This window comes from Maribacter sp. MAR_2009_72 (assembly GCF_007827235.1).
Taxonomy (GTDB): Bacteria; Bacteroidota; Bacteroidia; order Flavobacteriales; family Flavobacteriaceae; genus Maribacter; species Maribacter sedimenticola.
In genome coordinates this window covers 1,095,758-1,557,130 of record NZ_VISB01000001.1, presented here as the reverse complement: position 1 = coordinate 1,557,130, position 461,373 = coordinate 1,095,758, and the positions used below count along the sequence as shown (strand labels likewise).

General features: G+C 38.2%; 344 protein-coding genes, 3 tRNA genes, 1 other RNA gene and 1 riboswitch (2 of these 349 only partly in view). Of the genes, 222 read left to right on the top strand and 126 right to left on the bottom strand.

Annotated elements, in window-relative coordinates; genetic code table 11:
- Window positions 1–343, bottom strand: partial view of a transglycosylase domain-containing protein gene (locus tag JM81_RS06445; protein ID WP_144801517.1) — the 5' portion only. It extends 1,919 nt beyond the left edge of the window; 343 of the gene's 2,262 nt are visible here — the first part of the coding sequence; the start codon lies at window positions 341–343; its stop codon lies off the left edge, out of view.
- An 89-nt stretch (window positions 344–432) separates the two neighbouring features.
- On the opposite strand from JM81_RS06445, the gene JM81_RS06440 reads away from it, so the two are divergent.
- Window positions 433–1,212, top strand: a complete 780-nt coding sequence (locus tag JM81_RS06440) for a S1/P1 nuclease (RefSeq protein WP_144801513.1) — start codon at window positions 433–435, stop codon at window positions 1,210–1,212.
- Here JM81_RS06440 and JM81_RS06435 read toward each other — a convergent pair whose 3' ends face one another.
- Genes JM81_RS06435 through JM81_RS06425 form a run of 3 tightly spaced genes read right to left on the bottom strand, consistent with a single transcriptional unit; the run spans window position 1,213 to window position 3,022 of the window.
- Window positions 1,213–1,491 (bottom strand): TIGR03643 family protein, encoded by a 279-nt coding sequence (locus JM81_RS06435; RefSeq protein ID WP_089262769.1) that lies wholly within the window; start codon window positions 1,489–1,491, stop codon window positions 1,213–1,215.
- A gap of 59 nt (window positions 1,492–1,550) precedes the next feature.
- Window positions 1,551–2,150: an alpha-ketoglutarate-dependent dioxygenase AlkB family protein gene (locus JM81_RS06430; RefSeq protein ID WP_144801510.1), complete on the bottom strand. Its 600-nt coding sequence runs from the start codon at window positions 2,148–2,150 to the stop codon at window positions 1,551–1,553.
- Window positions 2,150–3,022 (bottom strand): AraC family transcriptional regulator, encoded by an 873-nt coding sequence (locus JM81_RS06425; RefSeq protein WP_089262773.1) that lies wholly within the window; start codon window positions 3,020–3,022, stop codon window positions 2,150–2,152. The genes JM81_RS06430 and JM81_RS06425 overlap by 1 nt, the downstream gene beginning before the upstream one ends.
- 214 nt (window positions 3,023–3,236) lie before the next feature.
- Between JM81_RS06425 and JM81_RS06420 the strand changes: the two genes are divergently transcribed.
- On the top strand, window positions 3,237–3,821 hold the full coding sequence (locus JM81_RS06420; RefSeq protein WP_089262775.1) for a T9SS type A sorting domain-containing protein: 585 nt from the start codon (window positions 3,237–3,239) through the stop codon (window positions 3,819–3,821).
- A 52-nt stretch (window positions 3,822–3,873) separates the two neighbouring features.
- Here the strand turns inward: JM81_RS06420 and JM81_RS06415 are convergent, their stop codons facing one another.
- From JM81_RS06415 to JM81_RS06405, 3 genes are read right to left on the bottom strand one after another with little or no spacing between them, the layout of a single operon-like run.
- Window positions 3,874–4,233, bottom strand: a complete 360-nt coding sequence (locus JM81_RS06415) for a hypothetical protein (RefSeq protein ID WP_144801507.1) — start codon at window positions 4,231–4,233, stop codon at window positions 3,874–3,876.
- Window positions 4,234–4,258: 25 nt separating this feature from the next.
- A complete protein-coding gene (locus tag JM81_RS06410) occupies window positions 4,259–6,052 on the bottom strand; it encodes a DUF885 domain-containing protein (RefSeq protein WP_144801504.1) in 1,794 nt (597 codons plus the stop codon).
- A gap of 17 nt (window positions 6,053–6,069) precedes the next feature.
- Window positions 6,070–6,705, bottom strand: coding sequence for an MOSC domain-containing protein (locus JM81_RS06405; RefSeq protein ID WP_144801501.1), 636 nt, complete (start codon window positions 6,703–6,705; stop codon window positions 6,070–6,072).
- Window positions 6,706–7,109: 404 nt separating this feature from the next.
- Here JM81_RS06405 and JM81_RS06400 point away from each other — a divergent pair, with 404 nt between their 5' ends.
- The gene (locus JM81_RS06400) at window positions 7,110–8,708 is read left to right on the top strand and encodes a solute:sodium symporter family transporter (protein WP_144801497.1); all 1,599 of its coding nucleotides are present in this window, start codon (window positions 7,110–7,112) and stop codon (window positions 8,706–8,708) included.
- 38 nt (window positions 8,709–8,746) lie between these two features.
- The gene (locus JM81_RS06395) at window positions 8,747–9,559 is read left to right on the top strand and encodes an inositol oxygenase family protein (protein WP_089262785.1); all 813 of its coding nucleotides are present in this window, start codon (window positions 8,747–8,749) and stop codon (window positions 9,557–9,559) included.
- A gap of 77 nt (window positions 9,560–9,636) precedes the next feature.
- Here the strand turns inward: JM81_RS06395 and htpG are convergent, their stop codons facing one another.
- Window positions 9,637–11,526 carry a molecular chaperone HtpG gene (gene htpG / locus JM81_RS06390; RefSeq protein WP_144801494.1) on the bottom strand — a complete coding sequence of 630 codons (1,890 nt, stop codon included), beginning with the start codon at window positions 11,524–11,526 and terminating at the stop codon, window positions 9,637–9,639.
- A gap of 365 nt (window positions 11,527–11,891) precedes the next feature.
- Between htpG and JM81_RS06385 the strand changes: the two genes are divergently transcribed.
- From JM81_RS06385 to JM81_RS06370, 4 genes are all read left to right on the top strand, one after another.
- Window positions 11,892–12,545, top strand: a complete 654-nt coding sequence (locus tag JM81_RS06385) for a TetR family transcriptional regulator C-terminal domain-containing protein (RefSeq protein ID WP_144801491.1) — start codon at window positions 11,892–11,894, stop codon at window positions 12,543–12,545.
- 15 nt (window positions 12,546–12,560) lie between these two features.
- The gene (locus tag JM81_RS06380; RefSeq protein WP_144801489.1) at window positions 12,561–13,871 is read left to right on the top strand and encodes an ABC1 kinase family protein; all 1,311 of its coding nucleotides are present in this window, start codon (window positions 12,561–12,563) and stop codon (window positions 13,869–13,871) included.
- Window positions 13,872–13,986: 115 nt separating this feature from the next.
- On the top strand, window positions 13,987–14,997 hold the full coding sequence (locus JM81_RS06375) for a 3-oxoacyl-ACP synthase III family protein (RefSeq protein WP_144801487.1): 1,011 nt from the start codon (window positions 13,987–13,989) through the stop codon (window positions 14,995–14,997).
- A gap of 395 nt (window positions 14,998–15,392) precedes the next feature.
- Complete coding sequence (locus JM81_RS06370) at window positions 15,393–15,752, top strand: CoA-binding protein (protein ID WP_089262795.1); 360 nt, start codon at window positions 15,393–15,395, stop codon at window positions 15,750–15,752.
- Window positions 15,753–15,762: 10 nt separating this feature from the next.
- Here JM81_RS06370 and JM81_RS06365 read toward each other — a convergent pair whose 3' ends face one another.
- Window positions 15,763–17,253, bottom strand: a complete 1,491-nt coding sequence (locus tag JM81_RS06365; protein WP_144801485.1) for a sodium:solute symporter — start codon at window positions 17,251–17,253, stop codon at window positions 15,763–15,765.
- A 196-nt stretch (window positions 17,254–17,449) separates the two neighbouring features.
- Here JM81_RS06365 and recR point away from each other — a divergent pair, with 196 nt between their 5' ends.
- The 14 genes from recR (at window position 17,450) to JM81_RS06295 (ending at window position 28,860) form a co-directional block, all read left to right on the top strand.
- A complete protein-coding gene (gene recR / locus JM81_RS06360) occupies window positions 17,450–18,070 on the top strand; it encodes a recombination mediator RecR (RefSeq protein ID WP_144801483.1) in 621 nt (206 codons plus the stop codon).
- A 90-nt stretch (window positions 18,071–18,160) separates the two neighbouring features.
- Window positions 18,161–19,528, top strand: a complete 1,368-nt coding sequence (locus JM81_RS06355; RefSeq protein ID WP_144801481.1) for a dihydrolipoamide acetyltransferase family protein — start codon at window positions 18,161–18,163, stop codon at window positions 19,526–19,528.
- Between the two features lie 262 nt (window positions 19,529–19,790).
- The gene (locus tag JM81_RS06350; RefSeq protein ID WP_089262803.1) at window positions 19,791–20,567 is read left to right on the top strand and encodes a 3'-5' exonuclease; all 777 of its coding nucleotides are present in this window, start codon (window positions 19,791–19,793) and stop codon (window positions 20,565–20,567) included.
- Window positions 20,568–20,569: 2 nt separating this feature from the next.
- Window positions 20,570–21,481 (top strand): carboxypeptidase-like regulatory domain-containing protein, encoded by a 912-nt coding sequence (locus tag JM81_RS06345; protein WP_144801479.1) that lies wholly within the window; start codon window positions 20,570–20,572, stop codon window positions 21,479–21,481.
- Window positions 21,482–21,483: 2 nt separating this feature from the next.
- Window positions 21,484–22,095, top strand: coding sequence for a fumarylacetoacetate hydrolase family protein (locus JM81_RS06340; protein WP_089262807.1), 612 nt, complete (start codon window positions 21,484–21,486; stop codon window positions 22,093–22,095).
- Window positions 22,095–22,433 (top strand): Hpt domain-containing protein, encoded by a 339-nt coding sequence (locus JM81_RS06335; RefSeq protein WP_089262809.1) that lies wholly within the window; start codon window positions 22,095–22,097, stop codon window positions 22,431–22,433. The genes JM81_RS06340 and JM81_RS06335 overlap by 1 nt, the downstream gene beginning before the upstream one ends.
- Entirely contained in the window at window positions 22,433–23,683 is a 1,251-nt protein-coding gene (locus JM81_RS06330; protein ID WP_144801477.1) for a competence/damage-inducible protein A, read from the top strand. The genes JM81_RS06335 and JM81_RS06330 overlap by 1 nt, the downstream gene beginning before the upstream one ends.
- Window positions 23,684–23,752: 69 nt before the next feature.
- The gene (rpmB, locus tag JM81_RS06325) at window positions 23,753–23,992 is read left to right on the top strand and encodes a 50S ribosomal protein L28 (protein WP_079512565.1); all 240 of its coding nucleotides are present in this window, start codon (window positions 23,753–23,755) and stop codon (window positions 23,990–23,992) included.
- A 20-nt stretch (window positions 23,993–24,012) separates the two neighbouring features.
- Window positions 24,013–24,195: a 50S ribosomal protein L33 gene (gene rpmG / locus JM81_RS06320; protein ID WP_058105695.1), complete on the top strand. Its 183-nt coding sequence runs from the start codon at window positions 24,013–24,015 to the stop codon at window positions 24,193–24,195.
- Between the two features lie 36 nt (window positions 24,196–24,231).
- Window positions 24,232–24,384 carry a DUF4295 domain-containing protein gene (locus tag JM81_RS06315; protein ID WP_089262813.1) on the top strand — a complete coding sequence of 51 codons (153 nt, stop codon included), beginning with the start codon at window positions 24,232–24,234 and terminating at the stop codon, window positions 24,382–24,384.
- An 88-nt stretch (window positions 24,385–24,472) separates the two neighbouring features.
- Window positions 24,473–25,429, top strand: coding sequence for a signal recognition particle-docking protein FtsY (gene ftsY / locus JM81_RS06310; protein ID WP_089262815.1), 957 nt, complete (start codon window positions 24,473–24,475; stop codon window positions 25,427–25,429).
- A 3-nt stretch (window positions 25,430–25,432) separates the two neighbouring features.
- The gene (locus JM81_RS06305; RefSeq protein ID WP_144801475.1) at window positions 25,433–26,302 is read left to right on the top strand and encodes a DUF2911 domain-containing protein; all 870 of its coding nucleotides are present in this window, start codon (window positions 25,433–25,435) and stop codon (window positions 26,300–26,302) included.
- Between the two features lie 16 nt (window positions 26,303–26,318).
- Window positions 26,319–27,998, top strand: coding sequence for an amidase family protein (locus tag JM81_RS06300; RefSeq protein ID WP_144801473.1), 1,680 nt, complete (start codon window positions 26,319–26,321; stop codon window positions 27,996–27,998).
- A gap of 16 nt (window positions 27,999–28,014) precedes the next feature.
- Window positions 28,015–28,860 carry a metallophosphoesterase gene (locus JM81_RS06295; protein ID WP_144801471.1) on the top strand — a complete coding sequence of 282 codons (846 nt, stop codon included), beginning with the start codon at window positions 28,015–28,017 and terminating at the stop codon, window positions 28,858–28,860.
- Window positions 28,861–28,884: 24 nt separating this feature from the next.
- Here the strand turns inward: JM81_RS06295 and JM81_RS06290 are convergent, their stop codons facing one another.
- Entirely contained in the window at window positions 28,885–29,487 is a 603-nt protein-coding gene (locus JM81_RS06290) for a nitroreductase family protein (RefSeq protein ID WP_144801469.1), read from the bottom strand.
- 82 nt (window positions 29,488–29,569) lie between these two features.
- A complete protein-coding gene (locus JM81_RS06285; RefSeq protein ID WP_144801467.1) occupies window positions 29,570–30,700 on the bottom strand; it encodes a serine hydrolase domain-containing protein in 1,131 nt (376 codons plus the stop codon).
- Between the two features lie 117 nt (window positions 30,701–30,817).
- Between JM81_RS06285 and rimO the strand changes: the two genes are divergently transcribed.
- A complete protein-coding gene (gene rimO, locus JM81_RS06280) occupies window positions 30,818–32,119 on the top strand; it encodes a 30S ribosomal protein S12 methylthiotransferase RimO (protein ID WP_144801465.1) in 1,302 nt (433 codons plus the stop codon).
- Window positions 32,120–32,196: 77 nt separating this feature from the next.
- On the opposite strand, the gene JM81_RS06275 is transcribed toward rimO, so the two are convergent.
- From JM81_RS06275 to JM81_RS06260, 4 genes are all read right to left on the bottom strand, one after another.
- Window positions 32,197–32,736, bottom strand: coding sequence for a hypothetical protein (locus tag JM81_RS06275; protein WP_089262826.1), 540 nt, complete (start codon window positions 32,734–32,736; stop codon window positions 32,197–32,199).
- Window positions 32,737–32,918: 182 nt separating this feature from the next.
- Window positions 32,919–34,079: a DUF3999 family protein gene (locus JM81_RS06270; protein WP_186435541.1), complete on the bottom strand. Its 1,161-nt coding sequence runs from the start codon at window positions 34,077–34,079 to the stop codon at window positions 32,919–32,921.
- A gap of 55 nt (window positions 34,080–34,134) precedes the next feature.
- A complete protein-coding gene (locus JM81_RS06265; RefSeq protein ID WP_144801461.1) occupies window positions 34,135–36,498 on the bottom strand; it encodes a DUF2339 domain-containing protein in 2,364 nt (787 codons plus the stop codon).
- Window positions 36,499–36,721: 223 nt separating this feature from the next.
- Window positions 36,722–39,172, bottom strand: a complete 2,451-nt coding sequence (locus tag JM81_RS06260; RefSeq protein WP_144801459.1) for a M14 family metallopeptidase — start codon at window positions 39,170–39,172, stop codon at window positions 36,722–36,724.
- Between the two features lie 170 nt (window positions 39,173–39,342).
- Here JM81_RS06260 and bshC point away from each other — a divergent pair, with 170 nt between their 5' ends.
- Both bshC and JM81_RS06250 read left to right on the top strand, forming a co-directional pair.
- Complete coding sequence (bshC, locus tag JM81_RS06255) at window positions 39,343–40,947, top strand: bacillithiol biosynthesis cysteine-adding enzyme BshC (protein WP_144801457.1); 1,605 nt, start codon at window positions 39,343–39,345, stop codon at window positions 40,945–40,947.
- Window positions 40,947–42,329, top strand: a complete 1,383-nt coding sequence (locus JM81_RS06250) for an ArnT family glycosyltransferase (RefSeq protein ID WP_144801455.1) — start codon at window positions 40,947–40,949, stop codon at window positions 42,327–42,329. Before bshC ends, JM81_RS06250 begins: the two co-directional genes overlap by 1 nt.
- Here JM81_RS06250 and JM81_RS06245 read toward each other — a convergent pair.
- Window positions 42,318–42,863, bottom strand: a complete 546-nt coding sequence (locus JM81_RS06245) for a pyridoxamine 5'-phosphate oxidase family protein (RefSeq protein ID WP_144801453.1) — start codon at window positions 42,861–42,863, stop codon at window positions 42,318–42,320. The genes JM81_RS06250 and JM81_RS06245 overlap by 12 nt on opposite strands.
- A gap of 382 nt (window positions 42,864–43,245) precedes the next feature.
- Window positions 43,246–43,971 (bottom strand): SIMPL domain-containing protein, encoded by a 726-nt coding sequence (locus JM81_RS06240; protein WP_089262840.1) that lies wholly within the window; start codon window positions 43,969–43,971, stop codon window positions 43,246–43,248.
- 74 nt (window positions 43,972–44,045) lie between these two features.
- Here JM81_RS06240 and guaA point away from each other — a divergent pair, with 74 nt between their 5' ends.
- Genes guaA through JM81_RS06220 form a run of 4 tightly spaced genes read left to right on the top strand, consistent with a single transcriptional unit; the run spans window position 44,046 to window position 48,690 of the window.
- On the top strand, window positions 44,046–45,578 hold the full coding sequence (guaA, locus tag JM81_RS06235) for a glutamine-hydrolyzing GMP synthase (RefSeq protein ID WP_144801451.1): 1,533 nt from the start codon (window positions 44,046–44,048) through the stop codon (window positions 45,576–45,578).
- A 1-nt stretch (window position 45,579) separates the two neighbouring features.
- Window positions 45,580–47,766, top strand: a complete 2,187-nt coding sequence (locus JM81_RS06230) for a LysM peptidoglycan-binding domain-containing protein (protein WP_144801449.1) — start codon at window positions 45,580–45,582, stop codon at window positions 47,764–47,766.
- A 1-nt stretch (window position 47,767) separates the two neighbouring features.
- Window positions 47,768–48,172 (top strand): OsmC family protein, encoded by a 405-nt coding sequence (locus tag JM81_RS06225; protein WP_144801447.1) that lies wholly within the window; start codon window positions 47,768–47,770, stop codon window positions 48,170–48,172.
- Window positions 48,160–48,690 carry a DUF922 domain-containing protein gene (locus JM81_RS06220; RefSeq protein ID WP_144801445.1) on the top strand — a complete coding sequence of 177 codons (531 nt, stop codon included), beginning with the start codon at window positions 48,160–48,162 and terminating at the stop codon, window positions 48,688–48,690. Before JM81_RS06225 ends, JM81_RS06220 begins: the two co-directional genes overlap by 13 nt.
- 63 nt (window positions 48,691–48,753) lie before the next feature.
- On the opposite strand, the gene JM81_RS06215 is transcribed toward JM81_RS06220, so the two are convergent.
- Complete coding sequence (locus JM81_RS06215) at window positions 48,754–49,623, bottom strand: hydroxypyruvate isomerase family protein (protein WP_089262850.1); 870 nt, start codon at window positions 49,621–49,623, stop codon at window positions 48,754–48,756.
- Between the two features lie 48 nt (window positions 49,624–49,671).
- Between JM81_RS06215 and JM81_RS06210 the strand changes: the two genes are divergently transcribed.
- The 4 genes from JM81_RS06210 to JM81_RS06195 all read left to right on the top strand — a co-directional run bounded on the left by JM81_RS06210 (window position 49,672) and on the right by JM81_RS06195 (window position 62,300).
- Window positions 49,672–49,905 (top strand): DUF3820 family protein, encoded by a 234-nt coding sequence (locus JM81_RS06210; protein ID WP_144801443.1) that lies wholly within the window; start codon window positions 49,672–49,674, stop codon window positions 49,903–49,905.
- Window positions 49,906–49,964: 59 nt separating this feature from the next.
- Window positions 49,965–51,602, top strand: coding sequence for a CTP synthase (locus JM81_RS06205; protein WP_144801440.1), 1,638 nt, complete (start codon window positions 49,965–49,967; stop codon window positions 51,600–51,602).
- Between the two features lie 68 nt (window positions 51,603–51,670).
- A complete protein-coding gene (gene yidC, locus JM81_RS06200; protein WP_144801438.1) occupies window positions 51,671–53,521 on the top strand; it encodes a membrane protein insertase YidC in 1,851 nt (616 codons plus the stop codon).
- A 295-nt stretch (window positions 53,522–53,816) separates the two neighbouring features.
- The gene (locus JM81_RS06195) at window positions 53,817–62,300 is read left to right on the top strand and encodes a T9SS type A sorting domain-containing protein (protein ID WP_144801436.1); all 8,484 of its coding nucleotides are present in this window, start codon (window positions 53,817–53,819) and stop codon (window positions 62,298–62,300) included.
- A gap of 247 nt (window positions 62,301–62,547) precedes the next feature.
- On the opposite strand, the gene JM81_RS06190 is transcribed toward JM81_RS06195, so the two are convergent.
- Window positions 62,548–65,049 (bottom strand): fasciclin domain-containing protein, encoded by a 2,502-nt coding sequence (locus tag JM81_RS06190; protein ID WP_261374978.1) that lies wholly within the window; start codon window positions 65,047–65,049, stop codon window positions 62,548–62,550.
- A 289-nt stretch (window positions 65,050–65,338) separates the two neighbouring features.
- Between JM81_RS06190 and mnmA the strand changes: the two genes are divergently transcribed.
- Both mnmA and JM81_RS06180 read left to right on the top strand, forming a co-directional pair.
- The gene (gene mnmA, locus JM81_RS06185; RefSeq protein ID WP_144801434.1) at window positions 65,339–66,529 is read left to right on the top strand and encodes a tRNA 2-thiouridine(34) synthase MnmA; all 1,191 of its coding nucleotides are present in this window, start codon (window positions 65,339–65,341) and stop codon (window positions 66,527–66,529) included.
- A gap of 45 nt (window positions 66,530–66,574) precedes the next feature.
- Window positions 66,575–67,519 carry an NAD(P)H-dependent flavin oxidoreductase gene (locus tag JM81_RS06180; RefSeq protein ID WP_409994644.1) on the top strand — a complete coding sequence of 315 codons (945 nt, stop codon included), beginning with the start codon at window positions 66,575–66,577 and terminating at the stop codon, window positions 67,517–67,519.
- Between the two features lies 1 nt (window position 67,520).
- Here JM81_RS06180 and JM81_RS06175 read toward each other — a convergent pair whose 3' ends face one another.
- Window positions 67,521–70,949 carry a HEAT repeat domain-containing protein gene (locus tag JM81_RS06175; RefSeq protein WP_144801432.1) on the bottom strand — a complete coding sequence of 1,143 codons (3,429 nt, stop codon included), beginning with the start codon at window positions 70,947–70,949 and terminating at the stop codon, window positions 67,521–67,523.
- Between the two features lie 199 nt (window positions 70,950–71,148).
- Here JM81_RS06175 and JM81_RS06170 point away from each other — a divergent pair, with 199 nt between their 5' ends.
- Window positions 71,149–72,087, top strand: coding sequence for a DUF1080 domain-containing protein (locus tag JM81_RS06170; RefSeq protein WP_144801430.1), 939 nt, complete (start codon window positions 71,149–71,151; stop codon window positions 72,085–72,087).
- 87 nt (window positions 72,088–72,174) lie between these two features.
- Here JM81_RS06170 and JM81_RS06165 read toward each other — a convergent pair whose 3' ends face one another.
- The 4 genes from JM81_RS06165 to JM81_RS06150 all read right to left on the bottom strand — a co-directional run bounded on the left by JM81_RS06165 (window position 72,175) and on the right by JM81_RS06150 (window position 75,871).
- The gene (locus JM81_RS06165; protein WP_144801428.1) at window positions 72,175–72,402 is read right to left on the bottom strand and encodes a putative signal transducing protein; all 228 of its coding nucleotides are present in this window, start codon (window positions 72,400–72,402) and stop codon (window positions 72,175–72,177) included.
- Window positions 72,403–72,405: 3 nt separating this feature from the next.
- Window positions 72,406–73,506, bottom strand: a complete 1,101-nt coding sequence (locus tag JM81_RS06160) for a Gfo/Idh/MocA family protein (RefSeq protein WP_144801426.1) — start codon at window positions 73,504–73,506, stop codon at window positions 72,406–72,408.
- Between the two features lie 9 nt (window positions 73,507–73,515).
- Window positions 73,516–74,694, bottom strand: a complete 1,179-nt coding sequence (locus JM81_RS06155; RefSeq protein ID WP_186435540.1) for a sensor histidine kinase — start codon at window positions 74,692–74,694, stop codon at window positions 73,516–73,518.
- Window positions 74,695–75,157: 463 nt separating this feature from the next.
- Window positions 75,158–75,871, bottom strand: coding sequence for a pirin family protein (locus JM81_RS06150; protein ID WP_144801421.1), 714 nt, complete (start codon window positions 75,869–75,871; stop codon window positions 75,158–75,160).
- Between the two features lie 182 nt (window positions 75,872–76,053).
- On the opposite strand from JM81_RS06150, the gene JM81_RS06145 reads away from it, so the two are divergent.
- On the top strand, window positions 76,054–76,518 hold the full coding sequence (locus JM81_RS06145; protein WP_144801419.1) for a hypothetical protein: 465 nt from the start codon (window positions 76,054–76,056) through the stop codon (window positions 76,516–76,518).
- 2 nt (window positions 76,519–76,520) lie between these two features.
- On the opposite strand, the gene JM81_RS06140 is transcribed toward JM81_RS06145, so the two are convergent.
- From JM81_RS06140 to JM81_RS06115, 6 genes are read right to left on the bottom strand one after another with little or no spacing between them, the layout of a single operon-like run.
- Window positions 76,521–77,855: a DUF58 domain-containing protein gene (locus tag JM81_RS06140; protein ID WP_144801417.1), complete on the bottom strand. Its 1,335-nt coding sequence runs from the start codon at window positions 77,853–77,855 to the stop codon at window positions 76,521–76,523.
- A gap of 6 nt (window positions 77,856–77,861) precedes the next feature.
- Window positions 77,862–78,860, bottom strand: a complete 999-nt coding sequence (locus JM81_RS06135; protein ID WP_261374976.1) for an AAA family ATPase — start codon at window positions 78,858–78,860, stop codon at window positions 77,862–77,864.
- Window positions 78,850–80,070, bottom strand: a complete 1,221-nt coding sequence (locus tag JM81_RS06130) for a DUF4350 domain-containing protein (protein ID WP_186435539.1) — start codon at window positions 80,068–80,070, stop codon at window positions 78,850–78,852. The genes JM81_RS06135 and JM81_RS06130 overlap by 11 nt, the downstream gene beginning before the upstream one ends.
- A 2-nt stretch (window positions 80,071–80,072) precedes the next feature.
- Window positions 80,073–80,795 carry a hypothetical protein gene (locus JM81_RS06125; protein WP_144801412.1) on the bottom strand — a complete coding sequence of 241 codons (723 nt, stop codon included), beginning with the start codon at window positions 80,793–80,795 and terminating at the stop codon, window positions 80,073–80,075.
- Between the two features lies 1 nt (window position 80,796).
- Window positions 80,797–81,735: a hypothetical protein gene (locus JM81_RS06120; RefSeq protein ID WP_144801410.1), complete on the bottom strand. Its 939-nt coding sequence runs from the start codon at window positions 81,733–81,735 to the stop codon at window positions 80,797–80,799.
- Window positions 81,698–82,684 carry a stage II sporulation protein M gene (locus tag JM81_RS06115; RefSeq protein ID WP_144801408.1) on the bottom strand — a complete coding sequence of 329 codons (987 nt, stop codon included), beginning with the start codon at window positions 82,682–82,684 and terminating at the stop codon, window positions 81,698–81,700. Before JM81_RS06115 ends, JM81_RS06120 begins: the two co-directional genes overlap by 38 nt.
- 33 nt (window positions 82,685–82,717) lie before the next feature.
- On the opposite strand from JM81_RS06115, the gene JM81_RS06110 reads away from it, so the two are divergent.
- Together JM81_RS06110 and JM81_RS06105 are read left to right on the top strand one after the other, a co-directional pair.
- Window positions 82,718–83,443, top strand: a complete 726-nt coding sequence (locus tag JM81_RS06110) for an RDD family protein (RefSeq protein ID WP_144801406.1) — start codon at window positions 82,718–82,720, stop codon at window positions 83,441–83,443.
- Window positions 83,444–83,446: 3 nt separating this feature from the next.
- The gene (locus tag JM81_RS06105; protein ID WP_089262888.1) at window positions 83,447–84,058 is read left to right on the top strand and encodes a trimeric intracellular cation channel family protein; all 612 of its coding nucleotides are present in this window, start codon (window positions 83,447–83,449) and stop codon (window positions 84,056–84,058) included.
- Between the two features lie 109 nt (window positions 84,059–84,167).
- Here the strand turns inward: JM81_RS06105 and JM81_RS06100 are convergent, their stop codons facing one another.
- Window positions 84,168–84,884 carry a peptidylprolyl isomerase gene (locus JM81_RS06100; protein ID WP_144801404.1) on the bottom strand — a complete coding sequence of 239 codons (717 nt, stop codon included), beginning with the start codon at window positions 84,882–84,884 and terminating at the stop codon, window positions 84,168–84,170.
- Here JM81_RS06100 and JM81_RS06095 point away from each other — a divergent pair.
- Together JM81_RS06095 and JM81_RS06090 are read left to right on the top strand one after the other, a co-directional pair.
- A complete protein-coding gene (locus tag JM81_RS06095; RefSeq protein ID WP_144801402.1) occupies window positions 84,883–85,524 on the top strand; it encodes an NUDIX hydrolase in 642 nt (213 codons plus the stop codon). The genes JM81_RS06100 and JM81_RS06095 overlap by 2 nt on opposite strands.
- Window positions 85,525–85,548: 24 nt before the next feature.
- Window positions 85,549–86,355, top strand: coding sequence for a lysophospholipid acyltransferase family protein (locus JM81_RS06090; protein WP_144801400.1), 807 nt, complete (start codon window positions 85,549–85,551; stop codon window positions 86,353–86,355).
- Here JM81_RS06090 and JM81_RS06085 read toward each other — a convergent pair.
- From JM81_RS06085 to JM81_RS06075, 3 genes are all read right to left on the bottom strand, one after another.
- Window positions 86,352–87,002 carry a hypothetical protein gene (locus JM81_RS06085; RefSeq protein ID WP_089262896.1) on the bottom strand — a complete coding sequence of 217 codons (651 nt, stop codon included), beginning with the start codon at window positions 87,000–87,002 and terminating at the stop codon, window positions 86,352–86,354. The genes JM81_RS06090 and JM81_RS06085 overlap by 4 nt on opposite strands.
- A 3-nt stretch (window positions 87,003–87,005) precedes the next feature.
- Entirely contained in the window at window positions 87,006–87,500 is a 495-nt protein-coding gene (locus JM81_RS06080; RefSeq protein WP_144801398.1) for an RNA polymerase sigma factor, read from the bottom strand.
- Between the two features lie 119 nt (window positions 87,501–87,619).
- Window positions 87,620–89,047: an amidohydrolase gene (locus JM81_RS06075; protein WP_144801396.1), complete on the bottom strand. Its 1,428-nt coding sequence runs from the start codon at window positions 89,045–89,047 to the stop codon at window positions 87,620–87,622.
- 99 nt (window positions 89,048–89,146) lie between these two features.
- Here JM81_RS06075 and JM81_RS06070 point away from each other — a divergent pair, with 99 nt between their 5' ends.
- Window positions 89,147–90,439 (top strand): NAD(P)/FAD-dependent oxidoreductase, encoded by a 1,293-nt coding sequence (locus tag JM81_RS06070; RefSeq protein WP_089262902.1) that lies wholly within the window; start codon window positions 89,147–89,149, stop codon window positions 90,437–90,439.
- Between the two features lie 111 nt (window positions 90,440–90,550).
- Complete coding sequence (locus JM81_RS06065) at window positions 90,551–91,075, top strand: hypothetical protein (protein WP_144801394.1); 525 nt, start codon at window positions 90,551–90,553, stop codon at window positions 91,073–91,075.
- On the opposite strand, the gene xerD is transcribed toward JM81_RS06065, so the two are convergent.
- A complete protein-coding gene (gene xerD / locus JM81_RS06060; RefSeq protein WP_144801392.1) occupies window positions 91,072–91,974 on the bottom strand; it encodes a site-specific tyrosine recombinase XerD in 903 nt (300 codons plus the stop codon). The genes JM81_RS06065 and xerD overlap by 4 nt on opposite strands.
- Before the next feature lie 114 nt (window positions 91,975–92,088).
- Between xerD and JM81_RS06055 the strand changes: the two genes are divergently transcribed.
- The 3 genes from JM81_RS06055 (at window position 92,089) to JM81_RS06045 (ending at window position 94,329) form a co-directional block, all read left to right on the top strand.
- A complete protein-coding gene (locus JM81_RS06055; RefSeq protein ID WP_144805595.1) occupies window positions 92,089–92,607 on the top strand; it encodes an outer membrane beta-barrel protein in 519 nt (172 codons plus the stop codon).
- Window positions 92,608–92,684: 77 nt separating this feature from the next.
- On the top strand, window positions 92,685–93,104 hold the full coding sequence (gene aroQ, locus JM81_RS06050; RefSeq protein WP_144801390.1) for a type II 3-dehydroquinate dehydratase: 420 nt from the start codon (window positions 92,685–92,687) through the stop codon (window positions 93,102–93,104).
- Between the two features lie 67 nt (window positions 93,105–93,171).
- Window positions 93,172–94,329, top strand: coding sequence for a PQQ-dependent sugar dehydrogenase (locus JM81_RS06045; protein ID WP_144801388.1), 1,158 nt, complete (start codon window positions 93,172–93,174; stop codon window positions 94,327–94,329).
- Here JM81_RS06045 and JM81_RS06040 read toward each other — a convergent pair.
- The 4 genes from JM81_RS06040 to JM81_RS06025 all read right to left on the bottom strand — a co-directional run bounded on the left by JM81_RS06040 (window position 94,326) and on the right by JM81_RS06025 (window position 97,434).
- Window positions 94,326–94,619, bottom strand: coding sequence for a DUF3817 domain-containing protein (locus JM81_RS06040; protein WP_144801386.1), 294 nt, complete (start codon window positions 94,617–94,619; stop codon window positions 94,326–94,328). The genes JM81_RS06045 and JM81_RS06040 overlap by 4 nt on opposite strands.
- A 20-nt stretch (window positions 94,620–94,639) precedes the next feature.
- Window positions 94,640–96,031, bottom strand: a complete 1,392-nt coding sequence (lpdA, locus tag JM81_RS06035) for a dihydrolipoyl dehydrogenase (protein ID WP_144801384.1) — start codon at window positions 96,029–96,031, stop codon at window positions 94,640–94,642.
- Between the two features lie 190 nt (window positions 96,032–96,221).
- On the bottom strand, window positions 96,222–96,719 hold the full coding sequence (gene msrB, locus JM81_RS06030; protein WP_144801382.1) for a peptide-methionine (R)-S-oxide reductase MsrB: 498 nt from the start codon (window positions 96,717–96,719) through the stop codon (window positions 96,222–96,224).
- Between the two features lie 160 nt (window positions 96,720–96,879).
- The gene (locus JM81_RS06025; RefSeq protein WP_144801381.1) at window positions 96,880–97,434 is read right to left on the bottom strand and encodes a collagen-like protein; all 555 of its coding nucleotides are present in this window, start codon (window positions 97,432–97,434) and stop codon (window positions 96,880–96,882) included.
- A gap of 177 nt (window positions 97,435–97,611) precedes the next feature.
- On the opposite strand from JM81_RS06025, the gene glgB reads away from it, so the two are divergent.
- From glgB to JM81_RS06005, 4 genes are all read left to right on the top strand, one after another.
- A complete protein-coding gene (gene glgB / locus JM81_RS06020; RefSeq protein ID WP_144801379.1) occupies window positions 97,612–99,507 on the top strand; it encodes a 1,4-alpha-glucan branching protein GlgB in 1,896 nt (631 codons plus the stop codon).
- Between the two features lie 69 nt (window positions 99,508–99,576).
- Window positions 99,577–101,979, top strand: coding sequence for a glycoside hydrolase family 31 protein (locus JM81_RS06015; RefSeq protein ID WP_144801377.1), 2,403 nt, complete (start codon window positions 99,577–99,579; stop codon window positions 101,977–101,979).
- A 37-nt stretch (window positions 101,980–102,016) separates the two neighbouring features.
- A complete protein-coding gene (locus JM81_RS06010) occupies window positions 102,017–102,826 on the top strand; it encodes a M48 family metallopeptidase (protein WP_089262924.1) in 810 nt (269 codons plus the stop codon).
- Window positions 102,827–102,888: 62 nt separating this feature from the next.
- Entirely contained in the window at window positions 102,889–104,220 is a 1,332-nt protein-coding gene (locus JM81_RS06005) for an MFS transporter (RefSeq protein ID WP_144801375.1), read from the top strand.
- Window positions 104,221–104,263: 43 nt separating this feature from the next.
- On the opposite strand, the gene JM81_RS06000 is transcribed toward JM81_RS06005, so the two are convergent.
- Genes JM81_RS06000 through JM81_RS05985 form a run of 4 tightly spaced genes read right to left on the bottom strand, consistent with a single transcriptional unit; the run spans window position 104,264 to window position 107,202 of the window.
- The gene (locus JM81_RS06000) at window positions 104,264–104,989 is read right to left on the bottom strand and encodes a head GIN domain-containing protein (protein WP_144801373.1); all 726 of its coding nucleotides are present in this window, start codon (window positions 104,987–104,989) and stop codon (window positions 104,264–104,266) included.
- Between the two features lie 23 nt (window positions 104,990–105,012).
- Window positions 105,013–106,104 (bottom strand): hypothetical protein, encoded by a 1,092-nt coding sequence (locus JM81_RS05995; protein WP_186435616.1) that lies wholly within the window; start codon window positions 106,102–106,104, stop codon window positions 105,013–105,015.
- On the bottom strand, window positions 106,085–106,648 hold the full coding sequence (locus JM81_RS05990) for a hypothetical protein (protein WP_089262928.1): 564 nt from the start codon (window positions 106,646–106,648) through the stop codon (window positions 106,085–106,087). Before JM81_RS05990 ends, JM81_RS05995 begins: the two co-directional genes overlap by 20 nt.
- Window positions 106,645–107,202, bottom strand: a complete 558-nt coding sequence (locus JM81_RS05985; protein WP_144801369.1) for an RNA polymerase sigma factor — start codon at window positions 107,200–107,202, stop codon at window positions 106,645–106,647. The genes JM81_RS05990 and JM81_RS05985 overlap by 4 nt, the downstream gene beginning before the upstream one ends.
- 299 nt (window positions 107,203–107,501) lie before the next feature.
- Between JM81_RS05985 and JM81_RS05980 the strand changes: the two genes are divergently transcribed.
- From JM81_RS05980 to cmk, 3 genes are all read left to right on the top strand, one after another.
- Window positions 107,502–112,301: a PQQ-dependent sugar dehydrogenase gene (locus JM81_RS05980; protein WP_144801367.1), complete on the top strand. Its 4,800-nt coding sequence runs from the start codon at window positions 107,502–107,504 to the stop codon at window positions 112,299–112,301.
- Window positions 112,302–112,511: 210 nt separating this feature from the next.
- Window positions 112,512–114,962 (top strand): endopeptidase La, encoded by a 2,451-nt coding sequence (gene lon / locus JM81_RS05975; protein WP_089259795.1) that lies wholly within the window; start codon window positions 112,512–112,514, stop codon window positions 114,960–114,962.
- A gap of 27 nt (window positions 114,963–114,989) precedes the next feature.
- Window positions 114,990–115,679, top strand: coding sequence for a (d)CMP kinase (gene cmk / locus JM81_RS05970; RefSeq protein ID WP_144801365.1), 690 nt, complete (start codon window positions 114,990–114,992; stop codon window positions 115,677–115,679).
- A gap of 60 nt (window positions 115,680–115,739) precedes the next feature.
- Here the strand turns inward: cmk and JM81_RS05965 are convergent, their stop codons facing one another.
- Window positions 115,740–116,120 (bottom strand): LysM peptidoglycan-binding domain-containing protein, encoded by a 381-nt coding sequence (locus tag JM81_RS05965; RefSeq protein ID WP_089259797.1) that lies wholly within the window; start codon window positions 116,118–116,120, stop codon window positions 115,740–115,742.
- Window positions 116,121–116,384: 264 nt separating this feature from the next.
- Here JM81_RS05965 and rpsA point away from each other — a divergent pair, with 264 nt between their 5' ends.
- Window positions 116,385–118,223: a 30S ribosomal protein S1 gene (gene rpsA, locus JM81_RS05960; protein ID WP_144801363.1), complete on the top strand. Its 1,839-nt coding sequence runs from the start codon at window positions 116,385–116,387 to the stop codon at window positions 118,221–118,223.
- Window positions 118,224–118,373: 150 nt separating this feature from the next.
- Here rpsA and JM81_RS05955 read toward each other — a convergent pair whose 3' ends face one another.
- Together JM81_RS05955 and JM81_RS05950 are read right to left on the bottom strand one after the other, a co-directional pair.
- A complete protein-coding gene (locus JM81_RS05955; protein WP_261374975.1) occupies window positions 118,374–119,630 on the bottom strand; it encodes an OmpP1/FadL family transporter in 1,257 nt (418 codons plus the stop codon).
- Window positions 119,614–120,966 carry a DUF4270 family protein gene (locus tag JM81_RS05950; RefSeq protein ID WP_144801361.1) on the bottom strand — a complete coding sequence of 451 codons (1,353 nt, stop codon included), beginning with the start codon at window positions 120,964–120,966 and terminating at the stop codon, window positions 119,614–119,616. Before JM81_RS05950 ends, JM81_RS05955 begins: the two co-directional genes overlap by 17 nt.
- A 237-nt stretch (window positions 120,967–121,203) precedes the next feature.
- Here JM81_RS05950 and JM81_RS05945 point away from each other — a divergent pair, with 237 nt between their 5' ends.
- From JM81_RS05945 to ppk1, 11 genes are all read left to right on the top strand, one after another.
- Window positions 121,204–122,196, top strand: coding sequence for a Kelch repeat-containing protein (locus JM81_RS05945; RefSeq protein WP_144801359.1), 993 nt, complete (start codon window positions 121,204–121,206; stop codon window positions 122,194–122,196).
- 75 nt (window positions 122,197–122,271) lie between these two features.
- Window positions 122,272–122,601, top strand: a complete 330-nt coding sequence (locus JM81_RS05940; protein ID WP_144801357.1) for a DUF4907 domain-containing protein — start codon at window positions 122,272–122,274, stop codon at window positions 122,599–122,601.
- A 13-nt stretch (window positions 122,602–122,614) separates the two neighbouring features.
- Window positions 122,615–123,652 (top strand): sensor histidine kinase, encoded by a 1,038-nt coding sequence (locus JM81_RS05935; RefSeq protein ID WP_144801355.1) that lies wholly within the window; start codon window positions 122,615–122,617, stop codon window positions 123,650–123,652.
- Window positions 123,649–124,377 carry a LytR/AlgR family response regulator transcription factor gene (locus JM81_RS05930; RefSeq protein ID WP_144801353.1) on the top strand — a complete coding sequence of 243 codons (729 nt, stop codon included), beginning with the start codon at window positions 123,649–123,651 and terminating at the stop codon, window positions 124,375–124,377. Before JM81_RS05935 ends, JM81_RS05930 begins: the two co-directional genes overlap by 4 nt.
- 116 nt (window positions 124,378–124,493) lie before the next feature.
- Entirely contained in the window at window positions 124,494–125,033 is a 540-nt protein-coding gene (gene pyrR / locus JM81_RS05925; protein WP_089259804.1) for a bifunctional pyr operon transcriptional regulator/uracil phosphoribosyltransferase PyrR, read from the top strand.
- A gap of 4 nt (window positions 125,034–125,037) precedes the next feature.
- Window positions 125,038–125,964 (top strand): aspartate carbamoyltransferase catalytic subunit, encoded by a 927-nt coding sequence (locus JM81_RS05920; RefSeq protein WP_089259805.1) that lies wholly within the window; start codon window positions 125,038–125,040, stop codon window positions 125,962–125,964.
- Between the two features lies 1 nt (window position 125,965).
- On the top strand, window positions 125,966–126,298 hold the full coding sequence (locus tag JM81_RS05915; RefSeq protein ID WP_144801351.1) for a ribonuclease Z: 333 nt from the start codon (window positions 125,966–125,968) through the stop codon (window positions 126,296–126,298).
- Window positions 126,299–126,393: 95 nt separating this feature from the next.
- Complete coding sequence (locus JM81_RS05910; protein ID WP_144801349.1) at window positions 126,394–127,299, top strand: ribonuclease Z; 906 nt, start codon at window positions 126,394–126,396, stop codon at window positions 127,297–127,299.
- Between the two features lie 77 nt (window positions 127,300–127,376).
- The gene (gene pdxH, locus JM81_RS05905; protein ID WP_089259808.1) at window positions 127,377–128,024 is read left to right on the top strand and encodes a pyridoxamine 5'-phosphate oxidase; all 648 of its coding nucleotides are present in this window, start codon (window positions 127,377–127,379) and stop codon (window positions 128,022–128,024) included.
- 16 nt (window positions 128,025–128,040) lie between these two features.
- A complete protein-coding gene (locus JM81_RS05900) occupies window positions 128,041–128,532 on the top strand; it encodes a SixA phosphatase family protein (protein WP_144801347.1) in 492 nt (163 codons plus the stop codon).
- Window positions 128,526–130,601, top strand: coding sequence for a polyphosphate kinase 1 (gene ppk1, locus JM81_RS05895; RefSeq protein WP_144801345.1), 2,076 nt, complete (start codon window positions 128,526–128,528; stop codon window positions 130,599–130,601). The genes JM81_RS05900 and ppk1 overlap by 7 nt, the downstream gene beginning before the upstream one ends.
- A gap of 2 nt (window positions 130,602–130,603) precedes the next feature.
- On the opposite strand, the gene JM81_RS05890 is transcribed toward ppk1, so the two are convergent.
- Window positions 130,604–131,185, bottom strand: coding sequence for a tRNA-(ms[2]io[6]A)-hydroxylase (locus tag JM81_RS05890; protein WP_144801344.1), 582 nt, complete (start codon window positions 131,183–131,185; stop codon window positions 130,604–130,606).
- Window positions 131,186–131,305: 120 nt separating this feature from the next.
- Between JM81_RS05890 and JM81_RS05885 the strand changes: the two genes are divergently transcribed.
- Genes JM81_RS05885 through JM81_RS05855 form a run of 7 tightly spaced genes read left to right on the top strand, consistent with a single transcriptional unit; the run spans window position 131,306 to window position 138,066 of the window.
- A complete protein-coding gene (locus JM81_RS05885; RefSeq protein ID WP_144801342.1) occupies window positions 131,306–132,154 on the top strand; it encodes an EboA domain-containing protein in 849 nt (282 codons plus the stop codon).
- Between the two features lie 6 nt (window positions 132,155–132,160).
- The gene (locus JM81_RS05880) at window positions 132,161–133,072 is read left to right on the top strand and encodes a TatD family hydrolase (protein ID WP_144801340.1); all 912 of its coding nucleotides are present in this window, start codon (window positions 132,161–132,163) and stop codon (window positions 133,070–133,072) included.
- Entirely contained in the window at window positions 133,072–133,971 is a 900-nt protein-coding gene (gene eboC / locus JM81_RS05875; protein WP_144801338.1) for a UbiA-like protein EboC, read from the top strand. The genes JM81_RS05880 and eboC overlap by 1 nt, the downstream gene beginning before the upstream one ends.
- A gap of 7 nt (window positions 133,972–133,978) precedes the next feature.
- Window positions 133,979–135,139, top strand: coding sequence for a 3-dehydroquinate synthase (locus tag JM81_RS05870; protein ID WP_144801336.1), 1,161 nt, complete (start codon window positions 133,979–133,981; stop codon window positions 135,137–135,139).
- A gap of 4 nt (window positions 135,140–135,143) precedes the next feature.
- Window positions 135,144–136,337, top strand: coding sequence for a metabolite traffic protein EboE (gene eboE / locus JM81_RS05865; protein WP_144801334.1), 1,194 nt, complete (start codon window positions 135,144–135,146; stop codon window positions 136,335–136,337).
- A gap of 1 nt (window position 136,338) precedes the next feature.
- Window positions 136,339–137,712 carry an alkaline phosphatase family protein gene (locus tag JM81_RS05860; RefSeq protein WP_144801332.1) on the top strand — a complete coding sequence of 458 codons (1,374 nt, stop codon included), beginning with the start codon at window positions 136,339–136,341 and terminating at the stop codon, window positions 137,710–137,712.
- Window positions 137,713–137,718: 6 nt separating this feature from the next.
- Window positions 137,719–138,066, top strand: a complete 348-nt coding sequence (locus JM81_RS05855) for a transmembrane 220 family protein (protein WP_144801330.1) — start codon at window positions 137,719–137,721, stop codon at window positions 138,064–138,066.
- Here the strand turns inward: JM81_RS05855 and JM81_RS05850 are convergent.
- The gene (locus JM81_RS05850) at window positions 138,061–139,980 is read right to left on the bottom strand and encodes a DNA polymerase III subunit gamma/tau (protein WP_144801328.1); all 1,920 of its coding nucleotides are present in this window, start codon (window positions 139,978–139,980) and stop codon (window positions 138,061–138,063) included. The genes JM81_RS05855 and JM81_RS05850 overlap by 6 nt on opposite strands.
- A 109-nt stretch (window positions 139,981–140,089) precedes the next feature.
- Here JM81_RS05850 and rnpB point away from each other — a divergent pair.
- Window positions 140,090–140,417: RNase P RNA component class A (gene rnpB, locus JM81_RS05845), an RNA gene on the top strand.
- Window positions 140,418–140,502: 85 nt separating this feature from the next.
- Here the strand turns inward: rnpB and JM81_RS05840 are convergent.
- From JM81_RS05840 to JM81_RS05830, 3 genes are read right to left on the bottom strand one after another with little or no spacing between them, the layout of a single operon-like run.
- The gene (locus JM81_RS05840) at window positions 140,503–141,042 is read right to left on the bottom strand and encodes an RsmD family RNA methyltransferase (protein ID WP_144801326.1); all 540 of its coding nucleotides are present in this window, start codon (window positions 141,040–141,042) and stop codon (window positions 140,503–140,505) included.
- Complete coding sequence (locus JM81_RS05835; RefSeq protein WP_144801324.1) at window positions 141,042–141,878, bottom strand: DUF3822 family protein; 837 nt, start codon at window positions 141,876–141,878, stop codon at window positions 141,042–141,044. Before JM81_RS05835 ends, JM81_RS05840 begins: the two co-directional genes overlap by 1 nt.
- A complete protein-coding gene (locus JM81_RS05830; RefSeq protein WP_089259822.1) occupies window positions 141,856–142,506 on the bottom strand; it encodes a hypothetical protein in 651 nt (216 codons plus the stop codon). The genes JM81_RS05835 and JM81_RS05830 overlap by 23 nt, the downstream gene beginning before the upstream one ends.
- A 101-nt stretch (window positions 142,507–142,607) precedes the next feature.
- Here JM81_RS05830 and JM81_RS05825 point away from each other — a divergent pair, with 101 nt between their 5' ends.
- The 8 genes from JM81_RS05825 to JM81_RS05790 all read left to right on the top strand — a co-directional run bounded on the left by JM81_RS05825 (window position 142,608) and on the right by JM81_RS05790 (window position 163,677).
- Complete coding sequence (locus tag JM81_RS05825; RefSeq protein ID WP_144801322.1) at window positions 142,608–144,041, top strand: ATP-dependent RecD-like DNA helicase; 1,434 nt, start codon at window positions 142,608–142,610, stop codon at window positions 144,039–144,041.
- Window positions 144,042–144,100: 59 nt separating this feature from the next.
- Window positions 144,101–144,670, top strand: coding sequence for a DUF4126 domain-containing protein (locus JM81_RS05820; RefSeq protein ID WP_089259824.1), 570 nt, complete (start codon window positions 144,101–144,103; stop codon window positions 144,668–144,670).
- A gap of 26 nt (window positions 144,671–144,696) precedes the next feature.
- Complete coding sequence (gene kdsB, locus JM81_RS05815) at window positions 144,697–145,410, top strand: 3-deoxy-manno-octulosonate cytidylyltransferase (RefSeq protein ID WP_186435615.1); 714 nt, start codon at window positions 144,697–144,699, stop codon at window positions 145,408–145,410.
- Entirely contained in the window at window positions 145,401–146,099 is a 699-nt protein-coding gene (locus JM81_RS05810) for an HAD family hydrolase (protein WP_144801318.1), read from the top strand. Before kdsB ends, JM81_RS05810 begins: the two co-directional genes overlap by 10 nt.
- A 2-nt stretch (window positions 146,100–146,101) precedes the next feature.
- On the top strand, window positions 146,102–147,229 hold the full coding sequence (locus JM81_RS05805; protein WP_261374974.1) for an iron-containing alcohol dehydrogenase family protein: 1,128 nt from the start codon (window positions 146,102–146,104) through the stop codon (window positions 147,227–147,229).
- 63 nt (window positions 147,230–147,292) lie between these two features.
- A complete protein-coding gene (locus tag JM81_RS05800; protein WP_144801316.1) occupies window positions 147,293–147,826 on the top strand; it encodes a 1-acyl-sn-glycerol-3-phosphate acyltransferase in 534 nt (177 codons plus the stop codon).
- Window positions 147,827–148,379: 553 nt separating this feature from the next.
- Window positions 148,380–155,369, top strand: coding sequence for a BspA family leucine-rich repeat surface protein (locus JM81_RS05795; RefSeq protein WP_144801314.1), 6,990 nt, complete (start codon window positions 148,380–148,382; stop codon window positions 155,367–155,369).
- 217 nt (window positions 155,370–155,586) lie between these two features.
- Window positions 155,587–163,677 carry a BspA family leucine-rich repeat surface protein gene (locus JM81_RS05790; protein ID WP_144801312.1) on the top strand — a complete coding sequence of 2,697 codons (8,091 nt, stop codon included), beginning with the start codon at window positions 155,587–155,589 and terminating at the stop codon, window positions 163,675–163,677.
- A 73-nt stretch (window positions 163,678–163,750) separates the two neighbouring features.
- Here JM81_RS05790 and JM81_RS05785 read toward each other — a convergent pair whose 3' ends face one another.
- The 8 genes from JM81_RS05785 to thrA form a co-directional block, all read right to left on the bottom strand.
- Window positions 163,751–164,461 (bottom strand): YebC/PmpR family DNA-binding transcriptional regulator, encoded by a 711-nt coding sequence (locus tag JM81_RS05785; protein ID WP_144801310.1) that lies wholly within the window; start codon window positions 164,459–164,461, stop codon window positions 163,751–163,753.
- 96 nt (window positions 164,462–164,557) lie between these two features.
- Window positions 164,558–164,854 (bottom strand): 4a-hydroxytetrahydrobiopterin dehydratase, encoded by a 297-nt coding sequence (locus JM81_RS05780; protein WP_089259832.1) that lies wholly within the window; start codon window positions 164,852–164,854, stop codon window positions 164,558–164,560.
- Between the two features lie 8 nt (window positions 164,855–164,862).
- Entirely contained in the window at window positions 164,863–165,690 is an 828-nt protein-coding gene (locus JM81_RS05775) for a sugar nucleotide-binding protein (RefSeq protein WP_144801308.1), read from the bottom strand.
- Window positions 165,687–166,601 (bottom strand): glutaminase, encoded by a 915-nt coding sequence (locus tag JM81_RS05770; protein WP_144801306.1) that lies wholly within the window; start codon window positions 166,599–166,601, stop codon window positions 165,687–165,689. Before JM81_RS05770 ends, JM81_RS05775 begins: the two co-directional genes overlap by 4 nt.
- Window positions 166,598–167,686, bottom strand: a complete 1,089-nt coding sequence (gene gcvT / locus JM81_RS05765) for a glycine cleavage system aminomethyltransferase GcvT (RefSeq protein ID WP_144801305.1) — start codon at window positions 167,684–167,686, stop codon at window positions 166,598–166,600. The genes JM81_RS05770 and gcvT overlap by 4 nt, the downstream gene beginning before the upstream one ends.
- 98 nt (window positions 167,687–167,784) lie before the next feature.
- Window positions 167,785–169,080, bottom strand: coding sequence for a threonine synthase (gene thrC / locus JM81_RS05760; protein WP_144801303.1), 1,296 nt, complete (start codon window positions 169,078–169,080; stop codon window positions 167,785–167,787).
- A gap of 36 nt (window positions 169,081–169,116) precedes the next feature.
- Window positions 169,117–170,043 (bottom strand): homoserine kinase, encoded by a 927-nt coding sequence (locus tag JM81_RS05755; protein ID WP_144801301.1) that lies wholly within the window; start codon window positions 170,041–170,043, stop codon window positions 169,117–169,119.
- Window positions 170,044–170,066: 23 nt separating this feature from the next.
- Window positions 170,067–172,508: a bifunctional aspartate kinase/homoserine dehydrogenase I gene (gene thrA / locus JM81_RS05750; RefSeq protein WP_144801299.1), complete on the bottom strand. Its 2,442-nt coding sequence runs from the start codon at window positions 172,506–172,508 to the stop codon at window positions 170,067–170,069.
- Between the two features lie 266 nt (window positions 172,509–172,774).
- Between thrA and JM81_RS05745 the strand changes: the two genes are divergently transcribed.
- Window positions 172,775–174,328 carry an NAD(P)H-hydrate dehydratase gene (locus JM81_RS05745; protein WP_144801297.1) on the top strand — a complete coding sequence of 518 codons (1,554 nt, stop codon included), beginning with the start codon at window positions 172,775–172,777 and terminating at the stop codon, window positions 174,326–174,328.
- 2 nt (window positions 174,329–174,330) lie between these two features.
- Here the strand turns inward: JM81_RS05745 and JM81_RS05740 are convergent, their stop codons facing one another.
- Window positions 174,331–174,732, bottom strand: a complete 402-nt coding sequence (locus JM81_RS05740; protein WP_089259840.1) for an STAS/SEC14 domain-containing protein — start codon at window positions 174,730–174,732, stop codon at window positions 174,331–174,333.
- A gap of 208 nt (window positions 174,733–174,940) precedes the next feature.
- Window positions 174,941–177,493 carry an ATP-dependent Clp protease ATP-binding subunit gene (locus JM81_RS05735; RefSeq protein ID WP_089259841.1) on the bottom strand — a complete coding sequence of 851 codons (2,553 nt, stop codon included), beginning with the start codon at window positions 177,491–177,493 and terminating at the stop codon, window positions 174,941–174,943.
- A gap of 258 nt (window positions 177,494–177,751) precedes the next feature.
- Here JM81_RS05735 and gyrA point away from each other — a divergent pair, with 258 nt between their 5' ends.
- The gene (gene gyrA, locus JM81_RS05730; RefSeq protein WP_144801295.1) at window positions 177,752–180,286 is read left to right on the top strand and encodes a DNA gyrase subunit A; all 2,535 of its coding nucleotides are present in this window, start codon (window positions 177,752–177,754) and stop codon (window positions 180,284–180,286) included.
- Between the two features lie 39 nt (window positions 180,287–180,325).
- Window positions 180,326–181,588 (top strand): tetratricopeptide repeat protein, encoded by a 1,263-nt coding sequence (locus JM81_RS05725; protein WP_144801293.1) that lies wholly within the window; start codon window positions 180,326–180,328, stop codon window positions 181,586–181,588.
- A 47-nt stretch (window positions 181,589–181,635) separates the two neighbouring features.
- Here the strand turns inward: JM81_RS05725 and JM81_RS05720 are convergent, their stop codons facing one another.
- On the bottom strand, window positions 181,636–182,388 hold the full coding sequence (locus JM81_RS05720) for an NlpC/P60 family protein (RefSeq protein ID WP_144801291.1): 753 nt from the start codon (window positions 182,386–182,388) through the stop codon (window positions 181,636–181,638).
- 9 nt (window positions 182,389–182,397) lie between these two features.
- Window positions 182,398–183,573, bottom strand: coding sequence for an acetyl-CoA C-acyltransferase (locus JM81_RS05715; protein WP_144801289.1), 1,176 nt, complete (start codon window positions 183,571–183,573; stop codon window positions 182,398–182,400).
- Between the two features lie 122 nt (window positions 183,574–183,695).
- Between JM81_RS05715 and JM81_RS05710 the strand changes: the two genes are divergently transcribed.
- The 4 genes from JM81_RS05710 to JM81_RS05695 all read left to right on the top strand — a co-directional run bounded on the left by JM81_RS05710 (window position 183,696) and on the right by JM81_RS05695 (window position 186,868).
- Window positions 183,696–185,735, top strand: coding sequence for an HD family phosphohydrolase (locus JM81_RS05710; RefSeq protein ID WP_144801287.1), 2,040 nt, complete (start codon window positions 183,696–183,698; stop codon window positions 185,733–185,735).
- A gap of 111 nt (window positions 185,736–185,846) precedes the next feature.
- A tRNA-Ser gene (locus tag JM81_RS05705) sits at window positions 185,847–185,935 on the top strand.
- Window positions 185,936–185,974: 39 nt separating this feature from the next.
- Window positions 185,975–186,049 (top strand) — tRNA-Pro (locus JM81_RS05700).
- A gap of 252 nt (window positions 186,050–186,301) precedes the next feature.
- Window positions 186,302–186,868: a phage integrase SAM-like domain-containing protein gene (locus tag JM81_RS05695; protein WP_144801285.1), complete on the top strand. Its 567-nt coding sequence runs from the start codon at window positions 186,302–186,304 to the stop codon at window positions 186,866–186,868.
- Window positions 186,869–186,916: 48 nt separating this feature from the next.
- On the opposite strand, the gene JM81_RS05690 is transcribed toward JM81_RS05695, so the two are convergent.
- From JM81_RS05690 to JM81_RS05635, 12 genes are all read right to left on the bottom strand, one after another.
- Window positions 186,917–188,419 (bottom strand): sulfatase, encoded by a 1,503-nt coding sequence (locus JM81_RS05690; protein WP_144801283.1) that lies wholly within the window; start codon window positions 188,417–188,419, stop codon window positions 186,917–186,919.
- A gap of 5 nt (window positions 188,420–188,424) precedes the next feature.
- Complete coding sequence (locus JM81_RS05685) at window positions 188,425–189,897, bottom strand: sulfatase (RefSeq protein ID WP_144801281.1); 1,473 nt, start codon at window positions 189,895–189,897, stop codon at window positions 188,425–188,427.
- Between the two features lie 3 nt (window positions 189,898–189,900).
- Window positions 189,901–190,215 carry an L-rhamnose mutarotase gene (rhaM, locus tag JM81_RS05680; RefSeq protein ID WP_144801279.1) on the bottom strand — a complete coding sequence of 105 codons (315 nt, stop codon included), beginning with the start codon at window positions 190,213–190,215 and terminating at the stop codon, window positions 189,901–189,903.
- A 10-nt stretch (window positions 190,216–190,225) separates the two neighbouring features.
- Entirely contained in the window at window positions 190,226–192,049 is a 1,824-nt protein-coding gene (locus JM81_RS05675) for a hypothetical protein (protein ID WP_144801277.1), read from the bottom strand.
- 9 nt (window positions 192,050–192,058) lie between these two features.
- Window positions 192,059–193,138: a PKD domain-containing protein gene (locus JM81_RS05670; protein ID WP_222430296.1), complete on the bottom strand. Its 1,080-nt coding sequence runs from the start codon at window positions 193,136–193,138 to the stop codon at window positions 192,059–192,061.
- A gap of 17 nt (window positions 193,139–193,155) precedes the next feature.
- Window positions 193,156–195,255 carry a hypothetical protein gene (locus JM81_RS05665; RefSeq protein WP_144801275.1) on the bottom strand — a complete coding sequence of 700 codons (2,100 nt, stop codon included), beginning with the start codon at window positions 195,253–195,255 and terminating at the stop codon, window positions 193,156–193,158.
- A 31-nt stretch (window positions 195,256–195,286) separates the two neighbouring features.
- A complete protein-coding gene (locus JM81_RS05660) occupies window positions 195,287–196,837 on the bottom strand; it encodes a sulfatase (RefSeq protein ID WP_144801273.1) in 1,551 nt (516 codons plus the stop codon).
- 116 nt (window positions 196,838–196,953) lie between these two features.
- Entirely contained in the window at window positions 196,954–197,154 is a 201-nt protein-coding gene (locus JM81_RS05655; RefSeq protein WP_222430295.1) for a hypothetical protein, read from the bottom strand.
- A gap of 87 nt (window positions 197,155–197,241) precedes the next feature.
- Window positions 197,242–198,999 carry a family 78 glycoside hydrolase catalytic domain gene (locus JM81_RS05650; protein WP_144801271.1) on the bottom strand — a complete coding sequence of 586 codons (1,758 nt, stop codon included), beginning with the start codon at window positions 198,997–198,999 and terminating at the stop codon, window positions 197,242–197,244.
- Window positions 199,000–199,085: 86 nt separating this feature from the next.
- A complete protein-coding gene (locus JM81_RS05645) occupies window positions 199,086–202,373 on the bottom strand; it encodes a glycosyl hydrolase (protein ID WP_144801269.1) in 3,288 nt (1,095 codons plus the stop codon).
- Window positions 202,360–203,793, bottom strand: a complete 1,434-nt coding sequence (locus tag JM81_RS05640) for a sulfatase (RefSeq protein ID WP_144801268.1) — start codon at window positions 203,791–203,793, stop codon at window positions 202,360–202,362. Before JM81_RS05640 ends, JM81_RS05645 begins: the two co-directional genes overlap by 14 nt.
- A gap of 52 nt (window positions 203,794–203,845) precedes the next feature.
- Entirely contained in the window at window positions 203,846–205,453 is a 1,608-nt protein-coding gene (locus JM81_RS05635) for an arylsulfatase (protein ID WP_186435538.1), read from the bottom strand.
- A 515-nt stretch (window positions 205,454–205,968) separates the two neighbouring features.
- Here JM81_RS05635 and JM81_RS05630 point away from each other — a divergent pair.
- The 21 genes from JM81_RS05630 (at window position 205,969) to JM81_RS05530 (ending at window position 247,760) form a co-directional block, all read left to right on the top strand.
- A complete protein-coding gene (locus JM81_RS05630; protein ID WP_144801264.1) occupies window positions 205,969–208,617 on the top strand; it encodes a hypothetical protein in 2,649 nt (882 codons plus the stop codon).
- Window positions 208,618–209,196: 579 nt separating this feature from the next.
- Complete coding sequence (locus JM81_RS05625; protein WP_186435537.1) at window positions 209,197–212,040, top strand: alpha-L-rhamnosidase; 2,844 nt, start codon at window positions 209,197–209,199, stop codon at window positions 212,038–212,040.
- A gap of 336 nt (window positions 212,041–212,376) precedes the next feature.
- On the top strand, window positions 212,377–213,198 hold the full coding sequence (locus tag JM81_RS05620; RefSeq protein WP_144801260.1) for a DUF1080 domain-containing protein: 822 nt from the start codon (window positions 212,377–212,379) through the stop codon (window positions 213,196–213,198).
- Window positions 213,199–213,421: 223 nt separating this feature from the next.
- Window positions 213,422–214,753: a Gfo/Idh/MocA family oxidoreductase gene (locus JM81_RS05615; RefSeq protein WP_144801258.1), complete on the top strand. Its 1,332-nt coding sequence runs from the start codon at window positions 213,422–213,424 to the stop codon at window positions 214,751–214,753.
- A 36-nt stretch (window positions 214,754–214,789) separates the two neighbouring features.
- Complete coding sequence (locus tag JM81_RS05610; protein ID WP_186435536.1) at window positions 214,790–215,584, top strand: FAD:protein FMN transferase; 795 nt, start codon at window positions 214,790–214,792, stop codon at window positions 215,582–215,584.
- Entirely contained in the window at window positions 215,581–216,600 is a 1,020-nt protein-coding gene (locus tag JM81_RS05605; RefSeq protein WP_144801254.1) for a DUF1080 domain-containing protein, read from the top strand. The genes JM81_RS05610 and JM81_RS05605 overlap by 4 nt, the downstream gene beginning before the upstream one ends.
- Window positions 216,601–216,855: 255 nt before the next feature.
- Window positions 216,856–217,704 carry a hypothetical protein gene (locus JM81_RS05600; protein ID WP_186435535.1) on the top strand — a complete coding sequence of 283 codons (849 nt, stop codon included), beginning with the start codon at window positions 216,856–216,858 and terminating at the stop codon, window positions 217,702–217,704.
- 109 nt (window positions 217,705–217,813) lie between these two features.
- A complete protein-coding gene (locus JM81_RS05595) occupies window positions 217,814–219,298 on the top strand; it encodes a nucleoside hydrolase-like domain-containing protein (RefSeq protein ID WP_144801252.1) in 1,485 nt (494 codons plus the stop codon).
- A gap of 4 nt (window positions 219,299–219,302) precedes the next feature.
- Entirely contained in the window at window positions 219,303–221,519 is a 2,217-nt protein-coding gene (locus JM81_RS05590) for a hypothetical protein (RefSeq protein WP_222430294.1), read from the top strand.
- Between the two features lie 46 nt (window positions 221,520–221,565).
- The gene (locus tag JM81_RS05585; RefSeq protein WP_186435534.1) at window positions 221,566–223,899 is read left to right on the top strand and encodes a glycoside hydrolase family 3 N-terminal domain-containing protein; all 2,334 of its coding nucleotides are present in this window, start codon (window positions 221,566–221,568) and stop codon (window positions 223,897–223,899) included.
- 386 nt (window positions 223,900–224,285) lie between these two features.
- Window positions 224,286–224,525: a family 16 glycoside hydrolase gene (locus JM81_RS05580; protein WP_144801248.1), complete on the top strand. Its 240-nt coding sequence runs from the start codon at window positions 224,286–224,288 to the stop codon at window positions 224,523–224,525.
- Window positions 224,526–224,545: 20 nt separating this feature from the next.
- Window positions 224,546–225,355 carry an acetolactate decarboxylase gene (gene budA / locus JM81_RS05575; RefSeq protein ID WP_144801246.1) on the top strand — a complete coding sequence of 270 codons (810 nt, stop codon included), beginning with the start codon at window positions 224,546–224,548 and terminating at the stop codon, window positions 225,353–225,355.
- Window positions 225,356–225,400: 45 nt separating this feature from the next.
- A complete protein-coding gene (locus JM81_RS05570; RefSeq protein WP_186435533.1) occupies window positions 225,401–226,177 on the top strand; it encodes a hypothetical protein in 777 nt (258 codons plus the stop codon).
- A gap of 152 nt (window positions 226,178–226,329) precedes the next feature.
- A complete protein-coding gene (locus JM81_RS05565) occupies window positions 226,330–230,214 on the top strand; it encodes a carbohydrate-binding protein (RefSeq protein WP_144801244.1) in 3,885 nt (1,294 codons plus the stop codon).
- A gap of 790 nt (window positions 230,215–231,004) precedes the next feature.
- Complete coding sequence (locus tag JM81_RS05560) at window positions 231,005–234,097, top strand: SusC/RagA family TonB-linked outer membrane protein (RefSeq protein WP_144801242.1); 3,093 nt, start codon at window positions 231,005–231,007, stop codon at window positions 234,095–234,097.
- 12 nt (window positions 234,098–234,109) lie between these two features.
- Window positions 234,110–235,642 (top strand): RagB/SusD family nutrient uptake outer membrane protein, encoded by a 1,533-nt coding sequence (locus tag JM81_RS05555; RefSeq protein WP_144801240.1) that lies wholly within the window; start codon window positions 234,110–234,112, stop codon window positions 235,640–235,642.
- Window positions 235,643–235,930: 288 nt separating this feature from the next.
- Window positions 235,931–239,002, top strand: coding sequence for a SusC/RagA family TonB-linked outer membrane protein (locus tag JM81_RS05550; RefSeq protein WP_144801238.1), 3,072 nt, complete (start codon window positions 235,931–235,933; stop codon window positions 239,000–239,002).
- A 19-nt stretch (window positions 239,003–239,021) separates the two neighbouring features.
- Window positions 239,022–240,521: a RagB/SusD family nutrient uptake outer membrane protein gene (locus tag JM81_RS05545; RefSeq protein WP_144801236.1), complete on the top strand. Its 1,500-nt coding sequence runs from the start codon at window positions 239,022–239,024 to the stop codon at window positions 240,519–240,521.
- A gap of 134 nt (window positions 240,522–240,655) precedes the next feature.
- Window positions 240,656–243,448: an alpha-L-rhamnosidase gene (locus tag JM81_RS05540; RefSeq protein WP_144801234.1), complete on the top strand. Its 2,793-nt coding sequence runs from the start codon at window positions 240,656–240,658 to the stop codon at window positions 243,446–243,448.
- Window positions 243,381–246,215 (top strand): alpha-L-rhamnosidase, encoded by a 2,835-nt coding sequence (locus JM81_RS05535; protein ID WP_144801232.1) that lies wholly within the window; start codon window positions 243,381–243,383, stop codon window positions 246,213–246,215. Before JM81_RS05540 ends, JM81_RS05535 begins: the two co-directional genes overlap by 68 nt.
- Window positions 246,216–246,248: 33 nt before the next feature.
- Window positions 246,249–247,760 carry a sulfatase gene (locus tag JM81_RS05530; RefSeq protein WP_144801230.1) on the top strand — a complete coding sequence of 504 codons (1,512 nt, stop codon included), beginning with the start codon at window positions 246,249–246,251 and terminating at the stop codon, window positions 247,758–247,760.
- On the opposite strand, the gene JM81_RS05525 is transcribed toward JM81_RS05530, so the two are convergent.
- Window positions 247,757–248,080, bottom strand: a complete 324-nt coding sequence (locus JM81_RS05525) for an EthD family reductase (protein ID WP_222430293.1) — start codon at window positions 248,078–248,080, stop codon at window positions 247,757–247,759. The genes JM81_RS05530 and JM81_RS05525 overlap by 4 nt on opposite strands.
- A 25-nt stretch (window positions 248,081–248,105) precedes the next feature.
- Window positions 248,106–249,416 (bottom strand): sulfatase, encoded by a 1,311-nt coding sequence (locus JM81_RS05520; RefSeq protein WP_261374973.1) that lies wholly within the window; start codon window positions 249,414–249,416, stop codon window positions 248,106–248,108.
- A 379-nt stretch (window positions 249,417–249,795) separates the two neighbouring features.
- On the opposite strand from JM81_RS05520, the gene JM81_RS05515 reads away from it, so the two are divergent.
- A complete protein-coding gene (locus JM81_RS05515; RefSeq protein ID WP_144801228.1) occupies window positions 249,796–250,317 on the top strand; it encodes a hypothetical protein in 522 nt (173 codons plus the stop codon).
- Window positions 250,318–250,430: 113 nt separating this feature from the next.
- On the opposite strand, the gene JM81_RS05510 is transcribed toward JM81_RS05515, so the two are convergent.
- From JM81_RS05510 to JM81_RS05475, 8 genes are all read right to left on the bottom strand, one after another.
- Window positions 250,431–251,522, bottom strand: coding sequence for a hypothetical protein (locus tag JM81_RS05510; protein ID WP_144801226.1), 1,092 nt, complete (start codon window positions 251,520–251,522; stop codon window positions 250,431–250,433).
- Between the two features lie 234 nt (window positions 251,523–251,756).
- Window positions 251,757–252,734 carry an amidohydrolase family protein gene (locus JM81_RS05505; RefSeq protein ID WP_144801224.1) on the bottom strand — a complete coding sequence of 326 codons (978 nt, stop codon included), beginning with the start codon at window positions 252,732–252,734 and terminating at the stop codon, window positions 251,757–251,759.
- Window positions 252,735–253,055: 321 nt separating this feature from the next.
- Window positions 253,056–253,856, bottom strand: a complete 801-nt coding sequence (locus JM81_RS05500; protein ID WP_144801222.1) for a DUF1080 domain-containing protein — start codon at window positions 253,854–253,856, stop codon at window positions 253,056–253,058.
- Between the two features lie 11 nt (window positions 253,857–253,867).
- Window positions 253,868–254,374, bottom strand: a complete 507-nt coding sequence (locus JM81_RS05495) for a sulfatase-like hydrolase/transferase (protein ID WP_144801220.1) — start codon at window positions 254,372–254,374, stop codon at window positions 253,868–253,870.
- A complete protein-coding gene (locus tag JM81_RS05490; protein ID WP_144801218.1) occupies window positions 254,371–258,231 on the bottom strand; it encodes a DUF5722 domain-containing protein in 3,861 nt (1,286 codons plus the stop codon). Before JM81_RS05490 ends, JM81_RS05495 begins: the two co-directional genes overlap by 4 nt.
- Window positions 258,232–258,333: 102 nt before the next feature.
- Entirely contained in the window at window positions 258,334–260,085 is a 1,752-nt protein-coding gene (locus JM81_RS05485) for a RagB/SusD family nutrient uptake outer membrane protein (RefSeq protein WP_144801216.1), read from the bottom strand.
- Window positions 260,086–260,106: 21 nt separating this feature from the next.
- A complete protein-coding gene (locus tag JM81_RS05480) occupies window positions 260,107–261,069 on the bottom strand; it encodes a hypothetical protein (protein ID WP_144801215.1) in 963 nt (320 codons plus the stop codon).
- Between the two features lie 51 nt (window positions 261,070–261,120).
- On the bottom strand, window positions 261,121–263,178 hold the full coding sequence (locus JM81_RS05475) for a SusC/RagA family TonB-linked outer membrane protein (protein ID WP_144801213.1): 2,058 nt from the start codon (window positions 263,176–263,178) through the stop codon (window positions 261,121–261,123).
- A gap of 1,006 nt (window positions 263,179–264,184) precedes the next feature.
- On the opposite strand from JM81_RS05475, the gene JM81_RS05470 reads away from it, so the two are divergent.
- Entirely contained in the window at window positions 264,185–265,852 is a 1,668-nt protein-coding gene (locus JM81_RS05470) for a TIM barrel protein (RefSeq protein WP_144801211.1), read from the top strand.
- 64 nt (window positions 265,853–265,916) lie between these two features.
- Complete coding sequence (locus JM81_RS05465) at window positions 265,917–267,158, top strand: class II aldolase/adducin family protein (RefSeq protein ID WP_261374972.1); 1,242 nt, start codon at window positions 265,917–265,919, stop codon at window positions 267,156–267,158.
- A 3-nt stretch (window positions 267,159–267,161) separates the two neighbouring features.
- Here JM81_RS05465 and JM81_RS18595 read toward each other — a convergent pair whose 3' ends face one another.
- Window positions 267,162–267,287 carry a hypothetical protein gene (locus JM81_RS18595; RefSeq protein ID WP_261374971.1) on the bottom strand — a complete coding sequence of 42 codons (126 nt, stop codon included), beginning with the start codon at window positions 267,285–267,287 and terminating at the stop codon, window positions 267,162–267,164.
- Between the two features lie 1,029 nt (window positions 267,288–268,316).
- Between JM81_RS18595 and JM81_RS05455 the strand changes: the two genes are divergently transcribed.
- From JM81_RS05455 to JM81_RS05425, 7 genes are all read left to right on the top strand, one after another.
- Complete coding sequence (locus tag JM81_RS05455; protein WP_144801207.1) at window positions 268,317–270,422, top strand: bifunctional aldolase/short-chain dehydrogenase; 2,106 nt, start codon at window positions 268,317–268,319, stop codon at window positions 270,420–270,422.
- A 107-nt stretch (window positions 270,423–270,529) separates the two neighbouring features.
- Window positions 270,530–271,810, top strand: coding sequence for a sugar isomerase (locus JM81_RS05450; RefSeq protein ID WP_144801205.1), 1,281 nt, complete (start codon window positions 270,530–270,532; stop codon window positions 271,808–271,810).
- Window positions 271,811–271,814: 4 nt separating this feature from the next.
- The gene (locus tag JM81_RS05445) at window positions 271,815–273,191 is read left to right on the top strand and encodes an FGGY-family carbohydrate kinase (protein ID WP_144801203.1); all 1,377 of its coding nucleotides are present in this window, start codon (window positions 271,815–271,817) and stop codon (window positions 273,189–273,191) included.
- Window positions 273,188–274,342, top strand: a complete 1,155-nt coding sequence (locus JM81_RS05440) for an alpha-hydroxy acid oxidase (RefSeq protein WP_144801201.1) — start codon at window positions 273,188–273,190, stop codon at window positions 274,340–274,342. The genes JM81_RS05445 and JM81_RS05440 overlap by 4 nt, the downstream gene beginning before the upstream one ends.
- Window positions 274,343–274,352: 10 nt before the next feature.
- Window positions 274,353–275,780, top strand: coding sequence for a purine-cytosine permease family protein (locus JM81_RS05435; RefSeq protein WP_144801200.1), 1,428 nt, complete (start codon window positions 274,353–274,355; stop codon window positions 275,778–275,780).
- The gene (gene fbp / locus JM81_RS05430; RefSeq protein ID WP_144801198.1) at window positions 275,781–276,797 is read left to right on the top strand and encodes a class 1 fructose-bisphosphatase; all 1,017 of its coding nucleotides are present in this window, start codon (window positions 275,781–275,783) and stop codon (window positions 276,795–276,797) included. It begins immediately after the preceding gene.
- A gap of 64 nt (window positions 276,798–276,861) precedes the next feature.
- Window positions 276,862–278,001 (top strand): formylglycine-generating enzyme family protein, encoded by a 1,140-nt coding sequence (locus tag JM81_RS05425; RefSeq protein ID WP_144801196.1) that lies wholly within the window; start codon window positions 276,862–276,864, stop codon window positions 277,999–278,001.
- 27 nt (window positions 278,002–278,028) lie between these two features.
- Here JM81_RS05425 and JM81_RS05420 read toward each other — a convergent pair whose 3' ends face one another.
- From JM81_RS05420 to JM81_RS05405, 4 genes are read right to left on the bottom strand one after another with little or no spacing between them, the layout of a single operon-like run.
- Window positions 278,029–279,420, bottom strand: a complete 1,392-nt coding sequence (locus tag JM81_RS05420; RefSeq protein WP_144801193.1) for an FAD-binding oxidoreductase — start codon at window positions 279,418–279,420, stop codon at window positions 278,029–278,031.
- Window positions 279,421–279,441: 21 nt separating this feature from the next.
- Window positions 279,442–280,287, bottom strand: a complete 846-nt coding sequence (locus JM81_RS05415) for an SDR family oxidoreductase (protein WP_144801191.1) — start codon at window positions 280,285–280,287, stop codon at window positions 279,442–279,444.
- Between the two features lie 11 nt (window positions 280,288–280,298).
- Entirely contained in the window at window positions 280,299–281,150 is an 852-nt protein-coding gene (locus JM81_RS05410) for an amidohydrolase family protein (protein ID WP_144801189.1), read from the bottom strand.
- 9 nt (window positions 281,151–281,159) lie between these two features.
- The gene (locus JM81_RS05405) at window positions 281,160–282,197 is read right to left on the bottom strand and encodes an L-rhamnose/proton symporter RhaT (protein ID WP_144801187.1); all 1,038 of its coding nucleotides are present in this window, start codon (window positions 282,195–282,197) and stop codon (window positions 281,160–281,162) included.
- Window positions 282,198–284,011: 1,814 nt separating this feature from the next.
- On the opposite strand from JM81_RS05405, the gene JM81_RS05400 reads away from it, so the two are divergent.
- Window positions 284,012–285,259, top strand: coding sequence for a site-specific integrase (locus tag JM81_RS05400; RefSeq protein ID WP_144801185.1), 1,248 nt, complete (start codon window positions 284,012–284,014; stop codon window positions 285,257–285,259).
- Between the two features lie 97 nt (window positions 285,260–285,356).
- Here JM81_RS05400 and JM81_RS05395 read toward each other — a convergent pair whose 3' ends face one another.
- On the bottom strand, window positions 285,357–288,956 hold the full coding sequence (locus JM81_RS05395) for an NACHT domain-containing protein (protein ID WP_144801183.1): 3,600 nt from the start codon (window positions 288,954–288,956) through the stop codon (window positions 285,357–285,359).
- Window positions 288,956–290,074, bottom strand: coding sequence for a metallophosphoesterase family protein (locus JM81_RS05390; RefSeq protein WP_144801181.1), 1,119 nt, complete (start codon window positions 290,072–290,074; stop codon window positions 288,956–288,958). The genes JM81_RS05395 and JM81_RS05390 overlap by 1 nt, the downstream gene beginning before the upstream one ends.
- Window positions 290,075–290,483: 409 nt before the next feature.
- On the opposite strand from JM81_RS05390, the gene JM81_RS05385 reads away from it, so the two are divergent.
- The 7 genes from JM81_RS05385 to JM81_RS05355 all read left to right on the top strand — a co-directional run bounded on the left by JM81_RS05385 (window position 290,484) and on the right by JM81_RS05355 (window position 295,238).
- A complete protein-coding gene (locus JM81_RS05385; RefSeq protein WP_144801179.1) occupies window positions 290,484–291,155 on the top strand; it encodes a DUF6617 family protein in 672 nt (223 codons plus the stop codon).
- Window positions 291,156–291,276: 121 nt separating this feature from the next.
- A complete protein-coding gene (locus JM81_RS05380) occupies window positions 291,277–291,567 on the top strand; it encodes a helix-turn-helix transcriptional regulator (RefSeq protein ID WP_144801177.1) in 291 nt (96 codons plus the stop codon).
- Window positions 291,568–291,827: 260 nt separating this feature from the next.
- Window positions 291,828–292,124 carry a mobilization protein MbpA gene (gene mbpA / locus JM81_RS05375; RefSeq protein WP_144801175.1) on the top strand — a complete coding sequence of 99 codons (297 nt, stop codon included), beginning with the start codon at window positions 291,828–291,830 and terminating at the stop codon, window positions 292,122–292,124.
- Window positions 292,121–292,990, top strand: a complete 870-nt coding sequence (locus JM81_RS05370; RefSeq protein WP_144801173.1) for a relaxase/mobilization nuclease domain-containing protein — start codon at window positions 292,121–292,123, stop codon at window positions 292,988–292,990. The genes mbpA and JM81_RS05370 overlap by 4 nt, the downstream gene beginning before the upstream one ends.
- A 4-nt stretch (window positions 292,991–292,994) precedes the next feature.
- The gene (locus JM81_RS05365; RefSeq protein WP_144801171.1) at window positions 292,995–293,462 is read left to right on the top strand and encodes a DUF6730 family protein; all 468 of its coding nucleotides are present in this window, start codon (window positions 292,995–292,997) and stop codon (window positions 293,460–293,462) included.
- 482 nt (window positions 293,463–293,944) lie between these two features.
- A complete protein-coding gene (locus JM81_RS05360) occupies window positions 293,945–294,487 on the top strand; it encodes an RNA polymerase sigma factor (protein WP_186435532.1) in 543 nt (180 codons plus the stop codon).
- A 4-nt stretch (window positions 294,488–294,491) separates the two neighbouring features.
- On the top strand, window positions 294,492–295,238 hold the full coding sequence (locus JM81_RS05355; RefSeq protein ID WP_186435531.1) for a tetratricopeptide repeat protein: 747 nt from the start codon (window positions 294,492–294,494) through the stop codon (window positions 295,236–295,238).
- Here the strand turns inward: JM81_RS05355 and JM81_RS05350 are convergent.
- The gene (locus JM81_RS05350) at window positions 295,213–298,020 is read right to left on the bottom strand and encodes a CHAT domain-containing protein (RefSeq protein ID WP_186435530.1); all 2,808 of its coding nucleotides are present in this window, start codon (window positions 298,018–298,020) and stop codon (window positions 295,213–295,215) included. The two genes, JM81_RS05355 and JM81_RS05350, sit on opposite strands and share 26 nt — an antisense overlap.
- A gap of 1,012 nt (window positions 298,021–299,032) precedes the next feature.
- On the opposite strand from JM81_RS05350, the gene JM81_RS05345 reads away from it, so the two are divergent.
- From JM81_RS05345 to JM81_RS05215, 29 genes are all read left to right on the top strand, one after another.
- Window positions 299,033–300,862: a hypothetical protein gene (locus JM81_RS05345; RefSeq protein ID WP_144801163.1), complete on the top strand. Its 1,830-nt coding sequence runs from the start codon at window positions 299,033–299,035 to the stop codon at window positions 300,860–300,862.
- Window positions 300,846–302,576 carry a hypothetical protein gene (locus JM81_RS05340; RefSeq protein ID WP_144801161.1) on the top strand — a complete coding sequence of 577 codons (1,731 nt, stop codon included), beginning with the start codon at window positions 300,846–300,848 and terminating at the stop codon, window positions 302,574–302,576. The genes JM81_RS05345 and JM81_RS05340 overlap by 17 nt, the downstream gene beginning before the upstream one ends.
- Window positions 302,577–302,581: 5 nt before the next feature.
- A complete protein-coding gene (locus tag JM81_RS05335; RefSeq protein WP_144801159.1) occupies window positions 302,582–303,271 on the top strand; it encodes a hypothetical protein in 690 nt (229 codons plus the stop codon).
- Entirely contained in the window at window positions 303,268–305,256 is a 1,989-nt protein-coding gene (locus JM81_RS05330; protein WP_144801157.1) for a hypothetical protein, read from the top strand. The genes JM81_RS05335 and JM81_RS05330 overlap by 4 nt, the downstream gene beginning before the upstream one ends.
- 13 nt (window positions 305,257–305,269) lie before the next feature.
- On the top strand, window positions 305,270–307,372 hold the full coding sequence (locus JM81_RS05325; protein WP_144801155.1) for a hypothetical protein: 2,103 nt from the start codon (window positions 305,270–305,272) through the stop codon (window positions 307,370–307,372).
- A 13-nt stretch (window positions 307,373–307,385) separates the two neighbouring features.
- A complete protein-coding gene (locus JM81_RS05320) occupies window positions 307,386–309,557 on the top strand; it encodes a hypothetical protein (RefSeq protein WP_144801153.1) in 2,172 nt (723 codons plus the stop codon).
- Window positions 309,558–309,590: 33 nt separating this feature from the next.
- Window positions 309,591–311,957, top strand: coding sequence for a hypothetical protein (locus tag JM81_RS05315; RefSeq protein WP_144801151.1), 2,367 nt, complete (start codon window positions 309,591–309,593; stop codon window positions 311,955–311,957).
- 71 nt (window positions 311,958–312,028) lie between these two features.
- Window positions 312,029–313,087, top strand: a complete 1,059-nt coding sequence (locus JM81_RS05310; protein ID WP_144801149.1) for a hypothetical protein — start codon at window positions 312,029–312,031, stop codon at window positions 313,085–313,087.
- 502 nt (window positions 313,088–313,589) lie between these two features.
- A complete protein-coding gene (locus tag JM81_RS05305) occupies window positions 313,590–315,485 on the top strand; it encodes a M1 family aminopeptidase (RefSeq protein ID WP_144801147.1) in 1,896 nt (631 codons plus the stop codon).
- Between the two features lie 88 nt (window positions 315,486–315,573).
- Window positions 315,574–316,680: a sensor histidine kinase gene (locus JM81_RS05300; protein ID WP_144801145.1), complete on the top strand. Its 1,107-nt coding sequence runs from the start codon at window positions 315,574–315,576 to the stop codon at window positions 316,678–316,680.
- A complete protein-coding gene (locus tag JM81_RS05295; RefSeq protein WP_089263195.1) occupies window positions 316,667–317,389 on the top strand; it encodes a LytR/AlgR family response regulator transcription factor in 723 nt (240 codons plus the stop codon). Before JM81_RS05300 ends, JM81_RS05295 begins: the two co-directional genes overlap by 14 nt.
- Before the next feature lie 118 nt (window positions 317,390–317,507).
- The gene (locus JM81_RS05290) at window positions 317,508–318,125 is read left to right on the top strand and encodes a hypothetical protein (protein WP_144801143.1); all 618 of its coding nucleotides are present in this window, start codon (window positions 317,508–317,510) and stop codon (window positions 318,123–318,125) included.
- A gap of 36 nt (window positions 318,126–318,161) precedes the next feature.
- On the top strand, window positions 318,162–318,896 hold the full coding sequence (locus JM81_RS05285) for a CPBP family intramembrane glutamic endopeptidase (protein WP_144801141.1): 735 nt from the start codon (window positions 318,162–318,164) through the stop codon (window positions 318,894–318,896).
- 32 nt (window positions 318,897–318,928) lie between these two features.
- Window positions 318,929–321,154: a CocE/NonD family hydrolase gene (locus JM81_RS05280; RefSeq protein WP_222430291.1), complete on the top strand. Its 2,226-nt coding sequence runs from the start codon at window positions 318,929–318,931 to the stop codon at window positions 321,152–321,154.
- Window positions 321,155–321,586: 432 nt separating this feature from the next.
- Window positions 321,587–323,377: a helix-turn-helix domain-containing protein gene (locus tag JM81_RS05275; RefSeq protein ID WP_144801139.1), complete on the top strand. Its 1,791-nt coding sequence runs from the start codon at window positions 321,587–321,589 to the stop codon at window positions 323,375–323,377.
- Window positions 323,378–323,747: 370 nt separating this feature from the next.
- Window positions 323,748–323,909: a hypothetical protein gene (locus JM81_RS05270; protein WP_164674148.1), complete on the top strand. Its 162-nt coding sequence runs from the start codon at window positions 323,748–323,750 to the stop codon at window positions 323,907–323,909.
- Window positions 323,910–324,005: 96 nt separating this feature from the next.
- The gene (locus JM81_RS05265) at window positions 324,006–324,626 is read left to right on the top strand and encodes a hypothetical protein (protein WP_261374969.1); all 621 of its coding nucleotides are present in this window, start codon (window positions 324,006–324,008) and stop codon (window positions 324,624–324,626) included.
- A gap of 65 nt (window positions 324,627–324,691) precedes the next feature.
- Window positions 324,692–325,369: a hypothetical protein gene (locus JM81_RS05260; RefSeq protein ID WP_144801137.1), complete on the top strand. Its 678-nt coding sequence runs from the start codon at window positions 324,692–324,694 to the stop codon at window positions 325,367–325,369.
- Window positions 325,370–325,431: 62 nt separating this feature from the next.
- A complete protein-coding gene (gene trpS / locus JM81_RS05255; protein ID WP_054557935.1) occupies window positions 325,432–326,493 on the top strand; it encodes a tryptophan--tRNA ligase in 1,062 nt (353 codons plus the stop codon).
- Between the two features lie 227 nt (window positions 326,494–326,720).
- Entirely contained in the window at window positions 326,721–327,290 is a 570-nt protein-coding gene (locus tag JM81_RS05250) for a hypothetical protein (RefSeq protein ID WP_054557934.1), read from the top strand.
- 28 nt (window positions 327,291–327,318) lie between these two features.
- Window positions 327,319–327,897, top strand: coding sequence for a hypothetical protein (locus JM81_RS18515; protein WP_222430290.1), 579 nt, complete (start codon window positions 327,319–327,321; stop codon window positions 327,895–327,897).
- 33 nt (window positions 327,898–327,930) lie between these two features.
- The gene (locus tag JM81_RS18510) at window positions 327,931–328,224 is read left to right on the top strand and encodes a hypothetical protein (RefSeq protein ID WP_222430289.1); all 294 of its coding nucleotides are present in this window, start codon (window positions 327,931–327,933) and stop codon (window positions 328,222–328,224) included.
- Window positions 328,225–328,309: 85 nt separating this feature from the next.
- Window positions 328,310–329,242 (top strand): NAD(P)-dependent alcohol dehydrogenase, encoded by a 933-nt coding sequence (locus JM81_RS05240; RefSeq protein ID WP_144801135.1) that lies wholly within the window; start codon window positions 328,310–328,312, stop codon window positions 329,240–329,242.
- Window positions 329,243–329,412: 170 nt separating this feature from the next.
- Complete coding sequence (locus JM81_RS05235; RefSeq protein ID WP_144801134.1) at window positions 329,413–330,846, top strand: amidohydrolase family protein; 1,434 nt, start codon at window positions 329,413–329,415, stop codon at window positions 330,844–330,846.
- 290 nt (window positions 330,847–331,136) lie between these two features.
- Window positions 331,137–331,997 carry an alpha/beta fold hydrolase gene (locus JM81_RS05230; RefSeq protein WP_144801132.1) on the top strand — a complete coding sequence of 287 codons (861 nt, stop codon included), beginning with the start codon at window positions 331,137–331,139 and terminating at the stop codon, window positions 331,995–331,997.
- 1 nt (window position 331,998) lies between these two features.
- On the top strand, window positions 331,999–332,949 hold the full coding sequence (locus tag JM81_RS05225; protein ID WP_144801129.1) for an alpha/beta fold hydrolase: 951 nt from the start codon (window positions 331,999–332,001) through the stop codon (window positions 332,947–332,949).
- Between the two features lie 112 nt (window positions 332,950–333,061).
- Window positions 333,062–333,286 carry a hypothetical protein gene (locus tag JM81_RS18590; RefSeq protein ID WP_241240861.1) on the top strand — a complete coding sequence of 75 codons (225 nt, stop codon included), beginning with the start codon at window positions 333,062–333,064 and terminating at the stop codon, window positions 333,284–333,286.
- Window positions 333,287–333,415: 129 nt separating this feature from the next.
- Window positions 333,416–334,186, top strand: a complete 771-nt coding sequence (locus tag JM81_RS05220) for a type 1 glutamine amidotransferase domain-containing protein (RefSeq protein ID WP_409994643.1) — start codon at window positions 333,416–333,418, stop codon at window positions 334,184–334,186.
- A gap of 1 nt (window position 334,187) precedes the next feature.
- Window positions 334,188–334,472, top strand: a complete 285-nt coding sequence (locus tag JM81_RS05215) for a hypothetical protein (protein WP_144801127.1) — start codon at window positions 334,188–334,190, stop codon at window positions 334,470–334,472.
- Window positions 334,473–335,030: 558 nt separating this feature from the next.
- On the opposite strand, the gene pafA is transcribed toward JM81_RS05215, so the two are convergent.
- The 6 genes from pafA to JM81_RS05185 form a co-directional block, all read right to left on the bottom strand.
- On the bottom strand, window positions 335,031–336,671 hold the full coding sequence (gene pafA / locus JM81_RS05210; protein ID WP_222430288.1) for an alkaline phosphatase PafA: 1,641 nt from the start codon (window positions 336,669–336,671) through the stop codon (window positions 335,031–335,033).
- A gap of 34 nt (window positions 336,672–336,705) precedes the next feature.
- Entirely contained in the window at window positions 336,706–338,736 is a 2,031-nt protein-coding gene (locus tag JM81_RS18660; protein WP_315897744.1) for a phytase, read from the bottom strand.
- A gap of 18 nt (window positions 338,737–338,754) precedes the next feature.
- Entirely contained in the window at window positions 338,755–339,177 is a 423-nt protein-coding gene (locus JM81_RS05200) for a PepSY-like domain-containing protein (RefSeq protein WP_089259854.1), read from the bottom strand.
- A 45-nt stretch (window positions 339,178–339,222) separates the two neighbouring features.
- Window positions 339,223–340,467, bottom strand: coding sequence for a sensor histidine kinase (locus tag JM81_RS05195; protein WP_144801126.1), 1,245 nt, complete (start codon window positions 340,465–340,467; stop codon window positions 339,223–339,225).
- Window positions 340,464–341,141 (bottom strand): response regulator transcription factor, encoded by a 678-nt coding sequence (locus tag JM81_RS05190; protein WP_089259856.1) that lies wholly within the window; start codon window positions 341,139–341,141, stop codon window positions 340,464–340,466. Before JM81_RS05190 ends, JM81_RS05195 begins: the two co-directional genes overlap by 4 nt.
- 196 nt (window positions 341,142–341,337) lie before the next feature.
- A complete protein-coding gene (locus JM81_RS05185) occupies window positions 341,338–344,109 on the bottom strand; it encodes a TonB-dependent receptor (protein ID WP_144801124.1) in 2,772 nt (923 codons plus the stop codon).
- A gap of 350 nt (window positions 344,110–344,459) precedes the next feature.
- A riboswitch (TPP riboswitch) is annotated at window positions 344,460–344,556 on the top strand.
- A 117-nt stretch (window positions 344,557–344,673) separates the two neighbouring features.
- Here JM81_RS05185 and thiS point away from each other — a divergent pair.
- The 10 genes from thiS (at window position 344,674) to JM81_RS05135 (ending at window position 356,553) form a co-directional block, all read left to right on the top strand.
- Window positions 344,674–344,877, top strand: a complete 204-nt coding sequence (gene thiS, locus JM81_RS05180) for a sulfur carrier protein ThiS (protein ID WP_144801122.1) — start codon at window positions 344,674–344,676, stop codon at window positions 344,875–344,877.
- 29 nt (window positions 344,878–344,906) lie between these two features.
- Window positions 344,907–346,766, top strand: coding sequence for a phosphomethylpyrimidine synthase ThiC (gene thiC / locus JM81_RS05175; protein ID WP_144801120.1), 1,860 nt, complete (start codon window positions 344,907–344,909; stop codon window positions 346,764–346,766).
- A gap of 147 nt (window positions 346,767–346,913) precedes the next feature.
- A complete protein-coding gene (locus JM81_RS05170; RefSeq protein ID WP_144801118.1) occupies window positions 346,914–347,501 on the top strand; it encodes a thiamine phosphate synthase in 588 nt (195 codons plus the stop codon).
- Complete coding sequence (locus JM81_RS05165; protein ID WP_144801116.1) at window positions 347,494–348,258, top strand: hydroxymethylpyrimidine/phosphomethylpyrimidine kinase; 765 nt, start codon at window positions 347,494–347,496, stop codon at window positions 348,256–348,258. The genes JM81_RS05170 and JM81_RS05165 overlap by 8 nt, the downstream gene beginning before the upstream one ends.
- Window positions 348,255–348,908 carry a thiamine phosphate synthase gene (thiE, locus tag JM81_RS05160; RefSeq protein ID WP_144801114.1) on the top strand — a complete coding sequence of 218 codons (654 nt, stop codon included), beginning with the start codon at window positions 348,255–348,257 and terminating at the stop codon, window positions 348,906–348,908. Before JM81_RS05165 ends, thiE begins: the two co-directional genes overlap by 4 nt.
- Complete coding sequence (locus tag JM81_RS05155) at window positions 348,905–349,678, top strand: thiazole synthase (protein ID WP_144801112.1); 774 nt, start codon at window positions 348,905–348,907, stop codon at window positions 349,676–349,678. The genes thiE and JM81_RS05155 overlap by 4 nt, the downstream gene beginning before the upstream one ends.
- Window positions 349,671–350,792, top strand: coding sequence for a 2-iminoacetate synthase ThiH (gene thiH, locus JM81_RS05150; RefSeq protein ID WP_144801110.1), 1,122 nt, complete (start codon window positions 349,671–349,673; stop codon window positions 350,790–350,792). Before JM81_RS05155 ends, thiH begins: the two co-directional genes overlap by 8 nt.
- 295 nt (window positions 350,793–351,087) lie before the next feature.
- Entirely contained in the window at window positions 351,088–352,167 is a 1,080-nt protein-coding gene (locus tag JM81_RS05145; RefSeq protein ID WP_144801108.1) for an efflux RND transporter periplasmic adaptor subunit, read from the top strand.
- Window positions 352,167–355,247: an efflux RND transporter permease subunit gene (locus JM81_RS05140; protein ID WP_144801106.1), complete on the top strand. Its 3,081-nt coding sequence runs from the start codon at window positions 352,167–352,169 to the stop codon at window positions 355,245–355,247. The genes JM81_RS05145 and JM81_RS05140 overlap by 1 nt, the downstream gene beginning before the upstream one ends.
- Window position 355,248: 1 nt before the next feature.
- Window positions 355,249–356,553 (top strand): TolC family protein, encoded by a 1,305-nt coding sequence (locus JM81_RS05135; RefSeq protein WP_144801104.1) that lies wholly within the window; start codon window positions 355,249–355,251, stop codon window positions 356,551–356,553.
- A 15-nt stretch (window positions 356,554–356,568) separates the two neighbouring features.
- Here the strand turns inward: JM81_RS05135 and JM81_RS05130 are convergent, their stop codons facing one another.
- Complete coding sequence (locus JM81_RS05130) at window positions 356,569–357,504, bottom strand: 1-phosphofructokinase family hexose kinase (protein WP_144801102.1); 936 nt, start codon at window positions 357,502–357,504, stop codon at window positions 356,569–356,571.
- A 54-nt stretch (window positions 357,505–357,558) separates the two neighbouring features.
- On the opposite strand from JM81_RS05130, the gene JM81_RS05125 reads away from it, so the two are divergent.
- A complete protein-coding gene (locus tag JM81_RS05125) occupies window positions 357,559–358,704 on the top strand; it encodes a site-2 protease family protein (RefSeq protein WP_261374968.1) in 1,146 nt (381 codons plus the stop codon).
- Window positions 358,705–358,963: 259 nt separating this feature from the next.
- Here the strand turns inward: JM81_RS05125 and JM81_RS05120 are convergent, their stop codons facing one another.
- From JM81_RS05120 to pta, 4 genes are all read right to left on the bottom strand, one after another.
- Window positions 358,964–359,794 carry a ferritin-like domain-containing protein gene (locus JM81_RS05120; protein ID WP_144801100.1) on the bottom strand — a complete coding sequence of 277 codons (831 nt, stop codon included), beginning with the start codon at window positions 359,792–359,794 and terminating at the stop codon, window positions 358,964–358,966.
- A gap of 25 nt (window positions 359,795–359,819) precedes the next feature.
- Window positions 359,820–360,554, bottom strand: coding sequence for a ferritin-like domain-containing protein (locus tag JM81_RS05115; RefSeq protein WP_144801098.1), 735 nt, complete (start codon window positions 360,552–360,554; stop codon window positions 359,820–359,822).
- Window positions 360,555–360,874: 320 nt separating this feature from the next.
- On the bottom strand, window positions 360,875–362,059 hold the full coding sequence (locus JM81_RS05110) for an acetate/propionate family kinase (RefSeq protein WP_144801096.1): 1,185 nt from the start codon (window positions 362,057–362,059) through the stop codon (window positions 360,875–360,877).
- Between the two features lie 10 nt (window positions 362,060–362,069).
- Entirely contained in the window at window positions 362,070–364,163 is a 2,094-nt protein-coding gene (gene pta / locus JM81_RS05105; protein ID WP_144801094.1) for a phosphate acetyltransferase, read from the bottom strand.
- Between the two features lie 341 nt (window positions 364,164–364,504).
- Between pta and JM81_RS05100 the strand changes: the two genes are divergently transcribed.
- The 10 genes from JM81_RS05100 (at window position 364,505) to mqo (ending at window position 376,964) form a co-directional block, all read left to right on the top strand.
- The gene (locus tag JM81_RS05100) at window positions 364,505–365,257 is read left to right on the top strand and encodes a TIGR00730 family Rossman fold protein (RefSeq protein ID WP_144801092.1); all 753 of its coding nucleotides are present in this window, start codon (window positions 364,505–364,507) and stop codon (window positions 365,255–365,257) included.
- 36 nt (window positions 365,258–365,293) lie between these two features.
- Window positions 365,294–366,223, top strand: coding sequence for a L,D-transpeptidase (locus JM81_RS05095; RefSeq protein ID WP_144801090.1), 930 nt, complete (start codon window positions 365,294–365,296; stop codon window positions 366,221–366,223).
- A gap of 71 nt (window positions 366,224–366,294) precedes the next feature.
- Entirely contained in the window at window positions 366,295–366,696 is a 402-nt protein-coding gene (locus tag JM81_RS05090; protein ID WP_144801088.1) for a hypothetical protein, read from the top strand.
- Between the two features lie 77 nt (window positions 366,697–366,773).
- Complete coding sequence (locus JM81_RS05085) at window positions 366,774–371,108, top strand: CusA/CzcA family heavy metal efflux RND transporter (RefSeq protein WP_144801086.1); 4,335 nt, start codon at window positions 366,774–366,776, stop codon at window positions 371,106–371,108.
- A gap of 10 nt (window positions 371,109–371,118) precedes the next feature.
- Window positions 371,119–372,261 (top strand): efflux RND transporter periplasmic adaptor subunit, encoded by a 1,143-nt coding sequence (locus JM81_RS05080; protein ID WP_144801084.1) that lies wholly within the window; start codon window positions 371,119–371,121, stop codon window positions 372,259–372,261.
- Between the two features lie 83 nt (window positions 372,262–372,344).
- Entirely contained in the window at window positions 372,345–372,782 is a 438-nt protein-coding gene (locus tag JM81_RS05075) for a thioredoxin family protein (protein WP_089260568.1), read from the top strand.
- A gap of 36 nt (window positions 372,783–372,818) precedes the next feature.
- On the top strand, window positions 372,819–373,763 hold the full coding sequence (locus JM81_RS05070) for an FAD:protein FMN transferase (RefSeq protein WP_144801082.1): 945 nt from the start codon (window positions 372,819–372,821) through the stop codon (window positions 373,761–373,763).
- Window positions 373,760–373,972, top strand: coding sequence for a DUF4266 domain-containing protein (locus JM81_RS05065; protein ID WP_144801080.1), 213 nt, complete (start codon window positions 373,760–373,762; stop codon window positions 373,970–373,972). Before JM81_RS05070 ends, JM81_RS05065 begins: the two co-directional genes overlap by 4 nt.
- Window positions 373,973–373,994: 22 nt before the next feature.
- On the top strand, window positions 373,995–375,320 hold the full coding sequence (locus JM81_RS05060; RefSeq protein WP_144801078.1) for a DUF3570 domain-containing protein: 1,326 nt from the start codon (window positions 373,995–373,997) through the stop codon (window positions 375,318–375,320).
- Between the two features lie 147 nt (window positions 375,321–375,467).
- Window positions 375,468–376,964, top strand: coding sequence for a malate dehydrogenase (quinone) (mqo, locus tag JM81_RS05055; protein ID WP_144801076.1), 1,497 nt, complete (start codon window positions 375,468–375,470; stop codon window positions 376,962–376,964).
- 67 nt (window positions 376,965–377,031) lie between these two features.
- On the opposite strand, the gene JM81_RS05050 is transcribed toward mqo, so the two are convergent.
- Entirely contained in the window at window positions 377,032–379,236 is a 2,205-nt protein-coding gene (locus JM81_RS05050) for a xanthine dehydrogenase family protein molybdopterin-binding subunit (protein WP_144801074.1), read from the bottom strand.
- A 54-nt stretch (window positions 379,237–379,290) separates the two neighbouring features.
- Window positions 379,291–379,755 (bottom strand): (2Fe-2S)-binding protein, encoded by a 465-nt coding sequence (locus JM81_RS05045; protein ID WP_144801072.1) that lies wholly within the window; start codon window positions 379,753–379,755, stop codon window positions 379,291–379,293.
- Between the two features lie 327 nt (window positions 379,756–380,082).
- On the opposite strand from JM81_RS05045, the gene sbnA reads away from it, so the two are divergent.
- The 5 genes from sbnA (at window position 380,083) to hpf (ending at window position 385,166) form a co-directional block, all read left to right on the top strand.
- Complete coding sequence (gene sbnA, locus JM81_RS05040; RefSeq protein WP_144801070.1) at window positions 380,083–381,087, top strand: 2,3-diaminopropionate biosynthesis protein SbnA; 1,005 nt, start codon at window positions 380,083–380,085, stop codon at window positions 381,085–381,087.
- Window positions 381,081–382,916 (top strand): FAD/NAD(P)-binding protein, encoded by a 1,836-nt coding sequence (locus JM81_RS05035; RefSeq protein ID WP_144801068.1) that lies wholly within the window; start codon window positions 381,081–381,083, stop codon window positions 382,914–382,916. The genes sbnA and JM81_RS05035 overlap by 7 nt, the downstream gene beginning before the upstream one ends.
- On the top strand, window positions 382,891–384,360 hold the full coding sequence (locus tag JM81_RS05030; protein WP_144801066.1) for a Y4yA family PLP-dependent enzyme: 1,470 nt from the start codon (window positions 382,891–382,893) through the stop codon (window positions 384,358–384,360). The genes JM81_RS05035 and JM81_RS05030 overlap by 26 nt, the downstream gene beginning before the upstream one ends.
- Window positions 384,361–384,453: 93 nt before the next feature.
- Window positions 384,454–384,852: a VOC family protein gene (locus tag JM81_RS05025; protein WP_089259884.1), complete on the top strand. Its 399-nt coding sequence runs from the start codon at window positions 384,454–384,456 to the stop codon at window positions 384,850–384,852.
- Between the two features lie 11 nt (window positions 384,853–384,863).
- Window positions 384,864–385,166 carry a ribosome hibernation-promoting factor, HPF/YfiA family gene (hpf, locus tag JM81_RS05020; RefSeq protein ID WP_144801064.1) on the top strand — a complete coding sequence of 101 codons (303 nt, stop codon included), beginning with the start codon at window positions 384,864–384,866 and terminating at the stop codon, window positions 385,164–385,166.
- 170 nt (window positions 385,167–385,336) lie between these two features.
- Here the strand turns inward: hpf and JM81_RS05015 are convergent, their stop codons facing one another.
- Window positions 385,337–385,789, bottom strand: a complete 453-nt coding sequence (locus JM81_RS05015; protein WP_144801062.1) for a ferritin-like domain-containing protein — start codon at window positions 385,787–385,789, stop codon at window positions 385,337–385,339.
- Between the two features lie 235 nt (window positions 385,790–386,024).
- Here JM81_RS05015 and JM81_RS18390 point away from each other — a divergent pair, with 235 nt between their 5' ends.
- The 7 genes from JM81_RS18390 to JM81_RS04985 all read left to right on the top strand — a co-directional run bounded on the left by JM81_RS18390 (window position 386,025) and on the right by JM81_RS04985 (window position 394,846).
- Window positions 386,025–386,168, top strand: coding sequence for a hypothetical protein (locus JM81_RS18390; RefSeq protein WP_186435529.1), 144 nt, complete (start codon window positions 386,025–386,027; stop codon window positions 386,166–386,168).
- A 157-nt stretch (window positions 386,169–386,325) separates the two neighbouring features.
- Window positions 386,326–387,552 (top strand): PD40 domain-containing protein, encoded by a 1,227-nt coding sequence (locus tag JM81_RS05010; RefSeq protein WP_144801060.1) that lies wholly within the window; start codon window positions 386,326–386,328, stop codon window positions 387,550–387,552.
- Between the two features lie 77 nt (window positions 387,553–387,629).
- Window positions 387,630–389,342 carry a PorP/SprF family type IX secretion system membrane protein gene (locus JM81_RS05005; RefSeq protein ID WP_144801058.1) on the top strand — a complete coding sequence of 571 codons (1,713 nt, stop codon included), beginning with the start codon at window positions 387,630–387,632 and terminating at the stop codon, window positions 389,340–389,342.
- A 639-nt stretch (window positions 389,343–389,981) separates the two neighbouring features.
- Window positions 389,982–390,623, top strand: a complete 642-nt coding sequence (locus JM81_RS05000) for a response regulator transcription factor (protein WP_089259889.1) — start codon at window positions 389,982–389,984, stop codon at window positions 390,621–390,623.
- 231 nt (window positions 390,624–390,854) lie between these two features.
- Window positions 390,855–392,342 carry a xylulokinase gene (locus tag JM81_RS04995; RefSeq protein ID WP_144801056.1) on the top strand — a complete coding sequence of 496 codons (1,488 nt, stop codon included), beginning with the start codon at window positions 390,855–390,857 and terminating at the stop codon, window positions 392,340–392,342.
- A gap of 10 nt (window positions 392,343–392,352) precedes the next feature.
- Window positions 392,353–393,669, top strand: coding sequence for a xylose isomerase (xylA, locus tag JM81_RS04990; protein ID WP_409994642.1), 1,317 nt, complete (start codon window positions 392,353–392,355; stop codon window positions 393,667–393,669).
- A gap of 160 nt (window positions 393,670–393,829) precedes the next feature.
- Window positions 393,830–394,846, top strand: a complete 1,017-nt coding sequence (locus JM81_RS04985) for a LacI family DNA-binding transcriptional regulator (protein ID WP_089259892.1) — start codon at window positions 393,830–393,832, stop codon at window positions 394,844–394,846.
- 1 nt (window position 394,847) lies between these two features.
- Here the strand turns inward: JM81_RS04985 and JM81_RS04980 are convergent, their stop codons facing one another.
- On the bottom strand, window positions 394,848–396,212 hold the full coding sequence (locus tag JM81_RS04980) for a Gfo/Idh/MocA family protein (protein ID WP_144801052.1): 1,365 nt from the start codon (window positions 396,210–396,212) through the stop codon (window positions 394,848–394,850).
- A 150-nt stretch (window positions 396,213–396,362) separates the two neighbouring features.
- Between JM81_RS04980 and JM81_RS04975 the strand changes: the two genes are divergently transcribed.
- The 4 genes from JM81_RS04975 to JM81_RS04960 all read left to right on the top strand — a co-directional run bounded on the left by JM81_RS04975 (window position 396,363) and on the right by JM81_RS04960 (window position 401,145).
- The gene (locus JM81_RS04975; protein ID WP_144801050.1) at window positions 396,363–397,733 is read left to right on the top strand and encodes a sialate O-acetylesterase; all 1,371 of its coding nucleotides are present in this window, start codon (window positions 396,363–396,365) and stop codon (window positions 397,731–397,733) included.
- Between the two features lie 132 nt (window positions 397,734–397,865).
- Entirely contained in the window at window positions 397,866–399,587 is a 1,722-nt protein-coding gene (locus tag JM81_RS04970; protein ID WP_089259895.1) for a GMC family oxidoreductase, read from the top strand.
- 3 nt (window positions 399,588–399,590) lie between these two features.
- Entirely contained in the window at window positions 399,591–400,313 is a 723-nt protein-coding gene (locus JM81_RS04965) for a gluconate 2-dehydrogenase subunit 3 family protein (RefSeq protein ID WP_089259896.1), read from the top strand.
- A 13-nt stretch (window positions 400,314–400,326) separates the two neighbouring features.
- The gene (locus tag JM81_RS04960; protein WP_261374965.1) at window positions 400,327–401,145 is read left to right on the top strand and encodes a sugar phosphate isomerase/epimerase family protein; all 819 of its coding nucleotides are present in this window, start codon (window positions 400,327–400,329) and stop codon (window positions 401,143–401,145) included.
- 56 nt (window positions 401,146–401,201) lie between these two features.
- Here JM81_RS04960 and JM81_RS04955 read toward each other — a convergent pair whose 3' ends face one another.
- Together JM81_RS04955 and JM81_RS04950 are read right to left on the bottom strand one after the other, a co-directional pair.
- Window positions 401,202–402,986, bottom strand: a complete 1,785-nt coding sequence (locus JM81_RS04955; protein WP_144801046.1) for an arylsulfatase — start codon at window positions 402,984–402,986, stop codon at window positions 401,202–401,204.
- 24 nt (window positions 402,987–403,010) lie between these two features.
- Window positions 403,011–404,138, bottom strand: a complete 1,128-nt coding sequence (locus tag JM81_RS04950; RefSeq protein ID WP_144801044.1) for a glycoside hydrolase family 130 protein — start codon at window positions 404,136–404,138, stop codon at window positions 403,011–403,013.
- A gap of 175 nt (window positions 404,139–404,313) precedes the next feature.
- Between JM81_RS04950 and JM81_RS04945 the strand changes: the two genes are divergently transcribed.
- From JM81_RS04945 to JM81_RS04915, 7 genes are all read left to right on the top strand, one after another.
- Window positions 404,314–405,009 carry a M15 family metallopeptidase gene (locus JM81_RS04945; RefSeq protein WP_144801042.1) on the top strand — a complete coding sequence of 232 codons (696 nt, stop codon included), beginning with the start codon at window positions 404,314–404,316 and terminating at the stop codon, window positions 405,007–405,009.
- A 13-nt stretch (window positions 405,010–405,022) separates the two neighbouring features.
- On the top strand, window positions 405,023–405,937 hold the full coding sequence (locus JM81_RS04940; protein WP_261374964.1) for an alpha/beta hydrolase: 915 nt from the start codon (window positions 405,023–405,025) through the stop codon (window positions 405,935–405,937).
- A 128-nt stretch (window positions 405,938–406,065) separates the two neighbouring features.
- A tRNA-Pro gene (locus JM81_RS04935) sits at window positions 406,066–406,139 on the top strand.
- Between the two features lie 442 nt (window positions 406,140–406,581).
- Window positions 406,582–408,840: an alpha-L-fucosidase gene (locus tag JM81_RS04930; protein WP_261374963.1), complete on the top strand. Its 2,259-nt coding sequence runs from the start codon at window positions 406,582–406,584 to the stop codon at window positions 408,838–408,840.
- 98 nt (window positions 408,841–408,938) lie between these two features.
- Window positions 408,939–410,021 (top strand): efflux RND transporter periplasmic adaptor subunit, encoded by a 1,083-nt coding sequence (locus JM81_RS04925; RefSeq protein ID WP_144801038.1) that lies wholly within the window; start codon window positions 408,939–408,941, stop codon window positions 410,019–410,021.
- Complete coding sequence (locus tag JM81_RS04920; protein WP_144801036.1) at window positions 410,018–411,280, top strand: ABC transporter permease; 1,263 nt, start codon at window positions 410,018–410,020, stop codon at window positions 411,278–411,280. Before JM81_RS04925 ends, JM81_RS04920 begins: the two co-directional genes overlap by 4 nt.
- A 12-nt stretch (window positions 411,281–411,292) precedes the next feature.
- Entirely contained in the window at window positions 411,293–411,973 is a 681-nt protein-coding gene (locus JM81_RS04915; RefSeq protein ID WP_144801034.1) for an ABC transporter ATP-binding protein, read from the top strand.
- Between the two features lie 65 nt (window positions 411,974–412,038).
- Here JM81_RS04915 and JM81_RS04910 read toward each other — a convergent pair whose 3' ends face one another.
- From JM81_RS04910 to JM81_RS04895, 4 genes are all read right to left on the bottom strand, one after another.
- Window positions 412,039–415,305: a ThuA domain-containing protein gene (locus JM81_RS04910; protein ID WP_186435528.1), complete on the bottom strand. Its 3,267-nt coding sequence runs from the start codon at window positions 415,303–415,305 to the stop codon at window positions 412,039–412,041.
- Window positions 415,306–415,590: 285 nt separating this feature from the next.
- Entirely contained in the window at window positions 415,591–416,424 is an 834-nt protein-coding gene (locus JM81_RS04905) for an AraC family transcriptional regulator (RefSeq protein WP_089259906.1), read from the bottom strand.
- Between the two features lie 85 nt (window positions 416,425–416,509).
- Entirely contained in the window at window positions 416,510–417,214 is a 705-nt protein-coding gene (locus JM81_RS04900) for a LytR/AlgR family response regulator transcription factor (RefSeq protein WP_089259907.1), read from the bottom strand.
- Complete coding sequence (locus JM81_RS04895; protein WP_144801030.1) at window positions 417,211–418,296, bottom strand: sensor histidine kinase; 1,086 nt, start codon at window positions 418,294–418,296, stop codon at window positions 417,211–417,213. Before JM81_RS04895 ends, JM81_RS04900 begins: the two co-directional genes overlap by 4 nt.
- Before the next feature lie 218 nt (window positions 418,297–418,514).
- On the opposite strand from JM81_RS04895, the gene JM81_RS04890 reads away from it, so the two are divergent.
- The 6 genes from JM81_RS04890 (at window position 418,515) to JM81_RS04865 (ending at window position 431,437) form a co-directional block, all read left to right on the top strand.
- On the top strand, window positions 418,515–419,555 hold the full coding sequence (locus JM81_RS04890; protein WP_261374962.1) for a carbohydrate-binding family 9-like protein: 1,041 nt from the start codon (window positions 418,515–418,517) through the stop codon (window positions 419,553–419,555).
- Complete coding sequence (locus JM81_RS04885; RefSeq protein WP_144801028.1) at window positions 419,530–420,669, top strand: hypothetical protein; 1,140 nt, start codon at window positions 419,530–419,532, stop codon at window positions 420,667–420,669. Before JM81_RS04890 ends, JM81_RS04885 begins: the two co-directional genes overlap by 26 nt.
- 16 nt (window positions 420,670–420,685) lie before the next feature.
- Entirely contained in the window at window positions 420,686–423,037 is a 2,352-nt protein-coding gene (locus tag JM81_RS04880; RefSeq protein WP_261374961.1) for a family 20 glycosylhydrolase, read from the top strand.
- Window positions 423,038–423,258: 221 nt separating this feature from the next.
- Window positions 423,259–426,414: a SusC/RagA family TonB-linked outer membrane protein gene (locus tag JM81_RS04875; RefSeq protein ID WP_144801026.1), complete on the top strand. Its 3,156-nt coding sequence runs from the start codon at window positions 423,259–423,261 to the stop codon at window positions 426,412–426,414.
- Window positions 426,415–426,425: 11 nt separating this feature from the next.
- Window positions 426,426–427,919 (top strand): SusD/RagB family nutrient-binding outer membrane lipoprotein, encoded by a 1,494-nt coding sequence (locus JM81_RS04870; protein ID WP_089259911.1) that lies wholly within the window; start codon window positions 426,426–426,428, stop codon window positions 427,917–427,919.
- Window positions 427,920–428,125: 206 nt separating this feature from the next.
- Entirely contained in the window at window positions 428,126–431,437 is a 3,312-nt protein-coding gene (locus JM81_RS04865) for a VCBS repeat-containing protein (protein ID WP_144801024.1), read from the top strand.
- Between the two features lie 14 nt (window positions 431,438–431,451).
- Here JM81_RS04865 and JM81_RS04860 read toward each other — a convergent pair whose 3' ends face one another.
- Complete coding sequence (locus JM81_RS04860; protein ID WP_144801022.1) at window positions 431,452–433,554, bottom strand: thioredoxin domain-containing protein; 2,103 nt, start codon at window positions 433,552–433,554, stop codon at window positions 431,452–431,454.
- Between the two features lie 228 nt (window positions 433,555–433,782).
- Here JM81_RS04860 and JM81_RS04855 point away from each other — a divergent pair, with 228 nt between their 5' ends.
- From JM81_RS04855 to cls, 15 genes are all read left to right on the top strand, one after another.
- Complete coding sequence (locus JM81_RS04855) at window positions 433,783–434,643, top strand: AraC family transcriptional regulator (RefSeq protein WP_144801020.1); 861 nt, start codon at window positions 433,783–433,785, stop codon at window positions 434,641–434,643.
- Between the two features lie 105 nt (window positions 434,644–434,748).
- Window positions 434,749–436,080, top strand: a complete 1,332-nt coding sequence (locus tag JM81_RS04850) for an L-fuconate dehydratase (RefSeq protein WP_144801018.1) — start codon at window positions 434,749–434,751, stop codon at window positions 436,078–436,080.
- On the top strand, window positions 436,070–436,843 hold the full coding sequence (locus JM81_RS04845) for an SDR family NAD(P)-dependent oxidoreductase (RefSeq protein WP_089259916.1): 774 nt from the start codon (window positions 436,070–436,072) through the stop codon (window positions 436,841–436,843). The genes JM81_RS04850 and JM81_RS04845 overlap by 11 nt, the downstream gene beginning before the upstream one ends.
- Window positions 436,844–436,884: 41 nt before the next feature.
- Window positions 436,885–437,742 carry a fumarylacetoacetate hydrolase family protein gene (locus tag JM81_RS04840; protein ID WP_144801016.1) on the top strand — a complete coding sequence of 286 codons (858 nt, stop codon included), beginning with the start codon at window positions 436,885–436,887 and terminating at the stop codon, window positions 437,740–437,742.
- Window positions 437,742–438,572 carry an amidohydrolase family protein gene (locus JM81_RS04835; RefSeq protein WP_144801014.1) on the top strand — a complete coding sequence of 277 codons (831 nt, stop codon included), beginning with the start codon at window positions 437,742–437,744 and terminating at the stop codon, window positions 438,570–438,572. Before JM81_RS04840 ends, JM81_RS04835 begins: the two co-directional genes overlap by 1 nt.
- 48 nt (window positions 438,573–438,620) lie before the next feature.
- Window positions 438,621–439,403: an SDR family oxidoreductase gene (locus tag JM81_RS04830; protein WP_144801012.1), complete on the top strand. Its 783-nt coding sequence runs from the start codon at window positions 438,621–438,623 to the stop codon at window positions 439,401–439,403.
- A 6-nt stretch (window positions 439,404–439,409) separates the two neighbouring features.
- Window positions 439,410–440,753 (top strand): L-fucose:H+ symporter permease, encoded by a 1,344-nt coding sequence (fucP, locus tag JM81_RS04825; RefSeq protein ID WP_144801010.1) that lies wholly within the window; start codon window positions 439,410–439,412, stop codon window positions 440,751–440,753.
- Window positions 440,740–441,075 carry an L-rhamnose mutarotase gene (locus tag JM81_RS04820; protein ID WP_144801008.1) on the top strand — a complete coding sequence of 112 codons (336 nt, stop codon included), beginning with the start codon at window positions 440,740–440,742 and terminating at the stop codon, window positions 441,073–441,075. The genes fucP and JM81_RS04820 overlap by 14 nt, the downstream gene beginning before the upstream one ends.
- A gap of 259 nt (window positions 441,076–441,334) precedes the next feature.
- Complete coding sequence (locus JM81_RS04815; protein WP_144801006.1) at window positions 441,335–443,482, top strand: VIT and vWA domain-containing protein; 2,148 nt, start codon at window positions 441,335–441,337, stop codon at window positions 443,480–443,482.
- A 236-nt stretch (window positions 443,483–443,718) separates the two neighbouring features.
- A complete protein-coding gene (locus JM81_RS04810) occupies window positions 443,719–444,282 on the top strand; it encodes a hypothetical protein (RefSeq protein ID WP_144801004.1) in 564 nt (187 codons plus the stop codon).
- Window positions 444,283–444,300: 18 nt separating this feature from the next.
- Window positions 444,301–445,191: an SH3 domain-containing protein gene (locus JM81_RS04805; protein WP_144801002.1), complete on the top strand. Its 891-nt coding sequence runs from the start codon at window positions 444,301–444,303 to the stop codon at window positions 445,189–445,191.
- 9 nt (window positions 445,192–445,200) lie between these two features.
- Window positions 445,201–446,229, top strand: coding sequence for a hypothetical protein (locus tag JM81_RS04800; RefSeq protein WP_144801000.1), 1,029 nt, complete (start codon window positions 445,201–445,203; stop codon window positions 446,227–446,229).
- Between the two features lie 41 nt (window positions 446,230–446,270).
- Window positions 446,271–449,303 carry a two-component regulator propeller domain-containing protein gene (locus tag JM81_RS04795; RefSeq protein WP_144800998.1) on the top strand — a complete coding sequence of 1,011 codons (3,033 nt, stop codon included), beginning with the start codon at window positions 446,271–446,273 and terminating at the stop codon, window positions 449,301–449,303.
- 6 nt (window positions 449,304–449,309) lie between these two features.
- On the top strand, window positions 449,310–450,059 hold the full coding sequence (locus tag JM81_RS04790) for a LytR/AlgR family response regulator transcription factor (RefSeq protein WP_144800997.1): 750 nt from the start codon (window positions 449,310–449,312) through the stop codon (window positions 450,057–450,059).
- 144 nt (window positions 450,060–450,203) lie between these two features.
- Complete coding sequence (cls, locus tag JM81_RS04785) at window positions 450,204–451,610, top strand: cardiolipin synthase (protein ID WP_144800995.1); 1,407 nt, start codon at window positions 450,204–450,206, stop codon at window positions 451,608–451,610.
- Here the strand turns inward: cls and JM81_RS04780 are convergent, their stop codons facing one another.
- The 8 genes from JM81_RS04780 to JM81_RS04745 all read right to left on the bottom strand — a co-directional run bounded on the left by JM81_RS04780 (window position 451,611) and on the right by JM81_RS04745 (window position 458,559).
- Window positions 451,611–452,249: a hypothetical protein gene (locus JM81_RS04780; protein ID WP_144800993.1), complete on the bottom strand. Its 639-nt coding sequence runs from the start codon at window positions 452,247–452,249 to the stop codon at window positions 451,611–451,613. It abuts the gene before it with no gap.
- Between the two features lie 97 nt (window positions 452,250–452,346).
- Entirely contained in the window at window positions 452,347–453,717 is a 1,371-nt protein-coding gene (locus JM81_RS04775; RefSeq protein WP_144800991.1) for an MBL fold metallo-hydrolase RNA specificity domain-containing protein, read from the bottom strand.
- Window positions 453,718–453,721: 4 nt separating this feature from the next.
- Window positions 453,722–454,564: an ATP cone domain-containing protein gene (locus JM81_RS04770; RefSeq protein WP_144800989.1), complete on the bottom strand. Its 843-nt coding sequence runs from the start codon at window positions 454,562–454,564 to the stop codon at window positions 453,722–453,724.
- A 1-nt stretch (window position 454,565) separates the two neighbouring features.
- On the bottom strand, window positions 454,566–455,465 hold the full coding sequence (locus JM81_RS04765; RefSeq protein ID WP_089259931.1) for a mechanosensitive ion channel family protein: 900 nt from the start codon (window positions 455,463–455,465) through the stop codon (window positions 454,566–454,568).
- 60 nt (window positions 455,466–455,525) lie between these two features.
- Entirely contained in the window at window positions 455,526–455,939 is a 414-nt protein-coding gene (locus tag JM81_RS04760; RefSeq protein ID WP_144800987.1) for a hypothetical protein, read from the bottom strand.
- A gap of 20 nt (window positions 455,940–455,959) precedes the next feature.
- Window positions 455,960–456,799: a universal stress protein gene (locus JM81_RS04755; RefSeq protein ID WP_144800985.1), complete on the bottom strand. Its 840-nt coding sequence runs from the start codon at window positions 456,797–456,799 to the stop codon at window positions 455,960–455,962.
- Between the two features lie 65 nt (window positions 456,800–456,864).
- Window positions 456,865–457,719 (bottom strand): universal stress protein, encoded by an 855-nt coding sequence (locus JM81_RS04750; protein ID WP_144800983.1) that lies wholly within the window; start codon window positions 457,717–457,719, stop codon window positions 456,865–456,867.
- A gap of 3 nt (window positions 457,720–457,722) precedes the next feature.
- Window positions 457,723–458,559: a universal stress protein gene (locus tag JM81_RS04745; RefSeq protein WP_144800981.1), complete on the bottom strand. Its 837-nt coding sequence runs from the start codon at window positions 458,557–458,559 to the stop codon at window positions 457,723–457,725.
- 114 nt (window positions 458,560–458,673) lie between these two features.
- On the opposite strand from JM81_RS04745, the gene JM81_RS04740 reads away from it, so the two are divergent.
- The gene (locus tag JM81_RS04740) at window positions 458,674–458,967 is read left to right on the top strand and encodes a thioredoxin family protein (RefSeq protein WP_144800979.1); all 294 of its coding nucleotides are present in this window, start codon (window positions 458,674–458,676) and stop codon (window positions 458,965–458,967) included.
- A 41-nt stretch (window positions 458,968–459,008) separates the two neighbouring features.
- On the opposite strand, the gene JM81_RS04735 is transcribed toward JM81_RS04740, so the two are convergent.
- The 3 genes in view from JM81_RS04735 to JM81_RS04725 are tightly spaced (at most 35 nt apart) and all read right to left on the bottom strand, a layout consistent with a single transcriptional unit that may run on beyond the window.
- Window positions 459,009–459,851, bottom strand: a complete 843-nt coding sequence (locus JM81_RS04735; protein WP_144800977.1) for a universal stress protein — start codon at window positions 459,849–459,851, stop codon at window positions 459,009–459,011.
- 35 nt (window positions 459,852–459,886) lie between these two features.
- Window positions 459,887–460,729: a universal stress protein gene (locus tag JM81_RS04730; protein WP_186435527.1), complete on the bottom strand. Its 843-nt coding sequence runs from the start codon at window positions 460,727–460,729 to the stop codon at window positions 459,887–459,889.
- A gap of 16 nt (window positions 460,730–460,745) precedes the next feature.
- On the bottom strand, window positions 460,746–461,373 hold the 3' portion of the coding sequence (locus JM81_RS04725; RefSeq protein ID WP_144800973.1) for a universal stress protein. It continues 218 nt past the right edge of the window; only the last 628 of its 846 coding nucleotides appear in the window; the start codon falls outside the window, past its right edge; its stop codon occupies window positions 460,746–460,748.

Here is a 461,373-nt window from a genome sequence, read left to right as displayed (position 1 = left end):
GTATTAGGCTTTTATAGTCAACACCAGAATGTTCATAAAAACGCTCGTCCTCTATGGCAATCAATGCGTGTCTTAAATGTTCGGGGAATTCATTGAACGTAACGGGTTGCCGGTCATATAGATAATACTTGCCTATTAATACACTGTCTGCCGTAAATACTTCAGAGGCAATTTGATATTGAATGGTTGACAATTCTTTCTTAGAGGGCAACTTTCCCCATAGCCCAAATTGTACACTACCAATAAATAGGAGAATAAATGCTATGAGGCTTAATAGGGTATATCCAACTATTTTAAAAAAGCTGCGTTTGCGTTGAGGTTTTTTGAGCGATTTTTTTTTCATTGATGCAAGTTCTAATATAAATTTAACCTTACCGAAGTTTTAACAATACCTTAAAATTTGAAATCCTATTTTTGGCAAAATTTGTAGTGATGAAGAATATTGTTGTTTTAGTATTATGTATGTTGATGTACCCTAACACAAGGGCAAATGATATGATATGGTCCAAAACGGGGCACAGGGTCGTTGGGGAAATTGCGGAGAAGCATCTAAATAGAAAGGCAAAGCGCGCCATTGAAAAATTATTGGACGGAAAGAGTTTGGCGGCGGTTTCAAATTTTGCCGATGAGATTAAGGCAGATAGGGCCTTCAGCAAATTTAGCGCATGGCATTATGTAAATATTCCTTTTGGTAAAACCTATGATCAAATTGAGCCCAGCCAGTATGGAGACCTTGTTCAGGGTGTCAATACCTGTATACAAATAATACAGGATGAAAACAGTAGTAAAGAAGATAAGGCCTTTTATCTTAAATTTTTGATACACCTTATAGGTGACTTGCACCAACCTATGCACGTAGGTAGATTTGAGGACAAGGGAGGTAATGATATACAACTGCAATGGTTCGGTGACGGTACCAATTTACATCGTGTTTGGGATTCCAATATGATAGAGGACAACGGTATGAGCTTTACCGAATTGGCCATGGAATATCCTAAACTTAGCAAGGAGGAGCTAAACAATTTGCAGAACGGTACCCTCTTGGATTGGGTAGAGGAGTCCCATCAATTGGCTGATAAAGTTTATGCCTCTGTGGAAACCGGTGAAAAGTTGGGGTATAGATATAGTTATGATTGGTGGACTAGCGTAACATCCCAATTACAAAAAGGTGGAGTACGTTTGGCAACGGTATTAAACGATGTCTTTAAGTAATTAACGTTTGGTTATTTTGTTACCGCTAATATTCCGTTGTCTGGAACATTTAAACCGGCCCATATCAACGGCTCTTAATTTAGCGTGTTTAGTGGCTCTTCCTTGAACCCGTTTGCGCCACATTTTAAAACTACTGGGTTTCATTTCCTTTCGCATAATTGCGATGGTTTCCTGTTCCGTAATTCCAAATTGAAATGTAATGGCCTCAAATGGTGTGCGATCTTCCCAGGCCATTTCTATAATACGGTCCAGGGCTCTTTCTGTAAATTCTTTGTTCATAGCACTATAAAGATACGGCCTAGCCTTAACTTTTTACCATGATCCTTTAACTTTAAGGATTATTTAATAATCCTAAAGGTCAGGTTAATACGTTCCTCCACCGCTTTGGCGGTCTTTGCAATCTGATGTTTATAATAATGCTGGGTTTTTCCTTTCATCAAGAGCAAGCTACCATGTTGCAGGTTTATTTTATGCTTAATGTCCGGTCGTGTATTATGTTTAAGATGAAAAAAACGTGCCGCACCTAAACTAATGGATGCAATTATAGGATTTTCACCTAGCTCCTTTTCATTATCCGCATGCCAACCATTACTATCACTTCCCGTTCTATATCTGTTCAACAAACATGTGGTGAACTCAACTTTGGCAAATGTTTCCAACCTATCTTTAATTTCCAATAATTCCTTATTAAAGGGCAGGGGGAGCATGGTAATGTTGGAATAGGAATACGGTTTATCGTTATTTGCATATAAGGCCGTCAACCTTGGCTGTGGGTAGGTCTTTCCAAATACTGTAATATTATCTTGCTGCCATGGGGTGTTATTTTTAAGAACATCAAAAAAATGACTGGCTCTTGATCGGTCAAGGAAACGGGGTATATAACAGATATCGCTATCCGGTAAATTCAACTCAATACTATCGTCAAAAAGACTTTGCATTAAACCAAGACCGTTTTTAGTTCATTTCTGTACTCTGAAGGGTTTTGTCCTGTAAAGGCTTTGAACGATTTATTAAAATGGGAGAAATTATTGAATCCACATTCAAAACATACCTCGGTAATACTCATTGGTTTTTCTGCCAATAGTTTAGATGCATGTACCAGTCTATATTCGTTTACGAACTGTATAAAGGTCTTATTGGTGATTTTCTTGAAATACCTACAGAAAGAAGGTATGGTCATACTTACCATAGAAGATATCTCTTCAAGTGTAATTTCTTCCCTAAAATTATTTTTTACATGGTTGAATACAATGTTTATACGGTCATTGTCCTTTACATCTGTAGTAAATGAAAAACCTTCTGCATTCAAAAGACGCATATCATCAGAATTTCCCAGTTCGTTCAATATATTTAGGATAGATAAAAGGCGCTGAAAATCGGTTTGGTATTCCAGGACCTCCATTTTGTCCCCGATCTTTCGTTTGGTCTTACCGGAAAAAGCAATACCACCGCTCGCCTTACTAAATAAGCTTTGTATCTTTTTCATTTCCGGAAGATTAAAAAAATCGGGACCTAAAAAATCCACCTTCATCTGTACCACCGTTTCACTTGTATTTCCCGTAAGGGCATCCGTAAAGCCGCAATGGGGTAAATTGCTACCTATAAGTATAAGGTCGCCATTGGTATAATAGGATACATGGCTACCAATTTGACGTTTGCCGGATCCACCGTTTACATATACCAATTCTAATTCTGGGTGGTAATGCCAAACATTGTTCTTGTTCAATTTATGTTCATCAAACCTTTGGTATGTAAAGGAATGTCCAAAATCTGGTTCAATAGCTTCGAAAGTAGGTTTCTGCTTTACCATAATAAATGTTTAATACTATAAAATTAATCAACCTAAATAAGGGTCTACTTTGCAAAATTAACCTAATTCTATGTAATCTTATCTTACGCAGTGTTAAGTTATAGTGAAGAGGTTAAAATAGCACATAAATTGGGAAAATATGATGTAGTGGGCACTAGAAAACGAGTGTATGTTTGTAGTGTAAATTATATGTAACCCTTAAAAATAATTTATTATGAAAAACATTCTAAAGATTACCACAGTAGTTGCCTTCATGTTCGCTACAGTAGCAGGCATGGCAAGAGAGCCAAAATTGAACCTTTTAACTGCTGGAAAAGCTAAGAGCGTCGTATTGACGATGGAAGCTTCATCAGTAGGTGTGCAGATCAAGTTGATGGATTCTGATTTGAATGTTATCTATTCAGAAAAAGTATCTGAAGGACTTTTCAGTAAAAAATTGAATTTTAAAGATTTGGCAGACGGTGTTTATTTCCTTTCTGCAGATGACAATCTTAAAAACTATTCCTATACCATAGTTCTTGAAAAGAATAATGTAAAAATTGTTGACGCGGATGAAGATATTAAACCATTCTTCAGAAAGACCAACAATATGATACTTATGAACTATCTAAACTTGGATAAGTCTAAGATGGCCATTAAAATATATGATGCCGAAGGTAGAACGGTATTTTCACAAGAAGTTATAGATGAATTGATCGTAGAAAAAGCGTTCAATTTTGCAGATGCTTTCCCAGGGGTTTACGTAGTAACCGTAAAGTCTGCTGGTAAAACATACACTGAAGAGTTTGTTGTTAATTAAGTTGATTTAAGTTGATTTCATTAAAGGGGACGGGAGCGTCCCCTTTTTTATTTTAAAATTTTACGTAGCTATAGGCCCAATAGATAAGTAAAATTTGCAAGGGTAGCCTTGCCCATAAAATCCATTTTGGAAATCCTGCCGAGGCTTTTTCACTGGAAAGCATGTAAAAGTGTACCAATAGAAATACCAAGAGCATGGTTATTATACCAAATGATGCCAGCGTTCTTGTTTCCTTAAAAAACAATCCAATACCTAACAAAATTTCAGCCACACCACTTAACAGTACCAATTCCTTATGAAAGGGTAGGTATCTAGGCATGATTCTTAAATATACTTTGGGTTTTACAAAATGCATGATTCCGGCAAGTATGTAAATAAATGCCATTACATATAAATGCCAAGGATTGTTCATATACGGGTTATTTAGAATTGACCAATTAAAATTTCATATTGGCATTGATCCATTCTGTAATCTTACTTTCCAAAATTGCCAGAGGAACACAACCGGTCTCCAATATTTTTTCATGAAATACCTTAATGTCAAAATCCTTGCCTAGCATTTTCTCGGCTTTTGCGCGGAGTTCCAAAATTTTTAATTGTCCAATTTTATAGGATAGTGCTTGTCCGGGGTTGGCCATGTAACGTTCGATCTCCGCGGTAATGCTGGCTTCTGATTCAGCTTCGTTATCCAAAGAATAAGCAATGGCCTGCTCCCTTGTCCATCCTTTAGCATGTAGACCGGTATCGACCACTAGCCTGACAGCCCTATGCATTTCTGCGCCTAGCATACCAAAATATTGATAGGGGTCAGTGTATAGTCCCAGTTCTTTGCCCAAGGATTCCGTATATAGGGCCCAACCTTCACCATACGCACTATACCACAAGGTTTTTCTAAATTGTGGCAGGTCGTTGTTTTCCTGAGTCAAGGAAATTTGAAAGTGATGGCCGGGTATTGCTTCGTGCAAAAATAAATCCTCATCAGAATACATATTGTAGGAGGTAACATCTGGTATAGGTACGTAGAAAATACCGGGTCTGGTACCATCTAACGAACCAGGATTGTACTCTGCGCTAGCAGATGCTTCCCTAAATGATTCTGTTCTTCTTACTTCAAAAGGAGTATTAGGTTGTTTACTGAACAATTCATTTACCCTAGGGGTTATTTTTTTATGGATTGTATTAAAATTGTCAATTACCTGTTGTGGGTCGGTAAAGGGCACTAATTCCTTCTTGGTCCTAACATGGTCAAAAAATTCCTTAAGGTTACCTTTAAATCCAACCTGTTGTTTCACCTTTTCCATTTCGGTACTTATTCTGGCTACTTCGCTAAGTCCAATATTATGGATTTCCTCAGCGCTCATGGAAGTGGTCGTATATTTTTTTATTTGATGTGCGTAGTACGCTTTTCCGTTGGGTATATCCTGTATGCCACTGGTCGTGCGCCCTGCGCTCAAATAATCCGTAGCCATAAAATCATGTAATGCCTTGTAGGCCGGTATAATTTTATTGGCGATCATTGTGGTATATGCATGCTTTAAGCGCTCACGATCTTCAGTGGAAAAATCATCGGGAAAATTAAGGATTGGGCTAAAAAACAGGTTAGTTTCAATGTTTTTCGTGAGTATACTTTGTAATTGAGGCAATACTTTTTTTATCAATGATTTAGGAAGCACATTTTTGGCTTTGATTCCTTTTTGCATACGGTTTTTGGCAGTATCCAGCCAAACTACATAGTCATCCAATCGTTTTAGCCAATTGGTATAGTCTTCTACAGTATTAAAAGGTTGGGCACTGGTGCCACCGGCCAATTGGCCCATCATCAGGTTCATGGACCACATCTGGTCTATAGGGGTATAATCTTCAAAAGCCAGTTCATCTAGATTAATTTCACATTCCCATTGTAAGATGGCATTGGACATCCGTTCTGTCTCCGATAATTTTTTGTCATCAAATTTCTTTGACATTTTTAAATAGGAGGTATAATAATCCTTCAATTCTTTTTTATAGGCATCGGATAAAAAATTGGGCAAAGTATCATTATACCTACTATCTCCTTGAAATGTGGCATTTAATGGATTTAACTTTAACCCATCGTCATAATAATGGACCAATAGGGTTATGAAGCCAACATTATGGGTAGTAGGGTTGGTTCTTATATCTGCATTTGGGATTTCTTGCGCCTGAGTTATTAACCCCAATAAGAATACAAGTACGATTAGATTTTTTTTCATTTAAATGGTTATTAAGTTTAAGATAGGAACTTTTTAAGTTTCTCTTTTTTATATAGAGGTACCGCATCATTGCTCATGAACAAAGCTAACATATCTTTATTTTTCTCTTTATCATAAAGTAGCTGATAAAAATTTTGAACGGATAAGGTATTGGTAGAGGCTTGTTCTAATATAACGCTGTCACCAGTAGTCACACGTCCTTCTTCTATAACCTTCACATATGTCCCTGGGTGGTTGTGTGCAATAAAATCCTTTATGATTTTTACATCATTAAAACGTACCCCAAGTTTATAGCAAGGCTCCCGTGGTTGGGTAACTTGTACCAAGGTTTTGCCAATTCTGTAGATATTACCAACTAGAATTTCTGACTCATCAAGTCCTGATATAGTAAGATTTTCACCGAACATTCCCCAGTTCCATGAAAGATTGGGATATTTTGGTTTCCAAAATCCATATTGTTCTGCAGAGAATAAATAACACGCTTTATTCGTACCGGCATGATGTACCCGGTCAATGACCGTATCATTTTGGACATCGTTTTTTCCTAGGAACAGTCCGTTTTCTGTTGGATATTTAAAAATACCTGTCTGTTCTTTTTTACCGTTCCATTCAAAGGTTATGGGTGTTCCAATATTTGTAGAAACTACTTTCATGCGGTGAAGATAAAAAAAGGACCAGTATTTATTGAAAAAGCATTTGCCAATATTAATGGAGCAGTTAGTCCTTTGCTTAAAAAAGAAGGTGATAATAAGGAATTAAAACTGTGTTTTAAACAGAAATTGATATAGCTCAGTTACATAAACTATCTGTTTACAATCTGTAGTTTACGACAATTTTACAATTAATTTACAATTTGTTAAAAAACGAAAATACCAGTGTAAACAATAAATTTTCAGAATATATTTACTAACTAACTGATAAATAGTGCTTAACATAATTTGTTTTAAAAGTGTTAATGATTAATAACAGGTAAAGTATATATTTTTTTTATAAAACAAACAATGGGTAGGTGTAATTTTTACACTACAATACGAGTATTTTTCTATATTTACCAACGATGGCTTTTTTAACATTTATTTTATTTACCGGTTTTGTAGCGTTTTACGCTACCTATAAATTACGTAGAGATAGGTTAGATACTCAAGATGGTTACTTTTTAGGAGGTAGGTCTTTAACCGGTATTGTAATAGCCGGGTCATTGTTATTGACCAATATATCTACGGAGCATTTGGTTGGTATGAATGGTTCTGCCTATAAAAATGGTGCCATAATCATTGCATGGGAAGTAACATCTGCACTGGCATTAGTGGTAGGAGCACTTTATTTTGCACCTAAATATCTACGGATGGGCCTTACAACTATACCTGAGTATTTGGAAAAAAGGTTTGACGGTATTACCAGAACATTGGTAGCCTTATTACTGATCATTTCCTTTGTGGCCACTTTACTACCTATAGTATTGTATACCGGGGCGCTGAATATTGAAGCCATATTTGAGATATCAACTTTGTTGAACGTAAGTAGGGAACAGGGAATCGTCATCACCATAGTAACGGTAGGGACATTAGGAGCAGTTTACGCCATTTTTGGAGGTTTAAAAATGGTAGCTTATACTGATACCATAAACGGATTTGGACTATTGGTTGCAGGACTTTTGGTTCCTATTTTGGCATTATTGAGTATTGGTGATGGTAATATGCTTGGTGGGTTGGAAACCGTTTTTCAAAATAGTCCGGATAAATTTAACGTCATCAGTAACGAGCCAGGCGTAGGTGAGGGTGCACGTACGGCCATTCTGCCGTTTGAAGTGTTGTTTACGGGGCTAATGGTAAACCAACTTTACTTTTGGACCATGCATCAATCTATTATACAACGTGTATTGGGGGCGGTTAATCTAAAGGAAGCCCAAAAGGGATTATTATATACCGGATTATTAAAAATTTTGGTGCCATTGATCATTGTATTGCCAGGGCTTATTGCCTTTTATTATTTTGGTGACGCGTATTATGAAGATCAGGACAATATCTATCCTTTATTGGTGAAAAAGGTAATGCCATTATGGTTGACCGGTTTTTTTGTTGCCGTAATGATGGGGGCAATATTAAGTACGTTCAATAGTGCTTTGAACAGTGCCGCCACCGTATTTAGTCTGGGTATATTTAAGCGGTATATCAATACCAATATAAGTGAGCTCAAATTGGTGCGCATAGGTAAACTTACGTCCGCTATTTTGGCCATAGGGGCCATTGCGATCGCACCTTTTGTGGCCAATGCACCAGAAGGACTCTATCAATTGTTACAAGAGCTTAACGGTATATTTTTTATACCCATTGCCAGTGTGATCATAGCCGGCTTTCTTTTTCCCAAAGTTTCGGCAACAGGCGCAAAAGCAGGTTTGGTATTCGGCTTGTTTTTTTATGTCATCTTAAATTTTGGTTTTGAAGTGGAACTTCACTTTGTTCATATATGGGGACTAGAATTTGTTCTCAATATCATAATCATGCATTTGGTTTCCTATTTTTTTACTAAAGAGGTAAAATTTGAAATGAAAGATTCTGGAATCCTGGATTTAAAACCGTGGAAATATGCCAAGCCTTTTAGCGTGTTTCTAGTGTTGTTTACAGTAATTCTGTATGTTCTTTTGGGAAATGTTTAAAATTTTAGTATTATAATTAACAATAAAACAAATTAATCATGGAGGAAAAAATTTTCAGGGACTACGAGGCTCCAGATGTGTCCGCTGCGGTAAAGGAACATTATCGTAAAATGAGAAAAAACCAAACCTTGGACTATGTAAAACGTATGCATAAAAAGTATTTGACATATGACACACCAATGGATCTTTGGGAAGCAATGCGTCATTTAAACAGTTTAATAGACGTAAGTGATCCGGATATTAATTTACCTAATATTCAACATTTGATACAAAGTGCTGAAGCAATACGTGCAGATAATAGGCCGGATTGGATGCAATTAACAGGACTTATTCATGATTTGGGCAAAGTAATGTTCTTAAAAGGAAGCGATGAGGATGGTACTAGCCAGGCAGAGCAATGGGGCATGGTCGGTGACGTTTTTATTGTAGGCTGTAAATTACCGGACTCATGCGTATATCCGGAATTCAATGCGTTGAACGAGGATATGCAAAATGAAAAATACAACACGCCAACAGGTATCTATGAAGCAGGTTGTGGTATTGATAATGTAGATTTGGCCTGGGGACATGATGAATATTTATACCAAGTTCTAAATAATCATAAAACCAATTCGTTACCTGAGGAGGCAATGGTCATGATTCGTTATCATTCTTTTTATCCATGGCATTCCGGAGGGGCGTATAAGGAAATTGTCAATGAGAAAGACGCAAAATATCTTGAGATCATAAAGGATTTCAATAAATATGATCTGTATACCAAAAGTCAAAAAGTTTATGATTTGGATGAGGTCTTGGATTACTATCAGCCCATTGCTGAAAAGTACTTGGGAACAGGGCCAATTTATTGGTAGGCTAGTACTTTGGTATTGTTTAAATAAAAAAACCGCTTCATTAATGAAGCGGTTTTATATTTTATGTTTTAACGATATTATTTCACCATCTCATAACTTCGTTTAATAAACTCGGTTAGATCCTTGCCCTTGAGCAACCCTTTGGATAATTTGGCCAAATCCAAGGACTGGTTAATTAAACGTTCCTTTTTCTTTGCTGTTTTGGTAGCAAGAATTTCACCTACTAATGCACTGTTCGTATTTACGATCAAGTTATACATTTCTGGCATTTGTCCCATACCGAACATACCGCCTCCACCGGTTTGCTGCATTTCTTTCATACGGCGCATAAATTCCGGCTCTGTTATCGTAAAAGGAGATGCATCACTGTCCATTGCTTCAAGTTGCACGGTATAGCTGCTCTTTTCGCCAATGACTTTTTCCAATTCCGATTTTAAGGTTTCTTTTTCTTCGTCCGATAATTTGGAAATTTGCGTATCCTCCTTTTGAATCAATTTATCAATGTGGTCTGCATCCACACGGGCAAATGAAATATTTTCTTTTGACCCTTCCAATTTTTGCATGAGATGACCAATGATCGGTGAATCCAATAATAGGACTTCATAGCCTTTGGACTTCGCTGTTTCTATATAACTATGTTGTGCTTCTATGTCTGACGTGTAAAGGATAACAAGCTTATTGTCTTTATCGGTCTGGTTATCCTTAATTTTTTCTTGTAGTTCTTCAAATGTTAGATAGGTGCCGTCAACAGTAGGGTATAAGGCGAATTTATCTGCTTTTTCAAAGAATTTTTCTTCGGAAAGCATACCGTATTCAATAACGATTTTTATATCGTTCCATTTTGCCTCAAACTCCTCACGATTGTTTTTGAACAGAGAATTCAATTTATCGGCCACTTTTCTAGTGATATAAGAAGATATTTTTTTAACAGCCCCGTCTGCCTGTAAATAGGAACGTGAAACATTTAAGGGAATATCAGGAGAATCTATGACCCCACGTAGCATGGTTAAAAATTCGGGTACAATTCCTTCCACGTTATCCGTTACGAAAACCTGGTTCTGGTAAAGCTGAATCCTGTCTTTCTGTTGGGCAAGATCATTCGTAAGCTTTGGAAAATAAAGAATACCGGTAAGATTGAACGGGTAATCAACATTTAAGTGTATGTTGAAAAGAGGTTCCTCAAACTGCATTGGGTAGAGTTCCCTGTAGAAACTCTTATAGTCCTCTGCTTTTAAATCTGCGGGCTGCTTTGTCCAAGCTGGGTTTGGGTTGTTGATAATATTGTCTACCTCTTTGGTTGGTGCCGGGTCATCTTCTTTAGCGCCTTCTGGTTTTGGTAAAGTTTCTGTCTTGGTACCAAATTTAATAGGTACCGGCATAAACTTGTTGTATTTGTTCAATAGCCCCTTTATTCTGGTGTCCTCTAGAAATTCTGTGGAATCATCGGCTATATGCAGAATAATTTCAGTACCACGCTCTTCTTTTTTGGCTTCTTCCATAATAAATTCAGGAGAACCGTCACATGACCAATGCACAGCGGTTTCATCTTTATAGCTCTTGGTAATAATTTCAACCTTATGTGCCACCATAAAGGCAGAATAAAATCCAAGGCCAAAATGACCAATAATACCAGAATCCTTGGCAGAGTCCTCATATTTGTTCAAAAACTCCTCTGCACCGGAAAAAGCCACTTCATTGATGTACTTTTTAACTTCTTCCTCCGTCATTCCAAGACCTTGGTCAATGATATGAAGTTTTTTGCCTTCCTTATCAGCCTTTACCTCAATAATAGGATGTCCATATTCCACTTTGGCCTCGCCAATGGTGGTCAAATGTTTTAATTTTAGGGTGGCGTCCGTTGCATTGGAAATTAATTCCCTTAAAAAGATTTCGTGATCACTGTACAAGAATTTCTTGATCAATGGAAAAATGTTGTCTACGGACACATTAATTTTACCTGTTGCCATATCTCTAATATTTTTTCGCTATTAAGTAATAGTAGTATTGATTTAAAAATGTTCAGGGTGCATAGGTCAAAAAAAATACCATACTTACTTATTGTGACAAACTGACAGTTATGGGTGGTTTAAAAGTTTAACATATTATTTTGTTTAATTATTGTAATAATAACTTAAACATAATGTATATTTGTAATGTGATTATAACTATTGCTATGAAAAAGAATTTTATGCTATAATCACAAGTTGATTATTTATTGGTTTGGTTGTTTTGAAAACGTGTTATCTTCTTGGGTAACACGTTTTTGCTAAACAAAAACAAGTAATCAATGAACAAAACCTATAATATTTGAAATTGTGTAAAAACTATCTATATGGCAGTCAAAACAAAAAAAACATCTAAGGAATCTATTATGTCATTGTATATGGATTATGTGCTGGAGCATGAGAAGGTTCCCAAATCGGTATATAAGTTTTGTAAGGATAATGCAATTGTTGAAAGTGATTTCTATTTGTATTTTGGGTCAATCGGCGCTTTGCAAAAAAGTATATGGACCACCTTTTTTGATAACACGATAAAGGTAATTCATAAGAACAAGGAATATGGGGAATTTGCAAATAGGGATAAAATGCTCACTTTTTTATTCACGTTTTTTGAAGTTTTGACCCTAAATCGTAGTTATGTATTGTTCGTTATGGATAATGCTCCCAGTCCGCTCAAAAATATGATGCAGGTAAAGGAGTTAAGAAAAAAGGTGAAGGATTTTGCTAAGGACTTGATCGATAAAGGAAATGCGAGCAAAAGTTCTAAGTTAACAAAGCACAATCCCCAACTATTTTCTGAAGGAGCATGGCTGCAGGTTTTATTTCTAATGAATTTTTGGAGAACAGATGATTCACCCGGTTTTGAGAAAACGGATGTAGCCATTGAAAAATCGGTAAACACTATTTTCGATGTCTTTGATAACACTCCATTGGAAAATATTCTTGATTTTGGAAAATTTCTATATAAGGAGACATTTGCCTAATTTAATTTATACCGATTGAAAACATTAGATAAGATACCTACAGGGAAAATAGAGCGCGCCAGTAAATTGGTGCGTACCGGTGCGAAAATCGGTGGTAATTATGCCAAGTACCTTGGTAAAAAAATAATTGACCCCAATACTACAAGAGATGAATTGGATGAGGATAATGCTACGGATATCTACGATGGACTAAAATCTTTAAAAGGTAGTGCTTTAAAGGTGGCCCAGATGCTAAGCATGGAGAAAAACTTATTGCCCAATGCATATGTGGAAAAATTTTCCCTGTCGCAGTTTTCAGTACCTCCCTTGTCCGCACCATTGGTAAGAAAAACCTTTAAAAAATATTTGGATAAATATCCAGAAGAGGTTTTTGATACGTTTAATAAGGATTCTGTTAATGCAGCTAGTATAGGTCAGGTGCACAAGGCAACCAAAAATGGCAAGCAATTGGCCGTAAAAATTCAATACCCAGGTGTGGCTCAAAGTATTAGTAGCGATCTGGCCATTGTAAAGCCAATTGCGATCCGTATGTTCAACCTAAAAGGAAAGGATTCTGATAAGTATTTTAAAGAGGTGGAGAATAAATTGGTAGAAGAAACGGATTATGTATTGGAGGTTTCCCAAAGTCAGGAAATTACCCATGCCTGTAAACAAATCCCGAACATTAAATTTCCTACTTATTATCCAGAGCTTTCAAGTTCCCGCATAATTACTATGGATTGGATGACGGGTAAGCATTTAAGCGAGTTTACAAAAACAGATTTCACCCAAGAAATAGGAAATCAATTGGGTCAGGCCTTGTGGGATTTTTATATGTATCAGATTCATGGTCTCCGCAAGGTCCATGCCGATCCCCATCCTGGTAATTTTTTGGTCAATACAAAGAATGAGTTAATTGCCATAGATTTTGGTTGCATTAAGGAAGTGCCGGATTCATTTTATAAACCTTATTTTGAATTGGCTAAGCCGGAGAACATCTCCGATCAGCGTGTTTTTACTGAAAAATTGTATGAATTGGAAATTTTATTGCCCAATGATACAGACAAGGAAATTGCGTTCTTTTCATCTATTTTTCATCAACTGCTAAGTCTGTTTACCAGTCCTTTTCATACGGATGAATTTGATTTTGGAGATGAAGCATTTTGGTCTAAAATTGCAGATTTGGGCGAACAATTCTCTTCTGATAAACAACTTAGGAAAATGAACGGAAATAGAGGTTCTAAACATTTTTTATATATGAACCGGACGTTCTTTGGTCTTTACAATTTGCTACATGATTTAAAAGCACATGTAAAAATCAATGATTATAAGAAATATCTTATTTAAGGACCGGGCAAATTTTATTATTCGTAGGGATTGTTGCAATTTTAAGGTGAATTCTTAATAGTTGTTTATATTGCAGCACTAATGATACCTGAACTATCAGGCTAAAAATATTACTATGTACAACTCAAAAATAATTGGCCTTGGTCATTATGTGCCCGAAAACGTAGTGACTAATAATGACTTGTCCAAAGTTATGGATACAAATGATGCTTGGATACAGGAGCGCACAGGAATCAAGGAACGAAGACATGTGGTAAAGGGTGATGGAGATACCACTACGAGCATGGGTGTTAAAGCTGCTAAGATTGCAATTGAAAGAGCGGGTATAGATAAGAATGATATAGATTTTATAGTATTTGCCACTTTAAGTCCAGATTACTACTTTCCCGGTCCCGGTGTTCTGGTACAACGAGATTTAGGGATTAAAACCGTTGGTGCCTTGGATGTCCGCAATCAATGTTCTGGATTCGTATATGCAATTTCTGTAGCGGACCAGTATATAAAGACGGGTATGTACAAAAATATTTTGGTAATTGGTTCTGAGCTTCATTCCCATGGTTTGGATATGACTACAAGGGGTAGGGCGGTATCCGTAATTTTTGGCGATGGTGCCGGGGCCGCTGTATTAAGTAGGGAAGAGGACAATACCAAAGGAATTCTATCTACACATCTGCATTCAGAAGGGCAACATGCTGAGGAACTATCTTTAATAGCCCCTGGTATGGGTAAAAGATGGGTGACGGATATTATAGAGGACAATGATGAAAAAGATGAATCTTACTATCCTTATATGAACGGTCAATTCGTATTTAAAAATGCCGTGGTCCGTTTTAGCGAAGTAATTATTGAAGGGTTGCAAAAAAATAATTTACAATCTACGGATATTGATCTTTTAGTGCCACATCAGGCCAATTTGAGAATATCTCAATTCATCCAAAAGAAATTTCAATTAAGCGATAATCAGGTGTTCAATAACATTATGAATTATGGCAATACCACTGCAGCTTCTATACCTATTGCGTTAACAGAGGCGTGGGAGGCCGGTAAGGTAAAACCTGGCGATTTGGTCGTTTTGGCCGCTTTTGGAAGCGGTTTCACATGGGGCAGTGTTATCATAAAATGGTAAAATAAAGCACCCGTAGAATTTCTACGGGTGCTATTATATAGTGGTATCCAATACGAAAAAAACCAACCAATCTTCTTTATTAAATAACCCCTATACATTATAATAGACGCTATAAAATGTGGTTTGTTACTTATATGGGCGAATATTACAATTTAAAATATTTAAAAATTTACCGGCATTAGGTAAGGATGCAAAAAGAAACCCGACAACCAAAATAATTTGGAAGCCGGGCTTCAAATGCTGATAGGCTATACTAAACACTAACCATTAACTATAAACATATAGCGTTACCAACAATATTTTAAATGGAGTTAGATAATATCTAACTTTACTAATAGACGAAATATTGCACAAATAGTTACAATTCAAGCAAACTTTAACATCTTTAAATTAATATGAAAAAGACCCTAGTTTTTGGAGCATCCTTAAAACCAAACCGTTACAGTAACATTGCAATCAATAGACTAGTAGCTGCTGGGGTAGAAACATGTGCTTTTGGATTAAGAGCAGGAAATGTTTCTGGAGTCGAAATCTATACTAATTTGGACAAAATTAATGATATTCATACAATTACGCTCTATCTAAATCCTAAAAGACAAGAAGAATATTACCAAAGCATAATTTCCTTGAATCCCAAAAGGGTTATTTTTAACCCTGGAACGGAAAATCCTGTATTTTATAACCTATTGAAAAAGAATGGTATAGAGGTGGATATTGCGTGCACCTTAGTGTTATTGGGTACCGGGCAATACTAATATATTTTTCTTAGGCGATATCTTTAATATTTGCTTCTGTAACCGGTTTTTTACGAATGATCCATAAGCCAATAAAAGTTAGGAGACCATTTAATGGAAGAAGTTCATATCCAAATTCATAACCTCCTAAAAACTCGCTCGGGATCTTGGCCAAGGTAAGGATGCTCACAACACAGACTAAAGCTACTACCCAAACGTATTTATCGTATACTTTATATTTAGTAAAAATACCAAACGTAAACAAGCCCAATAGCGGGCCATAGGTGTAAGAAGCAACCGTAAGCAAACCGTCTATCACATTTCTGTCTAAGATATATTTAAAGGAAATTACGACCAGTATTAAAAGTAGACTCATGCCAATATGGGTTTTACGGCGAATTTTTTTAGCTACCTGTTGCGATTTTTTTTCGGTATTAAGAAAATCTACGCAAAAAGAGGTGGTCAATGAGGTTAGAGCACTGTCCGCACTACTATAAGCTGCTGCAATAAGTCCAAGCATAAAGGTCACGGCTACGGTAAGGCCTAGATTACTGTTCAGTGCAATTTCAGGGAACAGTAAGTCAGATTTTGGAGATCCATCCATTAAGGGTAGTGCTATTTGGTGCGCGTCTGCGTAAATAAACAATAAGGCACCAAGAAGCATAAAAATAAATGTTACTACAACGAGTACTATACTAAAACTGACCATGTTTTTTTGAGCTTCGCCCAAATTTCTACAGGTAAGATTTTTTTGCATCATATCTTGATCTAGTCCTGTCATGCAAATGGTAATGAACATACCGCCTAAAAAAGATTTTAATAAATGATTCTTGGAAAAGAAATCATCGGTAAAAAATGTTTTGCTATAATGTTCCAATTCCGTAGAGCCCAGGAACTCAACAAATGTCCAATCAAGCTTTTCCAGAATAAAGTAAATTGAAAGTATTACGGATACGAGCATGAACAGGGTTTGTAAGGTATCTGTCCAAACGATGGTTTTAATTCCGCCCCTAAAGGTATAAACCCAAATTAATAAAATGGAAAGGGTTACCGTAATTTCAAACGGAACGTTCCATGCATCGAATACAAATTGCTGTAACACTATAGCCACTAAAAACAATCTAAAGGCCGCTCCCAAAACCCGTGATATAAAGAATGAAACGGCACCTACCTTGTAGCTTACAAAGCCAAAGCGATCGTCTAAATATTGGTAAATGGAGGTTACGTTCTGTTTATAATAAATAGGCAATAGGACAAAAGCGGTTACCAGATAGCCAAGGAAATAACCTAGAACAACCTGCATATAGCTAAATTGAGAGGCATCTACCCAGCCTGGTACGGAAATAAAGGTAACACCTGACAAAGAAGCGCCTACCATACCAAATGCTACCAGGTACCAGGGCGATTGTTTTCCCGCCTTGAAAAAATCCTCATTGGAGTCGTTCTTTCCGGTAAAGTAAGATATAACCAGTAGCAGAACAAAATAGCCGGTAATCAATAATAATATATGGGAGGCACTCATGAATTTTAATTTGACGCCAAATTACAAAAAGTTATATGACGTGGTGAAATACTTGAAACTTAAGGTGCAATTTTATAGGCCTTTGAACTATGCGTGTTCTATGGTAAAACCGTTGCTATGGATAGTATTAGAATTTTGTGTTAACGGGGCAGCATATTTTTCAACTTTAGTCGTAAATTTATGCCCATATTAGCCTATGGATTTTTCATCAAAATTACTAGAGAATGCTGTGTATGAAGTATCGCAATTGCCGGGTATTGGTAAGCGAACCGCTTTACGATTGGTATTACATTTGTTAAAGCAACCGGAAAATAGAACAGATGACCTTGCTACATCATTGGTAGATTTAAGAGGAAAAATTCAATTCTGTGAAAATTGCCATAATATTGCTGATACCGTTTTGTGTGAAATTTGTGCCAACCCTAAAAGAGATGATTCATTGGTATGCGTGGTAGAGGATATAAGAGATGTTATGGCAATAGAGAATACCGGCCAGTTTAGGGGCAAATATCATGTGTTGGGCGGTAAGATTTCTCCAATGGAAGGCGTGGGACCACAAAACCTTAAAATTGCATCCTTAGTGGAGAAGGTTAAAAAAGGAGTAATAAAGGAATTGATTTTTGCGTTGAGTTCTACGATGGAAGGAGATACTACCAATTTTTACATTTTTAGACAATTAGAAGGTGTTGAAATTAAAACCTCTACCATTGCAAGAGGTATAGCGGTAGGCGATGAATTGGAATATGCAGATGAGGTAACACTGGGTAGGAGTATTCTAAACCGCGTTCCGTTTGAAGGCTCTTTAAAACAGAATTAGAACTTTAAAACAAGATTAATGTCATTAAATAGGTATTAATTTTGTTATTTTTGCAAAAATTATATCTAAAACAAGCTATAAATTATCGATATGTCAAAATTTGAATTGAAACTACCACGAATGGGGGAAAGTGTTGCAGAGGCAACGTTGACATCATGGTTGAAAGAGGTAGGGGATACTATAGAAATGGATGAGGCAATTTTTGAAATTGCTACGGATAAAGTGGATAGTGAGGTTCCTAGTGAGGTAGATGGCGTATTGGTAGAAAAGTGCTTTAAGGTCGATGATGTAATTAAAGTTGGACAGACGGTTGCGATAATAGAAGTTGAGGGTGAAGAGGATTCACCTGGTGAAGAAGGGCAGGTAGAACCGCAACATGTAGAACCAATAGAGGAAGAAATGGTGACCGCGGCAGCCGAAACCGTTGAAAAGGCCAAGGCGGCAGTATCACCAGAGTTGGTCATACGCGATACGGAACGTTTTTATTCACCATTGGTGAAAAATATTGCCAAGGAAGAGGGTGTTTCGTTTGAGGAGTTAGAAGCTATTGACGGCACAGGAAAAGATGGCAGGGTTACCAAAGATGATATTTTAGCTTATGTCAAGAATGGTAAGGCAAAAGCTGAGCAACATGTACAGGTCATTAAAAAGGAACCTGTGCAGGAAAATATTTCCCAGAACGGTTCAATAACTGGTAATGATACATCTAAAACTACTGTTTCCGATACATCCAAAACATCAGTTGCGGGCAGCGATGAGGTTGTTCCTATGTCCAGAATGGGAAAATTGATTGCCAAACATATGGCGGAAAGCATATCTACATCGGCCCATGTGCAAAGTTTTATAGAGGTGGATGTTACCAATATCGTGAATTGGCGTTTAAAGATGAAAGATGCATTCCTGAAAAGGGAAGGAGAAAAATTAACGTTTACCCCAATTTTTCTTGAAGCAGTGGCCAAAGCGTTAAAAAAATATCCTATGATGAATATTTCTGTAGATGGGGATACCGTAATTAAAAAGAAGAATATTAATATAGGTATGGCCGCCGCATTGCCAGACGGTAATCTAATTGTGCCGGTCATAAAGAATGCAGATCAGTTGAATCTGGTAGGTATGGCTAAAGTAGTCAATGATTTGGCGGAGCGCTCAAGAAACAATGCCTTAAAGCCTGATGAAGTTCAGGGCGGAACATATACCGTAACCAATGTAGGTACATTTGGTAGTGTCTTTGGTACGCCAATTATAAATCAGCCACAAGTGGGTATTCTTGCTTTGGGGGCAATACGAAAAATTCCATCTGTTATTGAAACGGCAGAAGGAGATTTTATAGGAATACGTAGTAAAATGTATCTCTCCCATAGCTATGATCATAGAGTGGTCAATGGCGCATTGGGTAGTATGTTTGCAAAGGCCGTAGCTGATTATTTAGAGGCCTGGGATGTAAATCGTGAAATTTAAACTAACATAATAACTAGTATATAAGTGGCATTTGTTTTAACAAATGCCACTTTTGTGTTTATTGGCTACAGGTTATCCGTATAGTTGCTAAAAAAAAGTGGACTTTAGGAGTTCTGGCCTTTTATAGGATGGTTTTAATCGTTTGCTCAATATGTATTTTCATTATCTTTTATAAAACGGTATATGGCTATGTTAAATTTTAATTGGCCTGTATTAGAGCATTTGCATAACGAAAGGTATCTTTGTAAAAAGTGTATTTAATATGGAGTTAAAGCTGACCAGGCCTATCTGTTTTTTTGATTTGGAAACCACAGGGGTAAATGTGGCAAAAGATCGTATTGTTGAAATTTCTATCCTAAAGGTATATCCAAACGGCAATAAGGAAAGTAAGACCTGGCTGGTAAACCCAGAAATGGTCATTCCGCAAGAAGTGGTAGATGTGCATGGCATTACCAATGAAAAAGTGGCCAATGAGCCTACTTTTAAACAATTATCCAAAGAAATCTATAGAATGATAAAGGATGCTGATCTGGGTGGATTTAATTCTGACCGGTTTGATATTCCGTTATTGGCAGAGGAAATGTTGCGTGCCGGTATTGATTTTGACATGAAAAATACGGTGTCTATTGATGTACAGACTATTTTTCATAAAATGGAAAAACGTACATTGGAGGCAGCGTACAAATTCTATTGTGGAAAGGATTTATCCAATGCCCACAGTGCGGAGGCAGATACTAATGCAACTTATGAGGTATTGTTGTCACAACTGGATAGGTATCCGGATTTGGAGAACAACGTAAAGAAACTTTCTGAATTTTCACGAAGAAAACAATCAGTGGATTTTGCTGGTTTTATTGCCATGGATGAGGAAGGGGAAGAAATTTTTGCTTTTGGTAAGCATAAGGGCAAAAAAGTACATGATGTACTTGAAAACGAACCTGGTTATTTTGGTTGGATGCTCAATGCGGATTTTCCTTTGTATACTAAAAAAATACTGACACAGATTAAGTTGAGCAAACTCAATAATAAACTAGGGTAACAATGAGGATTTTAGTATTGTTCTTGTTAGTTGTTGAGCTCTGTCAGGCACAGGAGATATTAATTGATGGGTACATTCTTGATGATAAGAATGAGCAGGCAATACCCTACGCCAATATAAGTTTCCTAAAGACTTTAAAGGGTACGTCAAGCAATGATGATGGGTATTTTTATGTAGATGTGCCCCAATCATTTTTGGAACGTGAGGTACATATCTCCGCGTTGGGCTATAAGGATACCATCCTTTCGGTTAAACGTTTAAAGGAACAGAAGAAGATAAGGCTTAAGGAAGATACCTTTGAACTGGAGGAAGTGGTGGTATCCAAGGATTTGGGGGACTCCCAAGTATTGAATCCTATTAGCTCCTATAGTATAAAAAGTGGGTTTTCCTCGGCAGAAACCCCTTGGGTGCTGGCATTGTATTTTCCTAACATTGGCGCTTCTAAAAAATATCTTGAAAAAATTACGGTGTTCATGCAACAGAACAGCCGTTTTAAAAGAGGTTCATCCAAATTTAGGCTTAGGGTCTATGATGTGAACAAGGAAACAAGAAAGCCGGATCATGACCTAATTCGTAAGAGTATAATTTTGGAAACCTCCGTTGAGGAAGATTTTGTATCCATTGATCTTTCCGGTTTGGGCATTAGGATTCCTGATGAAGGAATTTATGTAGGATTGGAATGGTTGTTCTTGCCTTTTAATTGGTATATGAACTCCTATGAACATCCGTTATCCAAGGAAAAAATAGTAGAAGATCGTTTTGCTCCAACATTTGCCGCTGTATATCAAAAAAATCAAAATTTCAAGACTATGGTATACGGTATGGGAGAATGGTCGGATTTTATGATCAAGGCGCCGGGGAACAATGAAAACTTAATTCCGGCCATCAGTTTAAAAATGTCCAAAAAGAAATAAGGATGAAGATAATTTGTATAGGTAGAAATTATGCTGCCCATATTCAAGAGCTTAATAATGAAAGACCAACGGAGCCTGTTGTGTTTATAAAGCCAGACTCTTCTGTATTGCCCAAGCAACAGGATTTTTACATACCGGAATTTTCCAATGATATTCATTATGAAGTTGAGGTTCTGGTAAAAATAAAGAAGGTAGGTAAGCATATAGACAAGGAATTTGCACCCATGTACTATGATGAAATTGGTTTAGGAATAGATTTTACCGCTAGGGATCTACAGGCAAAATTGAAAGAAAAAGGACTGCCATGGGAAAAGGCCAAAGGGTTTGATGGTGCAGCGGTTATAGGTGAGTGGTTGAATAAAAATCAATTTAAAGACCTTAACGACTTAAATTTTAAGCTGTTAAAAAATGATCAAGTTGTACAGGAAGGAAACACAAAGTTAATGCTTTGGAAGATAGATGAACTGATAGCTTATGTATCTACTTTTTTTATGCTCAAAAAAGGAGATATTATTTTTACGGGTACGCCTGCGGGTGTTGGCAAAATAAGTACAAATGACTATCTTTCGGGGAGCTTGGAGAACAAGGAACTTTTTACCGTAAAAATTAAATAATGATTTATAGCCTGGATAAGATAAATGAGATGGCAGAGGGAGATCAGGATTTTATAAATTCTGTAATCTCCGTTTTTTTAGAGGAAGTGCCAGAAGATATGGATTTGCTGGAGAAAGCGTTAGTGGCTAAGGATCATGGTCAGGTATACCAATTGGCACATAAAATAAAGCCCAATGTAGATTTATTGGGAATGGAACAGACCCGTGCAATTGCTTTGGAGATGGAGACCTTGGGCAAGGAAGTGGGCAATATGGAAGAGATAGAAAAAAGATTTCCCCTACTTAAGACCGATATAACACAGGTAATTGCCGAGCTTAAAAAAGATTTTGACTTATAATGCTTGCAGAAATAATTACCATTGGCGATGAGATTCTCATTGGCCAAATTATTGATACGAATTCAACTTTTATCGCCCAAGAGTTAAACAAAATTGGAATATCGGTATTTCAAATAACCTCGGTTCAAGATGACCGTACCCATATTTTAAATGCCTTTGCTGATGCCGCCAAACGGGTAGACGTTGTTTTGGTTACCGGAGGGCTGGGACCTACGAAGGATGATGTAACCAAGCATACCTTCTGTGAATATTTTAATGATCACTTGGTAGAGGATCCTGCCGTATTGGCCCATGTAGAAGAACTTTTTGCCAAGTATATCAATTCCACACCTATATCGGATATCAACCGTAAACAAGCTTTGGTGCCAAGTAAGGCAGAAGTGCTGCATAATGACAATGGCACTGCGCCAGGTATGTGGATGAATCAAAACGGGGTTATCTTTGTTTCCATGCCCGGTGTGCCTTTTGAAATGAAGCATTTAATGAAGGAGCGGGTAATACCCAAACTTTCGGCATTATATAAAAGACCGTATATCATCCATAGGACTATAACAACATATGGTCTGGGGGAAAGTGCAATTGCCAATAGGATAGAAGCTTGGGAAGACGCGCTTCCATCACATATAAAATTGGCCTATTTGCCTAATTTGGGCAAAGTGCGCTTAAGGATATCGGCAAAGGGCCCTGAGTATTCCCCGCTCATGGAGAGCGTAGATGCGGAATGCGAAAAGTTGTATCCTATGATCCATGATATCATGTTGGGTCTTGAGGATGATGAATCACTGGAAGAACTTATAGCAAGATTGTTGACCAAGAAGGGATTGACCCTTTCAACTGCGGAAAGTTTTACCGGGGGAAAAATTGCCAGTACCTTAACGTCCATACCGGGGGCATCCAAGTACTTTAAGGGTAGTGTGGTAAGTTATGCTACGGAAACCAAGGTAAGTGTTTTGAGTGTGCCGCAAGAGCTAGTAGATGCCCATTCCGTGGTCAGTGCGCAAGTAGCCGGTGCTATGGCAAAGGGGGTAAGAAAGTTGATGAAAACCGACTTTGCAATTGCTACAACCGGGAATGCCGGACCTTCAAAAGGAGACTCCGATGCGGAGGTAGGAACCGTGTTTATCGCCATAGAAGGAGAAAAAATACAATTGGTACAAGAATTTAAGATGGGGAGCAACCGCGAACGTATTGTGGAAAAGTCTGTAAATAAGGCATTTGAGCTGCTTCAAAAAGAAATTTTAAAAATGTGAAGTATTATGTTGTCTGTACGATAAAAATGATATAAATTTGCACCCTGTTTAAAAGAAAAAGTCAGCACGATGTCAAAAGTATGTGAAATTACGGGGAAGAAGGCGATGTTTGGGAACAACGTATCGTTTTCAATCAATAAGACCAGAAGAAGATTTGATGTAAATCTTTCAAAGAAGCGTTTTTACATTCCTGAGGAAGACCGTTGGATTACGCTTAAAGTTTCAACAAGAGCTTTAAAAAGTATCAATAAAAAAGGCATTTCTGCTGTGTTAAAAGAGGCAAAAGCAAAAGGATTAGTTATAAAATAATCTGGAAAATATAGCGTACGATGGCAAAGAAAGGCAATAGAATACAAGTAATATTAGAGTGCACTGAGCACAAGGAATCTGGACAACCTGGAACTTCTAGATATATTACCACAAAAAATAAGAAGAACACTCCTGAGAGATTGGAAATTAAAAAATTCAATCCTATTCTTAAGAGAATGACCGTTCATAAAGAAATTAAATAGATTTTCGTTTTTACGAAGACCATAAAAATATAAGTCATGGCTAAGAAAACCGTAGCAAGTTTACAGACAAGTTCTAAAAGATTGACAAAAGCAATAAAAATGGTTAAGTCACCAAAATCCGGTGCTTATGTTTTTGTTGAGCAAGTAATGGCACCAGAATTGGTGGATGCTTGGATTGCCAAGAAATAAGATTAATAACTTTTTGTAGTTATTGTAAGCCTCTTTCCTACGAAAGGGGCTTTTTAATTTTTATATTTGAATAACTATAGTTGAAACGATGAGCTTATTTAAAAAGATATTTTCTACACAGAAGAAAGAGACCTTGGATAAAGGTTTGGAGAAAACCAAGACCAATTTTTTCTCTAAATTGGGGAAAGCGGTTGCAGGAAAGTCCAAAGTAGATGATGATGTTCTGGATAATCTTGAAGAAGTGTTGGTGACCTCGGATGTGGGGGTAGATACCACCTTAAAAATAATTACAAGAATAGAAGCAAGGGTTGCCCGTGATAAATATGTGGGTACTGAAGAACTTAATGGTATTCTACGTGAGGAAATTGCCGGACTATTATCGGAGACCGATCAGAATGAAAATGTAGGTCTAAGTGTTCCTGAAGGAAAGAAACCATATGTAATTATGGTTGTTGGTGTCAATGGTGTAGGTAAGACCACTACAATTGGTAAATTGGCTTATCAATATAAAAAACAAGGATTAAAGGTGGTCTTAGGTGCTGCTGATACGTTCAGGGCAGCTGCCATAGACCAGTTGCAGGTATGGGCGGATCGTGTAGATGTACCCATAGTCAAGCAGCAAATGGGCAGTGACCCCGCTTCCGTTGCTTTTGATACCTTAAGTTCCGCCGTAACCCAAAATGCGGATGTGGTCATTATAGACACCGCTGGCCGTTTGCACAACAAAGTCAATTTAATGAACGAGTTGACCAAGGTAAAACGTGTAATGCAAAAGGTTGTGGAAAATACTCCACATGAGGTGCTTTTGGTGTTAGATGGTTCAACCGGTCAAAATGCCTTTGAACAAGCCAAACAATTTACAAAAGCTACCGAAGTTACCGCTTTGGCCATTACAAAATTGGATGGTACAGCCAAAGGTGGCGTGGTCATAGGTATATCCGATCAGTTCAAGATTCCTGTAAAATTTATTGGGGTTGGAGAAGGTATTGAGGATTTACAGGTATTTAATAAATATGAATTTGTAGATTCTTTCTTTAAACTATAGCCATTGAAATTCACCTGGTTTGTATTGTTGCTCACTACGGTTAGCCTTTGTAAGGCACAAATAAACCATCCTAAAATAAGCCCTTTTTCTACACTAGTTCAAGAAGTGGGCTTTACCGAAATTAAAGTTGAATATTCAAGACCAGCGGCACGCGGTCGACATTTATTTGGAATTGCACCCAATGGCGAGTCTGGCTTGGTACCATTTGGTCGTATTTGGCGGGTTGGAGCAAATGCCTCTACAAAAATAACGTTCAATAAAGCAGTGTACATCAATAATACCAAACTTGAAAAAGGTACATATGCTCTATATGCTTTTCCCGAAACAGATAAATGGCAAATTGTCTTTCATAAGAATATAAACCATTGGGGAGATGGTAGAAATGCATATAATGAAAAAGAAGATGCGTTAAGGTTGCCCATAGTACCTGAAAAAACTATGGACTTTCAAGAGAGTTTCCAAATAGCATTTGATGCTATTGATCACAACGGTTTACAGATGACCTGGCATTGGGGGAATACAAAACTTGTTATACCTATAGCTGTTGATACCAAAAGGCATATGCAGGACCAGATAGATTTGGCCTTAAAGGAATTGCCCAATGCACAAACCTATTATGAAATTGCCAGGTATTACCAAGAGCAAGGTTTGGAAACTGAGTTGGCCTTGGAATATGTGGACAATGCTATTACGTTAGGTGGTGGGACCTATTTTTATTACCGTGTAAAATCATTGATTTTGGCGGATTTGGAACAGTACCAAGAGGCAATATCCTATGCAGAGGCATCTATGGAATTGGCACAACAATTAAATAAAGATGAGTTTGTACGGTTAAACAAGGCCAATATTAAGGATTGGGAGTCTAAAAAATAATCAACGATTTAATATTATGAAAAAAATTTTAGGGATAATAACGATCGTTTTGTTAAGCGCATGTAAGGAGAAGCAAAATTCTATGAAAGAAGAAATTGTGTTATGGTCGCCATATAATGATTCTGTTGAGGTTGCGGCAAATGCCGATCACGAAATTGAGCGTATGCAGTATAAGCTGATACAATCTAAAATTTTGGATAAGAATGAAGTGTTCGTGCCTTTATATAGTGAAGTGACCAAACTAAGTGAAGAAAGATACCATGCTTTGGCTCCAATGATTTTGGAACAGAACATATTTACGATAAGAGACCATATAGAAAAAGAAGCACTTACTTATGAAGAATTGGTCTTGTTCTTTTTGCACCGTATTTATAAATATGAATTGAACAATACAACCACATTAAACACGGTAATAGCTTTAAATGCTCAAATAGTAGATCAGGCACGGGAATTGGATGAAGATAGGAAAATGGGCAGGTCGCCCAAAATTAAGCATCCAATATATGGTATGCCAATATTGTTAAAGGATAATATTAATACTGCCGGTATGAAAACAACGGCAGGTTCCATAGCCTTGATGGATAACGAGGTAGGCGATGCATTTATCGTTTCCAATTTAAAAAAGAACGGGGCTTTGATTTTGGGAAAGGTCAATTTGAGTGAATGGGCATATTTTTTGTGCTCAGGTTGTCCGGTTGGCTATAGTGCCTATGGTGGTCAAACCTTAAACCCCTATGGCAGAAGAATTTTTGAAACCGGAGGTTCAAGTTCTGGGAGTGGAACATCAATTGCGGCAAATTATGCAGTTGCGGCAGTAGGTACGGAGACATCAGGGTCAATACTTTCTCCTAGTAGTCAAAACTCTATTGTAGGTTTAAAGCCAACCATTGGTTTGCTTAGTCGCACTGGTATTGTACCTATTTCAAGTACGTTGGATACACCTGGACCCATGACAAAAAATGTTGTGGACAATGCAATATTATTGTCTGCAATGCTGGGCCATGATGCACAAGATTCTGCATCGGTACAAAAAGATTTTCCGGGTATATTATCAGCGGGACTTCATCCTGAAAATTTAAGCGAAATGAGGCTTGGTGCTTTTGCAGAACTTATAAAGACTGATAGTATGTATAGAACTACTATAGAGAATTTAAAACGAGCAGGCGCACAAATTGTAGAATTTACCCCGCCGGATGTCAAAATGGATGGTTTCCTTAGTATCCTTAACATTGATATGAGGAACGATTTACCCAAATATTTAAAAAATCATAGTAGACCGGAAAAGGTAAAGGTAGGTTCCGTAGAAGATGTTATCCATTTTAATAATTTGGATACTAACGTAAGGGTACCATACGGCCAATCACTTTTTGAGGGTATTATTGCCGATACTACCTCAAAGGAAAAATTACAGGAAATAAAGGCCAATTTGGAAAAGAATGGTCGTTTGTTTTTTGATACCGCAATGGATAGCCAGAATTTGGATGCAATATTGTCCATTAATAATTACCATGCCGGCTATGCTGCCGTAGCAAAATATCCTGCACTAACGGTACCTATGGGATATAAACCTACAGGGGAGCCAATTAGCCTTACGTTTATTGGGAAACAGTTTTCTGAAGCACATTTACTTAGAATGGGAAAAGCTTTTGAAAATAATTTTAAAGTACGCTTAATGCCTAAAGGTTACGGGGAGTAAAACCAATAAGGATAGGATGGAGAGACGAAAGTTTTTAAAGAAAACCTTTAAATGGGGTGCTGGCTTAGGGATATTGGCAGGATTGTACAGTTGGCAGTTAGAACCCTTTTGGTTGGAATTTGTTCGTGTAAAGATGCCCGTCAAAAATTTACCCGAACATTTGATCGGTAAGACCTTAATGCAAATCAGTGATATTCATATTGGCAATAGTTTTGATTACCAATATATTATAGATTCCTTTAAGGAGGCCCAAAGCTTAAATCCAGACTTTGTTGTGTATACCGGAGATTATGTTAGCTATGAGGACGACAGCCAATTTATACAGTTAAAAGAAGTGTTGGCACATGCGGTAACGGGCAGTATGGGTACCGTAGCAGTTTTGGGAAATCATGATTATGGGATAAATTATGAGGAAGAGCGGGTTGCCGCTGATATTACGGGACAATTGATCAATGCCGGTGTTACGGTATTGCGTAATGAAGCTGTTCAAATGAGCGGATTGCATATAATAGGAATAGATGATATGTGGGGTATAAATTTTTATCCCGAAAAGGCCATGAAACAATTTCAAGAAGGTGCGCCCACTATTGTTTTATGTCATAATCCGGATGTTTGCGATTTGCCTGTATGGAACAATTATAAAGGTTGGATATTATCTGGTCATACACATGGGGGACAGGTAAAGCCTCCTTTTCTGCCGCCACCTATGCTACCGGTCGAGAATAGAAATTATACGGCAGGAGTCATAGATTTGGAAGATGGTAGATCACTCTATATCAATAGGGCCTTAGGTTGTTTGTTGCAGGTGCGTTTTAATGTACGACCAGAAATTACCTTGTTTACCTTAGCGCGCGAAGATTAGGTATATGTCGATTGTCCTTATCGATTATTTAATGGATTCCACTACTTTGTCTACCGCTAATCTTGATTTGCCATTAATACTTGGCTGATTTTTATCTGCATTATCTCTATAACCGATCGCAACCGCAAAAAGTACTTTATGGTCTTTCAATTTTAAAACTTTTTTGTATTTCAAAGGCTCTATACCTTCCATTGGGGTAGAATCTATTTTCATTGCGGCACAAGCGGCCAAAAAGAAGCCAAGGGAAAGGTAAACTTGGTGGGTAAGCCAGGTAATGGTAGTGTCCGCTGGTTGTTCCTTGATAAACTGTTTGTAATAATTTATTGAACCTTCAGCAAGATTGTCCTCAACGTGTTTTTCAAAACGTTCAAGATTATCCATTACGCTAAAAACAACTAGATGGCTTGCATTTTTAATTTTTGGGGCATTGAAGAAAGATGCTTCAGCTAATGAATTTTTGATTTCCTCATTGGATATAAACGAAAATAACCAAGGTTGGCTATTTATCGATGAAGGGCTAAGCTTAAGAATATGTTTTAATTCTTCTATCTGGGGTTCAGGTATTTTTTTACTTGCATCAAAAATCTTGGTAGTGTAGCGCTCCTCGGCCAAAGTTTTAAAATCCATCAATTTTTTTTTGCAAAAATACGCAATGTAGTCTTCTAATAGAGAAGGTATTTCATGATATCGGTAAAATACTAGCTGATGGTTAAGGAGTTGGTTGTTGTATAATATCCATAATATACCCCCAAATTTCGTTATCGAAACTAGAAGGTCCTAAAAGTTCTTCATCACTGGCACCTCCCATTCTAACGACTACCAAATCCATGCTGGGTACCATATATAATTTCTGGTCATTTTTTCCCAATGCGGCGTATAGGTCTGCTGGGGCGTTAGGAATTAAATTCCCCGTAAACGTATCTTCTGAATTGGGCAGTTTAAAACTTTCCTTGCCATTAAGCCAATACAAATATCCATACGCTAGATTAAGGTCCTGTGAGGTATTGGTCATTGCATTAAAATAGTCCATATCGTTCAAGATAGTGGTGCCGTCCCAATTGCCTTCTTGTAAGTTTAATATTCCATAGCGGGCCATGCTTCTTGCGGTACTAAAAAATACATTGTTATAACCGATCTTTATAAAGGTGCCTTGCATACCAATGGGTTCTTTTATTTTTTCAGAAAAGTACGTGTTAAAATCAGTATTAACGGCATTTGCAATTACATCGTCCAGTAAAGTATACGGAGCATTATGATAATACCAATTGGAATTTGGTTCATTGAGATATTGGAGACATTCTGGATCTGTACAAAAATTATTGTCTACGGTGTAGTCCAGACCAGTGGTCATGGTCAGCTGGTTTTTAATACTGATATTTTGTTCCTGCTCTGGGGTAAGGCTAGTCCATCCTTCTCCCAAATAAATGGAAGAAGCATCGGTTATGTTTAAGTATTCTTCTTCTTGGGCTATACCCGTAAGCATTGCGGTTAAATTTTTGCCAGCAGAGTTCCAGGCATGGTTATCGTCCATAGTAAAATCGCCAAAATATTCCTCCAAGACAATACGACCATTCTTTAGGATTATGAAAGCATCGGTATCATTTTCTTCCAAAAAGTTTAGTAATGTAGGTACATTCACCTCATTCCACCCTAATGCATTGAACGAAACGGTTTCCCATTCATTAGTGTGACTAATTGGAGGGAAATATGTACTTGTTGGTACTGAATCGATAACAATAGGAGGGTCAATGGTTTTATCGGTTTCTGTATTGGATTCCTTTGAGCAGGAAAAAAGGACTGATACTAAAGTAACTAGGTAGCAAAAATGGGGAAATTTCATGATCATTTTTAAGTTAGTACACTAATAATCAAGTAACCCGTTAAGATTACTGGTAAATTTGTCCATATCTAACGTTTTTAAAGACCCATATCGTATTTTTGCACCCCAATTAAAATTATGAGGACAAAAACCCTTAAGAAGAACAAAATCAATGTGGTAACCTTAGGTTGCTCAAAAAATGTTTACGACTCTGAAGTGCTTATGGGCCAATTGAAGGCCAATTATAAACAAGTGGTTCATGAAGAGGAAGGAAATATAGTTGTAATCAACACTTGTGGTTTTATAGCCAATGCAAAAGAAGAGAGTGTTAATACAATTTTAGAGTATGTTCAAAAGAAAGAAGAAGGTGTAGTGGACAAAGTATTTGTTACCGGCTGTTTGAGCGAACGTTATAAACCGGACCTGCAAAAAGAAATACCCAATGTGGACGAGTATTTTGGAACGAGTGAGCTACCAGGACTATTGAAGGCATTAGGGGCCGATTATAAACATGAACTTATAGGCGAGCGGTTGACAACCACCCCTAAAAACTATGCCTATTTAAAAATTGCCGAAGGTTGTGATAGGCCATGTTCATTTTGTGCAATACCATTAATGCGGGGTAAGCACAAAAGTAAACCAATAGAGGAGTTGGTTACAGAAGCGGAAAAATTATCTGCCAAAGGGGTAAAAGAATTGATTCTAATAGCTCAGGACCTTACATATTATGGCCTTGATCTTTACAAGAAGCGTAATTTGGCGACTTTGTTGGAAGCCTTGGTCAAGGTAGAGGGCATAGAATGGATAAGATTGCATTACGCATTTCCTTCAGGTTTTCCAATGGACGTTTTAGAGGTCATGAACCGTGAACCAAAAGTGTGTAATTATTTGGATATACCTTTGCAGCATATCTCTGACCGTATTCTTAAAAGTATGCGCCGTGGAACAACACAAGAGAAGACTACACGGCTGTTACAGGACTTTAGGGCGGCAGTACCGGAAATGACCATTAGAACAACCTTGATTGTTGGTTACCCAGGAGAAACCGAGGAAGATTTTGAGATTTTAAAGGATTGGGTAAAGGCTATGCGTTTTGAACGCTTAGGTTGCTTTACCTATAGTCATGAAGAAAATACACATGCATTTACGTTAGTAGATGATGTGCCGGAAGAAGTTAAGCAAGACCGGGCCAATAGCATAATGGAAATACAGTCCCAAATTTCATGGGAGCTCAACCAGAAAAAAGTAGGGGAGACCTTTCGTTGCATCATTGATCGTAAAGAAGGTAATTACTTTATAGGTAGAACAGAATTTGATTCACCGGATGTGGACAATGAAGTGCTGATAGATGCTGCCAAGCATTATGTAAAACAAGGGGAATTTGTAAATGTAAAAATTACAGAAGCGGCAGATTTTGACCTGTACGGAGAACCGGTATAATAACCATAAAACTGATAGATAATGTAAAACCCTAATGGTAGCCAAAACGCCCATTAGGGTTTTTTAATGTTAATTTTTTAAAAAGAAATATTGACAAAAGGTATGATAGGACTGGTGTAAACACTCTCATCGTCATCATACAGTACATTGTATTTAGCGCCTATGGTAATTTTATTGTTGATATTAAACCCCGCACCTACAAATAGCGCAGATTCCCAAAAGTCATCTTTTACCTCACCAGTAGGGGTTTCTCTAGTGTTGTTCACTTTTAATTGCGCAAATTCCAATAAAGTGGTGAATTTTCGGGTTGGTATGTATTCCGTAATTATGTTGGCGCCAAATGTGGTTGTTTTTTGAACATCCTTTATAGATGTATAACTACCTTGAATACCGGCACCTAAATTAAACTTATCGCTTATTGCGTAGCGTAAATTAGGTGATAGGGTAATATTGGTTCCTCCTAAAAAATTAAGGCCAAAACCACAGCCAAATTTTAGTTTAGGTTCAATAGTAGCGGCACTATCAATGACGCTAATATTCGTAGTTTGTGAAAAAGCTTGGTTACAAGTAATACATAAGACTGCAACCAACGTAATTCTTAGGATAGATTTTTTCATTTTCAAAATATGGTTATGTGTTATTTATTTTAGTGCGATAAATATATGATATTTTAAGCTTACCATAATCTAAATGCCATAACCTGCACCATCATCATGGACGGGGCAATCAGTAGTTTTGAGCAATAATAGATAAATAGTGCACTTGTAAGATGCACATTTAATCTAATGGGATAGTAAATCTATATTTTTTTGCGCATCATTTGCACCGTAAAGAATCCTAAGGCCATTATAATGATAGTTATAATCGCCCAAAGCCAAGCTTTATTTTTAAAAAGTGGTCCTGAGACAATTTGCCCCTTTTTTGCAATTTGCTGTTCATTACCTAAGGTAAGTACTGAAATATTTTGGGGAATATTGTTTTTTATGTTCGTTATATCATAAATGGGATAGCGGTCTGGTGATTTTCCGTAAACTAGGTAATATGATGCTGGTTTTGTAAATCTGGCCGTAAGTGTATGAATATAACCTTTAGTTACGACCTCTTTAATTTCAAGGGGTTGGTTATCATTGTTTGCAATGATCAGTCTAAATTTTTGGGTAAGGGTACTGGGAATATTAATGATATTAGCCTCCATGGAAGAAAGTGTTCTCTTGGCCAATGTCCTGTAATTATAATGAAAACCTTTATCCGTCTTGGTACTATCCACTAGGTATTGAATGGTTAGTGGTCTATAATAATCTACAGAATTGTCAATTGCCAGCTTTAAAAGGCTTACGGCATATTTATTCTTTAAATCAACATGTATTATAGTATTCTTATTTTCCTCTTGAATTTCTAACTTGTTTTCAGGGTAGGTGTGGTATTCCGGATCTTGTATGGCTCGTTTTAATATTGTGGCAGATTTTAATATGGGTTTTTCAGAGGTGTCTATAGTTATTCTATAATAGGGAAATTTTGAATTTTTAAATTTTAGATTGGTATAGGAATAATCGGTTTGTTCGTTTACTATGGATAGAATTCTGTAATCTCTTAAAATGTTGAACCATTCCTGTTGGTCTTGACTGCCTTCTAAGCTGACCGTCCAGTTGAAATTTATATTGGCAAAATTCAGCTGTATCTCATTAATGGTTTCCAATGCGTCCAGCTCATAGGTAAAATAATCTCCTTTCCGGTCATACACACTATTCAGAAGGTTGAAGGGTATGGTTGTATTAGACCTAATTTCTTTGGAAAGACTTAAAAAATACGGAACTTCAATAGTGTCGTTCTGCGTGATTCCATAAATGCGTATATCTGAGAGGTCAGGCTTTACCATTTGAAAACATTCATTTGGTAGGATAATTTTATGCCATTGATCAGATACTCCGTTCAGTGCTACTTTTTTGGAATACGTATTCATTTGCGCAAGGCAAAATGAAGAGATAAGGAAAAAAAGGAAAACGTAAACATTAGTACTAGGTTTCATCAGCTATGATATGTTTGTATTTATTATATAAAAATGAAATAATCAAAAGCAACACCCCTAAGGAAACAAAAACTATAGTTTTGGAAATGGTGTTCAATGATGAAATATCATAAAAGAATAACTTGATCAGCGTAAAGGAAAACAGGATAATGGCCCCAATACGAAGGTGTTTTTTCTTTTTCCAGATTCCCAGTGCAATGAGTAACAAAGCATATAGTCCCCATAAAATACTTAAACCTAATTTGTAGGATTGTTCAATATTGGATAAATCCAGCCAATTCAATAATTCACTACTGGCAATCCAAATTATGGACAAGTGCATGATAAGTTCAAAAGGTCTTTTAAAATTAATCTTTACATGCAATTGTTTGATCAAGGTGTAGATAGTATAGCTTAAAAAAGCAAAGAATGCAATGGCAATATATCGTAAGTAAATGTTATAGGTCCCAATATAATACGTGGTTTCTATATCCCTGGAAATAAAATTTTGTCTTAATTCACTTAACGTATAAAGGCCATTGGTCAAGAAAGCGATTATAACGAACAATGCAAAACATAGACTTGCAATACCGAAAATTCTATTTTTAAACTTATAGGCTGCCAATAAATTTAGAATACCAGTAAACATAACGGTATAAAGAAGCTTCCAAATACTACCTAAATCAGTAAGGTTATAATTATATTTTGGAAATTCCGAACCGTCCGTAGAACTCAATTTAAGACGGGAAGCTTCAAAGGCGTTGTCCCAGTAGTGTGCAATTTCTAGGTAAAAGGAAAAATAAAAAGTAGCAAGAAGCATTGCCGGTAAGGCAAATATCATTATTTGCATGGCCATAGATTTTTTTTGGATCGTATATCTATGTAAGATAAAGTTCATGAAGCCCAATGCTAGAATACATAAAATGGAGGTCAACATTGTACTGTTGAAGAATGGTGCTATATTGGTATCTCTGTTAGTGAAACTATAATTTAGGTAGGTCTCTGTCCAGTCCATTAATAGGCTGAACAGACATAATAATATTAGGATATAAGATAGATGTTCATAAAAGGCTATTTTTTTTGTTCTTCCAATATAAAAAAGAAGGGCTGCTTCAGACGCCCAAAGTAGGGTGACCCAATTACCATCTAACTGTACCGGTATGGCAATGGTAATGAATGTCAACACAAAACCGGATGTTAAATAAAACAAGTTTTGGTCGGCTAATTTTCTTTTGTAAATGTATATAGTAACAATAAAATGAACAACAGCATTGGTCAATGTAAAAAGGCCTAAAAAGGATTCCCCGTTTTCATTTTCGTTTATTAGAGAGATACCAAGACCGTAAAATAAAAATGAGTTCAAGATGATCATAACTATATCCGATATCTTAAACTGTTCCAATTTTAATATTTTAAAAGCTAAAAAAGTAATATAGAAAATCAAGAAAAATATGGCTAAAAAAGCAATGGCCATGGTAAACTCTGTAGACTCTCTTGAAAACATAGACCAGCCGCTATATATAAGCCATGTAAAGGCAAAAGAAACATAATACAATGCCTTCCAATATTTTTGAATGGCTATGACCAAAACACCCGTATTGATTATGGCCATATAAGTAAAGAGAACAGCTGCATTTCCAGAATTGTTGCTAAGAAGAAAAGGAACGGCATATGCACCCACTAAACCAATATGTGCTATTATCTGTTTGTTGTAATTCAAGGATGCCGCCACCCCAAACACCGTACATATCAACATTATTGCAAATGCTGTTATTTGATTGAATAATCCATAGAGATCATAGGCTGCAAAAGTAATAAAGTATACTATGGCCAATGCGCCACTTACTAAAACCGCACTGTAGTTCAAGTATTTAGCTTTTAATTTAAAACCAAAACCTAATAGCGCCAGCCCTAGCAAGTAACCTAAAATAATTCTGGTCAAAGGGCTAATGAGGTTATTTTCAATGGAATATTTAGCCCCTATGACCACCCCTATTATAGTAATTAAAATTCCAATTTTATTGATTAGGTTTTCCCCAATGAACTTTTCAATATTAGATTTTGTCTTGCGGGATTCAGTAATTTTTTTGCGCTGTATTTGTTGCGAAGTTTGAATTGCTGCTACTTGTGGTACTGTTTTAGTTTTTTTTATTGGCGGAACCTGGTTAGGGGAAATTGTTTCTGCATTTAATTTTTCCTTTGGTAATGGTATGTTGCTTACGGAAGGACTATTGTCTTTTTCAAATTGTTCCTTTTTAAGAATTTGGATATCCCGTCGTATTTCGTTGACCTGAAAATTAAAGTCTTGCTGTTTCTTTAATAATAGTTCCAGTTTTTGAAGTAACTCGTTAATTTGGTCTTGGTTGGCCTCCATGCGGTTTGGTTTTGATGCCTCTAGGATTGATTTCGTTAAAAATAACGTTTAAACCCGCAATTTGTTGGAAAGAGATAAGGGTAGGTCAAAAAATATCCATGAATTAAAGGAATAATTCATGGATATTCTTTAGTTGATGTCTTATTTAAAACATGCTTACTATACAATTTAACCGTCTTGTAAGCCCATAAAATAAAACAATTATAGCTTTAGGATCTTGGAATCAATGCACCATAAAGAGCGCATTGGCAAAAAATAGTTTGCCATTTTCCCAAAAACCTCTGAACAAAGGATTGTCTATCATATAGATAACCTGACCCTTGCCCATTCGTTGCGTGCCATAAACCAAGGTTTCCGCTATTTTCTTTTTAGCTTCGCTACCGGCAAAGCCAGATACGGGTTCGTTAGCACCTGCGCTTAGGTATACGGCACTACCGTTTTCAAGGTAATTATAGGACCGGTCTCCCAATTTAAGGGTAAAATATGTATCGCTATATCCATATGCCAGCGGATTTGTATTGTCTACTGTAGCTTTAAAGATGGCACCGGTAATAGCCGATTTGATCTGCTCACGTTCAGAGACTTCAAATGATTCTAGGTTAATGGTAGAATCTTTTTTTGTTTCTTTTTCCTTAATGGCATAATCCTTATCCGATGAAAGTCCATCAATTGCACCGGCCATGGCAATTAATTTTCCGCCTGCTTTAACCCAGTCCTTGATCTTTTGTTTGATGTGTTTGTTCAAGAAAGAATTATAACCACGACCATCTGGTAGAATAAGAATATCATATTTAGAAAGGTCTACCTTATGAAAATAAGATTCATCCAAAATGGAAACAGGATAGTTTAATTGCTGCTCAAAGAAATTCCAAATTTCACCAAACCTAAGGGTAGATGTAGGGTTACCGGATAGTACGGCAATGTTCAGGTTTTGAATTACATCAACATAGCTAGAGCCAAAATCCTTTCCGCTTTCTACGAAGCCGGTATTGGTAGCGGTTATTTTTTTCTTGTGGGTAACCGCTGCTTTCTTAAGAATTACGTTGAAATCCTTTACGTTTTTATTGTCACTTTTGGTAATGATGAGGGTTCCGCGTTCATAGGCGTTGCCATCTAAGGTAAATGGTTTATGTGCAAAACGAACCCGTATTTTTTCGCGTAGAAGTTCTGCAAGGAATTTAGCATCTTTCATACTGTTCCAATCCGCTAAGTATGCATAACTATTGGGTGCTATAGCGCTATAGTCGGTATTGTCTTGTACAACACCTACACCGTTGACCGTAGTTTCGCTGGCAATGGCATCAAGACCATAGGCGTATGGTAGGGACCATGCGGTAATGTCATAGGTGACAGAATCGCTTAATTTTGCAATGGGCTCAAACAAGACTTTGACCAAGGTACTTTTTGGTTGGTTAGATGGTATGACCAAACTATTGCCAGAACTTTTAAGGGAACCTGTTTTGGCAGTCTTATAATTGTAACCTTTTACCGTGGTATTTATACCTGCATTATATTTTATGTCATGCTTGTCCAATAAATTGGAAAGAGCCTCTATTTTATCTGGATTTCCGTTTAGGATGTAACTTTTGTAGGTATAGCCTTTATCGGCATAGAAATTTTTAAACTCATCGTTTAGCCGGGTAATATTTTTGGATGCCACTTCTACGGTTGAAAGTCCGGTAGTATGATGGTGCAAAATCCTATCCTTCAAAGTAAGTGTATCGCCAATAGCGGTTACAATGCCTAAACCTGCTTGGCCGCTACCACCTTGTTCATAGGTCATTCCTACGCCACCATTGTAGGTAGGGTAGGTATCGCCGTAGCTAGGGTAAAGAAGGTCAAATACCTCTTTGGTAAAATAAAACCATCCATTTTCATCAAAGTATTTGGCGTGGTTTTTACCTATTGTACGTTGAAATTCTCTTTGAAAATTGGTAACCACTTCGTGAAATGGTTCTGCAGCAGGGGCAAAGTAATAGGGGTTGTCAACACCTTGCTCGTGAAAGTCAACATGCAAGTGAGGTAACCATTTATTAAACTGTACCAAACGTTGTTGGCTTTCTACCTGTGTTAACCAGGCCCAGTCCCTATTTAAATCGAACATGTAATGGTTGCTGCGACCACTCCACCATCCTTCACGGTGTTCCTTGCTATTGGGGTCTACTTGAAAGGGCGAATTTTTATATTGATTGTACCAATTTACATACCGGTCCCTTCCATCAGGATTAATGCATGGGTCTATTAAAACGACAATATCCTCCAGATAGTCACTCTTTACGGTTAAAAGGTCGTATATGGTCTGCATTGACGCCTCTGTGCTAACACTTTCGTTGCCATGAACATTATAGCTCAGCCAAACGATAGCTTTTTTTGGGGCTCCTTCGCCTTTCATACCTTTTAAATGTTCCAATCTAATTTGTTCCAGATTGTCCATATTGGATTTACTCGAGATTGTTGCTAACAACAAAGACCGGCGTTCGTTAGTCTTGCCATATTCTATAAGGTTCATGCGCTGTGGTTCTGCCTGGGCCAAATACTCATAATAATCTACTACTTGATGATGTCTGGTAAATTGGGTTCCCAACTCGTAACCTAAAAACTCTGAGGGAGATTTCAATTGGGCAATGGCAATACACGGTAATACTAAAATAAGAAAATGTAATTTTGTTTTCATATGGTCGGTTCTAATCGATACGGCCAAATCTATTAAATTAAATGCTAAACCACCATTTAATGAAGTGTATTTTAGCGAGTAAATAGGTAGTTGGTACTTGAGGTAATTAACGTATTTTTAGGAACAATAAGCCTAAAGGGTTTTATATTTACCTCGTTTTTAATTTTTGTATGGATATTGATTGTTTACCCTTAGATAAAACTGGATACTTTTCAAAGCTCATTTGTGATTACATTGTAGAGGATGTAAAATTAAAGCCATTGTATCATAGATTTCCTTCCATAGAAGGTTTTAAAGGTCAAATTGAGGAAAAGAGAAAGAGTTTTACTACGGAACAGCGCACCATATTATACCGGTCCTTAAATAATCAATATCAACAGGTAAATGCATCGGAACAAACACGCGAGAATATAGCGTTGTTAAAGGAAGACAATACTTTTACCATAGTAACCGGTCATCAGTTGAACCTTTTTACTGGGCCATTATACTTCTTGTATAAGATAATTTCCACTATAAATCTTGCAAAGGAATTAAAGACTGCGTTTCCTGAAAATAATTTTGTGCCAATATATTGGATGGCTACGGAAGACCATGATTTTGAGGAAATCAATTATTTCAATTACAAAGGCTTAAAATTTCAATGGAACAAAAAGGCCAAAGGTGCGGTAGGTCACTTGTCCACAGAAGGCTTAAATGAAGTCTTTAGCTTGTTCGCAAATACTATTGGTGACAGTAAAAATGCACAAGATTTAAAAGAGCTGTTTGAGGCTTCATATCTTGAACATGATAATTTAACCGATGCTACCCGGTACTTGGCGAATGAATTATTTTCCCAATATGGATTGGTTATAATTGATGGGGATGACAAGGAATTGAAAAAGATGCTGGTGCCTTTTATGAAGAAGGATATTTTTGAGCAAATAGCTTTTGATAAAGTATCTGCCACTATTGTTGACTTGGAAAAGTTGTCTATGGACTATACTGTACAAGTGAATCCGCGTGAAATCAATTATTTTTATTTGGCGGATGGTGTTCGTGGGCGAATTGTGGAAAGTAAGGGTAAGTATTATGTAAATGATACAGAACTTTCATTTACCAAGAAAGAACTGGTACATGAGATGGAAAATTCACCAGAAAGGTTTTCACCCAACGTTATTGCACGGCCGCTCTACCAAGAAGTAATATTACCTAATCTCTGTTATATAGGCGGTGGGGGTGAAATAGCATATTGGTTGGAGCTTAAGAGCACTTTCCAAGCAATGAACGTACCTTTTCCAATTTTGTTGGTCAGAAATTCAGCATTGCTGATTAAGGATAAACAGGCCGATAAGCTTGCTCGAATGAAAATTTCCAAGTCCGATCTGTTCTTAAAACAGAGTAGTCTTATCAATAAAAAGATAAGGGAAATTTCTAATATAGATATTGATTTTACACCCCAAAAAAAGGCATTGGAAGCACAATTTGAGGCTTTATATGACTTGGCGGAAAAAACGGACAAATCTTTTTTAGGAGCGGTAAAGGCGCAAGAGGTCAAGCAAAAAAAAGGATTGGATGCTTTGGAAAAACGTCTGTTAAAAGCACAGAAAATAAAATTGAAAGATCATGTAATTAGGTTAACGGAAATACAGAATGAACTTTTCCCCAGACAATCCTTGCAAGAGCGTAACCTTAATTTTGCTGAATTTTATCTAGCATATGGTAAGGAATTAATACCTATGTTAGTCAAGGCATTGCAGCCCTTGTCGTTAGATTTTACTGTGATAACCTGTACATAATGGTAGGCAAAGGCGGTTCTGGATATAAGGTAGCCCTGCTTGCATTTATTTCTTTTCTGGCAATTACCGGAATTACCTTGTTAAAAAGCGCCTTGGAATTGGAAGATGCCGAACAGGCCTATTATACCCAATGGTTAAGATTAGGTTATGATGATCAACCTCCCTTATATACGTGGGTCCAATATGGTATCAACAAAATCATTGGTGTACATAAGATAGCGTTTTCTTTATTTCGCGGGATACTTTTTGCATTGACCTTATTTGTCCTATATAGATTTGCATTGGTACGGTTAAATCATAATACCAAGGCGCAATTGGCAACCCTACTATTGGTATTGGTGCCGGTATGTATAGATTTTATGTTTAGAAGGTTGTCACATACCAGTTTGTTGTGCATAGCTATAATTGGCACCTATTTTTGCGTACATCAATTAATAAAATATAAAACATATCCGTACTACGTTTTGCTGGGTCTTTTGGTAGGTGTAGGAATCTTGTCCAAATATAATTTTGTGTTTTTTTTAATCACATTATTGGTGGTTTCCATTTGGGATAAAAAACTTTTTTCGGCAATTTGGAATTTCCGTGTATTAATTTCCATAATTTTCGCCTTGGCCATAATCTATCCACATATATCTTGGTTATTGGGCTCCTCAGGTTATCAAGTTTTCCTATCGGAAAGTATTCAGGAAAAGGTTATGGGCCATACCATAAAGCCAACATTTTCATTATTACCGATACTTACTTTTCTCAAGGGAATATTGGCTTTGGTATACGTAATGCTGATCGTTTTGGCTTTAGGCTTCTTTTTTAAAGTTTTAATCTTTAAAAAGCCTGTCAACAGTTGGTTTTTAAAAATGGCAATAGTCCAGTTTCTTGTATTGTTGTTGTTTTTCGTAATATTTCAGACCCAGAAAGTAGAGACTAGGTGGCTTTTGCCACTGTTCATACCCTTTACCATTTTATTGATGGAGTCCATTGAATTAAAAAATGGAATGAAGGTCGTTAAAATAGGATATTGGTTATTTTATAGTGTACTATTTGCCCAAGTGGTCAGAACACCCTTGGAGCAATTGCTGCAGATTAAGTCTTCTGTTCAATATGGATTTCATCCTGTCGCAAAAATGTTGGAGAATAAGTATCCTGATGATCAATGGACGTTGCCTAATGTTACCTATGCAGGAAATATACGTTTATTACGACCGGGACGTACTATCATAGCCCAAGATGATTATTCGTATGAGGATAAGCATACCGGAGAACCTAAACTTCAAGTGTCATTTAACAAACCCGCTAATGGGCAGTATGTAGTTATGGACAGCATTCTTGATTTTGGGAAGGAAAAGCAGAATATTTATTTTTATTCCGCTTTAGGGAACTAAAAATGTGCTGCTCCAGGTATCCTGTTTCTTTTCAAAGGCTATTCGTATATGATGAGGTCTTTTAAGTTTTAGGAATTCCATTTTTTGTGGCACAACATCGATCATGATAAAATAATGACCATCGTTTAAGTATTCTATAGTACTAGGATTGGTTATTTTACTACTAGGGCTATGTTGGGTTATATAATCCCGCCGACTATTAGGCTGTATGTTGTTCCATGTATCCTTTAATCGTTCAACATCCTTTACAATATGTGCTTGTCCTTCAACCTTTATTTGCAATAATTTATCAGGATGGTACATAAGTAGGCCAATTTGATCGTTCAACATTAAATTAATTATTTTTTGGGACCTGCTATCGGTATAAAAGGTCAGTTTTAAATCATTGGTGACCTCACGCAAGACAACGGTACATAATCTGGGTATGGCATTATGACCAACGGTTGCTAGGGAAATGGTTCTAAATGGATGTCCATGCTCATTGACTCCATTGAATATTTCATTGCGCATTTCCTCAAAAAAGATATCGGACATTGTATTTTTTTTGTTAAAGTTAAAAATAAAAGCTAAGTAGGGTAGGGTAAAGCTTTATGTAGTTGTTATATAGAAAATGGCTATGAAAATTAAATTTTGATTTTTTTTGGTTTGAAGTTGGTTTAGATTTAGTTGAAAAGCTCAGGGTGGTTCCTGGGCTTTTTGTTTAAAGGCATGTAAGGAATTAAAAAATAATACGACAAAAGGGTTGAATACAGATTGTTATGAAAAAGATTATTCTTTTTATTGTATTCAAATTAATGGTTGGTTGATTAGAAAGCCCGGTTGATTACCGGGCTTTTGTTTTATGGAAATTAGGCATAAGGAAACTTTAGTAGGCTTTGATCCAGATCCTTGCAAACGATCAATTAAAGTTAAGGAATTACTTTACCTTGTATTCCAATCTCATGGTTATTGATGCGGTTTTGTTTTTGGAGGACGTATTGTAAGCTCCGCCCCAACTATAATCTTCTCCAGAATTTTGACCGGTAATTTGAAATACACCCATATTTGCAGATACAAGGTCTCCTAAACCACTACCTGCATTTTCAGCTATCTTTTCTGCACGTATTCGCGCGTCTTCCGTGGCTTTGGAAATCATTTCAATCTTAAGGTCGGCTAATTTGGTATAATAATATCTTGGAGGGTATGAGTTAAATTGTACCCCTTTATTGAGCAGTTCTGTAATTTCACGGGATACCCCTTCAATTAATGCCACGTCTTCAGATTCTATTTTTAAGGTTTGGGTCAGTTGATAACCCCTAAAGATACTGCCTACATAATTTCCGTTGTCATATTGATTGTCACGCATTTCTGTAGTCTGTACACTGTTGAAAATGATATTTTCTGCAGGAATACCTTTAGAAGTCAGATATTGCCTTACGATTTCCTTATCATTGTTCAATTGGTCAAATGCGGTTTTCAATACTGTGCTATTAGATGAAAATTGTCCCTCCCATACAATAAGGTCAGAGGTAAAATTTTCGTTCCCCAGCCCGGTTACCGAAATAATCTGTGGAGGGTTGGCCCTACGCACATAAGCATTTCCTAGGAAAAAGGCTGCAATGATTATTGCCGCCCCAAAAATAATAGCACTTACATTTTTCATAAAAAAAATTGAAATGAAGTTTAAATATAACCAAAAGATACTTTTCAAGAACCGTCAATTTGCTATTTTTGCCCATGCAAAATAAAGTCCTAATATTAGATTTTGGTTCACAGTATACCCAATTGATCGGTAGACGCGTTCGTGAGCTCAACATTTTTTCTGAAATCAAGCCATATAATAAATTTCCAGAGGACCTTTCCGGTTATAAGGCGGTAATCTTGTCTGGATCTCCTTTATCCGTTAGGGGAGATGATGCTGCTCACCCGGACCTATCTGCCATTAGGGGTAAAAAGCCGTTGTTGGGAGTTTGCTACGGCGCTCAGTATTTGGCCCATTTTAATGGGGGTAGTGTAGAAAAATCCAATACTAGGGAATATGGTAGGGCAAACCTTAGCTTTGTTAAGGGGAACGAACCGTTTTTTGATAAGGTGGACGCAGGTAGCCAAGTATGGATGAGCCATGCGGATACTATCAAACATCTACCGGAAAATACAACCCTTTTGGCAAGTACGCATGATGTTGAAAATGCAGCGTTTAAATTTGAAGGAGAGGAAACCTATGCTATCCAGTTTCACCCAGAGGTATACCATTCTACGGATGGAAAACAGGTCCTGGAAAACTTTTTGGTGAAAATTGCCGGAATGGAACAGACGTGGACCCCAGATGCATTTGTGGACAAGACCGTTGCGGAGTTGAAACAAAAAATTGGAAACGAAAAAGTTATTTTAGGATTGTCCGGAGGGGTTGATTCTTCCGTGGCGGCCGTATTGCTGCATAAGGCTATTGGCAAGAACCTTCATTGTATTTTCGTTAATAATGGACTCTTGCGTAAAAATGAATTTACAGATGTATTGAAGCAATATGAGGGCATGGGTCTAAATGTAAAGGGTGTGGATGCTTCGGCACGCTTTTTGGATGATTTGGCTGGGGAGAGTGATCCGGAAACCAAAAGAAAAACTATAGGACGTGTATTTATTGAGGTGTTCGATGATGAATCGCATTTAGTGGAAAATGCAACTTGGTTGGCACAAGGTACCATTTACCCAGATGTCATTGAGTCAGTGTCCGCAACCGGTGGCCCTTCGCAAACTATTAAAAGCCACCATAATGTAGGTGGTTTGCCAGATTTTATGAAGTTAAAAGTGGTAGAGCCCTTAAAAATGTTGTTCAAGGATGAGGTTCGTAGGGTAGGTGCAAGTTTGGGAATAGATAAGTCGTTGTTGGGCAGGCATCCGTTTCCTGGGCCAGGGTTGGCAATTCGTATCCTTGGGGATATCACCCCGGAAAAAGTGGCGATTTTACAAGAAGTAGATGCCATTTTTATCAATGGACTTAAGGAATGGGGGTTATATGATAAAGTGTGGCAGGCAGGAGCCATGTTGTTGCCGGTAAATAGTGTGGGGGTTATGGGAGATGAGCGTACGTACGAAAAATGTGTTGCACTTAGAGCTGTAGAGAGTACGGACGGTATGACTGCAGATTGGGTTAATCTTCCATATGAGTTTTTGCAAAAAACCTCAAATGATATCATCAATAAAGTCCCTGGCGTCAATCGTGTCGTATATGATATAAGTTCAAAACCGCCAGCAACAATAGAATGGGAATAATATGAAATATATAGTAAATCAGCTTTATCTAATTTGTGCTTTTTGCTTTTTGGTTTCGTGTACCGCATTGGGCCAAAAGTTCAATACACATGAAGTGAAATCCGGAGAGACCTTGGAGAGTATTTCCAAGATGTATGGTGTTTCCCCTGCTAATATTTTACAGTACAATAAAGAGATTAAAGCTGGTCAAGCTTTAAGGCCAAATACAATATTGGTCGTTCCGGGGGCAAAAGTCGCTTCCCAGACCACAGATGCCGTATCGGTACTCAATAAGAATATAATGCAGGATTCCGCCACTGCTAGGGAGCCTATCGGGTTTACTACGCACAGGGTAAGAAAAAAGGAAACTATATTTGGAATTACCCAGCAGTATAAGATTACGGAAGATGAGCTCAAAAAATATAATAAGGTATTGTATGCTTCTCCGCTTCAGAAAAAGATGGAACTACGCATTCCAAAATTTAAGGCACCTGTTGTGGTAGAAAATCCTTTGAATTCTGATGATTATGAAAAGTATATCGTTGCACCAAAGGAGACAAGATGGAGTATTGCCCATAAATATGGAATAACCATTGACAGTATGTTGGTGCTTAACCCTGGCTTGTCCAAGACAAACAATTATTTGTCCGAAGGGTATGAGCTGTTAATGCCAAAAATTGCGGGCAGTACAGTTTCTAATCAGGTAACGGAGCTTTTTATTTCTTACACCGTACCTGCTAAAATGAATTTTTATAGACTGGAACAGGAATTTGGTGTAAAGTCCGATGAAATAGTTCGTTTAAATCCGGAAATAACCGAACGTGGTGGACTTAAGGAGGGTATGGTTATTAGAATTCCGGAAAAAAAGGTTGATCCCGGTGTCATTAATACCGATAATTACATCTTCTATGAGGTAAAGCCAAAACAGAATGAATTCAGGTTGACCAGAAAATTTGGTATGACATGGGCAGAACTTACCCAACTGAACCCAGATTTAAAGGATGGTCTAAAGGCTGGGATGATCTTGAAATTGCCAAAGGACAATGTGGGGGATTATGAAGTGCGTAATTCGTTGGTTTTGGACAAGGTTAATTTATTGGATAGCATCAATGTAGCCATTACACCTAAAGTTTTGTTCTTATTGCCGTTTCGTTTAGATAAGTTGAATTTGGCGGATAAAGAAGGGACGGAAAAAGTAATTGATTCCAGAAATAGTTTAAAATATAGTCTTGGGCTTTATTCCGGGGCATTGGTGGCAATAGATTCCTTGCAGTCCTTGGGCGTTTCTGTCCATGTGAAAACTTTGGACAATCAGTTGGACCTAATGCATACCAAAAACATACTTCAGGCAGAAAATTTAGGAAGTTACAATGCCATTTTTGGACCATTGGATATTGCTTCCTTAAAAGAAACTGCGGTGCAGGCCTCCAAATACAATATTCCTGTAGTAGCGCCTGTTCCCGCAAAGAGCGATATAAGTCTGGACAACGTATTTTTCTCCTATACCAATGAAGATGTGCTGGTAGATCATATGTTGGATTATGTGGAAGGAACACATACCAATGAAACCATTTTGGTCATTGCCGATGAAAAAAACAGGAATAGGCAAAAGGCAATTTTGGACCATTTCCCTACTGCCAAGGTTGTTGTAGTCAAGGAAGAGGAAAAAAATATAGGTATTAATAGGGATAAGTTACAGACCTTACTTTCAAATAAGGTTCCAAACTGGGTTTTTGTAGAATCGGAAAATTATAGATTGGTTGCCAGTGTGGTATCCATTTTAAATTCCTTCAACAATACAGCTTTTGACCCCCTGTCGGATAAGGATAAGGTTAAGGTGCGCATGTTTACAACAGATATGAATTCTGCATTTGAAAACGATGTTATATCCAACACTCATCTTTCCAATTTAAATTTCACCTATCCATCGGTAAATCGTGTGGTGGGCAATAATTCATTTGTGGAACGTTACCGAAAACGTTTTGGTGACGATCCGGACCGTTATGCGGTAAGAGGCTTTGACCTGACCTATGATTTGTTGTTGAAACTAGCCTATAAAAATGATTTGATAGATGTATCAAGGTTTATTGGAGAAACGGAATATAACGGCAATAAGTTCGATTATGAACGTAAGGGAATTTCCGGTTATTATAACCAAGCTTCCTATATCATGATGATGGATGATTTAAGAATAAAGGAATTGAAATAACATGACGGCAAAAGTAACCTATAACGGCAATTTAAGAACGGAATGTATACATGTTAAATCCGGTAGTTCCTTTGTAACGGACGCCCCTGTTGATAATAATGGTCTAGGGCAAGCATTTTCGCCTACCGATACCGTAGCCACGGGTTTGGCAAGCTGCATGCTTACTATGATGGGCATTAAGGCAAAAGGTCTGGAAGTTGCATTAGAGGGTTCTACAGCGGATGTAACCAAACATATGTCCCCTTCGCCAAGAAGAATTTCAAAAATTGAAGTAGAGCTACATTTACCGGCTCAAGTTGCGGATAAAGACAGGAAAATATTGGAACATACGGCCAATACCTGTCCCGTGCTATACAGCCTTCATCCTGATATAGAGAAAGTAATAACCTATCATTGGGATCTATAAATCATATAAAGCTCGGAGTGCTATTCCTGTTGGCTCAGGTTGTATGGGTCTATGGCCAAGAGCAAATACTTTGGAGGCCGGATTTCAGACTAAATTGGGCTAATTTTAAAGGAGATGTGCCTAATGGGGCAAATGCAGCTGCCACTACCGCAAGTGGTATTAGCTATGATTTTTCTACTTATCATGAAGGCGGGGATATGAAGGTGAACTTTAATGTGCATGCTTATTTTTATCCTACACGTTCTTGGTATAGGCCAAAAGTTTGTAATGACAATACCTTATTGCACGAACAACTGCATTTTGATATTACAGAACTTTATGCTCGAAAGCTCAGAGCGCGTCTGCAAAATGCAAGTTTTGGAAAGAATATAAAGGAGGAAGTGCGCAAAATATATAAGGCTACTTTACGTCAGTTAAATGATTTTCAGAACAAATATGATGCAGAGACCAATTATTCCAGGAATTTAACCGTTCAGGAAAGATGGGTGGGCGAGATTGAAGCTGCTTTAAAACAATAATTTTTATAAGCAAAAAAGGCACCTTTAGAAAGGTGCCTTTTTTGATAACTCTTAGGAAAATATTTATACATCACAAATGGTAACCCCCTGTTTTAAGGCGGCTAGTTTGTCTTCCCAACTGGGCACAAATTCTTGTGCCACATGACCTGTGTAACCGGTTTCAACAATAGCTTTCATTACGGCAGGATAAAATATTTCCTGGGTCTCATCAATTTCATGACGACCAGGGTTGCCTCCCGTATGATAGTGACCATAATATTGGTGGTAGTCTTGGATATTCCTAATAATATCACCTTCCATAATTTGCATGTGGTAGATATCATATAATAATTTAAAATTTTCAGAACCTATGGTTTCACAAAGAGAAACGCCCCATTCAGAGGTGTCGCACATATAATCCTTATGGTTAATCTTACTGTTTAAAAGTTCCATTTGCAAAACTACCCCGTGTTTTTCGGCCAATGGCATCAATTGTTTTAGTCCCTTTGCACAGTTACGTAAGCCTACCATATCGTCCATACCATTTCTATTTCCGCTAAAACAAATAAGATTGGTATATCCGGCCTCGGCAACCAATGGGATTACGCGCTCATAATCTGCAATAAGTTCATCATGAAGTTTTGGGTCGTTCCAGCCTTCTACAATACCTTTTCCAGCGCCCCAACACATGGAGGCATGAATATTGTATTTTTTTAATAAAGGAAACTCGTCTGGACCTACCAGGTCAATGGATCTAATGTCCATTGCTACCAAATGTTTAAGAAAATCTTCAAAAGGAATGGAATCATAGCACCAATAACATACGCTATGATTAATATTGTATTTTAATTTAGGGGATAGATTTTTATTTTCATTGTTGGCCATTGCTGCTGAGGTTGTTAAGAATCCAACAGAGGCAGCTGCTGATGTTCCAATAAAATTTCTTCTTTTCATGTTGTTTAAGTTGATGATTCCTTAAAGATAATTTTTTTAGATTTAAAAATGGAAATTAATCCAGATAAGCAAAAACTTATAGAATTGGCCCATTATAGAATGCCTTTTGGTAAATATAAAGGGCGGTATTTAATAGATTTGCCGGAACCTTATTTAATTTGGTTTCAGCAAAAAGGATTTCCTGATGGAAAATTGGGAGATTTATTGAAATCTACGTTAGAAATAAGAATAAATGGGCTAGAATCCATAATTCGAAAAATACAAAAACATTTTCCTAGGTAAATCCGTCAAGTTCTGTCCTCAATTTGTAACTTTGTGTCCCGTAACATAGAATTCGATACATGGCACAAACCAAATACATCTTCGTTACGGGAGGCGTTACTTCATCATTAGGAAAAGGCATTATTGCAGCCTCTTTGGCGAAATTACTGCAGTCTCGCGGCTACAAAACTACCATTCAAAAATTGGATCCCTATATCAACGTAGATCCAGGAACGTTAAACCCTTATGAGCATGGCGAATGTTATGTGACCGATGACGGAGCGGAAACAGATTTGGATTTGGGGCATTATGAACGATTTTTAAACGTTCGTACCTCACAGGCCAATAATGTTACTACGGGTAGAATATACCAAAGTGTAATCCAAAAAGAGCGTAGAGGTGAATTTCTAGGGAAAACGGTACAAGTAGTTCCTCATATTACCAATGAAATCAAGGAGCGCGTTCAGGTATTGGGCAAAAGTGGCGAGTATGATATTGTTATTACTGAGATAGGGGGAACTGTTGGTGATATTGAATCCTTACCATATATAGAGGCGGTTAGGCAATTACTGTGGGAGCTTGGAGATAATAATGCCATTGTAATTCACCTGACATTGGTGCCTTATCTTTCCGCTGCGGGCGAATTGAAGACAAAGCCTACACAGCACTCGGTCAAGACCTTAATGGAGAGTGGTATCAAGGCAGATATTTTAGTCTGCCGTACAGAACATCAAATTTCTGATGAGATAAAGGATAAATTGGCACTTTTTTGTAACGTAAAGCGTGAAGCGGTCATTCAAAGTATAGATGCATCTACCATATATGATGTACCATTATTGATGCAGGAAGAAGGTTTGGACACCGTGACCCTTCAAAAATTGGCATTACCAAATACCTTTGAGCCTGATTTGGACCGTTGGAACGAATTTTTGCAACGCCATAAAAACCCAAAAAATGAAGTAACCATTGGGTTGGTGGGTAAATATGTTGAATTGCAAGATTCCTATAAATCTATTTTAGAGGCATTTATACATGCAGGAGCATCTAATGAGGTAAGGGTCAATGTAAAATCTGTACATTCTGAATATCTTACGGTTTCTAATTATAAAACCAAACTCAAAGGACTGGACGGCATTTTGGTTGCTCCAGGATTTGGGGAGCGTGGTATAGAAGGGAAGGTAAAGGCCGTGGAATTTGCCAGAACCATGAAAATTCCATTTTTTGGAATTTGTTTGGGAATGCAGATGGCGGTTATTGAATTTTCCAGAAATGTATTGCAATTGGCCAATGCAAATTCTACCGAAATGGATGAAAATACACCAGACCCGGTCATTAGTATCATGGAAGAGCAAAAAACAATTACGGATAAAGGAGGTACCATGCGTTTGGGTGCGTGGGATTGTGATCTAAAAGAAGGTAGTTTGGTACGGGAAGTGTATGGTGGCGCTGCGCAAATATCAGAGCGTCATCGTCATAGGTATGAATTTAACAATGCGTACTTGGATAAATTGGAACATGCCGGCTTGATCGCTACCGGGTTCAATAAAAAAACCAACTTGGTGGAGATTGTAGAGGCTAAGGACCATCCTTGGTTTATTGGTGTTCAATATCACCCGGAATATAAGAGTACCGTGGCCAATCCGCATCCGCTTTTTGTGGGATTTGTTAAAGCGGCCCTGGCATATAAAAAATCACAAACTAATGCCACATTGGCATAAACATTATTTTTGGGCATATATTTGCTGTCTTGAATTTGTAATATTCCCAATTAATTTAGAATTACCTCATGGAAGAAAAGAAATTTGATGTTAACTCCATTATTGGCTTTGTGCTGATTTTTGGAATACTCATCTTTATGTTTTACCAAAACCAACCTACCCCAGAGGAGTTGGCGGCGGAAAAAGCTAAACAGGAACAGGTAGAAGCCGCCAAAGCAGCGGAAAACACTACGGAGACCGTTAGTACTGAAGTTCAACAATTAGATTTAAAGGATTCTACCGCCGTAGCTACGTACCAAGGAAAACTTGGGGCGTTTGGTTTTACCAAACCGTCCAATGATATAACCACATTGGAAAATGAAGTGCTGTTATTGAAAATAAGCAATAAGGGTGGACAGATTGTAGAGGCGAAAATGAAAAATTACGTAACCTATGATTCTGTTCCTGTGTATTTGGTCAAGGATGGTAACGCCTCGTTTGGTCTTGATTTTTCCACGACAGATAACAGGGTATTGAATACAAAGGACCTTTATTTTGAGCCTACTTTGAGCAAGGCCAACGGTAACCAAATATTATCGTTAAAAGCTAAAACGGCCAACAATCAGTACCTTGAATACAGGTATGAAATGAAACCAAATGAGTATTTGGTAGATTTTCAGATCAAGACAAAAGGTTTGGACAATGTAATCAGTTCCAATAAGCCAATTGAATTGGACTGGGCGTTAAAAGGTATTCGCCACTCCAAGAGCATAGAATATGAAAATAGATATACCCGGTTGACCTACAATCATGAGGATGATAAAATCAGTAAGTTGTCCGAGGGGAGTGATGACGAGGAAACAGAGGAGGATATTAAATGGATATCTTATAGACAACACTTTTTCAGCAGTATTTTAGCTGCGGACGAGCCATTTAAATCCGGTGAACTTGCTTCGGTCAATTTGGTAGAGGAGGAAAGTAGAACATTTGGTTTTACCAAGGCGTATTCCTCAAAACTTCCTATAGAATTGGAAGGTGGTGAAATAGCCAAGGATTTGCATTGGTATTTTGGTCCTACGGATGTTGAGGTACTTTCCAAGTACGAGGATTTGGGCTTGGAGGATTCCATACCGTTTGGTTGGGGTATTTTTGGTTGGATCAACCGTTATGTATTTACTCCGTTTTATTCGTTGATAAGTACCTATTTTCCTTATGGTATAGCTATTGTTATTATGACCATTTTAGTCCGTTTGGCAATGTCTCCCGTGACCTATAAATCGTACTTGTCCCAAGCAAAAATGAAGGTTTTAAAACCGGAAATTACTGAACTTGGTGAAAAGTATAAGGACAACGCTATGAAGAAGCAGCAAGAGACAATGAAGCTGTACGGTAAGGCAGGGGTGAGTCCTATGAGCGGTTGTATCCCGGCGGTTATACAAATGCCCATTTTCTACGCATTGTTCATGTTCTTCCCGACTTCGTTCGCGCTGCGTCAAAAATCGTTCTTATGGGCAGATGACCTTTCCTCATTTGATACTATTTATCAATTTCCAGAAGGATTTTCAATACCTTTTTATGGTGACCATGTAAGCCTGTTTCCAATATTGGCTTCTATAGCCATATTCTTTTATATGATGATGACCACTGGGCAGAACATGCCAACGCAACCTGGTATGCCCAATATGAAATTTATCATGTACCTAATGCCGTTCATGATGTTGTTCTTCTTTAACAATTATGCAAGTGGACTTAGTTTGTACTATTTTGTTTCCAATATGATAACCATTGGTATAATGTTGGTCATTAAGAACTTTATCATAGATAATGATAAAATACATGCACAAATTCAAGAAAACAAGAAGAAACCCAAAAAGGAGAATAAGTTTCAGAAGAAAATGCGAGAGATGATGGAGCAGGCAGAAGCTCAAAAAAAGAAGTAAATAAGCGTTAACTAACAGATGCATTAAAATAAAAAGCCCTTTCAATCTTGATAGGGCTTTTGCCATTGATGGGGTTTTTGTTACACTTTATCGGATATTGTTTTAATATGTAAAAAAAAATGTTAAATTATTATGATATTGTTTAACATAATACTTGATTCAAGTATTATAAATATTTCAATTTGTTTCCCCATTTATTTTAAATATAAAAACATTCAGTTTATAATAAGAACCCCATATCTTATTAAGTTCTAGCTGGTATAAGTGTTATGGTATAATCTAAACAAATTATACTATGGGGAACTCTACATTATTTTTTAAGAAGAAATTTTTATTTTTTCTTACTATTTTACTTAGCGCTACGATCCAGGTTGTTGCACAATCATTTTGTCCACAAGACCCGGATCCTTTCGATCAGCAAGATTTGCGATTAAATTCGGAATATACTCTTGGTGAATGCCCTGCAAACGATATTCAGATTGTTGGTGCAAGTTTAAATACAGGTCAAATTTGTAATAGTTGTGATTCGGGTGATTTAATTACCGCGAACTTTTTAATTGCAATAAATCACAATACTAATAGTGGTAATAGATTTCTTGGTGTTTTTGCCGATTTAACTGAAACAAGACCCGATGGTTCAGTTGCTGTTTGTAAAATTGCTAGATCTTCTGGTCCGGTACTTAGCAACAATCAACAAAGTGGTAATCAACAAGTATTAGATTATGGAGAAGTTACATTCACCTGTGGCAGTCAATTAGTTCTTGATAATATTCTATTAGTTTGGACTGCCGCAAATGGTGAAAGTCCTGTGACTCCTCAGAACAATCCAAATGGTAAATATTGTTATGCTAACCCTGTTATAAATATTGTTCCGCCATTAAATGCAGTAGCTGACGCTACGTGTAATTCAAATAATTTGTCTGACGTTGATTTATTAGTTAGTGGTGGAAAAGCACCATTCTCTTATTCTTGGACAGGTCCAAGTGGGTTTACTTCAAATGCTATGGATTTAGTAGATGTTATGCCAGAATCGATGTATAATGTAACAGTTACAGATGCTGATGGATGTACAACAACGACAAGTGTAACTACACCTGTTTGCTTTATTTGTCCAACACTAAATAATGAGTCTCCAGATTTTTCCACTTGTGAAGACATTCAAGGTCAAAATCTTTCTGTAGCTACAGATATAGAAAATATAAATATAAAGTTTGTTTATTATTCGAGTTCACAAAGTAATCCTTATTCTGGTGGAACTCAATTAGGTGCAATTGTCACACCCACTGGAGGAACAGCAACTTCTACAGCTGGTATTTCAGGTTTTGCACCAGGAACATATTACGCCTATGCTATTTTAGATATTAATGATCCAGATTTATCAGATGCTAATTGTAGACCTTTTGCGGAAAGCATCATCACGATAAACCCATTGCCGATAGCGGAGGTCGTTGGGGCATTGGAAATATGTTCGGGCAGTAGCACCACGCTAACGGCGAGTGGCGGAACAAGTTATTTATGGGGTACTGGAGCCACAACGGCGGCGATAGAAGTGGATACGGCCGGCGATTATACGGTAACGGTAACGGACGCGAACGGTTGTGTAGATGAGGAAACGGTAACAGTTATAGTGAACGATAATCCAACGGTAGTAGCAGAAGATGCGAGTGTTTGTTTAGGCGAGAGCATCCAGTTATCGGCAACACCGGCAGGGGGGACATGGACAGGAATAGGAGTAAGTCCAACGGGATTATTTGATTCCTCGGCACTGGCAGCGGGAGATTATGAAGTAACCTATTCGGTAACCGATAGCAATACCTGTGATGGGTCAGACAGTGCAACAGTAATGGTAAATGTATTACCAGAGCCGGTAGCGCAAGATGCCAGTGTATGTATAGGAGCAACGGTACAGTTGGGCGCAAGCCCTGAGGGCGGAATCTGGTCGGGAACTGGAGTAAGCCCAACAGGATTGTTTGATACGACCGGCTTACCTGCTGGCGACTATGAAGTGACCTATACGGTAACGGACTCCAATACCTGTGTAGGCGAGACTACGGCAACAGTAACGATAAACCCATTGCCGATAGCGGAGGTCGTTGGGGCATTGGAAATATGTTCGGGCAGTAGCACCACACTAACGGCGAGTGGCGGAACAAGTTATTTATGGGGTACTGGAGCCACAACGGCGGCGATAGAAGTAGATACAGCTGGCGATTATACGGTAACGGTAACGGACGCGAACGGTTGTGTGGACGAGGAAACGGTAACGGTCATAGTGAACGATAATCCAACGGTAGTAGCAGAGGATGCGAGTGTTTGTTTGGGCGAGAGCATCCAGTTATCGGCAACACCGGCAGGGGGAACATGGACAGGAATAGGAGTAAGTCCAACGGGATTATTTGATTCCTCGGCACTGGCAGCGGGAGATTATGAAGTAACCTATTCGGTAACCGATAGCAATACCTGTGATGGGTCAGACAGTGCAACAGTAATGGTAAATGTATTACCAGAGCCGGTAGCGCAAGATGCCAGTGTATGTATAGGAGCAACGGTACAGTTGGGCGCAAGCCCTGAGGGCGGAATCTGGTCGGGAACTGGAGTAAGCCCAACAGGATTGTTTGATACGACCGGCTTACCTGCTGGCGACTATGAAGTGACCTATACGGTAACGGACTCCAATACCTGTGTAGGCGAGACTACGGCAACAGTAACGATAAACCCATTGCCGATAGCGGAGGTCGTTGGGGCATTGGAAATATGTTCGGGCAGTAGCACCACGCTAACGGCGAGTGGCGGAACAGGTTATGAATGGAGTACTGGGGCCACCACGGCAGCGATAGAAGTGGATACAGCTGGCGATTATACGGTAACGGTAACAGATGTGAACGGTTGTGTAGATGAGGAAACGGTAACAGTTATAGTGAACGATAATCCAACGGTAGTAGCAGAAGATGCGAGTGTTTGTTTAGGCGAGAGCATCCAGTTATCGGCAACACCGGCAGGGGGGACATGGACAGGAATAGGAGTAAGTCCAACGGGATTATTTGATTCCTCCGCACTGGCAGCGGGAGGTTATGAAGTGACCTATTCGGTAACGGATAGCAATACCTGTGATGGATCGGACAGTGCAACGGTAACGGTAAATGTATTGCCGGAGCCATTAGCGCAAGATGCCAGTGTATGTTTGGGAGCAACGGTACAGTTGGGCGCAAGCCCTGAGGGCGGAATCTGGTCGGGAACAGGAGTAAGTCCAACAGGATTGTTCGATACGGCCGGTTTAACGGCGGGCGACTATGAGGTGACCTATACGGTAACGGATTCAAATACCTGTGTAGGCGAGACTACGGCGACGGTAACGATAAACTCATTACCGATAGCGGAGATTGGTGGAACATTGGAAATATGTTCAGGTAGTAGCACTACGCTAACGGCGAGTGGCGGAACAGGTTATGAATGGAGTACTGGGGCCACCACGGCAGCGATAGAAGTACATACAGCTGGCGATTATACGGTAACGGTAACAGATGTGAACGGTTGTGTAGATGAGGAAACGGTAACAGTTATAGTGAACGATAATCCAACGGTAGTAGCAGAAGATGCGAGTGTTTGTTTAGGCGAGAGCATCCAGTTATCGGCAACACCGGCAGGGGGGACATGGACAGGAATAGGAGTAAGTCCAACGGGATTATTTGATTCCTCGGCACTGGCAGCGGGAGATTATGAAGTAACCTATTCGGTAACCGATAGCAATACCTGTGATGGGTCAGACAGTGCAACAGTAATGGTAAATGTATTACCAGAGCCGGTAGCGCAAGATGCCAGTGTATGTATAGGAGCAACGGTACAGTTGGGCGCAAGCCCTGAGGGCGGAATCTGGTCGGGAACTGGAGTAAGCCCAACAGGATTGTTTGATACGACCGGCTTACCTGCTGGCGACTATGAAGTGACCTATACGGTAACGGACTCCAATACCTGTGTAGGCGAGACTACGGCAACAGTAACGATAAACCCATTGCCGATAGCGGAGGTCGTTGGGGCATTGGAAATATGTTCGGGCAGTAGCACCACGCTAACGGCGAGTGGCGGAACAGGTTATGAATGGAGTACTGGGGCCACCACGGCAGCGATAGAAGTAGATACAGCTGGCGATTATACGGTAACGGTAACAGATGTGAACGGTTGTGTAGATGAGGAAACGGTAACAGTTATAGTGAACGATAATCCAACGGTAGTAGCAGAAGATGCGAGTGTTTGTTTAGGCGAGAGCATCCAGTTATCGGCAACACCGGCAGGGGGGACATGGACAGGAATAGGAGTAAGTCCAACGGGATTATTTGATTCCTCGGCACTGGCAGCGGGAGATTATGAAGTAACCTATTCGGTAACCGATAGCAATACCTGTGATGGGTCAGACAGTGCAACAGTAATGGTAAATGTATTACCAGAGCCGGTAGCGCAAGATGCCAGTGTATGTATAGGAGCAACGGTACAGTTGGGCGCAAGCCCTGAGGGCGGAATCTGGTCGGGAACTGGAGTAAGCCCAACAGGATTGTTTGATACGACCGGCTTACCTGCTGGCGACTATGAAGTGACCTATACGGTAACGGACTCCAATACCTGTGTAGGCGAGACTACGGCAACAGTAACGATAAACCCATTGCCGATAGCGGAGGTCGTTGGGGCATTGGAAATATGTTCGGGCAGTAGCACCACACTAACGGCGAGTGGCGGAACAAGTTATTTATGGGGTACTGGAGCCACAACGGCGGCGATAGAAGTAGATACAGCTGGCGATTATACGGTAACGGTAACGGACGCGAACGGTTGTGTGGACGAGGAAACGGTAACGGTCATAGTGAACGATAATCCAACGGTAGTAGCAGAGGATGCGAGTGTTTGTTTGGGCGAGAGCATCCAGTTATCGGCAACACCGGCAGGGGGAACATGGACAGGAATAGGAGTAAGTCCAACGGGATTATTTGATTCCTCGGCACTGGCAGCGGGAGATTATGAAGTAACCTATTCGGTAACCGATAGCAATACCTGTGATGGGTCAGACAGTGCAACAGTAATGGTAAATGTATTACCAGAGCCGGTAGCGCAAGATGCCAGTGTATGTATAGGAGCAACGGTACAGTTGGGCGCAAGCCCTGAGGGCGGAATCTGGTCGGGAACTGGAGTAAGCCCAACAGGATTGTTTGATACGACCGGCTTACCTGCTGGCGACTATGAAGTGACCTATACGGTAACGGACTCCAATACCTGTGTAGGCGAGACTACGGCAACAGTAACGATAAACCCATTGCCGATAGCGGAGGTCGTTGGGGCATTGGAAATATGTTCGGGCAGTAGCACCACACTAACGGCGAGTGGCGGAACAAGTTATTTATGGGGTACTGGAGCCACAACGGCGGCGATAGAAGTGGATACGGCCGGCGATTATACGGTAACGGTAACGGACGCGAACGGTTGTGTGGACGAGGAAACGGTAACGGTTATAGTGAATGAAAAAATAAACCCATTATTTGCAGCAGTAGAACCTATATGTGAAGGAGATTTATTGGAAGAACTTCCAACGGTTTCCCTTAATGGTATATCGGGGTCTTGGTCACCAACTTTAGACAATACGATGACAACGGAATATACCTTTACACCAAAAGATGACGAATGTGCAAATACCGTTATGTTGACGATAATGGTTATGGAAAAACCATTGCCCTTAATTACTGAAGTAACAATTTGTTATGATCAAGAATACCTATGGACAGCTAACCAAACAACCTATTCAGGAGTTGATGGCAGTACCACTGTAATAATAGAAGGTGGTAATTGCGAGCCAGATCAAATACTTCGGCTAACAGTACCTGTAATTATTACATGTAATATTATACAAGATGTACTCTCAACAAATCATTTGACCGAAGATGGTGTTGCTACGGTATATCCTAGTGGTGGTAGTGGTACGTATACGTATTTGTGGGATAACGGTGAAACGACACAGACAGCAAGTTCTTTGACATCTGGTATGCACAGTGTTACTGTTACAGATACGAATGGCTGTGCATCTACATGCCAAATAGATATAGCTAAGGAATTATATTGTTGGACAAATTTAGTAAAAAACGTTAGTACGAATGGAGGCAATGATGGCACTGCTTACGTTAAAGGTAATGGAGGATATAGACCGTATACTTTCAAATGGGACGATGGGACCACTTCTGAAATGAATACTCGACTTTCGGCAGGTGTTCATTATGTAACCATTACTGATTCTCATGGTGCTACATCACAATGTAGTGTAACTATAACTGAACCTGGCACTGGGAACAACTGTAGCACTCTCACTAGCGATATTGTACAGGATAGGTTGGCAACTAACCACCTAACGAAGGATGGTATTGCTACTGTGCATGTAAAAGGTGGTACGGCTCCGTTTACCTATATATGGGACAATGGAGAAACCACCCAAACGGCAACTACGCTGGACTATGGTATGCATAGCGTTACAGTTACAGATTCTAAAGGATGTAAAACCAGTAGTCAAATAGACATTGCTAAGGTGTTGTACTGCTGGATCGATCTTTATGCACATGTTAGTGTTTACGAAGGTAATAACGGTTCGGCCATGGTCCAAGGGAACGGGGGTTACAGACCATATACCTTTAAATGGGATGATGGTACTACAGAGCAAATGAATAATAATCTAAGTGTAGGTACCCATTACGTGACGATTACCGATGCTATAGGTGCTACCTCTACGTGTAGCATAAGTATATCTCAGCCAAATGAGAAAATTGAAATCTGTGATGGTATTGATAATGATGGAGATGGTAAAATAGATGAAGGTTTTGATAAAGATGGTGACGGAGTTGCTGATTGTTTTGATGTATGCAATAAAGGCGATGACCATATAGATGTTGATAATGATGGTATACCTGATGCTTGTGATGATAATATCTGTACTAAAGGAGATGCACCAGCAGTTCTATGTTACCAATCTGCAATATGGAATGAAGCTACATGCAGTTGGAAGATCAACGGCGAGAAGCCAATGGAGCCAGAAACGGCATGTCATCAAACCGCAATATGGAACAAAGCTACTTGTACTTGGGACATAATTGATGGACAACCAGAGATGCCAATGACACAATGTTACGAAACAGCAGTTTGGAATGTTCAGACCTGTAGTTGGGAAATCATTGGCGAGAAGCCAATGGAGCCAGAAACAGGATGTCATCAGACGGCGGTATGGAACGAAGCTACATGTACTTGGGACATAATTGATGGACAACCAGAGATGCCAATGACACAATGTTACGAAACAGCAATATGGAATGTTCAGACCTGTAGTTGGGAAATCATAGGCGAGAAGCCAATGGAGCCAGAAACAGGATGTCATCAGACGGCGGTATGGAACGAATCTACATGTACTTGGGACATAATTGATGGACAACCAGAGATGCCAATGACACAATGTTACGAAACAGCAGTATGGAATGTTCAGACCTGTAGTTGGGAAATCATAGGCGAGAAGCCAATGGAACCAGAAACTGAATGTTATGAAACTGCTATGTGGAACGAAACTACCTGTAGTTGGGAAATCATAGGCGAGAAGCCAATGGAGCCAGAAACAGGATGTCATCAGACGGCGGTATGGAACGAATCTACATGTACTTGGGACATAATTGATGGACAACCAGAGATGCCAATGACACAATGTTACGAAACAGCAGTATGGAATGTTCAGACCTGTAGTTGGGAAATCATAGGCGAGAAGCCAATGGAGCCAGAAACTGAATGTTATGAAACTGCTATGTGGAACGAAACTACCTGTAGTTGGGAAATCATAGGCGAGAAGCCAATGGAGCCAGAAACGGAATGTTATGAAACAGCGGTATGGAATGAAATTACCTGCCAATGGGATATCGAAGGCGAACAACCAGAGATGCCAATAACAGAATGTAACGAAACGGCAGTATGGAACGAAGTTATTTGTGAATGGGGCATTATTGAAAACGATAACGATTGTGGACAAGGTACAATAGACCAATGTGAAACGGCTTACGCTAGATCTAATGATGAGAATGTAAGAACATGTTTCACGGAAATTGCAAATCTTAATGGAAACAATTGGGGTTGGACCAATGAAATTCCATCAATTAATGGGGAATATGAACTGGAGTTATATGCAGCTGCTGGCCAATGCGATATAACCAAGGGGGCATTAGTTGGAAATGCAATAATTGTTTATAATAATGGATTGGTAGATGTAACAGTTTCAGTCTTAAATGGATATAAAATAACTGAGACTCAGCTATATGTTGGTAATAGTCAAACTCCAGTTAAGAATAATGGTGATCTTACTGTAGCACCAGGACAATATCCTTATCAGGACGATATAAACGGAGATTTTAACACTTATACCTTCGAAGATATAAGTGCTGGAGATATGGATATTTTCTATGTAATTCTACATGCTAATGTATGTCCACAGGGAACAGGTGGTTTAAAAACTACTTCGACCAAGATAGAATTTTCAGCATTTCCAATTCCATTTAAAGAAGAATTAAATATTGAATTAAAGTCATCTTATAATTCGAAGCTTGTAATTGAAGTGTTTGATTTGAATGGAAGATTGATTAGAATAGAAAAAGATCACGAGGTAAAAGTTGGGGTAAATAATTATAAATTGTCAATTGGAAGTTTAGAATCAGATATGTACTTAATAATAATGAAGACTGATAAAGAAAAGTTGGTCAAAAAGGTAATTGCTAAGAAGTAGAATTATTTAAATTATTGAAAATAAAAAGCCCTTTCAATTTTGAAAGGGCTTTTGCCATTGATTAAGGATTGGTTTGGTAAGATTTGGGATGTTAAAGATGCGGTTATTATTTAGGGGTTTCAAAACTTAGTTGTCAAGGAGGGTTTATTGTATGCTAAAGGAGTGGTTGATGATGTTTACAAAATTGGTCTAAAAAAGCCCCCTATAAAAAGGGGGCCTAATCTTACTAATTGCATTTCGGGGGAGATTAATGCAATGCATCAATAATTTCCTGTGGCAACAATACTTTATCCACAATATGTACTATACCATTGCTTGTCATTACATCTGCCGTAACTACATTACCGTTGACCTGTGTTTTATCCTGTATTTGTACACCATTGCCTAAAATTGCAAATAGTGATTCTCCTTGTACACTTACAATTTCCTGATGGTCGGTAAGGTCGGTAGAGGCCACAGCAGCGCCTGCTACAACATGATAAGTAAGAAGTTGGGCCAACAAGGCTTTTTCCTCATCTGTATCAAAATCTTCTAAACTATTATAGCTAGCTCCTAAATCATTCAAAAACGTGGCAAAAGCTTCGTTTGTTGGTGCAAAAACCGTAAAAGGCCCATCACTGCTCAAAGTTTCCACTAATCCGGCATCGGCTTGGATCAATGCGGCTACCAACGAGCTCAAGTCATCCACACTTTGTGCGGTCTCCACAATATTTGGTACTGATGGGGCAAGGGCGTCCAAAGCTGCTTGCGGTAACAAAACCTTATTTATTACATGTACCACACCATTGCTGGCGGTAACATCCGCTATAGCTACATTGGCGTTCATTTCTGTTGCATCCATAATACTAACACCTCCATTTTCTAAAACAATACCAATATTTTCACCTTGAAAGGTTTCTATCATTTGTCCATTGCTTAGACCTGTAGAGAATGCAGCTGCACCGGCAACTACATGATAGGTTAATATAGTGACCAATAATTCTTTTTCTTCATCGGTGTCAAAATCCGAAAGGCTGTTATAATCATCTCCCAATGTCTCTAATAATGCTATAAATGCATCATTAGTTGGTGCAAAAACGGTAAATGGCCCTGTACCGTTTAATGTTTCCACTAAATTGGCATCGGCTTGTACTAAAGCATCCACCAATAAACTTAAGTCATCTGTTTCTACTGCTATTTCAACAATAGTCTTTAGACTCATGGCCGCTAGCATGTCCAAAACTTCCTGTGGTAATAAAACTTTGTCGATTACATGAACCACACCGTTGCTCGCTTCAACGTCTGCAAGGGCTACTGTAGCATTTGTTTCAGTAGCATCCATAATTTGTACGGCTCCTTCCATGAGGGATATGGTTACATTCTCACCCTGTACGGTTTCAATAGATTGTCCGTTGCTCAATCCGGTTGAGAAAGCTGCGGCACCGGCAACTACATGATAGGTCAGTACTTTGGTCAATAATGCTTTTTCTTCATCGGTATCAAAATCGGCTAGGCTATTGAAATCTTCTCCTAAAAGGTCCAATAACGCTACAAAAGCTGCATTGGTAGGTGCAAAAACCGTATAAGGTCCTTCGCCATTTAGGGTTTCGACTAGTCCGGCATCTGCCTGTACCAGGGCATCGACCAAAAGACTTAAGTCATCTGTAGCCACGGCGGTATCCACAATGGTTTTTAATTGTAAGGACACAACAAAATCAATTGCCGCCTGTGGTAACAATACTTTATCTATAGTATGGGCAACACCATTGGAAGCCATAATATCAACACCTGTAATATTGGCATTGGTGTCAGAGGCATCACCAATGACAAAAGTATCGCCCGAAGCAATTACTTCAATGCTGTTATCTGTATAAGCGGTAGCCACGGCACCTTCTGATAAGTCGGTAGATAGTACCTTTGCCGGGATTACATGGTATAGAAGAATATTCTTCAATAACGCAATTTCTTCTTCGGTATCAAAATCGTCAAGACTATTATAGTCATCTCCCAATGCTTCCAATAATGCAACAAAAGCATCATCAGTAGGTGCAAATACGGTAAACGGACCTTCTGTACTTAGCGTTGCTGCTAAATCTGCTTTGATAACCGCTGCCTCTAAAAGTGATAATGGCTCCGTTGCTACTACTATATCCGTCAAAGTTCCGTTTTCATTGGTCATGGAACCTTCGTTCAGCGCATCAATAATTGCTTGTGGTAAAAGAACTTTGTCAATGACATGTACAACACCGTTACTGGCTTCCACATCGGCAATAACTACTTTTGCATTAACCTCGGTTGCATCATCCAAAAATACGCCACCTTCCAAATCTATGGTAATATCCTCTCCTTGAACGGTAGTTAAGGTCATGCCGTCCGTTAAATCTCCAGATTTAGCAGCAACCCCTGCAACGACGTGGTAAGTTAATATGGTAGTTAAGAGTTCTCTTTCTTCGTCCGTGTCAAAATCTGATAAGGAATCAAAACCATCCAATTGGTTCAATAACGCGGTAAATGCATCGTTCGTAGGAGCAAAAACAGTAAACGGGCCAGTAGAACTTAAAGTGCCTACTAAGTCCGTCCCTTCAGAATTATCGGCCGTTGTCAACGCGGTAACTAAAGAAGTAAGTGCTTCTTCGGCCTGAGCGGTTTCAACAATGGTTTTGGTTTCTACCATTGGGTCCTCATCATTATCGTCATTATCACATGACCATATCATTACGGACAACGCGGCGAATAACATAAAATACTTAAATCGTAACATTTTTTTCATAGCGGTGTTTTTAAATTGTTTAATTAATAAGTTGAATAAATAAACATAATATCTAAATCATTATTATAAAGAGTATTATTGCTTATGGTTTAAATGTACAATACAATAATCTTGTTTAATTAAATTTTATAAAAGTTTAACAAAATAATTTTAATGAAAAACTTTAAGTAATTGAAAAAAGGAAAGCAATTGTAATCCTGAACCGTTCATATAGCGACAAATTCATACGGTTGAAAAAAAAATGTGTTGAAATGAAATTTTGTAATTTTGTTACGACCAAGAAGATGAGATGAAAAAAGTAGTTATAGGACTTTCTGGCGGAGTGGATTCCAGTGTGGCGGCATACCTTTTAAAAGAGCAAGGGTATGATGTTATTGGCCTGTTCATGAAGAATTGGCACGATGACTCTGTAACAATATCAGAGGAATGTCCGTGGTTAGAAGATAGTAACGATGCGTTAATCGTTGCGGAAAAATTGGGAATTCCTTTTCAGACCGTTGATTTGAGCGCTGAGTATAAGGAGCGTATAGTAGATTATATGTTCAGGGAATACGAGATGGGCAGGACCCCAAATCCTGATGTATTATGTAATAGGGAAATAAAGTTCGATGTTTTTTTAAAGATAGCCCTACAATTAGGAGCTGATTACGTGGCAACCGGTCACTATTGCAGAAAAGGAACTTTGTTAAACGCAGATGGAAGCAAGACCTATCAATTATTGGCAGGCAAGGATGGAAATAAAGATCAGTCTTATTTTTTGTGTCAATTGTCTCAAGAGCAATTGTCCAGGACCTTATTCCCCATTGGTGAATTGACGAAACCAGAAGTACGCGAAATTGCGGCGAAAATGGACTTGATCACTGCAGATAAAAAAGATTCCCAAGGTCTATGTTTTATTGGAAAAGTAAGACTACCGGAATTTTTACAGCAACAATTGAAACCTAGAAAAGGCAAAATAGTTGAAGTTCCTGCTCAATGGGATAATTATGCACAGGATGTACCCGTTTTTACCGATGTTCAATCAGAGTTGAAATTTTATGCTGAAAAGCATGTGTATAAAATTACGGATGGTAAGATTGTAGGGGAACACCAAGGTGCGCATTATTTCACCAAGGGGCAGCGTAAAGGATTGCAGGTTGGTGGCACCAAGGAACCTTTATTTGTAATAGATACCGATGTTAAGGACAATATTATTTATACGGGTCAGGGAAAATCGCATCCTGGATTGTATAGGAGGACCTTATTTGTTAAAGATGCGGAAATTCATTGGGTACGGCCAGATTTGGCATTGCAGATCGATGAAAGTCTACCTGTAAAAGCACGAATTCGCTATCGTCAGGAATTACAGGATGCAAGACTTTATAAAGTAAATGGCGGTATGTATGTAGATTTTAAAGAGCAGCAATCCGCAATTACTGAAGGTCAATTTGTAGCTTGGTATCTAGAAGATGACCTTATTGGTTCTGGAGTGATCTCTTAATAATCTTAGGATATATTGTTCCTTTGCTTGCATCCATATATTGTTATGATACAAAATAAAATAACCCAACTTTTCAAAATAGCATATCCTATAGTTCAAGGTGGTATGGTATGGACCAGTGGTTGGAGATTGGCCAGTGCGGTATCTGCCCATGGTGGTTTAGGAATCATAGGTGCGGGCAGTATGTACCCGGAAGTTCTACGGGAACATATTCAAAAGTGTAAAAGTGCAACAGATAAGCCGTTTGGTGTTAATATACCCATGCTGTATCCGGATATTGGCCAGCTAATGGATATTGTTGTGGAGGAAGATGTAAAAATCGTTTTTACATCTGCAGGAAATCCAAAAACATGGACCGGTTTTTTACAGGAAAGGGGCATTAAGGTGGTACATGTGGTCAGTAGTCTAAAATTTGCACTTAAGGCTCAAGATGCCGGTGTAGACGCAATCGTTGCGGAAGGCTTTGAAGCAGGGGGGCATAATGGTCGTGATGAAACGACCACAATGGTTTTGATACCTGCTTTACGAGAAAAAATTTCAGTGCCTTTAATTGCCGCAGGCGGAATTGCAACGGGCAGTGCAATGTTGGCCACCATGGTGTTGGGTGCAGATGGCGTACAGATAGGAAGTAGGTTTGTTGCAAGCAGTGAAGCATCCAACCATATAAATTTTAAGGAAGCGGTAGTAAATGCTAAGGAAGGCGATACCCATTTGACCTTAAAGGAATTGGCTCCGGTTAGATTGATAAAGAATAAGTTTTATCATGAAGTCCAAAGTGCATATGCCAAAGGAGCTTCTGTAGTTGAACTAAAAAACCTTCTTGGTAGGGGTAGGGCTAAAAAAGGAATGTTTTTGGGTGATTTAGATGATGGAGAGCTGGAAATAGGTCAGGTATCTGCATTGATACATGACATAAAACCAGCTGCCCAAATTATTGATGAGATCATGAACGAGTTTCATGCAAGAAAAAAAGCAATATCCGGTTTGTAACCTAGACTCCTTCTGCTACTTCCGCTGCTTTCTCATTTTTTAAACTTCCCAGATACTCCATAAGATCACGCAGTTCCCGTCTAGAGATCATGCGCCCCATAGCTGGCATTGCGGACATGGAGTTTTCTCTTTTTTTGATGCGCTGTAATGGTATTTCCAAAGGCTCGGCCTCAGAAGTTTTTAGTAAAAGATCATGTTTGCGTTCCTCTATTAAAACACCTTGTACTTTTTGGCCATCCGTTAAGGTCAATGTCACCGAACCATACCCTGGGGCAAGGCGTGCACTAGGTTCTATTAAGGCTTCCAAAAGTTGTTCCCTTGTCAATACATTGGCTATATTATCCAATGCGGGTCCAACTTCACCACCTGAACCGTTTACAGCATGGCAACGTACACATTGAGCGGTTGGGTTACCGTTAAATACATTTCTGCCGGCCCACCAATTACCTCCTTGCAAGGTTTCTTGAAAAGAATCTGCTGAATATCCTGCTTGTTTAAGTTTGTCTAATTGAGCAATCAACTTAGGATTTTCAGTGGCTTTGACAGATTCCATTAAATCTAGCATAATCCCTTGTTTTAATTGGTCTTTACTAGCCTTGTCAATAAGGCTTGCCAAAATAGCGTTGCTGTTTTCTACAGGAAGATCTCCCAATACGTCTAGCATACGCTGTTGTTCAGAAACGGAACCTTTTCTAAAAATAGGACCTACTATAGCAGGCAATTTTTCCTTTGGTAGGTTTAATTTTGCCAGTAGACCAACCGCTGCCGTTCTAACTTGTTCATTGGCATCCTGCATTCCGGTTTCCATAATGTTCCCCATATTTTCATACCCAAGATTACCTAACGTATTAAGTACCGTAGCCCTAACTTCTGGAGACCGGTTATACCTGAAAATCCTATACAGGTCAGTGTTATAGGATTGTATGCCTAGTTCACTAATGGTTTTGGAAATGCCTATCAAGATTTCAGGATTACTGTCTTTAAGGAAAAAAGGAATATCCTTTTCTATTTTTTGTTGCAACTGATTGCCTTCCCTAACAATTTCACCCCGGTATCTTCCATCAACACGGTCCAAAACGGAAGGCTTGTTCCATGTGCCAAGGGCTGATAGGGCCTCTCCACGTAAAATATTGGATACATCTTTTCTTTTTGCAAAATTGACCAAGAGTTCCAACTCCTTTTCGCCACCAACTCGTAATGCGGCATTAATGGCCCTTCTTACCAATGGTTCAGATGTATATTTTTTGTTTTCAAGTATTCCTGCCAATGCTGGTAGCGCCTCTTCAATAGAGAGGTCGTCATTGATGGCCCTAGCTGTTTCCGTAACAATGTACTCATCTTTATCAGATAGGAAAACCGTTATATTTGGGTCCTGTAATTTTCTCAGTACCAGAACTGCGGCAATCCGTAAGCTTCTGTTTTCGTTATTCTCAAGAGCTAAAAGTGGTTCTGCCTTACCAATTCTTGATAATGCCAGAACGGCCGCATGGCGTAAGTAAATATCCTTATCGTTGTTTTGTACGATCATTTCCAATAACGGTTCTATGGCATTCTCATACTTTAAGCGTCCCAAAGCTTGGGCCGCATAGAATTTAACCCTATCGTTTTCATGCTTTGTAAGGTTTATTAAACTATCCGCTGCATTTTCATAACGAATGTCGCCTAGAACCTTAGCGGTCTGGGCTATGATTTCCGGGTCTCCGTCGTTCAGTAATGCTAGTAACGGTTTTGCATCATCCTTATCGTTTGCTGCAATTTGGCCAATGCCCCAAATAGCATGTATTCGTGCAAACTGATTATCGTTTTCCGTAATAACCTTTTTTAATGCGCGGTAGCCCCAAAATGTTCTCCTGGCCAACTCAAATTGTGCTTTTTGACGAATTCTCATATCCGGATACGCCAATAAATGCACCAAATTATCAGCATCATCGTCCTTGTAATTATGGGTCATTAAGCGCTGGGTCTCTAAGCGTTCCTGTTCCAGGTCATTGCTATCTTCTGTAACGTCAAGTTTCCATACGCGTCCAAAATCCTTACTTCCCCAGCCATTAATCCAATCTGCAAGATACAAGGCCCCGTCTGGACCAAAGTCAATACCTGTAGGTAATATTCCGTTTAGGATAGACTCATCCGTGTTAAGTTCAAACGATGCACCTTTTGGTTTTAGGTCAAAGGACCATATATGGGAACGTGTAGGGTCTCCCACAAATTCCACCAAAAAGAATCTATTTAACCATTTTTTGCCCAAAGCCGTACCGGGATTATACCTCATACCGGTTGGGCCATTGTGAAAATTCTGTATGGGTGGTATTATATATGCGGCCTGTCCTTCCCAACGTGGCGTAAACAATTTTTCATCCATCCAAACATTATAACCATTATTCTTGGGGTCTGTATATTTACCATATTGCCAATTTGCCCTCCAACCGGCATCCGATCCCTCAACAATATGGACCAAGCGCTCGCTTTCGCCTTTATGGTCACCGTCGTTGTCAGAAGAGATTATATTGCCATAGGCATCAAAAACAAATTCATGGGTATTGCGCAATCCGTGGGCAAATACTTCAAAATCGGTACCATCCGGATTACTTCTTACTATGACACCTTCATTTGGGTATTTATGGTTTTCGCCATCAACAGTGGTAATATTAGCACCTATATCGCCAATGCCCCAGTAAATTTTTCCATCAGGACCTTCAATGGCACCGGACATACCGTGTCCACCAAATCCTATATGAACTGCAAAACCTTCTGCAATGCTGGTTTTTTCATCCAGTATTTTATCGCCGTTGGTGTCCCTAAGGCGGTACATTCCCGGACCAATACCTACAAATATATCTTCGTCCCTAACCAATAACGCTCCTGCTTGGTCATTGATTTCATCATTAAAATCATTTAGGATTTGGGTAGATATGTCCGCAATGCCATCATTGTCCGTATCTTCTAGCATCCAAACTTCATCTTTTTCTACGGCAAGATCTCTCCAATCATGGATACTGTCATTGTTCAAATCTGGGAACCACTGGTTTTCCTTACTGAGTTCAGGTGCAAATTTTCTATGAAGAAAAGCTCTTCTGTCCTCCACGGTTTCAAATGAAATGGATTCTGTCATCCAGTCCCTATGCCCACGGATATCAAATTCAGAGTTTTTATTTCTATTCGATCTTGTTAAATATACTTTTCCTTCATTGTCAATGTCCATCGCAATAGGGTCCGGTGCCAAGGAATCGGAAGCCCATAAACTAAGGTTTAAGCCATCTGCAACAGTTGCCGATATACTTTTTCTTGCCAATTCAACGGCCTCTAACAACGCCGTGCTGTCTTTTTGAATGACCAAAGGAATTTCTTTTGGTTTTTTAGGTTCACAAGATGATAGGGCAATTAAAAATAGGGGAAGTATTCCTAAAAGGAATTTTTTGAAAAATGTCATTATGATGTTTCGTTGAAATGAACTTTAAATGTAACAAATTATGCAGATAATCAATAATGAAATTTGCGTTAGGTTAAATTAATAACATCATATTACAATGGTGTATATTTTTTTAATTTATCATTATTTAGTGCGCTGTTTGGAAACAGTGTTTAAAAGTTGAATTATATTTGAAACTACTCAAAAAAAACTCAAAACAATGAATACGATTAAAACAACCTTGCTTCTTCTCATGATTGTAATGTTAAATGCTACGGTAGCAAAGGCACAAGAAGGGCATCCCTTGGAAGGAAAATGGAATTTGACCATTAATCAAGAAGGTAAGGAATTGCCATCATGGCTTGAGATTAGACATTCTGGCAACAGTAGATTAATAGGTAGGTTTACCTATGCTTTTGGTAGCGCAAGGCCCATTGCGGAAATAAAAAAATATGGGGAAATATTTTCTTTTGAAATTCCGCCTCAGTGGGAGCCAGGGGCATCTAATATGGTATTTGAAGGAAAATTGGATGACGATACCTTAAAAGGAACTATGGTGTATGTAGATGGAAAAAAGTATGAATGGAGCGCTGTTAAAGCGCCAAATTTATCTTTTTATGATAATGTCAAGGAAGGCAAAGCGGTTAAGCTTTTTAATGGTAAGAATTTAGACGGATGGAAAGTGATAGAAGGTAATCAATGGAAGGTGGTCAATGGAATTTTAACAAGTTCACAATCCGGGGTTAATTTAATCTCTGAACAAAAGTTCAAGGATTTTAAATTAAAGGCAGAATTTAGATATCCAGAAGGTAGCAATAGTGGTCTATATCTAAGAGGGCGTTATGAAGTGCAAATTGCGGATAATATTGGTTTGGAGGCTTCCTCTATTTATTTTGGGGGTATTTATGGCCTTATATCGCCAAATATGAACATGGCAAAAAAAGCAGGGGAGTGGCAAACCTATGAAATTACCTTAATTGGTAGAAGGGTCACTATAGTTGCTAATGGTAAGACTATTATATCCAATCAGAATATTGATGGGATGACAGGGGGAGCATTGGACAATAAGGAGGACGAGCCAGGTCCGATTATGATACAAGGTGATCATGGCCCAGTTGAGTTCAAGACCTTGGAAATAACTCCGCTAAGCAAGGTATGATAGATGATTAACCTAACTAAAAAAGTCTCCTTTAAGGAGACTTTTTTAGTTAACATTTTGCTCATTATAGTAAGTTTTATGCTATTTTTAATTGTCCCACTCTAAATTGGATATCAGGGATAGTGCTTTTACTTCCTCGTCTTTATGAACATAAATTTCTATAAACTGTGGTAACGATGTGCTAAAACCTGCTAATCTTGCAGATTCTCCCTCATCCTTACAAATTGGAATAATATTGCCGTCCCGTAAGGTAAGTTCAACCCTGTTGGCCTTTATTTGATCCCCTCCAAAAATTTTCTTATAAGTAGTGTTCATGTGCTATTTTGTTAAGTGTATGGTCTTACCTGATTTGGCACTCTCAATGGCCGCTTGAAGAATTTCCATTACAACCATGTTGTTTTCTAATGAATATACGTTAAAAGGTGGTAATTTCAACTCTTCTTTTATCACTGCAGTAAATACGGAAAAAGGGTCGTTGAACGGTTTTTTGCGTTGGGGCAGTAAAAAAGTCTCTTCCGTAAATTGACTGTAGCCCTTTGATATTCTTATCCTCAACTGTGTAGGGTTATCCGCATAAATAGCTCCTTTGGTGCCGTAAAGTTCCATATCCTTTCTGCCAATAGGCCAATTCCAAGAAGGCTCCAAAATAGCCATTTGGTTGGGGTAGGTTAAAATTATGGTTGCGTCATCATCTACATTAGGATTGTTATCTGCTTGTAGTTGTTGTGTAACCGCGGTGACTGACAGCGGTTTTGTCCCGTTCATGATCCAAGTCATTAGGTTTGCCCCATAACACCCAAAATCCGTTATAGCTCCGCCACCATTTAAAACTGGGTCTGTAAGCCATTCCAAAAACTCTTGTGAAACCCCAATATTTTTTGGCCCTTTATGACCATCTCTAATTATTACCTTTCTTAGCTCACCTATGGTACCGTTCTTTAGTTCATCTAATGCCTTGACATTGGTTTCATACCATGATGTTTCATAATTGGTAAGGACGTGAACTTTATATGTTTTTGCCAAATTGGCAATTTTAACGGCATCATCAAATGTTGTGGCCAAAGGTTTTTCTACCATTACGTGTATCCCTTTAGGAGCACACTCCTGCACTACTTTTAAATGATCTTTAATATTTCCAAATGCAGCAACGGCCTCCGGTTTAGTTTTTGCGATCATTTCTTCCATAGAATCAAAAACCATCGTCATAGGAAACCCAAATTCCTTGGATAATTTATTGGCAAGTGTCGTATTGGGTTCTACAATTCCAACCATAACCATATCCGTTTGGTTTTCACGGCCCAAAATCCATCCTACGTGGCCATGGGTAAGACCGGCTACTCCTAAACGAATGGGTTTCTCCTGAGCTAGACCAACGGTTTTTATCGTTATTAACAAAAGTAAGATAAGGCATTTTTTCATATTCAGGATTTAGTGTACGGGTTGTGAATATTCCTGAATTTGTAAATTTTTGCTAATAGTAAAGTAAAAAGTACTTCCTTGGTCTTCTATGGATTCTACCCAAATATCGCCTTCATGAATATCTACTACTCGTTTGCAACCATATAGACCAATTCCCGAGCCTTCAAATTCAGATTGGTGATGCAATTTATTAAATGCCTTGAATATATTCTGTTGTTGGTCTTTGGAGATGCCAATACCATTATCGCTCATTTTAAACTGATAAAAATTGTCTTTTTCCTCTGAGGAGATTACAATTTTAGGAGCATTTCTTACTGAAGAGAATTTGAGGGCATTATGTAATAGGTTCTGAAAGAGCATGCGTATATCCCTTTCACGGCCAACAATGTTGGGTAAGTCGTTAATTAGCACGGTTGCCCTATTGTTCTTGATCAACTGGGAGTGGTCCGTAATAATCTGTTGCACAATTTCTTGGCAATCTATAACTTTCATTTTATCACTATTGCCTGTTTCGGCATACTCTAAAAGGCCAAGTACCAAATTGGTCATTCTTGTGGAACTGCCCTCCAAATGTTCAAAATGTTCTTTGAATTCTTTAAAGGTAGTAGAGTTCGGTTGGTCCAGTAGATGTTTAGAAATGATATTGATATTGTTTAACGGACTTTTAAGATCATGGGTCACGATAAAAGTGAATTCCTCAATTTGTTTATTTTTTTTATTCAAATCCTGGTTAAGGTCGTAAAGCTTTTGATTTTGCTTTTCAAGATTGCTCTGTGCTGTTTGTAATGCCTTTTCGTTGGCCTTTAGCATAGTATTGTTTTTTTCCAGCTCATTGGTATATTTTCTGGTCTTTGTTTCATCATACATTCTAAAGGTCTGGGAAAGCCAGATTAGACATGCTATGTAAACTAAAATTTCATCATAAGGTAAATTTATGACGCCCAAAATGGGACCATAAAAAGTAATGTAAAGCGTTGGAACTATAAATGCCATAATATCATAGATAATAATGGCGAGTCTAATTTTAGGTTTATTACGATAGGCAATGAACGCTAAAAATGCCATCGTGGCAAAGGCCAATGCTTGACCAAAAAAACCTCCGATCAAGACAATGATGATCATAAACATGGTAGGAGGAAATAGCGACATATATAGCCGTGTGGCCTTTTCCAATTTTAGAATGTTCATGATAAAACCTATTGCAAAACCTAGAAAAATTACGAAGGCTGTTATTTGTAAAAGCCTTGTGTTATTGAACAAAGTGTATAGGAACATGAAAAAAGTAAATAGCGCAGAAAGAAGGGTGATCAAACCTATATGGTCTAATAAACTATTTTCATTGGTATTTTGGTCCTGGGCGTTATGATTTACGTTTTTTATCACAAAAAGTATAAACTATTATTTCAACTTGATTTAAAAATTGTGATTTGCTTATGGTTAAGGATTTTTTAAATAATCCTCAACAGAACAAATAAATTCGCATTTTTAAGCATATCTTTTGTTTAACTTTTTACCTGTATGCTTTACACTTTTAAATATAAGAAAGTTGTATACAAATACACAGTAAAATGCATTTTTAATAAGAAAACAATGCATATTTAATCTCTAATTTCTTTTAAGGATATGGTAACTATTTAAACCTTGGATAAGATTAGAATTGCATAGGAACTTCCATGAATAAAACTTTAGCTTTGGACTTTATGTGGTAAGAAAATGAATCCGTTTCCCAAATGCCATAACCGTCCCTTGCTTGCAGTAACTGCCCATTAATTTCTAATTCGCCATCCAATACAAACACATATACGCCATTATGGTTGTTTTTAAGTTTGTAATTTCCTGATTTTTCCATATTAAAACTGCCCATATAAAACCATGCATCTTGATGAATCCACACTCCGTCGTCGTCGGTATTGGGAGATACTATTTGCGTTAAACCATTGGCGACCTCTTTATCAGAAATGGAAATTTGCCCGTAGCGTGGGGTTACTTCAGACTGATTGGGGAATATCCAAATTTGCAGAAACTTTACTTCTTGGTCGTTGTTTTTATTGAATTCGCTATGCGATACGCCACTTCCGGCACTCATAACTTGTATGTCACCTTGTTTAATTACCGTTGAATTACCCATATCATCCATATGTTTAAGGTCTCCCTGCAATGGTATTGAAATAATTTCCATGTTACGATGGGGATGTGTGCCAAATCCACGGCCGGCAGCCACTACATCATCATTAAGGACCCTTAGGGCGCCAAAGTGCATACGTTCCGGATTATGGTAGTTTGCAAAACTAAAACTATGATAAGATTTTAACCATCCATGGTCTGCATGGCCTCTAGTTTTTGCTTCGTGATATATAGTTTTCATGTGCTTTATTTATGTATGATATTGGTCGTATATGGTAGTAAAAAATTACTTGGTCCATTTTGTAAAGGGCTATTTTTTTAATGAATAAAGGTAGGGTTATACCTATTGAAATTGTTTATTGATAGTATAAATTTGCAGTCTATTTTTAAAATTTTAATGACAAATAAAATAAAGTTCCCACAATGAAACACGTTATGTTAAGTACGCTTTTATTGCTTATGTTTTTTCAATTAAAGGCCCAAGGTAGTGATGATGCGGTCAAGCATTTTGGAGCGGGAATTGTCATAGGAGGTGTTGGGGGCTATGCCGCTCATAAGATTTTTGATGGAAAAAGGGGTTGGACCTGGGTGGGTGCCGTGGGCAGTAGTTTTGGTGCGGCAATGGCAAAGGAAACCTTGTACGATCAACCCAGGGGAGCTTCATTTGAAGGAAGGGATGTCCTGTTTACGACTTTGGGCGGAATAGTATCTGGTTTGGCGTTGGATGTACTGACCAGCAATACTAGAAGAAGGACCGGGGGAGGCAAATATTGTGGCTGCTTGGTCGTAGAAAATAGTGAAATACCGAATCTTAATTTACCATCAAATCCTGAAGCGGGTTCACGTGATATTACGGCTGTGCTACAGGCCGCCTATTTATTAAGGTAGGGTTATAGGAGGCCTTTAGCCTTGATCTCTAAATATTTATTGATCGTGTTGAGTGTAAGTTCTTCCGGTTTGGTCAAAATTGTTTGGATACCATATTTACGCAGTTCGTTGACCACGAGCTCTTTTTCGTATATAAATTTTTCAGCAATGGTTTGCTCAAATATATCTTTGCTACTAATAGCCTTTTGGCCGGCAAACGAAAGTAATTCTGTATTCTTGAAAAAGATGACAACCAATAAATGTTGTTTTGCAATTGCTTGTAAATAAGGAAGCTGCCTATGCAAGGCATCTAGGGTTTCAAAATTAGTATATAATAGTAATAAGCTCCGTTGCGGTATATTTCTTTTGATATCAATATACAACCTGCTAAAATCACTTTCCACAAAATTGGTGGTAAGGTTGTAAAGTGTTTCCAAAATCAAGTTCATTTGGGCACTTCTGCGTTCTGCAACCACTCTGTTCTCAACCTTATTGCTAAAGGAAAACATACCAGCTTTGTCATTTTTTTTAAGGGCAATATTGCTAATGACCAATGTAGCGTTTATAGCATAATCCAAAAGACTTAATGCATTAAACGGCATTTTCATAACACGGCCTTTATCTATGATGGAATAGATTGGTTGTGACTTTTCATCTTGAAACTGGTTGACCATTAACTGATTTTTCTTGGCAGTAGCTTTCCAGTTGATATTTCTAATATCGTCACCTTGTATATAATCTTTAATTTGTTCAAATTCCATTGTATGGCCAATTCTCCTAATTTTTTTAAGGCCATGCTCAAATAGTTTATTGCTAAAAGCTAATAGGTCATATTTTCTTAGCTGTAGAAAAGAAGGATATACCGGCACTTCCTGCCCTTGGTCATAAGTGTATTTACGGGTCAATAGCCCAATGGGAGAACTGGAAAAAATGTTCAAGTTCCCAAACGCATAGACACCTCTTTCCACAGGTCTTAAGGAATAGGAATATGTTTTTTTTCCGCCACTTTTTATTGAACTTATAATTTTAAAATCACGCTTTTGAAATTGAAAAGGCAGCTCATCTATAATGGTGATATCTATTTTAAAAAAATAATAGTTGTTTATTATAATATCGATACCGTTTTCGTCTCCATTGGATAGCTTGTCTGCCAGAATGCGTTGGGCCTTTACATTACCTTTTGAAATAAACAAAAGGAGGATGTCCACAATGCAAAAAGCAATAAACACATAAAACAATGATTTGGCAACGACCATGATATTTTCAAAAATATAGGCCAATAGAAAACAGGTAACAATGCCCGCCAAAAGCAGAAAAAAGCGTGGTTGTAAGTATATATTTTTAAAAATTTTTTTCACAATCCTTTATCTTGGGATTTCAATGGTCTGCACTAAATCTTGAATCATTTTTTCAGCAGTAAGTCCTTCCATTTCCCTTTCAGGAGTTAGGATTATACGGTGGCATAGAATAGGGGACACTACTTTTTTAATGTCATCTGGGGTTATAAAATCACGGCCGTTGATTGCGGCAACAGCTTTGGAGGCATCTAATATGGCAATGGAGGCCCTTGGAGATGCTCCTAAATATAGATTGGCATTTGTTCTTGTATTATTGACAATTGCCGCAATATATTTTAAAAGGTTGTCTTCAACGATGATATCCTTGATGGTGTTTTGATATTCCGCAATTTGCTTGGCGGACAATACGGATTGGACCATGAGTTCAACATCATTGTTCTTTTGTTGATGTTTGGTCTCTAAGATACGCACCTCTTCTTCCAAGGATGGATACCGTACATTGATTTTAAATAAAAAGCGATCTAATTGAGCTTCCGGTAATCTGTATGTGCCTTCTTGTTCTACAGGATTTTGCGTTGCGAAAACCAAAAATGGAGGTTGCATAGGGTATTCGTGTCCATCAATGGTAATTTGGCGTTCGGCCATGGCTTCAAATAAGGCTGCCTGGGTTTTTGCCGGTGCACGATTTATTTCGTCAATAAGAATAATGTTGGAAAAAATTGGTCCTTTCTTAAATTCGAACTCAGAAGTCTTGACATTGAATATAGAGGTGCCTAAAATATCACTGGGCATTAAATCTGGCGTAAACTGTATACGGCTAAACTCTACGTTCATTGTTTTTGCCAAAAGTTTTGCGGTAACTGTTTTGGCTACACCGGGTACACCTTCAATTAAGGAATGCCCATTGGCAAGGATAGAAATGATCAATAATTCTATCATCTCTTGTTGTCCAATAATCACTTTGCCCAATTCGGTTTTTACTTTGGCGACGGCCTCTTGAAGTTGGGATAAATCTATTCGTGAATTAAACTCCTGTGGAGTGTTTTCTTGTAAATTATCTTCCATAAGATTTTTTAAATGCATTAATTTTTTTAGATAAGGTAACCGTATCCTGTTCTGTATGTATAGGTTTGTTTTTTAAGTTTAATATAAGGGTAACCAATGTTTTGGTGTCGTTGATACTATTACCGGATTTATTGGCCAAGGTCCTTATAAATGGTTCATCCAATATAGCGGTATTAACAAAATATCTATTTCTAATAAAGGATAGAAAATAATTGATTTTTTGATGGTTTAGATTGGTGTAATCCTTGTTTTGATGATAAAGCGTCCCAACCGTTCTTGCAAATTCTACCGAGGAATTTTCCAATGGAGAAACAATAGGTATGATACGCTGCTCTCTTTTTGCCTTAAAAATCACAAATAACAGCAACGCACAGATTGTAAGATAATAAGCCCATTTTAATGCGGGTTGGTTCAAAACAAACCGCATGGGAGAAGTTATTATCTTTCTCCCGGATTTTTTATAATCGTCCCAATACAGATAATCGTTGGTCAAATAAGACAGGCTTTGCGCACTATAATTGCTGGAGCGGTTTAATAAATAATAGTTGCTGAACCCTGCCGGCAATGTGTTGATATAAAAATGGCCGTTACCAAAAGCTGTTTTAATAAAGTTAGGTTTACTTTTTAATGTATCCATTTCCGTTGGTAGAAATGATTTTTCGGTAAAACTGATATGGCCAAGTATCTCAGTATTTAAAGTGTCCACACTAGTGAAATATACAGGGTCCGCACCTCGTTCAAACCTAAACTGTGCAGTTTTAAAACGTGTATTGGTCAAACTAACACTGGCCGTATCTTCCTTGAAATCATAATATCTTTCCATCTCAATGTTCAAGGTATCTGCTAACATCCCATAAAGATTGTTGGCAGCAATAAAGACTTGGTTTCCCTTAGCTACATAATTCAATAATTGCTTGCTCTCTTGACTGTCAAAAGAAAGCATATTGTTAATTGCTATATAAGTGGAAATCTTACTGGAATCACGGGTGGTCAAAACATTATAAATACTTTCCTCTACCGTTTCTATTTTACTATCTGGAAAAAGTGTGGGCAATTCCTGATAAAGTACGTAGCACCCAAAAGGTATTTTTGAACTAGAGGTGAATGAAGGCCTCCAGTTAATAGGTTTGGGACGTACGATCTCTGTAGCTATGATACCTATTAGTACCGCTATTAAAAGACCTAGTATTATTTTTGAACGTTTACCCAAATCTATACTGTTGTTAATTGGTTTATAGAATTGAATTCCACTGTATACTGGTCGTACCTGTCAATGTCAATCTCTTGCTCTCCATACCATATATGATCATATAAGTAGCTAACCTTTTTAAATCCTTGCTTAAGGTTTTTTTCCTTGATTTCGGATAAGTAATCGGAATTTGTTTTTTCAAAATGCCAGCTAATAATTTCTTTTTTCGAAAGATTTTGTAACGTTAAAAGAAATTGATATCTAATTGCTAATCTATAATTTTGGACTTGCAATGCATCTTGAAGCAGTTTGTGCAAGTCTATAGTTTCTATATGTTCTTCAGTAAGATTTACCGTTCCCAAATTTTTGGCCTTTCTGGTAAAAATGGAATTGAAGCTTTCGTTGGTAAGAACTTTGACCAATAAATAAATGGCCAGTATTGCCATAAGTAAATAGATGATGTGTTCAATAACCTGAAGCACCTGAGGTGATATTTCTATGCCGAATACACGTTGCAATCCTTGACCTATCCACGTAATAAAGCGCGCAAGTAAATTTTGGGATTCTCCGGTTTTGATTTGGTAATTGAATTCTTCTCCTGTATATTTTTGGGACAAATCCTCTGTCCACTCCTTTGGTTTAATAGTGGAAGTGGAATCTATAGGAACGTCCGCTATATCACCTAATTGCCCAAAAGCGCAATAGTAATGCAGTACCCATAATATTAGCAATAATCTATACTTCAAATTAATCGTTTAGTCCTATTTGTTCAATAGTGGCCCTGGTATGTTCGTTGTACGTTTTTTCATGTAATGCATAATATAGGATACCATTTACAAATTGAGAAAGGCATTGCCCGTAGACTGCCGTTATCAAGATGCAACAGGTACCTATGGTATATACTACGGTAGTTACAATTGAGTTGGCAAAATCAACATCATTTTCTACAACATGAAAGGTGTAAATGCCTAAAATTATACCCGGTACCATTAGGGTAAGCATTAGCAAAAGGCCAAGTAATAAGCCCAAGATAAAATTTACCCCTACGGATTTCCAAAAGTTTTTGGTTACTAATCGCCACCCTTCACCAAAAGCATCTATTGCTCCTTTTTGTTTGTTCAGCATATCAAAAAAAGAAACCCCGATCCAAGCGGCAACAAAGAATTGAACAATATATTGGGCAAACATGCCAAGAATGGGTATTATGGCCATCATAATGGCTACTATCATAAATGCCAGGTAAATAGGGATCAGTAGTAAAATAAATAGGACAATATTTCCCAACTGGCTTTTTGCAAATGCCCAAACTTCCTTTTTGTTGAACATATTGTTCTTCTTTTCCTCATATTTGATCATGTAGCTCGTGGATAACGAATAGTTAAGAATGGCCACCAAAATAAAAATGATGAAAAAAAGTCCACTGCCAATAACAAGGTAGATGTAATAGTTATCTTCAAAACCCATAGAGTCCGAGAAAGAATTATTATTGGTCTCAAAAGCAATTAATCCTATAACTCCAGATACCAAAAGATAACTTGCGATCAAAAGGCCGATCATGAATAGACCGTTATAACTTATAAATACATTGGTGAAATTTTTAATGTTCTGTTTAAAAAAATCAAAATAAACGGATATAATTTCTCCAAAATCACGGTTTACCCGCAGTGGTATGTAGTTGTCTTTCATATTTTTTGTTAAGAATAATAGGGTATGCCAAATAATAGAATACAATTAAAAACAACGAGGCCGCTATAATTAATATTGCCAACCAATTAGGCATATTGGTATATCTAGTTATAAAACCTTCTATGAAGCCTGCAAGGATAAAGAAAGGAATGGTGCTCACAACAACCTTTAACCCATCTTTGGCACCTTTCATAAAAGAAATACGTCTTGAGTATGTTTTTGGAAAAAGAATACTGTTGCCCATAATTAAACCAGCACATCCGGCAATAATAATTACCGAGATTTCTATAGTACCGTGTAGCCAAATTTGTTTATTGGCTTCAAAAAAAACACCTTTTGTGTAAAAGAAGGTAATAAAGGCCCCTAACATTACCCCATTGCTAAAAAGTATATATGCGGTACCTATACTGGTAATAACTCCAAAACTAAAAGCTAGGAATGCGACCCTTATATTGTTAATAGTTATTCCAAGAAAACTTCCAATTTCACTTCCGCCCTTATAGATTGCTGCCGGGTCCCCGTTTGCAATATTGTTCAAGGTTTCGTTAACATATGCATCGCCCAATATCAATCGGACAAACGTAGTGTCGTTCAGGGCAGAAAGTGCTCCAATTGCAGATGCCACAATAAAAATCAAAAATGCAATACCCATTGTTTTATGATATTGTCTGAAGAACAACGGAAATTCCGTTCGCCAAAAATCAACAATCCGATTGCGGTTTTCTTTTTTGTTTTTATATATTTTTTGATGGGCCTGCGCAGCAAGTTCGTTCAAATACAATAAAGTCTTACTTTCTGCGTAATAGGTTTGCGCGTATGCCAAATCATTGGTTAATTGAATGTAACCATTGGCTAGCTCATCGGGGTTTGTATTGCGGCCAAGGGCGATAGCCTTTTCAAAAGCGATCCATTTTTCCTTATTTTGCCTTACAAAAGCAGCTTCGCGCATATATAGTATTTACCTTGTTAAATTTAAGACTTAATGAATAACCTCCAAATCAATACAACGCAAAATGTTAATCTTAATTATACCATAGTCAGTATTGGTGAACGAATTTTAGCATTTTTAATAGATGCTTTTATTCTTTATTTGTATTCCATGTTGGTAAATCTGATAGGAGATGCCATAGGATATGTGTATGATGACCGATGGACACAACGTGGATTGGTAGCACTTATTTTTCTGCCTGCCATGTTCTATAGTTTGTTAATGCATATCATATTTAATGGAAGAACTGTTGGTAAAATGTTGATGAAAATACGGGTGGTGAAAATAGATGGCTCACCTGTACATTGGAGCAATTATCTTACACGATGGATGTTAAGATTGGTAGATATTTGGTTGTTCTTGGGTGCAATAGGTATATTGACCATTTTATTTTCTGACAGGAAACAACGTTTGGGAGATGCCGCTGCAGGAACGGTGGTCATTAGTACAAAACAAAAAACAAAAGTATCGCATACCATTTTGGAAGAGGTAGAAGATACTTATGTGCCCGTATTTACAAATGTTACCATGCTGACGGACAAAGATGTACGGCTGATCAAGGAAACGTTTCGTATAGCCAAAAAGAGTAATGATTATAAGACATTAAAAATGTTGAGGGATAAAGTGGATAGTATTTTATTGACCAATTCAGAATTATATGATAAACCATATTTAGAAACCGTTTTAAAAGACTATAATTACTTTACCCAACAACTATAGCTTATGTTCTATTATATTATAGATATATTAGGAACCATTGCGTTCGCAATTTCTGGGGTATTGGTGGCCATGGAAAAAAAACTCGATGTTTTTGGAGTGTTGATTATCGCTTTCGTAACTGCAGTTGGGGGTGGAACTTTAAGGGATCTGTTAATTGGTATTAGACCCGTAGGGTGGTTAAATGCGCCTATACATATTTTGGTCATTGTGCTTACCGTTATTTTGGCCATACTATTTGTAAAGCAGCTAAAATACGTCAGAAAATCTCTTTTTTTGTTTGATACCATTGGTATAGGTCTGTATACCATGGCCGGTGTAGAAAAAGGGATTGCGGCAGATCTATCACCGGTAATGTGTATAGCGTTAGGTACAATAACAGCATGTTTTGGTGGTGTGATCCGTGATATTCTTTGCAATGAAATACCAGTTATATTTAGAAAAGAAATTTATGCTACCGTATGTATTTTAGGTGGATTGGTATATTTTTTACTGATACAATTTCCAGTTATAAGTAATACCATAGCCCATTCATTGGCTATATTGACCATTATTGTCATGCGTATACTGGCCGTTAAATTCAAAATTTCATTGCCCAATATTTATCGGGAAATATAATTGATAAGATGTTTTACATTTTTATGTAAAACATGAAAGACCATGTATAGGCTCGTCATTCCACATTTGACGTAGAGTATGTAAGTTATCGTAGATTTTTCTATATCTCTTATTCAATGACCTCCGCTTTGGTAATGTAAATGTTCTGCATGGGCCAGTCACCCTCACCAACAGGTTGATTGTTTATTTTATCTACTACATCCATACCTTCAATGACCCTGCCGAAAGGAGTGTATTCATTATCTAGGTGGTAAGAGCCTGGATCGGTAACAACGATAAAGAACTCATAAGGGGAAGCTAGCATATGCGGATTGTCCATTTCACTGCTGGGCATAGATATGGTGCCCCTATGGTGTTTATGTCCCTTACGGGTGTCCGGTGGTAGTAAATATCTTCCAATTTCATTACGTTTCTTACCTGTTTTGCGGTCATCAGAATTTCCTCCTTGAATTATAAAGTTTTTGACCACTCTATGAAATTGGGTATAGTCAAAATAACCTTTGCGGGTCAAATAAATAAAATTGGCACGGTGGTAGGGCACATTTTCGTAAAGTTCAACCGTAAAACTGCCCAAACTGGTGGTAATCTTTACTTTATTGGCCTTTAAATCTTGCTGGTATTCATAGAAAAAATCAATGGCGTTGTCCTCTGTAAGTTCAAAACTTTCTTCCTCTTGTTTGGCAAGGGAGTCGCTTTTAATTTTTGTGGAATCTATGCGTGTCTCCGTGTTAATAATTGGACTTTCAGGTTTCTTAGCGGTATCTTTGCAACTTATTGTTAACAGGGCGGCCACAATAATATATAAATAGGATTTAGCTAGGGTCATGGATTTTAATTTATTTGAACATCAGGTCTCAAAAATAAAAGATTTACCGCTACCAGGTGAGGCTTCGCAATATAAAATGGCTCCACAAGGTCGTGTAGCGGACTTAAAACAAATAAACCTGACACAAAAAAATCCTAGGAAAGCAGCGGTAATGGCTTTGTTTTATCCATCCGAAGAAAAAAAAACGAACCTTTTGCTTATTCTGCGTAAAACATACAAAGGCGTACACTCCAATCAAGTTGGCTTCCCAGGCGGAAAGGCGGAAAGAAATGATAATGGGCTTTTAAACACCGCATTGCGCGAAACACATGAGGAAGTAGGGGTAGAGCCAAAAGATGTAACGGTGGTGAAAGAATTGTCCACTATTTTTATACCGCCCAGCAATTTTATGGTACAACCCTATATGGGACTTTACAAAGAACCAAAACCTTTTCGTAAGCAGGATGAGGAAGTAGAGACAATTTTAGAGGTGCCCTTGCTCGATTTTATGGATGAAAAAAAAATCGTAACAAAAAAGTTGACCACGTCTTATGCCTCCAATATTGAAGTACCTGCCTTTAAATTAAATGGGTATATTGTTTGGGGGGCAACAGCAATGATGTTGAGCGAGATTAAAGAGTTATTAAAGCAAGTGATATAAGCTTAATTATTTATTTTAGCATCTATGGGATTATTTAAAACAAACCCTTTTGGGCATAATTTATTTTTAAAGAAATGGCTTATCCGTATTTTGGCGATGCTTTCGCATCAGCGGTATAAACGTTTTAATACGCTGGAGATTGAAGGTTCTGAAATTATTAGGAATTTACCGGATAGGAATGTGCTATTCGTAAGTAACCATCAAACTTATTTTGCGGATGTTGTGGCAATGTTTCATGTGTTCAATGCAAGTTTAAGCGGTAGGGAAGATTCCATTAAGAATTTAGGCTACATATGGCAACCAAAACTGAATATGTATTATGTTGCGGCCGCGGAGACAATGAGAAAAAGTCTGTTGACAAAGATCATGGCCTATGCGGGTTCCGTCAGTGTAGAGAGAACATGGCGGTCAGAGGGCAAGGATGTAAAGCGCCAGGTTAAAATGAGCGATATCTCAAATATAGGCAAGGCCTTGAACGATGGTTGGGTCATTACTTTTCCCCAAGGTACGACAACACCTTGGAAACCGCTACGAAAGGGCACCGCTCATATCATCAAAAAATATAAACCGGTAGTGGTTCCTGTTGTAATTGATGGTTTTAGACGTTCGTTTGATAAGAAAGGGCTGCGTATAAAGAAAAAAGGTATACTTCAATCCATGGTCATCAAAGAACCTTTACATATAGATTATGACAATGAAACTTCAGAGTCCATTATAGAAAAATTGGAATATGCCATAGAACAACATCCGTCCTTCTTAAAGGTAATCTCAAAAGCGGACCTTTTGGCCTATGAAGAAGAGAACAAGCAGCGAAAGTGGAAAACACCTTAAATTTCCAATTGTCTTAGTTCCGTATAGTTCTTTTTTAGCTTTCTTAGGAGTAGGCCATATAGAAGAAAATAAACCCCTCCCATAAATAATGTGAGTACTACTCCAAAAATACCAATGGCTAGCATAATGGTAATTTTAAGCTTTTCTTGAGATACATTGGCCAATCCTTCTTTGAATTCAGGGAATGCCAGTGCAATATTATCGTTGAGGTAAACACCTATAATCATGATTATGATCGTGACCATGATCATGGACAAGGAAAAGATAACATAATGTTTCACCGTTTTTCTGGTCTTTATAATCTTCCTCATCAGGTTTTTAGAATTGTCCAGAACGGAAATTTCCTTAAATCTTTTATAGAATTGAAAGATAAAATATAGGGCAACGGTATAAATAAATACAGATAGTCCAAATAGATATTGGGAAACACCAATTTTTTCATAAACCTCCATGCCCTCTCTCATGGAAGGGAATAAGTAAAGAAGATGGGGAACGGAAAATTCCAAAATACTAATGATCAATATCCATTTTACGATAGATGAGGATTTTTTCCAAATCATCTTATGAATATCTTCATAGCTTAGCTTAGGAACGTTAAACTCCTTGTTTTGCCAATCTTTCTTCAATAATTCCAGTTCATCCGTCATATATTATGGATTCAAAATGGTTCTTAATTTGTTTTTGATACGGTTCATTTTAACACGCGCATTTACTTCTGAAATACCCAATGTATCTGATATTTCCGTATAATTTTTATCTTCCAAGTATAGAAATACTAGCGCTTTATCGACATCGCCCAACTGTTTTACGGCCTTATACATCAATTTTAACTGAAGTTCCTCTGTTTCGTCATATTCATCTGCCTTTATCTTAAAAATTACGGATTCATAATTCGCCGTATCAATTCTCTTTTTGTTTTTACGATAGAGGGTTATTGCCGTATTCAAGGCAACCCTATACATCCATGTACTAAACTTTGCATCTCCCCTAAATTTGGGATAGGCTTTCCACAGTTGAATGGTAATTTCCTGGAACAGATCGTTGTGAGAATCGCGGTCATTGGTATATAGTGTACACACCTTATGGACAATATTTTGATTGTCTTGCAGCTCCGTCACAAATTTGTGTTCCAGTTCTTTGTTCACTAGTGGTTGGTGGTTATTACGTAATTAGTCTAACAAAAGTTTTTTTTGTTACATCAATTTTACGAAAATTAAAAATGTCCAAGGATTACCTTGGACATTTTTAAAAAGTTGAATGAATTTTAGTTTCTATAATTCAATGCTGGAGCCCTATCGCCCAAAAGTGGGATATATTTAAAATCAGCCCCTCTGTTTTCCAAAAATTCTGTTTTTGCCTGCTCCACCAATTTTTTGTCCTTAAATAGGTCCATAGCGGTTTTGGTCAAAGTTTTTGCCGCAACCATCATACCTTTATTGCCAATAGATGTACCGCCGGCCGCAACCGCTTGCCAGCTATGGGCGGGAGTTCCGGGAACCCAAGTGGCCGTACCAAAACCAACGGTAGGAACCGTAAAGCTAACATCGCCCACATCTGTAGAACCATAGGCCCTTGCTTCGGTTTTATATGGCTGTATATTTTTGGCAACATTAAGATCTGCCTTTTCCATTCCCAATGTTTTGGCAATTTTATCGGCAAATACTTTTTCCTCCGCCGTGTATGCTATACCACCAACTTCCGTTAAGTTATCATGAACAAGTTTTTGTAAGGTTAGGTTGGGTAAGAGTTCATGGGTGCCACCGATCATTTCATAATCCATTGTAGTACCCGTACCCAGTGCTGCGCCTTCTGCCGCTTTAACCATTCTGTCAAAAATATCGATGACAACATTACGGGAATTATGACGGGCATAATAGTAAACTTCTGCAAAATCTGGTACCACATTGGGCGCTTTACCTCCGGAAGTTATGACATAGTGAATTCTAGCCTCTTGCGGTATATGTTCCCTCATCATGTTGACCATAATGTTCATTGCCTCTACGCCATCAAGGGCGGATCTTCCTTTATCTGGGGAACCTGCGGCATGAGCGGAAATACCATGAAATCTAAATTTTGCTGATTTGTTTGCCAGCGCGGCACCTGCGCTTGCGGCATTTTGCGCTCCCGGATGCCAGTGCAGGGCAATGTCTACATCGTTAAAAAGTCCTTCACGGACCATATATACCTTTCCTGATCCACCTTCTTCCGCAGGTGTGCCGTAAAAACGTATGGTACCTTGCATTTTGTTGGCTGCCAACCATTCTTTGGTAGAGATGGCCGCTGCGGTAGACGCGGTACCGAATAAATGGTGTCCACAGGCATGGCCTGCAGCCTTGTCCGCAGATTCTTTTTCGGCAACCGCTTTTTGGGAAAGTCCCGGTAGAGCATCATATTCTCCCAAAATAGCTATTACAGGGCTTCCGCTGCCATATTCCGCAATAAAGGCGGTCGGGATACCGGCGACACCTTTGGTTATGGAAAAGCCGGCATTTTCCAAGGTCTCTTGCAATAGACCCGCACTTTTTTCTTCCTGGTAGCCCATTTCTGCGAAATCCCAAATATTTTGAGCTATAATTCCGTATTCCTTACTTTTTTGCTCTAATTTTTGAAGTACTTCCTTTTCACTTTTCTGCGCGCTCACAGATAGGAAGGTGGCGCCGAGTAATATCGATAAAATAAGGGTTTTTCGCATGATGTCAGTTATTTGAGTTAGGCCTTAAAGATACTAAAAAGAGAATATTATTTTAAAGTAGTAGTCCATTTGATTAATTTTGCCGTCAAGTTAAAAACTATGAACATACCACTTTCAAGCTATCCTAGAATCGTAATCATAGGTGGTGGTTTTGGGGGAGTTTCCCTCGCAAAGAAATTAAGCAAAAAGGAAGTACAGGTAGTATTGTTGGACAAAAACAACTACCATACCTTTCAGCCCCTTTTATATCAGGTATCAACAGGTGGATTGGAGCCAGACTCCATAGCGTATCCATTGCGTAAAGTGCTTATTGGATATGACAATTTCTACTTTCGTTTGGCAGAAGTAACCGAGGTAGACCCAGGACATAAAAAGATAAAAACGGATATCGGAGATCTATCCTATGACTATTTAGTAGTCGCAACAGGGTCAGAGACAAATTTCTTTGGTAATACAGAAATAGAGCATCATGCCATGTCCATGAAGTCTATTCCACAATCGCTTAATTTAAGAAGTTTGATTTTGGAAAATTTTGAACAGGCCCTTTTAACGGATGATTATCATGAACGTGATGCTTTAATGAATTTTGTCATCGTTGGTGGCGGGCCAACGGGAGTTGAACTTGCAGGAGCATTGGCGGAAATTAAAAAAGGGATATTACCTAAGGATTATCCGGATCTGGATACTAGAAGGGCACAAATAAATATAGTACAAGGGGGAGATTGCCTGTTACCAGGTTTCAGTAGCCAAGCCTCCAAAAAAGCCGAGGACTTTTTAGAGGAATTGGGCGTACAGGTATGGAAAGGCGTACGCGTAACCGGGTATGACGGCAAAACGGTTACCACCAAAACAGATTTGGTCTTTCAGTCCGCAGCGGTAATTTGGGCTGCTGGGGTAAAAGGGGCAAGTATCAAAGGTTTGGACGCTGCCGATGTTTTGGCTGGAGGAAATAGGCTTAAGGTTAACGAGTTTAACCAAGTAATTGGTTATCCGGAAATTTTTGCAATTGGTGATATTGCATGTATGGCTACGGAAGATAACCCACGTGGACACCCTATGGTTGCCCAACCGGCCATTCAGCAAGGAAGGCTGTTAGGGGAGAACATGGTCAAATTATTGGAACATAAACCTATGAAACCCTTTGTATATAATGACAAGGGCAGTATGGCAACCATAGGTAGAAACAAAGCCGTATGTGATATTAAGGGTTACCGTTTTCAAGGTATTTTTGCATGGTTTGTCTGGATGTTCGTACACTTATTTTTTCTGATAGGCTTTAGAAATAGAATGGTCGTTTTTATTAATTGGGTGTATAATTATATAAGATTTGATAGGGAGGCAAGACTTATTATCCGCCCTTACAAAAGAGATTATAGCCAGTTTAAGGATTAATGAACAGCTGGTCATCGGTTGTAGTGGGTTAATTTAAAGACAGTTAAAATTTTTATAAGATTTTTTTTACTTGTTGAAATAAAGGTAACTTCAAAGTAAAATCCATCAGAAATGAAACTTCATAGCCTTGGAATTTTATTGAGCTGCTTATTATTTTCCATTGGTTCTATTATTGCTCAAATCGAAGAAGAACCACCGGTTTCCAATTCCCTATCAAATTTATCTGGTTTTTCAATTACAGGTCATTCGTATCCCGTTTCGGCCAATAATGATGTACATAAATCTTTCATGGTCCTATATGGTTTAAATGGCATACAATTAGAGCTTCAGGGGTTTTATGATACGTATATGTATACGGAGAGGTTTAGGTCTTCTATTATAGGTAAAGGGTACATAAATGAGAAATTTTACCTTCTATCCGGGATGGATGTTGAGGTAGCTACTGAACGTCGTGAGCTCTTGAATGCCCCATATCGTTTGGGTTTTGTGGCTGGGGCTGGATATGATGTAGATAAAAATTTTATGATAGAGGTTAAAAGTAATGTGCAGTTAAATAAAAGTAATATAGGCATGTTTGGAGAGTCCCAAATAGAAATGCCGTCAGTGTATACCGTTGGTAGCAAGTGGAAATTTTAATATTCCTTTCTGGGGTGATACGTGTTCATAACATCGGCCAAATGAGAACGGTCCACATGCATATATATTTCTGTGGTGGTAATACTTTCATGGCCCAGCATTTGTTGAATGGAGCGTAGGTCTGCACCATTTTCCAATAAATGGGTTGCAAATGAATGTCTAAAAGTATGCGGACTAATATTTTTCTGTAATCCCGTTTCTTGGGCCAAGTTTTTTACGATTGTAAATATCATGGCTCGTGTAAGTTGTCTTCCTCTTCTGTTCAAAAACAGTATATCCTGAAATCCTTCTTTTATATTTAAATGAACCCTAATTTCATTTCTATAAATATTGATATATTTCATGTTTACGGAGCTAATAGGCACAAAGCGCTGTTTGTCTCCTTTTCCGGTAACCTTAATAAAGCCTTCCTCAAAAAATAAATCGGATATCTTCAGGTTAATTAGTTCAGAAACCCGTAAACCGCACCCGTATAAAGTTTCTAAAATTGCACGGTTGCGTTCCCCTTCTGGTGTACCAAGGTCTATAGCGCCAATTAGATTATCTATTTCCTTTTCGGCTAGAGTATCTGGTAATTTTCTGCCTATTTTAGGAGATTCAATTAAATCCATAGGATTATCTTTTCTGTAATCCTCAAAAATTAGATAGGAGAAAAAACTTTTGAGCCCAGATATAATTCGTGCTTGTGACCTAGGGTTAACTACCTTGGCAACTTCATACACAAACTGCTGCACCGTTGCCTTATCTATCTCTAAAGGACCTATGGTGATGGACCTGGTATCTAAAAAAATCATTAATTTTTCTATATCCCTTGTATAGCCCTGTATAGAATTGTCAGATAGACCTCTCTCCAATTTTAAATAAACCGTATAGTCTTTAAGGGCATGTTTCCAAATCATGGCTTAAAGATAATCATCTTGATAATTTATAGCATTTACAAAGCTTGGACCGGATCGGATATAATAATATGCATGAGAAAACGTTCAAGACATAGCAAAATCAATAAATTACATATGAGAAAAGTAGGCATAATCATCTCCTTTGTGTTAACGGTATTTCAACTAAGTGCACAGGAAGGGTTTAAATTGGGTGTACAAGCAGGTTTACCGCTAAATGAATTTAATGATGCGGTCAGTGTTGTGCTAGGGGCAGACGCTTCTTATATGTACCCGTTGGGAGAAGTAGTGGATATTGGCCCTGCTGTTGGGTATATTCACGGATTTGCGGAAAAGTACCAATCTACCATACCCCTTTCTGATTTGGAGCCTGTTCAATTTTTACCATTATCCGCGGGTGTTCGTTTCTGGACGTCCAATTCTTTTTCTTTTGGTGGTAATGCAGGATGGGCCATGGGAATAAATGATGGTAATGATGGCGGGGTTTATTATAGGCCAACCATAGCTTATTTAACAAGTTCAAGTTCAGAAGTAAATCTTTCTTACACCAATATAAATTTAGACCAGGCCAAATGGACTACCATTACTTTGGGCTTAGTGTATAATTTTGAGCCAAAGTATAGAACCCGTCGTTAAATTTTCTTGCAATTTCTGCAGGTATACTTATACCATTTCTTACGTATAGTTAGAGCAACATTTGTTACTTTTGGTACATGAAGATTATCATTATCAATGGCCCAAATTTAAATTTATTGGGAAAAAGAGAACCGGAAGTGTACGGTGCAGAAACTTTTGAGGATTATTTTACAAAACTTCAATTTAGGTTTAAGGACGTGGAATTAGAATATTTTCAGTCTAACATTGAGGGGGAGATAATTTCCAAAATTCAGGAAACAGGCTTTTCTTATGATGGCATTGTCTTAAATGCAGCAGCTTATACGCATACCTCTGTTGGTATTGGTGATGCAGTTAAGGCCGTAGAGACTCCTGTGGTGGAAGTCCATATATCCAACACCCATCAACGGGAAGATTTTAGACATGTATCTTATATTTCTGCCGGTGCCAATGGAGTAATATTAGGTTTTGGGCTCAAAAGTTATGACCTGGCCATTCAAAGTTTTATAAAGGAATAAATATTAGCTTTCTTTAACATCTGTTCAAATCCGGTATTACGTACATAGTAGTAAAATAATGACTACTATGAAAAGATTAGGTATTTTATTTGCTGGCATCATATCTGCTTTAAGTTTCTCATGTAGTGATGAAACTGATTTGGCCCTTACACCAATTCCGCAGAATACCGTAGAATTTACAAATGCATTTTCAAATTTAAATTTTACAAGTCCTTTAGACCTTCAAAACCCTAATGATGGCACCGATCGTCTTTTTGTAGCTGAAAAGGGCGGTTTGATTAAAGTTTTTCAAAATGAGGAAAGCGTATCGGAGACTTCAACGTTTTTAAATCTTTCCGGACAAATTGCTACGGAAAATGAATTGGGATTGTTAGGTTTTGCCTTTCATCCGGATTATAGTGCTAACGGTTTTCTATTTGTATACTATACCCCAAATACTTCGGAGGCGGTTGTCTCTAGGTTCAAGGTTTCTGAAGGTGACGTTAACCAAGTAGACTCAACAAGTGAAACAATATTGTTACGCATACCGCAACCGTATACCAATCATAATGGAGGGCAATTGGCCTTTGGTACGGACGGTTACCTATATATTGCTTCAGGTGATGGTGGTGGATCAGGTGATCCGGATGGCAACGCACAGAATTTGGGGAATCTTTTAGGCAAAATTTTAAGAATAGACGTCGATAATGAAGATGCTGGTCTGGAGTACGCCATACCTGCTGATAATCCTTTTGTTGATACTGAAGATGCACGGGCCGAAATATTTGCCTATGGGTTAAGAAATCCTTGGAGGTTTAGCATTGACTTACAGGATAATACAATTTGGACCGGTGATGTAGGGCAAGATCAGAAGGAAGAGATCAACCTAATAGAAAAAGGAGGAAATTATGGTTGGAATTTGTTAGAAGGCACATCATGTTATAAAGAGGCTGATTGTGCTGTTGATGGTACAATACTTCCACTATATGAATATGGCCATCAAAACAATGATAAGTCTGTAACCGGAGGTTACGTATATAGGGGGAATAATGTACCGGAATTAAATGGGTACTATGTATATGGGGATTTTATTTCCGGTAGGATATGGGCATTGGATAAATCCGGTAACAACCAATTGATAACGGAATCCGGTCTTAGTATATCCTCATTTGGGATAGATGCAGATAAAGAACTTTATCTCTGTAGTTTTGATGGAAAGATATATAAGTTCACTTTGGCAGATTAATGCTGAATGGCATTTTGTTTTCTTAGATATTTCTCTTCTACGTAAAAAGTAGCGAAAGGTAATAAAGAGGCAATACCAAAAATAAGTAGTTTCTTAATGCTCCATTTATATTTGAGCCCCACAACTACGGTCAAAATAATATAGGCAATAAACAAAATACCATGTATGTTGCCTGTAATTTTATTTGGTCCAGGAATTTCGGCCCAATATTTTAAGGGCATACTAATTCCGAACAACGCCAAATAGGAGATACCTTCTAAAATTGCCGTTGCTCGAAATAGTTTTAACATGCCTTATTTATTTTTTTGGGTTATAGATGTATTACTTCATCGTAAGCTGCAGCTACCGCTTCCATTACCGCCTCACTCATTGTTGGGTGTGGGTGTACCGCCTTAAGGACTTCATGGCCCGTAGTTTCCAGTTTGCGTCCCAATACAGCTTCAGCTATCATATCGGTAACACCGGCGCCAATCATATGGCATCCTAACCATTCGCCGTATTTAGCATCGAAAATTACTTTTACGAAACCATCTGAAGCACCGGAAGCTTTTGCCTTACCACTTGCAGAAAAAGGAAATTTACCAACTTTGATATCCAGACCTTTTTCCTTGGCCTGTTTTTCCGTTAGTCCAACCGAAGCAATTTCAGGAGAGCAATACGTACAACCAGGTATGTTGCCATAATCCAATGGTTCTACATGCATATCCGCTAATTTCTCTACACAGATAATACCTTCGGCAGAGGCTACGTGTGCCAATGCCTGACCAGGGGTAACATCACCAATGGCATAATAACCTGGGATATTGGTTTGATAAAAATCGTTCACAAGAATTTTATCGCGATCAGTGGCAATACCAACATCTTCCAATCCAATATTTTCAATATTTGTTTTAATACCTACTGCAGAAAGTACAATGTCTGCTTCAAGGATTTGCTCACCTTTAGCGGTTTTTACGGTAGCTTTTACTCCATCCCCAGAGGTATCTACAGAAGTAACTTCTGCTGAGGTCATTATTTTTACACCTGCTTTTTTAAAGCTTCTTTCCAGTTGTTTGGATACGTCCTCATCCTCTACGGGTACTATATTAGGTAAGTATTCAACTACGGTAACCTCTGTGCCCATAGAATTATAAAAATATGCAAATTCTATACCTATGGCACCACTACCTACTACGATCATTTTCTTAGGTTGCTTGTCCAAGGTCATTGCTTCCCTATAGCCAATGATTTTTTTACCGTCTTGCGGAAGGCTTGGAAGCTCACGACTTCTTGCCCCGGTGGCAATGATGATATTGTTGGCACTGTACTCAGTTACGGACCCATCTTCGGCCTTAACGGAAATTTTCTTGCCCTGTTTTAGGGTTCCGTAGCCTTTAATAACCTCAATTTTATTTTTTTTCATCAAAAACTGGACACCTTTGCTCATTCCTTCGGCAACGCCACGGCTCCTTTTTACAACAGCATCAAAATCCTTGTCCACATTATCTACCTTTATTCCATAATCATCTGCATGCTTTAGGTACTCAAATACCTGTGCAGACTTCAGTAGTGCTTTAGTAGGAATACAGCCCCAATTTAAGCAAACACCGCCTAGACTTTCTTTTTCAATAATGGCGGTCTTAAACCCTAATTGTGAAGCTCTAATTGCAGTAACATATCCTCCTGGACCACTACCTAAAACAATAATGTCGAAAGTGCTCATATTTTGATTTTTTTGATGTTTGAAATTGAAGGGCAAAAGTACAAAACCAAAACGGGATTTTGTAAAACGTTTTAAAAATATGACGTTAATACTGTAATTGCGGTAGGTATGTAACTGTAGGCTATGCTATTAGATATATATCATAGTTGGCATGCCAGTCTTTACTAATTTTGACCATTGGTAATTTGGTTTATTTTTCCGGCACAAATTTCAAGGCCACCCCGTTTATGCAATGTCTTAGACCCGTAGGTGCAGGACCATCTTCAAACACATGACCTAAATGTCCACCACATGTGGCACAGTGTTCTTCTATTCTTATCGTATTAAATTTATAATCTTTCTCATAAGCTACGTTGCCTTCAATTTCTTGGTAAAAGCTTGGCCACCCTGTGCCCGATTTAAATTTGGTTTCACTTTTAAACAAAGGGGTGGAACAGGCTGCACAGACATACGTGCCTTTTTCCTTATTGTCTAACAATTCGCTGGTAAAAGGGTTTTCTGTAGCCGCTTCTCGAAGTACATAGTATTGCGCATCGGTCAATTCCTTTTTCCATTCAGCTTTTGTCTTCTGAATTTTGAATTCTTTTTTTTGTTCGGCTTGCTTTGGGGATGTTTCTTTTTTTTCTTGTGAATTGCCTTTGCAACTTGTAAGTAGCACCATTATGGCCCAGATATAATGTAATCTCATTTTACTGTTTTTTATTTTAGTCGTTAAAATAGTATCTCCTTTCAGTGTTATAGATACGTAAAGAAACTAAAAAGGTTTTAGGTTTGATCTGAATACAAAAATAATGCCTCTGAATTGTTTTCAGAGGCATTTTAGTTTTAATACTTTATTAAACTAAGAATTAGTCTACTTGTATTTTCTGAACATCTTCCTCGTTAATGCCCAAATGTGCCATTACAGAAGTAATATTAGAAGTATCTAATTTACCTGTTGTGGATTCTGCGGGTAAAACCGCAATTCTAAATACTTGATTGTCAGTGTCACCAGGTTGTAGTGTTTCAAGGTCAAAATCTGATTCTAGAAATATGCTAACATCAAAAAATGTATAATCATAGTTATATTGCAATAAGCCCTGATCTAAAATTCTTGTTTGTGGCAGCAACCTCCATATATCCACAGGCTCTCCATTATCGTCTTCGGTTTGGTCCCAAAGTATATAGACAAGGACAACATCGGTTTCAAAAACCTCTATACTTTGTGGAAATTCATAAAATATGGAATAATCATTGTCAAGTGTAAATGACCCTTCAATATCTACCACTTGTCCTAGAATATTAATTCCGTCCTCACCGTTCGCTCCATCAAACCCATCCAAGCCAGGAGGGCCTTGTGGACCTTCACACGAAATAAAGAATATGGTCAAAAATGCTCCTAATAATAAATTTATTTTTCTCATAATTATGTATGTTAACCAGTTAAAGAATTTATTTTGAAGTTCTATTTCAAAAAGCGTTCCAATTTTGGTAATGTAATATATAAATCGGATATTAACATTTATAATTTTAACAATTATCAAAGCTTGTAGGCAATCTTCATAAGTTGTTTAGCTTTACAAAAAAATTAAAACGATAATATGGCTAACGTCAAAGTTCACTCATTGTTTACCGATTTTGATATCAATTTATTTAAAAGCGGTAAACACTATCGGCTATATGAAAAATTGGGATCACATCTTCTAACGCTAGATGGCGTGGAGGGTACATATTTTGCGGTTTGGGCCCCCAGTGCAAAATCTGTTTCTGTCATAGGGAATTTTAATGGCTGGAATGCAGATGAACACCGCTTAAACGTAAGGTGGGATGCCAGTGGTATTTGGGAAGGATTTATCCCGAATATAGGCAAGGGAGAAATCTATAAATATAAGATTCAATCAACCATTAACGATGTCTGGACAGAGAAGGCGGACCCGTTTGCAAGATATAGTGAGCATCCGCCAAAAACGGCATCGATCATTTGGACATCCGATCATCAATGGAAAGATAAGGAATGGATGGGTTATAGGAAGGATAAAAACGGTCTTGATCGCCCATATTCCGTGTATGAAGTACATTTAGGTTCGTGGAAAAAAAATAAGGAACATAAATTTCTATCCTATAGGGAATTGGCCCAGGATTTGGTATCGTATGTAAAGGATATGGGGTACACCCATGTTGAGTTCATGCCGGTCATGGAATATCCGTATGACCCGTCTTGGGGATATCAGCTAACCGGTTATTTTGCCCCTACCTCCAGATTTGGTACGCCAGAGGAGTTCAAATTGCTGGTAGATACCTTTCATCAAAATGATATTGGCGTAATATTGGATTGGGTGCCTTCACATTTTCCTGAGGATGCCCATGGCCTTGGTTATTTTGATGGGTCTCATTTATATGAACATCCGGACAGAAGAAAAGGGTACCATAATGATTGGAAAAGTTTGATCTTTAATTATGGTAGAAATGAGGTTCGTGCCTTTTTGATCAGTAACGCACTTTTTTGGTTAGACCAGTTTCATGTAGATGGCTTACGGGTAGATGCGGTGGCATCTATGTTATATTTGGATTATTCTAGGGAAGATGGGGAATGGGAACCGAATATCTACGGTGGCAACGAAAATTTGGAAGCCATTTCCTTCATAAAGGAACTGAACGAGGCCGTTTATAGTAACTATGAGGGCGTGCAGACCATTGCGGAAGAATCTACTGCATTTTCAGGAGTATCCAGACCCGTAGAACATGGTGGTTTAGGATTTGGCATGAAATGGATGATGGGATGGATGCACGATACGCTACAATTTTTTAAGAAAGAACCCATATACAGAAGGCATCACCAAAATGATATTACCTTTAGTATGACCTATGCGTTCACTGAAAATTTTATGTTACCATTTTCACATGATGAGGTGGTATATGGTAAACAATCACTTGTATATAGAATGCCGGGAGATGAATGGCAAAGATTTGCCAATCTCAGGTTGCTCTTTGGTTATATGTTCACCCACCCGGGCACCAAGTTAACGTTTATGGGCGGAGAATTTGGGCAGACCGCAGAATGGAATTTTGAACAAAGCCTAGATTGGCACTTATTACAGTATGATGGACATTTGGGCATACAGCGTTTTGTAAAGGAATTAAACCATTTTTACAAAAATTCACCGGCACTGTACGAAAAACAATTTAGTCCAGAGGGTTTTCAATGGATAGATTATAGTGACCATGAAAACTCCATTTTAACTTATGTACGTAAAGGACATGATCAAGAAAATGATTTGATCATAGCCTGTAATTTTACCCCTATTCCACGTGAAAAATATAGGATTGGGATACCAAAAAAAGGAAAATTGAAGGAAGTTTTAAATAGCGATGCAGTACAATACGGTGGTGGTGGTAACGTTAATAAAGCCATTAAAACCGTTAATAAATCCGCACATGGCCATAGCAAATCCATTGAAATTACTATACCGCCATTGGGCATAGTGATTATAAAATAATATAGGAGCTAAATAGTTTGTCATAAGTAGTATATGATTACTGTTTTTGATATTTTTTAATACCATTTCATGATAACAAATACCGAACTTGAATATAAAGGCAACCTTTATCCCAATCATATAGTCGAGTTTACCCAGGACACTGATAAACTATATTTTACTACGGCTAACGGTGTAGTGCTACAAATTACCATTCTTAGAGGTAGTGTATTTAGGTTTAGATATGCGGTAAACCATATTTTTGAACCTGATTTTTCCTATGCCATAGACCCAGAGGGCACTATGGGTTACAGTAAGTTAGAGGTGGTAGAGAACAATACGGAATATATCATCACCACCGCTAGGCTGAGCGTGTTGGTCGATAAGATGACCCTTAGGGTACAAATATCAGACCTAAACGGCACCATTATAAATGAAGATGAATTAGGTTTTCATTGGGAGGAAAACTATGAATACGGGGGCAATACCGTAAAAATGAGCAAGATTACCCAAACTGGAGAAAGCTTTTATGGTATGGGAGATAAGGCAATGCATAGCAACCTAAAGGGTAAAAAAGTAGAAAATTGGGTTACGGATCAGTTTGCCTATGCAAAGGAGCAAGATCCGCTTTATAAGGCCATCCCCTTTTTTATTGGTCTCACAAAAGGTAACGCATACGGAATATTTTTTGACAACAGTTTTAAGACAAGTTTTGATTTTTCTCACGAGCGCAGAAACGTGACAAGTTTTTGGGCAGATGGTGGCGAAATGAATTACTACTTTATTTTTGGTCCTGAAATGTCCAAAGTGGTCAGTTCATACTCTAGTCTTACCGGTACGCCAGAGCTACCGCCCTTGTGGGCCCTTGGGTTTCACCAATCTAAATGGAGCTATTATCCGGAAAGCAATGTAAAGGAAATAGCGGAACAGTTCAGGCAACTGCGTATACCATGTGACGCCATTTACCTGGATATTGATTATATGGAAGGGTTCAAATGTTTTACCTGGGATAAAAATCATTTTCCGGACCCAAAACGAATGATCGCAGAGCTAGAGGAAGATGGATTTAAGACGGTGGTCATGATCGATCCCGGTATAAAGGTAGATCGTGATTATTGGGTTTATAATGAAGCCTTGGAAAATGATTATTTCTGCAAACGTGGAGATGGACCGTTAATGCACGGTAAGGTGTGGCCGGGAGAATGTAATTTTCCTGATTTCACCAATCCTGAAGTAAGGGAGTGGTGGGCAGAACTGTACAAGGAATTCATGACGGAGCTAGGGGTACATGCCGTTTGGAACGATATGAACGAACCCGCCGTTATGGAAGTACCGTCCAAAACGGCCCCTTTGGATACCAGACACAATTATGATGGCTATCCATGTACCCATAGAAAGGCCCACAACGTATATGGAATGCAAATGGTAAGGGCCACATATGAAGGGGTCAAAAAATATGTGTATCCTTTACGGCCGTTTGTGATAACCAGGGCTGCATTTGCCGGTACACAGCGCTATTCATCTACTTGGACCGGTGATAATGTGGCCACTTGGGAGCATTTATGGATAGCCAATGTGCAAATACAACGCATGTGTTTAAGTGGTTATTCCTTTGTTGGTTCGGATATTGGTGGTTTTGCTGAACAACCCGATGGTGAACTTTTTGCTAGATGGATTCAATTGGGAATTTTTCATCCATTTTGCAGGGTACATTCCAGTGGAGATCACGGCGATCAGGAACCATGGTCCTTTGGGACTGAGATCACGGATGTGGTAAGGAAATTTATTGAAATACGGTACCAGCTTTTACCTTATTTGTATACCATGTTCTATAAATATTCAAAGGAAAATTTACCAATGATACAATCTTTGGTGTTCTTTGATCAAGAGGATAGCCAGACCCATTTTAGAACGGATGAATTTATATTTGGCGAAAAAATATTGGTCTGTCCAATACAAGAACCTAATGCACAGGGCCGAAGACTGTATATACCAAGAGGAATTTGGTATGATTTTTGGACCCAAGAACGTGTAGAGGGCGGTAAGGAAAAGTGGGTGATTGCAGAGTTGGATAAAATACCGGTTTTTGTAAAGGCAGGTGCCATAATACCAAAATATCCCATTCAACAATATGTAGGGGAAAAGAAGATAGATGAGTTATTGTTGGATGTTTATTATAAAGAAGGAACGGAAACTTCAGAAGTTTATGAAGATGCCGCCAACGGTTATGATTACAAAAAGGGTAGGTATGCGTTGAGCAATTTTAAGTTAACAGGAAAAGAAAATTCCCTAACGGTGCAACTCTTTAAAGACGGCGATTTTGAAACGGAATATCAAACCATCAGGCTAAATTTTTATGGTTTACCTTTCAAAATAAAAACGGTAATGGTAGATAATGAGGAAATAGTCTTGGAAAATTTATTATTGGAAAATGACCATGTTTTGCGAATAGACAAAAACTTTACCCTATTGCACATTACAGGAAATATATAACTTTGTATTTTGATAACATTAACCATAAATTTTGAAAATGAAAAAAATAGTATTAATACTTGCCGTATTTCTAGGGGTTTCGGCATGTAAGGTAAATCCGTTTACCGGCCAAAAGACGTTAAATTTTTACCCCAATAGTCAGATTTTCCCATCTGCATTTGCGCAATATGATCAATTTCTTACTGAGAATAAAGTGGTAACAGGTACTACCGAGGCACAAATGATAACCAAGGTTGGACAAAGAATTTCCGCTGCTGCAGAGCGTTGGTTGACTGCAAATGGGTATCCTGGATATTTAAAGGATTATAAGTGGGAATATAATTTGGTAAACGACGAAACGGTAAATGCGTGGTGTATGCCTGGAGGTAAGATTGTGTTCTATACCGGTATTTTGCCTATAACCCAGACAGAGACGGGTGTTGCAGTGGTTATGGGCCATGAAGTAGCCCATGCCTTGGCAGACCACGGTGCACAACGCATGAGTGCGGGAACCTTGCAACAGGTAGGTGCGGTTGCCGGAAATATAGCCATACAGGATGAGCAAAAAAGAAATTTATTTAATCAGGCCTATGGTATTGGTTCTCAGGTAGGAGTAATGTTGCCTTTTAGCAGAAGTCATGAAACAGAGGCCGATAGGATCGGCTTGCAGATTATGGCCATCGCAGGTTATGACCCTTATGAAGCTGCAGAACTTTGGAAGCGTATGAAGGCAAATAGTGGTGGTCAAGCTCCACCGGAATTTATGAGTACACACCCATCTAACGATACAAGGATTAATAACCTTACCGCTTGGGCACCATTGGCCAAGGAAGAAGCAGCAAAATTTGGAGTGACTACATTTAGGTAAAAAAACTTAACTGATTATTGTATATTGAAGCCGTTCAGCAATGAACGGCTTTATTTTTATATATGACAAAGACGCTGGTTTTAAAGGGAAGTAAAAAATTGTTGAACGCATGGGCCTTTTATGACTGGGCAAATTCTGTATATAGTTTGGTGATATCCTCGGCGGTATTCCCCATATTTTACGGGGCGTTGTTTAGAGTTGCCGGTATTGAAAAAGTAACGGTATTTGGTGGAGAAATTGCCAGGGCGCCATTAATAAGTTATACAACCTCCTTGGCCTTTGTTTGTATTGCCATTGTAACACCTTTGGTCTCCGGTATAGCGGATTATTTAGGAAATAAAAAGGTGTTCATGAAATTTTTCTGCTATTTGGGCGGGCTCTCTTGCGTTGGCCTTTATTGGTTTTCTCTGGAACATATTTATTTTGGCCTGTTGTGTTATTTTTTTGGTTTAGTGGGCTTTTGGGTAAGTTTTGCCATTAATAATTCTTACCTGCCCGATGTGGCTTTTCCAAAACAACAAGATGCCATAAGTGCTAAAGGGTTTACTTTAGGATATATTGGTAGTGTACTATTATTAATGTTCAATTTGGCCATGGTAATGCGCCCGGATTTGTTCGGTATTACAACAGATGAATCCGGAGCTGCGGAAATAAAGGCAATGAAATATTCCTTTGTTACCGTAGGTGTTTGGTGGGTGTTGTTTGCCCAATATAGTTTTTATTTTCTGCCTCAAGGATATAAAAAGAAAGGTGAAAGAACCAAAGTGGTGTTAAATGGTTTTAAGGAGCTAAAACAGGTTTGGAAAGAACTTGGGGAGCAGGTTAGGCTAAAGAGATATCTGGGCGCATTTTTTGTCTATAGTATGGCGGTGCAGACGGTTATGCTCATAGCTACTTATTTTGGGGAAGAAGAAATTGCTTGGGGTACAGACACGGAACGAACCACCGGATTGATTATTAGCATTTTGGTAATACAGCTAGTGGCCATAGTGGGGGCAACACTTACGGCAAAAGCTTCGGAACAATATGGAAATATTAGGACCCTAATCGTTATAAATGCCCTCTGGGTCTGTATTTGTATCTATGCCTATTTTGTGATAACACCTACGGATTTTTATATAGCGGCCGGGTGTGTTGGCTTGGTCATGGGGGGCATACAGGCATTATCTAGATCTACCTATTCCAAATTTTTACCTAGCACTACGGATACTACATCTTTCTTTAGTTTTTATGATGTGGCAGAAAAAATAGGAATTATAATAGGCACATTTATTTATGGGGCAATTGCTCAAAGGACTGGCAGTATGAGAAGCTCTATTATATTTTTGGGCGTCTTTTTCTTAGTGGGGATGTTTTTATTGGTTAGGGTTAAAGAAGTGAAAAGGCCTCTTTAAGGAGGCCTTTTAATCGTGATTGTTCGCTATTTTGATTATGCTGTTAACCTTTTGAGATATCCCCCGAACCCGAAGTTTTGGTATCTATTTTTTCAGGATTTCCTCTATAGGTTATATCTCCGGAACCGGAAACTCTAGCTTTAATGGATTTTTTTGCCGTGACCTGAATATCCGCCGATCCAGATACTGTTGCATTTACATGGTCCGCGTCTAGACTGTAGGCTTCAATATCCCCACTACCGGATATGGTGGCTTCAAAATCTGTTGTTTTGCCGCTTAAGGACATGTCGCCAGACCCGGACATGGTTGCCGTTAAGCTGTTGGTGTCTAGGTCTAATGTTATATCTCCCGATCCGGACATTGCGGTACTGAAATTATCGGCGCTGAGGGTGGTTTTACCTACGATATCACCTGAGCCGGACATAGCTACTGAATTTATGGATTCCACAGGTACGGTAATATGAATACCAGATTTCCAATTACTGGTCTTAAGGTTGACTCCCTTTTCAGTCCTAATAACAAGCTTACCGTTCTTAACTTCGGTAATGATATATTCCAATAGGTTTTCTTCTCCTTTAAGGATAATTTTTCCTTCATTACCTGATACCAGCTCAACGTCAAACCATCCGGAAACCGCCACACCATCATAATCACCTGTAGTTCTTTCAATGGTAACATTGTTCCCGTTACCCTTAATGGTTTTTCCCCACTGTCCAACACAGGATAAAGAAAGAAACCCCATAAAAATTAAAGTAAAAAATTTGTTCATAATGTTCATTTTTAATCGATTAGTTATTTTTTAATAAAGCTTATACCTCCGTAATCACTGTTAATTGTGATGGTGTTTCCACTGCCTCTGGAACCATAGTAACCTTCATAATGTTTATTGGAAGATTTTTCTGTACTTACATTGACCGTTAAATCATCTTTACCGCTTACACCGGCATAACTGGCAGTGATGTCAAAATCAAAGTGATATTGATTATTATATCCTATTTTAATTCCTGTATAATCAGACTGTATTCTTACGTTTCCTGCATCCTTGGCTAGCTCATCTATTCTTACGCTGCCGTAATCCGAAACAATGGATACATTGCCATGCACTATTCCCAACTTAACGGTAATATAGTCGCCATTGCCATCAATGGAATTGAGTTCTTCTACATCCATATTACCATAATCACTTACATATTCCAGGTTTTTCATAATACCGATGCTTGCGTTCGTATAATCTGCATTTACTTTTAGATCTCCTGCTTTATCAATGGTAAAACCAGAATAGTCTGCCCTTATTTCGCCACTATTTATAAAACCTATGGTAGATTTAGAGGTGTAATCAAAATTCAAGTAATTATTTCGCCCCCTTAATTCCCCCAATTCCATACGCCCGTAATCACAGGATATTTTGGCATGGCCATCAATTCTGTCCAAGATAATATTACCGTAGTCGTTACTTAGATCTACATTGTTCTTAATGGGTACTTTAATGGTATAGTTGATCTGCATGTTGACATTATTGTTATTGCCCCAGCTCCATCCCCATCCGCTATTATTTTTGTTGAAAATGGTTTTTGCGGACACCATTGATTTGCTGGCATCAAACTCAACGGAAATCTCATCAAGTTTTTTTTGAACCTTTTCTTCGTTATTGCCATTGGTCTTGATATGGACTTCAATAACAACACGGTTTTCGCTCCAGGAGGTTATGTTTAGATTACCATAAGAATTGCTGACTTTCAACAGTGCATCTGCATTTACGTTAAATTCTTTTTTTATGGTCTTTTCCTTGGTATGCTTACCGTCAAAATCTGTTTCATGGGCAGATAATATGGTGGAGCATGTTAAAAAGAATAAGCAAGAATATTTAAATAGTATAGTTTGCATCATGTGTATTTTTTATTGATTTAATATTTTCTATTTGGGACATTACTTCTTTTAACAGTTCAATTCTTGTTTGAAAATTGGTGATCATGGCACTTAGGATCAATTTGCTGTTACCACCATTAAGGAGGTCCTGTTCCATTTTGGTGTAATCTTGTTGTAATTTTTGCAATTGCAACATGGTATCGTTTATAATCTTTTCTGTTTCAGGAGATTTCTCTGAATTCAATTCTTTTACTTGCTCCTCTATAAGATTTGCAAAATAAAATTGCGTTTTGGAAACTTCTGGTGAAATCTGTGCAACTTGTTCCTCTTTGGTGTTGTAGTTTCCAACTTGGAATATTCCTACGGTCACTAAAAGGGCTATTGCCGCGGCCATGGAGGCCCAGGTTAACCAAGAACTATTCTTTTTGGTCGTTATGGTCTTATTACCATTGACCGCATTCAATTTTTCCAAAAAGCGCAGCTGGTGCCCATCTTTAGGTTCTTCAGTATCCAAATTGCCTTGCAACTTCTTGAACAGATCGTCTATGTTATCATTTTTCATCGGCTTTCTACTATTAATTTTTTTCTTAAGCTATCTTTTGCTCTTGAGACCATGGTTCTGCAATTGGCATAACTTATATTCATGATCTCACTCATTTCTTCATAATCATACCCTTCAATTAAATGTAAGGTCAAAGACACTCTGTAATTTTCCTTTAAATCTTTCATGGTTTCCATCACTTTTTGAGCCTTTAGTTCAGTAAACACATGAGTGGGGTCAATTCCGTCATGATCTTCGACCTTGTACATTATTTCATCCAATGCAACTTCCTTGTTTTTTTGCTGCTTTCTATACTGATAGATGCTATTGTTGATCACAATACGTTTTAACCAAGATCCAAAAGTAACCTCCCCTTTAAAAGTATGCAGTTTAGTAAATGCGCTTAAAAACGATTCCTGCATAATATCCTCTGCTTGGGCAGTATCCTTAACAATTCTCAGTGCTGTGTTGTACATGGCCCTGTAATACTTGTTGTACACTTCTAGCTGTGCACTTTGTTTACCGGCCATGCATGACAGCAATAGCTCATCAATATGTTCTCTTTGTTGGCTCAAAAAGTGATTGGTTTATGTAATGATATATCAATTTAAGGTTTGTTACAGTTTAAGATAATTTTTTTATTAAATGGTGTAATGTTTTAGTATAAATAGAGTTTTATTTGGAGGTCTTTTGTAAGGTGGAATAAAGGACTCATCAATTTTTTTTTAAGAACGGGATTGTTAGTTGATGAATGTAGTTCATCGAAAATATTACCTTATTTATTAATATGGGCATCTAATATTGAGTTTTCAACGTAGTTATCTTGAATTTGACCGAAATTTTTAAACACTCCATTATATCTAACCCCAAACCTATGAACAAACTATTACTTCATTTTTTATTTTTTCTATGTATTGCTCTTAGTGGTTTTTCGCAAGAAAAAATCACATATGAAGATGCTTTTCCAAATTTAAATTTTCAATTTCCTGTTGAAATTCAGAATGCCAATGACGGCTCCAATAGGTTGTTCGTTGTGGAGCAACAAGGAGCTATTAAGGTTTTTGAAAATGTACCAGACACCAATAGAGCTATTGTTTTTTTAGATATTGAGGATATTGTCAGTTTTTCCTCAGGTCAGGAGATAGGTTTATTAGGACTTGCCTTTCATCCAAATTATAAGTCTAACGGATATTTTTTTGTATACCATACCCAACGGAGCAGTGTTTCCGGTGTAGGTGTTGAGGTGGTGTTGGCCAGATATCGTGTTGATCCCTTAAACCCAAATAGTGCGGATAAATCAAGTAGACTGGAAATTTTCAGTTTTGATAAAAATCAAAATAATTCTAACCATAATGGCGGTAAAATAGGATTTGGCCCAGATGGTTATCTATATATTTCCGTAGGTGACGGCGGCGGCGGCGGCGACCCTATGGGGAATGCCCAAAATCTAGAGAATATTTTTGGTAGTATTCTAAGAATAGATGTGGATCTGGATAATAGTAATCCTTTGGAAACCAACCCAGACCTGCCCAACGGGAATTATGAAATACCTACGGATAACCCTAGGGTGGGCAAAACAGGACTGGACGAACTATATTCATGGGGTATAAGGAATACATGGAAATTTTCTTTTGATGGAGATATGCTAATAGGTGCGGATGTAGGTCAGGATAATTATGAGGAAATAAATGTTATTGTTAACGGAGGAAATTATGGTTGGAGCAGGTTAGAAGGTGATGCCATTTATAAATCTTCTGCTACGTTGGCAACCAAAGAAGATGTAAAGCCCATCTTTCAATATGATCATTCTTTGGGAGATCGTTCAATTACGGGAGGGTATGTATACAATGGAAAAAGTGAAAACACTTTGATAAAGGGCAAGTATATTTATGCGGACTATGTTACTGGAAGGGTTTGGGCCCTTGATATCGGCAAAGGTCTGGACAGTGTTGAAAATACGTTGCTTTTTAGAACCAACGGCCAATATGTTTCTAGTTTTGGATTGGATGAGGATGGAGAAATGTATTTTAGTAGTTATGGAAATGCCGCTAAAATATTCAAGATTTCAGGCGGAGACGAGCCTGAGGATAATGGTCCATTGGATGTTAGTGGTATAGGATATTGGACAGGCATTACCGAAAGTACCAATGGAGTTATCAATTGTATTTTCGAAAATGGCGATGATATTTATGTAGGGGGCTCATTTACCAGTATTGGCGAAACAATTGTCAATAATCTAGGGGTCTATAATAAGAAGACGGGTTGGAAAAATACATTGGGCAATGTAAACGGAGAGGTTAAGACCATAACCATGAATGCTGATAACGAATTGCTTATTGGCGGTACCTTTAATAACGTTAATGGAATTGCCGCAAACAATATTGCTTTATGGAACGGCAGTACTTGGTCTGCCATGGGGTCTGGAACAAATGGTACCGTTGCAAAAATTGCGGTTGATTCACGATCCAAAATTTATGTAGGTGGGGCTTTTGTAAACGCCGGTGGAATTGAAGTAAACAATATAGCTATTTGGGAAAACGGATGGCAGGCCATAAGGCCCAATGGTTCATTGATTTCTGGTCTTAACAATGAGGTTAGGGAAATTGTCATAGACGATAACGATGTTGTATATGTTGGTGGTAATTTTGATACCGCTGGCATTACAAATACACCTAGAATTGCAACTTTGAATGGTAGTGAATGGGGAACATTGGCCAATGGCACAAGTGGTTTCGTTGAGGCAATGGCTTTGGATGATTCCTTTGTTTATGTTGGGGGTAATTTTAATCTTGCCTCTGGTGAAACGGTAAATAGAATAGCTAGGTGGAATTTAGTAACTAAGGAATGGGAAACTTTAGGCAATGGGTTGAGCGGAAGTGTAAATTCTATTGTTGCGAGTAATGATGATGTTTTTGTAGCTGGAAATTTTGTTTTTGCAAGTAATGAAAAATCCGAAACTATTATTGTAAACAACATTGCAAAATGGTCAGAAATTGGTGGTTGGCAACCTCTTGGTGAAAATTTGCAAGTAGGTACGGATGGGGTTATTAATTCAATACTTTTTTCAGGGGAAGAAGAGCAATTGTATGTGGCCGGTAATTTCTCGAAAGTAGGGGATATAACTTCCAACTTTTTTGCCACCTGGTCAATGGATTATCGCTGCCCGGCAAATAGTATCGTCCAAGAATATCAAGTAAACGGGGTATGGGAAAGCGGTAAGGATGTTTTGGAACTTGATGAGGGAGATAAGCTAATTCTTAGCATTTTACCCAACACAGAGTTGTTTACCATTATTTTACCGGATGGCGAGGAAGTAAAAATGGATTATACCATTGATAGTGTTAATGTGGAAAATGAAGGATTGTATACGTTCAAGACCGATAAAGGTTGCGAGGCTACTTTGGAGCTTAAGATAATACCTAAACCAGTATGTGATCTTACTAGTATACAACCAGAATACCAAATTGGAGATGGCCCATGGGTTACTATCACTGAGGAAACCTTAACGATAGCGGAAGGATTATCTTTAAGTTTGAGACTTAAGGAAATTGATCAAGATTATTCCATAACCACCCCACAGGGAGAGCTTATAGAGAATGGTTTGAGTATTTCGGGTATGTCAGTGGAAGATTTAGGTGAATATGTATTTGCAACAACGGAAGATTGCACCAAAACCTTGGTGGTTGATTATTGTGACAATGAGTCTATTGAGCCTGAATTTAAAATCGGTGAAGGGGCGTGGGTTAAAAATGAAGTAACTACCGTGGTAGATGAAGGTAGCGTTGTGTCAATTGGTCTGCCAGTTGTAGATGATGCCATGTATACAGTTACATCGCCAAGCGGATTGGTCACCAATGGGGTATTGGTTCTGGATAGCGTGTCAAAAGATGACGAAGGAGAGTATAGGATAACAATGGGTTCTGGTTGTTTTGCAATATTTACCTTAAACGTCATTAGCTCTACGGTGGAGGTATGTATTGATGAATTGAGGAATGAAAACGCAGAATTGCCTTTACCAAACGGTATTTATTACGAAGAATACCTTCAAGTAGAAAAAGAAGAGATAGACACCAATGGTTCTGACTGTTCATTAAGAATAGCTACGCTACAAGATGGGAGGTTGTGGGAACGGTATATAGTAACGATCGACTTGGAAACTTTGGGATTGGTAGCAGGGGATAACCTAAGGTTTAGTCTAGATGGTAAAAGTGATGGTGGCAATGCTAGAATTGAGGTCGCCCAGGATAATAAACCAAACAATTGGTTATTGGGTCATACTTTTGGCAATGAATGGGCTACATATACCAAAACTATTAAAGTCCCCAATGATATTTCTACACTGGATATATGGTTATATTCCAATTATGCCACCTTGGAAAAAGGTGCAGCTTTGTTTGACAATCTTGTGGTAGAAAAGATTTTAGATATAGAAGAGCCTGGGAATATATGCCAAAACCCCCTTGGTGATTTAAGGTCCTCTCTTATAATTGAAGAAGAAAAATTAACCGCAGGGCTGGATATTTCCCAAGGTGTTGAAATAGAGGAGGTAGGTGATTGTGTTTTGGAAGTTACCAATGAAGACGAAAATCAACCGTGGGCAAGATATACCATGTCCATTAATCTTGAGGATAATGGTTTACAACCAGGAGATGTTTTGGAGGTAACGGTAGATGGGGTAAGTCTGGACGGTAATGCTAGAATTGAAATTGCACAGGATAATTTGCCTAATATATGGCTTTTGGGACATACGTTCTCAAATGAATGGACTACCTACGAGCAGGAAATTATTGTTCCGGAAAATATAACAACACTTGATATTTGGTTATTTTCCAATTATGCCAATATAGCCCCGGGAACCTCCATGTTCAATAATTTAACGATTCAGAAACAAGAAGAGGAAACAGTTCCAAAGCCAGAATGTGGTGATACTTTAACGAACATATATGATGAAATTGAGTTGACAAATGGTCGTTTGGATGCTGGTTTGGATACAGCGGGAAATATTGCTGATTCCAATTTAGGTTTAGGGTGTATTTTTGAAATAGCCAATAGTGATCAAAATCAACCTTGGGCACGATATTCCATTACCATTGATCTTGAGGCAAATGGAATAGGCGTAGGCGATGTGTTGGAATTTAGTATTGATGGGAAAACGATAGAAGGAAATGCCCGTATAGAGATAGCTCAAAATAATAAACCTAATGCATGGCAAATAGGGCATAATTTTACCACGGAGTGGAGTACATATTCTGGGCGTATGACCATTTTACCTTTGGTACGAACACTTGATATTTGGTTATTTTCAAATTATGCACAAGGCAATGAAACCGGATTGGTACAGTTTGCTAATTTATCGGTCCGCAAAGTGGAAGAGGACATATTATTGCCTTTTAAATCAACTCTTGGTACTGATAACGAGGAGGAAATGCCAATTACGGTATACCCTAATCCTACGGCAAGTTGGGTTTCGGTAGATACATCTGTTTATGACGGTCAAGAATTGGCATTGAACCTGATCAGTCCCAATAATGTAATCCTGTACTCAAGATCATATGATAAGGATAGAAAAGGAACTATAGATGTAGATTTGTCACAATATCAACCAGGGGTCTATATTATATCATTAACAACAGGTAATGGCAATGTACATGTAGAAAAGGTGATAAAGAATTAAATAAAAGAAAATAAATTGATTAACCGGTGCTATATTTTAGGATATGGCACCGGTTTCTTTTTTAATTGGCACAGGAATTGAAATAGTGTTGATGTAAAAAAAGCGTTAGGCACTGTATTTGCGCTCTTAGGGGCGATAATATAGTTGTAATGTATAATTTCTTAAAATAAAATTCTGTTTTTATAATGACAGAATGACCGATATATGAGTATGAAAGATTCTAAATTTTCAAATTTTGACAATATGTCCTTACAGGGAATCGATCAGGATTCTGAGTTAATACCATTATTGACCCCTGAAGATGAAGAACAGATGAACAGTGAGACCCTGCCAGAGACCTTGCCTATATTACCACTTAGGAATACGGTTCTTTTTCCTGGGGTGGTCATTCCTATTACTGCGGGCAGGGACAAGAGTATTCGTCTGATCAAGGATGCCAATAATGGGTCAAAGGTCATTGGTGTAGTATCCCAAAAAGATGAGGAAACGGAAAATCCGGAAGTAAAAGATATTAACACATTGGGGACCGTGGCCAGAATTTTAAGGGTGCTACAGATGCCTGATGGAAACACTACGGTTATCATTCAAGGAAAAAAACGCTTTGAAATTGCCGAGGTCTTAACCAAGAAACCTTACATCACGGCTACCGTAAGGGAAACAAGTGAAATAAGGCCGGAGAAGAACGACAAGGAATTTTTTGCCATTATAGAATCCATAAAGGAATTGGCACTAAAGATTATTAGGGATAATCCAAATATTCCTAGCGAAGCTTCTTTTGCAATTAAAAATATTCAAAGCGATTCGTTTCTCATCAACTTTGTTTCTTCCAATCTTAATTTGGATGTTAAGGCCAAGCAGGAACTATTGGAGATAGGTAGCTTACAGGAGCGGGCATTGGCTACGTTGAAATACATGAATGTTGAACTGCAAAAGTTAGAACTTAAGAACGACATTCAATCCAAAGTTAGAAATGATTTGGATCAGCAGCAACGAGAATATTTCCTGCACCAACAAATGAAGACCATTCAAGAAGAATTGGGTGGTGTTTCCTATGATGAGGAATTGGAGGAAATGAAGGAAAAGGCCAAGAAGAAAAAATGGGGTAAAAAGGTTAAGGAGCATTTTGCAAAGGAATTGTCCAAAATGCAACGTATGAACCCTCAGGTGGCGGAATATTCCATCCAAAGAAATTATTTGGATTTATTACTTGAGTTGCCATGGAAAGAATATAGCAAGGATAAATTTGACCTCAAACGTGCACAGCGTATATTGGACCGTGATCACTATGGTCTGGAGGATGTAAAGCGCAGGATAGTTGAGTATTTGGCAGTCCTTAAATTAAGGAATGATATGAAGTCGCCAATTCTGTGCTTATATGGACCTCCAGGTGTAGGTAAGACATCTTTGGGTAAATCCATAGCGGAAGCTTTAGGTAGGGAATATGTTAGAATGTCTCTTGGTGGATTGCGTGATGAAGCAGAAATACGAGGTCACCGTAAAACATATATAGGCGCAATGCCCGGTAGAATAATCCAAAGTTTAAAAAAGGCCGGTACGTCCAATCCTGTCTTTATTTTGGACGAGATAGATAAGTTGTCAAATAGTAACCAAGGTGATCCGTCCTCTGCAATGTTAGAGGTTTTGGATCCTGAACAAAATAGTGATTTCCATGATAATTTCTTGGAGTTGGGCTATGACCTTTCTAAAGTCATGTTCGTGGCCACGGCCAATAATTTGAGCAATATTCAACCGGCGTTAAGGGACCGTATGGAGATTATCCATGTTAGTGGGTATACGATAGAGGAAAAGGTAGAGATTGCCAAAAAACATTTATTGCCCAAACAACTTACGGAACACGGCCTAAATCCAAGTCATTTAAAGATTGGAAAACCCCAATTGGAAAAAATCGTTGAAGGATATACGCGAGAGTCGGGTGTACGTTCATTGGAGAAACAAATAGCGAAAATGGTACGTTACGCGGCAAAATCCATTGCCACAGAAGAGGAATATGATGTTAAGGTAAGCAATGATGTGATCATTGAGGTTTTGGGTGCCCCTAAAATGGAAAGGGATAAATATGAGAATAATGAGGTAGCGGGTGTAGTTACCGGACTTGCATGGACCAGTGTAGGTGGAGATATTCTGTTCATAGAATCCATACTTTCCAAGGGTAAGGGAGCGCTGAGCATAACGGGTAACCTTGGTAAGGTAATGAAGGAATCTGCTACAATTGCAATGGAGTATATCAAGTCCAATGCAGAACGTTTTGGTATAGATTCGGAAATTTTTGAAAAATATAATGTTCATATTCATGTACCGGAAGGTGCAACACCAAAAGATGGTCCAAGTGCAGGTATCACCATGTTGACGTCTTTGGTGTCCTTGTTTACCCAAAAGCGTATAAAAAAGAGTTTGGCGATGACGGGAGAAATCACTTTAAGGGGAAAGGTACTTCCGGTTGGGGGTATTAAGGAAAAGATCCTTGCAGCCAAAAGAGCACGTATTAAGGAGATTATATTATGTGCGGATAATGAACGTGATATTAAGGAAATTAAGGAATCTTATTTAAAAGGGCTAACTTTTCACTATGTTAAGGAAATGTCTGAAGTGATCGATATTGCCTTAACGGACCAAAATGTAAAAAATGCAAAGGATCTATAAACGTCCTTTTATACCTATTTTTAGAATATGAAAAAGATTACCATAGCAATAGATGGTTTTTCCTCTACAGGTAAAAGTACTTTGGCCAAACAGTTGGCAAAAAAGCTTCAGTACATTTATGTGGATACTGGTGCAATGTACCGTGCCGTAACCCTGTTTGCAATGCAAAACGGATTTGTAGAGGATGGTAAAATTGATAGGCAAGCTTTGGTAAATGCGTTAGATCGGATAGAATTAAATTTCGTGTTCAACGAGGATCTTGGATTTGCGGAAATGTACTTGAACAATTTAAATGTAGAAAAGGAGATTAGGACAATGCCCGTTTCCAAGAACGTTAGTCAGGTTTCAGAACTGGCAGAGGTACGTTCAAAACTGGTTGCTTTGCAAAAGGCAATGGGTGTTGATAAAGGTATTGTTATGGATGGAAGGGATATAGGTTCCGTAGTTTTTCCAGATGCCGAACTTAAGATTTTTATGACTGCATCACCAGAAAAAAGAGCGGTAAGAAGGTATAAGGAATTGCTGGATAGGGGAGAGGACGTTCAGTATGAGGATATCTTGGAGAATGTTCAGAAGCGAGATTATATAGATTCCAATAGGGAAATTTCACCACTGGTAAAAGCCAAGGACGCCATAGATTTTGACAATAGCGACGTAGGTTTGGAAGATCAGTTCCAAAGAATTTATGAGCATGCGCTAAGGATCATCAATAAATAGACATAAAAAAAGAGGTTAGCAGCGCTAACCTCTTTTTATTTATAATAATTGCTTTGCAACTTATTTGTTAGGAATAACCAATACTTGATCAGGATGAATTACATCAGGATTTTTCAAAATACCGGTATTGGCCTCAAAAATGGACTTATACTTCATAGCATCACCATAATAATGTTTTGCTATTTTGCTCAATGATTCGCCACTTTTGACAACATGTCTGTGATATACAGAATCATCTTCTACAGTAATATTTGCTTTTATATCAGATGGGCTCTCTCCGCCAATGGCTTTGATTTTGTCCCAAATCAAATCTTTTTCATAAGGAGTTTTTGCTTGTCCCTTTACTTTAAGAATATCGCCTTCAACGGTAACGTTTCCATCTTTTATTCCCAATTGCTCACCTAGGTCTAGAACACCTTGGTATTTTGCTTTAACACTCATAATAATCTTTTATTTAATGGTTAATATAATGCTTGTAAGATAGGCATATTAATATTATTTTTCTTAAAAACGGCCGTATAAAATTTAATTGCCTTGATACTTAATAAAGTAGGTTGCCTATTTGAAATAAAATGATTAGTTTTGCACACCTTTTTTGCAAGCATATCAAGAGAAAAAGGATAGTTAAAAAAATAAACGTAACAACTTTCATAGTCGTTGCCTAAGTCTTGATAAGGTTATGGAATACAAATTATTGATCAGCAAATGGCTGAAGAAAAAACAAACGCAGAGGTAGCTGAAACTACCGAAGCAACACAACAAACTGCTGTAGAGACTCCACAGCAAGATCCTCAAGAATTTTTAGAAAACTTTAATTGGGAGAAATACGAACAAGGAATTGAGCGTGTTGATGATTCTAAATTGCAGGAATTTGAAAAATTGGTAGCCGAAAATTTCGTTGACACTGCAGATGCTGAAGTTGTTGAAGGAAAAGTGGTGTATATTACTGATAGGGAAGCTATCATTGATATCAATGCAAAATCTGAAGGTGTAATTTCGTTAAACGAATTTCGTTATAACCCAGGTTTAAAAGTAGGTGACAAGGTAGAGGTATTGATCGATATTCGTGAGGATAAAAGTGGTCAATTGGTACTATCTCACAGAAAGGCGAGAACAATTATGGCTTGGGACCGTGTAAATGCGGCTCATGACAAAGAAGAAATCGTTAGTGGTTTTGTTAAATGCAGAACTAAAGGTGGTATGATCGTTGACGTATTTGGTATTGAAGCTTTCTTACCAGGTTCTCAAATTGATGTTAAGCCTATTCGTGATTATGACCAGTATGTTAACAAAACAATGGAATTCAAGGTTGTAAAAATCAACCACGAATTTAAAAACGTTGTTGTTTCTCATAAAGCTCTTATTGAGGCTGATATTGAAGAACAGAAGAAAGAAATCATTAGCCAACTTGAAAAAGGACAAGTATTAGAAGGTGTTGTTAAAAACATTACTTCTTACGGTGTCTTTATTGATCTTGGTGGTGTTGATGGTTTAGTTCACATTACTGACCTTTCTTGGAGCAGAATCAACCACCCGAACGAGGTCGTTGAATTAGATCAGAAATTAAATGTTGTAATTCTTGATTTTGATGAAAACAAATCTAGAATACAATTAGGTCTTAAGCAATTGGAGAAGCATCCTTGGGAAGCTTTATCCGATGAAATTAAGATTGGTGATAAAGTAAAAGGTAAAGTAGTTGTTATCGCTGATTACGGCGCATTCATCGAAGTTGTTGAAGGTGTTGAAGGTCTTATCCACGTTTCTGAAATGTCTTGGTCTACGCACTTGCGTTCTGCACAGGATTTCGTAAATGTTGGTGATGAGGTAGAAGCGGTCGTATTGACATTGGATCGTGAAGATCGTAAAATGTCTCTTGGTATCAAGCAATTGACTCCAGACCCTTGGACTGATATTACTACTAAATACCCTGTAGGTTCTAAACATAAAGGTATTGTAAGAAACTTTACAAACTTTGGTGTTTTTGTTGAGCTAGAAGAAGGTATAGACGGTTTAATTTACATCTCCGATCTTTCTTGGACTAAGAAAATCAAGCATCCATCTGAGTTTACTAACGTAGGTGATACTTTAGAAATTGAAGTATTGGAACTTGATGTTGAAGGTCGTAAGTTGAGCTTAGGTCATAAGCAGACTACTGAAAACCCATGGGATAAATATGAAACTGAATTCGCATTGGGTACAGTTCATACAGCAACCATTTCTGATGTAGTCGATAAGGGTGCAACAATTGAATTTAACGAGGATATTACTGCATTTATTCCACAACGTCACTTGGAAAAAGAAGATGGTAAAAAACTAGGTAAAGGCGATGAAGCTGAATTCAAGATTATTGAGTTCAACAAAGACTTCAAACGTGTAGTAGCTAGTCATACTGCTATTTTCCGTGAAGAAGAGCAACGTAACGTAAAAGCGGCTGTCAAAAGACAAGCAGCTAGTGCAGATGAAGCTAAGCCAACTTTAGGTGATGCTAACGATGCGTTACAAGCGTTGAAAGACAAAATGGAAGCTGATTCTAAGAAGAAGTAATTTCATTGATATAGATCCTTTAAAAGGATTATAAGTAAAAGCCCGGATTGTTGTCCGGGCTTTTTTAGTTATCACCTTACCGGTTCCTATTAGGGTTCCTATAAAATGAATTACTAGTGGAGATTCTTAAGGATTACGTTTTTGTGAGTTTTAGTTGACTTTTCTTTTAACGAACCATAGGTCTTCTAAGCTTAAGTTTAAACTTAATAGATGGTAATTTTCCTTGACCAATACGTTTTGTAAAATGCCTTTTGAACCATAGCTATAAGATAGGTTGATCATGGAATGTGTACCTCTACTTGTAGGTATGCCTATACCTGCGGTAATGTTATAACCTTCAACTTTTTTATTCGCAATATTTAAATATCCGTTATCGTAATTATAGCCTAATCGATATCTAATTCTTTGGCTATACTTATAACCTTTGGGGTTGTTAACATATTCCAGGCCAAGGGCAAAGATATCTTGATCGGTATATGTGCCAATATTTTCCGACTGGTTGGTGTTGCTCCAGAAGTTTTTCTTGTAATCTGCATTAAGTGTAATTTGATCAATGGGCTTTAAGCTAAGTCCTACACCAAGTTCCAAGGGTAAATTAAAGTCGGCCACGTTATCGGTTTTCTCGTCTTCTACACTAATTTCCGTACCATATAGATTCTTTGTTACCGACCGCTTTAATTGTCCGTTTAAACTGGTAGGTAGTTGCGCGGTAGCACCTATGGTTATTTGGTCCATTATATCCCACTGCATTCCAAATCCAATCCTAGCACCATTATAATTGGTTTTTTCAGTAGATTCAAATGTGGTAGTATTATAGATAAAGGCTTCATTTTCTTCAATGTTGCCAAATAAGAAAGAAGTACTTAACCCTATCCTAAAGCGGTCCGTTAGGGCGTAACCAATATTTAGGCGTAAATCGCTTAATCCCCCAACGCCGGTAATATTACTTTCAAAGGTTTGTGTGGAACCTTCTATATTGGTGCTTACGCCCAAAATTGAATAGCCAACATCACTATAGGGTATTAGGGAAATACCTGCGCCAAGATTTTCCGCAATTCTAAACCCAAAAGCTAAATTGGAGAAGTTTATGATAGTTTTGTTTTCGGAAGTACTTTTATTGCTGTAGTTGTTAAATTCTCCTGTAACCCCAATATCATATAGAAAAGAATTTTGGGGAATGAGCGCATAGGTAGATGGGTTTAAGTTATTTAACTCATACATTGATTTAGTACCTATACCGCTATATCCCAGGCCATTGAACTTGCCAATGCTGGTTTGGTTGATGACTCCTAGACCGTAGAGGGAATATGGGGAGCTTGTAAGTGCTTCGGATTGAGCCCTTCCATGGTATAACGTAATTAAAAAAATAATCAAAATTAGGCACTGCTGCTTATTCTTCCTCATCATATATTGCATAGGTTAGTTCTAATGTGGTTTCGTTGGCTCCATTACCGTTTGCATTTAGCACAAAGCGATCAACGGTAGAATTATAATTTATGGGAAGTAAGATCAGGGCGTCATCCTTATCCCTACTTTTTAATTGTAGTTCCTCTAGATAAAAAGCTAAGGGTAATTGGTAATATATATCGTTAAACTCTTGATTTTCCTTGTTTAGGATGGCATAAACAGCGCTACCGGAAATGCTTAATTGTTCCGTTAGTACATTATTGTGGTCAACGACATAAACGGCAAGGGAATCGCTCAGTATTAATTCGTCACTATAGGATAGGGGCGCAGGTTTAATCTTGAGTACACCGTCAAGAATAGTTCCGTTACCGGGAATATCAAATAATGTGGACATATTTGGAAACTGCAGACGCATGGCTATACCAATACCGGATTGTATGTAGCTTTGATTATTAGAGGCCGCACTAGCCAAGTTTATTTCACTGTTGATCAATGTTTGTAGTGGAGGAATTGGGGCATCAGCGGTAATCTGGTTAAAAAAAGGTATAGGCGTACTTGTAGTATTTAATCGTATATCCAAATATCCTTGAACCGACTCTTCAGAAGTAGGAATGCTATAATATAACCTAACGAAGGTGCGGTCGGCGCTTTTTGAAAATCCAATTATCGATCCGTTGTCACTACCCCTTGGAACCATGGCAATACCTTTATATCTATCTATATATTCATCGGTATTTACAATATTCTTTTCTTGAAGTTGATTGAATATATCCGTACCGTAATGGTCCATAAGTTTAATTCGTATGGAATCACCGGAAATAGGTCTTGGGTAATATTCTATTGAACCTAGGTTGTCTTCGTCATAGGTAATTGTACTTGTGTTGTAAAAATTATCCCCATCTGCAGGTTTCAATTGTTCGCTGATCCGTTTAATTTCAATTGTATTTTTTTGTAGTGTATCGTTGTAATAATAATTGTCATATCCGGCAATAAAAACAATACTATCAAACTGGGCTTCCGTGTCAATACTGTAAGTTGAGGGTAGAAATTGCATAAAGCCTGACGCGTTTACCGTACCAAAAATCGAATCATGGTACCTGCCCACTAAAATTCTAGTAGACTCAGAAGTTATAATACTGTCAAATTTCATGGTGGAGGTCTCAACGCTCAGAGTATCTATATGATAAAGTTGAATGTTACTATTGGTAAATGTTTCGCCTGCTACAAAATCAGAGTCGTTATAATTTTCCTGTGAACAGGACATTACCATAATGTAAAGGGCTAGAAAGGGTATAATCCCAAATATCTTGGGTTTTGGGTGTTTTACAATGTGCATTGAACGTATGTTTTTCTCAAAACTAGAAACCAACTATGGTTCGTAAAACCGCAATAGACCAACTGGGAAAGTTATAAGATGAACATAGTGAATAGTACTACTAAAGGCAAGTACGCATTGGTAGATTAAATTGCCGGTTTGGTATGTTAAAAACCATAATTTATCTATTGCATTTTTAGGGAGGATGACTGCTCTACTAGATTTGGAGCAAACAAAATGGCAATTAAAATAAAAACGATGAATAGAAGCAATACGTATTTTTTAAGGATAACAAGTATGGCGGCCGTAGCCTTACTATTTATAAGTTGTAATAGTGATGACGATGATGAAGATCTAGGTAACTGGATCGAGAAATCCGTTTTTGACGGAAGTGCGCGTAGCAGTGTTTCTGGGTTTACGATCAATGACATAGGATATATGGGGGTAGGTTATGACGGTGATGATTATTTGGCATCTTTTTGGGCTTATGACATGGAAGGGGATTATTGGTCTCAAAAGGCCGATTTTCCCGGCGTTGCCAGAAATGCGGCCGTTGGTTTTGAGATTGATGGCAAGGGGTACATAGGTACCGGTTATGATGGTGTGGACGAACTAAGTGATTTTTATTCCTATGACCCTATGACAAATACGTGGACAGTAATTGCACCGTTACCTGCCGCAAGAAGAAATGCTGTAGCGTTCGGCGTAAATGGTTATGGTTATGTAGGTACCGGATATGATGGTGAGAATGATAAAAAGGATTTTTATAAGTACGATCCCGTTGCTGATAATTGGGTAGAGTTGGTAGGTTATGGCGGTAATAAACGTCGTTCTGCCACTAGTTTTACCATAAATGGGCTGGTATACTTGGGTACGGGCGTTTCCAATGGGGTTTATCTGGACGATTTTTGGGTGTTTGACCCGGCAACGGAAAATTGGACCAAAAAATTGGATTTGGACGAAGAGGATGACTATGCCATTGCGCGTAGCAATGCAGTAGGTTTTACCCTTAATGGTTATGGGTATATTGCCTGTGGAGAATTGAACGGTGCCACAAATACCGTTTGGGAATATGACCCGGTAACTGATGAATGGGAGCAAAAAACTTCATTTGAAGGTGCTACCAGGCAAGATGCAATTGCGTTTTCCAATGGAAACCGAGCTTTTATTGGAATGGGCAGAACAGGTAGTCTTTATTTGGACAATCTAGATGAGTTTTTTCCTTTGGATGAGTACGAGGAAGAAGATTAAAGGGTGTTTAAGGATTTGAGTTGTTAATTTTTTGGGTCAATCGATAAGGGTTGGCCCATTTTTAAACATTTATTTATGAGTTCTAAGGCAAAATTTAACATAGGTATCCTCTTATTTTTGATGATTGTATTTTTTGGAATATATCAATACCAGCAAATTGTAGATAAACACGCCGTGTATGGAGAGGTGGTAGAGTTGAATGGGGGGTTTGGCTATAAAATTATGAAGGGCAAAAAAGTATTGATAGTTCAAGAGTACATACCGGGTATAGCAGGAAAACAGCCTTTTGCCACCAAGGAACAGGCAATAGCAGTGGCACATCTTGTAGTATCCAAATTAAATACAGGAAAGAGCCCTATAGTTTTACCTTCTGAGCTCGAGAAGTTTCTAATATTGATTCATTGAGCCTATTGTGCAAATGGTAAAATTGTTGGTTAAAAATCGGGTTCAGATTCTGGTGCATATTAGCATTTGGATGTTGCTCTACGGGTTTGCATTCTATCCGGTGTTGAACAATGCCCAAAGAATACCATCAGACCTATTGCCTAAGTTGGTGGCAATTATTGCCTTGTTCTATATCAATTATTTTTACTTGGTTCCGGCACTTTTACTTAAGAAGAATGTGCTTTTTTATATCATGGTATCACTAGTGTTATTGCTGTGTTCCGTTATGGTATTGCACCATATGTATGAACCAATTATTCCGGACAATGCCTTTTTTGGTCCAGGGCCAAGAAGAAATTTTGGATATACACCAATTTATAGATCCTTTATAAGTTTTGGAATACCTTATGTCATAAGTGCAATTTTGCGTTTATATGTGGAGTGGAAACGTAATGAGAATTTAAGATTGTCCGTAGAAAAGGAAAGCATAAAATCTGAACTGCAATTATTGAAAGCACAGTTAAATCCTCATTTTTTGTTCAATACACTGAATACAATATATGCTTTATCGGTTAAAAAATCGCCAGATACTTCCCAAGCAATTGTGGATCTTTCTGAATTAATGCGGTATATGTTGTATGAGGCAGATAAGGATTTGGTGCCGCTCAACAAAGAGCTGGACTATATCAAAAGCTATATTCAATTACAGCGTTTACGGTTGTCTGATAGTGAAAATGTTTCATTAAAGATTACTGGTGAAGATAGGGGAAGGGCCGTGCCTCCATTGTTGTTCATATCGTTTATTGAAAACGCCTTTAAATACGGAACGGATTATAAAGGAAAGACCTATGTTAAAATCACCTTGACCATAACCGATGAGTCTATTTACCTTAATGTAAAGAACAAAATAGGAATATTTAGGGAGCCTTCTAAAAATTCTGGGATAGGGCTTGAAAATATTAGAAATCAGCTGGAATTAATTTATCCGGCACTACATGAATTAAAGGTAGATAATGACGGTAATAATTACGAGGTATCACTAACCATTTATCAATTAAAACAGGGCTTATGAAATGTATTATAATAGATGATGAGCCATTGGCCATAGAGATTTTATCAGGTTACTGTGAAAAGTTGGATTTTCTTGAATTGATAAACACCTATACCAACCCTTTAGATGCTATTACAGATATTAAGGACAAGAAAATAGATTTAATTTTTTGTGATATAGAAATGCCTCAGATTAACGGTATTGATTTTATGGGTACTTTGGACAACAGGCCTTTGTTCATCTTTACAACGGCCTACTCACAATATGCAGTAGATGGGTTTGAGTTGAATGCGGTAGATTACCTAGTAAAACCTATTCCATATCATCGCTTTATAAAATCGGTGTCAAGGGTGCAGGATTTAATTTCCAAAAAGGAGAATCCCGCATTCGTGGCCAATGTTTTCCCATCTATAGGGGATACAATGGTAGAAAAGAAATTCATATTCGTAAAGGCGGAATATGAAAGTATTAAGATAGACTTGGACCAAATAGAATATATACAAGGTCTAAAGGATTATCTAAAAATACATATATGTAATACGAACAAGACCATACTTACCTTAATGAGCTTTAAGGAGATTATGGGTAAATTACCTCCAAATCAATTCTTAAGGGTGCATAAATCGTTCATTGTAAATGTCAATTTTATCAAGACCGTACAAAGAAATAGAATTGTAATCAATGATGTAAGAATACCAATTGGGGAAAGTCATAAAGAAGCTTTTTTTTCTATTTTGGGATTATGATTTTTAAGCCTTAAAAATACGGTGTTGAAATTTTAGATTTTACTTCCCAATTTTAAGTATTAAAGTTTAGCTAGAATTATCTATTTTTGTTGAGCTAAACGCACGGCTGGTTTATTATGGGTCAAAAAGTCTTACTCTCTTCCAAAGAAATCAACATTATCCTTCATCGTTTGGCTTGCCAGTTATTAGAAAATCATCTAACGTTTGAAAATACGGTACTTATTGGTATACAGCCGCGTGGTAAGTTCGTGGCACAACGGTTGACCAGAATTTTAAAAGATGAATATAAAGTAAAGCACATAGATTTGGGCTTTCTGGATATTACGTTTTATAGGGATGATTTTAGACGAGGGGACAAAACTTTAGAAGCTACTAAAACCAATATAGATTTTTTGGTCGAGGATAAAAATGTAGTCCTTATTGATGACGTACTGTATACAGGTAGAAGTATTAATGCGGCATTGACGGCATTGCAGTCATTTGGAAGACCAAAGGATGTGGAATTGTTATGTTTAATAGACCGTAGGTTTAGTAGGCATTTACCTATTCAGCCCAATTATAGGGGCAGACAAGTAGATGCTATTAATGACGAAAAGGTAAAGGTAATGTGGAAGGAGAATGATGGTGAGGATATCATATATTTAGTAAATAGATAACGAAATGAGCGAACTGAGTGTAAAACACTTATTGGGAATCAAATATCTTAATGAATCTGATATTCAGCTTATTTTTGAAACTGCCGATCATTTTAAGGAGGTAATCAATAGATCTATTAAAAAGGTTCCTTCTCTACGTGATATTACCATTGCCAATATCTTTTTTGAAAATAGTACACGTACTAAATTGTCTTTTGAATTGGCAGAAAAAAGGCTATCTGCAGATGTGCTTAATTTTTCAGCTAGCCAATCATCCGTAAAAAAAGGTGAAACACTTATAGATACCGTAAACAACATTTTGTCCATGAAAGTGGATATGGTTGTAATGCGGCATCCTAACCCTGGTGCGGGCATATTTCTTTCCAAGCACGTAAAGGCGTCAATAGTCAATGCTGGTGACGGTGCACATGAACATCCTACACAGGCCTTATTGGATTCCTATTCCATTAGGGAAAAATTAGGGGACGTAGCCGGTAAGAATGTAGTCATAGTGGGTGATATTCTGCATTCTAGGGTGGCATTGTCAAATATATTCGCCTTAAAATTGCAAGGGGCAAACGTTAAGGTTTGCGGACCAAAGACCTTATTGCCAAAATATATTGAATCGCTTGGTGTGGGTGTGGAAACCAATTTAAGAAAAGCTTTGGATTGGTGCGATGTTGCCAATATGTTACGAATACAAAATGAACGTTTGGACATCAGTTACTTCCCCACTACTAGGGAGTACACCCAACAATTTGGTGTAAATAAAAAGTTATTGGACAGTTTGGACAAAGAAATCGTCATCATGCACCCGGGTCCAATTAACAGGGGCGTGGAAATTACAAGCGATGTTGCGGACTCTAAACAATCCATCATTTTAAATCAGGTAGAAAACGGGGTGGCCATACGTATGGCCGTAATTTATTTATTGGCATCTAAAATAAAGTAATATGGTTTTTAATAATGAGGAATCACTGATAATCATATCCCAGGAAAACATTTCCATAGACATCTTTTTGCAAAATTTAGAGAAGGAATATTCCAAGCTAAAGAACGATAATTTAGTGGTGGACCTTTTGGGTTTTTCAAAGTTAACTCCGTACAACGTCTTGTCTTTTTTGGAAATTTCCAAGAAGCATAAGAAAAACGGTAAATCGTTTGTGTTGGTTTCCGGAAAGGTTTCCTATGATGATGTACCCGAAGAAATCAATTTGGTACCTACCCTAAAAGAAGCACGTGATATTGTGGAAATGGAGGAGATAGAGAGGGATTTGGGTATCTAAGTCCAAATTTCAGTTGTTTTAAGTCTGTTTGTATAAGGTCTTTAATGAAGCTGCAACAATTTTGTTGGTAGTGCAAATTTTTATTGTAATTGTCTATGCGTCTTACCATTTTGGGTTGTTATGCTGCAACTCCTCGAACATTAACAAATCCTACGGCACAAGTTTTGGAAATCAATGGGCATATTTTGTTGTTGGATTGTGGCGAGGGTACGCAAGTACAATTACGTAAGCATAAGGTCAAGTTTTCTAGAATCAATCATATTTTTATTTCCCATTTACACGGAGATCATTTTTTTGGCCTGCCAGGTTTTATTTCTACAATGAGGCTTTTGGGTAGAGAAAAAGAATTACATATCTATGGACCAAAAGGTATTAAGGAAGCAATTACCTTACTAATGAAATTGGGAGATTCTTGGACCAACTATCCGCTAATATTTCATGAACTTACCGGTATTGGGCCTGAGCTTATTTTTGAGGATGCCAAAATTTCGGTATCGACCATACCATTGTCCCATAGAATATATACCAACGGATTTTTGATTAAGGAGAAATTGGCCAAACGTAAATTGAATATAGAGGCGGTAGAAGCGTATGGTATAGATATAGCCTATTATCGTAATATTCAAAACGGTAAGGATGTAATATTGGATGACGGAACCTTAATATCCAATAACGTGTTGACCTATGACCCTGCGCCTCCAAAATCGTATGCATTCTGTAGTGATACGGTTTATACTAAAGAAACCGCCAAATATGTTGAGGGTGTGGATGTCCTGTACCATGAATCTACTTTTTTGGAATCAGAGGCGCAATTGGCCACTAAAACTAAACATGCGACCGCCATGCAGGCTGCAAAGATTGCAAAGCAGGCCAATGTTAAGGATTTGATATTGGGGCATTATTCTACTCGTTATAAAAGTATAGAATTGTTTAAGCAAGAAGCAGAGACCATATTTGCGAACGTGCACTTGGCAGATGACGGGCGCGTATTCAATTTTTAAATTTTATGCGCATTTTATACCGCTAATATTCCTTTTCTTTTTAGAACTTTGTTTATCTTGTTTTTAAGAAGAAAATAATGCAGAAAGACTTAAGCGGATATAGAAAAACATATGAAAAAAGTGCCCTATTGGAAGATTATATTTCCGATAATCCAATGCAATTGTTTCAAACTTGGTTTTATGAGGTTGAAGAATCTAACGGAATAGATGAACCAAATGCCATGACCGTATCTACGGTTGGTTTGGACGGTTTTCCAAAAAGTAGGGTAGTGCTTCTCAAAAAATATACACATGAAGGGTTTGTTTTTTATACTAATTACAATAGTGAAAAGGGGAAGGCCATACAAGAAAATTCCAAGGTGTGTATTTCCTTTTTTTGGCCAAATTTAGAACGCCAGGTTATCATTAAGGGAAATGCTGAAAAATTGGCCAAAAACTTATCTGATGGTTATTTTGAATCTAGACCGGATGGTAGTAAGTTGGGGGCTTTGGTTTCGGATCAAAGTTCGGTGATAACTTCAAGAGAAGTATTGGAAAGTAAATTACAGGAACTGGAAAAGGAATATGCCGGTAAGGAAATTTCTAGGCCAGAGCATTGGGGTGGTTATTTGGTAAGACCGGTATCCATTGAATTTTGGCAAGGTAGGCCCAATAGGTTGCACGATCGTATTAGATATTCGCTTATCAATGGTGTAGATTGGAAAATGGAACGGTTGGCACCATAAAACGGAAGTAGCGATCATGAAAAATTTATTATTAATGCGTCATGGGAAGTCATCATGGGAACTGAACGTTGGCGATCAGGACAGGCCACTTGGCCAAAGGGGAATAACAGATGCACATCTGGTAGGTAAAGAATTGGCAAAACATAATTATAGCATAGATCATGTTTACTCCAGCCCCGCCAATAGGGCCTTACATACGTGCATGATATGTATTGGTGAAATGGGCCTTTCCCTAAAGGATTTTAGCATAGTTAATGATCTTTATGATTTTTCGGGAGAAAGGGTTATCAATGTAATCAGGCATTTGGATAACGCTTTGGAGACTGTTTTAATTTTTGGCCATAACCACGCATTTACTTACTTGGCAAATCTATTTGGGGACAAACATCTGGAAAATGTGCCCACTAGTGGATTTGTACATATACAATTTAAAGAAAGTTCTTGGGCGGCAATTACCCAAGGCGCTACAATACAAACTATTTTTCCAAAGCAATTAAAGGCATGGTAAGAAACAATAACCAATATGTAAATAGAGAGATTAGCTGGCTGTGGTTCAACGAAAGGGTTTTACAGGAAAGTGCCGATAAAAATGTACCGTTGATTGAACGACTCCGATTTTTAGGAATCTTCTCCAATAATTTGGATGAATTTTTTAAGGTAAGGTATGCTACCGTTAAACGTATAGTAGAGGCGGGCAGAAATGGTAAAAGTGTTTTGGGGGGAGAGAAGGCTAAAGATCTTTTGGAAGAAATCACCAAAATTGTAATTGATCAGCAGACCAAAAGTTTGGAGATTCTTAAACAGATAGAACATGAACTAGAGGCAAAAAATATATTTATTTTAAAGGAAACCGAGTTGAACGAACGCCAAAAGGAATTCGTTAAGGCCTATTTCTTAAAGGAAGTAAGTCCGCAGCTCATGACCATTATTTTAAATGATCTTACCCAGTTTCCTACATTAAAGGATACTGCGGCATATTTGGCCGTAAAAATGGTCATAAAAGGTGATCAGCGAAAAAAGGAAAAGCGCTATGCTTTAATTGAAATACCAAAAGGTATAGACCGTTTTGTGGCCCTTCCGGAAGAAAACGGCAAAAGCTATATCATTATTCTGGATGATATGATCAGATATTGTTTGGATAATATCTTTACCATGTTTGAGTATGATTCCATCACCGCACATATGATCAAAATAACCAGGGATGCCGAGTTGGATATGGACAATGACCTGAGTAAAAGTTTTATCGAAAAAATATCCTCCAGTGTAGAGCATAGGAAAATAGGTGATCCTGTTCGTTTTGTATATGATAAAAGTATAGAAAAGGATACTTTGACATTCTTAAAGGAGAAAATGAATATTGAGGATACCGACAGTGTTATACCCGGTGGTAGATATCATAACCGAAGGGATTATATGGGCTTTCCTAGTTTAGGCAGAAAGGATCTGTTGTATGATAAGATTACTCCATTGCCGGTAAAAGGCTTAAGTGTAGAAGGTAGTATTTTGGAAAGTATTGCTAAAAAGGATTACCTACAGTATACTCCCTACCATACGTTTACCTATATATTGAAATTTTTGCGTGAAGCTGCCTTGGACCCTAAGGTTAGATCCATAAAAATAACTGTGTATAGATTGGCAAGCAATTCACAAGTTGCAGCCTCTTTGATCAATGCCGTTAAAAATGGAAAGCAGGTAACCGTACAGATAGAGTTACAGGCCAGATTTGATGAACAAGCAAATATAGAATATGCAGAACAGCTTCAAGCAGAAGGTGTTAAGCTTATTTTTGGTGTGCCAGGTTTAAAGGTCCATAGTAAAATTTGTCTTATAGAGCGTGAGGAAGGTGATATCATTAAAAGGTACGGTTTTATAAGCACCGGAAACTTTAATGAGTCCACAGCCAGAATCTACACGGATTATACCTTGTTTACCGCCCATGATCCCATATTAAAGGAATTGAACAAAGTGTTCGACTTTTTTGAAACTACATATAAAATCAATAAGTACAAGCATTTAATAGTTTCGCCCCACTATACAAAAAATGCGTTTATGAAACTTATAGATGTGGAAATTGCCAATGCTATCTTGGGCAAAGAGGCCTATATAAAGATAAAAATGAACAGTTTTACTTCTTATAAAATGGTCGACAAACTTTATGAAGCAAGTAGGGCGGGGGTAAAGATCCAGTTGATTATAAGAGGTATATGTTGCTTAGTACCAGGAATTAAGGGTATGAGCGAAAACATAGAAGCCATTAGTGTAGTCGATAAATTTTTGGAGCATACCAGACTATTTGCATTTGCCAATGGAGGAAATCCAAAAGTTTACATCTCTTCTGCAGATTGGATGACAAGAAACCTGGATTATAGGGTTGAGGTTGGTTGTCCTATATATGATGAGGATATTAAAAAAGAGTTGATGGATACCTTTGAAATCTGTTGGAAAGATAATATGAAGGCACGTATTTTTTCTGAAAAGCAGGATAATGCCTATCGTAAGACCAAACCGCCTAAAGTTAGGTCACAGTTTGCTACTTATGAATATTATGCAAAAAACCTGAAAAAAGATAAAGAATAATATTATCCGTGGATAGATTCTTTGGTGCCTAGGTCTTTCATGATTTGGGCTTCATATTCCAAAAGATTGTTCCATTTGGTATTGACCTCTTCCAATTGGCCGTATTTACGGGCAAATTTTAGGAACATGGTATAATGACCGGCTTCGCTAACCATTAATTTATAGTAAAAGTCGGCTAGTTTTTTATCCACCAGTTCTTCAGAAAGTAACCTAAAACGTTCACAGCTGCGTGCTTCGATAAGAGCGGCGTATAATAGTCTATGCACCAATTGGGTGGTCCTGCTTCCTCCTTTGGGAAAAAATTTTAGCAATTCAATGACATATTCATCCTTACGGTCCCTGCCCAAGGTTTTGCCTCGTTGCAAGATAAGGTCGTGTACCATTTTAAAATGACCCATTTCTTCCCTGGATAACGCTATCATTTCCTCAACAAGTTCTGTATATTCAGGAAAACTGACGATTAGTGATATAGCCGTACTGGCAGCTTTCTGTTCACAATAGGCGTGATCGGTAAGGATTTCGTCAATATTTTTTTCTACAATATTCACCCATCTTGGGTCCGTGGGTAATTTTAAGCCTAACATACCTTCATTTTATTCAAAATTAGAAAGATTTTATCGACTTCACCAATTATATTCAAATAGCTTTAACAACTTACTAGTTAATAATAATTATTTTTGAGGTAAAGAGAATTCAGTAAGAAAATGCATGATCAAAAAGAGATTCAGGATATATTGTTGAAATATGGGGAGCCAGAAAGTATTACGTGGCTAAACGATAAAATCTTAAAGATATCAGCTGACAGATCTTCTAAAGATTTGTTTATGGCTTATAGCATTTCAAACGTAAAATTTGATGGTTCTGAACCTGTAAATTTTGAAGGGGAAAAAAATGATACTGTCAATTATTTTAGGACACATTACGCAAGTTTATTGCAGATTGCCCGTATATATTTGCTCTCTGCGGTCCTAGAGCAGGATCTGGATTTTTATACCCCCAAGGTGGCCACTATTGTAGAAGTGGCGGATACTGGTGAATTAGAGACTTTTTTAAAATACTTGGTATTATTGCCTAATCCTAAGGCCTATAAAAATACTGCAGTAGAGGCTTTACGTACTAATATTGCAACTGTGTTTGATGCCATTGCATTGAATAATCCATATCCTGCGACCTATTTTGATGAGCAACAGTGGAATCAAATGTATTTAAAGGCTGCCTTTATGGAGCGTGATTTGGGAAAAATAGAATCGATCGATCAACGCGCAAATAAGGATTTGGCAAGAATTATATCGGATTATGCCCATGAACGCTGGGCAGCTAAACGAAAAGTTGATCCGTTATTTTGGAGACCGGTTACTACATTTTTAAATGAAACTTTATTACATGATATACAACGCCTCTTTGAAAGTGATGATGTTTGGGAAAATAGGGCAGCGGTTTTATGTTGCATACATTCTGGGAATCATAAGGCTTTGGAATTATTGAACAATTATCCAAAGGCCAAAGAAGAAGTGGAAACAAATAATATTAGTTGGAATACCCTAAAACAATAAAATAGGATGAAAGATAAAATGATGTTTATTGACCCTCATGTTCATATGACGTCAAGAACTACAGATGATTATGAGGCAATGGCCAAAGCAGGTATTGTAGCGCTTATTGAACCTTCGTTTTGGTTAGGCCAACCACGGACTAAAGTAGGGTCTTTTCAAGATTACTACAGTAGTTTAGTGGGATGGGAGCCATTTAGGGCCAGCCAATTTGGAATACAACATTACTGTACAATAGGATTGAATTCTAAGGAGGCCAATAATGAGGCCTTAGCGGAACAGGTAATTGAACTTTTGCCATTATATGTTCATAAGGAGAATGTTGTTGCTATTGGGGAAATTGGATATGACGACCAAACTGCCGCTGAAGACAAATACTTTAGAATACAATTAGAATTGGCAAAGGAATTGGATATGGTGGTGCAAGTACATACTCCGCATAGGGATAAAAAAGCGGGCACGATCAGAAGTATGGAGGTGTGTTTAGAGCATGGTTTAGACCCTAAAAGGGTTATAATAGACCATAATAATGAAGAAACGGTAGAAGAAGTATTGAACAGAGGATTTATTGCTGCGTTCACCATTTATCCAAATACCAAAATGGGAAACGAGAGAATGGTTGAAGTGGTAAAGAAATATGGTAGTACAGATATTATAGTTGATAGTTCTGCGGATTGGGGCGTAAGTGATCCGCTTGCAGTACCAAAAACCGCATCCTTAATGCTAAAAAACGGTATTTCAGAGGAACATGTGAAAAAAACCTGTTATCAAAATGCTTTAGACGCTTTTGGTAAAAATGGAAAAATGAAGGAATCTGATTGGATGAATGCCAAGGGGATTGACCAAACTGAATTATATAATAATAATAGTGTTTTAAGAGGGCAAGATCCTAAAATTGAAAAAACTGATAAAATTCACTAATGAGTAGTGCTTTAAAGGGCTATTTAGAGCTAATGCGGCCTGCAAACTTACCAACGGCGGCGGCTGATATATTTGCGGGTATTGCTATTATTTTATACCTACGGAATATTGAAGTTCTTTCATTTTTTACCCAGAACGGCAGTGATATACTTTTAGTGGTATTTTCATCTGTTGCTTTGTATGCGGGCGGAGTAGTATTTAACGATGTTTTTGATGCTGAATTAGATGCTCTGGAAAGACCTGAAAGAGCCATACCAAGCGGACGCGTACCTAAACGAAACGCCATTTATTTTGGAACCGCTTTAATGTTGACAGGTATTGCCTTGGCATTTAATTGTACCGTATTATCAGGAATAATATCTGTGGTATTAACGACGGCTATTTTAACGTATGACGGTTATTTTAAGCAGTTTGGTTTTGCTGGTCCTTTAAATATGGGTATTTGCCGCGGTTTAAACCTTTTAATGGGCATGTCTATTTTAGGAAGTCTTACGCATTGGTATATTTCCTTGGTCCCGGTCGTATATATTTTTGCCATTACCTTAATCAGTAGAGGTGAGGTTCATGGGGATAATAAAAAGCATATTGTTTGGGCAGGTATTTTGTATACAATAGTCATCCTATTCATAGCGTTAATTACAGTAGTAAAAACGGATAATATGTTGGTGTTGGCACCCTTTTTATTGGCGTTTGCATTTTTTACCATTAAACCACTGATTAAAGCTTACAAGGACAATTCGCCAAAAAACATTAAAAAAGCGGTAACGGCAGGGGTATTGTCGTTAATTATAATGAATGCTTGTTGGGTTGCCGGTTTTGCCAATTGGCAGCTGGCGTTGGCCGTTTTGTTGCTTTTGCCTTTATCAATGTTATTATCAAAATTATTTGCAGTAACCTAAATTTTCTATGCAATTACCATCTATAAAACAATCTTTTAAAGTAGCGTATGAATATCAACTCTACTTCACTACAGGGCTTTTTAATAGGGAAAATACCTTGTTCACAAAGCTCATTTCAGATTATAAAACCTTTGAACCGGTTAAATTATTTTTCGTCATAGATAACGGTGTTGAAAACCATCATCCAAGTTTAGTTGCCCAAATAGGAGCATATTGTAAAGCAAATGCCAATGTAATGAAGTTTACAAATAGCATTGTGGTACCAGGCGGAGAGCAGGTCAAGAACGGTAATGAATCTATAGATGCTGTTTTACATGGTATAAATACAAACAAGATTTGTCGTCATTCTTTTGTAATAGCCATTGGGGGCGGTGCCGTAATTGACATGGTAGGTTATGCAGCGGCAATTGCACATAGAGGCGTAAAGTTAATACGCATACCTACTACTGTGCTTTCCCAGAACGATTCTGCCGTTGGGGTAAAGAACAGTGTAAACGCATTTAAGAAAAAAAATTTCTTGGGAACATTTGCTCCGCCGTTCGCTATAATCAGTGATAGTAGTTTTCTTAAAACTTTAGAACAAAGAGATTGGATTTCCGGTATTTCAGAAGCCATTAAAGTGGCATTGATAAAGGACAAATCTTTTTTTAAATACATTGCAGAGCACGCAGTTGCTTTAAAGAATAGGGACATGGAGCCCATGCAATATGTAATCTACAAATGTGCCGAAATGCATATGGAGCACATTGCACAAGGTGGTGACCCTTTTGAGTCCGGCTCTTCTAGACCGTTGGATTTTGGGCATTGGGCTGCCCATAAGATGGAGTTTATGACCAATTATGAATTAAGGCACGGTGAGGCTGTAGCAAAAGGCATCGCATTAGATGTTACCTACGCCAGGCTAACCGGTCTAATTTCAGAAGAAGATTTACAGCACATCTTAGATGTCATGGTCGCTATAGGGTTTGATCTATCGCTTCCCGTTAAATCATCCAATAAGATAGAGTCATTACTTCGCGGTATAGAAGAGTTTAGAGAGCATTTGGGAGGAGAGCTTACTATTACCCTTATCGCAGGGTTAGGAATTAAGCATGACGTACACACCATAGATGTAGCGCTAATGAAACAGGCTATTGAAAAGTTAAATCATCAATTTGCATTAAACTAGAAGCATGCTGGTAAAAAATGACCTTCACTTAACATATTGTACAAATATTCATCCAGGCCAAGATTGGGAAAGTACTTTCAACAGTATTCAAGTACATGTGCCTGTAATTAAGAAGCAAGTTTCGGCCACAAAACCTTTTGGTCTTGGGCTCAGATTATCGAATAAAGCAAGTGAAGAGCTTGAAAATGGTAATAATATGGCCATTTTTCAAGAATGGTTAGATAAGAACGAGGTGTATGTCTTTACCATGAACGGGTTTCCTTATGATAATTTTCATGATGAACGCGTTAAGGATTTGGTGCATGCTCCGGATTGGACCACCAATGAACGGGTAATTTATACCAAACGGATGTTCAAACAATTATCGGTTTTATTGCCCAATGGTTTAAATGGAGGAATATCTACTTCTCCTATTACCTATAAATACTGGCATAAGACGGATGAGGACACCGTTAATGCTTATGAGACGGGTGCAAAGCACATGATTCAGATAGCTGATTATTTACTAGACCTTGAAAAAACTACAGGTAAATATATGCATTTGGATATTGAACCGGAACCGGACGGACTTTTGGAAAATAGCGATGAAGTTTTACATTTCTTTTCCACGTATTTACTTCCAATAGGAATTCCCTTCTTTAAGGCAAAATTAGGCTTGAGTGATGCTGAGGCCGCTTTGCTTATCAAAAGATATATAACTGTTTGTTACGATATTTGCCATTTTTCATTGGCATATGAAGAACCAAAAGATACTTTTTCCAAGTTTAGGGACCAGCAGATTAGAATTGGTAAAATACAAGTAAGTGCCGCATTGAAAATACTATTTGATGGTGAAAATAATGAAGCAATTTGGAGCGAACTTTCAAAATTTAACGAGCCTACATACCTGCATCAAGTAACGGAAAAAATGGATGATAGGGTAAAAACCTATAGTGATCTCCCTGAAGTTTTGGACAAAAGAGAGGAACATCAAGAATTACGAGCGCATTACCATGTACCTTTATTTTTAGAAACGTACGGGGCGTTATATTCCACTCAAGACCATATACTAAAAGCGTTAGATTATATAAGTGATAATCCTGTTACAGAACATTTAGAAATAGAAACATATACTTGGGACGTACTTCCTCAGGATTTAAAACAAGATTTATCGGTATCCATTATTAGAGAAATAGAATGGTTAAAATCACGCCTATAAAATGAACAAAACGGTAGTTGTAAATGTAGTTGGGTTAACAAAAAGATTAATAGGGGAACACACACCATTTATTAAGTCGTTTCTAGAAAGAGGGAGCGCATCGTATATACAGCCAATTTTACCAGCGGTTACTTGCTCGGTGCAATCTACGTATGTAACCGGAAAATGGCCTTCAGAACATGGAGTTGTGGGAAATGGGTGGTATTTTAAAGATGAATGTGAAGTAAAGTTTTGGCGGCAATCCAATAAATTGGTACAGCAAAATAAAATTTGGGACGATTTAAAGGCAAAGCACCCAGATTTTACGTGTGCCAATCATTTTTGGTGGTACAATATGTATTCTAATGTTGACTTTAGTATAACCCCAAGACCTAATTATTTGGCAGATGGCAGAAAGATTCCAGATATTTATTCGCATCCTGCTGCATTAAGGGACAAAATGCAGGCTACACTTGGCACATTTCCATTGTTTGAGTTTTGGGGACCTAAAACTACGATCAATTCTTCTAAATGGATTGCCAATGCGGCCTTATTGACGGATAAAGAGCATAATCCGGACCTAACCTTTATTTATTTACCACATTTAGATTATAATTTACAACGTTACGGGCTTGATTTTTCCATAATTGCAAAGGATTTGTTGGAAATAGATACCGTCGTTAAAGATGTGGTGCTGCATTATGAAGCACTTGGCGCCAATGTAATCATATTGTCGGAATATGGAATTACAAATGTAAACAGGCCAATACATCTTAACAGGGTACTTCGCAAAGCCGGATATTTGGCCATAAGAGAGGAGCGTGGATTGGAACTTTTGGATGCTGGTGCAAGTAATGCATTTGCAGTTGCAGACCATCAAATTGCGCATATTTATTGCAAGCATTTAGAGAGTATTCAAAAAATAGTAGATTTGATTACACCTTTAGAAGGTGTGGAGAAAGTGCTATATGGAGCAGCGTTAGATGAATATCATATTGCACACGAAAGATGCGGGGATATTGTAGTGGTAGCCGATAATAATTCTTGGTTCACGTATTATTTTTGGCTAGATGATGCTAAAGCTCCGGATTATGCCAGAATGGTAGATATCCATAAAAAACCTGGTTATGATCCTGTGGAAATGTTAACGGATCCCAAGGATAAATTGGTTATGGCAAAAGTTGTAGGTAAGCTGTTAAAGAAGAAATTGGGCTTTAGAACGGTAATGGATATTATACCTATAGATGCTACACTTATAAAAGGGTCTCATGGTAGAATAACCGAAGATCAAGAGGATTTTCCAATTTTTATAAGCAATTATAAAACGGCTGTAAAGAAAGAAAGTATTACAGCAATAGAAGTGCGTGATCTTATTGAAGATCACCTCTTAAACTAACATGGTATGAAGGTATTATTTAAGATTTTGGGTTATGTATTCGCTATTTTGTTCGCTGTTGGTGCCATTTTGCAATATAACGACCCAGATGCTATACTTTGGGTAGCAATCTATGTAATTGCCGCCGCAATTTCCTTGGCATTTGCCGTACAAAAAATTGGGTTTAAGCCACTTATTCTTATGGGAATTTTGTGTTGTGTAGGGTTTTTGTATTTGTATCCATCTAATTTTCAAGGATTTGATTTGAATGATGGTGATATAAAAACCGTTGAGTTGGGTAGGGAAGCCTTTGGTCTTTTAATTATTGGTGTAGTCTTTTTAATTTTTGGATTTCGCGTAAAGAGTAATTTATAGATCAAGGTCAAATTCCTGTCTTAGCAAATCAATGACAGGATTTTTTTCACGTAATTTTTGATATTTTTCCTCTGGGGTAAAGGCGAATTTTTTAGCGGATGCCTCATTGACCCCGATTTCTAAAGTTATAAAATGATTGTTTAGCTTGGTGCGTAAATATTCCATTAACTCAAATTGTTCTCGCTCTATTTCCTTCTTCATGGTTCCGTTAGGAAGTTCTATATGAATAATGAAATTCTCCTTAAGCTTAGGAACATCGGTATGGAGGTTAGAAGCTAAAATTTTCTGTCCTTTACGATCAATAATCTCTACAAAATCTGCCCAATGTTTGCGTAATTCTTCCTCGGTAAAGGCATTTTTTGGTAAGTTGTTTTCATCAATTACCACTTCAACCTTGTTCTGTTCATGTAATTTCTTGGCATTTAAGCTAGAAATAGATAAACCGGATACCCGTTTTTTAGGAATATTGATATTGATTTTCTTGGGAACCAATTCATTGGACTCCGTAGTGCTTTTGTCAATTTTTGGCTCCTCCTGAGCACTTTGCGTACTTTTAAAAAGTACAGGTTCCTTTACGCTTGTTTCGGGTTGTAAGACAACCTCTTCCTTACCTTCCTGTACTTTTGGCAAATTGGGTTCAGTCTTATGTTCTGCGCCAGCTAGTTGTTGCGGCTCCTGTTTTGGGTTGTTAGGAGATTTCTGTTGCGTTTCATAGTTGACCTCCTTATCGCTACTTGACGTGACTTTTATTGCTTTATGTTTTTTTGGCCTTGGAAATTGCTGGTAAAAAGAGGATGGAGCAATAAAATCTATGGTAGTATTATCAAGAGCTACCGATTCAGGATTTTTTTTTTCTCCATCAAAATCGATAGAGGCAAGTTTCATTAGGGTAAGTTCCACCAAAAGGCGCTGATTTTTACTGGTCTTGTATTTTAAATCGCAATCATTTGCAATGGTCAAGGCATGCAATAAAAAAGCGGGAGCGGTTTTTTTACTTTGTTCCCTGTACAATTGTTGTGCAGCTTCGCCAACCTCTAAAAGGGTAATGGTATCCGGATGCTGGCAAACCATCAAATCTCTAAAATGTGATGCTAAACCGGCAATAAAGTGATGTCCGTCAAATCCAAGGGACAAAGTTTTATTAAACAGCAGCAATAGATTTGGGATGTCATGTTCTAAAATTAAATCGGTAGCTTCAAAGTACGTGTCGTAATCCAAAACATTTAGATTCTCCGTAACCGCTTTACGTGTTAGTTCGCTACCGGAAAAACTGACAACCCTATCAAAAATTGAAAGCGCGTCGCGCATGGCGCCATCTGCCTTTTGGGCAATGATATGTAAGGCATCTTCCTCAGCATTGATGCCTTGGCTTTCCGCAATATATTTTAAATATTCAGCGGCATCTTTAACGGTAATTCTCTTGAAATCAAATATTTGACATCTGGAAAGTATCGTTGGTATAATCTTGTGTTTTTCAGTGGTGGCCAAAATAAATATGGCGTGCTTTGGCGGTTCTTCCAGGGTTTTCAAGAAGGCGTTGAAAGCAGATTGAGACAACATATGTACCTCATCTATAATATATACTTTATACTTACCTACCTGTGGGGGTATACGTACTTGGTCTATAAGGTTTCTAATATCATCTACCGAGTTATTGGAGGCCGCATCCAACTCAAAAATATTAAAGGCAAAATCTTCGTCTTCACCTTCGGTACCATCACTGTTAATTTGTTTGGCCAATATTCGTGCGCAAGTGGTCTTACCAACACCTCTGGGCCCACAGAACAATAAAGCTTGTGCCAAATGATTCTTGTCAATGGCGTTTTGCAATGTATTGGTAATGGCCTGTTGCCCTACAACGTCCTTAAAGGTTTGAGGTCTGTATTTACGTGCCGATACAATAAATGGTTCCAAAAGTATACGATGATTTATGCTATTACAAATATAAATATAGTGCTTAATTCTAAAGTGAATTAAGGCTGGAGATCATCCTTAGTTATCAACAATTGCAGTACATTTGCGCAACGCAGGCCACCTTATCGCGGATTATCCCCATTAATTTGGGATAAAACGAGGAAAGTCCGGACACCATAGTGCAGTATAGCGGGTAACGCCCGCCCACTGAAAAGTGAGGACAAGTGCAACAGAAAGCAAGTACAGTTAGGCTGTAGTGAAACCAGGTAAACTCTATACGGTGAAACGTCATGTAAATCGATGCTTGAGGGCTGCACGCCCAAGTCGAAGGGTAGGCGGTTAGAACCTTGGGGCAACCCAAGGTCTAGATAAATGATAAGGCAATTCTGAATTTGGTTTCAGAACGAACAGAATCCGGCTTATGGCCTGCTTTTTTTATGGAATCAACAAAGTTTCAATTTTTCAGCTGGCCCTATTGAAAAAGGAAAGAACTTGTGAATAGGGTTGACGCAATGAGCGCATCTATTGTTCTTTAAAAAAGCTAAAAACACTACCACCATATTTTCGTGAATTACTATAATTGGGCAAATGGTCCAGACTGGTACGTTTGGAATGTTCAATGATTAAAACGCCACCCTCCAATAAAAGGTTATTTTCAAATACCAATTGCGGAATTTTTTCAAAATCGGCCAAATCCATATCGTAAAAGGGGTCACAGAAAATTATATCGAACTGCTCGGTATTACGTTGAAGAAAAGCAAAAACATCGCTTTTAAATGTCCTAATGTTCATCTCCAACATGTCAACGGTTTTTTCTATAAAGTCTATGCAACCTGCATGTGCATCTATAGCGAGGATATCTTCAACGCCCCTTGATGAAAACTCATAGCTTATATTTCCTGTCCCTGCAAATAGGTCCAACACCTTAAGGTCTGGAAAATAATAGGAATTATGTAAAATGTTGAACAGGCTTTCTTTGGCCATATCCTTTGTAGGTCTTACCGGTAACTTTTTTGGGGCGATCAAATTTCGCCCTTTATGTTTTCCTGAGATGATGCGCATTATAAGGTATTGATAAGAGTAAAGTCCATTGTAGATGTAAATGGGCTCTCCATATTTATAGATGATGGTATTGTTGGCGTAAAGATGCTTAAATGTTTAATATAGGTATGGCAAAGTTGAAAAATTGGGTCATCTTGGTCAATTGTTCCAAAAACCTTGACATTGGTAGTTTTGGGGTCTAGATTTAATTGTTCCAGTACAAAAAGCACATAATAAATAAAATCTTCTTTTGTGGAATAGGTAAAGCTATTATAAAGAATCAGCTTACGTTGGTTCAGTACGGTAACATCCATCTGTACTTCTTTGACATGAATATAGCAAACGGGCTCTTGGTCTTGGTTAAGATTGTTCATTAAGGATTGTAAAAGAACGGTACTGTTGTGCATATAGGTAAATTCGCCAAATAGATCATAAATGTAGTTGTTGACATTCATGTAAGGAACGTAAACAATGATAAGGTCTTGGTTTTCAACTTCATCATATGCAAGAACGTCATTGGCCAATACCTTGGTGTTAAATTTTAAATATTCCAATAGGTTATCTTCGTTGAACAGTGATTTGGGTACCAAGCCAAACAGCGTATTTCTATGTACTGTTATCACTTCATCGAACGCCATTTGCTCTAAATTGTGTTTTTTAAAAAGCTTCACCAATTCTGCCTGTAGGGTCATAGGGTTCATCTCTTCAGAAAACACGACGGCATCGGAAATTATTAAATGCTGCGTAACAGTGTCTGCCACACAAAAAGAAAGTCCATTCAAGCTAACCTGAATGGACAATTTCTTAAAATGTTTATCCGCGATGTCTGTACGGTTATTGATCGTTTTTCTTGTCATAAACAGGAGGCCAGTTTCCGCTCGTACTTACTTCTTCCATTGATCCAACTTTAATAGATGGTCCGTTTACCTCTTCAACACTAATTGCGGCTTTTTCACGAGTCAAAAGATCTTTTGGTTGATCATAAAGAATTACGTCTTTGTCAACCTTAGCTTCAAATACAGGAGCTTTGTATCCACTCTTTTCAACGTAGCCGGCTTTCATTTCAAACTTTTCACCGTTTGGTGCCGTTGGTACATCCATTAAGCTCTTATATCTATTATCGGTCTTAAAAAGAGAATCTTTAACGGATACAAAACCTAAGGTGTCGATTATTTTTACTTCCTTAAGTAAATCAATTTGATAAGTTTTATCAAATTCCATAAAGGAAGAATCTCTCTGCTGTGTAATTATATATTTACCGGTATCGATAAAACGGATAAGACTATTAAAGTCATTCGCATATTTACCATTAACGGTTTTGTACGCTTCTTGAGAATTTCTAATATCTTTTAATTTAGCTACTACCTGGGCATAACGTTCTTGTTTTACCTCCTTAAACTTAATTGGTCCAGTAATGGAGTTATAAATTAGGTATCCTAAAGCGATACACCCAACCCAAAGTACAATCTGTATAATGGTCTTCATTTCGTATATGTTAATTTAATTTAGTGGTCTTCACAAATCTACAATTTTTTTTTAATGGTAAAAGTTTTTGGCCTAAAAATCATCTTTATCTTTGATGGCTCATGAAACCAATAACTCCCGCATCTTTCTATAGTATCCTGGAATCTAAATTTCCGCATACACCAACTGCCACACAATCAGTGGCTTTGCAAAAATTGGCAGCATTTACGCTCTCCGACGAAAAGAATGAAGTTTTTTTGTTAAAGGGGTATGCAGGTACTGGTAAAACCACTTTGATCGGTACTTTAGTAAATAGTTTATGGAAAGTACAGAAGAAAGCGGTGCTAATGGCACCCACGGGTAGGGCCGCAAAAGTAATGTCCAATTATTCACAGACACAGTCCTATACAATTCATAGAAAAATTTATTTTCCTAAAAAGCAAGGTGGGGGCGGAGTGCAATTTGTATTGGCCCCAAATAAACATCGGGACACATTGTTTATCGTTGATGAGGCATCAATGATACCTGATGTTGCGGCAGATTCCAAGCTTTTTGAGAACGGGTCCCTTTTAGATGATCTTATGATGTACGTTTATTCCGGTCATAAGTGCAAGCTGTTGCTTATAGGAGATACGGCGCAATTACCACCGGTGCATTTGGTGCTGAGTCCCGCTTTGGATGCCGATAAGATTTCCATGGCCTATAACAAAGAGGTCGTTAGATTGGAGTTGAATGAAGTGGTAAGACAGGCTGGGGATTCCGGTATTTTGGCCAACGCAACTTTATTAAGGGAACAATTGCAGGGAGATTTTTTTGATGACTTTAAATTTGATGTACACCCCTTTACGGATATTGTAAGGTTAATAGATGGCAATGAAATCCAAGAAGCTATAGATAGCTCTTATTCTGAAAACGGTAAGGAAGAGACTGCGTTCATTGTGCGTTCCAATAAGCGCGCCAATTTATACAACCAGAACATACGTGAACGTATTCTATTCTTGGAAAATGATTTGGCAGTTGGAGATTTTATGATGGTGGTCAAAAATAATTACTATTGGTTAAAACCAAATTCAGAGGCCGGTTTTATTGCCAATGGCGATATAATTGAAGTATTGGAAATTTATGCTATAAAGGAGATTTATACTTTTAAATTTGCCGAGGTCAAGGTAAAAATGGTGGATTATCCCAACATGGCACCTTTTGAAACGGTACTGCTTTTAGATACCATTACGGCAGAATCTCCCTCTTTAAGTTATGAGGACGGAAATAGGCTATACCAAGAAGTAATGAAAGACTATGCGCACGAATCCTCTAAGTATAAAAAATTCTTAGGGGTAAAGAACAATAAATATTTTAATGGACTACAGGTAAAGTTTTCCTATGCAATAACTTGTCATAAATCTCAAGGCGGCCAATGGAACACTGTTTTTGTAGAACAGCCCTATTTGCCAAATGGTATGGACAAAGAATATTTAAGGTGGTTGTATACCGCGGTAACAAGGGCAAAGCATAAATTATATCTTATAGGTTTTAAAGATGATTTTTTTGTTGATTAATAAAAGTTTATTTTAGTGTTTATGGTAAGTTTACTGTTGCCCACAATTAAAAAAGGAAAATGACATCGGAAACTATTTTAAGTATATTTTTAGGGGTTGGCCTGGCGGCATCGGTTGGTTTTAGGGTCTTTTTACCTTTGTTCGCTTTAAGTTTGGCTTCTTTTTTTGGTGTTTGGGAATTGAACGATAATTGGGAATGGATTGGAAGTTTAGTAGCCGTTATGACATTAGGGAGTGCTACTTTATTGGAGATTTTCGCATATTTCATACCGTGGTTCGATAATTTATTGGACAGTATAGCGGTACCCTTGGCCGCCATAGCAGGTACTGCGGTCATGGTTTCAACAGTGGCGGACTTGGACCCTGTCATTACGTGGTCCTTGGCAATAATAGCAGGCGGCGGTACGGCAACGGCAATTAAATCCGCCGGGGCAACGGGCCGGTTGGCATCTTCGGTCACCACGGGTGGTGTTGCAAACCCGGTATTGGCAACGGTTGAGACCGGTACGGCCGTAGTAGTTTCCGCAGCATCTATATTTGCACCTATTTTGGCCGCAGTTTTGGTCATTATAATCTTGGTCATCATATTTAGGATATATAGAAGTATAAGACCAAGGACAAAATCATAAAATCATAAGAATTGAAGATAATAGCAATGATTCCTGCCCGGTATGCGGCATCTAGGTTTCCGGCAAAATTAATGCAGGATTTGGCCGGTAAGCCCGTAATCGTAAGAACATATGAAGCGGCAGTAAAGACCAAGTTGTTTGATGACGTGTATGTAGTTACAGATAGTGATCTTATTTATGATACCATTATCAAGGAAGGTGGGCTGGCCATAATGAGCAAGAAAGAACATGATTGTGGTAGTGACCGCATTGCCGAAGCGGTAATGCAAATGGATGTGGATATTATTGTCAACGTGCAAGGAGATGAACCCTTTACGGATAGGGAAAGTTTAGAAGGGGTAATGAAAGTTTTTGAAGCGGATATCCATAAGGAAATAGATTTGGCTTCGTTAATGGTAAGGATAACCGATGAAGATGAAATCAATAATCCAAATACGGTTAAGGTCATTGTGGACAACAGAAATTTTGCACTCTACTTTTCCAGGTCGCCCATTCCTTATCCAAGGGCTAAAAATGATCATACGGTATATTATAAGCACAAAGGCATCTATGCATTTAGAAAAAGTGCATTGATGGATTTTCAGCGTTTACCCATGTTACCTTTAGAAGCCACGGAAAAAATAGAGGCAATCAGGTATTTGGAATATGGCAAGAAAATTAAAATGGTGGAGACCAATGTACAAGGTATAGAAATAGATACGCCAGACGATTTAAAGAAAGCGCAAGCAGCATGGAAATAAATTTTGAAGGAGTACGCGTTATTGGTTTTGATGCCGATGATACCTTATGGGTCAACGAAACCTATTTTAGGGATGCGGAAGAAAAATTCACATCACTATTGGAAAAGTATGAGACCAAGAATAAGATAGACCAAGAACTATTTAGCACGGAAATACGAAACCTAGATTTATACGGCTATGGTATAAAAGGGTTTGTGCTGTCCATGATAGAATGCGCCTTGGAACTTTCAAACAATCAAGTATCCCAAAAAACAATTCTGGAATGCTTGAACCTAGGTAAGGAGATGATATCCCGGCCGGTAGAATTACTAAATGGCGTAACTGAGGTTTTAGAGCAATTAAAGGACAAGTATAGGTTAATAGTTTTGACCAAAGGCGATCTGTTGGATCAAGAGCGAAAAATTGAACGGTCTGGATTATCGCAATATTTTCATCATGTAGAGGTTTTGAGCGATAAAAAGGAAAAGAATTATAGAGATCTTTTGGATCATCTACAAATATCGCCAAGTGAATTTTTAATGATAGGAAATTCCTTAAAGTCAGATGTATTGCCCTTGGTAGGTATTGGTGCCAGAGCCGTGCATGTACCCTTTCATACTACTTGGCAGCATGAAGAAGTTTTGGAACCAGTGGAGAATAATGGATATATAACCATTTCTGCCTTGACCGATATTCTGGAATACGTATAATAATGGAGGAGAAAAAAGAAATTGCATTGAAGAACATACCTACAAGAGCTTCAGAACAATATAGAAATTTCCCAATGGTACCTCGGGTGGTATATGGTAAGGGAAGTTTTGATCAGTTAGGAGACATTTTAATGCCTAAGCGAAGGCATTCGGAAGCACCTATGATTTTTTTGGTCGATGATGTTTTTGAAAATAAGCCACTCTTAGAAAGGATACCAACAATTTTTTGTGATCAAATTATTTTGATATCCTCCAATGAGGAACCAAAAACAGAGCAGGTAGATGCGCTCGTGAAAAAGATTTTGGCTGATTTTGGTGATTTACCTTCAGGCATTATAGGAATAGGCGGTGGTACATTGTTAGATTTGGCCAAGGCCGTGGCATTGATGTTGACCAATAAAGGTTCCGCATCGGATTATCAAGGGTGGGACCTTGTAAATACCCCTGCGGTTTATCATGTAGGTGTTCCTACCATTAGCGGAACAGGTGCAGAGGTTTCCAGAACAACGGTTTTATTGGGTCCGGATAAAAAGCTGGGCATTAATTCTGATTATACAACATTTGATCAAGTAGTATTGGATCCCGATTTAACAGAAGGTGTACCCAAAGATCAATGGTTTTATACCGGTATGGATTGTTTTATTCACTGTATTGAGTCGCTCAATGGTACGTTTTTAAATGCCTTTAGCAAAAGCTATGGAGAAAAATCCTTGGACCTCTGTAAGGAAGTTTTTTTGGGTACAAATTCAGCTACGGATAGTAGGGAAAAATTAATGATGGCCTCTTGGCATGGAGGTATGAGCATTGCTTACTCCCAAGTAGGTGTGGCCCACGCCATGAGTTACGGTCTTGGCTATGTTTTGGGTGTAAAGCACGGAATTGGCAATTGTCTGGTGTTTCAATATTTGGAGGAGTTTTATCCAGAGGGTGTATCAATTTTCAAGAAAATGTTGCACAAACATGCCATTGAACTTCCTGCGGGAATTTGTGCAAATTTATCGGATGCAGAAATGAACACCATGATTACCGTGGCTATGGGCATGGCGCCACTATGGGAAAATGCCTTGGGGGAAAACTGGAAAACTATCGTTACGCCCAAAAAATTGGCATCTATTTATAAAAAAATATAATCTTAAAAACGTACTCCGTTCAAGCTAAGTCGAGAAAACTTACTTTGTTTATAAACCAGCTCGATGCAGCAATTCGCCAAATTCATATACTTTAGACTTTTAGGATGGAAAATAAAGGGAAGATTTCCATCTGAACTGAAGAAATTTGTACTTATCGTAGTGCCACATACCAGTTGGTGGGATTTTCTTTTGGGGCTATTGGTACGCAAAGTCTGGGACGAGGAAATAAATTACATAGGTAAGAAAAGTCTCTTCGATTCACCTTTTGGGTGGTTTTTTAGGTGGACAGGAGGCGCCCCCATAGATCGTTCTAAAACGAATGACACGGTAAAGGCCACGGCTCAAATTTTTAACGAACGCGAAAAGTTTAGATTATCGTTATCTCCGGAGGGTACTAGAAAAAAGGTAGAGAAATGGAAGACAGGGTTCTATTTTATAGCCAAAACAGCACATGTGCCTATAGTTTTGGTGGCGTTTGATTATGGCAAGAAAGAAATCAGGTTATCAAAACCGGAATACCCAACAGATGATCAGGTTTTGGATTTTAAAAAATACCATGCTTTTTTTGATGGGGTAGAGGGTAAGCACAATAACTAATTTTAGGCTCATTAAATAAGCACTCCTTTTAAACTTCACAGTATATTAATTCGACAAAAGGACTATTTTTTTAACAATTGTAATAAAACCTATGGAAAATCTTCTCGTAAGTAAGGTATAAAGCGTTCAGCTAATGACTGGGAAGAGCGCCGTAATATTAGAACATCAAGATTTTAAAAATAGGTTTTAGGTTATTTTAATTGGGAGAAGGTCCGCTTTTGGGAGGCGGGCCTTTTGTATTTAAAAAAGTCAATATTTCTTAATAGATTATAGCTGTATAAAAAAGTATTGATATGCAATACATTAGAATATATTGTATAGATAAATGTGTATTTTAACGAGTTTAATGGTATATAAACGATCATAAAAGGGTAAATATACCTTTGTTAAGATTTGTTAAAATAATTCCTGTATATTATCACCTCGCTTGAAGATTTTAGTCAAAATTGCTAAAGCAATCTGAAAGTATTCCCCCAAAAAAATTTAGATAGTAAACCCCACGTTTTACAAGAATGCCTAGCTGTGCTTTGGTTTTAAATCAAAACCAACCACAATGAAGAAAATTTTACTTTACATTATTTGTACTGGATTATTATTAGTTAGTCAAATTACATTAGGACAGCAATTAGAAATCAGTGCAGGCCCAAAAATCGTATGCCCTTTAAATCCTAATAATCAATTTTCAAGATTGGGTATTACTCAAGCCCAAAAAATTACCTCCAATAGGTTAGCAGGGGGGGCAGCGGTCACAACAACATTTGTTGTAAATTATATTGGAAATCCTCCTAATGAATTAAGAGAGGCCTTTCAATTTGCATTGGATATTTGGGCAACGGAAATTGTTTCAAATGTACCTATCGTTATAGATGTAGATTTTTTAGAATTTAATGGCACGACCTTGGCTTCTGCAGGGCCTTATATTGCTCGTGATTTTGCAAATGCACCTTTACCTGCTACTTGGTATCCTTTGGCCTTGGCAAATTCATTGGCTAATCAGGATTTAGGTCCTACATTTCCTGATATGGAGGTGACAATTGGTAACCGGGCAGATTGGTATTTTGGTACAGATGGTAATACTCCTGCTGGGCAATATGATTTTGTTTCTGTTGTTCTACATGAAATAGGGCATGGTTTGGGAATGGCCGCTTTCAGGGAACCAGATGGTACCTTTAATAATAATGGCTTTCCTTTAATTTATAGTCGTTTTATTGAAGATGTTAATGGATCTGATTTAATTGGTATGGGGAATGCTTCTCCGGAAGCAGCAGCATTATATGTTAGTAATAATGCCTACATAAACGGTCCTAATTCTGTGGCGGCTTTAAATGGTGTAAGGCCAAAATTATATGCGCCTTCTAACTTTATTCCAGGTTCTACCATTGCTCATTGGGATGAATTTTCATATCCTGCAGGTGATCCAAATTCATTGATGACCCCTGCAATAGGAGCATCGGAATCAAACTTTGATATTGGTGATATTACAAGAGGACATTTTAAGGATATGGGGTGGTTATTGCAGGGCGATAATGAGGAGCCTATAGACTTTTCAAATGCTTTTGTAACTACTTGGCAAACCACAACAGCTGATGAATCGATTACTATACCAACATTTCCCGGAGAAACTTATAATTATTCTGTGGACTGGGGTGATGGTATAATTGAGTCTGGTTTTACAGGAAACGCTGCACATACCTATGCTACCCCTGGTACCTATTCGGTTTCAATTGTCGGAGTATTTCCTCAAATCTTTTTTAATAATACAGGAGACGTACAGAAAATTTTGACTATAGAACAATGGGGAGATATAGCTTGGTTTTCTATGGATAGAGCTTTTTATGGTGGTATAAATTTAGATGTAGTTGCGATTGATACTCCTAATTTAAATAATGTTACTAGCTTGAATAGCATGTTTTATCTCTGTTCGTCTTTAGTGGGGAATACAATTTTCAATATGTGGGAAGTGTCAACTATTCAAAGTATGTATAGAATGTTCGAGGGAGCACAATCATTTAATCAACCCATAGGTAATTGGGAAGTAAGAAATGTAACCAATATGGCTCAAATGTTTAGAGCCGCGAGACAATTTAATCAAGATTTGAGTAATTGGAATGTTTCGAATGTTTCCAATACAAGTTTTATGTTTAGTATTGCTCAGAGTTTTAACCAGCCAATCGGAAATTGGAATATGCAAAGCGCAAATTATATGAATGAGATGTTTTCATTTTCTGCATTCAATCAAGATTTAAGTTCATGGAATATTTCTAATGCTGAATATTTGAACGGTATGTTCAAGAATGCAGGTTCATTTAACCAGAACTTGGGGAGATGGGATATTTCAAGTGTAAAAGATATGAGCGATATGTTTGAAGGAGCGGTTTTGTCCAAGGTTAATTATGACAATACGCTAAATGGTTGGAGTACTTTAGATATAGCAGCAGGCGAAACCCAAATACCACAAAATATAACCTTTGACGGTGGTAATAGTCAATATTGTCTAAGTGAGGCAGCAAGACAAAGTTTAATAGATAATTTTGGTTGGACCATTACAGATGCTGGTCTTAGTTGTCCTAACGAAGCCCCAGAAATTACTAGCTCAGCTACGGCCAGTGTAGAAGAAAACCAAACCCTTGCTATTGATGTAGATGCTACCGATGATATAGATGTAGAAGGCCCAGGTTTAACGTACAGCCTTACTGGAGATGGTGTAGACCAACTTCTATTTAATATAAATAATGTTACAGGGGTAGTTACATTTATGAACGCACCAGATTTTGAAAACCCAGAAGATGAAGGCGGTGATAATATATATAATTTTCAGGTTTCAGTAACAGATTCTGGCAATTTAACAGCAACTCAAGATATTACTATTTCAGTGATCGATGTTATTGAGGTAGCAGTATGTACTTTAGCAATAACCGATCAACCACAAAATGTAACATTATGTCAAGATGATACGAGTTTGACATTTAATGTCTTAGCTACGGGAACGGGTAATCTTAGCTATAACTGGCAAGCCTTGGGTAATGGATTATCGGAGTGGACTGCCGTGGCAGAACAAGATGGTACTGCAACTTTAACACTTGCGGCACCGGCACAACCAGAATCCAGTGGCCTGCAATACCGTGTGGTAATTATAGATGACCAAGGAACTGTAGACCCAGCAGATGATTGTAATATTATAAGTAATGCTGCCATATTAACCGTGAACCCCTTGCCGTTACCACTTATTTCTGGGCCAAATTCCTATGTTGAGGGTAGTGGTGGTGTTACACTTGATGCCGGACCCGGTTTTGTAGATTATTTATGGTCTACAGGAGAAACTACACAGACCATTATAGTGTTTGAAGGAAACTATTCCGTTGAGGTAGTAGATGATAATGGTTGCACGGGAAGCTCCGAAGCTTTTACCATATCAAAAATAGATTCAGATTTATTGATAACCGAAATCATGTACAATCCAAATGGAACGGACGGTGTTTGGGAATGGATAGAAATTTATAACAAAGGCCTTCAGCCAATAGATTTGGCAGGTTATGTTTTAGATGATAACCAGGGCTTGCCAATAGCTTCCGCCAATATTGTTTCAGGAATTATACAACCACAAGCGTCAGTTATCCTTTATGATGCAGACTTGACTCAAGGGCAGTTTAAAGATGCTTGGGGAGATGTTAATCTAATTCCAGTTACGGACTTTCCTACTTTGGGAAATAATGGAGGAGATACTATTGGTATTTGGAGTAGCTATTTAAACTATAATGGAGATAACCAGTCCCAGTCAAATGTAGTGGAACGGGTAGATTACACCAATGAATTGCCTTGGCCTTCGGATGATGGTTTTGCATCAATCTATCTTACGGATTTATCTGCGGATAATCAACAAGGTGGAAATTGGGCATTGAGTACAGTTGATGTTGCTACACCTTTGTTTACTGCATATACCAGTATAGGGGTATATGGTAATTCTGGAGCTGACATTGGCTCTCCGGGAACACCTGCAGAAGTGGATGTTGAAGCTCCCATTATTACATGCTCGCCTAATGTAACTATGAGTAATGATATAGGGTTATGCGAGGCAAGCTTCCCAATTATACCAGCTACAGCAACCGATAACGTAACATTGCCGGAGAACATAACTATAGATTTTGTACGAAGTGATGGAGCATTATTGACCTTAACAGATCCTTTTCAAGTAGGTGAAACAATTATTACATGGACTGCAACCGATGAGGAAGGAAACACTTCTGAAAGCTGTGAACAGATTATTACAGTGACGGATGATGAATTACCGGTAGTTACTGTCCAAGATATTACAATTGAATTAGAAGCAAATGGAGAGTTTGTCATAACCAGTGCTAATTTCATTTCTGATAATGTAATTGTAACCCAAAGCGATAATTGTGGATTAAATGGCATTGTTAATTTTGCAGGGTCAACAACATTCACTTGTTCAGATGTGGGTCAGGTCGTGACACGATCTGTTGGGGTAAACGATATAAATGGAAATAGTTCCCTATTAGTTAGTTTTAATATAACTGTTTTGGACCCTCTAGAGGTTTGTAAGGACGTAACGCCTCCTGTAGTTACCTGTCCCGCAGATGTTACTGTTGCTTTTGGAGAGTCGACCGACCCTTCTGTAACGGGTACGGCTACGGCAACGGACGATATTGGTATAGATGAGATAACTTTTGTTGATGTTACCGTTGACCAAATAATTACCAGGACATGGACAGCAACGGATACTAGTGGAAATAGTGCCTCATGTAATCAGTTGATTACCATTGAACCTGAAAATGACACAACGCCACCAGTAGCGGTCTGCCAGAACTTTACCTTGGTACTCAATGAACTTGGATTAGGAAGTATTTTTGCTACAGATATTGACAATGGATCTACAGATAACGTGGCAATAGCTTCTTTGTCTATAACACCAGCGAGATTTAATGAATCAAATATTGGTGAAAACCAAGTTAAGTTAACGGTTACGGATACAGCTGGAAATATTGCTAGTTGTACGGCTACGGTCACGGTAGAGGCCGCACCAGATACAATCTCTCCTGAAGCCGTTTGCCAAGATTTTACTCTAGTTCTTGACGCATCTGGGCTAGGAAGTATAAGCCCTTTAGATGTAGATGGTGGTTCTACCGATAATGTGGGTATAGCTTCAATGTCGGTAACTCCAAGTAGTTTCAATGAAATCAATATTGGAACCAATGAAGTTATCTTAACGGTAACCGATGCTGCTGGAAATGCAGATGAATGTACTGCCATAGTAACAGTAGAGGCTGCACCAATAGTAGCTTGTCCTAATAATTTACAAAATGAAGACCCTAATATTGTATTGCCGACGGGTACTAGGGCATTGGGTGTAGATTCTACCTTAGGTATATCTACGGATACCAATGGTAGTCCATGTGCATTAGGTGTCAGTAACCAAGATAGTGGTCAGCCATGGGGAACTTATCGTATTGCTATACGTTTGGCTGATTATGGCATTAGTGCAGGTGATGAGCTATTTGTAGGTGTAGATGGTAAAAGTCTCACTGGTACGGCAAGAATGGAAGTAAACCGAAATAATGCACCCAACACGGCTATTGCTCAAAGAACTTTTGGCAGTGATTGGAGTAGGTATGAATCTACTTTCATTGTTCCGGCAGGATTAACAAGTTTAGATTTATGGTTCTTTAGTAATTATGCACAATCCACTCCTGGGGTAGCACTATATGATAATTTGGTAGTAAGGAACCTTAGCGATGCTGGTGATAACTTGGTGCCAATTGCCAATGCAGGTAATGATGTGGTTATTGAGGATACCGATAATAATTTAGTGGAGACCGTAGCGTTAAATGCCACTAACAGTATTGACCTTGACGGTAATATTGTTTCTTATAGTTGGACCGAAAATAACATAATAATTGCTACAGGCGCAACACCTCTTGTAGAATTTGATTTGGGAGTGCATGTCGTAGAATTAACGGTGGTAGATAATGAAGGGGCGGAAGATACGGATGTGGTACAAATTACCATTGTGGAACCTTTAGTGGTCACGGAATGTCCTGATGACTTGCTTAATGAACATCCTGCAATAGTCCTACCATTGGGTACTGTAGGAGCGGGAGTAGATACCGCCTTAGGAATAGATTCAGATACCAATGGCAGTCCTTGTGCATTGGAAGTTGCTAACAATGATGCCGGACAACCATGGGGTTCTTACCGAATTGCAATAAGATTAACTGATTATGACATAAGGGTTGGGGATGAATTAAACATTAGTGTTGACGGAAAAAGTTTAACAGGTACGGCACGGTTAGAGATAAATCGTAACAATGCACCTAATACATCATTGGGCTCCAAAACATTTGGTAGTGAGTGGGAGAGTTATAATACCACCTTTACTGTACCTAGTGATGTTACCACTTTAGATTTATGGTTCTTTAGTAATTACGCACAATCTAGTGCTGGAGTTGCACTCTACGATAATTTATCGGTAATTAATCTTAGTGATACAGGTGATAATTTAATACCCATTGCTAATGCAGGAAATGATGTTAGTGTAGAGGACTTGAATCAAGATGGAAACGAAGCAGTAACATTGAACGGTTCTAATAGCACCGATCTTGATGGTGAAATAGTAAGTTATATCTGGCGGGAGAATGGCTCTGTAATCGCAAACGGAGAGTCGCCTACGGTGGTATTTAGTGTTGGGGTTCATGAGGTGGAACTAACCGTAATGGACAACCAAAATGCTATGGATACGGATATTGTTAGAGTTATCGTCACTGATCCATTGGCCGTAGTATGTTCAGATGATTTACAGAATGAAGCTCTGGATTTAGTACTGCCTTCGGGTACAATAGCATTAGGTGTAGATTCTGCAATTGGAATTTCATCGGATACCAATAATAGCCCGTGTGCATTGCAAGTTAGTAATAATGATAGTGGTCAACCTTGGGGTTCTTATAGGATTACTATTGATTTGGGTGCACAGAATATAAGTTCTGGAGATGAACTTTATATAGGTGTTGACGGTAAAAGCTTAACGGGAACGGCAAGATTGGAAATAAATCGTAACAACGCACCGAACACTTCTTTGGGTTCCAAAACATTTGGTAATGAATGGGAGAATTTTAATACGATTTTTACCGTACCAAATGGCGTAAATACATTAGACTTATGGTTCTTTAGTAATTATGCTCAAAATACACCAGGTATTGCACTTTATGATAATTTAAGGATAGTTAAGCTTGGTGATGAGCCTGATATTACTGCCAAGAATAATGAAATAGTTCAGCCGGTAAATGGTTTAAGGTTGTATCCAAACCCTGCCAATATAGAAACTACTATTAGTTTTGATCAACCTACCACGGTTGGTACCATACAAGTATTTGATGTTATGGGAAGATTGGTGAGGACAATAAAAGGTGGGCTGATAGATACAAATGGTTCCCTTGTTAATGTTCAGGAAATGCCAACAGGAACTTACTTTGTAAAAACAATAGATGAATCTGGTATGGAGTTCCAGCAACAAATGCTCATTGAGAGGTAGCATAAAAACATCATTATTTTTTTAAAGGAGGCCCAATGTTGGCCTCCTTTTTTGTTGTCGTATTCTATGCAAGATTTTGAAATTGGCCTTTGGTGTGGTTTTTACAGTTAAATTAGCCATCTACCGTTTTAATAGTGTATATGGTCGAGAAATACCTTCAACTTTCGCTTTAAATAATAGTATTGTATGAAATTACTTATAACCAAACCTTAATCAAATGAAGAATTCCTACAATATTTTATTGTTTTTGTTTTTTCACGTGCTTTTTGTTTCATCTCTCTTTTCTCAACAATGTGATGATCATCTTATAAATGATAATACTCAACTAACCTTACAACATGGTGTCTTGGAAGCTGGTGGAGATAATGTATTGGGAACATCTTTGTATACCAATAATAGTGACTGTGCCGTAGAAATAATTAATCAAGATAATGGCCAACCTTGGGCACGATATCATATTGAGTTACGGTTAGCGGATTTGGGTCTTGTTGCAGGTGACGAACTTTATATTGGTATAGATGGTAGAAATAATACAGGTGCAGGAAGAATTGAAGTAAACCTAGATGATAGGGCAAATAGTGCAATCTTTGCTCATAACTTTACCAATACATGGTCTAGAGCAGAAAGTACATTTGTTATTCCAGATGTAGAAACAATAGACATCTGGCTATTCAGTAATTATACAAGAAATACACCGGGTACTGTTTTTTATGATAATTTGTTGATTGAAAAAGTAGAAACTTTTAGACCGTTTATTACAACTTGGAAAACGGACAATTCTGGGGTTTCTGCTAATAACCAGATTACTATTCCAACTTTTCCCGGGGAAAACTATGATTATACTGTTGATTGGGGAGATGGTACAAGATCTACCAATGTTGCTGGCGACATAACACATACCTATCAAAATGCAGGGACGTATAGTGTAGCTATATATGGTGATTTTCCTAGAATATACTTTAATGGCATTCTAGACGTTTCCAAGGATTTTAATAAGCTTTTATCTGTAGATCAATGGGGAGATATAGAATGGTCTTCCATGTCAAGTGCTTTTGATGGGTGTAGAAATATGAGCATGCTTTCAGAGGACGTTCCTAACTTGACTTCAGTTACCCATTTGAATAATATGTTTGTGTCTTGTACGTCTCTCGTGGACAACCCAAGCTGGAATAATTGGGATACGGGTAATATTTTGAACATGAATGGTATGTTCTTTTTTTCCAATTTTAACTCCAATATAAGTAATTGGGATGTGTCTAATGTAGCGTCTATGGATGCTATGTTTAATTTATCCTCATTTAACCAGGATATAGGAAATTGGAATGTTGAAAGTTTAAGAACAATGAACGAAATGTTCAAGGATACACCTTTTAACCAAAACATTTCTACCTGGGACATGCAAAATGTTGAAAGGATGAAAGATGTCTTCAGAAATGGGTCATTTGATCAAGATATTTCTGATTGGAATATTGCAAAGCTTAAAGATGCAAGTGGAATATTTGATAATTCTTCCTTTTCCACGGCCAATTATGACTTACTATTGTCAGTTTGGTCATTACGTTCAGATTTGCAGCCAAATGTACTTTTAGGTGCGGTAAATATCAATTATTGTATAGGCGGAGATGCGCGACAACGATTAATTGACACGTATAATTGGAATATAACTGATGCAGGTGAAAAGTGCCCAATAGACTTTACAAATGCGTTTGTAACAACTTGGAAAACTGATAACGAAGGTGTTTCCGGTCCAAATCAAATTTCCATACCAACCGGTCCGTATTATAATTATAACTACACAATAGATTGGGGAGATGGTAGTATTTCTGAACAAGTTACGGGTTCAATAAAACATACCTATGAAAACCCTGGAACCTATACAGTTTCTATTGTTGGCCAATTTCCACAAATTTATTTCAACAGCACTTTTAATAATATAAGTGATAGTAAAAAAATTCTACTAGTTAATCAATGGGGAGATATTCAATGGCAGTCAATGCAAAATGCTTTTGCCGGTTGTGCCAATCTAGATGTTACAGCTACAGATGTTCCTGATTTAACATTTGTACGGAATATGTCCGGCATGTTTGCAGGGGCACAATCATTGGTGTATAATTCGTCGATTAACAATTGGGATACTTCCAGTGTAATAAATATGGTAGAATTATTTTTTCAAGCGAAAAAATTTAATCAACCCATAAGTAATTGGAATGTGGAACATGTTCAAGAAATGACCAATATGTTCGCATATGCCGATGTATTTAATCAAGAAATAGGCACTTGGGATACTAGTAATGTAATATTCATGACCAGTATGTTTGCAGAGGCAAAAGCCTTTAATCAAAATATTGGTAATTGGAACACGGTTAATGTGTATTCCATGGATAATTTATTTGCAGGTGCTGAAAGCTTTAATCAAGATATTGGAGATTGGAATCTTGAGAATGTTATTCAAATGGGTAGTATATTTTATAATGCCCGATCATTTGATCAAGATATCAATAGATGGGATGTTTCTAAAGTAACCAACTTATCTACAGCTTTTTATTTTGCTTCTTCTTTCAATCAAGATGTAAGTAATTGGGATATTTCAAATGTGGAATACATGTATAATATGTTTGATTATTCCGGGTTGTCTACTGAGAATTATGACGCTGCTTTAATAAGTTGGAGTCAACTACCTGAACTCAAGAATGAAGTAAATTTAGGAGCCTATCAAATAAGTTTTTGTGCCGGGGAAGAAGCACGTCAATTTCTGATTGATACGTATAGTTGGTCCTTTAATGATAAAGGCCTTGCCCGTAATTGCGGTTTAGAAGAGCAGATACCGTTTGTTACAACTTGGAAAACCGATAATTCTGGAGTTAGCAATGATAATCAAATAACAATACCCACATATATTTCCCAATCATGGGAAGAGAAATTAATTTATGATTATACCGTAGATTGGGGCGATGGCACAAACGATACAAATGTTACAGGTGATATTACCCATACCTATGAAACGCCCGGTATATATACTGTTTCTATTTCAGGTGATTTTCCTAGAATATATTTTGGTGGCTGGGATGTAGAGAGGGATAGTCAGAAGATATTGACTGTAGAACAATGGGGTAATTATGGTTGGTCATCTATGAATGGTGCATTCATTAATTGTTCAAATTTAGATGTCGTTGCAGAAGATGTTCCTAATCTTACTTGGGTAAAAAGTTTAACCACAATGTTCCAAGGTTGTACTTCTTTAGTAGGTAATAGTTATTTTGATGACTGGAATACTCAAAATATTGATGAAATGACCGCTGTTTTTGCCCATGCATTGCAATTTAATCAACCTCTTGATTCATGGAACGTAAGTAACGTAAGGTATTTTTATGACATGTTTGCTGGTGCCGCAAATTTTAATCAACCTGTAGCATCTTGGAATTTACAAAGCGCTATAGGTATTAGTGGAATGTTTAAAGAATCTAACTTTAATCAAGACATTAGTAATTGGAATGTTTCCAATGTACAACAGATGGCTCTGCTCTTTGCATATAATACATCATTCAATCAAGATATTTCTACTTGGGATGTTAGTAATGTTGAAGGAATGTATAGTATGTTTTTAAATGCATCATCATTTAATCAGGATATTAGTAATTGGCAGGTTCAAAACGTTAGGGATATGTCTTACATGTTCTCAAATGCCATAAACTTTAATCAAGATTTAGGTTCGTGGAATGTTGGTAAAGTCATGTACATGGATTCAATATTCGATGATTCCGGAATTACCAATGAAAATTATGATAATATTTTAAATGGTTGGTATAAGTTACCTAATTTAAGATCAGGGGTTGAATTGGGGGCTAATGATAAATTTTATTGTAATTCCGCGCAAGCAAGAGCTGGGTTAGCAGCTCTTTATGATTGGGAGATAGTGGACTCAGGTAAAAGTCAAGATTGCGATATAAGTGATTTTAGACCATTTGTAACGACATGGAATGTTTCTGAAAATAATAACCCGTCTTATGAAATTACCATACCTACATTTAATAATGTGGAAAATGGGAATTCTTTTAATTATGATTACGATATAGATTGGGGCGATGGTTCAACCAATACTAATGTTACAGGTACCATTTCTCATAATTATGCTCAAGCTGGTGAATATATAGTTTCAATTTCAAGAAATTTTCCAGGAATTTATTTTGAGGAAGACGATGTCATTGCCAATAAAATACAATCTATTGACCAATGGGGCGACATTAGATGGGAATTCATGCAAGGGGCTTTTGCAGGATGCACAAATTTAAATCTTTCTGCACGTGATACTCCAGACCTTTCATTGGTTACCAGTACAGGTTCCATGTTTGAAAATTGTAGTTCATTAATTGGGAATTCAAGTTTTAATAAGTGGAATATGTCTTCTGTGCAAAAAGCGGATAAAATGTTTGAAGGTGCCATTTTATTCAATCAAATATTAAGGGATTGGGATACCTCACAAATCACTGACATGTCGGCTATGTTCAAAAATAGCGGATTTAAAAACAGTTTGGGCACGTGGGATGTTGGTCAGGTAACTACAATGAATCAAATGTTTGAAGGCTCTCAACTAACAACCGTTAATTATGATAATACGCTTGTAGGGTGGAGCAGGTTACAGAGTTTGCAACCTAATGTTCAGTTTAATGCGGGTTTAAGTTCTTATTGTTTAGGAGAGAGCGCTAAACGGGTTTTAGTTGAAAATTTTGATTGGACAATTTCTGATAATGGAAAAAGTTGTCCGGAACAAAATGCATTTGTTTCCACTTGGAAAACGGATAATTTAGGAATGACAGATAATAATCAAATAAGTCTGCCAATTTGGGGAGGTCCTTACACGGTTGATTGGGGAGACGGTATTATTACGGATAATTTATATGGAGAGCAAATACATACGTATGAATTGGCCGGAACTTACACGGTTTCAATTTCCGGAACGGTAGAATCAATTAATTTCAGAAGTTATCCCGGTAATGAGTCTAACAGTGATGCTACTAAAATACTGGCAGTCAACCAGTGGGGAGATATAGTATGGCAATATGCCGCATTTGCGTTCTCTGGTTGTACAAATCTCGATATATTGGCCACGGATGCACCTAATTTGAGCCAAGTACAATCCTTGCAAAATATGTTTGCAAGCTGTAGTAATTTAAAAGGGAATGAATCTTTTAATGATTGGGATGTAAGCAATATTATCAATCTTGAAAGCATGTTCACTAATTGTAAAAATTTCAATGCTAACATTTCTAATTGGGATGTAAGTAATGTTACGTTTATGAATTATTTGTTTTCAAATAACACCATTTTCAACCAAGATATTTCCAATTGGGAGGTAAGTAACGTTACACTTATGAATTCGATGTTTGGTGGCGCATCTACTTTTAACCATTCAATTGATAATTGGAACGTATCTAACGTAACTGATATGAGTTTCATGTTTCATAGCGCTCAGTCATTTAACCAGCCATTAAGTAGCTGGGATGTAGGTAATGTTACAAAAATGACTGCAATGTTTGAAAGCTCTAATTTCAATCAGGACATTAGCAACTGGAATGTTTCAAATGTAACTGAAATGACATCCATGTTCGGTAATGTTAGAAGTTTTAATCAAGATCTTTCTGGTTGGGATGTTTCAAACGTTACCAAAATGCAATATATGTTCGGTTATACCTCATTTGATCAAGATTTGAGTTCTTGGAATGTATCTAATGTAACCGATATGGCTAATATGTTTGATGGCTCTGATCTTTCCATTGAAAATTATGATAAAACATTAATTGGTTGGAGTATGTTAGCAGACTTGCGGCACAATGTTTTTCTTGGAACAAATCAATATTATTGCGCTTCTAAGGAGGCAAGACAATATTTAATTGACAATTTTGGGTGGCATATTACAGATGCTGGAGAAAAATGTCCAATAGATTTCAGTAATGCATTTGTAACTACATGGAATACAGATAACCCTGGGGTTTCTGCAAATACCCAAATAACCATACCAACTTCTGATATAGGCGGTTATAATTATAGTGTGGATTGGGGAGATGGTATAATAGAATCTGGGTTTACTGGTGATGCAACCCATACCTATTCAAATGCTGGTACGTATACAGTTTCTATCATTGGAGATTTTCCAAGTATTGTTTTTAACGGTGCAGGAGATAAGGACAAATTAGAATATATAGTTCAATGGGGAGATAATACGTGGTCTAGCATGGCAGAGGCCTTTAAAGGCTGTACCAATTTAGATGTAACAGCGACTGACATTCCAGATGTAAGCAATGTTACTTCTTTCGGTGAGATGTTTAGTGGGTGCAGCAGTTTAATTGGAAACGAATCTTTTAATTCATGGAACGTATCTAACGGGAGAACAATGTTGGGTATGTTTTACGGGACAACAAAATTTAATCAGCCTTTAAGTAATTGGGATGTCTCCAACGTATTGGAAATGATTGGAATGTTTAGGGAGAGTGGTTTTAATCAAGATATATCCGCTTGGAACGTATCTAAAGTAGAAAGAATGAATTCAATGTTTAAAGAAGCAGCTGATTTTAATCAATCACTGGGAGAATGGTCATTGAATAGTATAACAAACATGGATGGTATGCTAGATGATTCTGGCCTGTCCATTGAAAATTATGATGCAACCTTAATAGGGTGGAAAAATGGGCCAACACTACAAGGAATAACCCTAGGGGCCGCAAATATTTCTTTTTGTACGTCAGCTATGGAAAGACAGGAACTTATAGATGGTAATGGTTGGATAATTAATGATGCAGGGGAAGATTGCCCTATAATAGCTTGTTCTGATAATTTGGAAAATGAAGATGAAGCCATAATTTTACCAGTAGGAACAATTGCGTTAGGGGTAGATAGTGTAACGGGCGTTACTTTTGACACCAATAATAGTAATTGTGCTATAGAAGTTCGTAATCTCGATAATAACCAACCTTGGGGTACGTATCGTATAGCTATTAACTTATCTGATTATGGTATTGATGCAGGTGATGAGCTATTTATAGGAGTTGATGGAAAAAGTGTAACAGGTACGGCCAGAATGGAAATTAATCCTAATAATTCACCAAATGCTCCTTTGGGGTCTATGACTTTTGGCACTAACTGGAGCAGATATGAAACAACGTTTACAGTACCTGCCAATATTGCAAGTATAGATTTATGGTTTTTCAGTAATTACGCGCAATCTATAGCAGGTACATCACTTTATGATAATCTTACGGTAATTAATTTAAGTGACAATGATGAGAATTTGTTGCCAATAGCCAATGCAGATAACGATATTACACAGGAAGATAGTGACATGGACGGTAGTGAAACTCTTATGTTGGATGGTACTAACAGTGTTGATTTAGATGGTGAAATTGTATCGTATTCTTGGTCATTGAACGAATCTGAAATTGCTGTTGGTGAAAACCCTATAGTTACTTTTAATATAGGGGAACATGAAGTGGTGTTGACCGTTACGGATAATTTAGGGGCAACGGCCATGGATACGGTTTTGGTAAATGTTTTTGAAACTTTGAATACTACATGTTCCAATGATCTTTTCAATGAGCATGCTGCTATTGTACTTCCTTCAGGAACTACGGCATTGGGTGTAGATACTGTTGCAGGTACGTCAGATGATACGAACGGAAGCTCTTGTGCTTTGGAAGTTGGTAATATGGACAGCGGACAGCCATGGGGTACCTACAGGATTAAAATTAAACTGGACGAATATGGCATTGTTGCGGGAGATGAGTTGTTCATTGGGGTTGATGGTAAAAGTGTTTCAGGTACTGCTAGATTGGAAATTAATCCTGACAACAGGGCAAATTCCGCGTTGGGAGCTAATACTTTTGGTAACGAATGGTCTAGATATGAGACTACCATTATGGTACCTCAGGATATTGAATCCATAGATTTGTGGTTCTTCAGTAATTATGCACAACAGAATGCAGGTAATGCATTATATGATAATCTAGAGGTCATTAACCTTAGTTCTGGAAATTCTGGTAAAAGTTACACAGAAACAAAGTCAGAAAATAGTTTGGCCATTTATCCAAATCCAGCATCGGTAGAAACTACGTTAAGTTTTACAAAACCCACCACTGTAGGTACCATTCAAATATTTGATGTTACAGGTAGGTTGGTCAGAACTATCAAAGGAGGACTTATTGACCAGCAAGGTACGCCGGTTAATGTTTTGGAAATTCCTACAGGTACCTATTTTGTAAAAACGACAGATGTATCAGGGCTGGAATTTCAGCAACAAATGTTGATTCAACGGCAATAAGAACTGTTGAAACATAATATAGAAAAGGAGACCAAATTGGTCTCCTTTTTTATTGCTTACATTCTATAAAGATTTATTCCTCCATAGAATGGTATACGTTTTGTACGTCATCATCCTCTTCTAACTTTTCTAAAAGTTTCTCCACATCAGCAGCCTCTTCTTCAGATAAAGCTTTGGTTACCTGTGGTATCCTTTCAAAACCAGATGATAATATTTCTATTTCTCGGTTTTCCAACTCTTTTTGCAATGCTCCAAAGCTTTCAAACGGGCCATAAATCAAAATTCCGTCATCATCAACGAACACTTCTTCTGCACCAAAATCTATCAGTTCCAATTCTAGTTCTTCTGGGTCAATACCTTCGGCAGGGATCCTAAAGTTACACGTATGGTCAAACATAAATTCTACAGATCCCGAGGTGCCCAAATTACCGTTACATTTATTAAAATAACTTCTAACATTGGCAACAGTTCTTGTATTATTATCCGTAGCTGTTTCAACTAATATTGCAATTCCGTGCGGGGCATAGCCTTCAAACAAAACTTCTTTATAATCCCCAAGATTTTTGTCACTTGCCCTTTTAATGGCGCGTTCAACATTGTCTTTTGGCATATTTACGGCCTTGGCATTCTGTATGACCGCTCTAAGACGTGCATTGGAGTCTGGATCGGGTCCGCCTTCCTTTACGGCCATAACAATATCCTTACCTATACGAGTAAAGGCTTTGGACATGGCAGACCATCTTTTCATTTTACGTGCTTTTCTAAACTCAAAAGCTCTTCCCATGGTAAATTATTTTAAGACAAATGTACAAAAACAGTCGATGTTCAAAAATTTGAAAACCAATGTCCGTACAAATAGGGTTTACATGTTAATTTGTGATTATTCGCTTTCAATAATATCCTCAATTGTCCGTGCAAGAACAAAATCTTTTTCAGTGACCCCATTGGCGTCATGGGTACTTAGCCTAATATTCAATGTTTTGTATACATTGCTCCAATCTGGGTGATGATTTTGTGCTTCACATTCAAAAGCAATGTGGGTCATAACGGAAAACGCTTCTTTAAAATCCTTGAATTCAAACGTAGTTTCTATGGCCCCGTCTATATATTCCCAACCATCTAATTGACCTAGATAGTCGGCAATTTGTTCATCTGTGAATTTTTCTATTTCTTTCATAATTTTGTTTAATTAAGTACGTGATGATCAATTATATCCTGATACGTAAACTGTAAATTTTTAGGTAATTTATTGGTTTTGGGCAGTACGGCCAAATATCTGTCTTCATTGGTCGTATATACCCTTTTTAAGATTGGGTTAAAATTTCCTACACGTTCCAGAATCTCTTTTATAAAATCTTCATGGTGTATTAGGTCATTACTGCCCAGATGATAAATACCAGTTTTGTTTCTATTGATAAGATAATGAATTTGTTGGGTTACCTTATCGTCATTGGTTACATTTAAAATTAAATTAGGGAAGACCTCAACAGGCTCATTGTTTATAATGGCCTTTTTCATTTCACGAACTCTAGGCGAGCTGTTACCAAATACCATGGGTACCCTTAGTATTACCATCTTCTCTTTAGGTAAGCGTAACATCATATTCTCGATCCTTATTTTAAGTCGGCCAAAAATACTTTCGCTTAATGTCTTGTCCATTTCGTAGGATGGATACTTGCTGTAGGCATCAAAAACGTTGGCAGATGATATAAAATATATTCTACAATTCATTCTAGTGACATATTCCAATATATGCTCATGTGCAATGACCTGCGCCGCAAAATTACCCCGTAATGCAGATATGATTATCTGTGGCCGTAGTTCTTCCAATAGCTCTACGATATCATCTTCTTCTAAATTGTAGTGTATAAATTGTTTGTTGTCCGCATAGGTACTAGCGGCATGGCAATAGGTGGCATAAGTGTCAAAATAATTGCAAAGCTCTTTATATATAGCATTACCAATAAATCCACTACCACCAAGGATTAATATTTTCTTATTATCTAATTTCAAAAAATGGAGAGTTCTGTTTCAGTTGTTAATTTTTCCAAAGCTAGCATACCTAGTTTGGAATTTCCTTTTTCATTTAAACCCGGAGACCACGTGGCGACACAAAATTTATTGGGGTGAAGTGCTACTATACCACCGCCTACACCACTCTTACCGGGTAGTCCTACTTCAAAGGCAAATTCACCGGCTTCATCATAAAAACCACATGTAAGCATTAAGGCATTGATACGTTTTACCTGACCGCTCGTTAAATGGGTGTTCTTTCTTCTACACCGTCCATTATTGATATATAAATAAAATGTATTCGCTAATTGGGCGCAGCTCATTGTAAGTGAACATTGATGAAAATAAAAATCGAGCACGGTCTCTACATCGTTTTCCAAATTGTTGAACGATTTAAGCAGATTGGCAGCTGCATAATTATGAAACCCGGTCTGTTTTTCCGATGCCGCTACTGTACTATCATAATCTATAGTCTCATCATCCGCAATATTTCTAACAAAAGCTAAAAACTCATCCTTAGGATTTTTTAAACGGGATATCAAGACGTCGGCAACAACAATGGCACCAGGATTTATAAAGGGGTTTCTAGGAATTCCTTTTTCAAACTCCAACAAGGATAAATGGTTAAAAGGGTCACCGGAAGGTTCTACATCTACCCGCGTCCAGAGTTTTTCGCCAATTAAACCAAGTGCCATGGTTAAGGTAAAAACTTTAGAAATACTTTGTATGGAAAACCTCTCATTAGAATCACCTGCACTAAAATTCTCTTGGTTCATGTTCACTAGATGAATACCAAACTTGTTCTTATCCACTTTTGCCAATTCTGGGATATAATCTGCTATTTTACCCCGGTCGTCCGTTTTTTGTGCTGTTTGATGTATAGTATCAAGTACGTGTTGAAAATCGATCATTTGGCTTTGTAAAATGGCAATTTGACCACTGTTGCAGGAATGGCCTTCTTTCGGATTTGGATTTGGATTTTGCTACCGTATTCTGAAAATACCGTAGGTACGTAACCTAAACCTATACCAGTTCCCATAGAAGGGGACATTGTACCGGAAGTTACGGTACCGATAGTTTTTCCATTTCCATCTACAATATCGTACCCATGTCTTGGTATACCTCGTTCATCCAATTCAAAAGCGACCAAATTTCGTTCCGGGCCGTGTTTCTTTTCTTTTTCCAGAGCCTCTGAATTCACGAAATCCTTAGTGAATTTAGTGATCCAGCCCAGGCCTGCTTCAAATGGGGAAGTTGTATCATCAATATCATTTCCATATAGGCAATACCCCATTTCCAAACGTAAGGTGTCCCTAGCGGCCAATCCGATCGGCTTTATTCCAAATTCGGCTCCCGCTTCAAAAACCTTGTCCCAAATTTGTTTTACCTCCTGGTTCTTACAATAAATTTCAAATCCACCGGAGCCTGTATAGCCCGTTGCAGAAATAATAACATTGTCTATACCGGCAAAGTCAGCCACCTCAAAATGATAAAATTTTATAGTAGATAAGTCAATGGAAGTAAGTGATTGCATAGCTTCAACTGCTTTTGGCCCTTGTATGGCAAGAAGGGAGTAACCTTCAGAAATATTGCGCATATCTGCATTGAATTCCTTGTTATAAGCAGCAATATGTGCCCAATCCTTATCAATATTGGAAGCGTTAACGACCAATAGATATTGATCATCCTTTATACGATAAACAATAAGATCATCCACAATACCACCCGTTTCATTGGGCAGGCAGCTATATTGTGCCCTTCCTATGGTTAATTTGGAAGCATCGTTGGAAGTTACACGCTGTATAAGGTCCAATGCATTGGGACCGGAAATTAAAAATTCTCCCATGTGCGAAACATCAAAAACCCCAACACCGTTCCGTACCGTTTCGTGTTCGGCATTTACGCCTTCGTACGAAACTGGCATATTGTAACCGGCAAAAGGAACCATTTTTGCCCCTAGCAATTCATGTGTTGTAGTAAGTGCTGTATTTTTCATCTTCTATATTTATCGACCTTACAAATTTATCGAAAATAAATAGAAGCAATTCTGACAAATTAGCTATTTAGGAAAATATTGTCAACTACATTTTTAGCTTATGATTTTTTCAAATACTGCTTTAAATCTTGATAAGTGGCAATTTTAATAGATGCTTTGTTCTTGCCCATAACCCGTAATATCTGGCTAGGAATTTCCAGTTTTTCCGTTAGGGTATCCTCAACGACATCCAGAAACTTTACAGGGTGCGCGGTTTCCAGAAATATACCATATACATTTGGGTGTTGCTCTTGGTATTTCCTTAAGCCTAAATAACCTACGGCACCATGAGGATCGGCAATATATCCGTTAATAGCGTATATTTCTTTCAAAGCTTGCTTGGTTTGCACATCATTAAAGGAGTAGGAGGATAAGTTCTCCTTTAATGTTTCAAAATTATCTTTGAATAAATGACGAATACGAATGAAATTACTTGGGTCACCAACATCCATTGCATTTGATATGGTAGCGGTAGATGGTTTTGGACTATATTCCTTTGTCATCATATATTGAGGTACGGTATCGTTTACATTGGTGGCGGCTATAAAATGGTTAACCGGCATTCCTAAACGTTGAGCCACGAAACCAGCACAAATATTACCAAAATTTCCAGAAGGTACAGAAAATACAATGTCCTTTCCTTTGGATTTCGCTTGCTTGTACGCAAATAAAAAATAAAATAGCTGGGGAAGCCATCTGGCAACATTGATAGAGTTTGCCGATGTTAATTTTAGATGTTGTAGCAAATCCTTGTCCAAGAATGCATTTTTTACCATTGTTTGGCAATCATCAAAAGTGCCGTCTACCTCTAAGGCAGTAATATTTTGTCCTAAGGTGGTCAATTGTCGTTCTTGAATATCACTGACTTTTCCACTTGGGTAAAGTATGACCACGTTTACTCCATCTACGCCTAAAAAGCCATTGGCAACTGCACCTCCCGTATCACCGGAAGTAGCGACCAATACGGTAACCTCTTGTTTATGGGACCGTGAAAAATAGCCAAGGCATTGAGCCATAAATCTTGCGCCAACATCTTTAAAGGCCATGGTGGGGCCATGAAAAAGTTCTAAGGTGCCAATATTAGGAGTTATATCGACTACGGGGAAATCAAAGTCCAACACTTCTTTTAAAATACCTCTAAGAATATCATCAGGTATGGTTTCTTCCACGAATTGACGAATGGCGGTAAAGGCGATGTCTTCATTGGATAAATTTTCAATAGTCTCAAAAAACGACTTAGGTAAGGAATTTATCTGTTCTGGGAAATATAATCCTTTGTCCGGGGCAATACCGTTGACTACGGCAACATCAAATGATACAACTGGCGCTTTGCCATTTAAACTATAGAATTTCAAGATGACTATTTTTTAGGTTATGAAAATGTGAGTTTTTTAAAGGGGACGTACGCCGTCCGTATTAATTTTGGATACATGGATCTCATAGGCAATGCCAATTTTATCATATACCAACTTCATGGCATCACCGACTTTGATGGCGGTTTCTTTTCCTTTACTAAAGGCAAATATGGATGGTCCCGACCCAGAAATTCCAGAACCAAGGGCACCGGCAGATAAAGCTGTTTTTTTGACTTCGTCAAATCCAGGGATGAGTATGGAACGGATGGGTTCAACAATATGATCTTCCAAAGATCTGCCGATAAGGGCGTAGTCCTCCTTAAAAAGTCCAGCAATTAGACCTCCAACATTTCCCCATTGTTTTATTCCTGTTTCCATAGAAATCGTTGTTTTCAAGATTTTTCTGGAATCAGATGTCTTAATTTCTATTTGTGGATGTATTATGGTAATATATAGTTCTGATGGTGCCGGTATGGTAATAATGTCCAACGGGCTGTAGCTGCGCACTAGGGTAAAGCCACCAAATAGGGCAGGGGCTACATTATCCGCATGGGCAACGTCACTTGCCAACCGTTCACCTTCCATGGCAAATTTAACCAGGTCGGTATTATTGAAGGGGTAGTCCAATAGATGGTTCATGGCCCAGACTGCACCGGCAGAACTTGCTGCACTACTGCCAATTCCACTGCCGGGTTTTATTTTTTTATTAATCTCTATTTCAAAACCACCTTCGTAATCCGCAGCCAGCAAAAATGCATTACCGGCAACCCCGGCAACATTGTTTAAGGTCTCTTTGGGAAGGTCTTGTCCGCTAAGTTTGGTAATTTTTATTCCCTTTTCAGTAACTTTTCTTACGGTCATTTCGTCACCTACCGCATCCAGGGCAACGCCCAAAACATCAAATCCACAAGATATGTTCGCAACTGTAGCAGGGCAAAAGACTTTAACTTCGTTCTCATTCATGGTCAAAACGATTTATACGTCAATTAAAAATTACCTATTCTTATAATATCGGCAAATATACCAGAAGCCGTAACATCGGCACCTGCACCGGCACCTTTTATAATCATGGGTTGGTTAGGGTAACGTTCAGTATAGAAAAGTACGATGTTATCACTTCCTTCTAAATTATAAAAATCATGACCTTTAGGTATTTCTTGCAGACCTACACTGGCCACTCCATTATCATATTGTGCAACATATTTTAATTTACTATCAGCATTTTTAGCGCTGGCATAGAGATTTTGGAAATGAGGTTCGTGCTTTATCAATGAAGCAAAGAAATCCTCGTTATTAGTGGTCTTTAAGCTTTCTTCAGGTAGAAATGGATTATTTTTTATATCGGATATTTCCAGTACGTTACCACTCTCCCTTGCCAAGATTAATATTTTGCGCATAACGTCTACACCGCTTAAATCTATTTTAGGGTCGGGTTCCGTGTACCCTTCTTCCTGGGCTTGTTTTACCACATCATGAAAAGTTGTGGTATCGTTAAAATTGTTGAACACAAAGTTTAGGCTACCGGATAGGACAGCTTGAATCTTTAAAATTTTATCGCCCGAAGCAATAAGGTGCTTTAGCGTGTCAATAATAGGTAAACCTGCACCAACATTGGTTTCAAACAAAAATGGGGCATTATAACTTCTTGCCAAGGATTTTAAATGGGCATAATTTTCATAGGCCGAAGAACATGCAATTTTGTTACAGGTAACAACGGAAATACTATTGCCTAAATATTCGCTATAAGAAGTAGAAACATCTTCACTTGCGGTGTTGTCCACAAATATGCTATTTCTGAAATTTAGCGTATTCACCAATTCAAGAAATTTGGACTTGTCTGCTTTTTGACCATTTGCCAATTTTTCTTGCCATGTATTTAGGTCTATACCCTTTTCATCAAAAAACATGGTTCTAGAGTTGGACATGCCAATAACACGAATGTTCAATTTTAAGTTCTCTTTCAAAAATTTACGTTGAGACCTTATCTGTTCAAGAAATTTTGCACCTACATTACCAACACCCATTACAAATAGGTTCAGTTGTTTAATATTCTCTTCAAAGAATTCTTCATGTAGGGCATTTAAAGCTTTCTTAACATCCTTTTGATCTATGATACATGAAATATTTCTTTCAGAGGCACCTTGTGCAATTACGCGGATGTTGACATTGTTCTTTCCAAGTGTGCTGAACATTTTACCACTTAATCCTTGGTGGCTTTTCATGTTATCACCTACCAATGCTACAATAGCTAAATCTTTCTCGGGAATGACCGTTTTAATTCGTCCCCTTTCTATTTCATATTCAAAAGCTTCATTTACTATGTGAACTGCTTTTTCAACATCATCGGCTGAAATACCTACACAAATAGAATGTTCGGATGAAGCCTGCGTAATAAGGACAACGCTAATGTCTGCTTGAGAAAGTACTTCAAAAAAACGTTTGGATATACCTGGTATACCTACCATTCCTGGACCTTCCAGAGAAATTAATGCAATATTTCCTATATGGCTAATGCCTCTGACCGTCTTTCCTTTTTCATTTTTTGATTTGGTAATCAGGGTGCCATTGGCCTCTGGGTCAAAGGTGTTTTTGATTACAATGGATATACCTTTGGATAGCACTGGTTGTATAGTGGGTGGGTATAGTACCTTGGCACCAAAGTGCGATAGTTCCATGGCTTCTTCGTAAGAAATATGGGGAATTGCTTTGGCTTGTTTTACCATTTTAGGATTGGCGGTATACATACCGCTAACATCTGTCCATATTTCCAGAATTTCAGCATCAAGTGCTGCGGCATATATTGCTGCGGTATAATCAGAACCTCCCCTTCCCAATGTTGTAGAATTTCCTTCTTCAGAGGTTGAAATAAATCCGGGACATACTGTTATTTTTGCATTGCTGGCCTTGAAATATGCTATACAATTGGCATTCGTCTTGGCAAAGTTCACCATATTCTTGCCGTTCAGTTTTTGGGTAATGATAATTTCCCTACTATCCTTGAACTCCGCATCTAATTGCTCGCTTTTAAGGTATTCACTAATAATGTAAGAGGAAAGTAATTCTCCAAAACTTACGATTCTGTCAGAAAGTCTTGGGGTAATCTCACCAATATAGAAAGCACCTTCCAATAAGGTTTCCAATTCATTGAATTCACTTTTTACCTTACTCAAAACGCGGCTTTGTGCATTTACGGGCAGTAATTGTTTTGTGGCCGTTAAATGTCTTTCCTCTAAAGTGGCTAGCACTTTTTTGTAGGATTCATCTTGTGTAGATGCCAACGTACCGGCTTCTAATAAATGGTCCGTTACACCCCCAAATGCAGAGACGACCAAAATAATTTGGTCTTCATATTTGGAAATGATATTCTTTATTTTAATAATATTTTCAGGATTGGCTACAGATGAACCTCCAAATTTTAAAACTTTCATGCTATTGAAATATTGACTTTTTAAAAAGATATGGTGTAGTTAAACACAGAAACGGAGATATATAGTTTTTAACCCCTAAGGGTGAACCATGCGGTTGTAGAACCATAGCAATTGGTTACGGAAGTAATGTTAATTGTTATGTCTGTTTTTTCGCAGTCCATAATACTATTGGTTGAAAATCAAAAGTAGTACATTTGGTATCTTAATCAAATGATTCCACAATTTTTTACGGAATCGTTACTTTTTAGTTCAAAATAGCATAAAGAATGAAGTTATTTAGTGCAAAACAAATATATAAGGCAGATCAGATTACCACGAAAAAACAAGGTATTGCCGGTGAGGAGTTAATGGAGCGCGCATCGTTACAATTATTTAATTGGATGCATTTAAGAATGCAAGGCGCCCCGGTAAAAATACATTTGTTCTGTGGTATAGGGAATAATGGGGGAGATGGCATTGCCTTGGCTAGGCATTTGTTGGAGCATGGTTACAATATTGCCGTTTATGTGGTCAACTACAGCGAAAAACGTTCAGAAGATTTTCTAATCAATTTAGCACGATTAAAGGAACGTAAATGTTGGCCAAATTTCATGAATTCCGATGATGAATTGCCTGTTATAGGTAAGGATGATATTATTGTTGACGGTATTTTTGGCATAGGTATCAATAGAACTCCTGACGCTTGGGTGATAAAATTAATTCAGCATCTTAATAATTCACAAGCCTTTATTTTATCTATAGACATTCCTTCGGGGTTGTTCAGTGATCAAAGTCCAAAAGATTTTGATGCTATCATAAAATCAAATTATGTGTTAAGCTTCCAGGCACCTAAACTTACTTTTTTCTTACCGGAATCCGGTCCTTACGTAGAACAATGGGAAGCCTTGGACATAGGGCTAGATGTAGATTATTTAAGCTCTACCGAAACCGCATATGAATTAATTGGTAAAAATGAAGTGTTGACCGTTTATAGACCACGAGAGAAATATGCCCATAAGGGTACTTATGGTCATGTGTTAATTCTTGGGGGAAGTTATGGTAAGATCGGCGCGGTATGTTTATCGTCAAAGGCGGCCTTGCATGCCGGTTGTGGGTTGGTTACGGCCTATTCCCCAGCAGTTGGCTACTCTATTTTGCAGACTTCGCTACCAGAGATAATGGTATTGACTGATAAGGATGAAAAAATAATTACCGACATTACATTTGAGATTGACCCTACAATTATAGGTGTAGGTATGGGTATGGGTACTGATGATAAAACTATTATAGCATTCGGCTCATTTTTGAAAAGCAATGAAAAGCCATTGGTGTTGGATGCTGATGCGATCAATATTCTCTCAAAACATAAGGACTTACTTAAGCACTTGCCAAAAGATACTATATTGACGCCACATCCTAAAGAGTTGGAACGGTTGATTGGTAAATGGAAAAACGATTTTGATAAATTGAACAAGGTCAAAAAATTCTCTGACCAACACCAATGTGTAGTGGTTATAAAGGGTGCAAATAGCATTGTTGTACAAAACGGGAAAGGGTATGTGAATACTACGGGTAATCCCGGAATGGCCACTGCGGGAAGTGGAGATGTACTAACGGGAATTATATCCGGCTTGCGGGCGCAAGGTTATTCAGCTTTGAATGCCGCAGTGTTTGGTGTATACCTGCATGGCAAAGCAGGGGATATAGCGGTTGAAAAAACAGGATATCAATCTATGGTTGCAACAGACCTAATATCCAATTTAGGGAATGCGTATCTTGATTTGTTTCATATTCCGGAACAGCCCCAACCTAGTGAAGCGGAACCGGAAGCTCAGCAATAGTTTTATGAGTTAACCCTTCTTTTCACCCATTTTAAGGCGTTGTCGTATTCTATAAAAAACTTCATAGGTTTTTTGTAGAACAATTTTTCAATCTTAAAGTTATGCATATCTATTTCTTTTACAGAAACGATGGCAAAAGCTTTAAGGTTTTCCAGCTGCTTTAAATAGTTATAAATGGTAGGGTCAATGGCAAATGAGTTTTTGCGCAAACTAATGAATCCAAAATTTTTATTCCTAAAATGGATTTCCGAGATGCCTATAATTTGATATGCTCGTTCAAGTGTAAGGGTTGCACCTTCATCAAAGATGGATACCATATAATTATCAAATACTTGAATTTTTCCTATTTCCAATTCGTACTCGCGTACTACTACCTTCTTTTTTTTGGTTGATCCAACTTTCATTCGGCTTGTATTAATATAGTGTGTCTATAGCAAATGTAAATTGAAGCGTATTCTTGGGGCAAATTATTAGTTAAAACACATAAATATCGTACGTACTGCGTATAGCGGATATCGGTGTATTTCAATTCTTACATAATCATATAAATTTTGCACAAAAAAAAGAGTCCAAAGTAGGACTCCTTTTCTTTAAGATAATTTAATACTTGTATCAGGTCTTGGGAGATTCCTCTTCAGCCTTCTTTATATCTATGGTCAATTCCTCGGTCTTTTTGTCAAGGTCAATATAAATACTGTCCCCTTCTTTAAGTTTGGAATTTACGATCTCTTCAGCCAATGCATCCTCTATATATTTTTGGATTGCCCTTTTTAGTGGTCTGGCACCGTATTGTTTGTCAAAACCTTTTTCCGCTATATAATCTTTTGCGTTGTCCGTAAGATTTAAATGATATCCTATATCCTTAATTCTCTTATACAGTTTTGCAAGTTCAATATCAATGATTTGATGTATATGAACTCGTTCCAATGCATTGAAAACGATAACATCATCTATTCTGTTCAAGAACTCAGGAGCAAATGCTTTTTTCAATGCATTTTCAATAACTCCTTTTTGATGGGCGTCTTCCTGAGATTTTTTTGCCGATGTTCCAAAACCTACACCTTGCCCAAAATCCTTTAATTGTCTGGCTCCAATATTGGAGGTCATAATAATGATTGTATTTCTAAAGTCAATCTTACGTCCCAGACTATCGGTTAAAAATCCATCATCAAGCACTTGTAAAAGCATATTGAAAACATCTGGATGCGCCTTTTCTACTTCGTCCAATAGAATGACAGAATAAGGTTTTCTTCTAACTTTTTCAGTTAACTGTCCTCCTTCTTCGTAGCCCACATATCCTGGAGGTGCACCCACCAATCTAGAAATGGCGAATTTCTCCATATACTCACTCATATCTATACGGATAAGGGCATCTTCCGAGTCAAAAAGTTCCTTAGCCAGAACCTTGGCCAATTGTGTCTTACCTACACCGGTCTGCCCTAAAAAGATAAAAGAGCCAATTGGTTTATTTGGATCTTTAAGTCCAGCCCTATTTCTTTGAATGGCTTTGGAAACTTTGGCAACTGCCTCGTCTTGGCCAATAACATTAGATTTGATAAGCTGCGGCAATTCTGCCAATTTATTGCTTTCTGTTTGTGCAATTCTATTTACGGGTATACCGCTCATCATGGAAACCACATCTGCAACATTGTCCTCACTTACGGTTTCTTTATTGAGTTTACTTTCGTCCTCCCAGCGTTCTTGTGCTATGGCAAGTTCTTTTTCCAAACTTTTTTCGTCATCGCGCAATTTAGCGGCCTCTTCATACTTTTGTTTTTTGACAACGCTATTTTTTAGCTCACGAACATCTTCCAGTTTCTTTTCCAGTTCAAGAATTTGTTTGGGAACGTCCATATTTACAATGTGCACGCGTGAGCCGGCCTCATCCAGGGCATCAATGGCCTTGTCTGGAAGAAAACGGTCTGTCATATATCTATTGGTAAGTTTAACACAGGCGACAATGGCCTCATCGGTATAGGTCACGTTATGGTGATCTTCATACTTACCTTTAATATTATGAAGTATTTCTATGGTTTCGTCAATAGAAGTAGGTTCAACGATTACTTTTTGGAACCTTCTTTCCAAAGCGCCGTCCTTTTCAATATACTGTCTATATTCATCCAATGTCGTAGCACCAATACATTGAATCTCACCTCTTGCCAAGGCAGGTTTAAACATGTTGGAGGCATCTAGGCTACCGGTTGCTCCACCGGCACCTACAATGGTATGAATTTCGTCAATGAACAAAATTACATCATCGTTCTTCTCAAGTTCGTTCATGACCGCCTTCATTCGCTCCTCAAACTGACCACGGTACTTGGTACCCGCAACAAGGGATGCCAAATCTAGGGTCACCACCCTTTTATTATAAAGTATCCTTGAAACCTTCTTGTTGACGATACGCAAAGCCAAACCTTCGGCTATGGCACTTTTACCAACACCGGGCTCGCCAATAAGCAAAGGATTGTTTTTCTTTCTACGGCTTAATATCTGTGAAACACGTTCAATTTCCTTTTCGCGACCAACGACAGGATCTAACTTGTTTTCTTCGGCCATATGTGTAAGGTCCCTACCAAAATTGTCCAATACCGGAGTTTTGGATTTTTTGGTTCCTTTTTGACCTGCAGTAGATCCAAATGTACTTTCCTTTCCTTCATTGGTCTCTTCGGAATCACTAGGGAAAGATTCGGCCGTTGGGCCGTCTACCATATCGTCATCACTGGTAATCATAAACTTGAACTGTTCCTTTACGCCGTCATAATCAACTTTTAACTTATGTAAAAGCTTGGTTGTAGGGTCGTTTTCATTTCTCAGGATACAAAGTAAGAGGTGTGCAGTATTGATAGAGGAACTCTGAAATAATTTTGCCTCTAAAAAAGTTGTTTTTAGGGCACGTTCCGCTTGTCTCGTTAAGTGCAGGTTTTTCTTATCTTTTTGTACGCCGCTAGCATTTGGGTTGGACGGACTAAGAATTTCCACTTTTCTTCGTAAGTGGTCCAAATCAACTTCCAATGCATCTAAAATGCTTATGGCCTTCCCGTTTCCATCTCTAAGAAGCCCTAACATAAGGTGCTCGGTTCCGATGAAATCGTGACCAAGTCGCAATGCTTCTTCCTTGCTGTAAGCAATTACATCCTTAACTCTTGGGGAAAAATTATCATCCATATACTATATTATCAACTATAAAATTACTAAATCTCCTTCAATCAATGGCAAATACCGTACCTATAATCGTTAAAGTTATTGTAAAACCCTTGAAATGTGCGTCTATCGGTTAAAAATTATGCGTATAAATTAAAAATTAACATTTGTGCCATAACTGTTAATAAATTATAATATTATTAAACTTAGTTATTCTTATAACGCCTAGGATTTAAGTATATTGGCATGCTTTTTTACTAATTAAAAAACAGAAGATTTTAAATGGCAGACGGTGAAAAATTAATACCTATTAATATTGAGGATGAAATGAAATCTGCCTACATTGATTATTCAATGTCGGTCATTGTGTCACGGGCTCTTCCAGATGTTAGAGACGGATTAAAGCCAGTACACAGAAGGGTTTTGTTTGGAATGCATGAATTAGGGGTTAGAAGTAATAGCTCCCATAAAAAATCTGCCCGTATTGTCGGGGAGGTTCTTGGTAAGTATCATCCCCATGGAGATACCTCGGTTTATGATGCAATGGTGCGTATGGCCCAAGAGTGGAGTTTGCGTTACATGCTGGTGGACGGGCAAGGAAACTTTGGTTCTATAGATGGTGATAGCCCTGCTGCAATGCGTTATACGGAAGCCCGTATGCGCAAGATTGCGGATGACATGCTTATTGATATCGAAAAAGAGACGGTAGATTATCAATTAAACTTTGATGATTCATTAAAGGAGCCTACTGTATTGCCAACCAGGGTTCCTAGTCTTTTGGTGAACGGTGCATCTGGTATTGCGGTAGGTATGGCTACCAATATGCCACCACATAATTTATCTGAAGTTGTTGACGGTACGGTAGCTTATATTGACAATAATGATATTGAAATAGATGAGCTGATAACCCATATCAAGGCACCGGATTTTCCTACCGGTGGTATTATCTATGGTTATGATGGGGTAAAGGAGGCCTTTCATACAGGAAGGGGACGTGTCATGATGCGTGCCAAAGCTACTTTTGAGGAAGTACAGGGAAGGGAATGTATTGTAGTGCATGAAATTCCGTATCAAGTCAATAAGGCAGACATGATCAAAAAGACTGCCGATCTTGTCAATGAAAAGAAAATTGAAGGCATATCCAATATACGTGACGAGTCTGATCGTAACGGTATGCGTATTGTCTATATTTTAAAGAGAGACGCAATACCTAATATTGTATTGAACATGCTGTATAAGTATACGGCGCTGCAGACTTCTTTTAGTGTCAATAACATTGCTTTGGTCAATGGTAGGCCAGAATTATTGAACATTAAGGACATGATCCATTATTTCGTTGAGCACCGCCATGAAGTGGTGGTTAGGCGAACGCAGTTTGAATTGAAAAAGGCTGAGGATCGTGCACACATCCTGGAAGGGTTGATCATTGCATCGGATAATATTGATGAAGTAATTGCCATCATCAGGGCATCCAGCAATGCAGAGGAAGCTAGGGCCAACTTGATCGAGCGCTTTAAGCTTAGTGAAATCCAAGCCAAGGCAATCGTTGAAATGAGATTGCGCCAACTTACCGGTCTGGAACAGGACAAGCTAAGGTCTGAATATGAGGAAATCATGCTATTAATTGCTGATTTGAAAGATATTCTTGAGAAAAAGGAGCGTAGGATGCAGATTATCAAAGATGAATTGCTGGAGATAAAGGATAAGTACGGTGATGAAAGACGATCTGAAATAAACTTGGCTGGTGGTGATCTTAGTATGGAAGATATGATCCCGGACGAGCAAGTGGTGATTACCATTTCTCATGCGGGCTATATCAAAAGAACACCTTTGTCAGAATATAAAACGCAAAACAGGGGCGGGGTTGGTCAAAAAGCCTCATCTACCAGAAATGAAGATTTCTTGGAACACCTGTTCGTAGGTACCAATCATCAATATATGCTCTTCTTTACGCAAAAAGGAAAATGTTTCTGGATGCGTGTATTTGAAATACCGGAAGGTAGTAGAACATCCAAAGGTAGGGCAATTCAGAACTTGATCAATATTGAGCAGGATGATAGTGTCAAGGCATTTATCTGTACGCAAGATTTAAAGGATGAGGAGTATATAAACGGACATTATGTCATAATGGCCACTAAAAAAGGTGTGGTCAAAAAGACATCTTTGGAACAATATTCAAGGCCTAGGCAAAATGGTATCAATGCTATTACCGTGCGTGACGGAGATGAATTGTTAGAGGCTAAATTGACCACAGGTTCAAGTCAGATATTCTTAGGACTTAAATCTGGAAAGGCAATCCGTTTTGAAGAAAGTAAGACCAGGCCAATGGGTAGAAATGCCTCTGGTGTAAGGGGTATTACCTTGGCCAATGAAGAGGACGAGGTAATCGGTATGGTTTCCGTACATAATTTTGACGATGAGATTTTGGTGGTTTCTGAAAAAGGGTATGGTAAACGATCAAGTATTGAGGATTACAGAATTACAAACAGAGGTGGTAAAGGGGTCAAAACCATAAGCGTTACCGAAAAGACCGGAGGATTGGTAGCCATTAAAAATGTGACGGATTCGGATGATCTTATGATTATCAATAAATCCGGAATCGCAATTCGTATGAGCGTAGAAGACTTAAGGGTCATGGGTAGAGCAACCCAGGGTGTTAGGTTAATTAATATTAAGGGGAACGATTCCATAGCCGCTGTTGCCAAAGTCATGAAAGATGAAGATGATTTGGAAGAATCCGAAATACTTGATATTGAGGTAAATACGGATAATGGCACGGAGCTTGATACGAATACACCGGATGATTCTGAAGAATAAACATCTAAATTTTAAACACTAATAATTAATATATTAAAAATGAAGAATAGGATTTTACTTGTTGCGGCTTTGGCCTTTACTATGGTCGGGTTTGCACAAAAGAATGAAATAAAAGCTGCGGAAAAGGCTTTGAAAGGTGGCGATGCGCAGGCGGCTCAAACTGCTATTGATGCGGCTTCGGGAACCATAGCTTCTGCAGATGAAAAAGTGCAGGCTCAATATTATTTTACTAAAGGTAAAATTTACAGTGATTTGGCCAAAAAAGGCAATAATGATGCATTTAAGAAATCAGCAGATGCTTTCAAAAAGGTAATTGAAATTGAGGAGGCTTCCGGTAAACAAAAGTATACCGGTGAAACAGAGCAATATATGGCTGCGCTAACGGCAGATTTGGTAAATTCTGCGGTAAGTGACAATGGTAACAAAAAATTTAAGGAAGCTGCAGAGAAATTATATATGAGCTATACCCTTAGTCCTAGGGATACATCATATTTATATTATGCGGCCGGTAGTGCTGTTAATGGAGGTCATTATGAAATGGCTTTGGATTACTACAACAAACTACAGGAAATCGGTTACGATGGGGGTGGTATAGTTTATAAAGCTACCAACACTGCATCTGGTGAAGTGGAGGAAATGGATAAGGTTCAACGTGACCTTATGGTTAAATCAGGGACATATACAGATCCCATAGATGAAAAAACACCTTCTAAAAAAGCTGAAATCGTAAAGAATACCGCATTGATTTATACGCAATTAGGACAAGACGAGAAAGCTTTGGAGGCTTATAAGGCAGCTAGAAAGAACGATCCGGAAGATGTTAATTTAATATTGAACGAAGCCAATCTTTATTTCAACCAAGGAGATAAGGAGAAATTTAAGGAGTTAATGGCAGAGGCCATTTCCTTGGCGCCGGACAATGCGGATTTGCATTACAACGTTGGTGTTATTAGTATGGAGCAAGAAAATTATGAAGATGCCAGAAAGTCTTATAATAAAGCAATTGAAATAGATCCAGGTTACACCAATGCGTATCTTAACTTATCTACTACGTATGTAAACGAGGGTAACGGTATGATCGATGAAATGAATTCATTAGGTAATTCAAGAGCGGACATTGCTAAGTATGATGAATTAAAGAAGAAAAAAGATGGTTTGTTCAAGCAAGGTGCAGATATTTTGGAAGAAGCACTAAAGACCAATCCTGAAAATGAAAATATCATGATCCAATTGAAGAATATTTATGGAGCAATGGGAGACAATGAAAATTTCATGAAAATGAAAAAGATGTTAGGAGAGTAATCCTTTGTAATCTTAAAAATGTAAAAGGCCCTAAAAAGGGCCTTTTTTTATATCACTTTTTTAATGACCCTTAATTGATGGGTATACGTTCTTAAGTCGTTATTAAAAATACCCGTATGGTCCAAGCGGTCTATACGTACCTTACCGTGTACATGAATAACATAATTGTTTTCCATAATGATGCCTACATGGTCAATTGACCCGCTGGAATTATCAAAAAAGGCTAGGTCGCCCGCCTCACTTTCTTCAACGAAACTTAGTGCATCACCCTGCGTTGATTGTCTTTCTGCTGTTCGTAAAAGTTTATATCCATTAATTTTATAGACCATTTGGGCAAATCCCGCCGCGTCAATACCAAATGGTGTTCTTCCACCTTTAACCTCAGGGGAATTTAAATATAGTAACGCTGTTCTAACAATATTGTCCTTTGATTGTTTTTCGCTTGTAATAATTCCATCAAAACTTAAGGGTAAAGAGGGGGTGTTGGGTATACTGGACCCTATTAAGATTGGGGTAAGAATTTTATGTTCATCTTCAACATAGGTAATCAATTCTGCCGCCAATTTTACCTCTTTACATTCTTTCAAAGTGTTGAATTCATCTTCGGGAATAAATACCAGTTGATTGTTCATGATCCATCCTTCGCATTTATCGAACAATGTCTTGATTCTTGACCAATTTTTTCTAGATTCCAACACTTTAAAATGCTCTCCGAACAAAAGTTGGGTGACCATTTCAGCTACTTCATCTGGAGTACTCCGTACGGGAATAATACTTAAATGACAAATTCCGTATTGCATGCAGCTTATTTATGCTCTTTCTATTACCATTGCCGATGCTCCACCGCCACCGTTGCAGATTGCGGCCGCACCAAGTTTTGCCTCATTTTGCTCCAACACATTGATTAAGGTAACCAATATCCTTGCTCCGGAACATCCTAGTGGATGGCCAAGTGATACAGCGCCACCATTAACATTTACCTTGTCGTCCGTTAACCCCAATAATTTCATATTGGCCAAACCTACGACGGAGAAGGCTTCGTTGAATTCAAAAAAATCAATATCGTCAATAGACACTTGTGCCTTGGTCAAGGCTTTTGGAAGTGCTTTGGCAGGAGCGGTCGTAAACCATTCCGGTTCATGGGCGGCATCCGCATATCCTTTAATACTTGCCAAGGGTTTTAAATTAAGTTCCTTGGCCTTTTCCTTGCTCATTAATACCAATGCTGCAGCACCATCATTAATGGTAGAGGCATTGGCGGCAGTTACCGTACCATCTTTGGAAAAAGCAGGTCTTAGATTAGGTATCTTATCAATAAACACATTGCTATATTCTTCGTCCTTTTCAACTAGTATGGGCTCACCTCTTCTTTGTGGTACAGGCACGGGTATTACTTCATTGGAGAATTTTCCATTATCCCAGGCACTGGCAGAGCGTTTATAGGATTGTATGGCATAGGCGTCCTGTTCCTCTCTTGAGAACTCATATTTTACGGCACAAGCATCTGCACATACACCCATTGCCTTTTCATCATAAGCATCTACCAGTCCATCTTTTTGCATACCGTCAATTAAGGTGCCGGGCCCAAATTTTGTACCTGTTCTCATGTGTACATAGTGTGGTATCAAGCTCATATTTTCCATGCCACCGGCAACGATAATATCAGCATCTCCCAAAGCTATAGCCTGTGCGCCTTGCATAACCGCTTTCATACCGGATGCACAAACTTTGTTGATGGTGGTGCATGGTACGGTGTTAGGGATTCCAGCATAAATTGCCGCTTGTCTGGCGGGAGCTTGACCTGTACCGGCCTGCACAACGTTGCCCATAATGACCTCATTGACCAAATTGGCATCCAAGCTTATTTTCTGTAATGCGCCTTCAATTGCTATAGCTCCCAATCTGGGAGCGGTAATGGTAGATAAACCACCCATGAAACTTCCAATTGGCGTTCTAACTGCTGAAACAATAACAACCTCTTTCATTATTCTATTTTTGTTGATTTTACGAAATTACTAAATTCTATAGCAATCCGCGGGATATCCTTTCAATTACTAGTTATCAGATTAATATTTTCTATTTTTGATGAACATAATAATATTTTCTTTTGGACAATCTATATAAAAAGCAATCGCTCATATTTAAATATATATTATATATAGTAGCGATAGCGTTTATTGTTTTCTTCTTGCCCAAGGGAGGAAAGTTCAAATATGAGTTTCAGAAAGGAAAACCTTGGCAGTACGATAATCTTTATGCGCCCTTTGACTTTTCCATACAAAAAACCGATGCGGAAATAGCGGAAGAAACACAGGCTATTGAGCGTAATCAGTTACCATATTATAGGTATGATCAAAATATTGTTGATGATCTACGGGCAGAATTTCAAGTAGCCTTTAATGAAACTTGGCAGGATATAGGATTAAGGAACAGTCAAAGAAATAGACTAAAAAATGTTTCGGAGGCCATATTGGATTCTATTTATACCAAAGGTATCTTACAGAATAGTGGAAAGCAGGTACAGCGTAATTTTATTTATTTAGTTAAGGAAAATGAGGCAAGAAAGGTTAGGGTAACGGATTTTTTTAAAATAAATGAAATCAATGAATTGGTAAGCACCGTTCTGGCCCAGAACAACCTCTCATTGTTTGAAAATGAAACCCAAGCCTTATTTTTTGATTTAATTACGCCAAATGTAAGTTTTGATAATAGTTTAACGAAGAAAGCAAGGGATGAGGCCCTTTCCAAACTATCCTATACGAGAGGTACTGTTGACCAAGGGCGTTTAATAATAGCAAAGGGTGAAGTTGTTGAGGCGGAAAATCTAAAAATACTAGAATCATTAAAAGGGGAATATGAGTCGGAATTATGGACGGCAAATAATTATTACTACATTTTAATAGGTTATACCGTTCTGGTGGCCCTAGTGTTGATTATGCTATTTCTTTTTCTCAAAAAATATAGAAAAGAAGTATATGACAATAATACCAAGGTCACTTTTATTTTCTTTAATATGTTGCTCATGGTATTCATTACTACCATGGTAGTAAAATATAATGATGAACTGGTGTTTGTAGTGCCTTTGTGCATATTGCCGTTAATTTTAAAAACATTTTTTGATGCCCGTTTAGGGCTCTTTGTCCATGTCTTGGCCGTATTGATATTGGGGTTTGTGGTTCCCAATAGTTTTGAGTATATATTTCTTCAGATAATTACCGGCATTGTAACGATTCTAACTGTTTCGGAACTATATAAAAGAGCAAATCTTTTTGTTAGTGTAGGACAGATTACCTTAATCTATATTATTGGTTATTTGGCCTTTCATACCATTCATGAAGGAGATTTAAGTGATATACAATGGTTTACATTTGGCCTTTTTCTCTTAAATGGTATGATAACCTTATTTGTACAGCCACTTATTTACATCTATGAAAAATTATTTGGCCTTGTATCCGATGTATCCTTACTTGAACTATCCGATACAAATTCTAAATTATTAAAAGAACTATCCAATAAAGCTCCGGGTACTTTTCATCATTCCTTGCAAGTTGCCAATTTGGCGGAAGCCGCAGCTAACGAGATTGGTGCAAATGCCATGTTGGTAAGGGTAGGGGCACTGTACCATGACATAGGTAAAATGAACGACCCAACTTTTTTTACGGAAAATCAGATTACCAATGTAAACCCACACGATGAATTAAGCCCAAAGCATAGTGCCAAAATAATTATAGACCATGTAATAAAAGGGATAGAGTTAGCAAGGAAAAATAAAATTCCCGATCGTATTATTGATTTTATACGTTCTCACCATGGAACAACAATGGTGTATTATTTCTATAAGAAACAGAAGGATTTAAAAGGTGATGACGTCAACGAGGAAGATTTCAGGTATCCCGGTCCCTTACCTTTTTCAAGGGAAACGGCAATATTGATGATGGCGGACTCTGTAGAGGCCGCATCTAAAAGTTTAAAGGATCCAACATTTTTAATTATCGATGAATTTGTGGACAAGATAATTTCGGGCCAAATGAAGGCCAACCAGTTTTTAAATGCGGATATTACTTTTAAGGAGATAGAAACCATCAAAAAAATATTCAAACAAAAGCTGACCAATATTTATCATTTACGTGTGGAATATCCTGAGTAACAGGCGGCTAATTTTATATTCAAAAAAAATAGTAAAAATAGTTGTGTAAAACCAGTTATACTTATACATTTGCATCCGCTATTTAGAGCAACAGTTCATTGAAGAATTACTGGAGAGGTGCCTGAGTGGCCGAAAGGAGCGGTTTGCTAAATCGTCGTAGGTGGAAACACTTACCCAGGGTTCGAATCCCTGTCTCTCCGCAACGATATGTTGAGAGACATATTTTTTGATAACCATTTCGGGGTGTAGCGTAGCCCGGTTATCGCGCCGCGTTTGGGACGCGGAGGTCGCAGGTTCGAATCCTGCCACCCCGACAAATTATAGTATCAATCTATAACAAAAACCTGTTAATCGTATGATTATCAGGTTTTTTTTCTTTTTAGGGGTATCAAAACATATCATTTAGTCCCAATAGAAACGTCAACAAATCGGTGAATAAATTTAAAACTGTAAAAGTGTTGACCGATTTGTTAAAACGTCAATTGCGTTGACTAAATAAATGTATCTTTATAAGTGATTTGACTTTCGTCTGATAACAAGATAAATGTTATCTAAAAGACGAGATCATGAAAACATCTTCAACATTCAGTATTCTATTCTGGGCAGACTTTTCCAGGGTAAAGGACAACCAAGCATCACTTTATGCCAGAATCACGGTCAATGGCAAACGGGCAGTAATTAGTTTGAAACGCAAAGTTTTAGTTTCTGACTGGGACGTTCATAAAAACCGAGCTAGAGGGACCACGCAAAAATCGAGAATCCTTAACAGTTATTTGAACGAAACTTACAACCACCTTTTTAAATCCTATCGCGATTTGATGGCAGAGCATAAATTGATTACCTCGCAGGCCATTAAGGCCAGATATCTAGGAAAGGATGAAAATAATCGGTCTATATCGGATATCATTGCCTACCACAATGAGGATATGGTCGGCAAATCAAAGTGGGGTACCCAAAAAAACTACTATACTACCCAAAGCTATATTTCGAAATTCCTTTTAAAATCCTATAAAACCTCAGATATGTATTTGAAAGAACTGGATTATAATAATATAAAGCAGTTTGAAAAGTACCTGAGAAGTTATATCCCGGGGGATCAAATCAGGAGGCTATTAATTTTTAACATAAATTGATTGATTGAAAAAATTAACATTTTCAAATTAAGTCTTAATGATTGCTCTTTACTGCTGCTTCAAATGAGCAATAAGTGCTTTGGTTAACTTATCCTGAACGTCTTGGACGCTCACATTTCCATATAGATTATCCCATTCGTTGGGGTCTTTGATGAGGTTATAGAACTCACCTGTAAGAAGATGCTCTTCTTTGTAGTCTTTGACCATTTTTTGCCGTTCAAAGACCAGAATCAACTTATATTCTTGAGTACGCCACATAAATGCAGCCTCTCCGTCACGCTCATGTAGGGACGAGAAGCTGCCAGTTCTATCTACAGGGCCCAATAAGTTTTTGCCAGGCAGTTCGTTATCTGAATCAATATTTGCTGCGTTGAGCAAAGTGGGCAGAATATCAATATTTTCTACTGGCTGATTGCTAACTGTATTTTTTTTAATGGTATTTGGTAACGCACTTCCTGAAAGAATCATGGGAACTCGTACGCTAGCTTCGTACAAATTGTATTTGTTGAAGCGATAGTAATGTTCTCCCAGCATTTCCCCATGGTCCGATGTATAAATTATAAGGGCATTGTCCAAGATACCCTTGTTTTTTAGCGCTTTTAAGGTTCTACCCATCATGTTGTCTATCCAAGTAACATTTGCATAGTAGCGCATCGTCATTTGCTTCCATTCCTCTTTTGAAGCATTTTTCCAATAGTCCTCGTACATATCACGCCTATTCACTCCTTCGCTATGTGGTGAATAATCTGCTATCCACGGAGGTTGTTGCGCATATTGGATGTTATCTGCAGCATACAGGTCTTCGTAACCTTCGGGAACATTATGGCCTGCATGTGGTTTCATGTAAGATAGATAAAAGAATAGTGGCCTATCATCCTTTCGCTTTTTGATGTAGTCAATGGCCTGTTTGGTGATCCATCCATCCCGGTGGTCCTCTTCGGGAAGTTTACTGGTAAATCCAAGGTAGCCAAGATTGTTTTCCTCACCAGCACCCATGGGTGCTATTTCGGCATCATATCTTGCCTTGGCGTCGGGATTCATTTCTGCCATGCTAATAGCTCCTTCTTCAGGAATTTCCGAAACATAGCGCGTTTCAAATCCTCTAGTGTTTGTTTTGTATTTGCCCCAGTGCGTTTTGCCGAAGCCAGCAGTCTCATAGCCAGCATCCTTAAAATATTGTGCCATTGTCTTACCCGGCATTAATGAATCGGGAACACCTCCATTATTACGAAAAACACTTGTTTGGTTTGGATATAATCCAAACATAATCGAGTTTCTGCTCGGAACACACATAGGTGCTTGGCAAACCGCTTGGCTGAAATAAATACCATGAGTAGCAAGACTGTCCAAGGTAGGGGTGATTACCTGACTATTTATCTTCCCTAGAGCATCCCAACGGTGTTGGTCGTCCATGATGAAAATTATATTTGGCCGGTTTGAAATGGTTTTTTTGTTGGATGACACGTCAGGGTCTTTTGCATTGTTGTTTTTGCAACTATAAAGAATCCCACCAATGTATATCATCATTAATAACTGTACTGCTCGTTTCATATAGTTTAAAGTTGTGATTGTCTGGTTTTAATGTCTTGTGGGTCGTCAGACAAGTCATTTGATTCATCTCTCCATTTTAAAAGTGCATTTTTGAGTTCTTTCTGTTTTTCAAGATAAGTTTCTTTTCCTGCTAGATTTATTAATTGCCCTGGATCGTTTTGCATGTCATACAATTCTTCGAATGGGCGACCCGATTCCAACTGTCTTAATAGTTTGTATTGAACAGGGTGTGTTAGCTCTGCATCCAAGGTCGCTTGGTAGCTTCCATTGCCCCATCCTTTCTCTACCATCAGATCTGCGGGTAATTCGTATGTTTTTTGATGCATCAAATTTTGGATATAGTAAAATCTCCCATCAAAGATTACCCTACTGGGATATTGTTCTGCTCGTATGGGACCGTGAGAGTTATGTTCTCCGAAGACATAATTACGTCCTCGTACTTTTTCGGATTCTCCAGAAAAAACAGGCTTTAATGATTTACCTTGAACGGTTTCGGGAATATCGATTTCCAAATAGTCCAAGATAGTAGGCATAATATCAATATGCGATATCAACGCCTCGGAAATCTTATCTTTCTCCACCATTGGGCCACTCGCTACAAAGGGTACATGGAGACCGGCGTAATAAGGTGATGCTTTTGCCCGATGGTAAGGCTCACCTTGGTCGCCGGTAAAAATGATTAAGGTATTTTCCAGGAGTCCTTTTTCATTTAAAACATCCATTATACTCCCTGCACAGGCATCTGCCAACTGTACAGAGCCATAATATTTGGCCAAATCTTCTCGCATAGCAGGTGTATCAGCCAAATATTCGGGAACTTCGATGCCGTCCCTATGGGGAAGGAATTCTGGAAAATATTCCATGTGCTTATCCAGATTTCGATGGGGGGGGGCAATATTGGCCTGAAAAAAGAAAGGTTTGTCATCCGCCTCAGTAATAAAATCAGAAATGACCTTCTTGAATTCTTCTGGACTATTTTGAACGGCGTTTCTTGCGCTATATGGAAACTTCCATGGCGGACTCATGTGGAACTTTTGCGTGATAGCGGTGAAGTAGCCATTTTCTTGAAGTATCTCAGGAAGTGTTTTAATATACTCATGGATGCCCACTTTGTCCACAGTGGAAGATGCCCTGGTAAATTCTGTGTCCCCATCAGATAGTTTGGGTGTTATTGTATTCCGCCAATGTCCATTGGCATGAGGGTACATGCCCGTCATTATGGAGCTTCTACTGGGAGAGCATGAAGGGACAACAGCAAAAGAGTTGGTAAACATCATTCCTTTTTTTGCCAATTCATCAACGTTCGGTGTTTCAATACCTTTGGTTCCAAGAGCAGACAGATGCGCACCCTGATCGTCGGTAAGGATCAGTACAACATTGAGTGGTTGTTTATTTTTGGGCTCCTCTTGAGTTATTTCTTTACAAGCAAAAGTTATTGCTAAAAATGAAAGTAATGTAAAATAAATTAATGTTTTCATAAGCTAAGATATAAAAAATACAGAGTTCAGTTCTTTTGATACAGGACTATTGTTATCATGGGTATCCATTAAATTGGCCAAATAGGCCCACCATTTTTTACAGATAGTTGTTTCGGCAATGGCATTCCATTTTTCTTCGGATTCAATTTCGGCATAGCCAAAAAGAGTATCAGTATCCGAATCCAAAAAAATACTGTAGTTAGTTACACCATGTTTTTTGAGTGTATCTTCAAGTTCTGGACAAATGGGATTATGCCTTTGGGTGTACTCCTGAACCTTATTGCTAAACAATTTCATTTTAAAAGCTTTTCTAATCATGTTCTTTTCTTTACGGATTTATGATTTTATACCGATAGGTGAACCTGGCGTTTGGGGCAACATCGCCTTGATCATAGAATTTCATGATATCCCCATCGGTGGAAATGTTATCGGCCCATTTGAATTCCAGATTTTTTCCTTTTAGGTTCAAAACCGATTTTGGAATGGCAAGTTCTAACGCATTGCTCGATAATTTTGAGTCAATTTTAGCTTTTTCCTTCCAATTCCATCCTCCTTTGGATTCATGAAGTTGTAAACCGTTCACCCCGATTTTAATCATGTAATGAAACCCTTCCCAGGTAGGTTGATTGGATTCGTTGTCCTTAATAAAAAGAACCAGCTCCGTAGGCCATTCTTTGGTTTCAAATTTTTCTGAGATCTTAAGGAGAAAATAAAGGTTCTGAGAATTTTCAGCAACCTTTGCCTCTATTAAATCATTTCTTCCCGAAGTATTTTGGTATGCCGTTATTCGACCCCAGCCAGGGTGGGATCGATGAAGAATATCTCCTTCATGGTCGTAATAGGAGGTAGAAACTTTTTCCCATTCAGCAAATCTACCATCAATGCTTATTTTGTGGAGGTCTGTATCTTGTGAAAACGATCTAGTACCCTTGAATTTCCTGATATTGGCCACCATTTGATAATAATAATTGTCTTTAAAGCCACCTTTCATCGGTTCAATGTCCCTGCTGAATTCGGCATTATATTGGTCAACAAAATAGGTTTCCCCTTTTTTAATAGGCTGGCCCATCATGTTTTTGGCCTTACCATCATCAAACCGCATGGCCACCCATTCGTTCCACCCGGTAATGAACACAAATTCGGGGTCTACCTCTAGTGCCCTTCTCCATTGTTCATCAAAAAATAGCCCCTTCCCAGATTGAAGGCTATCTGTTGACGGCTGTTTTCCATTATGGAAACTGCGTCCTATATTGGAAATAGGGTGTTGCGCAGTTGAAACCACAATTTGTTCCGGTATATCGGGAGAATCGTGCCAACCGAAGTTCTGCGGATAATGATCAATCCAGGGCCATTTGTCCTCTCCGTCTCCAAACCATTCTTGACCATCCGTCCAGGCCCAGGACCTTCTAAAGTTGAAATAATCGGTCAGTTCGGAATTCAAGCCTTCGTTATTGCCCATCAAAAGTGGCTTGCCTTTCCAATAAAACCAAAGATTTCTGTAAAGTCCTTTCTTATAAAAGCCATTGTATATTTTCTCTGTGGTCTCAACATGCTTGGTGTTGGTCAAGAAGGCAATTTTAGGTACTGCCCAACCCTTTTTCTCAAGCTCTGTGAAAACCCTACAAATTTTTTTGACTTGCGGAAGATATGCCAAGGAATTGGTTACATCAAAAACGATGACATCAATGCCTGCATCGGACAATAATTGGGCATGTTTCAAAATGACCCATTCGTCATCTGTCAAATAATATCCAAAGTAAGGTTCACCCCAATGATGAAAAGCATTAACCGGACCAAATTTTGGGTTTCTTGGATTTACCTTTATAATTTCAGTAATATCATAGGGACTAAGAGTATCAGCAGCCGTTGTGGGATGTACCCCTTCGTCAGGAAGGGTCTGCGTGTGCTCGTCATATCCATGCGCACCGAGCCACGTAAAATAAAAGATACCCACGAACTTATCTTTTTTAAGATTCCCGGTTTCTTCGTTCAATGGCAAGCTGCGCTGAAGATCATCGGTGGCACTCCAGGTATCTGCACATTGTTGAGAGACCAGTGGATGTGATGATTTTTGAGCGTTTATACTGCCTAAGCCAAGAACCAATAAGTTAATGACTACGAGACGATTTTTACATAATAATCCTAATTTCATATATATAGTTTATTTTGTTACAACATCCCAAACTTTGGAACGTATCGATTTACCTTCTGGACCTTCTACCGTTAATATTACGGTCCATTCGCCGGCCTCGTTGTACCTGTGCGAGGGATGTTGATCGTTTGACGAATTTCCATCACCAAAATCCCAGTGCCAGCTTGTAATGTTTCCTTTGGATTCATCCTTAAATTGAAACCACCGTTGGTCACGGTCCAGTTCAACAAAGTCCCAATTGGCTTCCATGGGTTTTGTAAACTTTATTTCTAGGGGCATCAACCGAAAAATATTGAGGTACGTAGCGTCATGAATCATTTTGGTTTCATGTGCCAAGTTCATGAATGATTCACAAGCCTCACCATCAAAATCAAGGAAGCACCAAGAAAGTCCAATATGATTGTTTTCTTTCAACTGGGTTACAGTAGATTCTTGAAAGCCTTCAACGGCCGCATGGTCAAACGGAGTCATCCAAAACTCCATTTTTAATTCTCCACTTTCCGAATGCTCGAAAGCATAATCATAGGCCACATTAAAATGTGGAAACTCTTTTATCCAAGGTGTATTTCCCCATATCATGACAGCATCCTTATCTTGGACTGGAGTGAAAATATGGTAGTTTTGAGCATGGGCACCATGACCTTTAAAATGCAGTTCTTCTACGGAAATTTTGTCTTTGTTGCCATTATGCTGTTTGATGAACGGGCCTGCGGATAAGTTTCCATCCACTACCAACTCAAAAATATCCTGGCCGAGTGCCCGGTCGTTAAAATCCCAATAATCATCATACATTTCCAAATAGAAGTACAACCTATTCAGTCCTTTAACCCAACCTAACTTTATGGAGATATCAAAATCCTTTGGGTCTAGATTTATCCCATTGCCAAAGCGGGTGTCCATAAGCTGGTCCAGACCTATGGTATAAGATTCCGGTACCATATCCCAGTCTGAAAACTCACCGTCAATTCGGGGGATTTGGTTCTTTGGAAACTGAAAAATGTGATATTCCTTTCCGGGATCTGGAGGGGAAACTGCAAAAATGGGCATCAAGAATAACAGCAATAGCCCGCATAAAATTTTGAATCTCATTTTTTTGAACTCCGTCCTCATTTTTTCTCCGCTTTTCTATCCAATAAGTAGTAAATGTTTTCGGCAATAGAAGAGGGCATGATCATCATTCCGCCGTAGTTGCCACTTACACTATTATGTGTATCTGGAAATGCATAATCGTACTCTCCTCTGAAGTACCGATCTTGTGTTTCTGGCAAATTATGGGACAACCAATTTCTATCGATAGTCACTGTAGCCATCCACCGAATCGCTGCGTTGGTAATCCCTTCTTGGTACCGCAGCCAGTCAATGTCAGGGTCTATTTCATCCCATTTAAGGTTGTTTTGGGCCACATCGGCAAATACTGCCAGTACTTCCCACTGTACATGGTCACGTACCCAATTGGCAAAATACCAATCGCTTGAGCTTAGCACAGGTTTTGTGTCATACATCATAGATAGATTGTCGGGTTCCCATAAATGGGTAAAGGCGAGCAACGTACGCATCCAATAGATGGCCTTTTCCTTGTATTTTTCATCTTTGAATTCTTTGTAGGCAAGGTAATTTCCCACGGCTGCATGTCCTGCGGCCAAAAGGTTTGCTGCGTGTAAAGGAGTTTCCCAGAAATCGCCTGCTTCGGGTCTTTGATAGTCCATGCAAAAGTCGAAGGCCCTTTGGGCAGCGTCTAAAAAGCGTTGGTCTTTTGTTTTTATTCCTATTTCTAACAAGCGTGTGGCTGGTCTTATGGTAATATCCAAGGCGGTCTCACCTCTGAGACCCATAGGTTCTATAAATGTGGTTGCCACCTTAAAATCATCTTTGTCGATATCATCTGGATTGAAAACAAAGGAACCATCGGACTTTTGTTCGGTCAATAGCCTATTTCCTTTTTTAATGAGTTCATTTTGAGTTTTTGAGCCATCGCCCATTTGTGAAAGGCTCCAATCTACCTTGGTCTGTAGCTCCCTAGCAGTTTTACTCCTCTTGTTCTCCTCGATATAACGAAATAAAAAGCCAGGCACATTGGGTTTGATAGATTTTTCAGGTCGTTGAACCAACCCAAAACCTTTGCCTTCATGCCAGAAATTGGTGTTGTATGCCGCCGCAATTCGATCCAGGGTTTCTTTATGGTGCCAACGCGGCTCAGAGGGTTCTGGAAGGCCATGTTGTTTTACCCAGTCGGTTAAAACGGCTACGCTATTGCCCTCGCTTAGCCATAATTCTGAGTCAAAGTTTATGGTTTGGTCAATTTTAAGCTCCAAAGGTATCTCGGCGACCACTTCATTTTCATGTCCTTCGATTGAAGCATCGGGCACCATAAGCCCCATAAGATGATTGTTCTTTCGGTCTATGAAATTTGGTGAGGCAAAAACAGGCTGTGGTCCATGGGCACGATAATTGAACCATCTTGAAGCGGTTTGTTTGGGGTTCCATGAAAGTCCCACACCTGTGCCCTTATAACTTATCGCCATTATTGGAACGGATACTTTGTTGGGATGCGGTACAAATCGCTTGGCCCAAGGATCCTTGAAGAAATCCGTGCCACTGGTCCATTCCTTTTCTATGGCCCAATCGACACCAGGCAGCAAGGCATCTGTTTTTTGGGTCTCAAACGAAGTTTCACCGATTTTGAGCCATGGTCCTCGAATATATTGGGCATTATAATTTCCTGTGGATTTTAATCGATATTTTAATTTTACGAACCGAGAATCATTTTCAATTGTAAAAGTCACGGTTCCCTTTATGGCAGGTTCTGTGTAAGGGTACGCCATCCAATTTTCAAAAGAAGTGCCTTCAAGCACTTCCTTTACAACCACCGAAGCAACATTAAAAACCACCTCTTCACCATTTTTGGTCTTTTTTTTGTAATAGGCTTCAGCAACAAAACGAACGGGAATGTCTTGGTCTTGTAGCTTTATTTCCCCAAAATGTTCCAATACGGCCATCATTTTACCTGAAGGTGTAATCACTTCGCCCCATCCCCATCCTAGAACCCTTTTATAAAAGTTCAGTTTAATATATTCGTTTTCCATCGAGAACGTCTCCCCGGAGTAACTAGTGCGTTTATTATTTGGCTTGTTCTGACCTACGGTTACCATCACAGAACCCAGTAAAAACAGAATCATGACGATTTTAGGAAAAATAATCTGTTTCATATTTAAAATTTGTTTGAAGTAATCACTTATGTCAGTCGATTTCTATTTTGGTTTTGTTTCTTGGACCATTAGGCTGAATACCAATTACTTCTGGGTGGTATACTTTTGGGTCAAAATCTGGATTGATTCTTGGTATGACTGCATTTGCATCTTTTAGATGCTCTTCGATATATGCATCCAATTTCGCAACTTTTTCGGGATATACCGCAGACATATCGTGTGTTTCACCAATATCCCATTTTAGGTTGTACAAGCGGTAGTCGTGCTTTCCGTTTTCACCCTGATGAAACAGGCGAATCAATTTCCAATCCCCTTCATGGGCCGACACTGAGGCGGGTAACCAATCGGGAACGGGCGGTTGATGCGGAAAATACGTGATGATGGGATTGCGCTCCAAAGTACCACCTATCAAAGCTTTTTGTATGTTGACACCATCAATTTTGTGATTCTGCGGTTTTTGAATGTTCATTTGCTCAAGCAAGGTGGGATAGAAATCCGTAGCTTGTATGATATCGCTGGAGACCGACCCTGGTGAAGTTACTCCAGGCCAAACCACAACGCAGGGCACTCTAATTCCGCCTTCAAACATAGTGGCCTTGCCTCCCCTGAGCGGCCTGTTGCTAGTCGGTTCTGTCAAGAATTTTTCCCCATCGGGTAGTGTTTCAACGATGCCGTCGTACATATTACCTCCATTATCACTGAAAAAGATAATGATGGTATTGTCTGCGGCACCCATGCGATCTATTTCATCGAGCAAGGTTCCCACTGCATCGTCCAGCGAGTGCACCATGGCTCCATACGTGGGGGAGTGCTGCGGATTGTTGAAATCGACCTTGGTTCGGTAATGTTTGATGAGACTTTCTTTTGCATCAAAAGGTGCATGTACAGAGAATTGCCAATAGTTCATAAAAAAAGGAACGTTTTTGTCTTGTTTTCTCAACCAAACAACAGCCTCATCGGCCATACGGTCCTCTATGTGCTCTTGGGGGTATTTTTCCTTGAAATCGGGATATTTCCACGGGGCCACAAAGCTTCCCGCAGGCCCTGGCCCTGGCCAGTGGGGAATATCCACATCAAAACCATGTTCCAATGGGCTGTAGGGAGGAGGGCCCAAGTGCCACTTTCCAAAATGTGCGGTACTGTATCCTTCTTTTTTAAATAACTTGCCCAAAGTGGGGTAGGTCGTATTCAATCTAGTGGCCGATTGAGTAATGATGGCCTTCTCCTTGGAAGGTGCTTTATCTGATTGCGTTGCTGAAAGTTTTACTTCGGGTAAATGGCCTTCCGGTGCTGTAAAACCATGTCTTGCCACGGTTTGCCCTGTTAATATGCTGGCCCGTGTTGGTGAGCAGAGTGGACTGGCAGAATATGCTCTGGTAAAGGTCATTCCACGAGCGGCCAGTCGTTCCAGGTTGGGGGTTTGATAAAAGTCCGTAGTGCGATATAGTGAGGTGTCGCTCCAACCCAGATCATCGGCCAAAATAAAAACTATGTTCATGGGTTCGCTGCTTTGGGCGTTCAGAACATGGGCCATTGATAATACTAGAGTCCCAATCAAGAATATTTTCAAAGATCGTATCATATCGGATTGATTATTTTAATTTTAATATTTTTTAGTATAAGCTGAGCCAGTTGCCATTGGATTTCCCATCCAGCTGAAATTGAATTGAGCTATCGACAACCTTATGTTTAATATTTCTACCTTTTTCGATATTGTCTGAAGAATTCATCAAAAGCAATAGTCAAGATGTGGTCGCCATTTCGTTTCGCCTCTTCGCAGACATCCCTAAGACTAGCATCCCGTTTTGTATAACCCGTGGACATGTCTATTTTTTTGTCGGGATCGGTTAAATCGGTCAATTGTTGATCGCTGGTCAAGATAATGGTCTTTGCGATCATCGTGTGGCTTACTAGGATGAGAATGACTAGTGAATTGCATGTTCTAATAAAATTTAGCTTTAATTTCTTCATTGGGAATTCTATGTTCTATTGGATTATGGTTAATCCTTCAGGCGCGTCATATTCAGTTTTTACAGAACCATCGGTATTTCTCGTATGGCTTACTTGTAACAAGCCATATTTTGTTGGGAAACTTCCTTTGGCCCATTTTAAATTTCCAAGATTGGGTTTGATTTCAATCTTTTCACCAGCATCCATTACGTTGATTCCTAGTACATATTGACTGAGCCACGCTGTTGGTCCGCTCGCCCAACCATGACACAGGCTGTGCCTGAAGCCCACATAGCAATACTCGCCAAAGTCACCATGAATATCGAATTTGTTGGGAGGGCTCAGCTCATCAATACGTCCTGTGTTTTTGGTATCGAGGATATTAAAATCTTCCCAAAAGGTTGTGGCCCCTAAATCGAGCATACCGCCCCAATACTCGCGAATTACATTAAGGGCTCCATCATAATCCCCGGCTTTGGCCATGGCTTCTAAAATGTAGTAGCCGTAAAACGTTGACATTCGCTCTACACCATCTTTCTTTAAAATGGTGGTATTGATTTTTTGGGCATCTTCTAAATCGGCTAATGCCATCAAGGCGGCAGCTTGTTTGGTAGTGTTGTCCCTAGGTTTGTGCTTACGAAGTCTTTCGGCTACTTTGCCATACTTTTTCTTTAGTTCTGGTTTTCCGTAAATATCCATGATTTCGCTTCCAGTCTCAAAGGTCATTGCCATCATAGCCTGAAGCCCTGCGTGAACTGCCTCTGGAATTTCACTGGTAGGCCAATCCATGAACCGGACCCCATCAAGGGTTTCCTTATTGTCCTTGTCTATAAAGGTTGCAAGTTGGTCCAAAAGTGCAATCATATAACTTTTTTGCTCCTTTAGATATTCAAGATCACCGTGATAGTCATATATGTTTTTATGGATCAATAGCCACCACATGGAGTATGAGCTTATACCGTTCATCCATTGAGGCAACGGATGTTGGTCTCTGGCTAGGTCCAAACTTTTGTGGACGATATCATGATTGCCAAAAACGGTATTTATGGTCATTACTTCTGGATGCATATCACCGACCCAAACCAGACGGTCCCTTTTGATGCCGTCCCAAAGATAGTCTTGCATGTTCAATTGGACAGTGTAAGCACCGGTGAGCCATATCTCATTGAGTCTTTCATCGCTACTTTTGAAGGATCCCAAATAGGGAATATCACGGTAAACAAAAGCGGCTTCCACAGATTTAAGGGGAACTTCCTGATTGGCCTCGACCACATCAATTCGCAGAAAGCGAAACCCTGTTTCACCAACCTCTATAGTGCCCAACCACGGTACTTCAACTACAAAATCACGCATGGAATGTTCGTTGGTGGCGTTGGTTTCCCCGCCAATTTCAGACATGGCTTCCCCAACAGATTCACCAAAACGCAAACGCAATTTTACGGGTGATTTATCCTTTTTGATGCCCATGGCTATTTTAACACCGCCATGTATCTCTTTTCCATAATCCAAAAGGATTCCAGGCTTGTTCTCATGGGTACTCTTGAGTTGAAAGAGATTATTCTCGTTTACAGCAAGTTGACCATTTCCCTTTTTTAAAAGCTGCTCTGGGTTGATGAGTAATTGACCGGTATTGTCAGACTTCCAGATTACTTTTGAAGGGGTTAGATATACCTTGGTCATTTCTGAAGGTCGCGCTCTTTCAGACACATCTTTTCCGAATGATGGTGGAAGTTGAGCGTTCAAACCTAAGGTATATGCAAGAACAGTGATTAAGAATAGAATGCTATGTTTCATATAATTTTATTTGCCTTAAAAATACAAGGGGAACAGAATTAATCCATCCTGTCCTATGCTGTGATTAAAATTTGGATGTGACTTTTCTACTCTACCAGACTTTTTATGGTCACTGGTCCCATGAGGCCAGAAGGTATTAAAGCTTCTTCTTCAGTAATCCAATCATCTGTGACCCATGTACTTTTTTCCTGGTCGGGCAGTTGGACATCACCGGTCAACTTATTGCGCCAGACATTTACAACTTCAAATTCTAGTTGATTTTCTCCTTCTTGGAGTACATCGCCAAGTTTTAAGACATGTGGAGGCATCCAAGAGGTGCCTATTTCAGTTCCATTAAGTTTTACTGAAGCCATAACACCAAGCTGACCTAAATCCAATAGATATTCGGTTTTTTCTTCCTTATTTATCTCAAAAGTAGTAGAATAGGTAGCGGTGCCCGAGTAGTATTTTACTTTAGGATTTTCGCTTTGGGTCCAATCCATAAGGTTATCCAATTCAATTGTTTCTTCTGGTCCAATGGTTTTATCTGAAAAATTTAGTTCCCAATTGGTATTGAGCTCCTTAACAACTTTGTTTTTGGGAAAGTTGGTTCGGTAAGCATCGGCTACAGCGTTGTTTTCTTTATTGGTGAAAACAACAAACCAACTTTGTCCAGGCTGCATGATCAATGGCATTTTGATATGGTTTTCTGTTTGAGTGTATTCACTTAGATGCTTTATTGTACCCGTCATGGCATCCCACAACTGTGGTTTTAATCCTTTAACCCTAAAAGAAGGCGCAAATTCCAGTTTTTCATCACCCTGATTGGTCAAAAAGTAAATATCCATTCCAGGTAGGTTTCTATGTGTCCATAGCACAGGTATATCCGCATTTAAATCTACATCTTTAGCAATTTTTAGATGGGTCAGGGCAGAATCCAAAGCCATGTTCTGCAAAACGGTGCCATCGCCATACGTTTGTATTTTGCTTGTGGCATCTTGCCAAATTTTCTGCGCCAAATTTTCAACCTTATTATCCGATTCTGGATAATTCTGTAGGCTTGGTGATTTTTCTGGATGACTGCCGTAGACTTTGCCTCCTTTGCGAATAAGTGATTCTATTTTTTCGAGCAGTTCGGGCCGCATGGTGTTTAGTGAGGGCAAAACCATCATTTTATATCGCATACCGTTTGACAATACCAAGTCTCCTTTTTCCACTTTCATATCATTTAAAATGACTTCGGCATTGATAAAATCATGGGAATATCCTTTAGGGATTTCCGGGTTTGTGGGGCCTGTCATCAAAGGGGTATTCTCTCCAATGAAGTAACAGATATCTGCAACATAATTACCTTGTTGTAGCATATGCTGGCATCTGCGCAAGTAATCAAAATAGGCCTTAGATTTTTCGAACCAAGTATTGTGCCTGTTGAATTCTGTGCTGAACCAAGCATTTACGCCGGGAATCCTTGTATCATCGGGTTGATGTATGTAAAGATGCAATACAAAATGATTGATCCCTTCGGTATAGGACCAATCCCCCCTTTTCTTCAATAACGCCGGATGTCTTACATAGCTTCTATGCGCAGCTGTAAAAGCTTCGGCCGATACCATTGGCTTTCCGTAAATATGGGCAGCGGAAGACGCCGCTTTGCACTCAATATTTCCTAATGTCCCCTCATTCCAAAACTCTCCAGAAACCAAGCTGGATTGCCCACCGTACATTAAAAATTCTGAAGGAAAGCCCCAATGACCGTAGTTTTCAAGCCATAGTTTTAAGTTGTTTTCTTCGCTTATCTTTCTTAACCCTCCAACATATTCATAGGCTACTTTATCAGCAACCAGCCGTCTTACATCCCAAAGAAAACGTTCAGAGGCCTCAAGGCTTTGAACGATTTTGCCTGAGTAAACCGGTAAAAAAGAAAGTGGATTATAACCGTAGGTGCTCTCAAAGGTTACCTCGAAATTATCGGTCCAGTTCTGTGAGCCCATTTCATAACTATCTGCAATGACATATTTAAAGGCACTTATGTTTTCTTCTGGAATCTTGTCAATGAACTTGCCTATGAATTGTTCAAAATGAAAGCGCACAAGTTCTTCGCTCATTTTATCAATTTCATAACCTTTCCCTTGTGGTGCAGAAGGAGCATTCTTGGTTCCGGTAGGTGTCATTCCAAAGCGTTGAATGGTCCATTCCCCTTCAGGTGCTTTCCAAGAAAGTGTTCCATCGGCCTCCATTTTATCAGTGACATTGATTACTTGGTCTTTGGCTATTTTTAGGGAGCTTTTATCTATGGCTTCTTGCTGTTCCCACAAATAACTATCCCATGATGGCAATGGTGTTGGATGCATTTTGCCTAAACTTTTCTCAGTATAGTCCTCAAGTCCTACAGCCTTCGAGAACACTATTTCGGATAGGTTCCAAGCTTCTATTTTGGCGTTGGGATAGGTATTGGATTGGAATACGTTGCCCTCGGCCTTAAATTTTATTCGAAATTCCTTGGCTTGAGTTTCGGGCAGCGCAACCAATATTGGAGCATATCTATCTGGCCCAACATTGGGACTCAATTTGCTTCGGTCTATATCAAAAGACTTGATTTTGGTATATGTCCCGTCCTTATTTGCATATACCTCGCACTTGGCCTTAAACTCATCAGTTGAGGGGATAAGTCGAAGACTTCTTGCCATAAAAGCTTCGTTGGCAATAATATCAACTTGATAGTTTTCAACCGATTTTAAGAATCCGGCCACTGTTGTGGTATCCCTGTCTATGAGTTTATCTACATTTTTGATAACTGGAGTAACATTAATTTTTGCATTACTGTTGGAAAGCGTTTTCACCTCGGATGCAATTGAAGGGAATGCAAGTACATAAGTGTCTTGGAACTCTGAGGTGGGTTTGGCCAGCTTTACCTTCACTTCTTGACCTCCTTTCACTTTGGCTTCAGAAAAGGTCATGTAGCGCATGGCCATTTCGGGTTTTACCCACGGCCCGCCTGATTGGCTCCACCCTGGACAGTTAAATGCACCTATGTCCACACCAAGACGTTTGCCCTCGTTTACGGCATGGACCATATGTCCCCACCAATCCTCACTCAACATGGGCACTTTACCGTCCTCTTCATCTGGATTGATATTTCCAATCAATGCGGCCCCAATACCCGCTTTTTTCATAGCTTCCAAGTCTTTTGTGATGCCTTCTTTTGAAATATCGTCACCTATCCAATACCAATAGCACCATAGGGTGTTGTCATCCGTTGGCTGTGAAAAATTTTCTTGAAGCTGTGTGAAATTTAAAGACGGTTGTTCGTTTTTAAATTCGCATGAAGTGAATAACAGTAACAGTACATAAAGTATTGGTAATGCTAATTGATATTTGCTTCTATTTTCTTTCATAATCAAGGGTTGTTTGTTTGGCCTCGTCTTTTAATCTATTATAAATTCTACGCTGTTCTGTTAAAATGGTTTTGTAGTTTTGATCCTCAATCAGATTTTTTGTCTCGAACGGATCAAGTTTTAAATCATACAAGGTCTCATAGTTATGTTCGATAAAATTCATATACGAAAAACCCTTGCTGACAACGCCTTCAACATTGGGCAGTTCAGGGCTCTGAAAAACACTGTGTTCATAAAAAAAAGTACTTCTTTCAGACGAATTAAAATTATCAATGGTAAGGTCTAGACCTTGCATTTGCTTAGGGACCTGAACGCCAGCAAAACCAAGAATAGTTGGTGCAATGTCAATATTGAGCACAATATCTTTATTGTGCCTCCTAAGAATATCCATGTTGTTTCTTGGATCATAAAAAATCATGGGGATTCGGATTGATTCCTGATGACCATACCATTTTCCGGCAAGTCCATGCTCGCCCAAATACATGCCATTGTCGCTTGTGAAAATCACAATTGTATTATCTGCAATTCCCATTTGCTCAAGTTTCGCCCTCAAATCTCCAACCACCTGATCAACCCCACTGATTAAGCGATAATAGTTTTTTACACTTTCTTGATACTTTTCTTCGGTTTCAAATCTTAATTTCCAACGTGTTCGGGCAATGTTTTTTTCAGTTCGAAAAAAATCTGGAAAAGATTCCCAATACGTGCTTTGGGCCGTTTCCGGTTTTTTTATTGTTATGTCATTATATAGACTATCAAATTTCGGGTCTGGAATAAACTGTCTTGGGTCCCCATCCTCAGCATGTGGCGCCTTAAAGCTTACCGACAAACAAAACGGTTCTTCACCCTTTGTTGAATTTAAAAAACTGTTTATATGATTTGCGACCATTTGGGTGTGGTGCAGATAAATTCCTTTTTCGTCTTTGTTTTCATAGTTGGGTTGATGTTTCTCTTCAACTGCCCAAAAATCAAAGGACTCTTTTGGCTGGTCTTTAGGATTTCCTACACCGTACTTGCCAATAAACCCAATCTTGTATCCATTTTGTTTCAACAACGACGGATAAGTCTGATTTAAGGCTTCTTGCGAAAAACTGGTGTTAAAATCTTGTATGCCATGCATCAAAGAGTATTGGCCGCTCAAAATACTTGCTCTGCTTACAGCGCAAATAGAGGTGGTGACATAAGCATTTTCCATATGTACTCCATCTCGGGCCAAAGCGTCTATTTTCGGGGTTTGGATGATGGGGTTTCCACTTGCTCCCAAAGCATCCCAACGTTGATCATCAGTAAGAAGGAATATTATATTTGGTTTTTGATTTTTTGTGGGATTAGGACCCTTCTTGCACGAAAATGATAATAGGAATGTGCACAGTGCAATTGCTGCGTAACAAAGGTTTCTAAAGTTGAGTTTTTCGGGCATGTTTATCTCTATTTTTTCGGAAGGTTTTTGATTAAATCTGCACAGCTAACAGTTAATTTTTATTGATTGGATATTTTTGCTTTAAAGAGCTGGGCATGGCAGATGGCACATAAGGTTCGCCAGAACCTCGATCTCCTTGTGGTTTGTAATGTGGACTTTCATATGTACTATATGGCCTATAATCATCGTTGTTGCTTGCTAATTTCCACCAAGACATCCACTTTTTCTCCAATTTGTTGACCATGTCTGGATTTTTACTGGCAAGGTCATGGGTTTCCAAGGGGTCTTTTTTTAAATCATATAACTCCCATCCATTCCCATCAACTTCTACCAGCCCCCAGTTGTTGGTCCGTATGGCGCGGTTATCCATAAATTGAAAGAACATAGGTTCATTTCTTTGCCAAGACTTGTTTTCTAAGATTTTAACAAAAGATTGACCGGAAAAATCCTTGTTATCCTTATCACTTTTTGGTTCTTCTTGCGTTGCTAATTCAAGGAGGGTAGGGGCTATATCGACTACATGAAGAGGTTGTTGATTGGTCCTGTTGGTCTTTAAAATGCCTTTGGGCCAAAAGGCAATGGCACCGGTTTTTATACCTCCATTGTGCTGGCTGATTTTATAGAGACGGTTTGGGGATACACTTGCGTATGCCCATCCTGTACCAGGCTGGTAATTGGAACCGACATCGCCTGGCAAAAGGTTTCTTTTGAGCATTTCGTCATCCATGACTGAGAAAGAGTCTGTGCCATTATCGCTTAAAAATAGTATTAATGTATTGTCAAAATCATCAGTTTCTTTCAGGGCAGTGATGACTTTTCCGATACCTGAATCCATATGTTCCACCATGGCGGCAAACACGGACATTCTAAGATCCTCCAAGTCTTTTTGGTCAGGGGACAATGTTTTCCATAGCGGTAGGTTTTTTGGGTAAGCTGGAAGTAGAACTTGCTTTTCAACAATGCCCAAATGATTTTGTTTTCTGATTCGTGCCTCACGGATGTTCTCCCAACCCTGAAGATACTGTCCCCTGTACTTCATTATTTCTCCTTTTGGAGCCTGAAGGGGATTATGCGGTGACTGATAACTCAGATAAAGGAAAAAAGGTTTGTCCTTTAGTTTAGAACTCTGCTTTATAAAGCTGGCCGCATGCTCTGAAAATGCATCTGTACTGTAAAAATTCTCCTCAAAATCGCTAAAAGGCTCATGGTTCAATCTATAATCTGAGCTTCCCTCAAAATAGCTTGAATATCCTCCAAGAAAACCAAAAAAATAATCAAAACCCTTCTCCATTGGATTTCCACCCAAATGCCATTTGCCAATGATTCCCGTGTGATAATTCCTTTTTTTTAGCATTTCGGCTAAATTTTCTCCCTTTTTAATGCCATAACCCGTTTCGGGCCACCATTTTCCTGTTAGCATTGAACTTCTCGAAATAACACACATGCCGGCATTGTTCATGTTGGCCAGCCGTACTCCATTTGCGGCCAAATTATCAAGATGAGATGTTTTTATTTCACTGCCGTAACAGCCAAGGTCACTGTAACCCAAATCATCTGCTACGATTAGTATGATGTTGGGCCTTGTGGATTCTTGACCTACGGAGGTCCAACAAAGTAGTATCGATAGCAATAAAAGAAGGGTTTTACTTTTCTTGTACATTTTCATCTCAGATTTAGTGGTCAACAGCACTGTTGGGCCTAATTATGTTGGTAAAAAAAGAAAAAATCCAATTTTATTCATCCTGTACAATACTGGTTTTCTAAAGTTTTAACTAAAATTAGCGTACATGGTAGTACAGGATACATTTAAACAGCATGAAACTTAAATTGGACCAGAGGAATTAGGGTAAGTAAACTCTAAAGTTAGGGCCGGGTCCAATATCGTCGTAATGGGTCAAATCGTCCTTTAGCTAATTTTCAAAAAGATAGCCCCAATAGGTGTCTTATTTTAATTCAATACCCAACTAGAGGCTACATGAATAATATTTTAATTCATTTTCGCCTATTTCTTTTGATAATTTAATAATGAGTTTTAAGTCACAAAATACTTCTAAAATCTGTTCTTTGGTAGTGATTGGGCCTTATGTCCCAAGGCAAGGACCAACCCTTCAATGAATCTTTGATATATATGCACCATAAGCCATGATAATATTAAAATCAGAATTTAATCAGGAAATGAAACAATTCATCTCAAAACTTAAAACTGTTGTATTCCTAAAAGTTTATTTGTTGCTTGCTTTGACATTTTCATTATCAGCCCAAAATTCTGTTGACCAATCCAACCTTAAAACCAATGAAGTTACAATTGTAGATCGAACGGGCATTTCAAATGATGCCGAACATGCTATAGCAGTAGGAAAAAGAGCGTTATTTGATGCTATTCAGAACTCTGGATCTACCATTAACCAAATAAACCATTGGACGCAAATCAAAGAGCCTGTCTATCTTATTTTGGGTACTTTGCAAAATAGGGCTTTATACAGCCTTGTATCAGATGAACCTCTTTTGAGGGGAGGTCGACCGGAAGGGGTCTTTTACCTTTGGCGCGAGATAGATGATCATAAAGCGCTTATTATTGGTGGAACAGATGAAAAAGGTTTAATGTATGCTCTGACCGAAGTCGCCGATCAAATAAAGTATGAAGGGGTTGAAGTATTAAAAAGGATTCAAGACAACATTGAATTCCCAAAAAACTCCGTTCGGGGTGTGGATAAGTTTTTGACCGATGAAAATGACGATTCTTGGTTCTTCTCTGAAGCCTATTGGAAGTATTATATAAGTCAATTAGCGATTAATCGCTTTAATAGGTTTACTCTGATTACTGGTTATAATGAAGGTAAGAATGAAGATTTTATGATACCCGTTTACCCCTACCTAGTTGATGTGGAGGGTTTTGAAGGTGTGCGACCCAGAAAAAACCTAGATAATTCCCCAAAGGACTATCTTAATCAATTGAGGCGTATTGGGGAGCTATGCCATTTGCACGGTATTAAATTTATTTTTGGAATGTGGGGGCATGGAAGGAGTGAGGAATTAGTTGTTGGCCTACCTGAGAATTCAGATGCCTATACCCAATACTGTGCAGATGGTATGCGAAAGCTTTTAAGAAAAGCTCCCGAGATAGATGGAATTCAATTAAGGGTAAACTATGAATCTGGTGTTGGTGGCTTTGGGGAAACGGCGGAACTTTTTTGGAAAAAGATTATTATGGGAATCGGAGATATTTACAAAGAAAGACAAGGGAAGCTCACTTTGGATTTAAGGGCCAAAGGACTTACCCCAAAAATGCGGGATTGGGTTTTCGAAACAGGAATGGATTTGAACGTAACCAGCAAATACTCATGGGAAGGTGTCGGCCTACCTTTCCATCCAACACAAATGCGCCAAGCAGAATTGTCAATGCTGAACAATATTGACAAACGTCAGCGGTACGGTTATGCGGATTTTCTTAACCATTCTCGTATTTATGATTTTATTTATAGACTTTGGGGCATAGGTACTACCAGAATTTTCACTTGGGCAGACCCTGACTATGTCAAAAGATTTTCACAATCGACCAATTTTGGGGATAGTAGGGGTTTTCAGGTCACCCCGCCTATGGCTAGAAAACAGAATACATGGGATTTAATTAAAAATAAAGCTTTAACTTATTACGAATGGGAAGATCAACGCTATTGGGCCTATTACCTTTTGTTTGGAAGATTAGGGTATTCATTCGAAACAGATCGGCAGGTGTGGGAAAGGGTATTCAGAGAGCATTATGGAGCCGCTTTCAACAACATACTGAATGCCTACAGTTCTGCGGGAAAGGTATTGCCATTAATTACTTCGTCACATCTGACCGTACACCCTGCGAACTACAATTGGGCAGAAATGGAAAGTGGCGGAGCACTTTTTAGTAAGAACAATGCAAACCCCTTTCACCGAGAAAGAACTTACCAATCTGCAGAGCCAGGGGACCCAGGACTTTTTTATGGCATAGAGACATATGTGACTGACGTTTTGGAAAAAAATGTTCAATCCAAGATTGGAATAGTGCAATTGTCAGCGTTCTATGAATACTTGGCCAATGACATCTTAGATAACTTGGAAGCGGTAAAAAAAGCGGATATACCACAATCTTTTAAAAAGGAATATATGGCTAATGAAGTGGATTTGAAAATTACCGCTGCCTTGGCAGCGTATCACTCCAATAAAACAAGGGCCGCAACAGATTATGTTTTCTTTGAAAAAACACACAATAAAGGGTATTTAGTTTCAAGTCTTAATCGAATGCACATAGTCTTAAAGAAGTGGAAAACCATTTTGGCCTTGACAGAAACTCTGTATAATCAAAACCCGAAATTCTTGCATGACAATGGGACATGGCATGATAGACTTGTCGAAATTGAAAAGGATATTATTGATTTGGAAGGAATTCTTGGTGACCAAGCCTATGGAGAGAAGTTGAGTCATTGGGATAAATTCAAGTTTTCGGAGGATTCAGTTAAGGCTAATCTGGAAGCTGTTGTTCCCAAAAATACAGGGTTGGGAAAAGAAGACCTAAACCTGACGTTGAAATCCTCAAGGAAATACCTCTCTGAGCAACATCCAATAGTCCATTACAGATTAGCTGATATGACTCTGGGTTCATTTAAGCAATTGAAAATGGAATGGGACGGACAAAATTATGTTGCCCAGATACCAAAAAAGGAGTTTAGTGGAGATTATGACCTTCTTGTCTATTTCACAACAATTGAAAACGATGGGCTCGTACACCTATACCCAGGTATTTTTAATGAACATAATGCCAGCCCATATTTTATTATCAGCAATAAGAACTAATAAAATAAATGTTAAAACTATTACTTTGATTTTGTTGATAAATCCTTTGAACTATTGTTATTGTATAAAGAAATATTTTATAACTAGTAATACTAGTTTTTTTAGGCGAGGATAACAATATTATTCTTCACATGTAGTTAATTGGATATCTATAACATTATACCCTACTGAGTTTTGGTAAATCCATAAATTTCTGGCAAGTAGACCTTCCGTTAGCATTTCAACTTATTAAGCTAAGATTTTGTAACCTATAAAAGTTTCTTTTTCTGTCAGATTTAATTAATCCTTTGTGTTTACTATTGTAATTTGAGGGTTAATCTCATTTATTGTTACTACCTAAGAATATTTGTTCAAATTAATGAAAACAGGGAAGTACAGGATACAATTTTTTACATTTACTGTTATCCTTGTAGCATATAGTAGATTCCAAAAATAAAAGAATCTCTAAGTGTTTACGGATGGGTATAAAGTTTATCATTTTTTTAAAGATTTATTTATGTTTCTCAGATTATGATTTATTCTAAGAAATGCTTTAGACCCCACACAAGCCAAATAAAGAAAAATCAAATTAAAATTTATATGAAGAATATAATTGTTCTTTCTCTTGTTACTTTATCATTATTATACTCTTGTACGGATATCCTCAATGAAAAGGATAGTATTAAAATTGAAAGTGTTTCGATTAACTACTTTAAAAATCCTTTAGGAATCGATGATTTGGGGCCTAGAATTAGTTGGGTAATGTCTTCCGAGGGTCGGAACAAAAAGCAATCGGCATATCAAATAATGGTGGCTGATTCAAAAGAAGGCTTGGACGAAGAAGGCAGTCTTTTGTGGGATTCAGATAAAACAATTTCCAGCCAAAATACTCATATTCCATACGCCGGAAGCCCATTGCAATCGGGTCAAAGTTGTTATTTTAAAATTAGGGTTTGGGATGAAGATGATTCCGTATCCGATTGGAGTGAGGTAGGTTTTTGGACAATGGGGCTGTTGAACAAGGAAGATTGGAAGGCCAAATGGATTGGGTTCAAAACCAAGGACAATGACCCAAAAGACTCACTTCACCTACCTGCTCCACCTTATTTGCGAAAATCATTTTCGGTAGAAGGAGAGGTCAAAAAGGCTACGCTTTATGTAACTTCCTTAGGGGTTTTTGAGATGTCCATTAATGGTGAAAAAATTGGCAATGACCTACTGGCCCCCGGATGGTCAGATTATGATAAACGAATCTATTATAAGACCTATAATATCAGTGAAGATTTAGTCCAAGGTACCAATGCAATGGGCGCCATTTTAGGTGATGGCTGGTATGCAGGGTACGTTGGTCCCAAAGTATTGTCCAATCCTAGAAACCGTGAACTGTATGGTCTGCATCCAGCATTATTCTGTCAATTGGAAGTCGAATATGAAGATGGGAAAAAAGAAACAATCGTTTCGGATGAAAGTTGGAAAGCAAGTGAAGGCCCTTTGCGTTATGCAGATCTTTTGATGGGGACCGGGTACAACGCCAATTTGGAATTTGATGGATGGGACACTGTCGGTTATGATGACCAAAGTTGGGCCAATGTATATATACATGAAGGTACCGAAGCTGCATTGGAAGCTTATCCAGGAAATAGCATCCAAGTGTATGACCAAATGGAGCCCATAGAAATTACAGAGCCAAATGAAGGCGTCTATGTTTTTAATTTGGGACAGAATTTTGCCGGGCATGCCAAATTAAAGGTTTCTGGAACTAAAAACGATAGCATTGTAATCCGTTATGGTGAACGGCTTCACGATGATGGAACCTTGATGACGGAAAATCTCCGTTTTGCAAGGGCAACGGATACCTATATCCTAAAAGGGGAGGGGACGGAAGAATGGGAACCTAAATTTACCTATCATGGATTTCAGTATGTCGAGGTCACTGGATTAAAGAGTAAGCCTGATAAAAATACCATTACAGGAATTGCTTTTGGTTCATCCATTCCCATGGTCAGTGAATTTAATTCTTCAGACGAAACATTGAACCGTATGTTTGAGAATGTGATATGGACGCAGCGCTCCAACTTTATGGAAGTCCCTACAGATAGTCCACAGCGGGACGAACGTTTAGGTTGGTTAGGTGACGTACAGATATTTTCAAAATCGGCCCTTTACAATGCAACCCTTGGGGCATTCAATGCCAAGTGGTTTGCAGATGTGCGCGATGCACAGTACGATTTTGGAGCGTATTCCACCTTTGCACCCAGACCTTATCCAGAATTGGTCTGGTATTCCCCTGGATGGATGGAAGCAGGTGTAATGGTACCGTACAATACCTTTAAATTTTATAACGACACTAAAATTGTTGAAGATCATTATGCGTCTATGACCCAGTTTATGGATTACCATATCGAAAAAAGTGGTGAAACGGATTACTTCTATCCAGAGGATTCTTGGACAGAAGTAAATCCTAAAGGAGGATTTGGAGATTGGTTATCCATGACCGATAAAAATCTGGCGCATGACATCATGGCCTCGATGTATTATCAATATGCATTAAAAATAATGGCCGAGATGAGTACTGCGATCGGCAAGAATGAGAAGGCAGCATACTACAAACAAGTGTATGACAAATCCGTATCGGCTTTTATTGATCATTATATAGACGTTGAAGGAAAGTTTACCATAAGTGAAGATGCCTATGGTGATGGGAAAGGTTATTTCGAAGGTGAAAAAGGGTTTACGGGCCATACCCAATCGGCCTATGCAACTGCAATTTATTTTGATATACTGCCCGATACGCTAAAAGTTAAAGCTAAAAAACACTTAGTAGATCTTCTTGCAGAAAACGACAACCTGCCCTCGTCCGGTATTTTGGGCATTCGTCAATTGTTGCCCGCGTTATCAACTGTGGGACGTGGAGATTTAGCGTATCAGATTTTGTTGAAAAAGGATTATCCAAGTTGGGGTTTTCAGGTCAAGAACGGGGCCACGACCATTTGGGAACGCTGGAACAGCTACACGCCGGAAGCTGGTTTTAATGGAGAGATGAACGCTGAAATGAATTCTTTTAACCACTATGCCTTTGGAGCGTTTTCCCAGTTTCTTTTTGCTCAAATGGCCGGTATCGAAACCAAAGGTGCCGGTTTCAATAATATCATCATAAAGCCCGATTTGGGAAATCGTTCCTTATCCCATGTTAAAGGGGAATATGGGTCCATAAACGGTAAAATCGTTTCTTCATGGTCAATAGAGGGGACTTCTTTTTCTATGAAGGTTGAAGTGCCAGTAAATACCAATGCAATCATTTATGTGCCCTCCGTAGGAGATTCTTCGGTCACAGAAAGTGGAGAAGGCATCGACTTGGAAACTATAAAATTTATTGAAGAGAAAGACGGATACAAGGTATACGAAATAGGGTCTGGAAGTTACTTTTTTGAGTCCAAAATATAGTGTTTGAAATAATCAGGAATCTCTTGCAAGGGAAATAGTTGTTCATGGGCCTTTATAGGATGGATTTGTCAGAAGTTTGAAACGGAATGATATACTGTTATATCGAGTCTGTTTAAAATTGTGGCTGAAAACGGGGCTTTTTAAAAGGTATTGCATAAATAGTACAAACGTAAAGTTTGAAATTTTATTGGATTGATAGTAAGTAGATTTAAAAAGAATAGGAGCGATATGGTTGTTTTCAACATGATACTCGAAACTTTTGATTTTTATGGTATGGCCGAAGATTCCAAGCCTTAAACTGTATTAAAGCAAAATTATGATAACAATTAAAGCAAAATGTCAGAATTAAATTTTAGCCCATCAATGTTAAAGCCAGCCTTAAATACATTCGTGGCATTTGTTGTATTTTTTTTAATATGTACACAAACAAATGCACAAAAATTTAAGCCGTTATTCGATGGGAAAACCCTTGAAGGATGGATTGCTGCAAAAAGTTCAGGTGAGGACGATTGGGGAAACTTTTCGGTCAATAAAAAGGAAAAGGCAATCCATGTTTATGCAGGAGAAAAAGAAGGTTCGATACAACAAACCGATTGTCTTATTACAGAATTTGAGTTTAGCCATTATGTTCTCAAGCTGGAATACAAGTGGCTCGAGAAAAGATTTGACCCGCGCACCGACTGGGATCGTGATGCAGGACTTCTTTTTCATGTCCATGGTGACCTCAAAAAGATATGGCCTTGGTCTCTCGAAATGCAAATTGGTGAATCTCTTGCCAACAAAACGGAAGACCTTCGTTTCCATACCGGAGATTTATGGGTACTTGGTAATCATCTTCGAGTGAAAACACCTCATACTAATGGCTGGTATGATTCTAATGAAATTCCCGCTGAAGGTCTACATCGTAAAACGAGGCTAGGTACCGAAAAACCAAGAGGAAAATGGAATAAAATGGAAATACGTGTATATGGATCAGAAAAAGCCACCTTCATTTTAAATGGTGAAGTTGTTCTCGAGATTTTTGATTTCGTACAAATAGCCAAAGATGGAGCAGTCAGTCCTTTAGAAAATGGGCATATCGGTCTTCAAGCTGAATTTGCAGAGTTGCTCTATCGCAAGATTCGCATCAAAGAGCTTCCGGAAAATAGTAGTGATTGACCTTTTGTAGATTAAGAATGAATTCCGAAATAATCAAACATAAAAAAGTATTAGTAAAATAAAAATCAGACAGATCAAAGAAATTCCAAATTATATACAAGCGGTGGTTGACTAATTAACGAATAGTTGAGTAATAATAAGGCCGACCATCATCGCATTCAGAAATTTGAATAAAGTTTAATACCAATTGCCTAGAGTTATGGCAAATAAATAAATTTTACATATGAGTACAAACAAGAAAGATACCAGAAGAAATTTCATTAAAAAAACTAGTACTGCGGGTTTAGGTTTGGCTTTTGGAGCGCCAAGTATTTTTGCTTATAACCCACTAACAAACTCATCTTTAAATAATTTAAATTTCGGAATCATTGGTTTCGGCGGTAAGGGAGGTCATGCCTATAGTATATGTGCCCCTCTAACACATATTAAGTTCAAGGCGGTATGTGATATAAACCCAGTCAATAGGGCAAAAGCCAAGGAAGTCATGGGTGAGAAACACGATATCCAAGTATATGAGGACTATGAGGAAATGATCGATAAGGAAAAATTGGATGCGGTAATCATAAATACACCAGATATGTGGCATGCCCGTCAATCTATACATTGTATGAAAAAAGGAGTTCATGTCTATTGTGAAAAAACCATGGCCTTTAATCAGGAGGAAGCTAAGGAAATGGTCAGGGTAATGAATGAGACGGGTATGAAACTACAAATTGGACATCAAAGAAGGTCCACTACAAATTATCTTGAAGCCTTTAAAATGGCTCATGATAGTAACCTATTTGGAAGGTTGACCAACGCCGTTGGGCAATGGAACAATTCAAGATATAGTAGAAGGGCATGGAAGAAACAAGAAATCGATGATACCAAATTGGCTAAGTATGGTTACGGCTCTTATGACGAATATGCAAATTGGCGATGTTTTAAAAGTGTAAGCAACGGTATCATTGCAGACCTGGGTGCCCATCAAATTGATATTTACAGTTGGTTTTTTAAAGCAAACCCACATCGAATTATGATTGCCGGTTCACGCGACTATTATCCGCTTTCATATACAGATCATGAAGATAATGTATTTGTAATATTTGACTATAAAACACCGCAAGGACCAGCCCGGGCATTTTACGAAGTAATTGCAAACTCTAGTGCTTTAGGTGTAACGGAAAGAATTATAGGTGATAAAGGAGCAGTTGTATTAAGTTTAAATAGTAATAAAGTAGCCCTTTACAAAGAAGATTCTGCTGACCAACAATTATGGGATAGTCTGGTATCCAATAACACATTGAAAAATATGGCGGACCAAGAAAAATTGAACCGCACCTATGTTGATGAGACAGCACCCCAGATAACTTATAAAATTAATGTGAAAGAAAAGTATAACGCATTTACGGCTCATATGTTAAACTTTACTGAGGCAATCATGGGCAATGAATCTCTTAATTGTGATGCTGCAGAAGCATATCGATGTGAATTACCTGTTTTCAAAATTGCTGAAGCCCTTAGAAAAAATGAAGCCATAGTAATTATTAACGAAAGCGAATATGTTGTTAGTTAATTTATGAAAGAAGTACATTCTTTTCGTTTTGAAGCCATGAATACTGAATTCGAGATTCGTGTACCTAAAGATTGCCTTCTATTTGATCAGGCTAAAACCCTCTCAGTAGAAGTAATCGAAAGAGTGGAGTACATAGAGGATAGGCTTAGTCGATTTATCCCATCAAGTGATATTTCGAACATCAATCATTTGGAGCCTGGAGACCATCATATTTTAGACCCCTATACTTTTGATTGCTTGAATAAGGCTATACAAGCAAATCTGTTAACCGATGGTTATTTCAGTGTTCAGGCAGGGAGATTCGATGAAGAGCTACAATTGGGGCTGGGAGCTTATTTAATGCACGAAAAGGATGAGGCGATCAGTTGTCTTGAAAAAGGACGTTCTTTCGATATGGGAGGGGTTGGTAAAGGGTATGCTTTGGATTGTTTGACTGATATTTTTGAGTATTGGGAGGTTGCGGACTATTATGTAAGTGCCGGAAATAGTACGATACTAGTAAGAAATAAATCCTTACCAAGTTGGGACCTGAAAATTTCCCGTTCCTATCACCATCAGCTTGAATTGACCAATGCTACTGTAAGTGGCTCGGGAGATCGCAAAAATACACAGCACATTAGGAGGCCGAACAACGCCAAGAGGGCAAATGAATCAATAGTGCCAACTTGGGTGCAATGTGAGTCGGCTGCATTTTCCGATGCTTTTTCAACGGCCTGTTCCCTCATGAACACAGAGCAAATTCAGAAAACAATTGACTTGGCACCCTTCAATATTATTGTATTTCAGGAACGTCAAGGCAAACTTTTAGAATATAATAAAAAGGAATTATGAAATATGTCCAAGTTATACTCTTGCTTACTCTTTTAAATACATTCCAGTTTAAGGTTTGTAGTCAGGATTTGTTCGACACTTCTCAAAAGTATCCTTTGATGGGCCATTGGATTGGCCATTGGGATAACCCTTCTATGGGATATGAAAAAATAATACCAAAATTAACTGCTGAGGTAATTCTACTGGACTCTACTAAGTATAAAATTAGAATTTTACCCGATTTGATGACCCGTGCAGAGCCTTATGCTGAATTCGAAACAATTACCCTTAACAAGGACAAAATCATTATTGATGAAAATGGATGGCAGATAAGTTTTTCAGAAGGGATATGTTCGGGGACTGCGCTCTTATACAATAAAAAAACAACCTTTAAACTCTATAAATCGCAACTTACCTCTCCCACCCTTAATTTGAAACCACCTGCAGATGCCATTATGCTATTTGATGGGAGCAACTCCCAAATGTGGCAGCACGCAGATGGTAAACCTATCACTTGGACTATTACCACGAACGGGGAGCTTGAAACACGTTCTAAATTTTGGCAATCACAAGATGGAAAGAAAAACTTAAATGGAGGCGACATTGAAACAGTCGATTCTTATTCAGTGCCACTTCAGTTCCATATGGAGTTCAGATACCCGGTTGAACCAGGTAAGTCCGGACAAGGATTAGGGAACAGCGGGCTTTTTTTTCTTCCTATAGGGGAAGTGCAAATCTTAAATAGTTTCGGAAGTAATGGGTATTGGAACGAATGTGGGGCAATATACAAAAGATTTCCTCCGATGGTAAATGCTGCCGCTCCACCACTTCAATGGCAGACGTATGACGTAGAAATACATGCGGACGAAAATTCAGACGACAAAATCTTTTTTTCATTAACTGTAAAACTCAATGGAAAATTGATTCATAACAAGCTTCTTCTGCCAAACGAAAATCCTGATGAGGGAATAAAAATCAAGTTACAGGACCATATCAATAGACTTCAATTTAGGAATATATGGGTCAAGCAACTATAATCTGAAAATTTACAATTTTTAGGATGAAAGTTAACATGCAGAGAAATAAAAACCATGAAGGTGCAGGATGAAAACAAATGAGCAAAATGATAGTTTTAAGACATCGATATAAAATAAATGCCCCAGCTACATTATCCAAAAGATATTAAGGGTAATGAAATTGTAGAAATTTAAAATGAGAATCGGTTTATAGAATCGGCTCATTGGGGCTTACCTCAATTGATTGCTATTTATTATAATATAAAATACTTTTTGATGAAAAGAATCTTATTGATATTGATTGCTATTGCACTATTGCATTCCGCCAATGCACAAGTAAAGATTAATGCCCCTAACGGTCGTGTTGCAATAATTGCGGATGGCAATTCACCAGATCCGGACGATTTGGGGGGAACGGCTATTTCAATTGCCCTTTTACGTGCCGCCGGACTGGAGGATCGTCTGGTTCATTATTCCCATAGTTGCGACCTCATTCGGGTTGATAGAATTTCAGAAGCTGCAGAACGGGAACGGCATGCTCTTATGCAAACCAGTTGTGACGTTACCGCCAGGAGATGGGGGGGGTACGAGAAATTAAAGTTTTTGGATGCGAAATGGGAACTCGAAGAAACTATCAATGATTTGCGAGATGCCATAAACGCTTCAACTGAAGACAATCCCTTATGGATAATCGAGGCCGGGGAGCCCGATATCATTGGGTTTGCTCTCGAGGCTTCAAAAAAAGAAAAGCATAAATATGTGAAATTGGTAACCCATCATCCGGCCAATGACGAGGCCGGTGATTTCTATAAATGGGAAGAAATACTTGCTTTTGGAATTGAAGAAGTTCGAATCCCCGACCAAAACGTTGATTTAAAGGTATATCTTGATAAATGGCATTGGGCAAGGGATTACACAGATCCACGTATACAATGGCTCTGGTTAGTTGGTAAAATTGCAGAAGTAGATGATGTGGTAGAATTCCAAAAAGGAAAATGGGATTGTTCAGATGCGGGCATGGTGCTTTATTGGATAACTGGTGCCAATGTGTACGGCGGCCTTAAGACCGGAACCGTGGAAGATGTGAAATCGGTGCTTTTAAATTACGTGGAGAATGATAAATGATAGTATATAATCCTATTTAAACCTCATTTAACCTAACCCTAAGTCAAGCAAATTAGAATATTTTAAAAATTATCTCAAAACCTAATATGAAAACAGAAATTTGACAGGTATGAAACTGACCTCAATATTGACTATCCTTCTTTTGGCACTTATTTCTCAGAGTCTAATTTCCCAGACAGACAAACACCGTTTGATTGTCTTGGCCGATATGGGCAACGAACCCGATGAGGAACAGCAAATGCTACATTTATTGATGTATGCAAATGAAATTGAAATTGAAGGATTAATCGCAGTAACCGGTGCTGCCCTTAATCCTTATCATCCAGATGTGTCGAAGCGAGTTACCCAACCGGAATTGTTTCATCATTTGATCGATGGTTATGAGAAGGTATTTGAGAATTTGAAAATTCATGCCGAGGGATGGCTTTCCCCAGAATATTTGAGGTCGATTGTTTTTAGGGGGCAACCTGCATATGGAATGGATGGAGTGGGGATAGGTAAAGCCTCGGAAGGATCAAAGTTTATTATTAGTGAAGTCACTAAAAATGACCCCCGACCAGTTTTTGTTGTGGTCAATGCCGGCTCCAATACCCTTGCCCAGGCTTTGTTTGACTATAGAAGAACCCACACACCTGAAGAAACTATGGAATTTGTGAAAAAGCTGCGTGTGTATGAAAATGCAGCGCAAGACAACGCCGGTGGTTGGATTAATCACGAATTCCCTGAAATTCATTGGATTAGAGGCATACATCAAACTAAGTGTTATGGTGGGCCGTTAGTAAACGAATTGGGGCCACATAATTGGAAACCATATCCGTATACACCAAAAGGGCAGGATGATTGGGCTAAAGAACATATTAGGGAAGGGCATGGGCCTCTCGGTAAATTATATCCCATTCGCGCATTTAATGAACATACTGCAGAATCACCTAGTTTTATTGAAGGAGGGGGCACCATTCCTTGGCTAATGCTAACACGGGCAGGACACACAGATCCTTCTGAAACATCTTGGGGGAGTTGGAGTGGAAGGTATTCGATTGACAAAATCAAAAATGTGCGTGCACGGTGGGGTGCCATTCAGAAATTAGAAGAACAATTTCTTCCATGGGAAGTATATACCGATACCAAGGGAAAATGGACCGATCCGGTAAGCGGAATAGAATATAACGACATACATACGCCCGTTTGGTCATGGAGGCAGGCCATGTGGAATGATTTTCAGGCCCGTATGGATTGGTGTGTAAAAAATTATGAAAATGCAAACCATCATCCGCATGCGGTCATAAACAATGATGAATCCAATGCCATAATATACCGAACTGTAAAACCAGGTGAGACTTTAAAGTTTGATGCCTCATTATCATCTGACCCGGATCAGGATGAGCTACGCTATTATTGGTGGATTTATGGAGAGGCTGGAAAGAACCCTTATGGACAAGATATACCAATTGAGAAAAACAATTCGGATATGATAAAACTAAAAGTTCCTCGAGATGCTTCGAATAAGGAAATTCATTTGATTCTAGAGGTCTGGGATAAGAGTGAAATTGTGCCTTTGGTGGATTATAGGAGGGTCATTTTAAACGTTCAATAAAATTATGGTCAATAGTAAAGTCTTAAAGTCAGTTTTAACTGCATTTTTCTTCATGGTATCGATTGGCCTTTTAGCCAATCAAACGGTATCCATATTCAGTACAAGGGATTCACCGATGATCAAGTTTGCCTTGAACGATTTCAGAGAAGTGCTTCATCTAAGAAATTACAATATTAGACAAGCCGAACATTCAAGAGCAGACTTCATATTTATAACAGAACCAGACTTGGCTAGGGATAACTTCCGAGACATTGAATATCCTCAGTTCGACTTCAAGTTAGTTTCGGAAGGATTCGTTATTACTTTGGACAATGATGGAAGGGTTTGGGTGATAGGAGCAGATGAGCCTGGACTAATGTATGGGACTCTTGAGCTGACCGAAAAGATTAAACTATTCGGATTGGATGGTATTGATGGTACAAATCAGAATCCATACATGGAGATGAGGGGAACAAAATTTAATATCCCCTTGGATGTTCGAACTCCAAGTTATTCTGATGCCGGTGATGCCGCACAAAATAATATTGATGTGATGTGGGATTTTGATTTCTGGAAGAAATACATCGACCACATGGCAAGAAATCGGTACAATTTCATTTCACTCTGGAGCTTACATCCGTTTCCTTCTATGGTCAAGGTGCCAAAGTATGAAGAAGTTGCCTTGGATGATATACACCGATCCACAACTGACTGGAAAGAAAACTACCACCTTGTCGGAGTAGATTTCGATGACCCGAAAATTGTTAACAATTATGAAATTGTAAAGAAAATTACCATTGAGAAAAAGATTGAATTCTGGCAGAATGTGATGACTTATGCAAAGAACCGTAACATTACCTTTTATGTAGTTACTTGGAATATTTTCGTGAATGGTACCGATGGGAAGTATGGAATATCAAACGATTATAGAAACGAAATAACCAAGGATTACTTTAAGCAAAGTATAAAGGCAATGTTCCAAACATACCCTGACCTTGGTGGCATAGGAATTACTGCGGGTGAAAATATGCCAAATATTCCCTTAAATGATCGGGAAACTTGGATTTATGAAACATATGGTGAAGGTCTATTGGAGGTGGCTGATGAAATGCCAGAACGTTCGTTCAAGTTTATCCATCGACAGCATCAAGCGGATACAAGGATGATTGAAAAGAAATTTGAAGCGTTGATCGAGAAACCAAACATTGACTTTATATACAGTTTCAAGTACGCCAAAGCACACGTAATGAGTGCGGTTAGGCAACCTTATCATGAAGGGTTTGTTGAGAACATCGGAGATTTGAAAACCATTTGGACTTTAAGGAATGATAGTAATTACTACTTCCGATGGGGATCACCTGATTTTGTGAGAAGTTTTATAATGAACATTCCTGAACATGTAAGCCAAGGGATGTACTATGGATCCGATGGATGGATTTGGGGCAAGGAGTTCACAACTAGGGATGCCAAAGAACCTCGACAGCTCGAGGTTGAAAAACATTGGTATCATTGGTTACTTTGGGGCCGCTTATGCTATAATCCTGATATTAAAAATCAATACTTTACGGCTTTGATTCAGGATAAATTTCCTGTAGTGAATGCCGATACGCTTTTTAGTGCATGGCAAGAGGCTTCCCTGGTTTACCCTGTTACAACGGGGTTTCATTGGGGCGATGTGGATTTTAAATGGTATATAGAAGGTTGTAGAAGTCGGGCACAAAAAACATCTCTAAATCAAACCGGGTTTCATGATGTAAACACTTTTATTGCATATCCTGTACATAAATACTCTGGAAATATCAGCATACCAGATTTTGTGCAAACCATAATCACGGATGAACCTACTGATTTAATGACCCCATTTCAGGTTTCTCAAAAACTGCATAACCATGCTGATAAAGCCCTTGGATTGATTGGGCAACTTAGTTGTCAAGATAATGACTTAGAGCTTTGCCAGACGCTTGTCGATATAAAAACAATGGCCCTTTTGGGCAAGTATTATGGTTATAAAATAGCTGGTGCTACCAATGTTGCCCTCTATAGAGAGACAAAGAACAAAACTTATCAAGAGGAAGCTGTGGTACAGCTAGAAAAGGCTTTAAGTGCTTGGGAATCCTATGTAAAAACAGCAATGAGCCAAAACATTAATCCGATATGGACTACCCGAGTGGGCTATGTCGATTGGGAAAAAACCACAGAGCAGGTAAAAAAAGATATAGATATAGCCATGAAGGATTATTAATTATTGAATGATGTTCAGAATCAACGAAATTAAATTGAAAATTAAAATGAAGGAAATAGAGTTATTGTTTTACCCAATTATTACATTTATTTTCCTCGCTTTTGTACCTACGCATGTTGCTGCTCAAGATTACATGAATTCCAATTTACCTGTTGAGGACAGGGTTGAGGATTTACTGTCAAGAATGACTGTTAAGGAGAAAGTAGCACAGCTAAATTCTGTATCCTTACGCATATCGGCTCAACTTGAAGAAGGGTTTTCTACAGAATCTCAAACTATTCACGAACAGTTAGCTAATGGTATTGGAATGGTTGAAAATACGTTAGATCACAATTTGCCTGCAGAGAGCGTAGCTGCTGTCAATAGGATTCAAAAGTATTTGAAAGAAGAAACCCGGCTTGGAATTCCTGCTATTGTTGGAAGTGAAGCCCTTCACGGACATGCTGGTAAAAACTCCACGGTCTTTCCAACACCATTGGCGATGGCCTGCTCATGGAACATGGAGTTAGTGGAGCAGGCATTCAACATTATTGGTAGAGAGGCCAGAATACGTGGTGCCAATGAAGCTCACAGTCCTGTACTGGATATTGGACGTGATCCTCGTTGGGGACGAATTGAAGAAACCTATGGTGAAGATACTTACCTAACAACTCGAATGGCGAAAGCGGCCATTGCTGGAATGCAGGGAGGAACTAATGGGAATCCCGCGAAGACACACATAATTGCTTCTCCTAAGCATTTTGCAGGATATGGTCAAGTGACTGGTGGTCGAAATTTTGCCCATACTGAAATAGACGAAAAAGTATTTATTGATGAAATACTACCTCCTTTCAAAGCGGCCATTCAGGAAAGTGGAGCACTTGGAATCATGGCTTCACATTGTGAAGTTGGTGGTGTTCCAGCTCATGGAAATAAATGGCTATTAACTGATTTGTTGAGAAATGAGTGGGGTTTCAAAGGTATAGTTGTTTCCGATTATAATGACATTAAGCGACTTGAAGAGTTTCACCACGTAGTGGCGACGGTAGAAGATGCGGCAGCATTAGCGTTGAATGCTGGAATGGATGTTGATTTGCCATCAGGTGTAGCCTATCGCAGTTTAGAAAAGGTCATTGAAAAAAAACCTTACTTGCTAAGTAATTTAGACCGAAGTGTAGGCCGAATATTAAGGTTGAAATTTATGTTGGGACTTTTTGAGAATACACATGTTGATGCTAAAATGGCCACAGAACTGTCTGGTTGTGAGGAGCATGTGAAAGTGGCCGAACAACTTGCAACCGAGTCGATCACTCTTCTTAAGAACAGGAATAACCTGTTACCGCTCAATGAAAAAAAGCTTAAAACGATTGCCGTTATAGGCCCTAATGCCAAATCACACGAACTAGGTGTATATGCTGTTCCTAACGATAATACTGTCTCCATATTGGAAGGTTTAAAGGAGCGGGTTGGTAATAGGGTTAATATAATTTATGAAGAAGGATGCAAAATAGCACGTTTTTCTAAGAATGGTCAAGAAGATATTTTTACAGAATATTCGTTATTGGAGGAAAATGAGTCAATTGAAAAGGCTGTGAATGCAGCCAAAGCTTCAGATGTAGCTATTGTATGTATTGGAGGAACAGTACAGGAAAGTAAAGAAGCTGCTTATGCTGTTGGTATCAAAGGCGATCGCGCTACACTGGATTTACTGGGTAATCAGAAAGAATTGGTCATGCGCATAGCCGCTACAGGTAAGCCTATTATTATAGTTTTAATGGGAGGCAAACCCTATGCTATACCTGAAATTGTTCAAAAAACCGATGCCATGCTGAGCACTTTTTATTTAGGGCAAACCAATGGTTCAGCCGTATCTCGAGTACTATTCGGTGAGGATAATCCAAGTGGTAAGTTGGCGATAAGCTTTCCGGCATCAGTGGGACAAATACCTATTCATTATTCTCAGAAAGCGAATGGCTTCTACAAAGATTATGTTGACCTAGATACTCAACCCGTATTTGCCTTTGGTCATGGTTTGTCATACACTAATTTCACATATAGCGACTTGAAAATTGCTAAAGAAAGCTTTGAAATAAACGAAGAGGTGACATTTCGATTAAGGGTTAAGAATACAGGCGAAATAGCTGGGGCTGAGGTTGTTCAAGTGTACTTTAGGGATATGGTGGCGTCGGTAACCCGTCCGAACAAGCTGCTTGTTCGATTTAAGAAGCTTTGGCTGGAACCGGGAGAAGAAAAAACCGTTCTTTTTACGTTAAAGCCTACTAAAGACCTGTCCTTTACAGGTATTGACATGGAAAAAACTTGTGAGCCTGGTGAGTTCAAGCTAATGATAGGTGGAGCATCCAATGATATACAGTTGGAGGGTAATTTTTGGTTGAAGTAGAGAATGGATAAGGTCGGTACATTGTCCGTAAAATAGAATGTATGCGTGTGTGGAAAGTTAATACTTTACTCACATTGTAATGCTATTAAACAGTACTGCTTCTATTCAACTTATTAGTTTAATTAGGTGACGAAGAATAAAAAATCATATTTAAAATCAACGGAAATGAAAGATATACCATATTAAGGTACGTCCTTTTTTTACTGTTACTGTTTTTTATTTCTATAAGTTTTCCAATCGGGTTACAATATCAGGTTAGGTATAACCACCTAGAAGATAGAAACATTTAGGTCTAAATGCTATGGCACTACGAAGTCGGCAATACCTTTAAACTTCCGTCGGAGGGTGGTGTAAAATAGCCGTTTAGATCGGGAGAGCACAGGGCAGTGGCCGATACCCGGTACCATTTTCTGGATGGCGAATGGAATAGCAGCGAAATCGTTGTCATGGAGAGTAAATACGCTATACATAAATTCAATGGTCAAATTGTCAATTTGGCAACAGACTTGGGAAGTGCAGAAGGACCAATTGCTTTGGAAGCGGAAACTGGAGAAATTTTATGGAGAAATATAGAAATCAAGGAATATGAAGAACCGGTTCCGATGGAGCAGTTTCTTAAGGAATAAACAAAAAAATACGATTAATTATGGGCGATAAAAAAAGTAACAATTGCTTTTGGGATTTTATGGTATGTTTTGGTGTGGTAACACTTCTCATATGTTGTGTTAGACCAAACAAAATGGTTGGTAGTTCAGACCCCAAGAAAGAGAACACATTCTATCAATATAATATCTGGTGGGGTTTTGTGAATAAGGTGTTCGAAGGGGACCTCACTGTTAAAGAACTTAAGACCAAAGGGGATATAGGACTGGGCTCTTATTCCAATCTTGATGGTGAGCTTGTCATGTTGGATGGGGTACCTTATCGTATCAGGGAAGATGGAGTTGTGGATGTACCTTTGGATGATGAATCGATTGTCTATGTTGATGCCGCTTTTTTTGAACCTGAAGATTCTTTTAAGGTACAATCGACCAATTTCGATTCGCTTATTGTTAAAATAAACTCCCAACTACCTAGTCTTAACCAATTTTATTCCTTTAAGGTGAAAGGGAACTTTAGTTATATGAAGTGTGGAGGCCTTCACAGGCAAGAAAAACCTTTTGAAAAAGGTTTGGATGAGCTTATTCCCCAACGTCCGGTTTTCGAAAGAGTGAATGTTAAAGGAACAATGGTGGGTTTTTATTGTCCTGAGTTTATCGGCAATATTAATGTAGCGGGCTATCATTTTCATTTTATTTCTGATGACAAAACTTTTGGAGGCCATGTCATGGAATTCAATACAAACGAACTCGATATCGAGTACGACCCACTTTTGGAGTATCATTTTACCCTGCCCGACTCCGAAGATTTTTTGAATCTGTCCTTAGAAAAGGAATTTCAGTATCAAAAGAAATAAGTCATAATCAGAATAAAATTGAAAATGAAATAAAACATTAACACTATGAAATGCGTAAAATTAGTGCACTTCGTGATTACTTTAATTATAGGTAGCAATTATCTGTCATCACAAACCAACTCGATTATTGCTGATAAGGTCATCTTTGCAGAAAAAAATGGAATAGTAGCTATTGAAGCAGAGCATTTTTACAAACAATCTTTGCATGAGAAACGGCAATGGGTAATTTTCAGTAAGAGAGCATGGCCCAACTTTGGAAGGGATGATGATGCTCCACATTGCATGGGAGCCAGTGGTAATGCATACCTGGAATTGCTCCCTGACACCAGGGTCACACATGGAGATAAGTTGATAGACCAAGAAAATTTTTCTAATGTTGCGGGCAAGATGGCGATACTCCATTACAAGGTGAATTTTGAAAATGTTGGCCGGTACTACGTTTGGGTAAGGGCCTACAGTACAGGTTCTGAAGACAATGGTATTCATGTTGGTTTGGATGGCGAATGGCCAGAAACTGGTCAGAGAATTCAATGGTGCGAGGGTAAAAATTCATGGAAATGGAGTAGTAAGCAACGTACCAAAGAGGTTCATTGTGGAATCCCCATGGCGGTATACTTAGATATTAAAAACCCAGGGGTACATGAGGTGACGTTTAGCATGCGCGAGGATGGTTTTGAAATGGATAAGTTTATACTAACAACGGACAAAGAATATATTCCAAAGGGGATAGGGCCTAAAAGTGTTGTTTCAAAAGGAAATCTTCCAAAACCATTTCCAAAAGTGAAGGTAGATCTGGCCAAAGGCCGTGAAAGTAAGCACTGATTTAACTGTGTCGTTAAACTATTGATTTTCAAATAAAAGAAGCATTTTTTATTTTAAGTCAACCAGCATAGTGCAGGATAGTCTTTTTCCTACAAATCGCTAGTTTTAACATTGACTGAAAAAACTACTAAAAACTTTTTATACTAAGGAACATGAAAAAAAAATTTACTTCGAATTTTTTGCCAAGAATTCTTGTTAGAGATTACAATTTTGTTGTAGTGACCATATTGGTTTTTACTTCATTGTTTGGTAACAAGATTATTGCCAGTGACACAGAAATGTCACATTCAGGGATTAAATCGAAAATTGACAACTTACAACCAACCCATCTGGCTGTCATACAACCTGTGGCCGATGGGTTATGGTCGAACCCTGGCATTTGGCCAGGAAACCAATTGCCTTCTCAAAATGACGATGTGATCATACCCGCAGGCAGAACAGTAACGCTTGTAGGAATATGTCGCGCAAAAACAGTTAGGGTCGATGGGACATTAAATGCCGTCAATTGGCAATCTGGAGGAGCCTGGATTGACTTGGAAACTCAGGGTATCACCATAGAAAATGGTGGATTGATGGAAATAGGTACGGAAGCTCAACCCTATTATGCAAACGAGGGTGGCCCTGAATTGGTAAGATGCCAAATTACATTACTTGGAAGTAAAGTGCAGAGCCCAGCTCCAAGCTATAAAGGAATCATGGTAAAAAATGGTGGTGCCTTGGAACTGCATGGAAAGGAAAAAATGAGCTGGACTAATTTGGGAGCTACTGCAAATGCCGGTACAAATCAAATTACATTGGTTGAGCCGGTAGATTGGGAAATTGGTGATGAAATAACATTGACTGCTACAGAATTGGTTAATGTAAATAATAGTGGTTGGGAGCGTGTGGATGAGGCAAAAATCACACAAATCAGTGTAGATAATAGAACACTAACACTGGAGCAAAATCTTAATTACAAACATATTGGTGACTCTATAGCCTACACAAGAGTCGAAGACGGAAAAACTTGGAATGTTAAAATACAGGGTGAAGTAGGACTGTTGTCACATTATATAAAAATCCAAGGAGATATGAGTGGCACAAACGAAGCAGATGGATTTGGTGGTCATATCATGATGATGAAAGGGTCGACGGCACATGTGGAAAATGTTGAATTGTATAAAATGGGTCAAAAGGGAGAAGTGGCTAGATATCCTTTTCACTGGCACCTCAATGAGGATGATGCGCAGGGTAGTTATCTGAAAAACAGCAGTGTGCATAAGTCGTTCAACAGGGCCGTAACTATTCATGGAACTGAATACGTCACAGTGGATGGCGTATTCGCTTATGATCATATAGGACATGGAATTTTCTTTGAAGATGGTACAGAGCGCTATAACACCATCAAAAACAATGTGGTATTATCTACTAGAAGACCACTCCCAGGAGAGGAGGTTACACCTTCAGACAATGAATTGAGGCAAGCTCAAAACCAAACACCGGCTTCCTATTGGATCACTAACCCTAATAACTATTTTGAGAATAATGTAGCTGCTGGTACAGATGGAACGGGGTTTTGGTTTGCTCTCCCAGAAGGCCCGATAGGATTAAGTGCTATCTTGCCACAATATAATGGGCAAAGCCCTTGGACAGAGCCATTAGGTAGTTTTGATGGATTTGTGGCTCATAACTGTAAGAATGGTTGGGACATATTTGATGGATTAACTACGGACCACTCTATTATTAGAAATAAAGGATGGAACGTCAATACCAATCAATATTTCAGGAATGGGATATTTTATGGTAATCATCAAGCCATTTATACAGGTATTGGGGGTGGAGCCATATCAGCTGAAAAATATGTTGTATTTCAAGATTGTATTTTTACGGACAATATCATTGTAACCATGTTAGCCTCGGACATCACATTGGAAAACTGTTTATTTAATGCTGATTCTGGCTTCGGGGTATTTACGGGTACCCGTTCATTTTACAGGTTTTATGATGGCCCAGGTAGGCACATCAATTGTCATTTTGAAACCTGGAACCAAGCTAATGCCTTAATGATTTCACCAGAAGGAAATGGAGGGGCCACAGAGAACTTTAACCCTACTTACCAAGGCATTACCAAAGGTTTTTCCGAACCTTTTTCATTTAGATATAATGATGAAAATCCTGCAAAGGAACGTGCTAGAAAAATGGGCCATTTTTTTAAAGACTTAGATGGATCCCTTACTGGAAGTCCCGGCACTATCGTCAGAGATATTCCTTTCTTGACCGATGGACATGAATATAGACACCCCTCATGGTACAAGGCTGCCCGTTCTGACTATAATTTTTCCGGGCTATGGATCCGGCAAATAAACGATGATACCGATATTTCAGTATCTCGTACCAAGCCGGGAACAGCAGATGCATGTTTTGTTGACAAGGGAAACGAACAAGATGCTGGAACATATAAGTTTCCACTTGTTGTTAATGAAGATTTTACCTATACATTTCATTTCAATAATACCCCAAGTAGCAACATTCATATGATTTGGGATTATGGTGATGATGGGGATTTAGCACTTGTAAAGCTTAAAAATTTTGGAAAGTTTACAAATTTCAGAATAGATGGTGCAGGTTTTACTTTTCCTAAGGTAACTTCACAAGCAGCTGTAGAATCTGCAACAGACTTTGCATATTATATAGAGCCAAATGGTGATGTATACATGAAACTTATAGATATTGGTGATGCTGGTAGAAGAGAGTTTTTCTTAAAATGGGATAATATTGGAAGCTATCAACCCCCTGTTCTGCCCTGTACAGTCAATGATTTTACTCCGGGAACTTCAACAACTGCTATAAATTTGCCGGGGAATTTTGAAGCTGAAGCTTTTGCCACTAAAACCGGTAGCGTAAACACCGAAAATACACCTGGTGGGGGAGGGAGTCAAAATCTAGGCTTCATCCTGAACGGGGATTATACAGAATACCTTGTGAATGCAGCTGCTGGAACCTATGATGTAGATATGTTGGCCTCAAGTGCTGGGTCGGGTGGGACAGTTGAAATCTATTCCGATAACGTCTTAAAAGGATCTGTAACTGTTCCAGTCAATGGTGCTTGGCACAATTATCAGGCATACAGTACCCAAATTAGTTTAGATGCTGGCTCCCAAACTCTAAAGTTGGTTTTTATTGGAGGAAGTGGTTACCTCTTTAACATAGATAGGTTGGAAACCACAGTGGCTACGAATCCTACAGGTGATAACGACGGAGATGGGCTTACACAAGCAGAAGAGTCCAATGTTTGTATGTCAGATAATGATGCTGGGGACTTTAGCTATGATTTTGTCAGTACAGATCAGGGATTCACGCAGGCCAACCACATTAGCGCCTGGGTAATAACAGCTCAGGAAGAATATCTCATGAGAGTAGACAATCTCATCGATCCTTACATTGTGAAAGAAGGCCTGAGCATAAATGCTAATGAAGTTTCGTCCATTGTGATAAGGGGAAAAACCCAGGTAACCGGCGGTCAGTTTCAACTATTCTGGACCACCGCTAGTAGCCCAAATTTCTCCGCAAACAAGATGATAGCATCAGGAACGGTTACTGGCAGCTATCAGGATTTCACTTTTAACGTTGGAACTCATCCAGAATGGCAGAATGAGACCATTACCAAATTAAGAATCGACCTTCCGACAGACCCATCAGGTTCTTTTCATACTTGGGTTGATCATGTTCGAGGTGCCGATTTTATTGAAAATGCATGTTCTACCAGTCTAAAAATTAATACTAGCCTTTTCAGTGAAGATAGTGAATATGTCCAGGATAATAATCAAATGGCTATTTACCCTAACCCTGTAAGTAATATTCTATCTATTTCTGGTACCTCGTCAGATATGGTTGTTGAAGTTTTTGATTTTTCCGGTGTATTTCAAATGAGAAAACAATTAGAAATAAATGAAAGTAAAATAGATGTTAGTTCGTTGGTACCAGGGCTTTACCTGCTTCGTATAATAAATTCCTCTAACCACGATGAGGTTAAGGTTTATAAATTACTTAAGAACTAGGAACACCAATGTGTTGTTTGAAATAACCATGATATCTTTTTGGAAATCAGAGATATAATTAATGCAACCTGCGTGGATTGTATTTTACGTAGGTTGCTTTTTTTATATTAATTGGTAAGAACTTGCATCAAATGATTAAACAATAATAGCAAGGTCGTGTAGCCTATTTTGGTTATACATTTTGTTTTCAAATCACTTTAAGGTTTGGAATGCAATGTTGAATTTTTCCTACTCCTATTTTTATGGCAACCATACAATAAAATATGGATAATTACCTTTGGGGCTCTAAATATACATTTTAATAATACTCACACTGGACCTTCAAGCTCTTGCTTAAAGGTTCTTGCAACAAATTGACATAGCACTTTATTTTTATTTATTAATTGTTCCACTAGGCCATTATGTCTTTGAAATAGATGAACTTAACCCAACATTTTTAGTAGAAGCTGTTCTCCTACAATTTTTCACCTGTTTACACTAATGCCTCTATATGCTGGGGTTTCACTACTAATCCTTTATACACCTCTGTGGCGTTACTCTTGGCATAGCTAGGTTCAACGGTTTTTTTCTTGGGTGCTGTTGTACGCTCTCATTTTGGATTTGTCATCTTTTCTAATTCAATTTTGACATTTAGCCCGCTCATATCTAACAGTCCAATCAAATTCATTAAGTCCAAAACAGGGGATACACTTGGAATCATCAAGCCGGTAAGCACAGGATAAGCTTTGCATATAAGAGTCATATACTTGAAGAAGAGTAATATATAAATATTAACTAACAACAAAAACTTATGAGAAACTTTTTTAAAGAAAAACTGAAGAGATTGGTTGTTCCCATCTTCATGTTGATCTGTTTTTTAACTTTTTCGCAAAGTGATAAAACAATAACAGGAACAATTTTAAGTGCCGACGGTCAACCTTTGCCTGGGGCAAATGTAATTCAAAAAGGTACAAGCAATGGGGTTCAATCAGATTTTGATGGCAATTATCAAATCCAATTGGTATCAGGGCCTAGTGTTTTGGTGTTTTCATATGTAGGATTTGCTGCCAAGGAAGAAATCGTTGGTACTAGGTCCTTAATCGATGTAGTATTGGATGAAGATGCCCAAAGCCTTGATGAGGTTGTGGTAGTCGGCTATGGTTCACAAAAGGAATCCAAGATAACCGGCGCCGTTGAGGTTGTAGGCGCAGAAGAACTGGAAGATGCGGTATTTAATACTGTTGACCAAATGCTTCAAGGTCGGGCAGCAGGTGTTCAAATTACAGCGGCTTCTGGTGAACCTGGTGCGGCTCCCCGTATTAGAATTCGGGGTAATACCTCACTCAATGCCAATAGTAATCCTCTTTGGGTAGTAGATGGTGTTCCGTTGAGCACAGCTCCAAATTTCAGTCCACAGGAAATAGAGAGCTTTGAAGTGCTCAAAGATGCAGCCTCTACGGCCATTTATGGCGCGCGTGGCGCTGCAGGAGTTATCTTGGTTAAAACAAAAAGAGGTAGGGAAGGCACTAAAATGCAGATACAAGGTTCGGCATTGACAACGATGACTTCCCTTGGTGGCGGCTATGATGTACTTTCAGGTAATGATTACGCCACCTACCGTAATGAGATAGCAACATTAAGGCAGGTTACCTTACCGTTTCCCAATGGGGCGGATCCTGATAATTTGTTAAATGTCAATTGGGTGGACCAAATTTTTAGATCTGGTCTAAGACAAGAATACAACCTATCGGCCACAGGTGGAGCTGAGAATGTTAGTTATTTTGTTACTGGCAACTATTTAGGTGAAGATGGTGTTTTACTCAATACCGATTTTGAGCGTATCTCTTTTAGGGGCAATTTAGATTTTAAAGGCTTTAACGATAAACTGCAGGTAAATGTAAGTACGAACATTACCAGATCTGAGAATAATGGTGGTATAGTTGGGAATGGTAGATTTAGAGGTGGTGAGGGTGGTGCATACTTTAATGCACTCAAAGCAGAACCACTGGTTCCGTCCCTTGATTTTTCAGGGTCAAATTCAACAGGCCTGATATTTACCAACCCTTTAATTGATGCAACCAAAGATTTCAGGAATCGAATCAATACCAATGTGTTGGCCTCAATCCAGACATCTTATAAAATTTTTGACAGCCTTACCTTTATCAATAGTATTTCGACCAATCTTCGTTATAACAATGACAACCGATTTGCGCCAAGTGAAGTTGCACGTGCAAGACTAGAAAATGGCCGTCTTGATCTTACTAGCGCTAGATGGGAAGATCTTGTGGTCACGAATTACTTAAGATATGAGAACACTTTTTCGGAAAAACACCAGCTAAGTGTTTTAGGTGGAGTGGAGTATAGCAAGTTTAACTTTTTTCTGCAAGAATCCGATGGAACCGACCTTTCCTTAACTGATTTAGGGGTTGATAATGTGTCTTTTGCCAATACTCAAAATATAGGCTCAACAAGGACACAATCCATATTGCAATCTGGGTTCGTACGTGCCGAATATAGTTTTGATGAAAAATATTTGATCAATGGTACCATTAGGGCAGATGGTTCATCGGTATTTGCTGAAAACAATAAATGGGGGTATTTTCCGTCTTTTGGTGTTGCTTGGAAGGCTATCAACGAGTCGTTTTTCGATGAACAAAACACATTTTCAGACTTAAGGCTTCGTGCCTCATGGGGGCAGGTAGGTGTGCAGGCCATATCCCCTTACAATTCGCTTAGCTCGTTTGGTTCAAGCGTCGGAGGCCCTGTTTTATCGGCTGTGGGAAATGTACGTACTTCCGGTATTCGCCCAGTGAGACTGCCCAATCCGAACCTAAAATGGGAAACTACTGAAACTCTCAATTTTGGTGTGGACGCAGGTTTTTTTAATAATAGGGTTGATTTAAGTGCTGACTTTTATGTTAAAACATCAACCGATTTACTCCAAACAATCGCTATACCATCCCAAACAGGTTTTACCAATGCCTTGGTAAATGTAGGGGATATTGAAAATAGGGGGCTTGAAATTAGTCTTACCGTAAGACCAGTTATTACGGATAATTTTTCTTGGACCTCGGCTTTTAACGGAACCTTTAACAAGTCAGAGGTTATAGACCTAGGTACTAATCCAAGGATTATAGCCGGCGGCACACATCTATATCAGCCAGGAGAGGAGTTTGGTGTATTTTTTGGAAGAAAAAATGCCGGTTTAATACAACAATCAGACTTTGATACTGAGGGGAACCCTACCTTTCCTACTATTGGGCCTGATAATTCACTTGGTCATATTAAATATCAAGATTTGGATGGCGATGGCACTATTGGCAATCCTGATCCTGAAACAAACTTTGACGCTGATGAAACCATTATTGGAAATCCAAACCCCGATTTTATTTTTGGGTGGAATAACGATTTTAGCTACAGGAATTTAACGCTCAATGTGTTTATACAAGGGTCTGTTGGTAACGATATTATGAACCAAACGGGGGGGTTATTGCACTCTGGTAATGCCTCTTATGACTTGGATGCACTTAACAACCAAACCGTTGACTATTTCAACAATAGGTTCATTCCGGGAGTCAATGAGCATAATGACCCTAGGTATCCTAGGAGTGGAACCAATGGTGTGCCCTTTGACGCACTACGAGGTGTTATAAGCGATGTTTGGATTGAAGATGGTAGTTACGTGAGGTTAAAGAACATTACGCTGAGATATCGTATACCCTTAAAGAATATTTCTCTAGAGACCTTTGTCACAGGTACCAACCTATTGACCATTACCAACTATTCTGGAATCGATCCTGATGTGAGCCAAAATGTTGTTGGTGGTGGCTTACGACAAGGTATAGACCTATCGCCTTACCCATTGGCAAAGCAATATAGTATAGGTGTGAATTTTAATTTTTAATTAACAAGAATCATGAAATACAATCTAAAATATTACATAAACGGATTACTATTATTAGTGAGTACGATAGTGTTGTTGAATAGTTGTGAATCTTTACAGGAAGATCCTCCATCTTTATTGACACCTGAGAGCGTAAATTCTGAAGAAACCATTGAATCCGCAGTGAACGGTCTATATGATGTATGGCAATCTAATGGTGCGGGAATGTTTGTTCGCTACATGCTTGCCGATGGACCATTGCCTTATACTAAATCTAGGTTACAAGGAGATTCTGGAGCCGGATGGACGCAGTATGCATGGAACCCGGCGACAAGTGGCTTTTTGGAAAGTATATGGAACAGTAGCTATACTTTGATTGGTGTAAGTAACTCTTTACTGGACCTTATCCCTGGAAAACTGGATAGCGATAAAGAAGAGGAACTATTGGCGGAAGCAAGATTCAATAGGGCAGATATGTACTTTTTATTGGTAAGAACTTATGGTGGGGTTCCTTTACACCTAGAGACTACAACAGATATCCCTTTAGATGGAACAAGTCTACCGAGGAGCTCAGAGGAAGAAGTATATGCTGCTATTGTTGAGGACTTAATTTTTGCTGAGAGCCGTTTACCTGCAACAAGGCCTGCACAGGAAAATAGCAGACCAACTGCAGGAGCTGCCAAAGCTTTGTTAGGTAAAGTATATCTGCAAATGGCAGGTTTGAACGAGCAAGGCTTGTTATCTACAGGTGATGATGGATACGCTTTAGCAGAGGCCAAGTTACTTGAAGTGGTTAACTCTGGTAACTACGCCTTACAACCTAATATACAAGATGTTTTTGATGTAAATAACGAATGGAATTCAGAGATTATACACGGCTATTCAGTAATTCGCGATAATATTGCTACTGCTACTTTAGTCCCATGGGGATATGGACCTCCTAACAGCCCATTTAATGGTGGTTTAAATTCCTTTGTACAATTTGGCTACTTACAAACTTACTACGATTCATTTGATGAAAATGATGCGAGAAGGGATTGGTTGGCATTTGAATACATCGATAGAAACGGTGATTTGATTACGTATAATACTCCAAACGAGGGTATTGATTTAGGGTTTGTGAGTTCTTACACCGATGATGAAACGGGTATGTCCTTGATAAAATATATTGATCCTGATGGGGGAAATGGACCGCTTATTCATGAAAATGATTATGTCTTTATTCGCTATGCGGATGTTTTGCTCATGTTGGCAGAGGCCCAGGTCAAGTCGGGAAAAGATGGCCTTGCCCTACAAAATGTTAACGAAATACGAAGTCGTGCAGGGATAGCCAATCTTGATAGTGTTACTTTAGACGATATCAAACAGGAAAGGCGATGGGAACTTGCAATGGAATACCAAGGATATTATGACCTCCAGCGTTGGGGTGATGTCAAGGAGGCATTTGATGCAAGCCCAGCAGTAAACGCTGCGGGTACTGTTTGGCACGATGGCTTAATACGAATGCCGCTTCATGCCAATACATTAAGCGCAAATGCTAATTTAACCCAAAATCCAGGATATTAAATTTTTTACTTGAGTTTGATTAATTAAAGAGGGCGGTATACTATACCGTCCTTTTTATTTGATAAAATTGAAATTCACATACACTCCTAGGATAGTTAAGAAACTAGAAACATTATAAAGTAGTAAAATAGTACAATTAATAAAATAACATGTGATAAATTTTTAAATCCGCAAAGATTTGTAAAAAAAAATATTAACAATAACAGCATGGTACAGGATACCCTTCGTTAAAAAATCTTTTAATATTGAAACAGAATTTAAAGAAATATTAACTAACAACTGAAATTTATGAGAACCATTTTCAAACAAAAATTTAAAAAATTGGTTGTTCCTATTTTAATGCTGACCTGTTTTTTGACCTACTCTCAGAGTGGAAAAACAGTGACCGGAACAATCACCGATGCTGACGGAGAACCGTTGCCTGGGGCAAATGTAGTTCAAAAAGGGACAACTAATGGTGTACAATCTGATTTTGACGGAAATTATGAAATTCAATTGATTAGTGGGACTAATGTTTTGGTTTTTTCCTATGTTGGTTTTAGTGCTAAAGAGGAAGCAGTTGGCGCAAGAAACTCAATTGATGTAACACTTCAAGAAGATGCTCAAAACCTTGATGAAGTCGTGGTAATAGGTTACGGTAACCAAAAGAAATCGGATATAACTGGAGCAGTTGCTTCGGTTGGTAGTGAAGAATTGGAAAAAGCCGTTTTTAACAGTGTTGACCAAGTACTTCAGGGAAGAAGTAGCGGAGTATTGGTTACATCTGCATCAGGAGAACCAGGAGCATCAGCCAGTATTAGAATTAGGGGAAACAACTCCATATCCGGAGATAATTCTCCCTTATATGTTATTGACGGTATTCCAATCAGTGGGTCACCAAATTTCAATCCACAGGAGATAGAAAACCTAGAAGTCTTGAAAGATGCTTCTGCAACAGCAATTTATGGTTCCAGGGGAGCAAACGGAGTTATATTGATTACAACAAAGAGAGGTAAAACTGGGGAAACTTCTTTTGATTTATATTCTAACGTAAGTTTTTCAACAGTAGAAACTCCCTATGAAGTTTTGAAAGGACGGGATTATGCAGAGTATAGAAATGAGGCAAACGCAGCTCTTGGAAACACTTTGCCTTTTATCAATCCCGAGCAGTTTGAGGGGCAAGGATTCGATTGGGTTGAGGAAATAGTAAGAACTGGAATACGTCAAGAATATGGGTTAAATATTTCAGGGGGTGGAGAAAACGCACGTTTTTTTATTTCAGGAAATATGTTGAACGATGAAGGTGTGATAAAAAATTCACAATTCAAGAGGGGAAGTGTAAGGGCAAATCTAGATTTGGATGCTTGGGACGATAAGCTAAATTTGAAATTCAGTTTGAACGGTACCCAAACCCAGAACTTTAGGTCAGTTACTGATAGCAGAGCATTTCCTAATGGGGCAGGACCTATTTTTAATGCGCTTTTTGCTGAACCAATAGTGCCCTCTTTAGATTTTTCCGGTTTTACTGGTGAAGGCATACAATTTGTTAATCCCTATTTAGAAGTGGCCGAACAGGATGATAGGGATTTTTTGACAAACATACTGGGTAATGTTGAGGCTACCCTGAAAATAACCGACAACTTGTCCTATACATTTAATGGAGGGCTAAACTTTAGGCTAAGAACTAGAGATATTTTTACGCCATCAACTGTAGCAGGTGGTTTATTGTCAAATGCCGTCGGTTCCTCAGGAAATAGTAGGGCATATGACTATATTGTAAGCAACTATTTGACCTATACAGACCAATTTGGGGAAGATCATGAATTCTCTGCAACCTTAGGGGCGGAGTTCAGTGAGTTCAACAATTATGGTACCTCATTAAATGTAAATGATTTTGATATACAATTATTGGGGTTTGATAACTTTGGAGTTGCCACCGGAATACCAGTTGTAGGCTCCAATCGTTCTCAAAGTATTCTACAATCCGGTTTTGCAAGGTTCAATTATTCCTTTAAAAATAAATACCTGCTTACGGCTACTGTGCGCGCTGATGGTTCCTCACGTTTTGCAGAAAATGAAAAGTGGGGTTATTTTCCCTCGGCAGCTGTGGGATGGAGGATATCAGAAGAGGATTTTTTGAAGGATAATGCAACCCTTTCCAATTTAAAATTACGTGCTTCTTGGGGGGAAACCGGTAGTCAGGCCATAGCCCCCTATCAGTCGCTTTCGAGATATGGTACATCAGTTTATTCTATTGGAAACTCCGCCGGTTTAGCATACATACCGCAAAGCGTTGCCAACCCGAACCTTAAATGGGAAACCACGGAACAAACCAATGTTGGACTTGATTTGGGTCTATTTAAAAACCGAATTAATTTAACCGCTGATTATTTTGTAAAAACTACAAAAGACCTGCTACAGAGCATTCAAATTCCCTCACAGTCAGGTTTTGGAGGTGCATTGGTCAATTTTGGGAGTATAGAGAACAAGGGTATTGAACTAAATCTCGATGCATTGTTGGTCAATTCTAAAGATTTTCAATGGAACAGCTCTTTTAATTACACTTCATATAAGACCGAAATATTGGAGTTGGGCGGTGCCGAGGAAATTTTTGGTCCTGGCATGGGTGTAAATGTGTATGGCAGCGGACACATTTACAGACCGGGAGAAGAATTTGGCCGATTCTTTGGATTGAATGCCATTGGCCTGATTCAGGAAAGTGACTTTGATGGAGATGGTAACCCTACCTTTCCGGTCTTTAGAAACGACATCCAACTGGGGCATTGGAAATTTGAAGATGTTGATGGTGATGGGGTTATTACTAATGAAGATAGAAAAGTTATAGGGAATCCAAATCCAGATTTCTTATTTGGATGGAACAATGACTTTACTTATAAAAACTTGACCTTGAACGTTTTTGTTCAAGGATCTATCGGCAATGATTTGTACAATCCAGTACGAACGACTTTAAGTTCTGGTTTATTTGGCAACGAATCTTACAGAAATCAATCTGTTGAGTGGTATGAAAACCGTTGGACACCAGAAAACCAAACCAACGACATTAGGTTCCCATCAATAAATTCAATTATTCCTACAGTGGCTAATTATATGGTTGAAGACGGAAGTTACATTAGGTTGAGGAACATATCATTGAGATACAATGTTCCCTTGCCTGATAAAATAGGAATATCCGATCTTCAGGTCTTTGCGACTGGAACAAATTTGATCACCATAACAGACTATAGCGGTTTTGATCCAGAGGTAAATTCTTTGGACGCTGATACCCTAAGAGCTAGTAATGGTGGTTTAGCACCTGGAGTGGATCTGGCTGCCTATCCAAGACCTAAAACATTCACTTTTGGTGTTAATCTATCATTTTAAAATTTTAAAAGATATAATCATGAAAAAAATTATAATATCCATAGCGACAACCTTATTCCTTTTTGGATGTGAACCGCTTGAAGAAGTTCCTTTTTCGTTTTTATCGGTAGAAAACCTTTACCAAAACGAAAAAGATGTAGATGCAGCACTTTTTGGTGTATATAGTACAATGAACGAAGGTATAGATGAACTTTGGTATTTTTTGGCTACCTCTGGTGCGGGTGAAAGTGTTGTAGTCCGTCTTAAGGGTGATGGAAACCAAGGTCAACTTTCCGCATTAGCTTTTCAACCAACAACAGCACATGGTGTTTGGTGGAGTCATTTTTACAGGGGCATCAATAGGGCCAATACCGTGATTGCGGAGGTGTCAGGCGTAGGATTGGAACCAAGTGTTGAAGAGCAAAAAATAGCAGAAGCTAGATTTTTAAGGGCTTGGTACTATTTTAATCTGGTCAAATGGTTCGGCGGAGTACCACTACAACTTGAAGCGACCAAAGATTTTTCAGATGAAACTGTAAAAAAGCCTAGAAGCTCAATCGAAGAAGTATATAATGTCATCATAGAAGATTTAGAATATGCAGAAACCAGACTTCCTGAAAGTTGGGACAATCCGAATCTTGGTCGGGCCACTTCATGGGCAGCTAAGGCCTATTTAGGTAAAGTCTACCTTAATATGGCAGGCAAACCCTTAGAGCAAGATGGAATGTATGCAATGGCGGCCTCAAAATTTCAAGAAATTGTAGATGATGGACCGTATTCATTGCAGATGAATTTTGCAGATATTTTTTCAGTCGATAATGAATTTAATTCTGAAATCATTTTCGCACGGCCAAATATTGCTCAAAATGGTGCCGGTAGCGTTTTGAACTTTTTTGCAGGTGTTCCTTTATCACCTTTTGCATTCAATGGCGGACAATATCAATTTGGTTTTACAGAAGCTTTTTATAATTCTTTTCCGGATAACGATTTGAGGAGAGACGTTACGCTATTGTATTCATACGTTAACACTAATGGTAACACGATTGTGTTCAACGACCCAAATAATTTGGATAACGCTCGTTTTGGGGGTTATAATGATCCCAAAGGCATTGGATTTGGTAAATTATTGGATACAAGTGGTGCATATACCAATCCGTTTCAGCATGGTAATGATTTTATATTCATGCGCTATGGTGATGTTTTATTAATGCTTGCAGAAGCTCTAAACGAAAGTGGAAGTTCATCTGAGGCTTTGCCCTTTTTAAACCAAATAAGGGACCGAGCTGGTTTGGACGATGTTGTTACTACAAATCAATCAGAGTTAAGGGAAATTATTAAACAAGAAAGAAAATGGGAATTGGCCGGTGAGTTTACTGAGTATCCAGATTTACAGAGATGGGGCGATATAGAACAATCGCTTCAGAATAACGAGGATGCCCAGTTTTTTGGCACGGTCTATGACCCAAAATTGGAATTGTTTCCCATTCCACAATCACAATTGGACGGAAATGAGAATTTAGAGCAAAATCCAGGATATTAATATTGTTTGTTTAGTTTAGTGATGGGCGAAGTGCTTTTGACTTCGCCCATTTTTTTAATAAAATTACACTAATTTATATTGTCGCGGTAATCTATATAAAATTACGGTGGTCAATATACCTTAAATCAGTTGGTATGAAATTGACACAGAATACATTTATATGTTTAATTATTAAGATAGCGATACTTTGCTTCGGGTTCAACCGCATAACTGCGAACACTCCACCACAAAAAGATTTACTTAATCCAAAAGAACTTCGCGTAGAATATTTGGAAAATCCAATGGGTATTACGGTTTTAAGCCCCAGGTTCAGTTGGCTTCTTGAGGGAAATGGGAGAAATAGAACCCAATCGGCATATCAAATTCTTGTTTCATCTTCAAAGAAAAAGTTGGAAGAAGACCAAGGCGATACTTGGGATAGTGGAAAAGTAAGTTCGCATAATACAAACCAGGTAGTCTATGCGGGTGATGATCTTATTTCAAATACGGATTACTATTGGAAGGTGAAGATTTGGGACGAATCCAACCAAGAATCTGAATGGAGCGAACCTGCTCACTGGTCTATGGGCCTTCTGAATTTTTCTGATTGGCAAGGACAATTCATCAGTCATGATGTGGGTTATGACACTACGGATAAATACGATAGCCTTTATCTTCCCCCGGCCAGATATCTCAGAAAGTCCTTTCAGATAACAAAGAAAATAAAAAGGGCGACGGTATATTCCACTGCACTTGGACTTTATGAGCTAAGGCTCAATGGCGAGAAAGTAGGCGATGATTACTTTGCACCCGGCTGGACGGATTATGACGAGCGCCTGTACTACCAAACTTATGATATAACCCATTCCATAAAGCAAGGGGATAATGCCATTGGTGCCGTAATCGCTGATGGATGGTATGCCGGTTATATAGGCTATGCCTTATTGGTACGGTTGGATAAGGTGCGGGAATTTTACGGGGTGAACCCCTCTTTTATGGGGCAATTGCATATTCAATACGAAGACGGTACTGAAGAAGTGTTGGCAACAGATTCAACATGGAAATCCAATGAAGGGCCCGTTCGCGAAGCGGATATTTTGATGGGTGAAAAGTACGATGCCAGATTGGAGCATTCGGGTTGGGATACCCCCGGTTATGATGACCAAGGTTGGAAAACCCCAAAGGTATACACCTATCCAGATGGAAAACTTGAGGCACACCCAGGTAGTTTAATAAAGAATATTGAGCGATTGAGACCGGTTAAAATGACCGAACCAGAACCTGGAACTTATATTTTTGATTTAGGTAAGAATTTTGCCGGTATTGCAGAATTAAAAGTGGAAGGCCCAGCAGGGACGGAAGTTCGTTTGCGTTTTGGAGAAATTTTAAAACAAGACGGGAATATACAGACCGAGAACCTTCGCCTGGCCAGAGCTACCGACACCTATATTCTAAAAGGGGAAGGGGTCGAGGTTTGGCAGCCAAAGTTCACCTACCATGGTTTTCAATATGTTGAGGTTACAGGATATCCTGGAAAGCCCATCTTGGACGCTATCACAGGTATAGTTTTGAGTTCTATTAAAACGGATGCCAGTACGTTCAAGACCTCCAATGAAATGAACAATACGCTATATGAGAACATAAAGACAACACAGGAGGCTAATTTTTTTGACATTCCTACAGATTGTCCCCAACGTGATGAACGTTTGGGTTGGACGGGCGACGCACAGACCTATATGCGTTCCGCGACCTACAATGCTGATGTTGCAAGTTTTATGACCAAATTCTTGGTTGATCTTGACGATGCACAGCGCTGGTATGGAGCCTATCCAAATTTTGCGCCTTTTCCCTACTCTAGGCCCGATCAGTATTCCCCTGCATGGATGGATGCAGGCATCATCATACCCTACAACATGTACAAGGTCTATAATGACAAGCGTATATTGGAATTTATGTACAACGGCATGGAAAAGTTCATGGAGTTTCAAGCCGATGCAAGTACGAACTTTATACGACCTGGTGGAGGAAACAATTGGGGCGATTGGCTTGCCGTTGATGAAGAGACCAGTAAAGGGTACATTGGTGCATCCTTCTATGGGTATGATGCCAAGTTAATGGCAGAAATTGCAGAAGTATTGGGTCGTAAGCAAGATGCCCAAAAATACCGCGATCTGTTTGAAAATATTAAAAAGGCATTTTCTGAAAAATACATTTTGCCAGATGGCAGAACTACCGAAGATACGCAGACCACCTATGCCCTTGCCCTGTATTTTGACCTATTCCCGGAAAATTTGGAGGAGAAAGGAGCAGCAAGATTGGCAGAAAAAATCGAGAAAAATAGTTTCAAATTTTCGAGTGGGTTCCTTGGGACAAAACATGTGATGTTGGCCCTATCCAAATATGGGTATCACGATTTGGCCTACAAGCTATTCAAACAAACGGAGTATCCCAGTTGGGGGTATTCAGTGGAAAATGGCAGTACTTCCATTTGGGAACGCTGGAATAGCTACACCAAAAATGATGGAGAAAATTCCGATCTAAATGCAAAGATGAATTCTTTCAGCCATTACGCTTTTGGCTCCGTAGCCGAGTGGATGTTTCTGCATGCCGCAGGTATCGGTACGGAGGATGGCGGCTATCGAAACATTCGGATAAAACCTGACATAAGCAAGGAAGTCGATTTTATAAATGGAAGTTACAAGAGCATCAATGGCACCATAACTTCATCTTGGAAATGGCAAGGGAACAAGGTTATAATGACCGTAAACATTCCAGTGAATACGAAAGCAAAAGTCCATATCCCTATTGAGAATATTTCTGATTTAAGGGAGGGAAATAAAAAAATAGCCAAAGTACCTTCAATTAAAGTTGTAACAACAAATGAAAAAGAAGCTATTTTGGAAATTGGATCAGGAACGTATTCCTTTAGCTTTAAATATGCACCCTAATCTCATATCTATGTTCGGTAGGCATTTGTTGGTTGCACTTTTAATACAACTATGCGCTTCAAGTTGCGAAAAACAAACTGATGTATCGATTTTGCACGTTGTTGATTTGTGCAGCCTTTGTGATGTACCACTTTCATTTAGTTGGGATGTACAATCGCCTACTAAAAATGAACAAAAGGCATATCAAATTGTTGTGTATTCTGAACCGGAAAATATGTCAAATGCGATTTTTGATTCTGGGAAGATAGAAAGTGAGCAGCAACTTCATATACCCTATTCTGGAAATTCTTTGAAAGGGGGTATAAGGTATTACTCCAAAGTCCGGATATGGGACAAAAACAATAAAATTTCAGATTGGAGCAAGGAAAGTGTGATAATAGCACCGCTCAACCACTCCAAGGATTGGAAGGCGAAATGGATTACCTATAATTATGCAAAAGATTCGGCTTTGCCTCTTTTTCGAAAGGAGTTTCAATTGGATATTGAAAAAGAAATAGATTATGCAAGACTTTATGTGGCTGCCCCCGGTTTTTTTGAGGCGTATTTGAATGGAGAAAAAATTGGGGATCATGTATTGGACCCAGCACAGACAAACTATGAAGATTACACCTTTTATACGGGTCTGAATATTGCCAAGGAACAACTTGAAGAACTAAACGTTTTGGGGATTATGTTGGGCAATGGTTGGTACAATCAGAATGTAGTTTGGAACGACTCCATGATTTATGGGCAACCTGTGTTTTCAGCAGAGCTTGAAGTTTATTTTAAAGATGGTTCAAAAAAAATTATCATTTCGGATAATTCATGGAAATGGAAACCAGGACCTATTACTTTTTCAAATATATACGCTGGAGAATTTTACGATTCTCGTAAAGAAGCTGACGATTGGTTTGCATACACTCCCAACAAATCATGGGAAAATGCCCTTATTGGTATAGAGCATCCTACCAAGTTAGTTGAACAATTTGCGGAACCCATAAAAGTTATGGATTCCATCTATCCAAAAGCAATAATCTCGCAGCCTGATGGTACCTATATTTTTGATTTTGGTCAAAATTTTACCGGATGGAACCGATTAAAAATCGACGGGGAGCCGGGACAGGAGATAACCATTCGGATGGCAGAAGAATTGAGTGAAGATGGACGAATGGATTTTAGATCTACTGGGGTAAGTGCTACCAAGGTAATTCAGACGGAAAAATACATATGTAAGGGTGGCGATTCCTTGGAAATTTGGGAACCCCGTTTTACATATCATGGTTTCAGATATGCTGAAGTTGGAGGATTGGATAAAACTCCAACAAAAGACTTGTTGACTGGAATGGTAATTTATTCAGCCATGGAAAATACCGGTAAACTGAATACCTCAGAATCAAATGTCAATAAATTACATGAATTAACTGTACACACGCTAAGGGGCAATCTACAGGGTATCCCTACGGACTGTCCCCATCGCGAAAAATGTGGTTGGACAGGAGACTCACATGCCATGGCAAAAACCTTGATGTATAATTATAACGCCAAGAAGTTCTTGACCAAATATTTATTTGATATGCGTTCTTCTGGCCGTGAAGAAAAAAAGGAACTTTACTTTGGAACTGACTTTCACGACAGGAGCATGGTTACAAAACCAAAAGGTATTACAACCATGATAGCCCCAGGAAGAAGGACTAGTGGAACAGCAAGCCCGGACTGGGGCACCGCCGTAGTTCAAATTCCATGGTATTTGTATGTGCACTATGGCGATGATAGTGTTTTAAAAGAGTTTTACAATGATATGAAAATTTGGGTGGATTTTGTCCATTCCAAAAAGGAGGACGGTATTATTGTTCACGGACTTGGAGATTGGTGTCCGCCAGGAGGCAATGTAAATATTGATTGCCCTGTTCCTATAAGCTCCACGGCGTTTCACATTTTGGATGTTGATATTTTAAGTAAAACGGCAAAAATTCTGGGATTCTCTTCGGATGAAATAAAGTACACCCAAATGAAAAATGAACTTTCCGAAGCTTTTAATAATGCTTTTCTCGACAAAGGCACGCTTTCCTATGGTAGCCAGACGGCTAATTGTTTAGCGCTGGACATTGGTATAGTGCCAAAATCATATCGAAAAGATGTTGCCGCCAGTATTGTTTTGGATAGTCATGAAAATTATAATGGCTTTATTAATACGGGCATTTTTGGGATTGCAAGAATTTTTAAAGTACTTTCTGAAAATGGACTTGAGAAGGAGGCATATGACCTACTGGTGAAAAAGGGAAATAACAGCTTTGAACCCATGTGGGATCACTACAACGCAACAACCCTTTGGGAGGTGCTTCCGACAACTATTGATGAAACAGGTTCAGATATTTTTGAAACGCTTGCTAAAAAAAGTCATAGTCACCCCATGCAAGGAGGTTTTGATGCTTGGTTTTTCTCAGGAATCGCAGGTATCAATCCAACAATTGAAGATCCAGGTTTCAAAAGCATTGTATTCAAACCATATTTGACCCAATACATTGAAAATTCTGATATTTCTTATAAATCTGCGTTTGGAACCATAAAAAGTAGGTGGACTCATCAAAAAGATGCCTTCATATGGAACGTTACAATCCCAAATAATTGTAATGGGAGCATTTATGTGCCAAATTATGGTAAAGCTGTTTATATAACCAACAATGGAAAGCCAGTTGATGACATAACAAATGAAAATGGATTTTCATATATAGGAGATTTTGGTTCTGGCACTTATAACATTGTCGTAAAGAATAGGGTTTCAGGATAACTCATCTCGTTTATTGCAATTAAAAATATAGACATGAAAAAAGGATTGTTTTTGTTTGTTTTGGCAGCTATTATTGCTCAAGTTTCATGTAAAAACCAATCAAGTAAAATCCCCCAACATAAGAATAAACCCAATCTCTTGATTGTACTTTCCGATCAACATAGTTATGATATGCTTGGTGCTTATGGGAACAACCAGGTGATTACGCCAAATCTGGACCATTTTGCCTCGGAAGGTATCCGCTTTGACATGGCCTTTTCCAACCAGCCTGTTTGTACGCCCTTTAGAGGGATGTTGCTCAGTGGCATGCACCCTTTGAAGAATGGTGCTTTTGTTAACGACAAACCTTTGCTGCCCAATAAGACTGAATTACTTGCCGAAGTATTGAAAGCCAATGGATACCAGACTGCCTATGTTGGAAAGTGGCACCTGCTAGGTGGAAATCGCGAAAGGCCCATACCCAGCGAAATGCGCTATGGTTTTGATACTGTACTTACCAATAATTGCCATGTGGATTTTAGGCCCGGAAAAGCATTTTTTTGGAATGCTGAGGGAAACAAGGAATATTTTGACAAGTGGGAGGTTTATGGACAAACGGATCAGGCAATGCAATTGTTGGATAATTTTAATAAGGATAAACCCTTTGCCCTAATTGTCTCCTGGCATCCACCCCATGATTGGGGAAAGTTCGAAGGGGATGACGGGAAAATGCATTACCGGTATGATACTTTAGAAGAACTCATGGAGCTCTATGAAAGGGATTCGATTCAAGTTAGGCCAGATTTGAAGTCCTCACCAGATAGAAGGCGCATGTACCATGGTCATATGGCAATGATTTCAGGTGTTGATAGGGCGTTTGGCCAACTTATGGACAAGCTCGATAAAATTGGGGCGACAGAGAATACGTTGACCATATTTTCCGCAGACCATGGTGATATGTTGGAATCTTTCGGAGCGCGCCTTCCCAAACAATACCCTCATGATTATTCTGCCCGTATACCATTGATGATGCGATATCCCCAAAAACTTAAAAAAGGGACTTCGACCAGTTTGCTGATAGGTACTTTGGATTTTATGCCTACCATTCTAGGTTTAATGGATATTGAGACCCAACAAGACTATGACGGTGTAAGCCTTGCAGCCGCTATTCTAAATGGAGATGAGCATGCACAGCAATTTATACCCACTTGGGTATATAGGACGGGGGTTAACACAAATGAGGATTGGCGAGGCGTGGTCACCAAAGATTTTTCTTTTGCATATGGTATTACCGATGAGCCTGATATGTCTTCGTTATCCAACGTGCTTTTTGATAGAAAGAATAATCCGTACCAAAGCAAAAATCTTTTCTGGGATACAAATTACGTTCAGGTCAAGGACAGCTTAAAATTGCTGACCCAGAAATGGATGAAAGAGTATGAGGATACCTTTTACATAGCAAGCGATTTCAAAAGGGTAGAACCCAAGGAAGGTTGGGCTCAAAACCGGATTAAAAGCCCGTTTGAATTGTTTCGGGAAAATCGCAAAGAAGGTGACCTTCCTTAGATCATAACTTCACTTATTTGAAAATAAGGTTGAACGTTGGTGTAATTCTGTATATCGCCCATAATTTCGTCTAAATGAGGTTCAAATGCTTTGTGCATCTCATCCACGGAGTCAAAATATAGGTGTCCCATGGCCATAAAAGGACTCTCTGAGTCTCTTTCAAAAGCACTTACCCCTTTTTCTACGGCAGAGTGTTTCATAGCGTCTCCAAATAACCTTACCACCATGGGCGTATGAGTATTGCAATAGTATTCCATATTAAAATAGCTGTCTTTTTTTTTGGGGTATAGGGCACTCAGTTTGATCATTCCTTTTTCCATAAATCAAATTCTAATGGGTGTTGTACTATTTTCTAGTCTCTTTATTCTTTTCGGATGCCATATAGGATAGGTGGCCAGTTGATTCCTTTCCAAGGATTTCATGGCGCACTTTGGGGATTTCTGCCCTATGCTTTTCAATTATTTCGCTGTAGACTTCATTGTTGATTTCGTTATGCCACTCTTCGGCATCTTTGGTGTGGTCATAAAATTCTTCGGGACCATCACTATATTGAATAAAGCGATAGTTTTCCGATACAATGGCGAAATTGCCGAGACCAAAACTGGTTCTTGAGTAATGCGGCCAATCAATTTCAGTATTTTGTAGTAAGGGAATCAATGAATTTCCTTCAAGGCTTGAATCTGGTTCAAGGTTGCACAACTCCAGTAATGTGGGATAAATATCCAATAACTGAACGGGTTTATTGCATACTTTCCCTACGGGAATGCCTGGCCCCATGATAATCAAGGGAATCCGTGTGCCGTCTTCCCAAAGGCTTTGTTTGGCGTGACGTTCTTTTTCACCGATATGGAACCCATGGTCGCTGAACAGAACCACATACGTATTTTCTCCATAAGCCCCTTCATCCAAGGCAGTAAGAACGCGTCCTACCTGTTCATCCACAAAGCTTACGCAAGCCAGATAAGATTGCACTAGAGGCTTCCATTCATCAGTGTTCAAAACCCATTCGTGGGTGGGGGATACATGCTCTAACCGAGTAATATCTGAACCATAGGATGATAAATTCTTCAAATCTCCAGATATAGTTTTTGGAAGCTCAAGTGATACCAAGGGGTACATATCAAACCATTTTTGCGAGACAAATTGCGGCACGTGTGGGCGGTAAAAACCAACGCCCATCCAGAACGGTTGTTCGCGTTTCCCAGTCAGTTGTTCCTCGGCCCAACCTGCAATTTTATAATCGGGCATTTGGTCATCTCGTTCTGGGTAAACGCCCCAGTCCCATAAGGGATGACCAGGATATGCACTTAATTTTTCTTCCGGAATGGGGCCGAATCCTCCAAACTGCCCTGCATAATTTGGAATGTGGGTTTCATTGATTCCTTCTCCATTATGAAGTAGCTTTCCCGCCCCAAAGACATTGTAGCCTTCCATTTGAAATCGTTTTGGCATCACGATATTCTCTTTAGCCACTGGAGAATTGGCAATATCAGGATTTAAAAAATATATACCTGAAGTACTTGGGTATAAAGAGGTCATAATACTTGCACGTGATGGATTGCAAACAGGTGCCTGACAATGAGCATTAGTAAAAATAACGCCACGACTTGCTAGTCGATCCATATTAGGTGTTATAACTTGAGGATGCCCTCCCAAAACTCCAATTCAATCGTTGAAATCATCCACGGCAATAAGCAAGACATTTGGTTTTTTAGGCTCATTTAACTTTTCAGTCTTCTTATGTGAATTGCATGCCCCTAGCAAAAACAAAATGGCGAAAACTGGTGTGATAAATATTTTCTTTCTCATTTCAGATTTTTATGGACTCATACTTCGAGCACTTATTTTGTTATTCTTAATAATCTTAAAATAAAGAAAACATTCCGAGTCTTTCATCCTGTACCATACTGCAATAAACTACTATTCCAAATAGGAAGCACAAATGGTATTCAGCAGCATAGTACAGGACGCTTTTTCGAGTAGTTAGTGTTACCATTATTAATTTAATTTAAAATACATAAAAACAACTTTTGATATGAATAAAAGAAACTTTTTGATCATCTTTTTTGTAACTATAGCTACTGCAGGTTTTTATTCTTTTAGCCAACATAAAGAAGCGTTGTACACAGATTCGACCTTTGAACAAGAAGGCAAAAACAAAGGAGAAGAGATTTTTAACACCTATGTCGGGGAATGTTTGGCAACAATGGAAGCAATAGCACAAAGACATTCGGAGGAAGGAGTTGCTGTAGTATCTTTTGTTCCCGGAGAAAAAACCGAATCTTGGAATTCAAGAATGCGGGTGGTGGGGACATTAAGTACGGAAACACACAATTTTTTGGCGGTAGCAAGTGCAAAGTCTGCAGAAATGGCATTAACCCTTGAGAATTCCGGTACTGGTATCAGGCAACCTTTAATTGGCGAGTTAGGCTACAAAGGTGGTGTAATTAAGAAAGTAAAATGTGGTTATTTAATTGCAAGTTTCTCTGGTGCCCCAGCAGAAATCGATGCTGAAATTTCAGCAGCAGGAGTTGACTTTCTTTCTAAGTACTACTGATGCAATTATTACACTATCTTGTAGCACATAAAAATTCGAAGAATACCAAGATGATTTTATACCGACCGAGGACTAACGGTTCGATGTTTTGGGAGACTGTTGTAAAGTAGGTCCTAAAAACCTGTAATCTCTTTTAGTTTTTTAAAAAAAGCTCTCTTTCTAGAAGAATTGATACCCCAATCTACAGGGACGCTTTGATATCCATCCTCAAAAGCTTCCCCATCCATTCTATAGTCAAAATAACCCCATGATGTATAGGATTCAATGGCTGATTTAAAGTTGTAATCATCGGCATCAAAATTGAAATGATCATCTTCATTAAACAAGATGGGCTGATCACTATACCCGGTTACGTTTTTAGTTTTTCTTACCATTTCAGTGATCCCCGAAGGTTCATCAACGCCATTTCCGTGAATGAGAACAAAATCTGAAACTTGCACTACATTTTGTTGGGGAATTAAACTACCTGCGTAACTTGTGCTGACCAACAGATTTACACCTCCTATTTTTTTTACTCTTTGAATTAGTTCGTGAACTCTTGAACAGGTAAGGACCTCATGGTCATAGGAGCCATTACATTCATTGTTAATTTCAATGAGAATATTTTGGTAGCCCTTTTCGAGAATCCAACGGGTGATGTTGTCAGTTGCATTCAATATTGCTTTTTCATCTTTCAAATATTGATCTTGGCCAAAATAAAAGTATCCAAGTATCACAACCATGCCCAGCTCATTGGCCCGATCTAAAATTCGTGTTAACCTTTTGATGTAAGCAGGACGAAGATTTCCTTTTTCATCAAAAGTTGAATTGATCCATCCGTGGTTCCCATACCCCAAAGGACTACCTCCTTGGAGATTTAAAGAAAAGGCTAAAAGGCCATGCTTTTTCCAATCCTCCATTGCGGAAACAAACTCATCGGTATTGCGATCGGCATCCCATTTTTGGGTATCGCGGTAACCAAAATTTTTGACCGTTTCAGGATTTAGGTCATCAAATATCCCTTGAACCATTCTAGAGTTCATTAGAAGCCCCTCAATTTTATTACCTTCCCAATACTGGTCTTTGTATGTTAATTCTCCATTGATGTAAAATTGGTCACCTTGAATTGAAACCGAAGTTTTATTGTTTATACGGGAACAATTGGCTAGACTTCCAATAGACATAATTAATAGAAAAGTCTTAGCTAAAAAATACATTTTGTTCATCTTATAGTTCATTTTATTTTAAATATGATAATTTAAGAATAATCAAAATAAGCTATATCCTGCACTGTACTGCTATTGAACAAATTTCGACAAAAGCAAGGTTTAGGAATTGGATCCAACAATATAAAAGCATTATTGAGGTTACCTAAACCGTCGGTTTAATGATTTCAGAAAAACCAAACTTTGATTAGGTGTCATTGTAGATATTGCGGAAAAAAAATAAAAGACTAAAACTCAGACTTTATAAAGATAAGCTGCATTATCATGAAAAAGTTTTCTTTGTTCGGCAGGAGTTCTCGATTTTACAATGGTCTTCAGGGTATTTATCCATTTTTCTAGACTCATATTATATAGGCAAACGGGCCAATCACTGGCAAAAATGACTTTATCAGCATCAAAGGAATCAAGGCAGTGGTCAATAGGAGTTCTAAGTAATTCTGCTGAAAGTTCAAATTCAGGAATATGAGAAATAATACCTGATATCTTGCAATAGATATTGCTGTAAGAACTAAGGTTTAGTATATTCCTTTTCCATGCCTCGGCATCACATCTTGGGGGTCTGGGTCCTTTTACGTTGTTCGGAAAGAAAGCGACAGGGTCTACATTCCCACAATGGTTTAGGATAAATGTGGTTTCTGGACAAGCTTTAACTAAATTTTCAGCTTCTCCTAACCAGGCAGGCAAAATACCCAAATCAAAGGACAGCCCCTGATCTCCCAACCATTGTATGTTTACTATGGTTGTTGGTGAAACCATGGTGTCAACTGATGAGAACCTGCACCGTACGCCCTGAATACACCTGTTGCCAATAAATTCTTCCAAAAAAGCCCTAAAATTTGCTTTTGAGGGATCTGCGCAGATTACGGCCTTCAGTGTATTATTGTTGGGGTCTTTACATATTTCTTGCGCAAAAAGGGCTTCTTCCCTCCTCTGATGGGATGGAACATCAACCTCCATGTAGATGGACTTTACAAAGTTCAGACCTTCGACAGCTTTTTTATATTCTGGAATCAAGAAACTTTGATTGGCGATAGGAGGAACAGGCCATTTTAATTTGAAACGATTAATATCCCAAAGGTGCTGATGGGTGTCAATGATTGGCATATTCAAATCTTTTTCCAGACTTAATAATTCCATGGCGTGGGTGTTAGGCGTTAGGGCGGTCGCCAAAGCAAAATTTGAGGTCTTTTTTAAAAATTTTCTGCGTTTCATTTAATATGATTTTTATTGACATTTTTTCTATTGTTGCTTATTTTCAAGATTTGGGCACTTGCATGTTAACCTATTCATGGCTGTCAGCATATGTAATATTGTTATTCACGGGGTACCCATAAACTTTGTGATCTAAACTGTTGTTCGCTGTTTCAGTATCCTTTCATTCGGCTAAGATTAAACTTTATTCAGGCTCGTATAGGATAGGTGGTAGTTCGGGTTATGTTCATTTTACTCAGAGATAAGTAGACTTTGTTAAATTTGTTAGTTGGAGGGCGATTTTTTAAATCGCCCTTTGTTATTTATAACAATGCAGATTACTTAATCTGCTACTTCCTTTAATCTAATGTCCCTGAACTCAACCTTCATAGGTGGCCCAACATGTACCTGAACACCTACCTCACCAGAAATGGTCCTATTTATTGTATCATTATCAGTTACATCGCTCATTAAAACGCCATTGACATAATGTTTCATCCTATTGCCATTGACTATTAAATGAACTTGATTCCAATCATTTTTTTTTATGTGCGCGAGCAATGATTCTTTACTGCCCAACGATTTGGTAACTTCCCTATTTTGCCAACAATTTTTTTGAATATTGGCTGCCAAAGAGCTTTTTGTTTCGGAATTGCTTAGTGGATTCACATTTACTTTTTCGCCTTGATACGCTAAAGTGGTCCTTTTTCTCTCTTCATAATTTTGCCCTGTATAGTTGTTTTTTCCATCAATATCGGCTTGGTACCCCCTTAATGCATATGGAATTGAATCTATGGACTCACTCCGATAATTTATTCCACTATTACCGTTCTGACTGATGCGGTATTCCAATTTTAGCTCAAAGTTACTGGGTTCGCCACTCTGCCAAATAATGAACGTATTTTTGCTTAGCAGTGTTTCCGGCGTTATTATGCCAGTGAGGTTGCCATTTTCCACACTCCAGTAAGTAGGGTTACCTTTCCAATCATTTAAGGTTTCACCATCAAAAATGGAAATGAACCCATCATTTTTAGATAATGACTCTTCAGATTTGGTATTTGTTGGGTTATTGTTTTTACATCCAATCAATCCAACCATTAATGAAATATAAACTACAATCGATGTGGTTTTTACTCGTATCATTTTTTTTACATTTAATTTTTTACCACCAAATATTCGGAGAACATATCCTTAAATGGTACGTCCCTAACTTTATCAATTAGAATATTGTCCTTATTCCCCAATACATCATGGGCATAATGGCCTTCTGGAGTGGTTAGATTTTGATTGTAATACGTTTCCCGCGGTAGCATTGCGGTAGTAAAATCCAGCCTTCCGGCATATTTTCCTGTCATGATACTTGCCTGGGTAGGGGAGCACAATTGATTGGGGTAAGCTTGGGAGAAGGCGGTGCCCTCATTGATTAAGCGATCAATATTGAGTGTCTCATAAAACATTTTGGATGGTTCAACGCCGGTAAATTTTTGCGCATACGCTTGTGAGTCCATAATGCCGTAGTCATCGGCAAGGATCAATACGATATTTGGGCGATTATTTGATATCGCTATTTCTTGCTCGACTTCTGATTTGCATCCCAATAGAATTACAATACCTGCACTAAGGACAGAAACTGTTTTTTTACTTAAAAAATCTTGTCTCATTCTGAATAGATATAGTTCGCCCTTCTGTTTGGTGCATTGTCGCCAGCAGTAAAAAAATCGTAAATGCTTTCCAGTTTTGGTGGATTGTCTATCCAGTGGAATTCAAAATTTAAATGGTTATCCTTGGGAAAATGGGCTCTTGGTATTGAAAACATCAGTTGGCTTTCTTGAATTGAATATGGCGTTTCGCCACTGTTTTCCCATCCCTTTTTGGGATGGAATTTTTTGATGGTGGTTTTTCCATCAGACATCAACTCGTGATTTATCAAAAGATCATACCCTTCCCAACCGGTGGCCTTGTCACGGTCAGCGTCAATGAACAACAACATCCAATTTTGATCTTCTGGGTTGGTAATGGGATTTAGGGTCTTTGCATAGAAGTAAACTTGGCTTTCGTCCCTTGCCACTTTTGTTTCAACAATATCGTTCCTTCCTATAATATTGATATAGGGTCCTGCGGTACCCTGTTTTTGACTATTCCTGTGTGCTGTGTCACCACTGTGATCGTAAAAAGTCATTTCCACTTCATTCCATTGATTAAAATGGCCAGCTATATCAATACTTCTCTTTTCTTTGGCTGCTATTGGTTTGGGCATCCCTTTGTACCTGCGGACATTCGCCATCAGTTGATAGTAATAATTATCGGTATGTCCGCCATTCATGGGTTCAATATCCCTACTGTATTCCTGATTGTATTGATCGATAAAGTATACATCGCCTTCCTTCAGCTTTTCTCCCACTTTACCTAAATGCGCACCCGGATAAAAACTCCATTTTTGAAGATCCTTGCTAATATTCTTTCCCATTTGTTGTCTACCCGCCGACCACTCGTTCCATCCGGTTACAAAAACAAATTCTGGGTCAACCTCCAAGGCTCTATCCCATTGTTCTTGAAAGAACAAACCTTTCTCAGTATCTGGAGTAACATCAAACATATTGATTTCTGGCTGATGGAAATGATGAAAGCTACGGCCAATATTGGATAAAGGATGTTGTGCAGCGGCAACAGGTACCATTTCTTTCTCTTTAGGGTCATTGTGCCAAGCTACGGCTTGTGGGAAATGATCGATCCATGGCCATTCATCCTTACCTTTTTTATCATACCAGGGCAAAGATGTCCAAGCCCAACTTTGTTTTAAATTGAAAAAAGACCGTATTTCCTCTGAAAAAGTTATATCGTTCACTTTATTCCTGCCGGGCATTTCATGCTGTCCATATAGTAAGAGTGGTTTTCCCTTCCAATAAAACCAGAGGTCTTGGTACAAGCCTTTAGAATAAAACTTGTCCCACAGAGTGTTTACAGATATTTCGCTGCCCAAAAAAGCAATGTAAGGTGTTAGCTCCCCTTTTTTTCGCATTGCAGCAAAGACCTGGCATATTTGAAGATAGGTCTCTGGATAGGTTTTGTTATTTGTCACGTCAAGAATGATGAGATCTATACCTGCATCCACCAATTGATATGCATGTTTTTGAATGGCCCACGCCTCGTGGTTCAGGTAATATCCGATCTCGGGTTCTCCCCAGTAGTGGCTGCCATTGCCCCATTGTGGGTTTTTTGGGTTCTTTTTTAAAATTTCGGTTACGTTGAAGGGACCTGGGGCATCGGTATTGTTGTGCGTCATAAAATAGAACATGCCCACATACCGATTATCTTTAGGGTCACCGACTTCTTCGTAATCGGGCAATATTCGGCCCAAGGCATCTTTAGCGGTCCAGTTATGGTTGCTAATGTTCGATGAGGACTTTAGTTCTTTTTTTTTGATTTTACCCTTGTATCGAATCTCATCCCAACTATCTATCCCGATCATTGATTTGTATTGGTCGTATACTTCATCTTCCTGTTCCGTTCCGAAGGCCTGATAGATCTTCCAAACAGGTTTTATACCGCTGGGGTCATCCTTGTCATCTGGAAAACGCCTTAATCCAATGCGCAGCCCGCCTTCTTTTCGGTTATCTTGCCAATTGTGATATTGGAAACCGTCGATGCCGTCAAGATATTTTATTTTTTTCATAGCATAGGCCATACCAGCGGCCTGCTCTTTTAAGTCTTGATTACTATAGGTAGGTGAGTTGGTACCATTTTCCGAAAGGTAAACGAGGCGTTTCGTTTTTCCTTTGAAAAGCACTTCTGGCTGTTTTACCCAGGCATCCAAAACCTCTGTATTTTTAAAGGTGATAAGTTGAGTGTCAAAATCAAAACTGACTTTTTTGTCCAACCAAGTCTTTGGCTCACGTAGTGATTCTGGATAAGGGTGATGGGCAATGGCCCACTCAAAGTCACCTTCCTTTTTTGAAAACTGGAGAAGTTGTTCCAAAAGTTTTTTGGAATGGTAGAATTTTGGATTGGGAGTCCAGTTCCAATAATGGGTCAAGGAAATGAATACTTTTGAATTTGGATTGTATTTGCGGGCAATGTTGTGGGATATGCGCATGGATTTATGGTAGAGATCCATGAACACCAAAGAGGTCTTTTCCCCGGCGTTTGTCCACACCCAGCCTGCATCTACTTCATTGTGGATGATATAATGATGTATTCTCCCATAATTTTTATCAGGTCTGCTATATCTGTCCGCTAAGAAATCCAGAACGGCTGCATAATACTGTACCCCCTCAGGAGTGGTTAGGTTAGGCATGCTGTAGATTCCGGCGGGATCGCAGTCTGGATGCTGAAGAATTTGTCCTATCTCGGAATCTTTTGCTTTTAAAGCTTTATCCACCAAAAGTATGGCAGAGACCTCTATATCTCTTTCCGCAGTGGTAAGTAGGGTCTTGTCGTAATTCTCCACCTGTTTTTTATCAACATAGTATGTCTTGCCCATATATTCAAAAGGCATATTTTCAGGAGATGGTCCAGAGCGGAAAAAATGGGTGACCCAAATATTCACCGTAGTACTGGTGATTCCCAAATCGTCAAGATCCGAGATAGGTGCCTGTCTGTTGGCGCTATATCCACCAAGCCCTTTTTTAGTGGAAGGTTTTACAAAGGAATAGGTATATTTTGGAATGATGGAATCCGCGTAGCGAGCATGCGAAACCGGTAGGTAATTTTCTCCTTTTTTCTGTACAATCATCCATTTTGAAAGTACTCGGTCTTGATTAAACCCATGGCGCTGTATGGTCCGGTTAATGGAAATTTTGAATTTTTCTTTTTCAGATTCCATAGGTACAATGAATTCAAATTTCTCTAATTCTGTTGCGTGTTCATAAGGGCTGATTTCAGCCAAGAATAAATTTCCACTTTTGGCAACCTCTCCCTCTATTTGTACTTTATCATCGGTTACCAAAACATTTGAAATGGAGTTTAGACACTCCTTGTCCAAATAGGATATCAAATTTTTTTCAAGAAGGGCTTCCTGTTTCTTTTGGATTTCCTTCTTGACTTCCAACTCCTTTTCGCGAAAAGTCTGTGGTCTGAGTACCAAATCTCTGATCTGAATGTTCAATGCTGGGGCAGCACCAAAATCCAGACGAAGGTAATCCCCTTTTTTGCCCCATTCCTTTAATTCTGCACTTAAATCGATTTTAAATTCCACCCAGCCTTCCGTTGAACCAACGTCCCTCACAATTTTGGGTTTTATTTCTTCACGTTCCGGATAAAAGTGCAATTCAATAAAATCCACTCCCGTTGGGCAGAAGTATTCAAAAGCCAATTGATCGTTTATTATGGGAAGTTTGTCTTTCAATGGTTTTAGAAAGAGATTGGGGTCCAATCCCGTTGTCTCTATATCAAATACACCGTCTTCTATTTTAAGTTTTAGATCATGGGTATTCTGAATATTGACGCTCAGGTCAAGTTCTTGACTTTGGGAGAAACCACTCAAGGTCATAAAAAAGATAATTAAGAATGTATACTTCATAAAGATTTCCAATAAGATTAAAAACCTTGTAAAGGAATTTTTGGTACCTAAACAAGGTTTTCTGTTATTGGTGTATTATTGGTTATATTAAATACCTTTTCCCTACCATCCAGGGTTTTGGTTTAAATCGAAGTCTGGAATAATAGAAGTTTCTCCTAGTGGAATTGGAAAAATACGGTATTTGTCATCCCAAGCATTTCGTTTACTAACTACAAACCTTTGATAAGTAAAATCGCCAGGTGCATTCCTGATGATTTCCATTCCGGTAACCAACTTATCGGTCTGGTCTAGAATTTTCCATCTTCTAACGTCAAAAAAGCGGTGTTCTTCCCAAACCAGTTCAACCCTTCTCTCATTCCTCACCCGATCTCTAAACTCATCTTGCGAAAGGCCCAAGGGTAGATTGGGTATCCCAGCACGGGTCCTAACTATGTTTATTGCGTTATAGGCCTCTGTAGTTGGTCCGTTAGCTTCGTTTTCAGCCTCTGCAAGATTTAGGTAAATTTCCGCTAAACGGAATTTTTTGAATCTTGCCGGCGATCCTTGTCCAGCCTGTATTTTTGGATTGTAGAACTTTCTCAAATAGTAGCCGGTGTGCGTGTTTTTACGATTAGGTGGCGTTTTGATCAACTGGTCTGATCCCCCAATAAAGGTTTCTACCGTGTGAATATTGCCTTGTATATTGTCCCATTGAGCACCATTATACCAAACTGTGGCATAAAAACGGGGGTCGCGCCCTTCATACGGGTTGTTTGGGTCGTACCCAGATGCTGGATTTATTATAGGATTTAGGTGATCTTCGTCGCTGTATCCTAAGATCGCAGGTTCTCCGTTGGCTACCATTTCATAGCTATCTACCAATTCTTGAGTAGGGGCGGATCCGGTCTTAAATTGACCTGGTTGACTGGGTAGGGCATTGATAATGGTAAATGTTCCTGGTGATCCGTCCTTTATCTCAAAAATGGTTTCGCGATCCCTTGGGCTAGGATTCATGTCGGATTGCGAATAAAAATACTCCTCATAATCAGGAAAGAGTTCATATTCATTGCCCGCAGTCAAAGCCGTTATTGCTTCTTTAGAACCCGTTGCGGCAACCTGCCACTTACCGGTGTCATTGCTATCGTTCCATAAAGGGCTGGCGTTATAAATTAATGCGTGCGAAATAATAGCATGGCCTACGGCTTTTGTAAACCTACCTCGTTCTTGTTCTTCCGTAATACGGATGGGCAATTCTGGGATTGCAATTGCTTCTCGGCATTCATTCACAATAAAATCCACACATTCTTGGAAAGTTGGTCTTACCAAAGCGGTGTAATCCGTTGTGGTATTAAAGGGCTCCGTTACAATAGGCATTGGTCCGTACTTTTTAATCATTTCTAAGTAATAGAAAGCTCTAAGTAATTTGGCCTCTGCCGTAAATCTGCCGCGATTTCTTGTATTGGGAATATTTGCCGTTTCAACGTTCGCTAAAAAAACATTTGCATCCCGGATACCTCCCCAAAAAGTTTGGTATCGTTTAACTGCAACATCATGGCCGTTTTGTTCCAACGGATCATAACTTGGTGTTAACGATCCAGTGTTCCAAATGAAGCTGATGTTACTGGGTTCGTTCCCTACATCCGAATCTTCTGCCTCATCCGAGGAACCGGCTAAATAGGCAAAGAATTGATATTTATAAAAATACTTTGGAATACTACCGTAGACCCTGTTTAAAAAGGCTTCGGTTTGTTGCTCATTCTGAAAGACATCGTCTAAATTGGTTCTTCCATCTGGCGTAATATCCAAGGCATCAGGATCACAGCCTAAAATAAATAAAGTTAACAGTGCTATATATATATATCTTACGTTTTTCATCTTTAATTTTTTTTTGCTGATTTAAAAGGATAAGTTCAGACCAATATTGTACAGTTTTGTCACAGGGTAAGACAATGCTCCTGTAAGTTCTGGGTCAAAATCTTTTGTGGGTAAACTGTCCCATGTGACAACATTAAGTCCATTAGCATAAATACGAAAGCGTTTGGCTCCTATGCTTTTGGTAACGCTTTCTGGAAAAGCATACCCAATCTCTATATTTTTGAGCCTGATGTAACTGGCATCTGTAATAAAGAACGAGTTTGCAATCTCGTTAGGAGATGCTTGGTTGGTCAACCTAGGGTAATTAATGGGTAAACCAGCATCGTAACGTTCTTGTGTCCAACTGGTCAGATGTCTGTTAAAGTAGTTGGGGCCGGCAAATGTACCTCTATTATTATAAAAGTAGGACACATTGGACACACCTTGGAATAGTACGCTAAAATCAAAGTTTTTATATGTGAGGTTAAATGCGGCGCCAAAGGTATATTCAGGTACTTGGGAATAGCCAATAGGCGAAATGTCCTTTTCATCAACTACACCATCATCATTTAAATCCTTGTATTTAAAATCACCTGGGAGTGAAGCGCGTCCACCTACATTTTGAACAGGAGAAGCATCTATTTCTTCTTGTGATTCAAAGTACTTTTCTACAAGATAACCAAAATTTTGCCCAATTCTAAAACCGGTTTGGCGATACCTGAAGGCAAAATCCTCTGGTCTCAAAGGTTCGTCGGCAAAAATCTGCTCATTATTTGCGTAATTAACATTTATACGGGACAGGAAGGATAAACTTTGACTGAAGAACTTATTGTAATTCAACTCAACTTCATAACCTTGGTTCTCTATTATTCCAATATTTACTGGTGGTAAAGCTCCTATGGGTAATCCATTTAAAACAGGAATTGTTCCCCTGTTTCTTAGAATATTGTCACGACTTTCTTTAAAAACATCAAGTCTCAAATCAAAATCATTGAAAAGTCCCATTTCAACACCAATATTGGTTTTTTTGGCAACCTCCCATTGAAGGTTTTCGTTTCACAATTGGGCAATGGATACAGTTCCACCAAGGCCCAAACTAGGACTATAACCTCCACCGGGAACATCAATATCATCTAAGTAAAGGAATCTGGCAGAACCAATTCTGTCGTTACCAACTTCACCATACGACCCTCTTAACTTAAAATAATCGACAGCAGATTTTATTCCTTCCCAGAATTTCTCACTGGAAACTATCCAGCCCGCAGAATAAGCAGGGAAAAATCCAAAGCGATTGCCTTTGGCAAATTGTTCCGAACCATTATAACCAGCGTTGAATTCGGCAAAATATTTGTCTTTGTAACCATAGGTGATACGAGATGATAACCCCCTAAGGTTGAAGGGCAATTGTTCATCAATAATTTCTTTTTGTTGTTGCCAAAGCAAAAGGCCAGTGACATCATGATCTTTAAAACTGTGGGCATAGTTAAGGTAAGCCTGAAAATTGGAAAGACTCCTAAAGCCTCGGGATCCGGTAATATTTAAAGGTCCGTCAATATCGGCATTGAAATCTCTAAAGTATATAGTGTCTCTACCCGTTTCAGTCTGTTCAATAACCTGTACCTGTTTGCGGTAAGTTTTGGAACCCTCCAAATTATTGATGGCTCTAGAGTCAAAAGACATTACCGCCTTTGCAGATAGTCCCTCTGTAATAAAATCCAATTTTTGTTGCATTCCATATGTGGCTGTAATATTTGATCTAGTCTGTTGTCTGTAACCAGTTCTGTTTAAAAGCCCAAAAGCCGGATTTGACTGCGTGGGGGGAGTAACCACAAATCCATCTGGTGATAGAGGACCCGCTGTAGACGAGGGTGTGTCATAGATACTTGCCAAAATAAAAAGCGAGGATGACTGTCCACCTTGCCCGGTACTTGCCACTTGAACACCAAAGGGAGAATTCTGGTTTTCAACATAGCCCGCAAGGTTTAAAAATGCGCTCAAATTATTTTTTATCTGTAAGTCAATATTAGATCGGAAATTGTAACGGTCTAATTTAAAACGGGGATCATAATCCAGATTATCTTCAACTTTAAACTGCCCACCTTGATTTAAGTAGCCCGCATTTACAAAGTACTGAACATTTTTACCTGCTCCAGATACGTTAAGGTTTAACCTCTGTTGTAGTGCAAAATCACTTATATATTCATTAATATAATCAACATCGGGATAAGCTTCAGGGTTGGATCCCGTACGAAAAGCCTCTAAGGCATCTGGCCCAAAAGCAGGATCAACTCCATCGTTGGTCTGCGCTAAATTCTGTAAAGTGGCATACTCGTAAGAGTTAACAGGATGGGCAATTCTTGTAAAGGCTTGTGCACCACTTTCGTAAGTGAGAGTTACTTCTGGTTTTTCGGAAGTTCCACGTTTTGTGGTTACAAGAATCACCCCGTTTGCACCCCTTACCCCAAAAATCGCAGTTGATGAGGCATCTTTTAGAATGGTCACAGACTCAACTTCATTGGGGTCAATATAGGTGAGTTCCCTTTCCACGCCATCCACCAATACAATTGGTGATTGGGCGTTTACGGTACCTTGGCCTCTTATGAACAATTGGGTAAGGTCCCGTCCAGGTTCGCCACTACGTTGCAATGCCGTGAGACCAGGTAATCTACCTGCCAAAGTCACGGACAAGTTAGCCGCCGGGCTCTGCTTTATGGTTTTGGTTTCAATCGATGAAACCGCCCCAGTAACAGTTTCTTTTTTCTGTTTTCCATAGGCAACTACCACAACTTCGTCCAGTTGCTCGCTATTAGGTATAAGGGTAAAATTTATTTCCTTTCGCCCATCAACTGTTTCTTCCACTGGTTCATAACCTACATATGAAGCTTGGATAACGGCATTGGGGGCTGCGGTGATGGTGTAATTACCATCAAAATCTGTTGTAGTACCATTGATGCTTGCACCTTTTACAATAATAGTTGCCCCTAGCAAGGGGACATTGGATTCGCCATCAAGAACAACACCTGTAATCACCATGTCATCTTGTGCATAAACAGAGTAGCCATTTATGACCCCCAGTATCAACACTAAATAAAAGGTTGTTAATTTTTTTTTCATTTCAAGTTGGATTTTAGAAGGCAATTAATGAGACATTGCCAGATTTTTTGATTTTAGTTGATTGTTAATGTTTTAACAATTTTGTGTTAAACTAGTAGGATTTAGTTTCTTTACTATCCTGCAGGATACTGCAGGTTACTGTAATTTGATGTGCTTCTCTACTCAATTAATAATCATTTTATGCAATTAAAAAACATGAAAATCAGTAAAAAAAATGCTAAAAAAACAATTTAAATATTGTATGTTCTATTTTAGAATCTGGCTTTAAATAGGGCTTACAATAGTTTTATACTAATTGATAGACATTGTTAGAGAGAGGGCGACTAACTATATTGGGTAGGGGTCATTGTGGCAACATCTTCCGTGTTTGTAGAGTTACCGGATGTCATCACACCGCCAGTAATAAAAATCATTTTTGAAAAAAACAAATGTGATTACACACTAATGTCACAACATAGTAAATGATGCTCTGTTAAGAAAACCGAATACATTCACAATATTTTTGAGATAAAGATTCCACCATCTATTGTATAATTAAATTTTGTTATCATTTGTTCAATAACATCTTAATATTATTGTCATCTTAAGAATGGATTAAGTCTATCCCAATATTGGTGAAATGGGAAGGTCGCTGATCTTAAGATACCCGTTATCGATTTACGGGTTAAAAATTGAGTACGGATGTCTTTTTCTAATGCTCTAGATGTACATAATATTTTTTTATATACGGGTAATTGTCAGGTAGGTGTCAACAGCATTTTTTCATAAAGAAATCATTCTCCGTTCTAAGGAATTTTAAGAAGCTAGGACTTCCTTGGGGTTCCATTTTTTTTTTAAAGTTTTGTGATTATCATTTTTTTTAAAGAAGTAGCCTTTAGAGCGAGGTTGTACTCATTCGTGTCATTCGATCCAGAATGATATACTCATGCACTCTATACACAGACAGTGCAGGATGGACTATTGTACAGGTCAGATTATTTTAGCATCTCTATTAAAACCAAAAAAAATGAAAAATATCTGGTGTATTATATTTTTGACATTTTCTCTTTTGGGACAAGCTCAAGGAATAGATGAATCGCTGTATGCATTTGATTTTAAAATGGATGGGATGTCAGTTCCTGAAAGGTCAAAATTGTTCGCTGAATTGGGCTATAAGGGTGTTACCTTCGCTGTAAAAAATGACGGACAAAGAAAAAAGCTGCAGGAATATCTTGATTCACCTGAATTTTTATCGGGAAAATTATCAATACCAGTAGTCTATTTTCCTTTTGACTTTAGCCAAGATTACGCAAGTGAAGGGGAGCTATGGAAAAAGACATTGAATGCCTTGCCCAAAAACGCTTCATTGTGGGTTATTATCCTTGAGCCAAATGCCACCGACCAAAAAGTGATAACACTATTAAAGGAGATGACCTCTGAGGCTGAAAAACTTGGAAAGGATATAGTGCTCTATCCCCATGATAACACCTTTATTGAAGCTGCTGAAGAATCTCTAACATATATTGAAGCCTTGAATACCAATAATCTGTATACAACGCTCCATTTGTGCCATGAAATGCGTGCAGGCAATGGAAATAGGTTATTGGATGTGGCCATTAAAACAGCTCCGTACGTAAAGTTTGCTTCGATCTCAGGAACAGATGTGACCATGAGGGAAAACGAAAAGGCGGACTGGTCCGATGCCATACAACCATTGGATAAAGGAGATTTTGAAGTGGAAAAATTTGTTTCCGTACTTCAGAAAATCGGATTTAAGGGTAAGACCGTATTACATACTTTTGGGATTGAGGAAGAGCCAACAGACCATTTGTCCCTTTCCATGCAAAAGTGGAAAGATATGATAGTAGCAACATATACCAATTTTAACAACAACCTTGATCAGATTTTGGATACTCCAGAAAATGCATATTGGGATTCTGGTTCAAAAACCTGGTTTATATCAAACTTAGGTGGTGAAAAGGTTACTATTGAAAAAGATGGCTACGGTTGGATTACCCGTCTCGATGAAAATGGAAATGTTTTAAAAAATAGATGGGTAGAAGGTTTGGATGCGCCCACTGGAATGTCTTCACAGGATGGACATTTGTATGCTGCCGACAGAGGGGTATTGGTGAAAATACGCATTGAAGACGGTAAAATTGTAAAAAAAATACCGCTTCCTGGATCACGTTTTGCCAATGATGTCGCAGCTACCCCTGACGGAAATATTTACGTGTCTGATACGTATGAAAACATTATCTATAGAATAGACAATAAGGGGAATGTGGAAATTTTTTTACAAAATGAGGAATTGGAATGTCCCAATGGCTTGTGGGTGGATGGTGATGACCTCATTGTGGCTACATGGGGCCCGATGACCAATGAGGCTACTTTTGATACGAGTAGAAAGGGTACACTGAAGAAGGTAAATTTAAAAACTAAGGAGATTTTAGCTGTTGGAAAAGGATTGCCTATTGCCAATTTTGACGGTGTGGTCAAGTACAAAGGTTTTTATTATGCAACAGATTGGGTTGGCGGAAGACTTTTAAAAATATCCAATAACGGAAATGTTAGCGAAGTTTTGACCGGATTTGTGCAAATGGCCGATTTGGGCATTGATCCAGAAAGAGGCATTTTGCTTATTCCGGAAATGAGTAAAAATAGATTTATCAAGGTTGCCTTAGAGTCCCTTTAAATTTTAGCAGACAATTCATATGAAAGTTTCCAGTACACATCCAAGCATTTTAATAGCAAATGCAATGGAGCAAATCTATAAATCAAGACTGACTACCACATCAGGTGGCAATATATCCATCAAGGGAGAAGATAATGTTGTTTGGATTACACCTGCTGGAGTGGACAAGGGTTCACTATCCAGAAAGGACATCGTTAAAGTAAATACCAATGGCGATTATGAAGGAAGGCACAAACCTTCATCTGAATTTCCATTTCATGCGGCGATATACAATAAAAGACCTGACATTAAGGCTATTATACATGCGCATCCTCCTGCATGTGTTGCTTTTAGCATAGTAGGACAAATTCCAGATACCACAATCATTCCGCAAGCAAAGCAACTTTGTGGTTCGGTAGGTTTTGCACCTTACCGCTTGCCAGGTAGTGAAGCTTTGGGCCAGAGTATAGCTGAAGAATTTCAAAAAGGTTTCAATTCGGTCATTATGGAAAACCATGGTATAGTGATTGGAGGAAGTACGCTTTCAGAGGCATTCATGCGCTTTGAGACTCTAGAGTTTTGTGCAAAAACATTGATACGTTCTAAGATGCTAGGCAAGAGTAAATCTCTTAGTAATACGCAGTTGGGCGCATTTGAGGCGTTAAAGAATGATTTTGGAACCATTCTAGAACACGTTCCTTCGGAAGAAGAACTGCTACTTCGCTATGAAATGGCAAAAATTATACAGCGGGCATGCAGACAAGGACTTATGGTCAGTTCGTTCGGTACTATTTCATGCAGGCTGACCGAAACAGCTTTTTTAATTAATCCTACAAATTTCAACAGAAGGGAAATAACCCCAGGAGATTTGGTTTTTATAGATAAGGAAACCAAAGAGTCACAAAAAGAAGCCAGTAGGGCAACACCGATGCACCAGGAAATCTACAAAAATCATAAGAATATCAACTGTATAATTTCTACACAATCGCCCAACGCAATGGCGTTTGCCATTACACATTTAAAAATGGATACAAGGACCATTCCAGAATCCTATGTCTTATTGGAAGACATACCCCTACTTCCTTATGGCGAACCATTAAAAAGAGGGGGTGATGCCGTTAAGGTTCTGGGCAAGCATACGCCAATAGGGCTTTTTCAAAACAATTCCCTTCTTGTTACAGGTTCAAGTCTTTTGGAAGCTTTTGACCGTTTGGAAGTGGCAGAATTCAGTGCAAAGTCTATTATTGACAGTAAAGCACTTGGTGTTGTCAATCCAATCAAAGAAAATGAGATTAAAGACTTAAGGGCGAAGTTTTTAAAAGATTAGGGGTTATATGGAATTCCTATCTATGAAATTGAATTCATTTTTAAAATCCCCTCCTTTTTTATTTAGAATACTTTCTGCCGCATGTTGCTCCATTTTAACAAAATTGGTCGATATTACGGTGATGCCCAATAATTCCTTTATAAGATATTATACCAATTTCTTTATCTAAAACCTAGTCCTTTTCTCTGATTATTTCCAGAAGGTTAACTAAATCGTTTTCCTCAATAACAATAAAGACGTCGCCCTTATCTAATATCATTTTATTGTATATCTCGTCGTAAAATTCAAAATCGAGGTAATGGTGCACATAAAACTTTCTAAAGCCGTATATATTCGTTTAGGATCTGGATATATTGATTTTCTGGTTAGACCGATACCAATTTATTGTATGCTAATATTTTATCAATCCCTACGTTCAGAGCGTTATAGATATTTTCTTCAAAGGCTTGGTAAATCTGCAAAAAAATAAATGTCGGAAGGTCCCAAATTATTATCTAGGAGCTGTTTTTGGAAATCTTGGATAAAGCTTTTTCAACATCTGGGCTTATACTTACATGGTTCAGACTATCAGTTTTAAAATGGGACTATATAATAGTCGTAGACCCCAATATTTTTATTTAAAAGGTTCAGGAAAAGACCTTCATCACAATGGTAAATTTAAAGGTCAACATAAGCCTTGACGCCAGCATGTGCTACAAATGAATTGTAGACCTTCATTATATAGTTACTCAGCTTATTTATTTAAAACAGGATATTGGTTTTTGCAATTAGGCGCATACGGTTAACAAAATTTCCCTTTCTTTAGAATGATACAATAACTTTTTGCTCCCTCAAAAGATTATGAGCTTTTTCCGTAATATCCCAAGACAAGTTAAATTCTTCACTCAAGTTATTTATTAAGGAAGCCTTTAATCAATTTTAAAATTATCTAAAGGTATGTTTTCAATTATACTGTCAACTATTGGTATTTTGGTTTACGTGATTTTGGGATTTATTTTTATTCGGTTGAGCATGGATATTAATTTTATTGAAGATGAAGTATTCTAGGATGTGAAATAAAACAAAAACAGGAAAATAATATAATCCAACGGTACAGTACAGGATAGCTACTCTTTAATCTTTGAGTAAGTTAGCTGAATAATTAATAAAAATTAAAAGATGAGCACTAAACCTAAAGCTTTTAAATACGTAAACTACCTTTGGGACAATAAAAAAGCAGGTGCATTTGGTGATGATCAAGTTGCACTTTTTTTATACAGATCCAACATATTGGGATCAGATTTAAGAATTACCAATTATGGCGGTGGCAACACAAGCTGTAAAACAACAGAAAAAGATCCGTTGACAAATGAAGAAGTTGAGGTGATGTGGATTAAAGGTTCTGGAGGTGACATAGGGACTTTGGACAAGAGTGGAATTGCAGGTCTCTATACAGAAAGACTTAGAAGGTTAAAAAATGTGTACCAAGGACTTGATGACGAGGATCGTATGGTTGGCCTCTTCAATCATTGCATATATGATCTAGACAGCCGGGCCCCGTCAATAGATACACCATTACACGGTATGTTACCGTTCAAGCACATTGACCATTTGCACCCAGATGCGCTGATTGCCGTAGCTGCCGCAAAAGACAGCGAGAAGGTTACCAAAGAAATCTGGGGTGATACTATGGGGTGGGTACCATGGCAAAGACCAGGGTTTGATTTAGGTCTGCAATTGGAAAAATGTTTGGAAGAAAATCCTGGAATTCGCGGAATTGTCTTGGGTAGCCATGGGCTTTTCACTTGGGGGGACACCTCTTATGAATGTTATATCAATAGCCTTGAAGTAATCGAAATGGCCTCGGAATACATTGCCAAGATGGTAAAAGAGAAGGGTAGTGTGTTTGGAGGTATAAAAGTAAAATCGCTACAAAGTGATGAGCGTAAAGAAAAGGCAGCACAATTAATGCCTTTGTTAAGGGGGCTTTGTTCATCAGAAGGCAGAATGATAGGTCATTTCAATGATTCGGATACAGTCTTGGAATATATCAACAGCCATGATTTAGAACGCCTTGCACCTATGGGCACCTCATGTCCTGACCATTTTCTTAGAACCAAGATTCAGCCCTTGGTTTTAGGCTTGAGCCCTGATGAGGATATTACTGATTCGGAAAAGACATTGAACAAGCTAAAGCCTGCTTTTGAGCAATACAGGAGCGAGTATGAAGCGTATTACAATACGTGCAAAAGGGACAATAGCCCCGCAATACGGGATTCAAATCCAGTGATAATCTTATATCCCGGGGTTGGTATGTTCAGCTTTGCCAAGAACAAGCAGACAACACGTGTGGCAAGTGAATTCTACATTAACGCTATTAATGTAATGCGGGGGGCCGAAGCCATCTCGACTTATACCTCACTTCCAAGGCAGGAAGCTTTTGATATTGAGTACTGGTTGTTGGAAGAAGCAAAACTCCAGCGAATGCCTAAAGAAAAACCATTGTCAAGGAAAGTTGCCTTGGTCACGGGAGCAGGGGGAGGTATTGGAAAAGCCATTGCCGATAAATTGGCTGAAGAAGGGGCAAATGTTGTGTTGACCGATGTGGCCGAGAATAGATTGCAAGAAGCCGTCCAGACCTATAAAAAAGATACAGCCGCCTATAAAGTCTGCGACGTAACTAAAATGGATTCCATACAAAACGCGTACAAAAAAGCATGTCTTGAGTTTGGAGGTGTGGATATTGTCGTCCATAGCGCAGGCCTGGCCATATCCAAGCCATTGGCGGAGACATCCGAGTCGGATTGGGACATTTTACAAGATGTTTTGGTGAAAGGTCAATTTGAATTGGCAAAGCAGGGTGTGGAAATTATGAGAAAACAAGGACAAGGCGGAGATTTTATATCAATTGCCAGTAAAAACGGATTGGTAGCTGGCCCAAATAATGTGGGTTATGGCACCGCCAAGGCAGCCCAACAGCATATGGTGCGCCTATTGGCATCCGAACTCGCATCAGACAAGATTAGAGTCAATACGGTTAATCCTGATGGCGTGATTGTGGGCAGTAAAATCTGGGAAGGTGACTGGGCAGAAGGAAGGGCAAAAGCCTACGGTATAACCGTGGAAGAACTACCGGCCCATTATGCCAAAAGAAATTTATTGAACGAGATTATTTATCCGGAGGATATAGCAAATGGCGTATTTGCGCTTGTAGGTTTGCTAGATAAGTCCACTGGTAATATTATTAATGTTGATGGAGGCATGGCCAACGCCTTTGTTCGATAGTAAAAATTAAGTTACAGTTAATTAAAGTTGGTTTGAGTTAGTTTGTGAAGTCTATGAGGCCGTTTAACAGCGGCCCATGGATTTCCTAACCTATTTGATAATGAAATATGGAAATTAGAAAGGATATACTTCAAGAACAAAATAATAAGCAAATTCAAGACCTTGAAGATGATTTTACCAGATTAGCGGAAAAACTCACCAAAAAAGGAGTGAATATACAAGGGTTGCTTCAAAGGCTACAAGACTTTCAAGTGGCTATTCCAAGTTGGGCCTTAGGTGCAGGAGGTACCCGTTTTGGTAGATTTGGGTTCTTTGGGGAACCTACCAGTTTGGAAGAAAAGATTGATGATATTGGAATTCTGCACGCTCTCACAAAGACGGCAGGAGCTGTTTCGTTGCACATACCTTGGGACATACCTAACGACTATGCCGCAATAAAAGAGAAAGCCAAAGGCCACGGGATAATCTTTGATGCGGTAAATTCAAATACCTTTCAAGATCAATCCCATGCCCAATTGAGTTATCGCCATGGTTCCCTCAGCAGTATGGATAAAGAAGTGAGGCAAATGGCGGTTCAGCATAACAACGATGTTGTAGATATAGGTGAAAAATTGGGGTCTAAAAGCTTGACTGTTTGGTTGGCGGATGGCACCAACTTTCCGGGGCAGAGAGATTTTCAGAGCTCCCTTCTCAATACTCAGGACAGTTTAAAGAAAATCTATGGTCATATGCCGGATGATTGGAAGCTGTTCATTGAATATAAACCCTACGAACCCAATTTCTACAGTACCGTTATACAGGATTGGGGCACCTCATTTATGTTGGCTAATGCCTGTGGTGAGAGGGCCTATACCCTTGTGGACTTGGGGCACCATTTGCCAAACACGAACATTGAACAAATTGTGGCCACATTGATGCTCAAGGGCAAACTGGGCGGATTTCATTTCAATGATAGCAAATATGGGGATGACGACCTTACTGTAGGAAGCATAAAACCCTATAGCTTGTTTTTGATTTTCAATGAATTGGTCAATGGAATGGAAAGAAATAAACAAAATCCGGAATTGGCGTGGATGATCGATGCAAGTCATAATATAAAGGATCCTTTGGAAGATTTGCTACAGTCATTAGAGGCTATACAGGAATCCTATGCCAAAGCTATGCTAATAAATCAAGAAAGTCTTTTAGAAGCGCAGTCCAAGGGTGATGTGGTCCAGTGCCAAGAAATTCTGCAAGATGCCTTCAGGACGGATGTGAGGCCCTTGCTTGCAAAAGCACGGGTCGACTTAGGCGGAGCTGTAAACCCCTTGAAGATCTACAGGGCAATGGAAGTAAGAAATAAATTAATCGCAGAGCGTGGAAAACACACGGTTGCAACAGGATTATGATTGAATGGGCAAGAAAAAAGTAACCGCGGTCTTTGATATTGGTAAAACAAATAAAAAATTCTTCCTTTTTGATGAGAATTATGAGGAAGTGCATCGGGAATACCGCCAGTTTAAAAATAAGGTTGACGAAGAAAACCATCCTTGCGAAGATATAGAGGATCTTCAAGTTTGGCTAAAGAGTGTTTTTGAAAACACCATCAACTTGAACACCTATGATTTGCAAGCACTTAATTTTTCAACGTATGGTGCCAGTTTGGTACATTTAGATGAACATGGTAATCCTTTGTTGCCCATGTACAGCTATACCAAGCCTATACCAGAAAAGGTCACCAAAAGTTTTTTTGCCAAATACGGGCCAAATGAGCAACTGTTGGCCTTGACAGGTTCAGACGATGCAGGTTTATTGAATTCGGGAATGCAGTTGTATTGGCTTAAACACTATAAGCCTGATATCTTCAAAAAAATTAAGATATCATTGCACCTTCCTCAATACATTAGTTATGTATTTACAGGTGTTCCAGTTTCTGAATATACCAGTTTGGGTTCTCATACCTTGCTATGGAATTACCAAAAGAAAGACTATCATGATTGGGTGTATAAAGAAGGTTTCCACAAAATATTGGCGCCATTGGTACCTTCGGAAACCAGTATAAACATGAACTACAACGGTAACCGAATTAAGGTCGGGGTGGGCATACACGATAGTTCCGCAGCACTTCTGCCATACATTAGGGGTGCAAAGGAAAAGTTTGTATTGGTGTCAACGGGTACCTGGAGTATCGCATTCAATCCATTTATCAACGGAAATTTATCCGAACAGGACATCAAGAATGATTGTATTAATTATATGCGTATCAATGGTAAGCCCGTAAAGGCCTCAAGAATATTTCTGGGCAATGAATATAAGCTACAGATTGATTTTCTAAACAAACATTATGGAGTAGAAAAGGATAGGCACAAAAAGTTGGAGTTCGATTTCGACACCTTTTTTGAAATCAACAAAGATTTTGTGCATCTTTTTAGGTGGCAAAGCTTTTCGGACGAGAACATGCCCGATAAAACTGATATTCCATATAATACGTTTGAACACGCTTACCATCATTTAATGATCGAGCTTACAATGATACAGGTGAAAATCATCAAAAGGGTCATGGATGATAGAGTTGTAAACAATCTTTATATTGATGGTGGTTTCGCTGATAATGATATTTATGTAAAGTTGTTGGCCCACTATTTGAGGAATACACAGGTAATGACCACTGATTCGGCATTGGGCTCATCAATAGGGGCTGCAATAGCAGTTTCTGACCAGAAACTGAATTCAAAATTTCTTAACAAGAACTACGCACTAAAAAAACACGTTCCATTCGTTATAAAATGAACCTCATAGCACAAATAGACAGTAGATACCCAGCCACACAAGACCTAAGATTGCGTTCCAAGGAGAAGGTACCCAGATTTGCATTTGAGTATCTTGATGGAGGGTGCAATGAAGACGTCAATATCGTAAGGAACACTAAAGAGATAAGGGACGTAAAACTTATGCCCAGATACCTTAGAAATTATGGTGAAAGTTCGTTAAAAACCTCACTTTTTGGTATTGAATATGATGCCCCTTTCGGTATATCGCCAGTTGGCCTTCAAGGGTTGATGTGGCCCAATTCACCGGAAATTTTGGCCAAGGCAGCTTTTGAGCACAACATTCCCTTTATTTTGAGCACGGTCACCACTATGAGTATAGAAAGGGCAAGTGAACTGACGGAGGGTAAAGTTTGGTTTCAGTTGTACAACCCTGTGAATGATCATGTAAGAAATGATATTATTGGTAGGGCCGAAAGTGCAGGGTGCCCCGTTTTGGTGTTATTGTGCGATGTGCCCACCTTTGGATATCGCCCCCGGGACATTAAGAATGGTCTTGCGCTTCCTCCAAAAATGTCGGTTAAAAATATTTTACAGACTCTGGGCAAGCCCGAGTGGGCCATCAAAACATTGCGCTATGGCCAACCTACGTTTGAAACACTCAAACCCTACATACCGGAGGGATTGAACTTAAAACAGTTGGGATTTTTCATGGACAAGACCTTTTCAGGAAAATTGAACCGTGAGAAAATAATGCCGATAAGGGATAAATGGAAAGGAAAACTGGTGTTGAAAGGTGTGGCTTCGGAAGAAGACACTAAAGATGCCATAGATATGGGGTTTGACGGAATTATTGTATCAAATCATGGAGGCAGGCAATTGGATGCCGCAGAATCCACCATTGCGCCCTTGAGCCGTATTGCTGAAAAATATAAAGACCAATTGACCATAATGATGGATAGCGGTATACAATCCGGACCAGATATTGCCAGAAGTTTGGCAAGTGGCGCTGATTTTACCTTTATGGGCAGGTCCTTTATGTATAGTGTCGGTGCTTTGGGCAATAAGGGCGGCAACCATGCCATTGCCATGTTCAAAAGACAGTTGGGTCAAGTTATGAATCAACTATGTTGTAAAAAAATCGAAGACTTGCCAAATCATCTAATTAAATAACCAATTTGAAATGACCAAGTACAATATTGAAAATGAGCAGGAGAATTACGCTTCAGGTGAATTTGAGAGAGAACCGGTACCAAAATCAAAATTAAAAAGCTGGAAAAGCTTTTTGGGCATGTATGCCGGGGAGCATGCCGCTGGCACAGAATTTATGATAGGCCCATTGTTCTTAACGGCGGGCGTAAGCGCTTTCGATTTGATTATAGGACTATTGTTGGGTAATCTTTTAGCCGTGCTAAGCTGGCGTTTTCTTACGGCCCACATTGCTGTGAAAAGAAGATTGACGCTCTACTATCAGTTGGAAAGAATAGCTGGTAAAAAGTTGGTCACGTTTTACAATCTGGCCAATGGATTATTGTTTTGCTTTTTAGCAGGTGCCATGGTTACTGTTTCGGCCACAGCAGTGGGTGTTCCTTTTGATATGGAAATGCCAAAGCTGACCGATACCGTGCCCAATAGTTTAACCTGGGTCATTATTGTACTATTGATAGGATTGGTAATTTCCATTATTGCGGCAAGGGGGTATGAAACAGTGTCAAAAGCGGCCAATTGGATGTCGCCCATCATCGTAACAGGTTTTATTGCCTGTGGAATTGTGGCTCTTTCACAATTAAACGTTGGCAGCCTCGAAGATTTTTGGAATATTTGGGGAGAGGGAACCGATCCCTTTCCTGGTCAGCTTAAGTTTGGATTCTGGCATGTGGTAATTTGGTCGTGGTTTGCCAATGCGGCCATGCACGTGGGCATGTCAGATTTATCGGTTTTTCGTTATGCCAAGAATGAATCCAGCGGATGGACCACGGCTGCAGGGATGTATGTAGGACACTATATGGCATGGATTGCAGCAGCTTTGTTGTATGCCGTCTACCTAAAATCTCCAGAGGCGCAGACTTTTTTAGGCAATGGAGAAGCACCACCAGTGGCTCCCGGACCATTGGCCCATAACGCAATCGGTATTTTTGGAATCATTGTGGTCATCCTTGCAGGATGGACCACGGCCAATCCCACAATCTACCGAGCTGGACTTGCATTTCAGGCCATAATGCCAAAATTGAGCACGGCCAAGGTAACTTTTATTGCTGGGATGATTGCGACAGTATCGGGCCTATTTCCTGCCTTTGCCATGAAATTACTGGGCTTTGTGGCTTTATATGGATTCATTTTGGCCCCGTTTGGAGCCATCATTGTATTTGAACATTTCTTTGCCAAGCGTCTTGCGCTTGTTGAAGACTATGCGGCCAAAGAACGTATTGGGTTCAATAAAGCCGTATTTTGGTCTTGGGCCGTAAGTTTTGGTGTTTTCTATTTTATTTCCCTGTATTTTGATGTATTCCTTTCATTTGTAACCCTTCCTGCATGGATTTTGTGTGGTATACTGTTTTTAGTATTTAGCAAGTGGCTCCAAAGAAGGTATACTGTTGCAAAAGATTCTTAGATGGAAAGGCCAATTACACTTGGAGAGTACATTGTTGAGAACCAAAAAGATTTTGCCTATACTAAAGGAGAACTCACTGCGCTATTGAGTTCCATTAAATTGGCGGGAAAAGTTGTCAATGAGAAAATAAACAAGGCGGGACTTGCCAATATCATTGGTAAATTAGATAAAGAAAATGTTCAAGGTGAGATTCAGGCGAAACTTGATATAATTGCCAACGATATTTTTGTGGACACACTAAGAAATAGGGGCGAAATCTGTGGTTTGGCCTCTGAAGAGGTGGAAAGTTTTATTTCTTTTGATGAAACCATAAATCTGGATTCCAAATACGTGGTGCTGATTGATCCTTTGGACGGGTCTTCCAATATCGATGTAAATGTTACCGTTGGAACCATTTTTAGCATATACCGAAGAATATCGCCTGTTGGAAGCCCTGTGACCCTTGAGGACTTTTTACAGCCAGGGATTAACCAGATTGCTGCAGGATATCTTATTTATGGTTCATCCACTATATTGGTATACACCGTTGGTAATGGGGTAAATGGATTCACTTTTAATCCGGGCGTGGGGTCATTTTTTCTTTCACATCCTAATATAAAATTTCCTGATACTGCCGAGATATATTCTGTAAATGAGGGCAATTATGAACATTTTCCTATAGGAATAAAAAAGTTTATCAAGTGGGCGCAACGAACCGATAATTCACAGAATACGCCCTTAACCGCGCGGTATACGGGTTCTTTGGTGGCGGACATCCATAGAAATATGCTCTTGGGTGGTATTTATTTATACCCCCAAGGTTCATTATCACCTAATGGAAAATTACGGTTACTTTATGAAGCCAATCCCATCGCATTTATCACAGAACAGGCCGGGGGCAAGGCAGTTGATGGTAAGAACAGGATTTTGGAAATCCTTCCAAAAGAACTACACCAGCGCTCACCATTGATTTGTGGTTCAAAAAAGCTTGTGGACCGGGTGGAAAACTTCATCGACAAATTTCCGGAGGGATGTTGAACTTTAAAAACAGTATAGAACAACAAACTTGTCTTACAAACATATAATTGTTAGGATTTAAAGTATGGAAAGCATTAATCTTCAAAAATTAAAAACTTATCGAGCCAAGGCTGCCTTTGTGTTGCTCTTTGTTTCGGTTTTTGTTCTTGGTTGCTTTAATATAAAAAAAGATAAAAAACAAAACGAAGCTCCTCAAAAAGTTGTAGAGGATATGATTATTGTAGACATGCCAAATCATATTGAGTCAATACCGCAAGGTATGGTATGGATACCCGGTGGCAGCTTTGATCAGGGTGCGATGGATATTGATAATTTTGCAATGGCACACGAAAAACCAAGGCACATGGTTGCTGTTGATGGGTTTTTTATGGATGCTCATGAGGTTACCAATGCCCAATTTTCCCAGTTTGTTGAAGAAACGGGGTATGTTACCGTATCTGAAAGGCAAATTGATTGGGAGGAAATGAAAAAGCAACTTCCCCAAGGGACACATAAGCCCCATGATTCCATTTTACAGCCTGGTTCGTTGGTTTTCAAGAAAACAAAGTCGAGTGTACCCAATCTTTATGATTATTCCCAATGGTGGGAATGGAAAATTGGAGCCAATTGGAAACATCCTTACGGACCCAATAGTACCATAGAAGGAAGGGAGAATCATCCAGTGGTGCATATTGCTTTGGAGGATGCCCAAGCCTATTGTAAATGGGCGGGAAAAAGGTTGCCTACCGAAGCGGAATGGGAGTATGCTGCGCGAGGAAACAACAAAGATGCCCAATTTTTCTGGGGAGATGAAATAGGCGTGCTGAGCAAGTACGCCAATACTTGGGAGGGTAAATTTCCGGTAAACAATTCACTGGATGATGGTTTTGAAAGGACAGCTCCTGTGATGAGTTATCCAAAAAACGGATTTGGACTTTATGATATGGCAGGAAATGTTTGGGAATGGACCAGCGACTGGTTTAACATAGATTACTACAATGAATTGGCGAATGGAAACGGTGTGGCCAGAAATCCTGCAGGAGCTTCCAAAGCGTTTAATCCAAATAATCCATATCTTCAAGAGAAGGTCATAAAGGGAGGGTCCTTTCTATGTAGCGCATCGTATTGTGCCAGTTATAGAATATCTGCTAGAATGGCCACAAGTCCAGATTCGGGCATGGAACATTTAGGGTTTAGAACTGTCCTATCTTTAAAAATTGAGTAAGTAGACCTATTATTTACGTTAGATAGGCTAAGCATCAATAATTTTCCCGCAGTTCAATATTCCTCTAGGATCTAGGGAAACCTTCAATAAGCGCATCAATTCAATTTCTTCGGTAGACCTACTGAGTTGCAAATACTCTTTTTTGTGCACTCCTATACCATGCTCAGCTGAAACGGAACCTTTAAGTTGTTTTAAAGGACCATATACAATATCATTGACTTTTTTGGTTAGTTCGGTAGTTCCATTGGATTTTCCGACAAGAAAATGAATATTGCCATCGGCGACATGCCCATGAGCGAAGTAGATTTCTACTTCAGGTAGATTTTCAAATGTATCAAAGACCTGATCCACGTAATTTCCAATATCCCCAATGGGAAGGCTTACATCAAAATTCTGTACATGGTTGCATTTTGCGACGAGGACATCTACATCTTCGCGTATTCTCCAAAAAAAGTCGAGATGTTGTGATGACTGGGCCAATGTGGCATCATCAATCAATTCTTGGGATAGTGCTTCTCCCAAGAGTTCTTCCAATAGCTGCTGATCTTTGGAATGGTCACTCCCTAAAGTTTCCAAAAGAACATAATATGTATAGCCATAGGGCAAGAGCTTGGGAATGTTTGTGCTGGATGAGGTCATCTCCTTAAAATTAACTTCCCATAAAAGCTCATAGCCACTTAGGATTCCACCAAGCTCCATATCCATAAATTTTAAAAAAGCAACTACATTTTTATAGTCGTTAATGCCCACAAAGGCACTATTTCTGCTTCTGGGTTTTTCTTGTAACCTTAAAACAGCCTTGGTCACAACACCTAAAGTGCCTTCCGAACCGATGAACAATTGTTTAAGATCATATCCTGAGTTGTCCTTGATGATTTTTTTCATGGAAGAAACGATAGTGCCATCTGCCAAGACTGCTTCAAGGCCCAAAATCAAATTTCTCGTCATTCCATACTTAAAAACCCGAAGCCCACCCGCATTCGTTGAAATTACACCTCCTATTTGGGCGGATCCTTTTGCTCCAAAAGTCATTGGAAAGAGTAAATTTTCATTTTCAACAGCGAGGTGGATATTTTCCAAGATCACTCCAGCTTGAACGTTAATAGTTCTACTTGACGGATCTAATTCTTCAATTAGGTTCATTCGCTCCATGGCAATCACCACTTCGTCTTTTGACACCTCCGTACTACCTACCAGATTGGTTAGACCACCATGAACTACCGTAGGCTGATAATATTTGTGACAAATGGATAGGATATCCGATACATCTTTTGTAGTGGTTGGAAAGAAGACGGCTTTGGCCATCAAAGGTTTTTCCATTTCCCAAATGTGACAGAATCTATCTTTTAATTCTAATCCAACAAGCACTTTTTCAGCACCAATTACTTTTGTGATTTCTTCTATGAATCTATCTTTCATGCTGTTTGTTCAAATATGTATTCACTGTGAGCCGGCATTGACCGTATACTCACCACGACCTTCAGGCCCCATGGAAAGATATCCTCCATCTACGATTAAATTGGTGCCGGTTATAAAAGAAGCATCGTTGCTTAATAAGAAGAGAACGGGTCTTGCCACTTCAATGGCCAATCCCACTCGTTTTAGCATATGAAATCGACCCCAGATGGGGTCCCATTTTTTACGCCCACCGCCATCTAAGTTGGCTGCTTTATCGGTTTCTTGGGTCCATATCCAACCAGGGTCTACACTGTTCACTCGAATATTATCATTTGCCAAATCCAATGCTTGGCATTTAGTAAGTTGGTTCACTGCTCCTTTTGATGTATTGTACGTCCATCTATCCTTTTGCGCGATATGGGCTGAAATACTGGAGATGTTTACAATTGCTCCACCACCGGACTTTTTCATAAATGGATGTACCGCTTTTGCCATACGGGCATAGGCCAAGGGTCCTACTGTAAAACTGCGCATCCAATCTTCGGTTTTTGCATTTATTCCTCTAGCGGTAAATGAAAAGGCGTTATTGACCAAATAATTTATGTTTCCGTATCTTTTGAAAGTTTCCAGCACAGCTTCCTCGCAAAATTTTTCATCTCCCATATCACCTTTCAAGAAAGTTGTCTGATATCCCCTTTTTTGATTTTCTTCCTGTACGTTCTTCCCGGCAGCATCTATGTCTGTAAATAAGACTTTGCCACCTTCCTTACAAAACTCTTCTGTAATTGCACGTCCAAGTCCAGATGCTCCACCTGTGATGATAGCTACCTTATTTTTAAACCGATTTGAATAAAAACTATGTTTATCTGTATTGGATGTGTTCTCCATTTCTCAGAGGATTATAAGTTATAAAAATGAATCGCATTATTTTTAAAAATGGCTAAACGACTTTCTTTGGAGAGCCCTTTGGTTAGGGCAGTTGCCGTTTTGAACCATTTTGACCAAGACGAAGCACGAAGGGCATGCGGCCAATCGCTTCCCCAAATAAGCCGTTCGGGACCAAAAGCATCCATTACGGCTTCTGTATATGGCCTTAGGTCTTCGATGTCCCAATTTTCCAAAACAGCATTACAAATCAGATTTGAAAATTTACAATAATGAGGTCCGGAATTGGCAAAGCTCATAAGATGGCTTTTCCAGGGTTCTATCTGTTTTACTTGAATGTTGGGATTTCCTATATGGTCTAAAATAAATTTTGTATTGGGGCATTTTTCAACAAGTTTTAGCACAGCAGGGAAATGTTTTGGGCCAATGGTAAGTTCAAAGTGAAGACCATGAGCTCCCAAAAGTTGTACAGCTTCTACAAATTTGGGTTGAATACAAAAATTGATGTCTTTTTTTGGTTCGATTAACTGTCTAACCCCTTTTATTCGTTTATCTTTTTTAAATGCTTCCAACGTCTTTGCCACAACGCTTCCGGTGTGGAGTGGGGCCCAGGGAACAATTCCGGAGAGTCTTTTGTCTTCATCGGCAAGTGCCTGCACCCATTTTATCTCATCCATAAATTGTGAGGGCTTGCACTCAGCTTGTACAAAAACCATTTTTTCAACATGAACTCCACTTGATGCCTTATAATAATCAGACAAGGAAAAGCTTCGGTTTATCTTAGGGAAATTCATTAACCATGGATAGTTCAGCTTTTGTAAATCCCAAAGGTGAATATGTGCATCAACAACTGATAAATTTTCCATACAAAACAATTAGTTATTCATAACATAAGTGGAGTAGCCTAATAGGATGAAAGCGACGCATAGGGTCAAAACACCATAAAGCATTATGCGACGAGTTTTTGATCCTGAGTTTTTCCATTCACCTCCCAAAGCTCCTGCTAAATTGCCCGTTAAAATTGAAGCAAGTATCATCATGGGAAAACCGGCATAGGCACCATAATCTCCCATCGCGTTTGCACCTATTCCATAAATGATTATTCCTCCTGGCCAAGCCAATCCCATAAAAAGGGCACCAAGCCATTCTATGGTAAGGCTTCCTTTTTTCAAATTCTTGAATGTTCCTTTCTTAACCATCATATAAAAACCATAGATGGTATTAATGAAAAAGTTGGCTGTAAAAACCAAACTCCATAGTGCAAAACTCGTTGCATATTCAGGTACTTGCATCGCTATGGCCTGATCGGTGATGGGTGCACCAAAAATAAAGGCAAAGTTGACACCGGCAGAAAGGATACCGGATATAATACAAAAAAGGATCCCTGACTTAAAGCTCCCTTTAACATGAGATGTATTTGTGCTTTTGTCTTTGGATATTAGGGCAGTCTCTTTTTGCTTAGCCGCCACCGACATGATGACTACCCCGAGAATCATAATTGTGACTGCGCTAATTAGAACATAACCTCCCTTGGTTGCGAGTTGTGAAGGCTCAAAGACGGACAGTGGTACAATTGATCCAAAAATATTGATGAGCCCCATTAGAATTGAAACCCCCAAAGCCATGCCCATTGCAGCTATGGCCCTTCCCCAGTATATTCCGCCGATACCCCATGCAACACCACTTAAAACAACTCCTATTAAGACTGTGTTGGGTATTGAGGAATATAATTGGGATAAGTCTTCAACATATAAAGTTGCTAACGGCCAAGGCAGTAAGAGAAGGGCAAAAAGAGAACCAATCCCCCATATATTCTCAAACTGCCATGATTTCATCTTAGTTACCGGAATGGAAAATAATCCTTCAAGTATTCCTCCCAATGTAACAAGTATAACCCCAATAGAGAACGACATAATTATTTGATTTTTAATTGCCTTATCAGAATTTTATTTCATCAAGGTAGTTCAACATGTACTATGGTTTTAGTCAGGTCTATGTGACAAATAACCGGCAGTAGTTTAGTAATAAAAACTTAAGGGGAAATCCTTCCTTTAAAAATACCACGAAACTGGCTTTCAAAGTAAACTTTTGGTCAAAGAATTTTCAATTGCTTATGCTTAAAAAATATAAGTAATTAAAGGTTGACTCTTATATCCATAATGCGGATTTTTTATACTCCTTATAATTCAATAGTGTTATTTTATTCAATAGTAATTATTAAGTCCCATAATAGTATCCTGCACCTACCTGACTTTCATCTCCAGAAGTGAACTATATGGTTTCTGTGGAGGGGTGGGTTGGAATTCGTTTTTGGAGTTTTTAGTCTTTATCTGAATAGTTATGATAAATGTGGGACCACCTGTTTCGAGGTCATTTAAAAATTACGTGTTCTTAAGATTTGAGCAAAAGCATAACCCAAAATCAAATATCATTTTCATTATTAATGTCAAAGGTATGATGGAGAATCATACTGCATTTCAAGAACTGTTAAAAGTAGTGTAAAGATACTACCACGTGTTTAGGATGAAAACAAAGAGAAAAGTCTTCTCTTATGTGATTGTCAAATTACAGAGGAGGAAGTAACCGCCTCTGTCAGTTCTGACAAGGAACAGTAGGTCGCGCACCTCAAATTTTAGAGTCCTTTTCGAATTGAGCGTCATATTATTGTGTATATTCAGTGGATGTGTTGGCATAACCAAACAAAAGTATTGAGAATAGTATAATAAAGAAATCTTTAGAGTATGGAAAATGGCTAGTAGAAATCATCATTAAACTAAGGCTAAATGACCTGACCTTGGTTGATTTTTTTTTGGGAATCAATTAGCATGAAAGCCATGGAATTTAATGATACACCTATAAAACATGTATTCTTAATTGCACTGGTTCATTTAGTTAATGGCAAGCCCATTCTTAACTTATGGAAAATATTTATTCGATTGAAAAAATTCATCAAATCAGATAACTAGGCATATATTGAAAAGGTAATGGATATCCTTTTTTCCGAATACGATGATTTTGTATCAGCCTTTATGTCAACCGCATTATAATCCTGCAACATGAATTTTTTGCCTCTATAAATTATGTCTAAAAATTCAGGAAAATTATAAGAACACCCATCTCAATTTTCGCTGGTTAAAAAGACATCATGTCTCTAGGTGAAAAAATTATAAAAAGGGCAAAAATAATTTTCGCATCTTTGAACGAGGCAGTGTTATTAGAGGATTATAAGAAAGTGCATAATGGAAAATATTTTGCAGCATTAAACTGAAGTGTTATAAAGAGTGATTTTAATAAAATCAACTTTTGTTTAGTTCTAAAACAATAGATTCTTAACGCTAAAAATAAATTTGAATCGTTCTGAATAGTTTTACTATCTTTAGTTAACGAGAGCCTCAAAATGCTGAGGGACATGTCCTTAGACGTGTCCTATTTTAGAAAAAATATTGTAATATACTGATTTTCAATTGATTATGTGGCAAGGTTGTAGTCCTGTCACCCCGACTTAACTAGTTTCATCTAGTTGCATGACGTTGCAAATCACCTGATTTGCAACGTTTTATGTTTTTAGGGGGTTCAGATGAAACCACATATTACTACCTGAAAACACCGCTCTGGTGTCCAAATCGGGAATCGACAATCACAGTATTTTTTGTACATTGAAGTAGCTTTAGAAGGTATTTGACCTTGTGTTTTTGCCATTTTATTTACTCATTTAAAGCTATGTAATATGTTAGAAAACAGTAGATTATCAGTCGTATTCGTTACCCGAAAACTCAATTTGGAAACCGGGAACATCAAGCTCTATGCACGGGTCACTGTGGATGGTAAAAGAACTGAATTCAGTTTAAATCGGGAACTACCAGTATCCCTTTGGGATGAAAAACGCAAGCGAGGTAAGGGATTTTCAAAGTATGTTATTTCCCTGAACAAGTATCTAGACCAAGTTTTTACGGGATTACATGAGGCGCACCGCCAACTATTACAGGAAGAAGTGGACATTTGTTCAGCAGGAATAAAGGCCAGGTATTTAAAAGAAGATGATAGGGGCAAGACCTTACTTGATTTGATAACCTACCATAATACGTCTATGAGTACCGTACTCAGAAAGGGTACGATGAAAAACTACAATAGTACGGAACGTTGCATTAAAGAATTTTTAAAGGAGAAAATGGGTGTAGATGACATACCCCTCAAAAAATTGAACTATGGATTTATTGTTGAGTTCGAACAATATATACGAAAGTACAAGCCAGCCACCCGAATGGGTTGTGCTAATAATGGCACCATGAAACACATGGAACGGCTAAAAAAGATGTCAAGGCTCGCCGTTAAGTTGGAGTGGCTAGATAAAGACCCATTTATAAATTTCAAACTTCGCTTTGAGAAGACCGAACGCCAGTTTTTAACGGAACGGGAGTTGCAACGCATTGAAGAAACTACCTTTAAAGTGCCAAGTACCGAACATATCAAAGACTTGTTCATTTTTGCTTGTTATACGGGGCTATCCTTTATTGATGTACAAGAACTAAAAGCCGACCATTTGGTAAAGGGTATGGACGGAAACGATTGGCTCTATACCAAGAGAACAAAGACCGATGAACCTTTAAAAATTCCCTTGTTGCCAAAAGCGAAGGAAATTCTAGATACCTATAAAGATGACCCGCATTTATTTGAGAATGGCAGATTGCTACCCCTATATAGCAACCCGATGATCAATCGCACATTAAAAGATATTGCCAACGCCTGTGGTATTCGAAAGAAAGTAACTTTTCATGTAGCCCGACATACGTTTGCAACTGCGATTACCCTTTCGAATGGGGTACCAATAGAAACGGTTTCTAAGCTATTAGGGCATACCAAGCTTTCGACTACCCAGATTTATGCTAGGGTGGTTGAAAAGAAGGTTGGGGAGGATATGCAGAATTTAATGGCTACGATGAAGCAAAAGAATTATAGATCTGGAGAAGTCTCTTAGGTTGTACTCTTCTTCATTTAAAATCTTCTACTAAAAGGTAATGTAACACTTATCAACTGACCGACGGTAGGAGGGAGGGCAATTTGTGCGAAATATTTTACTGAATGAGAATTTCATCAACCTTTTGGACAGCTTCTGCAAATGAGAATGGTTTAGACTTAAAATTAACATAGCTCTTGGTTGAATCCTCCAGTAGTAGGTTAATATAAAATAAGTCAACCTCATCATTAGTCAATGTTTCTCTTATTTTCATTAATTCTCTTTGAGTTTTCTCATAACCCGCATCATCCTTTGAGAGATTAGATATGTAGGTACTTAGAAAGTTTCTAAGTAAATGAGACTCGTATTCTTCTTTATCAAAACCATAACATATGGCGTAAAGTTTCTTTAATAATTTATAATCTTTAATTATAGAATAATTTCCGAAACTAATGAATCGAATAGATGAGCTTGGTTGTGTCTTAATAAAGTTTACCAAATAATCAATAGCGTCTTCATGATTATAAATGAATAATACTTCCAATGCTTCAGGTAAATAACGTTCCATGCCAGAATTGAGATAATCAATAGATTTGGCGATACAGTATTCTTTTTCAATTTTGTCTTGGGTCAAAATTTTGATTGCTGTCCAGCAAATTCTACTATCGATATTTTCACTCAAACTTATAAGGACGTCCTGCGCTTCGCGCGTGCTAAAATTTTTGGTATAGATTTCTACAAATCTTGCGATTTTATTTGTTTCATTAAAAATTGATATTTCGCTTTTAAAATATTCGATAACATTTGGAAAAACCTCCACTATTTCATTGTTAATTGCATAATTAATGTGTTTATATAGCACAAAACTAAACATGTTGTCTGCCTTAATGTTTTCTATTACTTGAACATCAAAAGCATGAGCGTCGCCCAATTGTTCTTTGAAATTTTCAAAATTTTCATCAGAATCCCCTGTGCTATCCAATTCATAAAATTTAAGGCATTTTAGAAGAAATTCTTTTGGCAGGTCTAGTTTAAAATTCTTGAAATAAAACAAAATGGTCTTTAATTTCTCATAATCAGTACCATAAGAAAAACTGCGAGAATCAGTCAAAATAATAACATTATCAAAATCAATTTCATTTAAGGTTTTCTGACACCATTCATAAATTTTAAAAATTTGATTTTTTGAAACATTTAAAGCCCAATTACTGTTTTTATTATTGCTTAAAACAGTTTCTATCTTTCTGAAAACAACAAAATCATTTTCCAATAATTTTTTAGCTGTTTCAAAGTCTAACGTCTCAGTTCTTCTAGTATAAATTAATTCTTCAATCAAAGAAAGTACCGGACTAATTATACTACCATGACCATTTTCATCGTACCATTTTCGATTAATTAATTGAAACTTATCATAATCTAATAAGTTCTCATTTCTAATAAAAATATTTTCTATTGCACTAAGCAAACCTTTTCTTTCAAAAAGTAAATCAAATCCTTTTTGTGTTTTACTTTCAGTTTCCTTCCAAATTTTTTCTAGTTCTATTTGAGTACGAGCTTTCTCATTGAAAATATAACCTTGTTTTTCCATTCTATCTTGAAAATCAATTGCTAAGTCTCTACTGTTCATGTTACCTATGTAATTCCTAAAATGCTCTATTTTTTCTGCTGGAATTTCTGGATGGACAATTATGTATTTCTCAACTAAATATAAAGTCTCTTCACTAACGATATTAGCTATAAAATAACCCACTTCCTTAAAAGGATATTCAGCTAACATATATTTCATAGCTAATACTTCTGTCTTACTTTCTGATATAAGTAACTTCAAAAATCTTTCATGCCTATGAAATGTAAACCTATCGCCTACAATTTTTAAAAAATCCAGAAGATAATCATCATTATCATCAATAAACTCAATTAGTTTTTTGTTTATTGAATTAGCAAAATCATCATCTAAACGAAGACTGTTATCCCTATCGAAATAATATTTTACTATTTCCAAAAATTTTATGGGTGATTTAATTTTAAGAATTAACTCCCTTAAAACATAACTATTACCTCGAATTACATTATCATCATCATTTCTAAGAACAATTTTGTTATCTCTTAAAAACTCTTCTCTTATATAGTCAAAATGGCTATCTATATCCTCGTAAACATTTATGAGCGCTAAAAGACTTCTGTTAATTTGTTTATTCGTTTCGTCCTTGAAAATTTGGAATATTGTTTCTAAATATTTAGAATCTTGAAGAGCAAATTTTTGCGACTCTATAAGACTTATCACTTGTGATTTAACAGAATTATCTTGTTTAGTATCCCGCAAAAATTTCAACAAAAGAATCTTTAATTCAGGCACGTTTTTTTTAGGTATGTAAAATCCTGACAGTAAATCTATCGCCGAAATAATCGCCCGTCGGTGATTACTTTTGTCTTTTACTATTTTTAATAAATATTCGTAATTACCAGCTGTATTGGCAAAACTTACAATTTCCGTAATATCAAATATTCTATTGGTTGTAATCCAATGTGTTTTATCCAAACATTCTCTTTTGAAATAAGCCTGAAAAATTGTGTTTCGTAATCTATCACTAATTCTATTTGAATCAGCCTTAAATAATACTTCCAATTGGTTTTTTTCTAACCAGTCGATAAGCTTTTGGTAAGTAGGATTATTTTTAGTATTTGATAGGTTTATGAAAAAAGTCAATGCATTGAATAGACTAGGATGTATAGCATCTACATCCGCAACTTTTATAAAATTTAATATATTCTTAAAATCCTTATTCAACAACGACTTTGCTACGAAGTATTCCTGTATTTGTCTATGTTCAAAGCTCCAATTTTCTAAAGTAGAATTGAAAACTAGAAAAGGATTTTCAACAAATTCAATATGCTCTCTACCAATTATGGTATTTAATTCTTCTTCGGTAATATAATTACGATGCATCAATTCATTAACAAAGGCAACTTTTTTTAGGCCTTTAGTTAGCTCTGGCGCATTGGTGATTGTTTTCTTTGCAAACTTCTTCTTGTGTTCTTGAATAGTTTTCTTGACATATAAATCCCAAATTTCAGAATCAGACTCTGGCAAACATTTCTTTTCCGTGAAATAACCCGCCAACAAATCAAGGAAAAAGGGAGAACTCAAAAAATCATTCTGTTTCTTATTGAGTTTTAAGCTCTCTATTTCGATATTATGCTTGTTTTTTAGCAATGATTTTGCCTGACTGTAATTAAGACTTTTAAGGAAAAAAACTTCAAAATCACTTATCGATATTAGATATTTCTCGTAAATATTAGTTCTACAACTAATCAGATATTTTGCATTAAGAAATGAGTTTTTTGAAATAAAAATTTCCAGTTCGGATAAAAAATCTTGAATATCTACGATTTCGTCCAAACCATCTAGAATAAAAACTATCCCAGGAAGACTTTGCCAATCCTCAAATACAATAAGACTTTCAAACGTATTTGTTTGACGAAAATACTTTAGGTTTATATATATTGGAACAAAACCGGTTCTATTTTTAGTATCCCATAGACGGTCAAATACATTTTCTAATTCAGTAGTTTTTCCAATACCAGGATTACCGAGCAAAACAATGTTATCAAATTCAAATAAGGCCTCAATTAAAGTATTTTCATTTTCATCTTGCCATAAGGTGTCGATAGAAAAATTTTCTGACCTAGTAATATTTCTTTGTTCGTAGTATTTCATTAAGAAGTAGGTTTTTTAAATTTGTTAACATCTAAAATGTCCAGGTCTAATTTATTTCCTCCTTTTTTGTCCTCAAATAAATATCCAAACCCACCGTTTTTACGATTATCATCAATTCCATTTTTAGTAGCAATACCAGTATCAGCAGCAAACTCAAAGAAGTCATAAATATACTTTCTATAATGAATTTTCTGTATCCTATTCATCTCAAGGTTTAGTTCGAATATTTGATATCCAACCTGATATTTTTCAATTGGTTCTCCCGGCTTATTCAATGATGCTCTTCCCTTGAAGCCATAACAACCACCAATTGAATTAAAGTATTGTTCAGAGCTTTGTTTATGTGAATGGCCATACAGAAAAAAATCTACTCTTTTATTTACTAAAAACCTTTCCGCTTCAATTTTTTCTTCAAAAATATCTAAGGGATGATGAAAAAGGCAAACGTTAACATCTGTTCCAATTTTTTCTAAATCATTCATTCCAGAATAGAACTGCCTTGTTCCGAAGAAATGTTTATTATGGTCAGTATTTAAAACTTCACATGTCGAACAACGCCAAGAGTCATTAATTAAAATAAACCCAACTTTGAATTTATTTTTATATTCATAGATAAACGTAGATTGATTATTAGAATATTTATATAATGGAGTATGGGCATGATATCTTTTCTCGAACTCTTTGAATTTTTTAATTCTATAATTCGCAGAGTTAAAAGCCTTATCATTTTCATCTAGGTAATCACGTAAGTTTTCAGATGTAATATTTTCTTTCAATTTTTTTTCTTCTACCCAAAAGATCTCTTTTTCATCTATGTCATGGTTACCCGGAATGAAAAGAAATTGATTTTTTGATATGCCTAGTTCTTTGGCTATTGGGTTAATAAAAATTTCTTCAAATATCTGAAAAGGGCAATTAAATGCCTTATAATCGGCCATTTCAACTAATGAATGTCCTCCTCTATCTACTAAATCCCCAGTAATAATTATTAAATCAATTGGGTTTTTTGTTCTATGAAAATCCAATAAGTCCTTAATTAACGCACCTCTAAAATTATCACAAAACTCGTCGTGATTTTCTTTGGATAGATGAATATCGGAAAAGTGTACTATGTTCATTCATTATGATAATTCCTTCAAAAATAATAAGATATTAGCACTATATCTATAAAGAATAGCAGATAGCTTCCATAAAGGTATTTGGGACCAAATTGAGTTTTGGCAAAAAAGTAGGGAAGCGGGATTGACCTTATCGCATACCCAAGCCCCTGCGGAAGTCGAAAAATCCTTCCACTTCAATCCTCCCATGCGGACAAGCTACGCCGGTCCGCTGGGAAGTCTTTTCGTTCCGGTTTTCTCGACCCCCTCGTGGCCGCGCAAAAGCACAAACGGCGAAAGAGCCGATTGACCTTTCCTTCCCCTACCCACAAAATTTAATAATGCTTCTGTCTAATTTATAATTCATCATATCGGGAAATTAAAGGTGTATAGATTCTTTTAACTATCTTGAAATCAAGAGTTAGGAGTATTGAGAAAGATAATCGACCATATCACCGATTGGCTTGTAGCCTTTAACGAAAGGAAAGCCAAAGTCAACGATGACTATACCACCTTTATTAAAAGGGGTAACAACGGTTTTATATTCGGTCTGATTCCTTTCGGGATATTTTTTCTATATATGGCATTCAACCTTTATAGGGATTATGGAAATTTTTGGATTGCGCTAATTCCAATAGTGCTTTTCATCCTAATCGTATTTATCGTTTTAGTGGCTCATGCCTATAGGGATAAACTTAGAAACCGATATAGGAACCCTTCCATGAAATTGGTAGGTTTCCATATGGATTTTAACGAACGGATTCTAAGAAGAATATATGGTTCATTGACCCGTTATGAATTCCTTGATGAGAAGCTGACCAGCTTTGAGGATTTCTACAATGTTCTTGCACTAGATTTCGACGAACACGATTCCGTTCTTTATTTCAACTGTACTCAGCCCCAACTGAAATATATTTTGGACAAGTTCAAACAGCTAAAAAAGGGAATAAGTTTAAAGTCCTTCGAGCGTTCCCAAAAGATCTATCATAAAGGCAACCAGATTTCCGCTGAAACACTTTCTAAAAAATACAACGAGTTTCCCCCTAATCATGATTTTGAGCAATTAGTAGATTCGTTCTTCGATTTCTTGGGGGATATTTAAAAATAATAAGGGGGAGCTTTCCCCTTTTTGACTTTCCAACAGCTTTCATCCTTTTACATTGCATCACCTATTTGTAACACAAGTGGCTGTTGTTTCGGCTACTTCTTTAAAGCATGTACTAATGGAAACGGACAAAGACATGATCGAACTCCTAAAGGATATTAAGGGGCTTCTTTCCCACCAAAAGAAAGTAATGAACGTAGATGATCTTGTAGCCTATACAGGACTCTCAAAGAGCAAAATCTACAAACTGACCCAATTGCGTTTAATACCTATGGGAGGCAACAAACATATCCGCCAGAAATTCTTCGATAAGGATATTATTGATGCCTGGCTGTTGGGCGAACCGAATATATCCGATGACTATTTGCAAAGGGAATTCGATAAGCAACTTTCCCATTTGAAGAAATAGCCTTTGATAAAAATGGTTAACTATTCTTATCGGAAATAGTGAAAAAAAAGTAGGTGGAAAGGGAAAAAAGAGAAATGCTAGCATTTCCCTATTAATCCGCTTGAGTAAGAATTCGAGATGTGTCATTGTCATGACAAATCTCGCTTTTACTCCCGAAGGTCGCAAAAGGGTAGGCGTAGATCATTGGGTTTTGGATACGGGATTTTCTAAATCACGTGCTTTCAAAATGATCATTTAGTATCGGTCAAAAATCAATTAAGGTGAAGAAAGAGTTTGTACAATTTAGATGTTCCATTTACGAAAAAAAACTGCTTAGGGTCAAGGCCCATAAGTGTGGACTTTCCATAAGTGAGTATTGTCGCCGTGCTGCCTTTGAGGATAGAATCATTGAGCGTTTTACCCCAGAACAAATAGAAATCTATAAGACGTTGAACAGGTACGAGGTCAACTTTAAGCGGATCGGGAATATGTACCGTAAGCGAAATCCTAAACTGGCTGATGAAGTGGTAATATTGGCGAACGAGATACGAACGCATCTATTGAGTTTTAAAAAATGATAGGCCTGGGAAAATCGATATCGCATACAGGAGCTTCCATGGGTTATGGATGGGATCAGGAAAAGGAGGCCAAAGTGGTATTTAGGGAGCATCTTTCCGGTGAAAAACCAAAGGAGATTACCCAAGAATTCAAGATTATCCAGTCCCAGAATCATCAATGTAAAAAGAACACTTTGAGTTTTGTGTTGAGTCCGACCATAGAGGATGGACGAGAATTAAAGGATAAAGAATTGAGGGAAATCACGGAACGATTCATTAAAGAGATGAAATTATTGGATAGACAAGCGATAGGATTTGTGCATAAGGATAAAAGTCATTCGCACATCCATGTGTACGTGAACCGTATCGGTTTCGATGGTAAGGCCTATAAGGACAATTTTATAGGAAAACGAAGCCAACAAGCTGCGGAACGAGTGGCAAGGCAAATGGGTCTAACTACGGTTAGGGAGGTACAGCAACAAAAATTAGACAGCATTAAGGAAGTCAAGTCAGAAATCAAGCAAGTCCACGAAAATGTTATCAGTGATTTGAAACCTAAGGATTTTGACCAATATATCAAGTTTATGAAAACGAATGAAGTTACCGTAATTCCGAGCATCAACAAACAAAACCAGCTTCAAGGATTCCGTTTTGAATATAAGGGACAAAATTTAAAGGGGAGCGAAGTACATCGTTCGATGTCGATAAACAGAATTGCACAGCAAATAGGCTTCGATAAAAAGGTAGTTCAAACAATTACCAACGACAATACTTTGAAGCTTCTTGGTAATACGGTACATATATCTCCCAATTTGGCATTGACCTTGGCTAAAAAAGTATTGAAAATAGCGGTCAAAAAAACAATTGGATTAGGAATGCAAATATAATAGTATGGCAAAAATAGATGAAATCATGGAAGTGCTCACTCAAGAAATAGCTGGGTTCAATGCTTCCATCGGCAAACTGGAAGAACTTTCCAAAACACTGAGCAATCAAAAAGTACAGGCGGATACTTCGGTGATGGAGTATCATATCAATGACTTTTTACGGACTCAAAAAAGAACCATGGAGTCTGTTGAAAAGCAAATGACCGAAGTGGTTGTAAATCTGAAAACAGCTCAATTGACCCCAAAATGGGAAGGTACTATACTTCTTGTTTTTTTGTGTATAAATACGATTGCCTTCAGTTATCTGGGCTATTATTTTATCCAGTTTGAGGATAAAAATAGAGTTGCTTTTAATAAGGGTAGGGACGAAGGTGTGGGTATTGTAAGGGGCTATTTTAATGACCACCCCATTATCTATAAGGATTTTGAAAAGTGGACCCAAAAAAGGGATAGTATTCCAAATCAAAAGTAGGGTGCGCCCTATCCGGTTTTTGCTTAACGCTAATCTGCCGGAAGCACTACAAAAACCGGACAGGATCCACGCGCAGGTAAGTTATGGTAAGATTTGGGTACCTGCTATATGAAATAGTTTTTTCGGTTTTATATTTTTTGAGTTTTCGTCTCTTTTTTTCCTTTGACATAAGCCATATTTAATTAAGGATAACTTTTTCAAAAAGATGGTCATTCGGAACTTTTAAGCTACTCTGAAAAAAGAACTCCAATAATTTTCAATGTGTCCTTTTTTTGCAGTGAGTATACGATTTTAAGAAAATCAAAAAGAAAATGAAACCCTTAAAGCACACAGGTAAATGAAGATATCGACAAAGCTTTTAAAAATTTAAACACAAAGCAAGGAAAGAAAAGTTACCAGCCCTAATGGCCACAAAAAAATATTATATCTTTTTCTATTTTATAATTATATTTAAGATAGGAAAAGTATCGAAAAGTTTTTATATGGATAAAAATGCAGTCAAAGACTTGCAATCGGATGATAGGTTGAAACTGAAAGCGCTTTATAATCAATATAGAGCCGAGTTTCTAGGTTTCGGTAGATATTATAATCTAGATCAAGATTCATTGGCAGACGTATATCAAGAATCTTTTTTGGCACTTAGAAAACGGGCTTTGCAAGGAAAATTAAATACGGTGGAAAGCAGTATGAAAACATACCTCTTCGGTATAGGTAAATTTAAAATTTATGATGCGCTAAAAGCAAAAAAAAAGGAAGTGCCCTACGAATCTAAATTGCATTTGGTAGCCGATGAAATACCGGCAATTGAAATTGAAAATCCGCCTCAATTAAATGAAAAAGAGCAGTTGTTACGCAAATACCTCAAGGAATTGGGAGAAAAATGCAGGCTGGTGTTAACTTTATTCTATTATCGGGGACTAACTATTAAAGAGATTGCCGAACACGCAGACTACAGCAATGAAAATGTGGTAAAAGCCCAAAAGTCACGCTGTTTAAAAACGCTAAGAGAATTGTGTAATGGATAGTGCTATGGAGAGAGAAAACTTGTTAGAAAAATACTTACGGGACAAGCTGACGGAAACGGAATGGCAAACATTCGACGCACTCTTAAAAAGTGACCCTGATTTTAAGGAAGAAGTAGAATTTCATACGGGTGTCAAACGAGCGGTGACTGCGGAAGAAGATGAAAATTTCAGGAACATACTGTCCGATTTTGAATCGGAGTACCGGAACACAGTGCCAAAAACCGTACCGCTTCAACCATCAAAAAGAGTAAAACTCCCTATGAAATGGATGGTGGCCGCTTCGGTAACCCTATTGGCAGGGATTGCATATTTCTTTTCGGCAAATCAAGCTGCTGACCCACAAGACTTGTTTGTGGCTAACTTTAAACCATATCGGAATGTAACGCACCCCATAACCCGTGGGGAAGAGACGACAGATGCCAAGACCAAAGCGTTTTTGGCATATTCCAAAGGCGATTATAAAGAGGCTATACCGCTTTTTGACGAATTGTACGCTTCGGACAAGGAAGCCTACTATCTCTTTTACATGGCCAATGCGTTGATTCAATTGAATAGGGCAGGGGAAGCTATTCCCTTACTTCAGGAACACCTAAAAACCCAAGATGCCCTTACTAATAAATCCAATTGGTATTTAGCCATGGCGTATCTACAATTAAGGGATACCAAAAAAGCAGGAGAAGCCCTAAAAAAAGTATTAGCGGCTAAGGGCTATAAAGCAGAAGAAGCTAGGCAGCTGCTTGATGCGCTTTGATTTTTTTATATCCGACCACCAAAATTCCTATACCCAGAAGTCCGAATACTAAGGGCCAAGGCGAAACAGGTTCGTCCGATACCGGAGCGTTATCGCCCAGCACCACAAAACTAGCCCAATAATAAGGATGTTTTAGCTCTTCTTCATCTGTAGTGTTCAGGTAATCGAGTTTGGCCTGTTGCAGTGCTTTGGATTTGGTGAGGCCTTTTTTCAGGTGCTTGTAATAGAACCCCATGAGTTCGCTGGTCGATTGATCATCATTCTTCCATAAGGTTATAGAAAGACTAGGTACACCCGCATATTGAAACCCGCGTGCCAAGCTTAGCACACCTTCCCCATTTTGTAATTTGCCTATTCCACTTTCGCAGGCGCTCAATGTAACCATGTCGGCCTTCAGATTATAGTTATAAAGATCCTTGATAAAGAGTCGGTCTTTCCCTTTGTTTTGAGAAGCAAAAGCCAGATATGAAAAATCAGGCTCTTCATCATTTGTCAAAGCATGGGTGGCAAAATGGATCAAGGAATAATCGTCTTTCATCTTCTGAAAATTATCCAAAGAAGCGTTTTCGCCCGATAAAATTTTTCCTTTGAAATAACTTGAAATTAAATTTGCTTCCTGATTGTTAAAGGGAAGAGGGCTTAACCTTGAATTGGAATCAAAAGTTGGGGAAATGGTCAGAAGATTACTTTCTTTTTTTGACCTTTTTTGCGATTTGTTGGTAAGCAAGGTCGCAGAATTGGCGTAACGAATGTTTTTGGATTTGAGAAGGTAATCTTGCGTTTTACTTTCAACTAGTACATCAAATGGGATATAGTTTAGGAGACCGTCGGCGATTACGGTTAAATTGGTATTCCGGTCATTTTCAATGCAAGGTGCCAAAATTTTCGAATAAATAGATTCGCCCAGTTTTTTAATCTTATCAACTCTACCTTCCTTCTGAGTTGAAAGTAGCGAATAAATTTGCTCAATATCTTGTTTCAACTTCGCCGAAATTTGGATTTTTAAAAATGTAATGTCGGTTTTGGTAGTAACTAAAACTAAAAACTCTTCTTCCGTTTGATGATAAGAAAGCACGGTTTCGTCGGTTCCAATGAACTCCTGTAACTCCTGTACTGAAGTTGTTTTGGTGTCATACTTTAATCGATAGTAATTCGGGTGCTTTTTTTCGATGTCACTTAAGAGGGCATTGTAGTTCGTGTTTAATGTAAAAAGAGAATCCAGAAGAACTGTTCTGCCTTCGATAGAGGCGTCATCATCACTTAATTTTTTTTCTATATTAGTAATATATGCCCGGAATTGCTGCTCTTTGTCCAGAACGCGCTCTGGAATAGCGCCAAATGCGATCGCTTCTGTATTCTTAACTGATTCCAACAGCAGTATTCCTTTACTTTTTTCTAAGAATAAAAAGGCATCCTCTAAAAATCTTTTGTCCCTAGTCGCCACATACCCCATATAGGCCGCTTGTATCATTTTATGAAAGGCAGGGTAAGTTTGCTCGATTAGAAATTGTTTATCGAGTTTACTGTCAAATTCAGGACGCAAAGCATCCAAGGTGGCGACGATATTTTTGGATGTATTGGTCGATGCCTCTGAAATCGAATTCTCGAAGCTTAAGGCCAATTGTTGACTTAACACTTCCTGTTTTTTCTTTAAAATGGTTAATAATTGCGTTTTGGAGAAAACACTGCTCGGATCCGGGTTGGCAATCATGTTATTTTGATCAAAATCCATAGACGCACTTATCAAAGCTTGTTGGTAATATTCGATCGATTTTTTGAGCTGATTCCGATTCCGTTCCAAATCCCCGAGTTTTAAATAGACCTCGGCTACATCTTGGTGTCTAGATTCTTTGCGATAATTGATGGTTTCATGAAGTACGGAATCGTAATAAGCCTCAGCCTTTTGATATTGGTTTGCCTTTGTATGGAAATCTCCTAACATCATTTTTTTTTCTTTGTTGAAATGGTCATTAGGAATTGTAATCTTCTCGACTTTCTTTAAAACTTTTTCAGCAACTTGAATACTATCTTGCAATAGGTAGATTTCCGAAACTTGTAAATAGGACGTGATTAGAAGATTTTTGTACTTACTGCTATAATTTTTCTCAAAAAAACTTACAGATTCCTTCAATATCGATGTAGCCTGTTTATACTGTCCTTGACGTTTATAAATATTGGAAAGGTGTTTTTTGTTGTTGTAAAGTCGTTCTTCCCATTCATTCAAACGCTCTCTGAATTTAGCGCATAGATTTATGGCTTTTTCAAAATAATGCTTTGACTGATTTAACCTACTCTGCCTTGCATTGATTAAACCCATAAAATTAAGAGAGGTTAGATAGGCTGAAAGTTGATCTTTATCCATTTTATCGACATCCATACCGGACATCTTTTTGTATAGTTGGTCAAAATAGTATTTGCTATTTGAGTTATCCTTTAGCTTATAATAGTAATTACCTTTTAAAATTAGGGCTTGGGTAATGTAATATTCAATATTTTCAATACTATCTGCTAATGAAATGCTTTGGACAATTTTTTCATAGTTATCCAAATGATTTTTATACTTATCAAGATGGTAATAATAACCATCTGTATAGGCCAGAAAATCATATACATAGAGTATGTCCTCTATTTTATTTTGGTTTTTGGACAAATCCAGTGCCTTCTCAAAATAATAATAAGCACTATCTTGATTGATTGTAATATGGTGGTAGCCTTTCATGAAAATTTTCCCGAATTCGCTATCGAGTTTAGAATCTTGTGCAGATAATAGCCAAGAAGCCAAAATAAAGATCACTAGGCTTCGCAAAAACATTGAATATTTTTTTTTTAGATTCCTAAATGGCATCCTAAAGTAACCTTTGATATATTAAGATAAAAATAAAGAAAGTGGAACAGTAAAGGGTCTCCAAAAGAGACTGTAATACCGTACAATTCTTACTGAAGGTTTGTTAGTTCAGAGCCCATATTTGAAACTTCGATTTTAAACTGATTTACACCTATCGTGTAGCACACTCCTTATCTCAAGCGCTAAACAAGCTGACAACACTAATTTTATCAAAACAACGCTGGTATAAAAGTACAAATTATACTAAAATTAGTGGATTCGGCTACTATCGGTCCTTATCCTGTATTGCACAGTATCTCTGTTAGGAGGTGTTGGCAAATCCGTGTCGTTCCTTAGACTTTTGGTATTTCCACAATTAGCCAAGATTAGAACAATAGATAGTATTAACAAATAGCTTACAATTTTTTTCATAATCAAGAGATGTCATATTATTTAATGAAACATATAAATAGCCTTGTATTATTAGCAGTGGCCAATTACAAAAGAATTATACCATACTCTATATCACTTTCTTTGTATTAAAGAAAGATTAAGATAACCTATTTATTTCATAAAAGGCTTTCCTTTTCTACAAAGTTTAACGAAGCGCTTTATTGATTATGAAGCCTAATATCCATAATTCGTTTTCTTTTAGTGCTTTATTACATTACCGGATAATGCCTGCTTCCATATTTACACAAAATCCATCTTTTAGTAGGATTGATTTTCTCCAAGCTTTTTGAGCTTTTCCTACAAAAGAATAACCAAATAATGAACCACCTACAATGTTAGGTGGTCATGCCCTTTTCCGCTACTAAATAAAAGGCACAAGCATACCTTTTACAGCTCCTCTGAAATCTCAATGATCAGTGTCCTGCCTCTTTTTGTAACCTAAGCAAAAAAATAACCTCGCGTGTTAACCTTATCAAAAAAGCCGCTGACTAAAGCATGAATAACAAAAGTAAATATCATGAAAATAGTTCAAGGGTTTCTTTTCGGCTTGGCACTGCTACTTTTAAGTAACGTCTATTCCCAAGTTAATTATGACACAGGTAGGCAGCTGATCAATGGCATACAGTTGTTACAGGATAGTAACGAGCCCAACGCTTATTATTATATCCCAGATTATCCAAGGTTGGCCCTTAAAGAAGACGGGGATTTTGAACTCTTATGTATGAAGTATGTCGGTCAAGGTGGAAATGCCAACGGCGGCCTTTTTCATGCCTTGATTCAATTTGACCTGCCCGAAGAGGTTATAGCCGATTTGGAAAAAGAACTGGAGAAAAGAACCGGTGGCGGAAAAATTGTAGGGGTTGTACCCATGCAGCAAGCCATGAAAGATGGCGAGGATGGCATTGCCAGTTTCAAAATTGTCTCTTCCATTTTAAACAATACAGGAGGAGAAGATCCTTTTACATCCAATGTGATTACCTCGGGGCATGCACCTTTGTACGCTGGTTCCAAAGCCGCAATAGCTGCAAAATTAAACCAAGAGGGAATCACCCTTTTATATGAGTCGCTCCAAGGAAAAACCTCCGATGTTTCCGTAGTCGTAAACGGTTATTACGAAGCAAAGGTAAAAGGTTACAATGCCGTGGTCAATGCCGAGATGTCTAGCGTTTATACCCACTATAGTAAGATCATCAACAACCAAAAAGATTTTACCAAGCAGCAATTACGAAAGGTAACCGATGAGATGGTCCAGGATCAGGTGTTGAATATTGATGTTTTTGATAGATCCTCAGGACTTGGAATCAAGACCGATGACATGGCCGGCATTCTAAGCGTTGTCACCGACAAATTGATAGAATTGATGTTCGATGCTGAAATGGGTTGGGCAAAGCAACCTGAAAAAGAGGTCGTCGTTGAGCAAGGCCAACTAAAAGGCCGACAGGAACGTGGTTTTTTCAGTAAGGTTTTTGGAGGGGCGCGAAATGAAAAATATGTGACCGACAATCAATTCGTACTTAAGAAAAGAGAGGATATAAAAACTAATAAATTCTATCTGAACCTCAGTAAATCGACAACAATAAAAGTTCCCGTCTACTCTTCTGGCAACATTAGCGGGCTTTATGAGGTTTTTAAGGAAGCCCCGAAAAGCAAGGACAAGTATTTTAGGGTGGTCAACCTGGAAGATGTCGATTTCTTAAAAAGAGAGGTCATTTTTCAATTGGACGGAAACTACGTAGACACGTTTAAGGATGTACTCAATTCCGTGACCGTAAGCTTTAAAAAAAGCTACGAAGAGGATCAAAACGATGTCACAAGGGATATCACTATCAGTAGATCGGATTTGGAAAAGGGAGTCGATTACAAAAACATCTTCTATCCCAGATTGGGAGTGAAAACTGCCGATTGGTTGGATTTTGAATACAAGATTAGCTGGAACCTAAAGGGGGATGATAAAACCATTCGCATACCAGCGGGGCAGGATTCATGGCTTAAAGCAAATGATGCCTCCATAGCGCTTACCCCGCCTTTCGCAAAAAGAACAATTCAGATCGATGCGGATAGAAAGTCTTTTGCAGATGCCAATTTCCAATCTTGTTCCATGCGGTTTTTTACCATTTTAAATGGGAACGCCAATGCTCAAAAGACCTTGATTCTAAGAAAGGACGATGCGGAAAATACCTCGAAAATCAATCTTTATTTCGATGATGGCGAACCTATTATTTATCAGGTGAGCTGGTATGGCCCCGACGGGGAAATACAGTCGGAACCACAAGCTTTAGAAGGAGAGTATGTATTTCTAAATGCCCAATCGGAAACTAAAAACAACAACTATGAAAACGATAAATAAAATAATCGCTTTGCTGTTCCTTATCGGTATTTGCAATCCGTTAGCAGCGCAAATTAAAATTAATGAGGGTGTTGAGGCCAATGGTTTATGGTGCTTTCCCCTGCACGAGAAGGAAAACACTTATTTATACCTTCCAAAGAGGGCGCGCTTGGCTTTGAACGATGACGCACTTCCAGAATTTTCATACCTGAGGTACATCTTGGAAAAACCTTCTGAAAGTGCCTCCGAAACCTTGAGTCAGGCAGACGGCGGAGCTATTCTAAATTTTATGGTGCTATATGATACACCTTCGGACCTAGTCTCATCGGCACAGACTGTATTGCGAGAAAAATTAGAGAACGATTCCTTAAAACTACAAGGGCCCATTCTTTTTGATCAGGGCAAATACACCCTTGTATCCTCAATCATCAAACCGGGAGAAGGAAAAAAGAACGAAGTACTGGCCAGTGGAGTTGCACCAATAATGGAAAATAGCAAAATCCCGCTTTCTTTCAACCTAGACCCTGTAAAGTCGAAGTTGCTGCTGGAAAGTTTTAAAATGGCGACTCCGGATATTTCCTTGCTTTTTGAACTAACATTTTCAGGCCTATCCGATAATTATGAGGCCGAGATGGAAGTAGACTGGTCCGAAATCAAAAAAAGTCAGGCTTTTGATGCGGGTGTTGATATTTATTTTGTGGGAGTAGATGTTGAATTGGGGTTTGAAAAACTCAGAAAGAATCAGGCCATAAAATTTACTTCAACAGGCAAAAACGAGTCTATGGAAAGTTTGGTGCAGACAGCATATTCCAGATTATTGGAGTTGATGTTCGAACCCGTAGAAATGGCAGCGGTTCCCGAAGGGCAACAGGGAGGATTAACGGATGCGTTAGGTGCCTTAATCGGACAAAGCGGCTCATCTGGTGGACAAGGTTTGGGCTTCGGCGTAAACGTGGGGTATCAGTATAAAGAGCATAAAACAACAGGAAAAAGCACTATGGTCTTTAATGGCCGAAGCGCGGTGAGTAGAAACCATTATATCACTTTTAATGCCGGCAACTTGTTTAAAAAGTATGGTGATAATAATACAATTTTTAAGGACGTACCCCTATGGGATCCAGCTTTTCAGCAACGTGATGTATACGTGGGCGTAGACGGAAATATCGAAAAGGAATTCGACAAAATGCTGAATAGCGTAACTGTAAAACTTCGCAAAAAACATGAAAATGGGGACGAGACTACAAAAGAAATCCTGATTACGAAAAACACGTACAAAGACTCTAACGGTAAAATTCACATGAAATACCTCAACCATGATGATACCGACCAAAATGAGTGGCTCGGGTATGAGTATAAGACTGTGTGGAAGTTTATCGGTGGCGGCACTTACGAGGAAGAATGGCAGGAGGAATCCTCGGCTATGATCAATCTCTACATACCTTTTAATAGAAGAAAAATTGAACTATCCGGGGATTTGGAAATACTGAAAAATAAGAACGTACGTGCGGTAGCCGTAAAAATAGATTACGATTTTTTTGGCGACACAAAGACCTCGAATACCATGATATATCCGTCGGAAGAAAGCAACGGAAATAAGTTCGAAATCACCCTACCAAAAGGTGTAGAAGACGTGGATTATACCCTTACATGGTTCTTAACGGAAGGTGGTCCAAAACAGTTCAAGGGAGTAGACAAATATGGACTCATATTTATTGATGAAATCCCTAAATCATAAATGTCATGAAACTGAAATTATACATAGTAATGGTACTACTGCTCAGCACCCATGCGCTCATATCCCAGAATCTGTATGCAGATGCATATGAGGACATCACCCTATCCGACGGCCTTGACATAAGGGTTCATAAAAAATGGGGCCTTACCAATGATGATAACCAATATTATTATCTGCCAGTGAACCTGCAATTTTCTACTACCAAGGACAAGGAGCCAGAGTTCAGTTTTCTGGAATATAAAGAAGGAGAGATTACCGCAGGCGCCATTATGCATTTTCTAATTAGTTGGGGCCTGACCAAAAATCAATTGAACGAGGCACAGGAATCGCTAGTGGCAATTAAGGGCGAGGACGCTAGATTAATGGGTGCGGTAATACCAGCCGTGGTAGACGGGGATAACGGATTTACCATTGAAGGAAAATCCCAGCTTGTCCAAATTTTGAAAGGGACAAGAGCCAGTGTTGGTACAACACCCACAATGTCCAATACCAAAATTGCCACTTCCTTTCAATTTAATGAAGAAGAAGCCAAAATATTGGCTGATGCCTTAAAAGATAATGGGGATGATCTAAAAAATGTCAGCATAAGTATGCGGTATATTCTCAATTTCAGAAAAAATGAAACGGGAATGCGGTGCAGAAGAGAACATACATTAACAAAGAATTTATATGAATTATTAAATCAAATATTATGAAAACTAAAATAAGAAGATTGACCTACGCAGCTATTTGTTGCTGTATTATGGGAGTATCATCATTGAACGCTCAAATTATCGATGATGGAAACAGATTGGGCATAACACTTAGCGACGGAACACAGGTAATCCTCTTTGGAGAGGCACATAGTCTCTCCGATAGGAAAAGCAAAAAATACCGTGCCTTACCGGTCAATCTTCGCTTGGCGCAAACCCCGGAGGGTTATCCAGAGTTTCTCTTTCTCAAGTACATTACTGAAGAAAAGGAGGCTGACGGCGGTATTGGCGGTGCTCTTTTACACATGTTGATGCATTGGGGTCTTACCCCGGCACAACGTACCGAACTGGAAACCATTCTTAAAAATGGGGAGCAGGGTGCAAAACCCGGAAGCAAGTATTTGGGGGCGATGGATGTAAAACCAGATGGAGAAAAATCCATGAAAATTATCTCGGCGACTTTAGGTGACGATAAGCTGGCAAGATCCGTAGTGCAATCCTTTAGTGCTCCAGTTCTAGAAGGTGGCCGTGCTGCCGTTGCCTCCTCTCTAAGTCCACATGGTGCCCAATTACTGGCTGCTACTTTTGAAAAGGACATGGCTATTACAGACCTCTCGGTAGAACTTAGCTATATGTATACGACCAGGGTGCCGGCAGCAAAAGGCAAGGTTTTCGTGAACTGGAGTAAAATGAAAAGCCACATTGAGAGAGATTCCGCAGAATATGAAAAGCATACCAGTAAAAAAGGCAGGGGAGGTATACTCGGAGGGATTGCCACGCTTTTAGTTGGTAGAAAAACAGTGGTCGATAGCGTCTCTTACGATGAAGCGCGCTCGGTGGTCGATGAAATGTTTGAAAGGGAGTATATAAAGATCGATTGGGACGAAACTGTGGCTGACGAAAGGGTCACTAAAGTGCGTGAAGCTTTTTTTGAGTTCTTTTTGAATAAGATGACCGAATCATCGGAATCCGCAGATCTAGCTCCACCAACACAGAGGGAAAAAGAAGCCATGCCCAATATCAAATATGGACGAAAGTACACCTTCAACAGATCCTACATTGAAAAATCCATGCAAAGAGGTACGGAAACCTATCGGTTAGACCTGCGCTTGGCAATGGAAAAGCCTTTTACCGTTACAGGCAACCTTGCAAGCTGGTACGATGGGGTGAAGGATAACGAAAAATGTGTCGCCTCCGTCATGTTGAACGATAAGTTTTTTCAACATCGAGACATCAATTTTATACTTGACAACGAAGCCAAGGAACTGCTTGAAAAAGGAGAGGCCAATTACGCTACGGTAAGTATTAAGAAAGAGCGTGATTCTGGAAACGACTTTAACGATGCGATTACCATCGACCATGAGTATTTAAAGGAAAAAGGGCTTAAGGCAGCCATTACCTATGCACGTGGGGAAGATACGAACTCGGATACCTACAAGTATAGAACGCAATGGAGCACAAGAGGCGGGCATGTTTATCCCAAGAATCCAGAATGGATAGAGGGCGATTGGCAAGGAGTAACACTTGCCCCACCCATTGTGCCAAGAACTATTGAGTTCGAAGCCGATCTGGAGGAGTTGGAGGCAATTAAAGTTGCGAGAGCCACATTGCAGGTCAGATATTCCAAATTTGGTAGTGAGGTAGAACAGAATATTCCTATCACAGTCTCAAAGGGAGAATCTTTGGTAGAGAAAACCATATTTACCGATAGGGAAACACAAGGGTATGCCTACCGCTATGTTCTTACACATAAAGAATTAGGTAAAATGGTATTGCCTTGGGAAGTCAAAATAAATGATGACTACGTCTATGCTTCCATTCCACAGGAACTTAAAGATGAAGACCCCGATTATATGGATATGGCAGTAAAGGCCGGAGAGGTACTTCTCAAGCCCGGAAATGATGGAAAAGTAACGAAAGCTGCCGAGATACTTGATAAGTTCAAGGATGTACTAAAGGTGGTCAAAACCGACAACGAGTCTAAATAAAAAACTGGAAATCATGAAAAATACTTTTAAAAATACAATTGCAATAGTTGTGCTATTGCTCTTTACAGTGGTCGAACTGGTTGCACAGCGAGACTTCACTATGCAAATTACGGTTGACAAACCCGTGGAAGCCGGAAAACTGATGTTATTTCCAGGTGTAAAAGATGCGGATTCCTATTGGTATATGTCCAAAACGGTGCGCGTAGCGAGGAATGATGACGGAACCCCAAAGTTTTCACTAGTAAAATGGGTGCATAATCAAGATGACGGAACTGACGAAGGTCTTGGCGGTGCGGTTTTTCATAGTGTCTTTGGCTACGGTCCAACTTCCGACGAAATCAAAGATGCGGAAACAGCCCTAAAAAGAATTAATTCTAAAGGGAAAATAGTTGGACCTGTCATATTTAAGGGAGGAACCGTAACTGTTTCCATTCCAAAAATCAATGACCCAGAACAACAAGAGGTAGTGGCTATTGCCGCCGCACCAACGATTCAGGGGGCCAATATTGCCGTGAATCTGCAACTGGATAAGCGCTCGGCCACCTTGTTTTGGGATTCCTTTAATACGCCAAATCCGTTAGTGACTTTCACTTTTAATATGGAGTTGGCGGGGTACAATTCCCCAATGGAGGCAAAAATCACCATTCATAGAGAGCAAATACATAATCATGAGCGCATGCAGGCAGGAGTAGCCACGCCTTGGTTAGCGGCTGAAGTCGGAGTTTTTTTAGATGAAATGATAGACAACGGAGCTATTGAAATCGAAAAAATTGGGGAAAATTTTGAGATGCAAGAGGCTATAGACAGAGCAATAGAACACGCTACCAACGAATTTTTCACTTCTCTAGGGAGTTCCGATGGGCCTAACTTGAGCCAATTGGCAGGGTTAAACGGACAAGAACCATCTTATTTAGATCGGGCCTCGGGAGTGCTAAATTCCTCAAGACGGGAGGCTCGATCTGAAAACAATAGAATAAGAAGCGAGAATCGCCGAGAGAACGAGCGAGTGGATAGACAAAACGACCGAATTCGCACGGAAAACAGACGAGAAAGGGAAAGAGTAGATGCAGAGAATGAAGCGAATAGAACGAGGATCGAAAGAGAAAATGCCGCAAATTCCGAAGCGACTTCCGAAGATTCCGATGCAGAAACAAATGAGTCGGAGGAAAGTTCAACGGACGGTGAGGATACCGGCGGCAGTAGCACCCCTACGGAAGCCGGAGTAACACCTGAAAATGTTGAGCAAGAAGTACACATTCCAAGAGAAGCGGAACAGCGGGAAGAGGTAACCGCCGAAACACGCGAGGAAGAAGAAGTGCCCTCGCTGGCAATTGTAGCGTCTTTTGTTAAGCGAACGGTCAAAATTACCGGGGATAAGGTGATATCCTTTAAAGAAACATTACCAACGGTAGTACCCATGCCTTTTGGAGGTAATCTGGGAGTAAATAGAAAAGACTGTGAATCGTGCTTTAGGGAAATTAATCTCGATGACCCAGTGTTCAAACAGCGACCGTTACTGGCCATCATAGATGGGTTTAATCTGGAAAACTTCTCGGAATTCATTAACTACGCTTCCTTACAGATAAAGAAACCCCATGAGTCTGGAGAAACCAGTTATGATGAGGTTCGTGTAACTAGGGACAACTTCAATGAGGAAGGGAATCTGTTTACCCTAATGTACGGTTGGAAAGGAGATAATGACAGGTCCAAGTGGTTGGATTTTGAATACAAGGTCGGATGGAGCTTTTTTGGAGGAAATGAATTTGAAACGGAATGGACGCCAAGCAATAAAAACACCATCAATTTAAGTGCTCCATTACAACAAAAACGCATCACTATCGAAGCGGAAAGAGATTTGCTGGAAGAAGCGAATGTGCGCTCCATTGATGTAAAGATCATCTACAATCTTGGGGGTGGGGACGACCTACACAAACAATTTACCATAAACACCTCCAAAGACATTCTAAATGGCCAAGTTGAGATTATGCTTCCTAAAAACCATCAGGAATACGCATACGAAATCACTTGGAGGTTATGGGGTGGTAACGAAGTAAGTTCAGGGAGAAAAACAACTTCTTCTGAGGTTGTTCATGTTGATGAATTACCAAGTAATTAAAAAATAAGAAATCATGAAAACATATAAAAAAATTATACTAACACTGTTCATTCTTATAGGGGTTAATTCATATGCCCAGAGTGATACAGAAACCATAAGAAACTTGTTGCGCTTCACTTATTTTCCGGAACCAACGGAGGATAGACGTTTTCCAATAGTGAACACCAGTGTCGCATCAGGAACTGAAACAGGCCGTTTTTGGGAAGATTCCGGAATAGACGATCTCCAAAATTTTATAAGGGCGGTACTTAAAGACCCTAGTAGCGGAGGTGATGCCACCCTTCAACATGCTATTGCGGAAGTATTAAAATTAAACAATCGAAAAATTTTAGTGTACCTGTGGAAAGATGCAAATTCTATTACCAGATCGCAATATGCACATAGTCTAAAACCATGTGTATCGGATTATGATCGTAGTGATAGTGCCACGGATTATCATGTTTGGCCCTGTGCGGCATATATCTCAAGAGAGGACGATCCCAACTGGGGAGGGTATGTCCATATTGGTCAGCATTATGCTACTGCCAAGGGCTACGATAAGCTTAAGGCTACATTTATTCACGAGTTTATGCATACTCAGGATCCTGTTAGTGCCCTCAACGATAGATTCACGGTAATGAACCATTTGTATCGGTACGGCCATGATGGCACTCACTTTGATGTGGAGGCCGTTCCAAACAAAAGACAGGCCTATAAGGAAGGAATCGCGAATGTTCTCAGTATACTCTTTGATAATAATGATCTACAGCGGTATTTAAGATGGTTTGCCAATAATGGCTCCATTATGGTAGAAAGGGAGGTTCCGCATGGTTTCTTTAGGGTATTTAGAGGCATTATGGGGTACTCCGATGATGTGTGGCTTTACAATCAAATTAGTGCGGTTCATGGTGCGGGCGTACAGCATGGGTCCCATCCCGAATACTCCACCTACCCTGTTCGCAACTTAAACCCGGAATTTATCGTTCATAACGAAGTGGTTACGGCCATGGCTTTGGGGTTGACCTCATTGCACGTTAGGGATATCGATCCCTTTATTTGGGCGGTAAAGAAAGTAAATACCCAGATTAGGGGAAATCAAGAGCAAGATCCGTTTGCGCTTATCGTTAATAAATTTGCACTTGGCCTGACCTCAAGAGGAGATTCACTGGCTGAAATTCAGAATCAATTAGAAAGTTCCGGAGTGCAAGACCAACCGTATTATCCCATTTTACCACTTGCTTATTTTGATTTTTTTACCGGCTACGGAGCCAGCTCAAAAAGTGAGTTCAATGCTATGTTCAGCGGCGAATTAAACACTACGCTATTGGACATTTATTGGGATTATTTTAAAGATAGAGTGCGAACTGTACCCATCCCACCAATTCCGAATTCGTCTGGCTCTTCACGAAGCGGACAGTCCAGAATTTGGGACAACATATCCGATGTATCCATACAATGTGGGGTAAATCAGAGTCTGTTGCCGGGAGTCCAGGATTTTAATTTTGAGCCTTCTGGAAGTTCAAACAGCAATACTCCTCAAGCTACTGATGATTTGGATGAATCTTCCCGGGCTGCGTCATCTGAAGATGGCGATGAAGGGACTTCACAGGCATCGACCCAAGCGGATGGTGACTGCCGGGATTGGCCTTCATTCGGAACGGAATCTTCCGTTACGGCGAATGGCGTTTCCGTTCCTGTATTCAATGCCACCGAAGCACAAAAAAGCAACTTGGAACAGACTTTATCAAGATTACCGGTAGCCCATATAAATGCTATTCCACAGATTATCATAGTATCTGACGATGGCCCTAATTATTTTCTGAGTCATCCGGAAAGAGGGGGTGCGTCATGGAGATGTAGCCCAGCAAACCGCGCTAACGAATGGATAAAAATCTCGGCCTATTCACTGACGGAAAGAAGAAATCAAAAAATAAACTTTACCCTTCTTCATGAGATCGGCCATTTCATAGACAGGGATTTCAATATTGTTTCAGCCCATCAGGAAGAAGCCAGAAGATATCTCCGCGAAACCGATTATCAAGGACACACCCAAGGAGCCGGTGAGGCAATAGCCCAAGGTTATATGTACTATTTTGCTTCTACCACTGCTACGGAAAGAAACCCAAGGGTGCGAGATCGCTTGCCAGTTTACTTAAAGGAAATCCTAGAGAATAGTAGTGCTTGGGCCAATGTAAGCACATGGTAATAATCGCTTTATTAATAGTTAAAACAAGAAATCATGAAAAAATTTATAACAATAGTCGTCCTCTTATTTGCGTTCCAAATGAGCGCACAACATATTATTAAACATGTGGCAAGCCCTAACAATACACAAGGGCATATCACTACCATCAATAGCCCGCACACGAACGGGAAGAACAATGCGATCTTAATCGTTACCCAAAATTATGGGGCCTACAACGTTAACGAGATAGGAGTTTGGTATGCCGCAGGGAAATGGAAAATATTCAATCAAAACAGAAAACCCATTCCCAAAAATTCCAAATTTAATGTAATGGTGGTCCAGCCTAATAGCGGCAAGGCCTTTGTGCATACCACTGCAGCAACCAATACAGCAGGGCATATCACAACCTTGGCGTCGCGATTGACCAATGCCAAACCCAATGCATTGGTATTTGTTACCCAGAACTACGGGAAGTACAATACCTCAAATGTCGGGGTATGGTATAGTGGTGGTAAATGGAAAATTTTCAATGAAAACACAAAGCAGAAAATGCCTGTGGGTACAAAATTCAACGTGTTGGTATTAAACCCAGGTGAAAATAAAATCGGCAGCACAGCGCTTTACGCTTTTAAATATACCAATACCTCTAGCGGTCATATCAGTGAAATGAACGCTCCGGTAACCCTACCAAGAACTTCGACTTTGTTCGCAACCCAAAATTGGAAGAACGTTTACAATCCGAATATTACGGGTGTATGGTACAATGGGAAGAAATGGACTACCTACAATCAAAATAGAAAAGCAATGCCAAAAGGCGTTCGATTTAATGTATTGACGACAAGCCATACCGGAACAAGCACTACGAGTAACAGTAATAATACCCCATATTCTCCAATTTTGGTCAACCACAATATTCTTAAAAATGTTGGCCTAATAAAGGTAAAGCCAATTGCATCGGCCAACGCCAAGGATACTGATCGGATCGGCCCTGATGCCAAGTTGGCGGTGTCGTTTTCAACGGTATCCCAAATGGACATACTTAAAGAAACCTTTAATTTTTACGATGAGATCTACAAAGATCAAAACCCCAAATCGGGAGTCTATTACTACTTGCCGAAGCAATTCACGTTAAAATGGAACAAAGAGGCCAATGACTATGCCTTCAATGTATTTTATATGTCCTCGGATGATAATAAAAGGGGGAGCGTATTACTGAACATAGAACTCACTCCGAACATTAAAAGCGAAGATATCGACCTTGCCGAAAAGATGCTGACACAACAGCTAGGAAAAAAGATTACCCTGCTTCCTTTGGATCTGCGCGATGCGCCCGAAGTGGATTTTGGAGGCTTGCTGTCACGTTTTAATATTGAACCAGCCAGTGTCAGCACCAACATTCCTTCAGATTACAAGCAACCCATTGTGTTGGATTGGAGAATGGACAGTAACATCGATAATTTTGTTGGTGCAATGTTGAACCAGTCCGTAGGTGCTATGATGCATTTTAAACCGTATGGCGATAGTACATCGGTAAAGAGTGTTGGTATTAACCTAAAGGTGAATACGTTCGATACCTTTGGAAAAATAAAATTCGATACCGCAAGCGAGTTGTTGGAAGGTTGGACAAATTATCTGGATTATCCCATGTATCCCAACAAGATAACCGTGCTTAAAAAGAATGGAGCCAGATTGTATTTTGAAACCATAGATCTTGAGCGAAGTAAGGTAGAGCCTGGTGCGATTTTCAAAGTGAATAGTGACCCTTCAGTTTTCAATAAATTATCAAAATCTCCATTATTTGGTGTTTGGTTGAATTATGAGGTTGATGAAGATTGTGAAGCCTGTAACCAAACGGTAAAGCGGAAAATTATCGGTGGCACCTCAGGCAGTGAAATCGCTAATATGGAGGTTCAGGTAATTAATGCCCTTGAATATTCAGGCGCAAATTCCATGAAGCTTTTGATAAAATCCATTCAGGCCGATCCCAATGGACTAAATGAAATTGAATTGGATCCCATGTCAATAACCGAAGATGGTCTAACGCTGGACGGTATTCAGTTTTTTGTTCCAGAAGGAAAAGAACTTCTTTATAAATATCAACTTATCCTAGTGATGAACGATGGGGATGTTCATCGTAGTAAATGGCATGATAGCAATTCCAATTTACTCGCACTGGGCGAGAAACAAATCGATAGGCTATTTCCGGACAAGAAAAAAAATGATCTATTGAACAATGCAAAAGATAGTGCTATTGAGAAAATAAAAGATTCGGTGGGAATACATAATGAAGAAGATGCAGTGAACAAAGCTGTAGAACTCTTGGGAGGATTGTTAACGAAGAAAAAAGACAGCACCAAGACTGAAGATAAAGGTGGGGAAAATGAGCAGGAACAAGAAGATCCCAATAACGATCAGTACTAAAAAGTGGAAAGATGGATTCAGGGATCAGATTTAAATCGATGTGGGTTGTTATATTGTTGTCAACCAATTTTATGACGAGCTTACTGCTTGCACAACCAGACATTACGTCTCGTAAGAAGGTAAACGGAACCACCGTTTTTCAAGACATGACTGATCCCTTTTTATACTATTACGAACCAGGGGAGTTGTTTTTGTCCCATAACACTAATGACGAGCCAGACTTTCAGTTTCTGGACATGCGATACACCGGTTCCAAATGCTATAACGACCAAGGTGAAAAAAATTTTATGAGCCTATTGCAGTTTGGGGTTGAAATGAAAAAAATGACGGCCGATAGCATAATGGCTATTAAAAGAGCACTTAAAAACAGGGCGATTAAATTAGTTCCGGTGCCCATTACCCAAATCCGTACACAATTAGTAATCGGATCTATAGAAAATGAGGAAGAAAAAATACAAAAAGATGGTGCGCTGGATGCAAAGACCAAGGCCGGCTATTCCACATCCAAGACCTATTGGACTAAAAGATCATTTACCATAAAGTTGAACAACCATGAATCTCAAGTACTAAATGATCAACTTAGGAATGGACGATTGGGTATAAGTTTGGATTATGAGTATTACGCCGACTTTAAAAAAAATGATGAAATGGAAGCTGCAGGATCCAAGGAGCTGATAGAAGCACTTTCCGAAGAATATGGCAAGGCCGGAGAGATTACAGAAAATAGAATTTTGAAATCCGATGTCCTACCCATCCGCATAGATGTTGAAAAATATCCAGATACTATAAAACAAATGGATTTGAACGAAGAAGTGCCCCCTGCCTATGCAGGCACGGAAATTAGATGTTATGATTTCAAAAACAACCTTAGATCTGATCTTTACATAAAAATAGTGGAGATTCAAGCGCAGAGCGTAAGTAATGAAAAGGAAGTAATTGTTACCATCAAGTTTTTAAAAAGCCATTCGGATATTCATACCAAATACATTTCCTTTCCTTATGCCATTTATGTAAATGCTCCTATGCGCTATAGAGTTACCGAAATTACTATCGATGGAGATAGAACTGTGTCTGAGTGGATGAGTAAAGAATCTTGTAGTTCGGTTATTGATATAACAACACAATTTTAATGTTAAGCTGATTATTGTTCAAAGACTATCTCATAAAATGAATAAACAAAAGAATACAGAGTCATTATCCTTGTTATCCATAGGTTAATTGTAAATATTTGCATTTTACTGAATAAAGGTTTTCACAATTGTATAATTGTAGGTCTCAAACTGCTCTTTTTTCAACTAAAAGTGATTAGATGAAATTGTATGAATATATTCCCTAATTTTATACTGTAAATAACACAAAAAACTACGTTCTTAAGCTAATATTTTCATCAAGTGTCCATAAAGGGATTTGATTTGGAGAAGTACGATTAATATACTGACAATCAATCGTTTGTAACGATAAGTGGTATCCTGCCACCCCGACTTTAACATTTCGTTAACATTTTAAACCTGATAATCATTTGATTATCAGGTTTTTATTTTTGATAACTTTTCTTAGAATCTATTTTTTTACTCTAAAATCACCTTAAAAAGTCAACAAATCGGTCAACATATTACTTTCAATTTTTTTGACATGTTGGTGATTGTGTTTTTTATAGCCAATGTTGCTTTAGGTTTATTCGTGTTTGATCACGATTTATATTTTTTCGGAGGAAGTGCTTTAGGAACGTATTCTGATATGAATGGTTATGGTCATTTTTTAAAACCCTATCTGTTAATTAAATCGTATTGGTTTCTCTTCGGAATACTATTACTAATTATTGGGTATTTAGTAAACGTAAGAGGTACTGAAACCAATTTAATGCAACGCATAAGAGCTAGCAAAAACAGATTGAGCAAGCCGCTTTTTAAAGTTGGTTCTATGGTCTTTTTAGTATTTATACTCATGGGAAGTTTAATCTTTTACAATACGAATATTTTAAACACCTATTGGACCAATACTAAAGCAACTGAATTTAGAGTAGCTTATGAAAAGGAACTCAAACAGTTTGAATATATACCACAGCCCAAAATAGTAGATGTGAATTTAAAAGTGGAATTGTATCCTTCATCAAGAGATTATACTGCGGAAGGGTATTATATATTAAAAAACACCAATGCGCAACCCATTAATGAGATTCATATTCAGAAACTAATTGAAGAGAATATCACATTGGATGCTGTCACTTTTGATGGAGGCGCAACAGAAAATAATACATACGCTACCTACGATTATACCATCTATCAGTTGCATAACCCTTTGAATCCAAGAGATTCAATTAAAATGAACTTTAAGCAATCATTCACTACGAATGGATTTGAAGCAGGTAATTCAAATGCTAATATTGTTGAAAATGGAACATTCTTTAACAATAAACACTTTCCAACATTAGGCTACAACAGAAAATATGAGCTAAGTGATAGCGAAGAACGTTCAGAATATAATTTGTCTGAAAGAACAAATAGAGCAAATAGAAATGACGTGAAAGAATTAGTTAACGCAAGGTCTGGTAGTGATTCTGATGGTATTAATTTTGAAATGATTATAGGAACAGACATTGACCAAACAGCTTTAGTTACTGGGAATTTATTGAGGGAGTGGACAGAAAATAATCGTAATTATTTTAATTATAAAATGGAAATTCCAATGATTGATTTTTACTCAATTGTTTCAGCAAGGTATGACATAAAAAAAGACCAATGGATTTCAAAATCTGATACTATTTCGAAACAAGTAGATTTAGAAATTTACTATCATAAAGGTCATGAGTACAACATAGATAGAATGATGACAGCTATGAAAGCCTCATTAGATTACTATAGCACAAATTTCAGTCCGTATCAATATGAACAGTTACGTATCATGGAGTTTCCGCGTTATGCGCAATTTGCACAATCATTTCCTGGCACTGTTCCATTCTCAGAATCTATAGGTTTTGTTTTAGATATTGATGATGAAACCGATGTAGATATGGCATTTTATGTAACTGCACACGAAATTGCCCACCAATGGTTTGCTATGCAAGTAGAAGCCGCAAATGTAAAAGGGCAATACTTTATTTTGGAAACGCTTTCTCAATATGCAGCCATGATGGTTTTAAAAGCGCACTATCCAAAAGAAAAGGTTCAGCAATTTTTAGAGTTGCAAATAGAGAAATACGAAGAAGGCAAACTCAGAGAGTCTGGAGCTGAACCAACGCTAGCATTAGTAGATAATCAAGACTATATTTATTATGCTAAAGGTGCCATTAACATGTATCAATTTCAAAAGGCAATAGGCGAGGAGCAGGTCAATAAAGCTTTAAGACGCTTTTTGGAAGATTGGAATACTACAAATGGTAAGCTAAAAATAAATACCAATCGCTATGCCACCAGTCAAGACTTGTTTGGCTATTTTAGAGCGGTTACACCAGATTCGCTTCAGCATGTGATAGTTGATCTATTTGAAGAAGTTAATCAGGCCAATAATAACGTGGGGTATGGAGTATAGTTTTTATAAATAACACTTAAGCTTTATATTTCACGTTCCTGTACTTTTACTTTTCAATTTAAAAAGTATTTTGTGTCTTTGTCTAAACATGGGTAGCAAAAAAAAAATAAATACTATTACTACTAGAACATCCCTTTACTGGAAGTGCCAGTTAATCGGTTGGGGGCTGGTTTCCCTTTTTTGGTTTTATATCGCCTTGTTAAGAGATGATTTTAAAATCTCTCATGCCATTATCAACTACTTCTTAGACATTTTTATATGCATAGCAATAACACATGCGTATAGGACTATGGCAGTGCGGCGAAAGTGGAATGAACTAGGTATGAAAAATTTGATTTGGAAAGTAATTCCTGCATTGTTTGTTCTTTCCTTGGCGTTTATGTTGTTCATGAATCTTAAAACGTCTGCCTATATTTCTTTAGTAGATAGGCAAAATGATGCTATTAGCAAGCTTTTTGTTTGGAATCCTATTTTTATATGGAATCCTGTTTTAATTACTGGCTTGAGGCATATGACCATTTGGCTACTTGCATATCATTTATATCATTTTTATCAAAGGGAGGTACAAACTTCCAAAACTAATGCACAACTTTCTCTAATTGCAAAACAAGCGCAGTTAGATAATTTGGCAGCGCAATTAAACCCACATTTCTTGTTTAACTCCTTAAATTCTATTAAATCATTAGTAATAGAAAACCCTAAAGGCGCAAGAAGAGCTATTGATTTATTATCAGATTTGTTGCGTTCTTCTTTATATGAAAAAAACAAAGATTTAATTCCTATTGAAAATGAACTTTCTTTAGTCTATGATTATATTGAATTAGAAAAAATGCGTTTTGAAGATCGGCTTCAACTTAAAACCGATATTGATCAGGAAGCACTTAATTACAAGATTCCTGCGTTAAGTATTCAGTTATTAGTAGAAAATGCAATTAAACATGGAATCGATTTAAGAGTGGATGGTGGCGTTGTTTTCTTGAAAATAAAAAAGAGGGATAACTACATTCATATTAACGTTGAGAATCCTGGTGTAATTCATAAAAACGAACGTGTTGGGTTAGGTCTGGAAAACTTAAATAAACGCCTGGAAATTCAATATAAGGGTAAGGCAAGTTATAGTTTAACTCAAAATGAGAATGACTGTGTAGTTGCAGAAATAATAATTCCAATGAATATAGACGATGAAAAAATATAAAACTATAATCATTGATGATGAACGTTTAGCAAGAGAAGAAGTAAAACGCGCATTAGAAAAACATCAAGAGTTTGAAATTATAGGTGAAGCAAGTCATGTAGATGAGGCCATATCTTTAATTGAAGAACTACAACCCGATCTATTGTTTTTAGATATTCATATGCCAGGTAAATCTGGTTTTGATTTATTGGAAGAATTAACAAATGTACCAGACGTTGTTTTTACAACGGCGTACGATCAATATGCCGTAAAGGCTTTCGAGATGAATGCTTTAGATTATTTAGTAAAACCTTTACGAGATGAGCGTTTTTCTAAAACTATTCAAAAGGTAAAGGAAGAACTTTCTAACAGGGTAAAATTAGAGCCTACAACCTTACCCATGCATCAAAAGATATTTATAAAAGACGGAGAGAAATGTCATTTTATTCCGCTAACAGACATTCATTTTATAGAATCTTTAGAAAATTATGCGCGGCTGCATTTTGGTTCAGATAAAGCCATGATTAAGCGTTCTTTAAATTTATTAGCAGAAAAATTGGACCCTAAAGTCTTTTTTCGCGTTAATCGAAGTCAAATGATTAACATACATTACATTAAAGAGATTCACCCTTACTTCAATAATAAATTACAAATTATATTAACTACTGGCAAAAAAGTAGAAGTGTCTAGTAGGCAATCAGTTAAGTTCAAAAATTGGAATAGTTTATAAACTCTTTTTACGCTTATTTACGTATATCTACGTTCCTGTACTTTCCCTTTCTACATTGAAAAACTTACCATTTCTTTGCTTCATAAATGAGTATAATTTTAATGAATAAAATATTGCTATGAGGCATTTTAAAAGTAAATATCAGCTACCTATAATTCTAATTGTCTTTATAACTGGGGGACTTTATTCCTGTATAAATGACACCCTGCAAATCGCTAAGCAGCCAACGTTATCAGATTACTCCGTTGGAGAAAAATGGGTTTGGAAATATAAGGGAGTTACAACCGAAGGCCAGGTACGTTCAGAGGGAGAAGATACAAGAGAAGTAGTTATTGCAGATGGTGTTTTGGGGATGACAATAGGTAATGATACGATTCCAATAACAGACATCGTAAAACCGGAAGAAAGCGAAACACCAAGATATAAATGGCCTTTAGAAGTGGGAAAGAAGTGGAAATATGAGAAAAATTGGACCAGTCAGGATGGTACCACAGGAAAGCAAAGTCAAGATGTAGAGGTTTTGTCGTTTAAGGAAGTAACAGTAGCAGCAGGAACCTTTATGGCGTTTACCATAGAATACAAGGGAACCGTTTCGAATTCTAGAGGATATAACGCACAAACCGATGAAGTTTGGTGGTATGCTCCAGAACTAAAAAACTTTATTAAAATGACACAAACTCAAGACGATTTTTTGTACAAAGAGGAGTTAAAACACTATTCAAAACCAAATAATTGAAATATATGGTTACCCCAACTTTTTAAATGAATCAACATGACCAAAGACATCAAATCGCAATTAACACTAAAAAGGGATATTCTTGCGATTGTTGTCATGTATGCATGTCAGCTTTTAGCAGGAATTATAACCTCTTATAGTTTTAAGTTCTTTGTACCGTCAAAGACTGTTTCTATAGAGGTGATTGGAGTATCGTCTGCCTTGTTAAGTGGTATTATCATCTTGTTTCTATTCTGGTGGGACCTAAATAGGTCTGGCAAATCATTTTATCCACAGATAGGATTACAAGCTAGTAAGATCAAGAATAACAAAGGAGTTTTATTAGTGATAGCGGCATTGGTATCGACACATTTTTTAGCCTGGATATATAGGTCGGTTATTTTGCCAAGCTTTGACCAAGCAGGCATTATAGGCGGTGGTTCTAAAATGTTTAGTTTTATTCAGGCCAACGGAGGAGTACTCGAAATGAGTGGCTTTCTACTATTGGCACTCATTGTGGGCCCTATAATGGAGGAGGTTGTTTTTAGGGGGTATTTGCAATCGTCATTAGCAAAGCGTATACCTTCTTGGGCCGCAATCTTAGTTACCTCTGTTATTTTTGCTGCTGGCCATAGCCCCATGATTTTATGGCCAATGTATTTTCTCTTTAGCATTACTTGGGGTTGGATATATGTAAGAACAGGATCTTTAAAAATGGCCATTCTAATCCATGTCTTAAGCAATTTATTTTATACCGTTATTGGTTTTGCAGGTTGGGATATTCTCGCTTGAGTGAATTTAGTTGCAATTTTGAAAAATAAGCTATGAAAAAGTCAGTCCTATTATCATTTTTAATTGCAATTAGTATGACTTCTTTTGGTCAAGAATTGCCATTTAGGAAGGTAAAACTATCGGATTCAATAGCGATTTCAAAACAGATGAAGCAATTAGCGGCATTATGTAATACTCAAAATTTATCGGATTTAGACTTGTTTAAGTTCCAGTTAATTAGAGGTGATTATGCAGATGCTTTAGTTACGTTCAAAAAAAGAATTGAAGAAACACCTATAGATCAAAGACAGTACTTAGATATATATATGCATTATGTGGAGGCAAAGCGTTCTAAGAACTTTAAAGGGGCGTTTAAAAAATCGTATAGAAAATACGTAAAGAATGCTGATGACATACAAGTTATTAATTTAGATAAAGCATTGATAATTAGAGATCCTACCGATTATTATGTGAATAATTTTAATACTACATATTCTAGTATAGAATCTGAAAATCTATCACAGGAAACCGCCAAGGATTTAGTAAAAAAATATTTTTTAAGAACTGTATTTTCATCAACTAGAGATCTTTATTTTGAAGAAATTAAACAAGACCATGAACGGAGATATAGTATAAACGATAGCACAATAATACCAATGAAGGATGGTGCAGAAGTTTCTGTGGTAGTGATTCAACGAAAAGGAAAGGTATCGACTAAAAAGCCTGCTGTATTAATTGCTTCTATTTACGCAGGTACCAATGAAACTGGGGCGATGTTATCTGCCTCTAAAGGCTATGTTGGAGTGATAGCGAATACCAGAGGAAAACGCTTAAGTAGTGGAGAAGTAAAGCCTTTTGAATATGAAAACACAGATGTCTATGAAGTGATCGATTGGATTAGTAAACAATCGTGGTCAAATCAAAAAGTAGCCATGTTTGGTGGTAGTTACAATGGCTTTACACAATGGGCTTCTATGAAACACAAAGTGCATCCTGCATTAAAAACCATTGTTCCAATGGTTGCTATTGCTCCTGGTATTGATTATCCGATGGAAAATAATATCCTACACAATTATTCGTATTCATGGAATTTTTATGTGACTAATAATAAGTTTTTAGACTTTGATGCTTCAAATGATTTTAATCGTTGGAATACTTTAAAAAACACCTGGTACAAAACAGGAGTTGCTTTTAATAAGCTAGATAGTTTAGATGGGCAAGTAAATACATTATGGAATACCTACATGGCGCATCCTAGTTTTGATGCTTATTGGAAAAAAATGATTCCATATAAACAAGAATTTGCAAAAATTAACATTCCTATTTTAACCATTACTGGTTATTATGATGACTCGCAGAGAGGAGCCCTATATTATTTTAATGAGCATTACAAATATGCAAAAAACCCAAATCATTATTTATTAGTTGGTCCTTATGATCATTGGACTGCGCAAACGAAGCCAGATGAAAGCCTTAGAAATTACAAATTAGACAAATCGGCTTTACTAAATATTGAAGAAGGTCTTCTTTTTCAGTGGTTTGATTACATTTTAAAAGGAAAAGAAAAACCAAGCATTTTAAAAGATAAAGTCAACTTTCAGGTAATGGATACCAATACCTGGATGCATAAACCGAGTTTAAGTGCCATGACCAACGATACGTTGACTTTTCATTTAAGTGATGATAAAACGGATGATTTTTATGCGCTTAAATCGAAATCGAATACTTCTAAAATTGATTTAACTGTTGATTTTAAAGATAGAGAAAGCATGAATAACACAGGGTATTATCCTTGGCCTTTAGAAAAAGAAAACATCAATATAAAGGATGGATTGCTTTTTAAATCGGAACCCTTACAGGAGGATGTGATTATCAATGGATCCTTCCTCGGAAATCTTGAATTTACTATCAATAAAAAAGATGTGGATTATTCCGTTATCCTATATCACTTAACGCCAGAAGGGAACTACTTTCATTTAAGCTATTATATTGGTAGAGCGAGTTATGCTACAGATCGAGAACAAAGAAATTTATTGACACCGAATCAAAAAACGCAAGTGTCTTTCGACAATTCTAAACTAATCAGTAAAAAGCTACAAAAAGGAAGTAGGATGGTAGCTGTGGTCAATGTGAATAAAAACAATAATGCACAACTTAATTATGGAACGGGGAAGGATGTGAATGAAGAAAATATTAAAGATGCAGAAGTCCCGTTAAAAATTATATTTTCAGGTAATAGTAGTATTTCCTTACCGGTTTGGTATTCCCTAAAGGAATAACCAAATTCTTATTAGTATATCATTGGCAAAAAAGGCCTATTCGATTCTCCTTTTGGCTATTTTTTTCCGTGGACAGGGGCTGCAGGGTTGCACCTATTAATCAAAGCAAAAGTAACGATGCGGTGAGTCCCATTGTAAAGATATTTGAGAAAACGAGCCCCATAGGCTAATTTAATGGATTTGGTATCATCTCACAAATAGTTATGGAATAGAGTGAAGTCCATGACCTTTACTTCCTGTTTTTCGGTATCTAGGTTTAAGGCCCTGAAAAAGTTATTTTGAAAAGGGGTATCATTGATATACATAGAAGTAAATATGGAATCCAAATTGGTTACTTGTTTCTATGGCATTTCAAGCTTTAGAAGTATTTGCAAGGTTCTCCCATATATCGTTAAATAAACTATATGGTTTTTGTAAATTTAGCTTTGAATAATGCCTGTAATCGATAAGAAATCAATAGCTGTCTTGCCATTTGTTAATTTGAGTAATGATATTAACAATGAATATTTCTGCGATGGCTTAACCGAAGAAATAATTAACGCCTTAGCATCTATAAAGGTATTATTAGTGACCTCTCGTACTTCTTCCTTCTATTTTAAAAACAAAAAAGCAACCTCTAAAGAAATAAGGGAAAAACTAAAGGTAGCTACATTTATAGAAGGCAGTGTAAGGACATCCAAAAATAAAATGCGCATTACTGTGCAAATGATAGATGCTTTGGATGACTTTCATTTCTGGTCAGAAACTTTTGATAGAAATCCTGAAAATATTTTTGAAATTCAAGATGAAATTAGTCTGTTTATCGCTGAAAAATTACGCGAACACATAGGGCATCTCGAAATCGAAGATAAGCTAGTAGAAGCTATTGATGTACCTGTAGCTATTTATAGAGAATATTTGAAAGGAAGGTACTACATCATGAAACTAGATTATAAAAACTCTATAAAGGGTATCAATATCTTAAAAGAAGTAATACATAAATCACCCAATTTTTCAAATCCCTATTTAGATATAAATCTAGCCTATGTTAATATGGGAACTATGGGGCTTTTGCCCGCATTTGAAGCATACGAGAAGGCCCAACCTTATTTGTTAAAGGCATTAGAGCTAGACCCAAACTCATCAAGGTCACAATTGAATTTGGCTTGGATAGAATGCTGGCAAAACTGGAATCTTAAGAAAGCTTACGAACATGCCAATAAGGCTTTGGAGATGCAACAAGCAGACGATATTTACTTAACCATTTCTAATTTTTTGACCGTAGAAGGAAAATTAGATGCGGCAAGTAATTATCTTGACAAAGCCTTACAGTTAGATCCTTATGCCGCTATAAATCATCATTACAAGGGTTTTTTATACTACTTGAAGGAAGATTATAAAATTGCGATACCTTATCTAAAAAAGGCATTAGATTTAGACCCTAAGTTACCCTTTCCACCAATTTATATAGGGATTTGTTTATTGATGTCAGGCAAACCAAATGAAGCTTTGACATATTTCGGTTCACTTGAAGGAGTTTCTGTGAAAGACCTCACCAAATTAGGAGGTGAAACCATGTGCTATGCAAAACTCAATGAAACGGAAAAGTGTAATGATGGATTAAAAGAATTAGAGACGTATTTAAATACTGATCTTGTAGATAAGGCATTTACGTTTTTGATATTAGTAAATGCCTTGTTAGGTAATAACGAAAAGGTAATTGATTTAATAACTCAAGCATACAATAATCGTTTGCCCGTAATTTTATTACTTAATCCATCACCAATTCTTAAACCTGTTAAAAATCACACAAGGTTTAAAGACATCATGCTAAAAGCCATTCCAGATAATTTAAATTATAAACAGAAAAAGAAGTATAAACAGGCTTTACTAGATTCCAACGAAATCAAAAAGTACTGCAAGGAACTAGAGCAAATAATGATAGACTACAAACTGTATTTAAATCCAGACCTATCCTTAAAAGATTTAGCTTCTTACTTGGAACTTCCTGCCAATTATGTCTCGCAATTATTAAACTTGGGGTTTCAAAAAAACTTCTCGGAATATGTTAATACCTATAGAATTAACGAATTTAAAGAGCGGGTTCTTCTAGAGGAAAACAAAGGTTTAACCTTAATGGCTGTAGCGTATGATAGTGGTTTTAACTCTAAAACAGTGTTCAATACCTTTTTTAAAAAAATAGAAGGGATTACACCAAATACTTACCTTAAGAGTAATAGTTAGTTCTGATTAAAAAATAGAACCTTCCTTTTATAACCTACAATTAGTTTTACTTCATCAAATTAGTAACAGTAAGAGATTACTTGATTTATACTTAGGCAATATTTCAAAATTCGTCATAATCTATAGTGTTGCTTCATAATTTATAGTCTTGCGCTAAACTTAATAACTCTTGCTTCATAACTGTTTACTGTTGCTTCAAGGTTCATGGCATCTTTGTACCATCAAATCGGAATAGTTATTCTAAAAATTCAAAATCAATTAATTAGAATGCTGTTTGCTGATTAAAAGATTTGGTTCTGGTTTTTAAAGTAGAACTTTTTGTTTGCAAAGTCTATTTAATTTTATCAAAAATCTAATAATTATAACAAAAATGAAAATTGAAAAAAGTGGAAAGGGTCTAAAATTAGGAATAGGGATTATACTAGGTGCTATAGTTGGTTACTTGACCTCAAATATGCAATTGTGGTTTGTTTTAGGGATTGCCATAGGTTCAGCATTAGAATATGGTGCCAAAAAAAATCATAAAAAATAAAAATCACTCATTACACATTCCACTTTTTTTTAAGCATTGGCTATTAATGCTTGTAACATCAGAAACAAAAATCAAAAAATCAAAAAGCGAACAATCATGAAATCAATTAAAATGAAAACAATCAAAAAACAAATGGTATCAAGAATGGCTTGCGTAGCCTTTGCATTAGTATCAAGTATAACATACGCTCAAAACGCAAATCCAGAAACAACAACAACACAGCGAGATGGCTTTATTATTGAATTTTCAGTAGGTGGAGGTCTAATCAGTTTAGAAGATAGTGAAGGTATTCAAACGTTCGACACATCTCAAGGAACGTTTGTTTTACCAGATTTAAAGTTGGGCTATATGTTAAATGAAAAACTAGCCATTACTGCCGCAATGCCAGGAAATATTTATGAATTTCAGGATAATGACAGGCATTTCGGAGGTTTTATTCCATCGCTACAATATTGGGTAAAAGATCGTTGGTGGATTCACGGTGGAATTGGTCTAGCAATAGATTCGCCAGCACTATATGATATTAAAGATAATGTAAATGACGATTGGAATTTTGGTTGCGCTGTTATGGCAAGTACAGGTTACGAAATTTACAAAAAGAAAAACTTCGCACTTAATGTGCAGTCAAAACTAGTTTTGGGTCGTGCGTCTTTAGAAGGAGATGCACACAGAGATGCAGTAATCTTTAATATAGGGTTAGGCTTTAACTGGTTATAAGCTTTAACATAAATAGTGAGTTATCCCCTATTCACAACCCTATTAAAAAGAAACTTTTTATAATTATGAATACAAAAACATTACAAAAACTTGGTGGATTTTGCTCAATTTCACTTGGATTAATCTACATCATAGCGTTTATAGTTTATGGTGGAATATTAGCGTATCCAAAGGCAGACGCAACGGATATTGAAAGAGTAAACTTCTTGTCTGACAACTATGTAATGCTTTCAACAACAAACTTAATAAGTTATGTTTTATTTGGAATTTTACTTGCTGTATTAGTTGTTTCAATACACCAAAAAATAAAAGATAATTTGCCAAATCTTTCGATACTCGCTTCTGTTTTTGGAGTAATCTGGGTTGGCTTAGTTATAGCCAGTGGAATGATTGCAAATATTGGACTTAATTCTGTCATTAAAATTGGAATTGAGGAGCCACAAAAAGCTATATCAATCTGGACAAGTACTGGTATTGTTTCAGAAGGACTTGGTGGAGGAAATGAAATTGTTGGAGCAATTTGGGTATTACTTTTAAGTATAGCAGCTTTAAAATATTCGTTTTTCTCAAAACCATTGAACTTTTTAGGCCTACTTGTTGCGCTTGCAGGCATTCTAACCATTTTACCTTTCGTCGTATTCAAAGAAATTTTTGGGATTAGTCAGATTGTTTGGTTTGTATGGATTGGAATAGCAATGATTCGTAAACCACATAAATCGTTTGCTCACAAGGAATCAAGTTAATATGCGAACAAAAATTTTTAATTATTCCTAACTAATTGTTAGGTTTCATTCAAACAAGCTAAATGATAAATAAAAGTTTTGAAAAAGCAAAAGAGCAAAGTAAATTATTAGAAAATGATTTGTATAAGAATCCTCAAAAGTACCGCGTATTAACGGGAGATAGACCTACAGGTAATTTGCATCTTGGACACTATTTTGGCTCTATTATAAACCGATTAAAATTACAAAGCTTGGGAATTGAGACTTATATTTTAATTGCTGATTATCAAGTGTTGACAGATAGAAATGTTTTTAATGAAATTTCAAAATTCACCTATGAACTAACTTTGGACTATTTAGCCTGTGGATTAGACCCTGAAAATTATAAAACTCATATTTTTCCACATAGTCATATTCCTGAATTAAATCAACTAACTATTCCATTTCTGACATTAGTTTCCAGTTCAGAATTAAACAAAAATCCAACTGTTAAAGAAGAAATTACTGCTTCAGGACTGAGTAATATTAATGCAGGAATGTATATCTATCCAGTTCATCAAGCTGCTGACATTTTGTTTTGTAAAAGTAATGTGGTTCCTGTTGGAAAAGATCAATTACCTCATATAGAATTAACTCGGAAAATTGCAAAGCGCTTTAATACCAAATTCAATAAAAATATTTTTACAGAACCAGTTGCATTTTTTACTGATACCCCTACTATTCTTGGGTTAGACGGTATTCAAAAAATGAGTAAAAGTCGCAACAATTCAATTATGATAAAGTCAACAGCTGACGAAACAGCAAAACTAATAAAATCTGCCAAAACTGATTCAAGTCGTTACATATCTTACGACCCCGAAAACAGACCAGAGGTTTCCAACTTACTTAAGTTAGCTTCCTTATGTTCAGATAAAAGTCCAACAGATATTGCTGATAAAATTGGCGACCAAGGTTCAGGAAAACTTAAACAGCTAACAGAAGAAGCCATAAACACATATTTTGAGCCTATTAGAAAAAAAAGAATAGAGCTTGAAAAAAATAAAGATTATGTCAGGGATATTTTGCTTAAAGGTATAAGTAAAGCGAGAGAAACAGCTATTGGAACGTTGAGTGAAGTCACTGAGGCAATGAATATGAAAATATAATAGCACTACATCCAGCAAAGAACTGAAATCGGACTTGATTCAATCTTTTTATTTTGAAAGAATAGATTTGATTTTGAATGAAATCTCGAAGAACAAATAAGGCGAACGGAAGCATTTCAAAAAAAACAAAATAACTAAAACCATTATTTAATTCTACTTTTTCAAGAAGGTAAACTTCATACAAATATCAATCAATCAATAATCATCATTAATCAAAAAACATCATCATGAAAAAAACTTTAATTACCTTGACTTTGTGCGGACTAACATTAATCGCCAAAGCTCAAAACACAAGTGTAGAAAAATCAACATTCGGATTACAAACTGGAGTTCTAGGAATCTGGGCATATAATGAAGCAAAACTATCAAATACCCTAGCACTGAGAACAGAGATTGGTTTTGATTTTGGTATTTGGGAATCTACGTATTATGATGATTATGATTCTCCATTTCTACTAACACCTGTAATAGTTGTGGAGCCAAGATTTTATTATAACCTCGAAAAACGTTCAAAAAACTCAAAAAGAATTGATGGGAATAGTGGCAACTTTATTGCTTTAAAAATGGGTTATCATCCAGATTGGTTTGTCTTATTCAATACTGACGATGCTCCTGTGGTAAGTGATTTTTCTATTATACCCACTTGGGGAATTAGAAGAAATTTAGGTAAACACTTTAATTATGAAGCAGGTCTTGGTGCAGGATTTAGTTACACATTTGCTAAACGTGCTGGTTATTTAAACAACAAAAGTGAAATGGAATTAAATATGCACTTGCGTATAGGATATAGGTTTTAGCAAAAACAATAATAATTTGAATATCAAAATGGAAAAGACCTTCATAACACTACTTATCGCTGGAATACTTTCTTTGCAATCTTGTGATGCAAAAAAACAAAAAACTAAAGATAATAATATACCAACCATTAAAAACCCATATCTGGGACAAAAACCACCAGGATTAAGACCTTTACCATTTGCTCCAGGTCTTGTGTCTACGGATTTGTATGAAGTCAATAGTGCATTCACCCCAGATATGAAAGCGTTTTATTTTATTAGAAGAGGAGAAGAAAATAAAAAATCAGCTTTTTACGAATACAAATACAACGAAATTAATGGGGAATGGAAAAAATCAGAAATAGCATCTCCATGGATAGGAAGACCCGTAATAGCTCCAGACGGACAAACCATGCATTTAGGTGACAACTATCTAAAAAGAACAGAAGCTGGATGGTCAGAATTACAAAAACTAGAACCTCCTACTGTAAGTAATGATTCTATGTATATTATGCGCCTCTCATCATCTTCAAATGGGACGTACTATTTTGACACTTATAAAGAAAACGATTCAACATTTCCAATTCGTTATTCGCGTTTAATTAATGGTAAATATGAAGAGCCATAAGCCTTACCCAAAGCAATAAATACAGGAACCTTTTTGAGCCATCCTTTTATAGCACCAGATGAATCGTATTTATTATTTGATGCTAAAAGGGACGATGGTTTTGGAGAATCTGATATTTATATCAGTTTTAAACATAAAGATGGTACTTGGGGTAATGCAATTAATTTAGGCGACAAAATAAACACTAACGCTTGGGAAGCTTCTGCTAGTATAACACCAGACGGTAAATACCTTTTCTTTAGCAGAAATGTAGGGTCAGAAGATTTTGAAAATGTAGATATTTTTTGGGTAGACGCAAAAATCATCTTTGCTCTTAAAAAGGAATAATGAAAAGTAAAGGTTTGTTCCAATTTCAAAATACGAACTTTTGTACCCCACATTTTAACCAACTTTGCTGTTAACAAAAACAATTATGAAAGCAATAGAATGTCTAAAATATGGGGGGGTAGAAAACCTGGTGCTAAGTAATGTAAAAAAACCAATACCAAAAGATAGTGAAGTACTTATAAAAACCTGTGCTACTTCAGTAACTACAAGTGATGTTCTTATTCGGAGAATGAATGAACCTTTGATCCCCAGATTTATACTTCAACTTATATTTGGTTTTGGACGTCCAAGAAACCCTGTATTGGGGATGGTAACAGCTGGAATTGTACAGAGCAAAGGTAAAGATGTAACATTGTTCGAAATTGGGGATGAGGTTTTTGCGTATGGTTCAATCTCGCCTACCAAACTTCGTTTTGGTTCTTATGCAGAATATATTTGTTTACCAGAAGATTGGAATCTAGCCCTAAAACCTGTAAATCTTAGTTTTGAGGAAGCTGCAGCGATACCTTATGGTGGCTTGCTTGCTACTCATTTATTAAAAAAGACGAGCATAAACAAGGGCGACAATGTTTTAATTTATGGAGCGTCAGGAAGTATAGGCACAATGGTCATTCAATTGGCGAAGCATTTGGGTGCTCATGTCACTAGTGTTTGTAGTGGTAGAAACTTCGAATTAGTAACTTCTTTAGGAAGTGATAAGGTGATTGACTACACGATAGAAAATGCTGAAAAACAATTGGAAAGGTATAAATATGTGATTGATGCCGTAGGCAACTCAAAATCATCGATACTAAAAGAAAAGAGCAAAAAAGTATTGGCTTTGAATGGCAAATACATATCCATAGATCATGGCACTCCATTAACACCAAAAGAAGCTTTTTTTAATTTAAAAAGGTTAGCAGAACAAGAGAAACTAAGACCTGTTATTGATAGAGTATATTCTTTAGAAAAAATGGCCGAAGCTCATAAATATGTGGAGATGGGTCATAAAAGAGGAAATGTGGTCATCACTATTTAGCTCGCTATGGATTTTCCCAATTTATAAATCATCAACTCGTGCTGAGCCCAGTCGAAGCATCAAAAAACGAACAGTGTATTTTTGTCAAATCAAAAGAAGGAAAAGAAAAAATATAACCACAACTACCACTTATTTCTGACTGATATAATCTGATGTTTAAATTTAACCAAATGAAAATAGTAAAACGACTTTTAAAAATTGTATTCGCTCTCATTGGCCTGCTTGTGCTAATAGGAATCATTACACTTTGGGTTGATTCATCAGGAACAAATTACCTTGAGATTAATAAGAATGAAACTGCATCTAATAATTCTTACCTGATAAAAAAAGTCAATGTCATCCCAATGAATCAGGACACTGTTTTAGTTGATAAAATGGTGTATATAAAAAAAGGAGTTATTGAAAAGATTGCAGACACTATTGAGGTCAAAGGGATTGAAATTATTAATGCAAAGAACAAATACCTAACACCAGGACTTATAGATATGCATGTGCATGTGTGGGATAGATATGAACTCGGACTCTACCTATCCAACGGTGTAACAGCAGTTAGAAATCTTTGGGGTATGCCAATGCATTTAAGAATTAAAGAAGATGTAATGGAAGAAAATATTTTTTCACCATCGTTTTTTACAACAGGACCAAAACTAACAGGCTCTGAGTTCATTGGTGATGACAATTTAAATCTAAGTAATCCGAGTGAAGCTAAAGACAAGGTTGTAGAATATAAAGACAGAGGTTACGATTTCATCAAAACGTATTATGGATTGGATAAGGAAGTTTTTGATGCAGTGATTGAACAAGCCAAGATTTCTGAAATGGACATTGTTGCTCACCCTTCTCAAAAAGTTCCATTTTCATATCATTTAAATCCACAAATCAAATCCATTGAACATGCTGAAGAAATTGTACAGCAACCTTTGCAGTTTGATTTAGATACCCTTAAGCTTCAGGCTGTTATTGATTCTATTTCCGCGTCTAAACATACAAGTTATAGTCCTACACTTACGGTGTTTCATAATATTTATCAAATGATGATGGATGATGACATTTTAGATTCAGAATCATTAGGGTATATGAATCCACTCATTAAAATGGATGATAGCAAAAGACAGTTTGAACGTTGGTTTAATGCCAAGCAGGAAGATCCTACGACCGTTGAGCGGATAAAAAAACAGCATGATTTTCACATGAACATCGTTAATAAACTGCATGAAGCTGGAGTACCTATAATTTGTGGCACTGATGGTGGTATTGGAGTTACGCTTCCAGGGTTTTCAATTCATACAGAACTGGCCTTTTACAAAGAAGCTGGCCTTTCTAATTATGAAGTGTTGAAAACAGCTACTGTCAATGCTTCTCGAACGCATTCAATGATGAATCAACTTGGAACTATTGAAGAGGGCAAGATTGCTAATTTGTTATTAGTGGATGAAAACCCGCTTTTTAAGTTGTCTTCGCTTAAAAAACCCACCTATGTTTTTGTAAAGGGACGAAAATTGAACAGAGAGACGTTGGATTCTTTTAATGAAAAAGCAAAAAATCGAAAGAATCTAGTGGCTACTGCACTAAGGTATTTGGAAAACTTAGTCATTGAAAAATAAACTACTGGTAAAAATGTATATAAATCATGAAAACTAAATTAAGATGTAATAGAAAGGCTTATTTGCATCATAATTTATACAACTGCGTCATAATTTTCAATCTATCATCAAACTTTATACATAAGGCTTCATAAGGGTTTGGAAACGCATTGCTTCTTGATAGATCTTTGTTGAAGCAAAAAAAGTGTGCCATTAACAATAAAAATTAAAGTGTAATACATACCAATCATCGCTCGTCATAATATTTTAAACACATCAATCATAATCATCAATCAAAAAACGAACAGTACATGTTTTTCAAATCAAAAGAAGGAAAAGAAAAAATCTTATCCCTTTACAATCAAAAGTTGAATGAGCTGAATATTGAATATTCAGAAAAATTTATAGAAACAAAGTTTGGAGTCACTAATGTTATCATTACTGGCGACACTAAAAACCCTCCATTAGTACTGATTCACGGCACAGGAGGTTGTGCACCACAAATTTTAGATTCTTTCCCCAATCTAGCTTCAAAATATTGTGTCTATGCAGTAGATGTGTTAGCACAACCCAATAAAAGTGCAGAGAATCGATTAGACATGAAATCTTTAGATTATGGAAAATGGTTTATAGAAGTAGTTATAAAACTAAGATTGAAAGATGTGACCCTAGTAGGTTTTTCTTTTGGTGGTTTCATTAGCTTAAAAGCACTGGAGTTTAACGAGACACCAATTAGACGGGTTTTCTTAATCGCTCCAGTCTATATGGTAAATGGCAATCCTCTTGTAGGTTTGTTTAAAATGTTCCTACCATTAAAAAAGTTTATAAAAACTAACAATCAAAAGCACATTAAAAAGGTAATGAACGTACTTTTTTCTGAATACGATGATTTTGCATTAGAGTTTATGTCTTCTACGTTTCAACACTGCAATATGGATTTTTCTCCTTTACCAATACTATCTAAAAATGATGCAAATAGAATAAAAACACCGATTTCCATTTTTGCCTGTGAAAAGGATATCATGTTTCCCGGAAAAAAAATGATTAAAAGAGCAAAACGAATATTTTCTTTTATAGAAGAAGTTGTTTTGATTGAAGATGCTAAACACGTACCAAATTCAAAGGATTTTAAAAAAATAGAAGATTTAATTATTGATAAAAACAGGCACTGAAATGATACAAGAAATTAAATCTTTAAAATTTCCCAAATCCAATATAATTTCAATAAATGGAATTGAGTTAGAAGTATTTGAAGCGGGTAAAGAAAATATTGGCAATCCAATTGTACTCTGTCATGGCTTTCCCGAACATGCCTTTTCTTGGCGTTATCAAATACCAGCGCTTGCTAAAGCTGGTTATCATGTCATTGTTCCAAATCAAAGAGGATATGGAAATTCATCGCGCCCTAAAGAAGTAACGGCATATGATATAACCCATTTAACAGATGATTTAGTGGCCTTACTTGATTATTACAACTACAGAGATGCTGTTTTTGTGGGGCATGATTGGGGCGCAAATGTAGTTTGGAACCTTGCACTCTTGCATCCAGAGCGTGTCAATAAAATACTAAATCTTGCATTACCTTATCAAGAACGAGGTGAAAAACCATGGATTCAGTTTATGGAAGAGATTTTTGGTGAAGATTTCTATTTTGTTCATTTTAATAAAAAACCAGGAGTAGCAGATGCTGTGTTAGAGAATCATGCAGAAAACTTTCTTCGTAATTTATTTCGTAAGAATTTGCCTCTTGCACCACCAGAACCAGGAATGTTAATGATGAATCTTGCAAAAGCGGAAAAGCCTTTTGGTGAGCCTATTATGAACGACGTTGATTTGTCTGTATTTGTAAGTGCCTTTAGAAATTCTGGGTTTAATGGCGCTATTAATTGGTATAGAAACCTTGACCGAAACTGGCACTTATTAGCAGATATAGACCCAATCATCAAACAGCCTACACTTATGATCTATGGTAATCTAGATATGATTCCAAAATTTGAAAGGCTACAGCATTTTGTTCCGAATCTGGATGTGATTTGTCTAGAGTGTGGCCATCACATTCAACAAGAGTTACCACATGAAACAAATGAATCGATTTTAAAATGGTTGGCAAAATTTAATGGTTAAAAAAGAAATGGAAACAAGAATGGTATTTTATAGAGAAGGAGCAGAATTTGTTTGAGACTATAGACAAGCCTTAATTTTTGAATCCATTTAATTAACCATACTAAAAATACTTATGAAACATTTTCTTTTATTCATCGGATTCCTAATGTTAAACGCTTCAGTTTTTGCACAAACGGAAGTATCTAAAATAGAAAACACGCTTTTAAATTATATAAATGGTACTTCTTACAATAAATCTGCACTTATTGAAAAAGCATTTTATACCAATGCAAACCTGTATTTAGAAAAAAGTAACAAAACACTTTGGACCGTTCCTGTCAAAGAATATGCAAGTTGATATAAAAATAAAAAAGAAGGAGAATTTACGGGAAGAATAGGTAACATTTTATCGATTGACAACTTTGAAGGTGTTGCTACTGCAAAAGCAGAAATTATTATCCCTAAGAGTGGTTTAAGATACATTGATTTGTTTCTTTTAAAAAAAATTGAAAACGAGTGGAAAATTATTAGCAAAACTGCTAGCAGTGAAAAAAGTAACCAAAATGGTGATAAAATATTATTTATAGTATCAAATGCCTCATTCCATGGAACATCTAAACTTCCAACGGGTAATGGCTTCTCTGAAATTGTTAATGCTTATGATACGTTTAAAAAGGAAGGGTTTACTGTGGACTTCGTTAGTCCGAATGGAGGTAGTATTCCACTAGCTTATATTAATACATCTGACTCACTCCAAAAAAATCTGCTTTACAGTGAAGACTTTATGTATGCTTTAAAACACACCAAAAAACCTAAAGAAATTATTGCAAAAGATTATAAAGCGATTCATTATATCGGAGGTGGAAGTGCAATGTATGATGTGCCTAAGAATAAAGAAATTCAAAAAATAACAATGACCATTTTTGAAGAATATAATGGTATTGTCTCTTCAGTATGTCATGGAACGGCTGGTATTGTTGATTTAAAAACAAAAGATGGGAAGTACTTGGTAAATAATAAAATAATTAGTGGATACCCAGAAGCTTATGAAAAAGAGGGTGCTGAATATTTTAAGCAATTCCCTTTTTTAATTCAAAAGACCATAGAAGAAAGAGGTGGAATATTTAAATATTCTCCTAGAAACTCCGTACATGTAGAGGTACAAGGAAATGTAATTACAGGTCAAAATTATTTATCATCTAAAGATGTAGTATTAAAAATAATCGAAAATTTAAATAATCGAGAAGTCAGTCAATAACATGAAAAAATCAAACCAAATTTTACTTGCATATTTCTGCATAATAGTATTTATGGGTAGTACAGTTTCATGCTCAAATGATGATAATATTGCGTCTTTGAATCATGCTTATGTAAGCATACCTGATTCAAGTTTTGAAGCGATCCTTATAAAAACAGGTGTAGATTCTGATGGTATTATAAATCAGCAAATGCTAAGCAGTGATGCTGAAGGAATAACTACCCTTGACTTAAGCAATCTAGAATATGAGGCATATCCCTGCTTACTGTCGGTTTCGAGTCTTTAAAAGCTGCAACTGCAAAACCTTTGAAAAGTTTAAGAGATGAATAGTATCCTGATATTAAATGAAAGATTATGAATAATAAATTTGCATAAAATACGACGTACGATAGGTTATAAAAGCGATAATGGTTTGGTTGATTAAATAAATGGTTTCTAATTCTATTTGACAGCTTGCTAATTAAAAAATTAGCATATCTTTCGCTACTGCTATTATACTAACCGTTAAAGTCTTAATTTTTTAATGTTCCTGTAAAACGAAAGTTTTTCATGGCTTGTTTTTATATAAATGAAAATTAATCCAAATCTATTACTCAGAGAATTGTTTTAATTTTATATTTATAAAATCAGAAAGTAAGTCATCTTACTTTAAGTACATTTAAATTATCGTCAACAAATCGGTCAACAGTTACGTTTATAAAATTATAACTTATTGATATTTAATTGATTACAGGCTAAGGTTTGAATCCTGCCACCCCGACTAAAAAAGCCACTGATTTTTCAGTGGCTTTTTTTATATCCTAATTTTAAGGTTTTAGACTTGTAATTTAAATTTCAAAAAGGCTTATTCTTTAAAAAGCTCTTGAATAACTTCTCCTGTAGTGGCATTTGGGAATTTCAAGCCCAACATAAGTGTTAAGGTGGGTGTGATGTCGGTAATACTTTTACGTTTAGTACTCGACCCTTTTGGAATATTACTGCCATACCAAAGCATAGGCACATGGGTGTCATAGGTGTAGCCGCTACCGTGTCCGGTTCCGTATTCCCTAAAAGAACTCCAAGCTGCGTTAAACAATATTACCACGTCTCCTGAACGCTGTATGTGGTATCCTCTCTGTACCATTCCTTTTTCATCGGTAGTATATTCAAATCTTTCTAAATCCGGTCTTAGCATAACTTCAAAAACACCAGGTATTTTCATCAACTCATTTTTACATGTATTCAATACTGCATTAAAATCTAGCTTCTTCGAATCTATAAGTTCTCTATTTAAGAACAATTGGTCACCGGATATAGCCTCAATCATTCCATCAAGATTATATAGGAATTTGAGTTTGTTTTGAACTTGAGCCATAACCGCTTCAGGATGATACGTTCCAGTAGGTATTTTCTGTTCTTCAAGATATAAGCTCACATCTGAAGCTGCATGATCTGCTGTTAAAAATAGTGTGTAATTACCTTTGCCAACTTTGCTATCTAGTTTTTCTAATAAAAGCGCTAAGTCTTGGTCTAAACGTAAATAGGTGTCTTGTACTTCAATGGAGTAGGGGCCAAAAGCATGGCCAATCTTATCGGTACTTGAAAAGCTAACGGCTAAAAAATCTGTTTCATCATTTTGTCCTAGGTTTTCATGTTCAATGGCTTCAATAGCTAGTTCGGCAACAATTGTATTTCCGTAAGGAGTTTCTGGGAGTATCTCGTAACGTTCCTTGTTCGATAAGGATTTATACGCGTAAGGAAATTTAGAATCCTTTTTATGTGCAAATACGGTTTCATACACCTGTTGGTCTTTTGTGCTTTCTTTGTATTGTTCAATAGGTAAAAGCGTATTCCAATCTGTTTTCAGGTGTTTATTTACCTTATTATCTTTATTGAATTTTTGCATCCAATCGGGTAGGGCGTCCATGTAATAAGTACTGCTTACAAAATGGCCATTACTATCGTCATACCAATAGGCAGCATCTGCCATATGGCCTGCAGGCAAGATTGCGCCTCTATCTTTAAGGGATATACCAATGACTTTTGAACGACCCTGACTTGAAAGTTGCAACTCGTCAGTAATTGTGGTGGCCAACATTTTATGCGGGGATCGTTCCCCGTTATCTGAAGTACTTCCTATTGTTTTTACGTTACCATCAAAAACACAGTTTTCATCTTTTTTTATATCCTTGTGGTACCAGCTATTACTAATGATTCCATGAAATTTAGGAGTTGTTCCGGTATATACCGAAGCATGACCAGGTGCAGTTTTGGTAGGGATATAATTATAATGAGCGTTCTTGAAAACATAACCATCATTCATAATTCTTTTAAAACCTTTGTCGCCAAACTTGTCTTGAAATCTGGAGAGGTATTCTGCCCTCATTTGATCCACAATAATACCAACTACAAGTTTTGGCTTTTCCGCTTTTCCATCTTGCATGTACCCATTAAAGGATATTGCCAGTATTGCTAGAAGTAAAATTGGGTTTAATTGAAGTTTCATTTAGCTAATGTTTCGAGTTATGTATTTAGATAAACTATTCAGGCATAATGTCTCGCCAGTCGTAAATATGAAATGTTTTATCTGTAGACATGCCAACGAACATACCTTTTGGAAACTCTTCATTTATAGCGACGGAAGTAACATCAGACCCATCACTTTCTAGGGTTAAAAGTTCTACGGATTTTAGTAATACGTGATTGTTAGGAGCGTCTTTAGCGCCTTCTCTAGGGTAGATGTTAAACGTATTTCGTTGTTGGTCTGAAATTAGAATATATCCAGTTCCATCGTCATTTTTATAAATGCTGATACCTTCTATATCACGGCCAAAATCTTTAGTACCGAACAAAGCTAATTCTTCGTCTCCCTTTTTAGGGTCGGCATAATATTTTCTAACCCCATAAGCTTCATCAGAATAATAAATATATCCCAATTCATTATCAACGGCAATGGCTTCAATTTCTTTAACACCACTATAGTTTCCGAAATCTCTAACTTTGGTAATCATGGCTGTACCTTTTGGTGAACTATGTATTTTGTATTGAGATAAATACCCGGTTGCAGGACCTGTTTTTGGACCAACAATAGCATAAATTTCGTTGGTCTTTTGGTCGGTGTAGAGCGCTATCCCCATTGGGTCACTAATTTCCCTATCCGTGAATACAGGAAGTCCACCTCCATCAATAGGTTTCATGTCTGGTAGTGAAAATATTCTCAATTGATTATTACTTCTCTCGGTGGTAACGGCAATGTCTACAAGTTTTCCGTTTAACTTAAAGTCATATGCGATATCAACGTTGTTGGGGCGTTGTAAGTCGAGCACACATTTTTCTTTTATAATTTTCCCCTGTAAGTCAAAGGCATATAATCCGCCACCATCTTCTTTATCCGTGCCAATAATGAAACTGTTGGATGGGTCTTTTTTGTCAATCCAAATTGCAGGGTCATCGGTATCGAATACTACTTTTTCCGTAATGTATTTTGGATGGATGGCATTCTTTGTGTGCTGAGGTAAACCATCAGGAGCAATTAAAAGGTCTTCACCTGCAATATCTTCCCAGCTATAGAAATGGAACGTTTTATCATCAGACATGGCCACAAAAAGTCCTTTTGGAAAAAGTGTTCCCAATGAAGCATTAGTCACCTCAGAACCATCACTTTCATTGGTCATCAGGTCAATCACTTTTACCACTTGATGGTCATGTGGGTTGTCATTAGTTCCTTCACGAGAAAAAAGATGAAATTTATTTGCTTGTTGGTCAGATACAATGATATACCCCGTACCTAAATCGGTCTGATAAATGCTTAAGCCTTCATGGTCTTCGGTAAAATTTTGGTTGGCAAAAAGGGCTAGTTCCTCATTTCCTTTATCGGCATCCGCATAATATTTTCTTACTCCAATACCTTCGTCAGAATAATAAACATAGCCTAATTCATCATCAACAACAATAGCCTCTATTTCATTTTTACCACTATATTTTCCGAATTCTCGAATCTTTTTACCGGTAATATTTCCTTGTCCATCACCTTCCAATTTATATTGCCAAATGTAACCATCGGCAGGTCCGGATTTTCGTCCAACAAAAGCAAACACTTGGTCATCAGCATCTTTGTAAAGTCCCACACCCATAGGAGCTCTTAATTCTTCACCTTCAAAAACAGGTATTCCGCCATTGTCAATAGGTGTCATTTCTGGCACTCTAAAGATTCGTATTTTATTGGTTAACCTTTCTGTGGTGACGGCAATGGAGAATTCTTCTTCACCCATTTCAAACTCTTCAATATCCACATTATTAGGGCGTTTAAGGCCTTTTACGGTTTTGCTTTCAATTATTTTTCCGTTTAAATCATATACATATAGACCGCCATCTTCATTTTTATCTGTTCCTATAATCAAACTTTCTTCAGGGTTGTCCTCATTGATCCATATGGCCGGATCATCTGTATCATGTGGTGTTTGTTCTGTAATAATTTTAGGGCGTAGCGCATTTTCACTATGTTGAACAGCTTGCTTACAACTTTGAAAAAGGATAATGGTAATTATAAAAAGGGGTCTAAGATTCATCATATGGTTTTTGCAGTTGCTTTAAATTTTCTTTCTTAAAATTTTTCCTTCCTGATCAAAAAGGATATCATAGGTTTTACCGTCTTTTTCCAAATCAACTTCATAGAGTATTTTACCCGCTCTGGTCGCTACCAATTCTATATCCAGAATTTCATATTCTCCCATCTTGGTTCGTAGCGTTTGTAAAACTTTGTGGGGTAGTTCATCTACTGCTATTTCTGTTTCTGTCTCTAACCATTGACCTTGTTCATCAAAGTAGGAGCTTGTATGTTTGGCCGATAAAAAATAGTCGACCTGGTAAATATTATTTTCTACAGTCCAAAGTACATCCTCTGCTTCAGGAACCTTATCCATAAATGATTTTTGCACATGTTTGGGTATGGTTACCTGTTTGCATGTAATAACAAGAATGCATACGATGATGATAAAAATTGATTTTTTCATTTTCTTGGTCGTAAAACTATATGTTAATTCTGTAGAGAATCTGTTTTAGAATAAAAGTCGGAATTTATGGGTGTCGTTCCCGTATTCATAGGATAACTTAATGTTATGAAGACGACAAATTTTTGTAATGATGGAAAGGCCAAGACCTAAAGAATTACTTTCCGATTTCTTAAAACGTTGAAACAGTTCAGGGTTTATAGGGCCATTTTTGGCGGCATTGTAAAAACCTATTTCTCCGGTTTTAGTACTAATTTTTATATGACCGCCGTCATTATTGTGGTTTATGGCATTTTTAATAAAGTTGGAAAATAGGATTACCACCAGTTCTGGATTGATATCGTGTAAGATTTCATGCTTAACCTCTTGGTTTAGAGTCAAATTTTTTAATGAAATCATTTCTTGAAAATGCGCTATTTGGGATATCAAGATTTGAGTTAGGTTTACATTTTTTTCTACTTGATATGCCCCGGATTCAATTTTGGTCAATAGCGTTAGACCCTTGTTTACTTTGGATAGGCGAAGACAGTTATTATATATTGCCATAATAGATTTGGTCTGATCATTATTAAGATCGTTCTGCTGCAATAGTTTTTCGCATCTTCTACGAATAATGGCCAAAGGTGTTTGTATTTCGTGCGCTACATTTTCAGTAAATTCCTTTAGGTTTATATAATCATACTTAATTTTGGAGGTCATTGCCAAAATAATGTCGTTAAGTTGATTAAACTCTTGCGTGCTGGTTTTATTGAGCAAGATAGGACTGGTACTTCCCAGTTCATAATTGTTTAATGTACGTAAGGTTTCCTTGAATGGAAGCCAAACTTTTCGTGAAATCAACAGATTACTTACGATTAAAAAGGCCAACAGGCCCAAGAAAACAGAAAATAAAGAAAGTAATACTTGCTTGACCAGGGTGTTGGGTTGTATTAGTGACCTAAAAATGGAGATGTCATAATAATTGTTGCCAATTCTTCTGGTAACCCGCAACATTCTGTATTTGTGAAAATTGTCATCAATGATATCATATCTAGTGGTATCCTTAAAACTGGGCTTGTCCAAAAAAGCCTTTGAATTTGTTTTTTCAATGACCTGTTCATAGTTGTTGAGAGATTCCAACGGAATGTCATTTACTATTTGAGTTGTTACTATTTCTTCACTATTTATGAGGAGATTGTTGATTTCTTGATCAAGAATATTATTAAAATCATAAACGATAATAAATCCTGCAGCTATGAAAAATAGAAGTGAGGCAATTACATAATAAAGGGTGGTCTTGATTAATAGTTTCACTCCTTTTGAAATTTATAGCCTATTCCATAGACGGTCTTTAAATAATCCTTATCACCAGATTTAATGATTTTTTTTCTGAGATTTTTTATGTGGGTGTAAATAAAATCAAAAGAATCAAAACTATCCGTATTGTCGCCCCAAAGGTGTTCTACAATAGATTCTTTGGTGATGACCCTGTTTTCATTACTGATAAAAAAGATGAGTAGCTGATATTCTTTTTGGGTAAGGTCTATCAATTTTTGGTTTATATGTACTTCTTGAGAATCCGTATTAATGCTTATGGTATCAAAAACTACCATGTTGCTACCTTTAAAATGTTTTCGCCTAATAATGGATTTTATACGTGCATTGAGTTCATTGTAGTCAAAGGGTTTGGCCAAATAATCGTCTGCACCAAGATTTAATCCGCTCACTTTATCCTCAATGGCATCATATGCGCTTAAAATTAAAACACCGGCATTATTATCTACTGTTCTTAACGATTTTAAAACCTCCAGACCTGATCCGTCCGGTAAGCCTATATCCAATATAATGGCATCATAATTATACATATATATTTTTTCTTGGGCTTCGGCAACCGTTGTAGCACTTTCGCATAGAAAATGGTCTTTCTTGAAAAAATCCATTAAATCTTCCAATAGTTCGCTCTCGTCCTCTATGATCAGCAGTTTCATAACTCACATTTTAAGGCCATATATATTATTTGTAGCCTAAGGATATTCCAAGATACTTAAAGTGATTAAACTAGTTGTTGAAAAAAAAATATTAAGACCTTATGTCCATGGTATGATGTCTTTTTATAAAATAGCTTGTTATAACCCTGTATTCGTAATTTAAAGGCTTATAGAATCGTCAAGAATTCTATTTTAATCAAAAATTAAAGCGTAACCCTAATCTGCCCCAACTACCATAACGCTGACGTTCACGGGGCGTGGCAATGGTATTGTATAGTTCAATTTGGTTTTCATCATTAATATTTACCAACTCTATATATGCTGTCATTCTTTTTTTGGCAAAAGACTGGCTCATGGTAAAATCAATTTGCATACGGTCATCTATCCTTACTAAATCGCTACCATCAAATTCACTAGTAAAAGCACCATTATAGTTGAAGGAAAGTCGCGCATCAAATCCTTTATTATTATAGCCCAATGCAGCATTACCAACATGTTTAGCTTGACCAGGTAAATCTATTTCGGTAATCTCGTCATCCTCGGAGAAATTTTCGACTTCAGCTTTAGAATTGGTGTACGAGTAATTTGCATAAATAACAAACCCACTTAAAAAGCCAGGTAAGAAACTCAATTTCTGTTGATAGGCCAGTTCAAAACCAATTAGATTGGCCGTATTACCGTTAACCGATTGCGTTACTTCTACATTTGGTATTCCCCTATACTCCCTATCCGTAGTCTGTTGGTAAATAAAGTTATCCAACTTTTTATAAAACACACCGGCACTTACCAGACCTACGGTACCAAAATAGTGCTCCGCAAAAATATCAAGATTTACTGCTTCTACAGGTACCAAATCCGGATTAAATATTTCTGCTTCCAAATCTGCGGAATTAAATACGGCGCCTTGGGCTAAGGCTTGAAAATTTGGTCTTGAATAACTCTGTGTTGCAGATGCCCTTAATATGGTATTTTCGTTAACATTATACTTGAGGTGAAGCATGGGTAATAAAAAATTATAGTCATTTTCTCCATTTACAGCAATAGCCTCACCGGCTTCCTCATCAAATATGCCGGAATCATAGGTAAAACGTGTAGCTTCATATCGTAGCCCACCAAGAACCATTAGCTTTTTAAAATTGATTTTACCCATGGCATAGGCGGCATAAACATTTTCGGAAGCAATATATTCTTGGGATACGGTTTCTTCAATGGCTTTTTCCGTATCAGATTCAAAATCACCTAAATTGGCATTTACAAAGGTATCTACTGCATTTAACGATATAAAGTTGCCCAAAGGGGTGTTGAAGCTACTGTCCATAAATCCTATGGCATTGAAATTATCTGAAAAGCTATTACTGTCCAGCGTAAGGTCTTGGTCTCCGTCATATTCAAGTAGTTCAAAGTTCCTTACGGTATATTGTTTTTCCTTAAGCCTAATTTTACCTCCAAATTTAAATTCTCCTGTATTTTCAGAAATGGTAAAGGGCATAATGATGTTAGATTTTAAGGTTATATTCTCATCTTCTGCAAGTGTGCTTTCCTTTTCATATTCCTTAAACTCGAGCAGGCTTAAATTGGTCAGGGGGTCGGCTTCGGCACCAATGCCGTTTAAGCTCACCAATTTAGGATTTAATCTGTCCGTTACGTTGAACACAAAAGGGGAGCCTTCGTTTTCAAACACCACTTGGTCGTTACGGGGGGTATCTTGCCAAGCTTTGGAATAGGAAACTTCATAGTCAAAAATTAAACCCGGGGTAACCGTGCTGCCACCTAAATTAAGGCTAAGAACACCTTGGTTTTCTGGTCTGTCCTTTAATTCTTTGGTGTATGCATATTCTATTTCACCATCTTCCTCCTCTGCCTGGAACGTAGCCCTTCTACGCACTTCATATTCCCTTAACTCACTGAATAGGCCTCTTAGGTATAAATTGGTATTTTGTCCTTTAAAGTCAAATGTGGAGCTTGCCCCGTATCTGTTACGGTCTATAGTATAATCTGCAATTTCCAGTAGTTCTATATCATTGGAGCCTACGTCTCCCCAGCCATCAAATTCATAGCGATCATTTTCTTTCTTACTACCCGCATAACTACCGCTTAGAATAAAACCGAATTTACCATCCTCAGAGCGCTTACTAATATTGACACTGCCTTGTCCTACAGTTTTATCGGATGCGTTATTATATTCCATTGCGGCAGAACCGTTTATGGAAAGTTCTCTTTTGGTGGCGGTTGGTGTATTGAGGTTGACGGAACCACCAATGGCGTCGCCATCCATATCCGGTGTAATGGATTTGCTCACTTCCAATGAGGACAATTGGTTAGAGGGTATGGCGTCCAATGCAACAAATCTAGATTCACCCTCAGGGGAAGGAATCTGTTCACCATTGATGCTAATGTTCGTAAATTGTGGAGCCAGTCCGCGAACCAGTACAAAACGACCGTCACCCTCATCGCGTTGTAAATTTACGCCAGAGACCCGTTGTAAGGATTCTGCGGAATTTTGATCGGGAAATTTACCCATTTGATCCGCAGAGACAATACTCTTTAGATTATCCGCTGCCTTTTGCTGGTTCAGCGCCCTTTGTTGACCTTCAAGAGAACCGGTTACGACAACATCATCTAATTGTGTGGCTTGGGGAACCAATTCCACATTAATAATTTTTACTTCACCTGCATTTACCTGTACATTGATTTTTTTTGTTTCATTGCCCAAGTAACTTATCTCTATTTCAAAAGTTCCTTCTGATACGAAAAGGGTATATTGACCATCAAAGTTTGCCGTAGTTCCATTGGTTGTACCGGAGATTATTACATTGGCTCCCGGTAACGGACTTTTTAGTTCAGCATCTCTAATAGTACCTTTAACGATAGCTTTTTCTTGGGCACTGGCACAAAGGATGGTAAACAGGCTCAATAGCGTAAACAAGACCGTATTGTATGGCCTAATGACCAATTGATGTTTTTTCATTTTGATTGGTTCTTGGTTTATTATTTAGGATATACCTCAAACCTAAAGGGGAAATCTGTAGGAAATCTGTAGAAATTCGGTATTTAAAATTAAGATTATTCATTTTTTAAGGTGAAAATTTTTCAAATTCACTTTTTGGAAAAGATTTTTAAAATTATATCCTTTTTATTTAAGCGAATATATTAGTTGGTTTCTGCAATTTCAGTTATTGTACAATGAAGAAAAACTGGACTTTTTATTTAAAAAGTTTTAAGTTATTTACATCAATAGTAAAAACAATTATTGATCTTAATAGAAATTTTAAAACATTTTACCTTCATAATCATTAAAATTTTTATATAACTTTATACCGTAAACTTTAGGGGTGTTCTATTGATTTAGGACTGAGAAAAACCCTTTGAACCTGATTTGGTTAGCACCAACGAAGGGAAAAGTTGAAAAACGCATTGCAATATGTGTTTACGCATCTTTTTATGATAGTGGTGGATCTCTGCGCCACAAAATGTCAATTCAAAAGCTTCTCAACATCCTTATTGGTTACAGCATATTTAAAATATACTGTATATGATAACGATTTGGGTCAACGAGGAACGGTTAGAACTTGAGGAAGGCACTTCTATTCTTCATTTACTTCAGCATTTAGACTCTCCAAAGACCGGTATTGCTGTAGCAATACAGAACGCCATTGTACCTAAAAATTTATGGGAATCCACAATATTGTCCAATGACGACAATATACTGATAATTCAGGCCACGCAAGGAGGATGACCTATCCTGAACTAAAAAACACATTTCAAATGAAAAATAAAGACACCGCACCAAAAGAAGGTAAAATTACCAGACAACCCTTTCCTAACTCAAAAAAGATTTATGTAAAGGGTCGTATACATCCACAGATAAAAGTGGCTATGCGAGAAATAGCGCTTAGTGATACCAAGCATTCTGTTACGGGAAAGGTTACGACCAATGAACCTGTAACCGTTTATGATACTTCTGGGCCATATACAGACCCCAATAAGGTCATCAATGTCCATGAAGGTATAGAGCGTATTAAGGAATCATGGATTCTAGATCGTGGAGATGTAGAGCGCTTGCCCGGTTTTACCTCTAAATATTGTAATGAGCGCTTAAATGATAGCAGTTTGGATCATATGCGTTTTTCATTATTAAAAAAACCGCTACGTGCCAAAAAAGGTAAGAACGTAACGCAACTGCATTATGCCAAAAAAGGCATCATTACTCCAGAAATGGAATATATTGCTATTCGTGAAAATCAGCGTATAGATGAAATGACCCAAATTAGAAAACAACATCCAGGGGAGCATTTTGGAGCTTCTATTCCAGCTAAGATCACACCGGAGTTTGTAAGGGAAGAAGTAGCCAGGGGTCGTGCGGTAATACCGTCCAACATTAATCATCCAGAGGCGGAACCTATGATTTTGGGTAGAAATTTTTTGGTCAAGATCAATGCCAATATTGGAAATTCCGCCACAACATCATCAATAGAGGAAGAAGTGGAAAAAGCGGTCTGGGCCTGCCGTTGGGGGGCAGATAATATTATGGACCTCTCCACGGGGCAAAATATCCACGAAACCCGGGAGTGGATTATAAGAAACTCACCGGTGCCCGTTGGCACGGTGCCCATTTACCAAGCATTGGAAAAAGTAAATGGTGTTGCAGAAGATTTAACATGGGAAATTTTTAGGGATACCCTAATAGAGCAGGCAGAGCAGGGCGTGGATTATTTCACCATACATGCCGGGGTATTGTTACGCTATGTGCCCATGACCGCAAATCGTGTAACGGGCATTGTCTCCCGTGGCGGGTCGATCATGGCTAAATGGTGTTTGGCACATCATAAAGAGAGTTTTTTATACACACATTTTGAAGATATTTGCGAGATATTAAAGCAGTATGACGTAGCTTTTTCATTAGGTGACGGTCTACGGCCCGGTTCTATTGCAGATGCAAATGATGAAGCACAATTTGCCGAATTGGAGACCTTGGGAGAGCTCACACAGATTGCCCGTAAACATGAGGTACAGTGTTTTATAGAAGGACCTGGGCATGTACCCATGCACATGATCAAAGAGAATATGGAAAAGCAGATAGAAGTCTGTGATGAAGCACCATTTTATACCTTAGGACCATTGACAACAGATATTGCACCAGGTTACGATCATATTACATCGGGTATAGGTGCCGCCATGATCGGTTGGTACGGCTGCGCCATGTTGTGCTATGTAACCCCAAAAGAACATTTAGGATTGCCAAATAAGGAAGATGTTCGCGTTGGCGTGGTGACCTATAAACTTGCGGCTCATGCGGCAGATTTGGCTAAAGGGCATCCTGGGGCGCAGCATCGTGACAATGCCTTGAGTATGGCTCGTTTTGAATTTCGTTGGCGCGATCAGTTCAATTTAGGTTTAGATCCGGAACGCGCATTGGAATATCATGATGAGACCTTGCCGGCAGACGGTGCCAAAATTGCCCATTTCTGCTCTATGTGCGGACCAAAATTCTGCTCCATGAAGATTTCCCAGGAAGTGAGGGATTTTGCCGCGGAAAATGATATTGTGGACAATGAAATCATGCAAAAGGGCATGAAGGAAAAATCAGAAGAATTCAAGCAAAACGGATCAGAAGTGTATTTGTAAAATGTGTAGGTAGTTCCCGCACTTGTAAAAGTGCGGTCGGGCTTTCAGCTGTATCTTTTTTTTGAAATAAAAAAAAAGGATGCCGCTTCAATCCCTAACTTAAATGATACTAGTGCCTAAAACAGAATTTTATATAAACCATAATAAATGATAGTAGTTATAGCCCCGGAGCATGATATGGAACATGAATTGAACATTCTTCACCAATTGTTTGATGAAGGGTTGCACTATTTTCATTTGCGTAAGCCCCATAAAAGTTTAAAGGACCACCGAGCTTATTTAAATGAATTGGATGTCAAGTATCATAATAGGGTAGTGGTACACTTGTACCACGAACTGGTAAATGAATTTGACTTAAAGGGAATTCATTTTCAAGAACAACACAGAATAGACCATATTGACAATCCTGGGCGCTATTTCAAAAACCTTGAGATGTATGGCAAGTCCATTAGTAGCTCATTTCATGAACCGGAAGTATTGGACAATTGTTATTTTGAATTCGATTATCATTTATTGAGTCCTGTTTTTTCCTCTATCTCAAAACCGGGGTATAAAGGTCGTGGGTTTGATGTAAACCATATTGACAAAACAATCATTGGTATGGGGGGTGTTTCAATTGAAAATATAGAAGAGTTCAAAACTTTAGGTTTTAAAGGAGTTGGAGTGTTAGGTGGTATCTGGAACAGCAATGAACCTGTTGAATCTTTTAAAAAAATGAAACAATATTTTGAATAATTTAAAATACATACTTTCTATTGCAGGTCACGATCCTAGTGGTGGCGCCGGTATTACGTCAGATATAAAAACATTTGATGCGCACGGATTATATGGCCTTTCGGTTTGTACGGCCATAACGGTGCAAAATGAGAATGATTTTAAGGAATGTAGTTGGGTGCCCGTCCCATCTGTTTTGGCTCAGATAGAAGTTTTATTTGAAAAATATACCATTGACATCGTCAAAATAGGGCTTGTAGAATCTTGGCCTGCAATGCTCCGTATTGTAAATACATTACACGCAATACATCCCAAGGTCAAAATTGTCTTGGACCCAATATTAAAAGCAAGCTCAGGGTTTGATTTTCACAATGGCGAAGAACAAAATGTATTGGATGAAATATGGAGTAAATGTTACATCGTTACCCCTAATTATGATGAGATTAAGTGTTTGTATCCGCAAATGACTATTGAAGAGACACTTGAGCATATGGCCAATTATACCAACATCTATTTAAAAGGTGGACACCGTGCGGATAAAAAGGGGTATGACGAGTTGTATTATAGTCAAATTGTTATGGTGAACATACCCCCCTTTTTAAGTGAGGTATTGGAAAAACATGGTAGTGGATGTGTGTTGTCATCTGCACTTGCCAGTAATTTGGCGCTTGATATTGGTTTGGAGGATGCCGCTAGAAACGCTAAAAAATATACGGAGGAATATTTAAACTCCCACCCCTCTTTGCTGGGGTTACACAAAAAAATAATTACAGAATGATACCGAAATTGCATTATATATCGCAAGGTAAAACAGTAGACGAGCATTTATCGAACATTCAAAATGCCTGTAGTAGTGGCATTGAATTGGTGCAGTTGCGATTAAAGAAATTTGAAGAACCTGCCGTTTTAAAAGCAGCAGAACAAGCACGGGAAATTACTAGTCGTTTCCAAACCCGGTTGATTATCAACGATTATTATAAAATAGCCAAAGAGGTAAAAGCTGATGGAGTTCATTTAGGACAGAACGATACCTGTCCAAAAACGGCCCGTAGACATTTATATTCTTGGCAAATAATCGGTGGAACGGCCAATACATTGGAACAGGCACAAGAATTAATTGCTAAAAAAGTAGATTATATTGGTATGGGGCCGTTTAGGTTCACATTGACCAAAGCAAATTTGAGTCCCGTGTTGGGTGTTGATGGTTATGTTACAATCATAAAAAAGCTGAACACGGAAACACCAATTATTGCCATTGGCGGCATAACGTTGGAAGACGTTCCGGATATCTTAAAGACCGGGGTGTACGGCATAGCGGCATCGGCAGGAATAACCAGGGATTTTAATAACATAGCACACTTTAAAAAATTACTGGATGGTAATGTACAGGAACAGGTTTGGACTGCCTTTAAACATGAAAATAAATGAAAGATAAGTTAACAATTGCCGGTAAATCGTTTATGTCAAGATTGTTTACCGGTACGGGAAAATTTAAAAGCTCGGAAAATATGCGGCAGACCATTATTGCTTCTAAAAGTGAGCTGGTGACCGTTGCGTTAAAGCGGGTAGAGGTCCATAATTCTTCAGATGATATATTGGTACATTTAAGGGATAATCACATTAATCTTTTACCAAATACATCTGGAGTAAGATCGGCCAAAGAGGCTGTTTTTGCAGCTCAATTGGCACGGGAAGCTTTGGAAACAAATTGGGTAAAGTTAGAAATTCATCCGGATCCAAAATACCTATTGCCAGATCCTGTAGAAACCTTAAGGGCCGCTGAAGAACTTGTAGCGTTGGGCTTTGTGGTTATGCCCTATATACTCGCAGACCCCGTGTTGTGCAAACGCCTGGAAGAAGTTGGTGTACAGTGCGTAATGCCATTGGGAGCACCTATTGGCAGTAATAAAGGAATTATGACCAAAGATTTTTTGGAGATCATCATTGAGCAAAGCAATGTACCGGTTATCGTTGATGCAGGTATTGGCGCACCGTCCCATGCGGCCTTTGCCATGGAGCTGGGTGCAGATGCTGTTCTGGTTAATACGGCAATTGCTGTTTCTGACGATCCGGTAGCTATGGGAATGGCATTCGCAAAGGCCGTAGAGGCGGGGAGAATGGCTTACTTGGCAAAATTGGCACCTATTCAGGAACATGCTGCTGCAAGCAGCCCGCTAACTTCTTTTTTGCATGAATAGTTTTAAGGAAACTTTTGAACGGTATGATTGGCATACGCTGGAAAAGGAAATTTACGGCTGTACCTCATTAGATGTAGAACGTGTGTTGGCAAAGGAAAAGATTACGTTATCGGATTTTAAAACTTTGATTTCCCCTGCGGCCAAACCATATTTGGAACAAATGGCACAGCGAAGTAGCGCATTGACCAAAAAACGTTTTGGGAAAACCATGCAAATGTATATACCCTTGTATCTTTCCAATGAGTGCCAAAATATATGTACCTACTGTGGGTTCAGTATGATCAATAACATTAAACGAAAAACCCTAACGGATAAGGAGATTTTGGATGAGGTGGCCTATATAAAAAAATTGGGTTACGATCATGTTCTATTGGTAACGGGAGAAGCCAACAGAACGGTAGGTGTAGCATATTTAAAAAATGCCATAGCCTTAATTCGTAAACATTTTTCTAATATTAGTATAGAGGTACAGCCATTGGACCAAGAAGAATATGAAACCTTGATCGCGGAAGGACTATATGCAGTTTTGGTATATCAGGAAACCTATCATAAGGCAACATATAGGACCCACCATCCAAAAGGTAAAAAATCAAATTTTGATTATAGATTGTTAACACCGGACCGTTTGGGTAGGGCGGGTATTCATAAAATTGGGTTAGGTGCTTTATTCGGCTTGGAAGATTGGCGGGTAGATAGTTTTTATACGGCGTTACATTTAAAATATTTGCAAAGAACATATTGGAAAACCAAGTATTCCATCTCCTTTCCACGGCTACGTCCGCACCAAGGAGATGTGGAGCCCAAGGTAGCAATGACAGATGCGGATTTGGTCCAGTTAATTTGTGCCTATCGTCTGTTGGACGAAGATGTGGAATTATCCATGTCCACTAGGGAGAGTAAAGTGTTTAGGGATAATATTATTAACCTGGGTATTACATCCATTAGTGCGGAATCAAAAACCAATCCAGGTGGCTATGCGGTTGCCCCTGAATCTTTGGAACAGTTTGAAATATCTGACGAGCGCAGCACAGTGGAAATCACTGAAATGATCCAATCCCAAGGATATGAAGTCGTTTGGAAAGATTGGGATAGAAGTTATTTGGTTTCGGAATAAGAGGTAGCGTTATATATTTTATCATGTTAGCGAAACCTTATTGAACGTTTTAAGGTAATACAGTTCACTCAAACGGATAAAATGTTAAAATTTTTATTTCGTTAAACCTTTTCAAATATTGGAAGTCATACAGTGTAATGCACATTTTAATCTAATGTGTATATCTATAAAAAGAGCTAATTGGTGTATTAAAACGGTGTTAAATAATACCTAACATTTCTATAAAACAGCCTTTAAGAATTAGATTTGTGAAGTAGACGATACCGGTTTGCCAAATAACTATCCAAACTTCCAAATGAAAATAAAATACATTGTTTATAGCCTTCTTTTAATAGGAATTACCGCCCTAATAGTATACCGCATAAATGCAAACAATGAAATTGGCGGATCTAAGGCCAATGATGCGGTAGAACAAGCAACTTCTGTAAAGGGGATGGTGCTCAATGCCCAACAGTTCAATGATAATATTTCCTTATCCGGAACCATAGAAGCCAATGAACAAATTGAGATAAGGAGTGAGGTTTCCGGTATTGTTGAACGTATTAATTTTAATGAAGGCAGTAAGGTTACCGAAGGTCAAGTGTTGTTCAAGGTCAATGATATAGAGTTACAGGCGCAATTATCCAAAGTGCAAACGGCCCAAAAACTAGCCTCTGAAAATGAACGGAGGGCAAAATTATTGTTGGAAAAACAGGCCATAAGTCAAGAAGAATATGATATTGTGAGTGCGGACTACCAATCTGCCAGTGCAGAATCGCAATTAATACAGGCGCAACTTTCAAAAACTATAGTTAGGGCGCCTTTTTCGGGAACCATTGGGTTGAGGTATATTTCTAAAGGCACCTATGTAACCCCACAGACATTGATCGCCAAATTGGTCAATACCAGTAAGCTCAAGATTACATTTTCAATTCCGGAAAAATATGCATCTCAGGTATCTGTAGGTTCGCAGTTGAGTTTTACTACTTCAGATTCCAAAGAGGAATATAAGGCCAAGGTGTATGCCATTGAGCCAGAAGTAGAGATTGCTACTAGAACATTGAAAATGAGGGCCATTGCGGAAAACAAGGAAGGTAAATTGTACCCGGGAACATATGCCAATGTAATGTTGCCTTTGGAAAGTATAGATGATGCCCTAATGGTACCGTCAGAAGCCTTGATACCTGTACAGAACGGTAAAAGAATATTTATTGCAGAACAAGGTAAAGCCAAGGAAATCGATGTTGAGATCGGGGCAAGGACGGGTAATGAGGTACGGGTGGTTTCTGGCCTAAAGGTAGGGGACACTATTTTGACCTATGGAGTAATGGCCTTGAAAAATGGTACTCCCGTCAATATTCAATTTGAAGAACCTGTAACGTTAACCGCAGAATAATGAACTTATCGACCTTAAGTATAAAAAGACCGGTTTTGACCATTGTAATGAACCTTACCTTAATCCTATTCGGTATCATTGGTTATACATATTTAGGGGTGCGTGAATTTCCTTCCATTGATCCGGCGCAAGTATCTGTGAGAACCAGTTATTCAGGTGCCAATGCAGATATAATTGAGTCGCAGATCACTGAACCATTGGAAAAAGCGATTAATTCCATTGACGGTATACGTAATATAACTTCTTCTAGTGTACAAGGTTCAAGTTCTATTAGTATAGAATTTAACTTGGACAAAAATCTTGAAGATGCGGCCAATGATGTAAGGGACAAGGTGTCACAAGCGGTAAGGCGTTTGCCGGAAGATTTGGATGCCCCACCGGTAGTCTCCAAATCTGATGCCGATGCACAACGTATCCTTTCCATGACCGTGCAAAGCGATGGAAAGAATATATTGGAACTATCAGACTACGCAGAGAACGTTATTGCCCAGCGGATAGAAACGATACCGGGGGTAAGTAGCGTACAAATATGGGGACAGCGAAGGTATGCAATGCGCCTTTGGATAGACCCATTGAAATTGGCTTCCTATGGACTTACAGTGGCAGATGTTAGGACCGCATTGTTGGCACAGAACGTAGAATTGCCATCTGGAAAATTAACCGGAGATAATACGGAGTTAACGGTAAAGACAATCGGGAACCTTAATACGGAAGAGCAGTTCAACGATATCATTATTCTGGCAGATGGGGAAAAATTGGTTCGTTTAAGTGACATTGGTAAGGCAAGTTTGGAAGGGGAGAACATGGAGACCAAGATGAGCGATTCTGGGCAGCCCATGGTCGCTACCGCGGTCATTCCACAACCAGGAACCAATTATTTGGAGATTGCGGATGCTTTTTATGAGGAATATGAAAAGCTAAAAAAAGATTTGCCGGAAGGTTTTAAATTGAACGTGGTAATTGATGATACGGTCTTTGTTAGAAGGGCTGTAACCGAGGTTGCGGAAACCTTATTGATTTCAATAGTATTGGTTATCCTGGTCATTTTCTTCTTCTTTAGAAACTGGTCCATGGCCCTAAGGCCCTTAATAGATATTCCCGTATCCTTGATAGCCACTTTCTTTATTATGTGGCTGTTTGGGTATAGTATTAATGTGCTTACACTTTTGGCCATTGTACTTGCCACGGGACTTGTAGTGGATGATGGTATTGTGGTAACGGAAAATATTTATAAAAAAGTAGAAGAGGGTATGAGCCCTATAGAGGCGGCCATAAAAGGGTCTAATGAAATATTCTTTGCGGTCATATCCATTTCAATAACATTGGCAGCAGTGTTTCTTCCGGTAATCTTTTTGGAAGGTTTTGTAGGCAGGCTTTTCCGTGAGTTTGGGGTGGTCTTAGGTGCGGCAGTATTGATTTCCGCATTTGTTTCTTTGTCACTGACCCCTATGCTTAATGCCTACTTGATCAAACCCGGCAAACAGAAACAATCAAAATTCTATCATTTTACGGAGAAGTATTTTTTGAGAATGAACCGTTCCTATGCAGAATCGCTTAGGGAATTTATGAAAAGAAAGTGGTTGAGTTTTCCAATTTTGGCAGGATGTTTAGGATTAATTGCGGTGTTCTACATACTACTTCCAAAAGAAACCGCACCTTATGATGACCGTAGTTTTGTGCGGCTGAACGTGCGCGCACCAGAAGGATCATCCTATGAATACATGGATCGTCTTATGACGAATATTACTGACTTGATCAATGATTCCATACCAGAAAAGAAAGTAAGCCTTGTACTTACTTCACCAGGTTTTGGATCATCTTCCGTAAATAGTGGTAGGGCCAACGTTGCTTTGGTAGATCCTAGTGAACGGGAACGTTCCCAACATGAAATTGCGGAAGATTTGGGCAGATGGGCTAAGGCATATGTTGGTGGTAAGTCCAACGTATCTGAACGGCCAACAATATCCGTAAATAGAAGAGGTGGACCCCCGATCCAATACATTATTCAGGCACAGAACTTTAAGAAGTTAGAAGAAAATATTCCTGCATTTATGGCTGAGGCCGAAAATGATGAGACGTTTTCTTTTGTAGACGTTAATCTAAAATTTGACAAACCGGAAATCTATGTGACCATAGACCGTGAGAAGGCTGAGAGTTTAGGGGTGTCCGTAATAGATGTTGCCCAAACCCTGCAACTATCTTTGAGCGGACAACGTTTTGGATATTTTCTAATGAACGGAAAGCAATATCAAGTAATTGGTCAATTTGATAAAGAGGACAGAAATGCACCGATGGATTTAACATCAATCTTTGTCAAAAATAAGGACGGTTTGTTGATTCAATTAGATAACCTGGTTCAAACATCAGAACATAGTAGTCCACCACAACTATATCACAATAATAGGTATATGTCTGCCACCGTATCTGCAAATTTAGCACCCGGTAAAACTATCAACGACGGTATAGAGGCCATGGAGCGGATAAAAGATAAAGTATTGGATGAATCCTTTACTACGGATTTGGGTGGAGAATCAAGGGATTTTGTTGAAAGTAGTTCAAATACCCTTTTTGCTTTTGGATTGGCATTACTGTTGATTTTCTTAATTCTTGCTGCACAATTTGAAAGTTTTATAGATCCCTTCATCATTATCCTGACCGTGCCTATGGCCGTTGCCGGAGCCATGTTTTCCTTGTGGTTATTTGGACAGTCATGGAATATTTTCAGTCAAATAGGCACCATAATGTTAATTGGTCTGGTAACCAAGAACGGTATTCTTATTGTAGAATTTGCCAATCAATTACGGGAACAGGGATTAGGAAAAAGAGAATCAATTTTACAGGCATCGGAATCTAGACTACGGCCTATTCTTATGACCAGTTTAACCATAGCTTTGGGAGCTTTGCCCATAGCGTTATCCTTGGGAGCGGCTTCTACCAGTAGAATAGGCATGGGGGTAGTGATCATTGGTGGGACCATGTTCTCCTTATTGCTAACGTTATTTGTAATTCCTGCACTTTATATGCTGTGGTCACGTGAAAAAGTAGAAAGACCGGAGTTTAAAGTGCTTGAAACATATTAAAATGAATTATTACAGGATTATATTTTTTGTTGTATTCATAGTTGGATGCAATGTCCGGGGACAAGAAGTGCTCTCCTTGCAGGAAGCGGTAAAAATAGCAATAGAGAATAATTACAGTATTATTACCGCCAGCAATAATCTCGCAATTGATTCCATAGGGGTAAGTCCGGGTTATGCAGGCATGCTTCCTACTTTGGAAGCCCGTATTACGGATAATAATAGTGTGCAGAATTTATCGCAAACCCGTTCAGATGGTTCCCAGGTAGAACAGGACAATGCAAAGAACAATAGTTTAAATTATGGTGTGGCCATGGATTGGACATTGTTTGACGGCCTACGCATGTTCGCCAATCTGGAACAATTGAAACAAAATCAGAATTTGGGCGAGGTAGAACTAAAACAAGTTATTTTGACCAAAGTGGGCGAAGTAATGATCACTTATTATGATTTGGTACAGCAACAGCAACAGCTAACGGCCTTGGATAGTACCATACTAATATCCAAACAACGGGTTGAGCTGGCCCAAAATAGGTTTACCATTGGTAAGGCCTCAAAATTGGAAGTCCTGAACGCCCAGGTAGATTTAAATACGGACCAAACGCTAATGCAGCGGCAGAGGGAATTATATGCCAACACCAAAATCCAATTGAATGAACAACTGGCACGAAATTTAAAGACGGCATTTGTGGTCGCTACGGAAATTAATGTAGATGAAAGTCTTTTATTACCGGAGTTGGAAGCGGATGTCATCTCTAATAACCCACAATTAAATGCAGAGCGTATTAACAAACGTATAAATGAATTGGAGTTAAAACAGGTACGTGCGGCCAGATATCCTACTGTTTTTGCAACAACAGGTTATAATTTTGGCAGGTCAGAATCAAGTCTTGGGTTTACTACGAGTGCCAATTCCAGAGGTTTTAATTATGGTTTTGGGGCCACTTTAAATCTTTTTGATGGCTTTAATCAAAACAGAAATGAAAAAATAGGACGTTTAGAGTTGGAGAATGCTGAAATTGCCATTGCCCAACAGCAACAAGAGTTATTATCTATTCTTAGTACTACGTATCAAACCTATCTGACCAATATCAGTTTAATTGAATTGGAAGAAAGTAATGAGGCCATAGCAAAGGAGAATTTAGACATAACCGTAGAGAAATATCGCATAGGCATAATACCAACGTTAGAGTTTAGAACTGCGCAATTAAACTATATTAATGCCAAGGTGAGGTTTAGCAATGCCAAGTTTCAGGCTAAGCTATCGGAAATTATTTTAAGGCAGTTGTCCGGAGATTTGGCCATATAATCAGTTGTCCATTATTTAGGAATTTTCCAAAATCCAGCTGTTCAGCTCATCTACATCGTTCTTTTTACAAAGTTGTGAACCTTCTGTCATGGTTGCCGCCGTACCACAGGCTACTCCGTAAATACCCATTTCCTTGATTGATTTATTTTTAGAAAGGGCCAACACCATACCCGCTACCATACTATCACCGGCGCCAATGGTGCTTTTTTGTAAGACAACGGGCGATTTTATATGAAAGGCCATATCATTGGCAACGACCATGGCTCCTTTTGGACCCATTGAGATTACCAGCACTTTACATGTATTATTTTTGAGGAAATGCTTGGCAACGGCTTCAAGTTCCGTATAGGTAATTGCTTCAATGCCGCATAGCGTAGCCAACTCGCCCAAATTTGGTTTCAAGAGGTAAACCCCTTCTTTTGCACCTTTTATCAATGCTTCTCCAGAGGTGTCCAAAATATATTTGGCCTTATTCTTTGTTGTTATTTTAGCAACTTGGGCAAAAAAGTCTAAGGGCATACCAGGGCAAAGACTTCCACTTGCTACCAAGAAATCATCTTCTTCAAGAACGGTATCCAGTTGTTTTAATGTTCTTTGCCATTCCGTTTTTTGAACTATGGGTCCGGGCATTCCAAATCGGTATTGGGCATTGTTCTTGGTATCGGTTACGGCAAGGTTTTCACGTACCCAACCAGATATAGGGATTATCTGTTGGTCAATTTGTAAATCTGTCAATTGTTCCTGAAGATGAATCCCAGTAGGTCCGCCGGATAAATACATACATAAGGAAGTGCCCCCAAGTTCCTGTATTACGCGAGACACATTGATTCCGCCCCCTCCGGGTTCATATACCGGGGTGCCGCATCTTAATTTATTATCGGGCACTATACCATTGACCGTGGTGCTTTTATCGACCGCAGGGTTTACGGTAAGAGTAATAATTCTGTTCATGGTGGTAATGTTCAAAACATAGTTCAAATATAGCCGTAGGAATATGTTGGTGCTATGACCATTGTCATTGGTATAGATCAAGGTCTAGAATATCTTGGTATAAAATTGGTAGTTATGAAAGGTGTCATGCGTTTAGGAAAGGTATCCGGAATAAAGATTGAAGTTCACTGGACCTTTATACTTTTACTTTTATGGGTAGCGTTTTTAGAGTTTCAGAAAGGCAGTGGTCTAAACAGAATATTGCTCAATGAAGCCCTTATTGTGGTATTGTTCTTCTGTGTCGTTTTACATGAATTGGGGCATGCCCTGACCGCTAAAAAATTTGGGGTACAGACCAAGAACATACTTTTATTGCCAATAGGCGGTGTTGCAACATTGGAAAAAATGCCAGAAAAACCTGCGCAGGAGTTATGGATTACATTGGCAGGTCCTGCGTTGAATATCATTATTGCCATTTTACTTCTCTTGGTAGTCCCGGTACGTAGCTACTTTAATTTTGATGCTATTGTTATGGAGGAATTGCTTTATGAACCAACCTTACAGAATTTTTTATTCTACCTATTTATTGCCAATGTAATGTTGGTCGTCTTTAATCTAAAACCAGCCTTTCCTATGGATGGTGGCCGCGTATTGCGTGCATTGCTATCCTTTAAACTTGGGCGTGTAAAGGCTACTGAAATCGCTGCAAGTCTTGGTCAAGGGTTAGCTGTGGTATTTTTTGTACTCGGCTTATTTTTTAATCCTTTCTTATTATTGATAGCACTGTTTATCTTTCTTGCCGCCTATGGGGAAAACCAAATGGTAAAACAGGGAGATTTGCTCAGAGGATATATGGTTAAGGATGCTACCTTGACCAATATAACACAATTGAATACCCATAATAAAGTAAAGGAAGTCATTGCAATCCTTTTGGGGGGAACAGAGAAGGATTTTGTGGTAGTTGACAATGGAAAAATTGTAGGTGTATTGACACAAAAAAATATAATAGAACACGCCAAAGCACCAGAAACATTGGTGGGCAGTATCATGCAAACCAAATTTACTACCGTTAATTCATCTGACGGGTTAATGAAAGTATTGCAAGGGTTGGGAAGGGAAGGAAATGGTTTTTTTCCAGTACTTGAACAGGGGAAACTAGTTGGTGTAATTGATACGACCAATATTAGCGAATTTATATTGTTGAGAACTGCAGCTACTTAAAATGACATTTTGATCTTAACCAAGTTCATATGTGGGCTATATGATGAAAGCGCAAGGCTATGAGGTAGTGTGGAAAGATTGGGACCGGAATTATACCACATTGTTATAGTTTCAGGTAATTAATGTTGTTAGTTAGAATAGTTCCCTTGTAGGTCTTATTGAAAATATGAAGCAATAGTGATTAAAAATATCATTAAATAAGTAAAGGAGATTGCTTTAAAACAACCTCCTTTACAAACCTAATCTAAACAATAGTTACCTATTCCGATACAATGAAAAGACTGGCAATAGCTGTAGCTTCGTCTCCGGTTAATGGCTCGTCATAAGCTTCGGTAGATGCGCCCATGCTAAATGGGTCGCCAGAGCCTAATGTCGTTACATCAACGCCACCTTGGGTAATGTTTTCCTCACCATTATAAACAGCTTGGGTAGCTTCTGGCATTCCCATGCCTCTTTCATCATTGGTAATCCATCCTTTTAATCCTCTTAGGCGTCTAATTTCCGATGCATGTCTTGCCTCCACAGAATGAATTTGTAATGCTGCGGTCAAGAATTCAGAACCTAGAAGATTTCCTGCTTGTCCTTTATATGCTCTTACACCAGTATCTTCAAAAGCTTGTGCCAATGCCAATAATTGGGCATAGGCAGTCTCTTGTCCTGTTCCATTATTGTTGAAAGGGTCAAACGTTCCACCAGCGGTAAAGTCAAAAGTTGGTTTCTCTACCGGGGTTACACCAGCTCCTTCTAAACCGGCAATCAAAAAATCTACATGTGCCTGTTCATGTTTGGAAATCTGCATGTAAACTGTTTCTGGTCTACCAGAAGGTAACACTCCGGATTGTAAGGCTAAATCATAAAATTCATCTTCCAAATATTCCAATGTAAGTGCTAATTGCAAAGCACCCACTGGATCTGCGGACATAGACTGTGCAAATGCTTTCTTGGGCATGGTAGCCAAACCAAAAGGAACAGCGGCCAAAGCGGCTTTTTTTGTTAATGAACCAAACGTTCCAAATATATCTCTTCGTGAAGATTTACTATCCAGTAAATTATCTGTAGTAAATTCATCTAAAAATTTTATAATACTCATAATACTTTTTTTTTCAGGTTATTGTTTAAGGTAAATTGTTTGCGGTGAACGGTGTAGTTATAAATCCGGTTGCACCTACTGCAGCAAGAATATCCGATGGATCAAGTGCCACATCTAATCCGCTCATTACATCAACAGTATCATCACCGGCAAAATCAGCAGACCCCGGGTTAATCAATGTTCTAATGGCCGAAGCATGTCTTGCTTCTACGGAAACAATTTTACCGGCTAAAAGCAAATAGTCTGGGCTAGTTAAAAGTCTACCTGCACCATTGTAAGCGGCAACACCTGTGTCTTCCAAAATTTTTGCAGTACCTAAAACTTGGTCTCTGTTGTTGAAATCTAAATCTCCATAATCAAATTCTAACCTTGGTAAAACTAATTCTGTATTACTACCAACCGCCGCTGTAATAGCCGTCTTGAAAAAATCTCTATGGTTTACCTCATGATTATATAAATCCGTCAGTACCAATCGTTCTTCATCGCTAATATTTGCATAAAAGGAATTAACAACTTTAGTATAAAAATCGGCTTCTAATTGTTCTAGGGCATAGGCATAGTTTAAAACACCTAAATCGCCAGAACCTAAATCAAAAATTCCATCTTCACCTTCTGGAGGCATCATTGCCATACCGTCATCGTCATTGCTACACGCTACCAATAAGCTGGCACCTACAAGGCCCATACCACTAAGTTGTAAAAACCTACGGCGGTTCTTGGCTTTATTATTGGAATCAACTTTAATAATTTTTTTCTCCATGATATTTAGATTTTAGATTACATTTCTATTAATACCTACGGGATGTTGTAATGAAGGTTTCTAAAGAAATGTTAAAACCTTATAGGTGAGTGTTAAATTAATTGGAGAAAGCATATCGCAGCACTATAAATCCGAATATCTATTCTATCAAAGTAAGTTTATGTTCTGATTGTATTATGAGAAATAAGAAGTTGAATTTCTGAGCATAATTAAATCAATTTAGCCCATATACATATAATTTTAGAAACCTATAGCCATTTGCAATAATTACAAAAATATCACAATAACTATTCCAATAAATCAGTACTATTAGAATGTTTTTAGGTAAGTAATTGATACACTTGTTGGGCAATTTCCAATTCTTCATTGGTTGGAACCACCAGAATCTTAACCTTGGAATCAATGGTGTTTACTTCACGGATAGTTGCCGCTCTTAAATCATTTTTAGCATCGTCCAAAACTATATTAAAATGGCTCATATTTTGGCAAACAAGCTTACGCATTAAGCTAGAATTTTCCCCAATTCCGGCCGTAAAGATTATGGCATCTAATCCGTTCATGGCGGCAGTATAGGCGCCTATATATTTTTTTATGCGGTAGGCGTTCATCTCTAGGGCCAGCATACATTTTTGGTTACCATTACTTGCCTGGCTTTCAATATCCCGCAAATCATTATAGCCAGTAAGGCCAAGCATACCGCTTTTTTTGTTCAGAAGTTCATTTATTTCGGATAGGCTATAGCCCAGGGTGTCAACCATATAGAAAATTATGGAGTGGTCAATATCTCCACTACGTGTTCCCATAATTAATCCGTTAGACGGTGCAAAACCCATACTGTGGTCTATACTTTTACCATTTTTGATGGCCGTAATACTACACCCATTCCCTAAGTGAATTGCAATTACATTGGTCTTTTGATTGTTTAAATAAGCATTTGCTTTTTCAGATACATATTTGTGACTGGTACCATGAAATCCGTACGCCTGTACGCCTTTTTCGTCATATAAGGGTAGGGGAATGGCATATTGTTTGGCCTTTACGGGAATAGTACCATGAAAAGCGGTGTCAAAGACGGCAACTTGCTGAGCGTTTTTAAAGATCGCTTCCGCCATTTCTATGCCTACTAAATTGGCAGGATTATGAAGTGGCGCCAAAGGAGATAGTTTTTTTATACTCTTTTTTACATCATCATTTATTAAGGTGGTTTTTGTGTAAGTGCTTCCCCCATGTACCACCCGGTGGCCTATGGCATCAATGTTGTCCGTACTTTCAATAACTCCTTTTTCAGAATCTAAAAGTAATTCCGTTATTCTTTCCAGACCTTCCCTGTGGTTGTTTATCGTGCAGGTCCTTTCTATCTTATGATCTTTTGATGTAAAGGAAGAAATGGCATCGATACTGCCAATACGCTCAATTATACCTGCGCAAATAATTTGTGCGGAAGGCATGTTCAAAAGTTGATATTTGATGGAAGAACTACCGGAATTTATAATTAAGATATTCATGAAAATTGAGTTAAAGGCCTTGCGCCTGTATGGCGGTGATGATTACGGTATTAAATATATCTTCTACCGTACAACCACGGCTTAAATCGTTTACGGGCTTGTTCAATCCCTGTAACATAGGTCCAATTGCCAATGCTCCTGTTTCCCGTTGCACGGCCTTGTATGTATTGTTGCCGGTATTTAAATCGGGAAAAATGAATACACTTGCTTGTCCGGCAACTTCAGAATCGGGTAACTTACTTAATCCTACCTTGGCATCTACGGCGGCATCATACTGTATTGGTCCTTCTACCTTTAGATCGGGTCTTTTTGTTTTGATGATTTCAGTAGCCTTGCGAACCCTGTCCACATCTTCTCCTACGCCAGATGCACCTGAGGAATAGGATAGCATGGCAATTTTTGGTTCTATGCCAAATGCGGTACTTGTGGCGGCAGAGGAAATGGCAATTTCTGACAATTGTTCAGCTGTTGGGTTTGGATTTATCGCGCAATCGCCAAAAACGGTAACCCTATTGGGCAAGCACATAAAGAAAATGGAGGAGACTATGGATACGTCAGGTCTGGTCTTAATAAATTGTAACGCAGGCCGAATGGTGTGTTGGGTAGTGTGTACCGCTCCGGATACCATACCATCCGCATGTCCTTTATAAACCATCATTGTACCGTAATAAGAAACATCTTCCATTAAATCCTTGGCCATGGCCAAGTTCACATTTTTATGTTTCCTTAATTCAAATAAGGTATTGGCGTACTCATCAAAAACTGGTGATGCAGTTGGATCAATGATATTAATGGTCTCAAGGTCAAGGTCAATATCCAATTCAGTAATTTTTGTCCTAATCTGTTCTTTGTTGCCCAATAAAGTAATGGAGACCGCATCCGCATCTATTAATTTTTTAGTGGCTAAAAGGATACGTTCATCAAGTCCTTCGGGCAGTACAATATGCTTTTTGGAGGATTTGGCCTTTTGCAGCAAATTATATTGGAACATTCTAGGGGTAATGCCCTTTGCCTTGAAGGTAATCAAGCGTTCAGATAATTCCTTGGTGGGCACGTGTTTTTCAAATTCTTGGATAGAGGTCAAGATTTTCTCTGTATTATCAGCATATATACGAGGTCTTATGGTACCAATTTTATTGGTTACCGCATAGGTGCCACCGGCAACAGAAAGTATGGGGATGATATCCGTTAGGCCCTCAATCAATTTTGTAATGGAATCTTCAGGAAGGAGTCCGCCCGTTAATACTATACCGGAAAGTTTGGGGTAGTTGGTTGAGATATTGGCTTGCAAAGCACCTAAAATAATATCTGCCCTGTCACCGGGAGTAATGACCAGGCTATCTTCCTTTAAATGGGTGATATAATTACGTAGTTGCATGGCACCAACACCAAAACCGGCTACTTGGTTATTTATAAATGCTTCGCCAAATAATATTTTGGCATCTAATTCTTGCGATATTTCCTTGATGGTTGGGCGTCCTAAAATGGTATTCATGGGGATAGTACCGATCAAGACATTTTCAGGGAGTTTTTTCTGCAGTCCCTCATTGACGATATCTAAATTTTCTGGCTGTATTTTATTCGCAATGATCAATAGTACTTCAACACCTTTTTCCATAAACGAATCATAGGCCATATAAAGATTGCCCAAAAGTTCATCTAACGTTTTGTTTTTACCACTGGCAAGGATAATTGCGGGGATGCCTAAATTTTTGGCAATGAGCACATTAATATCCCATTCAATAATTGTTCCCTCCCCAGAAAAATCGGTTCCTTCCACTAATACGAAATCAAAACGTTTTTCAATGGTTTTGAACTTGTGGATAATGTGCCCTACGATTTCATCGTCCTTATCCTGGTTTTTAAGTTGAACCACATGGCTACGGGTATAGGCATAAGCCTCTTCCGGTACCATGTCTACATTAAAATAACTTAGGACGGTATCTATATGGTTATCTATTTTTCCATCAGGAACATCGTCTATAATAGGTCTAAAATACCCCACTTTGGCCGTCTTGCCCAGTAAGAGTTGCATAAGTCCTAAAGAAACAATGGATTTTCCGCTATTGGGCTCGGTAGTGACAATATAAATGGCTTTGCTCACGTATTGTAATTTTTTGTATGGACTACATTTAAAAGTTCGCTTTTGTATCATCCCGGATACTTGGTTATGGATAATGTTCAAATGAACCGTATGCTAAAAATCTTCGTTATAAATATAAGTATTGTTACGCCTAAATAGGCCCTTTTAAATGATATGAAACAAGATTGAATGCTATATAGGCCAATTTCCATAATTCATACGATCATTACTAAAAGCGACAAACATAAATAGGATAATCATGGCTGAAAATGACAATGCTCATAGTTCAGGTATGAGCATTGTCATTTTTAAATTACTTTGTTCAAGGTACTTTGGTTGGGTATTTAATCAAAGTACAGAAAATGCTTAAAACAAAAAAAAAGGATTCCCCTTGGTTTTTAACGGAAGAGCGTGCTTTCCTAGATGGGCCACGGAGCAGGTTCAAGGAACTTTGGTTTACGTTTAAGGTGCAGTTTCAATTTATCAAGGCATTTAGAAAACTACATTTTATAGGCCCCTGTGTTACCGTGTTCGGTTCTGCACGTTTTTCTGAGGAAAATGATTATTATAAGCAGGCGGAGGAAGTTGGTAAAACTTTGTCCGAAATGGGGTTTGCCGTTATGACCGGAGGCGGTCCCGGTATAATGGAAGCAGCAAATAAAGGGGCTTTTCTAAACAATGGTTATTCTGTAGGGTGTAATATTATATTGCCACATGAACAGGAGCCCAATCCCTATTTGCATAAATGGATCAACATACCATATTTTTTTGTACGCAAGTTTTTGTTGTTGAAGTACTCGTATGCATTTGTTGTAATGCCTGGCGGTATAGGCACGTTAGATGAACTGTTTGAAGCGGTAACGTTGATACAGACAAAAATGATCCACAATTTCCCCGTAATTATTTTCGGTAAGGAATACCATAAGGAACTATACAGGCATATTGAGATTATGGCTGAAAATGAAAGTATTTCAAAAGAAGATTTGGATTTGATGTTTTTAACCGATTCCGTTGAGGAAATGAAGGCTCATTTAAAGGAACATGCAGTTAAAAGATTTGGGCTCATTAAAAAACCCATGCGAACACGATGGTGGTTTGGTGAAAGTAAACGCTAGATAAAAATTATAATGGTCAAAAATCATTTAAGACATATGAAAATAACGATACAGATATGTTGTTTGGTTTTTTTTGTCGCCTGCCAGAGAAATACACAACATCATGCAGAGAACGTGCAAAGGGATAGTATTGGTGTGGCAATGGACTATAGGCCATTGGTAGAGGAGAAGAGGTTTGTTCAGATATTGAACGATGTAAAAGTAGGTGCCTATTTTCAGTTCATGGATTCTGTGGTCAATACATATGATAGCATTGTGCCATATGATTTATCGGAACATTTGTTGGTACGTCATAATCCTTGGATTATAGATACTTTGGAAAACACGGATTATTATAGAATGATTGCTCGTGATTCATTTGTATATGATCAAAGACAAATGATCGTATTACCTAAAGGAAGTCAACTCCATATTCCAGATTCGTTAAGTGCATGTAAATTGTTGGAAGCATTTTCAAATACGGAAATTGATGTAAATGTACCGGAATATAAACTGCGCATCTTTCAAGATTCCATATTGTTATATACGTTTCCGGTTAGAGTGGGCTTGCATAGGAAGCGATACCTAAAATTTGGTGACCGTGTAACAGATTTAAGGACAAAAACGGGCAAAGGTTCCATCATTAAACATGTAAGGCATCCTGATTTTTATAACCCAGTAAACGGCAAGCGTTTTTATGTAACCAAAAGGGATGATGGAAAAACTACGATGATGCCACAAATACCATGGATAGAGACGGAGATCAATGCAATTAGGAACGGTCAAATGATTCACCCCACCACAAATCCTAATACCTTGGGTAAAGCGTATTCCAATGGTTGTATAGGTTTAGGCGAAGCAGATTCTTGGAGGGTCTATTACTATGCCCCTTTAGGTACCAAACTCCGTATACGATATGACTTGAAAACGTATGATGAAGGTATGGTCATTTCCGTTTTAAAGGATGTGTATAATCTATCAAATTAGAATGAATATGAATTGGCTTTTTGAACGTGTCAAGAAACTTGTGCAAACATAATTTTATTAATTTTACTAAAGTGAATAAGCTTTTTTCCATACTATTATCATCGCTGATCATGCTGCAAAGTTTTGGTGTGCACTATGACGATATCGTTCAATTGGATGAATTGATAGAGCATGCGCAGTTCCATAGTGAACGGTATGGGGACAATATTATCGTTTTTCTGTCCAAACATTATGGTGAATTAAAGGCAGAGCACCAAAGGGACCATCAAGAAGAGAAGAAAGACCATGAAAAACTGCCGTTTAATCACAGTAGTAAGTCACACACCTGTATAGCGGACATTTTTATAAATACCTATAAGGCAGATTTTAACCTAGTGGAATTTTTGGATTATAGCGCCGCAAATTTTCATTACCATGCGCCTACATCCACATTACATACCCAGGGTATCTTACAGCCCCCGCGCTTTTCATAACATAATCGATTTTTAATTTATTTAGTTCAAATTCCTTGTTGAGAATTTGGGCGACTAACATTGATGTATATGAAAAGATGCTTTCACAAATTATTAATTTCAGTTTAAGGAATAAGCTCGTAGTACTGTTGTTCACTCTGTTCATTGTGGGGTATGGGCTTTATGCGCTATCACAGATTCCCATAGGTGCGGTACCCGATATAACCAATAATCAGGTTCAGGTCATTACCACATCACGGAATCTGTCTACACAGGATATGGAGCAATTCATTACCTACCCCGTAGAATTGGAAATGGCCAATTTACCCGGAGTTCAGGAAATTCGGTCTGTATCCAAATTTGGACTATCTGTCGTTACCATTGTATTTGATGATGATCTGGGAACATATTTACCCAGGCAATTAATTGCGGAAAAGATAGCGTCTGCATCGGAAAACATTCCTACAGGCTTTGGTACTCCACAAATGGGACCCATTACTACGGGACTAGGGGAAATTTACCAGTATATTTTAGAGGTGGAGCCAGCGTATAAGGACACCTATACCACAACGGATTTGCGAACTATACAGGATTGGATAGTAAAACGACAATTATCAGGTATACCCGGTGTTGTTGAAGTGAACACCTGGGGCGGATTTTTAAAGCAATATGAAGTAGCCATCAATAGCCAAAAGTTAAACGCCATGAACATTACTGCTAGTGATGTATTTAGGGCGCTTGAAAATAACAATAGTGTTTCTGGTGGTGGGTATATAGAAAAAGTCAATCAAGCGTATTTTATTCGAGGTGAAGGCTTGGTTGCCTCTTTGGATGACATTAAAAATATAGTAGTAAAGAATGATGGTATTCCAATTTATATTAAAGACATAGCCACAGTGGATTTTGGAAGTGCAGTACGTTTTGGAGCAATAACCGGCAACGGGGAAGGGGAAAAAGTTTTAGGACAGGTGATGATGCTTAAGGATGCAAATTCTAAAAAAGTGATAGAAGCGGTCAAGGAACGAGTGGAATTAATTTCAACTTCACTACCAAAGGGCGTTTACATTAATCCGTTTTTGGAGCGTAGTGAGCTAATTTCAAAAACAACCTTTACTGTTACGGAAAATTTAATTTTAGGATGTCTGATCGTCATTTTTGTGGTGGTACTTTTATTGGGCAACTTTAGGTCTGGTTTAGTGGTTGCATCAGTAATTCCGTTGTGTTTGTTGTTCGCTTTATCGCTTATGTACATTTTCGGAGTAGATGCCAATCTAATGAGTTTAGGAGCTATTGACTTTGGCATTATCATAGATGGGGCGGTAATTATTGTAGAATTCATAGCGTTCGAGATTACTAGGAAACAGCAAGAATTAAATAGTCTGCAAAAGTTAGAAAGGCAGTATTTAAAAGATGAAATCACCTTTAATGGAGCTTCAAAAATGATGAATTCGGCCATTTTTGGACAATTGATCATTTTGATCGTATTTATACCCATATTGTCTTTGAGTGGTGTAGAAGGCAAAATGTTCAGGCCTATGGCATTGACATTTAGTTTTGCGCTGATCGGGGCAATGATCTTATGTTTTACCTATGTACCGGTAGCGGCATCAATCTTTATAAAGCCCGCCAAGCAAACCGATAAGAACATCTCCGTTCGTTTAATGAATTGGTTGAACAAGAAATATGCACCTATAATTGAATGGGCATTAAATAGTAAAAAAATTGTTTTAGGTATTGCAACGGTATTTCTTTTAGGTGCAATAGTATTATATAGTACCATGGGTAGTGAATTTGTACCTACATTGGATGAAGGGGATTTTGTGATCCAGCCCGTTTTAAAAACAGGGACTTCATTGAGCAAGACTGTTGAAATTACTACCGAAATCGAGAAAATTCTATTGAAAAACTTTCCGGAGGTACAACAGGTTGTTACGAGAATAGGTGCCGCAGAAGTTCCTACCGATCCTATGTCAATGGAAGAAAGCGATGTTATCATTAAACTGGCTCCAAAAGGGGAATGGACCAGTGCAACCTCCAAAGATGAACTTGCGGACAAGTTCAAAAAAGCATTAGCCGTAATACCGGGTATGGAAGTAGAATTTACCCAACCTATAGAAATGCGTTTTAATGAGTTGATTACTGGAGTTAGGGCAGATATTGCCATAAAGATTTTTGGACCGGATTTAGATGTGCTGGCTCAAAAAGGGAACGAGATAGGTAATTTGATAAAAACGGTAGAAGGTGCTGCAGATATAAGTGTAGAGAAAATAGCGGGTCTACCGGAAATGAGGGTTCATTACAACCGGGCCAAAATTGCCCGTTATGGATTGAACATTCAAGACTTGAATGATTTGGTATCCATGGGATTTGCAGGTAAAACTGCAGGCAGTGTATTTGAGGGAGAAAAGCGTTTTGATTTAGTGGTTCGCTTAGAAAAAGGTAAGCGAAAAGATTTGGATGACCTTAAAAACCTATATGTAGATATTCCTACAGGTGGTAAAGTACCTTTGACAGAACTGGCGGAAATCAGCTATAAAAAAGGGGCGGCAAAAATTTCTAGGGACGATACCAAACGCCGAACAGTAGTTGGGGTTAATGTTCGTAACCGCGATCTACAATCTGTAGTGGACGATATTCAAACATTGATAATGGCGAACGTTAAACTACCACTAGGGTATACCATAACCTATGGCGGACAATTTGAGAATTTACAGAGCGCAAGAGACCGCCTTTTAATTGCTGTGCCTATTGCGTTATTGCTCATTTTTGTGCTTCTGTATTTTGCATTTAAATCGGTAAAGGAAGCGTTGATAATTTATTCCGCAATACCATTGGCGGCTGTTGGTGGCGTTGTACTGTTGTGGATGCGAGGTCTACCTTTCAGTATATCTGCAGGCGTAGGTTTTATAGCGCTGTTTGGTATAGCCGTACTCAATGGAATAGTTTTAATTGAGCATTTTAAGGAATTAAAGAAGCAGGCGTTCCCCAGTTTGGATGCGTTGATAAAACAAGGGACTACGGACCGTTTAAGAGCTGTATTGTTAACGGCCTCAGCTGCTGCCCTTGGTTTTTTGCCAATGGCGATATCTACCAATGCAGGGGCAGAAGTCCAAAGACCTTTGGCAACTGTAGTAATTGGGGGGCTTTTTACGGCCACCATTTTGACCTTGGTCGTTTTGCCGGTGCTCTATTCAATCTTTGGTAAATATGAATATTCAAGAAAACCAATTCCTAAAACAACGCTACAAAATGGTATTGCTTTTATTGCACTGCTATTATCGGTTGGCGCATCGGCACAGAATACAAAAATTCAAGATCTTGACGGATTGATATCCTTGGCCCTTGAAAACAATATGGGTATAAAAGCCGGGCAGTCTAAAGTTGAGGTATCAAGGACCATGGTCAATAGTGCCTTTAATTTTGATAAGACCCATGTGTATTATGAGTATGATGAAAATAATTTAGCCATTAACGGGGTGCCGTTAAAAGTATTTGGTGTGCAGCAGGATTTTCGTTTTCCTACTGAATATTTCTCCCAAAAGAGGGTGAATAAAGTAAAAAACAATTTAGTACTAACGCAATTCGATATTCAGCGTAAAGCTTTAAAAAGAGCTGTGACAATTAGGTACTATGAATATCAGGTTGCACGTAAAAAAATAATGGTCTACAAACGTTTAGATAGTCTGTATGCCAATTTCTCTTCTGTGGCCGCCAGAAAGTTTGAACTAGGTGAAACCAATTATTTGGAAAAGATTACAGCGGCTTCAAAACAACGAAAAATTAACTTGGACTATGAACGGGCCGAACAAGAATTGGCTACGGCATATAGTAATTTGTCCGGATTGGTTCAAGTTGAAGATAGCTTGGTATTATCACAGGAAATACATCTTAAAATGGATGTATTGAATGCGTCAATTGAAAATTCTCCGGAGATGGCCTTTCATGAGTTACAAATGCAACTAATGGCTGCAGAAAGTACTGTTGAAAAACAGCAATTGCTTCCAGATATCAGTTTAGCTTACTTTCAAGGGTCAAATTCAGCATTGAACGACAATCTCATAGGATATCAATTGGGGTTGAAAATTCCTTTACTGTTCAGTGGGCAGGCCGCCAAAATTAAAGCGTCCAAAATTGCTAAGGAACGGGCAGTGACAGAATCGGTTTCGTACAGGGTTCAACTGCAATTAAGACAAAATATCTTATTAAAGGAATTGGAGCAGATACAAAATTCCCTCAATTATTATGAAAATGAGGGAACGGTGCTATCAGACGCAATATTAAGGACCGCCCAGATTAGTTTTAAAAATGGTGAAATTGATTTCTATCAATATATACAGAGTTTGGAAAGTTCCTATGATATTCAATTGGGCTATTTGGAAAAATTAAAGGAGTATAACCAAACCGCCGCAAATATTAATTACCTAACCTTATAAATTCTGCATCATGCAAAAACATAGTTATAAAATTTTGAACGTTTTAATGCTTGCATTTCTTGTAAGTTGTGGGGGTGAAGAAAAGTCGCCCACGGGAAGCGGGGAATCAGTTGCAGGTACTGATGACCGTATTCCAATTTCCCAAGAACAATTTGACCAAAATAATATGAAGTTGGATGTTATGAAAGAAATGCAATTTCCGGTTATGATTACTACTTCAGGGATGATAGATGTACCACCGGAAAATAGGGCTGTAGTTAGTGCCACAATGGGCGGTTATATTAAAAGGGCTCCGTTGCTTGTAGGTGATCGGGTTCGTAAAGGTCAATTATTGGTGACTATAGAAAATCCGGAGTTCGTAGCCTTACAGCAAAAATATATGGAAATTCATGGGCAACTAAGCTATTTACAGGCAGAGTACGACCGGCAGCAGACCATGATAGACGAGAAAATTTCTTCACAGAAAAGTTTTCTTAAGGCTCAGAGCGATTATAAAACTGCCGTTGCAACCTATAATGGCTTACGTAAACAATTAAGTATGATGAACATATCTACAGAACAGGTTGAAAAAGGTAATATTAGTTCTGTGGCATCAATTTTTGCGCCCATAGCGGGTAGTATTACAAAAGTGAATGTTTCAAAAGGAACGTATGTTTCCCCTGAGGTACCTATTATGGAGATTATCAATAATGATCATATCCATTTAGAACTGTCCGTATTTGAAAAGGATATCATGAACATCAAGAAAGGACAAATGGTCGAGTTCAAAATTCCTGAATCTTCAAGGGAGACTTTTAAGGCCCAAGTGCATTTGGTAGGGACTTCTATTGACCAAAATAGAACAATAAAGGTTCATGCACATTTGGAAAACGAGGAAAAGGCAAATTTTTTAACCGGCATGTTCGTAGAAGCAAATATAATTACGGAATCAACAAAGAAAATGGCGTTACCTACAGAGGCTATAAGCATTGTAGATGACCAAGCTTACATATTGGTCCTTGACGATAAATTGGATGATCAATACTATTTTAAGCGGATGACAGTTACAACTAATGGTGATTATAATGAAATGACAGCTCTGGAGAACCTATCAGGCGATAATTTAAACAGGCAATTTTTGACCAAGGGCGCTTTTAATTTAATGGGAGAGTAAATGACCGTAAACCATGAATTATTAAGATACCTTAAGAAATAATTGGAACAATAATTGAAACTTGCAATTTAAAAATGACCACAATGAAAAAAGTAGTTTTCATTTTATGTGCTATCCTTTACATAAACGTTTCGTTTGCTCAAGATTGGCAGACAGATTTTACTAGGGCACAGGAATTGGCAAAAGCTAAAAATTTACCCATTGTCCTTGTCTTTCAAGGTTCGGATTGGTGCGCTCCATGTATTAAATTGGATAGGAGCGTATGGTCTACGGAGGAATTTAGGGAATATGCCAATGACCATTATGTCATGCTACAGGCAGATTTTCCGCGAAAAAAGAGTAATGCCTTGCCTATTGAACAATTGAATAAGAACAAGGCCTTGGCTGAAAAATATAATGGTAACGGAATATTTCCTTTTGTAGTGGTCATGGACGCTACAGGTAAGGTGTATGGTGAAACAAGTTATAAAAAGCTTTCTCCCGTTGAATATATAAATGAACTAAATTCCTTTATTGAATAGGTGAAGAACAGTTTTTTCATACTAACCTTGTGCTATATGGGCCTATTGGTTGCCCAAGAACCCTATAAACGTACCATGAAATTAATGGGTAGCCGTTTTGATATTACGGTGGTTGCTAAAGATCCTGTTGAAGCTAATGGATATATTGACTTGGCTGTCAATGAAATAACAAGAATAGAGCAACTAATTTCCTCTTGGGACGCAAATTCCCAGACGGCTGAGGTCAATAGAAATGCAGGTATACGACCGGTACAGGTAAATGCGGAATTATTTGAACTTATACAAAGGGCGATAAGTATTTCCAAATTGACAGATGGGGCTTTTGATATCAGTTATGCCTCTATGGACAACATTTGGCGGTTTGATGGTAGTATGAAGGCAATGCCTACCGCAGAGGAAATCAAGGCATCCGTTTCTAAAGTAGGGTATCAACATATTGTGCTGAATAAGGAGAATAGTACGGTTTTTCTAAAATTAAAAAGCATGAAAATTGGTTTTGGAGCCATAGGTAAAGGGTATGCGGCAGATAAGGCTAAAGATGTATTGATTGCCAAGGGTGTCGTTGCAGGGATTATCAATGCGTCCGGTGATATGAATACTTGGGGCAAGCAACCAAATGGAAACGAATGGAATGTTGCCATAACCAACCCAATGGACAAAAACAAGGTGTTCGCTGTATTGCCCATTACCAATGGGGCGGTAGTAACTTCCGGTAATTATGAAAAGTACGTAACTTTTGATAATGTAAGATATACGCATATAATAGACCCAAGGAGTGGCTATCCGGCTACGGGAATCATTAGTGTTACAGTGTTTGCACCAAAAGCGGAATTGGCAGATGCCCTAGCTACATCGGTATTTGTAATGGGTAAGGATGTCGGGTTAAATCGTATTGAACAATTGCCCAAAGTAGCGTGCATTATTATAGATGACAAAGGAAATATCATTACATCAAAAAATATAGAAATAGAAAAATCATGATACGAACATTATTAGTTCTGGTGCTTGTTATTAGCACGTTGAGTAGCTGTACGGTTTTAAAGGAATATGAAAAAATAAATATCAATGACCCGGATATGGCTTTGCAGGATAAAAAGGTGGACCGTAATGTAACGATTATGCATTCGTATAGGGAAGCTGCCGCTGGGGCCAATGGAGGTAAAACAGGCGGAGGTTGTGGTTGTAATTAATGGGAACGTAAAGTTGCAAAAAATGAATTTTTTCAAGAAAATAGGTAGTTTGGTATTACTGTTCCTAACTGCAACGGGCTATGCCCAGCAAGATCAAGATTCTGTTAAGACCTATAAAAAAAGAGTCTTGGAAACTACCGAGGTAGATTTTTTGACCAGTTATTATTCACAGGACGGTGATAATGCCGCTGTAAGTGGAGGTTTGGGAACTGAAGAATTAACGGACATTACGGGGACATTTGTGGTGGCCATTCCTCTTAACGATGATGACGTGTTAACCATTGATGCAGGCGTTTCAGCGTATACATCGGCATCATCAAGTAATGTTGATCCATTTGACGGCGCACAACCGGCAGATCCTTTTGTAGCTAGTTCCGGAGCTTCAAGTTCAGATACTTGGGCAAATATTACGGGCGCATATAGCCATAGTTCAGATGATAGAAATACAATAGTTACAGGTAAACTTTCGGTATCCTCGGAATACGATTATTTTTCTGTTGGTTTTGGGGGAGGATTAACCAAATTGTTCAATGAGAAAAATACCGAGGTTAGTATAAATGCAAATGTATATCTCGATACTTGGAATTCTATTTATCCCACGGAGTTGAGGCCATTTGCCAGCGGAGCCAATGGTTTGGCCAATGGGTTCTTTTCAAATAAAACAATAACGGGTAATGCCAATTACGATCCTGTGTTTGAAAAATTTACCGATGAATCCAGAAATTCTTACACCTTGGGCTTTGGGTTCTCCCAAATTCTAGGTAAAAATCTGCAAGGTTCATTGGCACTGGATTTGGTTAAGCAACAAGGGTTGCTGTCCACACCGTTTCAACGTGTATATTTTGCAGATGTGTCCGATTCGTTTATAGAAAATTTTCAACTTGCGGATGCCATAGAGCAATTACCCGATAGCCGATTTAAAATTGCTGCGGGCGGACGTTTAAACTGGTTTGTTAATGAAACCATAGTTGTAAGAAGTTATTATCGGTATTATAATGATGATTGGGGAATAAGGTCACACACCGCAAATGTGGAACTGCCCATTAAATTATCGGATAAGTTTACGGTATATCCTTCGTACAGATTTTACGAACAGTCTGCCGCAGATTATTTTAAAGGATATGAAGAAGCTTTGTCTACGGATACATTTTATACTTCAGATTATGATTTATCGGAATATTCGGCAAATCAATTTGGAGTGGGCATATCGTATACGGACATTTTTACCTCAATGCATATTTGGAAATTAGGTCTTAAGAGTATTGATGTGAAATTTTATAAATACGATAGGGATACCACGTTCAGTTCCAGTATTATTACCGCAGGATTTAAGTTTGTAATGGACTGACCCGCTAGCTAGAATAAGGTATTGAACAGGCCTCTAGGCCTGTTTTTCGTTTTTGGAACAAGGTTTAAAATGCCAAATCATTTAGAAAATGCCATTTGAAATAAGTAACTTTTCAAACGTTTATAGTGAAATAAAATAGTGATGTGAATGGACTTAAGAAAAGAATATGACTTAGTATGTGTAGGAGCGGGTATAATGAGTGCAACCTTGGCATTACTGGTAAAACAGTTAAAGCCAGATCTTAAGGTACTTATTGTTGAACGGTTGGATAAAGTGGCACAAGAAAGTTCAGCTGCATGGAACAATGCCGGTACAGGTCATTCAGCTTTGTGCGAGTTAAATTATACCCCAGCGGATAAGAATGGGGATGTAAACATTACCAAGGCAATTGATATCTGTACACAATTTGAAATTTCTAAACAATATTGGTCTTATTTAGTGGACCAAGGATTAATTAAAGAACCCAGATCATTTATAAATCCGGTGCCACATTATAGTTGGGTAAGGGGCAAAGAGAATACGGATTATTTGGAAAAACGCTATAAAGCGTTGAAGGAGCATTTTATGTTTAATACCATAACATTTACTAGGGATGTGAATAAGATGGAGAATTGGTTTCCCCTTATGATGCGCGGACGAACAAATGAAGAGATTATGGCCGCCTCTAGAATAGATAGGGGAACAGAAATGAACTATGGGGCGTTAACAGAACAATTATTTGCCATACTAGAAAAGGAATATAATACAAAAGTTTTGTTTAATACGGAGGTAGAGGATATTGATCCCGACCATGATGAGGATTGGCTTTTTAAAATGGAAAATCTTAAAAATGGCAAAAAGAGTACTTTAGATGCCCAACATGTATTTATAGGTGCAGGAGGTGGCAGTCTATTATTGTTGCAAAAAGTGGAAATTGAAGAAAAAGATGGTTACGGCGGTTTTCCGGTGAGTGGGGAATGGCTAGTCTGTAAGAATAGGGAGATTATTGAACAACATAATGCAAAAGTATATAGTAAGGCGGGTATAGGAGATCCACCCATGTCGGTTCCCCATTTAGATACAAGATATATCAATGGTAAGCGTGAACTTCTATTTGGGCCGTTTGCAGGGTTTAGTCACAAATTTTTAAAAGAAGGCTCAAATTTGGATTTGTTGAAATCTATCAATTTTGACAATATACCTTCTATGTGGGGCGTGTTTTGGCACAACTTACCACTTACAAAATATCTTATAGAACAGGTTGCCATGAGTTTTGAGGATAGAATGGAATCCCTGAGAACTTTTATAAAAGATGCCAAAAATGAGGATTGGGAAATTTTAGTGGCCGGTCAACGGGTGCAGACCATTAAAAAAGATGAATTTGAAGGTGGTTCGTTGGAATTTGGAACCCAACTGGTAAGCAGTAAGGATGGTAAGGTCACTTGTTTGTTAGGCGCATCACCAGGGGCATCTACTTCCGTGAAAATTATGTTGAATGTTTTGGAAAAAGCGTTTCCCGAAATAATGACTACGGATAAGGGTACACAATTACTTAAAAAAATGGTGCCGTTTTATACCCAGGAAGTTACCAAAAATTTGTTTGATACTTGCCTACAAAGGTCCAATGAAATATTAGGTTTAAACCGAGATTTGGTAAAAGAATAATTGCAAAAGAAAACGCCGTAATGGGTTTCATAACGGCGTTTTCAAATTTCACTATAGCATAAGCGTGTTAACCTAAAACAGGTTTTTGCGTTATAAACGGTTGTTTGTAATATCTTTGACCGGTTGCTTTGTACAAGGCATTTGCCAATGCGCCCACCACCGGTGGTAATGAAGGCTCTCCAAGTCCTGTGGGGTCAATGCCGTTATCCACAAAATAACTTTCTATTTCCCTTGGTGCTTCCTTATGGCGAATTAAGCGGTAAGTATCAAAATTGGATTGTTGGGGTATTCCGTCCATAAAGGTCATTTCACTATAAGTGGCATGACCAATACCATCTATAATACCTCCCTCAATTTGATTTTTTGCCGCCATAGGGTTGATTACGATTCCGCAATCTACCGCACACCAAACTTTATCTACTTTTGGCGGATTGGAATCCTTGGTCAAATCCAACACTTGGGCAACATAGGAATTATGGCAATAATAAGCGGATACTCCTCTTGCCATGCCATTTTTTACACTGCCGTCCCAACCAGATTTCTCTTTGACCAACTTAAGGACACCTGCATAACGTTCTGGGTCATAATCATTCTTTTCAGGGTTGCCCACAGGATCTTTCATGGCCCTGTCAAACAATTCTAATCTAAATTCTATAGGATCCTTTCCGGCCGCTTCGGCAACTTCGTCCATAAAGGATTGTTCCGCACCTGCAACAAAATTTGAACGGGGCGCACGCCATGCTCCTGTAGTAACATTGGTTTCTAGAACAAATTTCTCCGCTTTATAATTATCTACCGCACCCGCTGGAAACCTATTTTCAAAAATGAGGTCGTCATTGGAGCCAACGCCTTTTACATGCCAGGCAATTAAATTTCCATCCTTGTCCAAACCGGCCTTATATTTCACTTTATAGGTGGGTCTGTACGTTCCTTGTGTCATGTCATCCTCACGGGTATAGACCAATTTTACAGGGGCTTGCATCTTTTGCGAAATTACGGCAGCCTCAACGCCAAAGGTACCATAGAGTCTCCTTCCAAATCCGCCGCCCATTCGGGTCATTTTTATATCAATTTTTTCTACCGGCAGATTTAGACGTGAAGCCAAGGATTTTTCCAAAAATTCCGGGGTTTGTATAGGCCCGTTCAGTATAGCGCGTTCAGCGGTGACATCGGCATAGAAATTCATGGGCTCCATGGTATTATGCGCAAGAAAGGGTGCACTATAGGTACGTTCAATGACCTGTGCCGCACGGTTAAAAGCCTTGGCGACATTACCATCGTTTCGTGCCGGTTCCTTGGCGTTGGTATTCAGTAATTTTTCCAAAGCTTCTTCATGATAAGCTGTACTTTCTAGGGTAGATGAGTTTTCCCATTCAACGTTCAGCGCTTTCTTTGCCATCATACATTGCCACGTACTCTCGCCAACTATTGCTACCAGTTTTGCAATACCGCCACCGTCAGACCATTGTTGTTCCATGTCATCAGGGTATACATCTATGGGAAATACTTCTTTTATCCCGGGCATGGATGATACGGATTCTGCATTCATTGATTTATAGGTCATTCCAAAAGCTGGCGGATGTACGATCATTGCCGTTAACATGCCCTCTTCTTGAATATCGATACCGAATAATGGTTTTCCTGTTACAATGTTTTGTCCGTCCACATTACGTCTATCGGTACCAATGATGCTAAAATCCTTGGTATCCTTAAGCACTACTTCCTCGGGTACGGGTATGGTGGCCGCTTTTGAGGCCATTTCACCAAATCCGGCGGATTTATCGGAAACTTTGTGTGCAATGACACCTGCGTTAATGGTAATTTCCGAAGCAGGTACCTGCCACGTATCAGCAGCGGCAGCGATCAACATATGTCTTGCGGTGGCTCCGGCCATACGTAGACCTTCCCAGCTTGCACGAATAGATTGGCTTCCACCGGCTATTTGCCTTTGAAAGATATCTGTGTTCAATGGTGCTTGTTCAACGATTACATTGTTCCAGTCTACGCCGAGTTCATCCGCAACGATCATGGGCATACTGGTTTTTACATTTTGACCAATTTCAGGGTTTGGTGATGCAATCGTTACAATGCCGTTGTCGCCAATTTTTAAAAAGGCGTTGATATTGAACCATTCTTTGGGCATTCTGCTTACCTGTTCCGGTGTTGGGTTACATGAGGCCAACCAGCTAAAACCTAATAAAAGGCCTCCACCGGCAAGTGTACTGCTTTTAAGAAAGGAGCGTCTGTTATATGATGTTTTTATGAGTGTCATTTGTTTAAAATTTTATGGAGGTGAACAACCCTTTGGATAAGGGGGTAAAAAAAACTACGCATTTTGTAGATTAGCGGCATTCTTAATAGCCTTTTTTATTCGCGTATAAGTTCCACATCGGCAGATATTTCCGTGCATGGCATTTTCTATTTCCTCATCAGTTGGGTTAGGGTTCTTTTTTAAAAATGCACTAGCGTTCATGATTTGTCCGGCTTGGCAGTAGCCACATTGATATACATCCTCTTCTAACCAAGCTTTTTGTACAGGATGGTCGCCATTTTCTGAGAGTCCTTCAATAGTCGTAATTGCTTGCTCTCCAACTGCCGAGATCGGAAGTTGACAGGAGCGTACCGCATTATCGTCTAAATGTACCGTACAGGCGCCACACTGGGCTATACCACAACCAAATTTGGTGCCTACCATTTGTAAATGGTCGCGTAGCACCCAGAGCATTGGGGTGGTAGGGTCAACATCTACTTGTTCTGTTTTTCCGTTGATTTTTAAACTGAAATTAGCCATTTGTTTTTACTGTTTGTTTGAGTCCTTTGAAATTAAGGATTTTTTATATGCATCGGTCATAAAATTCCAATTAAATAGCGTTAAAATTAGCAAGGCGTATGGCATTATAAGAGTTATGTTATAAGAGTTCGTATTCATGCTTGATTAAGGAGGAGATTTACACAAAAAAGTATGCCTGTGCTTTATTTACAAATTATTGCTTCTAAAGGTAAAAGAGCTATTTATAGATGGTATTGTGCTATTTGTTTGCGCAGGATGCGGGTATTTTTATGAAATACAAAGAGACTGTGCTCATTGTTACTTGAACATGGTCAAAATCCGTAGCATATGATAACTCAAAATATAACACATAAACTATCAGAATCTATTATAGACACCATTGGAAGTACCCCTTTGGTCAATCTTGCAAATATGGTAGAAAACAAAAAGTTTAATCTATATGGCAAATTAGAGGCTGCAAATCCGGGAGGAAGTATAAAGGACAGGACTTCATTGTTTATTTTAAAGCAGGCGTTGGAAAATGGCAGGATAAAAAAGGGAGATACCATCGTGGAGTCCAGCTCCGGGAATATGGCCGTAGGCCTGGCCCAGGCATGTTTGTATTATGGACTTCAGCTTGTGGTGGTGGTAGACCCAAAATTGAATTCACACACAGAAAAAATATTGAAAACCTATAACGCACGTATTGAAAGGGTAACCAAACCTTTGGATAATGGGGGGTTCTTGGGGGCAAGGTTAGAACGGGTACAATGGTTGTTGAATACCATACCCAATAGTTTTTGGACCAATCAATATGGTAATCCGGATAATCCGTTGACCCACCATTCCACTATGACGGAAATATTAGATGCACTGCATGGAAAGTTAGATTATCTATTTGTTGCCACAAGTACTTGTGGTACGCTTATGGGCTGTGCCGATTTTATATATGAGAATAATTTGAACACCAAAATCATTGCGGTAGACGCAGTTGGTAGTGTGTTATTTGGCGGTCCACCGTTAAAACGACTTATTCCAGGTCATGGTGCAGGGGTGCCCTCCCAATTTTTGGATACCTCCAGAATACATGATTATATATATGTTGATGATGTTGATTGCGCCAGGGGGTGTTGGTCAATGTTAGAAAAAGAGGCTATACTTTGTGGTGGTTCATCTGGCGGTATGATAAGTGCGGTAAGAAAGTATGCGGATAAGATTGGGGAAGACAGCAATTGCGCATTATTTCTTTGCGACCGCGGTGAACGGTATTTGGATACTATTTATAACAAAAAATGGCTGTTAAGGGAATTGCCGGAAAGTAAATCCGCATTTACTCCTTTAGGTGGATGGTAAGAGGAATAGATGAAATGAACGATGAACATATATACAAGATTGCAATTGTAGGTTTTGGACCTAAGGGGCTGTACGGTCTTGAGCGTCTTACGGCTTTTTTGAAAGATAGGGCAATCTCAAAAAATGTTGAGGTTCATATTTTCAATAGTACTTCCTTTTTTGGTGCAGGTGATGTGTATAGAACCGATCAGCCGCACTGCCTTATCATGAATTACGCCAATGGAAATATTAACGTGTGGCCCAAGCAATTACCTAAGCCGATACCAAACCATACTCCAGATTTTGTAGCATGGTTGAAGGAAAGAAATGTGAAGAAAAGTTCAACTACTGATTTTGCCCCTAGGGCAATGGTGGGTACATATTTAAATGAGTGCTATCATAATCTAATAAGCCATTTACCTGTTAATGTTAACGTTGTACCTCATATAGGCTGGGTGGTAAATGTGGAAAATAGTAAACAGGGCTTTGCCTTGTATTATACAAATGAAAAAAAACAAGAATCAACTATTGCGGTAGATCAAATCCTATTTACCACGGGGCACATTACATATAAATCTCACATTGCGCCAAAACGGGCATCCCGGAACAATATTGGCTTTATATACCCTACCGATAAAAAACTTGTTGTGGTAGCGCCAGGAACGTCTGTTGCGATTAAGGGAATGGGGCTAACGTGCATTGATGCCGTTTTAGCGTTAACGGAAGGTAGGGGAGGTAATTTTATTAAAAATGCAGATAATTTTTTTAACTACGTGGCATCTGGTCAGGAACCCAAACAAATGCATCTATTTTCAAGGTCTGGGTTGCCAATGGTTCCCAGGGATGGAACACCGTTAGATGATAAACCCCTTCAATTTTTTACCGAGAAAGCGCTTATCAAAATAAAAGCGAGAAGACCAATCAACTTTAATGAAACTCTTTTGCCATTAATAAAGAAAGAATTCTATTGGGCATATTACCATACCTTATTTCAACAATATGGTTGGGAACTAAAGGGAGGTCTTGATTTTGAGAAGATAAGGGCGCAAGTAGTGCAATTTCATAAGCAATTTAGAGATGTGGCCTATTTTAGCTGGCAGCGAATTGTAAATCCTTTTGCGGAAAAAAGGAATATTACTAATGGGGAATTGAGGGAGTATATTCAATTTTTAATTCATGAAGCGGAATTGGGGGCTGATAAAAGTCCATTTATAGCGGCCGTAAGTACCTGGAGAAAAATAAGTCCCTTGTTTAATGAACTATATAGTTATGGTGGTTTGGATGCAGCTTCGCATAAAGAATTTGACACCTATTATTTTGGGCTGTTCAACAGGCTGTCGTACGGACCGCCTCTTGAGAACATGAAGAAAATATTGGCGCTTCATACCAGTGGGTTGTTAAATTTTTCCTTTGCAAAATCGGTAACGGTGGTGAAAGATAATGATGATGGGGAATGGTCGCTAATTGGGGAAAAGAGAAAAGAAACAAAGGTTCAATTTTTAATCAATGCTACCATTCCCAGGGCCGGACAGCAGGGATTTAAAAATGAACTTTATCAGAATTTAGAGAAAAACAAGTATATCACTCCTTTTATAAATTCATCAAGTTCTACTTACCATCCCGGTTGTATCGCTTTAAATAAAAATGGAAATCCAGTAAATGAATATGGTGAGGTCAATAAGGCCTTTACGTTTTACGGAACACCTACAGAGGGCATAACGTATGATAATGATACCCTTTCACGTACCCGCAATGATTTTGCTACCATCTGGGCCAAAAATATTTGTAAGGATCTACAGAAAAAAAATAGAAGAATAGCACATTATGAAAGAGAAGAACAAGTATTATAAAGGCAATCAAAAAAAAGGGTTGACCCCAATTACTTCGCATTGGATGCACGAAATTTTCAATGACCAAGAAGTATTAAGAGGGGTAATGGAAAAGTACGGTTCTCCCATTAATGTTCACCATTTACCAACATTTAACGATAACTGTGCGCGTTATAAAGATTTATTTGAATCGCACGATTTAAAATATCAAATTTTCTATGCTAGAAAGGCCAATAAATCCAAGGGCTTGGTAAAACAAGCGTTTGCATCTGGCATAGGAGTGGATACCGCAAGTTTTAAAGAGTTGGAACAATCTTTGGCGCTAGGAGGAAATGGTAAAAATTTAGTATTGACATCGGCCATTAAGACTGAAGAACAAATAGCATTGGCCATAAATAATGAGGTTCCAATAATTTTGGATAACGAGGATGAATGTGTGTTAACGGAACAAGTAGCCAAAAAAATGGGTCTGCGGGCCAAAGTTGGTTTCCGTATAAGTGGGTTTGAGGTCAAAGGTGAAAAGTTATATAGCAGGTTTGGTTTTGATATTGACCAAGTCACAAATTTTATTGCATCATATGTAGGTGATACAAAGACCTTTGAAAACTTAGATGTTACAGGACTTCATTTTCATTTGGACGGATATTCAACCTACCAGCGTAGTATTGCACTATTAACGTGTATTAAAATTGGAAATGACTTAAAACGAAAAGGGTATCCTATTACATTTATAGATATGGGCGGGGGTATTCTCATGAATTATTTAGAAGATGAACGCCAATGGATAGATTTTAATAATTCGTTACAAAAAGCCGTTACAACAGGAAACAATACCATTACCTTCAATAATAATGGGTTGGGGTACAGATTAGAAGATGGTAAGCTACGTGGAAAATTAAATACCTATCCGTACTTCAATAAGGTAAACAAAAATTCATTTTTAAAAGAAATTTTGGATTATGTAGATGCCGATTCTGGATTATCCTTGGCCACATTACTGCGTAAAAACCATTTTGAAATTAGGATAGAACCAGGTCGTTCCTTATTGGACCAAGTAGGCATGACCATTGCCAAAGTAGTCTATAGAAAACAAGATGCCAAAAAACAATGGTTGGTTGGTCTTGAGATGAATATGAGCCAGATGATGAGCTCAAGCGCAGATTTTCTATTGGATCCATATATAATTCATACCAGTGAAACTTCAGATAAGGAGAACGTTGATGTATTTTTTACTGGAGCTTATTGTTTAGAAAGGGATGTATTATTGAAGCGAAAAATAAGCTTAAACAGGCTACCGGCCATTGGGGATTATGTCGCTTTTGTAAATACAGCTGGTTATATGATGCATTTTTTCGAAACGGAGGCACATTTATTTGATCTTTCCACTAATTTGATGCATACAGGTACAGATGAAAAGTTATCGTTTTTTCAATTTATTGATGATAATAAGATTGTATTGGAGTAATATTTGAGCAAAAAATGAAATGAATCAATAAGAAAATGGTATAAGCCAAACCAAAAATGCTTCTTGTGGTACCTTGTATAAAAACAATATAAAATGAAAATACAAGCATATTTAGCATTTAACGGAAACTGCCAAGAGGCATTGAATTTTTACGCCAATTTGTTTGGTGCGGAAGTAAAGAATAGGCAAACGTATGAAGATAAGGAAATAGACGTTCCATCATCATACCGTCAAAAATTACAGCATGCGGAATTAAAAGGTAAAGGCGTGCATTTTATGGCTTATGATGCTTCACCAGATACCCCTTTGAACAATGGAAATCAGATTAATATGAGTGTTGATTTGGATAATTTGGACGAGGGAAAACAATTGTTCAAGGATTTGTCCAGTGGAGGACAGGTTCATCATGAATTTAGGGAACGTGAATGGGGACATTTTGGTAGATGTACCGATCGTTTTGGAATTGGTTGGATGGTTAACGTTGATAAATAGAAAATAGATATATGGATATTATATATGAGTATGACGGAGTAACGGTAAGTGATAGGCTTGAAGCGTTCGCCAAGGAAAAATTAAATAAACTGCACGCTAAATTTGATGATGTAATACGGGCAGATGTGTTTTTTAAGGATGAAAACACATCATCTAATGATACAGGTAAAATCTGCAATATTAGATTGAGTTTGCCCGGTCCCAGAATTTTTGCTGAAGCCAGTAACGAAAATTTTGAGGAATCGGTGAGTGAGTCCGTACGTGAACTGGAACGACAGTTGAGAAAAAGGAAGGATAAACTAAAAACCTATTAAAACAATGAAAAAGGCCCTAATACTTTATTTTGGTAAAAAGTTCTATAAGCAATGGTTACAAAAAAAGCGAAAGAATAGAAGTCTTAAAACGTCGTAAAAATTTGTAGATAATTAATGCTTATGAAAATAAAAAAGCCCTTGCATTTGCAAGGGCTTTTGTTTGTTTGTTGTTACCTATACTCTTCCAATATTTCAGTAGTTTCCAGGTCGTTCTGCAATTTCTCTTTTTGCGCTCTTATAAGGTCTTTGACTCTGGGAGGTATCATGGTTTCCGCTAAAGCCTTATCGTAATCTTCAATAGCGGCCTTGTCACCTCTAACGGCCTCTTCTAACATGGCCTCGTCATTATCTCCGGAAAAAAATGATTTAACGTCCATCCACGTTCTATGAACGGCTCCTGCAGCACTACCTTTAATTTCAACGCTGCCCAAATCCAGTTCCGGCACTGCGGCCCTTAACTCCCTTAAAAATTGCATACGCTCTACAACCCTGTTCTCAAAATAACTCTTAATACCTACTTGTTCTGCATTTTCAGATGCTTTTTCAAAACCTTTTATGGCATCTTCGTTCTTGGAAACTAAGTCTTTTAAACGATTTTCAATTTTTTCTATATCTGTGTTCATATTATTTTGTTTTATGTAAGGGTAGTCCTTACGGTTTCATTTCAACTCTAAATTAGATTGAAAAAAGACCTTTAGTTGACCTTAAACAACAAGAGTTTTGCTGTAAGCATTATTTAAGATATGTTTTGCATTTTATCAATAAGTTAGTAGGTTTATGCCTATATTTTAAATGGATAGAGTTAAGCAAACACTAGTACTAATGGTAATTTGTGATTCACTTAAAAATGAATGAATTATGGGATTATCACCTTTGTTCGGAGTTGCTAAACTTCTAGTACGTAGTAGAAAATTAAAGATTGCCGCAGTAGGTTTACAGTTGGCCTATTTAGGATATAAATATATATCGGATAAAAAGAAAAAGAAAAAAATTAATTCATAGGGGCTATAAATTTTAAAAAGTAATTGATTATCAATAACTTAAGTTGGTTTATGAATGAATTGGTTCATATATTTTAAAAAAACCTATGAATTTTTATTAAGAACGTATTGAATTTGTTATTGGAACTTTGGGGTATTAACCCCCAAAATCTACAATCATGAACAATTCAATTAAATGTGGCCTTTTGCTTGCTTGCATGGCTACAGTGGGTTATGGTCAAAATTTGGCCATGAATCAAGAACCCACCAAATTTCAACAACGTAAGGTTTCGGAAATTTCCAAACGTACTGAGAACTATAATAAGTTAAAAGCGCTTGGTTATGAAGATGAAGAAATTTTTGAAGACCTTGGTAATGCCAATTTTCTTTCTAAAAAATACGAAAATGCACTGTATTGGTATGGTAGGCTAATTGAGGTTTCAGAAGATGGAACCTTAAGTAAAAGCTATCAGAAAAGATACGACCATGCCGTTTCCCAATTGGGTAAAAAAGTCCAGAATGAAATCAGTGATGAAAACTGGACGGAACTGGTAAAGGATGACTACAAAATGACCCATTATGTGGCACCTACAGAACTCACTTCCAATAATAGGTCCAATTTTTTGCCTTGGAATACCACTTCTTCCAATGCAAAAATGGTATCAACCGGAACCAATGATGTTCAGCTAAACGGTGAGTATGCACCACCCGTAGCGTTGACAAATGGCGGTAACACGGCTTATTTCAGTAAGGCAACCTATCGTAAACCTGTTACAGGACTTTTTTCGAAAAAAAGAAAGGTACATAAAATCTACAAGGCCGATAAGATAGCGGGCGAATGGAAAAAAATCACCGAGGTGGCCGTATGCCCTTCGGACTATTCCGCAAAACACCCTGCCGTATCTCCAGATGGTAATCGTTTATTTTTCGCTTCCAATATGCCGGGCAGTTTTGGGGCATATGATATATATGTGGCCACCATTCATAAAAATGGAAGCCTGGGTATGGCAAAAAATCTTGGAACAAAGGTAAATACCATCAAAGATGATATGCATCCTAATCCACTTTCCAACAATCAATTGGTTTTTGCATCAGAAGGCCATGAAGGCTTTGGCGGTCTAGATGTATACCTTGTTGAGGTAGGGGAAAGAAATGTGGGCCTTGCCGTAAATATGGGAGAAAATATTAATAGCGCATATGATGAGTATTCTGTAAACATGTTGCAAAAAGATGGTTCCGGATTTGTAGTCTCCAATAGGGATTCTAGTACTGGAATAGGGCATCACGTAGCATTTAACCTAAATGATAAGCCGGCTAGTGAAAAAGATAGGGATTATCGTTTTTTAGAAGCATTTAATACAGATAAACAAATGCAGTATTCCAGTTCTGTATTTGATGATGAATAATCTCCCCCAATTATTCATTGAAATAGTTCCCCCCAAACCCCAGACAAAATAAATTTTTAATCATAAAATCATACGTTATGGAAAGTCCATTAAAAATCAATAGTTTTCTTATTGCTTTGTTCCTGTTGGCTCTGATCCAGACTGTAAAAAGCCAGGAAACCAATGCCAATCTTGGGTCTAGTAGTACGTACCACAATCAATTATATTTCAATAGGTTCTTTATTAACCCTACTTATTCCTTGGTACGAGAGAATAAATCATATTTAAATATTCTTCATAGAAACCAATATGCCACGTTCGATGATAATAGCCAAAATTATTTCTTAGGCTTCAGTAACAAGCTAAGTGATCAAACAGCCGTAGGTATAGGAGTATATAGCCAATGGGCCGGTGTGGTCCAGGAATTTGGTTTCAATGCCAACTATGCCACCTCTGTACGTTTGGCCGATAAATCCGTGTTAACGTTCGGTACCAATATCACCTATTTTAATCAAGGGTTGGACAAAAATAGGATTGTGATCAGTGAAGAAGATCCAGAACTTTCAGAGGCCAGAAAGGAAAGTAAAATAGCTGTTCAACCAGGTATCAATCTATCATTGGGCAAATTTGATTTTGGCTTGTACGCTGAGGATTTGTTGAAATATAACCAGACAACCAATGAGTTTTTAACAGAATTCTCCACAAAAAGTGTCAAGGCATCTATGCAGTACACCCATGACTTTAAAAATTCTAGAGGGCTATTTGAAAATGCCCGTTTTATGCCCATGGTGCAGGTAGGACAAAATTATGACAGTAGTCTGTATTACTTTGGTTCATTATTGTTGGATATGCCAAATTATGGATGGATTCAAACTACTTATGATCAGGATTACGGTATATCTGCAGGTCTTGGGTTTAATCTAAGCGAGAAAATGTCCTTGGGATATTTAATGGAAAAAGATATTGCAAAGCAAGACGCCAATTTGGGTTGGAACCATGAAATAACATTGGCCTATACGTTTAAGGATGACGATTTGGGCATTACCGTTGCGGCTAATAGTACAGATAATCAAATAGATAATATTGTGCGAAACTACGAAGAACAAATAGCCCACCTTATATACGAACGGGACAATGCCAGAACAACTAGCAAAGCCAAAAATGTGGAAAAAGAAATGGAAACAAGCAATGCCAAGGAGATGTATAGTGCAAGTGCAACAGATTTGGCCTACCAGAATAAAATGGTCTTGGATGAGCTGATCATGAGGCAGGATTCTATTGAAGAAGTAAGAATTGCAGCTTTCGAAGAAAGGTTCAATCTTATTGTTAGGATGTTAAGAAATGATATAGACACCACCATCAAGAATTCGTTACAAGATTACAGTGCAGAGGAAACCACTGCCTATGTAGCCAATGAAATACCTAAGAAAGATGAATCGGTAATTGCAAATACAAACAACAGAAGGGCCAATTTCAAGGAACTGCCCGTAAAGATGATGGTAGATTCAGATGTTATAGGAATGAATTCCGGATATTATGTAATTGCCAATGTATACAGCCAAACAAAATATTTAAATGCTTTTATGAAAGAGTTAAGGTCAAAAGGCTTAGATCCAAAACAATTTTATAATAAGGAAAACGGACTTTACTATGTATACTTGGCAGATTATGATTATAAGAATGAGGCACAAATGGCCGCAAGTACAAATTTAAACGGTAAGTATAATGATGAAAAATGGATAATGCAGGTGAATGAAACCACTGCTACAGTATCCAACACGTTTGAAGACGATGATATGAGTATTGAATAGTATGATTTAGATAACGGGGATTTATGATTGATTTAAATTGTCAATAAAAGGAGGGGTGTTGTCCGGGGGGATAACGGGTGCCCCTCCTTTTTTTTCTTATTGGTTGAACATTGTTTTTTTTTGGGAAAGTAAAATATCGATGAACGGTAGCATTTTTATTCAAAACATTGCATTTGAACGAAAATTCCTATGATTTTAACGATGTTATAACATTTAACTATATATTTCTCGAACCAAATTAATTGTAAACATTGTTTAACCCCAAATCCCCCCAAAACCATGAAAAACAATTACCTACTATTTTTAAGCGATCTCATTCATCGTAATTTTTCAATTTCTGGATTCCTTTCAGAAATCATTTTCCTAAAAAGTTATTTGCGTTTTAATTCATTCAATTTTACATCTAGACAGGTCACTAGCTAGATTTTAAATTGTAACCGGAATTTAAACTACTACTTCAGTACAGAATTTTTATAGGACAATTTTACGCCTTTTCAATACAATATCCTTTTACAGGGTATAAGTGTATAATGGTAGATTTTGTAAAAATTTCAAGTACGTATTTGGATTCCTAATTGTATTTAAAACAAAACTTTTGTTGTGCGGCTCCCGGCATAACAGTATTAAATATTGGAAAAAATGAAAAATACCAAGACTCGAATAATAATTTTAGAAAGAGATAGCTCAATGCACATAGTTTATAAAAACCATTTTGATGCATTGGAAGATTATGAACTAGTTGGAAGTTATACTTCTGCCAACCTAGCCTTAAAGGATTTTAAGCATACTAGGCCACAAATAGTGTTATCTGAAATTGACCTGGATGATGTTAATGGTATAGATGCCATTAAATTATTTAGAAAAAAGAACTGGGGAATCAATATTATTATGTTCAGTGAAATCAATGATTTTGAAGTTATTAAAAAAGCCTTTAAAAAAGGGGCCAACGGATACTTGACCAAACCATTGACCTTGGACAAACTTGAGCATGCCTTAAGCAGTATAGAAAAGGAAGGTGCTGCTATGAGCAATGATATTGTAAAAAAGTTTATAAGCAATTTCCATAAAAGAACGTTTGCTTTCTTTTCTGAACGTGAAAACCAGATCGTAGATTTTCTATGTCAAGGTGCAACGTATAAAATGATAGCTGAAAAACTGTTCGTGACACCCAGCGCGGTCAATTTTCATATCCAGAACATTTATCTTAAACTAGATGTAAATTCCAAGTCAGAGGCACTTACCAAATTGGAACGGTTACAAAACCAATTGGAGGAATATTAGTAGATTGCAATTATAGTAGGATAGCCTTTTACGAAAACCCTTTCGATAATTTTCGAACAGTAAAATATCCTATAATAAATTGATTTTCAATTTATTATAGGGTATTTTTATTTTTTTGACCTACAGTATATAGCGCTCTACTATTTATTTTCGTGGCAATAAACATGTTGTGGGCGTATAGTCGTTATTTTTGGTTTAACTTAATAAAGCTAAAATCAACTCACAACAAATATGTATCATCTAGGACTAGATATAGGAAGTTCATCAATAAAGATTGCCTTAGTTGAAACCTCAACAGGTAAAAGTATTGGTGTAGTTACGGAACCGGAGACAGAAATGTCCATGCAGGCGGTTAAAAATGGTTGGGCAGAGCAAAGCCCGGAAGATTGGTGGGGGTATGTATGTAGTGGCATAAAACGCTTATGTAATGAATACCATATTAATGCAACGGGGATTACCGGTATTGGCATTTCTTATCAAATGCACGGATTGGTCCTAATAGATAAGGATGGTGTTCCGTTACGTAAATCAATTATTTGGTGCGATAGTAGGGCAGTTGAAATTGGCGAAAAAGCCTATGAAGAAATTGGACCGGAAGTATGCGATACCCACTTGTTGAATTCTCCTGCAAACTTTACCGCTTCTAAATTAAAGTGGGTAAAAGAAAATGAACCTGAGGCATACGCTAAAATTTACAAGATTATGCTGCCTGGGGATTATATTGCTTATAAATTTTCGGGAGTGGTAAATACAACTGTATCAGGGTTGTCAGAGGGTATTTTATGGGATTTTAAAAATGATGCCGTTGCCCAACTATTGTTAGATCATTATGGTTTGGAAAAAGAACTGATTCCTGATATTGTAGATACATTTTCGGTACAATCCAACGTAAACGAGAAGGGCTCAATGGAAAGTGGCATTAAGATTGGCACACCTATATTGTACAGGGCCGGTGATCAACCCAATAATGCATTGACCTTAAATGTTTTTAAACCGGGTGAAGTGGCGGCTACTGGTGGTACATCTGGTGTAGTTTATGCGGTTACGGATAATTTGTCGGTCAAGGAAAGTTCTAGGGTAAATAATTTTGCGCATGTCAACTATACCCCGGGGCAACCTGCAAGAATTGGTAAATTATTATGTATTAATGGTGCTGGAATACAATACCGTTGGTTATTGAACAACCTGAATGTAACATCCTATGATGAAATGAACACCCTTGCCAATGAAGTACCGATCGGTTCTGATGGTATTGCGCTAATACCCTTTGGTAACGGAGCGGAAAGAATGCTTAAAAATCAGGATATTGGAACAAGGATCGTAAACCTGAACTTGAATAATCATGGCAAAGGACATTTATGTAGGGCGGCATTGGAAGGTATTGCTTTCTCTTTTGTTTACGGCATGGAAATCATGAAATCAGACGGTATAAAGGTCAATGTCATGCGTGCAGGAAACGATAACCTTTTTAGGTCGGAAATATTTTCTTCCACCGTGGCAACGCTAATAGGGTACGATATTGAAATTTATAATACAACCGGTGCTATTGGTGCGGCCAGGGCCGCTAATTTGCACAAGGGAGATTTTGAGGCGTACGGCAAGGCAATTTTAGAGAATGATTATGTTATGACCTTTAGTCCCAAAATGGACAAAACGAGGTATGAAAAAGCATATGCCGCATGGAAAAATGAATTGGAATTAATCTTAAACAACAAATAAAATCAACATAATGGCAAACAAGGAATATTTTAAAGGAATTGATAAAATCAAGTTTGAAGGAAAGGAATCCGATAATCCATTGGCTTTCAAATACTATAACCCAGAGCAAGTAGTGGCCGGTAAGACCATGAGAGAGCATTTTAAGTTCTCTACCGCTTATTGGCATACGTTCTGTGGTCAGGGTTCGGACCCGTTTGGTCCTGGTACCCAAAATTTTGAATGGGATAAATCATCCGATCCCGTACAAGCGGCAAAAGATAAGGCCGATGCGGCATTTGAATTTTTTGAAAAAATTGGCTTTGATTACTATTGCTTTCATGATTTTGATTTAATACAGGAAGCACCCACATTTGCGGAATCTGAAAAGAGATTGGCAACTATAACAGATTATGTAAAGGAGAAGCAAAAGGCGTCTGGGAAAAAATTATTATGGGGAACGGCAAACTGCTTTTCTAACCCAAGATACATGAACGGTGCAGCGACCAATCCAGATTTTAATGTACTGGCCAGGGCCGGTGGCCAAATTAAGTTGGCGTTAGATGCAACCATTGCCCTAGGTGGTGAAAATTATGTGTTCTGGGGAGGTCGTGAAGGATACATGTCCTTGTTGAACACAGACTTGGGCCGTGAACTGGACCACATGGGTCAATTTTTGTCCATGGCAAGGGATTATGCTAGATCACAAGGGTTTAAAGGTAATTTCTTTATTGAGCCCAAGCCAATGGAGCCAATGAAACATCAGTATGATTTTGATTCTGCTACGGCTATTGGTTTCTTAAAGGAGTATGGTCTTGATAAGGACTTTAAAATGAATATAGAGGTCAATCATGCAACTCTGGCCCAGCATACTTTTCAACATGAATTGGCCGTTGCCGCCAAAGCGGGCATGTTAGGTAGTTTGGATGCGAACAGAGGAGATTACCAAAACGGGTGGGATACGGACCAGTTCCCTAACAATATCCAAGAAACCACAGAAGCCATGTTGGTATTTTTGGCCGCAGGTGGCTTGCAAGGCGGTGGCGTAAACTTTGATGCCAAGATCAGAAGAAACAGTACCGATCTAGAAGATGTGTTCTTGGCACATATTGGCGGTGCGGATACCTTTGCCAGGGCATTATTGACTGCGGATAAAATCATTTCTTCATCGGCCTACAATGCGTTACGTGAAAAAAGATATAGTTCCTTTGATGCCGGAAAAGGAAAAGATTTCGAAAATGGCAAATTGGACTTCATGGATCTTTATGAAATTGCAAAGGAAAATGGTGAGTTGACCTTGCAAAGCGGTAAGCAAGAATTATTTGAAAATATCATCAACCAATATATATAATTCATCGATCCCTTATACCGGCATTTAATATGTTGGTTTAGGGATTGTAAAAGCTTAATGTAATAGCGATCTGTCCCTTGGTATTCCTTTGGGACAGTTTGCTTTTTATATATAAAAGGTTTGCTAAGTTTGTAATGGGTACGTTTTAATCAATAAACGCATGAAGAAAGTTACTTTAAAGGACATTGCTGGGCATTTTAAGGTTTCTATTTCGACAGTTTCCAAAGCTGTGAACGATAGCCATGAAATCAGTGCTGATTTAAAGGCGAAAATTCAGGAATATGCAAAAGCCAAGCATTACAAGCCAAACAGGCTGGCCCTAAACCTTTTAAATAGAAGTACCAAGACCATAGGTGTCGTAGTACCCAATATCCTTAATTATTTTTTTGTTCAAGTATTGTACGGTATTGAAAAAGTAGCCAATGAGAACGGGTATAATATTATTAGCTGTATAAGCGATGAGTCCAGTGAAAAAGAGAGTAAAACCTTGGAGTTTTTTGATTCTGGCACCGTTGATGGATTGATTATATCCCTTGCAGAGGAAACGCAAAATGAAAATAAGCATGATGCCCTTATAGATATTATAAACAATGACATACCTGTTGTTTTGTTCGATAGGGTTGCAGATGCTTTGGAATGTGATAAGGTGGTAGTAGATGATTTTGAGGCTGGTTATAAAACGACCAAGCACTTGATCAATGTGGGCTGTACCAATATAGCGGTCGTTAACCCAACGGGAAGTTCAAGTGTAGGGAAATTAAGGTTACTGGGCTATAAGAAGGCATTAGAGGAATTTAAGATTCCGTTCGATGCCAAATTGGTCATGAACCTTACGCCCAAGGACGATCTTGATCTGCTAATGTCCTTTCTTTTAAATTATAAAACAATAGAGGGTATTATTGGCTTTGATGAGATTACTGCTGTAAAAGTATTGGAAATTGTAAAGGCTAGGGGGTATAATGTGCCCAATGATATTTCTATAATTGGGTTTACCAATGGGCAATTGTCCAAGTATGTAACTCCGTCGTTGACCATGGTTAGCCAACATGGAAAGTATATTGGTGAACTTACCGCCAAACTCTTGATCAATAGAATACAAAATCCGGGACTGCCTTATGAGACTAAAACGGTCAAGACCAGCTTATTGGTAAGGGGCTCAACCAAAAAAATGCAATAGTCTAAATGGTATCTGGGTGTGGGTGTACCCAATTTCCCTTGTAGGTACGTTGCAATAGGTCAGTTGCTTTCCGATCATTAACAACCGTTCTGCTCTTGGGGTCGTATACCAATGGCCTTTTTAGGTCCATTGACAGATTGGCCAATATGCAACTGGCAGAGGAGATGTGTCCTTCCTCAATATCCGCAATAGGTTTTGTGCCATTTTGTATGGCATTTAAAAAATTGAGCATATGTCTTCTGGTTGCCGGTGCTGCATGTAGTTCTATGTCTTTTTCATTAAGGTCTTCAGGATAGGCCTCTCGCTCATAAAGTACCTCGAATTTTATTGGGGCATCACCGTTTGCAGGAACAAATTCCGCCTTCATGACATCGGCTTTGAGCATACCTTTTTCTCCATAAATTTTAAAGGCCCAAGGGTATTCCGGATCAGCGGCATTTCCCCACGTACGGTGCTGCCAGTTGCAATTGAAATTATCGTATTCAAATACTGCAGATTGGGTATCGGAAATAGTTGACTTACCATTTTTTTGAACAAAAATTCCACCTTCGGAACTTATGCGTTTGGGCCACCCTAAATTCAACATCCACCTAACGGTATCCAGCATATGAACACACATATCCCCGGTTATACCATTTCCATATTCCCTAAATGTTCGCCACCACCTTCTATGCGGTAACCCGTCATAGGGCCGCATAGGGGCCGGACCCGTCCACATTTCATAATCCAAACGATCAGGTACCGGTTGTTCGGGCGGATTGTCATTGGCGCGCATATGGTAATAGCAGCACATATCTACATGGCCAATAGTACCAAGTAATCCTGTATCTATAATTTCTTTTTTGACCGATATTAAATGGGGCGTGCTCTTTCGTTGTGTGCCAACCTGTACTACTTTATTATATTTTCTTGCCGCGGCAATCATGGCCTCACCTTCTATAACATCTACGCTGGTGGGTTTTTGAACGTATACATGAGCGCCAGATTGTAGTGCCGCTATGCACATAAGCGCATGCCAATGATCCGGGGTGCCAATGAGCACGATATCAAAATCCATGGTATCCAGCATGTTCCTGTAATCTATGAACAATCTTGGTCTTTTACCGTTTTTCTGTCTCTGGGCCACTAAGTTTGCGGTATTGTTTAGAAAAACCGAATCTACATCACAAAGCGCAGTGACCTCCACATTGGCTACTTGTATAAGTCGCAATAAATCACTTGTGCCATACCAGCCGGTACCGATCAAAGCAACTTTTTTAGGCTGCTCGTCCTTAAAGAATTCAAATCCGTATGTGCTTAAGGAAGATAGAAGGAGAGAGGCAGAAGCGGCTTTTAAAAAATGTCGTCTATGAAGGGTATTGGGCATAATGTTCAATTTTTAATCAGGGATATGTATTAATAAATTATTTCATCGTAATGAAATTAGCAATAAAAAGGAAGTGTAAATTAATTATTTATTAAAAAATAGGTTGAATAATTGCTTATATTTAAATCTGTTAACACTTCTATCTCTAAAATGCGATTTTATTTATTATTGATTTTCATTTGTTCAACGGCTATTGTCAAAGCGGAAATAACCTTACCCAATATTTTCTCGGACAAAATGGTGCTTCAACGAGAAACGGAAGTATTATTGTATGGTTGGGCAGACCCCAACGAGGAATTTGAAGTTTATACGGGTTGGAACGATAAGACGGTATCAGTAAAGACCGGGAATAATGCAAAATGGCAGGTAACCGTGCAAACACCTGAAGCAGGTGGGCCGTATAACATTAAGTTTACCGGAAAAGGAAATGAAATTGTTTTTACGCAAGTATTGATCGGGGAAGTCTGGCTTTGCTCAGGACAAAGCAATATGGAGTGGAGTGCCAACAGTACAATAGACAATAAGGAATTTGAAATTGCCAATGCGAACAATGATTTAATACGATTGTTTACCGTGCAAAAAAGAACGGCACTTCATCCACTGGAAGATGTAGAGGGTACTTGGGAAGCCTGTACATCGGAAACCATGCCCGATTTTAGTGCAGTAGCCTATTTTTTTGCTAAGAAAGTGGCAACGGAGTTAAACGTACCCATTGGCTTGGTCGATGCTTCTTGGGGAGCATCCTGTGCCGAAGTGTGGACACCGGAAAATGTCTTTGAATCTTTTCCGGAATTAGCTAATGCGCATAAATCCATAAAACCCAATAAATGGGTTACCATTGAACCGTCTGTGTTATATAATGCAATGATTGCCCCGCTTACCAATTTTAAGATTTCTGGGGTTCTATGGTATCAAGGAGAATCCAACACGGCCAACGCATCATCGTACCAAAATCTTTTTACCCATATGATTACTTCCTGGAGGACGGCATGGCAATATGATTTTCCATTTTATTATGCACAAATAGCTCCGTTTAAGTATGGAGGAACGTATGAAGGAGGTATTGTCAGGGACCAACAGCGCAGAACGTTGTCCTTAAAGAATACCGGCATGGCCATGACAAGTGATATTTGCACTGTTGATGATATTCACCCCCAAAACAAGCAGGATGTGGGATTGCGACTTGCCAATATCGCCCTAAAATATCATTTTAATGCTTTTGACGGGGAAGTTAATGGTCCGTTGTATGATATGGTTAAAGTCCAGGGGAATGCCATAGAGGTATCTTTTCATAATGATGAAGGAATGTATGTCAAGGGTAGGCAAATAGACCATTTTGAAATTAGTGGAGAGAATGGGGTTTGGTATCCTGCTAAGGCAAGTTTAAAGAAAGGGGTGGTGCGTGTAAGTGCCAAGGAAGTGAAATTACCGGTGCATGTGCGTTATGCTTGGAAAAGTACGGCTATAGGTAATCTATTTAATGCGGCGGGCTTGCCCGCTTCTACATTTACCAGCGAATAATATCCGGATAAATAGGTATCGATAGCACTATAAAAGCAGACGCCTGTAGAACATATTAGGTTATTCAGCTAAAAACATATTTATAATTTTTTATTAATATTTACATTGTATGCTCGAACAAATAGAAAGATTATGCAGATAAAAGAATCCTCAGAAATTTATGATGTCATCATAGTCGGTTCAGGAGCCGGTGGTGGTATGGCAACAAAACAGTTGGCAGATGCCGGCCTTAATATTGCCGTTGTAGAGGCAGGGCCATTTTTTGATCCTGCGGACCCAAAGACCATGACCCAGTTAAAACAACCTTATGATTCCCCAAGAAGGGGTGCGGGAACCACCCGTGCATTTGGAGAATGGGATATGTCCTGGGGAGATTGGGAAGTTGAGGGAGAACCATATACACATGCAGAAGGTACCGAGTTTAAATGGTGGCGGGCGCGAATGCTAGGTGGTAGAACCAACCACTGGGGACGAATATCCTTGAGATTTGGACCTAAGGATTTTAAAGGAAAAACAAGGGATGGGCATGGAGATGATTGGCCTATTGGCTATGAGGACGTAAAACCCTATTATGATAAATTGGACAAACTTATTGGGGTTTTTGGAACCAATGAAGGAAGGGAAAACGATCCTGACGGATTTTTCCTGCCTCCTCCAAAACCAAGATTGCATGAGCTTTTCTATATTAATGGAGCAAAAAAATCTAACATTCCGGTTATACCGGGTAGGCTTTCAATGTTGACCAAACGTATCAATGAGGATCGTGGGGTCTGTTTTTATTGTGGCCAATGTGGTAGGTCTTGCCAAATTTATGCGGATTTTTCCGCAGGTAGCTGTTTAATCTTTCCTGCCCAAAAAAGTGGTGGTCAAGTAAAATTGTTCGTAAATGCCATGGTACGTGAAATAACGACCAATGAAGAAGGTAAGGCTACCGGGGTTTCCTATATCAACAAAGAGGACAGAAAAGAGTATAAATTAAGGGGCAAGGTAGTGGTTTTGGCCGCGTCTGCATGTAGCTCAGCACGTATACTTTTAAATTCAAAGAGTAAACAACACCCTAATGGACTAGGAAACAGTAGTAACCTTGTGGGAAGATACCTGCATGATTCTACCGGAGCTAGTGCCGCTGGGGTAATACCAGGTCTAATGAATCGTAAAACATCATATAATGAAGATGGTGTTGGGGGTATGCACGTTTACTCACCCTGGTGGGGAGATAATTCCAAATTGGATTTCCCTAGAGGATACCATATAGAAGTTTGGGGCGGTATGAGTCAGCCTAATTACGGGTTTGGTTGGGACCCAAATGCATTGAATAAATATTTTGGATTAAAGTCTGGAGGATATGGCGATAGTTTACGGGACGATGTCAAGAAATACTATGGTTCTGTCATAGGTTTTGGTGGTCGTGGAGAAGGCTTGGCCAGCTATGATAATTATTGTGAGATTGATCCAACTACTGTTGATCAATACGGTATCCCCGTACTGAAGTTCAATTATAAATGGTCTCAATATGAAAGAAACCAGGCCAAACATATGCATGATACCTTTGAAGAAATCATACATAACATGGGCGGACATTATTTAGGGGAAAAACCCGGTAAAGACCAAGATTATGGATTGCATAAACCAGGTGAGATTATTCATGAAGTTGGTACGACAAGAATGGGAGATGACCCAAAAACATCGGTTACGAACAAGTTTCAGCAATTGCACGATGTAGATAACGTTTTTATAGTGGATGCAGGGGTATTTGTATCACAAGCGGACAAAAACTGTACCTGGACCATTATGGCACTTTCATGGAGGGCATCTGATTATATCATAGAACAGTTAAAGGCACAAAATATTTAGAAGATGGATAGAAGAAAAAGTTTACAAACCCTAATACTTGGTGGTGCCGCTGCGGGTACCGGATTGGTGTTCAATTCCTGTAAGACTGAAAATGGCGAGTCTATAGACGAAACCATCACTACCAGTACCGAAAAATATTTTGGAAGAACCCCCGCCGAATTGGAGCGTATAGAAAAATTGAATGCAGAACAATTGTTCAATGAGCATGAAATGGAAACTATAGCTGCGTTGGCAGTAGTAATTCTTCCACCTAAAGAACCCCATGGCGGACCAATAGAGGCAGGAGTACCGGAACTTGTTGAATTTATGGGCAAGGATATTCCTGAAATGGCTCCTACACTTCTTGGTGGACTAATGTGGTTGGATCATAAAAGTAATACGGAATTTGGAACCGAATTTAAATCGGCGACCTTGGAACAGAAAAAACAGATTTGTGATGAGATCTGTTGGCATGATACGGAAAAGCCATTGAGTGAACAACCTTTGGAAATTCAGTTTTTTTACACCATGAGGGGCCTCACGGTAACTGGTTATTATACTTCTGAAGTAGGTATTGCAGATTTGGGTTATAAAGGGAATACCCCTAATGTGTGGGATGGCGTTCCGCAAGATGTTCTAGATCAGCACGGTGTTGCCTATGATCCGGAATGGATAGCCAAGTGTGTGGACCAAAGCAAGAGAAATGTCATTGCTGAATGGGATGATGAAGGCAATTTACTTACATAAACGGATTATGAGGATGAAAAAAATAATCATTGCAGCCTTATTTATCGGAAGCGGATATATGGCACAGGCCCAAGAAGTGGGGCTTCAACTATATAGTCTTAGGAATCAGTTTAAGGTTGATGTAGCCAATACACTGGGGTTGATCAATGAGTGGGGTATTACTAAAATTGAAGGCGGTGGAACGTATGACATGCCTTTAGAGGAGTTTAAGGCCTTGCTTGCAGAGAATAAACTGGAGATGGTTAGTGTAGGAGCCAGTTTTGAAGACCTTGAAAATAATGTGGGCAAAGTCATAAAGGATGCCAAGGATTTTGGCGCAAAATATGTAATGTGCGCTTGGGTGCCGCATGAAGGTAATAAATGGGCTTTGGAAGAAACCAAACATGCCAGTGAAGTATTCAACAAAGCAGGTAAGAAGCTTCAGGAAAGTGGACTTATTTTGGTTTATCATCCGCATGGCTACGAATTTAGGCCTTATAGAAAAGGAACTTTGTTTGATTATATGGTAAAGAATGCAACCAATTATACGTTTGAGCTAGATGTCTTCTGGGCACAACATGGCGGTGAGGACCCTTTGGCATTAATGAAAAAGTATCCTAGTAAGATTACATTACTACATTTAAAGGATATGGAAAAAGGTATTGAGGGTAATGATACAGGGCATGAAGATGATGAAACCAATGTAGTCCTGGGTACAGGGCAAATAGATATTGCAGGTATTGTTGCCGAAGCAAAGAAATTGGGTATAGAATATATGTTTATTGAAGATGAATCTACAAATGTGGTATCTCAGGTACCGCAAAGCTTAACGTATTTAAAATCGCTGGAATAGCCTCAAGGATATAGTACACAAAAAAAGCTCCGATCATAATTGAATTGGAGCTTTTTTTATTCCACCTTTTTAAATTGTAACAACCTAAAATCGCCAACTTGGCTTTTCTTTACTTCAAGAGCTTTAAGGGTAAGAATGCCGTTACCTTTAGTAAGGGAAATAGTTCCTAAATCAAGCGCTTTAAAACTTTTTACATAAGATTCTATTCTCGGTACACGATCATTGTGCATGCCTATTAGTTCTGGGTCGTGGGCTTCCGTTATCTTACTTGCTATTTTGCTTCCGTTGAAACTCAATTCTACTATTGAACCCAAATCTTTCTCTGGACAGGTATAGTAGAGATCAACTTGAAATCGTCCTTCTTCCATTACCTCAACATCCCAACTAATGGAATCATTGACTGATTTCCAATTGGTAAAGAAAGAATCATTGGGCCATTGGTTACTGCGTATTATGGCACCATGGGCAATACCATCTCTTGCAGATAGCTGTGTGTATATTGCTTGTGGATAGCCTAATGTAAAAGCACGTTTATCGTTGTTTTTGTGAAGTGTCATGGTTTCTTCTTGCCAATTCTCCTTGGCCGCTATCAAGGAATCTCTTAATGTGGTATATATGTGGGAAACATCTATTTTCTGTCCGCGGTCTATGGTAATATCATAAAGCCTGTTTTCCTCATCTAACCTAAATTGCTGATTTCTAACACTTGTTTTTCCGTTCCAATGGTTAAATATTAAACGTTCCTGTACAGTTGTGTCCTTTTGTAATAGCAAAGCACTTAAATCTTTGCCATCAATAGGTTTATTGGTGCTTACGGGTATTTCCAATAAGCCGCAAAGAGTAGGTAGCAAGTCAATACTTCCGGCTATATCAACAAGATTTAATCCGTTTTTTATATGGCCGGGCCATTTGATAAAGAAAGGTGTTCTCACGCCGCCTTCATCTACACTTCCTTTTTTACCTTTCATTCCACCGTTCCATCGGTATGCATTAGGTCCGTTGTCAGATAAGTAGATGATGATGGTGTTTTCCTCCAATCCCAATTGTTCTATGGTCGTCATTATTCGGCCTACATTGGTATCGATATTTTCCACCATGGCCAAAGCGGCTTTCGTAAATTGCAGGTCTTCATCTTTATCTACGGAGGCTAATGAATCTAATGGTTTATGTTTCATTTTGTTCCAATACTCGTCCGGTACCTGCATAGGGCTATGTGGGGTATTATAGGGTAGGTAAAGGAAAAAAGGTTCGTTTGCATGCTTTTCTATAAAATTAATTCCTTGGCCGGTAAGGTCATCTACCAAAAAACCTTTTCCTTGAACAAGTTTCCCATTGTTTTCCAGCATGGGGCTAAAATAATTACCCCAATGCCCAGACGCAAAACCATAAAACTGTTCAAATCCTCTAGAATTAGGGTGGTAAGGCGGTTGCATACCATTATGCCACTTGCCAAATGCCCCCGTTCTATAACCTGTTTCCTGAAGTATTTCCGCTATGGTGGTTTCATTAAGGTTAAAACGTTCCCCACCCGATGAAGTTTCATATACGCCTAATCTGGTAAAATATCTTCCGGTCAATAATTCAGCTCTTGTAGGGGAGCAAACGGGTTGCACATAAAAATTATCAAAAGATGTCCCATAATTTTTAATAGCGTCTATGTGTGGTGTGTGCAGATTGGAATTGCCGCTACTGCTCAAATCGCCCCAACCTTGGTCATCTGCCAAAAACAGGATGACATTTGGTCTTTTTTGTGTAGGCAAAGGTTTTTCTATGGTTTTCTTTTCTGTACAGCCAATACCTGTTATAAAAAGGGAAAGTATGAATACTTTAATTAACTTCATTGTACACTGGGTTTACGAATGGTTTTATTTATTTCTTACTGCTAAACCAACCATTGAATCTGCCGTACCATAGTACAGGAACCATTTTTCTTTAAAGAATACCAAGCCTTGGATGAAGGTGGTCCCCGCTTTGTACTGACCACTAATTTCATGAGGTAGGCTTGGGCATATAAAAGGGGTTTCCAGTCTTTTTATCATAATTGTAGGATTTTCCTTGTCAAACAATACTTGACCACCACAATAAGTCCCTTCTGGATATTTAGAGGTAGCGCCTTCTCCACTAAGATTTTTTCCATTATATAATAAAAGAATGCCGTCATCAGTATATATTGCAGGGGGTCCGGGTTCGGTTAAATGGCTGTCAAATTCATTGAGGGTAGGGGTAAAACTATGCAATAACTTCCCTTCTTCGTTCAGTGTCGGTTCCCAATCTATGCCATTAGTGGAGGTGGCCAAGTTAACAAATAACTCGCCCCAGTACATCAAGAATGTTCCGTTTACTTTTTTAGCTAGCAATCTACCATTGACCAATTCTGTAACGATGGCACCGGATTTGCTCCATTCGTTCAAGAATTTACCACCATGTGCTTGTTCAAAAACAGGGCCATGTTTTGTCCATTTTTTCAAATCTTTGGAAGTGGCACTGGATAGTCTGGCAATATTCTTGTTCCAACTGGTGTATAGCATAATATACGTCCCATCTTCTGTTTCAACGATTCTTGGGTCTTCTATTCCACCGGGCTGGTCCCATTGTGCAAATTCATCATTGTCAGGATATAGCACGGGTGTTGGATATTTGGTAAAATTGATGCCGTTTGTACTATACGCCAACCCAATTCTTGAAGTTCTTCCACCTAATATGGCATCGGGATTGTCCTCTGCCCTAAACAATAGAAAAACGGTATCGTTCCGTACAATGGCTCCAGGGTTGAAAACATCGGCTTTTTGCCAAGAAACTGATTTTTTCGAAGTAGGATCAATAAACGAGTAAGATGAATCTGCTTGCATAATAGGGTTAAGGGCTGTTTTTTCAAACCCTAATAACCAAGGAGATTCTTTTATGTTGTTAGTGTCCAAAACGACTTGCTTTGGTGTGCCGCAGGAAATAAATAAGAATAGTATGCAGAAGGGAACAATAATATGTTGGTTCATTGTTTTTGGTTAAATTGCTTAAAAATCAGTAGGTATAAGGTAGGTAATAAATCTTTACTACTGGCTTACAGCTTAAAAGAAATTATAAGGTAGTTTGCTTAATATGAAATGGATGGGTTTGGTTAAAAATGGAACATATTTTAAAACGTTGATATGCTTATTTTTACTTACTGTTATGTTTGTAGGTTGTAAGGACACTGTCAAATCCGCAAATGGCGATTTGGAGACCCGTAAGCCTATTCCCAAATCGGATACCATATCCAAAACCGATATTGCGAAAACGCCACGGTTGAAAACAATAATACCATTGGATTCGTTAAGGGACACCACCTTTGTGAGATTAGCCGATTACAGTGATGGTTTTGCCTTTGATTTAAGATACGCTACCCAAAACAATTTTTTAAAGGAACAGGTTTATGACTGTGCGGAATGTTATACCAGGGTTAAAACCGTTAAGGCCTTATTGGCTGCAAATGCCGATTTTCATAAAAATGGGGTCAAGATTAAATTTTTTGATTGCTACCGTCCAAATTCTGTTCAATATAAAATGTGGAAAATTGTGCCCAATCCACAATACGTCGCCAATCCTGTTAAGGGCTCAATACACAATAAAGGAGGGGCTGTTGACATAACCTTGGTGTCATTGACCGGTGAGGAATTGGATATGGGAACAGATTTTGATTTTTTTGGAAAGAGAGCTTATCACGATAATTATGATCTGCCCAAACAAGTTTTGGACAACCGGAAATTATTGAAGGAAACAATGGAAAAACATGGATTTTGGTCCACTAGGACAGAATGGTGGCATTATAACCTTCAAGGAGCCTCTAATGACCCCATAGCTAATTTTAATTGGGAGTGTAATGATTAGGCTGCCTTTAATAATGATTTTTGTCCTGGCACTGACGGTTTTGGGTGGATGTGCCGCAAATAAGGAATTGGTTATTGATATTTGGCCCAAAGATAAAATTCCCAACCAATTAAAAACCGATATAGAGGAAGTTCAAGAGTATACGGACATTTTAAAATTCAGCAGGGTACAAAAACCTACAATAGAAGTTTTTTTGCCACATGCATCAAAAGCTACGGGAAAGGCCATGTTGATTTTTCCGGGAGGAGGGTATGGTATTCTGGCCTATGACTGGGAAGGTACTTCGGTTGCCAAGTTTTTGGTAGATCATGGTATAGCGGGCATTGTAGTCAAGTATAGATTGCCGTCTGATGAAACCCAAATAGATAAGCACTATGTGCCCTTAATAGATGCCCAAAGGGCTATACGGTTGGTAAGGAGCAGATCAAAAGAATGGAACATTGATCCCGCCAATATTGGTTTAATAGGCTTCTCGGCTGGTGGGCACTTAGCCTCAACTTTAGGTACCCAATACGATAATATGGTGTATACGGCCGTGGATAAGGTTGATAGTTTAAGTGCTAGACCAGATTTTATGGTTTTGATGTATCCGGTAATTACCATGGGAGAAAACACACATAAAGGTTCAAGGAATAATCTGTTGGGAAAAAATCCATCTGCCGAAAAGGTCATGCAATTTTCCAGCGATCTGCAGATTAATGAAGATACCCCGGCTACGTACTTAATTCATGCAATGGATGATAAAGCCGTTCCGGTGGCCAATAGTGAATATTTTTTTGCCCTGCACAATGCAAAGTCCAACGAGCGTGGCCAATTATATATTTTTGAAGAAGGGGGGCATGGGTTTGGGATGGCAGAGGACAATGAAATATTAAGAAAATGGCCTTTATTGGTTTTAGATTGGATTAATAGTTTGGAAACCGATTAACTTTTTTATTTTTGCAACCTTAATTTGAGAATCTAATCGTTGAATAAAAAGTTTAAGCACTATTATCCGGTTAATTTTCAAGTAAATAAACGGTATAGCACTTTTATTTTTTGCTGTATTGGTAGTCTCGGGATGTAGCGCAGTCCGGTAGCGCACTCGGCTGGGGGTCGAGTGGTCGCAGGTTCAAATCCTGTCATCCCGACTGAATGAGAAAGTGAACTGTGAAAGCAGTTCACTTTTTGTTTTCAATGAGGTCATGAACATAGTTCATGAAAGGAATTGGGAGCAAAAAGTGGGTAGGCGATAGCCTTCACTTTGTTATTTGCAATGAGGGTTCATTAGGATTATACAAATCCTGTCATCCCGACTGAATGAGAAAGTGAACTGTGAAAGCAGTTCACTTTTTGTTTTCAATGAGGTCATGAACATAGTTCATGAAAGGAATTGGGAACAAAAAGGGTGGTAGGCTATAGCCTTCACTTTGTTATTTGCATTTCATTGAACTATAAGGTTTGGTCAACAGTAAAGCTTGCAAAAAAAGTATTGCTTTTGGTCATCTTTGCGTAGGCATTTATTTATATATTCCATTAGTTTTGAAAATGTCTGTACAATATGTACATTCTTAATAATTAAAAATTATGGATATGTGTATGATAGCCCCAAAAAAATACGGTTATTTCCTAAGCATTATTACATTGTGCATATGGTTGACATCCTGTACGCCAAAAGGCAAGCCTGCTTTGGCCTTGTCAACTGAAAACACTATCGCACTTGATAATGATGACATTGAAGATTCCGTTAGGATAAAAGCTGCACATATTGTTCCATCCAAAAATCAATTTGAAGCGTTAAAGGACGAATTCATAGCGTTTGTACATTTTGGACCCAATACCTTTACTAGAATGGAGTGGGGTAATGGTATGGAAGACCCTGCTATCTTTAATTTAAAAAATCTAAATACAGATCAATGGTGCCAGGCAATGAAAGATGCGGGAATGAAAAAAGTAATCATTACGGCCAAGCATCATGATGGTTTTGTCTTGTGGCAGAGCAGGTATACAAAACACGGGGTAATGTCTTCTCCGTATAAAAATGGAGAAGGAGATGTCGTTAAGGAATTAGCTGCATCCTGTAAAAAATATGGCATTAAATTGGGGGTCTATCTCTCTCCAGCAGATTTGTATCAAATAGAACATCCAGAAGGATTGTACGGTAATTTAAGTAAGTATACCAAACGCACAATACCTAGACAAATTGAGGGTAGGCCTTTTGAGAATAAAACTACTTTTGAATTTGAAGTAGATGATTACAATGAATATTTCTTAAATCAATTGTTTGAATTGTTGACGGAGTATGGACCTATAGATGAGGTTTGGTTTGATGGCGCCCACCCCAAACGTAAAGGAAATCAGCAATATAAATATAGGGATTGGAAGAAATTAATAACTGCCCTAGCGCCTAATGCTGTAGTTTTTGGAAAAGAAGGTACGCGATGGTGCGGTAATGAAGCAGGGGCAACCAGAGATACCGAGTGGAGCGTTGTGCCATATGATGAAGACCCTAGGACTATGAATCTCTTTGCCGATATAACGGACGAAGATGTTGGGAGTATGAAAAAATTGGTTGCCGGTAAGTTTTTACATTACCAGCCAGCAGAAACCAATACCTCTATAAGGGAAGGATGGTTTTACAGGGATGATACCGACCAAAAGGTAAGAACTACAGACGATGTCTTTGATATATATGAACGTTCTGTTGGTGGCAATTCCATATTCTTATTGAACATACCCCCCAATAGGGAAGGGGAATTTTCTGACCAAGATGTACAGGTACTTAAAGAAACCGGCCAAAGAATTAAGGAAACGTACGGGGTAAGCTTATTGGACGGCGCAGATGGGCCTAAAGAACTCCTGGGTCAGGATAATAAAACGCATTTAATTTTGCAGGATGCGGAACCGATTGTTGAGGTGACGTTACCTAAGGCTACTAAGATCAATAGATTTTTAGTTCAGGAACATGTTGAGGTATATGGAGAACGTGTATCCGAACATGCGTTGGATGCCTGGATTAATGATGAATGGAAAGAGGTTGCCAGTGCAACCAACATTGGTTACAAAAGAATATTGCGTTTTCCGGAAATTGAGACTACCAAACTAAGGCTCCGTATCTTGGCATCAAGATATACACCCGTTTTACAGCATATTTCAGCGCATTATTTTAAGAGTAGGCCACCACAGTTACAGTTTAGCAGAAATAGTAAGGGAGAAGTCAGTATTGTTCCTAAAATGTCTGATTTTGGATGGAACCCCAATGGGGAGAACGCCGGGGCCAATTTAAACAAGGGCATGCAGATATTTTACACTACGGATGGGCAAGTGCCAAATTCATCGTCTTCCTTGTTTACCGATCCCTTTGTTTTTGGGGAAGGTGAGGTCAAAGCGGTGGCTATTATGAATGGGGAGAAAGGAAGTACCGCCACGTTTAGGTTTGGAATTCCAAAAATGACTTGGACATTGGTAGAGTCAAGTAGCGCACAGAAAAAGCATGAGGGAGAATTACTATTTGATGAGAATCCCAATACATATTGGCAATCCCAAGAAAATGATGGGAATAAATCCGTAGTAATTGATTTGGGTGAAGAATTGCAAATTAGTGCTTTTGCATATACACCGCCCACTTCAATATCCAATAGCATGATTGAAAAAGGAACTATTTTTTCCAGTCAAGATGGTAAGGTTTGGACCCAACAGGATAGTTTTACCTTTGGCAACCTGATCAATGACCCTACACAACGTACCTTTAGGTTCAATAAGAAGTTCCAAGCAAGGTATATTAAATTACAGGCTAATGAAATTGCGGGCAATGGACCTAAGGCGGCTATTGCAGAATTGGATTTTTACTAAATGCCTTTATATTAGGGGTGGTAATTAAATTTATATGATTTTACTCATAGGCTAACATATTCTTTAGTAGTTACTTTGGTTAAGGTAATCTAAGAAATATGCGCTTTTTTAAAATTATAGTTCTTTCATTGTTAATTGGGGGTTGTCAAGGTAATGAAGATAACATTTTACCTAAAAGAACGACCCTTACCATGTCCGTGTATGCATCCGCAACTATACAGCCGGATAGTTTATACCAACTATACGCCGCGGTAGGTGGTATTTTGGACAATAACTTTAAAGAAGAGGGAGATCTGGTTCAAAAAGGTGACCCCATTCTTCAAATTATTGATCGTGCCCCACAACTACAGACCGAGAATGCCTACTTGGCATTAAGACAATCCAAAGAGAATTTAGAAGGTAATGCCGCAGTTTTAAAAGAGATTGAAGACGAGGTTTATGCGGCCAGATTAAAATACTTGAACGATTCTCTTAATTTAAGCAGACAGCAACGCCTATGGGAACAAGGAATTGGTTCCAAAGCCGAGTATGACACCAAAATGTTGGCTTTTCAACTATCGCAAAATCAACATAAAACTTTAAAAGCACGTTATGCCAGAACGCGTTTTGAATTGGAAACGAAAATGGTACAGGCAAAGAACAGTTACCAATCTAACAAGATAACCACAGATGATTTTACGGTAAATAGCAGAATTGCAGGAAGGGTATACGCACTATATAAGGAACCTGGGGAACTGGTTAGCACCGTAGAGCCGCTTGGTACCATTGGTAGTGCCAATGATTTTATAATTGAAATGTTGATTGATGAGGTAGATATCATCAAAATACAATTAAATCAGCAGGTACTTATTGTTTTAGAGGCATATCCCAATGAAATATATACTGCAAGGGTAAGTAAGATTTACCCGCAAAAAGAAGAGCGATTGCAGACCTTTAAAATTGAGGCTTTGTTCAATGAACCGCCTAAATTACTGTATCCAGGATTGGCCGGTGAAGCAAATATTGTAATAGCCCAAAAGAAAGACGTTCTTACCATACCGCGTGATTATTTGATGGACGGCAACAAGGTTATGGCCCCAGAAGGGGATATAGATGTTGAGGTTGGGTTACAAAATTTAGAACAGGTAGAAATTCTGTCCGGAATAACGGAAACCACCTTGATAATTAAGCCGACGCAATGATAAACTGGAAGGTAATTTTAAATATTGCCAAAACACATCTTTTAACCAAGATGAAATCCACCGTAACGGCAGCTTTGGGGGTAACATTTGGTATTGGGGCCTATATCACCTTGGTCAGTTTTATGACCGGACTCAATACTATGCTGGACAGTTTAATTTTAAACCAAACTCCCCATATTCATTTATACAATGAAATTGCACCAACAAAAGATCAACCTATTTCACTCTATGAAGAATTTGAAAACTCGGTGCATATAATAAGTTCCATTAAACCCAAACAGGGGCAAAAGAAAATTCACAATGCGCTACCAATACTTAATTATCTAAAAAATAAAGATGTAGTAAAGGGGGCCACTCCCCAAGTACGCGCACAGATTTTTTACCTGTCCGGGTCTATTGAACTGGGGGGCAGTATAGTAGGCGTGGATATTATGGAAGAAACCAGATTGTCCAATATGCGGGATTACATTGTTCAGGGTTCGCCAGAAGCATTAAAAAACATGGATAATGGAATCTTATTGGGTGCCGGGTTGGCAGATAAAATGTCCTTATCTGTAGGAGATAGGGTGCAAGTGAGCACGGTAGCCGGGGCACTTGTGCCCCTTAAAATTGTAGGCCTCTATCAAAGCGGTATTGCGGATGTGGATAATGTTCAGAGTTTTTGCAATTTAAAAACGGTACAACGTATTCTAGGTGAATCTCAAAATTATATAACGGATATCAATATTAAGCTTTACAATATTGAACAATCACCACAATTGGCAGAATTTCTTGAAAAGCAATTTAATGTTACGGCCACGGACATCAATGAGGCCAATGCACAATTTGAGACCGGTTCAAATATTAGAAATTTAATTACCTATGCCGTATCCATCACCTTGCTCATCGTTGCGGGTTTTGGTATTTATAATATCCTTAATATGCTCATTTATGAAAAAATGAAGGATATAGCAATTTTAAAAGCTACAGGTTTTTCAGGTACGGATGTTCAATTTATATTTATGAGTCAAGCTATGATTATAGGCATAATAGGAGGTATTTTAGGTTTGGTATTGGGCTTTGTCCTTTCTGTAATCATTGATGGTCTACCTTTTGAGACTGAAGCGCTGCCTACCATAAATACATATCCGGTAAATTTTAGTCTTACCTACTATATCATAGGTATTGTGTTTGCGCTGATCTCTACCTGTATTGCGGGCTGGCTACCATCCAATAAGGCAAAGCATATTGATCCGGTTAAAATTATTAGAGGTACTTAACATGGTGTAGGAATGAATAATGTTTTAGAAGCAAAAAATATCAATAAGCATTTTTTGAAACCTAAGGATTTTCATGTCCTAAAGGATATTTCCTTTGCCATAAAAGAAGGAGAGTTTGCATCAATTATGGGAAAGTCTGGTTCTGGGAAATCTACTTTATTGTATATACTTTCAACAATGGATACTGATTACACCGGAGAATTATTCTTAAACGATACCTTAGTAACGGGTAAACCTGCATCTGAGCTTTCCAGAATTAGAAATGAACATATTGGTTTTGTATTTCAGTTCCATTATTTGTTATCGGAATTTAGTGTATTGGAAAATGTAATGCTACCCGCTAAAAAATTGGCCCGTAAGTCCAATATGGAAATAGAGCATGACGCCTATGAAAAATTAAGCATGCTAGGAATTGAAAAATTGGCAAAGCAAAAGGCGTCGCGCATTTCTGGTGGTGAAAAACAACGGGTTGCGATTGCCAGGGCATTGATCAATAATCCTTCTATATTAATGGGGGATGAACCTACCGGTAATTTGGATAGTTATAACTCTGACAATGTGTTCAATATTTTTAAAAGATTAAAGGAAGAGGAAGGGCTATCTTTGTTAGTGGTAACCCATGATGAAGATTTTGCAAAACGAACGGACTATATCATTGAAATGGAGGATGGGCGTATAGTATCTGGCCAATAACGGAATAATCAATGCATAAAAAAGGCTTCAAAAAGTTTGAAGCCCTCTTACATTACCATACTGTGTTATCGTTTATAGTCAAATGAAATCCAGTCTGCATGGCAAATATTTTGAGTGGGGTCCTGTTCGTTCTTAAAAACAAGGACCAGATCGGCCTTTTCAACATTAGGGGATATAGGAATGGTATAGTAAATGGTTTCTTCCTTACCATTATGTTCTAGATATTGCTTGCCTATCAATGGTCCGTCCACACTATTTTCACGAACCTCCATAATACCTTTGAATTCTTGATCCATATTATAGAAGGCGGCAAACTTTAAATGCTCTATGTCCTGAAGAGTAATAGCATTGAATTTTAGATATGCCCCATGCTGTAAAACACCCACAACCCGAGATTTGCTTGTACTCCAGGTACCCGTGCCCTCTTTGATTTCGTTGGCGTTTTCTGCTTCAATTTTTTGACTTTTAAAGATGACCTGTTCGCTAACGGTAAGTTCAGAGTTAGGTTGGGTTTTATTGCCCTTGTCCCGGTAGGAAGCCATAAGTACATAATTACCTTCACCTGCCTGACCTATATGATCGTTAAATGTAATGGTTCCGGACAACGGCAATGATTTCTGGCCTGTCTCTTCTTGTGGTTTTAGGCTAAGGATGTAATCTACCATTTGCGTAACTTCCTCTACGGTAAGCTGGGGATGGGCGGACATAGCATTTTCTCCCCAGGCACCACCACCGCCTTTTATGATCTTAGAGACCAAATAACCGGTATCTTCCGCGCCATAACGCTTTGCAATGTCTATATAACTTGGACCGTTGACTTTTTCCTTAACGGCATGGCATGCTTTACAGTCAGAAGCTTCAATGGCCTTTTTGCCAATGGGATCAAGATTACGCTGGTGCCCTAATGTGGCTTTAACAAAATCACGGCCTTCCGGTATGTAGTCAAAAGTTACCTTTACATCTTCTGCGGCAATGGTTTGATCAGCAGTAGAGCCATCCTGTTTATCTTCTACGGTAATGGTGTAATCTATGTTTTTTCCATCCCAGTATATAGTGTCATTGTTGGCTATTTGTATATTTAGGGTAGGGGCGTCGTTACCGACCAAAATTTTCGTATTGGCAGACGCTGTGTTTCCTTTGCTGTCCGTTACCTTTAAGGTTACATTGTAAATTCCGTCTTCGGTAAAGGTAAACTCGGTGTTCATTTCTTGCGATTGAGGAGAATCTCCTGTAAAATACCAGTCATATGTAAGCGCATCATGGTCAAAATCTTTTGAGTTTTCTGCTGAGAAAGCAACGGTCAACGGTGCCGCACCTACAGTTTTGTCGTGTGTAAATTTTGCGACCGGCTCCCTATTGCCTTTGATATACGATATGCTGCTCAATCTGGCGTCCAGGTTTTGGGAGTTCCATTTTTGACCATATTCTAGAATATACATATTGCCATTGGACGCAAAGATCATATCCATAGGATGGGAGAATTCCTCATTGGGCATAAAGGCATCGGCTTTAACATAATTGAACTCCTCATCTAGGGTGATCACATAAATCCAATCTCTCATCCATTCATAAACAAACCATTTGTTTTCAAAGTAAGGAGGCCATAGATTTTCTGCGTTGGGCATATCCGCTTTATGAAATACGGGGCCTGCCATAGGGTTGATTCCTCCTTGGCCCATCCATGGAAATTCTTCCGATCTATAATAGGTCATAGGAATCATGGATTTTTGTGCCGGAGGTAATTTCTGGATACCCGTATTATGTGGGGAATCATTGATAAGATTATTTGGGTCAAATTTTGCACCTGACATATTGGTCGTAAACTCAAAATCATTGTATGCTTCATTGTACCCTCTAGTAAAAGGCCAGCCCCAAAAACCTGCGTTTTTTGCTTGGTTGTATTCTCCCATTCCGCTAGGTCCCCTGTTGGGATCAGCCTTACCTGCATCTGGACCTATATCTCCCCAATATAGAATACCAGTTTTGCTATCTATAGAATGTCTAAAAGGGTTTCTTAGTCCCATAGCATAGATTTCCGGTCTTGTTTTTTCCGTACCTACGGGAAACAGATTGCCTTTTGGGATAGTGTAGCTACCATCTTCCTCTGGTTTTATTCGCAATATTTTTCCCCTTAAGTCATTGGTATTGGCGGCAGAGCGCTGGGCATCGAACCCTGCACGGTCCAATCTTTCATCCATAGGTGAGAATCCTGAAGATTCAAAAGGATTGGTATTATCGCCAAGGGCTATAAAAAGGGTTCCGTCAGGACCAAATTCCAAGGCGCCACCACTATGGCAACACTGCCTGTCCGTAGGAATTTCCAGTAGAATTTTTTCGGAATCCAGATCAAGGATGTCATTCTTTAAGGTAAAACGGGATACATGTTGTTTGGAAATATCCCCTTTGTTGGAATATAAAAGATATACCCAATTGTTCTCAAGGTAATTGGGGTCTACTGCCAGTCCCAATAATCCATCTTCGTTGCCATAGAACAAATTTAGCTGTGCAATGGTCTTTGTTTGTTCTGTTTCAAAATCAAAAAGCTTCAAAGCACCGTGGCGTTCAATGAACAAAATTCCCCTTCCGGGCAACTCATCGAGCTCCATGGGCTCGTTTAGGTTAAAATCCAATACGTTCTTAATAAAGCGGTCCTCTGGCGGCACTCTGTCCGTAGTGGCTAGGGAATAGTCTAAGGTAGCATCGCCTACGGCATAGGTAATACCGCCCAATAGATGCTTCAAAAATAACGGGTCCTCAAAAGTCTCATTGGTATGTCCCATCTCGGTATAGAAAGCCCTACCGCCATCATATGCGTGATACCAAGCTATGGGATGGCCCTCAGGATTTGTGCCGCCCTCATAACTGTTTTCGTCAATAGAAATCAGGACATTTATATTTGGATTGATATTTTTAAAATTGTACCACTCATCGCTCTTGGACCACGTTTCCCCTAAATGTTGTGTAGACGGGTGAGCATTGTTTTCAATATTCAATTTGGCTTCTTGTATGCGCGGATGGTCGTTAAAGACAGCACCCACAAGTTTATTGTACCATGGCCAATCATACTCGGTATCCGTAGCGGCATGGATACCAACAAAACCACCGCCAGCCTGGATGTAGCGTTCAAAATCTGCTTGCTGAACGTCATTTAGAATATCTCTAGTAGTATTGTTGAATATTACCGCAGCATAGTTTTTTAAGGAGTCCTCTACGATATAGTCGGCATCTTCGGTAGTAACGACCTTAAATCCATTTTCCGTGCCTAATTTTTGCAATGCAAGGTTTCCTGCCTCAATAGACCCGTGCCTAAAACCTTGGGTTTTGCTAAACACCAATATGGTATCATTTTTTTGCGAACAACTTTGTATGAAAAGAATGCAAAAACAAAGTGCTAACAGGAGATAAGGGGAACTAAGTGAAATATTAGGTCTGTACATTAAATGATAGATTTGATGTTTTTTTCAATGCTTATGGACAAGCTTAAAATTTGAGGCCAAAATAAATGGAATAATAAAAGAATTCAAACTAAATTTTTACCTAAACCAATACAATTTGTGCAAAATTTGAATACCTCCTATACTTTAAGTCAAAATTATATAGAGAAAAGGGTGTAAAGTCTACCGGTATTCAGAAGGCGCACATCCTATATTTTTTTTAAAAATACGGTTGAAATAGGATAGACTGTTAAATCCGGAATTATAGCATGCCATTGAAATGGTATTGGAGGCATTGTTTTCCTTAAGTAATTTACATGCATAATTAATACGCACGCCATTTAAAAAATTCACGAATGTTTTTTGGGTGTTCTGTTTAAAGTAGCGACAAAATGCTGTTTTGTTCATGGCTACCATTTCAGCAATTTCATTTAATTGAATTTCGTTCTTGAAATTCATCATGATATATTCTATAACGGTATTAATACGGTCATCAGCAATATTAATTTGCTCTATCCACTCAATACTTCCTAATTTGGCTAGATTTTCAATTAAGGACAAACGATATAAAATTTTTAAGGTCTGCAATACTTTTTCATCTGAAGAGGTTTCTGCCAATTCATGAAAAAGGTTTTTGAATTTTTGGCTTTCCTTGGTGTTGAATTTTAGACCCCGGTTGCTTAAAAGTAGCAAAGAATTTATGTAATTGAATTCTTCTCCCAACTGTCCCAATTTTTTTAAAAAATCATAATTAAGATGTACCACTATAGAAGAGGATTCACCTTCAAAATTAGGGGCGCTGTCAAACATATGGGGAATGTTGGAGCCTATTAGGAAAATGTTGTTGCTTTCAAAATTTCCAATGAAATCCCCTACATATAAAGTGCCCTTTCCAGAAACTATATATACAAGTTCCAGTTCAGGGTGGTAATGCCATAGTTTTAAAAATTCATCCCCTGTAAATGAAGAAAATAAAACGTTGGACCTTAAATTTTTATGTAGTAGATGTAATTTCAAACAATATGTTTAATGAATTTGGAAATACAGAATTGTTTAAATTAGAACTTTAAATTTCCGATTAAAGATACTGCTAATCCTTAGATTACATAAAAATGGCTTTTTTTACATCTTCAATATAGCTTCTACCTATGGTGTATCTTACCCCTTCAATAGATAAGCTGTTACCTTCAATGAATTCTACTTTATCCAGTGCAACGGTAAACGATCTATGGATTCTTATGAATTTATGCGAAGGCAGCTCGTCTGTAAAACTACTCAAGGTCCTATGGGCAATGAAATTTCCTTTGGTTGTTTTTATCCTTATATAATCTTTTAAGCTCTCTACAATGCTGATGTCGGCAAAGTATATTTTTTGATGCTTTTTCTTGTCTATTTTTATAAAAAGATGGTCTACCTCTTCTTTTTCCGAAACAATTTCCTTGGTACTGGTCTTTAATTCCAGTACCCGATTAACGGCTTTAAGAAATCTTGGAAAAGGTATAGGTTTTACCAAATAATCTATAGCCTCTAGTTCGTAACAATTAAGTGCATATTCCTCATGTGCCGTTGTAATGATTACCATTGGTCTGTTCGTTAGATTTTCCAAAAAATCCAGTCCGTTGAGTATTGGCATATTAATATCCAGAAATAGGATGTCCACCGGATTTTTTTGTACAAAGGAAGATGCCTCTACGGCATTAGTAAAGGTTTTAATGAGCTCAAGCTCTTTGACCTCTTTAATATATTTTTTAATAACATTGACCGCTAATGGTTCATCATCAATAATTACAGCTTTTAAATTCTTCATACGTTCAATTTTAAAAACACTTTAAATATATTATTTGTAGTTGTAATGTTCAGTTCGTATTCATCTGGCCGGTATCCCAGTTCCAACCGTTTTTTAACGTTAGAAAGGCCAATACCGCCTTCTTCTTCGGCCAATCTGTTCATGACCAAGGTTTCGGGTATAGGATTGGCGATTTCAAAATATAGTTTTTTTTCCTTGACGGCAATATTAATATCTATGGTCATAGGTTCAATAGTCTTATTGGCACCATGTTTAAAGCTATTTTCTACAAAAGGGATCAACAACATAGGTGCAATACGCTTATTGTCAAGATTGCCCGTTATGTTCATATTAATGGTCAGGGAGTCATTAAACCTTATTTTTTCCAGATCAAGATAATTCTGTATCAATTCAATTTCACTCTGTAGATCCTGTTTGTTTTTCCTTGCTGCATATAAAAGGTAACGCATTAATTCAGATAGTTTTAAAACCACTTCTGGTGCCCTATTTGATTTTTCCAATGTCAGTGAGTAAATGTTGTTCAAGGTATTGAAGAAGAAATGGGGAGATACCTGTGATCGTAAAAAACTTAGTTCAGATGTTAATTGCCTGGTTTCCAATTCATGAAGCTTTTGGTGTTCCCTTAGCCAATCTATGGTAATTTTTATGGCCGTAACGAACGATACTACATACAGTTCACCGAACATGGTAACAATGGCATAATTAAGGGTAATACTGTTGACTACTTCAGAAGCCTCTGGCATTACATTGGTGTCGATCAAATAGTAGGTTAAATTAAATTTTACGACAAGCATAAGCGCCAATGACCCCAAAATGGCCAGGGTGTATTCCAAATATCGTTTGTTAAAAACGAAAACCGGCATTAGAAAATATACATTAAAGTATGCCAATGCCATGTGTATGGGGAATCCTATTAAATTGGTTTTGATAGAATAAACATAGTCGTTATGTAAGCTTCCCCAACGTAATGTGTTGAACAAAATATAAATAGACCAGAAGATGATATGGTATTTGTAATGAATTTTATAACTCTCGGAGCCTTTACTTTCTATAATGTCATTTATTTTCTTCTTTGCGGCCATTAATTTACGCTATTCAAATACTGTATTCGACTTTCTAAACCCGTTGTTGGTCTAAATTTTATGCGATAATAACAAATGGTTTCCAATATTTGAGAGTACCGCTGTTAATTTTTATTGGACGTTACCAAAATTTGCCGTCTTCCGGACGTCATAATCTGATTTCTGAAAATTGATATGAAAGCGGTTCTAGCTTTAAACAGACCAACTAACTAATCTTAATGCCAAAAACACCAAACCTGTTCATTACCATGGTAACATGCATCCTTTTTGCATGTACGGGAACTGCCCAACAAGTACCCAAGACTTACGTAGCCGTTAAGGCTAAGGGGCAACTGACCATTGACGGACTTGCTAATGAAGTCGCATGGAAAAATGCAAAATGGACCTCGGATTTTATAGATATAGAAGGAACCCTAACGCCAAAATACAGAACACGGGTAAAGATGGTATGGGACGATACCTATTTGCATTTTTATGCGGAAATGGAAGAACCCCATATCTGGGGAACGTTAAAACAGCGCGATACGGTTATTTTCTACAATAACGATTTTGAGATATTTATAGATCCAGATGGGGATACCCATAATTATATGGAATTTGAAATTAATGTTTTAAATACTATTTGGGATCTGTACCTCACCAAACCATACCGAAACCAGGGTAATGTATTGAATCACTGGAATATGGAGGGTGTAAAATCTGCTGTGCATATTAATGGCACCTTAAACAATTCAAAAGATCGTGATAAAGGATGGGCCGTTGAGATATCCATACCATGGAATGTATTGGGAGAGGCCAGTAAAGGTACGGTACCACCTAAGAACCAGTTTTGGAGAATAAATTTTTCTAGGGTCAATTGGCAGTTTGATCTGGAGAACGATCGTTATGGCAGGAAGAAAAAAGAAAACGGTAAATATGAACCGGAATACAACTGGGTATGGAGCCCTCAAGAAGTCATAAATATGCATGAGCCGGAACGATGGGGCTATGTATACTTTGCGGAACAAAATTTACAACAGGATAAGGTGGTCATTCCAGATGATGACTATATAAAGTGGTATATGTATGAAATATATCGCAAAATGATACAGGAAAATGAAATGGAAAATTTTACTTATCCGCCCAAGGAGATAAAGGGCAAATCTATTGTAGTAAAAATTAAAAAGGAATTAAAGGGTTATGTGGTTTATACCAAGAGTCCTTTTAGTGGTAAACAATTAATCATAGATACAGATGGGAAATTTATTGAGCAGAGGTAATGTGGGCATGATCATGTCCTGTATTCTTTTAAGTGTTTTTATGGTCTCATGCAATGGTGGGCATAAGGAAGAAAAGGAAACGGCACTATTGGAGAAAGAGGAGTCCGGCCCATTTAAATTTTGGACTTGGATAACCGCAGACGCGTCCCGTACAGATGATTCCTATGTAGAAGAGTTTGCCAAATACGCGGATAATGGCATAGATGCCGTATTGATAAATACCTACACTGATCCTGAACTTTTGGCGAGATTGACACCGTTGGCTTTAGGTATGGGGTTAGAAGTGCATGCATGGATGTTTACCATGAATAGACCAGGAGATAAAATTGCGGAACAACACCCAGAGTGGTATGCAGTAAGTAGGGATGGGAAATCATGTTATGATGAACCGCCTTATGTAGGATATTATAAGTGGCTTTGTCCTACCAGAAAGGAATCTAAAGAGCACATTTTAAGCTTGGTAGAAGGATTGTCTAAGGTCGATGGTGTGGCCAGTGTACATTTGGATTATATACGTTATTCGGATATTTTCTTGCCAATAGGTCTATTACCAAAATATAACTTACAGCAAGAGGTAGAGCTACCTACCTATGATTTTTGTTATTGTGAGGTTTGTACGTCAACCTTTGAAAAAATGCACCATAAGAACCCTAACGATTTTGATAATCCTGCCATTGATATGGAATGGAAAAATTTTAGGTTGAACAGGGTAAAGGCAGTGGTGGATGCCTCTTATGAAATTGCACATAAAAATGGTAAAAAATTAACTGCAGCCGTATTTCCGTATCCGGAAATGGCAGACCATATGGTACGCCAACGTTGGGATAAATGGAATATTGACGCCGTCTTGCCTATGATATACAATCAATTTTATAATGAAGAAATAGATTGGATAGGTTATGCAACAGGGCAAGGGGTGACTGATCTTGAGAAGCGTAATGTGGAATTACATACAGGTATTTATGTACCGGATATGCAACCGGAAGAATTGTTGAGTGCCATGAAATATGCACAAAAGAACGGGGCCAAGGGCGTATCCTTCTTTGATGGTCCGGCAATTACCGAAGCGCAATGGAAGATGATAAAGGATTTTAAGGAATCAAAAGCTAAGTAATACAATACATAACGGCATGAATGGTATTACAAATCAAGGTATTGTGGGAATGAAACAAATACGGCAGTTAATTATTATGGGTTTGGCGTTGGTGCTCACATCGTGTTATGACCCAGCTGAAAGTCCTGCCAATAATATTTCGGCCATTATTCCACAGCCCAACCAAATGAAAAAGGACAAAGGGTACTTTACTTTTGATAAAAGTACCGTATTGGTTGTTGAAAATGATGCATATGTAGAACCAACGTTGATCTTGTCCCAAAGGTTGAAGAGTACCGCAGGTTTTGATATGGCCATAGTATCTAGCCCTCCCACGGCCAATTATGTACAAATTATGGTAGATACCAGTCTTGCTGCCGAGGCATATAAACTATCCATCAATGAAGGGTATATACAGTTGAAGGCATCAACCAAAAATGGCTTGGTGTATGGTATACAATCCTTGCGTTTGCTTTTGCCCAAGGAAATGGAAAGCAAACAAATACAATCTCACGTAAATTGGTCGGTTCCGGTCATGGAAATTGAGGATAGTCCCAGATATGATTACAGGGGGGTAATGTTAGATGTTTCAAGACATTTTTTTGATATCGCATATATTAAAAAAACCTTGGACCTTATGTCCCTCCTAAAATTAAATACGTTTCATTGGCATTTGGTAGATGATCAAGGTTGGCGCATAGAGATTAAAAAATATCCAAAACTTACTGAGATTGGCGGCTTTAGGGTAGATCAGGAAGATAAACACTGGAATTCAAGAAAAGTTACCCAAGCAGGTGAAGCAGCTGGTTATGGTGGATTTTATACTCAAGCACAAATTAAGGAAGTTGTTGATTATGCGGATAAATTGGGAATAACCGTAGTACCTGAAATTGAAATGCCTGCACATGTAATGAGTGCAATTGCCGCTTATCCTGAGTTGAGCTGTTTTGAAAAGCCTATTGGTGTACCTTCCGGTGGAGTATGGCCAATAACTGAAATTTATTGCGCTGGCAAGGAGCAAACATTTGTATTCTTGGAAGATGTAATAGATGAGGTGGCGGACTTGTTTCCAGGAACATATATCCATATTGGGGGAGATGAAGCCACCAAGACCAATTGGGCAGTTTGTCCCCACTGCAAAAAAAGAATGCAAGAAGAAAAGTTGGCGTCCGTAGAAGAATTGCAGAGTTACTTTATCCGTAGAATGGAAAAGTATATTAATGCTAAAGGCAAGGAGATAATTGGATGGGATGAAATTTTGGAAGGCGGTTTGGCACCAGGCGCTGCAGTAATGAGCTGGCGTGGAACACAAGGAGGTATGGAGGCATCAGAACAAGGGCATAAGGTCATAATGACGCCTGGCGAGTTCTGTTATTTTGACCAATACCAAGGACCACAGAATACGGAGCCCATTGCCATTGGCGGTTATCTGCCGCTTAAGAAAGTGTATGGTTTTGACCCTGTAATTCCAACAATGACCAAGGAACAGGAATCTTTTGTAATGGGGGGACAGGCAAATCTATGGTCAGAATATATACCTACGGAAGAACATTCTGAATATATGCTTTTTCCTAGGTTGCTCGCCTTATCGGAAACCCTATGGAGTACCAAGGAACAACGTAATTGGAGCAATTTTTCCGAACGATTAAAAGTAATCAACGAAAGGTTGGAGTTCATGGGTATCAATGTTTCCAAAAGTGCGTATGCCATTAGGGATAGTGCAACAGTGGACATTGGTACAAAATCAATATTGGTTAAACTACATAATGAATTTGATGATGCCGATATACGTTATTCATTTGCCCATGATGCGGATAATTTCATACCCTATACCGCTCCCGTTACTATTGATTCATCGGTAACGATTACTGCAAAAGCTTATGAGGACGGTAAGGCTATGTCTCCATTATTTACACAGCAATATGATTTTCATAAAGGTGTGGGTGCAAAGGTTACATATCATACCTTATATAATAGTAGTTATGCAGGTGAGGGAGAATCTACATTGGTCAATGTGTTGCGGGGCAGTAAAAATTTTCACGACGGACAATGGCAGGCTTGGCTGAACACGGATGTGGAACTGACCATAGATCTGTTGGATCAGAAAGACATTTCTGAAATCGTATTGGGTTTTCTACAAAACCAAGGTCCGGATATTTTCTATCCCACGGCAATTTCCATTTCCCTTTCCAAGGACAATATTGAATTTCAAGAAGTGGATATCATGGAAATTCCGTTTAAAAGTGCCAATACGGATGAAATACAGGACGTTAAGATTTCTTTTGGCCGGACCAAGGCCAGGTATATAAAAATTCTTGCGGTCAATGGTCCCTATCCTGGAAATGACGGGGGTTCATGGTTATTCATGGATGAAATTAAAATCAATTAACATATAAGCCAAGTTGCACAACCAGAATGGAAGGAGGTGAGGAAAATCTGAATTGATCTGAAAATCAGTAGGGTTCAGAAATGAAAAAAAATGGTATTGCAAATATTGTACAAGTGATGGCGAATATCCTTCATTTGAAAGGTTTCTATAGACTATATATTTGGTATTAAGAAAACCTTAAGATAACATTAAACTAAGTAACTAATTAAAACAATTCGATAATGATTCAAAAATTCAACTATGTATTGCTGTTTGTGGCTATGCTGTCCTTTCAAGGAGCATTTTCACAAGCGGTTTCAGGTACAATAACAGACCAGTCGGGTTCTCCTCTCCCTGGTGTGAACGTTGTAGAAAAGGGTACCAGTAATGGTACATCTGCAGATTTTGATGGTAACTATACCATCAATGTTACCGATGGTGCTACCTTGGTATTTAGCTCTATTGGCTATACCAAAAAAGAAATTGCGGTATCTGGCCAAACAGTTATTAACGTAACCTTGGAAGAGGATGCGGAACAGTTGGGCGAGGTGATCGTTACTGCATTGGGTATTAAAAAGGAGGAAAAGGCCTTAGGGTACTCCCTTACACAAGTAGACGGTGGTGAGCTTTCCGGTGTAAAGACAGTAAGTGCCATTAATTCCTTGCAAGGTAAGGTAGCTGGTGTTAATATTACCGGATCCGCAACGGGAGCTTCTGGTACCAGTAACGTGGTTATTCGTGGTGCTTCTTCTGCAAGTGGTACCAACCAGCCTTTATATGTTGTAGATGGTATTCCTATCAACAACCAGAATTTAGGATCTGCTAGCCGTTGGGGCGGGGCGGATTTTGGTGATGGTATTTCCAGTATCAACCCAGATGACATTGCCAGTATGAGTGTACTTAAAGGTGGTGCGGCCGCGGCATTGTACGGATCTAGGGCAGCAAATGGTGTTATTATCATCAACACCAAATCAGGAAAACAACAAAATGGTTTTGGTGTTGAATATTCAAGTTCATTGTTGATGGAATCTGCTATGACAGATTTGTACGATTTCCAAAAAGAATATGGTCAAGGAACCAATGGCGTTGCCCCATCTGATAGATTAGAGGCATTGGATGCCGGTATCAACTCTTGGGGAGCAAAACTTGATGGTTCAAGCGTTGCTCAGTTTGACGGTGTTAGTAGACCATATAGTAATGCTGGAGATAATGTAAAAAACTTCTTCAACACTGCTACTACCTTTACCAATACGGTTGCGGTAAGCAAATCTGGTGATGGGTATAACTTTAGGTTTTCAGGTACGGATCTAACTAACTCTGATATTACGCCAAATGCAGGTTTGAACAGAAAGTCGTTCTCTATAAACGCAGGTGTGGTAATGAACGAAAAATTAACCTTGGACGTTAACGGTAAGTATGTAATAGAGAACGTTAAGAACAGACCAAGACTTTCAGATTCTCCAGGTAACTCTAACTTTACGGTTGCCTTATCACCGGCCAACGTAAATGTGGCCGACTATCAACCAGGATTCTTTCAGGAAGGAACAACGGTTGCTGGTTTGGATTCAAGACCAGGTTACAATGAAGTTGGTTCAGAATACTTAATTTCTACGGCAAGTACCTATCACCAAAATCCATATTGGGTAACCGAAAGATTTAACAATGAGAGTGATAAAAACAGGTTCATTGGTTCCGGTACTTTAAGATATGAATTGACAGATTGGTTATATGCAATGGGTAGGGCAGGTATTGATCAATATACTGCAAGTATTACCAATGTAGAACCTTACGGTACGGCTTACAAGAATTTGGGAGGAATGACCGAAACTACATACAATGTATCTACGGTAGATGCGGACGTAATTTTAGGTATAGAAAAAGATATTACGGAAAAGTTTGCTACCAACATTGTTTTAGGGGCCAACAGTAATACGTTCACCAATGAAAGAACAGAGTTAAATGGTCAGGATTTTGTAATTCCTGATTTAGTGACCATTGGTAACGTTGCTAGAAAAAACTACGGGTATTCTTTTTCTAAGAATAAAAGATCAGGCGTTTATTTTTCAACGGAACTTTCTTATGACAGCTATTTATATCTTACCGTTACCGGTAGAAATGACTGGTTCTCTACATTATCGTTGGCAGGGAAAACATCTCCAAACTCATACTTCTATCCATCGGTCAGTTCAAGTTTCATTTTTTCCGATGCCTTTCAAATGCCTAGCTGGATTACCTTTGGTAAAATTCGTGCAGGATATTCTGATATAGGTGGTGGAGCTAACGACCCTTATCAATTGTCATTGGTATATGGTATCAATGATACATATACTGCTACGGGAAGTCCTGTTTCCATTGGTGGTGTAGGTGGTGCGGATTCCAATAAATTACCGAACATCAACCTTACGCCATTCTCCAAGTCAGAATATGAAATAGGTTTTGATCTTAAGATGTTCAATAATAGATTTGGTATCGATTTTGCTTATTACAACAATAAGACTACAGATGATATTGTACCTATAGATATTTCAAGAACTACAGGATATACAAAAGCGGTCATCAACATTGGTGAGGTAACCAACCAAGGTGTGGAACTTCTATTGACCGGTGCTCCTGTAAGAACGGAAAACTTTAATTGGGACATTACCTATAACTTAGGATATAACGAAAATATGGTGGTCAAGACAGATGCTGATGACAATCCTATATTTGCAGGTGACCAAGCAACTGGTGTCAATGTTCAGTCTGGTGCAATAGTTGGTAAACCAATTGGTGCACTTTACGGTACATCTTTCGTAAGAAATGATGCAGGTGAAATTCAATATGACAGTAACGGTACTCCATCCATAGGTGAGAATAAATTTTTGGGCAACGGTGTAGCACCTTATTCAATGGGTCTTACCAATAACTTCCGTTACAAGGACTTTAACCTTAACTTCTTGATCGATGCTAAATTTGGAGCAGAGATTGCCTCTGGTACCAGTGCTTATGCTACCTACTACGGTGCAAGTAAAAACACATTAGAAGGAAGGGAAAACGGATTGTCAGTTAGTGGTGTAGATGCTGCAGGAGCGCCTTTCTCTACTACTATAGCCCCAGAAAATGTAAGTTCTTACTATCAGAGAATATACTCTATAGCAGAAGCGCATATTCAAGATGCCGACTTTATTAAACTTAGACAACTTAGTTTAGGCTATAATCTGCCATCTAGTGTAATATCTAAAACGTTCTTAAAGAGTGCCAACATTTCCTTGATAGCCAGAAACTTGTTCTACATCATGAGAAATACACAGGATATTGATCCAGAATCTTCATTCAACGCTAGTTTTGGTGCAGGTTTAGAGCGTTTTGGTCTTCCTTCAACTAGAAGTTACGGATTAAGTTTAAATGTTAAATTTTAAAAAGGAAAACTATGAAAAATATATTTTATTTAGCGGTATTTTCAATGCTCTTCTTCACATCGTGTGATAAAGGTTTTGAGGATATCAATGTAGACCCTACATATGCTCCAACATTAGATGTAAAATACAAATTTCCACAAGCGGTATTGTATACTGCGGGGCAACGTTATGAGTCTTGGAGAGGTAATTTTATTTACTGTTCCGTAATGATGCAACACCTAGCAAGCACGCAAGGATATTGGAATGGAGATAAGTATACGTTAAGTACAGGTTATGCCGGTGCTTTATGGGAAGCGGAATATCCACAGGCAATTAAGACATTGGAAGATATGAAAGCTCAATTAGAGGCCGATGAATTGACCGCGTCTCCAGAGTATGCTATGGTTAGGATACTACGTGTATTCTCTTTTCACAGATTAACGGATATCTATGGTGATATTCCTTACAGTGAAGCTGGTAAAGGATTTATTGATGGGGTATTGAGACCGGTTTATGATGACCAAGAGTTCATTTACAAAGACATGTTGAACGAACTTAAGGAAGCATCGGATGCTTTGAGCGGTGGTACAAGTGCCTTGGGTACTTCAGATATCATATTCAATGGTGATTTGACCAAATGGAAGAAATGGGCCAACTCCATGATGTTACGTTTAGGATTAAGATTGGTAAAGAGAGATCCTGCCTTGGCGCAACAATGGGCACAAACCGCTATAGAGGGTGGTGTAATGACCTCAAATGAGGATATAGCTTATGTAATTCACCAATCTGGTAACGGAATTTTACAAAACGGAAATAGTGAGGTATTCCTTGCCGACCGTTCTTCAAGAATCAGTAAAACTTTCATGGATTTCTTGCAAGGTGATCCAAGAATGCCGGTTTTGGTAGCATTGCCAGATGGTAATAATGATGTTGCTGTTCAGAAAGGATTGCCAAATGGGTATGATGGTACAACCATTGCAAATGCACCGGGTGGTGATGATATGTCTACTTATTCTGAAGTAAATTCCAACACGTTGCAGGGATTGGATGCACCAATGTTCTTCCAAACATATGCAGAAGTTGAATTTATGTTGGCAGAATCTGCCGTAAGATGGGGTCTTGCTGGTGGTGCTGCCGCTGCAGAAGATCACTATAATGCTGGTGTAACCGCTGCCATGAAGTTTTTAGAACTGTATTCTGAGGATGCAGCCATTGATGATGCGGATATTGCAACTTACTTGGCAGATAACCCATATGACCCGGCAAATGCATTGGAGCAAATCAATACCCAATACTGGGCTGCTACGTTCTTGAACGAATATGAGGCATTTGCAAACTGGAGAAGAACAGGGTTTCCTGTATTGACTCCAGTAAACTATCCTGGTAATGTTACCAATGGTACCATTCCTAGAAGGTTGACTTATTTTACGGGTGAGGCCGTAACGAACAAAGAAAATTATGATGCGGCCGTTGCAAGTCAAGGTCCGGATTTGCTTACCACTAGAGTATGGTGGGATGCCGAATAATTTTTAAAATATGAAATCTGTTTTATTAGTTCATCTTTTAGTACAGATACAATTGTTGAGTTAGTGTAAAGGAAAGAGGAGATTTGTATAAATCTCCTTTTTTCATTTTAAGTTCATATTACAAACAGCTTTCAAGATTATATCTTTGGAAATTGTTACTTTTCTCCAATCAATAATTATTTAATAACCCTATTCAATCTAGGTTCATGAAGAAAATCATTCTTTTAATGTTCTTTATTTCAATGTATGTCAAAGGCCAACAATCTAGGTTGTTTGACTATGTTCCGGCTAGGCAGAGCAACGTTGATTTCAATAATAAATTAAAACCAACGGACGATGAGAATTTTTTCATTTACGATAATTTTTATCAAGGGGCCGGGGTTGGCTTAGGAGATGTAAACAATGATGGATTATTGGATATTTATTTCTGTGGAAATCAGGAAAAAGATAGGTTATATTTAAATAAGGGCAATTTTATATTTGAGGACATTACCAAAAAAAGTGGCATTCTAGCGGTGGATAAAGGTTGGTCCTCATCTGTATCCATGATTGATATCAATAATGATGGACTCTTGGACATTTATGTGACCAAAGAATTGTATGATGATCGTCCAGACTGGAGGCGTAATAAATTATACATCAATAAGGGAAACAGCACATTTGTGGAAGTAGCGCAAAAAGTTGGTTTGGGAGATACTACTAGAACCCGGGGTGCCGCATTTTTGGATTATGATCTAGATGGTGACCTAGATGCATTCTTGTTGAGGCAGCCACCTAATCCCGGTTTATATTCCAAATATAAGGTCATGTCAGATAATGGGGAGCTAACAGATGAACAATATGCTCCACAGCTCTATGAGAACAGGAACGGTATATTTTATAATGTATCCAAAGAAGCCAAGGTCTTGAGTCCCTCTTATGCCAATGCGGTAACCGTAGGGGATATCAATAAAGATGGTTATCCGGATATTGTGGTTGCCAATGATTTTGATGCACCGGATGCACTTTATATCAATCAGGGAGATAAAACGTTTAAAAATGTGTCCAATACGGCATTTAAACATACTTCATATTATGCAATGGGGGTAGATATTGCCGATATCAATAATGATATGTTGTTGGATATTTTTACGGTAGATATGGCGGCCAATGATAATTTCAGGCTAAAATCCAATATGAGCGGTATGAATCCGGATCAGTTTTGGAAAATTGTGGATAAGGGCTGGAACTATCAATATATGTACAATGCCCTACAATTAAACAATGGAAACGGTACATTTAGTGAGATCGGGCAGCTATCTGGTGTATCCAGTACAGATTGGAGCTGGTCCCCATTAATCGCTGATTTTGATAATGATGGGTACAAGGATATTTTTGTTTCAAACGGTATTGTTCGGGATATCAGAAACACAGATGCAGATGTAAAGATAAAACTGTATATCAATAAAAAATTACAGGAATATGTAGGCAAACATGGCAATGCCGACTATAATTCCCTTTGGGATGTGGTAGACCATAATGAAATGGTGGCCCTATTTCCTTCAACTAAAATGCAAAACAAGTCCTTCAAGAACGTAGATGGGTATCAATTTCAGGATGTATCCGAAAATTGGGGGATCGATAAAAAAACATTTTCAAGTGGTGCTGCCTATGGTGATTTGGATAATGATGGTGATTTGGATATGGTATTGAACAATGTTAATGAAATAGCACATATTTTAAGGAACAATACAAATAACAATTTTTTAAGGATACAATTGTCAGACCCCAAAAATGAAGTCGTATTGGGGGCAAATGTGCAAATTTATTATGGTGACGGTAAACAGCAATATGCAGAGACTACTAGCGCACGTGGCATGTTTTCGGTAAGTGAACCCATTATTCATTTTGGTTTGGGAAACCACGCCCGTGTTGATAGTTTGTTCGTTAACTGGCCTACTGGATTGCGTACCGAAATCTATGATCCGGTGATAAACCAACAGATAGACCTGAGCATTACTTCCGGAAAGGAAAAAATGATATCGACCTCTTTTGAAGTGCCGAAAATGTTTTCGGAACATACGGAGGGTTCATTAAAATTTAAACATAAGGAAAACAGATTCAATGACTATGCACATCAAGTTCTATTGCCCCATACCATGTCAGAATTTGGCCCTGCATTGGCCGTTGCCGACATTAATAATGACGGATTGGATGACGTGTTCATTGGTGGTGCATTTGGGGAGAAGGCTATGCTGTATATACAAGATGAAACGGGGAGTTATAAAAGTATTGCTGAACGTTTATGGGAAGGGGAAAAAAATTATGAGGACGTAGATGCCGTATTTGTGGACATTAACGGCGATGGATTTAAAGACCTCTTTGTAGTTAGTGGTGGCAATGCCTACGTAAAAAATGATATCCATTATATGGATCGCCTTTACCTCAACGATGGTAAGGGAAATTTTAACAAAGGAGCCTTGCTGAACGGTAAACCAATAAGTAGTTCCGTAGTAAAGGTTATGGATTACGATAAAGATGGGGATATGGATGTTTTTGTAGGAGGTAGACATATACCTCACCAGTACCCCTTACCAAGTTCAAGTATGTTGTTTGTTAATGAGAAAGGGCAATTGATTAATAAAACGGATGAATTGGCGCCGGAATTCAATGAGGTTGGTATGGTTACCGATGCTATTTGGGCCGATTATGATGCAGATGGTGATGCAGATTTGTTTTTGGTAGGGGAATGGATGCCAATTACATTGTTCTCAAATACCGATGGAACACTTTCTAAAACCATGGTCAATGATTTTGAAACTACTGCTGGTTGGTGGTATAGTGTACAACAAGGAGATTTTGATAATGACGGGGATATAGATTTGATAGCGGGAAACTTAGGTCTAAATAATAAATACAAAACCACCAATGAAACCCCGTTTGATGTGTATTATGATGATTTTGATGGTAATGGTAGTAGTGATATTGTTTTGGGATACTATAACAATGACAAACATTTTCCATTAAGGGGTTTTTCCTGTTCGTCCCAGCAAATTCCAAGCCTAAAGGAAGAATTTAAAAAATATGATCTATTTGCCTCATTAGAAATTGATCAGGTTTATGGCAAGGACAATTTAGAAGAAGCCCTGCATTATATAACCGATACCTTTGCATCTATCTATATTGAAAATTTAGGCAATGGTAGATTTCAACATACTCCTTTACCTGTACAGGCCCAATTCTCTAATATTGAGGATATGGTAGTGCATGATTTTAACAATGACGGTAATTTAGATGTGCTGGTCGTTGGTAATTGTTACGGATTTGAAGTTGAAACTCCTAGAAACGATGCTGGCACTGGCTTATTGATGCTGGGAAATGGTAATGGTTCTTTTGCCGCAAAAACAATTAATGAAACAGGATTGTTCATCAACAAGGACGCTAAAAGGATAAGACAATTAAAGGGCAAGGACTCTGACTATCTTATCATTGCCAATAATAATGATGAAATTCAGCTCATAAAGATCAATACGGATTAAAGCATCATTTTTGGCTAATGCATTTGTTGCAATGCTTCCTCTACAGTAGATACCGGAAGTTGGCACGTACTGTTCTGACAGACATAGATATATGTTTCGTTCTCAATGAACCTGCCTTCGAACAACGGAAGTTCGCTTTTGTTCCGGGTGCCAATGACCAAGGTGTTGGGCGTGTAGTTTGCAGTTAAGTTCCGCATCATTGTGTTAACATTGTTGCCAACAATTGCAACTTCATAGTAGGGGTGCGTTTTTTTTAAAAGTAAAGAACCCCAAACACTGTAACTTTCTAAATGCGTAAGTAGTTGGGGCTGCATAGCCTTTAACATTCGGTCGCTCTGCTCCATAAAATCGGTATTGTACAACAAATGGCCCAATTTCAATAAATTAAGCGCCATAATTGAATTTGGGGAAGGAATGACCCCGTCATCGGTTTTAATGATTTTTGCAATATGTTTGGTATGGTCGGTATACCTGTAAAATGAACTTTCCTCATCTAAAAACAATGAATTTGTTTGTGTTGTTAATTTTTGGGCAAAATAAAGGTCCTTTTCATCAAGACTAACGGAATAGAGATTGAGGGCGGCATGTATTACGAATGCATAATCCTCTATGAAACCATTGGTGTTAAGGTTATTGTTTACCATAGAGTGACTAAGTGTACCCGTATACATTTTGGTTTTAACGAAATCCATGGTTTTTTGAGCTTCTACAAGATATTTTTTTGTGCCGAACGCACGGTATGCATCTACATATCCGGTAATCATTAAAGCGTTCCAAGAAGTAATTATTTTTCTATCTATACGTGGTGCATTGCGCAAATCTCTTTGGACCTTTAGTGTATTGATCCATTGGTTGCGCAATTTTGTGAAATCTGCCAGACTTAATCCATGTTCCTTGGCAAACTCATGGTCGTTTTTGGAAAGATGTAAAATATAATTTCCGCCTTCGATCTCATTTTTTTTATCAATATTGAAATAGGTGGCGAAAAGGTCATAATTTTTGGTGATGACCTTCTTAAGTTCTTGTTCGCTCCAAATATAGAATGCACCCTCCTTACCGTTACTATCTGCATCAATGGTGGCAAAAAATCCTCCATCCTGATTTTTCATTTTAGACTCAAGAAAAGAAAGGGTTCTTATAGCTGCATTTTTATAGGATTCTTTTTTGAATACACTATAGGCTTTTGAGAATATGCTTACTAGTTGGGCGTTATCGTAAAGCATTTTTTCAAAATGGGGAACCTTCCAATATGGGTCCGTACTGTACCTATAAAACCCACCTTCTATATGGTCATGAATACCGCCAAGCAATATATTGTCTAAGGTGGTTGTTACATGTTCAAGGGTAATGTCATCTTTAAAAAGCAATCCATAATCTAGTAGGAAAGTCAAATTTTCTGGAAGCATAAATTTTTCGGGACCTTTGGTACCGCCCCAAATGGTGTCCCAAGAATTTTTCCATTTAATGATTGACTCGTTTAATTGAACACTAGATGCAAAATCCGCGGAATCCTCAGGAGACATAAAATTAAGAGAAGAAATACCATCTGTAATGGTGTCACCAAACTCATATAGTTTTTCAGGGTTCTGGGTAAACAATTCGGTAATTTTATGAAGTATGCTCATCCATTGATCCTTGGTATGGTAGGTGCCGCCATATAGCGGTTTTCCATTGGGTAATAATATAACGTTCAAGGGCCAACCTCCTTGTCCTTTTATCAATTGCACGGCTGTCATGTATAATTGATCAATATCCGGGCGTTCTTCCCGATCAACTTTTATGTTGATAAAATTGGCGTTCATTAATTTTGCTACTTCCTCATCTTCAAAAGTTTCCTTGGCCATAACATGGCACCAATGGCAAGAGGAATACCCCACGCTCACAATTATTAATTTGTTCAATTCTTCTGCTTCCTTTAAGATAGTTTCGTCCCAAGGTTGCCAATTGACCGGGTTATGTGCATGCTCAAGTAAATAGCTGCTGGTTTCATGAATCAATCCGTTGGTGAAAGGGTGTTTTTTCTCAGTTCCATGATTTTGGCCCCATGCTGCCAAACTTAAAAATAGCATGGTAACGGCAAATAGATAGGTTTTTTTATAAGACTGGAAATAGCCCATATAATGAAGATTGAATATTAAAGTAAAAATACCGTATTTATTCTAGAAACAAATGCGGTTTGCCATGACCTGTCAAGAATTTTAGATTTGGCCTCTATAGAATTATTAAGCCATAAGTAAGGTGCTAAAATTAAGAAAACCATTATTCTTTGTGTTAAAACCAAAATCATCACCAATACTATTTATACAATTCGTAAATTCATGTTCTTTTAAATTTCAATTGCATACGTGAAATTACATCTACTTAACAGAACTAGTGAATTAAATAGGTCCTTGACCATAAATCGTGAGGTCAAAAGTAATTTTTTAAGGGTCTGGCATTATCATCCAGAAATAGAATTGGTCCATGTGGTCAAAAGTTCGGGTACGCGTTTTATTGGCGATAATATAGAACGTTTTACAGGGGGCGATTTGGTATTGATCGGAAAGAATATTCCCCATATGTGGTTAAATGACGACGCATATTTTGAAGAGGAAAGTGGGCTAAGTGCAGAGGCCATATCCGTGCATTTTTTAAAAAATTTTCTAGGCGATGATTTTTTGGAAGTACCGGAAATGAACAAAATTTCCCAGCTTTTGGACCGGGCGGAATTAGGAATTAAATTTATAGATGTTGAAGACGGAATTATTCATAAAATAAAGGAATTAAATGAATTGAGACCAATTGATCAAATCATTAGATTACTGGATATTCTTGCATTACTTGCCGATCATGAACATTATGAACTGCTTTCAAGTCTGGGTTATTTAGACTCTTTTCGTAGAACAGAGAACAAAAGATTGGACCAGATCTATGAGTTCATCTATGAAAACTTTAATTCCCAAATAAGTGCTTGTGACGTAGCGGACAAAATAGGGATGAACAAATCTGCTTTCAGCAGGTATTTTAAAAAGGTGCACAGAAAATCGTTTACCAAATACTTAAACGAAATGCGTATAGGATATGCTTGTAAATTAATGTTGAATGATGAAGAGAGCATTACTGGCATTGCATTTTTATCGGGCTTTAACAATATTTCAAATTTCAACAGACAGTTTAAGATTATAAAAGGAATTACTCCTACCGAATTTATTTCAAAGTATAAGTAGTAGAATAACAAAAACCGTGATGCAAAAAAAGTATAGGTTTTGGTCGTTAATTCATTTGTTGTGGGGTTCAAATCAATATAACTTTCAATCTTTAATGTATGGTTAATGAACAATGAAATTATAATAGAGGATGTTTTGGTAAAGGACATCCGGTTCCCCACTAGTAAAGCACTTGATGGGTCAGATGCAATGAATCCGGACCCCGATTATTCTGCGGCGTATGTCATTCTAAAAACAAATATCCCCAATTTGGAAGGCCATGGACTAACGTTCACCATTGGTAGGGGCAACGAGATTTGTACCAAGGCTATAGAAGCCCTTTCTTATTTGGTCAAAGATAAATCCTTGCACACGTTTACCCAGGATATGGGCACCTTTTATAAGATGATTACGGGAGACAGCCAGCTACGTTGGCTAGGTCCTGAGAAAGGTGTAATACATTTGGCAACGGCAGCAATGGTAAATGCGGTGTGGGATCTATATGCTAAATCCGAGAACAAACCGTTATGGAGATTAATTGCGGAAATGACTCCGAAGGAATTGATAAAATGTATAGATTTTACGTACATAACGGATGCCATTACGCCAGATGAGGCCTTGGAATTGCTTACCGCCAAGGAATCCACAAAAAATGAGCGTATGGCATATCTTGTGGAAAATGGTTATCCTGCATATACTACTTCTGCCGGATGGTTAGGGTATTCTGATGATAAGATGCGTAATTTATGTAAACAAGCCAAGCATCAGGGCTTTAAGCATATGAAAATGAAAGTAGGTTCTGACCTAAATGATGATATGCGCAGGGCGGGTATCATACGGGAGGAAATTGGTGACGATTTACAGCTAATGATGGATGCCAATCAAAAGTGGGACGTGGATGAGGCCATTGAAAATATGGAGCACTTAAAGAAATTTAATCCGTATTGGATAGAAGAGCCTACCAGTCCAGATGATATTCTTGGTCATGCAAAAATAGCAAATGCCATAGCCCCGATCAAGGTGGCCACGGGTGAACATTGTCAAAATCGGGTTATATTTAAACAATTAATGCAGGCCGGGGCAATGGATATTTGTCAGATAGATAGTTGTAGGGTTGGCGGTGTTAATGAAATACTGTCCATATTGTTAATGGCGGCCAAATTTGGGATACCGGTCTGTCCCCATGCGGGAGGCGTTGGTCTTTGTGAATATGTACAGCATTTATCCATGATAGATTTTATAGCCTTTAGCGGCACCATGAACGATAGGATTATAGAATATGTGGATCATTTGCACGAACATTTTGTAAATCCGGTCATTATTAAGAATGGGGCCTATATGGCACCGGAAAACCCCGGTTATAGTATTACTATGAAAAAGGCATCTATTGATACGTACAGTTTTCCCGAAGGGGAGTATTGGGTGTCCGAAATGAATAATAAGTTATATGAAATTTAGTTTAGCACATAAAACGGCCATCGTTACAGGGGGTGGAAGTGGAATTGGAAAGGCAATTTCAAAAACCTTGGCGGCACAAGGAGCCCATGTTATGATTCTGGAAATGAACGTTGCAAATGCGGAACAGACCCAGCGCGAAATTTTGGAAGAAGGTGGAAAATCCTCTGTTTATCAATGTAATGTGGCCAACCAAGAAAATGTAGGGCAAGTTGTAGGTTCAATTGCGAAAGAACATACCATAGATATATTAATTAATAATGCAGGTATTGCTCATGTAGGTAATGTGGAGCAGACCAGTGAAACGGAATTTGACAGAATTTATAATGTAAATGTAAAGGGTGTGTACAATTGCCTGTATAGCGTAGTGCCCCACATGAAGGAAAAAGGAGGTGTAATCATCAATATGGCTTCCGTGGCATCATCCGTTGCGGTGGCAGATCGGTTTGCCTATTCCATGTCAAAAGGAGCGGTATTGACCATGACCTATTCCATAGCAAAAGACTATGTACAATATGGCATTCGCTGTAATTGTATTTCGCCGGCAAGGGTACATACGCCTTTTGTAGATGGATTCATTAAGGATAACTATCCAGGGGAGGAAAAGGAAATGTTTGCTAAATTGTCCAAAACACAACCTATTGGGCGTATGGGACTTCCAGAAGAAGTAGCTAATTTAGCTTTATACCTGTGCGCGGACGAAGCCTCTTTCGTAACGGGTACCGATTTCCCAATAGACGGCGGATTCATAAAATTGAATGGTTGATGCTTTAGAAGGGAATTAATAAAATTTGAAAATTAGTACATATGAAATTGATTAGATTTGGAGAGGTAGGTTCTGAAAAACCGGGTATACAATTATCAAATGGCGACCGGATAGATGTTTCTTCATTTGGAGAGGACTACAATGAAGCATTTTTTGGAAGCAATGGGGTAGAGAGGCTGGCCAAATGGCTAGAGGAAAATACGGATACGTGTAATAGAATTGACGGTGCGGTACGTTTGGGATCTCCGATCTGTAGACCTTCAAAAATAGTATGCGTAGGGTTGAACTACGCCAAACATGCAGCCGAAAGCGGTATGGCAATACCTAAAGAACCTGTGTTGTTCTTTAAGGCTACTTCCTCGATCATAGGACCCTATGATACGGTAATCCTTCCTAAAAACAGTACTAAATCCGACTGGGAGGTAGAACTGGCGATAGTTATTGGTAAAAAAGCTTCCTATGTATCGGAAACGGAGGCCATGGATCATATTGCAGGTTATGTTTTGCACAATGATATCAGTGAACGAGCCTTTCAATTGGATCGTGAAGGCCAATGGGTAAAGGGTAAAAGTTGCGATACGTTTGCACCATTAGGACCTTATTTGGTTACACAGGAAGAAATAGAAAATCCTAATGATTTAAACCTTTGGTTAAAATTAAACGGTAAAATGATGCAGAACAGTTCAACATCGGACTTTGTATTCAATGTGCAGGAAGTCGTTAGCTATATCAGCCAGTTTATGACCTTGTTGCCCGGTGATGTTATTTCTACAGGAACACCCTTTGGTGTTGGACTGGGATTAAACCCACCTCTTTACCTTAAAAACGGAGATGTTATGGAATTGGGTATTGATGGGTTAGGAGTTTCAAAGCAAAAGGTAATGGATTATAAGGGGTAATGGTCATAGACAGTCATCAACATTTTTGGATTTATCATCCAGAACATCATGAGTGGATTTCTGATGATATGTCCATTATTCAAACCGATTTTTTACCGCATGACCTGGAGCCCATATTAAAAGAAAATGGTGTAGACGGTTGTATTGCGGTACAAACGGCACAAACTGAGGAAGAAACAGAATTTTTGTTGCATTTGGCCAACCAGTATGATTGTATTAAAGGGGTCGTAGGTTGGGTAGACCTTCGTAATGAGCAGGTAGCCGAACGCTTAAGTAAATATAAGGAAGACCCTTATTTTAAAGGAGTTCGTTGGATATTACAAGCAGAGAACGATAGTTTCTTTTATGATACCGCGTTCAGGAAAGGTTTGGCAGAACTGGCCAAGTTTAATTTAACGTATGATCTATTGGTCTACCACAACCAATTGCCCCATGTTTTAGATTTGGTACATAGTTTTCCCGATAACAAATTTGTGTTGGATCATATTGGAAAACCTGCAATTAAGGAAGAAGGGTTGGTCAACTGGTCTAATGACATAAAAAAATTAGCTGCGTTCCCTAATGTTTATGTGAAATTGTCCGGTATGGTTACAGAGGCAGATTGGACCAATTGGACAGAAGAGGAGATAATACCATTTATCGATGTTGTATTTAATGTATTTGGGGCGGAGAGAATCATGTTTGGGTCAGACTGGCCCGTATGTCTTTTGGCTTCCGATTACCGTAAGGTCAAAGCATTGGTAGATAATTATTTGAAAAAGTTAAGTGATAAGGAAAGGGCATTGGTTTTAGGTGGTACGGCCTGCGGATTTTATTCAATAGGTAGTTAAATCCAAAAATTCTTATACCTTAGGCTAGTTATTAATTTCTAATAGTAAATGGATTTATACTTAAAGGATAAGGTGATTTTAGTTACCGGTGGTTCCGCCGGTATTGGTAAGGGAATAAGTATGGGTTTAGCTGCCGAAGGAGCAATTCCATTTATCATTGGTAGAAATAAACAGACCGTAGATGCCACCGTTACGGAAATAGAACGCTTAGGGTTTAGAGCAGGTAAGGCCTATGCGGAATTAATGGATGGGCAAGCATGTCAGCAAGCCGTAGATGATGCAATTGCCGAATTTGGTAAAATAGACGGTCTCGTTAACAACGCAGGGGTAAATGATTCCATAGGATTGGAACATGGTACCGTAGAACAGTTTACGAAATCGATCCATAAAAATTTGACACATTATTATCAAATGGCCCAATTGGTTTTGCCACAGCTAAAACAAAACAAGGGATCAATAGTGAATATTGGCTCAAAGACCTCCGTAACGGGGCAGGGCGGTACTTCCGGTTATGCGGCGGCCAATGGAGGACGCAATGCGTTGACCAGGGAATGGGCGGTAGAATTAGTACCTTATTCAATACGTGTAAACGCAGTAATAGTCGCGGAGTGCTATACGCCATTATACGAGCGTTGGATCAAAACATTTGATAATCCAGAAGAAAAATTACGTTCCATTACCGATAAAATTCCTCTTGAAAAACGCATGACAACAGAAAAAGAAATTGCGGATATGGTACTTTTTCTACTATCTTCAAGATCTAGCCATACCACCGGTCAGCTTATTTTTGTGGACGGCGGATATACCCATTTAGATAAACCAGTATTATAACTACCCATGGATCAGCCACAAAAAACACCAATAGTTTCCAAAAAAGTCATTGTTCCTTTTGTGCTGATAACTTCTTTATTTGCGCTGTGGGGTTTTGCCAATGACATCACCAACCCAATGGTCTCTGCATTTAAAAAGGTATTGGAACTGGATAATTTTCAAGCCTCTTTGGTCCAGTTTGCCTTTTATGGCGGGTACTTTACAATGGCACTACCGGCGGCTATTTTTGTAAATAGGTTTTCCTATAAAAAGGGAATTATTCTGGGACTGGCACTCTATGCCTTGGGTGCAATGTTGTTCTATCCCGCGGCGGCCTATGAGGAATTCAACTTTTTTTTGGCGGCATTGTATATATTAACCTTTGGCCTAGCATTTTTGGAGACTACGGCAAACCCTTATATTCTGTCTATGGGGTCAGAGGAAACGGCTACACAGCGTCTAAATTTGGCACAGGCCTTTAATCCCGTTGGAGCACTTTTAGGTTTATTGGTAGCGCAAAAATTTATTTTATCCTCCTTACGGTCAGATGATACATTACCGGATGGTTCTGCCGTATATGCTACTTTATCGGATAGCGCCAAGGCAGTGGTACGTACTGCAGATTTGGCCGTAATTCGCGATCCATACGTTTTTTTGGGTTTGGTTGTTTTAATATTCTTGGTAGTCATTGCGGTCTTAAAAATGCCCCGTCATAAAGAACAGGAAAATAAAGTGGCCGTAGGTAAGTCCATAGGACGGCTTTTCAAATCTAGGAAATTTGTAGGAGGAGTAGTGGCACAAGCCTTTTATGTTGGGGCACAGATCATGTGTTGGACCTATCTTTACCAGTATGCGGAATCATTTGGTATGGACAATGCCACTGCAGTGAATTTTGGAATTGCGGCATTAATATTGTTTTTGGTGGGCAGGGCCACGGGAACATTATTGTTAAAATATATAGATTCTGGCAAACTTTTGCGGTTGTTCGCCATTGGCGCCTGCCTTTGTACTGTAATTACCATATTTGTTCCCGGTATGGTTGGGCTATTTGCATTGGTTATGGTTTCATTTTTTATGTCCATCATGTTTCCTACCATTTATGGCATTGCTTTGGAAGGTCAAGGGGAAGATGCAAAATTTGGAGCGGCATTTTTGGTCATGGCTATTGTGGGCGGGGCATTGATGCCTACATTACAGGGAGTAATTTTAGATATGGGAGGAGTAGGTTATACCGATTTGAAAATTTTAGGCGTACCGGAAGTCAATTTTTCGTTCGTTTTACCCCTTACTTGTTTCCTTGTTGTAGCATTTTATGGTCATTATGTATTTAAATTATCTCTTAAAAAAAATGTAGGTCTTGATAACCATTAGGCACTGTTTTATTTGCGATCTTAAGGATGACCCTAAATTAATTGCGGAGTATAGGGCCTATCACAATGAGGTATGGCCAGAGATTATACAGAGCATTAAAAATGCGGGAATAGTGGATATGGAAATATATCTTCATGCCAATAGACTTTACATGATCATGGAGGTGGGCAAAGATTATGATGCGGAGACGAAAGCAAAAAATGATGCGGAAAATCCCAAAGTACAAGAATGGGAAAAATTAATGTGGCAATATCAACAAGCTATTCCAAGTGCTAAACCCGGACAAAAATGGGTGCCCATGGAACGAATTTTTAAGTTATAATCAGTTATATCTTTTAAGTGCAGTTGATAATGCGCATTTCCAATACTAGCAAAGATATTTTTTAAGGTATACTTTTTTTAAAGGACTAATTTAACTTTCCTTGTCTTTTAACGGATATCACTTATGACCATATATACCATCTTAAAGGAAAGATTAATTACGAATTCTAGATAATACCCAACGAATACTAAAACCCATCCTTTTTAGCGATTGTTCACTGTTAGATTTGAATAAGAAATATTAATCTAATACAACGATCATGAAACTATTTTACACTTTTTTACTGTGCGCAATCTGCAATGCAGGTTTTTCCCAAGTTACTGACAGTCCGTATTTATTGGTCTCTACCGAGAACGCCATTATACCTTTAAAATCTTCCATTACAGAAGCAAATATAGCGGGTACCATTGCCCATGTGCGCGTTACACAAGTGTATCAAAACAAAGGAGCCGAACCTATAGAAGCCAAGTATGTGTTTCCGCTATCTACAAAGGCGGCGGTTCATAAAATGCATATGATAGTTGATGACCGACGTGTAGTTGCCAAAATATTTGAAAAGCAAGAAGCTAAAAAAGTTTACGATACCGCCATTGAAGAAGGTAAGCGTGCTGCAAAGTTAGAGCAACATAGACCCAATGTGTTTCAAATGAATGTGGGCAATATTATGCCTGGCGATGAAATTACGATCGACATTTATTATACCGAAATGTTGGTGCCTGTAAATGGCGAATATCAGTTTGTAGCACCTGCCGTAGTGGGTCCACGATTTACTGGGGAAAGTGCTGAAACAGAAGGTAGTTTTGCAATGCCATACACAGCAAAAGGTATTGCAGATAGTTTTGATTTCGATATTTCGGTTAGGCTAAACGCAGGTATGATCATTCAACATGTCAATAGTGCATCACACGAAATTATAGTGGAATATCCTGATGCGAAAACAGCTGAGATTGTACTATCCCAAGAAAATAAAAATCCGTCGAACCGAGATTTTATCTTAAAATACAATTTAAGGGGCAATCAAATACAAACCGGATTATTGTTGTACGAAGGCGAAGAAGAAAACTTCTTTTCTTTTCAAATGGAACCTAATAAGAATGTGGTGTTAGACGATATTCCGTCACGTGAATATTTGTTTATCGTTGATGTATCGGGTTCTATGAACGGGTATCCTTTAGAAGTATCGCGAACCTTAATGCGCAATCTTTTATGTGGATTACGAATGACGGATACGTTCAATGTTCAGCTATTTGCATCAAGTTCAACTATGTTTAGCGCTGTGCCTGTAGAAATCAACGAGCAGAATATAGAGGCGGCAATTCGGTTTTTATCGGAAGGTCAAGGTGGTGGAGGCACACAATTGTTAAGTGCGCTACAAACAGCATATAAACTGCCTAGAAAAGATATGAGCGTAGCAAGATCTATGGTGGTCATTACCGATGGCTATGTAAGCGTTGAAAAAGAAGCCTTTGAACTTATACGTAACAATCTAGACCAAGCCAGTGTCTTCACCTTTGGTATCGGTTCTAGTGTAAATAGGTATTTAGTTGAAGGTATGGCAAAGGTTTCTAACAGCGAATCGTTCATTGCCACCACGTCTGAAGAAGCTGCCGAAGTGGCTAAAGACTTTGCAAATTATATAGCAACTCCATTATTGACACGAGTAAAGATTGAATCGAAAGGATTTGATATGTACGACCTTGCCCAAAAGAGCATACCAGATGTATTTGCAGCAAGACCGGTAGTTGTTCACGGCAAATATAAGGGTAAGGCAGAAGGGAAAATAATCGTCACCGGATATCAAGGCAAAAAACGTTTTAGACAAGTGTATAATGTAACTGATGGACATTTAAGCAAGCGGAACAAAGCCTTGGGTTATTTGTGGGCTAGAAAGCGAATAGGGGAATTGGATGATTACAAGAAGCTATTTAATGAAGATGTGAAAGCTGAGGTGGTGGCACTAGGACTCAAATATAATTTGCTGACGAATTACACCTCTTTTGTAGCGGTCGATGAAGCCATAGTCAATAAAGATGGTACATTGAGGAAAGTAAAACAGCCGTTGCCAATGCCAGATAACGTAAACAATTCCGCCGTAGGAGCAGAAGCGGAGGTCAAAGAAACCAGCAAATTCAAACGCACGTTCAACATAATTTTTGAAGATGAGATAGCAAAGAATGAAAAAAGACAGTTAACGATGGAATTTAAAGTGATGTATGCCAAATTAGTTTCGGAATACTTAAAAAAGTATGAAAGTCTGCGTATAAAATTCAATGCTCAAGGCAAGGTTATACGAGTAGAAAAATTTGAGAATGGTAGCTGGACAGTTGATGAAAGTATGCTGTTGGAATTTGATAAAATAAGTTTAAAATCCGTTAAAAAAGAAATCACATTAACATTGAAAAAATAGGTAGTTAGTTTTGGTTAGTTGGTTCTCCAAAAGGAGAAGAAAACCTGTAAGATGTGTGTCATTTTACAGGTTTTTCTTTTGCAATAAATTGAAGAATAAACATGTGGAAACCTGAATAAATACGGTCTGTTCAACGAATTCTAGATGAACAGCTACGAATACTAGAACAGCCTAATAAAAGCCTTGTCTCCGTAGTAATTTAGTAGTGTAGAAAGAAAACAACTAAAATAATTATCATGAGAAAATTCATCTTTTTAGCGTTCGTATTTTGTGTTTGTGCCACTAATGCACAAGAGTTTAAACTAACCGATATCTACGATGTTGCCAACCAAAGAACCGTTGGTCAAGAGGAAGAAGATACCTGGGCGGTAGATATCATTGTAACCAACGATCCAGAGAAGTCTATTGCCACTTTAAATATTGCAGATTTTGGTCTGTTAGATGAAATAAGAATCTCGGTTTTAGAAGAACCGGCATTAGAAGGTATCACCGAAATATTAAAAATTACCCTGGAATATAATACATGTTGTGCAAGTACGGAAGAACAGTATTATTTGGTAACTGCAGATTATGATGTTATAGCGCTGCCTAGTATTAAAAATGAATACGGTTATGATCCAATTTCGGATATACACTACATTTTTCCCAATCAACCCTTTGGGAAGGAAGGAACCATACTACGCGCTGTGGTGCAATACACGGAAACCCATACGATTAAAGATATCTCAGTTTTAAGAAGTATTGCTTGGAACGATGATGACTTTGGTCAGGAAGAAGCCTTAACGGCAATTAATTATTAACCCTTAAATTTTAGAAAAATGAGAAATGTAAAGAAAAGTGCCCTGTTCCTAAGCTTGTTTGCTATGGTAAACTTATTTGCCCAAACAGAACAAGTAGAATTTGAAATTATGGACCAAGAAATTCCTGTGGAAGAATTAAATTATGAATACCTGCTTGCACACAAGGTTTTTCTTCGGGAAAAGCCATCGGTGCGAAGTAAAAAAGTAGGTTTGTTGGATATCGGTACCAAAATGGTATTATGGGAAAAAAGTCTGTACAGCAAAGAAATAGACGGTGTAAACAGTCATTGGTACAGGGTTACCACAGAAAATCAAACCGGATGGGTTTGGGGCGGTATGATAGCTCAAAAATCCTTTGGTAGTATTGCGGACAATCAAGTAAAATTTGTGTACGGTTATGAAAGTAGCACGCAAAACGAAGCAGGTCTTACCAAGGTAAACTATCAACTTCGGGCTTTTAAAAACGGCCAACAGTTAGATAAGATCGTATTCGATAGCCTACATGCAATACCTGTTCATATTGAAAACCATGGTAGTCTTGGTTTGTTCAATGTAGAAGATGTTATTACAGTTGATCTGGCCGATGCGGAATCCGGATATCAAGTAGGGAAGAGCTATGTATTTTGGAACAATGGCAGATTCATAAAAGTGGCAGATTTGGTGGATTATGCCGATAATAATTATTTAAAAACAGAACATTTTGTTTTTCCGTCTGATATGCAAGGGGTAAAAAGTACCATACTATTGAAGACAACGATTACGAAGAACATTAAATCCTTAGATGATGCCCTGGCTCAGGATAATGTTGAATTCATTACCACACCGTATTCATGGAACGGATCTAAGCTGGTGAAAAAGCAAGAAACCCGTGATATAAAAGATAATGCCGTAGTAAGTATAGACTTTTAAGATAAAGCAATGATGTATAAGTGTTTTATTATCGTATTGGTGAGTGTGCTAATGCTTGGTGGCAAGAAGCCGTTTTCGCAGCAGTCGGGAACGGCACTTGCTTTGCCAAACACGAGCATTCAGGAATCTATCGTATTTATAGCTGGTTTTGATGAGAGTGACAATACCTATTATAGCAATGCAAAACAGTATTTTAAAAAACAGGGAATGCCTATTATAGAAGGTTTACATACCATAAATGAGATTATCACTTACATTAACAATGCAGGGGAGAACCAAGTTCAGTTCAAAGAAATTCACATAGTAAGCCATAGTAATGCCTGGTTGGGAATGTCCATGAGAATTATGGAAAATGGTGAACGCATTACCGTAAAGAGTTTAAAACGTGCGGTTAAAGAGTATAACATAGAAACCATTTGCAAAGAATATACGGGCAATACCAAGATTATTTTTCATTCATGTGGATTGGGCGAAAACAAAGCATTGTTAACAGAATTGAAGCATGTTTTTAAGGCAGATCTAGTGAGTGCATCACCCTTTTTTAATGTATTTGGCGGTAAATATTCAGAACATTACCTGGCAAAACCTTACTATGGGTATTACCCAACGGCAGAGTCTAAAGGACCAGCATTTCTATCCCAAGAATTTAGAGAAAACTACCCAGATGTACATATAGATTGGTTAACTGCTTTAACCACTAGACAAGAGTCTTCATTTGGTGAGGCTTATAGTTTTAAATTTAATATTCCGGTAGAATGGAAATTTACTTTTGACAACAGCAACGATATGCCTAAATTGGCAGATAAGGAAGCTATCATGGATTGGGTTTCAGAATCCCCAGAAATGGCGGAGGTATTGTTTGCCTTGCAAATTCCGATAGAAAAATTTCGTTGGAGAAGTGCGGTAAATGGCAATACGCTAGTTATAAAAGGAAAAACTACGGTGCTGTGTGTATTGGCACCTATTTTGCAGTCTAATGGTGCTAATGAGTACCAAAATGTGTCGATTGAAGACCGTTCGCTTTATCAAATATTATAGTAGCAATGGCGTTAGTTAATACGTAAAAGAAATCCGTTTTTTTGAATCTGATTGTAAAATACTTTTTGATTGTTTGCTGTTGTTTTGGTACAATACAATTGTTTGCGCAAAACAGTCAGCTACGGTCATATACCATTGCAGATGGTTTACCGCAATCACAGGTATATGATATTGTACAGGATGATATGGGCTACTTGTGGCTAGGGACTCAAGGTGGCGGACTGGCAAATTTTGACGGAGAAATTTTTGAAGTATGGAATGAGAGTAATGGCTTGCGTTCCAATTATATTGATGCCCTTTACGCCGTTAACGACTCCTTGTTTATTGGAACAAAAAAAGGACTTTCCATAAAAGTAAAAAACAACTTTGTTAATCTAGAGGCTCCGCAAATACTTCAATTTTTTCCAGTTGATGGTCAGTTATTTTTAGCGACTAAAAATGGACTCTATACCTACAGTAAAAATAAGTTGGTAAGCAAGGTTAATTTAAATTCGGAAATTGACAACAGCGAAATAAATTCGGTGTTTTTTGATGGGAATTATTACTGGCTAGCGACCAATAATGCTTTATGGAAATTAAAGGAATTGGGTAACAATGCTACCGAATTTATAAAAGCTGAGAAGAATAATTTCAAGTCGGTCATAGCACATAACAACCAAATCATTGCAGCAACATTTGATGATGGTGTCTTTATAATCGATAAGGCTACAACCGATAATCGCTTTTTAATGCCGGAGCCCTCACGTATAAATTCCATGTCAATTCAAAATAAAGATGAGTTGTGGATAACTACAGATAATGAGGGAGTTACCATTGTGGAGACCAAAACATTTTCAGAAATAAAAAGATTGAATACTGCCAGTGGGTTGGCAACACCACACATAAGAAAGGTCATTAATGATGAAAACGGCAATATTTGGATTGCTACATCAGGTGGCGGATTCTATAAGTATTTTCAGAACAATTTTAAACATTATGATCAGCGAACAGGCTTAAAGGGCAATCGCATTTATGCGGTCCATAACGCTCCGAACGGATTATGGTTTTCCACTTCGGAAAAAGGCTTGACAAAAATTGATTCCGAAGGCATTCATCCACTACCTAACGAGAGTACTTTTTTTGATGTAAAAATCAAGACCATCACTAGTGATGCCAAGGGCAATATTTGGGCAGGGTCGGATAATAGAGGTTTGCTTTTTAGAGAGACCAAAATGGTAGACAGTTTGGTGTTTTCATCGAGCGAAAATTACCTCATACAAATTGATACGGTTTCGGTAGAACGTACCACAAATCATATCATTGATGAAAGCAAAGGATTTCCTTCGGATTGGGTTAGAACCGTAATTGCAGACGATGATTACATATGGGCGGCAACCTATGCAAACGGAATTGTAAAATTCAAGTATTATTCAGAAAAGGATAGTTTGGTCGTTCATAAAACATTTACCAAGCGAGATGGCATAACGGATATGCTCATTACAAGTTTGGTAAAGGACCAAAACGATAGGTTTTGGTATGCTACAAAAAACGGATATCTAGGGTATATTGAGCATAATAAAGTTGCTACGGTCACCACTGACTTGGAACAACAAACCGCAATAGGAACTATTTTGTTTCATGATGATACTATTTTCTTGGGAACTTCAGGTAAGGGAATTTGGTATGCGAACAGCACGAATCCGGTAAATTTTCAGCAGCTGAAAGGTAGTAAGCGCTTATCTTCCAATAATATATATCAGCTTATTTTTGATGATCAAGGTAACCTGTGGGCAGGTTCTGAACGCGGTGTAGATAAAATAGAACTTAACGTAACGAACGAAATTGTAGATATCTATCATTTTGGTAGAAACGACGGATTCTTAGGTATAGAAACCTGCTTAAATGCGGTCGATAAAGATGAGGATGGCAATTTGTGGTTTGGTGCTATTTATGGGTTGACCAAGCATATCCCTAGCGAAAGTAAGAAAACAGCTGCTGCGCCAACCGTATATTTTACGGGAGTAGAAGAGCGGTATAAAACTATCGATTCCTTGATCTTAAAAGATTGGACGAATACGAACAAAATTTTACAATTAACTCCCGATCAAACACAATTGGGTTTTTCCTTTAGAACGGTAGATTTTGACCACCCAAACGAAGTAGCGTATAGAACTCGGTTAGATGATAATGAATGGAGCCCTTGGGTAAAGGAGAACAAGCAGAATTTTGCAGGTTTGGCGTATGGCGCACATACTTTTTCGGTACAATCCAGAAATTACAGATGGCAAGAAAGTGAACCTATAGCATTCCGTTTTTTCATTGATAGTCCGCTATACCAAAAAGACTGGTTTCAATGGTCGGTTTTGGCATTGGCGGTGGTACTATTGTTAAGCTTTGGATGGTGGTATATACGTAAGATAAAGGCAAAAAATAGAGCGGAACAAGAACGCTTGAAAACACAAAACTATTTGTTGACCTTAGAGCAAAAAGCGCTTCAGTTACAAATGAATCCGCATTTCATTTTTAATGTTTTAAATGGTGTAAAGGCAATGGCAGGCACCAAGCCAGAGAAGATGGAGGCTACCATTAATAGTTTTGCCATACTGTTACGAGAAACACTACAAAATTCAAGAAAAGAGCATATAAGTCTAGATCAAGAAATAAAGGCATTAAAACATTATATAGAGGTAGAACAGTTAATGGCGCAGAAGCCTTTTGAATACGAGATAAAAGTTAAAACCACTCCCGATGCCGAAGAGATATTGATACCGCCCATGCTTATTCAGCCATTTGTGGAGAATGCCATAAGACACGGAATATTAAAAGGAGAAAAGGAAGGGAAATTGGAGATAGGCTTTACTACCTCAAAAACCCATTTGCATTGCAGTATTATTGATAACGGACTGGGTATTTTTAAATCGCAGAGCGAAAAGGTAAAAACGGACCATCAATCAATGGCATTGACCGTTACCAAAGAAAGATTGGAATCCATTGTAGGTAAAAATACCTTGCATATCAGTGAAATTAAAAATGAAGACGGTAGCGTTGAAGGAACCAAGATTGCCTTTAAAATACCATTACTAACAGATTATTAAACACCTATGCATACAGCGATAATAGTAGAAGATATGATTGACGCCTTAACCCTTTTAAAAAAGGATATTGAGACGCAACACCCAGAAATTGAAATTATCGCCACGGCGCAGAGTGTAGTGGAAGCTGCCAAAGTACTGCGTAAAAATCAGCCGGACATTCTGTTTTTAGATATTATGTTAGGTGACGGTACAGGCTTTGATATTTTAGAGATTTTTCCAGATTTAAAATCGAAGATCATATTTGTAACCGCGAGTGATGAGTTTGCTATACGTGCCTTTAAATTTGCTGCAATCGATTATGTGTTAAAACCCTATTCCAACGAAGATTTAAGTTTGGCAATTGCAAGGGCAAAGGAGCAGTTACAGCCCAATAAAGAGCGTTTGCAGATTTTAAAGGAGACCATTTCAGCGCCAGAGAAAAAACCTAATAAGATATCGTTACACACACTTGACCAAATTATCATTGTCAGTCTAGACGATATTATCAGGTGTGAATCCGATAGTAACAACACCATTTTCCACCTTCAAGACAAACGCAAGATATTCGTAACAAAGACCCTAAAATACTTTGCCGATTTATTAAGCAGTCACGATTTTGTTCGTGTACACCAAAGTCACTTGGTCAACCTACAATGCATCAGCGCCTATATCAAAACCGATGGCGGTTATCTAATGCTCAAGAATGGAGAAAATGTTCCCGTTTCGGTTAGAAAGAAAACCGAGATTATAGATATTTTGGATAAGATGCATAAATAGAATTGTGATTATGTTTACCACCGTGATCGTGGTGTATGACAAATATCATTGAGCTATTGACCGTACAGGTATATCTTGTAAGTGATACCAATAAATGGGGTAGCCTATGGGTTACTCTAAAGTTAGGTCGTAAATTGTAAGACTATGTGGACGGTAATTTTTATTGGCATTTATATTGTACTGACCATTGTAATCGTGATTTCCATAATCATTCATGGTGCAAGGCCAACCAAAAGTTTAGCATGGCTATTGGCCATATTTGCCATTCCTGTTGGCGGTATTCTATTATATCTACTATTGGGCAGAAATAGAAGAAAGAATAAGTTGATCAGGTTAAAGAAAGACCTTTTCAATAAACTGCCAAAGCCCCAGGATAGCCATATCAATGTATTTGATGGAAAATACGGTAAATTAATGACCCATGGGTATGCTACTTCCCATTTTCCCCCTACACCCCATAATACGTTACAATTATTAAAGGATGGCAGTACCACCTTCAATACAATTTTTAATGCATTGGAAAATGCACAGCAGCACATTCATATTCAGTATTATATTTTTGAGGAGGGTGAATTAGCGGATAGACTCTTGGCCCTATTTGAAAAAAAGATTGCCAATGGGGTGGAAGTTAGAATGATATATGATGGCATAGGGAGTTTTTCGTTAAGTAAAAAATACATTAAACAACTTATTAAAATAGGGGTAGAGGTGTATCCGTTTCTGCCTTTTAAGTTTGGGCGTTATTTTTCGTCGTTAAACTATAGAAACCACCGGAAGATTATTGTGGTTGATAGTAAGATAGCCTTTACCGGAGGTATCAATATATCGGATAAGTACCTAAAGGGTCAAGTTGGTTTGGGCAAATGGCATGATATGCATTTAATGTTGCAAGGACCGTCCGCATTACATTTAAACCAAGTATTCATGACAGATTGGTATTTGGTGAGTGGTAAGGTTCTACAGCCTTTGCAATATTTAGAGCAAGATGAATTTGAACCTTCAAAAAATTTGGTACAGATTGTTGCCGGTGGACCAGATGATGATTTTCCTGTATTGGAACAGACCTATTTTTCAATCATCAATATGGCCAAAAATTATATTTTCATCACTAATCCGTATATAATTCCAGGACAGGCCTTGATACGTGCCTTGCTTACTGCGGCCATTAGTGGGGTAGATGTACGTTTACTGGTTTCTGAAAATATAGATAATACGGTAGTAAGCTGGTCGGTACAGTCTTATTTTGAGCTATTTTTAAAAGCCGGAATTAGAATTTTTCTATTCCCGGACGGTTTTTTGCACAGTAAGATAATGGTAAGCGATGATGCGGTATCCTCCATAGGGACCGCTAATTTGGACGACCGTAGTTTTGAACAGAATTATGAGGTAAATGCACTGGTCTACAATAAAGAGTTCGCTAAGTTGTTAAAACAAGATTTTCTTCAGGATTGCGCCATTGGTAAGGAATTAAATTATACGGAGTATATAGAAAGACCTTGGGGCAAAAAACTTAAGGAAGGTATTGGTAGGGTGTTAAGTCCGCTGTTTTAATCAATTATCTTGTGATAGGAAGACCAAATCCTGCTCTTCCATTGCCGTAATTACCAGTTTAATATAATCTTCAATAGCCTTATCAATATCGTTAGGGTCTGTAATATCAATGATTCCCCTCCATATCATGGACCGTTCCTTACCTTCACAGATACAGTATAAAGTTGTTTCCGCGTGATATACGGTAAATTTTTCATAGTAATTGTCATCCCAATAAATACCTTGGTGTTCCAGATAATCATCATTGAACCGGGCTTGGTGGTCGTCCCATCTTTTTATGGATTTTAAAAACTTTTCACGATCTTCAGAACCGGTAATCTTGGTCAATAAAATGGCATCGAAATCCTTGTCCAAAAGGCTTTGTTCTACATCGTCAAGTTCTTTTTCGGTTTTTCTGGAATCCGTTAGGGATAGGTCAAAGACATCTATACTGCGCATGGCATCAACATTTCTTTTTTTGAACTCCTCTAAAAGTTCGGTCTCAAAATGTGTTCTGGTATCTGAATTTTTGGCCATTCCTACCAAAAGAACCTTATTGGCGTGGAATAAAACAATATCCGGATTTTTCCAGTTTTCCACCAAACTGATGGAAGAGCAGCTCACTAACGTCAAGGATAGGATAATCAGTAATTTTTTCATGGAACTATTTTTATCGGTCTTTACAACCGACAATGTAGTATTTATAAAAATTTCAGAAAATGATAATGGTCAGCCTGATTTTTGTCTTACTGGGAAACTAGATGTACAGCTCAAAAATCTCGTTCAACTTGGGAATATGGCAGTCCCAACCTTTTGTAGCTTTAATTTTTACTCGAAACGCATCTAAGGCAGTAGACTCACCATGAATAAGAAATACTTTTTCAGGAATGTTTTTAATGGCACCTATCCAATGCAGTAGTCCATGTTGATCGGCGTGGGCAGAAAGACTTTCAATAAGATGTATGCTTGCTTTTATAGGATAATACCTTCCATGAATTTTAATTTCATGAGCACCGTCCAACAATTGCCTTCCCCTGGTGCCCTCTGCTTGAAACCCTACCAACAGCACTTTGGTGCTTGGGACGTCTACAAGTTGTTTTAAATAGGTAAGGACCCTGCCTCCGGTAACCATACCGCTACCGGCAATGACAACTTTTGGCCTTTTATCATCAATTGTTTTCCAGGTATCCGCAAAGGATGATATAATGGTAAAATGATCGCACATGGCCTGATATTCCTTGGTCGTAAGTTTATGCCAATCTGGAAATTGTTCAAATACGTTCAATACATTATTGCCCATGGGGCTATCTATAAAAATTGGAATATTGGGAATGGCGTTCTTTTTGTACAACTGCCATAAAATATACATGAGCAGCTGTAACCTTTCTACGGCAAAGGAAGGAATAATCAGGGTGCCCCTGTCATGTATGGTATTATTGATAAGTTCACTTAAGATTTCAGTAATATCTTCCTTTGGGTGCAGTTTGTTGCCATATGTACTTTCCAAAAAAAGAAAGTCTGCCCATTGGGGGCGTTCAGGAGGGTTTAACAGTTCATCGTGTAACCTTCCTATATCACCTGAGAATACAAATATTTTCTCAAATATCTCCAATTCTATAAAAGTTGCCCCAATAATATGACCGTTATATCTAAACTTGAACCTACAATGATCGGATAATGTAATCCATTCATCCTTATCGCAACTTGAAAACAGTTTAATGGTGGCTTCTGCCTCTTTAACCGTATAAAAGGGCAATGCGGGAGTATGTTTTGAGAACCCCTCCTCATTGGCTTTTTTGGCTTGCTCTTCCTGAATTTTTCCACTGTCCAATAATATGGTCCTTGCAATGGAGAGTGTTGGTTCCGTACCCAATATGGTACCCTTGAATCCTTCTTTCACCAACCTTGGCAAATATCCAGTATGGTCCAAATGCCCGTGTGTAAGCAGAACATAATCCATTGAGGAAACATCTATGGATAAAGGTTCCCAATTTTTTGTGCGTAATTCCTTTAAACCTTGGAACATACCACAATCTATCATTATATTTTTTTCAGGTGTTTCCAAATAAAACTTGGAGCCTGTTACCGTGCCCGAAGCACCTAGGAAGGTTATTTTAATTTTATTCATGGGTCTATGCGTTACAGAGTTGCTCTATTTCATTCAATATTTTGGCTTTCCTTTCTGTTGAAACGCCTAAATGATCCAAGTAGAATTTATCTTTTATCAATTGCCTACAGAGTACAATATTGCGTCCCAATAAGAACTGTTTTTCCCTGTTGGTAAGTAGATTGCTAACGGTAATAGGGTAGAGGCTTAATCTATCTATCCTTTCCTTGAGCCCATCATTTGTGGGGTAGTCCCAGCTTAAGAGGTAGAGGTTGGCGCATTTACCATAGGCCAGGGCATCTTCCGTAAACCTTGTGTTGGTGACCACCCAACCCTTATCCAATGGTTTGTTGTTGCTATTGGTTACCCAATGTGCCTTTACATCGTTGTATCTTGAATGTATATAAAGCGGAACCTTTACATTACAGTTACGGCCTTCCTCGTTATGGAATTTACATTCGATCACGGTAGTCATTTCATTTTTTTCGGCAACGACATCAATTTCATGTGTTACACATGCGCCATTTAGTACAATATCTATATTTACCGTATAGCCGGAATATTGTAAAATGGCACCAACAAAACGCTCAAAAGGAAAACCGGTAGGCCCTAATTCATAAATGGCCTTTTTTAATTTGTATTTAGAAGCGTATACGGATTTATGCTGTTTAAGCAATGCATATGCCCGGTTGTAAATTTCATTGGTGGTAATACCTTCAAAAAGTTCATCGGTAACCTTGCTCAGGATTTCTTCTACCAATTCATGATTGGCTCCACTATGCTTTAAGGAAGTTCTTAACTTGTCTAGCGAAAACTTTACCTTTTGTCCAGATGATTTTATGATTTCAATGGTATGGTGCGTGTTCATATCAATTTTTTAAATGAATGTCCAAAGGTGGTACCGGTAACAATTGTAAGGTGGTAGAAGCTAGTTTTACTTTGCCCTCAGATTTGGAAATTGCTTTTTTTATGTGATCAAAAAGTTCATGTTTTGTATGTCTTCTTCTTTTGTAATCCGTTATATACCTAAGGTTCAATTGAATCCAATTATCCGTTAGTTCTATAGCAATGGTAGGTTCCAAAGTGGCATTTTCTATGTAGTAATGTTCCACCATTTCTTGCCACTTGGCCCTTGATTTTTCCGTATACGATGATAATAGTTCCGTGGCGCAATCCAGCATTATGGTTTTGGCCAAATCCGTGTCAGAGTCAAAGGTGATCAATATGTTTAGCTCATCCCAAACAAAAGGAAAATCCATTGAGTAATTTTTAATTGGTCCCTTGAACACAAAAGCGTTACTGATTTTTACGATTCTACCGGAATAATTGTCGCTATTTACCCATTCTCCCATTTCCATTATAGTGGTATAAATACTGTCAATATCAATAACATCACCCTTAATATTATTGATTTCAATACGATCACCAGGTTTGTAGACCCTCACAAAAAAGATATAGAACGACCCTGCGATGCTTAAGATCAGTTCCTGTAAAGTAAAAGTTATACCGGCAGTGAATAACCCTATAATAATGGTATAATCTTTCATACTGTCAACGGTTACAGCCATTAATATCAAGAAAATGATAAGCATATAGCCAATAACCTCTACACCTTTTTGGGCCTTGTAACGGATGGTTATGTTTTCTATCCGTTTTTTGAGGGTTCTTCGTATAAAACCAATGGTAAGAACTATACTTAAAATCCATAAAAGCAGTTTTGCCACTTTTAATACCGTTGGGTTTTCGGTCAGCTGTGCTATAGTATCCATAGTTTACTTTTAAAAACCGTTCGTTAAAGGGACGTATACGGGTTAGGTTAATGCTGCTAATTACTGGTTTTTGAGATAATAATCCCTTACCAATGCTACGATCTCATTCTGTGACATACGATCTACCTTCACCGTTCCTAAAAGTTTTTGGGCAATGGCCGGATAATTTTCCGTCAATTCTTTTTTAAACTTTTGGTCAATATCCGCAGGTCCAAAAAGGACAATGCGATCACTGTGTTCAATGGCAGTCGCAATAGCCTTAAAATAGGCTTTAAACTGAATTTTGGATTTCTCCAGATATTTTTTCTCTTTACTAATATCTTGTGTAGCTCCGGTTTTTTTACGGCTTCCCCCTGTACCGGTCCTATTGAAGAATTCTATATTGGATGCTACGCTTTCCATTTCCTCTTTTCCGTTCGTGAGGTGAACAATATATGCATGTTTGCTATTAAGCCATATACCTGTATTTTTCATGTTCAATATTTTAATGACAATTAATGTAGGGCCAGAATTGGGATAGTTGAATCATAACCAATTGCCTTGACCAAAGGTTTGGTGAAAACACTACTGAAAAAGAAATGTTTATGGTTGATAAATGCAATTATGTCGCTATTTCTCTCCTCAACAAAAGATTGGATGCCCTTAGCAAGATTACGTTCTGGCAATACATGGAAATCATGAGCAACTTCCCCTAAAATGGCATGTAATAATTTTTTATTGTCCTCCTGCATCTGTGATAATTCTTTAGACATGTTTAAGTGAAGAACTGCAATATTTGCCTCATGCATTTTTGCAATTTCCATTAAATATCTTAGTTCCGTTCTTTTAAAGGCATCCTTGTAATCCGTAGGAAATACAATTTCGGTAGGCGGGGAAAAGGAGTATTCGCTAGGAATGGCCATTACGGGACATTCCCTAATCTTTTCCATTGCCATAACCGTATTGCTTCCCATTAAGGATCCTCTAGAGCCACTTGCACCATGGGTACCCATAACTACCAGTTCTATATCTTTCTCCGCGATAATTTTTTTTATGGCCTCGGATAAAAAGCTACTGATAGAAATGGTAAAGAAATTATGCTTAAAATTATCGCCATGGGCAGCAAGGGATTCCAGGAGTTTTAAGAAATTTTTTTCTGACTTTTCCTTTGCCCTGATAAAGACCTCACTATCCTCATCTGGCATCAATAAATTGGTGTTCGTATATGATTCAACGCTAAAGACATTTAGAAAGTAAAAGTCGCAATGAAGTTTTGCATATAGGTCTATAGCATATCTTACTGCATTCAATGCGTTTTTAGAAAAATCAGTGGGTATAAGTATACGCTTGTTCATAGTAAGTACGTGTTAGATTGTGTACTAAATGTAGAGCGCAATCCTTTTATTTACTATGATAAATATCAGTCGTTTAACGGTAAGATCAAGAAAGGAACTGCGGCATAAATACTTAAATCCATAATTACGGGTTCCTTGACCAGGCGTTCTAAAAAGTTTCTTCTGTGATAGGCCATAGCTAGAAACTTAATATCCCTAGAGGTTAAAAAATCTTGAATAACGTTGGCCTTGTTCGTGTAATTTAGGACCTCTTCAAAATTATGGGGTGTTTTTGCAAGTGAAAGTTTTAATAGCTTTTTATTTGATACCTGTTTATGGGTCATTATTTCAGACTCTTTGATGTGGAGGACGTTGATAGCTGCTTTAGCAATTTTGGAAATGGTCAACAGCATGGACAAAGTACTACGGGTACATCCTTTTTTAAAGTCGGTGACAAATGCAATATCATCAAATGGGGTATAGGCAATTTCCTTGGGTATAGCTAAAATAGGACATTGGGTTATTGTTTTGGCAATTTGTATGGTATTGCTCCCCATAAAAAGTTCTTTAGCGCCGGTTTGCCCTTTATTGCCCATTACAATGAGATCAATGGAAAGGTTATCCAAGGTTTTTGATATTACGTTCAATAATGTTCCCTTCTCGGAAATAGTATGGAATTCATGTAATGTATTATTGGTGTCCAACACTATTCTATGTGCTGTCTCCGTGAGTTTTTCCTGGGATAAATGATGTAAGTCAGAAAGTTCTTTCTTACTTATAAAAAGCCCTTTGCTTGAACCTAAGGATGAACTTTGGTCATTATAACAATTAATGATATGAAAGGTACATTTTTCTAAAGCTAGAAGCTGGGTGGTATAAAAGAGTGCATTATATGCCTCATGGGAAAAATCTGTGGCGACTAGGATATTTTTTAATTGCATAGCTTAAAATTGAGGAATGACCAGAAAAGGAATGTTGACATGAAACCCTATTTTTTTAATAACAGGTTCAATGAAAAGGCGCTCCAAAAAAGTATGTTTGTTTTGAACCATGACCAGTAAATTAATTTTTTGCTTTAATTGAAAATTGTTTATAGCAGTAGTAATTTCATTACTGGGTACATCATGGAACAATGCTTTTTTATGTAATATTTTTTCCAGTTGTTCTTTGTATTTTCTTTGTACGGGATTTAGGTCGTAACCGTTATGTACATGCATAACGTTGATAAGTGAACCATGTATCCTTACGATTTGCAACAGTTTTGATAACTTTTGCTCATTAAGGGATACTTCATAATCCGTAGGAAAAAGAACTTGCTCCGGTATTTCATATTCAAACCCGGAAGGTATGGCCATAACCGGACATTGTGCATTTTTAATTACATGTACGGTATTGGTGCCCAACAATATTTCTTTTGCCCCTGTAGCACCTTGTGTACCCATAATGACAATGTCAATACCTTCTGCCTGGATTGTTCGGGTAACTTCGCTAGAAAGTACATTTAGTGCTGAATGTGTAATAAAGGTATGTATAGGGTTGTTGAAATCACGAATAAGTTGTTCCTTCAACTCCTCAAGGTCAGACATTGATTTTTGCTGAACCACGTCACCCAGACCAATTTGTGCCGGGCTGCCCATTAAGTATTCCGTATGGTATACAGGGGGCATATAACTGTTCAATAGATAAAATGTGCATTTAACGTCCTTATATAACGTAAGTGCATACGTTATGGCATTCAAGGCGTTTGCAGAAAAATCCGTAGGTAACAAAATACGTGTCATAGGAGTAAATTTTATGATATGAAATTAAGGAGAGACCATTAGATAGGCTATGATATTTGTCAGTTGTCAACTTTTTGTATCTTCTTAGTATTAAAGAACTTAAAAGCTATCGTTATGGGGTTTAGAAAAGAAGTAAGTTCAGAAGTGCCAACATTGGTTCATTTTTTTGCACCATGGTGCTTGCCGTGCAAAACCATGTCCGCAATGCTGCATACTATAAATAAAGAAGTGCAGGGTCTATTCAACATATTGGAAATAGATGTGGATGTCAAGAAGAAACTTGGGCGTAGATATACCGTCAAAAGTGTACCCACATTACTTCTGTTTAAAAATGGGGAACCCTTATGGAGACACGTTGGTATGTTGGAAAAAGTTGAACTTAAAAAAATTATATCTGAACTAACTTAAACCTTGTGACAAAAGAAAGGGTTGCCAATAAATAATAGCTATTATGTTTCGTGGATGACAAGAAATGGCACTTTGGTGTGATAACTTATTTTCTCTACCGTAGGCCTAAAAAGTATACGTTCCAAAAAATTTAGGTTTTTTGCAACCATGACTAGTAAATCCAGATTTCTACTTTCCGTAAAACACTGTATGGATTCATCTATTTTTTTTCCCGTTACTAAATGGAACGAGCACTCAATATCCTTAAAATAATCAATTAAAAATGCTTTGTTACATTCTTGTATGGAACTAAGTTTTTCGTTTCTTAACGAAACATACAATAATCGTAATGCCGCATTTTTAAGTGAAATAATATCTTTTAGTGTACTTAAGATCTTATAATGATATTTCAATTGAAAATCTGACGGTAATCCTATTTCCTTAACACTGTGGTAGGTAGCATGTTCCGGTACAGCCATTACAGTGCATGGGACTTTAGTAATCACATCGCCGGTATTACTTCCAATAGAAACCGATTTTAAACCGGTAGCACCTTTGGTCCCCATAACGATTAGGTCAATATTTTTTTCCTTTACTTGCATTTTAATATGATCGGTCAGAAAACCATAGAGTGCCAGTGTATTGAATTCATGTTTTACATTGAGCGGAAGTTGTTCAATTCTTTTGATCAGGGCTTTTAATTTTTCTTTACTTTCCGCCAATAATGTTTCTTCCAATAATTCCGGTGCAATGTACATTGCCGTTTCTCCACTAACATTTGTATTGATTGCATTTACGTTAAGTATATGAAACGTACAATGGGTCTTTTTAAAAAAAGAAATGGCATAAAGCAGGGCATTCCATGCATTATCTGAAAAATCTGTCGGGATTAAAATATTTTTCATTTTCTCTGTTGTTGATATACGATCACCTTAACTATTTATTGGGGCAGGAACAATACCGGTATATTGGCATGAAATGCCAGTTTATGGACTACCGCCTCTCCAATTACCTTTTCCCAGAATGTATGTTGATGTCTAATAATTCCTAAAATACTAGCAGTGTCATCGGCAATATATTTATTTATACTAGTGGAAACATTGACTTCAAAAGGTATGTTATTAAAGCTGAGGTCAATATCTTTCAGGCGTTCAATTAATTTTTCCTTGTTCATTTGCTGCGTATCACTTAGGATAAATTCTACGGCCACATGCACAATCTCTATGCCCGCTTGCCATAATTTGGCCAGTTCTATCAGTGGCTCCAACTCATTCTTCTTGAATGGTTCTGCGAAATCCGTGGCGAACAAAACGGTTTTTAAGCGTTGAAAGTTAAATCCCGCAGGTACGGCTAAAATGGGGGTATGCGTAGTGGATTTAAGAACTTTAACGGTATTGCTGCCCAAAAATACTTCTTTGGCTCCCGTAGCTCCCTGTGTTCCCATAATTAGAAGATCAATATCGTTTTTTGCAATAATGTTTGCCACGGCATCGGTCAAAGCACCCGCTTTGGAAATTGTGGATATTTCATGAAGTGGATTTTTATGGTTGATCTGGAAATAGGAGAACATTTCTTCCAATTCGTTCTCTGAATATTTTTTTAAGGAATCATAAATTACCCCCAGTCGTTGTTGGGTCTTACTCCCCATAACATTTAATGCAGTGGGCTCATAGGCATGCAGTATATAGAAGTGACATTGCGTTTGGGCATACACTTTTAATGCCGTGAAAATAGAATTCCAAGAATTTTCTGAAAAATCTGTTGTAACAAGTATTTTTTTCATGGTAACGGGTTTAAGGTTATCGCGGTAAATTTTGCATGACCAAAAAAGGAACCGGTGGTTTGAGCCCGATCTCATCAATAGTGGACCTATATAACATATCCTCTAAAAAGGAATGCCTGCTATTTACCATGACCAAAAGGTTAATTTGGTGTTCCTGAATATAGTTCATGATTGCCGTAGCCCGGTTTGCTACTGCGGTAACCACAAAAGAAAGTCGTGCATTGGGCAACGATTCCACCAAGAATTTTTTATTATCCAGTTGCCTTACGCTCAGATCCTCAAAATCCGAAATGTACAGACTATGGACCTGCGACTTAAATTGGGCGGCCAAAATATCCAAAAGCTTAAGCTCCCTTCTTTTATAGGGTACCATATAATCCGTAGGGAACAGTATTTTTTTGGGTTGGGTATACTCAATTCCATCTGGTATGGCCAAAACCGGACATTGAACATATTTAAATACTTGAATGGTATTACTTCCAAAGGTTATACGTGCATCATCTGTCTTGCCTTTGGTCCCCATAATAATTAGGTCAATATTTTTAAGGTTGCTAAAATTATTGACTGCATCTACGAGCGATTCAAAAGAAGATACCGCTTCATATACATGTTTGGGATTGTGCGTACGCTCACTAATTTCGGTT

Coding starts and splice junctions, on each gene's coding strand:
- JM81_RS05270 (WP_164674148.1), top strand. CDS start 323,748: ATGAAAATTGAAAAAAGTGGAAAGGGTCTAAAATTAGGAATAGGGATT.
- JM81_RS06025 (WP_144801381.1), bottom strand. CDS start 97,434: ATGAGAAAAATAAATTTATTATTAGGAGCATTTTTGACCATATTCTTT.
- JM81_RS05335 (WP_144801159.1), top strand. CDS start 302,582: ATGAAACTGAAATTATACATAGTAATGGTACTACTGCTCAGCACCCAT.
- JM81_RS05585 (WP_186435534.1), top strand. CDS start 221,566: ATGAAGGAAATAGAGTTATTGTTTTACCCAATTATTACATTTATTTTC.
- JM81_RS05860 (WP_144801332.1), top strand. CDS start 136,339: ATGAACAAAACGGTAGTTGTAAATGTAGTTGGGTTAACAAAAAGATTA.
- rpsA (WP_144801363.1), top strand. CDS start 116,385: ATGGCTGAAGAAAAAACAAACGCAGAGGTAGCTGAAACTACCGAAGCA.
- JM81_RS06425 (WP_089262773.1), bottom strand. CDS start 3,022: ATGGTAAAGCAGAAACCTACTTTCGAAGCTATTGAACCAGATTTTGGA.
- JM81_RS05345 (WP_144801163.1), top strand. CDS start 299,033: ATGAAAATAGTTCAAGGGTTTCTTTTCGGCTTGGCACTGCTACTTTTA.
- JM81_RS05170 (WP_144801118.1), top strand. CDS start 346,914: ATGATAGTAGTTATAGCCCCGGAGCATGATATGGAACATGAATTGAAC.
- JM81_RS05420 (WP_144801193.1), bottom strand. CDS start 279,420: ATGAAAGATAGATTCATAGAAGAAATCACAAAAGTAATTGGTGCTGAA.
- lon (WP_089259795.1), top strand. CDS start 112,512: ATGAAAGATTCTAAATTTTCAAATTTTGACAATATGTCCTTACAGGGA.
- JM81_RS04830 (WP_144801012.1), top strand. CDS start 438,621: ATGGATTTATACTTAAAGGATAAGGTGATTTTAGTTACCGGTGGTTCC.
- JM81_RS05820 (WP_089259824.1), top strand. CDS start 144,101: ATGACATCGGAAACTATTTTAAGTATATTTTTAGGGGTTGGCCTGGCG.
- JM81_RS05285 (WP_144801141.1), top strand. CDS start 318,162: ATGACCAAAGACATCAAATCGCAATTAACACTAAAAAGGGATATTCTT.
- gyrA (WP_144801295.1), top strand. CDS start 177,752: ATGGCAGACGGTGAAAAATTAATACCTATTAATATTGAGGATGAAATG.
- gcvT (WP_144801305.1), bottom strand. CDS start 167,686: ATGAAAAATACAGCACTTACTACAACACATGAATTGCTAGGGGCAAAA.
- JM81_RS05555 (WP_144801240.1), top strand. CDS start 234,110: ATGAAATACAATCTAAAATATTACATAAACGGATTACTATTATTAGTG.
- JM81_RS06135 (WP_261374976.1), bottom strand. CDS start 78,860: ATGGAAGATAATTTACAAGAAAACACTCCACAGGAGTTTAATTCACGA.
- JM81_RS05670 (WP_222430296.1), bottom strand. CDS start 193,138: ATGAGATTCAAAATTTTATGCGGGCTATTGCTGTTATTCTTGATGCCC.
- JM81_RS06430 (WP_144801510.1), bottom strand. CDS start 2,150: ATGCAAAGTCTTTTTGACGATAGTATTGAGTTGAATTTACCGGATAGC.
- JM81_RS05685 (WP_144801281.1), bottom strand. CDS start 189,897: ATGAAAACATTAATTTATTTTACATTACTTTCATTTTTAGCAATAACT.
- JM81_RS05265 (WP_261374969.1), top strand. CDS start 324,006: ATGAAATCAATTAAAATGAAAACAATCAAAAAACAAATGGTATCAAGA.
- JM81_RS04815 (WP_144801006.1), top strand. CDS start 441,335: ATGAAACTATTTTACACTTTTTTACTGTGCGCAATCTGCAATGCAGGT.
- JM81_RS04750 (WP_144800983.1), bottom strand. CDS start 457,719: ATGCAATTAAAAAATATCCTAGTCGCCACAGATTTTTCCCATGAGGCA.
- JM81_RS04805 (WP_144801002.1), top strand. CDS start 444,301: ATGAGAAATGTAAAGAAAAGTGCCCTGTTCCTAAGCTTGTTTGCTATG.
- JM81_RS06225 (WP_144801447.1), top strand. CDS start 47,768: ATGACGGCAAAAGTAACCTATAACGGCAATTTAAGAACGGAATGTATA.
- JM81_RS04860 (WP_144801022.1), bottom strand. CDS start 433,554: ATGGGCTATTTCCAGTCTTATAAAAAAACCTATCTATTTGCCGTTACC.
- JM81_RS06165 (WP_144801428.1), bottom strand. CDS start 72,402: ATGAACACTACTTATAAGAAAATTTTTGGAGGGGATCAAATAAAGGCC.
- JM81_RS05660 (WP_144801273.1), bottom strand. CDS start 196,837: ATGATACGATCTTTGAAAATATTCTTGATTGGGACTCTAGTATTATCA.
- JM81_RS04845 (WP_089259916.1), top strand. CDS start 436,070: ATGAAATTTAGTTTAGCACATAAAACGGCCATCGTTACAGGGGGTGGA.
- JM81_RS05140 (WP_144801106.1), top strand. CDS start 352,167: ATGAACTTATCGACCTTAAGTATAAAAAGACCGGTTTTGACCATTGTA.
- JM81_RS04940 (WP_261374964.1), top strand. CDS start 405,023: ATGATTTTTGTCCTGGCACTGACGGTTTTGGGTGGATGTGCCGCAAAT.
- htpG (WP_144801494.1), bottom strand. CDS start 11,526: ATGGCAACAGGTAAAATTAATGTGTCCGTAGACAACATTTTTCCATTG.
- JM81_RS04760 (WP_144800987.1), bottom strand. CDS start 455,939: ATGAAAAATACAGGTATATGGCTTAATAGCAAACATGCATATATTGTT.
- thiH (WP_144801110.1), top strand. CDS start 349,671: ATGAATAGTTTTAAGGAAACTTTTGAACGGTATGATTGGCATACGCTG.
- JM81_RS05380 (WP_144801177.1), top strand. CDS start 291,277: ATGGAAACGGACAAAGACATGATCGAACTCCTAAAGGATATTAAGGGG.
- JM81_RS04970 (WP_089259895.1), top strand. CDS start 397,866: ATGCAGATAAAAGAATCCTCAGAAATTTATGATGTCATCATAGTCGGT.
- JM81_RS05135 (WP_144801104.1), top strand. CDS start 355,249: ATGAATTATTACAGGATTATATTTTTTGTTGTATTCATAGTTGGATGC.
- JM81_RS04875 (WP_144801026.1), top strand. CDS start 423,259: ATGATTCAAAAATTCAACTATGTATTGCTGTTTGTGGCTATGCTGTCC.
- JM81_RS05535 (WP_144801232.1), top strand. CDS start 243,381: ATGAAAAAGAAGCTATTTTGGAAATTGGATCAGGAACGTATTCCTTTA.
- JM81_RS05830 (WP_089259822.1), bottom strand. CDS start 142,506: ATGAAGACCATTATACAGATTGTACTTTGGGTTGGGTGTATCGCTTTA.
- hpf (WP_144801064.1), top strand. CDS start 384,864: ATGGATATTATATATGAGTATGACGGAGTAACGGTAAGTGATAGGCTT.
- JM81_RS06055 (WP_144805595.1), top strand. CDS start 92,089: ATGAGAAAAGTAGGCATAATCATCTCCTTTGTGTTAACGGTATTTCAA.
- JM81_RS05855 (WP_144801330.1), top strand. CDS start 137,719: ATGAAGGTATTATTTAAGATTTTGGGTTATGTATTCGCTATTTTGTTC.
- JM81_RS05185 (WP_144801124.1), bottom strand. CDS start 344,109: ATGAAAAAACATCAATTGGTCATTAGGCCATACAATACGGTCTTGTTT.
- JM81_RS05200 (WP_089259854.1), bottom strand. CDS start 339,177: ATGAAAAAATCAATTTTTATCATCATCGTATGCATTCTTGTTATTACA.
- JM81_RS05505 (WP_144801224.1), bottom strand. CDS start 252,734: ATGAAACGCAGAAAATTTTTAAAAAAGACCTCAAATTTTGCTTTGGCG.
- guaA (WP_144801451.1), top strand. CDS start 44,046: ATGCAAAATAAAGTCCTAATATTAGATTTTGGTTCACAGTATACCCAA.
- JM81_RS05755 (WP_144801301.1), bottom strand. CDS start 170,043: ATGAATGAGAACGAAGTTAAAGTCTTTTGCCCTGCTACAGTTGCGAAC.
- JM81_RS04975 (WP_144801050.1), top strand. CDS start 396,363: ATGCGATTTTATTTATTATTGATTTTCATTTGTTCAACGGCTATTGTC.
- JM81_RS06195 (WP_144801436.1), top strand. CDS start 53,817: ATGGGGAACTCTACATTATTTTTTAAGAAGAAATTTTTATTTTTTCTT.
- JM81_RS06395 (WP_089262785.1), top strand. CDS start 8,747: ATGGAGGAAAAAATTTTCAGGGACTACGAGGCTCCAGATGTGTCCGCT.
- JM81_RS05110 (WP_144801096.1), bottom strand. CDS start 362,059: ATGAATATCTTAATTATAAATTCCGGTAGTTCTTCCATCAAATATCAA.
- JM81_RS04770 (WP_144800989.1), bottom strand. CDS start 454,564: ATGAACACGCACCATACCATTGAAATCATAAAATCATCTGGACAAAAG.
- JM81_RS18590 (WP_241240861.1), top strand. CDS start 333,062: ATGAAACATTTTCTTTTATTCATCGGATTCCTAATGTTAAACGCTTCA.
- JM81_RS06045 (WP_144801388.1), top strand. CDS start 93,172: ATGAAAAGATTAGGTATTTTATTTGCTGGCATCATATCTGCTTTAAGT.
- JM81_RS05240 (WP_144801135.1), top strand. CDS start 328,310: ATGAAAGCAATAGAATGTCTAAAATATGGGGGGGTAGAAAACCTGGTG.
- JM81_RS06405 (WP_144801501.1), bottom strand. CDS start 6,705: ATGAAAGTAGTTTCTACAAATATTGGAACACCCATAACCTTTGAATGG.
- lpdA (WP_144801384.1), bottom strand. CDS start 96,031: ATGAGCACTTTCGACATTATTGTTTTAGGTAGTGGTCCAGGAGGATAT.
- cmk (WP_144801365.1), top strand. CDS start 114,990: ATGAAAAAGATTACCATAGCAATAGATGGTTTTTCCTCTACAGGTAAA.
- JM81_RS06290 (WP_144801469.1), bottom strand. CDS start 29,487: ATGGATTTTAAAACTTTGGCCGAGGAGCGCTACACTACCAAGATTTTT.
- JM81_RS06300 (WP_144801473.1), top strand. CDS start 26,319: ATGAAAAAAATTTTAGGGATAATAACGATCGTTTTGTTAAGCGCATGT.
- JM81_RS05945 (WP_144801359.1), top strand. CDS start 121,204: ATGAATAGAAGCAATACGTATTTTTTAAGGATAACAAGTATGGCGGCC.
- kdsB (WP_186435615.1), top strand. CDS start 144,697: ATGATTCCTGCCCGGTATGCGGCATCTAGGTTTCCGGCAAAATTAATG.
- JM81_RS05550 (WP_144801238.1), top strand. CDS start 235,931: ATGAGAACCATTTTCAAACAAAAATTTAAAAAATTGGTTGTTCCTATT.
- JM81_RS06295 (WP_144801471.1), top strand. CDS start 28,015: ATGGAGAGACGAAAGTTTTTAAAGAAAACCTTTAAATGGGGTGCTGGC.
- JM81_RS05665 (WP_144801275.1), bottom strand. CDS start 195,255: ATGAAACAGATTATTTTTCCTAAAATCGTCATGATTCTGTTTTTACTG.
- JM81_RS05400 (WP_144801185.1), top strand. CDS start 284,012: ATGTTAGAAAACAGTAGATTATCAGTCGTATTCGTTACCCGAAAACTC.
- rhaM (WP_144801279.1), bottom strand. CDS start 190,215: ATGATTAGAAAAGCTTTTAAAATGAAATTGTTTAGCAATAAGGTTCAG.
- JM81_RS05275 (WP_144801139.1), top strand. CDS start 321,587: ATGCCTGTAATCGATAAGAAATCAATAGCTGTCTTGCCATTTGTTAAT.
- JM81_RS05810 (WP_144801318.1), top strand. CDS start 145,401: ATGGAAATAAATTTTGAAGGAGTACGCGTTATTGGTTTTGATGCCGAT.
- JM81_RS04980 (WP_144801052.1), bottom strand. CDS start 396,212: ATGCCCAATACCCTTCATAGACGACATTTTTTAAAAGCCGCTTCTGCC.
- JM81_RS05540 (WP_144801234.1), top strand. CDS start 240,656: ATGAAATTGACACAGAATACATTTATATGTTTAATTATTAAGATAGCG.
- JM81_RS05125 (WP_261374968.1), top strand. CDS start 357,559: ATGACCATTGTCATTGGTATAGATCAAGGTCTAGAATATCTTGGTATA.
- eboC (WP_144801338.1), top strand. CDS start 133,072: ATGAGTAGTGCTTTAAAGGGCTATTTAGAGCTAATGCGGCCTGCAAAC.
- thiS (WP_144801122.1), top strand. CDS start 344,674: ATGATAACGATTTGGGTCAACGAGGAACGGTTAGAACTTGAGGAAGGC.
- JM81_RS05900 (WP_144801347.1), top strand. CDS start 128,041: ATGAAAAATTTATTATTAATGCGTCATGGGAAGTCATCATGGGAACTG.
- JM81_RS05060 (WP_144801078.1), top strand. CDS start 373,995: ATGAATTTTTTCAAGAAAATAGGTAGTTTGGTATTACTGTTCCTAACT.
- JM81_RS06375 (WP_144801487.1), top strand. CDS start 13,987: ATGTACAACTCAAAAATAATTGGCCTTGGTCATTATGTGCCCGAAAAC.
- JM81_RS05510 (WP_144801226.1), bottom strand. CDS start 251,522: ATGAACAAAATGTATTTTTTAGCTAAGACTTTTCTATTAATTATGTCT.
- JM81_RS04925 (WP_144801038.1), top strand. CDS start 408,939: ATGCGCTTTTTTAAAATTATAGTTCTTTCATTGTTAATTGGGGGTTGT.
- JM81_RS05455 (WP_144801207.1), top strand. CDS start 268,317: ATGAGCACTAAACCTAAAGCTTTTAAATACGTAAACTACCTTTGGGAC.
- JM81_RS05225 (WP_144801129.1), top strand. CDS start 331,999: ATGATACAAGAAATTAAATCTTTAAAATTTCCCAAATCCAATATAATT.
- JM81_RS06265 (WP_144801461.1), bottom strand. CDS start 36,498: ATGGAGGCCAACCAAGACCAAATTAACGAGTTACTTCAAAAACTGGAA.
- JM81_RS05940 (WP_144801357.1), top strand. CDS start 122,272: ATGAGTTCTAAGGCAAAATTTAACATAGGTATCCTCTTATTTTTGATG.
- JM81_RS06090 (WP_144801400.1), top strand. CDS start 85,549: ATGGGATTATTTAAAACAAACCCTTTTGGGCATAATTTATTTTTAAAG.
- fbp (WP_144801198.1), top strand. CDS start 275,781: ATGGAAAGGCCAATTACACTTGGAGAGTACATTGTTGAGAACCAAAAA.
- JM81_RS04900 (WP_089259907.1), bottom strand. CDS start 417,214: ATGAAGAATTTAAAAGCTGTAATTATTGATGATGAACCATTAGCGGTC.
- JM81_RS06190 (WP_261374978.1), bottom strand. CDS start 65,049: ATGAAAAAAATGTTACGATTTAAGTATTTTATGTTATTCGCCGCGTTG.
- JM81_RS04880 (WP_261374961.1), top strand. CDS start 420,686: ATGAATGGTATTACAAATCAAGGTATTGTGGGAATGAAACAAATACGG.
- pyrR (WP_089259804.1), top strand. CDS start 124,494: ATGGGTCAAAAAGTCTTACTCTCTTCCAAAGAAATCAACATTATCCTT.
- JM81_RS05790 (WP_144801312.1), top strand. CDS start 155,587: ATGAAGAATTCCTACAATATTTTATTGTTTTTGTTTTTTCACGTGCTT.
- JM81_RS06435 (WP_089262769.1), bottom strand. CDS start 1,491: ATGAACAAAGAATTTACAGAAAGAGCCCTGGACCGTATTATAGAAATG.
- JM81_RS05965 (WP_089259797.1), bottom strand. CDS start 116,120: ATGAGTGTTAAAGCAAAATACCAAGGTGTTCTAGACCTAGGTGAGCAA.
- JM81_RS05740 (WP_089259840.1), bottom strand. CDS start 174,732: ATGAAAGTTGGATCAACCAAAAAAAAGAAGGTAGTAGTACGCGAGTAC.
- JM81_RS04885 (WP_144801028.1), top strand. CDS start 419,530: ATGGGAAATTTATTGAGCAGAGGTAATGTGGGCATGATCATGTCCTGT.
- JM81_RS05600 (WP_186435535.1), top strand. CDS start 216,856: ATGAAAAGAATCTTATTGATATTGATTGCTATTGCACTATTGCATTCC.
- glgB (WP_144801379.1), top strand. CDS start 97,612: ATGGCTAACGTCAAAGTTCACTCATTGTTTACCGATTTTGATATCAAT.
- JM81_RS05070 (WP_144801082.1), top strand. CDS start 372,819: ATGGGCCTATTGGTTGCCCAAGAACCCTATAAACGTACCATGAAATTA.
- JM81_RS05495 (WP_144801220.1), bottom strand. CDS start 254,374: ATGAGACAAGATTTTTTAAGTAAAAAAACAGTTTCTGTCCTTAGTGCA.
- sbnA (WP_144801070.1), top strand. CDS start 380,083: ATGATAACTCAAAATATAACACATAAACTATCAGAATCTATTATAGAC.
- JM81_RS05100 (WP_144801092.1), top strand. CDS start 364,505: ATGCTTAAAACAAAAAAAAAGGATTCCCCTTGGTTTTTAACGGAAGAG.
- JM81_RS06230 (WP_144801449.1), top strand. CDS start 45,580: ATGAAATATATAGTAAATCAGCTTTATCTAATTTGTGCTTTTTGCTTT.
- JM81_RS05780 (WP_089259832.1), bottom strand. CDS start 164,854: ATGAAAGAAATAGAAAAATTCACAGATGAACAAATTGCCGACTATCTA.
- JM81_RS05315 (WP_144801151.1), top strand. CDS start 309,591: ATGAAAAAATTTATAACAATAGTCGTCCTCTTATTTGCGTTCCAAATG.
- rimO (WP_144801465.1), top strand. CDS start 30,818: ATGAGGACAAAAACCCTTAAGAAGAACAAAATCAATGTGGTAACCTTA.
- JM81_RS05320 (WP_144801153.1), top strand. CDS start 307,386: ATGAAAACATATAAAAAAATTATACTAACACTGTTCATTCTTATAGGG.
- JM81_RS06110 (WP_144801406.1), top strand. CDS start 82,718: ATGAATAACCTCCAAATCAATACAACGCAAAATGTTAATCTTAATTAT.
- JM81_RS05475 (WP_144801213.1), bottom strand. CDS start 263,178: ATGAAAAAAAAATTAACAACCTTTTATTTAGTGTTGATACTGGGGGTC.
- JM81_RS05835 (WP_144801324.1), bottom strand. CDS start 141,878: ATGACAAGAAAAACGATCAATAACCGTACAGACATCGCGGATAAACAT.
- JM81_RS05080 (WP_144801084.1), top strand. CDS start 371,119: ATGCAAAAACATAGTTATAAAATTTTGAACGTTTTAATGCTTGCATTT.
- JM81_RS04775 (WP_144800991.1), bottom strand. CDS start 453,717: ATGAATAAAATTAAAATAACCTTCCTAGGTGCTTCGGGCACGGTAACA.
- JM81_RS06315 (WP_089262813.1), top strand. CDS start 24,232: ATGGCTAAGAAAACCGTAGCAAGTTTACAGACAAGTTCTAAAAGATTG.
- JM81_RS04740 (WP_144800979.1), top strand. CDS start 458,674: ATGGGGTTTAGAAAAGAAGTAAGTTCAGAAGTGCCAACATTGGTTCAT.
- JM81_RS06440 (WP_144801513.1), top strand. CDS start 433: ATGAAGAATATTGTTGTTTTAGTATTATGTATGTTGATGTACCCTAAC.
- JM81_RS05325 (WP_144801155.1), top strand. CDS start 305,270: ATGAAAAATACTTTTAAAAATACAATTGCAATAGTTGTGCTATTGCTC.
- ppk1 (WP_144801345.1), top strand. CDS start 128,526: ATGGTAAGAAACAATAACCAATATGTAAATAGAGAGATTAGCTGGCTG.
- thiC (WP_144801120.1), top strand. CDS start 344,907: ATGAAAAATAAAGACACCGCACCAAAAGAAGGTAAAATTACCAGACAA.
- JM81_RS05190 (WP_089259856.1), bottom strand. CDS start 341,141: ATGAAACTGCTGATCATAGAGGACGAGAGCGAACTATTGGAAGATTTA.
- JM81_RS05725 (WP_144801293.1), top strand. CDS start 180,326: ATGAAGAATAGGATTTTACTTGTTGCGGCTTTGGCCTTTACTATGGTC.
- JM81_RS05640 (WP_144801268.1), bottom strand. CDS start 203,793: ATGCCCGAAAAACTCAACTTTAGAAACCTTTGTTACGCAGCAATTGCA.
- JM81_RS05010 (WP_144801060.1), top strand. CDS start 386,326: ATGAACAATTCAATTAAATGTGGCCTTTTGCTTGCTTGCATGGCTACA.
- mqo (WP_144801076.1), top strand. CDS start 375,468: ATGGACTTAAGAAAAGAATATGACTTAGTATGTGTAGGAGCGGGTATA.
- JM81_RS06410 (WP_144801504.1), bottom strand. CDS start 6,052: ATGAAAAAAAATCTAATCGTACTTGTATTCTTATTGGGGTTAATAACT.
- JM81_RS06330 (WP_144801477.1), top strand. CDS start 22,433: ATGCTTGCAGAAATAATTACCATTGGCGATGAGATTCTCATTGGCCAA.
- JM81_RS06240 (WP_089262840.1), bottom strand. CDS start 43,971: ATGAAAAATGTAAGTGCTATTATTTTTGGGGCGGCAATAATCATTGCA.
- JM81_RS06095 (WP_144801402.1), top strand. CDS start 84,883: ATGGATTTTAATTTATTTGAACATCAGGTCTCAAAAATAAAAGATTTA.
- JM81_RS05695 (WP_144801285.1), top strand. CDS start 186,302: ATGAAAACATCTTCAACATTCAGTATTCTATTCTGGGCAGACTTTTCC.
- JM81_RS05450 (WP_144801205.1), top strand. CDS start 270,530: ATGGAAATTAGAAAGGATATACTTCAAGAACAAAATAATAAGCAAATT.
- JM81_RS06155 (WP_186435540.1), bottom strand. CDS start 74,694: ATGAACATTCTAAAATTGGAAAAGGCCACACGGCTATATATGTCGCTA.
- JM81_RS05310 (WP_144801149.1), top strand. CDS start 312,029: ATGACGAGCTTACTGCTTGCACAACCAGACATTACGTCTCGTAAGAAG.
- ftsY (WP_089262815.1), top strand. CDS start 24,473: ATGAGCTTATTTAAAAAGATATTTTCTACACAGAAGAAAGAGACCTTG.
- JM81_RS05215 (WP_144801127.1), top strand. CDS start 334,188: ATGAAAAAATCAAACCAAATTTTACTTGCATATTTCTGCATAATAGTA.
- JM81_RS05300 (WP_144801145.1), top strand. CDS start 315,574: ATGGGTAGCAAAAAAAAAATAAATACTATTACTACTAGAACATCCCTT.
- JM81_RS05735 (WP_089259841.1), bottom strand. CDS start 177,493: ATGGATGATAATTTTTCCCCAAGAGTTAAGGATGTAATTGCTTACAGC.
- JM81_RS06150 (WP_144801421.1), bottom strand. CDS start 75,871: ATGAAAACTATATATCACGAAGCAAAAACTAGAGGCCATGCAGACCAT.
- JM81_RS05050 (WP_144801074.1), bottom strand. CDS start 379,236: ATGACACTCATAAAAACATCATATAACAGACGCTCCTTTCTTAAAAGC.
- JM81_RS05360 (WP_186435532.1), top strand. CDS start 293,945: ATGGATAAAAATGCAGTCAAAGACTTGCAATCGGATGATAGGTTGAAA.
- rpmB (WP_079512565.1), top strand. CDS start 23,753: ATGTCAAAAGTATGTGAAATTACGGGGAAGAAGGCGATGTTTGGGAAC.
- JM81_RS05485 (WP_144801216.1), bottom strand. CDS start 260,085: ATGAAAAACGTAAGATATATATATATAGCACTGTTAACTTTATTTATT.
- JM81_RS06040 (WP_144801386.1), bottom strand. CDS start 94,619: ATGTTAAAACTATTTCGAGCAACGGCAATTTTAGAAGGTATCTCCTAT.
- JM81_RS06205 (WP_144801440.1), top strand. CDS start 49,965: ATGGCACAAACCAAATACATCTTCGTTACGGGAGGCGTTACTTCATCA.
- JM81_RS05260 (WP_144801137.1), top strand. CDS start 324,692: ATGAATACAAAAACATTACAAAAACTTGGTGGATTTTGCTCAATTTCA.
- JM81_RS05545 (WP_144801236.1), top strand. CDS start 239,022: ATGAAAAAAATTATAATATCCATAGCGACAACCTTATTCCTTTTTGGA.
- JM81_RS05370 (WP_144801173.1), top strand. CDS start 292,121: ATGATAGGCCTGGGAAAATCGATATCGCATACAGGAGCTTCCATGGGT.
- JM81_RS06120 (WP_144801410.1), bottom strand. CDS start 81,735: ATGAAAGACAACTACATACCACTGCGGGTAAACCGTGATTTTGGAGAA.
- JM81_RS04985 (WP_089259892.1), top strand. CDS start 393,830: ATGAAGAAAGTTACTTTAAAGGACATTGCTGGGCATTTTAAGGTTTCT.
- JM81_RS06075 (WP_144801396.1), bottom strand. CDS start 89,047: ATGCGAAAAACCCTTATTTTATCGATATTACTCGGCGCCACCTTCCTA.
- JM81_RS04790 (WP_144800997.1), top strand. CDS start 449,310: ATGCATACAGCGATAATAGTAGAAGATATGATTGACGCCTTAACCCTT.
- JM81_RS05795 (WP_144801314.1), top strand. CDS start 148,380: ATGAAGAAAATTTTACTTTACATTATTTGTACTGGATTATTATTAGTT.
- JM81_RS05890 (WP_144801344.1), bottom strand. CDS start 131,185: ATGTTAGGCTTAAAATTACCCACGGACCCAAGATGGGTGAATATTGTA.
- JM81_RS04890 (WP_261374962.1), top strand. CDS start 418,515: ATGCCAAAAACACCAAACCTGTTCATTACCATGGTAACATGCATCCTT.
- JM81_RS05280 (WP_222430291.1), top strand. CDS start 318,929: ATGAAAAAGTCAGTCCTATTATCATTTTTAATTGCAATTAGTATGACT.
- JM81_RS05445 (WP_144801203.1), top strand. CDS start 271,815: ATGGGCAAGAAAAAAGTAACCGCGGTCTTTGATATTGGTAAAACAAAT.
- JM81_RS05295 (WP_089263195.1), top strand. CDS start 316,667: ATGAAAAAATATAAAACTATAATCATTGATGATGAACGTTTAGCAAGA.
- JM81_RS05440 (WP_144801201.1), top strand. CDS start 273,188: ATGAACCTCATAGCACAAATAGACAGTAGATACCCAGCCACACAAGAC.
- JM81_RS05465 (WP_261374972.1), top strand. CDS start 265,917: ATGGAGCAAATCTATAAATCAAGACTGACTACCACATCAGGTGGCAAT.
- JM81_RS06285 (WP_144801467.1), bottom strand. CDS start 30,700: ATGAAATTTCCCCATTTTTGCTACCTAGTTACTTTAGTATCAGTCCTT.
- JM81_RS05415 (WP_144801191.1), bottom strand. CDS start 280,287: ATGGAGAACACATCCAATACAGATAAACATAGTTTTTATTCAAATCGG.
- JM81_RS05155 (WP_144801112.1), top strand. CDS start 348,905: ATGAAAGATAAGTTAACAATTGCCGGTAAATCGTTTATGTCAAGATTG.
- JM81_RS05410 (WP_144801189.1), bottom strand. CDS start 281,150: ATGGAAAATTTATCAGTTGTTGATGCACATATTCACCTTTGGGATTTA.
- yidC (WP_144801438.1), top strand. CDS start 51,671: ATGGAAGAAAAGAAATTTGATGTTAACTCCATTATTGGCTTTGTGCTG.
- budA (WP_144801246.1), top strand. CDS start 224,546: ATGGGCGATAAAAAAAGTAACAATTGCTTTTGGGATTTTATGGTATGT.
- JM81_RS05390 (WP_144801181.1), bottom strand. CDS start 290,074: ATGAACATAGTACACTTTTCCGATATTCATCTATCCAAAGAAAATCAC.
- JM81_RS04965 (WP_089259896.1), top strand. CDS start 399,591: ATGGATAGAAGAAAAAGTTTACAAACCCTAATACTTGGTGGTGCCGCT.
- JM81_RS05800 (WP_144801316.1), top strand. CDS start 147,293: ATGCAGCAATTCGCCAAATTCATATACTTTAGACTTTTAGGATGGAAA.
- JM81_RS05995 (WP_186435616.1), bottom strand. CDS start 106,104: ATGCAAACTATACTATTTAAATATTCTTGCTTATTCTTTTTAACATGC.
- JM81_RS05565 (WP_144801244.1), top strand. CDS start 226,330: ATGAAAAAAAAATTTACTTCGAATTTTTTGCCAAGAATTCTTGTTAGA.
- JM81_RS06350 (WP_089262803.1), top strand. CDS start 19,791: ATGGAGTTAAAGCTGACCAGGCCTATCTGTTTTTTTGATTTGGAAACC.
- JM81_RS06340 (WP_089262807.1), top strand. CDS start 21,484: ATGAAGATAATTTGTATAGGTAGAAATTATGCTGCCCATATTCAAGAG.
- JM81_RS05250 (WP_054557934.1), top strand. CDS start 326,721: ATGAAAAAAACTTTAATTACCTTGACTTTGTGCGGACTAACATTAATC.
- JM81_RS05065 (WP_144801080.1), top strand. CDS start 373,760: ATGATACGAACATTATTAGTTCTGGTGCTTGTTATTAGCACGTTGAGT.
- JM81_RS04950 (WP_144801044.1), bottom strand. CDS start 404,138: ATGAACCAACATATTATTGTTCCCTTCTGCATACTATTCTTATTTATT.
- mnmA (WP_144801434.1), top strand. CDS start 65,339: ATGAAAAAAGTAGTTATAGGACTTTCTGGCGGAGTGGATTCCAGTGTG.
- JM81_RS05980 (WP_144801367.1), top strand. CDS start 107,502: ATGAACAAACTATTACTTCATTTTTTATTTTTTCTATGTATTGCTCTT.
- JM81_RS05915 (WP_144801351.1), top strand. CDS start 125,966: ATGGTTTTTAATAATGAGGAATCACTGATAATCATATCCCAGGAAAAC.
- JM81_RS05805 (WP_261374974.1), top strand. CDS start 146,102: ATGGAGGAGAAAAAAGAAATTGCATTGAAGAACATACCTACAAGAGCT.
- JM81_RS04745 (WP_144800981.1), bottom strand. CDS start 458,559: ATGACACGTATTTTGTTACCTACGGATTTTTCTGCAAACGCCTTGAAT.
- JM81_RS06400 (WP_144801497.1), top strand. CDS start 7,110: ATGGCTTTTTTAACATTTATTTTATTTACCGGTTTTGTAGCGTTTTAC.
- aroQ (WP_144801390.1), top strand. CDS start 92,685: ATGAAGATTATCATTATCAATGGCCCAAATTTAAATTTATTGGGAAAA.
- JM81_RS06180 (WP_409994644.1), top strand. CDS start 66,575: ATGATACAAAATAAAATAACCCAACTTTTCAAAATAGCATATCCTATA.
- JM81_RS05720 (WP_144801291.1), bottom strand. CDS start 182,388: ATGCAATACGGAATTTGTCATTTAAGTATTATTCCCGTACGGAGTACT.
- JM81_RS05480 (WP_144801215.1), bottom strand. CDS start 261,069: ATGGGACTTTTCAATGATTTTGATTTGAGACTTGATGTTTTTAAAGAA.
- JM81_RS05500 (WP_144801222.1), bottom strand. CDS start 253,856: ATGATACGAGTAAAAACCACATCGATTGTAGTTTATATTTCATTAATG.
- JM81_RS05840 (WP_144801326.1), bottom strand. CDS start 141,042: ATGCGCATCATCTCAGGAAAACATAAAGGGCGAAATTTGATCGCCCCA.
- JM81_RS05870 (WP_144801336.1), top strand. CDS start 133,979: ATGCAATTACCATCTATAAAACAATCTTTTAAAGTAGCGTATGAATAT.
- JM81_RS05015 (WP_144801062.1), bottom strand. CDS start 385,789: ATGAACACAGATATAGAAAAAATTGAAAATCGTTTAAAAGACTTAGTT.
- JM81_RS06070 (WP_089262902.1), top strand. CDS start 89,147: ATGAACATACCACTTTCAAGCTATCCTAGAATCGTAATCATAGGTGGT.
- JM81_RS05590 (WP_222430294.1), top strand. CDS start 219,303: ATGGTCAATAGTAAAGTCTTAAAGTCAGTTTTAACTGCATTTTTCTTC.
- JM81_RS05635 (WP_186435538.1), bottom strand. CDS start 205,453: ATGTACAAGAAAAGTAAAACCCTTCTTTTATTGCTATCGATACTACTT.
- JM81_RS04915 (WP_144801034.1), top strand. CDS start 411,293: ATGAATAATGTTTTAGAAGCAAAAAATATCAATAAGCATTTTTTGAAA.
- JM81_RS04865 (WP_144801024.1), top strand. CDS start 428,126: ATGAAGAAAATCATTCTTTTAATGTTCTTTATTTCAATGTATGTCAAA.
- JM81_RS06000 (WP_144801373.1), bottom strand. CDS start 104,989: ATGAACAAATTTTTTACTTTAATTTTTATGGGGTTTCTTTCTTTATCC.
- trpS (WP_054557935.1), top strand. CDS start 325,432: ATGATAAATAAAAGTTTTGAAAAAGCAAAAGAGCAAAGTAAATTATTA.
- JM81_RS06160 (WP_144801426.1), bottom strand. CDS start 73,506: ATGAAAAAATGCCTTATCTTACTTTTGTTAATAACGATAAAAACCGTT.
- cls (WP_144800995.1), top strand. CDS start 450,204: ATGTGGACGGTAATTTTTATTGGCATTTATATTGTACTGACCATTGTA.
- JM81_RS06275 (WP_089262826.1), bottom strand. CDS start 32,736: ATGAAAAAATCTATCCTAAGAATTACGTTGGTTGCAGTCTTATGTATT.
- JM81_RS04735 (WP_144800977.1), bottom strand. CDS start 459,851: ATGAAAAATATTTTAATCCCGACAGATTTTTCAGATAATGCATGGAAT.
- JM81_RS05770 (WP_144801306.1), bottom strand. CDS start 166,601: ATGATCGATTTTCAACACGTACTTGATACTATACATCAAACAGCACAA.
- JM81_RS04810 (WP_144801004.1), top strand. CDS start 443,719: ATGAGAAAATTCATCTTTTTAGCGTTCGTATTTTGTGTTTGTGCCACT.
- JM81_RS05630 (WP_144801264.1), top strand. CDS start 205,969: ATGAAACAATTCATCTCAAAACTTAAAACTGTTGTATTCCTAAAAGTT.
- JM81_RS05950 (WP_144801361.1), bottom strand. CDS start 120,966: ATGCACATTGTAAAACACCCAAAACCCAAGATATTTGGGATTATACCC.
- JM81_RS06270 (WP_186435541.1), bottom strand. CDS start 34,079: ATGAATACGTATTCCAAAAAAGTAGCACTGAACGGAGTATCTGATCAA.
- JM81_RS06260 (WP_144801459.1), bottom strand. CDS start 39,172: ATGAAAACAAAATTACATTTTCTTATTTTAGTATTACCGTGTATTGCC.
- JM81_RS05825 (WP_144801322.1), top strand. CDS start 142,608: ATGAAACCAATAACTCCCGCATCTTTCTATAGTATCCTGGAATCTAAA.
- JM81_RS05560 (WP_144801242.1), top strand. CDS start 231,005: ATGAGAAACTTTTTTAAAGAAAAACTGAAGAGATTGGTTGTTCCCATC.
- JM81_RS05625 (WP_186435537.1), top strand. CDS start 209,197: ATGAAGAATATAATTGTTCTTTCTCTTGTTACTTTATCATTATTATAC.
- JM81_RS06365 (WP_144801485.1), bottom strand. CDS start 17,253: ATGAGTGCCTCCCATATATTATTATTGATTACCGGCTATTTTGTTCTG.
- JM81_RS05615 (WP_144801258.1), top strand. CDS start 213,422: ATGAGTACAAACAAGAAAGATACCAGAAGAAATTTCATTAAAAAAACT.
- JM81_RS05045 (WP_144801072.1), bottom strand. CDS start 379,755: ATGGCTAATTTCAGTTTAAAAATCAACGGAAAAACAGAACAAGTAGAT.
- xylA (WP_409994642.1), top strand. CDS start 392,353: ATGGCAAACAAGGAATATTTTAAAGGAATTGATAAAATCAAGTTTGAA.
- JM81_RS18390 (WP_186435529.1), top strand. CDS start 386,025: ATGGGATTATCACCTTTGTTCGGAGTTGCTAAACTTCTAGTACGTAGT.
- JM81_RS04930 (WP_261374963.1), top strand. CDS start 406,582: ATGTGTATGATAGCCCCAAAAAAATACGGTTATTTCCTAAGCATTATT.
- recR (WP_144801483.1), top strand. CDS start 17,450: ATGGATTTTTCATCAAAATTACTAGAGAATGCTGTGTATGAAGTATCG.
- JM81_RS05395 (WP_144801183.1), bottom strand. CDS start 288,956: ATGAAATACTACGAACAAAGAAATATTACTAGGTCAGAAAATTTTTCT.
- JM81_RS05290 (WP_144801143.1), top strand. CDS start 317,508: ATGAGGCATTTTAAAAGTAAATATCAGCTACCTATAATTCTAATTGTC.
- JM81_RS05990 (WP_089262928.1), bottom strand. CDS start 106,648: ATGAAAAATGATAACATAGACGATCTGTTCAAGAAGTTGCAAGGCAAT.
- JM81_RS06170 (WP_144801430.1), top strand. CDS start 71,149: ATGAATACGATTAAAACAACCTTGCTTCTTCTCATGATTGTAATGTTA.
- JM81_RS05355 (WP_186435531.1), top strand. CDS start 294,492: ATGGAGAGAGAAAACTTGTTAGAAAAATACTTACGGGACAAGCTGACG.
- JM81_RS04995 (WP_144801056.1), top strand. CDS start 390,855: ATGTATCATCTAGGACTAGATATAGGAAGTTCATCAATAAAGATTGCC.
- JM81_RS05120 (WP_144801100.1), bottom strand. CDS start 359,794: ATGAGTATTATAAAATTTTTAGATGAATTTACTACAGATAATTTACTG.
- JM81_RS05005 (WP_144801058.1), top strand. CDS start 387,630: ATGGAAAGTCCATTAAAAATCAATAGTTTTCTTATTGCTTTGTTCCTG.
- JM81_RS06175 (WP_144801432.1), bottom strand. CDS start 70,949: ATGACATTTTTCAAAAAATTCCTTTTAGGAATACTTCCCCTATTTTTA.
- JM81_RS06335 (WP_089262809.1), top strand. CDS start 22,095: ATGATTTATAGCCTGGATAAGATAAATGAGATGGCAGAGGGAGATCAG.
- JM81_RS04850 (WP_144801018.1), top strand. CDS start 434,749: ATGAACAATGAAATTATAATAGAGGATGTTTTGGTAAAGGACATCCGG.
- JM81_RS18515 (WP_222430290.1), top strand. CDS start 327,319: ATGGAAAAGACCTTCATAACACTACTTATCGCTGGAATACTTTCTTTG.
- JM81_RS06010 (WP_089262924.1), top strand. CDS start 102,017: ATGAAAAAAATAGTATTAATACTTGCCGTATTTCTAGGGGTTTCGGCA.
- JM81_RS06245 (WP_144801453.1), bottom strand. CDS start 42,863: ATGTCCGATATCTTTTTTGAGGAAATGCGCAATGAAATATTCAATGGA.
- JM81_RS04945 (WP_144801042.1), top strand. CDS start 404,314: ATGTTTGTAGGTTGTAAGGACACTGTCAAATCCGCAAATGGCGATTTG.
- thrA (WP_144801299.1), bottom strand. CDS start 172,508: ATGAAAGTTTTAAAATTTGGAGGTTCATCTGTAGCCAATCCTGAAAAT.
- JM81_RS05515 (WP_144801228.1), top strand. CDS start 249,796: ATGAATAAAAGAAACTTTTTGATCATCTTTTTTGTAACTATAGCTACT.
- JM81_RS06005 (WP_144801375.1), top strand. CDS start 102,889: ATGACAAAGACGCTGGTTTTAAAGGGAAGTAAAAAATTGTTGAACGCA.
- JM81_RS05745 (WP_144801297.1), top strand. CDS start 172,775: ATGAAGTTATTTAGTGCAAAACAAATATATAAGGCAGATCAGATTACC.
- JM81_RS05085 (WP_144801086.1), top strand. CDS start 366,774: ATGCTTTCACAAATTATTAATTTCAGTTTAAGGAATAAGCTCGTAGTA.
- JM81_RS05235 (WP_144801134.1), top strand. CDS start 329,413: ATGAAAATAGTAAAACGACTTTTAAAAATTGTATTCGCTCTCATTGGC.
- JM81_RS05530 (WP_144801230.1), top strand. CDS start 246,249: ATGAAAAAAGGATTGTTTTTGTTTGTTTTGGCAGCTATTATTGCTCAA.
- pdxH (WP_089259808.1), top strand. CDS start 127,377: ATGCAGAAAGACTTAAGCGGATATAGAAAAACATATGAAAAAAGTGCC.
- JM81_RS06215 (WP_089262850.1), bottom strand. CDS start 49,623: ATGAAAAGAAGAAATTTTATTGGAACATCAGCAGCTGCCTCTGTTGGA.
- JM81_RS05645 (WP_144801269.1), bottom strand. CDS start 202,373: ATGAAAGAAAATAGAAGCAAATATCAATTAGCATTACCAATACTTTAT.
- JM81_RS05425 (WP_144801196.1), top strand. CDS start 276,862: ATGGAAAGCATTAATCTTCAAAAATTAAAAACTTATCGAGCCAAGGCT.
- JM81_RS05620 (WP_144801260.1), top strand. CDS start 212,377: ATGTCAGAATTAAATTTTAGCCCATCAATGTTAAAGCCAGCCTTAAAT.
- JM81_RS05145 (WP_144801108.1), top strand. CDS start 351,088: ATGAAAATAAAATACATTGTTTATAGCCTTCTTTTAATAGGAATTACC.
- JM81_RS06250 (WP_144801455.1), top strand. CDS start 40,947: ATGGTAGGCAAAGGCGGTTCTGGATATAAGGTAGCCCTGCTTGCATTT.
- bshC (WP_144801457.1), top strand. CDS start 39,343: ATGGATATTGATTGTTTACCCTTAGATAAAACTGGATACTTTTCAAAG.
- JM81_RS06370 (WP_089262795.1), top strand. CDS start 15,393: ATGAAAAAGACCCTAGTTTTTGGAGCATCCTTAAAACCAAACCGTTAC.
- JM81_RS05330 (WP_144801157.1), top strand. CDS start 303,268: ATGAAAACTAAAATAAGAAGATTGACCTACGCAGCTATTTGTTGCTGT.
- JM81_RS05920 (WP_089259805.1), top strand. CDS start 125,038: ATGAGCGAACTGAGTGTAAAACACTTATTGGGAATCAAATATCTTAAT.
- JM81_RS06100 (WP_144801404.1), bottom strand. CDS start 84,884: ATGACCCTAGCTAAATCCTATTTATATATTATTGTGGCCGCCCTGTTA.
- JM81_RS06105 (WP_089262888.1), top strand. CDS start 83,447: ATGTTCTATTATATTATAGATATATTAGGAACCATTGCGTTCGCAATT.
- JM81_RS05935 (WP_144801355.1), top strand. CDS start 122,615: ATGGTAAAATTGTTGGTTAAAAATCGGGTTCAGATTCTGGTGCATATT.
- JM81_RS04780 (WP_144800993.1), bottom strand. CDS start 452,249: ATGAAAAAATTACTGATTATCCTATCCTTGACGTTAGTGAGCTGCTCT.
- JM81_RS06210 (WP_144801443.1), top strand. CDS start 49,672: ATGGAAATTAATCCAGATAAGCAAAAACTTATAGAATTGGCCCATTAT.
- JM81_RS04765 (WP_089259931.1), bottom strand. CDS start 455,465: ATGGATACTATAGCACAGCTGACCGAAAACCCAACGGTATTAAAAGTG.
- JM81_RS05785 (WP_144801310.1), bottom strand. CDS start 164,461: ATGGGAAGAGCTTTTGAGTTTAGAAAAGCACGTAAAATGAAAAGATGG.
- JM81_RS05525 (WP_222430293.1), bottom strand. CDS start 248,080: ATGGAAAAAGGAATGATCAAACTGAGTGCCCTATACCCCAAAAAAAAA.
- JM81_RS05955 (WP_261374975.1), bottom strand. CDS start 119,630: ATGATGAGGAAGAATAAGCAGCAGTGCCTAATTTTGATTATTTTTTTA.
- JM81_RS05130 (WP_144801102.1), bottom strand. CDS start 357,504: ATGAACAGAATTATTACTCTTACCGTAAACCCTGCGGTCGATAAAAGC.
- eboE (WP_144801334.1), top strand. CDS start 135,144: ATGCTGGTAAAAAATGACCTTCACTTAACATATTGTACAAATATTCAT.
- JM81_RS04755 (WP_144800985.1), bottom strand. CDS start 456,799: ATGAACAAGCGTATACTTATACCCACTGATTTTTCTAAAAACGCATTG.
- JM81_RS18660 (WP_315897744.1), bottom strand. CDS start 338,736: ATGATGAATCTTAGACCCCTTTTTATAATTACCATTATCCTTTTTCAA.
- JM81_RS05910 (WP_144801349.1), top strand. CDS start 126,394: ATGCGTCTTACCATTTTGGGTTGTTATGCTGCAACTCCTCGAACATTA.
- JM81_RS06065 (WP_144801394.1), top strand. CDS start 90,551: ATGAAACTTCATAGCCTTGGAATTTTATTGAGCTGCTTATTATTTTCC.
- JM81_RS05470 (WP_144801211.1), top strand. CDS start 264,185: ATGAAAAATATCTGGTGTATTATATTTTTGACATTTTCTCTTTTGGGA.
- JM81_RS05305 (WP_144801147.1), top strand. CDS start 313,590: ATGTTGGTGATTGTGTTTTTTATAGCCAATGTTGCTTTAGGTTTATTC.
- JM81_RS05030 (WP_144801066.1), top strand. CDS start 382,891: ATGAAAGAGAAGAACAAGTATTATAAAGGCAATCAAAAAAAAGGGTTG.
- JM81_RS05000 (WP_089259889.1), top strand. CDS start 389,982: ATGAAAAATACCAAGACTCGAATAATAATTTTAGAAAGAGATAGCTCA.
- JM81_RS06085 (WP_089262896.1), bottom strand. CDS start 87,002: ATGACGGATGAACTGGAATTATTGAAGAAAGATTGGCAAAACAAGGAG.
- JM81_RS05595 (WP_144801252.1), top strand. CDS start 217,814: ATGAAACTGACCTCAATATTGACTATCCTTCTTTTGGCACTTATTTCT.
- JM81_RS05930 (WP_144801353.1), top strand. CDS start 123,649: ATGAAATGTATTATAATAGATGATGAGCCATTGGCCATAGAGATTTTA.
- JM81_RS04895 (WP_144801030.1), bottom strand. CDS start 418,296: ATGGCCGCAAAGAAGAAAATAAATGACATTATAGAAAGTAAAGGCTCC.
- JM81_RS05230 (WP_144801132.1), top strand. CDS start 331,137: ATGTTTTTCAAATCAAAAGAAGGAAAAGAAAAAATCTTATCCCTTTAC.
- JM81_RS05715 (WP_144801289.1), bottom strand. CDS start 183,573: ATGAAAGAGGTTGTTATTGTTTCAGCAGTTAGAACGCCAATTGGAAGT.
- JM81_RS05405 (WP_144801187.1), bottom strand. CDS start 282,197: ATGTCGTTCTCTATTGGGGTTATACTTGTTACATTGGGAGGAATACTT.
- xerD (WP_144801392.1), bottom strand. CDS start 91,974: ATGATTTGGAAACATGCCCTTAAAGACTATACGGTTTATTTAAAATTG.
- JM81_RS06145 (WP_144801419.1), top strand. CDS start 76,054: ATGAAACACGTTATGTTAAGTACGCTTTTATTGCTTATGTTTTTTCAA.
- JM81_RS06415 (WP_144801507.1), bottom strand. CDS start 4,233: ATGAACAATCCTTGGCATTTATATGTAATGGCATTTATTTACATACTT.
- JM81_RS05610 (WP_186435536.1), top strand. CDS start 214,790: ATGAATACTGAATTCGAGATTCGTGTACCTAAAGATTGCCTTCTATTT.
- JM81_RS05605 (WP_144801254.1), top strand. CDS start 215,581: ATGAAATATGTCCAAGTTATACTCTTGCTTACTCTTTTAAATACATTC.
- JM81_RS05115 (WP_144801098.1), bottom strand. CDS start 360,554: ATGGAGAAAAAAATTATTAAAGTTGATTCCAATAATAAAGCCAAGAAC.
- thiE (WP_144801114.1), top strand. CDS start 348,255: ATGATACCGAAATTGCATTATATATCGCAAGGTAAAACAGTAGACGAG.
- JM81_RS05880 (WP_144801340.1), top strand. CDS start 132,161: ATGAAAGATAAAATGATGTTTATTGACCCTCATGTTCATATGACGTCA.
- JM81_RS06115 (WP_144801408.1), bottom strand. CDS start 82,684: ATGCGCGAAGCTGCTTTTGTAAGGCAAAATAAGGAAAAATGGATCGCT.
- rpmG (WP_058105695.1), top strand. CDS start 24,013: ATGGCAAAGAAAGGCAATAGAATACAAGTAATATTAGAGTGCACTGAG.
- fucP (WP_144801010.1), top strand. CDS start 439,410: ATGGATCAGCCACAAAAAACACCAATAGTTTCCAAAAAAGTCATTGTT.
- JM81_RS05095 (WP_144801090.1), top strand. CDS start 365,294: ATGAAAATAACGATACAGATATGTTGTTTGGTTTTTTTTGTCGCCTGC.
- JM81_RS04840 (WP_144801016.1), top strand. CDS start 436,885: ATGAAATTGATTAGATTTGGAGAGGTAGGTTCTGAAAAACCGGGTATA.
- JM81_RS05655 (WP_222430295.1), bottom strand. CDS start 197,154: ATGATCGCAAAGACCATTATCTTGACCAGCGATCAACAATTGACCGAT.
- JM81_RS05075 (WP_089260568.1), top strand. CDS start 372,345: ATGAAAAAAGTAGTTTTCATTTTATGTGCTATCCTTTACATAAACGTT.
- JM81_RS06345 (WP_144801479.1), top strand. CDS start 20,570: ATGAGGATTTTAGTATTGTTCTTGTTAGTTGTTGAGCTCTGTCAGGCA.
- JM81_RS05025 (WP_089259884.1), top strand. CDS start 384,454: ATGAAAATACAAGCATATTTAGCATTTAACGGAAACTGCCAAGAGGCA.
- JM81_RS05570 (WP_186435533.1), top strand. CDS start 225,401: ATGAAATGCGTAAAATTAGTGCACTTCGTGATTACTTTAATTATAGGT.
- JM81_RS05435 (WP_144801200.1), top strand. CDS start 274,353: ATGACCAAGTACAATATTGAAAATGAGCAGGAGAATTACGCTTCAGGT.
- JM81_RS04960 (WP_261374965.1), top strand. CDS start 400,327: ATGAAAAAAATAATCATTGCAGCCTTATTTATCGGAAGCGGATATATG.
- JM81_RS04730 (WP_186435527.1), bottom strand. CDS start 460,729: ATGAAAAAAATACTTGTTACAACAGATTTTTCAGAAAATTCTTGGAAT.
- JM81_RS05365 (WP_144801171.1), top strand. CDS start 292,995: ATGGCAAAAATAGATGAAATCATGGAAGTGCTCACTCAAGAAATAGCT.
- JM81_RS04835 (WP_144801014.1), top strand. CDS start 437,742: ATGGTCATAGACAGTCATCAACATTTTTGGATTTATCATCCAGAACAT.
- JM81_RS05490 (WP_144801218.1), bottom strand. CDS start 258,231: ATGAAGTATACATTCTTAATTATCTTTTTTATGACCTTGAGTGGTTTC.
- JM81_RS04870 (WP_089259911.1), top strand. CDS start 426,426: ATGAAAAATATATTTTATTTAGCGGTATTTTCAATGCTCTTCTTCACA.
- JM81_RS06355 (WP_144801481.1), top strand. CDS start 18,161: ATGTCAAAATTTGAATTGAAACTACCACGAATGGGGGAAAGTGTTGCA.
- JM81_RS05035 (WP_144801068.1), top strand. CDS start 381,081: ATGGTAAGAGGAATAGATGAAATGAACGATGAACATATATACAAGATT.
- pafA (WP_222430288.1), bottom strand. CDS start 336,671: ATGAAACTTCAATTAAACCCAATTTTACTTCTAGCAATACTGGCAATA.
- msrB (WP_144801382.1), bottom strand. CDS start 96,719: ATGAGATTACATTATATCTGGGCCATAATGGTGCTACTTACAAGTTGC.
- JM81_RS05340 (WP_144801161.1), top strand. CDS start 300,846: ATGAAAACGATAAATAAAATAATCGCTTTGCTGTTCCTTATCGGTATT.
- JM81_RS06015 (WP_144801377.1), top strand. CDS start 99,577: ATGATAACAAATACCGAACTTGAATATAAAGGCAACCTTTATCCCAAT.
- JM81_RS04800 (WP_144801000.1), top strand. CDS start 445,201: ATGATGTATAAGTGTTTTATTATCGTATTGGTGAGTGTGCTAATGCTT.
- JM81_RS06420 (WP_089262775.1), top strand. CDS start 3,237: ATGAAAAACATTCTAAAGATTACCACAGTAGTTGCCTTCATGTTCGCT.
- JM81_RS04955 (WP_144801046.1), bottom strand. CDS start 402,986: ATGAAGTTAATTAAAGTATTCATACTTTCCCTTTTTATAACAGGTATT.
- JM81_RS06385 (WP_144801491.1), top strand. CDS start 11,892: ATGGCAGTCAAAACAAAAAAAACATCTAAGGAATCTATTATGTCATTG.
- JM81_RS05675 (WP_144801277.1), bottom strand. CDS start 192,049: ATGAAATTAGGATTATTATGTAAAAATCGTCTCGTAGTCATTAACTTA.
- JM81_RS05650 (WP_144801271.1), bottom strand. CDS start 198,999: ATGAAACATAGCATTCTATTCTTAATCACTGTTCTTGCATATACCTTA.
- JM81_RS05690 (WP_144801283.1), bottom strand. CDS start 188,419: ATGAAACGAGCAGTACAGTTATTAATGATGATATACATTGGTGGGATT.
- JM81_RS04920 (WP_144801036.1), top strand. CDS start 410,018: ATGATAAACTGGAAGGTAATTTTAAATATTGCCAAAACACATCTTTTA.
- JM81_RS05885 (WP_144801342.1), top strand. CDS start 131,306: ATGCATGATCAAAAAGAGATTCAGGATATATTGTTGAAATATGGGGAG.